The organism is Mesobacillus sp. S13 (assembly GCF_020422885.1).
Taxonomy (GTDB): domain Bacteria; phylum Bacillota; class Bacilli; order Bacillales; family Cytobacillaceae; genus Mesobacillus; species Mesobacillus selenatarsenatis_A.
This window is the reverse complement of record NZ_CP084622.1, coordinates 3,380,312-3,841,684: the sequence shown is the minus strand read 5'-3', so window position 1 is coordinate 3,841,684 and position 461,373 is coordinate 3,380,312. Positions and strand designations below refer to the sequence as shown.

Genomic DNA, 461,373 nt, shown 5'->3' with positions numbered 1-461,373 from the left:
TTCACCTGCTCGCTCTATTACATTGTTGTTTCTCACTCCTTAAGCATGACGGTTTTTTAAAAGAAATGCAAACTTATTATAAATTTCATATTTTTTTCAAGAAATTCAGTGGTTTATGACCTATTCGATAAAGAAAAATCAACAGAAAACAAATCAATCTACCTATAAAACGGCGAATGGAGTGTGCTGAATTATCCATGAAAAAACCTTTTTTAATAGTAGTAAATCATTCGTGAATATTGTTAATTATCTGAATAGGGATTTAAGCACTACCTATCGGAAAAATAGTTTGATTTTCCTGAGTCGAAAGATGTGTTGGAATTTTTAGAAAAATCAGGTATTTTGGTGGATTTTGTTGAAGAGTGATTATAATTATGATGTGGGTAAGAGATCAGTCGGATATACACTGGTTCTCGATAAAGGCAAACCTGGTGAAAACCAGCGACGCAAAGCTATAGGGGCTACGGCAATTTATTGCTAAGCCAGCCAGCTACCGAAAGATCAGGGTGAATTACATGGAGTATGTATTCAGAAACCCCCCTTTCGGTAAAGGCGGGGTTTATTTCTGTACAGTCGGAGGTGAAAAGCAAAGTGAGGCTTGTGAACGAATCGAACGGCAGAGTTTTGGCAGCGAATGTAAAAATAGCAGATACCTTTTTCAGCAGATTCAAAGGGCTGATGCTGACAGACAGCTTGCCAGACGGTCACGGTCTCTACATACAACCCTGCCGGTCCATCCATACCTTTTTTATGAACTATTCCATCGATGTTCTTTACATCAACGAGAACTTTGAAATTGTAGGCGCGGAAGAACAACTAGAGCCTGCGAAAATGGGAAAGCGCTGCAAAGGTGCGTATTCCGTCTTCGAGCTTCCAGAAGGTACGATCCGGAATACCGGAACGAAAGTCGGTCACTCTATCAAACTAATTAAATGAAAAGGGGTTATAAAACATGAAAGCAAAAATGAAAGCACTATTCACAGAAGAGCAAGGACAAGGTATGACTGAGTACGGTTTGGTACTTGGAGTTATTGCGGTAGCGGTTGTTGGAGCACTTGTAACGCTTCGCGGAGAGATTGTTGAAATGTTCCAAAATGTCGTTACTGCAGTAACTGGCGCAGAAACAGGGAACAATACTCCATAATTACTAGAGTACAATGCTGGATTAACAATAACCTTAAATGGCCTTTATTTTATAATCTACTATACGATTGGTACTTGTTAATTCAGTATTTTTATAATCAGAGGTACAGGCATAAACAGCCTCGCGTTGAAAAACGTGAGGCTTTTTTAAAACTCCTCACTGAAATGAGGTAAATCGATGTTTGTTGATTTTTTATTAATAGCCTTAATAGTCATTTGTGTCATAACTGATTTGAGAGAACGGAAGATTTATAACAAGGTTTTATTTCCCTTTTTACTGGTGGGACTGGTTTTACATTCGGTCTTTGATGGAATCCAGGGCATTGGCTTTTCTCTTGCAGGCACAGCAGTTGGCTTCTCGATTTTGCTGATTCCTTATTTGCTTGGGGGAATGGGAGCTGGGGATGTAAAACTGCTTGCGGTGGTCGGCGGCTTAAAGGGAGTTGTATTTGTATTGACGGCGGCTGTTTATATGGCGTTTGCTGGAGGGATTATGGCGCTGATCATTCTGTTTTTTAGAAAGGGTGTCCTAAACAGGCTAAGACAAATTGGCATGTTTCTGGGCGGGCTGCGCAGTGGTATGAAGGTTCCTCTTGGACTTGATAAGGAAGCCTTGAACACGACCTATCCATATGGGGTGGCCATAGCGATTGGAACTCTGGCCGCCATTGTGTTCCCATCTGGAGGAGGCTTGCTATGAGACGTGATGAGAGAGGGCAATCACTCGTTGAGACGGCTCTTGTTTTGCCCGTTCTTTTATTGCTGTTAGTCGGCATATTGGATTTCGGGAGGATTATGTATTCTTATGCCCATCTTCATATGGCAGCACAGGAAACTGTCAGGATGGGAGGTCTCGGTAAAAGTGATTCCGAAATCACTGCGTTTGCCAGGGATTATGTTCAGCTGAAAGAGATTGATGATCTCGACATTTCTATATCTCCCGGGGAAGCGGGACGGGCTTCTGGTGACTATATTACTGTGAAGTTGGAATATCCTTATCAATTTTTCACTCCGTTTGTATCCAGCCTGTTTTCTTCATCCTTGACAATCATGGCTGAGTCAACAATCAGAGTGGAGTAGGAGGAAGAAATGGCACGTAAATGGTTTGCTGAAGAGTCAGGAAATACCATTTTATTGGCAGCCCTATCAATGTTTGTCATCCTTAGCATTGCCGGCCTTGCCATCGACGGCGGGATGGTTTATATGACAAAGGCTGAGCTGCAGAAAACAGCTAATGCTGCTGTCCTTTCTGGCGCTCAAGAGCTGACAAACAACGAAGTGAAGGTTGAAGAGGTAGTACGAAAGGTGGTTGCAGCCCATAAGGATGGCGCACTTGTCGATAATCTATCGATAGAGATAGAAAAGAAAGTCACTATTGATCTGTCCAAAAAGGTAAACCTGGCATTCTCAAAATTACTAGGATTTGAAGCTGTAGATGTCAAAGCCCATTCTGCTGCTGAATTAAGGACGATGGGACGGGCGGCAGGAGCAGCACCACTTGGCATTGACGACAGCATCCCGCTTGAGTTCAACAAGGAATACCAGCTGAAAGTGGATACTGGCGGAGTAGAATATGGAAACTTTGGGGTCTTGGCCCTTGGCGATACAGGAGCACGTCCATATGAAGAAAACCTCCGCAATGGATATCAAAACGAGCTTTCGGTGGGGGATGTAGTCATTACTCAAACAGGGAATATTGCTGGTAAAACAAGAAATGTAGTCCAAGAAAAGGTGAATTCTTGCCCGGAATTCCCAAGAGATATTCATTCCAGAGATTGTTCGAGGATTCTTCTCGTCCCAGTTTATCAGCCGTATAGCCACGACGTAAACCAGGTTAAAGAAGTGAAAATCACTGGATTTGCCTATTTTTACATAACGGATCCTATGGACAGCCATGACACTTCGATCAAGGGAATGTTCATTAAACGGGCAGGAACAGGTTATGAAGGTGAAGCAGCTGCCTTTAATGGCGCATACAGCATTCGAATAACGGAGTAGGTGATCAAAAAATGCGGTCAAAGCTTGTCTTGGTCCTGGCATTAGTAATGGGTATAGTAACGACATTTTTATTCTTTCAATATATGAATCAGGTGAACGCGGAAAAAACAATGAACAGCAATTTGGTTGGGGTTGTTGTTGCCAAAGAGAAAATCTTGAAAAATGAACTAATCAATGCACAGAAGCTTGAGATGGTCATGGTTCCAGAGAAGGCACTTCATGCCAATACGATAAAAAATCAGGCTGATGCAGTTGGCAAGCTCGCAAACGCAGATATCGAGCAGGGGGAGGCAGTTCTGTCCCACCGCCTTGGCACAGAAATTAGTGAAGAGATCTATGTATCTAGGAAAGTGCGAGAAGGATATAGAGCCGTTTCGGTTGGAGCGAATTTCAATCAGTCGGTATCCAATTTAATTGAACCGGAAGATGAAGTTGATGTTGTTTTTTCGTTAAAGAAAACGGAAGGAAACGAAACGAAGGTTCAATCCACGATTATTTTGGAAAAGGCGAGAGTGTTGGCAGTAGGAAGGAAAATTGTCCTTCCTGAGGATACGCAGGAGCCCTATGCCGAATACAGCTCTGTTACGGTAGAACTTAAGCCAGCGGATGCTTTAAAGCTTGTCAATTCAGCTGAACAAGGCAGTATCCATTTCATGCTGCATAAGCGGCCAGTCATAACGGAAAAGAAATCAGTGGGCGACAGCGACCAAGATTGAAGAAGATGGAGGGTGACCAATCATGGAAAATACGGATGAACTGCAAATACATGAAAAGAAGCCGGCTAAGATGAAACGCGGCGAGCTTATTGCCGTTTGCAGTGCAAAAGGCGGGATTGGTCGCACGGTCCTGACGGTCAATCTGGCTGGAGCTTTAGTGAAGAAAAATATATCTGTAGCGATATTGGATGGGGATTTTCAATTTGGGGATATCGGTCTGGCCATGGATTTGAAGTCTGCTTTTACCATCCAAGAAGTGATTGAGGGGATGAGCACTCTCGATGAATACTCTATAGAAGGATATATGTCGAAGCATGAAAGCGGCGTGAAGGTCATGGCAGCTCCGGATCGGCCTGAGTTTGCAGATCTTGTCACGAAAGAAGCGGTGGATAGGATTCTTGATCTGATGCTGTTGAACTATGATTATGTGATCGTCGATACCTCTGTAGGCCTAAATGATCATACAGTCCATATCGCTGAGAAAGCGGATCAAATCATGGTCATGGCCAATTTGGAGATGACAGCTTTGAAGAATACGAAGCTGATGCTTGAGACCTTCGATATTCTTGAATTAAAAAATAAAGTCACACTCGTAATCAATCGCGCGAACATGGAGAGTGTGATCCAGGCAGCAGATGCAGCAAGGATTCTTGGATACGAGGATCCTGTCTATATACCCAATGATTTTCAAACATGCTCGCAATCACTTAATATCGGGATTCCTTTTGTCATTAACCAGGGCAAGACTGATGTCGCCAAAGCCATTTTCAAAATGGCTGAACGAATTTCCACAAGGCGTGAAATCACTCTATTCAAGGAGTCGAAATCACCTTCTTTCTTATCAAAATTAATTGGCAGAAAACGCATGAAGGGAGGAACAGCACAATGAGCCTTCTGAATCGCATCCAGGAAAGGACCCAGCAAGTTGAAGGGATGGGGAGTCAGCACGACGAATTTTTTGCCCAGGCTGACTCGCAACCAAAAGTAGACATCCGGTCTGTGTTCAGGGAACCACATAAAAAAGAGGCTGTCAGTCCGGAAATCAAAAGGAAGCAGGATAAGCATCAGGAGCTTAAAAACCTCATTCATAAAAAGATTCTTCAGGAATTCAAAGATGCACCTGTAGAGGAGATCATTCCTCAGCTAGATACGATGGCAATTGAAATCATGAAAGAGGATGAACAATTCAGGGGCAGCATTGACCGGAAGAAGGTCGTCGATGAACTCAGGAATGATCTAACCGGGTTTGGGCCGATCAATCCATTGCTGATTGACGAAGATGTCAGTGAGGTAATGGTAAATGGGCCTGCACAAGTGTACTGTGAACGGAAAGGGAAGATTGAGCTGACTTCAATCATGTTCAGGGACGAAGAGCATGTCATGAGCATCATCGAAAAAATCGTTGCACCCCTTGGCAGAAGGATTGATGAAAGCTCGCCGATGGTCGATGCGAGGCTTCCGGATGGGTCACGTGTCAACGCAATTATTCCGCCTCTTGCATTGAATGGGCCAACAGTCACAATCAGGAAATTCTCAAAGGATCCCTTTCAAATTGAGGATTTAGTTAATTTTGGAACACTAAGCAACGAAATGGCGATTTTTTTAGAGGCTTGTGTTAAAGCAAGGCTGAATATATTTGTCTCAGGCGGGACGGGCTCCGGAAAAACGACGACCCTCAATGTTCTGTCAAACTTCATCCCGCATGATGAAAGGATTATCACGATTGAGGATGCAGCCGAGCTTCAGCTCGGACAGGACCATGTCGTATCACTGGAATCAAGACCGCCCAATATCGAGGGCAAGGGTTCGATCACGATAAGGGATCTTGTAAGGAACTCGCTGCGGATGAGGCCTGACCGGGTCGTGATCGGTGAAGTCCGCGGTGCTGAAGCCTTGGATATGCTTCAAGCTATGAATACGGGACATGATGGTTCTCTGGCAACCGGCCACTCAAATAGCGCAAGGGATATGATTGCCCGTCTCGAAACGATGGTGCTGCTTGCAGGTGTTGAGCTTCCAGTAAAAGCAATCCGCGAACAAATCGCTGGTGCTCTTGACGTCATAATTCAGCAATCTCGCTTGAAGGATGGATCGAGAAAAATCACCAGTATTACCGAGGTGCAGGGGATGGAAGGCGATGTCATCGTGCTCCAGGATATTTTTACATATAAGCAACATGGAGTGAATGAGGATGGTAAAATCATCGGACATCTCGTCCCCACTGGTGTCCGCCCCAAGTTCTATGAGCGCCTTGAAGCATCAGGCATCTACATTCCAGCAAATGTCTTTATCGAAGGCGAGGAGTGGGGAGCATGATCTATATCCTTACCGCCTTGTTCATGATGACAGTATTTTTATTTTTTTACTCGATTTTTCACCGGATCTTTCTTTCGGACAAGCGTCTGGAGAAGCGAATTGAAAAATACTTGGCTAGTTCAGGGACGAAGCTTGACAGGAAGCAATATGATTTGATGGTTTACTACCAAATGACAAAGCAAAAGGTCAGGAAGAACATGCTGACCAAGGAGAAGAATTCAAAACTCGAGACCATGCTTAGGAGGTCAGGTCTTCCGCTTAAGCCGGAGGAATATATCCTTTTTAAATGGCTGGCAGCAGGAGCCACAGGTTTTTTTATGCTCCTTGTTTCAGGGAACATACTCCTGATGGTTATCGGCTTTTTCATCGGATTCCTGTTACCCGGCTGGTATGTAAAAAAGAAAATTAAGGAACGCATCGTGAAATTCAATGATGGGCTTCCAGATATGATTTCTACGATTGTCGGGTCTTTAAGGGCTGGGTTCAGTTTTCAGCAGGCTTTGAAAACGGTGATAGAGGAAGCGGGTTCACCGATAAAGGAAGAAATGGACAGTGTCATCAAGGAGATGCAATATGGAGCTAGTCTGGAGGACTCCTTAAATGACCTTAAAGAAAGAATGCCTAGCGAGGATCTGGATTTAATGATCCAGGCCATATTGATTCAGCGTCAGGTAGGAGGGAATCTAGCGACAGTGCTTGATAAAATAGTCCAGACAATAAGGGAGCGGACAAAAATTCACAGGCAGATATCTTCACTGACTGCTCAGGGGAGACTATCGGGAATTGTAATTGGCTTGCTACCGATCATCTTGGCTTTCGTCCTTTATTTAATCGAGCCTGAATATATCGGAACGCTTTTCCGTCACCCAATAGGAATTGCATTGACGATCGCCGGCATATTCGCCGGCATCATTGGATTTGTTCTCATCCGCAAAATTACGGCAGTTGAGGTGTAGGGATGCTCTATTTTACATTTTTCTTAACGATTGCGTTTGCCATCTATGGACTGTACTTAATGCGGGCAGAAAAGGCCAGCCACTTAAAAAAGCGTATGTCTACCTTTGTCAGCGGCGTGAAGGAAGAGATTCCAGATGTCACTGAAAAGGTCAGTAACGCTTCCTTATTTGAGCGAATCGGAAAGCCGTTGATCAATGAATTTAAAAGAAGCTTTAAACGGAGGATGCCAGGCGAAAAGGAAGCGAAAATCGAGACGAAGCTTCAGCTAGCCGGGAGCCCTTTTGGCATGTCACCTGTTGATTTCAGGCTGCTGCAAATCTCCCTTGTGCTGCTGTTCCCGCTTTTGGCAGGCGGATATGGAGCCTTACTCCAGGCAGGCTATGCAGGGATATTCCTGTTCCTGATAATAGGGCTTGCAGCAGGCATTTTCCTGCCACACTATTATTTAAGCATCAAGAAAAAGACAAGGAATAAAAGCGCTCTAAAAGAGCTTCCTGATATTCTCGATCTCTTGACCGTCAGCCTGGAAGCGGGACTTGGATTTGATTCGGCAGTAAGTAAGGTCGTATCGAAAAAGAATGGCGTCTTGTCTGCCGAGTTCCATCGCAGCCTTGAAGAGCTGAGGCTTGGCCGAACAAGGAGAGAAGCACTTACCGGAATCAAAAATAGGATCGAAGTCGAGGAAGTACGAGCTTTCATTAGCAGCATCCTGCAGGCTGAAAAGCTGGGAATTGGTATGGTACAGGTTCTCCGTGTCCAGTCGAATGAGGTTCGGGAACGACGCAGACAGCGCGCAGAGGAAGAAGCTATGAAGGCTCCGGTAAAAATGCTGTTTCCTCTTGTCCTGTTTATTTTTCCTAGCTTGTTCATCGTTTTGCTTGGCCCAGCGCTAATCCAATTTCTTCAAACTTTTTCAAAATAGCCCTGTAATCTTCGGTGATGATTTTCATGTAGCTAAGAGGATTCATAAACGGAGAAATTCCGGCTATTTTCTGGCAAGGACACTTATGAAACGGATATAAGCGAATGATTTCCGATTAACTGCTAAAAAAAAGATGAAATTCAACGATTTGGATTAAATAACCGGAAATTCGCCCCTTATTTTTAAAGAGTTAAGGGGCGTTTCAAATATAAAGGGAATTTTTACGTTTATTTTTCTACCATCAACTTCAGTAATAATAAAAAAAGACTGGCTTACTTGTTGCCAGTCCTTATTACTTTTTAGTGATTTTCGAAGGGTTATTGATTTTGTAAGCAACTGAGACATCAAGAAGCAAAGTTTCATCTTCGACGTCCTTGCCTTTTGGAAGGTTCTTTTTGACGATTTTGCCGTCGAATTCAAGCTGCTGTCCAGGCTCGAGTTCATGCTTTTTCAGCGTTTTGCTGTGTGAGCCCCATGCCAAACCAACCTCGATAGGTTCTTCCTGCTCGATCCTGACATTCTCGAAAACGACTACTTCGTCATTATCCTCATTGAAATGGTTCCAGCTAAGCGCAAACTGCTTCACCGTCGCTGTAAAATGGACCTTTTCCTCTGGCAGCACTAATTTTGGAGTCTTTTCCTTTTTTCCTTTTTCCTTTTTTGCAGGAGTTTTAGCTTTAGCTTCCGTTGCCGCAGGAGCTGTTGCTTTAGGCTTCTCTTTCTTTACCTCTACAACTGCACTTTCATCCCCGGAAGCTTGAGCAATGATTTCCTTACCGAAGCTGGAAGATTGCATCTCCTTGAGATACGCCGGGTGGATACAAGTTAAATTGCCATCCGGAAATTCAATCACAAGAGTATTGAATTCAGCACTTTCACCGAAGATTTCATACCCTTTTATCGTAACCAGACAATGCTGGTATCTGTCTTTATACCAAAACTCTTTCTTCGTGCTCAAACCCCATTCTTTGACCTTCTCGAGATAATGAACTTCGTCCTCAAATTCTTCGTATATACCTTTTGGCGGAATATATTGAGTTAAATGTGACTGGCTAGTGCCTGCAACCGAGTTTGCCATCTGACCACTTCCTTTCAAGTCTATTTTACCTTTACAGGACAAAGAAAAAAAGCGCCAGCCATTTTGTTGATTGGAAGACAGTGAACCAGAGTGAACTGTCTATACCCATCACTATGGGCATGACGGACAGAAAAGAAAGAAGCACAGCAGTTTTTGTCCATCATCCGGTTCATGACGGACAGAAAAGAAAGAAGCACAGCAATTTTTGTCCATCATCCGGTTCATGACGGACAAAAAGGAAGGAAACGCAGCAGTTTTTGTCCATCATTCGGTTCATTACGGACAGAAAGGAAGGGAACGCAGTAGTCTTTGTCCATCATCCGGTTCATGACGGACAGAAAAGAAAGAAGCATACCAATTTTTGTCCATCGTAGAATTCACGAAGCAAAACCCAGCTCCGCAACCGTCTCTACTTACACACACATTTTGCTTTTACAAGATTCATGAAAGGTTTACAGGCCTATTCATGAATAGACAGTAACTATTTACTTCGCATTTTAATGTCTTTTTTCAAAATAGTGGGCCTTTAACGTGCCGGGTGCTTGGCCTTTTGAATATACAAGACTATGGAATTCAAAAGGGAGGCAGCATATGAAAATCCGCAAAGCTATTATCCCGGCAGCAGGGCTGGGGACACGATTTTTACCGGCAACAAAAGCGCAGCCTAAGGAAATGCTGCCGATCGTTGATAAGCCGACAATCCAATATATCGTAGAGGAAGCAGTCGCCTCTGGGATCGAGGAAATTATTATCATCATCGGCAGGGGAAAAAGATCGATAGAGGATCATTTTGATAAATCCTATGAACTGGAAGATGCTTTATTAAAAAAGAATAAGCTTGATATTTTAGAAGAGGTCCAAAATATATCCAGCCTGGCAAAGATTTATTACGTTCGGCAAAAAGAAGCGCAAGGCCTTGGGCACGCCATTCTCTGCGCAAAAAGTTTTATCGGCAATGAGCCTTTTGCTGTTTTGCTTGGCGATGACATTGTAAAGTCAGAAATTCCTTGCTTAAAGCAAATTATCAATGTATTTGAATACTGCAATAGCTCTGTCATTGCTGTACAGAGCGTAGGGGATAGCGATGTCAGCAAGTATGGAATCGTAAAGCCAAAGGGAGCGAACCTGGAGCCGAACCTATTCTACATCGATTCATTGATAGAAAAGCCAAAAAAGGAGGAGGCTCCTTCCAATTACGCGATTATGGGACGCTATGTCTTGAGGCCTGAAATTTTTGACGTCTTGGCACAGCTTCCCTCCGGCCACGGCGGAGAAATTCAGCTGACGGATGCGCTTAATGAGCTTAATAGACGGCAGGCTGTATTGGCATACAACTTCGAGGGAAAGCGATATGATATCGGGGATAAAATCGGTTTCATCAAGGCAACAATTGATTTCGCACTGCAAAGGGAAGATACCCGGGACGATGTCATCGAGTATTTGAGAGATGTTCTGGGGATGACGGACCTGAAGAGCGAGTGTGACTGATAATGAACGTCGCTGTACTTGGAACTGGATATGTAGGATTATCCACTGGAGTTTGCCTCGCCGAAATTGGGCATGACGTAGTTTGCATAGATGTGGATGAAAGGAAAATCGATGTCCTCAAGCAAGGCAGGTCCCCGATTTATGAACCAGGGCTTGATGAACTTCTCATGAGAAATATCTCTGAAGGAAGACTTACTTTCACTTCTAATCATCCGCAGGGATTAAGGAAAGCTGACATCATCATCATTGCTGTCGGGACACCTCAGAGCGACGATGGGCAGGCGGACTTGAGCTATCTTGAGCATGCAGCAAAGGATCTTGCTGAACATATTGTCCGGGATTGTGTAGTCGTCGTTAAAAGTACTGTGCCAGTTGGTACGAATGAATATGTGAAACATCTGTTATTGGGGCAGCTAAAAAATAATGTTGAGATCAAGATGGTCTCTAACCCCGAATTCCTCCGGCAGGGAACAGCCATTGAGGATACCTTGAAAGCAGACAGGATTATCATTGGCTCGGAAGATGCTGATGCCTCTGAAAAAATCCAGGAGATGTATCGGCCGCTTAATGTTCCGTTTTTGTTGACGGATGTCAGAAGCGCAGAAATGATTAAATACGCCTCCAATGCATTTTTGGCGACAAAAATCAGCTTTATTAATGCAATCGCTAATCTTTGCGAAGCCGCTGGAGCTGACGTCGAGGCTGTAGCTAAGGGAATGGGCTTTGACAAGCGAATTGGATCAGCCTTTTTAAACGCCGGAATAGGATATGGCGGGTCCTGTTTTCCTAAAGATGTTAAAGCACTCCTGCATACATCCAAGGAGCTAGGAGTTCCTTTTTCATTATTAGAAGAGACAATCGCCATCAATGACCATCAGCAAAAGTTGCTTGTTGATAAGGCTTTGAAACGATTCAGTACATTAAAAGGAAAGAAAATCGCCATGCTCGGCCTCTCCTTCAAACCGAATACGGATGATATGAGGGAAGCGCCGTCGATCAGGATCGCCCGCGCCATCACTGCTGCTGGTGGAAAAGTTACAGCATATGATCCGGTTGCCACAGGCAATGCAAGGAAGGTCATCGGTGACATCATCACTTACGTTGACTCTGCAGTTGAAGCTGCGACAGGTGCTGATGCTTTGTTTATAGTGACAGAATGGGATGAGTTCAAACAGCTTGATGTTGCTGTCCTATTGGATGTCATGAAGCAGCGAATCATCTTTGACGGCAGGAACTGTTTGGAGCAAGTCGTCCTTAAGGTAGGGTGTCCAATTGAATATTATCCTGTCGGCAGGCCGGAGGTTATTATAAAAGATAAGAAAATATGACTTTATATCGAGAGTTGTCCAGCTCCAGCGCTTGTCGAGGCTGACTAAGATGCTCGCACTTTTCTTGAGAGGGAATGATTGAATTCATTCCTTCTTTTTTGCTTTATGAATGTTACTAACTTGCTAATAAGGTAATCTTGAAAGTGTTTTTTAAAATGGAAGAACAGGGAATAGTAAGGGTGATTTGAAACGTAAGCGGAGGGGAAATTTATGAGGCTTAATCTGCTCTTGATCGCCTTTTTTGGTTCATTATTATGTTTTATTTTGATGTCTTATCTTGTACAGGCTGATCATTTGGTTATTTTCGACAAGACTGTCATTGATATGGTGCAGGGATTTGAAGCAGGGCTGCTGACTGCAGCGATGAAGTTCTTTACCTATATAGGTTCGACAAGATTGATCATCATCCTGACCATTCCGATTTTCTTATTCCTTTTTTTTGTGTTAAGACTCAGGGGCGAAATCCTCATATTCCTGGCTGTTGTGTATATAACACCGATTCTGAACAGATTGCTGAAATTGTATTTTCTGCGTGCCAGACCAGATTTTCACCGGCTGATTGAAATAGGCGGATACAGTTTTCCGAGCGGCCATGCAATGAATGCTTTTTCTTTTTACAGTATCCTTGCTTTCCTGCTCTGGCGCCATGTACCCACTCGACCTGGGAGAATTGTCGTCATCCTTTTCAGCAGTTTGATGATTTTTGCGATTGGAATAAGCAGGATTTATTTAGGTGTACATTACCCTAGTGATATCATCGGCGGCTATCTTGCCAGCGGTCTGTGGGTCGCAGCAGTGATCTGGTTTTTCCAAAGATACATAGAAAGGCTGGAGATACCGAAAAGGGGGTACTGACAATATACTGTTTTACCGTTTTAACAGGCCCGATAATGGGAATGGAATGAAAGACACCTAATTGGAATACATATCATATTTCTCTCACATTTTTACTGTATAAAAGATTAAGGCAGAGGCTTACGAAGCAATGTGATTTAGTGAACAAACTTTTTCGAGGTGACTTTATGTATAAAAAACAAGAAAAAATGCTTATGTGGCTTGCTTTTATAGTGGCTGCCATAATGGGTCTGTCTTTTATCGGAAGAATTTTTGCTGGATAGAAAAGGGGTATTAAAAAAATGGGGAATGAAGAATCAGTTTTTTTCAGCCGTGTCTTGACGGAGCTTACATTATCCTTCCATATTATTTATGCCACTATAGGAGTAGGAATACCGCTCATGATCATGATCGCTCAGTGGCTCGGAATCAAGAAACAGGATGAACATTATATCCTGCTTGCTAGAAGGTGGACGCGCGGTTTTGTCATCACTGTAGCGGTCGGAGTTGTGACAGGAACGGCAATTGGCTTGCAGCTGTCATTGTTGTGGCCTAATTTTATGGAATTGGCAGGCAATGTCATTGCTCTTCCACTGTTCATGGAAACCTTCGCATTTTTCTTTGAAGCAATTTTCCTCGGCATTTATCTCTATACTTGGGACCGGTTTGAAAATCAGAAGAAACACTTGCTGCTATTGATCCCTGTTGCGGTCGGGGCCTCATTTTCAGCGGTATTCATCACAATAGTGAATGCATTCATGAATGCACCGCAAGGCTTTGACCTGGTCAATGGACAGCTGGTCAATATCAATCCGGTTCTGGCGATGTTCAATCCGGCGATGCCGACAAAGGTTGCCCATGTGCTGGCGACTGCTTATATGACTTCGGCTTTTGTACTCGCTTCGATTGGCGCATTCAGGCTTTTAAAAGGATCCAATCATATCTACCATAAAAAAGCGTTATTCCTAACAATGAAAATCGGCCTGATCTTTTCGATTGCTGCTGCGATCATTGGGGATTTCTCAGGTAAATACCTCGCAGAATACCAGCCGGAAAAGCTGGCAGCAGCGGAGTGGCACTTCGAGACTCATGAAGGAGCGCCGTTGATGCTATATGGTGTTCTTGATGACGGCGAAGTAAAATATGCGCTTAAAATTCCTTATGCGCTAAGTATTTTGGCACACAGCAATCCAAATGCTGAGGTCATTGGCCTTAGTGAATTCCCTGAAGATGAAATCCCTCCACTTTATATCCACTATTTATTTGATGGAATGGTGACGATCGGGATGTGGATGATGGCCCTGTCGCTTGCTTATGTCGTGGGTGTGTGGATGAAATGGAGTTTTATCCGGACCAGATGGTATCGCTGGCTGATCGTCTTTGGCGGACCGTTGTCGATAATTGCGATTGAGCTTGGCTGGTGGTTTGCTGAAGTCGGAAGGCAGCCCTGGATCCTTCGCGGAATCATGAAGGTAGAGGATGCGGCCACGACTAGCGGACAGGTCGATTTGATGCTGCTGCTGTTTGCCGGCTTATACTTGATCCTTGCCATCGGCAGCACAGTTGTATTAACAAGGATGTTCCGGAAAAACACAGTTGAACAGGAACTGGCAGACAGGGAACTGGAGAAGGAAGGTGAGTTTCGATGACACTTGAAATAATCGGCATATCGGTTCTTTGGATCTTTCTTTTTGGATATGTCATCGTCGCTTCCATCGATTTCGGGGCAGGTTTTTTCAATGCATATAGCTTGTTCAGAGGAAAGCAGCATATCCTGACAGGGATCATTCAGCGATATTTATCTCCAGTTTGGGAAGTCACGAATGTATTCCTGGTATTTTTCTTCGTGGGAATTGTCGGCTTCTTTCCTAAAACGGCTTATTACTATGGAACCATCCTTCTTGTTCCGGCCAGCATTGGCGTTGTTTTGCTGGCGATCCGCGGAGCTTATTATGCGTTCACCACTTACGGTGGATTGAAGAACAAGAGGTACACGTACTTATATGGACTTACTGGCTTGTTCATCCCTGCCTCACTATCGATCGTGCTGACGATTTCGGAGGGAGGCTTTGTAAAGGAGACTGCATCGGGAATAGAATTGGACTACTGGGCACTTTTCACCAGTCCTTTGACTTGGAGCATCGTTGTCTTGAGCCTGGCCGCCGTTCTATATATATCCGCCGTTTTTTTGACCTGGTATGCGAACAAGGCAAAGGACGAACCGGCAACAGAACTGCTGAGGAAATATGCCTTGATATGGTCAGTGCCGGCAATCGTGACGGCAACTGGCATCATTGTGGAATTAAGGAGCCACAACCCTGAGCATTACAGCAGACTGGTTGATTTTTGGTGGCTGTTTGCCATCTCCTTCATCCTTTTTGTGGGGACCGTGTACTTGATTGGAAAACGCAAGGCATATGGCGTGGCATTCGGACTATTGACCGGCCAATTCTTTATTGCCTTTTTTGCCTATGGTATTTCGCATTATCCGTATCTGCTCTATCCGTTTCTTAGCATATACGACAGCTTTACCAATGAAGCGATGGCCATTGCGCTCATCATTGCATTCATTGCAGGGCTAGGGCTGCTGCTTCCATCGCTGTACCTGCTGTTGAGGTTGTTTTTATTCAATAAAGATTATGTCCAGGGGAAAAGGAATGACCATGCATAGGAGGTTGGAAAATGGCTGAATTCACAATGTTTTACGCACCTTTCATTGTCATTATCGCATCGATTGCTGCGTCATTCTGGCTGGCAGGGAAGGACGAAAAAGTGGAATAAATTCAAAAGAGCTGTCATCTCACGGATGACAGCTCTTTTTGTATGATTTAAGACAGCTTGCGCCACAAAGATGAACTTGAGATTACTGAGTCATTTTCAATGATTGCATAGGCGGCATTCGTGATGGCCTCAGGCAAATTTTCCCCAGTCCCTTTGAATTGGTTAAAAGCAGCCTCGGAAACACCATTGGATGAAAAGCTATAGCCCAGTTTCTCCAATCGCTCGACAATCAGCATCGCGTGAACCAGGTTTTGTTCCGGCTGGAATTCAGAGTCATTAATGAAAACACCTTTTTCATAATCGAACCAGCGGTCCCATCTGTTCAGCTTCCACCCTAAAATCCTCCGTGCAATCGCATCCGTTTTCGTCATTGCTTTCTCCCTCTCCTTTATAAAAGTTTGTTATATAACAGTTTATCTAAAATTATTATATTGTATAACAGCAGTAAGGCGCAATGAAAATAAATTTTTATCTGAAATTTGAGCATCTTAAAACTGGGGGTGACAAACATGAATGAAAAAGAAATCAGCCAGCCAAATGTAAGGCTCGGCGGAAAGATCGCAAAAGAAAAAGGCCGGACAAACGGTGAGTTAGGAAATGACCAGGACATCAATTCTGGAAAGAGCCGAAAAAAATAGGAAAGAGGGATCGCCATGACAAATCGCAATGACAACCGCGAACGGAAAAACAAATACCCTAACAATAAAGAGCATAACATCTCCAAAGATGTGAATATTCGAAGCGGAATGACTAAAAAAGATTTAAAGGAATAATGGAAAGGGGGCTCTTCCCCCTTTCAGAAAGTCAATTAAAGCAGAGAGTCAGCCAACAAAGCATAGGTATTCACCTTTTCCTCAAAGCTATACAGATTATTGATTATCATGAATTCATCAGTTCTGTACACCTCACCAAGCCTCAAAAGTTCGTCCTTCACTTTTGTTGGAGTGCCAATGATCATCCGCTTTCGATTTTCCAGGATCTTGGATCGGTCGCTAGAAGTAAGCGGAGCATTTTTTGCCTCTTCCAGCGAGGGAATTCTGGTGTCCATTCCTTTTTCAACCCGCAAAAGCCATAAATCCTGGCTCAAGGCCAATTCTTCAGCCTTTTCCTCTGTTTCTGCGCAAACGACGAAAACACAGACATTTGCTTTAGGCTTATGAAGTAATGCCGAAGGCTGAAACTCCCGATAATATTGTTCCAGGGACCTTTTGCCATTAACAGGCGTAATGAAATGACCGTATGTAAAAGCTGTTCCTAGTTCCGCAGCAAGTCTTGCACCTCTGTGCGTTATTCCTAATAACCATAATTCAGTAGAACAAGGTCCCTCAGGATAGGCTTTGACCTGATGATATGGATGGTCGCTGGATAGTTCATTTCTTAAAAATCCCTGAAGATCTTTAACTTGTCTCGGAAATTCGTTTAAGCTCTTCCTCATCCCATCAGTCAAGGCAAGCCTTGTTGTCGCTGACCCGCCAGGAGACCGTCCGAGTCCAGCGTCAATCCGATTTGGGAACAAGGTTTCCAGCATCTTGAAATTTTCCGCGACCTTATATGGACTGTATTGCGGGAGAAGCACACCTCCGGATCCTACCCGGATTTTTTTCGTCATGGACGCTATATGGGAAATCAGTACTTCCGGTGAAGAACCAGCGATGCCATTGGTATTATGATGTTCAGCCACCCAGAACCTGGTATATCCAAGGTCTTCCGTGATTTGTGCCAGCTTAACCGTATTCCTTAATGCCTGGCCAGCAGTATCCCCCTTGCTGATAACAGATTGGTCAAGTACACTCAATTTCATTTTAACACCCCGCTATATGGTTGCTTTCTCCACAATGAAAACAAATTGTGAAAAGAGTGGATACTAATGGCCACTATCTATAAAAGAGCGCTTGAGCCCTTCTAATGGACAAAAATTGTGAAAACTCCGATGGAATTGTCCGATAGAGCCCTTCTAATGGACAAAAATTGTGAAAAGGCCGATGGAATTGTCCGATAGAGCCCTTTTAATGGACAAAAATTACGGAAACGCCGATGGAATTGTCCGATAGAGCTATTCTAATGGACAAAAATTACGGAAAGGCCGATGGAATTGTCCAATAGAGCTCTTCTAACGGACAAAAATTGTGAAAAGGCCGATGGAATTGTTCGATAGAGCCCTTCTAAAAGCTAAATGGTCAATCGAGGTTTTCCAATGGAGCCCTTTAACAGTATTCCCCGGTCATGTACATACAAACAAACGACAGCAGGATAACCACTTGGGATATCGACACTTTTAACAGCATTAATTCATAACCATCATCAATGTAAAAAAGTCATGGTCTGCAAACTTGATTGATTAGGGTGACAAGAATAGCAAAAATTATTAGAATATTAATAGATTTATAATAAATTCCATCGGGGGAGTCATGAAAAAGAAAAAGCATCAAATGTCCCTGCAAACAAAAATCATCGGCTCTAACATTATTAATACAGTGTTTATCATCTTCATTTTCCTGGCAATATCACTGGTGATTGAATACAAGCAGGTTGAAAAGCAAAGGGGAAACCAGGCTCTTCAATTAGCAAGAACGGTATCATCAATGCCTACTGTAATTAGAGCTTTTGAGGAGGAGGATCCCTCGAAGACTCTTCAGCCACTCATGAATCAAATTAGACGGGAAACTGGGGCCCAATTCATCGTTATCGGGAATAAAGATGGACTGAGATATGCTCATCCAGATGAGAAGAAACTTGGATTGACAATGATAGGAGGAGACAACAGTCCGGCATTAAAAGGTGAATTTTATATCTCTAAGGCGAAAGGTTCACTAGGACAGTCAATCAGGGGAAAAGGCCCGATCCGGAATCAGCAAGGTGAGATTGTCGGCATCGTATCAGTCGGCTATATGATTGCTGACTTAAGGGAGGATGCTTTTCAGAGAGGAAAAGAAATAGGTTTCATTTCCCTGATCGTCGTCATGATCGGTATTATTGCAAGCTATCTATTGGCTAAGAATATTCGGAGGACAACCCTAGGCCTGGAGCCGCATGAGATGACGTCCCTGTATCTTGAGCGAAATGCCATACTTTATTCCATAAAAGAAGGCATTATCTCGGTTGATAAAAATGGATACATAACAATGATTAATCAGTCTGCTAAAGAACTATTGGATATACAAGAAGACAGCGTGAATCAAAAGATTGAGAGTATCATCCCCAATACCGGTGTGTATAGTGTACTGGAATCGGGAAAGCCGGACCGTGATCATGAAATCACCTTAAGGAATAGAGATATGATCATCAATCGGACACCAATTATTGAAAATGGTGAAGTAATCGGTGTGGTATCTACATTCCGAGATAAAACAGAGATCAATAAAATGCTCGAAACTCTGAGTGAAGTGCAGAGGTATTCCGAGGATTTACGGGCACAAACACATGAATTTTCCAACAAGCTTTATGTGCTGTCAGGTCTGCTTCAATTGGGTAAGCATGATGAGGCTATAGAAATGATTCAGGCAGAATCAGAAGTTCATGAAAGTCAAAATAAAATCATTTTTGACCAAATCTTCGATACGAAAATACAGGCACTTTTATTAGGCAAACTGGGGAAAGCTTCAGAGAAAAAAATTCATTTTGTCATAGATGAGAATAGCAGTATGGGTCCGCTGCCCGCACATATTCCCTACACTGATGTTATATCGATCATCGGAAATCTCATTGACAATGCCTTTGATGCTGTGGAAGGAAGCAAAGATGGGGAAGTGACATTTTTTGCGATTGACCTAGGTGAGGATTTGATCATTGAAGTATACGACAATGGATCAGGTATCTCACTCCATGAGACAGATAAGATATTTGAGACGGGCTTTTCCACAAAGGGCGAGGAAAACCGTGGATATGGTCTGGCAATCGTAAAACAGGCAATCGATAAACTGGATGGAAACGTTGAGGTAGAATCCAAGCCTGGCACAGGATCGGTATTGACCGTTTACCTGCCGAAAAAGAGATTCAGTACTGCAAATTAGACTTATCGAAGATTGGACATCTAACAGGGAAAAGGGGTGGTGGAATGATCAAGGCAGCTATTGCAGAAGATGATTTCAGGGTTGCGTCAATCCATGAACAGTTTTTAGAAAAAATCGAGGGAGTCACGGTCGCAGGTAAAGCATTGAATGCCAGGGAAGCGATTGACCTGCTGGAAACTAAGGAAGTAGATGTGTTGCTGCTGGATAATTATCTTCCCGACAAAAACGGTGTATCCATACTGCCAGCCTTAAGAAAACGATTCGAGAATTTGGATATTATCCTGATTACTGCTTCTACAGAACGGAAAGTGGTGGAGCCATCAATACGCAATGGAGTAGTAGATTATATCGTTAAGCCAGCCACTTTCGAACGATTCAGGGAAGCTATCGAAAAGGTGGTCAGGCGCAGGCGACTGATGGAATCCAATGAGGAATTCAATCAGGCAATCATCGACAAGGTGATCACTGGCGTGCAAGCTGAACCGGTATCCGACCTTCTGCCAAAAGGAATCGACCCGTTAACTCTTGGAAAAGTTGAAGAAACCTTGAGCATGCTTTCAAGCGGCATAAATGCTGAGCTTTTAGGTGAGCAGTTAGGCGCTTCAAGAACGACAGCCAGAAGGTATTTGGAATATTTAATTTCCATAGGGAAAGCTAGAGCTGAATTAGAATACGGAATCGTTGGAAGACCAGAGCGAAAATACTATATGGTTTAAGACATCTCCTTTTACGGGAGATGTTTTTTTATGTAATCGATACCGCTTCCGTGAACAAAATGAACAAAACATCCACAAAGTTTTTTATGGAAGTAAAATTGTAAACGGTTACATTTTAATTATTCTGAATTAATATAGCGGTTAAGGATGGAAGAAGATTTATAAGGGGGAAACAAAATGAAAAAGTTTTTAGCGACGGCTGCAGCGTTCACAATGCTGCTGGCAGCAGGATGTTCGAACCAGTCATCTGGCGAGGGCGGTGCTACAGGGGAAAATGGGGAATGGAAACCGACTAAGCCGATAGAAATTACGGCACCAGCTGGACCTGGCGGCGGTTGGGATACAACTGCACGTATGGCTTCACAAGTTTTCGAACAGGAGAAAATCATTGATCAGCGCCTGCCGGTAGTGAACAAAGCAGGTGGAGGCGGAGCGATTGGCTGGGCTTATATCGCTGGTAAGAAAGATAGCGAGCATAATATGTTCGTAGCTTCTCCACCATTAATTTTAGTTCCTTTAAACGGGCAGTCGGAGTACGGGTATGAAGACTTCACTCCGCTAGCGAACGTAATCGCAGACTATGGTGCTTTCGTTGTTAAAGCGGATGCAAAATGGAATAACCTGAACGATCTTTTTGAAGACATGAAGAAGGATCCGGCAAGCGTCAGCGTTATTGGAACGTCGTCACCAGGCAGTATGGACCATATGCAGTTCGTGAAAATTGCTAAGGCTGCGGGCGTTGATGTAAAAAAAATCAAGTATATCTCTGACCCTGATGCAGGCGGTTTAACAGCTGTATTAAATGGAAGTGTGGATGTTTATACAACTGGCGTTGCTGAAACAATTGAACAAGTAAGAGCAGGTAAAATCAAGGTTCTTGGTATCACTTCTGAAGAAAGATTGGAAGGAGAAGTTCTATCTGACTTCCAAACAGCAAAGGAACAGGGAATTGATGAAACGTTTGTAAACTGGAGAGGCTTCTTTGGACCACCAGGAATGGATCCTGCTGCAGTTAAGTATTATGAAGAAAAATTCAAGGAATTAAGCGACTCTCCAGCATGGGATGAAATCCGCAAGAAATATGGATGGGGCGAACTTTACATGGATAGCGAAGAATACAGCGAGTTCTTGAAAAAAGAAGCAGAAGACATGCAAAAGCTTCTTGAAGAGTTAGGGTTGGCTCGCTAACTCTCGGCAAGGAACTTAATTCAGGGCTCTTTTTGACTTCTGACTGAAGTGCGAAAGAGCCAATTCGAAAGATAGAGCAGTCATGCCTGTTCTATCTTTCATTCTATTAAAAGAGGTGACCACCATTGCTAAGCAGGATCAATCAAAAAATTGCCGTAATCCTGGCAATACTAGCAGGTTTCTATTTGGTATTAAGCTATAATCTGCCGAAATACCCCAACGCCATCATTGATGCGGATGTCGTGCCTAAGGGTTTAGGATTGCTATTGCTGTTTTTCGCAGTTCTTTTATATTTTGATAAAAAAGAAGAGACTGAAGCGGAAAAGCTTAAGCGAACCATTACCAAAGAGAATGTTTTATTATTATTGTCCGTTCTTGTTTTTATCTTAATTTATATTTTTCTATTAGAAATCGTCGGGTTTTTACTCATGACTGCCTTATTTATTTTTGGATGTTCAATATTCCTCGGATATAAGAAGCATGTAGCCAATGCAATTGTTTCGATTGCATTTTCTCTAGTTATATATGGACTATTCAACTATCTTTTGAAAATTAATTTGCCAGCAGGAATTATCCCGTTGTAAAAGGAGGGTAGATCATGGATGCATTTCAAGGTTTAATGTCAGGATTTCAGGTGGCTTTTAGCTTAGAGGGAATCCTGTTCGTATTTATCGGTGTTTTTGTAGGTACATTCATCGGAATGATGCCAGGATTGGGTCCAATCAGTGCGATCGCGATCATGATCCCGATCACTTACACGATGGATCCGACGGTAGCATTGGTCATGATGGCCGGGGTTTATTATGGTGCCATCTTTGGAGGTTCAAGTTCCTCGATTCTTCTAAACGCTCCGGGTGTTGCCGGGACAGTCGCGACAGCGTTTGATGGATACCCGATGGCCCAGCAGGGAAAAGCAGGAAAGGCGCTTGCCATTGCGGCAATTGCCTCTTTTACAGGGGGGACAGTCAGTGTCATTCTGCTCATGTTATTCACGCCAATTTTATCAGCTGTTGCAGTATCGTTCGGTCCAGCAGAATACTTTGCCCTCATGTTCCTGGGCCTGACTGCCATTTCAAGTTTATCTGATGGGTCAACCATCAAGGCATTCATCTCAGCGACGCTTGGTTTCATGGTCGTTACAATCGGGATCGACAGCCAGACAGGGACAAGCAGGTTCACTTTCGGGAACCCGAATCTCCTTGAGGGGATTGACTTCCTGGTCATCGCGCTTGGGTTATTTGCTCTTGCAGAAGTCAGTACACTCGTCTTAAATCGAAAAGACAGTTCAATGAGTGACAATAAAGAGATTGGCAGCCTTCGTTTGTCGAAGGAAGATGTAAAGGAAATGAGCGGGCCGATGGCAAGGCAGTCTTTTCTGGGATTCCTTATCGGTGTCTTGCCAGGGGCTGGAGCAACAATCGCTTCGTTCATTGCTTATATCACCGAAAAGAAGCTGTCCAAAAAACCAGAAGAATTTGGGAAAGGCTCTATAAAAGGCTTGGCAGCTCCTGAAACAGCGAATAATGCTGCTACAGGAGGAGCATTTGTTCCGCTCCTCAGCCTGGGCATCCCAGGTTCGGGAACAACAGCTGTTCTGCTGGGAGCATTTTTAGTACTCGGTGTACAGCCAGGTCCATTGTTGATTCAAGACCGTCCAGAAGTATTTTGGGGGATCATTGCTAGTATGTATGTCGGGAACATTTTCCTATTGATCCTTAACCTTCCGTTGATTCCTTACATCGCGAGGGTACTCAGGATTCCACGGCCGCTATTGATTTCACTTGTGATCATCTTCAGCTTGATTGGAGTATATGCCATCAGCTTCAATACCTTTGACCTGTATATGCTAGTCGCATTTGGAATCATTGGATTCCTGATGAGGATGTTCTCGTTTCCGGCGGCACCATTTATTCTTGCCTTTATCCTTGGTGGAATGATGGAACAAGCCTTCAGGCAAACGCTGACAATATCAAACGGAAGCCTAGGCATCTTTATGGATAAGCCAATCGCACTGACGCTGATCATTGTGAGCTTGCTGACTATTTTAGTTCCACTGGTAACAGGGCGAAAAAAGGTTAATGCAAATAGTGATGCAGGAAAACCTTTATAAACATGAAAAGCTGCAAGCCACCTGGTTTGCAGCTTTTTATTGCAGGGCCTCAGTCTTCTGTATTCTCGTAGAAATGTTTATCTGCACTCATATGGGCTATAAGTAAGGTATTACAAGAATAGGAAGGAGTGCCGACATGAAGACAAAAAACTTACTGCTTTCAGTCACGTTTGGGACTGGCCTATTGCTTGCCGGCTGCGGAGCACAAGAAGAGCCGCCGCCTGAAGAGGATCCGGTGATGGAACAGGATGAACAAGCTCCTCCGGCTCCAGATGGAACCCAAGAATTCCCTGGTGAACCTGAAGAGGGAACAACTGAGAATGATGAAGAATTAACTGAAGATGAACAGGAAACAATCGAAGAATCGGTTGAAGAATAATGCAAGATGGAAGGCCTTAGAACCGTCTCGGTTCTAAGGTTTTTTTATTAAAACTTCACTTTGAAAAGGAGAGAAAAAGGTTGAGAAAAGCAATTTTACCATTAGTCATCATGCTCGCTGGCTGTACGGGTGCAGATAGTCCTCCTCCAGACAAGGACCCTGCCTCTGATGGGAATCAACAAACGGAGATGAAGAATTCCAATGAAAAAAATACAAAGCAAGACAGTGAGTCAAAAGTGACACTTGACGCTCCACATATATCCCAATTGCCCGAGTTAGAGCGAGGCTGCGAGGTCACATCACTTGCTATGCTTTTACAGCATGCGGGCAAGGATGTTGGCAAGATGGAGCTATCGAAGGAAATTGACCGTGTTCCATTTGAAAAAGACGGACAGAAGGGGCATCCGAGTGAGGGGTTTGTAGGTAATATGAAGACAATGGACGAGCCAGGGCTAGGAGTCTATCATGGTCCCGTTGCAGAATTGGGTGAGAAATACCTTCCGGGAAAAATATTGGACCTGACGGGAAAAGGATTTAAAGAAGTAGAGAAGCATATTCAAGATGGCCGTCCAGTATGGGTACTGGTACCAAGTACATTTGCCGTCGTGCCAGAAAAGCACTGGGAAACTTGGAACACCAAAAAAGGCAAAGAAAGGATCACATACAAATGGCATTCGGTATTGGTCACTGGATTTGATGAGGATCATGTGTATGTTAATGATCCGCTGGAAGGTAAAAACGAGAAGCTCTCAAAAAAAGACTTCGTAGCTGGATGGGAGCAGTTCGGAAGGCAGGCAATTACTTACAAAGAGTAGTAAAAGAAAATGCTGTTCCTTCGGATTTGAAGGAACAGCATTTTTTCGTGTATATAGGGGTTACTCCCCATCACTGTCAGATTTATCATCATCCAGTTTGAAATCCTCATCTTCCACATCATTTTCAGTATCCTCAACCGGTGGTTCATTTTCCTGATCCGTCTCCGCAGAACACCCGCTAAAAAAAATGGCAAGCGCCAGTGGAATTCCATAAAAAAGCTTCTTTTTCACAACAAGTCTCCTTTCTTCCAAGCATCTCTGGCTTGGATAGAATGATTATTCTAGAAGTTACCCCATCATTGCCAGGGTAAACGTCTTAACTTTGGAACTAAAGAGAGCAAAATTCAAATAGCATCCATATCATTACTTGTATCTGGTTTCTCTCCATCTGATTGGATCAAATAGATCACACTGATCTCTGTTAATGAAGGAATGCTATTTTACATACTGGAGAAAGTAACTAATAAGGACTGGATGTTTTTCTTGAGGGAATACGAGATAAACTTTTTGACTGTCCAGAGAAAATGAATTATGATGATTAAATCTTATTAAACCAACTAGAATAGGAGGAATTAAAATGAAAAGACTTTCCTTTTTATTTGTTCTAATCCTTTCCGCAGTTCTATTACTATCTGGATGCGGTGGACAGGAGCAAGATGATGAAGTGCTGCAAGGAAACGATGCAACTGAGGAAGAAAACTCAGTTCTTGCTAAGGTAGAAAAAGAAGGGAAACTTCTAGTGGGGACAGAAGGTACCTATCCTCCATTTACTTTTCATGACAAGGACGGGAATCTAACAGGCTTTGATGTTGAAATCGCAAAAGAAGTTGCTAAGAGACTAGGGGTTCAAGCGGAGTTCAAAGAAACTCAATGGGATGCCATGTTTGCTGGTCTTGATGCAAAGCGTTTCGATATGGTTGCAAACCAGGTGGGAATTAAGCCGGAAAGGGAGGAGAAGTATTTATTCTCCAAACCGTATATCACCTCGACTGCAGTATTGATTGCTCATGAAGACAATACTGAATTAAAAGGTTTTGAAGATTTGAAAGGGAAAAAGGCTGCCCAGTCCATGACTAGCAACTATGCTGACATTGCAAGGGAGAACGGAGCAGAAATTGTTGGTGTTGATGGCTTTAATCAGTCCATTGAACTCATTTTATCGAAACGAGTTGATGCAACAATCAATGAAAGTCTTTCCTTCCTTGATTTTAAAAAGGCTAAGCCAGAAGCAAAAGTAAGAATAGTTGCAGAGAGCGAAGATGCTTCAAAAAGCGGATTGATGTTCAGACAAGGCAGTGACACTCTTGTCGAAGCAGTGAATGGTGCACTTGCGGATATGGTAGCAGATGGTACCTATGACAAAATCTCCTCGAAATGGTTTGGTGAAAATGTACTTGAATAATATACTGGCTGACCCTGAAAGGTTGGCAAGACTGATGGAAATAGCCCAAAATTCAGTTGTCCCCCTATTACAGGGGGCTATTTTTTATACAATCCCTTTAACTCTGATTTCCTTTATTTGTGGATTAGGACTAGCCGTCTTAACGGCACTAGCCAGGATTTCGGATGTAAAACTTCTGCAGATGATTGCCAGGATTTATGTATCCGCAATCAGAGGGACACCTTTATTGGTTCAGTTATTCATCTTGTTCTATGGTTTGCCTACCATTGGAATTACACTGGATCCATGGCCGTCTGCAATCATCGGATTCAGCCTGAATGTTGGTGCCTATGCGTCTGAAATCATAAGGGCAGCCATTCTTTCAATACCTAAGGGGCAATGGGAGGCGGGATATTCCATCGGAATGAGCAACAGGCAGGTATTGAGGAGAATCATTATCCCTCAGGCTGCAAGGGTATCCATTCCACCCCTGTCCAATACTTTTATTAGTTTAGTTAAAGATACCTCACTTGCATCCATGATTCTGTTAACCGAAATGTTTCGGCGAGCACAGGAAATCGCGACCACAAACTATGAATTTCTTCTTCTCTATACGGAAGCAGCGCTTATTTACTGGGTCATCTGCTTTATCCTTTCAATTGTTCAGGGAAGAATTGAAAATCGACTTGACCGATATGTTTCTCGCTAAAGTGAGTGTGTAAGGAGGATATGTATGATCTCTATTAAAGGTTTAAAAAAATCTTTTGACCAGCTGAAAGTGTTAAAAGGTCTTGATCTTGAAATTGAAAAAGGGAAAGTTGTGGTCATTATCGGTCCATCAGGATCCGGCAAAACTACCTTTCTTCGCTGCCTGAATGTCCTTGAAACACCAACAGAAGGAAGGATTTCTATTGGCGGGCAGAGGATTGACTTTTCTACAAAGGTTTCACCAAAATCTATTTCTTCGTTCCGCCGTCTTACCGGTATGGTCTTCCAAGGATATAATCTATTCCCACATATGACGGCTCTGGAGAATGTTATGGAAGGACCTTTGACCGTAAAAAAAGAAACGAAGGATAAGGCTCGCCAGAAAGCAGCATTCTTTCTCGAAAAGGTAGGACTTTCTGACAAAATGGATTATTATCCTTTTCAACTGTCAGGCGGCCAGCAGCAGCGTGTGGGAATTGCCAGGGCACTGGCGATGGAGCCGGAAGTCATGCTGTTTGACGAGCCGACATCTGCCCTGGACCCTGAGCTTGTTGGCGAAGTGTTAAAAGTAATGAAGGATCTGGCAAATGAAGGCATGACAATGGTCGTGGTCACTCATGAAATGCGGTTTGCCCAAGAAGCGGCAGATGAAGTGATCTTTATGGACGGCGGTGTAATCGTTGAACGGGGGGCACCTGACAGCATTTTCACCAATCCAACAGCTGACCGCACAAAACAATTTCTGCGGATGATTCAGTAAAACAGCAGTTTAAAAACCTATGGTTGAACTGATAAGGAATTTTTCGAATCTGGATTTTCGAACAGGGAGATACCTATGAAATCAAAAATCATCTTTTTTATGCTCTTGTCGGTCTTGGTCCTGGCAGGATGCGGACAAACAAAATTAGAAGAAAACATGACATTGTTGAATCAGGACAAGAACGAAATCACTTTTCCACAGGAAAAACCAACACTATTTTTTTTCATTACCACCTACACCTGAACACTATGTCAACAGCAGCTGGTTCAGTTGCATGAAAATCTTGATCAACTAAAAGATCTAGATGTAAATATGTATATTATCAGTAAAGATACGCCTGAACAACAACGTGAGTTATACGAAGCTTTGGACGAGAAATACGGGAAGAGTCTACCTTTCATTTCTGATCCTGATCTGGAAATGATCGATCACTTTGATATGAAAAATGGAGATGCATCATACAGGGGATATGGACTGCTGGATGAAAAAGGAACTGTCATTTTCCAAACAGTCAATGATCATTGGGGCGAACAATTCGATCAAACAGTGAAAGAAATAAAGGATGAATATAATAGCCATTCAAAGTGATTTTTGCTGAATTCTATAAAAAATGCTGCCGGTTCCATGGATCGGCAGCATTTTTATTGGCTGATAGGAAGGATTTACGATAAAACAGTTAATTAATTGAGTACTTGGTTACCAAGAACTAAAAGCATAGCCCCGGAAAAGAAACACAAACTAAAAATGTGGATGTCAAAAGGGGTATGTCCATACAAGCTTTTTAACCAGAGTTGATAAAGGTGGTGAAGCAAATGGCTAAGAAAAAACCTAAGCATGATAAAGCTCTTCCAAAAGCGGATATTGAATTTGCAGAGGAAAGAGGAAATGGGTTTGAAAAGGTAGCATTAAAAGCTCAAAGAAAACAAAATAAATGATTCGCCTTTAAAGAGTGGGACATCCATTGAATATTTTTAAGGAGACAATTCCCTAGAAAACAAAAAGAACTGCAGAGAAATTGATGTGACCCCAAAAAGTTAGAGCTTAATATTACGCAGCGAATTGGCTGGTGTGAATCCGGTATTGAACGGGGCTCATGCCAGCCAATTTTTGCTTAATACGCTTGTTATTATAATAATGGATATATTCTTCAATCCTCTTCTTTAAATCTTCAAACGAGCATCTTTCTTGGCCATGATACATCTCCTGCTTCAATAGACCAAAGAAGTTCTCTATAGGTGAATTATCAATACAGTTTCCTTTTCTTGACATACTTTGAAACACTTTGTTTTTCTTTAATGTGTTCACCCATTTTCTATGTTGATAATGCCATCCTTGATCACTATGTACAGTTGTTCTGTACTTTGAATTCTTTGTGATTTCAAGGGCCTCATTGAGGGGTTTAATTGCGAGCTCCAAGGTTGGGCGCATACTTATCCCATAAGAAAGAATTTCACCGTTATACATGTCCATTATTGGATTTAGATACAGTTTTACACCATCTAAACACTTGAATTCTGTAATATCTGTTGTTAATTTTTGGTGGCATACCGTAGTATGAAAACGACGATTGATTTGGTACTTGGAAATTGTACCTACTTTCCCTTTGTAAGAACTGTACTTGCGAGTTTTTCGTATGAATTTGTCTCCTTTGAGTCCGAGTTTCTTCATGATACGTTGAACCTTCTTATGATTCACATTATATTCTCGGTTTCTCAATTCCAATTGAATACGACGATAGCCATAGTTGCCGTTATTTTCATCAAAAATTGATTGAATAGTTTCTTCAAGCTCCAGGTCAGGATTCTCCTTTTTCATTCTTTTAATATGATAATGATAGGAGGACTCTGGAATATTGACGATTGTTAAAACATCTTTTAATCTGTACGTTTCTTTGAGTTCGAATGATAACGCTGCTTGTGCTTTTCGAGATAGCCGTCCGGATCCATCTGAAAAGCTCGCAACTTTTTTAGATATTCTACCTCAAGACGAAGAAGTTCATTTTCTCTTTCTAACTTTTGTTCCTTTGTCTCTTCTTTTTCGTCTGTTTGTTTATTTTTTCTTTTCTTAGCTTTATCAGACATAGGTGGTCGTCCTTTCGGGTTTTCTAAGGCTTCAGCACCACCTTCATTAAAAGCTTTTTTCCATGAAGCTATGATTGGAGGGTTAGTTAAACCAAAATGAAGGGCTGTTTCCGTTTCTGAAAAACCTGTTCTTGTCATAAAGCTTAATACATCCAACTTAAATTGAACAGGATAAACCTTCTTTTGAAGTTTCCTCATTAGACCTTCCATTCCGAACTTTTCATAGATCTTCACCCATCTCTTAATTGGTGAACTGCTTGACATGCCATACTTACTTGCCAGTGTGTCATAACCATAAGTACCTCCCTGATATTCCTTCACTAGCATCAACTTAAATCGCTCACTATATTTAGCCATAAATAAACACCCCAAAAGTTAAATTTCACTCTAACTTTTGGGGTGCAGTACAAATCTACAGTTCTTTTTGATATTTTTTCATCGGTAATGGAGCTTTAGGCAAAATATAACCCACAGCAGCACCGAGGAATGCGGGAATGATCCATCCAAGACCAATTCCGTACAATGGAAGAAGGTCTGTATATAGTGACGTTACAGAGTTAAATAATGAAATATTTATATTTGGCAGATTAGACACTAATGCGTTATAACCATCAAAAAAACTCACAAAGAATGTCATCGTAATTGAAGCAGCATATACGCTTTGCTTATTCCCGAAAAGCGGGGATATCAGAGTTAATAAGATAAGGATGATTGCTAATGGATAAAGGAACATCAAAACAGGTACAGCAAATTGGATGATATTGTTCAAACCAAAGTTCGCAATAGTGAAAGAAACGATGCAAAGAAGCAGTACAAATCTTTGATAAGAAACCTTTGGCAATAGCTCATGAAAAAACTCGCTGCATGCCGTGATTAACCCAATGCTTGTTTTTAAACATGCCAGTACAATGATGATCGCAAGCAGGATGGTCCCGAATGGCCCAAAATAGTGTTGGGCAACTGCTGTGAAAATTTGTCCGCCATTTTCGAATGTTCCAATAGCCAATACGCTCGAGGCGCCCATATATGTTATGAGTCCATATAGCAGCATCATCAATGCCATTGCGAAGATACCGGATTTCCATGTTGCTTTGGCAATATCCTTCGTGGAGGTAATTCCTTGCCCTTTAATGGCATTGATGACAACAATCCCGAATGCAAGGGATGCAAGGGCATCCATTGTATTATAGCCCTCTTTGAAGCCTGTAATAAAAGCCAAATTGGTATAGGCACCGTTCGGTTCCCCAAAGCTACCCATTGGCTTGATGACGGAAATGCCAATTAATATAAATAAAAATACGAGAAAAGCAGGTGTCAGATATTTTCCGATATAATCCATGACCTTCGCAGGATGCAATGAGAAAAAGTAAACGATGGCGAAGAAAACAAAACTGAAAATCCCCAGCCATAAACCGGTTTGTCCTTGGGCAATGTAGGGTTCAAAACCAACAACGAACGGAACAGTGGCTGTTCTTGGAATCGCGAAAAAGGGTCCAATTGTCAAGTAAAGAACCGTGGCAAAGCCGATGCCGAAAAGAGGGTGCACCCTGCTGGCTAAATCACGCAGCCCAGTACTTCCCGAAAGGCCTATAGCCAGTATGCCTAGAAATGGGAGGCCGATGGCTGTTACCAGGAAGCCGATCAGTGCAGGCCAGAAATTCGTGCCTGCCAGCTGTCCTAGTTGAATTGGAAAAATCAGATTCCCCGCTCCGAAGTACATTCCAAATAGCATGGTCCCAATCAGAGCATAGGTTGAAAACGATATTTTTTGCTGCATATACACTTGTCTCCTTTTCTTGATGTTGTGATTTCTGATTCAAGCATTTTTTTAGTTGGATCAGGAGATATTTCTATAAATTATTAAACTCATGGGAAGACAGTTAAGACTTGTTCAATCCATCACAAAATCATCCAGTCTTTCTTTTCATGCAACCCAAAAGAAGAATAATACACACTACTATATATACTATCTATCCACAAGTCAATTAAATTTTTAGTATTTTTTGAATATAGGAAAGGCACTCGGTGTTTGAGTCAATCGAACAGGTATTTGTTGTAAGTGTCTATTAAAAACCCCTATTCTCATCCGATAGTATAGGGGGTTGAATTTTAGTTCAGGAGATAATCAATCTAATGACCATTGAACAAGCGGAAGCCATTTTGAAGAATCCAGAGATTGGACAGTATCTGACCAGAGAAGAAATGGAAGCAATCGACTTCTTAATCAGTGTGGTAAGATCAGAAGAACAGAAGTAGGCTTGCTTCTGTTCTTTTATTTAGGCTGTTTTCATATTGATTGTTGCTATTCGTACATATTTTAATAAAAGTTTACAGAATCATTTTAAGATCAATACCGAATACAGCAACAAAGGATATCATTACATTAAAGGGGATAATGTGCGGATAAAACCGGATTGCTTTTTAAACCAGATGCCGGTTTTTACTTTTGATTGAGAAAGCAACAAAGTTTTCGAAAAGAGCCTCTATTTAAGTTGGATATATTAAGATGGCCATCCGGCTCTCGACTAGGATAGCTGAACTCAATCATTAAAAAGAACCCTTGCTATTTGCAAGGGGCTCATTTGAAGTCAATGAATATTACTTATTTTCCGCAGCTTTTCTTAGCTCAAACTCAGCCTTGATATCTGTCAGTAATTCACGGTCTGTGATCAATTGCAAAGCTGTCAAAGCAAGTGCTTTTGCTCCTTTAAGCAAGGCCTCATCTCCCTGTTGAGAAGCGGCTGCTTCCCGGAATGGAACAGTATGGGCAACGAGATTATCCGGTCCAATTTTGATATAAGGGTGAATGGTTGGCACCACCTGGCTAATATTGCCGGCATCAGTTGAGCCAATTCCGCCCCTTTCATCGGTTGCAACTGTTTCTCCCAGTTCTTCGATTACAGTTTTAAATACTTCATTATATCGATCATTCAATAGAAGATTATCAACTTCATTTTGGAAGGCAATAACATTCAGCTTTGCACCTGTAGCCAGGGCTGCACCCTCTGCGACTGCTTTGACACGGCGGGTCACTTCATTTAATCCGCTCCGTGTTGCAGCCCGGATGAAGAACCTTGCTTTTGCGTATTCAGGAATGATGTTCGGTGCATCACCACCATGGGTAATGATTCCATGAATTCTCACATCATCGGTTAGCTGCTGTCTTAGTGAATTAATTCCATTGAAAAGCTGAATCACCGCATCCAATGCATTAATACCTTCATGAGGCGATGCGGCTGCATGAGCTGGCTTGCCAATAAATTCAAAGTCGAGTGGATCAACAGCAAGGGAAGACGTTGTCAATCTTGTTTGTCCAGAAGGGTGCAGCATTAAGGCTGCATCGATTCCTTCAACAAGGCCATGCTTTACAAAGCTTCCTTTAGCGCTTCCGTTTGGGCCGCCCTCCTCGGCAGGCGTTCCAAAAACGACAGCTTCACCGCCTGTTTCCTCAAGCACCTTGCTTAGTGCAATAGCAGAGGCAACACTTGTCGTGCCGATGATGTTATGGCCGCAAGCATGGCCTAACCCTGGAAGGGCATCATATTCTGCCAGAAAGGCGATCGATGGTCCAGCTTTTTCAGACTTTTTACGTGCAACAAAGGATGTTTCATGTCCCGCTACCGCTCTTTCAACTTCAAAACCTTCATCCTCTAAAACCTTGATGAGCCGCGCAGATGCGAAATATTCTTCATTGCCGATTTCCGGTCTTTCATGGATCTCATGGCTGGCTGATAAGTAAAGTTCTTTATTAAGCTCGACGCTTTGTGTAATAATATCCTTTAATTCCTGAAGTGCTTTAACTGGTGTGGTCATCCTGCATCCTCCTTGAGTTCTATTTAAATGGATGTTTCTGATCTAACTTATGCAACCTCTTAAGGACTGCAAGGGTCACATAGTTATCGTAAATCGATCGATGTTGAGAGTATTCGGTCGCAAAACAATTGGAAATGTGACCGTAAAGGGAATTTTCCGAATTATGGTCATAGAATTGGGCAGATGTCTTATTACCAGCCAATTTCACTAAGCGGCACAAAAGTAGGAAGCGTATTACCTTTATATTCCTTCTCGATGAACTCCTTTGTGTCATCCTGCTGGTAAAGTTCAGCTAATCTTTTCAAAGTTTTATTCTCTTTATCTTCTTCGCGGACAGCGATGATGTTGATGTATGGAGTTGCAGTTGCACTCTCAAGGAAGATCGCATCCTTCTTCGGTGTAAGTCCTGCATCAACTGCGATTCCATTATTGATGATGGATGCTGCTACATCTGGCAGTACCCTCGGAGTCTGTCCGGCAACAAGCGTCACAAATTCAAGGTTCTTCGGATTTTCAACGATTTTATCGAGGGAGCCAATACCATCGAAGCCGTCTTCAAGCTTGATCAAACCAGCTTCCTGGAGTAAAAGAAGTCCTCTTCCCATATTGGTAGCTTCATTTGCAAGAGCAATCTTTCCGCCCTCAGGGATGTCTTTCACGTCTTTGTATTTATCTGAATAGAGACCCATTGGTGCAATAAGTGTGGTAGCGATTGGTACAAGGTCTAGATTATGTTCCTTGATAAAAGCGTCAAAATAGGAAACCGTCTGGAATGAGTTTGCATCCAGTTCACCCTCTGCAAGTGCCAGGTTCGGCTGAACATAATCAGAAAAAGTGACGATTTCGACTTCAATTCCTTCTTTTTCTGCTTTTTTGGCAACGAAATCCCAGACTCGGTGATCGGTTCCGCTGACGCCAAGTTTCACTTTGACGGTTTCGCCGCTTTTAGCTGATGATGAAGAGCTTGAGCATGCGGTGCTAATTAATGCGAGACTAAGTACAATCAATAGTAATAGTAGTTTTTTCATTTTGTTTTCCTCCTGGTTATCTTCTTCTGATTTTTTTAGCTGATATATTTCCAAGGGATTGAAGTCCCTGAACCATTACAATCAAGATGCCAACTGTGATGAACATTGTCTGGGTATCAAAGCGCTGATAACCATATGTAATTGCCAGGTCGCCCAGGCCGCCGCCGCCGATTGCTCCGGCCATTGCTGATGCACCGATCAATCCAACCGTCGCAATCGTAAAAGCAAGGATCAGCGAGCTCATCGCTTCGGGAAGAATAAATTTGAAAACAATCTGCCATGGTGTGGCACCCATTGATTCAGCTGCCTCAATCACTCCGGGATCCACTTCCAGCAGGGAGTTCTCTACCAATCTAGCAATATACGGACCGGCATAGAAGACTAGTGGAACTACAGCCGCTGCTGTACCAATTGACGTACCAACAATCAGCCGGGTCAGCGGGATGATTGCGACCAGCAGGATAATGAATGGCACTGATCGAAAGACGTTGATGAGACTGTTTAGTACATTGAAGACAGGGGCGTTTTCAAGTAAATGGCCTTTCCTGGTGACCACAAGCGCGATTCCCAGCGGCACTCCGAGGACTGCCGAAAACAGGAGGGAGAACGCAACCATTTGCAGTGTTTCGATTAAGGCCTGAATAATTTGCTCTGAATTAACTAGCATGTGCTGTCACTTCCTTTATGCTTACTTTTTGCTGATCGATAAAATTAAGGGCTCTCAGAATTTCTTTATCACTGCCCTGAAACTCGACAATCAGGTTTCCGAATGGGATTCCTTGAAGCTCTGTGATATTGCCGAAAAGAACATTGACGTTGATATCGAATTTCTTTGAAAGCTGGGACAGAAGCGGCTGACCGGCTGACTGACCGACAAAGTTGATGCGGAATACCTTATGCAGTCCTGAATTTTCTTCAATAATCCTGTACACGGAATCAGGAATGCTGTCATTCATGATGGTGCTGACGAAATTTCTTGCCGTTTCTGTTTTAGGCGCTGAAAAAACACTGAAGACAGTATCTTCCTCGATGATTCTTCCATCCTCGATGACAGCAACTCTGTCACAAATTTCCCTGATGACGGACATTTCATGGGTAATGATTAAAATCGTTATGTTGTACTCCTTATTGATTTTTTTCAAAAGCTGCAGGATCGAGCTGGTTGTCTGCGGATCCAGGGCAGATGTCGCTTCATCGCAAAGCAGGATTTTCGGCTGGGTTGCCAGAGCCCGGGCAATTCCGATTCGCTGCTTCTGGCCGCCCGAGAGCTGGTCTGGATAATTGTCTGCTTTATCAGCCAGTCCGACAAAGTCGAGCAACTGATAAACCCGCTCTTTGATTTTCACCTTCGGAAGCTTACTGAGAATGAGGGGCATCGCAACATTTTCAAATACTGTCTTGGAGTTTAAAAGATTGAAATGCTGGAATACCATCCCAATATTCTTTTTAACCTCTCTCACTTCTTTTACAGACAGGGAAGTCATATCGCAGCCATCCACAATCACCCTTCCAGATGTCGGCCGTTCCAACAAATTCACACAGCGGATCAGCGAGCTTTTTCCCGCACCGCTAAAACCAATGACTCCAAATATCTCTCCTTCTTTAACTTCCAGATCGATTCCATTAAGTGCCGCTACCTTATTCCCGCGGCTTTCATAAACTTTCTCCACTTGTTCAAACGTAATCAACTGTCTTCCTCCTTTGTAGATGAATAAAAAAACCTCTTCCCGGAAACAGGAAGAGGGCATGCCGCAATGAATGCAGGACAATTACTCTTCTTATCTCCCAAGCTATTGCTTGCTGGATTTGGCACAGTCCTCATTTGAGTCCGCTGCCGAGGCTTCATAGGGCCAGTCCCTCCGCCTCTCTTGATAAGAAAGTATCGATATTAAATTAAAAGTGGGGATATTTTGAAAAGCAAAAAGTCCCCTTCAGAAAGAAGAGGACATCAAAATTAAAAGTCGGCCTCTTCTTATCTGTCAAGCTCCCGCTTGCTGGATTTGGCACAGTCCTCCAAAGGAGTCCGCTGCCGAGGTGTCATAGGGCCAGTCCCTCAACCTCTCTTGATAAGAAGTAACGAATATTGAGTTATGAATCTTGTTTATTACTTTACTGTGTCAAAGAAAAAGTGTCAATCATTTTTGTTGTATTTTTTTTAGTAATACGAAAAATAGGAATATAGTATTAAATAAAAGGAATTGGCCAAAAAAATAGAACCCCTGCAGCAGCAAGGGGTTCCATCGGGAAAAGAGCTCTATCGGGTAATCACAATCGGCCCATTTTTCGAAAGGATGATCGTATGCTCGCATTGAGCGACAAAGCTGTTTTCTGTTACATAGGTCCATTCGTCGTTTTCATTTTGGAAGACTTCTTCTTCGCGTGTTGAGATGAATGGTTCGAATGCGATGACCATTCCTTCTTTTAACAGTTCGTCATCCCATGGCTCATGATAGTTGTATATGTGATCGGGGGCTTCATGGATAGTACGCCCAATTCCGTGGCCAGTAAGGTTTTTGATCACTGTCAGTCCGTTCTTTCGCGCGGTCGCTATAACTGCTTTGCCAAGTCCGCTTTTCTTCGAGCCTGGTTTCGCTTTTTTCAAGCCTGCTTCAAAAGCCTCTACAGCCGTTTCACAAATCTTGGTTAAAATCGGATCACCTTCGCCAACGACGAACGAGATGCCAGTATCAGCGAAATATCCATTTTTTGAGCCGGAAACATCGATATTCACGATATCGCCCTCTTTGATCACACGGCTGCCCGGAATCCCGTGGGCGACTTCTTCATTCACACTGATGCATGTATATCCTGGGAAATTGTATTCCCCCTTTGGAGCGGAAATAGCTCCATGCTCATCAAACAACCTGCCTGCCATTTCATCGAGCTCTTTGGTGGTAATTCCAGGTGCAGTCTTCCCAACTAATTCTTCGCGAATCAAGCCGACAATCCTGCCGATTTCTTTTAATCCGTTAAAATCTTCTTCTGTTTTCGCAATCATAATTTATTCCTTTCCAATAGCATCGATTTAAAAAACTCTACGATTAGATTATCCTTTTTAAGCTTGAAAATCCATTCTTTAGGTTTGTGGTCAGTCTGGATTGAATCCGGATACTGCTTACAGCAACAATCTTCCTGTCTTCCGTGAAAACGATACCAATATGATGGTATCAATATTTTGCTCTATCACCCAAAAACTAAAAAATTGGTACCATAAGCAAAATTCGATGGCTTATAAATGTAAGCCCTTTTTTCTATGATAAAGGTACAAGAAAGACAACAGCAACTAAGGTGGTGAAGAAATGGAAGTCAAGATCCAACAGCCGGTCGAACAACAAGTCAGCGACACCATATTGGCAGAGCCTACAAAAAAAGAAAAAATTAAAAAAATCAAAAAGACAATCATTTCTCAAAAGTATTTGCAAACGATGGCTCTTCTCGGGGTAGTTTGGATGTTCATCTTTAACTATATCCCAATGTATGGGTTAATCATCGCATTTAAGGAATACAGCATCATAAAGACAATCTCAGAAGCACCATGGGTTGGCTTGATGCAGTTCAAGGAATTCATTCAGGATGAAAACTTTTGGATCGTCCTGAAAAACACACTTGGTATCAGCTTGATAAAATTACTCATTGGTTTCCCGCTTCCAATCATTTTTGCACTTTTACTTAATGAGCTAACTTCCATGAAGCTTAAGAAAGCGGTTCAGACCATTTCTTACCTGCCGCACTTTATCTCTTGGGTAGTGCTTGGCGGAATTTTGACTACCTGGCTGGCAGATATCGGAGTCATTAACGATATTTTGCTAGGTTTAGGATTAATCAGCGAGCGTACAAACTTCCTTGCTGAACCTGATAACTTCTGGGCAATCGTCATTCTTTCAGATATTTGGAAAGAGCTTGGATGGTCAGCCATCATTTATCTAGCAGCAATCGCTGGTGTATCACCTGAATTATACGAGTCATCAACGATTGATGGAGCTAATCGCTTCCAAAAGATGTGGCATGTTACATTGCCGTCGATTCGTCCAACGATCACAATCCTGTTCATTCTTGCTGTAAGCGGTGTCTTGAATTCAAACTTCGATCAAATATTGATCCTGCGTAACTCTTTGAATGAAAGCGCTAGTAATGTAATTGATATTTATGTCTATCAAATGGGACTCCAGAACGCCCGTTACTCTTACGCAACAGCAGTTGGGTTATTAAAAGCAATCATTGCCTTTATCCTTCTCTTGTCTGCTAACAAGATTACGAAGAAACTGAATGGAACATCTTTATTCTAAGGGGGTGGGGTTGTGTTTAAGCTTTTTAAACGGAACCGGCGAACAACAAGCGAATATATCTTTGACAACGTTAACATTCTCATCATGCTCTTTATCTGCGCGATTACGGTCTACCCGATCTGGTATGTTCTCGTCAACTCATTGAATGATGGCGTTGATGCCATGCGAGGCGGAATTTACTGGTGGCCGCGAGAGTTCACTTTAGAAAACTACAAGGCAGTTTTTGAAACGCCAGGCATTGTTACATCGTTTGGGGTGACAATTGCTAAAACAGTAATCGGAACAATCACCCATGTATTTTTCACCGCAATGGTTGCCTATGCCATTTCAAGACGTGACCTTTACGGCAGGAATTTCTACATGCTGGTCGGTGTCATCACAATGTTCTTCAGCGGTGGATTGATTCCTTACTTCCTATTGATTAGGGACCTAGGGTTGTTTGATAACTTCCTGGTCTATATTATCCCGACAATGTTCAACTTCTTTCATCTGATCATCTTTGTATCGTTCTTCAGGGAATTGCCAACTTCTCTTGAGGAAGCCGCAAAAATAGATGGAGCAAATGATTTTGAGATTTTTATAAAAGTAATCATCCCGCTTTCTATGCCGGTTATCGCAACAATCGCATTGTTCCAGGGAGTATATCAATGGAATGACTATTTTGCCGGAGTTATTTTCGTGAATAATCCTGACCTGCAGCCAATTCAGACCTATCTATACAAGGTTGTTGCTGAGTCCAGCTCTAACCAGATGATGACGAATGCAGCAGGATCGATTGCCACTAAGACGGTAACATCCCAGTCTATCAAACTGGCAACGATGGTTGTTACAACACTTCCAATCATGTTAGTCTATCCATTCCTGCAAAAATACTTTGTAAAAGGAATGCTGATTGGTTCAGTAAAAGGTTGATCTGTTAACTTCGATTTAAATTTTTCTTCAATGAAGAAATTTAAATATCTGGCTTCATTATCGATTGTCCTGCTTTATGTGTGAAGGATACCCCCTTCTGATCTTGGGAAAGGCTGGTAGTTAGGAAAAAAGCCTTTCCTGCCCTTTTAAAGCAGTGTACATTTAATAATGTGGCCCCAAAAAAACAAACAAGAGAGAGGGTCAAAAAATGAGGAGAAAATTCTTTTCCAAAGGCTTTTCATTATTGCTTGTTCTATCATTGGTTTTAGCACTATTTTCAGGCTGTTCCAGCAAGACAAATGAAAACGCTTCCGATGAAAAGGACGCAGACAAACCAAAAGCGACAGCTGATGCTCCTGGCTGGCAATCCAATAAGGATCCAATTACGTTTGATTGGTATGTGAACTTTTCATGGTTCGCGCATAAATGGGGTGACGATGCTGTTTCCAAGTATGTAACGGATAAGACAGGTGTTTCAGTCAACTTTATCTCACCTGCTGGAAACGAAGCAGAGAAAATGAACACTATGATCGCATCTGGAAAGCTACCTGATTTCATCACAATCGGCTGGTGGGAAGATGCTGTCAAGAAAATGATCGAAGGTGAACTTGTCCTTCCATTAAATGAACTTGCAGACCAATATGATCCATATTTTTATAAAGTAGCAGATGGAGCAAAAGTAGAATGGTATAAGCAAGAAGATGGCAACACGTATGGCTACCCGAATGCTTCTTCTTCACCAAAGGATTTTGACAAGTATAAAGACCTTAAGCCGTCCAACCAGACATTCCTTGTAAGAAAGGATATGTATGAAGCGATTGGCAGCCCTGATATGAGCACTCCAGAAGGATTCTTGAAGGCTCTTGAAGCTGCTAAGAAGGAATTCCCTGAAGTGAATGGTGCGCCATTGATTCCATTTGGGTTGAATGAGTTTACTGATGTAGGTAATACTTCTCTTGAAGGCTATCTGCAGAACTTCCTGAATATCCCTATGGAAAAAGACGGTAAGGTTTATGACCGCAGCCAGGATCCTGAGTATCTTGCTTGGTTAAAGACTTTCAGAGAAGCAAATGACAAAGGACTTCTTGCGAAGGATATCTTCATTGACAAGCGTCCACAGATGGAAGAAAAGATTTCACAAGGCAGATACTTCGCAATGCTTTACCAGCGCAGTGACCTTGCAGCGCAACAACACGCATTGTATGCAAAAGATCCTAATTCAGTGTATATCGCAGTTGACGGCCCAGCGAACTCTAATGGAGACGGCCCTGCATTAGCAGGTGACAGCATCTCAGGCTGGACAGTGACTTTGATTTCTAAAGATGTAAAAGACAAAGAAAGAGCAATTCAATTCTTGACTTACATGATCAGTGAAGAAGGACAAATGGACCTTTACATGGGCAAAGAAGGCGAAACGTATGACATGGTTAACGGCAAGCCTGAATTCAAGCCAGAGGTTCTAGAGCTATTGAACAAAGACCGCGCTGCATTTGACCAGCAGTATGGTGCTTCATTCAAATACTGGATGCTAATGGATACAAACATGAGCCTTGCCTGGGCACCGCCAGCTTCTGAACCATTCAAGCAAATGGAAGACTGGACGAAAGGAAAGACAGTCAGCTATGCTGAATTTGACGGCATCAGCCCGACTGGAACTTCCGCTGAAGGTGTAGCAGCAAGCAAAATCGCTCAGGAATGGGGCAAAACTCTTCCTAAGCTTCTGTTAGCTAAATCTGATAAAGAATTCGATAAGATCTTCAACGACTTCCTGAAGAAACGTGATTCATTCGGCTATGAAAAAGTTGAAAAGTATCAGCAAGAAATCTACGAAAAGAACAAAGAGAAACTTGATGCAGCAAGTTAAATAAAGACTTTAGGAAAGACTGTTCCTTCTTGAATTAATTTTCTTGAAGGGGCAGTCTGTTCCTGCTTATTTGGTAAAGTCATGTACAAAAGAAATCTTGTATGAAAAATATTCATTGAATTGAAACAGATTAATACGTTTTGTACCTTATATAAGATTTATAATTTTTATGTGGATAAAAGATGGATGTGAGACAGATGAACTTTCCAAAAAAACTCAATAAGGCAGCAAAAAGCATTGACAGGCTTTCGCTGCAGCAAAAACTGATTGCCTTATATATTCTCATTATCATTATTCCTATTATCATTTTTATCTCGATCTTTTCCAGCAATGTGTATGACAGGGCAATCAATGAAATAAGGATTAAAAGTGAAAATGCTCTTGAAATCGAGAAAATCCATATAAAGAACAATATTGAATCAATGAGGCGAACGGCCCAAATGGTCGTTTCGGACATAGAATTCATTGACTTTGTCAAAAGCAGGAACGAAGCCAATATCAATCAGTTAATTGATTTCAGAATGAATGAGCTATCGAATGTCACAAGGCTGCAGGCTAATAACCCAGCGATTGAAAATATCCGTCTGTACACCACCAATCCGTATATAACCGAAATGTGGCCGATTCTATTTAAAGAAGAACGAATCATGGAAAAGCCATGGAGGGAAGAGGTTATCAACAGGAATGGAATGGAGGTATGGTGGTTTGATCAACAGACAGAGGATGTTCTGGAAAGGCTGCCATCACAAAACACAGCGAAAATCTCATTGTTACGCGAGCTCGATTATCCAAAGGATGAACATTTGGGCATAATTGAAATAAATATGTTCCTAAAAAACTTTTTCCCTAAGATGTTCAGTACGGTACAGGACCCTGACTCAGTCTATGTGGTCATCGATAAGGATAACAATATGATCAGGAACTTTCACCACACCTTTTTTGAAGATGAGGGGATTGACACTGAAGAACTAAAACGTAAGTTCAACCAATCAAAGCACGAAGGAACCGGAAGTTTTGAATTCAAGAACAATGAAACTCCTTTCCTTGTCATTACTGCTTATATTGATGATTTGGATGCGTATCTGCTGAATGTTATTTCTCTAGAAGGTCTTTATGCAGAAACGGCTAAAACGAGGAACATCATCTTTAGCGGGATTATATTCCTTGTCATTGTTCTTTCATTTGTCACGTATGTGTTGATCTTATTGCTCCTGAAAAAAATGTACAAGCTGAAGGACTCGATGAAGCGGGTAGAACAAGGGGATTTTTCGGTCGATGTCGAGATTGACGGACAGGATGAGATTTCGGAACTGGCATTTCATTTTAAAAGCCTTCTTGGTAAAATGAATGGATTGATTGCCGACGCTGTCAACAAACAGGCAACGGCAAAAGAAACAGAATTGAAGGCTTTGAAAACCCAAATTGATTCGCATTTTCTTTACAACACCCTGGAGAACATCAAGATGATGGCTGAAATTGAAGGGCAATACGCTATTTCAGACTCAGTTACGTCACTGGGAGAAATGATGCGTTACAACCTCAAATGGAAAAATGACTTTGTTGTTCTTGATGAAGAATTGAATTATATAAAAAACTATGTCGATATTATGAATCTCCGTTTAGATGGATTGCTCACCCTGGATATTGATGTCCCGGATGAACTGCGTGATCAGGAAGTTTTGAAAATGTCACTGCAGCCGATCATTGAGAATGCGATCAAGCATGGAATCATTCCTAACCATGAGAAAACAGAGGGAATCTTGCAGGTAAGTGCCAGATGTTCTGATGATTATGTCATCATTGAGTTAAAGGATAATGGCATCGGGATGACAGTTAAGGAGTGTGAAGCTCTCAATGAATCAATCCGTACAGGGGTGGCAAATAAGGTTCCTGTCTCAAAAGGCGGGAATGGAATTGGAATCCATAATGTGAATGAGAGAATCCAACTCTACTATGGCAAAGAATACGGAGTGTTTGTTACAAGCGTCAAAGGCGAATTCACGATGGTGACGGTAAAAATGCCTTGTAAAATAATGAAAGGGGGCAGCCAAAGTGTATAAAGTCCTTATAGCTGATGATGAGAAAAATATTAGATTAGGCATACAGGCTATGATCAAGCGGGAATTTCCAGATTTAGAAACATTCATTGCTTCAGATGGCCAGGAAGCCCTTGAACTTATACAGGAAAAAGAACCGCATATCGTCATTACGGATATTAAAATGCCGAGGATGGATGGAATTCAGTTAATCAAGGAGCTCCAACAAAAAGAAATTCAACCGTCACTGTTGATCCTCAGTGGATATGATGATTTTACGTATGCCAAGGAAGCGATCAAGCATAAGGTAAAGGATTACCTGCTTAAGCCGGTCAACAGGACAGAGCTATTCAAATCATTGAATCTGATCATGGAAGAACTGGAACAAAGCCAAAAAATGACCTACCAGCACATGGATGAATACCGTGCAAGCCAACTGAATTACATTTTGCTCAACCCTAATATTCAAGAAGGAGTAGTAGAAGATCTTTACAAGAAAATGAAGATTGAATCCTTTCCTGAAGGGTATTATGTAGGGATCATTGAAGCGGATGGAGATGTCGGAGGAGAAGATTTTCTCAGTAAAATTAATCAGCTGCTCCTTTCCAGTAGCGACACGATTCCATTTCTGGATAAAGACGGCCGGGTAACGATCATTTCAGCGGATATTGAATTATTTACCTTATTGAAGGAACAGCTTGGAAGAGACAGGCATTTGGTTTTTACGATCGGAATAAGTGAAAGAGAGTCGGACTTACGAGACTTGAGAAAAACCTATGGTCAGGCAGTCACTGCCCTGAAGTACCATTTCCTTTATCCGCGACGACAGATCATTTTATATGAGAATATCAAGGAGAAACCAGAGGTAGAATCTCTTCCGGCAGATTTAATCAATAAAATATCCAATATGCTGGGGACTGAACGTGAGAAGGAAATTAAAGAAAACCTAAGGCAGGTTATGGATTTTGATCTGATTGCCCACAGCAGCATTGATTATCTTGAAAATCTCAACAAGGAAATCAACGAAACGATTTTTAAAGGCTTTTTCAAGCGGCTGGGAGAAGAATCTCTTGTTACGTTCGAGCTTTTGAATAAAATCGACAATATCTATAACTTCGATAACTTCCATGAATACTTCCATGCACTTGAAGATTTGCTGATGAGAATCCATGAGTACCATAAACAAATGAAGTCCGTATATTCAGAGCAAAAGTATATGGACCGTGCCATTGCGTATATCAGGGAGAATTATCATAAGGACTTGAATTTAGCAGTCGTCGCCAATTACATTTCCTTGAATTATTCCTATTTCAGTCATATGTTCAAGGAATATATCGGCCAAAACTTCGTTGATTACTTAAAAATGGTCAGAGTGGAAAGCGCAAAAAAACTGCTGGAAGAGACAGATTTTAAAATACTCGAAATCAGTGAAATGGTAGGGTATAAAAATCCCAAGCAATTTGCACGGGTATTCCGGGATGTTGAGGGAATATCACCAAAAGAATATCGCGAAAAGAACGGATGAAGAGAGCTGAATAGGCTCTCTTTTTCTATTTAGGGATTGTCCGAAGTGCCCCCGAGTTCGGACAAAAACTCGCTGATGCGTCTTCATTTTGTCTGAAGTAGCTCCGGGTTCGGACAAAAAACCGTTGATGCGTCTTCATTTTGTCTGAAGTGGCCCCGGGTACGGACAAAAAACCGTTGATGCGTCTTCATTTTGTCTGAAGTGCCCTCGAGTTCGGACAAAAAACCGTTGATGCGTCTTCATTTTGTCTGAAGTAGCCCCAGGTTCGGACAAAAACTCGCTGATGCGTCTTCATTTTGTCTGAAGTAAACCCAGGTTCAGACAAAAAACCGTTGATGCGTCTTCATTTTGTCTGAAGTGCCCCCGAGTTCGGACAAAAAACCGTTGATGCGTCTTCATTTTGTCTCAAGTAGCCCCAGGTTCGGACAAAGTACCGCCTGTGCGACCTTATTTTGTCCGAAGTAGCTCCGGGTTCGGACAAAATATTGTCTGTGCATCTTCATTTTGTCCGAAGTGCCCCCGAGTTCGGACAAAAAACCGTTGATGCGTCTTCATTTTGTCTGAAGTAGCCCCAGGTTCGGACAAAGTACCGCCTGTGCGACCTTATTTTGTCCGAAGTAGCTCCGGGTTCGGACAAAATATTGTCTGTGCGTCTTCATTTTGTCCGAAGTGCCCCCGAGTTCTGACAAAAACTCGCTGATGCGTCTTCATTTTGTCTGAAGTGGCCCCGGGTTCGGCCAAAAACTCGTAGGTGCTACTTCATTTTGTCTGAAGTAGCTCCGAGTTCGGCCAAAAACTCGTTGATGCGTCTTCATTTTGTCCGAAGTGGCCCCGGGTTCGGCCAAAAACTCGTTGATGCGTCTTCATTTTGTCTGAAGTAGCTCCGAGTTCGGCCAAAAACTCGTAGGTGCGACTTCATTTTGTCTGAAGTAGCCCTAGGTTCGGACAAAACAGCGATGGTGCTACATCATTTTGTCCGAAGCAGCACTAAGCTCAGCAAACTCTATGAAAATCCTCCATTTTGGCCGTTAACACAGAATTTTTAGGAGTTTTTGGAAGTGTTTTCACCCGGAATTCCGTTCTTCTAAAATATTGACACCCTAAACAAAATTCTCTATCTCAAGATGCTTTGCTGGCAAAGGTAGAATAGGAATTGAGATATATTTTGTTCGAAACAATCAGTTTCTGAAAGGGGAAGTTTAGGTGGAGCAAAAAAATCAGGGGAAATTAAATAAAGAAATGATGACGCTTTCAAAAACTGAAGCAGAGTGGAGCTTGGTGTGGGAAGAGAACTTTGACCTACCTGATATAGATGAAAGTAAGTGGAATTTCGTTGAAGCGGGAACAGGGTTTGGCAATGAAGAATCCCAGTTCTATACAAGACGGAAAGAAAATGCGCGGATTGAAAATGGCATGCTGGTGCTAGAGGCAAGGAATGAGGAGTATAACGGGATGGATTATACCTCCGCTAAATTAACGACGAGAGGCAAGGCTGCCTGGACTTACGGACGATTTTCAATTCGAGCGAAGTTGCCTGAAGGCCAGGGGATCTGGCCGGCAATCTGGATGATGCCAGAAGATATGGAACTGTACACAGGATGGCCAGCCTGCGGAGAAATCGACATCATGGAGCTGATCGGACATGAGCCTGGTACGGTTTATGGAACGCTGCACTATGGCATGCCCCATACCTATACAGGAGAAAATTACACACTGCCTGAAAACAAGAAGTTCTCTGAGAATTTCCATGTCTTTACCCTTGATTGGGAACCAGGAGAGTTCAGATGGTACGTGGACGATGTCCTGTATGCAAGGCAGACTGAATGGTTCAGTAAAGCTCCGGATTCAGAGGAGCAGCAAGCAGGGTTTGCGCCGTTTGACCGCGAGTTCTACATGCAGCTGAATCTAGCTGTTGGCGGAAAGTGGCCGGGATATCCTGATGAAACAACCCAGTTTCCTCAACGGATGACAGTTGATTACATTAAAGTTTACAAAAGAGAAAAACAAATACAGCAGAGGTGAACAGAAGATGAACAAGTTTTCTAAGGATTTTATTTTTGGTACAGCAACATCATCCTATCAAATTGAAGGGGCCTACCAGGAAGATGGCAGAACCCTTTCAATATGGGATACGTTTTCCCGGACTCCCGGAAAGGTCTTCAATATGGATAACGGGGATATCGCCTGTGACCATTACCACTTATATGAAAAGGATATTGAAATTTTAAAAACGCTTGGTGTGGATTCTTATCGCTTCTCGATTGCCTGGCCAAGGATTTTCCCGGAGCAAGGCAAGTATAACGAAGCTGGAATGGACTTTTATAAAAAGCTAATAACACTTTTGAATGAAAATGGCATCAAGCCAGCTGTTACTCTTTACCACTGGGATTTGCCAATGTGGGCACATGAAAAAGGCGGCTGGACAAACAGAGAATCCGTCAATTGGTTCATGGAGTATGCCGACAAATGCTTTGAGGAACTTGATGAGCATGTGGAAATGTGGATTACCCATAATGAACCGTGGTGCGCAGGTTTCCTCGGCTATCATCAGGGTGTTCATGCTCCTGGACATACCAATATGGATGAGGCGGTGAAGGCTGTCCACCATATGCTTCTATCCCATGGGGAAGCAGTTTCCCTGCTGAAAGGAAAATTTGCTTCGTCAACTCCGATCGGCATTACGCTTAATCTGTCACCAATTTACCCGGCAAGCAATTCTGCCAATGATCAGTTGGCTGCCAATAATGCGGATGGCTACACTAACAGATGGTTCCTGGATCCTGTGCTAAAAGGATCTTACCCAGCGGATATGATGAATTTGTTTTCCAAATATGTCCATTCCTTCGACTTCATCCAGGAAGGAGACTTGGAGAAGATTTCGGTCGAGTGTGATTTCTTTGGCATCAACTATTATAATCGCAGCCTTGTTGAATTCAATGCAGCATCGGATTTCCTGTTCAGGAGTGCCTATTCAGATTATCCTAAGACCGGAATGGGATGGGATATATCGCCGGCTGAATTTAAGGAACTGATTCACCGCTTGCGCAAAGAGTATACGAATCTCCCTATCTATATAACTGAAAATGGCTCGGCATTCGATGATCATGTTTCGGATGACCACCGAGTCCATGATTCCGGCAGGCAGGACTATGTTGAAAAACATATCCGTGCGGTTGCGGAACTTAATGAAGAGGGCATGAACATCGCCGGATATTATCTATGGTCGTTGCTCGACAATTTTGAATGGGCATTTGGCTACGACAAACGTTTTGGGATCACATATGTTGATTTTGAAACTCAGGAAAGAATCCTTAAGGATAGCGGCTACCGTTATGCAGAAATAATCAGGAACCGTTCAATCTAAATCCAATGACTTCGGAGTGATCAATAATGGAAAGATACCGCTTTGATGATAATCAATATCTTGTAATCGAGGAATTTGACCAGGCCAAAACATTCTCAAGCTTCCTTCCTGGTCTGGCAGGTTTATACGGAATACCAATCTGGGCGTTCTACGTCAACAGAGGGCAGGGAATCGTCAGTTTCGGTGTGCAGGATAAAAATCATGCTATAACTGAATTTTTCCCTGCAAACCAGGCATATCAGCGAGTAGGAACCAATGGTTTCCGCACTTTTATCAAGCTGAATGGAAGCACCGTTTTCGAGCCATTCTCTTCATACGGCAGTAAAAAAGACCGAAAGAGAACGATGTCTATAAAAGAAAATGAAATGAAGCTGGAAGAAATCAACCATCAATATGGCGTGAAAACGGTAATAACGTATTTCACACTTCCGAATGAGAACTTTGGCGCTCTCGTTAGAAAGGTAGAAGTCGAGAATCTTTCTGATGGTCCGCTTGAACTTGAGGTCATTGATGGACTTCCTGCAATCATCCCCTTCGGAATTGATGATGCGGCCTATAAAGCAGTTGGAAATACGCTGAAAAGCTGGATGGATGTATTCAATCTGGAAAATGGCATTCCATATTACCGAGTCCGGTCATCAACGAATGATTCGGCGGAAGTTGAAGAAGTATCAAAGGGACATTTTTATTTAAGCTTTGATGATGAAGGGCAACTGATCAAACCAATCGTGGACGCGGATTTGGTTTTTGGTTCAAACAGTTCGCTGTCATATCCTGACGAGTTTGACAGAGTATCCATCAAAGAGGCATTAGCTGCTGAGCCGGTAACCTCCAATAAGGTTCCTTGCGGTTTCTCCGGTTTGGAGAGAGTGCTTGAGCAAGGTAGGAAGCTGAGCTTCCATACACTAGTCGGCCATGTGAAGGACATTGAAATTATCAATGAAAAAGCAGCTGACATTAGAGCTGCTGGATATATGGAAAGAAAATACGAAGAAGCGCAAAGTCTTGTTACGGAGATTACGAGGGATGTTGAAACAAAGACAGCGTCACCGTTATTTGATGCCTATGTAAACCAAAGCTACCTTGACAATGTACTGCGCGGCGGTTTTCCTATTGCATTGGAGACGGATGATTCTGCGTTTACTTATTATGTTTTTTCCCGCAAGCACGGAGATTTGGAGAGGGATTATAACTTTTTCTCGCTTGCACCTGAATACTTCTCGCAGGGAAACGGAAATTTCCGTGATGTGAACCAGAACCGCAGGAATGATGTGTTTTTCCATCCTGAGACGGGAGACTACAATATCAAGCTGTTCATGAGCCTGATCCAGGCGGATGGCTATAACCCGCTCGTTGTAAAAGGAGCAAGCTTTGAACTAAGAAATCAGTCTGATTGGGGATGGCTGGATGAACTGGTTCCTCAGCAGAAGGACGCTGAATTCATTAAGAAGAAGCTGAGCGGAACCTATACACCAGGCGATTTACTACAAACGATTTCGGACAGCGATATTCAGCTTACATCCTCACTTCCGGATTTCCTGAAAAAGGTTCTTTCAAGGAGTTACCAGAACATTGAAGCGGAGTTTGGAGAAGGCTACTGGATGGACCACTGGACGTACAATCTTGATCTGGTTGAAAATTATTTGAAGGTTTATCCGGAAAATAAAGCGCAGCTATTGTTCGATGATTATGGCTACAAATACTTCCACAGCCCTGTATTTGTGAATCCGCGTTCTGAAAAATATGTCCTGGCTAATGGCAAGGTCCGTCAATACGATGCCATCACTGAATTTGGTCACCAGAAAGAGTCAAATTGGGTGAGGAAGCCTGACGGTGAATTCTTTACATCCAATCTTTACAGCAAACTGTTGTCACTGGCATTGCTGAAATTTTCTACATTGGATCCATATGGTATGGGTATGGAAATGGAAGCGAATAAGCCAGGCTGGAATGATTCCATGAATGGCCTGCCAGGGATCTTCGGTTCAGCAATGAGTGAGACATTAGAGCTGAAACGCCTCCTGGAATTCGTCATTTCTTCTGGAGAAGTTGGTGAGCTGGAGGTTACACTTCCTACAGAAGTGGTCGATCTGGCTGAAACAGTTGTGGTACTTCTGAAACAATTTGAAAATGGCGAGCTGGACGATTACAGCTACTGGGATCAAACAGCGGCTGCCCGTGAAAAATATCGCGAGTTAGTGAAAAACGGCTTTGAAGGTACGGAAAAGACCATCGAGTTACAAAAGCTTACTGCTTATGCACAGCAAATGCTTCTTAAGACTAAAGCAGGAATTGACAAGGCGACGGAGCTTGGCAATGGGCTGATTCCTACGTATTTCTCTTTCGAAGCTGCTGACTGGGAGAAAATCGTCGATGACAACGGAAATGAAATCCTGAATAAAAAGGGCTTGCCGTTAGTCAAGGTCAAAACCTTCGAAGTATCTGCTTTACCGCATTTCCTGGAAGGGCCTGCAAGGGCGCTGAAAACTGCCGATCAGCAAACAGCAAAATCGACATATCAGCATGTAAGGAACTCGGAAATTTACGATGCGAAGCTGAAAATGTATAAAACTTCTGGATCTCTCGAAGACCAAACCTTTGATATCGGTCGTGCGAGGGCTTTCACTCCTGGTTGGCTTGAGCGTGAGTCCATCTTCATGCATATGGAATTCAAGTATCTCCTCAGTGTCCTGAAGTCCGGATTATATGATGAGTTCTATGAAGATATCAACTATGCAATGCCACCATTCATGGATGCGGAAGTGTATGGAAGAAGCGTCCTGGAAAACTCATCCTTTATCGCGAGCAGCGTGAACCCTGATGCGAGTCTTCATGGACAAGGTTTTGTCGCGAGGCTGAGTGGGACAACAGCTGAATTCTTAAGCATCTGGCAATTGATGATGATGGGGAAAAAGCTTTTTAGCGTAAATGAAGAAGGATTGACACTGAAGCTTGAGCCGATTCTTCCTTCATGGCTTTTCGATTCAGAGGGCAAGGTTCAATTTACAATGCTTGGCAAGATTCTAGTAACCTATCACAATCCATCAAGGAAAGATACTTTCGGTGACGATGGAGCTAAGACAGTCAAATATGGACTCCATATGAATGGTGAAGTGGTTGAGGTGCATGGCGAACAGCTGCAAGAATCCTATGCACAAGCTGTTAGGGAAGGAAAAGTTTCAAAGATAGATGTTTACCTAGATTAATTGATGAGGTGCTGACACATGGAATTAAAAATGATTCAGACAGCTAAGAATACCGGAGAACGTTTTGCTGACAAGGGAAATATTTCTTTTACAGATGAGCCTGGCCAAGATCTCGCGATGAAGCTTGATTCAGAAAAGAAATATCAAACCTTCATGGGATTTGGCGGAGCTTTTACAGAGGCAGCTGCTTACACACTGGCGCAAATTCCCGGTGAAGAACGCGCAAAAATAATCGACAGCTATTTTAACCAGAAGACAGGTCTTGGTTACAGCCTGGGCAGGACCCATATCCATAGCTGTGATTTTGCTTTAGAGAATTACACTTATGTTGAAGAGAATGATACGGAACTTAAAACCTTTTCAATAGAGCGTGAAAACAAATATGTACTTCCGCTCATAAAGGATGCTGTAAAGGCCAGGGGAGAAGAATTGACGATCCTTTCTTCTCCCTGGAGCCCTCCAGCCTGGATGAAGACGAATAATGAAATGAACAATGGCGGGAAGCTGAAGCCTGAATTTTATGGAACATGGGCTTTGTATTACACAAAATATATCAAGGCAATGGAAGCAGAAGGAATCCCGATCTGGGGAATCACCGTTCAAAATGAACCGGAGGCCACTCAAGTGTGGGATTCCTGCAGATATAGTGCCGAAGAAGAACGCGACTTCGTTAAAAATCATTTAGGACCTGTAATGGAACAGGAAGGCCTTGGCGACAAGGAAATCATCATCTGGGACCACAACCGGGATATCGCCTTTGAGCGGGCAAAGACGATTTTATCAGATTCAGAGGCTGCAAAATATATTTGGGGAACAGGCCTCCACTGGTATGTATCAGAAGAATTCGAGAATTTGAGCAAGATTCATGAAGCCTTCCCTGAGAAGCACCTGATTTTCACAGAAGGCTGCATTGAAGGCGGAGTACAGTTGGGCGCATGGCATACTGGCGAACGTTACGCAAGGAACATCATGGGTGATATCAACAACTGGCTTGAAGGCTGGATTGACTGGAATATCGTCCTGAACGAACAGGGCGGGCCAAACCATGTAGGCAATTATTGCGATGCACCGGTGATTGTCGATACCAAGACGGGTGAGGTTCACTATAACAGCTCCTTTTATTATATTGGACACTTCAGCAAATACATTAAGCCGAACGCAGTTAGAATTGGACATGAACTAACTGCCGATTCTTTAAAAGCAGTATCCTTCCAAAATGAAGATGGATCCATTGTTGCCGTGGTCATGAATGATGCAGACAGCACACAGTCATTCTCATTATCAATCGAAGGCAAGACTGCCACAGCCGAGATGCCGGGTCATTCGATTACAACATTCATTCTAGAAAATTAAGCTTTGCCACCTCCTTGTCATGACAAAATATGCTTTACGCTTTGTGATTAACATGAAAAGGAGGTGGATTTATTTTAGAAGTCTTTTAACGCTTGTAAAATAATGAAGGAGGAATTGGTATGAAGAAGACCTTGGCTCTTTTGCTGAGTGCCATGATGATTTTACCTGCAGCCAGTATCGCAGCTCCTAAAGATAAACCAGGAAATGGTGAACTGAAAAACAAACAGAACAAATCAGAGTGGTCGCTTGTCTGGTCAGATGAGTTCAGCGGCCCGGAAATCGACCGCAGCAAATGGACCTATGATATTGGGAACTGGATCGTTGATGAGGATGGGAATGGAATCACCAATGGCTGGGGGAACAATGAAAAAGAGTATTATACAGATTCTAGTGAGAACGCCTTCATTGAAGATGGAAAGCTGGTTATAAAAGCGAAAAAAGAACAGGTTACGGATCAATTCGGCACATATGATTATACTTCTGCCAAGTTGAAGACAAAGGGTCTGTTCAGCAAAAAATACGGCCGATACGAAATCAAGGCAAAACTGCCAACAGGTAAAGGACTTTGGCCTGCGCTCTGGATGCTTCCAGAGGACGATAAATATGGTGCCTGGGCAGCCTCAGGTGAGATCGATATTATGGAGGCATGGGGAAGCAGACCAAATACAGTGTCAGGAACAATTCATTATGGCGAAGGCTGGCCAAATAACAAGTATACCGGCAAGGAATTCGAGCTTCCCAAAAACAGAGGCATCGACAAATGGCATACATATGCCCTCGAATGGGAACCTGGAGAGCTGCGATGGTATGTGGATGGCGAACTCTATCAAACTCAGAACAAATGGTATTCAAAAGGAACGGATAACGCCGCAAACTTTGCTTACCCAGCACCGTTTGATCAGGAATTCTATTTAGTTATGAACCTCGCAGTTGGCGGCTGGTTTGACGGGGAAGTGGACGAGACGACGATTTTCCCAAGCCAGATGGAAGTCGACTATGTCAGAGTATACGATTTAAAAAAACGCGATTATCGCGAGCCGGTTGAACCAGTGGCAGGGCCTGTTGTGCTTCCTGCAGATGCGAAGCAGCCATTGGAGGATGGGAATTTAGTTTATGATCAGAATTATGAAGAACCGATTACAATTGTAGATCAGTCTGGTGAAGCACTAGATACTATGCATTGGAACTTTGTGAAGTTACCAGATTTCGGAGGAGCCGGCAGATTAGAACTGGAGGAAATCGAAGGCAAGAATTTTGCAAAAACAATTATCGAAAATCCAGGTTCACAGCTTTATTCCCTACAAATGATTCAGAACATCTCTCTTGGCAACGGCGGGAAGTACAAAGTCAGCTTTGATGCAAAGTCGGACGCTGCCAGAAGCATGATGGTCAAAGTCGGTGCTGGCGCTGAACGAGGCTGGGTGAAATATTCAAATGAGGAGTCATTCAACCTTACAAGCGACCTGCAAACCTACGAATTTACTTTCGATATGCTGAATGACACGGATATCGCAGCACGACTTGAATTCAATCTTGGCGGGAACGGAACAAACCCGGTTTGGATTGGCAATGTGAGAGTCGAGGATATTACAGGGGAACCTGTTGACGAAGAGGGACCAAAACAGCCGCTGCCAGATGGAAATCATGTTTATAACGGAACATTTGATCAGGGCGGCATGGATCGGATGATATTCTGGAATTTCTCAGTTGAAGATGCAGCTGCAACGGCATCTGTATCTGAAGAGACAAGAGAACTGCATGTAGCAATCGAAGATGGTGGCAGCCATCCTGAAGCCATCCAACTCGACCAACAAGGGATGAACCTGGTTGCCGGAAATGATTATAAGCTTAGCTTTAAAGCAAGAGCAGACGAAACAAGAACGATTCAAGCTGCCCTGTTGAATAAATCAGGCACAACTGATTACTCTGGTATTAACATAATTGAGCTCACTTCCAATATGGAAGAGCACACAGTTGAATTTACTATGCCAGAAGATGTATCTGATTCAGAAGCACTACTTGTCTTTAGTTTTGGAAACGGAGTTGGTGATGTCTTTTTAGATGATGTAGTCTTGCTGAAGACTTCAAATATTCCTGATTATGGAGATATCGATTTATATCCTTTGAAGAATGGTGATTTTGCTAGCGGCCTTGATGCGTGGACTAATTATATCCACTATGATGCAACAGCTGGTATCTCTGTGGATAATGGAGAGGCAAAAGTGGCTATCAGCAATGAAGGCCAAGAAACTTGGAGTGTACAATTGATACAGGGAGGATTAAGCCTAGCTAAGGATGTAGTCTATGAGCTTAGCTTCGAGGCACGTTCTACCGTGGAAAGAAATATTGAGGCCACAGTTGAAAATTCTCAATATATAAGGCGGTTGAGTGAAAAACCTCAACTTAATAGCCAAATGCAGCTATTCACATATGAGTTCACTATGCCTGCCGATGAAATCGTATCCTTCAAGGTGCTGCTCGGCAAAGATGCTTTGTCACCAATCGGCTCACATGATGTATTTATCGATAACGTGGTGTTAAAGGTTAAAGACGCTCCGTCCGAGCAAGAGCCTGTTACCACACCTGGAATTGACAATGGAACATTTTCAGATGGAACAACTGGCTGGACTGCATGGTGGGGCGACCAGTGGAGCGGTTACGCGGGTGGAGAGATGACTAGTGTAAACGAGGAACTGAAGGTTGCGATTTCACAAGTTGGCGGTGCGTCGTATTCCCCTCAGGTCTTTCAGAAGGACCTGCTATTTGAAAATGGCAGCAGCTATTCCGTCGAGTTTGATGCAAGGGCGGACGTTCATAGGAAAATGAATGTCAACATAGGGAAAGAGCTGTCATTCGATCCATGGTTCATTGGCTATTTGCCAACGCAAACTTTCGATTTAACAAATGAAATGAAACAATATCGTTTTACATTTATGATGGATAAAGAAACCTATGACGATGGCAAAATCGTCTTTGAACTTGGCAATATTTTAGACGGCAATGCAGCAACAAATGTTTATCTAGACAATGTAAGGATCATAAAAAACTAAGTTCTCAAGGGGCAGAACAGCAATTACATTCTGCCTCTTTCCCTTCTATTTCAGTAAATTAGTTTTGATCATGACTAGGCCAGCGTAATACTGACCATCATAGTGAATTTTAAAAGGTGGAAATGCAAGATGACTATACAAAAAAACAACAGTCTGCCTAAACAGATTGGATTATTAGCACTTACCTGGCCGATTTTTATAGAGTTGTTTTTGCATATGTTAATGGGCAGCACGGATACGTTCATGCTGTCGCATATTTCGGATGAGGCCGTTGCGGCTGTTGGTGTAGCCAACCAGCTGATATTTTTCATGATTCTCGTCTTTGGCTTCGTTGCCACAGGGACGGCCGTGTTAGTTTCACAAAACCTTGGGGCGGGACTTCAAGTGGATGCAAGGAAGATATCGGGTCTCTCGCTATCTCTTAATCTAGTATTCGGAGTATTGGTCAGTGTCATTGTTGTCGGCTTCAATGATTTATTTTTACAAATGTTCAATCTCACTCCGGAAATACACCGACTGGCCCAACAGTATTTGACGATTGTTGGTGGAACACTTTTTACACAGGCGCTGCTTGTCACTGCCTCAGCCATACTGAGGGCAAATGGACTAACAAAAGAGGCGATGGTGATTTCGGTTGTCATGAATATCATCCATCTCGCCGGGAACTCCTTATTCATTTACGGGCTATTCGGCGTGCCGGAAATGGGTGTTCAGGGTGTAGCGATTTCGACAGCCATATCCCGGGCCATTGCCGTCATTCTCATTTTCCGCTTGCTATACCGCAGGCTCCCGATGAAAATTGCTGTAGAAGATTATTTGAACTTCAATAAATCTTTTATTAAAAAAATCCTGAAAATAGGTGTTCCTTCCGCAGGTGAAAATGTTGTCTATAACACTAGCCAGATGGCCATAACCGTCATTATTGGTTTGCTGGGGGCTATGGCACTGACAACAAGGGTATACACATTTAACATCATGTCCTTCATGATGCTTTTCGGGATCGCGATTGGGCAGGGCACACAAATTCTGATCGGATATAAGGTCGGCGCAAGAGAATTTGATAAAGCCTATCATCAACTCTTAAAAAGCTTAAAACTGAGTATCATCATCACAATGGCGATTACCGTCATAATCGTTTCAATAAGAGAACCTATTCTTGGAGTCTTTACCACTAATAAAGAAATCATCAGGGAAGGAAGCAAGGTCCTCTTACTTTGCTTGATCCTAGAACCAGGACGAACCTTCAACATTGTTGTCATCAGTTCACTCCGGGCAGCCGGAGATGCAGTATTCCCGGTGAAAATGGCCTTTGTATCTATGTGGGGAATCAGTGTCCCGCTTGCTTATATCCTTGGAATTAAAATGGGCTTTGGACTGTCAGGTGTCTGGATCGCCTTTATCATTGATGAATGGTTTAGGGGAATCATCATGTATATAAGATGGAAAAGCAGGGCGTGGGAAAAGAAGGTCCTTGTCGAGGAAAGGGTACAGACTGCATAATTCTGTAGTTTTAAAAGGAGGCGTAACATGAAATTCAGGCAGCTTGGAAATACAGGGATTAAGGTTTCAGAAGTTGGGTTTGGTGCCTGGCAGCTTGGAAATGCTAGGGACTGGGAAGCCATGGAGGACATTCAGGCAATTAGGCTGGTACATGCTGCAATTGACCAGGGCTGCAATTTCTTTGATACTGCTCCAAACTATGGCGGGGGTAAAAGTGAATCATTGCTCGGGGATGCTCTTTCGGGAAGAAGGAGTGAGGTAGCGATTAACAGCAAGTTCGGCCATCATCCAGATAACAACCTGGACTTTGATTCGAGGAAAATTCGCAGTTCAGTTGAAGGAAGTTTGCGCCGTCTGAAGACGGACTATCTTGATTCCGTTTTGCTGCATAACCCACCGTTTGAAATCCTGACCGGGGTTACAGATCATTTTGATGTATTGGAATCCCTCAAGAAGGAGGGCAAAATCAGGGCTTATGGAGCATCAGTGGACTCTGCGAGAGAAATGGTTGAGCTGATTCGGAACACCAAAAGCCAGGTAATAGAAGTAATGTTCAATATTTTTCATCAGGAGCCAAGAACCGCGTTCACCATGGCTGCAGAAAAAAATGTAGGACTGATTGTTAAAGTTCCGCTTGATTCTGGCTGGCTATCCGGCAAGTATGATGAAAATAGCGTGTTTACAGACATACGGAGCCGTTGGGACCAGGATCAGCTCAGGAAAAGAGCAGAGCACCTGCCTGTTCTCAAGGAAATGGTCGAACCAGGAGAATCCCTTGTCCAGCTGGCTTTAAGGTATATTCTTTATTATCAGGAGGTCTCTACCGTCATTCCTGGAAACAAGAATCTCAAGCAGCTGATTGGGAATCTATCAGCGTCAGATAAAAGAATCTCAGTGGAAAAAGCAGAAAAGTTAGAAGGAATTTGGGAAGAAAAACTTCAAGCCAATCCTTTGGGATGGTAAAAAACAATACGGAGGTTTTAAACAATGGCATATCAACCAGACAGCAATCGCTATGAAACGATGACTTATAACAGATGCGGCAAATCAGGACTTAAATTGCCAGCCATTTCGCTCGGACTATGGCATAATTTCGGGGGCCAGGATCCTTTTGAAAATGGCCGTTCGTTAATCAGACGTGCTTTTGATCTTGGTATCACCCACTTTGATCTTGCGAATAACTATGGTCCACCGCCAGGCTCAGCAGAAGAAAACTTCGGCAGCATCCTGCGCATGGATTTTGCAGGCTACCGTGATGAGATGGTCATTTCAACTAAAGCCGGCTATGGCATGTGGCAGGGACCATATGGTGACTGGGGTTCAAGAAAATACCTCGTGTCCAGTCTTGATCAAAGCCTGAAAAGGATGGGGCTTGATTATGTCGATATCTTTTACCATCATAGACCAGATCCTGAAACGCCTTTAGAGGAAACGATGATGGCGCTTGATCATGTAGTCAGACAAGGAAAAGCGCTTTATGTTGGCCTGTCCAATTATGGTGTAGAGGAAACGAAACAGGCCATCATGATTTTAAAAGAACTAGGAACACCTTTGCTGATACACCAGCCTGCTTATTCAATGTTTAACCGCTGGGTAGAAGACGGACTGACTGATTTGCTTCAAGAAGAAGGTGTCGGATCAATCGCATTTGTTCCTTTGGCTCAAGGGTTGTTGACCAATAGATACTTAAATGGAATTCCGGAAGATTCAAGAGCGTTAAAGCCGAACAGCTTCCTTGATGAGAATGATGTTTCTGAAAAAGTTCTTACTAAGGTAAGGCAATTAAACGAAATAGCTCAAGAACGAGGCCAGTCACTTGCCCAGATGGCATTAGCCTGGGTGCTCAGGGAACAGAAAATCACCTCAGCGCTTATCGGTGCAAGTAAGGTCAGCCAGATTGAAGAAAACGTGGCTGCACTGAACCGTCTTGATTTTAGTGAAACAGAATTGAACATGATCGAGGACATCTTAAAATAAGAACTTCAAACAAAGCTGTAAAGCCAAATGGTTTTACAGCTTTGTTTTATATTGGAATGATTTTCTTGTCATTTGGGTAAAGGGAACTTGGGCTTATAAGAGTTAGCTTTTTACCATTATAGTCTGCTTTGGTAGTATGTAAATGAGGCACTGCCCGTAACTGAAATATAAGAAATCCTCAAAGTGCTAACAATATTAATAAGAAAATATGAGATTTAGGGGTGAAAAAGTGATCAGCTTTGAAAATGTATCGAAAAAATATGACGATGGAACTTATGCGGTCAATAATTTTAACTTACATATTAAAGAAGGGGAATTGCTTGTCCTGATCGGTCCAAGCGGCTCTGGCAAAACAACAACATTAAAAATGATCAATCGATTGATTCCTCTTACGGAAGGCTACATTAAAATCAAGGATAAAATGATCAGTGACTATGATATTCACGAGCTGCGCTGGGATATTGGATATGTCCTTCAGCAAATTGCCTTGTTTCCGCATATGACGATCGAAGAAAACATTGCGGTTGTTCCGGAAATGAAGAAATGGGAGCAAAAAGAAATCGATCAACGCATTGATGAATTGCTGCATATGGTCGGACTTGAACCAAAAACGTACCGCAAAAGACTGCCTAGTGAGCTATCCGGTGGCCAGCAGCAAAGAATTGGCGTGGCCCGTGCGCTTGCTGCCAACCCGCCGATCATTTTAATGGACGAGCCATTCAGTGCCTTGGATCCCCTTAGCAGGGAAAAGCTCCAGGATGATCTCATCGAACTGCAAAAAAACATAAGAAAAACCATCGTTTTTGTCACTCATGATATGAGCGAAGCATTGAAGCTTGGAGACAGGATCTGCCTGATGAGAAATGGGAGAATCGTCCAGACAGGAACTCCTGAAGAGCTGCTCCAGCAGCCTGTGAATGACTTTGTCCGTGAATTCGTTGGCGTAGACCACGCCGAGGAAAGGATGGTCGATGTCAGGGGATTAGTCAAGTCAGCAAATCCTGAAGAAATGGACAATCTCCCTATCGTTCCTTCACGTGTGCCTTTAAATGAAATTTTGTCGTTGCTTGGTGAGCATGAGCAGCTGGCGGTGCAAGATATGGATGAAATAGTCGGTACCATAGACAGACAGGGAATCATCCGCACTTTATCCAGGCAGATGGAGGGGATGAAATGAACAGTTGGACTTCCACTTTTATAGATAGAAAAGATGCGCTTTTAAGTGCCTTGCTCGAACATATTCAGATTTCCTTCATTGCGCTATTCTTCGCAGTGTTAATCGCCATTCCGCTTGGCATTTTCCTGACAAGAAGGAAAACGATATCAGAAGGGATTATTGGGATTACAGCTGTTCTTCAAACAATTCCTTCACTTGCATTGCTCGGCCTGTTGATTCCACTATTCGGAATTGGCAAAGTCCCAGCAATCATTGCCTTAGTAGCATATGCACTCCTGCCGATCTTAAGGAATACATATACAGGAATCAATGAGGTGGATCCATCGTTAATTGAAGCTGCCCGTGCCATGGGAATGAACAGCAAGCGCCGTTTGATGAAGGTTGAACTCCCTCTGGCGATGCCGGTCATCATGGCTGGAATCCGGACGGCGATGGTCTTGATCGTCGGAACAGCGACAATTGCCGCACTGATTGGAGCAGGAGGGCTAGGTGACCTGATCCTTCTAGGCATCGACAGAAATAATACAGCATTAATTGTTCTTGGGGCGATTCCAGCGGCCTTGCTTGCGATTTTGTTCGACTTTGTGCTTAGAAGGTTCGAAACGGTTTCTTTTAAAAAATCGCTCATTACAATCGGGGCTATTTCTTTGGCTGTCCTAGTAATGATGGCCATTCCTTTCCTTGGCGGGAAAAATGACGACGAGATTGTCATTGCCGGGAAGCTGGGATCGGAGCCAGAAATCTTGATCAATATGTACAAGCTACTGATTGAAGAGGAAACTGATCATTCCATCCAGCTAAGACCTGGATTGGGGAAAACTTCATTTGTTTTTACAGCATTGGAAAACGGAGATATTGACATTTATCCTGAATTCACCGGAACGGCCATTTCGGAATTTTTAAAAGAAACAGCCGAGAGTACGAGCCGCGAAGAAGTATACCAGCAGGCAAAAGAAGGAATGAAGAAAGAGTTCGACATGAACATGCTTCAGCCAATGGACTATAACAATACCTATGCCTTGGCTGTTCCTAAAAAGTTCGCTGAAGATAATGATCTAAAAACCATCTCGGACCTGAAATCAATAGAGTCCTCGTTAAAAGCAGGTTTCACTCTTGAGTTCTCAGACCGAGAAGATGGCTACAAAGGCATCAAAAAGCTTTATGGATTAAAGCTGCCAAGCTTGATCACGATGGAGCCAAAACTCAGGTATCAAGCAATCAAAAACAAAGAAATTAACCTTGTCGATGCCTATTCAACCGACAGTGAGCTCCAGAGATATAAACTCGTCGTGCTTGAAGATGATAAAAACTTATTCCCTCCATATCAGGGAGCGCCACTTATGAGAGCTGAGACAGCAGAGGAATACCCTGAAATCGTTGACGCTCTCAACAAGTTAGCCGGTAAAATCAGCGACGACGAAATGCGGAAAATGAATTACCAGGTGAATGTCGAAGGGAAATCCGCTGAAGAGACCGCACGGGAGTATCTGAAGGAAGCAGGATTAATTGATTAATACTAATTATGTGCAATAGTACTGAAAAGGATGAAAACCCTCGCCGCTAACGGCGAGGGTTTTTGTTTGCCTAAGTTTTTAAACCACTACAAAAAAAGTTGAATTTCTAGTACTCCCAGGGGTTTTCTATGTGATTTGACTCACTACATTGATAATCATTCGCAACTAAGATGAAAGTAAGAAATCAAAGGAGGGGATTTGGTTGAAAGCAACAGACACAAAAGCGCAGGCAGAAGTTCAGAGTGAAATCGTGGAGATTACCAACAAAAAAAAGGTAGGTACCTGGATATCGGTTGGAGTAGTGGGAGCAGTGATTCTTGCGACGTACTTTATTCTATTTGGACTTTATATGGCAAGAGTTTAGAAGGGAGAGAGAAGAAATGCATTTAGATGAAAAAATCTGGCTGTTTTTAAGTTTTGGAATGATCATGGGTTTCATGATTTTTACTGGGTACCAGGCAGTGGCATTGGGAATGGGGCCCCCAAGCCATAAAGAAACGATTGATCCGCAAAAGGTCGATGAAACAGCTCCATTTGATGAGCCGGGAATCAAACAAATTGGTGAAAATGAGTATGAAGTCGTCATGACGCTTCAGGTATTTAGTTTTACACCGATGGAAATTGAAGTTCCTGCTGGATCAACTGTCCACTTCACTTTAACGTCGAAGGACGTTGTCCATGGTTTCCAGGTGGCAAACACGAATTTGAACGCAATGGTTATGCCGGGGCATATCCAAAAAATATCACAGAAGTTTGATGAACCAGGGGAATATTTGGTGTTATGCAATGAATATTGCGGTGCCGGGCACCAGGCCATGAGCACAAAAATCATCGTAAAATAAAAGGGGGGAAAGAATGTGGAGTCTGCATTAAAATCAACTTCATTTAAAGAAAAAACCAATCAAATATTAGGCATCAGCCAGGAGGATGCAAGAATCTCGAAATCATACTTATCTATCGCATTTATCGCATTGCTGCTTGGCGGTTTCCTGGGCTTGCTGCAAGGCTTAAATCGAGCCGGTGTGCTGCAATTGCCGCCATGGCTGAACTATTACCAGGTACTGACAGCCCATGGAATTCTGTTAGTCGTTGTATTATCCGCATTTTTCACGATTGGATATTTTTATGCCGGACTATCTCACACTCTGGGGGGATTGCTTCCTAAGGTCAGGAAAATGGCATGGATTGGTTTTTGGATGAAGATTTTCGGATTTGTTTTGGTCGTCATACCTGTTTTAAAGAATGAAGCTTCCGTCATGTATACCTTCTATCCGCCAATGGCTGCTTCACCAATGTTTTACTTTGGTTTGGTATTCATTGTATTGGGTATCTGGATGCTTTCATTGGGAGCGTTTACTCAAGTTGCAAACTGGAGAAGAAATCACAAGGGACAACACCTCCCGATCCTCGCTTTCTTTGCAACTGGTGTCTTCGTCCTGTTAGTCGGCGCAACAGCTTTTGTAGCAGTAGAAGTTCTTTTCATGATCATTCCATGGACACTAGGTTGGACCGACGGCATCAACGTCTTGCTGGCGCGTACACTTTTCTGGGCATTTGGCCATACGGCCGTCAATATTTGGTACCTGACAGCAGTTTCAGCATGGTATGTAATCGTACCAAAAATAATCGGTGGAAATCGTTGGAATGACCTTTTAACACGTATGGTTGTCATCCCCCTAGTAATCATGAACATTACCGGTGGATTCCACCATCAGATCATTGACCCGGGTATTTCTGAATCCATCAAATATATGCACGTATTCATGAGCCTTGCAATCGGTTTTCCTTCTTTAATGACTGCATACGCGATGTTCAGGGTATTTGAACGTACAGCAAGAGCGAAAGGCGGAAAAGGTTTAGTTGGCTGGTATAAAAAGATGCCTTGGGGAGATGTCCGATTCCTTTCTCCATTTATCGCCATGGTAGCATTCATTCCGGCTGGAGCTGGCGGAATTGCGCAAAGCACGAACCAATTGGACCAGGTTGTACACAATACGATGTGGGTGGTGGGCCACTTCCACTTAACGCTTGGTATGTCTGTCATCATGACTTTCTTCGGCATCAGTTACTGGCTCGTTCCATATCTATCAAAACGGGTGTTGACTCCTGCCATGAATAGATTGGGAGTGGTTCAAACCGTCATATGGACCATAGGTATGGTGATCATGTCGATATCCATGCATGCTGCAGGTCTCTTTGGTTCCCCAAGAAGAACTTCATTTACAACTTACGGGGATTTTGCAGAAACGCTAGGATGGAATCCGTACATGGCAGCTGTAGGCATTGGAGCAAGCTTATTGCTGATTGGCGTCATCCTTCAAGTTTATGCGGTGTTCAACCTCATGTTCTTCGCACCAAAGGGAGTAACAGAATTCCCAATTGCCGAAGAGGAAGCAGGAGCGGCGAAAACTCCATACTGGACAGAGCGCTGGGGAATCTGGGTTGTACTCATGCTGTTGGTTGTTTCAATGGCTTACGTCTTGCCAATCGCAGACATGATCATGAATGCCCCTCCGGGATCTCCTCCTTTTAAAACTTGGTGATAAAGTAAACGAAGAGATAGCTCCTGAATCCAGGGCTATCTCTTTCAAATCAGCACGCTATGGGAAATCAGGACCTATAGAAGAATCACTACTGAAAAAATGGGATGTGATCAACTTGATCAAAAATCGGCATACGACGGTTTCTTGTATAGTTGTATTGGTGTTTGGACTGCTTTTATTTTATACAGGAACAGATGGATTCACAGCTTATACGGCAGAAACAGCGAGAGTGACAAAGCTGGTTGAGGAAAAGCCCCGGTTTCCTGAAGTAACTTTTGAGGATAGTGAAGGCCGGACCTATTCAATATCTGAATTTGAAGGTAAGTATGTATTTATCACTTTTATTTATACAGGCTGCACTACGATATGCATTAAGTTAGAAGAAAATATGTCGCAGGTGTACAATCAGCTTCCCAGTGAATATATTGGTAAGGACATTGTCTTTTTAAGCATAAGCTTTGACCCGGGCAAAGATGATCCTGCTACTTTGAACAAGTATAAGAATTTATTCGGAAGCGATGGGGAGACATGGAGAATGGCCAGGATACCTGACCAGCATCAGTTGGATACCTTGCTGAAAAAGTTTGGCGTCATTGTGATTCCAGATGGAAATGGGAATTTCGCTCATAATTCAGCATTTTATTTAGTAAACAGGCAAGGCGATCTAGAGGATGTAATGGATTTCACAAGGGTTGATAAGGCGACAGATAAGTTGAAAGAGACTTTAGAAGCAGAAAGTGGGAACTAACGATGAATCAATTTCTGTTTGGGCTTGTCCTTTTAATCGGTTTAATGCTTCCTCCTGTTGCAGACTTAATGGAATCCATCATGATCATTCACATGCATATGCAGATGCCGATGCTGGTGATCTCCGGCTTTTTCATGGGACAGTTTTTCCAGCAGCGCTTTCCTCATTTCTTTTCAAAATATAATCAAGAGGGCATCCCGGGGATTCTGCTTTTTATCATCATAATGGGTTACTGGATGCTTCCGCGCACAATGGATGAAGCACTGACTGTAAATAGTGTAGAATTATTCAAGTTTATCAGTTTGCCATTCCTCGCAGGAGTACCTCTAAGAGACTCCTGGAAGAAACTCAGCAAGAATCGGAGAAATTATACCATTGCATTTTTTACAGTGGCGTTTCTGGGGATGGGCTGGCTATATCTTCAAGCAAACGATCAGCTATGTAATAATTACTTAGTAGTTGACCAGATGATCCTCGGTTGGGGATTCATCACAATGGCCATCTGTATGGTGATTTACTTAGCGTATACGGCGTTAGTGGATCCTTCATTATATGAATAGAAATTAAGCCATTGTGTCCGTGTTGCCATTATGTCACAGTAAGGTGCGTGATCAGGTATAATAAGTTGAAGGGATTTTTTTAGTGAACCGGGGTATAGGAGGAACAAAATGAAAATAGCAATCTCATTCAGTGGCGGTAAGGACTCTACGCTAGCATTGTACAAAATACAAAACAACCCTGACTTCGAGGTTGATTCGTTGCTCGTGACACTGACAGAAGGATTCGATCGCGTATCGATTCATGGTGTACGCTATGAGCTGTTGAAACTCCAATCTGAGTCATTGGGAGTCCCGTTAAGAGAGGTCTGGCTTCCTCAGGACTGTCACAATGATAAGTATCAAGAAGTAATGGGAAAAGCTATTGCTGGAATGACAGAAGACGGAGTAACCCATATCGCTTTTGGCGATATACACCTTCAGGATGTCCGGGAGTATCGGGAGAAATTGTTTTCAGAAGCTGGATTAATTCCTGTATTTCCACTGTGGGGTATCCCAGTAGAGGACATAAGCCGGGAGTTTGTCGATCTAGGATTCAAAACGGTCCTTACATGTGTTGATCTAGAGGCGCTGGCCCCATCCTATGCAGGCAAAGTATATGACAAGAAGTTTGTCAGGGAATATCCGAAAGACCATGATATTTGCGGAGAAAATGGAGAATTCCATTCATTTGTGTTCGGTGGTCCTAATTTTTCATTCCCCATCAACTATAGTTTAGGGGAGGAAAAAGTGACAAAGGATTATTTCACTCAGAAGGACCGGTTTTTATATATAGATTTAATCCCGGATTAAAGTTTATAAACTTTGATGTTCAAATATATGGTCAATAAACTGCCAACTAGAAAAATAATGACTCCAGAAATAGAGTTTGGAGAAAGATAATGAAAAAAATCCATAATAAGCACCCCTTTTTTAGATAAAAATATCGTATTACGATATTTTGTATTTTAATTATATCGTGTTAAGATATAATTATCAATAAGAAAGTAAGGTGGAATTTTTGCTTAGTAAAGATGTATATGAGTATCTTGCTGAGTTTCGATACCAATTGAGGAAGTTTCAGAAGTTCAGTGAAACAGCAGCAGAAAATATGGGCATCACCGCCCAGCAGCACCAATTGATGCTAGCCATAAAAGGTTTCCCAGAAAGGGATTATGCTACACCTAGCGAGCTGGCAGAACGAATGCAAATCACCCATCATTCATGCGTCGGCCTGATTGACCGCTGCGAAAAGTCAGGATTGGTCTCGCGCAGGAAAAACCCTGAAGATGGGCGAAGCGTGTTTGTAGATGTAACTGAAAGAGGAATGGAAATCCTCGAGGGCTTGTCTGAAATTCATCTAGAAGAAATAAAGCGGATTGGGTTGTTTAAGGAGAAGCTATGAATAAAGCAGGGGAATACTCAACTGAAGAAAATTAGTTTATTAAGAGGTAACTTATGAAAAAAAGAATCATCTATTTTGGAACTTTAACTATAGTAATAATCCTTCTTTTGCTAGGGACATATAAATTAATGAATTCCCGGACTTTTCAATTGTTCGGCGGACTGACATCAAAAGTTGATACCGATGAAAAAGTAGTAGCTATCACCTTTGATGATGGCCCCACACAAAATGTTGAGAGAATTTTACCGATTTTAGAAAAGTACAACGCCAAAGCAACGTTTTTCCTGATTGGAAACGAGATTAAAAAGAATCCCGAGCAAGCCCGAAAAATCGCTGACGCTGGCCATCAGATCGGGAATCATACCTATTCTCATCAGCGTATGGTGCTTAAGTCTCCTTCTTTCATTGAAAAAGAAATTGATCGAACGAATGAATTGATAAAGCAAACAGGATTTGAAGGTGAAATTGATTTTCGCCCTCCTAATGGAAAAAAATTATTCGGACTGCCTTATTACCTAAATCAGCAAAATATCGACACAGTCACCTGGAATTTGGAACCCGATTCCTTCTATAATTCATCTGCTGAGAAAATAAAATACGTAAAAGATCATGTAAAACCCGGTTCGATTGTTTTACTGCACCCAATGTATGATAAAACTGGAGAAGAGCTTAAGACGATAGAAGGAGTTTTGAAAATCCTGTCCCAGGAAGGATATAAATTTCTCACCGTAAATGAGCTGCAGGAAATGTAAGTTCATTTAAGCTGATCGGTGCAGGTCATCGCCCGGACTGAGCTGCTCGACTTGCTGAACAACAACGCGGGCATGATGCATGAAGCCAGTATTGAGGAAACGAGCCTTGAGGATTGGCAACGCAACCTCAATTTAAACCTAATTGCCCCATTCCTGCTGGTCCGAGAGGCACTCCCTTAACTCCGCAAGACGCGAGGTAGTATCGCCAATACCGATTTGGTTGAGGGAGTGGCTGCCAACCCTGGGTATGCGGCCTACTGTTCATCAAAGGCAGGGCTTCATGGGCTGACAACGAGAGAATGATGACAGGTAGCTATAGATTATGGTTTATAAATTGAAAAATTAACTGGTTAAGTTCTTTTGCAGCCTTAGTCGGGATACGATGGTCAACATTCTCGATGAAATGCAGTTCGTTTTGGGGCAATTTTTCATGCAATTGCCTTGCATAGGAGTGAAAGGGCTTATCCTTCTTGCCATAAACCAGCAAGATGGGCAGATTAATCTCTTGTAGCTGATCGACACAATTGTATTTTAGACTATAGCGGTAATATTGCTCAATGTTGCGATAATCCCCTTTTTTGGCTTCTGAAAACATAGTTGTAAACAACCTTATATTATTTGAATTACTCCAGGAGATGGACCAGGCTAATAAGTTTATAGCCCCCTTGCTTGAGAGCTTGATTCCTAAAGAAATCTTCTTTCTCAGGTAATCGTCATGTACATCTGCCATCGCCCCTATCGGAATTCCCCCCAAAGCTCTTTCAGGAAACCTCAGCATGAATTCCAAAACAATAGAACCGCCTGTCGAATACCCACCTATAAACGCTTTGTCTATATTAAGGTGGTCCAATAGTGAAATGATATCCTTGATAATCAGTGGGTAGGTTATAGGTTCTGGGGAGTATAGACTTTTCCCGTGTCCTCTAATGTCAAAGGTAATTATCCGAAATTTTTTTGAGAGTTCTTCTAATTGATACTGGAAGTTCACTGAAGTCAATACAGGAGGATGGATAAAAACGATCGGAGTCCCGCTTCCTTTTACTGTATAATACTGTCTGGAATCTTTCATATTTAAAAATGGCATGTACTTGTCACCTCAATTCCTTATTACTATTAACTTTGTTATCTGGTAAGGTAGGGTTGAGACGGTATAAAAAGACTGAAGGACTCAATGAATATTTTTCCTTACTTATTAAGAAAAATGCATATTGCCTGGGTAAGTGAAACGGAAAAAAGGAATTATTAAGAGGTTGACTGAGGAAGTTAAGGGGCTTTTGAAGCGTTAGTTATTATCAAAGTGACATTTAATAAAGAAAAAAGCTGCAAAACCAATTGGTTTTGCAGCTTTTTGTTAGTGGAGAATAGGGGGCTCGAACCCCTGACCTCAACGCTGCCAGCGTTGCGCTCTCCCAGCTGAGCTAATCCCCCATATCTAATAGATAAGGTACAAGAAAGATTATATAACCATCTCGCCGGACATGCAAGATAAAATTTTACGGTTAAACAAAAAAGCCGCATCCAGCGGCTTTTCCTACAAACCTTCGATTTCAACCCGGTTGATTCCTTCGATTTCTGACACCGTTTCATAAACATCTGTCGTCTTTCTGCGGAAGTCCACGGTTACAATCAATTGAACTAGCTGATTTCCTTCTGCCAAATCCTTGATGCGGACATTTTTCAAGGAGATTTTCTCTTCCTTGATCCTGGTTATGATATCAGCAATGCTTTCCCGGCTATTGACATTGAACTGCAGACGGATCTCTTTTTCCCTTAATTGTCTTGGACCTATGAAAGTCATCAGGAACGGAATGAATTCCACACTCACAATGAGGAGGGCAACACCCGCAATGGCTTCCCAGTAAAATCCGGCGCCAACTGTGATCCCAATTCCTGCGGCTCCCCAGATCATCGCAGCGGTCGTCAGTCCCGAAATCGTATCATTCCCTCTTCGTAAAATAACCCCGGCACCAAGGAACCCGATACCTGAGACAATCTGGGCTGCTAAACGGAGAGGATCCATCGTGATATTCACGTCTTCATCCCCTGGGAACATATACGCTGATTCACTTGAGACGATCGTCAAAAGACAGCTGACAATCGATATAACCAAGCTGGTTTTAAGACCAACCGGTTTTCTTTTAATTTCCCTTTCAAGCCCAATGATCAGGCCCAAGAAAGCGGATATCCCTAATTTGAGTAAAATTTCCATATCAATTGAATAGAACATGTCGTTTCTCCTGCCCCTGATAAGATGTATTTACTTTCCCTAAAAAAGATGGACTAAACTTCTCGTGGAAAAAATAAATTTTATTCAAGATAAAATTTCGGTTTCATTGTAAAATACATATAATTCACATTGTGTCACTTAAAGGAGAATGGAAATGGATGCACCTAAAGTAAACCCTTATATGGCGGTGGCGATTGGAGTTGTGGCAGTCTCAACCTCTGCGATCCTGGTAAAAGTCTCATCCGCGCCGTCGGGAGTCATTGCATTTTACCGGTTATTCTTTTCAGTACTGCTCATGCTGCCGGTGTTTCTTATAAAGTATGTTTCAGAACTGCGTCTTATTACGAAACGTGATTGGGTATTCACAGGAATCGCAGGGATATTTCTGGCTTTTCATTTTATCCTCTGGTTCGAATCCCTAAACTATACCTCAGTAGCAAGCTCTACTGTGCTGGTCACCCTTCAGCCGCTCTTTGCATTTGTAGGGGCTTACCTGTTTTTTAAAGAACGAGTCTCAGCTAAAGCAATTATAAGCGGAGTAATTGCGATTGGCGGCAGCGTCATCATCAGTTGGGGGGACTTCAAAATCAGCGGAAGTGCGTTGTTTGGAGACTTTCTGGCGATTGTAGCCTGTGCATTGGTCACTGTATACCTTTTATTTGGCCAAACAGTCAGGAAGAGAATGTCTTTGATAACCTATACTTTCATTGTTTATAGCATCAGTTCGATTACTTTATTCTTCTATGTACTAGCTGTAGGTGATTCATTCTATCCATATCCTGCAAGCGATTGGGTTTATTTTGTACTCCTTGCGCTGATACCGACTCTGCTAGGTCATACACTATTCAACTGGTCGATAAAATGGATCAGCGCATCTGTCATTTCTATGGCGATACTATTTGAACCTGTGGGCGCAACCGTCCTGGCTTTCTATCTCCTCGGTGAAAAAGTGATTTGGACACAGATTATTGGAGGATTAGTTGTTATGGCTGGGATAACATTGTTTTTAGTGGATGAACGAAAGATGAAGCTTAAAAATCAAGCCGAGATCAATTCAATATCGGGGTAGGTGAGGAATATGGAGATCAGAAAGGCTACAAAGGATGATGCGAGAGGAATTGCCAAGGTTCACGTCAAAAGCTGGCAAGAAACTTACCAAGGAATTGTTAGCCAGGATTATTTGGACTCATTGAAGATGGAAGATCGTGTACCCTTATGGGAAAAAAGCTTGTCAGAAAGTGCGGATTCATCTCCTGTATTTGTCGCTGTTAATCTGGAGGAAGAAATAGTAGGGTTTGCATCCTTTGGAAAAGAGAGGACAGAAAAATTTGAAGCCGATGGCGAACTGTACGCAATCTACATTCTTAAGCAGTATCAAAGAGGGAAGCTTGGCTTGAGGCTGCTCCAAGAGGGTTTGGATAAGATGCATTTTAAATCTATGCTCGTTTGGGTGTTAGCAGATAATGAAAGTCGTAAATTTTATGAGAGCCTTCAACCGGAACAAGCTGCGGAGGAAGTTGTGAAAATTGCAGGCAGAGAGTATCTCGAATTGGCTTATTTTTGGAAGGGAATTAATATCTTAAAAAAGAATGTCAATGAAAAATTGAGGGGGTAGTTGAAGGAAGCTTTGGTTGACGCAGCACATGCAGCTATTCTTAAAGAAGATAAAAGGTAATGGCTTCCATACTTATTATAAAAAGATGCCAAAAGGTAATGCTTTGTAGTATATGAAGGTAATGGATAAAGAGACCAAATTGCAATGCCGGCAATTTGGTCCTTATTTGTTCATTGAAGCAGTTTCACTAAAAGGGATTTACATTTCTTTTGTTGTTTTTTAAGTGAGAGCGGTTAAACTTTAAATATTTTTTAATAGAGTTTGCCTCTATGAATAAGACAATGATTAAACGGAGGTCTTAAAATGAACATTCAGGAGATCATGGATAAGCTTGCTGAGCTGAGTTCAGAGCAAACGAAGAAAACTTTTATGAATCATGGAGCAAGTGGAAACCTATATGGAGTAAAGATTGGAGATTTGAAAAAGCTTGTTAAGCATGTGAAAAAAGACCATGAGTTGGCTCTAGCTTTATATGATACAGGGAATTTTGATGCTATGTATTTGGCAGGGCTGTCTATTGATCCAAAATTGTTGACAAAGGAAACCCTCCAAAAATGGGTAGGAAACGCAGACTGGTACATGCTTGCAGAATATACTGTTGCGGGAGTAGCGGCTGAAAGTCAGTATGCTTTAGAACTTGCGCGTGAATGGATGGAGTCAGAAGAAGAAATGACCGCAGTTGCCGGCTGGAGCACATATGCGAACTATTTATCCATAACCCCTGATGAAAAACTGGATTTAGAAGAAATCCGAGCCCTCCTGTAAAGAGCAAAAACAACGATTCATCAAGAAAAAAACAGAGTTCGGTATTGTATCAACGGATTTGTGATTAGTGTAGGAGCTTATGTAATGGATTTACATGATGAAGCAATGAAAGTGGCTGAAACAATTGGGAAGGTTCAGGTCAATATGGGGAACACTGCATGCAAAGTTCCTCTTGCTGTTCCTTACATTGAAAAGATTGCAAGTCGTAATAAAATTGGAGTTAAGCGGAAGACTTGCATTTGTTAAGTTCGAAATTAAGGTCTTTGATGACCCTTGTTCCGATTCACCTAAAGTCTTTAGCTAAATGACATACGTAAAATCGCTTAACAATTACGTTAAGCGATTTTTTGGGTTTCTCAGATATTATATTTGCAATACCAATTTGAATTTACAACTGATAAATTATAGTGAATTAAATAAATAGATAGGTGAACCTGGAAAACAGTAATGCGCAAACAGATGATAAAATTAAAGTTCCCCCGTGAACCCTTCCTTCAGCATTGGCGATTTTAATGGCTTCAATGTAGGCAACGCTAAATAAAAGGATTGCCATGATTAATGATAGGTAAAGTGCAAGTGATTGCAGCAAATAGGATCACCTCTGTAAATTAGTTTGTCCAAAAGATTATATGAGACCAAATGAGATATTATTAATAAAAGGATATTATTATGAAGATACTTGGATATAGCTAGTGAATTAAAACTTTGTGAAAAAAACTTTTAAAATTATATTGCAAACATTTTTTATCCATGATATATTTAATCTCGCTTCAGAAAAACAACGCTGAGTTGATAAAAACAACATCGTTTCAAGTGAAAAACAAAAACGAAAAATGATGTTGACAATAACGAAACAGCATGTTATATTAATAAAGTCGCTTCTGGGCGACAAGCTGAACAACTTGCTCTTTGAAAACTAAACAAACAAGCGTCAACAAACAATAAATTATCATGGCTTCTATTATAGAAGAACATGAGCCAACGTTTTAACTTTATGAGCTAACTCATAACTCTTTCTTGGAGAGTTTGATCCTGGCTCAGGACGAACGCTGGCGGCGTGCCTAATACATGCAAGTCGAGCGGATCTTCATTAGCTTGCTTTTGAAGATCAGCGGCGGACGGGTGAGTAACACGTGGGCAACCTGCCTGTAAGACTGGGATAACTTCGGGAAACCGGAGCTAATACCGGATAATCCTTTCCCTCACATGAGGGAAAGCTGAAAGACGGTTTCGGCTGTCACTTACAGATGGGCCCGCGGCGCATTAGCTAGTTGGTGAGGTAACGGCTCACCAAGGCAACGATGCGTAGCCGACCTGAGAGGGTGATCGGCCACACTGGGACTGAGACACGGCCCAGACTCCTACGGGAGGCAGCAGTAGGGAATCTTCCGCAATGGACGAAAGTCTGACGGAGCAACGCCGCGTGAGCGATGAAGGCCTTCGGGTCGTAAAGCTCTGTTGTCAGGGAAGAACAAGTACCGGAGTAACTGCCGGTACCTTGACGGTACCTGACCAGAAAGCCACGGCTAACTACGTGCCAGCAGCCGCGGTAATACGTAGGTGGCAAGCGTTGTCCGGAATTATTGGGCGTAAAGCGCGCGCAGGCGGTTCCTTAAGTCTGATGTGAAAGCCCCCGGCTCAACCGGGGAGGGTCATTGGAAACTGGGGAACTTGAGTGCAGAAGAGGAGAGCGGAATTCCACGTGTAGCGGTGAAATGCGTAGAGATGTGGAGGAACACCAGTGGCGAAGGCGGCTCTCTGGTCTGTAACTGACGCTGAGGCGCGAAAGCGTGGGGAGCGAACAGGATTAGATACCCTGGTAGTCCACGCCGTAAACGATGAGTGCTAAGTGTTAGAGGGTTTCCGCCCTTTAGTGCTGCAGCAAACGCATTAAGCACTCCGCCTGGGGAGTACGGCCGCAAGGCTGAAACTCAAAGGAATTGACGGGGGCCCGCACAAGCGGTGGAGCATGTGGTTTAATTCGAAGCAACGCGAAGAACCTTACCAGGTCTTGACATCCTCTGACAACCCTAGAGATAGGGCGTTCCCCTTCGGGGGACAGAGTGACAGGTGGTGCATGGTTGTCGTCAGCTCGTGTCGTGAGATGTTGGGTTAAGTCCCGCAACGAGCGCAACCCTTGATCTTAGTTGCCAGCATTCAGTTGGGCACTCTAAGGTGACTGCCGGTGACAAACCGGAGGAAGGTGGGGATGACGTCAAATCATCATGCCCCTTATGACCTGGGCTACACACGTGCTACAATGGATGGAACAAAGGGCTGCAAAACCGCGAGGTCGAGCCAATCCCATAAATCCATTCTCAGTTCGGATTGCAGGCTGCAACTCGCCTGCATGAAGCCGGAATCGCTAGTAATCGCGGATCAGCATGCCGCGGTGAATACGTTCCCGGGCCTTGTACACACCGCCCGTCACACCACGAGAGTTTGTAACACCCGAAGTCGGTGGGGTAACCTTTTGGAGCCAGCCGCCTAAGGTGGGACAGATGATTGGGGTGAAGTCGTAACAAGGTAGCCGTATCGGAAGGTGCGGCTGGATCACCTCCTTTCTAAGGATATTGCCGTAATGGCAATCGGAATGCGAACCTTCTGGTTCGTACTGTTGACTGCTTGTTTGTTTAGTTTTGAGGGAGCAATTCTCTCAAAGCTTTTTTGTTCCTTGAAAACTAGATAATCGTAAGTAAGAAGAACCAAGAAAAACCGAGTGATCGCCATTTTAGTTTTCTCTCTATTCAATTAGAGAAATGACCTTTTAGGTTAAGTTAGAAAGGGCGCACGGTGGATGCCTTGGCACTAGGAGCCGATGAAGGACGGGACTAACACCGATATGCTTCGGGGAGCTGTAAGTAAGCTTTGATCCGGAGATTTCCGAATGGGGAAACCCACTGTTCGTAATGGAACAGTATCTTTACCTGAATACATAGGGTATTGAAGGCAGACCCGGGGAACTGAAACATCTAAGTACCCGGAGGAAGAGAAAGCAAACGCGATTCCCTGAGTAGCGGCGAGCGAAACGGGACATAGCCCAAACCAAGAGGCTTGCCTCTTGGGGTTGTAGGACACTCTACATGGAGTTACAAAGGAACGGGGTAGATGAAGTGGTCTGGAAAGGCCCGTCAGAGAAGGTAAAAACCCTGTAGTTGAAACTTCGTTCCCTCCTGAGTGGATCCTGAGTACGGCGGGACACGAGAAATCCCGTCGGAAGCTGGGAGGACCATCTCCCAAGGCTAAATACTCCCTAGTGACCGATAGTGAACCAGTACCGTGAGGGAAAGGTGAAAAGCACCCCGGAAGGGGAGTGAAAGAGATCCTGAAACCGTGTGCCTACAAGTAGTCAGAGCCCGTTCATGGGTGATGGCGTGCCTTTTGTAGAATGAACCGGCGAGTTACGATTACATGCAAGGTTAAGTTGAGAAGACGGAGCCGCAGCGAAAGCGAGTCTGAATAGGGCGAATGAGTATGTGGTCGTAGACCCGAAACCAGGTGATCTACCCATGTCCAGGGTGAAGGTTGGGTAACACCAACTGGAGGCCCGAACCCACGCACGTTGAAAAGTGCGGGGATGAGGTGTGGGTAGCGGAGAAATTCCAATCGAACTTGGAGATAGCTGGTTCTCTCCGAAATAGCTTTAGGGCTAGCCTCACGTTGTAAGAGTCTTGGAGGTAGAGCACTGTTTGGACTAGGGGCCCTCATCGGGTTACCGAATTCAGACAAACTCCGAATGCCAAAGACTTATCCGTGGGAGTCAGACTGCGAGTGATAAGATCCGTAGTCAAAAGGGAAACAGCCCAGACCACCAGCTAAGGTCCCAAAGTATACGTTAAGTGGAAAAGGATGTGGAGTTGCTTAGACAACCAGGATGTTGGCTTAGAAGCAGCCACCATTTAAAGAGTGCGTAATAGCTCACTGGTCGAGTGACTCTGCGCCGAAAATGTACCGGGGCTAAACGTATCACCGAAGCTGTGGATTGACATCTTAGATGTCAGTGGTAGGAGAGCGTTCTAAGGGCGTTGAAGTCAGACCGTAAGGACTGGTGGAGCGCTTAGAAGTGAGAATGCCGGTATGAGTAGCGAAAGATGGGTGAGAATCCCATCCACCGAATGCCTAAGGTTTCCTGAGGAAGGCTCGTCCTCTCAGGGTTAGTCGGGACCTAAGCCGAGGCCGAAAGGCGTAGGCGATGGACAACAGGTTGATATTCCTGTACCACCTCTTTATCGTTTGAGCGACGGGGGGACGCAGGAGGATAGGGTAAGCGCGCTGTTGGATATGCGCGTCTAAGCAGTTAGGCTGCAAGTGAGGCAAATCCCGCTTGCGTGAAGGCTGAGCTGTGACAGCGAGGGAAATATAGTACCGAAGTTCCTGATTCCACACTGCCAAGAAAAGCCTCTAGCGAGATAAAAGGTGCCCGTACCGCAAACCGACACAGGTAGGCGAGGAGAGAATCCTAAGGTGAGCGAGAGAACTCTCGTTAAGGAACTCGGCAAAATGACCCCGTAACTTCGGGAGAAGGGGTGCTCATTTGGGTGAATAGCCCGGATGAGCCGCAGTGAATAGGCCCAGGCGACTGTTTAGCAAAAACACAGGTCTCTGCGAAGCCGCAAGGCGAAGTATAGGGGCTGACGCCTGCCCGGTGCTGGAAGGTTAAGAGGAGGGGTTAGCTCACGCGAAGCTCTGAATCGAAGCCCCAGTAAACGGCGGCCGTAACTATAACGGTCCTAAGGTAGCGAAATTCCTTGTCGGGTAAGTTCCGACCCGCACGAAAGGCGTAACGATCTGGGCACTGTCTCAACGAGAGACTCGGTGAAATTATAGTACCTGTGAAGATGCAGGTTACCCGCGACAGGACGGAAAGACCCCGTGGAGCTTTACTGTAGCCTGATATTGAATTTTGGTACAGCTTGTACAGGATAGGTAGGAGCCTGAGAAACCGGAGCGCCAGCTTCGGTGGAGGCGTCGGTGGGATACTACCCTGGCTGTATTGAAATTCTAACCCACGCCCCTGATCGGGGCGGGAGACAGTGTCAGGTGGGCAGTTTGACTGGGGCGGTCGCCTCCTAAAGAGTAACGGAGGCGCCCAAAGGTTCCCTCAGAATGGTTGGAAATCATTCGCAGAGTGTAAAGGCACAAGGGAGCTTGACTGCGAGACCTACAAGTCGAGCAGGGACGAAAGTCGGGCTTAGTGATCCGGTGGTTCCGCATGGAAGGGCCATCGCTCAACGGATAAAAGCTACCCCGGGGATAACAGGCTTATCTCCCCCAAGAGTCCACATCGACGGGGAGGTTTGGCACCTCGATGTCGGCTCATCGCATCCTGGGGCTGTAGTCGGTCCCAAGGGTTGGGCTGTTCGCCCATTAAAGCGGTACGCGAGCTGGGTTCAGAACGTCGTGAGACAGTTCGGTCCCTATCCGTCGTGGGCGCAGGAAATTTGAGAGGAGCTGTCCTTAGTACGAGAGGACCGGGATGGACGCACCGCTGGTGTACCAGTTGTCTTGCCAAAGGCATCGCTGGGTAGCTATGTGCGGACGGGATAAGTGCTGAAAGCATCTAAGCATGAAGCCCCCCTCAAGATGAGATTTCCCATAGCGCAAGCTAGTAAGAACCCTGAAAGATGATCAGGTTGATAGGTCAGAGGTGGAAGCGCGGTGACGTGTGGAGCTGACTGATACTAATCGTTCGAGGACTTAACCAAATTGATCATTCGTTCTTCTTGAAATTCTTCTTACACATTATCTAGTTTTGAGGGAATAAAAGCTTTTCATTAAGTGAAAAACTTTTTAAAATTTCTCTTGCAAAATGTATAAAAGACAGTATAATAGATATTGTCTTCAAAAAAATGTCTGGTGACGATAGCGAGAAGGTCACACCCGTTCCCATACCGAACACGGAAGTTAAGCTTCTCAGCGCCGATGGTAGTTGGGGGTTTCCCCCTGTGAGAGTAGGACGTCGCCGGGCAGTTTCAAAATGGAGGATTAGCTCAGCTGGGAGAGCATCTGCCTTACAAGCAGAGGGTCGGCGGTTCGATCCCGTCATCCTCCACCATTATTTACTCACCATGCCGGTGTAGCTCAATTGGTAGAGCAACTGACTTGTAATCAGTAGGTTGGGGGTTCAAGTCCTCTTGCCGGCACCTTTTGTACGAGCCATTAGCTCAGTCGGTAGAGCATCTGACTTTTAATCAGAGGGTCGAAGGTTCGAGTCCTTCATGGCTCACCATTTTTCTTGAAATAGTATGCGGGTGTGGCGGAATTGGCAGACGCACCAGACTTAGGATCTGGCGCCGCAAGGCGTGGGGGTTCGACTCCCTTCACCCGCACCATTTCTTTTTTTAAAAAAATAATGCGGAAGTAGTTCAGTGGTAGAATACAACCTTGCCAAGGTTGGGGTCGCGGGTTCGAATCCCGTCTTCCGCTCCATAGTTCCTTAGCCGGGGTGGCGGAACTGGCAGACGCACAGGACTTAAAATCCTGCGGTAGGTGACTACCGTACCGGTTCGATTCCGGTCCTCGGCACCACCAAGTTAGCTAATGTACTAAATATGCGCCCGTAGCTCAATTGGATAGAGCGTCTGACTACGGATCAGAAGGTTATGGGTTCGACTCCTTTCGGGCGCGCCATTATATTTTCTCTTTATCGGGGAGTAGCTCAGCTTGGTAGAGCACTTGGTTTGGGACCAAGGGGTCGCAGGTTCGAATCCTGTCTTCCCGACCATGCTACTTATATTATATGGGGCCTTAGCTCAGCTGGGAGAGCGCCTGCCTTGCACGCAGGAGGTCAGCGGTTCGATCCCGCTAGGCTCCACCATATAACTTACAATAATAATTTGGCGGTGTAGCTCAGCTGGCTAGAGCGTACGGTTCATACCCGTAAGGTCGGGGGTTCGATCCCCTCCGCCGCTACCAATTTTAATCTGGTTGAACCTATTCAATCTAGGATATCCTGGACCTTTAGCTCAGCTGGTTAGAGCAGACGGCTCATAACCGTCCGGTCGTAGGTTCGAGTCCTACAAGGTCCACCATTTTACTTGATTTTCATACGGAGGTATACCCAAGTCTGGCTGAAGGGATCGGTCTTGAAAACCGACAGGCGGGTAACACCGCGCGGGGGTTCGAATCCCTCTACCTCCTCCATAATTTAATTAATATCGTCGCGGGGTGGAGCAGTCCGGTAGCTCGTCGGGCTCATAACCCGAAGGTCGCAGGTTCAAATCCTGCCCCCGCAATCTGGTCCCGTGGTGTAGCGGTTAACATGCCTGCCTGTCACGCAGGAGATCGCCGGTTCGATCCCGGTCGGGACCGCCATTTTTATTTTTTTTGCTTAGTAGTTCAGTCGGTAGAGCAGATTGCTCACTTCCTGAATAAGCTTCTGCGGCAATCTGCGAGAAAGACCGAATGTCATTCGAGCAAAGGCCCTAAATAAGTAAAAGTTTGAGATGCAATATTATAGTGGCTCAGTAGCTCAGTCGGTAGAGCAAAGGACTGAAAATCCTTGTGTCGGCGGTTCGATTCCGTCCTGAGCCACCTTATTTAATTTAAAATGGATATACAATTATAGATATGGCGATTGTGGCGAAGTGGTTAACGCATCGGATTGTGGTTCCGACATTCGTGGGTTCGATTCCCATCAGTCGCCCCTTTTTTATATGCGGGTGTAGTTTAGTGGTAAAACCTCAGCCTTCCAAGCTGATGATGAGAGTTCGATTCTCTTCACCCGCTCCATAAGGGCCTATAGCTCAGCTGGTTAGAGCGCACGCCTGATAAGCGTGAGGTCGGTGGTTCGAGTCCACTTAGGCCCATTTTTTATATTATTCCGCAGTAGCTCAGTGGTAGAGCACTCGGCTGTTAACCGAGCGGTCGTAGGTTCGAATCCTACCTGCGGAGCCATTTTTATGGGGAAGTACTCAAGAGGCTGAAGAGGCGCCCCTGCTAAGGGTGTAGGTCGGGTAACCGGCGCGAGGGTTCAAATCCCTCCTTCTCCGCCATAAGGCCCCTTGGTCAAGCGGTTAAGACACCGCCCTTTCACGGCGGTAACACGGGTTCGAATCCCGTAGGGGTCATAAGGAAAGCTGTTAGCAAATTTGCTAACAGCTTTTTTTTATGTCCATATAATCTAGGAAGCCAGGTAATTGATTCAAAGGTACTTTTAAATGGCTATTTGATCAATACATCAAGCAGCCTAGACTAAAAAGAAGGTAAAATATTCAAGAAGGAACTAGTATATCATTGCCCGTTCAGAGGTATAAGCAAAAATTAGTAACAAACAGAAGAGATATGTGCCTGGTGATGAGGTCCACGGTCAAAACCGGTAACATAAAGAAGAGATATGTGCCCGGTTATAAGGTCCACGGTCAAAACCGGTAACATAAAGAAGAGATATGTGCCCGGTTATAAGGTCCACGGCCAAAACCGGTAACATAAAGAAGAGATATGTGCCCGGTTAGGAGGTCCATGGTCAAAACCGGTAACATAAAGAAGAGATATGTGCCCGGTTAGGAGGTCCATGGTCAAAACCGGTAACATAAAGAAGAGATATGTGCCCGGTTATAAGGTCCAGGGTCAAGACCGGTAACATAAAGAGTAGATATATGCCCGGTTAGGAGGTCCATGGTCAAAACCGGTAACATAAAGAGATAAGTGCCCGGTCCAGGATAGAAAGGGAAGAACTCGTAACATATATAAAGCATTGAAAGTGATTTGTCTAATGGCTGAAGAAGCGAGAATCAAGCCATACAATAAGCATATCTTAACATCCAATCAAATGATCCACCTAGCTATCCATGCCCCAATCTGTACTGCTAGATCCATATTAGTTACAACCTCAAACAACTCAAACAACTCAAACAACTCAAACAACTCAAACAACTCAAACAACTATAGTCACTTCCTCAATAATATGAAAACGTTATCAATCAATAACATTTTTTCTCCTGTTCCCTCTATCAAACCTAATAAATTCAACAAATCTTTCTAATGAATCATTATTCATTTTTAACTTTCGTTCTCCAAAATTCGCGTAATTGGAAGATTTAGTACATTGAAGCGCTGTCATTTATGTGTGTTTGTCGAATGGAGCGTATTCTTGAGTGTTATTGTCGAAATATTAAAAAAATGTTTACAAGGAATTCCTTCTGGTAACTAGAATACTACTGAAATAGGCAGTTTTTTAGTTTTTACAAAGGCAGGTGGACGGCAATGGTGATCAATCCTACAGAGTTTGAATTGCATCTGTTTCATGAAGGGAATCTGTTCCAGAGTCACAATTTATTTGGAGCACATGTCATGAAAACGGAAACTGGAACATATACTCGATTTTGTGTGTGGGCTCCGAAGGCGATGCACGTGAGGCTTGCGGGCGATTTTAATCATTGGGTTGCAGACGGATATGAGTTTCATAAAGTCAATCAGGAGGGGGTCTGGCAGCTCTCTCTCGAAGGAGATCTGACTGGTGCCATTTATAAATATGAGATTGTGACTGCGTCGGGTGAGCGGTTGCTCAAATCTGACCCTTATGCATTTTTTTCGGAAGTAAGGCCGAATACAGCATCTATTGTCTACTCATTGGATGGCTACAAATGGAATGATCAGAAATGGCTGCAAAAACGTGAAAAGAGGAGCACACTCGGTGAGCCGATGTTCATCTATGAACTGCATGTGGGTTCTTGGAAGAAGCATGAGGATGGAAAGTTCCTTACATATCGTGAGCTTGTTGATGAGTTGATTCCATATATTCTTTCTCACGGATACACACATATAGAATTATTGCCTCTAACTGAGCATCCGCTCGACATCTCCTGGGGCTATCAATCTACTGGTTATTTTTCGGTTACGAGCCGATATGGAGCACCTCATGATTTCATGTACTTCGTTGATAAGTGCCACCAAAACGGCATTGGGGTCATCCTGGATTGGATTCCGGGTCATTTTTGCAAGGATGCTCACGGGCTGTATCAATTTGATGGCAGCTATGTGTATGAATATCAGCGAGAGAATGATCGGGAGAACCATGTTTGGGGAACCGCTAATTTCGACCTAGGTAAAAATGAGGTCCAGAGTTTCCTGATTTCTAGTGCACTTTTCTGGCTAGAAAAATATCATATTGATGGCTTTAGGGTGGATGCGGTGGCCAATATCATTTATTGGCCTAACTCAATCCAGGCAGCGAACCAGTTTGGAGTAGATTTTTTAAAAAAGCTCAACAAAGCAGTCAAGGAGTATGAACCAGGAGCAATGATGATTGCGGAAGATTCGACTGACTGGCCTCAGGTGACAGGGCCTGTCGAGTATGGCGGTCTTGGATTTACATACAAGTGGAATATGGGCTGGATGAATGACACTTTGAAGTATATGGAGGAAGAATCCCATAACAGGAAGCATATACATGAGAAGGTTACCTTCTCGCTGCTTTATGCTTTCTCAGAGAACTTTGTCCTGCCGTTTTCACATGATGAGGTTGTTCACGGGAAGAAATCGCTTCTTGACAAGATGCCGGGAGATTACTGGCAAAAGTTTGCTCAGCTCAGGCTTTTACTTGGCTTCATGGTTGCGCATCCCGGCAAGAAGCTGACATTCATGGGGACCGAATTTGGACAGTTTTCGGAATGGAAAGACAAGGAACAGCTTGACTGGAATCTCCTCGATTATGAAATGCATGAAAAGATGGACCTTTACAATAAGGAACTAATCAAATTGTATAAAAGGTCAAAGCCTCTGTATGAGGTCGACCAGAGCTATGAAGGATTCGATTGGATCGATGCGGATAACAGGGATCAGTCAATTTTTTCATTTATCCGGAAAGGAAGGAATCCTGAAGAACTTCTGGTCATTGTTTGCAATTTTACTGAAAAAACATATAGCGACTATCGAATTGGTGTCCCAAAGAATGGTGAGTATCGGGAAATTCTGAACAGTGATGCTACAGACTTTGGCGGTTCAGGCGTTATAAATAAAAAAGTTTTAAAAGCGGAAGAAATAGCCTTTCATGGAAGGCCATATTCTATAGAGATGAGTATTTCTCCATTCGGAATCTCAGTTTTACGTCCTGTTATCAAAAGAAAGGGGAGAAACAATCATGCAAAAGAAGAAATGCGTGGCAATGCTGTTGGCAGGAGGAAAAGGAAGCCGTCTGCACTCACTGACAAAGAATCTCGCTAAACCTGCTGTCCCTTTTGGCGGCAAATACCGGATCATCGATTTTCCATTAAGCAATTGCACAAACTCTGGAATCCATACAGTGGGTGTATTGACGCAGTACCAGCCGCTCCTGCTCAATTCTTATATTGGCATTGGAAGCGCATGGGATCTCGACAGGAAGGATGGCGGTGTGACTGTGCTGCCGCCTTATGCTGAAAGTTCCGAAGTGAAATGGTATTCTGGCACGGCAAGCGCGATTTTCCAGAACCTGAATTATCTTGATCAGTATGATCCGGAATATGTTTTGATTCTCTCTGGTGACCATATTTATAAAATGAATTATGAATTGATGCTGGAACATCATATTGAAAAAGGTGCCGATGTGACGATTTCGGTCATTGAAGTACCATGGGAAGAGACGAACCGATTTGGCATCATGAATACAGATTCTGACCTTAGAATCACCGAATTTGAAGAAAAACCGGATGCAGCGAAAAATAATCTCGCTTCGATGGGGATTTATATTTTTAAATGGAGCGTATTAAGGGAATATCTGATAAGGGATGACCAAAACCCCGAATCAAGCCATGATTTTGGCAAAGATATCATTCCGCTGCTGATTGAAGAAAATAGGAAGTTATTTGCCTATCCTTTTAAAGGCTACTGGAAGGATGTAGGAACTATACAAAGTCTTTGGGAAGCCAATATGGACTTACTGGATAAAGATTGCGAACTGAACCTGTTTGATCATTCTTGGCGGATTTATTCTGTCAACCCAAACCAGCCGCCTCAATATATTTGCCCAGCAGGAGAAGTATCTGAATCCCTGGTCAATGAAGGCTGCAAGATTGAAGGGGAGGTTTCCAGAACCGTCGTGTTCCAAGGGGTTACCGTGAAAAAGGGAGCGGTAGTGAAGGAAACGGTGATTATGCCGGATGCGGTTATTGGACACAACTGTGTGATTGAAAAGGCGATTGTCTCTCCTGGAGTCTACGTCCCGGATGGAACAATCATCAAGCCAGACGAGAACGATAAAGACGAAATTACATTAGTATCAGAAGAAACAATCGGAGCATTGCAATCCAATTGAACCGATTTGGGAGGAAAAACAAATGAACAAACAATTATTAGGAGTAATAGATGCGACAACTGTTCACGATGATCTGCATGAACTGTCCATTCATCGATCTGTAGCAGCAATCCCTTTCGGCGGGCGATATCGGCTGATTGACTTTATCCTTTCCAATATGGTCAACTCCGGTATCCAGAGTGTAGCTATCTTTCCTAAATTCCAATACAGGTCGCTAATGGACCATTTGGGGTCAGGGAGGAACTGGGATCTTAATCGAAAAAGGGATGGACTATTTTTCTTCCCTGCACCTAATCTGGATAAACATTATACAGGAATCGGCACGCTGGACCACTTTGCTGATAACATTGACTTTTTTGAACGGAGTACCCAGGAGTATGCACTGATTGCCAATTCATATACGGTATTCAATATGGATTTCCAGCCGCTCCTTGACTGGCATATCAAATCTGGATGCGATATCACCGAGGTACAGAAGGCAGGAAAATCCATGGGCATATACCTCGTAAAAAAGACCTTGTTGATGGATTTAATTGCGACGAGGAATGAAACGGGTTACTCGAATATGAAAGATGTCGTGACCGATCACGATAGCCAGTTCCATCTCTGCTATTACAATTTTGAAGGCTATGCTTCCATGGTTGATACGATTGAACAGTATTTTAACACGAGCATGGATTTGTTGAAACCTGAAGTATGGAAAGAGTTATTCCTTAAGGAAAGGCCGATCCTGACAAAGGTGAAGGATGAACCTCCTACCCGTTATGATATTGACGCGTCAGTAAGAAACTCAATGGTAGCAAACGGGGGAATGATTGAAGGCACGGTGGAAAACAGCATCATTGCCCGCGGGGTGAAAATCGGCAAGGGTACTGTCATCCGTAATTGCATCATCATGCAAAAGACACAAATCAAGGAGAATTGCATATTGGATTCAGTGATTGTTGATAAGGATGCGAGAATCGAAGAAGGAACAGTGATCACAGCGCCAGCAGACTCACCGGCTGTTATCCGCAAAGGATCGGTCCAGGGAGTAGGGAGCAGGCCGTGAAGGTTTTATTTGCTGTCTCGGAATGCGTCCCGTTCATCAAGTCAGGAGGCCTGGCTGATGTAGCGGGTTCACTTCCGAAGGAACTCAAAAAGCTGGGAGCGGATGTCCGGGTGATTTTACCGAAATACGGTTTGATACCTGAGAAATTCCGTTCTGAAATGAAGAAAGTAAAAGAGTATCATGTGCAGCTAGGCTGGCGCTCACAATATTGCGGCATTGAGACTCTTGAGTATGACGGTGTTACATTCTATTTTGTAGATAATGAGTATTATTTCAAGCGAGACAGCCTTTACGGGCATTACGATGATGGAGAACGGTTCGCGTTTTTTAACAGGGCCGTCCTTGAGTTTATCGCAGAAATCGAATTTTACCCTGATGTGATTCACTGCCATGACTGGCATACAGGGATGATTCCATTTTTACTCAGGACAGAGTACTATAAGCGTCCTGGTTACGGATTGATCAGATCTGTGTTCACCATCCATAATCTGCAGTTCCAGGGGATTTTCCCTCCGGAAGTATTGGGGGATCTTCTGCAGATTGACAGCCAATATTTTAATGAAGAGCAGTTGGAGTTCTTCGGGAACACCAATTTCATGAAAGGTGCTTTGATTGCTGCTGACCATATCACTACTGTCAGTCCGACGTACAAGGAGGAAATACAGACAGAGTTTTATGGTGAAAAGCTGGATGGCATTCTGCGTAAAAGAAGCGAGGATCTTTCAGGAATCCTTAATGGAATAGATCATGACTTATATAATCCTAAAAAATACCCAGGATTGGCTGCCAAGTTCGAGGGAAGCTCACTAGAAAGAAGAGTCGAAAACAAGCTTCAAGTGCAACTTAATTTCGGTTTGCCGGAAAACGAGGAAACCCCTGTAGTGGCAATGATTACGAGGCTGACGAAGCAGAAGGGGCTCGATTTGGTCAGGGGAGTCTTCCATGAAATCATGGCGACCGGATTACAGCTTGTCGTCCTGGGAACTGGCGACCCTGAATTTGAACAATTTTTCAGGGACATGTCTGTGCAATATCCTGAGCAATGTGGTGTCTACATTGGCTTTGATGAAAATCTTGCCCACCAAGTTTACGCAGGCTCGGATTTATTCCTGATGCCTTCCAAGTTCGAACCATGTGGTCTGAGCCAGATGATCGCGATGCGTTATGGATCCATTCCTGTTGTGAGAGAGACAGGCGGCCTTAACGATACCGTACAGCCTTATAATGAATTTAATGGTGAGGGCAATGGTTTTTCCTTTGCCAACTTCAATGCCCATGACATGCTCTTTACAATCCAGCGGGCGTTGTCTTTTTACCAAAAGCGCGAAAAATGGCTGATGCTGGCGAAAAACGCTATGGAGACAGACTATAGTTGGGCACAATCTGCCAAACAATACAATGAGTTGTATACCGATCTCATCTCAAGGAGTGAATCGCATGTTTTCTAGTGTTCCCAAGTTCAAAAATGCTTTCTTGAAAAAACTCGAGATGATGTTTGGAACCAGCTTTGAAGAAAGCACGAGCCGGGAGCAATTCCAGACTCTCGGGCATATGATCAGGGAGCATGTGAGTTCTGATTGGATTAAAACAAATGAATTATATCGTGCCGGAGCGAAAAAACAGGTCTATTACTTGTCGATTGAGTTCCTGCTGGGCAGGCTGCTGAGGCATAACCTCATTAATTTAGGGGTGGAAAAAGTAGTCTGTGAAGGGCTTAGGGAACTGGGGATCGAGCTTGATCAGCTGGAGGAAATCGAGGCGGATGCAGGGCTGGGCAACGGTGGTCTAGGCCGCCTTGCTGCCTGTTTCTTAGATTCCCTCGCGTCTCTTGACCTGCCGGGACATGGCTGCGGAATTCGCTATAAACACGGTCTGTTTGAGCAGAAAATAGTCGATGGCTATCAAGTCGAGCTTCCTGAACAATGGCTTAGGCATGGTCATGTTTGGGAAGTTCGCAAGACGGATGATGCGGTCGAGGTCCCGTTTTGGGGTGAAATCGAAAGCAGGATTGAAAATGGCCGGCTTGTCTTCAGGCATCTGAATGCCGAGACGATCATGGCTGTACCGTATGACTTGCCTGTCATCGGTTATGAGACCCAGACGGTCAACACGTTAAGGCTGTGGAATGCCGAGCCATCAAGGTTCCCGGCAAACGCGGATATTTTTAAATACAAGAAGGATACCGAATCGGTTTCCGAATTTTTATATCCTGATGACACGCATGATGAAGGAAAGATCCTTCGGCTGAAGCAGCAATATTTCCTTGTATCATCAAGTCTGAAGGCGATTGTGAACTCTTTTAAAAAGAAGAATAAGAGCTTGCTAGAGTTCCATGACTATGTGAGCATCCATATCAATGACACGCATCCTGCGATTGCCGTTCCTGAGTTGATGAGGATCCTGATGGATGAGGAAGGCCTGGGCTGGGAAGATGCCTGGAATATCACTGTCCAGACACTTTCCTATACGAACCATACGACCCTGGCTGAGGCGCTTGAGAGATGGCCAATCCGAATTTTCAAGCCGCTGCTGCCGCGCATTTTCATGATCGTTGAAGAAATCAATGAACGCTTCTGCAAGCAGGTATGGGATCAGTATCCTGGTGATTGGGGCAGGGTTGAAAGCATGGCGATCATCGCCCATGACGAGGTGCGGATGGCTCCGCTTGCCATTGTCGGCAGCCACAGTGTCAATGGAGTAGCACAGCTGCATACTGAGATCTTGAAAAATCGGGAAATGAACCTGTTTTATCAATTTTATCCTGAGCGTTTTAACAATAAGACGAATGGGATTACCCACCGCCGCTGGCTGCTGAAAGCAAACCCTGGTTTGTCCGGATTGATTACGGATGCTATTGGTACTGAGTGGGTTTCGTCTCCACAGCAATTGGAGAATTTGATGCGGTTTAAGGATGACTCCGCTTTCCTTGAAAAATTGCATGGAATCAAGCAGGCTAACAAGGAGCGGCTGGCAAACCGGATACTGGATAAAACCGGGATTCAGGTGGATACAGAATCAATTTTTGATGTCCAGGTAAAAAGGCTGCATGCTTATAAGCGGCAGCTGCTGAATGTCCTGCACATCATGCATCTATATAATGCTTTGAAAAAGGATCCTGAAGCCTTGCTATACCCGCGTACTTTTATCTTCGGGGCAAAGGCTTCACCTGGTTATTATTTTGCCAAGAAGGTCATCAAGCTGATTAACTGCGTCGCAGACAAGGTGAACAATGACCCTGCGATCAATGGGAAGCTGAAGGTTGTTTTCCTTGAAAACTACCGTGTATCGCTTGCTGAAGAGATTTTTCCGGCTGCGGATATCAGCGAACAGATCTCAACTGCCAGCAAAGAGGCCTCCGGCACTGGGAATATGAAATTCATGATGAACGGGGCTTTGACACTCGGCACGCTGGACGGGGCCAATGTCGAAATCACCGATTTGGTCGGCAGGGAAAATATCTTCCTGTTCGGGTTGACCGCAGAAGAAGTGCTAGATTACCAGAATAATGGCGGCTACCATTCGCTCGAATATTATCACCATGATGAACGGATCCGGGAAGTGGTCGACCAGCTGGTCAATGGATTCTTCCCTGATACAGAAAACCATTTTAATGAAGTGTTTGACACACTGCTTGGCCATAATGATCAGTATTTTGTTTTGCGGGACTTTGCTTCCTATGCAGAGGCCCATCAGGAGATTAGCCGAAGTTATTTAGACCGGAACGCATGGCTGCAAAAGAGCCTGATAAATATCGCCAAGTCAGGATATTTCTCCAGTGACAGAACCATCATGGAATATGCAGACCAAATCTGGAAAGTACAATCTGCTTTGAAAGTTTAAGATGCTTTATGCCAAATCGGGGACGATTTGGCCTTTTTGTAATTTTTTATTGAATTAAAACGGGAATTCTATAAGTCTGAATGAAGTCGTTGGAGCGTCAAAGGGGCTTTTAGAAAAATTCTATAGGTCCAAGTGAGATTGTTGAGCACCAAAAGGTCCATATAACAATTCTATCAGCTCGAAAGAGGTCGTGGGAACGCAAAAGGTCCCATAGAAAAACTCTATGAGCACTAATGAGGTCATCGATGCAAAAAGGGAGCATCCATGGATTTACAGCCCTCTATAATATCAGTAACCCAGTCCCAATCGTAATCAGTACGGCACCTGCGACGGTTGATTTGGTTGGTTTTTCTTTTAAAATGATGAAGCTTAGGACCATCGTCAAGACGACGCTGAATTTATCAATTGGGTTGACGATGCTCACCTTGCCGATTGCTAGGGCTGCAAAATAACATAACCATGAGAAACCAGTTGCGGCGCCGGATAGTATCAAGAAGATGTAGGACTTCCTTGATATTTTCGTTAGTTCCTTTACAGTTCCCTGAAAAAACACAATTCCCCAGGCAAAAATAATGATCACGACTGTTCGGATGAAGGTAGCCACATTTGAGTCGACATCCTCAATACCGATTTTCGCCAGGATATTGGTCAGGGCAGCGAAGACAGCGGACATGATGGCGAGAAAAATATAAGATTTCGTGTTGAACACCTTTTTCTTCTGCTTTTTCTTATTTTTGTCTTTTCCAATCAGCACAAAAGTCCCAATGGATATGATGACACCACCCGCCACAACAGGCATTGTTGCAGGCTCCCTAAGCACCAAGAATGATAACAGTATCGTCAACACGACACTGGCTTTATCAATCGGGACTACTTTGGAAACATCCCCAATCTGGATCGCTTTAAAAAAGGCTAGCCAGGAAAGACCGGTCGTCAAACCAGAGAGTACGAGAAAGATGAATGATTTTGTTGATACATCCATTATGTTTTCCGTCTGGCCGGTAATCATGACCATTATGTAGGCCATGATGACGACCACTATTGTCCTGACGGCCGTTGCAAGATTTGAATCGACATCCTCGATTCCGATTTTAGCAAGAATGGCAGTAAAGGAGGCGAATAGCGCAGCCAGTAAAGCTAAAATGATACTCATCGTTTATCTCCATTTCTAATATGATACTCTTAGTTTGGGAATCTCCAGCAGGAATATTCTTGTCCATTTATCAAACAATGTACGTCTTAGAGATGCTAGGCATAGGATAGGTTGATAAAACCTGTGAAGGGAATGAGAAATTTGTATAACGTTCCATCCTATTCCTATCCATATGACAACTCAAGAACATATAGCCCAAACTTTATGGCAAGGTCCAGTCAGAATAGCCATCAGCAAGTACTTGAAGCACTGCTTGCTGGTATAAAAGGAGAAGCTTCCGCAGTTGATTTTTACAATCGCCTGGCACAATCTGCACCAAATCAAAGACATAAGAAAGCGATCCAGCAGGCTTTGGAGGATAAGCAAGTCCACTTAAAACAATTTACCGACCTGTTCATTACACTTACTGGTCAATCGCCGCAGTACCAAATCGAACAAGTGGAATTCGATTCTTATCAGGAAGGCCTGAAAAAGGCATATGAAACAGAAGTGGAAGATTATCATGAATTTCGCAACAGTTATTTGCTGACTCAGTATCTTCCGGTAGGGAATGTCTTCTTTAGGGCTTTTGCAGATGAAATCGAGCATGCGACAAGATTTGGCTGTTTAAGGCAAGAAGGTCCCGTTCGATTAAAGGATTATGGAAAGCAGCCATTTACGATTGATATTGAAGAAGCGTCCTTGCAAAATGAAACATTCCGTACAGCCATCTGGACAGGGAACAAACTTCAGGTGACAGTGATGAGCATCGATGTTGGTGATGACATCGGTCTTGAGATCCATGAAACCGGGGATCAGTTCATTCGTGTGGAAGAAGGAGAAGCACTTGTACAAATGGGCGACAGCAAAGATAACCTCGATTTTGAGTCCAGAGTATCAGATGACTTTGCCATTATGATTCCGGAGGGGAAATGGCATAATATCACGAATATCGGTGATACAAAGCTAAAAGTATATGTTATTTATGCTCCACCTGAGCATCCATTCGGAACTGTCCACCAAACAAAGGCGGATGCGATGGAAGCGGAGTAAAGGGTGATCACGTGATTGGAGAGTCAATCTCCAATCTTTTTTTTGTTTGTATTGCTAAAATCACCTCAAAACAAAGCCTCAGTCCAACACTGAACTGAGGCTGTTGTTTATTCTTCTTTATCTTTCGTTTTAGCATCTTCTATATAACTATCTCCCTCTTTATAAGGGATATCTCCAAGTTCGGATTCGGTGCCGGCTTCGTCTAGTTTTTCTTCGTATTCCTCTTCGGCATCACTCTGGAACACTTGGCGATCATCGCCATCAATATCAGTTGCACTAAAGGACTCATAGTCTTCCGTGAAGCCTCTTTCTTTTTCATTATCAATATAGAGCTTATTATAATCTTCATGATCACCGGTAAGGTCAGATGGAGTTTCCGATGTACCGAATTCGGCAACGTCATCAAAGCTGTTCCTATTGTCAGCCATTTCCTCGTTTTGGCGGCGGTCAAAGTTGGTGTCATGAGTATATTCAAGCACATCCTCTTCCGCCGGTCGATCATTTGATAGGTTTTGTTCTTGTGAGTGCTCGACACAATACAAAGTATATGGAACAATTTCAAGTCGCTCAAAAGGGATCTCTTTGCCGCATTCTGCACATTTACCATACGTCCCATCTTCAATAGCCTTCAGGGCTTGATCGACTTTTTCAATCTGGTCATCATGATGCTCGTCCAATGCAAGATTTTTGCTGCGCTCAAATAGTTCTGTGCCGCTGTCGGCCGGATGATTATCGTATGAAGAAAGTTCCCCGGTCGCTTCCCTTTGGCTGCCCTCCAGGTAACCTTCCTCTTCATTGTTTTCTATTTGCGAATTTAGCATTTCTTTTTCATCTATAAGCGTTTGCTTCAATTGGGTAAGCTGGTCATTTGTCAGCATCATTACACATCCTTAGTTTTGATTCGTGTCATACGTACTAAATACCCGCTCGTGATGGGAAGAAACATAGAAAAAGCTTCCGCCATAGGCAGAAGCTTCTCGTGTGTGACTATATCAAACTGATGAAAATGCCTACTGATAAAAGTAAGCCGAAAATGGTGTTAGTCTTTGCTGTGTTAGCCATAGCCGGCATCATTTGCAGTGGATTGGATTTTCCAATGAAGCCCTTCGTTGCTTTTACAGCTTTAGGAATGCTGAGGGCGACAATTGCCAGCCAAGGTGAAACGACACCTGTAATGATTAGCCCGATTACCCAGGCGTAAGATACAATGAACATTCCTGCAAGCAGCCTGATGGCGCCTTTTCGTCCGAGCAGGATTGCGAGTGTCTTCCGGCCGAATTCCTTGTCACCATCCAGATCGCGAATATTATTCGCAAGCAGGATCGCTCCGACTAGCAGAAAGCTAGGAAATGAAACGAGTACACTTGTTGAAGTGACAGTGCCAGTCTGGATGTAGAACGAAATAAGGATGATCAGTACACCCATGAAAAATCCTGCGACAAGCTCGCCAAAAGGTGTGTAAGCAATCGGCAATGGACCGCCTGTATAAAGATATCCGGCTGCGAGGGAAACGACGCCGACAGCAGCGACCCACCAGCTGGTGCTCATGCAAATATATACGCCGAGCAGGACTGAAATTCCATATAAACCAAAGGCAAGATTCAAAACCGTTTTAGGCTTTATGCCATGACGGACAATTGCCCCGCCAATCCCAACAGAATTTTCATTATCAAGGCCGCGTTTGAAATCATAATACTCATTGAACATATTCGTTGCTGCCTGTATCAACAGACTGGCTATTAACATCGCGAGGAACATTCCCCAATGGATTCCGCCGCTGAACTCTATCGCTAAAGCAGTCCCAAGAAGGACAGGAGCAAATGCTGCGGTCAAAGTGTGGGGCCGTGTAAGCTGCCACCAGACTCTCCAGTTTGCGCCATTGACTGCTGGTGAAGAACTAGGCTGTAGCTGTGGTTGCATAACTAATTCTCTCCCTTTTATATCAATCTATCAAACCTTAATATTTTATCTAAAAGAACCAAAATTGTCAAAAAGACCTTTCATATATAGGCTAAATTACCTTACAATTATAAGTGTAGATATTCACATATGTACTGTCAATTAGTATTTTCACGTATAATGAGGATGGATTTTCCAGATTGCCTCAACTGTTTGAGTGTAATATATAATAAGGATGATAAAAGGTTAGGAAAGCCCGCCATCGTTGACATCGTGGTGTATGAGGTGTATCTTAAAATAAGCTTTAAAACGTGTAATAACAGATGAGAGGCTGTTATTGGGGGGATAATTTTGGTTGCCATTCAGGAAACGGAACTTAGACAGGGAATTCTTGATGCGATTGAGCGGGCCAAAGGACAATCTCAGTCGATTTTGGTCAGCGAGGTCCATAAAATAGAACGAATAGATCCTTTTTATTTTTTTGCTTCAAATAGGGAAAAGTTTTTTGGAGAACGCTTTTTCTGGAAGGATCCTGAAGGAGAACATTTCCTATCTGGATTGGGTATATGCGGACAAATACAGTCGGATCAGGGAGCTGACCGCTTTTTTCATGTTGAAAAAGAGTGGAAGCGCTTCATGGATACTGCTCTGGTTTTTAATAAATATAAGGAGAATGGAACCGGGCCAACCATGCTTGGAGGCTTTACTTTCGATCCGCTGAAGAAGAAGACCGGATTATGGTCAAAATTTTCGGAAGCTCTTTTCCACATTCCAAAATATATGCTGACGATTGTCAAGGGAGAGGCATACTTTACTACCAATGTAGTCTGCACCCAGCATGATGATATGTCATTATTTGATAAAGTCACAAGCGAGAGGGAAGAAGTGCTTTCAAAGGCACTGCTAAAACCAGTGCTTGCCAGTCTGGATCTAAAGGAAATTATCGAAATTGATCCTGAGGCATGGAAGCAGACAGTGACGGATGCGGTGAACGGTTTTGAAAACAGTGAATTGAAAAAAGTTGTGCTTGCAAGGGAGCTTCGGCTTCATTTTAAAGATGTGGTTCGCGCTGAAAGTGTCCTCGCAAACCTTCTTGAGAATCAGCAGGAAAGTTTTACATTTGCTTTCGAATCAAATGGTGATTGTTTTATCGGGGCTTCTCCTGAAAGGCTGGTCAAGAAAGATGGGGCAAGCCTGTTTTCAGCCTGCTTAGCAGGATCGATCGCCAGAGGCAGCACACCTGAAGAAGATGAAAAGCTCGGCAAGGAACTTTTAACAGACCAGAAAAACCTGATTGAACATCAATATGTCGTGGATATGATCAGGGGAGCAATGGAAGAAACCTGTGATCAGGTGCTTCTTCCTGAACAGCCTGTTTTGATGAAAATGAAGTACATTCAACATTTGTATACCCCTGTAATCGGTAAAAATCGGGAAGGAACCTCGCTTCTTCATTTAGTGGAAAAACTTCACCCGACGCCTGCATTGGGCGGGCTTCCAAAGCAGGCGGCAATCGAAAAAATCAGGGAAATTGAACAGCTGGACAGAGGCCTTTATGCGGCACCTGTCGGCTGGATGGATTATCAGGGGAATGGTGAGTTTGCCGTAGCGATCCGCTCAGGATTGATTCAGGGAAATGAGGTATCACTATTTGCTGGATGCGGCATCGTGGCAGATTCGAATGCCGAAAGCGAATATAAAGAGACTAGCATCAAGTTCAGGCCGATGCTTACAGCACTTGGAGGAAAGAATAAATGAGCCACCAGGAAGGTTTAACAGCGTATATCGCAGCATTCGTTGCGGAATTATCGAAAACAGGTGTAAAGGATGTAGTCATTAGTCCTGGTTCTAGATCGACGCCAATGGCACTGGTTATGGCTGAACACCCGAACTTGCGCATTCATATCCAGGTTGATGAGCGATCTGCATCATTTTTCGCGCTTGGTATTGCGAAGGCCACTCAAAAGCCTGTTGCTTTGTTATGTACATCAGGTACTGCTGCGGCGAACTATTATCCAGCGGTGATTGAAGCTAGTATTTCAAGGATTCCGCTCATTGTCCTGACAGCTGACCGTCCGCATGAATTGCGTGATGTCGGCGCACCTCAGGCGATTGACCAGATTCATCTGTATGGGAAAAATGTAAAATGGTTTGTCGAAATGGCACCACCGGAAAAAACGGAGGATATGATCCGCTACGCCCGGACAGTTTGCGGAAGGGCAGCGGCAACGGCGGCAAGCTATCCTCAGGGGCCAGTCCATTTGAATTTCCCATTCAGGGAACCGTTGATTCCGAAAATGGATGAAAACCTGTTTGAGCTGCCTGAACGCGTTGGCGGTTATGTTGAAATCGAGACAGGCCATCTGAGTTTGTCTGATCAAACATTTGCTGCGATCAGTGAAGATATCGCTTCCTATAAGAATGGGATCATTGTCTGCGGCCAGCTGGACAACAGCGAATTCACAGATGAAGTCATTGCCCTTGCTGACAGATTACAATTTCCGATCATCGCTGATCCTCTGTCACAATTACGAAGTGGTGAGCATGATGGAAAACACATCATTGATGCCTATGATGCATTCTTAAGGAATGAAGAAGCGAAGAAAGCATTGAAGCCTGATGTGATCATCCGTTTCGGAGCGATGCCAATCTCTAAAGCCCTGACTATTTTTATAAAAGAAAACCGGAATGCCCGCCAATTTGTGGTCGATAGCGGGGCGGGCTGGCGTGAGCCTACGATGTCCGCTTCTCATATGTTCTATTGCGACGAGGCTTTGTTTTGTAAAAAAATCGGTGAGACTGCTGTAACAGCAGGCAACTCAGGCTATATGAATAAGTGGCTTACTGTAAATCACCTAGCCAAAGAACGATTGTCGGCTATTTCCCAGGTTGAGGAGCTAAGCGAAGGAAAACTATTCCAGCAGCTCACTGAAATGCTTCCAGAATGCTCAACATTATTTGTTGGCAACAGCATGCCAATCAGGGACCTTGATTCATTCTTCCTATTGAATAAAAAGAATATCAAAGTGATGGCAAACAGAGGAGCGAATGGGATAGACGGGATTGTCTCTACGGCACTTGGGGTAGCCAGTGTATCGCAGCCATGCTACCTTGTATTGGGAGATTTGACATTCTACCATGATCTGAACGGTTTATTAGCTTCGAAATTATATAATATCGATATCAATATCTTGCTGATCAACAATAATGGCGGGGGAATCTTTTCATTCCTGCCTCAGGCAAAGGAACCGAAGCATTTTGAAAAGCTTTTCGGTACACCATTGGACCTGGATTTCAGCCATGTTGTCGAAATGTACAACGGAAAATATGATTTAATCCAAGATTGGGAGCATTTTTCAGATGCTTTTGCTAAAAACCAAGAGATTGGCGGCTTAAAAGTGATGGAAATCAGGACAACAAGGGATTCCAACCTAAAGGAACATCGAGATTTGTGGAATTCTGTTTCCCGGGAAATAACTGTAATGCTAAAAGGTGACACAAAATGAAGACCATGATCAATGGCGTACGATATAATGTCGAGCAGTGCGGAGATGGTTTTCCTCTTGTATTGCTTCATGGTTTTACAGGGGCGGCTTCTACTTGGAAGCCGTTTTGTCCTATATGGGGACAACATTCAACTCTGCTGATGGTCGACCTCATTGGACATGGGGAGACCGAATCGCCAGGCGATATGACGCGATATGACATCGAGAAGGCCGCTATGGATTTGAAGGAGCTGTGTGACCAGCTGGGTATTGAAAAAGCTGACTTCCTAGGATACTCAATGGGCGGCAGGACGGCGATCACCTTTGCGAGTCTGTTTCCTGAGAGAGTAAGGAAGCTGGTGCTTGAAAGCACGACTCCAGGTATGGTCAATTATGAGGATCGTGAAGCAAGAATTCAACAGGACCACAAGCTGGCAGATAGAATCGAGAATGAAGGTCTTGAGAGATTCATTGATTTTTGGGAATCGATCCCGCTATTTAAGTCACAATTGAATCTTCCGGCAGAAGTAAGGGAACAAATAAGAAGTCAAAGGCTGAGGAATGTCCCCGCCGGATTGGCCAACAGCCTGAGGGGAATGGGAACAGGTGCCCAGCCGTCCTGGTGGGACAAGCTGGAGGTATTTGGTTTTGAGACACTTCTTATTACTGGAGAGCTTGATGAAAAATTCTGTAGAATAGCCACAGACATGGCTTCCAGACTCCCTAATCCGACACATTTGACGATAAATGGCTGTGGCCATGCAATTCATGTGGAAGAACGTGAAAAATTTGGTACAATAGTAAGTGAGTTTTTGTCGAATACATAATAGGAGGTTGTCTAAATGACAGTTGAATGGGTTTCAGAACGCAAGTATGAAGATATTCTGTATGAAACATATAATGGCATTGCCAGAATCACCATTAACCGCCCGGAAGTGCGCAACGCTTTCCGTCCTAAAACGGTTATGGAAATGATCGATGCATTTGCTTATGCTCGAGATGATTCAAGTGTTGGCGTAATCGTCCTCACTGGTGCTGGAGACGATGCATTCTGCTCCGGAGGAGACCAGAAAGTCCGCGGACATGGCGGTTACGTTGGGGAAGATGAAATCCCTCGTTTGAATGTCCTTGACCTTCAGCGTTTAATTCGTGTGATTCCTAAACCAGTTATCGCTCAGGTAAAAGGTTACGCAATCGGCGGCGGCCATGTGCTCCATGTCGTATGTGACCTTACAATTGCAGCTGATAATGCGATTTTCGGCCAGACAGGCCCTAAAGTAGGAAGCTTCGATGCTGGTTACGGTTCAGGCTACCTTGCAAGAATAGTTGGCCACAAAAAGGCTCGTGAAATTTGGTTCTTGTGCCGTCAGTACAATGCCCAGGAAGCTTTGGACATGGGTCTTGTCAACACAGTTGTGCCTCTTGACCAGGTTGAAGAGGAAACACTCAAGTGGTGTGAAGAAATTCTTGAGAAGAGCCCAACCGCGCTTCGTTTCTTGAAAGCTGCGATGAACGCTGATACTGACGGACTTGCTGGACTTCAGCAAATGGCAGGGGATGCAACATTGCTTTACTACACAACAGAAGAAGCTAAAGAAGGCCGCGACGCATTCAAGGAAAAGCGCAAGCCTGACTTCGGCCAGTTCCCACGTTTCCCTTGATTTTATAGTTTCCAAACAGCTTGATGGACTTCCATCAAGCTGTTTTACTATGTTGAGAAGAGGTGACACCCATGACTGAAACGATGCCTAACTGGCTGAAAAAGCGAGCAGAATTGACTCCCCATCGTGAAGCACTGATCTTTGAGGAGCGAACTTACACGTTTTCGGACGTTTTTGAAGAAGCAAAAGCTTACACTGGCAAGCTTGGAACACTTGGTTTACATAGTGGGTCAACCGCAGCGCTCCTGTTTTCTAATCAAGCGGAATCTGTGTTTATTTTATGCGCTTTGCAGATGGCCGGAATCAAGGCTGTGATTTTGAATAATCGACTGACAGCGGAGGAGCTTTCATGGCAGTTAGCTGATTGTGAGGCTGAATTGCTTGTATATGAAGACGGCTTTGATGAAAAAGTAACTGCGATCACTTCAGAAATTAAATTCTTGAGTACTGCTAAACTCAAACAATTAGAGGACAACGAAGCCTTAATCCTTGAAGAATACGATATGAACAGTGTCACGACGATCATGTATACATCAGGCACGACCGGTAATCCGAAGGGAGTTATGCAAACCTATGGCAACCATTGGTGGAGCGCGAATGCATCTGCACTCAATCTCGGTCTTCATGAACAGGATAAATGGCTTTGCACAGTGCCGATCTTCCATATCAGCGGCTACTCGATTTTAATGAGAAGCCAGATATACGGAATGCCAATTGTTTTACATACTTCCTTTAACGAAAAAAAGGTTATCGAGGATATCCAGCGATACAATATTACCATCATGTCGGTTGTCAGCACGATGCTGAGAAGAATCCTTGATGATCTGGGAGAAGAAAGATTGCCGGGTGCCTTCCGCTGTATGTTGTTAGGAGGCGGCCCTGCGCCATTACCGCTGCTGGAGTCTTGTCTTGAAAAAGAGATCCCTGTATTCCAGACATATGGTATGACCGAAACTTCATCACAGTTTGCGACATTATCTCCTGAATACAGCATTGAACGACTTGGTTCTGCTGGTAAAGCGCTGTTCCCTAATCAGATTCGGATTGTCGATGGTGATGGTCAGGATGTACCTTCAGGAGCTGAGGGAGAGATTATGGTCAAAGGGCCGAACGTGACGATCGGGTACTTGAATCGCCCGGATGAAACTGCTGATAAGATCCGTGAAAGATGGCTTCATACCGGTGATATCGGCTATATTGACGACGATGGTTTTCTTTATGTTCTTGACCGCCGTTCAGATTTAATCATTTCAGGCGGGGAAAATATCTATCCCGCTGAAATCGAAGGCATCCTGCTTTCCCATCCCGGTGTTGCTGATGCCGGTGTGATCGGGGCACAAGATGAGCAATGGGGACAGGTGCCAGTAGCTTTTATTGTAAAAAGTGAACCAGAAGTCTCTGAAAAAGACTTGCTGGACCTTTGTGAACGGAAACTCGCAAAATACAAGCTTCCAAAACAAATCCACTTTGTAGAGAGCCTGCCAAGAAATGCCGCGAAGAAATTATTAAGGCGAAAGCTGCGCGAGTGGCTGGAAACGAAGGGTGATGGCATTGGACATTAAAGCTGTTACTTTATCAATTATTAAAATGCCATTGAAGCAGCCTTTCACCACCCATTTGGGTTCAGTTAAGGAGAGAGAAGCTGTTATCGTTGAGGTTGAAGACCGTAATGGTTTTATCGGTTATGGGGAAGGTGTGGCTTTTTCATCTCCATGGTATACAGAGGAAACCGTCCAAACTTCTTATCATATGATTAGAGACTTTCTCATTCCCCTTTTAAAAGAGAAGGGAATCAACCACCCTGACCAAGCTTTCGACCTGTTCAGTTCCGTGCGTCGAAACCTTATGGCGAAGGCAGGGCTGGAAACAGCACTTTGGGATTTACAGGCGAAGAAAGAGGGCATCCCGTTATCCAAGCTAATTGGCGGAACGATGGAAGCCATCCCAGCCGGAGTCGTTGTAGGTAATCCGAATTTGCCTGAGGCGTTGGAACAAATCGAAGGCTATCTTGAGCAGGGTTTCAAGCGTGTTAAGGTAAAAATCAGTCCGGAAGATGATCATCACTATATATCAGGAATTCGTAAACAATTTCCTGATCTACCGTTGATGGCGGATGCCAACTCGGCCTATTCCTTGGAAGATGTTGACCGCTTAAAGGCACTGGATGAGTTTGGTTTGCTGATGATCGAGCAGCCGCTTGGTTTTGATGACATTGTTGACCATGCTACGCTTCAGGGCAGGATCGAGACACCAATTTGCCTGGATGAAAGCATCGTTACTTTTGATGACGCAAGGAAAGCAGTCGAGTTAGGCAGCTGTGGGGTCATCAATATTAAAATTGGCCGTGTCGGCGGACTTGGAGAAGCAAAACGGATCCATGACTATTGTGTTTCGAAAGGGATTCCAGTCTGGGCAGGCGGGATGATTGAGTTTGGCATCTCCAGAGCGCACAATATCGCTCTCGCATCGCTTCCGGGATTCACAATTCCAGGCGATATATCCGGCTCAGACCGCTATTGGGAGCAAGACATCATCGAGCCTGAAATCAAAGTCGAAAACGGAATGATCAAATTGCCAGAGAAACCAGGTATCGGCTTTGAACTGAACAGGAAGCGGTTGAAGGAAGTTACTATTTTTGAAGAACGTTTTGAATTTTAGGTGGAGAAGCACTGCTTAGGCAGTGCTTTTATTTTTTTTAAAAACTGGTAAAAATCAGCGGTAATTTCCAATTCGCTATATAAATGAAAAAGTCGCTATATAAATCAAATTCTCGCTATAAAAGTGAAAAAGCCGCTATATAAATCAGATTCTCGCTATAAAAATAAAAAAGTCGCTATAAAAATTTAAGATTTCCCTATAGAAATGAAAATCTCGATAGAAAACTTGAATTTCTGCTATAAAGTTAAAAATTCTCTCTATAAAAAGTGTTCTTCGACCTCCTTTTGAAAAGTTATTGTCGGACTAAACAGTCATACCTCTTAATTTGGTTCATTTCAATCATGAAATCCGCTTGTATGATGCAAATTCCAATGCAAAATCCGAGTCAAAAGAACTATTTTACGATAGTGTGATTTGAATCACTTAGTCTGCTAAGGTAATTTATTATAATCACTATGGGAATGAGGTAAACAAACCTTAACGAAAAGACATAGGGGAGTGTATATTATGCTAGATCAAAAAACGATTGAAATCATTAAATCCACAGTGCCGGTTCTTGAAGTTCACGGAGAACAAATCACGACAGTATTCTATAAAACAATGTTTGAAAATCATCCAGAGCTGTTGAATATTTTTAACCATGCGAACCAAAAGCAGGGCCGACAACAAAGAGCGCTAGCTGGAACTGTCTATGCAGCTGCTAAATATATCGATAATCTGGAAGCAATCCTTCCGGTTGTAAACCAAATCGCTCATAAGCACCGCAGCCTCGGCATCCTTCCTGAGCACTACCCAATCGTTGGAAAGCACCTGCTGATTGCGATCAAAGAAGTTCTTGGTGATGCGGCAACAGATGAGATCATCAATGCTTGGGCAGAGGCATATGGAGTGATTGCCGACGCGTTCATTTCTGTAGAAGCCGAAATGTATGAGGCAGCTGCTAACCAAAGCGGCGGCTGGGATGGATTCCGTCCATTTATTTTGGAGAAAAAGGTGGAGGAAAGTGAAGTCATCACTTCTTTTTACCTGAAGCCTGTGGATAGAAAGGCAATTGCTTCATTCAAGCCAGGTCAGTATATCAGCATCAAGCTTGAAATCGAAGGGGAAAAATTCACGCATATCCGCCAGTACAGCCTGTCAGATGCTCCTGGAAAAGATTATTACCGTATCAGTGTTAAAAAGGAAGCTGGCATGGAAACTCCGGATGGAAAGGTATCCAATTACCTTCACAATACTGTGGAGGAAGGTGAAGTTCTCCAAATCAGTGCACCTGCAGGTGATTTCTTCCTTGATACAGAAAAAGATACTCCGGTTGTCCTGCTTAGCGGCGGAGTTGGCCTGACTCCAATGGTCAGCATGCTGAACACAGTAGCGGAACTGCAGCCGGAAAAAGAAGTTACCTTCATCCATGCAGCGCAGAACGGCAAAGTCCATGCACTTAAAGAGGAAGTCGCATCAGCTGCTGCAAAAGCAAAGGTAAACTCAGTTGTATTCTACGATCAGCCAACTGAAGAAGACAGAGATAACAACAGCTTTGACGTTGAGGGCTATGTAACAAAAGAATGGCTAAAAGATAACGTGGATCTTGAACAAGCAGACTTCTACTTCTGCGGACCAGTTTCCTTCATGAAAGCAATCAACACGGCCTTAAAAGACCTGGGCGTCACAGAAGATAGAATTCACTTCGAATTCTTTGGGCCAATGGCAAGTCTTGAGGCGTAATTAGACGGGCACTCTTCATCATTGAAGGGTGCTTTTTTTTCATCCATTTACCACTCAGCACATTCAAAAGCATTATCAATTGACAAATGTTATTCAAACTTTGTATAAGTATCTTGGAAAACGTGTCTTTTTCGATCTGGAGGATGTAGCTCTTGATGATGAAGTGATTTTATCAGACAGCCATCCAGCAGTAAGAAGATAGCTGGTCTTTTGTTTTAAACCATTCCGTCATAAGGTGCATACAGCAAAAAAGGAAACTGCAAATGGCGTGGAAATTCCCACTCCATTTTTCCTATTGTGCCAGCTTTAAAAACTATTACACTACAAAGTGACAACTAAATTTTGATACTATATTTCAATGACAACGTTTGTTGTCGACTGCCTTTTAAATGGTCAATATTGCCCCTCTCGGAAGTTAATTTGAGCATTCTTCAGATATATTAGCTCTAAAAATTAACGTTAAGATAGTTTTTTTATTGTTGTTCTTCAACTAGCGGGGCAGTTATATTGAATAAGATTTGAATCTCTAATTTAGTTATTAGAGGAAAATCTTCACTTAAATAGAATTTCTTTAGAAACAAATTACTATGAATTAGGTGATTTTTTGAAAAAGGAAACACCAAAAAAGATACATATTATAGGCTCTGTTGGTAGTGGTAAAACAACTTTGGCAAAAGAATTATCTTCAAAGTTAGATATGCCTTATTACGAATTAGATAATGTAGTTTGGATAAGGAATAAATCTGGAGATATAAGAAGAACCGAACAAGAAAGAAAAGAATATCTAAATAGTATAATGCAATCTGAAAGTTGGATAATTGAAGGCGTACATAATGAGGATTGGGTAAGTAATTGTTTTCGCAGTGCAGACTTAATTATTTTTTTAGATACCAAATATTCAATAAGAACATACCGAATAATAAAGAGGTTTCTGAAACAAAAACTTCGATTAGAAAAATCAAACTATAAACCAACATTTGAAATGTTTTTAAAAATGTTTAAATGGAACCGATACTTTGAAAATGTAGGTAAAGTGAATTTCTTTAATAAGTATGCTATACATAAAGGTAAGATAGAGATTATAACTAACACAAATCAAATTAAAAAATTTTTGAACTAAAGGGTACATTTTCATTATATATATACCGTATGCAAGGACGGTTTACTCTGGTTCCAGAGGGAGTTTTTTACTTTATTGTCAAAAGATCATTGACTTCTTGGAACAATCTGAATAAAATCGGATTAATATCTTTTTAAAAGCAATGAAGAGAAAAAGTAGAGTGCCCCTGTTTTTTACAGAGAGCTTCGGAAGCTGAAAAGAAGCAAAGACAGTCACTTGAAAAATGGTCTCTGAGCTCCGTCCTGAACATGCTTTTTGGCATAAGTAGGTTGCGGCGAGATTTGGCACTCGTTATCAATGTCACAGTATAAGAGCAGGCATGATATGCTCCGTACTTGCTGAGGCAAGTGGTGTGAACCATTTGCGAAATAAGGTGGTAACACGTGGATTCCAAACCTCGTCCTTAACTATTGCAGTTAAGGGCGGGGTTTTTTGTTTTCTTAAAACAATTTCAAAGGAGGTCAATCAAATGAGCATTTTTATTGGAGGGGCATGGGCGTATGCAAATGGTTCTCTGCATCTGGGACATATTTCGAGCCTGCTGCCGGGGGATATTTTAGCAAGGTATTACCGTTTAAAAGGAGAACAGGTTTTATATGTATCAGGCAGTGATTGCAATGGAACTCCTATCAGCTTAAGAGCAAAACAGGAGGGCGTGCCGCCGAAAGAAATTGCAAACAGATACCACCAAGAGTTCACGGATAGTTTTACAAAACTGGGTTTCTCGTATGACAAGTACACAAGGACGGATTCAGCGCACCACCATAAAGTTGTACAGGAAATCTTTCTGAAACTGCTTGAAAATGGGTTGATCTACAAAAAAGAAATGGAGCAAACGTATTGTGAACAGGATCAGCAGTTTTTGCCAGACCGATATGTTGAGGGAATTTGTCCGAACTGCGGGGCGAACGCTCGTGGCGATCAATGTGATCATTGCTCAAGCGTGCTGGAGCCTCTTGATTTACTGGAAAGGAGGTGCAAAATATGTGGCAATCGACCAACGACGAGAAAAACGGAACATTTTTATTTTGCATTAAACTCACTTCAAAGCGAATTGGAGAGGTATACCGAGGCTGCTGAACAGAATGGATTATGGAGAGAGAATGCTATTTCATTGACTAAGAGGTACTTGCATGAAGGCCTTCAGGATCGGGCAGCTTCCAGGGATTTGCCCAATGGGGTAAGTGTGCCGGTAAAAGGCTATGAAGAGAAGAAAATCTATGTTTGGATTGAGGCTGTTTCAGGCTATTACACAGCAAGCAAGCTTTGGGCTGAAGAAACGGGACAGGATGACACAGCATTTTGGAATTCCGGCACTAGTTCTTATTATGTTCATGGTAAAGATAATATCCCGTTCCATTCCATCATTTGGCCAGGGATTCTTAAAGGACTTGGTATCGATGCATTGCCTACCCACATCGTTTCTAATGAATATCTCACTTTGGAAAAGAAAAAATTGTCCACAAGCAGAAATTGGGCAGTTTGGGTACCGGATATCATAGAAAAATATGATCCGGATTCAATCCGCTATTTTCTGACCATTAATGCACCGGAAAGCCGTGATGCGGATTTTTCATGGAAGGAGTTCATTTATAGTCACAATAGTGAACTGTTGGGCGCTTATGGAAACCTTGTGAATCGGACCTTAAAATTCATTCAAAAGTCATTTGGTGGCCTTCTTCCTGAAAAAGAGATTAACAAAGAAATAGTAGACAGAGTGGATCTGCTTTACGCAGAAACGGGAAGGAATATTGAAAACGCCAGCTTTAAAAAAGCACTGGAAAAGGTGTTTGAATTAGTGAGATATGCAAACAGATACTTCGATGGACAACAACCATGGAAACAGGTGCACAAAAACTCTGAAGCTTGCAAGCAAACGCTGGCGGATTGCGTATATATCATTGCGAACCTTGCCAATATCCTGACGCCATTCCTTCCTTTTTCAAGCGAAAAGGTTAAAGGTATGCTGCAAGTAACGTCCCAAAGCTGGGAGCCGTTATTAGTAAAACCTCATATATTAACTCATGTGGAGCCATTATTCGAACGTATTGACCCAGATAGGATAGACAAAGAGTTAGAAGATTTGAAGAAGCAGGGGAAGATTTAAATTCCACATTGAAGATAAAATCCTTTTTGCCTGACTGTGATTCGGGTATAGGCAGTAAAGGGGTGAAACTATTATGCCATATGCCAAAATCGATGACTCTCTCTCACTTTATTATCAAATAAAAGGTGATGGGCTGCCTGTTGTATTCATTCATCCTTTTGTGATGGGGCACAATGTTTTTAAGTATCAGGAGGCACTGTCACATCGTTATAAGACCATCTTCTTCGACCTGGCTGGGCATGGGCGAAGTTCGAAGGGAAGTAAATCTGCAAGCATTTCGGGTTTTGCAAGTGACCTAAAGAAATTGCTTGACGAGGTAGGTGTCGAGAAAGCAGTGCTCTGCGGCTATTCTCATGGCGGATTGGTTGCCCAGGAATTTGCACTGAGATATCCTGAACGCTCAGCAGCGTTAATCTTGTCTGGCGGGTTTTCAAAGATTGATACCCTTATCCCAACGCTTGTAATTAAGTTAGTGCAGCTGATGGTTAAATTCGGCCAAGTGTCTCTTGCTGCAAAATGGCAGGCAAAGTTTCATAAATGGGAATCTGAGGATGAAAAAGAAATCTTTGAGTTAGCCAGGCGATCAGATGCTCAGCGTTCGTATGAGTACATCAAATCTGGGCTTCGTTATGATTCCACCAGCCAGCTTCATAAGCTGTATTTGCCGATCCTTCTGATATACGGTTCACTGGAAAAGCCGATGCACCGCTACCGCATTCCTTTTCAAAAAAAAGCTCCGCAAACACAAGTGGTGTATATAAAGAGTGGCACCCATCAGCTGCCACCCAGGTCACATCTGGAATTCAATGCGATTGTCGACGATTTTTTAAAGCCTCTTAATGATAACAAAGAGAATCAAGCTGGACTGGGGTAGGTGGATATGAAGAGACTTTTACTTTTGCTTGGGCCTGCGTTCATGATTTTCATTGGGCTGCAAGTGCTGGAGAGTGTAATTATTGCGTTTTTGCTTTTCTATAGCTGGCTTTTAGCAGTGCCTTTGCTTGCTGGAGGAGTTCCCTGGAAAAGATTCAAAATAACAAGCAGGGCTGGTTTGTTGGGTTTCGGGAGCGGGCTGCTGTTTTTCCTGTTCATATATGGAGGGTTGCACTGGCTGCATATCTATTTTATCGATATCGATCAGCTGCGGAATTTGTTATGGGAGTGGGGATTTTCTGGTCAAGGTGAGATCTGGCTTGTCCTGATTTTACTGATGGTTAATCCAATTTTGGAAGAAGTGTACTGGAGAGGGTTTATCTATGAAAACCTGAGAAAGGAAGGTACAGCTAAGTTTGCCATTTTGATGACTTCTGCTTTTTATACACTCTACCATTTGCTCTCCGTGATTCCTATTTTTAATGGCCTATACGGTTTGGTTGCAGTTATACCAGTCTTCATTGCAGGTTTAATATGGGGGTATATGAGAGAGAGAACGGGTTCCATCACAGCCGCAATAATCGGGCATGTATTGGGTGATATGGGCATCATCTTTGTGTATTGGTTTATTATCAGGTGATGATCAATCATAAATAAGACCGGGACTGGCCCCGGTCTTTACAAATTAACTTAACGCTTCAAATGTCTTACAGTCTGTTTCCTTTTGGCTGTCAGCGGTTTCGCCTGAATGACTTACTACATAGATTTTATCAGCAGTGCACATGTTGCCTTGCTTCCAATAATGACAGTTGTTCACTTCGCACAATACATCTTTTGCCAAAATGTATCACTCCTTTTTTTGATTGATACATCATTAGCTTGCTGCGGAAAGGAGTTGTCCATTCCAGCTAAAATCAGGAAACAGAATTAAGTTTGTTCCTTAGTTTTTTTCTGCCGTAAGTATCTTTTATCCTGCATGAACAAGCTCCAAAAATAGATGAATCCAGGAAAAAGGATCAGGAATCCCACTATATAAGTAGTAAAGACGGCCCGGAATGAATTCGGATCTGTGAAAGCGGACTGGATTGTCACTTCTGGATATACGATATAAGGCAAATGTGCATTTCCATAAACATAACTGGCTGCCAGGTATTGCAGCGTAATCATGATTACTGCGAGCCGCGGAATCCCTCTGAGCGATTTATTGCCAATGGACGGAAGGACGAGCGCGAGGCCGCCAATCAGGAATAAAATAACTGATATGATCAGGATATAGAGTTGATCCATCATGTTATTGTAAATCCAGGCTGCCTCATCTCGCAAGGTCAGCATGACAGCAAAAGCCATGACAAGCGAGATAGGCCCCATAATTAAGGCATCACGTCTATATACATTGTAAGCCCTAAGTTCATCGGAAGCTTTTGAATAATCGGCAAGCAGCAGTGAAGATAAGAAAAGTGTACTGCTTACTGCAAAACCAATAAAGGCATATTCATTTGGACTTGTGAATAATTTGCCAAGGTTCAAGTTCTGTGAGCCATCAGAAAACTCGACAAATCCGCCATGGGTGATTGGAAGTACGCTTATCAGTAATCCCGGTATCAGAATTCCGCTAATCCCCGAAATATAAGTGAGTACCTTTCGATAATCCTCCGCAATATTCGAAAAAACAAGGAATGCACTGCGTAAAGATAATAACAGCAAAATCATACTGCCAGGAATCAGCAAGACGGTCCCTAACGTGTATGCTGCTTTCGGGAACATGCTATAAACCGCGACGACTAGCGCCACGATGAATGTATTCGTGACTTCCCATGTCGGAGACAGATAGCGGTTGGCAATATTCGTTGCCTTTGTTTTTGTTTTATTGATATAAACCATCGACCAGAACCCTGCACCGAAGTCCATTGTTGCCATAACAGCATAGATAAAGACGAAGCCCCAGAGTACAGTGATGGCGGTTAGCGCGTCAGTCAAAATGGATCATCCTTTCATGAGTTGGAACCATACAAAGGGATTTCTTTTTGCTGTGCCCTGTTTAAATCATCTAAAACTGTATTTTTCCGGAAGAAGTAACGAAGCACTATGATTTCCATCACTCCCAGTAAAACGTAAACCCCGGCAAATAGGATAAATAAAATACCCAAGTTCGAGGCGGTTGTTGCAGCATCCTCCGTTGATAGTACATGATAAATCACCCAAGGCTGCCTGCCTGTACAGGCAAACACCCAGCCAAATTCAATACCCAGCATGGCAAGCGGGCCTGTAGCTACAAACAACCACATGAGGAATTTGGGGAACCGATCTTTCTTTAAAATTTTATTCCAGACGAAGGCAATCATAGAGAGGGTGATCAACAGCATGCCAACACCGACCATCGCATTAAATAATGTATGGATAAACAGTGGAGGCCAATGTTCCTCTGGAAAGTCATTCAGTCCTTTTACTTCGGTATCAAATGAATTGCCTGCAAGAAAACTTAATGCCCATGGAATCTCAATTCCCCATTTAACCGATTCCGTTTCCCTGTCTGTAAAACCTCCAATTGCCAGAGGCGCATATTTCTGTGTTTCAAAAAGGCCTTCTGCACCTGCCAGTTTTTCAGGCTGGTATTCGTGAAGGTATTGGGCGGCAGAATGGCCATTCACTGCCGTCAAGATGGAGAATATACCCCCAATAATTAAACTGGCCATTAATGCTTTCTGATGGAACTTATAAACCCTTGAGCCAAAGTCACTTCTCAGCATCTTATAGGCGGCAACCGTGGCAATAATAAAAGCGCCAGTCATATAGGCCGTGACGACAACATGTCCTCCTGTTACGACAAAGCTTGGATTCCAAAAGGCAGCCCAGGGGTTAATGTCCACCAATTCACCGTTTTCCACACGAAACCCTCTTGGTGTACCCTGGAAAGCGTGAACGTTCGTAATCAGCACAGCTGAAGCAAGTGCGCCGAGAGCCACTAAGGTTAGGCTGGCGATTCTCATCCACGGAGAAATTCTGTCAGCAGCGTAAACATAGATGGACATGAATAACGCCTCGATAAAAAACGCATAAATCTCAATTTGGAATGGAAGCGCCATTACTCTGCCGACGACCTCCATGAACCCGGGCCATAAAAGGGAGAGCTGGACTCCTGCAATCGTTCCTGTAGGGATGCCGACGCCTAGTGTCACCGCAAACGCTTTTGTCCATCGTTTCGCCATAACGGCATAATCACTATCATTGGTTTTCTGGTAGAGAAGTTCTGCTGCCAGAATCATCAATGGCAGTCCAACCCCGATGGTGGCATTGATAATATGGAAACCCATTGTTGTGCCAAATAGAGAGCGGGCAATCAAAATATCATCCATAATTTAACTTCCTTTCCGTAATATAACTTCCAATATTGTTATCATTTTTATGGATAATATGTGCTCTATTTTTCAAGGCCAATAAAAAAATGCCTCCCATAACAGGGAGGCAGCCAATTATTCATTCAATGCTTTTCCGAGGGTAGCGATATTCTTCTCCATCAACGTGAAATAGGTTTCATTATTTTTAATATCTTCGTCTGTCAATACAGAAAGATTGTGGAGTGTCAGTGTTTTTGCCCCGATTTCTTCCTGAACCATTTTTGCCAGCTTGGAATCAAAGTTTTGTTCGTTTAAAACATACTTAATCTTTTCTTCTTTAGCATGTGAAATCAATTCTTGAAGTTCTCTTTGCGATGGCTCATTCGTAGTGGATTGGCCAGAAATACTGATTTGCTGGATTCCATAGCGTTCCTCCCAATAACTGAAAGCGGAGTGCGATACAATGATTTCTTTTCGCTTAGATGTGCCAATGACTGTAGCAAATTCCTTATCAAGGTCCTTCAATTGAGCAGACAGCTCGGTATAATTTTGTTCAAAAGTGTCTTTATGCTCCGGCATCTGAGCTGCTAATTGTTCTTTGATTGCCACAGCTAGATCGTTTGCGTAAATTGGGTCAAGCCATACATGCGGGTCGAAATCCCCGTGGGCATGGCCATCCTCATCTGCGTGCTCTTCATCAGCATTGTCATTTTCATCGGCATGCTCATCATCGTCATGACCTTGCTCGTCATGACCTTCTTCTGCAGTGCCATCCTCGTTGTGCGCTTCATCTTGATGTTCGCCTGCCTCATCCAGATGCAAGGATTCTCCAACCGGCACCATTTTCACATCTTCGTTTTTCAATGTTTTGTTGGCTTTATCAACAAATCCTTCAAGGCCCAGACCAACATAGAAAAATAAGTCTGAGTCTGCCAGTGCCATCATATCTTTTTGGGAAGGCTCGAATGTATGCTCATCCGCTCCTGGTGGATATATGGTTTCAACGTTCACATATTCACCGCCAATTTGCTGCGCGAAAAACTGGAGGGGATAAACCGTGGTATAAACTTGCAGCAAATCCTCGTTCTTCTCTTGATCAGCTCGTTGCTGTGCACAGCCGCTTAGAAACGCGGCGATGATCATAAATATACATAAAGTAAAAGCAGTTTTTTTCATATATGCCTCCTGTTAGTCAAAACGGACTCATTACGATTTAGATATAGGAGTTTATTTGTTATTATTTTTCTAATCATAGGGAAAAATATTAATTCGTAATGGTTACGATTTACCTTCTGTATCATACAAAAGGATGAGAACAAAATCAAGTAAAACATTTTGGTTCCGAATCAGTTTAAGGTATTCTATTAGAAAGAAACATTTTTAAGAGGAGAGATAATAGATGAGAATGCTTGATGAAATTCTTGATTTCAATGAAAAGTTCGTATCAGAAAAGAAATATGAAGAATTCACCACTACTAAATTTCCGAATAAAAAAATGGTTATTTTGACTTGTATGGATACAAGGCTTGTTGAACTTTTACCGAGGGCTTTGAATATTCGCAATGGAGATGTGAAAGTTGTCAAGAATGCAGGTGCCCTGATCATGCACCCGTTCGGGAGTATCATGAGAAGTTTGCTTGTTGCAGTTTATCAGCTGCAAGCAGAAGAAGTGGCAATCATTGGCCATTATGATTGTGGCATGAGCGGGATGAAGCCCGATATCGTGATAGAAGGAATGAAAAAGCGCGGGGTTACCGATGACATGCTGAATACATTGAATTACTCCGGAATAGACGTAAAGGAATGGCTTCATGGTTTTGATAACGTCAAGGACAGCGTTGCCCACAGTGTCGAAATCGTTAAAAACCATCCCTTGATGCCTAAGGATGTTCCGGTTCATGGATTGGTGATCGATCCTTCAACGGGAAGGCTTGACCAAGTGATCGATGGCTATGAAAAATAACATCAATGGTTATGAGCTTTAATCTTTTTCTTTGATGGCCACTCTTCAGGTACCGGGTCCATGCCGCCTGGATGGAAGGGCTGGCATTTAAGGATTCGTACAATCGTCAGCCATCCGCCTTTGATAGGTCCAAACCTTGTAATTGCTTCAAGTCCGTAATGGGAGCATGTCGGATAAAATCGGCACGTAGGCGGCTTCAATGGCGATATGACAACTTGATAAAAACGTATGATGCCGATGAATGCTTTTTTTAGCATGGTTGGTTTTCATCCCTTCTATAAATCATAGGCATGGTTATAGCCAATGTTGGTTTTAAAGCCCTGTTGATTGTAGTGAAGGCGCGAAGACTCCTCAGAAAATGCTAACGCATTTCCATCGTGCGTGGGCATGTTCGAGGAAGCTCAATCAATGTCCTGCGGGATGAGCAAGTCATGGGGAGACCCCCCAGGCGCATAAAGCGCCGAGGAGGCTCCCCTACTGCAAGGAAGAATTGGTTTATGAAAAAGCCGGCTTTCGGGATTTTTCATTATTCTTCCCCGCGGAAAGCGAAGCGCCTGGAACGAAAATCAACAGCCTAGTTTAACAGAGCAAATCTTAAAAAGGAGCTGATTGCAGCTCCTTTTTATTTGTTTTCATCATGAGCTTTTGCTTCAGCAGCAGCTTCATGGCTGTCGTTGTTGTCAATCGGGTCGACCGTATGCTTAAACTGATATGCCTTAGAAGTAGTGACTACGCTTAATATTAAAACAATGATAACGATAATGACTGAGATAATCAAAACGGTATACATAAAAAGGCCTCCTTTGCTCAAAATTATTGTAGCATTTTCTTTTCAGTGGTAGGAAAAAAGTTGCTGCCAGTATGTTTTTTATGAAGCTGGAAGGGGAATATAATCTATGACTAAAAGGGAGGATGAAATAAAAATGGCACAAACAGATTTAATCCAAGCAGTGAACAAGCAGGTTGCGAACTGGACGGTACTTTACACGAAGCTTCATAACTATCACTGGTATGTGAAAGGCCGTCATTTCTTCACGCTCCATACGAAATTTGAAGAGCTTTATAACGAAGCGGCGACAATTATCGATGAATTCGCTGAAAGAATTCTCGCATTGGAAGGAAAACCAGTTGCCACTCTTAAGGAATATCTTGAACTGTCTTCAGTGAAAGAAGCAACAGGGTCTGAAAATGAAGAAGAAATGGTCCAGCAATTGCACGATGACTTTGCTACCATTGTGGACGAGCTCCATAGCGCAATTGAACTTGCAGAAAAAGCAGAAGATACAGCTACAGCCGATATGATGACAGAGGTAAAAATGAGTCTGCGCAAACATATGTGGATGTTCAAGGCTTATCTTGGATAAGGATATAGGGAAAGCTGGCCTGCGTGGCCAGTTTTTTTCATGGTTGGAAAGATTGTCTGTGTGGAGGCGAATGATGGGCAAAAAGAAAAACCGGCCTCAGCCGGTTATATATGTATGGTTATTGTAAGGATTAGTGCACATTCCTGGAAGGATATGAATTAACAGAGCGAGCGCCGAAATCGTCCTGGGCAAACTTTCCTTTCAAGCTCTCGATCAAATAAAGCCCCATCAAATCATAAAGCTCCTGCTTATCAAGGTCCTGGATGATCTTCAACAAGTCTTCTCGGCTCATTTCTTCAAGGAAGGCAAAAGCGAGCATATCGATATCCTCTTCATCACCGGTCAATTTATTGCGGTATAGTTCGTATAGCTCATCAATCAGTTTCATGAATTTCACCTCTCCTTCTTGATCGTCCATAATTCCTTATACTTATTTAATACCCTCCAATGGAAAAATTATGCCTTGAAATTGAAGTATTTCCCTATTGGGTGCGCTGTATGCTTATATCTATATTTGGTCTAATTTTAACATACAGACAACTCTAAGAGTAATTTGGAGGGCAGAAAAAATTATTTATTTTATAGATATTCAGTATAAACGAATATAGACGCAGGGAACGATATCCTTGAGGTGAGGCATATGCCAGAAGGCAAAAAAACATATTACATCAACATCAGTGAAGGCCATATTTCACGCGAATCAACTGCATCTCCATGGAATTTTAAAATTGAGGCAAATGACGAGGAAATCACCGCATTGAGAGAAATATTTGACCAGAGCCACTCCACAGGCTGGCAAAATTTCATGAGAGCGCATGTTCCGTATGTCCAGTATCACTATGACCGTGAAAATGACGCCCTCGACAGACAGCTGATCCAAACATATGAAATGATTCATAAACTTGGTGACGAAGAAGCCAGGAACCACATTGAAAGCATGGGAATCCTTCCTGAAAAATAGAGCAGCCGCAGACAATCGTCTGCGGTTTATTCATTTTCTGATTTTCTATATAATTAGGACATGAATTAAAGGCGGGGAGAGTTTTCATGGAGAAGTTTAAAGATAGGAACGGCGGAGATGTAATTTTATGCTTTCAGGAAAACGCCTTTGAAAAAAGTGCGCGCCATGTGCTGGTCATTTGTAAATATCAGGGGAAATGGCTTTTGACCAATCATAGTGTCAGAGGTCTTGAGTTTCCAGGCGGCAAAATGGAAACAGGCGAAACTCTGGAGGACGCAGCCCGACGTGAGGTTATGGAGGAGACGGGCGCAATCCTAAGCAGGCTTGTCAGTATTGGTGAGTATCAGGTGAGTGATGAAGAAGGTTCGTTTGTTAAAAGAATCTTTTATGGAGAAGCAGAAAAGATTGTGCAGCAGGAAGACTACATGGAAACCGGCGGCCCAGTACTGGTGGGTGGAGATATGCTGTTGGAAAGAATGAAAGACGAGTACAGTTTTATCATGAAAGACGATGTAATGAAGCATAGCCTTGAATTTTTAAGGTGAAAATCAATGAAAAGAGTAGGCCACTCTTGGAATATCGCCGCTATTTAGTTGTTATTGTTAAAATAAATCCAGTAACTGTGCGCGCCAACATCAGTTTAATGGCGGATCCTATTAGCGAAGTACACTTTATTGACGAAAACCTGATTTTATTGGCGAAGTTCACAACTTTATTGGCGAAAATCTGATTTTATTGGCGAAGTTCACAACTTTATTGGCGATAATTTAAATTTATTGGCGCTGTCACGACTAATTCTAAATAAGCACCCATTTTAAAACTAAAAAAGAAGCCGGACCTCCCGGCTTCTTTACTGGTCGCTTTTGATCAGTTTCTTTTCGAGCAGTTCGACCAACTGATACATCACCGTGGCAAACAATGCGATGACAAGAAGCGATAAATAGACGAGCGTGAAATTGAAAACCTGGAAACCGTAGATGATCATATATCCAAGGCCTCGGGCGGAAACGAGGAATTCTCCGACAATGACTCCAACCCAGGACAACCCGACATTCACTTTCAAGGTCGAAATGATGGTCGGGAAGGAAGCTGGCAAGATTGCCTCCCTGAAGCATTGCGTCCTTGTAGCTCCAAATGTCTGAAGCACCTTCAGATAGTTTGGGTCAACCTCTTTAAAAGCGGTATAAACAACAATTGTCGTGATGATCACGGAGATGATCGCTCCCATCGCTATGATGGAGGTCATGTTGGTTCCGAGCGCAACAATCAAAATTGGGCCAAGAGCAACCTTTGGCATTGAATTCAAAATTACGAGATATGGATCCAAAATCTTGGAAAGCAACGGGGACCACCACAATATTGCTGCGAGTATCGTACCTGCGAGTGTACCGAGAATAAACCCAAGTACGGTTTCAGCCAATGTGACTCCAAGGTTAACTGCCAGTGACCCATCCATTGTCTTCTCAATTAACATATTCCATATTTTTGACGGCGAACTGAATAGGAGAGGGTCGATCCATTTCTGCTGGCTTGAGATTTCCCACAGAGCAAAAAAGGCAATGAAAATCAGCAATTGATAGATACGGACCGTTTTTCGCTCTCTGCTTAATTTTTTAAGATACTCTTGATGGAGGAGTTCAGTTTGCTTCTGGTTCAATCGATTCCAACTCCTTCCATATTGTTTGGAACAGTTCATTATACAATGGGTGGTTCCTAGCCTCAAAAGGTCTCAAGTTTCTTAGCTCTTCTGGAATATCAAAAGTTCTATGCAAGCGTCCTGGCCTTGGTGAGAACAGGAAGATCCTATCGCTCATTGCAATCGCTTCTCCGATATCGTGTGTAACGAGAATCGCTGTTTTCCCGAATGTCTTGAATGTGGTTGAAACCAGGTCCTCAAGCTTTAATTTCGTTTGGTAATCCAGTGCGGAAAAAGGTTCGTCGAGCATAAGCAGTTTAGGCTCTGTTGCCAGTGTACGAACAAGTGCCACACGCTGGCGCATCCCGCCTGACAGCTGTTTTGGATACAGTTTTTCTACGTTTTCCAAACCCATTTGCCTTAGCAGCGATATAACCTCTTCTTTTTTTGAATCCTCCAAAGTCCCGCTAATCTTCAAGCCAAGAAAGATATTTTCCTCAATCGTTTTCCAAGGAAACAAATAATCCTGCTGCAGCATATATCCTGTTTGATTCGCAGCATCCTTGACAGTTTTACCTTCCAGTTTTACCTGTCCATCCGAGGGTTCAATCAACCCTGCGATAATTGAAAGCAGTGTTGTTTTGCCGCAGCCGCTCGGACCCAGGAAGGATACGAACTCTCCTTCCTGGACATCGAGTGAAATATCATTCAGTGCAGTGACAGCAGATGTTTTTGTAAAATAAGTGTGATGAATCCCTCTTAATGTCAAAAAGTCCATTTGGCTGCAACCTCCTGTTATTTCATGACTTCTTTGGCGACCTCAGTATTGACTAATGTGCCATGGCTGACTTCCTTAGGAAGTTCCCCTGCTTCATCCATGATATCCTGCAGGTTCTTCCATTCACTCTCATCCAAAATCGGGTCTGTCGCATAGGAACCTTGGCTCTTATAGCGGTCAACTACTGTCTCGATAAGCGTTAAATCTGTATCTTTAAAATACTCCTGGATTACTTCCGCGGTTTCTTTTGAACTGTGGGACTCTACCCATTGCTGCGCCTTATAGATAGCACGAGTGAACTTTTCAATTGTTTCTGGATTTTTTTTCATATAGCTTTGTTTCGACATAAATGTGGTATATGGTACATGACCAGACTCGGTTCCGAACGAAGCGACAATATGGCCTTTACCTTCTTTTTCGAATAAGCTAGCTTGCGGTTCGAATAGCTGGACAAAGTCTCCTGTACCGGAAGCAAAGGCATTTGGAATGTTCGCGTAATCAATATTTTGGATCATTTCTAAGTCTGCCTTTGGATCGATACCGTGTTTCTTTAGCACGAATTCACCGACCATTTGCGGCATTCCGCCTGTACGCTGACCGAGATAGGTGGACCCTTTTAACTGGTCCCAAGAGAAATCATCTATTTTTTCCCTGGAAACAAGGAATGTGCCATCGGTTTGCGTGAGCTGGGCAAAGTTAATGACAGGATCGTTTGAACCCTGAGCATACACATAGATGGAAGTTTCCGAACCAACGAGCGCAACATCCGCTGCATTCGACAGCACGGCGGTCATCGTCTTGTCACCGCCCCAAGTAGTTGTCAGCTCAATTTCTAAACCTTCATCTTCAAAAAATCCCTTTTCAAGGGCAACATATTGTGGAGCATAGAAGATTGAACGTGTCACCTCAGCAACTTTGACAGTCTGTACCTTGTCTTGACCGCAGGCTGCAAGAGGTATAATAAGTACAGCAATCAAAAATAAAGCAAAACCAGCTTTGAACCATTTTTTCATCATGATGCCTCCTAAAAATCTGTCTTATAATGGGCTTACAGTATCGTATGGAATCATCTAAAAATGTGTGAATGCCCAGGAACCAAATTTGGAAAAATTCATATATGAGGAGTGTTAACGTTGAAAAATGACGGGCAAATAATCTCAGCTTATAAATTTCCTTCCCCCAATCCGGCTGTCGAGCTGGAGTTGGTCACCTATTATGCAAGCGGCCTGAGGGTCAAGGGTCTTCTGGCTAAACCTGTTGATGGTAGTGGGACAGAAGGATTTTTGTATCTGCGCGGTGGTATTAAAAATGTAGGAAAGGTACGACCTGCCCGGATTGCACAATTTGCGTCAGAAGGCTTCACGGTTTTTGCACCTTTTTATCGGGGGAACCAGGGAGGAGAAGGGGATGAGGACTTTGGCGGCGACGACCGAGTCGATGCCTTTGCCGGATTCGAACTGCTTCAATCCTTGCCATGGGTTACTAGGATTCATGTTTTCGGGTTTTCACGCGGCGGTTTGATGGCATTGCTGACCGCCATTAAATTTCCAGAAACAGCGTCTGTTGTTACCTGGGGAGGGGTAACGGATATGTTTTTAACGTATGTAGAGAGAAAGGACCTGCGCAGGATGATGAAAAGAGTGATAGGCGGGTCGCCGAAAAAGGTACCAGGCAGGTATAAATTCAGGACTCCTTTGTATGATATGGAAAACTTGAAGGCACCGGTGCTGCTAATCCACGGCAGGAATGATCACAATGTGTCGGTTGAACACTCTTACAGGATTGAAAAGAGGCTTAAGGAGTTGGGCACACCTGTTGAAAGCTGGTATTTTGATGACTACACACACTACTTTCCGCCAGTAATGAACCGGAAAATTGTCGACGATTTAACGAATTGGATGAAATCACGCCAACAACAATGATAAAATAAAGTGAAGTTTATGATGAACAATAGAGGAGCGATTATAATGGGGATGCCATTAGAGTTAAATACAATGATTGTCACAAAGGGCCGGGAAAAGCGTCTCGAAGACAATTACTTCTCTTTGACCAAGGAAGGATACAGGCTCTATCCTGTTGATATTCCACTAGAAGTCAAAAAAACAATCGAAGGTGACCTAACAGGAACAGGTGTCATCACGAAAGTAGAGTGGACAGAAAAAACAACAACGCTTACGTATCAATTAGTTTCATTAAATTCAACCAATTAAACAGGGCGTTTTGTGCCCTGTTTTTTCTTTGAAACAGGAAGACAATAGTCATTCCTAAGTTCCGTTTTTGATAACTCCTTGGCAAAAGTAAATGGAGTAGCTCAAGCGAATATAAACTCTTCTTTAGCGCAAAAATAAGGAAAAAAGAAGGAGTTATGAATAGAATGGAACATAACCCTCAATTGACTTCATCAGAGGTTGCTGCCATGTGGGGAGCGTATATGCAAAATTCAATGGCTCACTGCATCGTACAGCATTTTGCAAAGGTAAATGAAGATACCACAATGACGGAAATCATAAATGATGCGTTATCAAATTGTAAATTCGTAGTGGATCAAGTCAAAACCCTTTTTGAAAAAGATAAACATGCACTGCCAATTGGTTTTACCCAGGAGGATGTGAATTTAAAGGCAGGCCGAGTGTATTCTGACCTTTTTGCATTAAGGTATATTAAATACATGGCTTCGGCAGGAACGGTGGCATCAGCAGCATTTCTCGAAGTTTTGGCAAGGAACGATGTAAGAGAGTTATTTTCGAAGACATCAGAGAAATTTATGAAACTGTATAATGATTCTTGTGACTTGCTTTTAAAAAAAGGCACATTCGTGCGCTCGCCAACAATTCCTCCAATGGAGAAAGCAGAATATCTTCAGGATGAATCCTTTTTATCCAGTTTAATCGGTAGACATCGGCCACTAACTGCTGTAGAACTGGCTCATATTTCTAAAAATACAGAGACGAATTCCATTGGCAGAACCTTTTTGGCTGGTTTTTCTCAAACAGCCCAATCACCAGAGGTAAGAAAATATATGGAAAGAGGTTCAGAAATAGCCGCTAAGCATGAAACTGTTTTTAGAGAAATATTAATAAAGGATGGAGTCCCGCTTCCAAGTACCTGGGATTCTGCGATATCTCAATCCATTGATCCGCCTTTTTCAGATAAGTTGATGATGTTTCAAACAAACAGTCTGGATGCGATCAGCGTTGGTGGCTACGGAACAGCAATTGGAGCAAGCTTAAGAAAGGATTTAGGCGGGCATTACACAAGACTTGTTACTGAAATCCTTCAGTATGCAAATGACGGGATTAAAATAATGATTAATAACAGATGGATGGAACAGCCTCCACAAAATGTTGACAGGGAAGCATTAAGAAACAGAAGTGATTAGTTTAGATTGTCATCAGAAAACCAATAGCTAATAGTTGTAGAAAAAGAAAAGGGCCATTTCCGATTGTACTGCACCCCAAAAGTTAGAGTGAAATTTAACTTTTGGGGTGTTTATTTATGGCTAAATATAGTGAGCGATTTAAGTTGATGCTAGTGAAGGAATATCAGGGAGGTACTTATGGTTATGACACACTGGCAAGTAAGTATGGCATGTCAAGCAGTTCACCAATTAAGAGATGGGTGAAGATCTATGAAAAGTTCGGAATGGAAGGTCTAATGAGGAAACTTCAAAAGAAGGTTTATCCTGTTCAATTTAAGTTGGATGTATTAAGCTTTATGACAAGAACAGGTTTTTCAGAAACGGAAACAGCCCTTCATTTTGGTTTAACTAACCCTCCAATCATAGCTTCATGGAAAAAAGCTTTTAATGAAGGTGGTGCTGAAGCCTTAGAAAACCCGAAAGGACGACCACCTATGTCTGATAAAGCTAAGAAAAGAAAAAATAAACAAACAGACGAAAAAGAAGAGACAAAGGAACAAAAGTTAGAAAGAGAAAATGAACTTCTTCGTCTTGAGGTAGAATATCTAAAAAAGTTGCGAGCTTTTCAGATGGATCCGGACGGCTATCTCGAAAAGCACAAGCAGCGTTATCATTCGAACTCAAAGAAACGTACAGATTAAAAGATGTTTTAACAATCGTCAATATTCCAGAGTCCTCCTATCATTATCATATTAAAAGAATGAAAAAGGAGAATCCTGACCTGGAGCTTGAAGAAACTATTCAATCAATTTTTGATGAAAATAACGGCAACTATGGCTATCGTCGTATTCAATTGGAATTGAGAAACCGAGAATATAATGTGAATCATAAGAAGGTTCAACGTATCATGAAGAAACTCGGACTCAAAGGAGACAAATTCATACGAAAAACTCGCAAGTACAGTTCTTACAAAGGGAAAGTAGGTACAATTTCCAAGTACCAAATCAATCGTCGTTTTCATACTACGGTATGCCACCAAAAATTAACAACAGATATTACAGAATTCAAGTGTTTAGATGGTGTAAAACTGTATCTAAATCCAATAATGGACATGTATAACGGTGAAATTCTTTCTTATGGGATAAGTATGCGCCCAACCTTGGAGCTCGCAATTAAACCCCTCAATGAGGCCCTTGAAATCACAAAGAATTCAAAGTACAGAACAACTGTACATAGTGATCAAGGATGGCATTATCAACATAGAAAATGGGTGAACACATTAAAGAAAAACAAAGTGTTTCAAAGTATGTCAAGAAAAGGAAACTGTATTGATAATTCACCTATAGAGAACTTCTTTGGTCTATTGAAGCAGGAGATGTATCATGGCCAAGAAAGATGCTCGTTTGAAGATTTAAAGAAGAGGATTGAAGAATATATCCATTATTATAATAACAAGCGTATTAAGCAAAAATTGGCTGGCATGAGCCCCGTTCAATACCGGATTCACACCAGCCAATTCGCTGCGTAATATTAAGCTCTACCTTTTTGGGGTCACATCAGATTGGAAATGGCCTTTATGATTATTTCGCTGTTGGTCCGCCTTTTTCTTCGATCACAGATGGTACGTTTGTGAACTTTTTGAAGTTTTCGCGGAATTTGCCTGCGAGTTCGTTAGCTTTTGCGTAATATGCTTCTTTGTCGCTCCATGTCTTGACTGGCTGAAGGACATCGTCTGGTACTCCTGGTACATGTGCCGGGATATCCAGGCCGAAGATTTCGTCTTTGACGGTTTCGACATTGTTCAGTTCGCCTTCAAGTGCTGCCTGGACCATTGCACGAGTGTAGGCCAGCTTCATGCGGCTTCCTGTGCCGTATTCTCCGCCTGTCCATCCTGTGTTCACGAGGAATACCTTCGCATTGTGCTCATCGATCTTTTCACCGAGCATTTCCGCATATCTTGTTGCTGCAAGCGGAAGGAAAGGTGATCCGAAGCAAGTTGAGAACGTTGCCTGCGGAGAAGTGATGCCGCGCTCGGTTCCAGCAAGCTTAGATGTATATCCGCTCAAGAAGTGGTACATTGCCTGTTCTTTCGTTAGCTTGGCGATTGGAGGCAATACTCCGAATGCATCAGCAGTCAGGAAGACGATCGCGTTTGGATGTCCGGCAATGCTTGGGTCCACGATGTTTTCGATCGCCTGAATCGGATAGGCTGCACGAGTATTTTCAGTCAGGCTGCCATCATCATAATCTGCCACACGTGTTTCTTCATCGACGACGACATTTTCAAGCACTGAACCAAAACGAATCGCGTCATAAATCTGCGGTTCTTTTTCCTTCGATAAGTTGATACACTTTGCGTAGCAGCCGCCTTCGATGTTGAACACACCGTTAGCTGACCAGCCATGCTCATCATCACCAATCAAACGACGATTGTTATCAGCTGAAAGAGTCGTTTTTCCTGTTCCGGACAGACCGAAGAACAAGGCTACATCGCCTTCGCGTCCCACGTTTGCAGAGCAGTGCATGGAAAGAATGCCGCTTTCAGGCAGAAGGTAGTTCATCACAGAGAAAATGGACTTCTTCATTTCGCCCGCATATTCCGTTCCGCCGATCAACACGACGCGCTGTTCGAAGGAGACGATGATGAATGTTTCGGAATTTGTTCCATCAACTTTTGGATCCGCTTTGAATGTTGGGGCAGAGATCACCGTGAATTCAGACTCATGGTCCACAAGCTCTTCCTCTGTTGGGCGGATGAACAATTGATGGGCGAAAAGGTTATGCCAGGCGTATTCATTGATGACCTGGATCGGAAGGCGGTGTTTTGTGTCAGCACCTGCAAATCCTTTGAATACAAATACTTCTTCTTTTTCTGTAAGGAAATTCAATACCTTATTATATAGTTTTGTGAAAGATTCCTCTGAAATCGGCTGGTTAACAGAGCCCCAGTCAATTTTGTCCTTTACGGACTCTTCTTCAACAATGAATTTATCTTTAGGTGAACGGCCAGTATACTTACCAGTTGTCGCTCGTACAGCGCCAGTTGAAGTCAGGAGCCCTTCATTTCGGTTCAGGACTTTTTCAACAAGCTGGGGAACGGATAACTGGATTTGCACATTGCTGCCACTTAATAATGCTGAAAGTTCATTTGATATTCCTACAACATTCATCGGAGAATACCTTCCTTTTTTAAAAGATTAATAATTTTGTAAGTGTTTACATCTCGATATTAGTATAACACATTTGTTCGATTAATCTATACTAATCGCTCGAAAAATTACCATGTACCTATCTTGCGTTATATAATTCTTTCTTTATATAGTCAAGCGAAAAGGATGCTTTTCAAGACCATTTTAGTTTACAGAAAAACTTTCAACAACAATCGACAATTTTACCGAGAAAACCATTGACATGCCATTATAGTTTCGTTATGATTTGGACTTGAACGGATACTCTCTTATCCCGAGCTGGTGGAGGGACAGGCCCAATGAAACCCAGCAACCTGCAGACGTGAAAAAACAGCTTTTTGGAATGCTGGCCTTTTTCCGGGCAAAGGTGCTAACCTGACGCAAGGGAACTGCCCTTGAACGATAAGAGCGAAAGGCGCGGATTTAAGCTAAAACCTTTCCTCGTAAATGGAGAGGTTTTTTATATTGCTTTTTTCTGTCCAATGCATTGATTTGCAGCTGGAATGCCTTCTTAGGTGTCATTGCTCCCGTGGGTGAGATTAGGAAAAAAAGATATTCACCATGAATCCTAAACAAATTTTTCTAATAAAAACTCAGCGTTTATTTCATACTACATAGGGAATGAGTACCGTATCAACCCGAGGTCTGTATTGGGACAGCCTCGATCAATTTTTATACATGAGGGAGGAACTCAGATGTCAAACAAACGCCGTTTGTTCACTTCTGAATCAGTAACAGAAGGCCATCCGGATAAAATTTGCGACCAGATTTCTGACGCGATTTTGGATGCGATCCTTGCAAAAGATGCTAATGCACGTGTTGCTGCTGAAACATCAGTTACGACAGGCCTTGTACTAGTTGCAGGCGAAATCACTACATCTACATACGTAGATATTCCGAAAATTGTTCGTGAAACCGTCAAGGAAATTGGCTATACTCGCGCTAAGTATGGTTTCGACTCTGAAACTTGCGCAGTTTTGACTTCCATTGACGAGCAGTCTGCTGACATCGCTATGGGTGTTGACCAGGCTCTTGAAGCACGTGAAGGACAAATGTCAGATGCAGAAATCGAAGCAATCGGCGCTGGGGACCAGGGCTTGATGTTCGGTTTTGCATGTAATGAAACGAAAGAGCTTATGCCTCTTCCGATTTCATTGGCTCACAAGCTTTCACGCCGCCTGACTGAGGTGCGCAAGGAAGAGATCCTTCCATACCTCCGTCCAGACGGTAAAACTCAAGTAACGGTTGAATACGATGAAAACGACAAGCCAGTCCGCATCGATACGATCGTTATCTCAACTCAGCACCATCCTGAAGTTTCGCTTGAGCAAATCCAGCGCAATCTTAAGGAACACGTGATCAACCCTGTCGTACCAGCAGAATTGATCGACGAGAACACAAAATACTTCATCAACCCAACTGGCCGTTTCGTAATCGGTGGTCCACAGGGTGATGCTGGTCTTACTGGCCGTAAAATCATTGTTGATACTTATGGCGGATACGCTCGCCACGGCGGAGGCGCATTCTCCGGTAAGGATCCTACAAAAGTTGACCGTTCAGCGGCATACGCTGCACGTTACGTTGCGAAAAACATCGTAGCTGCCGGCCTTGCTGAAAAAGTTGAAGTTCAGCTTGCATACGCAATCGGTGTTGCCCGTCCGGTATCCATTTCAATCGATACTTTTGGAACAGGCAAAGTAAGCGAGGATGTACTAATCGATGTTGTTGAAAGCAACTTCGACCTTCGCCCTGCTGGAATCATCAACATGCTTGACCTGCGCAAGCCAATCTACAAGCAGACAGCTGCTTACGGTCACTTTGGCCGTTCTGACGTTGACCTTCCATGGGAGCGTACAGACAAGGCTGAGACGCTTCGCACTCAGGCACAAGGAAAATAAAAAATACAAGGGGAGTTGCATAGAAATATGTAACTCCCCTTATTATTTGCCGTCTAATCAAGGAACACCAAAAAGTGTCACCAGGTTTGTGTATGGTCCAAAAGGTGTAAAATAAAGTATTACCTTAAATTTCCCTTAGATTTTACTGCAAAAATTTTACGTTTAATGATAGTATTAGATGGTATGTTTTTAGCTAGTAAATCACTGGGAAATAACAATAAATTTTTTTGAAATGGAGAAGGTGAAGTACATAATGTGTGGCTTTATCGGTTGTGTACATGAGAATGCACAAAAGTTCAGCGGCGATGATAAGCAGCTGTTTAAAAATATGAATGACATCATTACCCATCGCGGTCCTGATGATGATGGTTATTTCTATGATGAGCATATCCAATTTGGCTTCCGCCGCCTGAGTATCATTGATCTTGAGGCTGGCCATCAGCCATTGACCTATGAAAATGAGCGCTACTGGATCATTTTCAACGGGGAAATCTACAATTATCTTGAGCTTCGCGAAGAGTTGATTGAAGAAGGACTAAGCTTCGAAACTCATTCGGATACGGAAGTCATCATTGCTCTTTATAGCCATCTAAAAGAGCAGGCTGTCGACAAGCTGCGCGGCATGTTCGCATTTGTCATCTGGGATAAAGAGGAGCAGGTTCTTTACGGTGCTCGTGACCATTTCGGCATTAAGCCTTTCTTCTATTTTGAAGATGGCGACCGCACGTTCTTTGGTTCGGAGAAAAAGAGCATCCTGCTTGCGCTCGAAAACGACGTCCTTGATTACAAGGCATTGCAGCACTATTTGACTTATCAATTCGTTCCAGAACCAAACACAATGTCAGAAGGCATCTACAAGCTTGAGCCGGGGCATTATTTTACAAAGAAAATCGGTTCACCGATGGAAATCAAGCGTTATTGGAAAGCGAGCTTCTCGCCGATCCACAAAACCGAGGATGAATTCACGAAGGAAATCAGGGACGTCCTGTTCGATTCCGTGAAGATCCACATGCGCAGTGATGTGCCGGTTGGTTCTTTCCTTTCTGGCGGAATTGATTCCTCGATCATCGCGTCAATTGCAAAGCAATACCATCCGGGAATCAAGACATTCTCTGTTGGTTTTGAGCAGAACGGATTCAGTGAAATTGATGTCGCGAAAGAAACGGCTGAACGACTTGGCGTAGAGAACATCAGCTATGTGATCAGCCCGCAGGAATATATGGATGAACTTCCTAAAATCATGTGGCATATGGATGACCCGCTTGCAGATCCTGCAGCTATCCCTTTGTATTTCGTTGCTCGTGAAGCAAGAAAGCATGTAACGGTTGTCTTATCAGGTGAAGGTGCGGATGAATTGTTCGGCGGATATAATATCTATCGTGAACCGCAGGATCTTGAAATGTTCAACAAAATCCCTCAGGCAGGGAAGGTCATGCTGAAAGGTATCGCGAAAATGATGCCAGAGGGAATGAAGGGGAAGAGTTTCATTGAACGCGGCGTGACGCCAATGGAAGAGCGTTATATAGGCAATGCGAAGATGTTCACTGAAAAAGAGAAGAGCGAATTGCTGCACGTATATAACGGCCAGTACGATTACAGGGATATCACTAAGCCTCTTTACAGAGAGAGCAGAGGATATGACCCGGTTGATACGATGCAATATATCGATATCCATACATGGATGCGCGGCGACATTTTATTGAAGGCTGATAAAATGACAATGGCTCATTCTTTGGAGCTTCGTGTTCCATTCCTGGATAAGATGGTGTTCGAAACAGCTTCGAAGATTCCGACAAGCATGAAGACGGCTAACAATACTACGAAGTATATTTTACGTAAAGCAGCTGAAGGTGTGGTTCCTGAGCACGTTTTAACCCGTAAGAAGCTAGGCTTCCCGGTACCGATCCGCCACTGGCTGAAGAACGAAATGAACGAATGGGCAAAGAATATCATCAAGGAAAGCAACACAGAACATCTCATCAATAAGTCATACCTAATGAAACTATTGGATGACCATTGCCAGAACAAGGCGGATAACAGCCGCAAAATCTGGACTGTCCTGATGTTCATGATGTGGCATGATGTTTATGTCGAAAAAAAATACTCCTTCCAGAAGGAGTATGAGGCTCAGAAAGTATTGCAGTCTTAATAATCAGGGAAGGTAGGTAATGGCCTGCCTTCCCATCTGCACCCAGGCTTCCACGAAGTCTTTCGTGGGTGCTTTTTTATTTTTTTCGCCTGTCAACGGGTCATTGAAGTAAACGAAATTTTCATCATAGCCAGTAATCAGGACAGAGTGTTCCTTCATTGTTACTTTTACGGGGCCTTCAGGCGTGTACCATGTCTGGAAAAAGCTATCGTCCAGCTTTTCATATTCAGTATTCGTGATGATCCAAACCGGCCTGTCATCAGACAGATGGATTTTCAGCTCCTGAAATTCTGCATTCGTCAAATCCTTTATTTTGCCTGGGAGATACTGTTCTGCCAGTTCAGCAATCGGCTTATGGTAGACTCCAAGCCCTGGTTCTGTGTAGGTGTACATATTGCCGACAAAACCCTCATTCGGATCACCAAAATAAATTTTGCCATCATTGAGACGATATTGAGCAGGGTTTTTCTTCACTTCTTTCGCAAGTGACAGCTTGTCCGCCTGAAGCCCTCCATGCTGAAGGAGCATAGCCAGGCTCGTGACCTCGCATCCTCTCGGCAGCTCTGGCATTTGCCAGATGGCTGGCGCATCGAGGAGTACCTGTTTCTTTATAGGAATAATCGCTGGTTCATAATTTTCTATGATCACAGGTGCCTTTTCTGCAGCAGATTCAGGCTCGTCAAGCCAGCTTTTCACCGACTGAACAGCCTTGGCAACATGGGAAGCCTGAAGATTTTCCATCAAGAAAGCCCCGAGGATCGATGTAAAAACAAACAGGAACATCAAAATAGATTTCATCATGCTATTTTGTGTTCGGATCAACAGATAAAACAAGATGATCAGCGGTATGATTGCCGCAAGCGGTAAATATAGTTTTTCCACATCCATCACCACGTCCGCATATTTAAAAAATGAAAGGGTATATTATATTATTTAGTATCGGACTGGTGAGGGAGTTTTTTAGTGAATCATTTATCTTTGTTCTGCAAACTTTTATAGTATTGTCCTTTTTCAGCGTATTCTCTGGATATGCGTTCCATATCACGGATGTCTTCTTCATTCAATTCACGGATGACCTTTGCCGGACGTCCAAAAGCAAGTGAGTTTGGCGGAATTTTCTTTCCCTGGGGAACGAGGCTGCCGGCACCGATAAAAGCACCTTCACCGATTTCAGCTTGGTCAAGGATAATCGCCCCCATGCCAATCAACGCTTTTTTCCTGATAATGCAGCTATGTAGGATGACCTGATGTCCGACCGTCACTTCGTCTTCAAGGATCAAGGGATTGTTTGGGCTCTGGTGCAGGACTGAGTTATCCTGGATATTCACTTTATTGCCAATTAAGGTCGGAGCGACATCGCCGCGGATTGAGCTATTGAACCAGACACTCGATTCCTCACCAATTTCGACATCTCCGGTAATTGTTACATAGTCCGCGATGAAAGCGGAATCTGCTATTTTAGGTGTTTTGCCTTTGTAAGGATAAATCATTGCACACACTCCTGTAATTTATTGATGCTTACCTTTTTATTTTTCGTTAATTATATATTATAGTTCTTTTAAAGAAAGAAAAAGTATTTGAGTGGGGGAATGGTCATGTGGAAATGGGAAGCTGATGGGGACGCTAAGGCTGTAATCGTGATGATTCATGGTGCACTGGAACATCATCACCGGTATGGCTGGCTGATTGAAGCCTGGCGCTCATCTGGATTTCATGTCATTATGGGTGATTTGCCTGGGCAGGGCATGACGACTAGAGCAAACCGTGGCCATATTGATTCCTTTGACGAATATATTTTGGAAGTGAAAGAGTGGGTCGAAGCGGCATATGACTTTGATCTTCCGGTATTTTTGCTTGGCCACAGCATGGGCGGTCTCGTTGCCATCCGCATGCTGCAGGAGGCACGGGTCGAAATTGCCGGCCTGATTTTGTCTTCGCCATGTCTTGGATTGGTTCATTATCCTTCAAAAATGCTGGATATGCTGTCGCACGGCTTGAATGTTATTGTGCCGAATTTGAGGATTTCTCCTGGCCTGTCAGTCGAGATGGCCACAAGGAATGAGGATGTCAGGGCAGTCGATGCGAATGACTCGCTTTACATCACAAAGGTATCGGTACGCTGGTACCGTGAGCTGGTCGCGGCAATGGAGCAGGCGTTTGAAAATATGGATAAAGTACAGGACGTCCCTACACTGCTTTTGCAGGGGGGCGATGATCGGATTGTCGATAAACGCTCAGTTAAGGAATGGTTCAATAATGCCCCGCTTTCGGAAAAACGTTATAAAGAGTGGCCAAAATGCTATCATGAAGTTTTCAATGAACCTGAACGCGAAGAGGTCTTTGACTATGCACATGATTTTGTCATCAGTCAGCTGAAGGCGATTGGATATGTTTATTAGAGATGGAAAGGGTGAAGATGCAGCATGATGATTCCATCAATGCCCATCAGTTTGATGTACCGTGTATACCGACAAGTCCTGCCTCAGGTCCATCGGGAGCTGGCATATTGGAAGAGCAGGGCTGAGGAAATCCCGAATCCTGAATTAAGAAGGCAGGCACTGGCCAGCATTGAGCATAAGACTTTCCATTGTGAAGGTGGGGCAATTTTAAGCCTGACCGCGAAAAAACAATATAAGCAGGCAATCCGGTTCATTGTCGCATACCAGACAATCAGCGATTATCTTGATAATCTCTGTGACCGCAGCACGTCACTGGACCCTGCGGATTTCTCGGCACTTCATGAGTCGATGGCAGATGCTCTCACCCTGGACAGCCAGCTGAAAAATTACTACCGTGAGCGGGAAGACCAGAATGATGGCGGCTACTTGATTGAGCTTGTGACCGTTTGCCGTGAAGTATTGGGTGAGCTTGAACATTATCATGAGATCCAGCAGCATTTGCAGGAGCTGTGTGATTATTACTGTGATCTGCAGATCCACAAGCATGTTGAGGTAAAAGAACGAGTTCCTCGCCTGCAATCATGGTTCGACGGACATCGTGAAGGGGTACCGGAGATGGAATGGTATGAGTTCTCCGCTTGCACCGGTTCAACGCTCGGCATCTTTTGCCTCGTCTCCTACGCGCTTCGCGATGATTTCAAACCGGAATACGCCGATAGCATCCGCAATGGTTATTTTCCATACATACAAGGGCTGCACATTTTGCTCGATTATTTCATCGATCAGGAGGAGGACCGTGAAGGCGGCGATTTGAACTTCTGTTTCTATTATGAAAATGAAGAAGCCTTATTCGAGCGGCTCCGGCATTTCGTGGAAAACGCCGACAATCACACAGCCCGATTGCCTCATCGGAAGTTCCACAAACTGATCAACCGCGGATTGCTAGGTGTTTATCTGTCCGATGAAAAAGTAAGACGCCAGGAGCGGATCAGGAAACTGGCCAGGGAAATGATCAAAACCGCCGGCCCCGTCAGCTACTTCTTTTATATCAATGGACGAGCCTATCGGTCATTGCAGAGATGGGTACCTTCGGGAGTTGTGAAGGCGTTTATAAAGTAGGGTGGTAGCCAGGGGATTTCCCCTGGCTTTTTAAGTATTCGTTTATGTGAAACTAGAGCAATTAATTTATGGTGTATGTGGGCTATCGGACACAAAATGAGTAAAGAGCTAACGATTTGTCCGATAGGGCTCTTCTAACGGACACAAAGTGAGAAAAGAGCCAACGATTTGTCCGATAGAGCCCTTCTAATGGACACAAAGTGAGAAAAGAGCTGTCGATTTGTCCGATAGAGCCCTTCTAACGGACACAAAGTGAGAAAAGAACCGTCGATTTGTCCGATAGAGTCCTTCTAATGGACACAAAGTGAGAAAAGAGCCGTCGATTTGTCCGATAGAGCCCTTCTAACGGACACAAAATGAGTAAAGAGCCAACGATTTGTCCGATAGAGCCCTTCTAATGGACACAAAGTGAGAAAAGAGCTGTCGATTTGTCCGATAGAGCCCTTCTAATGGACACAAAGTGAGAAAAGAGCCGTCGATTTGTCCGATAGAGCCCTTCTAATGGACACAAAGTGAGAAAAGAGCCGTCGATTTGTCCGATAGAGCCCTTCTAACGGACACAAAGTGAGAAAAGAGCCAACGATTTGTCCGATAGAGCCCTTCTAACGGACACAAAGTGAGAAAAGAGCCGTCGAATTGTCCGATAGAACTCTTCTAACGGAAACAAAATAAGAAAGAGGCCTCCGATATGTCCGATAGAGCAATCTGATACCCAAGTTTGAAGAAATGATGTTGTTCATTCAGCGTTTTTGAGTAGATTAAAAAGGATCCTTCAGAAAGAAGGACCCTATCTCTTCTCAATAGCAATAATAAATGGCGGATTGTTCTTTTGGTTCAGGAATTTATACTCTAATACGTGTGCGATATTCTGATCAAGTGATTTAACATACCTCAATAAGTAGTCTCTTTCCACTTTGCCTTCTGGGTGGCCATGGTAAATCACGATCACGATGATGCCTTCTGGGGCCATGATTCCCAACAGTTGGTCGATGGCCTGTATGGTTGTCTCAGGGACAGTGACGATGTCTTTATTGCCGCCGGGCAGGTAGCCGAGGTTGAAAACCGCGCCCGTTATTTTTCCAAAATGGAGCGGCGGAATGCATTCTGTGATGTCTTCATGTCCGGTATGGAAAAGTGTTACCTGATCCTGCAATCCATGGTCCCGAAGCTTTGTTTTACATGACATGAGTGCTTCATCTTGGATATCGAATCCATAAATCCTGCCGGAAGGGCCGACGAGGTTGGCTAAAAATAATGTGTCATGTCCGTTCCCTACTGTCGCATCGACCGCAATGTCGCCGGGCTTCACAGCCAGTTCAAGAAGGTTCCTGGCGAAAGGAAGAATTCGTTCAAGCTTCATTTTCAATCACCACTTTGTTTCCAGTATAAAATTTCCCCTGCCAGCTGTCGCGGCGCTTCAGTTCTTTATCAATACCATTCAGTACTTCCCATTTATTGACGCTCCACATCGGTCCGACCATCAGCTCAATCGGCCCATCTCCGGTAATTCGGTGAATGATCATTTCTGGAGGGAGGATTTCAAGCTGGTCACAAACCAATTTTACATAGTCCTCAAAATTAAGGAATTCGAGCAATCCTTTTTCATATTGCTTGACCATTGGAGTTCCTTTGAGCAGGTGGAGAAGGTGAATTTTGATTCCCTGCACGTCGAGTTTCGCTACTTCTTGTGCAGTCTCCATCATCATTTCAGGTGTTTCCTGAGGCAGTCCGTTGATGATATGCGAACACACTCTGATGCCATGCTTCCGGAGCTTGTCCACACCTTCTTTATACGTTTCATAATCATGAGCACGATTGATTAGGTTGGCTGTTTTTTCATGGACTGTCTGAAGGCCAAGCTCTACCCATAAATACGTTCGCTCATTAAGTTCAGCCAAGTATTCCACGACATCATCAGGCAGGCAATCCGGTCTGGTTGCAATGGATAGACCAACAACACCTTCTTCGTTCAATACTGTTTCGTATTTCTGACGAAGGACCTCAACCGGGGCGTGAGTATTAGTGAAAGCCTGGAAATAGGCCATGTACTTGCCATCTTTCCATTTCGTGTGCATTTTTTCTTTGATCTTTTTAAACTGTGTGCCGAGATCTTCTACTCTGTCACCTGCAAAATCACCTGAACCAGCGGCACTGCAAAAAGTGCAGCCGCCATGGGCTACCGTACCGTCACGGTTCGGACAATCAAATCCGCCATCAAGCGCCACTTTAAAAACCTTGTGGCCGAAATGGTTACGTAAATGGTAATTCCATGTATGGTATCGTTTATCATCTGTTGCGAAGTGAAAAGAGTTGGTCTGAATCATGCCAGAAACCTCCTAATAGCCTGTCTGTCAAAAAAACGAATAATAAAAATTGTACCATTTAGAGAACATGAATCCAATTGCAAAAAGATTACAAAAAGCTTTTGCCATCATTAAACATTCACAAAATCGTGATAGGAAAATGTATTGTGAACAAAATAAAGAAGAAGCAGACTTTGCTTCAGCACCAAGTAAAGGAGGGGCTGCAAATGGCAACACGTCAATCGGTTGACCAGTTACTTCAGCAATGTGAGGATGCAATCAACATGGCACAGGAACAATACAAGCAGGCCGCGACTCAGGAGCATTATACGAATGGCGATTTTACCAATGCACTGCAGGCACTTGAGGATGCATACAATGATCTGGCCAAGCTCGCTTTCAGCGCAAATGCACAACAGCGAGACCAGCTGCACCGGATGAGAATCCAGCTTCAGAATGTCCAGAACAATATGATTTTGCTTGATCACTAAAACAGGAGGGAAACATCTTGAAAAAGCGCTCAAAGCAGAACAATCCTGAACAAAAAACAAGGAATGGCGTCAATAACCAAGATCTCGAGCTTGGAATGGATCATGATCCGGTTAAAGAAGCGAAGAAAAAATATGAAAATAGCGGCGGCCAGCCAGTAAAATCAAAATTCCATCCTGAACCAGAGCAATCTTCATAAATTTGTAACACCCTCACTTCCAAAAGGGAAGTGAGGTTTTTTATTTTCTCTCAAGAACTGTCCAGCTCCAGCTCCTAGCCAGTTTTCATCCCTGAGAAAGCTTCCTCGAGTATCTTGCGAGAAGCGTCAGCTCTGAGCAGCTCGAGACGTTTTGACACTGCCAATGAAGTGAAAAAACGACTTCACTGGTCGGCCCTCCAGCGCTTGTCGGGGCTGATCAAGGCGCTTCCGCTTTTCTAATTAATCCCCCCGTTCACAAATCGGATAAAACTGACGAAAATTCCGTGATTTAAATCACAGATTGAGGGCTTTTAGAAATGGTTTAAATAAGGTGTACCAAAAAGGTTCAATGAAATGGATAAAATATAAAGTCCTTTTAGAAATTATTGTTTTTTTTAAGCAGAGTTATCTTGTGAAAACATTCACGAATTTGTCACATATAGAAAGGAGCTAAACAAATGAAAATTATGAAGCTTATGCTTGCCCTCATTTTAATACTGATATTCCAGCTTCCAGATAAGGGGAGTGCAGAGACAAAGACCGATGTCCTGAATATGGAGGAGCTCACGATCCAAGTGATGCCGGAGTACTCGTATCATCCAAAAGATAAAAAGAACAATCCGCCGCTTTTGGTTGGTTACCATGGGGCACTGAAGAACAATGCACAGGAAGCACAAAAAGGCCAGGTCGTCATTCCGCTGCCAATGGATGAGAAGAATTTCAGGATTGGGTTTGTAGCTGATTATTCTCGTGACCTGACTGAAATGAATGAAATTGAATACGAATTGGATAAGGAAAGTGGAACGATTTCCTGGGAAACAAGCGAAGAAATTCAGCCTCAGGAGATATATAAATTTGTGATTGAATACTATACCGACAGCATCAAAGAAAAAGAAGACGCTAAGACGCTGGCTTATGATTTTAAAAACTTCACTGATATTGGCTTGTTTAACCTGATTTTCGTCGAGCCGCTAAACACGGAAAGCTTCAAGCTGGAGCCTGCTTCTGAACAGCACCAGAAAAACTCTTACAACATGAACATGTTCCTGTATCAAATCCAGGGAATGAAGCCGGGTGAAGAAAAGAAGATCACGGTTGAATACAAACGTGCAGACGATAGGACTACAGCGGAAATCATGGAAGATATGGCCGGTGATGCGAAGAAGGCGGGCACGGTCAAACAGAATGAAGAGGAAATGCCTTTATGGCTTGTCATAACCGTCATAGGCAGTGTGACCGCAGCTGCTGCCGTCCTATTGATTTTCATCATGAGGAAAAAGAAAACTCAGCCGGTAAAAAGCGGTGTGTCAAATGATTTAGAAGCCAAAAAGGCAAAGCTTCGCGGAATGCTCGTCGAAGGAAGTATATCGGAAGCAGAGTATAACGAATTGATCAAAAAGCTGGGAGGCAGAAAATGATGTCCAAAAATAAGAAAATCGTTATGGGTTTGGGTCTTGCGGCAGTCGCGTTCGTGATCATGATGTTTTCGACAATGCCAAGTGCAGGTAGCAAGGAAATCACAATTGCCGACCTCAGTGAAAATGGTTCGAAATATGAAGGCGATTATATTATGACTCAAGGCCTGCTCAATAAAGAGTCAGTACAATGGGATGCTGACAAGCTGGAGCTCCGATTTGAACTTTACGAAGAAGGCCAGGGAACACTGCAAGTATTCCATAAAGGCATCAAGCCGGATAATTTCTCAGAGGATGTCATCGTCCTTGTGGAAGGTTTTATCCAAAAGGACGGAGTATTCGAAGCAGAAAAAGTCCAGACGAAATGCCCGACAAAATATGAAGGCGAAGACATGGAGAACTATGATACCGAAATGCATAAGGAAATGTACAAAAATGACAAGTCGGAATAAAACAGATTGGTGGTTATCTGTATGTATCTAATTGGGAACATCTCAATCTACCTTGGAATCGTGATTTCACTATACGGAATCATCGCCAATATCGTCGGGATTAAGAAGAAAAGCAGCAAGTGGCTCGAAAGTGCAAGAGGTGCGGTACTATCACTTGCTTTTGTGGCAAGCGTCGCATCCTTCCTGCTGCTCTACTTGCTCGGAACAAGCCAATTCCAATATAAATATGTGGCTTCCTATACGAATGAAAGCCTTTCGATGGCTTATAAGCTGACAGCCTTCTGGGCTGGCAATGCCGGATCCCTTCTGCTATGGGCGTTCCTTTTATCGCTGTACGCTGCAATGGTCGTTTTTTCAAAAGAAAAGAAGAACCCGATGATGCCTTATGTTTCCAGCATCCTGATGGTCAACATCCTGTTCTTTTTCACAGTAATGGCGCTGAATGTAAACCCGTTTGAAATGACCGATAAAATTCCGGCTGACGGAAAAGGTCTAAACCCTATGCTGCAAAATCCAGGCATGATCCTGCATCCTGTCACACTCTATATGGGTTATGTCGGGCTGGCTGTACCATTCGCGTTCGGAATTGCGGCTCTGATCCTGAAGCGAATGGATTCAGAGTGGATCAAGCTGACGAGAAGATGGACCTTGCTGGCATGGCTGTTTTTGACTCTCGGAAATGTGATTGGCGGCTGGTGGGCTTACCTTGAGCTTGGTTGGGGCGGCTACTGGGCATGGGACCCAGTTGAAAATGCTTCATTCCTGCCATGGCTGACCGTATCGGCATTCCTGCACTCTGTGATGATACAGGAACGGAAAAATATGTTGAAGACCTGGAACGTAAGCTTGATCATTCTTTCTTACATCCTGACACTGTTTGGAACCTTCTTGGTCAGGAGCGGAATCCTGACAAGTGTCCATGCGTTTGGCGACAGTAATCTGGGTACTTACTTCCTTGTTTTCATGGCTTTCATGATGCTGTTTTCTCTATATATCGTCATGACAAGGTACGGACTGATCAAGAAAGATAGCAGTCCAATAGAGGCTTATTTTTCAAAGGAAAGCAGCTTCCTGCTGAACAACCTGATTCTAGTTGCTGCCGCTTTCGCCGTTTTCTGGGGAACAATGTATCCGCTCATTTCGGAAACCTTTACAGGAACAAAAGTCAATGTTGGCGCACCATATTTCAATAAAGTAATGGCTCCGATCTTGCTGGTGCTGATCGTATTGATGGGAATCTGCCCGCTGATTGCCTGGCAGAAAGCGGTGTTTGAAAAGTTCATGAAAAGCATGCTTTGGCCGATGGCAATGGGTGTTGCCACTGCCATCATTCTGTTCGCATTTGGCGTCAAGGGAATTTACGCGGTTATCGGACTATCGGCAACAAGCTTCATGTTTGGAACACATTTACAGGAGTTCGTCAGAGGCATCAGTGCCCGTCGGAAAGCAACGAAGGAAAACATTTTGAAGGCAGCGTTCAAGCTGACGGTGAAAAATCAGCGCCGCTATGGAGGTTATATCGTCCATATCGGGATTGCCATCATCGCGGTAGGTGTCATTTCGTCGCACACTTACTCGACAGAAATCCTGAAAACGGTGGATGCCGGCAACAGCATCAAGACCGGGGATTACATTCTTACATTCAATGAACTGACCGAGCATACGAAAAACGGCAATGGCATTGTGGTGGCCGATATTGATGTGACGTATAAGGGCAAGGATATCGGCAAAATCAAACCGGAAAAAATCTTTTACGAAACATGGCCCGAACCATCAACAGAGGTAGCGATCAAGACAAACTGGAGCCAGGATTTATACGTGGTATTAAGCTCATGGGAGAACAAAGACAAAGTGACGTTCATGGTTAAAGTGAATCCGTTTGTAAGCTGGATCTGGATGGGCGGAATCATCATGGTGATTGGCACGGCATTCGCCCTCATAGGCGGCAGGCCGACAACCTTCCGCTACCAAATCAATAAAGGCATTTCGAGAGTGGGAGGGTGGAAAAAGTGAACAGGAAAGTTCTTATAACGACAATCCTTTTTCTCATCATCATTCCGGGCATGACAACAGCCTTCACCTATAACTCAAAGGAATTCAAGCACATCATCGGCCAGCTTGATATGCAGGGCCATGCAGATCATGAATTGTCCACCTGTTCGGTAAAAAAGATTTACTACGATGAAGTGGTCGAGATGCTGAACGGCGGTAAAACAGAACCGGAAATCATCCAATCCTATGTTGATGAATATGGGCAGGCAGCTTTGAGAACTCCGGGTGGCGGCACAAGCGGCTGGATTGCCTGGGGAATGCCTGCGGCAGGAGTGGGAATCGGCAGTGTGATTGTCGGTGTCTGGCTCAGGAAATTGACGGTTAGGAAGTCTGAATCAAAGCTTGAGAGAAAGGCAGCATGGAACTCGGAAGTAGAAAAGGAAATTGCTGCAAAAACATTTGACGAAGAGCGCCGGAAGCTTTTCTAGGAGCTGATCAAAATGGATTATGTATTTTTAATAATAGGCTCACTCGTGATCATTACTTGCTTTTACTTCATCATTTCTCCTTTTTTCACAGCAGGGGAGATCTCGGCTGCTGGACCGGAGACAGAGGGTGAAAAGCTGACGATTGAGCAGGTATACAGTGCTGTGAATGAGTTGGAGATGGACTTTTTAATGAAAAAAATTACTCGTGAGGATTTTGAAAAGTTGAAAGAGAATTACCAGCTGCTTGCCGCTGAAATGGTAAAGGAAGAAACCCAAGGACGAAAGATGGAACATCTCCCAGAGAACAAAAAGAAAATAAAGGATGCAGAAGCAGAAGCGGAAATTCTTAGAGAGCTGAAGATGCTTCGCCAGCAGAAAGGGTGATCACTATGACACCAGCCTATCACCCTGAATGGCTTGTGAAATTCTGGCTGACGACTCCAGGGTTTAATATGGTGAATCCACATTACTTGCTGATTGTTATTGCTGCTGTCATTGGTGTTGTCTGGTTTGTACAAAAGCGGAAGGCTCCTTCCGAGAAAATTATCAGTGAGGAAGACCAGTTATTCATACACCATCTTCATAGGAAAAAAGTGATTGAAAGGGAACTGGCCGTACTTGAAGCGAGGCTGGCAGAAGCGGAAATCACCGAGGAGAATTTTAACAAGATGAAAAATGAATACCAGAGCCATCTCGCTCAGGTAAACAAAGAACTGAAACAATACACTTAACGAAAGAGTTGGGGAACATGCTGGAACTAAAGAAAATGACCAAAATGCTGGGAGATAAGCTCGTATTAAGAAACATCACCCTTTCTTTAGGTAAAGGGGAGATCCTGGCAGTGATTGGACCGAATGGAGCAGGGAAGAGCACCTTCTTTAAATGCACAGTCGGACTCCTGCAGCCGACGAGCGGGGAAATTTTCCTTGATGGTGAGCTTATCAAGAAGAATTCACCACAGGTAAAACAGCGGATTGGCTTCCTGGGTCATGAATCTTTTCTTTATAACAACTTGTCCCCGCTTGAAAACCTTAAATTCTACGGCAAGCTATACAAAGTAAAAAATCTTGAAAGCAAATCCAATGCACTCTTAAAGGAAGTGGGTCTCTATCTATTCCGCGATATGCCCATTCGCTCTTTTTCAAGAGGGATGATGCAAAGGCTGGCGATCGCAAGGGTGCTGCTGCCCGAGCCGGATATCCTGATGCTCGATGAGCCGCATACCGGCCTAGACCAGGAGGCTGTCGCGCTGCTTAATAGCATCATTAAAAGCAAACGGGATAGCGGGACGTCGGTGCTGATTATCTCGCATGATTTTGAGCAGGTTCATGCACTTGCTGACAGGGCCGCTCTGCTGAAGAAAGGAAAGATTGTCTCAACCAAGCTTCTTGGGGAGGAAATCAGTCTGGACGAGATGAAAAGCTGGTACGAAGCTGAGGTGAAGAAAACATGATTTCAATCATTAAGGATGCATGGACGATTGCCAGCAAAGACCTGAGCAATGAGATCAAAACAAAGCAGACGATTGGTATGATGGTCATCTTCTCCAGTCTAGTGGTACTGATCTTCAGCTTTGCGTTCGATCCGACAAATAATATGGTAAAAGCGGTCATACCTGGGCTTGTCTGGCTGATCACCGTGTTCTCGGGAATTCTTGGATTGAATCGTTCCTTCCTTTCAGAACACGAAAACGATGCGCTGACAGGGCTGCGTTCTGCGCCAATCGATCCTTCAAGCATCTATCTGGGCAAGGTTTTAGCGAACTTTATCCTCGTTACAGCAGTACAGCTTGTCAGCATTCCAGTTCTGTTTCTGCTCTTCGACTACAGGTTTTTTGGAAAGGTAAGCTGGTTCATCCTGGTTGTCATCATCGGCACGCTCGGCTTCATCATCGTTGGGACTTTCCTGGCCGCACTTTCGGCGAACGCCAAGAACAGCGAGATGCTTTTGCCGGTACTGCTGCTGCCGCTCTTAAGCCCGCTGTTGATTGCCGGAGTCCAGGCGACGAGGATCATCCTGGAAAATGAAGTGATTGCGGATGCATCGTCCTGGATCAGATTGATGGCTGCTTACGATTTATTGTTCCTGGCCGCGTGCTTTTTCTTATTCGAATTTATTATGGAGGGGTCTTGATGAAAAAGAATACTGGCATTATCGACCGGCTGCTGCTGTTCACTTTAATTCCGTCATTTTTCATTGCACTATATCTAATTTTTATTTGGTCGCCTGTTGAAAAGGTAATGGGCGAGACACAAAAGATATTCTACTTTCATGTTGGCAGTGCCTGGGTCGCTTTCCTCGCATTCGGTGTCGTGGGTTACTACAGTGTGAGGGTTTTAATCAAACCGAGACTCCAGCATCATATCAATGCGGGAATCTCAGCTGAAATTGGTGTGCTTTTCACAACAATCACACTGATCACCGGGATGATTTGGGGAAAATCCAGCTGGAATACATGGTGGACATGGGAGCCGCGTCTTGCGACAACCCTGATTCTTTGGTTCATCTATGTTGCGTATCTGTTCGTCCGCAAAATGGATGGTTCAATGGAGAAAATCGCCAGGTTGTCAGCCGTTTTTGGCATCATTGGCGTCATCAATGTCCCGATTGTCTTCATGGCAATCCGCTGGTGGAACACAAAGCTGCATCCGGTCGTGTTCGGTGAAGGCAAAAACCAGTCAGGGGGCGGAATCGAGCCAGATATGCTTGTCGCCCTGCTGTTCTCGATTTTCACGATCACTTTGCTGTACGGTTTCCTGATGCGAAAAGGAATAGAAATTGAAAAAATGAGGCATATCGTCAAAAAGGCAAAGTCAAAAGCAATTGAAAAACTAGCAGGCTAACCATTAAGGAGGAATTGAAATGACTTACTTATTCATGGGATACTCAGTTATTTGGACGTTGATCGCAGGGTACGTAATCGTGCTTGGACGCCGCCAGAAGCAATTGAAGAAAGAGCTGGAACTTCTGGAAGAATGGAACTCAGATTTTTAATGAGGTGGTGATTAGAAATGGGCAAAAAGATTGGGCCAATCATCGTCATCGCTGCCGTCATTGGGATTCTCGGCTTTTTGGTCAGCGGACTCGGAGGGAAAGCTTCCGCCCAGCCAGGTGATCAGTCCATCGACTTCGAGCTGCAGGATATTGACGGCAATACCTATAAACTTTCCGATTTCAAAGGCCAGACGGTCGTCCTGAATTTTTTCGCGACATGGTGTGCACCTTGCATCGATGAAGCACCTGAACTCGAAGCATTCGGCAAAGAGTACAAGGAAGCAAAGTTATTGATCCTTGCTAAAGGCGAATCGAAGAAACGGATGGAAAAATACATTTCCGAAAGCGGTTCAAAGCTTACGTATCTATTAGATACGAAGGAAGATATTTCTAAGGATTACAATGTCATCGGCCAGCCTGAGACAATCATCATCGACAGGAACGGTGTCATTGTCGAACGTTTCTCGGGCCCAACAACGAAGGATGATTTGATCCGATTGATTAAGGAAAAAGTTTCACCTTAACCTTGGTTAAAGCACATCCGTGTTTTAATATGGCTGCATTGTCAGTAGAATTCTCCTAGCAGTGCAGCCTTTAGTAGATTGAATGATCAGCTATAAGGGAGGTGAAAGAAATGCTGAAAAAGCTACTGGGAATAGACAAAAAGATGCTGTTATTCATTGGCGTATTTGCTGGAATCATTGTTTCTGTCGTCACTGTCAAAACGCTTGCGTATACAGATTCACCTGAATTCTGCTCAAGCTGTCATATCATGACAGAGGTCCACAACTCATTCTCTGATTCCAATCACGCCGGTCTGGCCTGCGGGGATTGCCATTTGCCTCATGAGAATATGGTTGAGAAATATACCTATAAGGCGAAAGCAGGGATGACCCATGTGTACTTCAACACACTTGGGGAAGCAAAGATTCCGAAGGTGCTCCACGCAACGGAAAGTTCGGATGAAGTCATAAATGGAAACTGCATCAGCTGTCATGAAAACACACTAGAAAACGTATCACATGATGCAAAGGACAGCTGTTCAAGCTGCCACCAGGCCGTACCGCACGGCAAAGGCTTCAAAACAGAGGATTATTTTAAACCGCCGAAACCGGGCGAGCTTTTAGAAAACAAAGGAGGTACGATGAACAATGGCTAGAAATTTCCGCTGGGCACTCTTGCTCCTTGCGGCTGTCATGCTCATCATAACAGGATGCTCCTCGGAAGAAGAAGCAACTTCCGCGAGCGAGCTGAAAACGGGGCTGAGCAAAGATGAAATCAGCAATGAGGCCTTCAAGGACCTTTTCCCGCTTCAATATGACAGCTACAAGAAAAATGAAAAAATGGAGGATACGAAGTACAGCGGTTCCGTCAAGCGAAGCAAGTTCGACCATGATAAGGAACCGTATCTGCCTGTCCTTTTTAACGGATATGGCTTTGCGACCGAGTACAATGAGGACCGCGGCCATATTTACGCGAATGAGGATGTCCGGGCAATTGCGCGTATCACGGATAAATCAATTGGTTCATGCTTAACTTGTAAGTCGACTGCAGTTCCACACATGATCGAGGAAATGGGTGATGATTACTGGGGCGGCAATTTTAACCAGGATATATGGCCAAAGGCAGAAGCGATGGGCCATTCACCGATCGGCTGCTCTGACTGCCATGACCCGCAGACAATGGATTTGCGCGTCACAAGACCGAGCTTCATCAAAGCAATGGAATCACAAGGAATCGACATGTCCAACCCAACGAAGAATGATATGAGGAACTATGTTTGCGGACAGTGCCACGTAGAGTACTATTTTGCTGCAGATAACGGAGAAGTAACTTATCCGTGGGCAAACGGCTTCGAGCCTGAAGACATGTACGAATACTACGAAACTACTGCTAAAGAACAAGGTTTTGAGAAGGATTGGATCCACAATGTTTCAGGAACACCTATGCTAAAAGCACAGCACCCTGACTTTGAGACTCATATTGAAGGCCCGCACGGTGAAGCAGGAGTTACATGTTCAGACTGTCACATGCCATATGACAGGGTGGACGGCAAAAAGAAAATCAGTTCACACTGGTGGACGTCTCCGCTCAAGACAATGGATCAGTCTTGCGCAACCTGCCATACCAACAGGGATATGGAGGAACTGAAGGAACGAGTGATCGGTATCCAGGATAAACATATGGAAGCCCTTCATAAGGCCGAGGATATTTCGATTACCTCACATTACTATGTGAATAAGATGATTACTTCAGGGGTAAGCGAAGAGAAGGTCAAGCAGGCTCAAGAGCATATCAGAAAAGGACAATGGTTCTGGGATATCGTGGCGGCTGAAAGTGCGGCAGGATTCCATAATCCACAGGGTGCCATGGATTCCTTGAGGGTATCAATTGAAGAGTCGAATGAGGCCATCAATCTTGCTATTGAGGAATTGACCAAGAAAGGCGTAAATCTGGAAGAAGTTAAAACAGAGATTGAAAAAGTGAAGCAGGCTGTGTACGACGAAAAAGATAACTTCAAGAAGAAAGAGAAAGCAGTGAACAGTTACTTCCCGGCGCAACAGCCAGCCCCTAAAAAATAGTGAATAGTAAATTTAGAGAAAAGATAAATACGAAAACACTGTGCAAATGGTAGTTTGTACGGTGTTTTCTTTAGTTTTACAGAAAATGGGCGGAGTGTCAATATTCCCGGATTCAATTTTAAAAAATCCTGCAAATCCATGCAGGTTGGGAGTGCATCATCTAACGAAAAATCCATAATTCCCCGATCTGAATACCCCACTGATTTTTTAATATTCAACTTCAAAATAATAGAAAATTTGAACTTCGAATATCTGCATAAATTCCTATTGCATCTAATTGTGAAAAGCTCTAGAATTACTTTGGTATTCGAAATTTATCAGTGAAAGAAGGCGTGAATAATGCCTAGAGCCTTGTGGCTATTAGTTATCGGGATGGCAGTAAATGTTACTGGTTCCTCTTTTTTATGGCCTTTAAACACAATCTATATCAATGATCACCTTGGCAAATCGCTGTCTGTTGCCGGGATCGTATTAATGCTTAATTCTGCAGCCAGCGTTATTGGCAACCTATTTGGCGGCAGTCTTTTTGATAAAATTGGCGGTTACAAGTCTATTATTCTTGGAATCAGCATTACCATCGTGGCACTGCTTGGCTTGACCTTTTGGCCTGGCTGGCCGCAGTATATTTTCTTTTTGACATTGGTCGGTTTTGGCTCTGGAATTGTCTTTCCGGCGATGTATGCAATGGCAGGTTCAGTGTGGAAGGAAGGCGGACGTAAAGCGTTCAACGCTATTTACGTGGCGCAGAACCTAGGCGTAGCTATTGGAGCTGCACTTGGCGGACTTGTCGCCTCCTACTCATTCCAGCTGATCTTCATGGCGAACGCAGCCATGTACTTGATCTTCATGATGATCGCGATTATTGGCTATCGCCGCATCGACACCAGGGCAGCGAAGCAGACGAATGTACTTCAGGAAAATGGCACAGTCAAAAGCCATACAAAGCTGTATGCTCTTTTGATCCTTGCGATTGGCTATCTGCTTTGCTGGGTTGGGTATGTACAATGGCAAACAACGATCGCCGCTTACACTCAGGAATTGAACATTTCCCTGAACCAATACAGCATTCTTTGGACAATTAACGGCGCTCTGATTGTACTTGGCCAGCCGGTTGTCAACAGGCTGATCAAGCCGTTCCAGAATAAACTGAAGCTGCAAATCATCATCGGCATGGTCATCTTCATGGTTTCCTATGCAGTTGCCGCAGGCGCTCAAGCATTCTCTGGCTTTGTTGCAGGCATGGTGATCCTGACGATTGGGGAAATGCTGATCTGGCCGGCGGTTCCGACTATCGCAAATGATTTGGCGCCAAAAGGACGGGAAGGCTTTTACCAGGGAATCGTCAACAGCACCGCAACTGGCGGAAGGATGATCGGCCCGCTTATGGGAGGAATCCTTGTCGACCTATACGGGATGCCAATGCTGTTTGCGATTTTGATTGCGGTGATGTTTATCGGGATTTTTACTACTGTTATCTATGATCGAAAAATTAGGGAAACTGGAAAGATTGCTGCACAAGCATAAAGGTATACTATGGAGCTGGGCAAAGGAAGCCTGGCTCCCTTTTTAAATTAGAGGGGTCAATTTAGCAAACTCCGGCTTGCTATGCCGCTGATCTAATCGGTCACAATTTATGCATTTTTTCTCGATAAAAAATGCATATTTTCCAACTAATATAGGACTGTGAGATTATGATATAATCATCTTTGAGAGACAAGGGGGTGAATGGGTTGAAATATAAAATCCTCGGAATTGCGTTTTTGGCTGCGGGTTTATTAACTGCCTGTAATGGCGGGGAAGAATCTGCTGAACCTGAAAAACAACAACAAAACATCAAGGAATTGGTGAGTGATTACAGCGCGGGCAAAAACAAAGACCACAAGGCTTCCATCACCTCACAAGAGCTGACAGTTGCTGACAGTGAAGGGGACAAGCAAGTCTATGATATTTCGGAGGAAGACTTCTTCGTCTCAATCGCGCCTTACGAAAATCAAACCCATCCTTGAACGAATCATAGCTTGACAGGTTGTCAAGGTGAACTGGTTGAAAAAGAGTTTGATGTATATATTGAGGATGAAGATGGAAACGTGATTGTTGATGAGAAAATGAAATCCCATCAGAATGGTTTCATTGATTTGTGGCTTCCACGTGATAAAAAGTTCAAAACAAAGATTGGATATAATGGGAAAAGTGTTGAATCCGAACTATCTACTTTTGAGAATGACGCCACTTGCATTACAACAATGCAGCTTATGTAGACGAAAGCACCTTATTTCAGGTGCTTTTTTTTGTGTTTATTATTGTATTCAGAAAAGTATGATAAAATCAAAAGAAAAACCAGGTGGCGGATTATGAATACGAAGCTTTTCCATATACCGGCAGATATTATTGAAACCATTGTTGAGAATGCGTTTGAATGGCTTGTTGTTGTAGACCGAGAAGGAAGGATCATCTATATCAATCATAACTACTGTGAATTCCTTGAAGTCAATCGGGAAGAAACGATTGGCAAGCATGTGACTCAAGTGATCGAGAATACCAGGATGCATATTGTCGCACAGACCGGAAAAGAGGAACTGGCTGACTTGCAATTTATAAAAGGCAATTACATGATTGCAAACAGGGTACCGATCATTAAAAATGGTGAAGTGATCGCCGCATTTGGGACGGTGTTTTTCAGGGATACTCAAGAATGGATGAAAATGGACAGCCATGTAAAAAGCCTGCTGACCAGGATGCAGCCGTATATCCAGAAGATTGATTCTGGAGTGAAATATACGCTGGATGACATACTTGGGGAATCTCAGCAGATTATCAGTTTAAAAGAAAAGGTGAAAATGGTAGCCAATAGTGATATATCCATTTTAATCAGGGGGGAGAGCGGTACAGGGAAAGAGTTGTTTGCTCACAGCATCCATCAGCTAAGCAGCAGGAACCAGAAGCCATTTATCAAAGTGAACTGCGGTGCAATCCCTGAAAACCTGCTAGAGTCAGAGTTGTTCGGCTATGAAGAAGGAGCTTTTACTGGCGCGAAAAAAGGGGGCAAGAAGGGGAAGTTCCAACTGGCCAATGGCGGCACCCTCTTCCTGGATGAAATCGGGGACATGCCGCTGAGCATGCAGGTTAAACTTTTGCGTGCCCTGCAGGATGGGGAGATAGAACCGATTGGTTCGACAAAATCGATATCTGTTGATGTCAGGATTATCGCGGCCACCAACAGGCCGCTCGAGAACATGATTGAAGAGAAACGGTTCAGGGAGGATTTATTTTATCGGATCAATGTCGTTCCATTCAGTGTTCCTTCATTAAGGGAACGTGCAGAAGACTTGACGGTGCTGATCGCTTATTTTATTGAAAAAGTCACGAATCGGTTAGGCAAGCGGATTTCAGGAATCGAAAGCCATGTAATGGAAATCCTGAAGTCATACAGCTGGCCGGGGAATATCCGTGAACTGCAAAATGTTATCGAAGCAGCAGTCCATTTAACAAAAGGAGAACAAATCACCCTGGATTCCTTGCCGGATTACCTGCAAACACAGACCGCCATTGTCTTCAATAACAAAAGTCTTAAGGATATCGTTGAAGAAACAGAAAAATGGGTTCTGAAGCAAAGCCTTGATCGACATAATGACGACAAGGCACTTGTAGGCATGGAACTTGGAATAAGCAGGTCCACGCTTTATGAGAAGTTAAATAAATATGGCCTCTTATAGTCCGGGAATTCGGAATGGTGTCCGATTTTCCGGACTTTCCTGTTTTCTAGCATTATTTAATTGAGTTTTCACTGTTTGGATAGTGATTAACAAACAGGAACAGGACAACTTAGATAATCATGAACTCTATTAATATAGCGAACAGGAAGAATGCTATAATCCGGAAATTCGGAATTAAATAACTGAAAATTAAGACTACGTACTGAATCTTATGGTGCAAAAAGTTGGCACGATAGTTGCAATAAGATAATACAGCAATTTTAATCAATATTTTGTAAGCGTTACCATCCACTGGGGTGAGGAGGGCAGTTTTTGTTTTTATTCATTTAAATTTCAAGGGGGAAAAAGAATGCTGAGTATGATTGGATTGATTGGCGGACTGGCTTTATTGATTTATCTGACAATGAGGGGCATGAACCTGCTGATTGTCGGTCCGATTTCTGCGTTGTTTGTTGCCGTGTTAAGTGGAATGCCGCTATTCCCGCAGCTGGTGGAAGAAGGAGCTGCCAACTTTGTAGGGAACTATATGTCTGGCTTTTCTGGGTTCGTTACTGCATGGTACATGATGTTCCTGCTTGGGGCCATCTTTGGAAAAGTAATGGAGGATAGCGGCGCGGCTGACAGTGTGTCTGAGTTCATCGTTGAGAAGCTGGGCATGAAGTATGCTGTGCTGGCTATTGTCGCTGCCTGTGCCGTATTGACATATGGCGGTGTCAGCTTGTTTGTCGTAGCATTTTCAGTTTACCCAATGGCATTAAGCTTGTTCAGGCAGGCAAATCTGCCAAGGCGCTTCATTCCAGCTGCATTGGCCTTCGGGTCAGTTACATTTACGATGACGTCTGCTGGTTCTCCGGAAATCCAGAACTGGATTCCTATCCAATTTCTTAATACATCACCAGTTGCCGGCTGGGAGGTCAGTGCCATCGTTGCCATCTTCATGATGATTTTTGGTTACTGGTGGTTAAAACGAATGATTACAAAAGCCGTCGCAAAGGGCGAGAAATTTGAGGCTAGGAAGACCGATCCTATGCTGGAAAAAAGGGAACTGCCTCATCCTCTAATGGGCCTTATTCCATTAGTAGTGGTATTGGTGATCTCATTCGTTTTCCATGATTCATTGAAACAATCAGCATTGATCATTGCACTTTTAGGGGGAGTTGTATCCGCCTACTTATTGAACCGCAAATACTTCAAAAATTTCTGGGAAGCCCTTTCAGAAGGAACGATGGGTGCCTTGATTGCGATTGGGAATACAGCTGCTGTCGTGGGATTTGGCGGTGTGGCAAAAGCGGTGCCTGCCTTCCAGACGGCCGTTGATGCGATGACAAATATACCTGGAAGCCCTTTGATTGGGGCGGCAATCTCTGTCAGCGTCATTGCCGGGATGACTGGTTCAGCATCCGGGGGCCAGGCCATTGCGCTTCCATTGCTTGCACCTCACTACATGGATATGGGCGTCAATCCAGAAGCATTGCACAGGGTAGCCGCCATTTCCTCAGGAGCGCTTGATTCCCTGCCGCATAACGGTTACGTGGTCACGACGGTCAGGGCAATCTGTGGCGAGTCCCATCAGGATGCGTACAATCCAGTCGCCGCTGTGACTGTCATTGTGCCATTGATTGGTGTGGCGATCGCGATTGTTCTATTCTCTCTAGGATTAGGTATTTAAGAAAGGAGTTTCGGAATGGTAAAAGATAAAGCTGTCCTGATTACCGGTGCCGCCCAGGGAATCGGGTATGAGATCGCCAAGAGTTTTGCTGAGCAGGGCGCGAAAGTATTTTTAACAGATTTACAGGAAGAAGCCGTGGCAAAAGCGGCTGCCAATCTGCAGGAATCAGGATATGAAGCGGCTGGTTTAAAATGTGATGTGACCAACGAAAAAGACATTGAGCATGCCGTTGCAAAATGCGTCGAGCATTTTGGCCGTGTAGATGTTCTGATTAACAATGCAGGCCTGCAATATGTCTCCATGATCGAAGACTTCCCGACGGAAAAGTTTGAACTGTTGATAAAGGTGATGCTGACGGCTCCGTTTGTAGCCTTGAAACATGTGCTTCCAGTCATGAAAAAGCAGGGTTTTGGCCGGGTGATCAATATGGCTTCAATCAATGGGCTAGTTGGGTTTGCTGGTAAGGCAGCCTATAACAGTGCCAAACATGGAGTCATTGGACTGACCAAAGTTGCTGCCCTTGAAAGTGCTGAGCATGGGATAACCGTCAACGCCGTCTGTCCCGGCTATGTTGATACGCCTCTCGTCCGCAATCAGCTATCAAGCCTTGCAGAAACAAGGAATGTCCCGCTTGAAAAAGTGCTAGAAGAAGTCATATTTCCGCTCGTGCCGCAAAAGCGGCTGCTGGCTGTCGAAGAAATCGCCAGCTATGTGAAGTTCCTCGCTAGTGATGCTGCGAAAGGGATCACCGGCCAGGCTGCGGTCATTGATGGAGGCTATACGATTCAATAATCCACAAAAGCTGGTTTCCTTTTTCACCGGAAACCAGCTTTTTGTTTGATATGATTTGAACTCTAATTTTTAGACTGGTTCATATATTTATGGAGAATAATTTCGACGTTCTCGATATGGCTTAGCATCACGCGTCTCGCTTCTTCTGCATTCTGTTCTTTTATCGCTTTGAAAATAGCATAGTGTTCCTCATAGAGGCGATCTGTTGTAGTTTGTTTGGAATAGAGCCAAAGCCGGCGGGTTTCCTTCATTGTTTCTCCCATCAGGCCGGAAACATGGTTCATCAAGCTGATCAATAGTGGATTATGCGAGCTTTCAGCAATGGCCATATGAAATTGGAGATCCGCTTTTTCACCAAGCTCCTCATCTCCGCTCGCACGTTTCATTTCTTCGAGCGCTTCTTTCATCGTCTGCAGCTGTATGTCAGTCCGTTTCTTTGCAGCAGAAAAGACAGTTCCAGTCTCAAGAATCTTCCGCACTTCCAACAGGTGAGCTGTATCCTGTGCATTCATCAAGATGGCTGTCGATAAAGGAAAACTGATTTGCTCAGACTCGAACTGCTTCACATACGTTCCTTCTCCCTGCCTGATTTCAATGAGCCCCATTGCTCTCAAAGCAGTCAATGCTTCCCTTATGGCAGATCGCCCTACCTGGAAGTTTTCCGCCAGCTGCTGGACAGAATCCAATTTATCCCCTGGCTGCAATTGACCTGAACTGATCATAGTATGGATGGCTTCCGCAACTTCTTCATATATCTTTTTAGGTTTTATTTTATTGTATTGCAAGGTAGATCCTCCAAAGTTCGTTCTTTTGACTTCCATTATACAGTTTTATCCTAGTTCGATCATATTCTTTACCATTTTAAAAGCTTCAATAGACAATCCAAGACCTTAACAATATTTTACTAAATGTAAATAAATATTGAAATTGTCCTTATCCACATCCTATAATTTAAGGTATGGTCATCTGATGACCATACCACATTTTTGTAAGCGATTCCTATCAGCTTTTTTGGGGGATTTGTTTTTATCTAAAAATGTTTATCCTGCAAAATGGCTATTGTTCAAGAATGATTCCACAAGGCCGATTTTGCATTGTTTAACTAACGGAGGGGGAACACTCATGTTTTCAAACACGGTCAAAGAAAAAATCATTTCAATCGTCAGTCCTGCTAATTTTGATGATTCCAAAGCTGGACGGCTAGTCTATTCATATGATGCAACACCTAACTTTCAGTCAATGCCGGATGGTGTTGTAAGTCCGCGAAATAAAGAAGAAATCTCACAAATTGTGAAAATATGCAATGAGAATCAAATTCCGATTGTCCCTCGTGGATCTGGTACGAACCTATGTGCAGGCACTTGTCCAACAGAAGGCGGTATCGTACTTCTTTTTAAACACATGAACAAAATCCTTGAGGTGGATGAAGAGAATCTTACCGCTACTGTTCAGCCTGGGGTAGTGACCCTTGATTTGATCAATGCAGTCGAGCCAAAAGGCTTGTTTTATCCACCTGATCCAAGTTCTATGAAAATATCCACTATCGGCGGCAATATAAATGAAAATTCTGGCGGTCTCCGCGGGTTGAAATATGGAGTCACAAGGGACTACGTGATTGGGCTTGAGGCAGTACTGCCAAACGGGGATATCATCACCACAGGTGGGAAATTGGCGAAAGATGTTGCCGGATATGATTTTACCAGGCTGTTGGTTGGCTCGGAGGGGACATTGGCTGTCATCACTGAAGCAACTCTTAAGCTAATTCCGATGCCAGAAACAAAACAAACCATGCTTGCTTTATATCAAGATCTAGAAGCAGCTGCTAAATCAGTATCCAAGATTATCGCCAGCAAAATCATTCCGGCTACCCTTGAATTCCTGGACCAGCCGACATTGAAGGTAGTAGAGGACTTTGCGAAAATCGGGCTGCCAACAGATGTCAAAGCCGTGCTATTGATTGAGCAGGATGGCCCCCTCGAAGTGGTCGAACGTGACATGGCCAGGATTGCCGAAGTTTGTAAACAGGAAAACGCTGTATCTGTGCAACTGGCGCAAACGGAAGCAGAGGCTGAAGCACTGAGGACTGCACGCAGAAGTGCATTGTCCGCACTCGCGAGATTAGCGCCTACGACAATATTGGAGGACGCGACTGTACCAAGGTCTGAGATTGCGAGAATGGTCAATGCCATCAACGATATTGCGAATAAGTATAGTTTGAATATCTGTACCTTTGGCCATGCAGGAGACGGAAACCTTCACCCTACATGTGCGACAGATTCACGTAACCATGATGAAATGGAAAGAGTCGAAAAGGCATTTGCTGAAATTTTTGAAAAGGCCATTGAATTCGGCGGGACGATTACTGGTGAGCACGGCGTCGGCGTCATGAAAGCACCGTACCTCGAGTTGAAATTAGGCGAAGCAGGAATTGCGGCTATGAAGGCAGTGAAAATGGCCCTGGATCCCAACAATATCATGAATCCTGGTAAGGTTTTTGCGAAGGACAGCAGGAAACGGGTGGTGGTTTGAGAATGACAACGATTCAAGAACAGCAGAGAATCCAAGCAGAATTCCAGGAAAAGATGAACCAGGACGAACTGTTGAACTGCATGCGCTGCGGTTTCTGCCTCCCTACCTGTCCGACCTATATCGAATCGGGCTATCAGGAATCACATTCACCACGCGGGCGGATCGCTTTGATGAAGGCGGTTGTCGATGGGATTATCGAACCGGATGAGGATTTTGAACGATCACTTGACCTTTGCCTTGGCTGCCGTGCATGTGAACCGGTCTGTCCATCAGGAGTGAACTATGGACATCTTCTCGAAGATGCCCGTGATCTTGTCAATCAAAACAAGAAGTTTTCAATGCCCGTAAAAGTGGTCAGAAATGCAGTCTTCAAAGGGCTTTTCCCGCACCAGGAGCGCATGAGGGGGCTGACCGGACTCATTGGATTCTATCAACGTTCTGGCCTCCAAAAATTGGCGCGCGGAACAGGTGTGATGAAGCTGTTTCCAGAGTCTCTCGCCACGATGGAAAAGGTCCTTCCCCAGGTACCCACAATGAAGGAAATGAAAAATCGTCCTGAGCACCTCGAAGCAATCGGGACAAAGACGCATAAGGTCGCATTCTTTAGCGGCTGCCTGATGGATACCATGTTCCTGGAAACAAACAATGCAACGATGAAGCTTTTGCAGCTTGCAGGCTGTGAAATTGTCATTCCGAAGGACCAGGCTTGCTGTGGAGCGCTTCACGGGCATAGTGGTGAAAAGGAAGATGCGAAAGCACTTGCTCGCCGGAATGTTAAAGCCTTTGAGGATTCCGGGGTCGATTTCATCATCACCAATGCAGGGGGCTGTGGGGCGTTTTTAATCGACTATGATCATTTGCTTAAGGATGATCCGGAATGGAAGGAACGGGCCCTGAAATTTGCCGATAAAATCATGGATATCTCGCAAATATTGGTCGAAGTCGGTTTTCATGAAAAAGTGAACCTCGAACTGCCGCATCAAATCATTACGTATCAGGATTCATGCCATCTTCGCAATGTCATGAAAACAGCTTCAGCACCAAGAACATTGCTGCAGTCCATCAAGGGAATACAATACCAAGAGATGGAGAATGCCGACCGTTGCTGTGGCTCAGCAGGAATCTACAATATCGTCGAGAGTGAAATGTCGATGCAGCTCCTTGACTCCAAAATGGTTCAGGCAAAGGCTACCCATGCAGCGACGATTGTTACCGCTAATCCAGGCTGTCTTCTTCAAATGAAGCTCGGGATTGAGCGTGAAGGACTTTCTGGAAAAATGAGAGGCGTGCATATTGTTGATATGCTTTTGGAGGCAGCACAAACAAAGTAATCGATAAGGCCCTTCTGAAATTTTACAGATGGACCACTTTCCAGAATGATGGTTTCTGGCTGCTGGCATAGGAAAAAGCCTGCACCAGCAGCAGAAACCATCATATAATACTTTCTATCATCATTTATTTCATCCCCGCTTGCATATGCGAGGGAATTTTATTACAATATCTCTATATTCATAACGAAAGACTTCGACAAGGAGTAGTAGTGGTGTAAAACCTGTGCAAGAGAGCTGGCGGTCGGTGCAAGCCAGACGGGAACATCATGAACTCGCCTTTGAGTCGCAAGCGCGAACTCTTCAGTAGTGCTTGCCGTTTTCCGCGTTAAGGATGAATGAAGCGAGTGTTGCACACTAATTTGGGTGGTACCGCGGGAGATCATACATAGCCTCTCGTCCCTTTTACAGGGACGGGAGTTTTTTATTTTCTAAAAGAAACACCATCCGCTAAAAATAAATCGAAACCAAACAGGAGGACATTGACGATGAGTTTTAACCATCAGGAAATCGAGAAAAAATGGCAAACGCATTGGGAAGAAAACAAAACGTTCAAAACAACTGAAGATAAAGGTAAAGAGAAATTCTACGCGCTGGATATGTTCCCGTATCCATCTGGTGCCGGTCTTCACGTTGGCCACCCGGAAGGATACACGGCGACTGACATCCTATCCCGCATGAAAAGAATGCAGGGATTCAATGTCCTTCATCCAATGGGCTGGGATGCGTTCGGGCTTCCTGCAGAGCAGTACGCTCTTGATACAGGGAATGATCCGGCAGAATTCACAGAGCAGAACATCAACACGTTCCGCCGCCAGATCAAGGCACTAGGTTTTTCATACGACTGGGATCGCGAAGTCAACACGACAGATCCGGAATACTATAAGTGGACGCAATGGATTTTCTTGAAGCTTTATGAAAAAGGCTTGGCGTACATTGATGAAGTAGCGGTTAACTGGTGTCCGGCACTTGGAACTGTTTTAGCGAATGAAGAAGTAATCGACGGAAAAAGTGAGCGCGGTGGCCACCCGGTCGAGCGCCGTCCGATGAGACAGTGGATGCTTAAAATCACTGCTTATGCAGATCGCCTGCTTGAGGATTTGGATTTGCTTGATTGGCCAGAAAGCTTGAAAGATATGCAGCGAAACTGGATCGGCCGCTCTGAAGGTGCTGAAATCACGTTCAACATCGAGGGTCATGAAGGAACATTCACGGTTTTCACAACGCGTCCTGATACACTTTTCGGTGCAACTTATGCGGTGCTTGCACCAGAACACCAGCTTGTTGATTCAATCACGACAGCTGAACAGAAGGCTGCAGTCGAAAAATATATCGATGAAATCAAGAGCAAGAGCGACCTAGAGCGTACGGACCTTGCGAAGGATAAAACAGGCGTCTTCACTGGTGCTTACGCAATCAACCCGGCGAACGGCGAAAAAATGCCAATCTGGATTGCTGACTATGTTCTAGCTTCATATGGAACAGGAGCAATCATGGCGGTACCTGGCCATGACGAAAGAGACTACGAATTTGCGAAAAAGTTCGATTTGGAGATCAAGGAAGTCGTTGCCGGAGGAGACATTCAAAAAGAAGCTTACACTGGCGACGGGGAACATGTTAATTCTGAATTCCTAAATGGCATGAACAAAGAAGAAGGCATCAGCAAGATGATATCCTGGCTTGAGGAAAAAGGCATCGGAACGAAGAAGGTCACTTACCGCCTTCGCGACTGGCTGTTCAGCCGCCAGCGTTACTGGGGCGAACCGATCCCAATCATTCACTGGGAAGATGGCACAATGTCAGCAGTTCCAGAAGACCAGTTGCCTTTAGTTCTTCCTAAAACGAAGGATATCAAACCATCTGGTACAGGCGAGTCTCCACTTGCCAATATCGATGACTGGGTGAATGTCGTTGACCCTGAAACAGGCAAAAAAGGCCGCAGGGAAACGAATACGATGCCGCAATGGGGTGGCAGCTGCTGGTACTACCTTCGCTATATCGATCCAAAAAACGACAAGGCACTTGCTGATAAGGAGAAATTAAAGCAATGGCTTCCGGTTGATATTTATATCGGTGGAGCGGAACACGCGGTATTGCACTTGCTATACGCTCGTTTCTGGCACAAGGTCCTTTACGATGTAGGAGTTGTCCACACGAAGGAGCCTTTCCAAAAGCTTTTTAACCAGGGGATGATCCTTGGTGAAAATAATGAAAAGATGAGCAAATCAAAAGGCAATGTCGTCAATCCGGATGAGATCGTTGAAAGCCATGGGGCAGATACGCTTCGTCTTTATGAAATGTTCATGGGGCCGCTAGAAGCATCCATCGCATGGTCAACCAACGGACTTGACGGATCTCGTCGCTTCCTTGACCGCATCTGGCGCTTGTTCGTCAACGAAAACGGCAGCCTAAGCGAGAAAGTCAAGGATACTGATAGTGTAAACCTTGAGAAGGTATACCATCAGACGGTCAAAAAGGTGACTGAGGATTACGAAGGACTTCGCTTCAACACAGCGATTTCACAAATGATGGTCTTCATAAATGAAGCATACAAAGCGGAAGAGTTTCCGAAAGCATACGTGGAAGGCTTTGTGAAAATGCTGGCGCCAATCACGCCGCATATTGCTGAAGAACTCTGGGCAAAGCTAGGACACAGTGAATCCATCACTTATGCAGCATGGCCTGCTTATGATGAAGCCAAGCTTGTTGATGACGAAGTTGAAATCGTTGTCCAGGTGAATGGAAAAATCAAGGCGAAGATGATGGTACCGGTAGATGCAAATAGAGAAACATTAGAGCAGATCGCAATGGGCGATGATGCCGTTAAGGAACAAATCGACGGTAAAACAATCCGTAAAGTGATTGCGGTACCTGGAAAGCTCGTTAATATTGTTGCTAATTAATCTATTGACGCAAAGGATCGCTTTGGCGATCCTTTGTTTCAATGGTGCAAATACCCCGTAAGGTTTTTTCTTTGTATTATAAAAAGAGTTTTTATATAATAAATAGGGGAAAATACATTATGGTATTATGAATCCTTTTTAAGAAGATTAAATCCAAGTAAATGGAGGAAATACACAATGAATAAAATTGAAACAATCACAACAGAAGAACTTCAAAAGAAGCTGGAAGCAGGCGAAAAGCCAGAAATGGTTGATGTACGTGAACATGATGAAGTGGAATCCGGCATGATTCCTGGAGCTAAGCACGTACCAATGGGCGAAATCCCTGAAAGACTGAACGAATTCGACAAAGATAAGGAATACATCTTCATCTGCCGTTCAAGCGCACGAAGCGGCAACGTCTGCCACTACATGAATGAGCAGGGCTACAAAACACGCAACATGGTTGGCGGCATGATGAGCTGGGGCGGAGAAACAAAACGTCCATAATTATAAAATTCTGAAAATATGGCCAGAATGGATGCTAAAAAGGAAGGACGACTTACCTTGATCCAGGTCAGAGTATTTGATCACGAACATGAAAAAGATTTAGAACAGGATATGAACCGCTTTCTGGAAAAGCTCGATGAAAAAAAGCTTTTAGACATTAAATACAATGTCGCGGTCCTGCCTGAAGAAGAAGACGAAGAACAAATCTACTGTTTTTCAGCCATGGTTGTGTACAGAGCCTGAGTGTTATCACTCAGGCTCTGTTTTAGTTTGTGATCGGGATGGGTAAAAACAACTGGAACGCGAGCAAAAGTGTCCGGTGTGGAGGCTATGATGGACAAAAATAGATGGATGACAAACAAAAGTGTCCGTCATGGACGCTATGATGGACAAAAATAGGAGGAATATGAGCAAAAGTGTCCGTCATCAGGGCGATGACGGACAAAAATAGGAGGATATCAAGCAAAAGTGTCCGTCATCAGGGCGATGACGGACAAAAACAGGTGGAACGCCAGCAAAAAATGTCCGTCATCGAGGGTATGACGAACAAAAACAGATGGAACGAGAGCAAAAATGTCCGTCATCAAAATTTATGACGGACACTTAGTCATTTACTCTATTTTTGCAGCGCGAATTCTGCGGCATTGGTTCCGGCGAGACGTCCGGTGACAAGGGCGGAGGTGATATTATAGCCTCCAGTATAGCCGTGGATGTCGAGGATTTCTCCGCAGAAATATAGGCCATCAGCTTTTTTTGAAGCCATTGTTTGCGGCTCGACTTCTTTGACGGATACGCCCCCTCCGGTAACGAAGGCTTTATCAAGCGGGAGGGTGCCGTTGACTTTGAATTCGAATTGCTTGGCTGACTTGGCGAAGCTTCTGATTTTTTCATGGCCGAGCTGTCCTCCCTGCATAGCGGGATCGATCTCATTGCGCTCTAGCAGGAACATCAAGTAACGTTCAGGCAGCAGCCCTTTAAGCAAATTCTTCACAGCTTTTTTTGGCTCGGCTTTGATCAGTTTATTGATCTCCTGGAACAATTCTTCCTCTTTCATGTCAGGAAGGGCATCCAGGGACATGACAACCTCTTTCAGGTTCCATTTCTGCATTGCTTTTACGACGAACTGGCTGCAGCGAAGAACCGCAGGTCCGCTGACACCAATGTGTGTAAATATCATATCCATTTTATGCGTAATCAGCGCTTTCCCTTTTGGATTCAGGACGCTAAGCGCCACTCCTCTCAGCGATAGGCCCTGCAAAACCTTTTCTTTTATAAATGGTTCAGAAGAGGTCAATGGAACTTCAGTTGGGAACAATGCAGTGATTGTATGGCCCGCTTTTTCCGCCCAGGCATACCCATCACCAGTTGAACCAGTATGGGGCACAGATTTTCCGCCGACAGCGATAATGACGCTTTCAGCATAGAATCTTTCACCATTTTTCAGTTCAACCGACTCAGCTTTGCCATCCTTGTAATGTACATGAGCAACTGGAGTGTTCGTCTTGATTTCTACCTTTAATTCTTTCAGCTTTGATAAAAGGGCGTCCACAACAGATTGTGCTTTGTCACTGACTGGGAACATCCGGCCGTGATCCTCTTCTTTTAGCTGGATGCCGAGCCTTTCAAAAAATGAAATAATATCTTCATTGCTGAAAATCGAAAGGGCGCTGTATAAGAACCGTCCATTTCCGGGTATATGTTTAATGATTTCATCTACAGGCAGCCGGTTGGTCACATTACAGCGCCCGCCGCCGGAGATCGCCAGTTTTCGACCAAGCTTGTCTCCTTTGTCAATCAGCAGCACCTTCGCTCCCTGTTCACCAGCAGCAATTGCTGCCATCAAGCCAGACGGACCGCCGCCAAGGACGATTACATCGTATTTCATTGCTTCACCAACTTTTCGTATTACTTTTTAAAATCATTTGAGCACTTTTATTATTATAATGTATCTCTTCATTAAAAACATTGCCATGAATGAGATCCTTCAAACGAAATCCAGCCGGAAAACTGGCAGTCAGCACCCAGAAGGAGTAAACTAGGGAATGCAGGAAAACTCTGCAGCATGGATACAGGCAAATTCTGCATCCATTGATAAATATCACTGTATGTGAATGTGTTTATGGTAAAATACAAGTTTGTAATCTGTTTTTATTATATAGATTGAAAAGTAGGGATCTTATGTCATCAAAGCTTTTAAGAGGGACGTTCATACTGACGCTTGGCACGATACTATCAAAAGTGCTGGGGCTGTTTTATGTTATTCCTTTTTACGCGATTATCGATAAATATGGGACAGTGCTTTATTCATACTCCTACATCCCTTACACGATTTTCATTAGCGTCGCAACAGCAGGAGTACCACTGGCTGTTTCTAAATTTATCGCCAAGTATAACGCTCTCGGTGAATATGCGGTCGGAAGGAAGTTATTCAAGTCAGGTATAGCTGTCATGTTGGGAACGGGAATATTGTCGTTCCTGGTGATGTATTTGACAGCACCACTCTTAGCGGATATTACCATCAGTTCAAGTGACAGCAATGTTAAAATCAGGCCAGAGGATGTCACTACTGTAATCAGGGCTGTTAGCTTTGCGTTAATAATTGTGCCATTCATGAGTTTGATCAGAGGCTATTTTCAAGGACATCAATCAATGGGGCCATCTGCTGTTTCACAGGTTGTTGAACAAGTTGTCAGGATTGTCTTTTTGCTGGCAGGGGCTTATATTGTTTTAGCCATCATGAAAGGAAGTATGGTTACGGCTGTCAGTGTCGCAACTTTTGCTGCGTTCATTGGGGCAATTGGCAGTCTTGGTGTTCTTGGATGGTACTGGTTTAAACGTAAGCCGCATCTCGATGAATTGTTAAAAGAAGACAAGGGCACAATGGATATCTCCTTAAAAGAAATTTATAAGGAAATATTGATTTACGCTGCTCCTTTTGTCTTTGTCGGCATTGCTAATCCATTGTTCCAGTTCATTGATATGATCACTTTTGAAAAGGCGATGGTATCTACAGGGCTGGACCCGAATGATGCTCAGGCAGCCTTTGGTGTATTGAATTTCCAAACACATAAACTCGTCATTATTCCAGTATCGCTGGCTACCGCATTTTCTTTGACTTTGGTTCCTAGCATTACGAAGGCATTTACGGATAATGACCGCATAGGAATGCGACGTCAGCTGGACCAAACCTTCCAGGTACTCATGTATCTGACTGTCCCTGCAGCTATTGGTTTGTCCTTACTTGCACAGCCTATGTTCACAGTTTTCTATGAAAATGATCCTTTAGGAACTGAAATTCTGAGAACCTATGCGCCAGTAGCCATCTTATTTGCACTTTATTCCGTTACAGCGGCCATCCTGCAAGGAATAAATGAACAGCGTTTTACAATCTTGAGTTTGCTGACAGGACTATTGGTGAAGCTTACTCTCAATATTCCAATGATCAAGATGTTCGAAACGCAAGGTGCTGTTTTTTCAACTGCGTTGGGTTATGTGGCAGCGATTCTCATCAATATGTATGTAATCAAAAAGTTCGCAAGGTATCCAATGGGCTTTGTGACCAGAAGGGTTATTCTGATACTTGTATTTTCAGGTTTGATGGCAGGTGTAACATTGGCATTCTATGAAGTGCTCGTCCAATTCCTGTCACCGGCTGCGAAGTTCCAGTCGATTGTACTTATTGGAATCTCTGCAATGGTAGGAGCTGCGGTATACTTTTATCTTGGATTCCGGACCAAACTGGTGGACAGGCTCTTCGGGGACCGTGTCACCAAAATCAAGCGCAAAATAAGGCTGCCGGTATAATAGGAAAATGGCCTTCGGTTATGAAGGCCATTTTTAATGCAACCTAATAAAAAAACTGTTGGTCATCGCGGATATTCAAGCGGCGCTCAATTCTGTCGACCCTGCGGTCCAAGCGGTCGATTTGATTGTTCAGCCTCTGGATTTGTCGTTCCAGGCGGTCGAGTCTTTGGTCAAATTGGCCGCCTCCGCCAGGGTAACCGCCTCCAGGGTATCCACCACCCGGGTAACCTCCGCCTGGCAGGCCGGGAAGCGGAATGTACAAGCCTTGTCCTTGCTGTCGATGGTTCATTCAGGTCATCTCCTCATATCTGTAGTAAAGTATGATATTAGTCTATGTATGGAAACTAGAAATGGAATGGGCACCTGCCCATATGAATATAGGAGGTACAGAAATGCGAATCGATAAAGTGCTTTCAAACTTAGGATACGGAAGCAGGAAAGACGTGAAGAAACTTTTAAAAGACGGTGCTGTAAAAGTAAATCATGCTATTGTCAAGGATGCAAAGCACCATGTGAATCCTGAAAATGATTCGATCACATTAAACGGGGAAGAGATCCATTATAGAGAATTTATTTATTTAATGATGAACAAGCCTCCTGGCGTCATCTCAGCAACGGAGGACAACCGTGATGAGACGGTGATTGATTTGCTGGAAATCGAAGACCAGGTATTCGAGCCCTTCCCGGTAGGGAGGCTTGATAAGGATACCGAGGGCCTGCTGTTGATCACGAATGATGGACAGCTATCTCACAGGCTTTTATCACCAAAAAAACATGTTCCTAAAACCTATTTTGCGGTAATAGAGGGAGAAGTGACGGAAGAGGATATAGAGGCATTCAAGAAAGGTGTCACTCTCGATGATGGTTATGAAACAAAACCGGGTGATCTTGTTATTTTAAAATCCGGCTTAACTTCTGATATCGAGCTGACGATTATCGAAGGCAAATTCCATCAGGTGAAGCGGATGTTCGAAGCAGTCGGAAAAAGAGTCATTTACCTGAAGAGATTGTCGATGGGGCCGCTTAAGCTCGATGACACGCTGGAGCTCGGGGAATACAGGGAGCTGACAGACGAAGAAGTGGAAATGTTGCAAACTTATGAAGTATAAAAAAGAAATCGCCGAGACCAGCTCAGGCGATTTCTTTTTATTAGTAAGCATACATTTACTTCGAGTGTTGTCCAGCTCCAGCGCCTAGACCCTCTAGACGCTTCGGTCCTGCCAATGAAGTCAAAGAACGACTTCACTGTCAGGACCTCCAGCGCTTGTCGGGTCTGATCAAGGCACTTCCGCTTTTCGTATTATGAAGACATCTTTACCTTTTTCTGGGTCGTTGTCCATTTACCTCGGCTCGGACTTTTCACTAAGTCGTTATAAGCCAGGACATTCAAATCCCTCTGGATGGTTCGAGGAGTAATTCCGAATTCCTCTACAAGATCTTGAGTTGTGACAGTACCATTCTGACATATATACATGTAGATGGATTTGATGCGGTTTATCATCCGGTTAGTCGAAGGTTTCAAACAACCACTCCCTATCCTTTTTTAAACCCCTTTGTCATTTTCCTGCAACCGACTATAGATTGAAGACGAATCCTCAAGTATGTAGTTTTCTTCTTTCCAGACAGCTCCTTTTGCGTCCATTTTTAAAAGGCAATCATAAGATGTCTTACCTTTTGGACTATTTTACACTTTAATAAGATAAAATTCCAGATTATTAACTGTTTTTTATGAAAAATTAATAATTTATTAGATAACTGCCTCCTTTGTAATCGTTTATATACTTAACAATATGGTTTTAAACAGGTTAAATATGACAGTTGTTAGAAAATTAAGAAAAAAATATCTAAAGTGACTTTGTTTACGGAATGTGTTAAACAGGAGTAAAATATAAAACAAGTTTTCAACTGGCTATTTAAGGTACAATAATGATATTGCAGAGCTTAAATGTACTTCTTAAGGGAAATACATATAGAACAAGATATGGAGGTTTGGATGAATGACTTCAATCAATTGGATGAAGGAAGTAGAAAAAAGAGAATCGGACTTAATTAAGGATGCTCAGGACCTGCTGAAAATCAAGAGTGTTTTGGATGAGGAAAACTCTACAGATGAGGCACCGCTTGGTGAGGGTGTAAGAGAAGCATTGGATTACATGCTGCAACTTGGTGAAAAGGATGGTTTTACGGCTAAGAATGTCGGTAATCTGGCCGGTCACCTTGAATTCGGGCAAGGAGACGAAATCGTCGGTGTCCTCTGCCATGTCGATGTCGTGCCAGAAGGGGATGGCTGGACAAGTGACCCTTATGGGGCAGAAATTCGCGACGGGAAAATTTTCGCTCGAGGAGCCATCGACGATAAAGGGCCAACCATGGCGGCATATTATGCGATGAAAATCGTTAAAGAATTAGGTTTGCCACTTAATAAGCGAGTCCGAATGATCATTGGTACTGATGAGGAAAGCGACTGGCGCTGTGTAGACCATTATTTTGAACATGAGGAAATGCCAACAATGGGCTTTGCTCCGGACGCTGACTTCCCGATCATTTACGCTGAAAAAGGAATTGCGGACTATGACTTAGTTTCAAAAGCAGCCGGTAATGAAAAAGAAGATTACGATGCGGAGGTAACCAATTTTTCTTCCGGGCGCCGCTATAATATGGTACCTGATTTTGCTAAGGTAGAACTGGTTGTTCAGCAAGGACAAACGGATATTGTCCAGCGCTTTGAGGAATTCAAAAGGAACAACGAATTAGATGGCAGAGCTGTAGTTGAAAGCGGCAAGCTGATCCTTGAGCTTGAAGGTGTATCAGCGCACGGCATGGAGCCTGACAATGGCAAAAATGCAGGCCTTTATATGGCAAGCTTCCTCTCCGAGTTGAACCTGGATGGAAGCAGTGAAAAGTTCTTTCAATTTGTCTCCAAGTTCCTGGGCAAGGATTCACGCGGCAGGGCGCTCGGAGTTGCATATACTGATGATATCACCGGAGATTTGACAATCAATGTCGGGAAACTTTCCTACTCCAAGGAAAAAGGCGGCCGCGCGGGCTTGAACATGCGCTATCCGGTAACGACTGATCTTGAGAAGACAAAAGGAATCTTAAATCAGGTTTTAGAGGCTGAAGAGTTAACCATTGAGAACTTCTCGAACTCCAACCCACATCATGTGGATGAAAATGACTTCCTCATCCAGACTTTGAAGAAAGTGTATGAAGAACAGGTTGGTGAAAAGGCGGAACTTATTTCAATCGGCGGAGGTACATATGCAAGGTCCCTGAAATCAGGTGTGGCATTTGGCCCGCTTTTCCCTGGAAGACCTGACATCGCTCATCAGAAGGATGAATATATGATTATTGAAGACCTTCTCAGGGCAACTGCGATTTATGCACAAGCAATTTATGAACTGGCTAAATAAAAGTGGATTGACCGATAAACAAGGAGGGGAAAAGGATTGGAATATGTAATTGTAGATGGAGAGATTCTTGACAGGACGGTCGCCAAGGTCGACATCGAGGATAGAGGCTATCAGTTTGGCGATGGTGTTTATGAAGTGATACGGGTTTATAACGGTAAGATGTTCACTGGAAAAGAGCATTTGAAGAGGCTTGTGGAAAGCGCCGGAAAAATCAGAATGGAGCTTCCATATAGCCCTGAAGAGCTTGAGTCCAAAATGGCAGAGCTGATTTCGAAAAACGAACTGGACACGGGTATCGTTTATATGCAGTTCACAAGAGGAACTTCACCACGTAATCATGTTTTTCCCGGCGGGGATGTCACACCTACCTTTGTAGCTTATACGCGAAAGGTTCCACGCCCTATTGATCCGATGGAAAAAGGTGTTCGTACCATCCTGGATGAAGATATCCGATGGCTTCGCTGTGACATTAAAAGCTTGAATCTGCTAGGGAATTTGCTTTCGAAACAAAAGGCAGCAGAGGCCGGCTGCTTCGAGGCAATCCTTCACCGCGGAGAAACCGTCACAGAGGGAAGCCACTCTAACATTTCAATTGTTAAAGACGGCGTGATCATCACCCATCAGGCAAACAATTTAATCCTTAATGGAATCACAAGACAAAAGGTGCTCGAGATTTGCAGCAACGAAAACATTGCATTTGAGGAGCGAGCCTATACCCTTGATGAATTGTCATCTGCTGATGAAGTCTTTTCCTCTGGCACGACTGTCGAAGTCATGCCAATCGTAGAAGTTGATGGAAAACCTGTTGGAACAGGGACTCCTGGACCCGTCACAAGGAACCTGCAAAACCTTTTTAAAGCAGAAATTGAACGCCATTGCGGCAAACTATAAGTATAATCCTGAACCTGCAGCTGTATGCTGCAGGTTTTTTGCTTTTTGAACATGATCTTGAGGGAGGAACCTTTCTTTGTTTTTTCTCAGTAGGAAATGGGTATCATAAAAATATTTAAATCATCCGGAAACCTGCTTTTTGTTCAAAGGACAACACAATACAGCAGTAAACCGAACAGGGGGAACAGTAATGAACTTCACTTCTGAACAGCATATAGAATTGCACGGATTCAATAATTTGACGAAATCATTAAGTTTTAATATGTATGACATCTGTTATACGAAAACAAAAGAAGAGCGTGAAGCTTATATTGAATATATTGATGAACAGTATAGTGCCGATCGCCTGACGAAAATACTTACGAATGTATCTGATATCATTGGCGCCCATGTGCTGAATGTGGCAAAGCAGGACTATGTGCCTCAGGGAGCGAGTGTGACAATCTTAGTTTCCGAAGGACCGGTTGTCGAGGTTCCTGATGAAGCGTATGATGAGTCGCCTGGACCTCTGCCTGATAATGTTGTGTTACAACTGGATAAAAGTCATATCACCGTCCATACGTATCCTGAGTTCCATCCGGATGAAGGAATCAGTACATTCCGGGCGGATATCGATGTCTCCACTTGCGGCGAGATCACGCCGCTGAAAGCCTTGAATTACCTGATTCACTCATTCGAAACAGATGTCATGACAATTGATTATAGGGTGAGAGGCTTCACGAGGGACAAAGATGGCAACAAGCTATTCATCGATCACGACATAAGTTCCATTCAAAACTACATCCCGGAAAATGTAAAAGACCAATTCGATATGGTCGATATCAATGTTTATCAGGAAAATATCTTTCATACGAAATGCAAGCTAAGAGAATTCGATTTAGATAATTATCTATTCGGGTATACGAAGGATTCGCTTTCACCAGAAGAACGAGAGGAAATCACCGAGAGAATCCAGGCTGAAATGGAAGAAATCGTTTCCGGAGTAACGCTCCACTCAGGAACCATTTTTGAAGATGAAGACGAAGGTGAAGGCGAAGGATAACATAAAGCATGAGATTGAACTGCAGACGAACCACGGAATGTTGAGTTTGTCTGCAGTTTTTTATATTCATTCAGAAAAGATACCTTATAGAAGCTGAACCCAGTACATAAGGGTACTAAACAGTTCGAACGGTACCCTTATGGGGGAGAAACCTGTGGCATAAGGGTACGAAACCGCCCGAACGGTACCCTTATGGAAGGGAAACTAGTTTCATAAGGATACGAAACGGCCCGAACGGTACCCTTATCAGGGAGAAACCCGCTGCATAAGGATACGATACCGTCCGAACGGTACCCTTATGGGAGGGAAACTAGCTGCATAAGGATACGAAACGGCCCGAACGGTACCCTTATGGAAGGAAAACTAGTTGCATAAGGATACGAAACGGCCCGAACGGTGCCCTTATGAAGGAGAAACCTGTGGCATAAGGGTACGAAACTACATGGGAGACTCCTTGCAAAAGGGGTCTTCTCTTAAACAAAAAAAAACTCGCTATCCCATGGATGGCGAGTCTTTTAAAGTTTACTCTTCAAATTTGAACAAATCACTGGATAGATATCTTTCGCCTGTATCGCAGGCAATGCAGATGACAACTTCATCCGGCTTGAGGTTCTTGGCGACATTGATGGCGGCGAAGCATGCGGCTCCTGATGAGGGTCCTACAAGGATGCCTTCTTCTTTGGCGAGTCTTCGAGCTGTTTCATAGGCGTCCTCATCCTCAATTTTATGGATCTTTTCATAGACATCCTGATTGAGGATTTTCGGGATGAAGCCAGGACTTGTACCGACCAGTTTGTGTTTCCCAGGCTTGCCGCCGGAAAGTACAGGCGACCCGGCAGGTTCGACGACGTGTACTGCCAATTCAGGGAACGCTTCTTTTAGCGCTTCGCCTGTTCCTGTAATTGTTCCGCCGGTTCCAGCTGTGGCTACGAAAGCGCTAAGTGGCTTTTTCAGTTCTTCCATTGCCTCGATGATTTCTTTTGCTGTTGTTTGCCTGTGAGCGTCTGGATTCGCTCCATTTTCAAATTGCATTGGCATGAAGCTGTCCGGGATTTCTTTTACTAGCTCTTCTGCTTTCTTGATTGCACCAGGCATTTTCTCATCGCCAGGTGTCAGCACGACTTCTGCTCCATATGCTTTTAACAAATTGATTCGCTCTTCTGTCATGGTGTCCGGCATGACGAGGATGGCTTTATAGCCTCTTGCCGCAGCGTTCATTGCAAGGCCGATGCCAGTGTTGCCGCTTGTAGGCTCAATGATTGTTGAACCAGGTTTCAGCTTTCCTTCATTTTCTGCAGAAATAATCATGTTGAATGCAGCCCTGTCTTTTACGCTTTTGCTAGGATTGAAGTATTCAAGCTTGAGGTAGACCGATGCCCCTCCCTCAGGTGCCAGTACGTTCAATTTAACAAGAGGTGTCTCCCCGATTAATGCTGCGATATTATTAACGACTCTCATGTGATAGCCTCCTTGATCGTTGTTGCCCTGCTTTAGTATTCCAATTAAGTGAATAATTGATGATAAGCAACTGAAAAATAACTTTAGCTTCTTATTATCATATAAAAAAAGACTATTCCTATCAACTTGAATGGATTATAAACGTTTATAAGGAATTTCTGCCAATATGACAAACCATTTGCTACAATAAATTCAAGTGGACACGAAAGGGTGTATTTCTTTGAATACGCATTATTTCTATGCTCTTGAACTTCCCGGTGATATAAAAGAAATACTGAAGGACACAATTCACGTTTTAAAAGGCGAAATGCCCTTTAAAACATGGGTACATCCACAGGATTTACATATTACACTTGCATTCCTCGGAAATGCACCTGACGTGAAAATAAAGGCTGCCAATGAATTGATTGGGGCAGCACTTAATAATACAACAACATTTAAACTGGAGATCAACCATTTGGGCATATTCGGCCGAAAGGATTCTCCAAGAATTTTTTGGGCAGGATTGGAAAAATCCAGCGAATTGAACGAAGTAAGAGAAGCGGTGTTTTCTTCTTGTACGACCGCTGGTTTTTCCCTGGAAACAAGGCCATTCAGCCCGCATATCACCATCGCCAGAAAGTGGCTTGGGGAGGAAGCATTTGAGGCTGGCCAGCTGGAGGCCGTCACCCCTTTTAAAAAAGAACTGACTTTTCATGCTGAAAGGGTCGTTTTGTACAAGACTCATTTGGGGAAAAGTCCAAAATATGAACCCATCACACTATTTCCGCTTGCTAAGCAGGAATAAAAGGCAGGTACAACAATGGCACAATTAATCAAACTCCAAGACTATGTATCCCGCTATGCCCAGGACATTTACCTTTATCCCTCCAGATACGTCCGCCTGAAGAAAAAGCAATGGGAGGGGATTAAGGCGAAATGGGAGAATGGTCCTGAAGAACCCATTGGGAATCTAAGTGATTCACAACAGAAGGAGCAGTCAAATACGAATATCCTTCATAAACTCAAAAGCATGGTCCGCCAGCAAGAGCCTGTCAGGGAGGATGCACCACAAGAGCTGGAAGATCAGGACGATATGATGGACGACGGTAGTTTGGATTCCATCAGCAACTTAAAATCCATTGAGGAATTAAAGCAGCATTTCCTTGACGGATTGCTGCCATTCCAGTTGAAATGGGCTAGCTCGACATTGATGGAAAGGTCATTCATTGCTAAAGAATTCGTCAACGATCCTACACTGAAATTCCTGCTGCAGCGCTTTCCCGACACCTTCCTTATTTTATATAAACCTATATTTTTACTAAAAAAAGCGCCTGTCGAGGCGGAGTTAATCATCATCACTCCAGCGGCAGCGATGTGCATTTCATTCATTGAAGCTGAAGAGGATGCTGCTTTTGTCGGCTCAAAGGATCGATTTTGGATCAAGAAAACGAGAAATAAGGAAAAGAAAATCCTCAATCCGCTGATCGCGCTCAATCGGACGGAAAAAATCGTCAAGACCCTTTTTGACATGTACGGAGTGGATCTTCCAGTCCAAAAACTATTGATCAGCAGGAATGGATTCATTGACTATCCCCTTCCGCCATATGGTGTACAATTCATTGAAAAACGAACTTTTGAGGAATGGTTCATGACCCTGAGAGGCATGAAATCTCCATTGAAGCATATGCAATTAAAAGCAGCGCAGGTTCTCCTGCAGTACGGCCAGACAACATCTGTCAGAAGGCTTGAGTGGGGAAACAATCCGAAGGGCCAAGAATAAAGAACCTATTAAATAGATAAAGGTTGATCACATGGAGACGATCTATTTTATCGTCAATCCCAATGCGAAAAATGGGAGTTGCCGGGAGATTTGGAGAAACATAGAGATAGAGCTGGAAAACCTGGACATTGCGTATCTTGCTTTTTTTACTGAATACCCAGGACATGCCCAAGAGCTGGCAGAGTCACTGGCCCGGAAGGCTGCAGGTAACCCGGCAGTCATTGCGGCAGTCGGAGGGGACGGCACGCTGCATGAAGTGGTGAATGGCACAGCGTCCTATCCAAACATTACGATTAGCTTCATTCCAGGCGGTTCAGGAAACGATTTTTCAAGAGGCTTCTTCATTCCTAAAAAGTCAGCTGATGCATTACGTTTGATCATTGATAAACGGAATGGCATTCCGGAAGAAATCGATATTGGAAAAATTCTTCACGACGAATTACAGGAAACCTATTTTATGAATAATATGGGAGTAGGCTTTGATGCTGCGGTCGCAAAGGATTCTAATGAGTCCCGGATGAAAGCGCTTCTGAACCGTGTCTCGCTGGGAAGGCTGGTCTATGTTTATATTCTCGTCAAAAAACTGCTCACATTCAGGACATTTCCAATCGAAGTGACGGTTGATGGCAAAATGTATAAATATAGCAAGGCCTGGTTTGTCACTGTTTCGAACCAGCCATACTACGGAGGGGGCATGAAGATTGCTCCCGCTGCTCTCCCGGATGACGGTATTCTCGACATTACGGTCGTGCACCGGATTTCCAGACTGAAACTGCTTTTGGTTTTCATCAGTGTGTTCTGGGGAAAACATACAAAGTTTCAGGAGGTAGAGCAGTTTACCGCAAAATCAATCACGATTGAATCCACTTCAAAGGTTTTAGCGCACGCAGACGGTGAAGCAATCGGGCATACACCGCTGAAAGTCCAGGCATGTCCAAAAGCCTTGAACATTATTTCTGGAAAAAGCAATCCAGGACATACCGAGGAGTTGAAAATGAATGATTGCCATCGAAAGGGAATTTAGCGCCTATCTTGATCAAATGGATGTTATTACCGTTCTGCTTCCTTATTCTTATTTTGAAGGGAATTCCAGTGAATTTCGTCTTAAAGGAGAAGGCGTTGATTTGTCATTGGCGATCCAGGAGAAGGTATTGCTGGAGGATGCAGTAAAATACATTTGCTTATGTAGTTTCAAGCCTGATTTAGGCAAAATATATACAATTTTAGATGAACGCGGCGGTCAAACGGACCTCCAAATCGGAGCAATCATCCGAACGGAAGAATTTGATTCTTTATTTTTTTACGGTGGGAATGACCTCGGTGTCAGTTACACCCCTGAAAATACAAATTTCAAGTTATGGGCTCCGACCGCTACAAAAGTAAAACTGAGATTGTTTAAAGAAGATGCCCAAAGCCCCGAGATATTCGAGATGGACCGGGGAGATAAAGGCGTCTGGAGTATCAAGGTAGACCGGAACCTGGAGCTTTATATGTATTCGTTCCTCGTTTGCATCAACCTTGAATGGAGAGAAGCAGTCGATCCATATGCAACGGCATTATCGGTCAATGGCGAATATGGTGTCGTCATCGATCCAATCAAAGGGAAAGTAAACGATCATGTTGGTCCAAAATTAAGGCACCCGGTTGACGCCATCATCTATGAAGCTCATATAAGAGATCTTACGATACACCCGGGGAGCGGGGCTGTCAGGAAAGGAACTTATCTGGGTGCCGCAGAAACGGGAACACAAAGTCCAGCCGGGGTTGAAACGGGCCTTTCCTATATTAAAAATCTTGGTGTCACACATATAGAACTTCTTCCAGTCCACGATTTTGAGGGAGTAGACGAATTGGATAGGGAGCGGGACTATAATTGGGGATATAACCCTGTTCATTACAATGTCCCGGATGGAAGCTATGCGTCTGATCCCAGGGCACCTTATAACCGGATCATCGAGCTGAAGCAGCTGATTTCTGCGATACACTCCCTCGGTATGGGCGTTATTATGGACGTGGTCTATAATCATGTATACATCCGTGAGGAATCTCCTTTTGAAAAAATCGTACCAGGCTACTTTTTTCGCCATGATACATATGGCCTTCCTTCCAATGGAACTGGTGTTGGAAACGATATTGCCTCTGAAAGGCTGATGGCGAGAAAATACATTGTTGACTCTGTCATGTACTGGCTGAATGAATATCAAGTCGATGGCTTCCGCTTTGATTTGATGGGCATTTTGGATATCGATACAATGACGGCAGTCCGGAATGCAGTGAATAGCGTGAGGTCCGATGTGTTGATCATAGGGGAAGGGTGGGACCTGAATACTCCTCTCCCGCCTGATTGGAAGGCCAATATCTCAAATCAGGCAAAACTCACTGGAATCGGCCAGTTCAATGATTGGTTCCGCGATTGTATCAAGGGCAGTACCTTTAATATCTACGATAAAGGCTTTGCTTTAGGCAATGAGCGCTATCTGGAGGCGGCGAAACAAGTAATGGCGGGCAGCATCGGAATAGGCAAAAGGAAGAATGGATTATTCTTGCAGCCGGGACAATCCGTCAATTACATTGAATCGCATGATAACCATACATTGTGGGATAAGCTGAAAATCATCGAACCAGACAAGGATGAAGCCTTTTTAAAAAAGCAGCACAGACTGGCGACCTCAATGGTCATCCTGGCCCAGGGGATTCCCTTCCTGCACAGTGGCCAGGAATTTTATAGGTCGAAAAAAGGAGTTGGCAACAGCTATCGGTCACCTGATGATATAAACTGGCTGGATTGGGATCTGCGTGATGCCAATTTAGATAATGTACAATACATCAAGGGACTCATCGATATTCGCAAATCGAATGAGGCATTTCGTCTACAGGATAACGAACAGATCCGCAGGCATATGGAATTCTTGCCAGTGCCAGCTCCGCTAGTGTGCTATTCGCTGAAGGAAATAAATCCAAAAGGGGATTGGGAAAAAATATTGGTGTTTTTTAACCCATCGCCGGATCAACAGCTTGTTCAACTGATCGAAGAGGGGAGATGGAATGTCCTGGCTGACCATGAAAAAGCTTCAGCCCAGCCATTTCGCCATATAGAGGGAGATAAGCTTTTGCTTGAACCATGCTCTTTGTTTGTGCTGGCAAAATAGGAAGTGAACTGTGCCGGGAACCTTGGTTGTTCAATCGATGACACTGAACGGTTGTAAGATTATTTCTGGAGAACTTTTTCGCAATATTAATTTAGACATGATGGGGTTGACGTAGGAAGCATCTAGGAGATAAAATTTATAAGATAGCTATTGTGTTTTTTTTACTATCAATAGCTGTCTTTTTATTTCCGATAATAAAGACAACAGTGATTATAAAATCCATTTCCGGTTTTTAGCATAAGGGAAATAGTGATAAATGAAGGTGACTAACTTTGGAACATTTATTTGGACAGGATTGGGAGATCGTTCCTGCAGGCGGTGCAACCGGTGCCGCATATTTTGCACAGCATGAAGAACAAAGGCTGTTTCTAAAACGTAATTCATCCCCTTTTCTTGCTGTTCTCTCCGCAGAAGGAATTGTACCCAAGCTTGTTTGGACGAAAAGGTTAGAAAACGGAGATGTCATTACGGCGCAGCAATGGATGAACGGACGAGAGCTGAAGCCCGGGGATATGAACGAAGACCGTGTGGCCAAGCTATTGAAAAAAATCCATGCGTCGGAACCACTTCTTGGGATGCTTACCAGACTGGGGAAAAGCCCGCTGAAACCTGAGATGTTCCTCCATGCCCTTAACGAGGAATTGGATGAGGAGCTTCGTACAAAGCAGGCTGTCATAGATTCAATGGAGTTTTTAAATGCAAACGTTGGCGATATTGATGTTGACGAAAAAGTTGTCTGCCATTGTGATGTGAATCATAACAACTGGCTGCTTACTGAAGACAACCAGTTGTATTTAATCGACTGGGATGGCGCGATGATCGCCGACCCTGCCATTGACCTTGGACTTCTCTTGTATTCCTATATACCTGTAGAAGAATGGGAGGACTGGCTGGAGAAATACGGCATCATCCTGACCGAAAATCTCAAGCTGCGTATGAAATGGTATGCACTTGCACAGTCACTTTCAGCGATTCAATGGCATAAAAACCAGAATCGCATTCCAGAGATGGAAAAATGGATTGATTTTCTAAAAGCACTTATTTAATTATTATCATGAAAACTGACCGATATCATCGACCCATTGGGTTAACTGACCCCGGTTTGTCTGGATGTGCTGTTCCAGGTCAGAGGCATTTACGCCGTTCTGGCTATACTGGTAAACATCCTGCAGAATCGATTTGATGTTGCCGTCGACATTCGTGTTGACCATCAACGACTTAATGAGACGCTCCAATTGCTGATACTCCGCAACCGAACCGCAGCAGTCAGTCTGCTGGTTGCTTAATATATCCTTTAATAAATTTACCTGGTCATGGTGGCTTAAAGGCACAATGATCACCCTTTCTTTTAAAAGGAATTCACCTATAGATTGTGGATTCCTTTTTGTGTTTATGCAGCACCGATAAATTTCACCTTGAAAACATATGGGTTGCATGATATTGTTTGAAACGAATGAAAATAGTACAGAGGTGTCAGTATGAGACTAAGAAACAAGCCTTGGGCTAAAGATAAATTACTTCAGTATTCGAATTTTGTGATCCATGAACCTGAACAGCACCGTGGGAATTGGGGAAAAGTGTTTGAAAAAGATGAGCCCCTCCACATTGAGATTGGTACGGGAAAAGGGCAATTCATCACGGGAATGGCCAAAGCCAATCCGGACATTAACTATATTGGCATCGAACTGCAGGAAAGTGTCATCGTCAGTGCACTGGACAGGCTGATCGAAGAAGATTTGCCAAACTGCAAGCTGATGAATGTGAACGGAGCGGAACTTGCCAAGTATTTTGAAAGCGGGGATGTCGACCGGGTTTATTTGAATTTCTCTGACCCATGGCCAAAAACACGCCATGAAAAGAGAAGGTTGACTTTCAAATCATTCCTTGAAGTATATGAATCCATACTTGTGAAAAATGGAGAAATCCACTTCAAGACAGATAACCAGGGGTTATTCGAGTACTCCCTAGTCAGCTTCTCACATTACGGCATGAAGCTGAACTATGTCAGCCTCGACCTTCACAACAGTGATTATGAAGGCAATATCATGACCGAATACGAAGAGAAATTCTCCTCACGCGGCAGCCGCATTTACCGCTGTGAAGTCCAATTCCTTTCTGAATAAAGAAGATGAACAAACCGGCCGATTTTTTGCATCGACCGGTTTTTTAATTGGAAAAAAAGAGCGAGAATTTCCAGTTCGCCAATAAACAGGTGGAAATCGCCAATAAAAAGATATTTTCGCCAATAAAATCTTATAATCGCCAATAAAAATAAAATTTCGCCAATAAAATTGTGAACTTTGCCAATAAAATAGAATTCAATTGAATGATGACGGCCATATTCTCTGGTCACCGATCAATTAGAAGCAGAATTATTTAAAAATTTCAAACACGAGTGGTACAATCAAGTAAAAAAGGGGGCTGAAAGATGGAAAAGCTTGAACTTCGGAATGTAAAACTGCAGTGGCTGAATGGCGGGGTCACTCATCTTGATGGCGGCGCGATGTTCGGGGTGGTCCCGAAACCGTTATGGTCGCGAAAATATGCTGTGAATGACAACAACCAGATTGAGCTTCGTACAGATCCAATCTTGATCCAGGCTGAGGGAAAGAATTTCCTCGTTGAAAGCGGAATGGGAAATGGCAAACTGAATGAGAAGCAAAAGCGCAATTTTGGCGTCCTCGAGGAATCAAGCTTGCTACCTGAGCTGGAAAAGCTGGACTTAAAGCCAGAAGATATCGATTTCATATTGATGACTCATATGCATTTTGACCATGCCTGCGGGTTAACGAAGGATTCTAAAGGAGAATTTGTCTCCGTTTTTCCGAATGCGAAGATCATTACTTCCCAGGTCGAGTGGGATGAGATGCGCAAACCGAATATCCGATCGAAGAGTACATACTGGAAAGAAAATTGGCAAGGAATTGAACAACAGGTTGAAACTTTTGAGAAGGAATGGTCTTTTGGTCCAATCAGAATGATCCATACTGGTGGCCATAGTGATGGTCATTCCATCCTGGTCATTGAAGACGAAGACATAACAATTGTCCATATGGCTGATATCATGCCTACTCATGCTCACCAAAATCCTCTTTGGGTGATGGCGTATGACGATTACCCAATGACTTCGATTTTTGCAAAAGAGAAATGGCTTGAGTTTGGAATCAGCAAGGATGCATGGTTCACTTTTTACCATGATGCAGTTTATCGTGCAGTAAAGTTTGATGAAGGTGGAAAAATAACACAGACAATTGAGCGGAAAAAATAGACCTGCTTTAAGCAGGTCTGAATTCCAACTGATGTTAATTTAGCGGATAGGCATCGAGAATGGCTCCTGTGGCTGCATCCGCGATAAATTCATATTGCTCCACCTTGCCGTCGACATTGCGGGAAATCCCACCTTTATATACCTGGTAATCAACCGGTGGTTTTGAATAAGGTTCAGCAGTCATATTAATCCATGAGCCACTGATTGGCCCTGATTTTTTAAACGCTGCCTTCGCATGATTCAGTACTTTATCGGCTGAAACGGTTTCTTTTTGTGACGCAAGTTCCTTTACAGCATACGCACCAGCCAGTCCGGCGCCAACGCCAATGAAAAAGGCTTTCCAGTTCATAGTCAAGGACCTCCAAGATTATATATGGAATTTCATGTTAACTTCATCATAACAAATCACACAGGTAGAGCAAAGGAATAATGCCCGCAAAAAATGCGTATGACAGGATTAAGACTGGCAAGCATAATGAATGTTCTGTAAAATGGAATGTATAAATACATAATCTTTAGTAAAACTAAATTTTTCACAAGAAGGAGAAGTTAAATGAACGAGCAAACATTGAGTCTGTTTAAAACACTGACAGAATTACCTGGAGCTCCAGGCAACGAGCATGCAGTCCGCAAATTCATGCGCGAGCAATTGGAACAGTATTCTGACGAGCTGATCCAGGATAAACTGGGCAGTGTGTTCGGCGTTAAAAAAGGGGATCCAAACGGTCCGAAAATCATGGTTGCCGGCCATATGGATGAAGTTGGCTTCATGGTCACATCCATTACGAAAAACGGGATGATCAGATTCCAGACTCTTGGCGGCTGGTGGAGCCAAGTCTTGCTGGCACAGCGCGTGCAAATCATGACAAACAATGGACCGGTAACAGGTGTAATCGGCTCGATTCCGCCTCATCTGCTGGATGAGTCAAAGCGCAATAAGCCGATGGAAATCAAGAACATGCTGATTGATATCGGTGCAGATGATAAGGAAGATGCCATCAAGATCGGCATCAAACCAGGCCAGCAAATCGTGCCAATCTGTCCGTTCACTCCAATGGCAAATGAAAAGAAAATCCTTGCTAAAGCATGGGATAACCGATATGGCTGCGGACTGGCAATCGAGCTGTTGAAAGAAACGAAGGATATTCAGCTGCCAAACATGCTGTACTCAGGCGCTACAGTCCAGGAAGAGGTCGGCTTAAGAGGAGCACAGACAGCGGCTAACATGATCGACCCAGACATCTTCTTCGCAATGGATGCAAGCCCGGCTAATGATATGTCAGGTGATAAGAACGAGTTCGGCCAGCTAGGGAAGGGAACTCTGTTAAGGATTCTTGACCGTTCAATGGTCACGCACAGGGGCATGAGAGAGTTCATCCTCGATATGGCGGAAACTCATGATATTCCATACCAGTACTTCGTTTCCCAGGGCGGAACGGATGCAGGAAGAGTTCATACATCCAATCAGGGCGTTCCGAGTGCCGTTATCGGCATCTGCTCACGATACATCCATACAGCAGCTTCCATGATTCACGTCGATGACTATGCGGCTGCCAAGGAACTTCTTGTCAAGCTTGTAAAAGCAGCAGATAAGACAACTGTGGAAACAATCAAGCAAAATAGCTAATCAAGATAGAATTGAGGGGCAGGTGTAAACTGCTCCTTTTTCATGGAATGAAAGGTGGCAAAAATTATGAGAATAGCGGTAGGTTCAAAGAATCCGGCTAAAATCAATGCAGTGAAGGCTGCGTTCCTTGGCGATCCATACGAAATTGTTCCTGTTGATGCTGAATCAGGTGTCAGTGACCAGCCGATGTCTGATGAGGAAACCATCAAAGGGGCAGTCAACAGGGCCATACAGGCTGCAGAACTCGGGAAAGCAGACATTGGTATTGGACTCGAGGGAGGCGTCCAGCAGACACCATATGGACTGATGCTATGCAATTGGGGAGCTCTGGCTGTCAAAGGGATGGAGCCGATCATTGCCGGCGGCGCAAGGATTCCACTCCCAGACGAGATCGCCAGACAGCTATTGACGGGAGCCGAGTTGGGACCGGTGATGGACGACTATGCAAAAAAACAAAATGTCCGCAAAAACGAAGGTGCAGTCGGTATTTTCACGAATGGACAAATCAACAGAAGTGAAATGTTCACACATGTAATGAAACTGCTGGCCGGACAATATGAGTATCAAATAGGACAAGGGAAAAAGACAGTCTAATCGGCTGTCTTTTTGCTTTTTGCATTCAGACTCTCAGAAAAAGACCTAAATGCGTATTTGCGCCCTGAAACTCCGGATAATGGGAAAACAGGTTACGAATGAGGGGTATTGGCGCCCTGAAACTCCGGATAATGGGAAAACAGGTTACGAATGAGGGGTATTGGCGCCCTGAAAATCCGGATAATGGAAAAAAAGGTCACCAATGAGGGGTATTGGTGCCTTAAAAATCCATATAATGGAAAAGCAGGTCACCAATAAGGGGTATTGGCGTCCTTAAAATCCAGATAATGGAAAAACACGTCACCAATGAGGGGTATTGGTGCCCTTGAACTCCAGATAATGGAAAAAACGTTCACCAATAAAGGGTATTGGTGCCCAGAAACTCCACATAATGGAAAAACAGGTCACCAATAAGGGATATTGGTGACTTAAAAATCCATATAATGGAAAAAAATCACCAATGAAAACAATATTGGAAAATAAACCTTTGACAAATTTTACAAAATTATCCTAAAAACAAAATTTCTCGACAAATTTCTGAAAAATGTCTTAATTTCCAACAAAAAATGCTTGCGAAGCCTTGTCACCCATTAAATAAGAAAGGTATGATAGAAAGGGAGTGGTTAAGTCCTTAGCAAGGGGGAAAAAAGTATGATAAAGTTCAGAAGGGCATTTGGGCTTGTTATAGCAGGAGTATTCCTGCTGAGCGCTTGTTCTGCCTCATTTTCCGAACAGAAGGCTGAAATAAAAGAGGAAGTAAGCACTAACTTTGAAAGCCAACCAGAAAAAACAAACACTAGTTCAAAAGATATAGATTATTACTTGCCATCGGGTGTCGATGTAGAAAAAGAAACGCCAAATAATGTACTGCTCAAAAATGAATCAAAAACATATATTCTTTTTTATAATCAGCATGAAAGTGAAGACAGTAAAGTCGTTTATGAGTCTACTGTGAAGCAGCAGAAGGAATGGGATGCTAACGAGACTTTCAGTAAAGATGGTAAATTCGGCTATATGCTAGTTAAGCAGCTGAAAGAAGACCAATATCAACTGATCGTCGGAATTGGCGGAGTCAAGTTGACTACCGAAACGGAGAACGTTAAGGAAGACGCAGAAGCAATGATGGAAATCGCCAACTCTGTTAAAATTAAGTGACGCCATCCAATATGATGGCGTTTTTTTATACCAGTTTAAGATGTTTCCCCTGATCTTGTTTCTAGTCCGGCAATTAGCTAAAGCTGTTTTAGCATTGATTGTTGCTTTTTGTACACTAATTGAATTATAAAAGTTGTCGGGGTTCTTTTCGAGGAGACTTCAGAATACAGGTTGCTCTCATACTCGACGGTTTTTACTCTTATTTAAGAAAGCATGAAAGAGCCATCAAATCAGATTAGTTTCTTTTTTAACAGCGCATGGGTAAAATAAGTGTAGTAAAATGAGATTTTCCCAGGAGGATTACTGATGAAAAACTTAGAATCAATGGAACAGTTTGAGGCGTTGAAAAACGATGGTAAACATATATTCTTATTTACGGCTGGCTGGTGCCCGGATTGCCGTGTGATCGAACCGGTGCTGCCGGAAATCGAAAGCAAATACAGTGATTACGGATTTGTATCCGTTGACCGTGATGATTTTATCGATCTTTGCATCCAGCTTGATGTTTACGGTATCCCTAGCTTTGTCGCTTTTGAAAATGGCGAAGAGCTTGGGCGTTTTGTCAGCAAGAACAGAAAGACACAGACTGAAATCGAAAACTTCATTGAAGGTCTTGCTTAATTCTTTCCCTCCATCTTTTGAGGTGGAGGGAAATTTCATGTAAAATGAGTGGCAGAAACTCCTGAAGAAATGGAGGGGAGCAGTATGGATAGCAGAAAAATGCGAAAAGAACTGGAGAATCGCCTTCAACATCCCGACCGTACTTTTTCCTACGACCGGGAAAAGGACCAGCTGAGAATTGAAAATAAAAATACTGGCCGCGGCATCACCATCGCCTTGCCTGGTATTGTTGCCAAATGGCAGGATCAAAAGGAAAAAGCGATTGATGAGGTAGTCTATTATGTGTCAGAGGGCCTGAATGCAATGGATAGCCAGCTCGAGTTGTCAGGAAAGGAAAAAAATATCTTTCCTGTCATCCGTGCGACGTCATTTCCATCAGAAGCTGAGGAAGGGGTCCCTTTCCTTTACGATGATCATACCGCGGAAACAAGGATCTACTATGCTTTGGATTTAGGCACAACATACAGGCTGATTGATTCAAAGCTATTGAAAAAAGAAGGATGGTCAGCTGACCAGGTTCGCGAGACAGCTTTGTTCAATGTCCGTTCACTCTCCGTCAAGCTGAAAGAGGACCGTGTGGCCGAGAACACCTTTTATTTCCTCAATTCCAATGACGGTTACGATGCGAGCAGGATTTTAAATACGAGCTTCTTGAATGAAATGAAGAAAAGGATGAAGGGAACCATGGCTGTGGCCGTACCGCATCAAGATGTCTTGATCATTGCCGATGTGGAAAATAACACAGGCTATGATATTTTGGCACAGATGACGATGAGCTTTTTTGCGAGTGGAAGAGTGCCAATCACGGCCCTGAGCTTCCTATATGAAGATGGAGAACTGGAACCAGTCTTTATTTTAGGAAAAACAAAAAAGGAATAGCAAGTAATGAAGCGAAAGCCCGGAATTATCGGGCTTTTTCCTTTTTGTCCATCTGATGCCATGTTTTGTAAAAAGCTGAGCCTAAAGTTGATTGTTCCAATAAAATTCTTCTCGTAAAATATGCTCATTCTTTCAATTTATCTCGAAAAATATGGATTTACTGTTAAAATAATAATGAAATGCGAAAGAAAGAGTGATTTAAATTGAGTTGGATTAAAAGAATTTTTACTATGTTCCAAAACGATGATGATGATGAAATTACTGATATCGACCGTGAGCAGCCTGATTCAAAGCCCATAATTAGAGAGCAGAATGAAAAAAGGGATGTAGAAGCAAAAGTTTTATACCAATATCCAAAAGGGCAGTTTCGTTTTCCACTAATGCCGGATGAGAAAAACGCTCCTGAAAAAACAAAGCCGAAAAAAGGGCGACAGGAAAAAGCAAGCCAAGTTGATGAAATCAAACCTTTCATTAAAGAGCAAGGTTCGTTAAGAATGACGAAATTTGAAAATGATCTATTTCAAGATCCACACCAGAATTCTGTTGTGGATGCTAGAACCACATTCAAACGTGAACCTGACAGGAAGACTAATGAAGTATCCAGGACCCAAAAGGCCAAGGAACCTTCACCGAAATTCCATTATGAATCAAGGAAGGACAACGGACCTAAATTCAGGCAGCCCTTCAAGCCAACAGAAATCCCGTCACCGATTTATGCATTTAACAGGCCTCCTAGAAAAAGCCAGACCCAAACGAATCTGGAGGATGTTGAATATGAACTGACTGGTTTCGAAAGAAGTCAGGCCAGTATGGTGGAACAATCGATTCAAACCAATAGAGCTACTGCTGTAGAGGAACAGCCTGGATCAACTCAAGTGCATAATGAGGAACTGATGCAAGAATTATACATAGAAGATGATCTTGCTGAAACACTAGATCCAGAATCCAGTGACATGGAGGCGCAGCTAGAACAGGCGGAATTGGAAACTGAGGCCCTTGAAATGATCCTCAATGAACGTTCTGAGCTACTTAGTGATGAGTCTCAAATGGAAACACAGACTGATGCCAAACATCGTCTCGAAGTATCAGAAGAGAACGACTTCGAACAAACCGAAGTACATGGAACAATAGACTTCCAAACCGAGGGAAAGTCTGAAACAAATGAATCAGTAGTAAGTGATTTCCTACAAACCGAAGAAGTGCATGAACCAGCAGACTTCTCACAAACCGAAGAAAGTTCAGGAACATCAGCACATCTAGAAAAAGCAAGAGAGCTAAATGCCCTGTCTCCAAATGTGGATTCTCAAGAAAATCAGGAAATAGAAGTTTCATATGAGGAGCCACAAACTGAACAAAGTCTTGAAGCTGAACCAATAGAGGCTAAACCTGCAGAACCAAAAAGGCAGCTTCCTTTTAATGTTCTCATGCTTAAGCAGGACAAGAGGAAGTGGGAAGCGCGCAATATGTCTAAGTATCCCTCTTTTATGACGGAGGAAAGAAAGACAGGTGCTTCTGAACAGTCAGAAAGGGATCAGCAATCTGATGTTGAAGAGGTTTCAGTTATTGATCAGATTCATTCATCTGCAGACGACAATTCATCTGATGCTCAGCCTATTCAGCAGGAAGAGCCGTCAACGGCTTATTCATCTGCTGCACCAGCGCCAGTGAAATCTCAAATCGAACCGGAAGAAAACACTTCACATACCCAAGATGAGCCGTTGCAGACAGTAGTTCATCCAGCTGCAGTATACGATTTCCCGCCGCTGGAATTGTTGAGCCCTCCTGTATTCAAAGCACCGGATCCTGAATGGCTTTCAGAGCAGGAACAGATGCTGAATGATACGCTAAGGAATTTCAACGTAGGCGCAAGGGTGGTCAATGTGACACAGGGGCCGTCCGTTACCCGCTTCGAGGTGCAGCCGGAGCCTGGAGTGAAAGTAAATAAAATTACTAATCTATCAGATGATATTAAACTAAGCCTGGCGGCGAAGGATATCCGGATCGAGGCACCAATTCCCGGAAAGCATACCATAGGGATTGAAGTGCCGAACCATTCGAGCAGGCCGGTATTATTAAGTGAAATTTTACAATCGGCAGATTTCATGGATCTTGAATCTCCATTATCGGTGGCTCTGGGACTTGATATCGCCGGAAATCCAATTGTGACTGATCTGAAAAAGATGCCACATGGATTGATTGCCGGTGCCACTGGCTCGGGAAAAAGTGTCTGCATCAATACGATGCTTGTCAGCTTGCTTTATAAAGCACACCCAGATGAGGTGAAGCTGTTGCTAATCGACCCGAAAATGGTTGAATTGGCACCATATAACCGCATTCCGCACCTTGTCAGCCCAGTCATCACAGATGTAAAAGCAGCGACAGCCTCGCTGAAGTGGGCAGTTGAGGAAATGGAAAGACGTTATGAATTGTTCGCTCATACAGGTGTTCGTGATATTGGCAGGTTCAATGAACTTGCTGAGAAGCACCGCAGATTTTCTGAAAAGCTTCCATACATCGTCATTGTGATTGACGAACTTGCGGATCTGATGATGATGGCACCAGGTGATGTAGAGGAGGCTATTTGCCGGATCGCTCAAAAAGCACGTGCATGTGGCATCCACTTGATCATTGCAACACAGCGTCCATCCGTTGATGTTATAACTGGTCTGATCAAAGCGAATGTTCCTACAAGAATTGCGTTCTCTGTTTCCTCACAGGTGGATTCCAGGACGATCATTGATATCAGCGGGGCAGAAAAGCTTCTTGGCCGTGGGGATATGCTGTTCCTGGAAAATGGGTCATCAAAGCCATTCCGTCTGCAGGGAACCTTCGTGACGGACAATGAGATCGATGACATTGTTGCCTTTGTAAGGGAGCAGCGAGCTCCGCAATACTTGTTTGAACAGGATGAACTGCTGAAGAAAGCTCAGGTGACGGAAGACGAAGATGAACTTTTCTATGAAGCCTGTGAATTTGTCATTGATCAGGGTGGCGCTTCCACTTCAAGCGTCCAGCGCCGTTTTAAAATCGGCTATAACCGCGCGGCGAGACTGATTGAAATGATGGAGCAGCAAGGGTTCATTTCTGAAGGAAAGGGAAGCAAGCCAAGGGATGTCCTTATCACTGCTGCTGACCTTGAGGCCTTCCAGGAAACTAGTGCATTCAATTAATAAGTGGTATTCTTTATTTGCATGTACTTATAATAAGGGAAAATGACTATAGATGTTGGGTTGTTATTGAAGGAGCTTTTTGGATGAAAGAAATAGAATTGAAAATGCAGGGGAAAATCAGCCGCCTGACCAATCATACATTTAAATTTGATGAAAGGATCCGGGATGGCTGGTTTTCAGCCGTGTATTTTCTTAAGACGCGGGAGCTTGTGAAAAAATACCATGAAGACAATGTCATCACCATGCAGTTTTTCCAGAAGGACGAAGCTGTTTTGTGCGGCACAGATGAAGTGATCGCCCTGGTAAAAACATTTGCGGATCGCCCCGAGGAACTAGAGATCCATTCACTTAAGGATGGAGATAAAATTTCTCCATTTGAAACGGTCTTGACCATTACTGGCCCTTACCAAAGTTTTGGCTATCTTGAGGGAATTATCGATGGCATTCTGGCAAGAAGGACTTCTGTCTCGACGAATGTTTATAATGTCGTCAAAGCAGCCAGTTTTTCAGGTCAGCAAAAGCCGGTCATCTTCATGGGAGACCGTGACGATCATTATACTACACAGGCTGGTGATGGCTATGCTGCCTATATTGGCGGCGCTACTGCCCAAGCCACACATGCGATGAATGAATGGTGGGGCAAGCATGGTATGGGGACGATGCCGCACGCCTTGATCCAAATGTTCAATGGTGATATCGTCGCAGCAACCCGGGCTTACCACGAAACCTTTCCAAATGATGATTTGATCGCTCTTGTTGATTATAATAATGATGCCGTTACTGACTCCTTGAAGGTGGCAAGAGAATTTGGCGCAAAGTTGAAGGGTGTAAGGGTAGACACATCCCGTACACTGATCGACCAGTATTTCCTGCGCAACCAGCACTTACTCGGAACATTCGATCCTCGCGGTGTGAATGCAGAATTAATTTTCGCGCTAAGAAAAGCACTGGATGACGAAGGTTATGACCACGTTAAAATTGTTGTCAGCGGCGGCTTCAGTGAAAAAAGGATTCTCGAGTTCGAAAAGCAAAATGTGCCAGTCGACATGTATGGGGTAGGCGGCAGTCTGTTAAAATTACAGATAGGCTTTACTGGTGATAATGTCATGTTGAACGGAAAACACCAGGCAAAGTCTGGCAGAAAGTTCAGGCCGAATCCACGACTTGAAAGAGTTGAGATTTAACAAGTTTGAAAGTAACTGACTAAGGGAATAAGTAATTTTATTCATGATTGCGGTTTTAAGGAAGAGCATGACCATATTTGGATCTGATTCTGCGGAAAAAAGCTGAACCTTTTGGAAGCAGCATCGATGAAACTGTGTTATTTACCGTAATGATGTTATAATGATTCAATACATGAAAGACAGATACAAATTTTTATCGAATTTGCTCTGTTTGATACAGTGATTAGGCGAAATGAGCAAATCAGGATATCTGTCATATACTGTGTTACATACAGACGTTGTTGGAGGTTCTTTATATGACTATTTACCATTTTGTAGGTATAAAGGGGTCTGGAATGAGTGCGTTAGCTCAAGTTCTCCATGATATGGATTATCAGGTACAGGGCTCCGATTATGATAAGCACTTTTTTACCCAGGTAGCCCTTGAGAAATCTGGAATAAAGATCCTTCCGTTTAACAAGGAAAATATACAGCCTGGAATGACGATCATTGCAGGCAATGCCTATCCGGATACTCATGAGGAGATCCAGGAGGCAATGAAGCATGGCCTTCCGATCATCAGGTATCACCGATTCCTGGGAGATTTCATGCAAAACTTTACGAGTGTTGCGATTACAGGGGCTCATGGAAAAACTTCGACTACGGGATTGCTAGCGCATGTGATGAGGGGCGCTAAGCCTACATCCTTCCTGATTGGCGATGGAACTGGAAAAGGTGACAAAGATGCTCAATACTTTGTGTTTGAAGCTTGTGAGTATCGCCGTCATTTCCTTTCTTACTTCCCGGACTACGCCATCATGACGAATATCGATTTTGACCACCCGGATTACTTTGCCAATATTGAGGATGTTTTCTCTGCATTCCAGGAGATGTCATGGCAAGTCAAAAAGGGGATTTTCGCATGCGGTGACGATGAGCAGCTGCAAAAAATCCAGGCCAAGGTACCGGTTGTATTTTATGGCTTTGGCGAAGAAAATGATTTCCAAGCTCGCAATATCGTCAAGTCAACTGAGGGCACTACGTTCGACGTTTTTGTGCGGAATACATTCTATGATACATTCTCGATTCCGGCTTATGGGGACCATAATGTCCTGAATTCACTTGCTGTTATCGCTTTATGCCATTATGAAAACATCGAATCAAAAGTGATCCAGGCCCAGCTTGAAACATTCGAAGGCGTGAAAAGGAGATTTTCTGAAAAGAAAATTGCCGACCAGGTCATCATTGATGATTACGCGCATCATCCTACAGAAATCAAAGTAACAATTGAAGCGGCAAAGCAGAAGTATCCTGATCGAGAAATCGTCGCGGTCTTCCAGCCGCACACATTCACCAGGACTCAGGCTTTCCTGAATGAATTTGCGGAAAGCTTGAATAAGGCCGATAAGGTGTATTTGTGCGAAATCTTCGGTTCAGCCCGTGAAATTCATGGGAAACTATCGATTACCGATTTAAAAGAAAAGATCGACGATGCTGAAATCATCGCTGAGGAAGATACATCACGTCTGAAAGAGCATGACAATGGCGTCATCCTGTTCATGGGCGCTGGTGATATCCAGAAGTTCCAGGAAGCATATGAAAAGCAATTGCAAGCTTAAAACAAAGAAGGATGCGGCCAAATGGTCCGCATCCTTTTGTATGTCTTCAAGCTCTTTCTTATTTAAGATTCTCTGGGTTCAATCCTTCAAGTTCAGCAATGACAAAACGTCCATCTTTACGAATCAGTACATCATCGAAATAGATCTCTCCTCCGCCGTATTCAGGGCGCTGGATGTTGACCATATCCCAGTGGATATTTGAATGGTTGCCATTGAAAGCATCGTCATAGCACTGACCAGGTGTGAAATGGAAGCTTCCATCGATTTTCTCATCGAACAGGATGTCCTGCATTGGATGGAGGATATAAGGATTCACACCAATCGCAAATTCTCCGACAAAACGAGCTCCTTCATCTGTATCGAAAATCTTGTTGATGCGCTCTGAATCATTTGCAGAAGCTTCAACGATTTGTCCATCCTTGAAGGTCAGCTTCACATTTTCAAAAGTGAATCCCTGATATGGAGACGGCGTATTGTAGGTAATGACGCCATTGACTGAATCACGGACAGGGGCAGTATAAACTTCGCCATCAGGGATATTCAGCTCACCTGCACATTTTACAGCCGGGATATCTTTGATTGAGAAGGTCAAGTCAGTTCCAGGTCCGGTGATTCGTACCTTATCTGTACGGTTCATCAAGTCTGCCAGGCTGTCCATAGCCTTGTCCATTTTTCCGTAATCAAGGTTGCAGACGTCGAAGTAGAAATCTTCGAAGGCTTCTGTACTCATTTTCGCAAGCTGTGCCATTGCTGAGTTCGGGTAACGTAGGACAACCCATTTTGTTTTTGGAACACGGATGTCTCTATGTACCTTCTTGCCGATCGTATTGCCGTGTATCTTCATTTTATCCGCCGGAACATCCGCATGTTCATTGATGTTATCTCCAGATCGAAGGCCTATGTATGCATCCATTTTGCTCATCACATTTGCTTCGAACTCAGCAATCATCTCGAACTGCTCCTCCTGGGCACCCATGAGCAATGAACGATCCACCTGGTGATCCTTCAAGGACACAAATGGATAGCCGCCAGCTTCGTATGCTTCTTTCACTAGAGCCGTAACAAGCTCACGCTGAAGGCCAAAGTTCTCAATCAGGACTTTTTCGCCTTTTTGAAGCTTGACCGAGTAATTGATCAGATTCTTTGCCAATTTTTGAATACGAGGGTCTTTCATCAAAATCACTCCTATGTATAAAAATAAAACACATAACCATATTGTAACCGAAACGGTAATGTTTGTACCCATTTCCTTTCAGTAGATTGAGGATAATCAATTTGGTTTAGCTGTTAAAAGATTTGATCGATTGCCGGTTGACGCCCAGGAATAGAAGTGAAAAATATATAGGTCATGAATGGAGCCTTTTAAGGGTACCGCAAATAGAAAGATATCCTTATGAGGTCAATTCCGCTTCTATAAGGATACCGTTCAAGCCGAAAGAGACCCTTATGTGGTCATATCCTCCTCTATAAGGGTACCGTTCAAGCCGAAAGAGACCCTTATGTGGTCAAATCCTCCTCTATAAGGGTACCGTTCAAGCCGAAAGAGCCCCTTATGTAAGCAAATCCCCCTTTATAAGGATACCGTTCAAGCCGCAAGAGCCCCTTATGTGGTCAAATCCTCCTCTTTAAGTATACCGTTCAAGTCGAAAGATACTCCTATGCGGTCAAATGCGCGTCTACCAATGGAGTTGATTTGTGGCAGAATTACAATTAAAATTACCAATGCTCAAAGGTATGAGAGGAGACTTAGTTTGCATTGGTTGTGCCAAGAAACTGCATACTGCCGATCTTCTCATCAGATGTACCAAACAACCTCCTGTAAAATCTATGATTGCTGGATTCTTAATTTGTAGAAAGATATTCTTATTCAGGAAGGAAAAGGGTATGCTTATATTGAAATACATATTAGACAAGGTGGTTTATGTCGCTTACTGCGGGGTAAAATGTACATATGCTAACGGAGGTGTTCAACAGTGGAAATTATTTTGTATTTAAGTGTTGCTGTTATAGCAATCGCATTTTTAGTTTTGGTAGTGTCGTTGTCCAAAACTCTTAAATCCTTACAAACAACTTTAGACAGTGTATCAGGCACACTTGATGGCCTTGAGAAGCAGTTGGATGGAGTGACTCGTGAAACGACGGAGCTTCTGCACAAAACAAACAATTTGGCAGACGATATTTCCAGAAAATCTGAGAGCTTGAACGGTGTGGTTAATGCTGTGAGGGATGTAGGGAATTCTGTTCAGAGATTCAATCAATCTATTCATAATGTCCAAACAATGGTGGATCTTCAGATTGACAAGAATAAGGACAAGATTTCACAGGTTGTTCAGTGGAGCAACGTATTCCTAGAGTTGAAGGATAAGTGGCAATCAAAAAAAACAGCCAAGATTGACCATCAGCTAGAGGGCGAAGAGATGGTTACCAGGCAGCGTGAACGTGTTCGGTATTAATGAAAGGTGGAGATAAAATGAACAGAGAACAAAGCCAGTATGATGTTAATGGGTCAATGAGGGAGACAAACAGCAATTCCAAGGACTTTGTAGCTGGAGCCATTGTTGGCGGACTTGCAGGGGCATTAGCGGCACTATTGCTTGCTCCTAAATCAGGAAAAGAGTTAAGAGGCTCTCTTAATGAGCAAACCTCTACACTCAAGAACAAGAGTGTGGATCTTGCTTCTGTAGCCAAGGAGAAAGCAAGCGACTTAAAAGACACTGTATCCCAACAGTCTTCTACCATTGTCAACAAAGTGAAGGATATGAAGAACAAGAGCGAAAATACTTCACAGAATTCAAATGGCGAGGAAGTTCTTGAAGAAGTACCTACTTCAATGGCAGAGACAAGCTCTATGGAAAACACGCATACTGCCACTGGGGAAGAAATTCAAAAGAAGCTTGAAGAAACACAAAAAGCTTTCGATGATACTGAAAGCAAGCTGAATCAGTAAAATTGTCAATGAAACGGTGAAGTGGTAAGATAACTTCACCGTTTATTTTTTTAGGAGATTGTTCCAGAAAGAGTAAAACAATATATTTAAGGAGGAAGTTGGATGAAAAAGATAGATTCAATTGAACAATTTGACCAGCTTGTCGATTCTGCTGAAACGTTTTTTATGCTGAAGCATAGTACGACTTGCCCAATCAGTGCCGCAGGATATGATGAATTTGCGAAGTTTGAAAACAATGGAAACGATCATTTATATTATCTAACGGTCCAGGATTCACGTGACCTATCCAATCATATTGCTGAGAAATTCCATGTTAAGCATGAGTCTCCGCAGGCTATTCTATTTGTGAATTCCGATGTTGCCTGGCATGCTTCCCATTTTAAAATCACCGCAAAATCATTGGCGGCAGCTAAAGAAGAAAATGTAAAATAAAAAAACATCCATGTGGATGTTTTTTTACTTTAGGCCTATAGGGCTTTCAAAGGTTATATTCAACTCATCTCCCGGTGCCAGACGGTCGTCAAACGCCGCTTTTTCCCCATTTATTAATAAGGAGAATCCTCGGCTGTCCTTTGGGATGTCAAACTGAACAAAGTTGAATACATCCTGGAAGATGAAGTGCTGAGTATCCTTCTGTTTAGTGTTCAGCTCATCCCCGCTATGGATGCGGTCGTCCATTCCTAGTTTAATTCCTTCTCGGGTGAATTGGATTAGTTCCTGCTGCAGATGGATCTGCTGGCCGTTGAAAAAAATCGGCATCGATTCAGAGGCAGGTACCCCTAGTATTTTTACTAGACTTCTAAGTGAAGGCTCCATTCCTTTTTCAATACGGATATCGTCGAGATGGTCTATTCTAGTTTGTAGATTGGCTGCCAGCCCGTTTATATACATTTTGCCCATGAAATCTGTGACCTTATGTTCTGTTCCATCAATCTTGATGAAAAAGGGGCGCGCGTCGCTTAACATTTCTGCGAGATTCAGTTCCTTCAGAACGCTTTCGGTTGTATCCGGCATTTCAAAAATGATCTCATCCCTATCCTCAACTGGCTTAGACAAAGAAGTAGGAAGGCTATTGCAGGTTATCCTCGCGCTGACTTCATACCTTTGGCCATTGATGATCACCGTTTTGGTTGGAAGTTCGCCGATTAACTCGCCAAGAGTCAATTCTGGTCTGACTCCATCCTCTCCCTTTTGGACAGTGAGTTGATCTCCTCCATCCACATGTTCATCAAATGAGCAGGCAATCCCATTTTTCAACAGCACAGGCTGCTGTCCATGCTTGCCTGGTATCGTCACATTTTTGCCATTAAGGCTCACAATCATCGCGAGTCCCGGCCTGCCGTAAAGCTTGTTCATTTTTATCCCCGCAGCCAGTAGACAGTCTCCCACAGTCAATTTGTTCACTTCGAAAAGCCTTACCGGCTGGCCATTCACATAAACAGTATGATATTGGACAGGGGATTGCTTGGCGGCGATGGCAATTCCGATTGGTGTAACAAGTTCAGGCCCTTTCGTCATATGTTCTGCAAATGAAACCGAGTTAATGGCATCAAGCCCACGGATGGCGACCCTGTTTTCCGGGAGGTTCAATATAGCGGAAAGCCTCCTGGGTAAATCAGGCGTCTGGCTTCCACCGCCAACAAGCATGACTGCTTTAGGCGGCTTATTGCCATTCAACTTCAGTATTTCCTCTCCAATTGTTCCTGCCAAACGATCAATCGCAGGTGCAATTCTTTCAACGGCTTCATTTTTGCTGACCATTGTTTCAAATCCTAATATGTCTGTGATCGTGATTGATTGGTTTTCTAGCAGATCCCGCTTTGCTTTTTCAGCAAGAGGGAAGTCAAGCAGGAACTCATCACTGACAGCTTCAGTGATTTCATCTCCTGCCACTGGGACCATTCCATATGCAACGACTGTTCCAGAGTCGGTAATCGCGATATCGGAAGTCCCCGCACCTATATCAACAAGAGCGACATTCAATCTCCTCATCGAGGCAGGAATCAGAACATTGATTGCAGCAATCGGCTCCAGAGTAAGGGCGTCCATTTCAAGTCCGGCTCTGTCCAGAGCAGCCAGCAATGATTCAACGACTACTTTAGGCAGGAAGGTCGCAATGATTTCCACAGAAGCTTCATTTCCTCGCTGATCAATCAGGCTTCCGATCACTTCTCCATCAAGCTGGTAATAAAGAACCGAGTATCCGACACAATAATAGTGATGCTCATTGTTTTTTTCACCAGCAACAGCAGCCTGCGCCTTTTGGACAGCACTTAATTCTAGGTGGAGGATATCTTGCTTGGAGAACATCGGCTTGCCGGAAATATCGATGACCGCTTTTGTCTGTTCTGTTTTCAGGGCGCGGCCAGCAGCAGCGACACAGACCTTATTCAAGGGACCATGTGTCACTTCCAGCGCCTCTTTAATTTCAGTGATGATTTCGGATACTGACAAAACATCATGGATCTGGCCATCCAGCATCGATCTTTCCTTATGTTCCCGGACCACGATGTCGACTGCTTGATAGCGATCATCAGATTCTTCCAGGATGATCCCTACAACAGACCTGGTTCCTATATCTAACGCAAACAATTTATTATTCACATGCACTTCATGCACCCTCTAACTTAATTTCTCATACGATGCTTTATCACTTAAAAGCGTTTAATTATTAAAGAATTTTACGTGACAATCCAAATTATTTCAGATATAATTACCCTTATCATATTATACAGCTTGATTTATCGCACTGTAACTGCATTTCATCTTGGGCATCCATTCTTACTATCGGCTTTGGTATGACATTGCTTTAGGCTGGAGCCAAAGAAAGCTTATTTTAAAATTCGTGATGGAAAAAATTAGCTTACACACAATACTGCATGCCGTTACAGTCTTTTGCTTCGCACCTCTTTATTTGAAAAGTCTTAGTGTCAGGGCTAAAATGAATTCCGAAAGGACGGGACAGAAAATGAGTAAAAATCTTGACCAGCTTAGAAATCGTGTGGATGAATTGAATTTAGAGCTTTTATCATTAATTAATGAAAGAGCCCTGCTCGTCCAGGAAATTGGCCGTGCAAAAGAAACTCAGGGTGTGTATCGTTATGACCCTGTGCGTGAGAGGGAAATGCTCGATTTGATCAAGGAGAAGAATAACGGTCCTTTTGAGAATTCGACAATCGAACATATTTTCAAAGAAGTTTTCAAGGCAGGACTGGAGCTTCAATCTGATGATCACCGTAAAGCACTTCTTGTTTCCAGAAAGAAAAAGCCTGATGATACAATCATTGATATTAAGGGCCTTAAAATCGGCGATGGTACGCCTGACTTTGTCTTCGGTCCTTGTTCAGTTGAATCATATGAACAAGTGGCAACTGTTGCTGAAGCAGTTAAGGCGAAGGGCTTTAAATTGCTGCGTGGCGGCGCCTTCAAGCCTCGTACTTCACCATATGACTTCCAGGGACTAGGTGTGGAGGGACTTAAAATTTTGAAGAGAGTTGCGGATGAGTATGATCTTGCAGTCATCAGTGAGATTGTCACTCCAGCTGATATTGAAATCGCTGTCGACTACCTTGATGTTATCCAAATCGGTGCCCGCAATATGCAGAACTTCGAGCTGTTGAAAGCTGCAGGAGCCGTGAATAAACCGATTTTACTAAAACGTGGACTTGCCGCTACGATTGAAGAATTTATCAATGCGGCTGAATATATCATGGCACAGGGCAATGGACAGATCATCCTGTGTGAACGCGGAATCCGGACTTACGAAAGGGCTACACGGAACACACTTGATATTTCTGCAGTACCAATTTTGAAAAAGGAAACGCATCTGCCAGTCATGGTTGACGTTACCCACTCAACTGGCAGAAGAGACCTGCTCCTGCCGGCTGCCAAAGCTGCACTTGCCATCGGAGCAGATGGAGTCATGGCTGAAGTTCATCCAGATCCTGCAGTTGCATTATCCGATAATGCGCAGCAGATGGATCTTAAGCAGTTCGATGAATTTTTAGAAGGATTAAAATCCACTCCATTTGTAAGAGTATAGAGTTCTGAAACCTTCCTTTTGTAAGGAAGGTTTTTTTATGGACGATTTCAGGGTAACTTAATAGAAGAGAACAAAACTGCAGGGAGAGAAGTAATTTAAACAGGCTTTTGTGATAAAAATGTATGAATTTAAGCTGTTCAGATTGCGGGATTGATAAGGATGTCGTATGATTAATAACATAATTATGCTTGTACATATAATCACAAACTTAAAATATGATTATTGTGGCAATTTTTGCTGTAAACTAACTGAAAAGCGCCGTTTATTACCTGAAGGAGTGAAATAGATGAATATTACAATATATGATGTAGCACGGGAAGCGAATGTTTCAATGGCAACGGTTTCACGTGTTGTCAACGGAAACCCGAATGTGAAGCCAGCTACAAGGAAGAAAGTCATGGAGGTCATTGACCGTCTTGGGTACCGCCCGAATGCAGTAGCGAGAGGACTTGCCAGCAAAAAGACAACGACTGTCGGCGTCATCATCCCTGATATTGCGAGCCCATTTTTTGCTGAGCTGGCAAGGGGAATTGAAGATATCGCGACAATGTACAAATACAATATTATCTTGAGCAACTCTGACCAAAATATCGAAAAAGAACTGCATTTGCTGAACACCATGCTTGGCAAACAAGTTGACGGAATTGTTTTCATGGGCGGTAATATCAAGGCCGAGCATGTGGAACAATTCAAGAAATCCCCTGTACCGATCGTTCTGGCTGGATCAATCGAGGAAACAGGTGAAATCCCATCCGTCAATATTGATTATGAACAGGCAACTTTTGATGCTGTATCTACTTTTATCGAAAAAGGCCATAAAGATATTGCCTTCGTTATTGGACCTCAGCTCGAGCCAATCAATAAGGATAAAAAGCTCGAAGGCTATAAGCGCGCATTAAAAGATGCGGAAATCCAGTACAACGAAGATCTTGTTGTCGAAGGAGATTACACGTATGACTCAGGTCTCGAGGCTATTGAAAGAATCCTTGAGCTTGATTCGAAGCCAACAGCCATACTTGTCGGCTCGGATGAAATGGCACTTGGTGTCATCCATGGAGCATTTGACCGCGGCTATAGCGTTCCTGAAGATTTCGAGGTGATCGCTTCGGACAACACAAGACTCACTCTAATGGTACGTCCGCAGCTTACAACCATTGTTCAGCCGTTATATGACATCGGGGCGGTTGCCATGCGTTTATTGACGAAGTATATGAACAAAGAAAACGTAGATGAGAATATCGTTGTCTTGCCGCACCGAATCGAAAATAGAGATTCAACTAAATAACAGAGGAGCCCCTTGCAGAAGATGCAAGGGGCTTTTTGCGAGGGAGCAGCGATCATAATCAGGGAAAACTGGAGAACCTGATGCCACCTTAGATAAAAACAAAAGGTGCAGGCGTAACTATGTCTGAACCTGGTGTCACTTCGGACAAAATCAAGAGGGAAAAGGCGTAACTTTGTCTGAACCCGGTGTCACTTCAGACAAAATCAAGAGGAGAAGCCGTGATTTTGTCTGAACCCGGTGTCACTTCGGACAAAATCAAGAGGAGAAGCCGTGATTTTGTCTGAACCCGGTGTCACTTCAGACAAAATTAAGAGGGAAAGGCGTAACTTTGTCTGAACCAGGTGTTATTTCAGACAAATTCAAGAGGAGAAGCCGTGATTTTGTCCGAACCTGGTGTAACTTCAGACAAAATCAGAAGGGAAACTCGTAATTATGTCCGAACCAGGTGTCACTTCAGACAAAATTAAGAGGGAAAGGCGTAACTTTGTCTGAACCAGGTGTTATTTCAGACAAAATCAGAAGGGAAACTCGTGATTTTGTCTGAACCAGGTGTCACTTCGGACAAAATCAAGAGAAGAAGCCGTGATTATGTCTGAACCAGCTGTCACTTCGGACAAAATCAAGAGGAGAAGCCGTGATTTTGTCCGAACCTGGTGTCACTTCGGACAAAATCAAGAGAAGAAGCCGTGATTATGTCTGAACCAGCTGTCACTTCGGACAAAATCAAGAGGAGAAGCCGTGATTTTGTCCGAACCTGGTGTGACTTCAGACAAAATCAGAAGGGAAACTCGTAACTATGTCCGAACCAGGTGTCGCTTCAGACAAAATCAAGAGGAGAAGCCACAATATTGTCCGAACTCGAGGTCACTTCAGACAAAATCACAAGGAAAAGCCGTAACTTTGTCTGACCCCCGTACAACTGTACAGACCTTCTTAAAAACAAACACAAAAAAACCGGGCCATTGTGAATCTCCCGGTTTCTAACTTACACAGTTTCAGATTTTTTATTTGATCTAATTGGATACAAGGCTTTCTCCACTGTATGGGCATTTTTTTCCGTGATTTCCGGTTTGCGCGGAATTGGCGGATATAAATCTTCAGGATCGTCCCACTGCAGTGGCAATTCCACAGGTGCCTGTTCCTTCCATTCGTCTAACCATTCTTGCGGCAAGCTGCCATAACAGTTTGAGTTTTCAATCATTTCAAGCCAGATCAGTGACCAGGCTCTTGGTACAACACGCCAAATATCGTAGCCCCCTCCGCCTACGGCTATCCATTTGCCACCGCAATATTTATGGGCAACTTCATGGGCAAGCTTGGGGATTTCCCGGTAGATTTTCATCGTACTTGATAAATGCGTCAATGGATCGAGATAATGCGCATCTGCGCCATTCTGAGTCAGAATCACGTCAGGTTTGAAAAACTCAGCCACTTCCATCAGTGCATGCCTATAGGCATCGAGCCATGACTCATCCTCTGTGAAGGCATCGACAGGGATATTAAATGAATATCCATAGCCTTTGCCCTGGCCGCGCTCGTTCACATTGCCAGTCCCCGGGAAAAGGTAGCGTCCCGTTTCATGAATCGATAGAGTGCAGACATTCGGATCATCGTAAAATGACCATTGTACACCATCGCCGTGATGGGCATCTGTGTCGACATATAATACGCGGGCATTGTATTTTTCCTGCAGGTATTTTATGGCGACAGAACTGTCATTATAAATACAAAAGCCCGATGCTTTTCCGCGGAAGCCATGATGGAGGCCGCCGCCGAGATGAAGAGCGTGATTTGCTTTACCAGTCATGACATAGTCCACTGCTGTCAGGGTGCCCCCGACAAGCAGAGCGCTCGCTTCATGCATATTAGCGAAAATAGGTGTGTCTTCCGTTCCCAATCCATAGCCTTCCGCTGATTCACCCTTAAGCTTTCCCTGGCCAGCAAGCTTAACAGCGTTTACAAAATTGGGATCATGAACGAGGTGCAGTTCCTCATCCGTTGCCAACCGAGGCGCAACAATCTGTTGATCTTCAATTGCACCAATCTTGCGCAGCAAATCCAGCGTAAGCTTCAACCGCATCTGGTTGAAGGGATGGTGGCTGCTGAAGCGATAGTTCAGCAGCTCTTCTGAAAAGACGAATACAGAGCGATCGCTCATGATGAGACACCCGGCAGGTTTGGCCAGAGTACATGATGACCGGCTTTCTTCAAGTCCTCGATCACCGCGATTGGATTCATCGTCTGGATCCTTACAACGAGGATTTTGTAACGCTCATCCTTTTGGTCAGGGTATACAAGCACGCTTTGGATATTGGCTTTCCTCATGCTGATGACAGAAGCGATTTCACAAAGCATGCCCGCTTTATTTGGCACCTTAACTTCTATTTGAGATCCCGGCTGATGGGCACCAGTAAGCTCAACAAGAGTATGGAGCAGGTCTGTTTCAGTAACGATGCCTACCAGCTTCTTATCCTTGATGATTGGCAGGCAGCTGATATTATGTTCATAAAAGATTGCCGAGATTTCCTCGACAAAATCGAGAGGATGCCCAGTGATCACATTAGTCGTCATAATGGACTTGACTGGATTTTCAAGTTCACCCTTATGTTCATCCCAATGAAAAACCGACGGAGCGGCATCCTTGATATCCCGGTCAGACACCAGGCCGATGACACCCTGGTCCTTATCGACAATCGGGATATGGCGGATCTTTTTATCTGACATTAGCTTGATTGCATCCGCGATTGTATTTTCAGGGAAAAGTGTCGTGACATCCCTTTTCATAATTTCCTCGACGATCATGATTCCTTCCTCCTTGCATGATGAGGCTTCTTATTAATCATCAATACATAAAACGGTTCATGAACCGCAGCTGATCGAATTTCTGAACGGATTCAGGCGGAATTCTTTTTCCAATTCGTGCCATCAGACAGTTTGCTGGATGGGAGCTGATTTCTGGATCATCTGTCGCGTACCAGGTAAGGCCGCCGGCATTCATCATTTTTTCCATTACCTTGCGATATTCCCAAACATTCAAGCCGGTTCCTTTCAGGTCCCAATGCCAATAATATTCAGTTGTGATAATGATATAATCTTCCATTGCGTCATCCATCATGGAAACGATCAGCAGGTTTTTGCCGACTGAGCTCCCCCGGAATTCAGGAATGACTTCGATAGCTCCGAGTTCGATTAAATCTTCCATTTTTCCTTCAGACCATCTTTCAAGCGGGTCTGGGTACAGATAAGTAACATAGCCGACAATCATATGGCCTGAACGCGCTACAATGATCCTGCCCTCCGGCAGACCGGCAATCTCTACCAGTGCCTTGTGCTGTTGGGCAGGAGGCCGGAAAGCCACTAGATCTTTATGGAATTCATAGCTTGCGAGTTTTTCAGGAGAAATCGGGCCTTCAATGATCAAACGGCCATGGGGAGTTTTTAATTCTTTTGCGTTATAAGTCTTTTTATGTTCCATTCAGTCACCACCCGTCAACATTTCAAACGATAACTCTATTATACATAAAATCTAACAAATAAAAGCGCTTTCACAAAATTTTCTGTATTTAGTTTATGACTTTTCAGTGTGGAATAGCAAACCAAAAGTAGTCTTTTATCTACTATAAATATTTTAAAAATTGAGAAAATCTAATTTTTATACTATAATATATTTTAAATATAAAGCCAAGGGGGATGGATATATGAAAGTGGAAGCGCTACCAGTTACACAAGGGGATCATAATTTAAAGAATTATCAAGAGCTTCATGGCCAATTTGATTGGAGTGAAGCAGAGAAAGAGTTTTCCTGGGCTGAGACAGGCAGGGTCAATATGGCTTATGAAGCGATCGACCGACATGCTGAAGGATTCAGGAAAAATAAAGTTGCGCTTTATTATCAGGATGGGGTACGCAAAGAAAAATATACTTTTAAAGAAATGAAGGAGCTTTCCAATAAAGCGGGAAATGTCTTCAAAACTTATGGTGATGTAGAAAAAGGAGACCGCGTGTTTATCTTCATGCCTCGTTCTCCAGAACTGTATTTTGCAGTTCTCGGGGCAGTCAAGCTAGGCGCGATTGTTGGCCCTCTTTTCGAAGCATTCATGGAAGGTGCTGTCCGTGACAGATTGCAGGACAGCGGGGCAAAGGTACTAGTAACGACACCTGAGCTTCTTGAGCGTGTTCCTGTGGATGAGCTTCCTGACTTGAAGCATATTCTTCTTGTTGGTGACAGTATTGAAGAAAACGATAAGTATGTTGATTTTAAGCAAAAGCTAGCTGAAGCCAGCAAAAAGCTTGATATCGAGTGGGTTGACCGTACAGACGGTCTGATCTTACATTATACTTCCGGCTCCACTGGAAAACCTAAGGGCGTACTTCATGTACATAATGCGATGATCCAGCATTATCAAACGGCCAAATGGGTACTTGACCTTAAAGAAGATGATGTTTATTGGTGCACCGCGGATCCTGGCTGGGTAACAGGAACATCATATGGAATTTTTGGTCCATGGCTTGCGGGAACATCCAATGTCATCATTGGTGGACGTTTCAATCCAGAGACATGGTATAAGATGATCGAAGAGTACGGAGTGACGGTTTGGTACAGTGCTCCAACAGCATTCAGAATGCTGATGGGTGCAGGGGACGAGATAGTGAAGAAGTTCGACCTTAGCTGTCTTCGCCATATCCTGAGTGTAGGTGAACCATTGAACCCAGAGGTTGTTAGATGGGGAATGAAGGTGTTCAACCTGCGTATCCATGATACTTGGTGGATGACAGAGACTGGAGCACAATTAATCTGTAACTATCCAAGCATGGAAATCAAGCCTGGATCAATGGGTAAACCGATTCCGGGCGTAAAAGCTGCAATTGTCGATGATCAGGGCAATGAATTGCCGCCATACAGAATGGGCAATTTGGCGATCAAAAAGGGCTGGCCATCGATGATGCATACAATCTGGAACAACCCGCAGAAGTATCAGTCTTACTTCATGCCTGGTGACTGGTACGTTTCCGGTGACTCAGCGTATATGGATGAAGATGGCTACTTCTGGTTCCAGGGGCGAATTGATGATGTCATCATGACTTCTGGTGAGCGTGTCGGACCATTTGAAGTTGAAAGCAAGCTTGTTGAACACCCTGCAGTAGCTGAAGCTGGTGTCATTGGCAAGCCGGATCCGGTCCGTGGGGAAATTATCAAGGCGTTCATCGCATTGCGTGATGGTTATGAGCAGTCGGACGAATTAATCGAAGAGATTCGCCAATTCGTTAAAAAAGGCCTTGCTGCACATGCTGCTCCTCGCGAAATCGAATTCCGCGATAAACTGCCTAAGACACGAAGCGGTAAGATCATGCGCCGTGTATTGAAGGCATGGGAATTGGATCTCCCTACTGGCGACCTTTCTACAATGGAAGACTAATAAAAGGTGGGAAAGAGCGTGAAACCGAGTTTCACGCTCTTTTTACGCCTAAAAAAGAAGAACACCGCTCCAATTTGGATGCGGTGTTTCTTTACTTATATGCTAATTTCCATCGCCAGTCCCATCTCCGTCTCCTTCACCATCTCCGTTCCCATCTCCATCTCCATCTCCAGGAGGTGGCGGCGGTGGCTTAGGAGGGTCCTTTGGTTTAGGGTCAGTTGGCGGCGGGTCTTTCGGTTTAGGATCGGCCGGAGGATCCTTAGGCTCTGGCTTCTGCCCGATTTCAATGATATTGGATGGTGCGGATTCTTTTCCGGCAATATCGACTGCCGTAACATAGAATGATCCGTCACCTGCATTGAAGCTTAGGGCTTCTCCTGCCTTGATGCTGCCGACTTTTTTCTTGTTGTTATAGATTCTGTATCCGACAATATCATTTTCTGGGTGCTTGCCCCATGTAATGGTCTTGCCGGAAAGCGTGATTCCCAATGCTCCAGGAGTCTTGCCATTCTCACTCAGCTTATCGTCCGCAACAAGAATCTTGTTCCACGCATCCTTTTTAGGAATGAGCTGCTGTGGATCTCTTATTTTATGGCCAATGATGCTTTCCATATACTCTGGATTCAGTATTACCCCAGTGTCCGTGAATTCAGCCGGAGTGGAATCAAGTGCTATATAGCGCTTATCGCCGACAGTGACAAATTTGTTTTCAACGAGACTGTCGTCCACTTTAGTTGGTGCATATTTCGCAATGAAGTAATCCGATTCAACAAGACCTGCTTTAGAGCAAGCACTTGAAGGGAGCAATCCGGATACTGCACAATAAGATCTCTTGACGATTCCACCAGGCATCTTGAATCGTTCTTCAGGATCGACTAGCTGTGGAGCAACATCGTAAGCGTCGTTCATCAGGTCTGCCCAGATGTATTGAGTACGGACTCCATAACTCAGCCCTTTGTACCTTCTTTCAAGTGCTTTTGGCGTATCGTATCCAAGCCAAACACCGAAAGACACATTCGGGTTGGTTGCCACAAACCACGAATCAATATATTCATGACCTGTTCCTGTTTTACCAGCCCAGTCAGAACCGAACTTCAGCCTGCCTTTTACCGCAGTCGCAGTACCTCGGTTAATAACATCACGCATCATATCAATCGTTAAGTAAGAAGTCTGTGGACTGAACACATCTACTGGTTCAGATTTATGCTGGAATACGATCTCACCATTTTTATCGACGATCTTCTCGATCATGTAAGCATCGATGAATTTCCCGCCATTAGCGAATGTACCAAATGCGTTGGTGTTTTCTTCGACTGTAACACCGCCGCGCAATGAACCGATAGCGGTAGCTTTGTTGGTATAATCATCAGGTTGCAAATTCGAAAATCCCATTTTATCAAGGAAGGTAGCCGGACGTTGGTTCAATATATTTTTATACGCAAGAACTGCTGGTACGTTATAGGATTTTGTCAGCGCATGTCTTGCTGTTGTCAAACCGCTGTATCTCATATCATAGTTATTAGGCCATGCCTTGTTAGGGCCATTTAAAAATACCTGTACGTCTGGAAGAATTGAACCAGGATGCAAGGTCCCTAGCTCCATCGCTGGTGCATACACAAGAAGCGGCTTCATCGTTGAGCCATTCTGTCTAGGAGCCCTTGTGGCATGGTTCGTCTGTTCACGCTTAAAGTTGCGGCCACCGACAAAGCTGATGATTTTACCAGATTTATTTTCAATCAAAGTGGCACCGATTTCAACTGGCTCCTGGATGACAATTGTTTTGTTCGGATCATCCGGATCAGGAACTTCCTGAGGTTTTTCACTTCCATAGTAAGGATAATTCTTTGCAGTTTCCTGCATCTTTTCATAAATCTCTTTATTGATGGTCGTATAAATCTTATAACCATTCTGGCGAATGTCTCGGTCTGCAAGTGCATGATATTCTGCCAGTAATTTCTCATCTTTTTTCAAATCTTCGAGTTCATATCCATCTCTTTCTGCAAGAATATTAGCCAGAATTTCAACGGAACGTGCCTCGATTTCAAACGTCAAAAAGGGATATTGCTCAACCGTGTTATCGCTTGGAACCTCTTTTACAAAGTCCTTTGTGATATCATAGTCGATTGCTTCCTTGAACTCATCATCCGTAATGAAGCCTGCTCCGTGCATTCTTGAAATGACCGTTTTGTATCTTGATAGGCCAGGCTCAAGTCCTGCAGGATCCTTCAACTTGCCGTGGTCGCTGCTGAAGGGTGTATAGCCGAATGGACTCTGCGGAAGTCCGGCAATGAAAGCTGCCTGAGGCAGTGACAGGTCCTTCGCATCTTTTCCGAAAATTCCCTTTGCTGCGGCCTGGACACCGGCGATGTTACTGCCATTTGCGTTTCGACCGAATGTAGCGACATTCAGATAGGCTTCAAGGATTTCCTTTTTATCGAAAAATTTCTCGAGACGAAGTGCGAGCAGGATTTCTTTCGCTTTTCGCTCGAAGGAAACTTCATTCGTCAGGATTTGGTTCTTGATGAGCTGCTGTGTCAGTGTACTTCCCCCGGAGGATGTTGCTGAGTTTGTGACCTCCTGGAAAAGGGCACGCATGATTGCTTTTGGTACAACACCATCATGCTCGTAAAAATACTCATCTTCAGTTGCGACTACAGCATTTACTAAATGCTTCGACATATCATCAAGCTTGACTTCCTCACGATAGAGGTCCGTTCGGAGCTTGCCAAGATAAACATCATTATCAAAATATAAATCCGAGGTTTCTTCATAGTTGTATATATCTTTCCTCATGTTTTCATAAGGTCGGATTTGTTCATCTTTGACAAGGGATGCGAAGTAGCCTGCACCTGCACCTGCGGCGAAACCACCGCCGAGAACCAATACAATGATCAATAACAACAGCATGTTCCAGACAACCGAATAAGTAATCCTGGCTCCTTTTACGGTCTTTTTATTCGTAAAAAAAGCACCAAAGGATTTAAGCTTCTCTTTCCAAGCCTGTTTTCCTTCATGCATTCATATCATTCCCCCTAAAATCACATACATTATAGCATAAACAGGCTGTCGAATAGATGTTAATGTGAATTTTTCTGAAAATTTATGTCGAATTTGACAATTTATATCGCTTTATGGTAAAAATGCTTTATTAACTTTATAGCAAAAAGCTGTGAAGGGAATCAGTAGTGCTTCTGTCAATGTTTCAGAAAGCCGGCGGGTGCTGTGAGCCGGTACAAACAGAAGGATGAATTACCTCCCCGAGCGCCGCTGTGAATTGAGTATATAGTAGCCGCGGCCGGTTTAACCGTTATTTTATTTGAGTGGAAGACATTTTTTTATTTTGTTTTCAAGCCGGGTGGTACCGCGCATACAGCGCCCCTGCATTTATTGCAGGGGCGTTTTTTATTTATCGCAAAAATCCGGTTACGAAATATATTTTTTGAATGGAGGAAGAAGAAATGGAATTACTTAAGGATCTCGAATGGCGCGGGATTATTTACCAGCAAACAGATGAAGAGGGAATGAAGGACCTGCTTTCGAAGGAGAAAATTTCACTATACTGTGGTGTCGATCCTACAGCGGATAGCATGCATATTGGTCATCTTCTTCCGTTTTTGACATTGCGACGCTTCCAGAATGCAGGTCATCGTCCGATCGTTCTAGTCGGAGGCGCGACTGGACTGATTGGTGACCCAAGCGGAAAGAGTGAGGAACGCAAGCTTCAAACTCTCGAACAGGTACAGCTGAATGTTGACGGAATCAGAAAGCAGTTGGAGCAAATTTTCAGCGTGGAAGGTGAAAACGGTGCGCTGATGGTCAACAACTACGACTGGGCCGGTTCCATGGATGTCGTTACATTCCTTCGTGACTTCGGTAAGCATGTGGGTGTGAATTACATGCTTGCCAAGGATACAATCGCTTCAAGGCTTGACACAGGTATTTCGTTCACAGAATTCACATACACAATCCTGCAAGCAATGGATTTCTTCCATTTATATGAGAAGCATGATTGCAAGCTCCAGATTGGCGGAAGTGACCAGTGGGGCAATATTACAACAGGTCTCGAATTAATCCGTAAAATGTCTGCGGAAGGTTCCAAGGCTTTTGGCATGACAATCCCGCTTGTCACGAAGGCGGACGGAACGAAATTCGGGAAGTCAGAAAGCGGCGCTGTATGGCTCGACCCGGAAAAGACGTCTCCATACGAGTTCTACCAGTTCTGGATCAACACAGCTGATGCAGATGTTGTGAAATACTTGAAGTTCTTCACTTTCTTAGAAAAAGAAGAAATCGAAGCGCTTGAAAAAGCGGTTGAGGAAGAACCACATCTGCGCAAGGCTCAAAAAGCCCTTGCTGAAGAAATGACACGCATGATCCATGGTGAAGAATCCCTTCAGCAGGCAATCAGAATCTCAGCAGCACTTTTCAGCGGTGACATAAAAAACCTGAGCGCTGATGAAATCAAACAAGGCTTCAAGGACGTTCCTTCTTTTACAGTAGAAGGGGAAGAGGAACAAGGGTTAGTCGACTTGCTCGTTGCAGCAAAAATCTCACCATCCAAGCGCCAGGCACGTGAAGATGTATCAAACGGCGCTGTCTCCCTGAACGGAGAGCGTGTAACCGATACTGCATATGTTCTTAGTGATGCAGACAAGATCGAGGGACAGTTCACCATCGTCCGCCGCGGCAAGAAGAAGTACTTTATGATTAAGTACTAGAGATTGATGTGGGAAACAGCTTATATAGATGAAGAAACAGCCATCCTGGAACCCAGGTGGCTGTTTCTTTTATCAATTTGACACCTGATTTTAGCTTTATCGACAACATTTTCGAATATATCAGCGGATTTTTCAATATATCGACCATATTTTCGAATATATCAGCGGATTTTCAAATATATCGACCACATTTTCGATTATATCGACCAACTTGAAAAACAGAGGTCAATTGCAGGAAGCCCAGGTAATAAGAAAGAGAACAAACCAAAACCCCAGCCAAATCGGCTGGGGTCCTTTAAGCACTCTATTAACGAGAGTAGAATTCAACGATAAGAGCTTCGTTGATTTCAGCTGGAAGTTCTGAACGCTCAGGCATGCGAGTGAAAGTTCCTTCTAGCTTGTCTGCATCGAAAGTCAAGAAGTCAGGTACGAAGTTGTTTACTTCGATTGCTTCTTTAACTACGTCAAGGTTACGAGACTTTTCACGAAGTGTGATTGTCTGGCCAGGAGCTACGCGGTAAGATGGGATATCTACGCGTGCGCCATCAACCATGATGTGGCCGTGGTTTACTAACTGGCGAGCTGCACGACGAGTGCGAGCAAGACCAAGACGGTAAACAACGTTGTCAAGGCGTGCTTCAAGAAGAATCATGAAGTTTTCGCCGTGCTTACCAGGCATTTTGCCTGCTTTGTCGAACAAGTTACGGAACTGGCGCTCAGTAACTCCGTACATGTGACGAAGCTTTTGCTTCTCTTGAAGTTGTAATCCGTATTCGGATAGCTTTTTACGCTGGTTAGGACCATGAGGACCTGGTGCGTAAGGGCGTTTTTCTAATTCTTTACCTGTACCGCTTAGTGAAATTCCAAGACGGCGGGATAGTTTCCAGCTTGGGCCGGTATAACGAGCCATGAATGACTCCTCCTTAGTTTTTATTTTGTAAAATAAAAACAGATTGTGATTGAACATTTATGGGTATTTTGTTTTCATGTACCTTCGCCCTAGCAGCAGCGGGTTACGAGATACACCATCAAACACGGTTTGAGGAACAAAATACATACATAATGTAGACCACATAGGCTGCGATATTTTACACAAAGAGTATTATATAATTTTTGTTCGGGAAAAGTCAAGGGTATATAAAAAATTCAATTCTATACTATCTAGCTTTCTTTGCAAAAAAGTTTGTCTTTTATATCATACGAATTTACTAGGTCTATGGTATAATGAATAGTAATTGTTTTATTTTTCAAATATTTGGATATTACCTTGCCACGTGATAAATCATGTTCGTTTTATTCAGGCTGCTGCCTGTCAAAACAGCTACTTACAAATCGCTTTTAAGTGATTTTAAAACAGGTGATATATATGGAAGAATTATTAGAACGGGAAATTATATTGGAACTGAAAAGCAAATTTTTCGATTTGATCAGCACTGGCAGCTTCTCTTTTTCTTCCTCCGAGGTTCTCTCGAAAATGATGGCTATTTTAAAAGAACTTCTGAAAGCACATGAGGTCGACTTTTACAGCTGCCAGGAATGGAATCAAGGAATGTTCTTGGAGGCTACAAGCCGTCTATCGACTGATGACGGGGTTTTGGAAAATTTTCCTCACTGCCTTGTGAATGAATTTGCAGCTAAACCGTATACCTTCATTAAATATCCGGAATCCATGCCCCAGCATGAATTGCTGCTCGTTTTGAAGGATAATGAAAAACCAAAGGGCTTGTTTGGCTTCCAAATGAACAGTGATATCCTAAACCGATTGTCAGACCGCTTCCTCAATAAGCTATCATTTGAATGCAATGTGTTCATTCAGAAAGTGCGTAGCCTGGCGGAAACATTAGAGGAAGAAAAACGGTATAAGCAATTATTCAGGGTAACGAAGAAATTCCATTCAACCATGGATATGGATGCCGTGCTGGGTGAAATCATTTCAACCCTTAGGGACGTATATCCATCCTTTACTTATTACCTGCTGTTGTCCCATGACCATAAGGGGTACGATGGATTACCGGTCAGAGACCTTGAATACGACAGCGATAACCTGACTGCTATGCAATCCTATGTAAGCGGACAGATTCAGTTCGAGGATTCTGTCATCGAAAAAAATTCTATCATGTACGCACCTTTAAAAGGAAAACAGGGTGTTTATGGTGTTTTGCAAGTCATTGCTCCTAACTCACAGGTTTTCCCGCAAAACGAAGTAGAGTTTATCAAGCTGCTCGCCAATACTGCAGGGAGTGCGCTTGAAAATGCCAAGCTTTATGAGCAATCCAGGAAATTGATTGCCGATTTGCAGCTGATCAATGAAACTTCCCATCAGTTGAATACAAGTTTGCGGTTGACAGATACGATGAAATTTATCTGCGGACAAATCATTAAGTCCTTTAATGCCCAGGAAGTCGGATTCATTATGCTTGACGAAGAGCATGATGACTACTCGGTCCTCCAAGGAAGCACCAGCTTTTTCTTTTCGAAGGATGCGTCCAACTATATTTTAAGGGTCGCCAAACGGGTCAGGCAGGATATGGAGCCGCTGTTCCTCGGAGATATCTCAGCTGATCGCGAAGACTCTCCCCTGCACTTCCACTCGATCATGGGTGTGCCGATGATCCAAAGCGGAGAATTAAAAGGATTTGCGCTTGTCATGCATGAAGAGCCTTATCACTTTGCGTTTGATACATTCAAGCTGCTTCAGTCTCTTATCCATCATTCCACTCTGGCTTTCACAAATTCAATGCTTCGGGAAGAGCTGGAGAAAATGGTCGTGACCGATCATTTGACGAAGCTATATTCTCGTGGATATTTGGATGAAAAGATGAATCTTTCCATGCTGGAAGACCAGCAGGGAACCTTTATATTAATTGATATTGATAATTTTAAAAGTGTCAATGATCAGTATGGCCATCAGATTGGAGACGAAGTACTCATTCAGCTGGCTCGACAGATTGTCAATAATATCCGCGGAACAGACATTGGTGCGAGATGGGGAGGAGAGGAGCTGGCGATTTACTTGCCAGGAGCCCCGCTTGAGACCGGTGTGAGGATTGCGAATAGGCTGGTTGATAAAGTTGAGAAGAATACAAATCCGAATGTCACGGTTTCATGCGGTGTATCCACATGGATCAGGGGACAGGAGGACACAACCAAGACTGTGTTCAAAAGGGCAGACCAGGCTTTATACGTTGCAAAAGGATCAGGTAAAAATAAAGTAGTCGTCCAGAATGAAGACAATTTAGACTTTAGTGGCACTCAGGAATGAGTGCTTTTTTCTTTTAGCAGACCACAGGACTTTTTGTCAAGGTGTGAGAGAAATTACTTTCAATAAAGGGGTAAATGTCATATCCTGATTATGGGGGTATTTTGTAAGCGTTTACAGAACTTATAGGAGGAATCATAATGGGAGAGAAGAGATTCGAAACAGAAGTAATCCATTCCGGATATAAATCGGACGAATTCAGGGGTAGTCTTGCGCCTCCATTATTTCAAACTAGTACGTTCACTTTCGAAACTGCTGAACAGGGTGAAAGGCGCTTTGCAGGAGAAGAGGAAGGATTCATCTATTCACGTCTGGGCAATCCTACAGTGGCGATGCTTGAAGAAAGAATGGCTACGATTGAAAAAGGGGAAAAAGCCCTTGCGTTCGCATCAGGGATGGCTGCTGTCTCTGCGATACTAGTAGCACTCACACGGACGGGCGACCATATTCTTTGTTCGCAGGGAGTGTATGGTTGTACGTTCGGACTTCTGCAGCTCATGAAAGAAAAATATGAGATCAACCACGATTTCTCGATGATGTCGACGAGAGAAGAAGTATTGGCTGCCATTACCCCAGAGACAAGAGTCATCTATATCGAGACACCGATTAACCCAACAATGAGACTTGTAGACTTGGAAATGGTAGCGGATGTAGCGAGGGAAAAAGGGATTCCGGTAGTTGTTGATAACACATTCAGCTCGCCTTATCTGCAGAATCCTCTTGAGCTTGGATGTGATTTTGTCATTCACAGCGCAACGAAGTATATTTGCGGACATGGTGATGTCATAGCAGGTTTAGCTGTCGGACCAAAGGAAATCATGCAAAAAATCGCTATGACGACCCAAAAGGACATTGGCGGCGTCATCTCTCCTTTTGATGCATGGTTATTGCTTCGCGGCCTGAAAACATTGCCAGTAAGGATGGACCGTCATTGTGACAATGCTGAAAAGTTGGCAGAATATCTTTCTGGCCATCCAGCGGTTGAAGAAGTCATTTTCCCTGGCGATCCCAAGCATCCTGATTATGCCATCGCCAAAAAGCAAATGCGCAAGCCGGGAGGCCTTATTTCCTTCAATATCAAGGGAGGCCAAAAGGAAGCACAGGCCTTCATCAACAAGCTGAAACTGATTAAAATTGCGGTTAGCCTTGGGGATGCAGAAACATTGATCCAGCACCCAGCGACCATGACTCATGCGGTAGTGCCGCAAGAAGCAAGAGAAAAAATGGGGATCAAAGACAATATGCTCAGGCTTTCAGTCGGATTGGAAGCATGGCAGGATATCAGAGATGATCTGGAGGCAGCATTCGAGGCTGTCAGGAAAGAAAGTACCATGGAATCAGGATCAATTTAATTTCTTAACAAAACCCTCCCGGAAGACGGGAGGGTTTCTCTATGATCTATGCAAAAAACTAGTTTATATATTGTAAGAGAACTTTAACGTATTCCTCGAGTTTTTGCTGATCCAGCTCATCAAAGCGGTTTTTTTCCGGTGAATCAATATCAAGGACGCCGATGACTTGTCCGTCTTTAATCATTGGAACGACGATTTCTGATTGTGAAGCGGCATCACATGCGATGTGCCCAGGGAAGGCATGGACATCTTCAACTCTCAATGTTTCCTGTTTCGAAGCAGCTGTTCCGCAAACTCCTCTGCCGAGCGGGATTCTTACGCAGGCTGGAAGGCCCTGGAATGGTCCTAGGACAAGCTCTCCATCCTCCATCAGATAAAAGCCGACCCAGTTGACGCGATCGAGAAATTGGTTCAATAAAGCCGAAGCGTTGCTGAAATTCGCAATCGCATTTTTTTCATCCTCTAGCAGAGCTTTAAGCTGCTTGATCAATAAATCGTAATTTTTTTCACGGCTGTCGCTGTATGTTTCGACTTTAAACACAGTTTTTCCCCCTCATTCATGAAGTTTTAATCTACATTGTATCAAAAATCGGCGAAACAATGGAGACTTTGTCGAGCTTTTTATAAAGGAAATTTAAATCATTTCCAGAAAGGTAAACAGTAAGGTTAATTGCGGAAAGTGAGGGGCGGAGAAATGAGAAAAAATTCAAAAGCTGCGATTATTGATGCGGCCATCTACTTATTCAATACGAAGGGGTTCAATGGGACATCAGTAAGGGATATTGCAGCAAAGGCAGACGTGAATGCAGCGAATATCTCATATTACTTCCGGAATAAGAATGGACTCCTCGAAAAATGTTTCACCGTTTTTTTCGAAAGCTATCTTGAAGAATTGGAAAAAGGGTTTTCACTGCTGGAATGCGGTGCGGAGTTTTCCCTGAATGCAATGGCAGACAATGTTTTGAGATACCAATGCCAGAACACCCAATTGACAAGATTCATTTTAAGGGAGATGACGATTGATTCCCAGATTGTCAGGGAAATTATGTCCACCTACCACGTTAAAGAACGCTATATGTTTAAAAAAGTGCTTGAAACAGGGATGGAGAACGGAGAATTCAAGAAGCATTCCATCCAGTTCAGCATTTTACAGTTAAAAGGGCTGTTGTCGATGCCGTTCTTGAACACCCATTATGTGACAGAGGTTCTGCACGTGCAGCCACATGAAAAATACTTTGCTGATAAGTATAGCCATGAGGTCTCCCAATGGATCAAGGGAACCCTTTGTACAGGGCATCAAGTTCAGGGGAAAATGCTGATCAACATATAGGAAACCGGTATTACGCCGGCTTCCTTATTTTTTTGTCTCCATCCTATCAAGTCCCTGTCCCAATTCCTTCGCCTGGTGCGCATCCGATCCGTACACAAGCCTGATCCCTAGCTTTTTAGCCTCTCTGATTACCCAATCTGGCGGATATGGCTCACGGCATAACGGTTTTGCCGTACCCGCTCCGTTATAATCCAGCTCATAGCCATGCTTCGCAACGGTTTCCAGGATTTCAATAATTTCATCAGTACATTCCTGTGCGACTGGATATTTTAAGCGAAATTTATTCGCGAGGGTTAAATGTCCGATACGTTTTGGTTTATATGGACCCAAATCAGTACGAATGGATTTCAATACGGTTTGATAGTAGTGTTGATGGATATTTTCTGCAGATCCGTATTCTTTCACCATTTCCCCAAATTTGTCCGGACTGTAATCAAGGCAATCGTATTTTCCAGCAGGATTTTTCAAAAAATGGACCGATAAAACGGCATCATCTAGCCTTGGTCCGAATTCGTTGAGGAAATTGGCCGTTTGAATCTCGTATCCTTCGATAAAATCAATCTCAAAACCAGTATTGATTTTTATTTTCCCGCTGTATCTTCCCTTTGCTTTTTCGATACTTTGAAAGTATGATTCCAAATCCTCATACCGCATTGCGCTGTCCTTCATCGGTGTAGGGTCTATGAATCCTTCTGGCAAAGGGGCATGCTCGGCGAAGGTAATTTCCGTGTAGCCAAGCTGCAATGCTCTCTGTATATAGTCATCTAATGAATCTTTTGTGCCATGAGGGCAAAAAGACGTGTGGACGTGGCCATCTTTCATGACTCCAGGCCTCCTATCGTGAGATATTAAGCAAGATTTCAAGTTAAATCGGCTTAATTCGGATAATTTCAACAAAAAATATGAATTTAATAGTCAAAAATTGTCGTTTACATGGTAATATAAATACATTATACACGCATTTATCCATTCATTTTATATAGAAGGATTCAGAACTTGGAATTTGTGAGGCCAGGGGGATAACAATGGAGTACATAATTGGCGGAATTATTTTATTACTAATACTTTTTTTAATCGGATACTTTATGAAACGAAAGTATTACAGTGAGGTCGACCGGTACGAATCCTGGAAAATCGATATCATGAACCGGCCGGTACTGGATGAGATGTCAAAGGTAAAACAGCTGAACATGACGGGCCAGACAGAGGAGCTTTTCGAACGCTGGCGCCAGGAGTGGGATGAACTTGTGACATCCAAGCTGCCGGGCATCGAGGATTATCTGTTCGACGCGGAAGAATATATCGATAAATACAGGTTCAAAAAGGCGAAGGAATCTCTGGCAGTCATTGACCGCAAGCTGACGGAAACGGAAGATAAGATCAAAAAGATCCTCGGTGAACTGAATGAGCTTGTCGGAAGTGAAGAAAAGAACCGCGAAGAAATCGATGGCCTGAAGGAACAATACAGAGAAAACAAGAAAAATCTTCTTTCACATCGCCACAGCTTCGGAAGCGCAGAGGCGAGTCTAGAAGAGATGCTGGAAAACATCCAGGCTAAATTCCTTGATTTTGATGAGAAAACGGAAAACGGCAACTACCTTGAAGCAAGGGAAACGGTGCTATCCATCCAGGCAATGCTTGAAGAAGTATCCAGGAAAATGGAGTACATTCCAGCGCTGTTGCATGATTGCCAATCGGCCATCCCAACCCAGGTCAGCGAGCTAAAAGATGGAGTCAGAGAAATGACTGCGCAAGGCTATGTTCTTGACCATCTGAACGCTACTCAAGAAGTTGAGGCAATCAATAAAGAATTGACGGATTGTATGGCCTCTCTGGAAAAAGGCGATGTCGAAATTGCTGAACAGGGTATTCAGGGGTTAAAGGAACGTGTTGAGAAGCTATTCGACCTCCTTGAAGAGGAAGTAATGGCTAAGCAATATATTACGCAGACTGAGCATGAGGCGAAGGAAATCCTGGTAAAAGCGATAACAGAAAGCAAGACGCTCAAAGAAGAGACAAAGCATATCCAGGAGAGCTATCACCTTAATGATAAAGAACTCTCGGCACAGACAAACGTCGAGCAGCAGCTCAAAGGCCTTCTAAAGCGGTTTGAGCTGATCGACCACAGAATCACTGAAAATGATACAGCGCAAAGCTTGATCAAACAGGAGCTTGAAGAAGCGAAAGAGCAGCTTGATCAACTAGTCGAAGAGCAAAAAGTATTGATGGAAAAGTTGAGTGCCCTCAGGAAGGATGAAATACTGGCCAGGGAAAAGGTAAGGGATCTGTCGAAAAAGATTTCAGAACTGATCCGCACCGTTTCCAAAAGCAATATGCCTGGTTTGTCTCAGGACTACAAATACCTTCTTGAAGATGCCAATGAAAGCATTAAACAAGTCAATGAAAAGCTTGAGGAAAAACCGCTTGATATTCCTGTTCTCCAGCAGTACCTTGAAATTTCTGTGCTGACAGTTGATAAGCTGGAAGCGGCGACTGAAGAAATCGTCGAGACCGTTATGCTGGCCGAGCGGGTCATCCAATATGGAAACAGGTATCGAAGCCGCTATCCTTCGGTTGACCGCGGGCTACGAGAAGCAGAAGAGCATTTCCGCAATTACGATTATCGTGATGCACTTGAACAGGCGGCCACTGCGATTGAGGAAGTGGATCCTGGTGCTCTGAAAAGAATTGAGCAAATGTTATCTGAAAAAGAGTAATGTAAAACATGGGTCTCCGAAATGGAGACCTGTTTTTTTGGCAGATAGGTGACTCAGGGCATACTACAAAATATCATTAATGATTTTTCATTGATTATTTCTTATGATAAGATTTTTAGTTAGCATGAACGACAGGGGGATATGATGATTTATTTAGACAACAGTGCCACAACCAAACCCTATAAAGAAGTATTGGATTCATTTTTAAAGGTATCAGAGGAATTTTTCGGCAATCCTTCCTCTCTTCATAAAATCGGCGGCCAGGCAGAAAAGCTGCTTCAACAAGCACGTTCCCAGGTGGCAAAGCTCCTGAATGTAAAAGAAACGGAAATCCTGTTCACATCTGGAGGAACAGAAAGCAATAATCTTGCCATAAAAGGGATCGCTTTGGCTCACAGGGAAAGAGGCAGGCATATCATTACGAGCGGGATTGAGCATGCTTCAATCCACAATGCCATGGTGCAGCTTGAATCGCTAGGCTATGAAATAACCTATGTAAAACCGGATGCTAATGGCTTCATCAGCACGGATATGATAGAGAAAGAAATGCGTGATGATACCATCCTGGTGTCCGTGATCCATGTTAATAATGAAGTCGGCACGATTCAGCCAGTAAAGGAAATTGGAAAACTTCTTAAAAATTATCCTAAAGCGTTTTTCCATGTTGACTATGTTCAGGGAGTAGGGAAGGTGCCGTTAAACTTTTATGAAGCCGGGATCCACATGGCTACCATTTCGGGCCATAAATTCCACGGACTTAAAGGGACTGGTGCATTGTTCATCAAAGAAGGTGTTACTTTGTCTCCATTATTCTCCGGCGGGAATCAGGAATGGAAGCAGCGCAGCGGAACAGAAAATGTAGCAGGAATGGTTGCGATGGCTAAGGCACTGAGGATGACGCTTGAACAGAGAAAAGAAAAGCTGAATCAAATGGCAGCAGCTATGGAAAGATTAAGAAATGGCATCAGCCAAATAAAGGAATTAACCATTCACACTCCAAAAGAAAATCAAGCACCCCATATCCTGAATTTTTCAATTAAAGGATTGAAGGCGGAAACTTTCGTGCATGCGCTGGAAGGAAAAAATATATATGTATCGACCACCAGTGCTTGCTCATCCAAAAAGAAGGCTGCGAGCAAAACATTGCTGGCAATGGGAGTTCCTCAGGACGAAGCGGAAAGCGCGATCAGGGTCAGCCTGACATTCAGCAATACAGTAGAAGAAGCAGAAATAGCCGCAAAGGCAATTGCAGATACAGTAAAACATTTAAGCGAGGTAGTAAAGAAATGATGTATGACCGCATTTTGGTTCGGTATGGAGAAATATCGACTAAGGGAAGAAACAGGAATAAATTCATCGACCGTCTAAGAAAAAATATCAAAAGGGCATTAAGCGACTATCCGGATGCTACCATCAAGGCAGAGCGTGATCGCATGTTCATCCTTCTGAATGGTGAAGATAGCGATGGGGTTGGAGAGAAGCTGAAAGGAATCTTCGGAATCCAATCCTTCAGCCCGGCAATGAAAGTCGAGAAAGATCTCGAAAAAATGAAAGATGCAGCGCTAGAGCTTTTCAGGAAAATCCATGAGCCTGGCCAGACCTTTAAAATAACCGCTAAACGTTCCGACAAGACCTTTGAGTTGGATACGAATGGAATCAATTCAGAATTTGGCGGCCATATTTTAAGAAAGGTGGAAGGTCTGAAAGTAGATGTACGGAAGCCTGATATAAATCTCCAGATAGAGATCAGGAAAGAAGCTGCCTATATTTCTGCCGAAACGATCAAGGGTGCCGGGGGGCTTCCTGCTGCATCGGGTGGAAAAGGAATGCTAATGCTATCAGGCGGGATTGACAGCCCTGTTGCTGGCTATCTGACGATGAAAAGAGGACTCGAAGTGGAAGGTGTCCATTTTTTCAGTCCGCCTTTTACAAGCGAACGCGCCAAGCAGAAGGTAATCGACCTCTCTGAAAAGCTTGCCGAGGTTAATGGCCATTTTGCGCTTCATATTGTGCCATTCACAGAAATCCAGCAGGCCATCCATAAGCAAATTCCGGAAAACTATACGATGACAACGACAAGAAGGCTGATGCTGCGCATAACAGATGCCATCAGGGAGAAGCAGGGCGGCCTTGCGATTATCACCGGTGAAAGCCTGGGGCAGGTGGCCAGCCAGACGCTAGAAAGCATGTATGCCATCAATGAAGTAACAACAACGCCAGTCATTCGCCCATTGATAACAATGGACAAGCTGGAGATCATGGACATTGCCCATGAAATCGATACCCATGATATTTCCATCCGTCCATATGAGGATTGCTGTACCGTTTTTGTTCCTTCATCTCCCAAAACAAAGCCGAAACTGGATAAGGTCCAAAACTATGAGAGCTTTTTCGACTTTGAGGAAATGATCCAGAAGGCGGTCGAAGGAACAGAAAGGATCATTCTCAAACCGGCTTCCGAGCGTGAAGATGATTCCATGGATGATCTATTTTAAAAATGAAAAATTTGTGAACAATTACCAATTAAAGTTTTGAATTAAGCCATGTGTTTCTACACATTCTATACTCACAAGGAGGTGAAACACATGGCAAACAACAACAGCTCAAATCAACTTCTAGTACCTGGAGTATCACAAGCTCTTGATCAAATGAAGTACGAAATCGCTTCTGAATTTGGTGTACAGCTAGGCGGAGAAACTACTTCTCGCGCTAACGGTTCTGTAGGAGGAGAGATCACTAAGCGTTTGGTTCAAATGGCTGAACAACAACTTGGTGGCGGATTCTCTCGCTAATTAACAAATGAATAATATGGCTACAAGGAGCGGGGCAGATGCCCTGCTCTTTTTTTATGCAGCAGAAAAATATTATATTAAAAAAGTGTTATCATATAATTTTAAATTTTTAAATAATTTTGTATAATAGGAAGTGGGGATAGACAGGCTTAGCAGCCTAAAAAATTTATGAGGGGGAAGAGTATGAATAGAGAACAATTGATTGCGCCGCAACAGTATAATCTTGTGTCTGAAATGGAGCGTTACGCTCAGGATCCGGAAAGAAAAGCGATCATCTGGGAAAATGAGGCGGGCAGTACAAAAGAGATTACATACCAGGAACTTCTAAATAATGCGAATAAGATTGGAAACGTTTTCTTGAAGCATGGCTTGCAGCAGGGAGATGTCGTACTCATCGTTGTGCCAAGATTGATTGAGGCCTACCAGGTGTACATTGCATCGTTGAAAATGGGGTTGGTCGTCATTCCTAGTTCGGAAATGTTAAGAACGAAGGATTTCCAATATCGAATTAACCATGGTGATGTAAAAGCGATTGTCAGCTATGCTCCTTTTACAAAAGAATTCGCTGGAATCGAAGAAGCTGATAATCTGCCGAAGTTCGTGATTGGAGACGAAAAAGAAGGTTGGATCCATCTTGATGAAGAAATGAAATCGGCATCAGAGGAGCTTCAGCTCGCAGATACACAGCGTGATGATATGGCCTTCCTCAGCTATACTTCCGGCACGACTGGCAATCCAAAAGGAGTCGTCCATACGCACGGATGGGCATATGCGCATCTTCGCACAGCGGCGACAAACTGGCTTGGAATCGAAGATGGGGACACTGTCTGGGCCACTGCAGGTCCTGGCTGGCAAAAATGGATCTGGAGCCCATTTTTATCCGTTATGGGTACAGGGGCTACCGGCCTGGTTTACCAGGGAAAATTCGAGCCGCAAAAATACTTGTCACTTTTACAAAAATATAATGTGAATGTCCTTTGTTGTACACCGACGGAATACCGTCTGATGGCGAAGGTGGAAAACTTAAGTGATTATAATCTCCCAGGCCTGCACAGTGCTGTTTCTGCGGGAGAACCGTTAAATCGTGAAGTAATCGATACATTTAAAAAGCATTTCAATGTTGAGGTGCGCGATGGATATGGACAGACGGAAAACACTCTGCTTGTCGGTGTAACAAAAGGAATGGAATTAAGGCCGGGATCCATGGGCAAGCCGACACCAGGGAACACTGTCGAGATAATCAATGAAAATGGAGAGCCTTGTGCTCCTGGCGAAGTAGGAGATATCGCTGTCCATGTTGATACGCCGGCATTGTTCAAGAACTATTACAAAGATCCAGAGCGGACAGCCATGCAGTTCCGTGGGGATTATTACGTAACGGGAGACAAAGCCAGCAAAGATGAAGAAGGCTACTTCTGGTTTGAGGGACGCGGCGATGACATCATCATCAGCTCTGGTTATACGATCGGGCCTTTCGAAGTCGAGGATGCACTTGTCAAACATCCTTATGTAAAAGAATGTGCTGTCGTCGCATCACCGGACGAAATCCGCGGACATATCGTCAAGGCCTTTGTTGTCCTGCGTGACGGCGTCAGTCCTGATCAGGAGAATCTAGTGGCTGAACTGCAGCAGCATGTGAAGGATTTGACAGCACCATATAAGTACCCAAGGAAGATCGAGTTCCTGGAAGAACTCCCTAAAACCACTTCCGGTAAAATTCGCCGCATCGAATTACGCAAGAAGGAATTGGAAGGCGCAAAATAAATAGTAAAAACAAAAGGCAGGCCATTGTGTCTGCCTTTTGTTTTTAATTATGCGAAAATCAAAGAATGCGTTGAAGAAGAAAACTTGGGTATATTTTAAAATAGAAAGGGTGATCATCTATGGAAATCGAAATAAGGGACGCTGCATTGGAAGAGCTAAGTAAGGTTCAATTCGGCGAAAGTGAAGGAATCAGAATTCTGGCAGAATTTGTTGGGACATGTTCGATCGCAACAGACATCCAGCTGCAAGTAGAAGAGAAGCAGCCTGAAGATGAAGTCATCACAGAAAGCGGCATTCACTTCTTCGTGCCGAAAAAATCTCTGGAATCACTGCCTAATAAAATATACCTGGATTACAAACCAGGATTCGGCTATAAAATTTCCTCTGCTGAAGAGACATTTGGTTATAACTTCAAACTTAAACCACGACAAGAGAAATAACCCTGGGTGGGTTATTTTTTTTGCACCATTACATATTCAAAAAAAGTGACAACCATCGCCTAAAGGGAGGCGTAAAAAGACGCAGCGTCGAAAGAAAGCGAAATCCATAGTGCTTATGGAGACACCAAAAAGCGTAGATCAGAAAAAAACGCCACCCATAGCGCTTATGGAGACGCGAAGAGACGGAGGGCCCGAAAAAAGCGTCATCCATCCACCTTATGGAGACACCAAAAGGCGCTGAATCAAAAAGATGCGTCATCCATTGGGATTATGGGGACACCAAAAGGCGCCGGACGAGAAGAAAGCGCCATCCAGCGCGCTTATGGAGACACAAAAAGACGCAGGACCGAAAAAAAGCGCTACCCAATCGTCGCAACAGAGGACGAGTAAAAGCCAGATCTGCATAATTTGTCTGTTATTGGTCGTAAAAAAAGATTGTCAGTCTGTAACTTCCACCTTTATAATGGATATTATTTCGAGTCTAGAAAGATTAGGAGGCTGTCCCGATGGATAAAAGGACTGAACAACAAGCTGGAGTACTGTACGCAGCTTTTTCGTATATATTATGGGGTATCCTTCCTGTTTATTGGAAGCTATTGCATCATGTAAATGCCGATGAAATTTTAGCAAACCGTGTATTTTGGTCTTTTTTCTTCATCGCTGGCATTTTAGTCATTAACAAGAAATGGGGACTTTTCACAGGGACATTGCGCGGACTGGCCCAGAACAAAAAGCAATTAGCTGCCCTTTCTGTGGCATCCATGCTAATCAGCATTAACTGGTTCATGTATATCTGGGCTGTCAATACAGATCAGATGATTCAAGCAAGCCTAGGTTATTATATCAATCCGCTGGTAAGCGTACTGCTGGGAATAATTTTCTTGAAGGAACGTCTTTCCTTACTTCAATATCTATCATTTGCGCTGGCGGCTATCGGTGTGTTGGTGATGACGGTTTCTTATGGCCAATTCCCGTGGATTGCACTATCACTCGCCATTTCATTTGGCCTTTATGGATTGGCAAAGAAATTGATCAAGGTAGATTCTGCTGTCGGCCTCGCGCTCGAAACACTGGTCGTCATGCCGCTTGCAGCGATCTACATTGGCTACCTTATGATTAAGGGGACGAACTCACTGTTTGCTGGTTCATTATCGACTACCTTGCTGCTGGCTGGTGCAGGAGCGGCAACGGCGGTTCCTTTGCTGTTTTTCGCAAAAGGTGCTCAAAGGATCCCATTGGCAACACTAGGAATACTGCAATATATCGCACCAACTTTGACACTCATCCTAGGTGTATTCGTCTATCACGAAACATTCTCGGCAGTCCATCTGCTGGCCTTTACCTTTATCTGGTCTGCTTTGATCCTCTATTCCTTATCAAGGACAAAGATGGCCGCAGCACTGTCAGTCAAGTGGAAAAAAGAAAAAGGTTTGCCTATGTAAAAGAAGAGAGCTGCGGGATTTCCGTGGCTCTTCCTTTTTGAACAAATAGGAAAAATGTGTAAAAACAAGTTAGGTTCTATAAAACAGATTTGTTAGCTGAAAGGGAGTGGTGAAATGAAGGAAAATATAAGGTTTGCTTGGATTGCAACTTGGTTTGCACTTGTTGGACAGCTTGTATTTTTCCTTGGGTCTCCATATTCACAGGTGAATGGAGATATGTAATATAGAGCTTTATGGTGAGTTTATTAGCAGGAATTCCTAGCTTGGTCAATACCTGGCAGGCGCAGAAAAGAATCAATCTTAGTAAACTTGATCAATAGTATTGTTGATAGTTAACCAGTCCCATATCAAAAAGCCCAGAGATCACTCTGAGCTTTTTTTTGCCTTAAAAACCTTCGTTTTAAAGGAATGTCCTCTTCACTTTTTCCCAGAAGGAGTTGTCCTTAAGTTTGACTGTCTTGATTATTTTATTGCTCAGCTTGACGTCGAATTTCTCGACATGCTGGATGCTTAGTGCTTCATTATCCATTCCCATGATTGGATAATCATTGCCGTCCTGGGCAACCTTGAAGGTAAGCTTCCGGTCACCGCTAAGGATGAATGAAGAGCCAAGCGTACGGAAGTCATTATTGTTCACTGAAGCAAGCTCGCTCACCTGCATGCAAGGAAGCAGCGGGTCGACCACTGCGCCGTTGACCGATTTATTGTAAGCTGTGCTTCCTGTAGGGGTTGCTACGATCATGCCGTCACCACGGAAGGTTTCAAAATGCTTGTCATCAATATAGACATCCATTACAAAAGCCTTGATGATCGCTGAACGGACGCTGAACTCATTCAGGCAGCCAAATGTTGTATCTCCATCGATTGTGACCTCGATTGTCGGGTAGCGCCTGACCTCGATTTGTGAATTTGTGATAGCTTCGATCATTTTATCTGTATCTTCTAGATGGAAATCGCAGTACATATTCAAGGAACCGGTGACCGAAATGCCGGCATACAGGCAATCATCGCGGAAGCCTGTTTTTCTGACAGCCTGCAGGAATGTACCGTCATCCCCAACGCTGACGATGATATTAGCGTTACGGTGATCATTTATGATATTGAAATTATACTGTTGTGCCAGTTTATAGAGGGGTTCAACTTTTTCCAGCATGCTTGTGTCTGGCGTATGGTGAAAATAAATATTGCGGCGATCTGGCATTATCAATTCCTCCAAACATTACTTTTTTCTTCCATATTTTTACCCACTTTTAAAAACTTTTGCTAAAATAAATGTTATTGACATCAGTTTATCATTTTTTCATAAGGTTTTGAAAGTAAAGAGAAATTCATAAGGGGGCTTCAAGATGAATGGTAAAAGGTGGGCGGCTTTAGGAATAGCCGTCGGATTATTCATTGCATCAACAGTTATTAATTTTCTGTCGACATTCGCTTTCAGTGACGCAGAAAATGCATTTACAGATATGTTTGCAGTATCGGAAGAGATGTTTGCGGAAGAAATTATCGAAGAAGGTGACATGCTGAGCAAAATAGCCGTATTGTCTATCAATGGAGTGATCCAGGATACAGGAGATGCTGAATCATTTTTCGAAAGTCCGCTCTATAACCATCAAGCATTCATGGAGCAACTTGATTATGTAAAAGAAAGTGACGATGTTAAGGCGATTATCCTTCAAGTGAACTCGCCAGGTGGCGGCGTCGTGGAAAGTGCGCAAATCCATGACAAGATCAAGGAAATCCAAAAGGAAACGAAAAAACCGGTTTATGTGTCAATGGGGTCTATGGCCGCGTCTGGTGGTTATTATGTGTCTGCCCCTGCGGATAAAATCTTTGCAAGCCCTGAGACGCTTACCGGGTCGCTGGGTGTCATCATGCAGGGAGTGAACTATGCTGGCCTTGCGGAAAAGTATGGAGTTGAATTCACGACAATCAAAAGCGGGCCATACAAGGATATCATGAGCCCATCAAGACCGATGACTGATGATGAACGACAAATCCTCCAATCAATGATTGACAACTCTTATGAGGGCTTTGTTAAAGTCATTTCGGAAGGGCGCGGTTTGTCTGTTGAACGTGTCAAGGAAATTGCGGATGGCCGAATTTATGATGGACGTCAGGCAAAGCAGCTGAAACTGATTGATGGATTTGGTTACCTTGAGGATGTCATCGACAGTGTCAGGAAGGATCAAAAACTTGGGGACGCTACTGTCGTCAAATACACAGAAAGCATGGGCTTTGGTTCGTTTTTCAGCATGAGCGCACAAAAAATCATGGGGAAAGACGCAGAAATGGCAGGATTAATGAAGATATTGTCCCAGCCTAATTCACCACGCCTCATGTACTTATATGCGGAATAAGGAGGGGAAGAAATGAATTCGGATGATTTTAAAGATCGGGAAAATGAATCCTCTCAAGCAAAAAATGGAATCGAAAGCATGGATAGTTCCCCAACCTCTGATAACAGATCGGATCTTCAAATGGGAACCGACACACCATTAGAACAGTCTGAAACTAGCAAGTTACAAGATCGGGGCGAGCTCGACCCTGACGCTTATGTACGAGCGAAAGGTCAGGACAATCCAGAAGCTGATGTTTATGGAACTGGAAAGAGTGAACCCTTGAACCATTTATATTCCGGTCTCTATGCCGGGTTTTGGACGCGTTTTTGGGCCTATCTGCTTGACTTGGTGGTAATCGGAAGCATCAACCGGATGATCATCAATCCGGTGTTCCGGGCGCTGGATGTATCGTTGATCGAAGACAGTGTTTTTTCACCCGTGGCCATTGCCACTGCAGTCGTCTTCTATTTGTATTTTGTGTTAATGACAAAGTTCCTCGGTCAGACGCTCGGAAAAATGGTCTTTGGCTTGAAAGTAGTCGAGCTGGATGGCAAAGGGCTATCTTGGGGAACTGTTATTTTCCGTGAATGGATTGGCCGTTTCATTTCAGCGACCATCATGGTTTTGTATGTGGTCGTTGCTTTTACAAAAAAGAAACAGGGACTGCATGACCTGTTCGCCGATACAACCGTCATATATGAACCACGTTAAAATGGACCTGCTGCGGCAGGTTTATTTTTTTGCCTTTTTGTTGATAATAATAAGCTGAAAGGTTGTGGAGATGATGAAATGGGTGCTGCTTTCCATACTGCTTCTCACGGTGCTTGTACTTATAATTCTTTTTACTAAAGTTAAGATTTTTTTAGATTATTTCCATGGCAATGATAATGATCATTTTAAACTGACAATTAAAGCTTGGGGCGGATTGATCAAGTTCAAGATCGAAGTACCGGTCATAAAAATCGATGATGATTCTCCTACAATCGTGGCCGAGCAAAAAATTAAATCGGGGCCCGATGAAAATATGAAACAACAAAAAACCACTCAGGTTGATAAAAATGATTTACTCAGCAGCCTTCATGATTTCAAGCAGCTGATCACCCATATTGCCGGATTCCATAAAATCATCCGGAATTTTTTAAAAAAGGTGACGATCAGGGATATAGAATGGCATACGATGGTGGGTGTATCGGATGCAGCGGCTACAGCCGTTTTAACGGGTGCCTTTTGGGCAGTCAAAGGCGGACTGATAGGGGTATTAAGCAACTATATGAAAATGAAAAATATGCCAGTGATGAAGATTACACCAAGCTTCCAGCAAACCGTCTCAATTACTAGCTTTAAATGTATGATACAAGTCAGAGTCGGGCATGCTATTTTAGCAGGAATAAAGCTGGTTAAATATTGGAAAGGCGGCTGGCCCGAATTTAAATCAAAGCCATTATCCGCTCTTTCCGGTGAAAATACTAATTCTGTCTAAAATAAGGAGGAAACAGGAATGTCCGACCATCCAATTCAAGGATTAATGACAACTGCCATGGAAAGCTTGAAAGAAATGATTGATGTCAACACAATCATTGGGGACCCTGTAGAAACACCGGATGGAAGTGTAATCCTGACAGTTTCTAAGGTGGGTTTCGGTTTCGCAGCTGGTGGAAGTGAGTTCGTGTTGGAAAGCTCGAAGGGAGGTTCCGGAGGTTCAGGTGGCTCAGGTGGGTCTGGTGGACAATCCGGAGGAGCGCAGCACCCATTCGGAGGAGGTAGCGGGGGCGGCGTGTCAATCACCCCAATTGCTTTCTTGATTGTCAACTCCAAGGGTGTAAAAATGCTTCATCTTGATGAAAATACACATTTGTATGAGAAGATTCTAGACCTTGCCCCTCAGGCAGTGGAAAAAATCCAGCAAATGTTGTCTAAGAAGGATCAGAACAGCCAGGATAGCAGCCAGAACAAGGATCAAAAGCAAAATGACTATAATGGACCGAAGACGGATCTTGATATTTAGGACGATGCTGCCTTTTCACCTTGAAGAGGCAGTTTGCTTGTGTCAGAGACTGGCAGGGTCGATGCAATTATGGACTTTGTTTTAAAATAATTGCAAAAAAATTCTTTAAAAGATATATTAACACTGTACATATAATGGACAAGGAGGATGAGCAGGTATGGCATCTGTTACATTTAAGGGGAACCCAGTTACATTGCTAGGAAATGAAGTAAAGGTAGGAGACCAGGCACCAGATTTCAAAGTGCTTGCAAACGATCTTTCTGAAGTAACTCTTCAAGATTCAAAAGGACAAGTACGTTTAATCAGCGTTGTTCCTTCACTAGACACAGGAGTTTGTGATGCACAGACTCGCCGTTTCAATGAAGAAACTGCCAACCTTGGCAACGTGAAAATCCTGACAGTCAGCGTGGACCTTCCTTTCGCGCAAAAGCGCTGGTGTGGAGCTGCTGGAATCGATAAAGTCCAAACACTATCAGACCACCGCGAGCTTTCTTTCGGAGAAGCTTACGGAGTAGCAATCAAAGAACTTCGCCTGCTAGCTCGCGCAGTATTTGTTGTTGACTCAAACGACAAAGTCACATACGTTGAGTATGTAAGCGAAGCAACAGACCACCCTAACTACGAAGCAGCAATCGAAGCTGCAAAGCAAGCGAACTAAACACAACTTAGAGAACAAGCCGCAGAAAATACTGCGGCTTGTTTTACTTTGAGGATCATTCCTATCGGACAAAGAGAGTGCGAAGAACAATGAAAGTGTCCGATAGGAAGGCTCTATCGGACAAACAGAGTGCGGATAACAGTAAAAGTGTCCGATAGCAAGGTTCTATCGGACAAACAGAGTGCGGATAACAGTGAAAGTGTCCGATAGCAAGGTTCTATCGGACAAACAGAGTGCGAAGAACAATGAAAGTGTCCGATAGCAAGGCTCTATGGGACAAACAGAGTGCGGAGAACAGTGAAAGTGTCCGATAGCAAGGCTCTATCGGACAAACAGAGTGCGAAGAACAGTGAAAGTGTCCGATAGCAGGGCTCTATCGGACAAACAGAGTGCGAAGAACAATGAAAGTGTCCGATAGAATCCCAGCAATAGTTTAGGTACCTGTATCCAGTGCAGATCCTTTCCAGCCATATGCCTTGTACACAAAGCAAAACAGGGCTAAAATATATAAATATCCATTGAAATCAGGAGGAAGAAAAGTGAGTGTAACTCCGGTCGAACAATTATTTACTGCGTTCAATACGAGTGCGGATATTTTAAAAGAAGAGTTGTCATGTACATATTTGGAGGCGCTGGCCGAAAGCGGCGAGAACATGTTCCAGGGTACAGTGCTCCAGGATGAATTGAATGAAGTGGCCAAAAAGCGCCTTGAAAAAGTATACAAAGAAATCAACCTTGATTCCTTTAGCAAAGAAGAAATCAGGAAGGGCTTCCAGCTTGCAATCTTGAAGGGCATGAAGGAGCATGTGCAGCCGAATCATCAGATGACACCTGATTCTGTCGGCATGTTCATCGGCTACCTGGTCAATAAGTTTGTCGACAAGAAGTCATTCAGGCTGCTTGATCCTGCAGTCGGAACCGGTAACCTGCTGGCTACGGTTTTGAACCAGCAGACAGACAAAGAAATTGACTCAATCGGTGTCGAGATTGATGACCTGCTGATCCGGCTGGCCTTCGTCAATGCCAATTTACAAAAGCATCCGGTAGAATTTTTCAATCAGGACAGTCTTGAACCACTATTTGTCGATCCAGCAGATGCCGTCATTTGCGATCTTCCAGTCGGTTACTACCCTAATGATCTTCGCGCGGAGCAATATGAGGTAAAAGCAAAAGAAGGCCATACGTATTCTCATCATATGTTCATCGAGCAAAGTACGAATCATGTAAAAGAAGGCGGCTACTTGTTTTTCATGATTCCAAACGGTCTTTTTGAGAGCGAACAAGCCCCAATGCTTCATGAATTCATTAAAAACCATCTGATTGTCCAGGGAGTATTGCAGCTTCCAGCGTCTTTGTTTAAAAATAAGCAGGCATCTAAAAGCATTCTTATTCTTCAAAAGAATGGTGAAGAAGTGAAGCCGCCAAAACAGGCACTCCTTGCCGAACTTCCAAAGCTTTCGGACGGAGCAGCCGTTAACAGGATGCTGAATAAAATCGACCAATGGTTTACCGACAATAAGTCTAGCCATAACTAGGACCGGATCTTTTCCGGTTCTTTTCATTTTTTCGGGTATATAAACCATGTCAATATTTTTTTCTAATCCTTAGAAGTATCTGAATAAAAACTCATTTTCCTTTTGGAAAAGCTTTGCTTGAAATGTGAAAAAGACAGTGTTTAAATGGGAAAATGAGAGATATAATTGCGGCCAGTGGCACACAATAAATGTGTACTATTTTACTGTAATTTTAATCAGGTTGTTATATAAAAGGAGCGGTACAGAATGTCTAAAATCATTGCAATCAATGCCGGGAGTTCGTCACTTAAGTTCCAATTGTTCGAAATGCCTAGCGAAGAAGTCATCACCAAAGGGATCGTTGAAAGGATCGGTCTGAAGGATTCCATTTTCACCATCTCTGTTAATGGCGAAAAGAACAAGGAAGTTAATGATATCCCGAATCATGATGTTGCGGTAAAAATCCTTCTTGATAAATTAACGTCTTTGGGAATTATTCAGTCTCTTGATGAAATCGAAGGAATCGGCCACCGTGTTGTTCACGGGGGTGAGGAGTTCAGTGATTCTGTATTGATCACAGAAGAGGTTCTACAAAAGATTGAAGAGCTATCAGAGCTTGCGCCACTGCACAACCCAGCTAACTTGACTGGTATCCGTGCATTCCAGCAAGTACTTCCGAATGTCCCTGCGGTTGCTGTGTTCGATACAGCTTTCCATCAGACAATGCCTGAGAATTCTTTCTTGTACAGCCTTCCATACAATTATTATAAAGAGTATGGAATCCGTAAGTACGGCTTCCATGGTACTTCACACAAATATGTTTCCCAGCGTGCAGCGGAAATGTTAGGCCGTCCGGTTGAGCACCTTCGCTTGATTTCCTGCCACCTTGGAAACGGTGCAAGTATCGCAGCAATCGAAGGCGGTAAGTCAATCGATACATCAATGGGCTTCACCCCGCTTGCAGGCGTGACGATGGGGACTCGTTCAGGTAACATCGACCCAGCTTTGATTCCATATATCATGGAAAAAACAGATAAATCTGCGGATGAAGTATTGGATGTCCTTAATAAAGAAAGCGGTATGCTTGGCGTATCCGGTTTTTCAAGTGACCTACGTGATATCGAAGACGAAGCAGAAAAAGGAAATGAACGTGCTGAGCTTGCATTGAAAGTTTTCGCAGACAGAATCCATAAATACATCGGTTCTTATGCAGCACGCATGTGCGGTGTTGACGCAATCATCTTTACGGCAGGTATTGGTGAAAATAGTTCCGCAATCCGTGCCCGTGTCCTTCAGGGCCTTGAGTTCATGGGAATCTACTGGGATCCAGCATTGAACAAAGTGCGCGGTGAAGAAGCTTTCATCAGCTACCCACACTCTCCAGTAAAAGTAATGGTCATCCCGACAGATGAGGAAGTCATGATCGCACGTGACGTCGTTCGTTTGTCAAAATAAATCATGATTCCAGGCAGAAGCGAATAGGCTTCTGCCTTTTTTATGATTGGTCGGTAGTTTTGGTTTGTTATTACTGAACTTGCTGCTCTGGGCTGACCGAGGCGCTTCCGCTTTTCTTGTGCTATACTGGAAGAAAATTCAGATATGCTGGAGGTTTTTCGATGCCTTTGACTCAACGGGAACAAAAGGTGCTGGATGAATTAAGTGCTTGGGAAAACAATCTCTATGACTATGAACCGAATGACTTTGAATTGGCGTATGACCGATACCTTGAACGATCTTTTTCGCTATTGCCAGAAGAGGTGCAGGACCGCTTTTTCACTTTGTTCGACAGCTGGCTTTTCCATCTACACTCCTTAATTCAGGGATCACAGCTGCAGATGGATGCCAAAGAACGCATTTTATCTGCTGGGCGTGTTTTTCAGCCGAACCTCGAAACGATTGAGGATTTAAGGGAGCTGCCTATTGAACAGCTTGAGTTCATTGCCAGGCAGCAAATCGCCAGACACAGGCTCTATTCCTTTGTCCAGGGCGGCATGTCGGGAAGCGGTGGAAATCTTGTGCTTGGGGCAGATATGCCGGCGATGGCCGTGATAAATCTGAGGATTGTCCAGCTGGTTGCCATGACATATGGATTCGAAGTGAATACACCATTCGAAATGATGGTCGCTTTGAAGGTTTTCCATACGGCAACAATGCCTTCCAGGATGCAGAGTGCGGGCTGGGAAGAACTGAAGAATGACATCGTACAGGCAGAAGACTTTTATTTCTACGAAGGCAATGATGACCTGACAGACGTGACTTGGCTTGAACAGCCAATCAAACAGATTTTCAAAGGAATGGCGATTCTGATGTTCCGCAAAAAGCATGTCCAGGGCATGCCTTTGATCAGCATGGGGATCGGCGCGGGAGCGAATTATCAATTGACGAGAAGAGTTACGGATTTCGCCCATAAATTTTATCAGATGAGATATTTTAAAGAAAAAGGAGCTCTATAGGCTTATGAGTACACAGGAACACAAGAAGGCTGCACCGAGCCAGGTGCGCTGTAAAGTCATAACCGTAAGCGACACAAGAACACCCGAAACAGATAAAAGCGGCAAGTTAATGATGGAAATGCTTGAGGCTGCAGGTCATAAGATCGTCGATTACGTCATTGTCAAAGACGAGGCAGAACCGATTAAATCCGAAGTCTTGAAAGGCTGCAGCAATCCTGAAGTGGATGTAGTCTTGACAAATGGCGGAACGGGGATTGCCAAACGAGACGTAACGATCGAAACAGTCCAGGGCATCTTCGAAAAAGAAATACCAGGATTCGGTGAGATTTTCCGCATGCTCAGCTACACTGAAGATATAGGGTCGGCTGCTCTGCTATCGCGTGCCGCAGCCGGAGTCGTGAATGACCGGGCCGTCTTCTCAACACCAGGTTCAACAGGTGCCGTTCGCCTGGCAATGGAAAAGTTGATTATACCCGAAATCGGACATGTGGTGAGAGAACTGACGAAGGATTTATAGATGAAATACGCGGATGGAATCTTTTACAGATTCCATCTTTTTTTGTTTTTTAAAAGGAATTGGGGTTGATTGCTTGAATAACTATAGGGAGTTTCCAGAGAAAAGGAAGCTGCTCTTTTAATAGCAGCTTCAGGTTCTGACAGGTTTAAGGGAGAATCAAGAAAAGCTGTCAAAAGAAGAGCCAACTTAAGACAGGTTAGAGAGAAAAACGAGAAAAGCTGTCAAAAGAAGAGCCAACTTAAGACAGGTTTGAGAGGAAAAGGGGAAAAGCTGTCAAAAGAAGAGGCAACTTATGACAGGTTTAAGAGAAAAACGAGAAAAGCTGTCAAAAGAAGAGCCAACTTAAGACAGGTTTAAGGAAGAAACAAGAAAAGCTGTCAAAAAGCAAGGGGGAAGCCTAAAAAATGTTCGAGTATAGAGAAATTAATAGAGAAGAAGAGGTATTGAACCAAGTAGCGGACTTATACCAGCAAGTATGGGAGCAAGAAGATAGTTCCATTAGAGGTCGAGTGATGAGGCATGCAGGATATGATGGTTATAAAGGTTTTGTGGCTATTTCTGAGCAAGGGGAAGTGGCCGGTTACGCTTATGGTTACTTCTCTCAACCGGGTCAGTATTACCACGGATTAATGGAGAAGGCGTTCACTCCTGAAGAGTATCAAAATTGGTTAACGGATTGCTTTGAATTCGTTGAATTAGGAGTGCATCCAACATTTAGGAATCAAGGGCTGGCAAAACAATTGGTAACTGTGCTGGTAGATGGTGCAGAACATCAGACAGCAGTTTTAACCACTCAACGCAATAATGCTTCTGCCCGCAGTCTATATGAAAATCTGGGGTGGTCTGTTTTAAATGATGCCTTTTATCCAAATGGTGACCAAGAATCTTATGTCATTATGGGTAAAAAACTTCAAAAGGAGTATACATGAGGTTATTAATCACGATTTTTTTAATATTTATTGGAAGTGTTATGGTTGCCTTAACCATTGATCAACTCAGTCCATTCGGGAACGGTTTCCTGAGATTATCAGGGGCTGCTTTGATAATAGGCTCCGTATTTTCTTTTAATAAGAGGAAAAACAAAAAATAGCCTGGAGCAGCTCCGGGCTATTTTTTATGCAAATGAAAGTATTATCGATGCATTTTCTCGGAGGAAATGTCCTGCTGGGTGCGATACCAGAGCCAGAGGTCATTGATAATGGACGCGAGCTCGGCGATTTCACTGTTCAGTTGGCAGGAACGGATGAAGTCGCTTTCATCGGAAAGCTGCGCTTGCTTCAGGTTGATTGTTTTTTCAAGCTCTGCGATCCGGTCGGGAATGCTGCCGCGAATTTTTTCCCAGTGGAGGAGAATGCTGTGTCTTGTATCCAGGTCATACTCTTCCCAGTTTGCTTTTAGGTCTGGCAGGGGAATGCCCAGTCGGCTGTTAAAAAGAAAGAATCGTTCCATTTCTGATGGTGCCCCCATTCCGGTAATCTTGCTTACATTCTACTATACTTTTAAGCCTTCTTCCATCCTAGTCTGGATTAATGCAAAATCAGCGTATTATTAAAAAATCATATTTTATCTTGAAATGTGCCTAAAAACCTGTTAACTTTATACACATGAATAAAAATTAACTAATATGAATAAATATTCGAACGCGAAGGAGTATGAAAAAATGGCTGAAAATAAAGTGGTGCTTGCCTATTCCGGCGGGCTTGATACATCTGTTGCAATTAAATGGCTTAAGGACCAGGGATACGCGGTAATAGCGTGCTGCCTTGATGTTGGTGAAGGAAAGGATCTTGAGTTCATAAAACAAAAAGCTTTGAAGGTCGGTGCGATTCAATCATACGTTTTGGATGTCAAAGAAGAATTCGCCAATGATTATGCACTTTATGCCCTTCAGGCACATGCACTTTACGAAGGCAAATATCCTCTGGTATCAGCGCTGTCACGTCCATTGATTTCTAAGAAACTAGTAGAAATAGCAGAAATGGAGGGGGCAACAGCTGTTGCGCATGGCTGCACAGGAAAAGGAAATGACCAGGTACGATTTGAGGTTTCCATCAAAGCATTGAATCCGGATCTTAAGGTCATTGCTCCTGTCCGTGAGTGGAAATGGTCACGTGAAGAAGAAATCGCTTATGCAGCCAACAATGGTATTCCGATTCCAATCAATCTCGACAGCCCGTTCTCCATCGACCAGAATCTTTGGGGAAGAAGCAATGAATGCGGAATCTTAGAGGATCCATGGCAGGCGCCTCCAGTTGAGGCCTATGAACTGACATCCGAGCTTGAAGATACGCCGGATACACCTGATCTCATTGAAATAGAATTTGTTGAAGGTGTTCCGACAGCGATTGATGGAAAAGCTTATCCTCTGTCAGAATTGATCCTTGAACTTAACAGTATCGCAGGCAAGCATGGTGTGGGAAGGATTGACCATGTGGAAAACCGTCTTGTCGGAATCAAGTCTCGTGAAGTATATGAAGCTCCTGCCGCGATGACATTGATCAAGGCTCACAAGGAACTGGAGGATATCACTCTCGTAAAAGAGGTAGCCCACTTCAAGCCGGTAATTGAGAAGAAGATGACCGAACTGATTTACGAAGGGCTATGGTTCTCTCCGCTAAAAGATGCTCTGGCAGCGTTCCTGAAATCAACACAGAAGCATGTAACAGGAACAGTTCGAGTCAAGCTTTTCAAAGGGCATGCGATCATTGAAGGCAGAAAATCTCCGTATTCCCTATACAATGAAAAACTGGCTACTTACACTGCTGACGATGAGTTCGACCATAATGCTGCCGTTGGATTCATCAATCTGTGGGGACTGCCAACAGTTGTCCACAGCATGGTCCAGGGCAAGAAGGTGACAGTGTGAAGAAATTATGGGGAGGCAGATTCACCGGATCCGCAGAGGATTGGGTCGATGAATTCGGTGCATCAATAGGCTTTGACCAGGAACTGGCAGAGCAGGATATTGAGGGCAGTATCGCCCACGCAACAATGCTTGCAAAGTGCGGAGTCATATCAGAAGCTGATGCAGAAAACATCATTGAAGGGTTACAGAAACTGAAGCAGCAAGCAGCAAATGGCGAACTGGAATACTCAGCCAAACTTGAGGATATCCATTTGAATATCGAACATTACCTAACTGAGTTGATCGGTCCTACGGGCGGCAAACTCCATACGGCAAGAAGCAGGAATGACCAGGTGGCGACTGATATGCATTTGTACTTGAAGGAGCAGGTGTCGGAAATCATCGAGTTGATCTCTGAGTTCCAAAGAACCTTGGTAGATCAGGCGGGACAAAACATTGAGACACTGATGCCGGGATATACTCATTTGCAAAGGGCGCAGCCAATCTCTTTTGCCCATCATCTCATGGCGTACTTCTGGATGCTTGACAGGGATAAACAGCGTTTTAAGGACAGTATGAAAAGAATCAATTTGTCACCGCTGGGTGCTGGGGCGCTTGCGGGAACTACTTTTCCGATTGACCGACATATGACAGCAGAAATTCTCGGGTTTGAGGGAATCTATGAAAACAGCCTTGATGCTGTGAGCGATCGTGATTTCATCCTTGAGTTCCTTTCAGACAGCTCGATTTTAATGATGCATCTTTCACGATTATGCGAGGAACTTATCCTTTGGTCGAGCCAGGAGTTTCAGTTCATCGAACTATCGGATGCTTTCACAACAGGAAGCAGCATCATGCCTCAGAAGAAGAATCCGGATATGGCCGAATTGATCCGCGGAAAAACTGGCCGTGTCTATGGAAGCCTGATGGGACTTTTGACTGTATTGAAAGGATTGCCTTTAGCGTATAACAAGGATATGCAGGAAGATAAAGAAGGCATGTTTGATACTGTCAAAACAGTGAAGGGCTCATTGAAGATTTTCGCTGGCATGGTCAGTGAGATGAAGGTGAAATCGGAGGAAATGGCTCAATCAGTGAAAAAGGATTTTTCTAATGCAACAGAGCTGGCTGATTATCTGGCAGCGAAAGGGGTACCTTTCCGTGAAGCGCATGAAATCGTCGGCAAGCTTGTCCTGGAGTGTATCCAAAAAGGCTGTTATCTCGCAGACCTGCCATTGGAAGCTTACAAATCAACAAACCCATTGTTTGAAGAAGATATTTTCGAGGCATTGAATCCTTATAATGCCGTTAAAAGACGAAACAGCGCTGGAGGCACCGGTTTTTCACAAGTAGAACTTCAGATCGAAAGAGGAAAAGCATCATTATAAATGAAAAAAGCACGAAGTATCAATAGGAAGATACTTCGTGCTTTTTGTATGTTCAGTAAGGTTAACTTTCTTGGTCTGTCCGGACAACCAGGACATCACAGGATGCATAGCGGGTAATATGCTCGGAGACACTTCCGATGAAGAAGCGTTCCACTGCGTTCATTCCTGTTGCTCCGCAAATAATCAGGTCGGCGTTGTATTTCTTTGCAACATCTTTCGCAATCTTGACCTTTGGTGAACCATAATCGATGTCATACTCTACGTCTTTGATACCGGCTTCAATTGCCTGCTGCTTGTAGTTTTCCATCAATTCTGTAGCAAACTGTGTCGCACGCTCTGAAATCGTGCGGTCATATGCCTCAACAGTAGCAAAGGTGCGTAAATCGATTATGTGGGTCATGACCAGACTCGCATCGTTTCTCTTTGCGATCTCAATGGCTTTTTTAAAAGCCCATGCTGCTTGTTTAGAACCATCCACGGCAACTAAAATGTTCTTATAGTAAAGTGCCATAGTTCTCGCCTCCTTTACCTATATTATACAACAGTTTCCTGGGTATAGCTGTGACAATCCAACGAAAACTATAGATGCAAGCATCATATTGAAGGAGGGTTTTCCATGGATAAAAAGGAACAGCGCGGCCAGTCATTTTATGATTACGACGATCAAGGTGTCATGCAGGTAAACCAGCAAATCATGGATTCATACAACAGTGGTGTAGTCCCGCAGGAACAGATGAAATCAGCAGCAGAAAACAACGAGGATTATAAGTAGAAGCTGTTTTTGAATAGTATTTGGCTGCCAATTCGCCTGCTACTTTCTCTATTGAAAATGAAGAATTGTCTGGTTGAATGGATAAAGAGGCTTGCTGGAATCAATGTCAGCAAGCCTTTTTATCTTCTATTATTACTTCCTTAAAAATTAAAAATATACAGAATAGTATATTTTAGGGAAATTTGTACGAATTGTTTTGCCAAAAGCATTTTTTTCTACTAAAATGAAAGTGTTTTCATCTTGCCTTCAGTATTTTTTTACTCACTGGAAAAATGATATAGTGGTGGCATGGCTGAAATGGTAGTGCAATTATAATTATAGGAGGTATGCAATAATGCGTATCGGTGTACCTAAAGAGATAAAAAATAATGAAAATCGTGTGGCTATGACGCCTGCAGGTGTAGTTAACCTTGTTAATTTCGGACACGAAGTTTTCATTGAGACTGGAGCAGGAATCGGCTCAAGTTTTACAGATGAGGACTACAAAGCTGCCGGTGCTCTGATCGTTGGAAGTGCAGAAGAAGCATGGGCACAGGATATGGTCATGAAGGTTAAAGAACCTCTTGCAGAAGAATACGGATATTTCCGCGAAGGTTTAATTTTATTTACATATTTACACCTTGCTCCAGAACCAGAGCTGACCAAGGCTTTGATCGAGAACAAGGTTGTCGGTATTGCATATGAAACAGTGCAGCTGGCTAATGGTTCACTTCCTTTGCTTACACCTATGAGTGAGGTCGCTGGCCGTATGTCCACACAAATCGGTGCGCAGTTCCTAGAGAAAGTTCACGGTGGAAAAGGAATCCTGCTTGGCGGCGTTCCAGGTGTACAAAGAGGGAAAGTTACAATCATCGGTGGCGGAGTAGCTGGCACAAACGCAGCGAAAATGGCTGTAGGCCTTGGTGCTCAGGTCACAATGATCGACTTGAACCCAGACCGACTACGTCAGCTTGATGACATCTTTGGTTCTGACATTACAACGCTAATGTCCAATCCTTTGAACATTGCTGAAGCGGTCAAAGCATCTGACCTCGTAATCGGTGCTGTATTGATTCCGGGTGCGAAGGCTCCTAAGCTTGTGACAGAAGAAATGATTCAGTCGATGAACCCAGGTTCAGTTGTTGTCGATATCGCTATCGACCAGGGTGGAATCTTCGAAACAACAGACAGAATCACGACACATGACAATCCTACTTATGAAAAGCATGGCGTCGTTCACTATGCAGTTGCCAATATGCCTGGTGCTGTTCCTAGAACAAGCACAATTGCATTAACAAATGTAACAGTGCCTTACGCTGTTCAAATTGCGAACAAAGGCTACAAGCAGGCTTGCCTGGACAACGAAGCTTTGTTGAAAGGAATCAACACGCTTAATGGCTATGTGACTTACCAGGCAGTAGCAGAAGCGCATAACCTTGTATACTCTGAAACAAAAACATTGTTAGAGCAAATTTAATTTTTCGGGATCCGGATGAAATATTCCGGATCTTTTATTATTGAGCTGGATAAAGCAACTCTATTTATCACAAAGCTGTTTAAAATCTTTCAATTTTAGCGTATATTATTTATGGGATATACGGGTTCTAGTTGCTAGAATGTCCGTGTTAATTTGTTATTGAGGAGTGTCATGATGGAAAAAGTACTTGTTTTTGGACATAAAAATCCTGATACGGATACAATTTGCTCTGCCATTGCCTATGCTAACTTGAAGCAAAAGCTTGGTGTCGATGCCGAAGCTGTGCGTTTGGGCCATGTTAATGGAGAAACTCAGTATGCTCTTGATTACTTCAAAGCTGAAGCACCACGCCTTGCGGGTAGAGTTTCAGAAGAAGTGGATCAGGTCATCCTGGTTGACCACAATGAACGCCAGCAGAGCGCTGATGATATTACGGATGTTCAAATCCTCGAGGTTATCGACCACCACCGTGTGGCAAATTTTGAGACGAGCGATCCGCTTTATTTCCGTGTTGAGCCAGTAGGCTGCACGGCGACAATCCTAAATAAAATGTACAAGGAAAACAATGTAGAAATCGACAAGAAAATCGCAGGACTAATGCTGTCGGCGATCATTTCTGATTCATTATTATTCAAGTCCCCGACTTGCACAGACCAGGACGTTGCAGCAGCACGTGAATTGGCTGAAATCGCAGGTGTGGATGCTGAGGAATATGGTCTTGAAATGCTGAAAGCTGGCGCGGACCTCAGCAGCAAAACAATCGAAGAGCTTATTTCACTTGACGCCAAGGAATTCCAAATGGGAGAATCCAAGGTTGAAATTGCACAGGTAAACACAGTTGATGTCAATGACGTTCTTTTACGCAGAGTGGAGCTTGAAGAAGCATTGATCAATAAAGTGACCGAAAAGAATCTTGGTCTTTTCTTGCTGGTCATCACAGATATTTTGACGAATGATTCTGCAGCGCTTGCGATTGGTGAAAAGGCAGCCGCTGTTGAAGAAGCATTCAATGTAACTCTTGAAAATAACACAGCGACTCTTAAAGGTGTCGTCTCCCGCAAGAAACAGGTCGTTCCAGTATTGACAAACGTACTTGCGAAGTAACACTTAACAAAAACCGTCCTACCTAATTTGGCAGGACGGTTTTTTAGGTTTTACGCAAGCTTCTCGGTTCTGGCAGAAGCTTTCTTCAACTTTAATGTTATATAAGCAAAATAGAGGAAAGCGGCAATTGAGAAGTAAATCCACGCATTGGCAACCTGATCTGTCTTCCATAATCCTGTCATGGCCAGCAGTGCCGGGAAGGTCAATGTCAGCCATGACTGGACCATCGCAACCTTTCCGATATAAACGTCAATCTTCTTGCCCATTCCCATTGATAAAAAGAACAGGAACCATAGATAGGCCCACATCAGCCATGTAAGAGCGCTGACTATGTCTTCGAAATGAATGAAGGCAACTGCCGCATAAATGACGGCGAGGACTGCAACCCAGAGGGAGTACCATCCAAGCCCGGTGCCATCAAGTTCTTTCCATAATGTCAATCCGACATATAAATAGGTGAAACCAAATAGAAAGATGCTTGCAAGGCTGTAGATCGTCCAGTTGTTCTGGTCTGATACAGCAATCAAGTAAAAGGGCACAATGACTTGCAATGCCCCGATGAATAAATTGAATACTGCCACGCTTTTCGCGTTAGCCTTCCCTAAAAGCATCAAGCTGTTCAGGAAAAGTGCTGCGCCTGATAATAATAAGCCTGCGTCTCCCATGATGTATGCCGACCAAGTTGATCAGCTCGTTCCTCCTTTACTTGCAAAAAATAGGGTGAATAAGAAAGAGCAACCCCATTATCCATTCAGGATAACGAAATTGCCCCCTTGTTAATTTTCAAATAATCAATTAAACCATTTTCTTGGACATATCTACCTTATCCATATCCTTGGATGTAAAATAACCTGGAAGAATTTCATCGATTGTCGTTTCTTTAACATCCCCGTTAAGGTTGGCAAGGTAAATTTTTGTATCGTCAGTTGCGAACTCAGCAATTACCTGGCGGCAGGCGCCGCAAGGAGAAACAGGACCTTCAGTATCAGCGACTACTGCAATCGCCTTGATTTCGGTGTCCCCTTCAGAAACGGCCTTGAAAATAGCTGTTCTTTCGGCACAGTTCGTCAGGCCAAACGAGGCATTTTCTATATTGCAGCCAAGATAGACATGATCATTACTTGTGATAATTGCAGCGCCAACCTGAAACTTAGAATATGGAACGTATGCTTTGCTTCTTGCATCAATAGCTTTTTCAACAAGCGTTTTTTTATCCATCGTCCATTCCCCATTCCCGTTTGATATTTTTATGCTTAATATGAAGACTCAGATGTCAAGCCGTTAACGATTGCTACACCAGAGCTTGCGCCAATTCTTGTTGCGCCAGCTTCGATCATGTTCTGTGCATCCTCAAGGCTTCTGACTCCGCCTGATGCTTTAACGCCAAGATCAGGGCCAACTGTTTTTCTCATAAGGGCGATATCTTCAACAGTCGCTCCGCCAGTTGAGAACCCAGTTGAGGTCTTCACGAAATCTGCTCCTGCATTGACAGAAAGCTTGCATGCCATTTCTTTTTCCTCATCAGTAAGAAGGCAAGTTTCAATGATGACCTTAGTCAATGCTTTGCCTTTTGCAGCGTCAACTACTGCTTTGATATCTTTTTCAACCAAGTCATATTGCTTGTCTTTCAATGCGCCGATATTGATGACCATATCAACTTCAGTTGCGCCATTTTCGATTGCATTCTTCGTTTCGAATGCTTTTACTTCAGAAGTTGTAGCTCCAAGAGGGAAGCCAATTACTGTACATACTTCAACACCCTCAACATCCTTAAGGATTTCAGATGCCTTCTTTACCCAAGTAGGGTTAACGCAAACAGAAGCAAATTTATATTCTTTTGCTTCCTCAGCCAGCTTTACAATCTCCGCTTCGGTTGCATTTGCTTTAAGTAATGTGTGGTCGATCATTCTTGCTAAATCGTTCGTCATTAAGTTCAAACCCTTTCTGTATAAAAATTAGTTGAAACGCTTTCATCCAAAAATAAAAATATATAACCCAAACATATTATGTGTCACTTACATGAATAATATATCAGGTAGGTGAACATATGTAAATAACCATATGAACATATGTAAAAATAAAAAATGGAAATACATGAATTTGTCATAATTCCTCTCAAAATTTTCTTTTGACTTTAATAGGGGATTTCATTATAGTTGCTATATAAAATTCAATAAAATCATCCTGCATTCGCGGGAGAGGTTCATAGCGGACACCCTCTATAAAAAACTATGGCTTTGAAAAATTTCAACCATATCCCAGAGGATATGGTTTTTTATTTGATAAGCAAAGTTTCTGGGCCTCGAAAGCGTTGCAGATCAAATAGGAGGCTTTTAACATGGCTGGAAGAAAAGATGAGGAAATGAAAGATTTGACATTGCTAGGCAATCAGGGAACAAAATATTTATTTGAGTACACTCCAGAAATCCTTGAAACGTTTGAAAATAAACACCCGTACCGTGATTACTTTGTAAAATTCAACACACCGGAATTCACAAGTCTTTGCCCGATCACAGGACAGCCTGACTTTGCATCGATATATATCAGCTACATTCCCGACAAATTGATGGTTGAAAGCAAAGCGCTGAAACTATATCTATTCAGCTTCAGAAACCACGGTGATTTTCATGAAGACTGCATGAACATCATCATGAATGACCTGATCAAGCTGATGGATCCAAGGTATATTGAGGTGTGGGGCAAATTCACGCCAAGAGGCGGCATCTCAATCGATCCGTATACCAATTATGGCAAGCCAGGAACGAAGTATGAAGAAATGGCAAACTACCGAATGATGAACCACGATATGTATCCGGAAAAAGTGGATAATCGCTAACTCTGAAAGAGCAGCTGCACATGCTGCTCTTTTTAATTGGAAAAAAACACGGATATTTTCCAATTCGCTATAAAAAGTTGAAACTCGCTATAAAAGATAAAAAGTCGCTATATAAAAATGAAAATCGCTATATAAAGTAAAAACTCGCTATATAAAAATAAAAGTCGCTATATAAAATCTAAATCGATATTTGAGCTATGGAAATTCGCCTTTTCAACCAATAAAAAACTGCCTGGTTCACTTGAACCAGACAGTTTTGCGTATATTTTACGATACATATACCAATTCTTTAGGGAATTTCGTTAAGATTTCGATTCCATCCTCGGTAATGACGACATCATCTTCAATTCTTACGCCCGCAACGCCTGGTACATAAATTCCTGGTTCGGCGGTGAATACCATTCCTTTTTCCATTACTAAAGGATTTGTGCTGGTCAAAGATGGATACTCGTGGACGCTGACTCCGAGTCCGTGCCCAAGGCGGTGAGGGAAGTAGTCACCATATCCGGCTTCCTCAATCACACGTCGTGCTGCAATGTCGACCTCTGAACAGGCAACACCAGCTCGTGCAGTATCCAAGGCTTTCAACTGTGCTTTCAATACGGTGTTATAAATTTCTTCCTGCTTGTTGTTAATCTCACCGTAAGCAACGGTCCTTGTGATATCCGAGCAGTAGCCATCCATCACAACACCTAGGTCAAATAAGACTAGGTCACCTTTCTTGATTTTTGTCAGGCCAGGTGTCCCGTGCGGAGCTGCTGCATTTGCACCCGTAAGGACCATGGTTGAAAACGACATCTGCGTTACGCCTTTTTTCTTCAATTCGTATTCGATCGCTGCAAGGACATCCAGTTCGGTTTTGCCTTCCTGGATTTCATTAACCCCTGTCTGGATGGCAAAGTCGGCTAGCTCACACGCTACTCGCAATTTCTGCAATTCTTCTTCACTTTTGATCATCCGCATCAGGCGAAGTTTTTCTTCTGCCGAAACAAATTCGGAGCCACCAAACAGGGCAGACATCTTTTCATAGCGTTCTACATTCAATTGTTCCTTCTCAATCGCTGTTTTCTTAATGGAAGGAACGCGCTTCTTAATCGCGTTGTAAGCAAGTTCCATGGAATCATCGGTATCGCTGTAGCCGATAATTTCAAGCTCCCATCCTGCATTTTTCGCATTTTCCTTATCCATTGCCGGACAAATCATGAAAGGCTCCGCATCCTGGAATACCGCTACAGCCAGCAGTCTTTCGTGGGGATCGCTTAAAAATCCGCTAAGGTAAAATACATTGTCAGGAGATGTAACAAAAGTGACGTCGACACCATTGTCCTTCATCCATCCTGATAACGCAGTCAATCTCTCAGTCATATAAATTCCTCCTCTGATATGTACATCACACTATGAGAGTAGCAATTCGCTGGTGAAAAGTAAAACTTTTAACGAAAGAGGTTGTTGGGTATAAAGAAAATGGAAGAAGGAGATAGACAAAGGGTGTTGAAATAATTTAGTAAGATGGCTTTTTTCGCTAAAGCTGCTTGAGAAGTCTTTAGCCAGAAAAGTCTTGAATGAAAGGAGAGAGAATATGAAAGTATCTTATCACGGCCATTCTGTTGTTAAAATCGAAACAAATGGGAAGACGATTCTGATTGATCCATTCATTACAGGCAATGATCTGACTGATCTGAAAGTGGAGGATGTGAAGCCGGATGTCATCATCCTCACACATGCCCATGGGGACCATTTGGGGGACACGGTTGAGCTGGCAAAAAAGCATGACTCACTCGTCATCGCCAACTTCGAAGTGGCTACATACTTAAGCTGGAAAGGCTTGAACACGCACGGCATGTCGATTGGCGGAGCTTATGAATTCGATTTTGGCAAGGTCAAAATGACGCCTGCCTTCCATGGAACAGGCATGGTCACTGAAAACAATGAAATCATTTATGGCGGCATGCCTGCTGGGATTCTGTTCATGGCAGAAGGGAAGACGGTGTTCCATGCAGGTGACACGGGGCTGTTTTCGGACATGAAGCTGATTGGGGAGAGACATCCAATTGACCTGGCATTCCTGCCGATCGGCGACAATTTTACAATGGGTCCGGAAGATGCGGCATTGGCGGCGGAATTCCTGGATGCAAAGCAAGTGGTGCCGATCCATTTCAATACATTCCCGCCAATCAAACAGGATCCGCATGCTTTTGTAAACATGCTTAAGAAAAATAAAGGCACCGTTCTCGAAGCAGGAGAGGCAATTGAATTATAAGGAAGTGACAAGGCTGCACATAAAGTTGTGCAGCTTTTTCTATTTAACATGCTAATTTTATCAAAGAAAGCATAGATATTAACTAAGACAACCTGTAGGAGGGAAATAATGAAGAAAAACCGTTACTTGCTATACCTGCTGTTATGCGGCATGATGCTTTACATAGGTATGCCGGAGCTCAACTTCCAGATGGGAGGAAAAGAAGCATTGTTTGCCGGTTCATGGCTCTTCCTGGCGCTTCTCGTCTTCGCAGGGAACCTGGCAGCCTTTCTTTACACGCCAAAGAAACGTTCAAGGGTGGCTAACAGGAAAATGGAGAACAGTTTGAAAAGAAAATCAAGAGTTTACACTGGCTGAGAGAATCAGCCAGTTTTTCTTTTATATAGGCTCTGTTAAAGCCCAATGTTGATTTTTAACATCTTGTTGATTGTAGTGGAAGGCGCGAAGACTCCTGCGGGGTGAGCAAGTCATGGGGAGACCCCGCAGGCGCGTGAAGCGCCGAGGAGGCTCCCCGACTGCCCGCGGAAAGCGAAGCGCGTGGAACGAAAATCAACAGTCAAAATTAACAGAGCCTTTATATAAAGGACTTACTTCCTAATTAAATTGAATCCAACCCTTATAAACCTTATAATAATAATGGATAGAACTACTTTGAACGGAAAATTATTAAAAAGGGTGAAAGTCTTGGCAACTAAGCATGAACAAATACTTCAATATATAGATGAATTGCCAATAGGAGAAAAAATATCGGTACGCCAAATCGCCAAGGCGCTGAACGTAAGCGAAGGAACTGCATATAGAGCCATTAAGGATGCTGAAAATAAAGGGTATGTCAGCACGATTGAGCGTGTCGGCACCATCCGGATTGAACGGAAAAAGAAAGAGAACATAGAGAAGCTTACCTTTGCGGAGGTTGTCAATATCGTTGATGGCCAGGTCCTCGGCGGACGTGCCGGGCTTCATAAAACATTGAACAAATTCGTCATCGGGGCGATGAAGCTTGAAGCCATGATGCGTTACACAGGTGCTGGGAACTTGCTCATCGTCGGCAACCGCGACAAAGCGCATGAGCAGGCGCTCAGGGCTGGGGCTGCTGTGTTAGTGACTGGGGGCTTCGATACCGAGGACCATGTAAAAAAGCTGGCAGACGAGCTACAGCTGCCGATCATCTCAAGCAGCTACGATACTTTTACAGTCGCGACAATGATCAACCGTGCGATTTATGATCAGTTGATCAAAAAGGAAATTATCCTTGTGGAGGACATCCTGACACCTGTTACTGAGACGATTTTCCTCAAGGCCAATGAGCGTGTATCTGATTGGTACCGGCATAAGGATGAAACCCTGCACAGCCGCTTCCCGGTAGTGGACCAGAATATGAAAGTCATCGGCATGATCACATCGAAGGATGTTATGGGGCATGAACAGGACACCTTGATTGAAAAAATCATGACGAAGAACCCGATGACCGTTAGCGGGTCTACGAGTGTCGCTTCATCCGCCCACATGATGGTGTGGGAAGGGATTGAAGTACTTCCCGTTGTGGATGATGCTAACAGGCTCCAAGGCATAGTCAGCAGGCAGGATGTGCTGAAGGCCCTTCAAATGATTCAGCGCCAGCCGCAGGTGGGGGAGACCCTGGATGACACCGTTACAAACCAGCTCGTCCTGGCAAAGGGAAAAACAAAGGATGAAGACATTTTCCGCTGTCAGGTGACACCGCAGATGACGAATCATCTTGGAACGATTTCATATGGCGTGTTTACAACGATTGTTACAGAAGCCGCGAACCGCGTGCTGCGGGGCTATAAAAAAGGTGACCTGGTTGTCGAGAATATGACAATCTATTTTATTAAGCCAGTCCAGATTGACAGTGTGATCGAGATTTACCCGAAGGTGCTTGAAGTAGGACGGAAGTTCGGAAAAGTCGACATCGAAGCCTTCAATGACGGAATTCTTGTAGGCAAAGCGATGATGATGTGCCAGCTGATTGACAGGCATTAATAAACGTGAAAACAAGTCGATAGTCAATAAAAGATGAAAAAAAGCCGATCCCTAACCGGATCGGCTTTTTTGTGTCCTAGTTTTCCTGTGCTTCCTTCGCAGCGTGCGGGAGATAGAACTTATATGCTTTGATACCCGCCCATACACTCATCGAACCCATAATAATGAATATGGCACTTACGATGTAGGTAACAGTCGTCTGGAAAAGAAAGAGCTGGTTGATTCCAAAAAGTCCGACGAACAATCCAAGAGCGATGCTTGATTTGGCCGAAAGCCAACTGCGCTCTGCAGGTCTTTTACTGCGGACATATTTAATCTTGTAAAAGATATAGAAGACAAATGAAAGAACGATCAAAAATACGAGAATAGGCATTGCAATTCCTCCAAATTCATAATCCACTCTATTTTACAGCTTATCAAGGGGGATTGCCAGGCAAACATTGGAGAATGGGATGCAGAAATTTTGCCAGATGATGTTCTGCTTTTCTTTTCCAAAAAATATGTTCATAATTAAGATATGAAAAAGATGGAGGAGCATTTTGATGAAAGAGCAAATACTTGAGGCTATTGAAAATTATGAAACAATCATTATCCATCGTCATGTGAGACCAGACCCTGATGCATACGGTTCACAGGGAGGGCTGGCTGAAATTCTGAAGGCTTCGTACCCTGAAAAGACAATCTACACTGTTGGGGCTGAGGAGCCATCGCTTCATTATTTAAGAAGGCTTGATTCAATTTCAGACGATACCTTTAGAGGGGCGCTAGTCATTGTCTGTGATACAGCGAATGCTGAGCGGATTTGCGATGAGCGCTACCGTTTAGGTGAGCAGCTTGTGAAGATCGACCATCACCCGAATGAAGATCCATACGGTGATCTTCAATGGGTGGATACTTCGGCAAGCTCTACGAGTGAAATGATTTATGAGTTTTACCTCACTTTCAAGGATAAGGGACTGAAGATGTCAGACGCGGCAGCCAGATTGCTGTATGCGGGAATTGTTGGCGACACTGGCCGATTCCTGTATCCGAGTACGACTAACAAAACTTTTGCCTACGCAGGAGAATTGATTCACTATAACTTCTCACGTACAGAGCTTTATGACAGAATGTATGAGCTGGCTCCAAATGTGGTGAAGTTGAACGGATACATCCTCCAGAACTTCGAGCTGCTGGAAAATGGTGCGGCCAAGGTAGTGATGAAACGTGAGCTGCTTGATCAGTACTCTGTTAAGCCATCTGAAGCTTCATTGCTTGTGAGTGAACTGGGAAATGTCAGGGGAATCAAGGCTTGGGTATTCTTCATTGAGGAAGAAGATCAAATCAGGGTCCGACTTCGTTCCAAAGGGCCTGTCATCAATACGATTGCCAGGAACTATAATGGTGGTGGCCATCCTTTGGCTGCAGGAGCGTCCATTTACTCATGGGACGATGTAGACAAGGTTCTTGACGACCTAATTAATGCATGCAAAGAATAACAATATAAAGGTGCGCTTCATCATGGAAGCGCACCTTTTCAATTTAAATTATCTATTATTAAAATACACCTGTAAGGCACTTGAGATTTCCGCATTCGAACCATCAGATTTGATATTATAGTGGTCACCATCAAGGGAAGCGGTAAAATCGGTGATTCCTTGCTGTTTTAAGAAGTCATCGATGTCAGAAAGATTTTCACCCTGGTTTTTGAGGCTTTTTTGACCGACAAAATGATCATTCACATAAATATCGTACTGGTCCTCATTCAATTTCACCTGATTATCACGGTCATTGTTGTTCATGGCGTAAGCCGGGAATAAACCACCTCCGACACCACTGCCGCTATTTCCTGCTCCATTGTTAAAGCTCATCTGAATTCCTCCTGTATTCACCTTTTCATATACTTTATAATTCCCGTATCTTAAAGGAGTCACACAAACAGATAATAACTGGGGGGAATTACCTATGTTCAGATTCAGACAGCTTTCGTGAGGAAGGCATCAAAGCTGTCAAGAAAACGCGGTTATTGTGACAGGTTCAGGTGTTCAGAGGCCAAAGCTGTCAAGAAAACGCGGTTATAGTGACAGGTTTTGTGGTTCAGAGGCCAAAGCTGTCAAGAAAACGCGGTTATTGCGACAGGTTCAGGTGTTCAGAGGCCAAAGCTGTCAAGAAAACGCGGTTATTGCGACAGGTTCAGGTGTTCAGAGCCCAAAGCTGTCAAAAAAAAGCCGGGACATGACAGCTTTCAAGCAGAAAGCTCCTATACTGTCAGAAAGAAGCTGTACTCGAGCAAGAGTTCCGGTGCTCTCTCCCAAACAGCCAAGATAACCGGCTCACCAATCAATCCAAGCTAATCTCGACCTGGATGCTTACCGAAGTATAGATGACCATCGATTTGATTTTTAGTTTATAGCGTTTGTCGTTCACTTTGATGGATTTGTTTTCAATGACTTTGGTGATCAAGTCCCGGCTTTTGAAAACGGAATCTAAATCCTTGGCTAGGAGCATGTTCAATTGCCCCTTGGTTTCCTCCTCGATTTCATAGATGCTGAGTGTATCAAGATATTTTTTATATTTTTGGTCGTTAACAATCTTTACTTTAATCTCCTGGACGGTCAGTTTTTCCTGATTTTTTTTATTTAATTCCGCGTAATCATCCATCCAGATTTGAATATCACTTTTTAGTTCAGCAATTTCATCTTTTTGTTCGTGGATGGTCTTTGCATTTTTTTCCAGGGATACTCCATTGATATATAGGAACACGCACCAGCTCAAGACAGCGCCTATGGCCATGCCAGAAAAGAATCTTTGCCATTCAGGTTTGCGGTAATAAGGAGGGATCCTCATTTTAGACATGCTCCTGGGTCAGCCAGTTGATAATCAGTGCTCCTGTCTGTGCACCGCCCATGGCTGTGAGGATCAAAAGGAATTGCTTGAAAATATCTTTTGTTTCACCATTTAAAAGCCCTCGTTCAAAGCTGTATACGGTATCAAAGGTACCGCCGATGGCAGCGATGATGGCCCAAATCCTGATGGAGCTCGAGAAGCGGGCAATTTCCGTCATTAAGGGCTGTCCTGTCAAAAAAGCGGCCAAGCCGCCAATAAGCGAGCCGCCAAGCAAAACACCGAGCGCGATAAAATAGGCTTCGAATAGATGGGAAGCAAATGGCTGATTCACATAAAACACCCTCAGTAAATGATAGATTTTTTCCTCGTAATTCATCATATGGACAATCTACATGCAATATGTTTAAACTTCCATGAACAAATGAGAACATATTTTCTTTTTTTGCCTAAAAAGCCTATAATGAAAGAAGATGAACCTAACCTTTAAGGGTGTGAGAGAAATGCCATTTATTCACCTTCATGTCTATAGTGCATACAGTCTGCTTACGAGTACGGCGACAGTAGAGCAGCTAGTCCGCGATGCCAGGGCAAAAGGATTTTCCGCACTCGCACTGACGGATCGCAATGTAATGTACGGAACAGTCGCATTTTACAAGGAATGCCTGAGGAACTCGCTCAAACCTTTGATGGGCCTGACGGTTGACGTGGTCAGCCCGACTTTGGAACACGAGTCCTTTCCGCTTGTGCTGCTCGCGAAAAACAACGAGGGATTCCAGAACCTGATCAAGATTTCAAGTGCTGTACAGACAAAATCACCTGAGGGAATACCGGTGAAATGGCTGAAGCATTATGCTGCTGGACTATTTGCCCTTACTCCCGGGACTCAGGGAGAAATAGAGTATTATTTAACGAACGGTGAAAAAGAGAAAGCGCTAGAAACGCTGGATTTATATAAGCAGATATTCGGCAAGGATCATTTTTACCTAGCCATTCAGGATCAGGGCCTTCCAGGACAAAGGGAGCTGGTTGAACAGCTGGCAAAAATGGGGACGGAAACCGACACTCCACTGGCTGCTTCCAACCAGGTGCATTATTTGGAAAAAGAAGATGCATTTGCACAGGAATGCCTGCTGGCGATCAGAAATGGGGAGAAACTCCAAGATGATGCGCGCGAAAGGCTGGGCAGCAGCGAGTTTTACCTAAAGCCGGCAAAAGAAATGGGTGAGCTGTTCTCAGATTATCCTGAAGCATTGGAGAATACCCTGAAAATAGCGGAGAACTGCAATGTCATGCTTGACTTTGAAACTAGGCATCTTCCTAAGTACCCAGTAGAACCGGGGAAAAATGCAGACGGAATGCTCGAGGAACTATGTTTTCAAGGACTAAAAGAACGGTACGGAAATCCGTCCCAAAAGCATATAGACCGACTGAAATATGAGTTATCAATCATTAAGAAAATGAATTTCAGCGATTACTTCCTGATCGTCTGGGATTTCATAAAATACTCGCGTGAAAGAGGAATCCTTATCGGTCCGGGCCGTGGGTCAGCGGCTGGCTCGATTGTTTCGTATGTATTGTATATAACCGATGCCGACCCGATAGAACATAATCTTCTTTTCGAAAGGTTCCTGAATCCTGAACGAATATCGATGCCAGATATCGATATCGACTTCCCTGATAACCGCAGGGACGAAGTGATTGAATATGTTGCATCAAAATACGGAGAGCTTCATGTAGCACAGATTGCTACTTTCGGAACACTTGCTGCGAAGGCAGCGGTAAGGGATGTAGGCCGCGTATTCGGCTTAAACGCGAAGGAGCTCGATCGACTGTCAAGACTTGTACCATCAAGGCTTGGTATTACTCTCCAAGACGCAATCAAGGAATCGGCCGGATTAAGGAGTTTTATCGAAGAATCGACTAAGAATAAGAGAATCCTTGAAACGGCCATCAAACTCGAAGGCTTGCCTCGTCATACTTCCACACATGCTGCGGGGGTCGTAATCAGTGAACAGCCGCTTACCAGTGTCGTGCCGATCCAGTCTGGCCAGTCGAAAGTGTTCCTTACCCAGTATTCCATGGACCACCTTGAAGAATTAGGATTGTTGAAGATGGACTTCCTCGGCTTAAGGAATTTGACTTTAATCGATTCGATCCTTCAGTCCATCAAGCAAAAAACAAGGCGAGAGCTGGATATTCACGATATTCCGGCTGAAGATAAAGAAACATTCGAGATGCTTGGCAGAGGAGAGACGACAGGTATTTTCCAGCTTGAATCCGATGGGATGAGAAAGGTACTGACAAGGCTGGAACCAACGAGATTTGAGGATATTGTCGCGGTCAACGCGCTTTATCGTCCCGGCCCGATGGAGAATATCCCATTGTTCATTGACCGCAAGCACGGAAGGCAGCAGATCGACTATTATCATAAGGACCTCGAATACATTCTCCGTGATACATATGGAGTCATTGTTTACCAGGAGCAAATCATGCAAATCGCTTCTCAGATGGCCGGGTTTTCACTCGGCGAAGCGGATTTGCTGAGGAGAGCCGTTTCAAAGAAGAAGAAGGAAGTCCTTGCCCAGGAACGTGAACATTTTGTGAATGGCGCTTTAAGGAAGGGATATGGCGAGCAAACAGCGAATCTTGTCTATGATTTGATTGTCCGATTCGCCAACTACGGCTTTAACCGCAGCCACGCTGTCGCATACAGCATGATTGCCTATCAGCTCTCTTATCTCAAAGCGCATTATCCGCTCTATTTTATGGCGGCGCTGCTTACGTCGGCAATCGGTAATGATGTGAAAATCGCACAGTATGCAAGAGAGCTGCAGCAAATGGGGATCAAACTTCTTCCTCCTTCAATCAATAAAAGTGCATTCAGCTTCCAGCCAGAAGGGGATGGTGTCCGGTATAGTCTTGCTGGCATTAAAGGAGCCGGAATTGCCTCCCTGAAGGAGATATTCCAGGCGAGAAGAAACCAGCCATTTAAGGATATATTTGATTTTTGTATCCGGGTTCCTCAGAAGGCTGCCTCAAGAAAAGTGCTTGAAGCATTGATTTATTCAGGCGCTTTTGATGAATTCGGCCAGGACCGCGCCGTCCTTTTAGCCACGATTGATGTAGCGATTGAACATGCACAGCTTGTGGCTCCAGATGACTCCGGCCAGATAGATATGTTCACGGAAGCAGAGTTTTCCTTGAAGCCGAAATATACCCAGGTCGACCCGATGCGGATTGAAGATAAGCTCAGCCTGGAAAAGGACGTACTTGGAGTCTATTTGTCAAAGCACCCTGCTTCCATTTACGAAAAGGAATTCAAGGCAGCTGGTGTTGAAAATATCAGCTCGAAATCTCCGGGAAGCAAAGTGAGGCTTGGAGTCTATATCACGGATGAAAAGAAAATCCGGACGAAAAAAGGCGAAGCAATGGCCTTCCTTACCATTAGCGATGCAAGCGGGGAAACAGATGCAGTTGTCTTCCCATCTGCATATAAGCAGTATGGAAATGTGCTGAACCAGGGGCAAATGGCACTGTTGGAAGGCAAGTTCGATGAACGCGAAGGAAAGAGCCAATTTATCGTGAACAAAGTACTCGAACTTGAAAAAGAAGCAAAAAAAGAACCTGTTTTATATTTGCGGATCGCGAAAGGAACGGACAGCGCCAGAAAGATGAACGAACTTAAAGCTTTATTGAAAAAACATCATGGAGAAGTACCAGTAATCGTGTATAACGAAGAGACCGAAAAATCGCTGCTGCTGCCGGACGACTTTAGCGTGAACACAGAACGAGGAAGTATGGAAGATTTGAAGAAGGTATTGGGTGACAGTCATGTCGTCCTGAAAAATTAGTTCTTTACAAGTATAATAGATGTGTTATATTGGAAAAGGATATGTGTGGTCAGACCACTGAATGTTTTTCTATACCAGGACTTTTTATTATTCTCATGTTTGGCGGAAATGCTGCCTTCTCCGGTTCATAGCTGGATTAAAAGTAGTGGATTCCCCATAATTTGACGATGAAAGCCTATTACTAAGGAGTGGACCTGAGTTGACTTTACGTGAAGAAGCTTTGCACATGCACCGTGTAAACAAAGGAAAATTAGAGTCAAAATCAAAAGTGCCTGTAAGGAATGCCAGAGATTTAAGCCTTGCTTATTCTCCAGGAGTGGCAGAGCCTTGCAAGGAAATATATGATAAGCCGGAAACTGTTTTTGATTATACAATGAAAGGCAATATGGTTGCGGTTGTTTCTGATGGCACAGCGGTATTGGGTCTCGGTAATATCGGTCCTGAAGCGGCACTTCCAGTAATGGAAGGAAAAGCAGTTCTTTTCAAGAGCTTTGCAGGTGTCGATGCCTTTCCAATCTGTTTGAGTACAACGGATGTGGATAAGATTGTCGAGACGGTGAAGCTGCTTGAACCAACATTCGGCGGAGTCAATCTCGAGGATATCGCAGCGCCAAACTGCTTCGCGATCGAAGAACGCTTGAAAAAAGAAACGAATATTCCAGTATTCCACGATGACCAGCATGGAACTGCAATTGTCACTGTGGCGGGTCTCGTGAATGCCTTGAAAATTGTTGGCAAAAAGATGAATGAAATAAAAGTCGTCGCGAACGGAGCAGGAGCTGCGGGAATTGCGATCATTAAGCTTCTTTATTCTTACGGAGTCCGGGACATCATCATGTGCGATACAAAGGGGGCGATCTATGAAGGCCGCCCTAACGGAATGAATGCCATCAAGGACGAAGTGGCTAAATTTACGAACCGCGACAATGTGGAAGGGTCCCTTGCTGACGCCATCAAAGGAGCAGATGTATTCATCGGAGTATCTGTCGCAGGAGCGCTGACTTCTGAAATGGTACAGACAATGAATAATGATCCAATCATTTTTGCGATGGCAAATCCTGTGCCGGAAATCATGCCTGATGAAGCGAAGGCAGCAGGAGCGGCGGTTATTGGTACTGGCCGATCCGATTTCCCAAATCAGGTAAATAATGTTCTCGCATTCCCGGGAATCTTCCGCGGTGCATTGGATGCCAGGGCTACTCATATCAATGAAAAAATGAAAGTAGCTGCTGTTAACGCAATCGCTAGCCTGATTGAGGAATCAGAGCTTTCAAGTGATTACGTCATTCCAGGACCGTTTGATCCACGTGTGGCACCTGCTGTTGCAGCGGCTGTTGCGAACGCAGCGATGGAAACCGGCGTCGCACGTATTAAAGTGGATCCGGAAGAAGTCAAAGAGCGGACCGAGCGTCTTGCATTGATTGGAAAAGGTGAGTGATCACTTAGTGGGACAGCCTGAAAAAAACACAAAAGTCTATGTGGAAATCGTCAGGCAGCTAAGGGAAATGATTAATAAAGACGGCTTAAAGCCAGGAGATAAAATCCCATCCGAACGTGAACTTTCAGAGCGCCTGAATGCCGGGCGCTCCTCCGTTCGGGAGGCCTTGCGTGCTCTTGAGCTTCTCGGCTTGATCGAGACGAGAAGAGGAGAAGGAACGTTTATCAGGGACTTCCGCGGCAACCAGCTTGTCCAATTATTAAGCACCTTTATCCTGCAGGATGAAAAAGCCAAAGACGATGTAGTCGAAACGAAAAATATGATTGAGGTGGATTGTCTATACCTGGCTGCTGAAAAGTTACAGGAAGGCGAAATCCGAAGACTAAAGGCCTGGATTGATGACCATAATTTTGAGGACGAGGAATTTTTCAAGAAAATTGCCGAACTTGCCGACAATCATCTATTTTATCGAATTTGGTATATATTGAATGATTATTATGATGCCCTTCAGTTGAAGGTATCACCAGCTGAAAAAGCAGATTATCACACACTGGTAGACTCACTTGAAACAAAAAGAGGAGATTTGATCCTGGAAAGGTATCGCATGCTGCGGAAAATGTCGACAGACTGACGACAGGAAGTAACATCTTTTGATGAAAGGATGTTATATACTTGTGGACATGCCTAAGATGCCTGGAGGGCCGCTCTCTTTCTTTTTTGGAATAGTGGTCTGGCCACTTAGTGCTTTATTCCTAAATTTAGGATATTACAAAACAACCAGTATTATTCGGAGGGGGTTTTAACTTGCTTAAGGAACTTTTTACTAAAACGAAAAAGAAAAAGTACGCGACAATTCCTTCTGAAGCAGCGAAGCAGGATGTTCCTGAAGGAATCATGACCAAATGCCCGAACTGCAAGAAAATCATGTATACAAAAGAACTGAATAAAAATTGCAAGGTATGTTTGCAATGCGGATATCATCATCAGATGAATTCTGCGGAGAGGATCAATAGTTTTCTTGATACGGGAAGTTTCCATGAACTGGATCGCGAAATGATTTCAGGAAATCCATTGGGCTTTCCAGAATATGTGGAAAAGCTCGACAAGGACAGGCAAAAGACAGGATTAAATGAAGCCGTGGTAACGGGATTAGGCAGTGTGAACGGCTATGATGTCGCCATTGCCATAATGGATGCAACATTCAGAATGGGAAGCATGGGATCCGTTGTAGGAGAAAAGATCACAAGGGCGATTGAAAAAGCCGATGAACTCTCGATCCCATTCATCATTTTCACTGCATCAGGCGGAGCCAGAATGCAAGAAGGTGTCCTAAGTTTGATGCAAATGGCCAAAACTAGCGTCGCTTTGAAAAGATTCAGTGATAATGGCGGGTTGATCATCTCAATCATGACTCATCCGACAACAGGAGGAGTTTCTGCGAGCTTTGCCTCCCTTGGAGATTACAACCTAGCTGAACCGGGAGCTTTGATTGGCTTTGCGGGGAGAAGAATCATTGAGCAAACCATTCGTGAAGAGCTGCCGGAAGACTTTCAGACATCTGAATTTTTACTAAAGCATGGCCAGCTTGACGCCGTAATCTCAAGAACGGAACTAAAGGAAAAAATCGCGGGAATACTTGAAATCCATCAGCCAGGAGGGACATTCGAATGGCAGGAGAACTAGAGTTTGAGAAACCGATATTAGAATTAAGAAAAAAAATTAGCGAGCTAAAGGAATTTACCAAGACGGCGGATGTGGATCTTACGTCTGAAATAGATAAACTCGAAGCAAGGCTCCAGAAGCTTGAATCAGAAATATATGAGAACATGAAGCCGTGGGATAGAGTGCAGATTGCCCGTCATCCAGACCGTCCGACAACGCTTGAATATATCTCTTTGCTGTTCACAGACTTTTTTGAATGTCATGGTGACAGGACATTTGGCGATGATGAAGCTATTGTTGGCGGTATTGCGAAGTTCCATGGCTATCCTGTGACCGTCATCGGCCATCAGCGCGGAAAGGATACTAAGGAAAATATCCGCAGAAACTTTGGTATGCCACATCCTGAAGGGTACAGGAAAGCTTTGCGTTTGATGAAGCAAGCTGAAAAATTCAAGCGTCCGATCATTTGCTTCATAGATACGAAGGGAGCTTATCCAGGAAAAGCCGCAGAAGAGCGTGGACAGAGTGAAGCGATTGCCCGGAATCTATTCGAGATGGCTGGACTTACAGTTCCGGTAATCTGTGTGGTTATAGGAGAAGGCGGAAGCGGCGGTGCGCTGGCTCTTGGAGTTGGCAACTACATTCACATGCTGGAAAACTCCACCTACTCCGTTATTTCACCTGAAGGCGCAGCTGCGATTCTCTGGAAAGATTCTTCTTTGGCGAAAAAAGCAGCTGAAACGATGAAGATTACAGCTCCAGACCTTAAAGAGCTTGGAATCATCGATCAAATTATCCCGGAAGTAAAGGGCGGGGCTCATAAAGATCTAAAGCAACAGGCGAAGTATATGGATAAAATTCTAAAAGATTCAATGTCCGAACTGCTTGTGCTCGATGAAGAATCACTGCTGAGCCAACGCTATGATAAATACAAACGAATTGGAGAGTTTTCGTTTCCAACTGAGTTTATAGGGGTAAAATAAAACGTGCCAATCAGCACGTTTTATTTTTTATTTTATAAAAAAATGCTTGACAACTCGGACATGTGCCTAAAAACAGTCTTCAATGCGAAAGCAGATGTACTAAAATCCCTATTGAAGCGCTTGCAATTACGTGATAATTCCGTCTTATTGTCAATATTGAGGATTCAGTTGAGATACGGTATTCTACGTGGTATTTTAGAAATATTCCCGGGTATTCTGTTCATAATAAGATAAGCTAATAACAGGATACTACAGTGATTAGTTTTTGGTACAGTACATACTGAATGAGGTGAAATGATGAAAAGAATTGGTGTTTTGACGAGCGGCGGAGATTCGCCCGGCATGAATGCGGCCGTACGTGCGGTTGTCAGGAAAGCAATTTACCATGATGTAGAGGTTTATGGTGTATTTGGCGGTTACGCTGGCTTGATGAGCGGAAATATTAAAAAGCTGGAACTTGGATCGGTCGGAGATATCATCCATCGTGGAGGCACATTCCTTTATTCTGCGAGAAGCGAAGAATTCAAGACAAAGGAAGGCCAGCAAAAAGGAATTGAGCAATTGAATAAACTCGGCATTGACGGACTTGTCGTCATTGGCGGAGACGGTTCTTACAGGGGAGCTAAAGCGTTGACAGAGCAGGGTTACCCATGTGTTGGTGTTCCTGGAACAATCGACAATGATATCCCAGGTACTGAATTCACAATCGGATTTGATACAGCGCTTAACACTGTTATTGATGCTATCGATAAAATCCGTGATACTGCTTCTTCACATGAAAGAACGTTTGTAGTCGAAGTAATGGGACGCAACGCTGGTGATTTGGCATTGTGGGCTGGACTGGCAGGTGGTGCGGAAACAATCCTGATTCCTGAAGATCCGCACGATATGAAGGATATAGCACACCGCTTGAAAAAAGGACATGAACGTGGTAAAAAGCACAGTATCATTGTGGTAGCCGAAGGTGTCATGAACGGTTATGACTTCGCAAAGCAACTGCAGGAAGAGACTGACTTTGATACACGTGTAACGGTTCTTGGACATGTTCAGCGCGGCGGAACGCCTACAGCATTCGACCGTGTACTAGCAAGCAGACTGGGAGCACGGGCAGTAGAGCTTCTCTTGGAAGGAAAAGGCGGACGTGCAGTAGGAATGGAAAACAATCAACTAGTTGATTACGATATCATTGAAGCTTTGGCAAAAGAACACACTGTTGACTTGAACTTATATAAATTATCGAAAGAGCTTTCTATTTAATCTCTTTACAGTAAACCAGGAGGTTTCAAGCTATGCGCAAAACGAAAATTGTTTGTACAATTGGTCCCGCTAGTGAAAGTGTTGACAAATTGGTTCAATTGATTGAAGCAGGCATGAATGTTTCACGCCTTAATTTTTCTCACGGAAATCACGAGGAACACGCAGCACGTATCAAGAATATTAGAGAAGCTGCATCTAAAACAGGGAAGAATGTTGGTATTCTTCTTGATACAAAAGGCCCTGAAATCCGTACGAATGATATGGAAAACGGAGCAATCGAGCTGACAACTGGCCAGGAGTGCATCGTTTCGATGACAGAGGTCTTAGGTACTCCAGAAAAGTTTTCTGTTACGTATGACCAGCTGATTGATGATGTCCATCCAGGAGCAAAAATTCTCCTTGATGACGGTTTGATTGGGCTCGAAGTTATCAGCGTCGACAAGTCCAGCAATGAAATCAAAACTAAAGTCCTAAACAGCGGAACGCTTAAGAATAAAAAAGGCGTGAACGTTCCTGGTGTTTCTGTTAACCTGCCAGGAATCACTGAAAAAGACGCAAAAGACATCCTCTTTGGTGTTGAGCAAGGCGTTGATTTCATCGCAGCATCTTTTGTACGCCGTGCGTCAGACGTATTGGAGATCCGCCAGCTTCTTGAGGAAAACAACGGGTCTAGCATCGGAATCATCCCTAAGATTGAAAACCAGGAAGGCGTCGACAACATCAACGAAATACTTGAAGTTTCTGATGGCCTGATGGTTGCCCGCGGAGACCTTGGTGTTGAAATCCCGGCTGAAGAAGTACCACTTGTGCAAAAAGATCTGATCAAAAAGTGCAACACACTTGGCAAGCCTGTTATCACGGCAACACAAATGCTTGATTCCATGCAGCGCAACCCTCGTCCTACACGTGCGGAAGCAAGTGATGTAGCGAATGCGATTTTTGACGGTACAGATGCAATCATGCTTTCTGGTGAGACAGCTGCTGGACAATATCCAGTTGAAGCAGTCCAGACTATGCATAATATCGCATCACGTGCAGAACAAGCGCTTGATCATAAAGAGCTTTTATCAGCTCGCAGCAAAGATACAGAGCACAATATTACCGATGCTATCGGGCAATCGGTTGCACATACAGCATTGAACCTTGAAGTGAATGCAATCATCACACCGACGGAAAGCGGCCATACAGCACGTATGATCTCAAAATACCGCCCTAAGGCGCCGATCATTGCAGCAACTTCGAATGACCATGTTCTGCGTCGCCTGGCACTTGTATGGGGAGTATATCCACAGCTCGGCCAGAAAGCAGAGACAACAGACGAAATGCTTGCAGTCGCAGTAGAAGAAAGTGTCAACAGCGGCCTTGTTTCCCATGGCGACCTTGTAGTCATCACTGCTGGTGTACCAGTTGGAGAAGCTGGCACTACCAACCTGATGAAGATTCATGTAGTAGGTGATATCCTTGCAAAAGCTCAAGGCATCGGACGTAAGTCTGCATATGGAAGAGTCGTCGTCGCAAAGGATGCTCAAGAAGCGATCAGCAAAGTAAAACAAGGCAGCATCCTCGTCACAATCGGCTCAGACCGCGAAATGGTTCCGGCTCTTGAGAAGTGCAGTGCCTTGATCACGCAAGAGGGCGGTTTGACAAGCCATGCAGCAGTAGTCGGACTAAACCTGGGAATCCCAGTCATCGTCGGCGTAGAAAATGCAATGCAGCTATTTGAAGATGGCCAGGAGATTACGGTTGACTCAGCAAGAGGCGTCATCTACAAAGGACATGCTAGCGTTTTATAATATAAGATCAGTCACAAATTCAGCGTGAAATCAAATTTGATTTCACGCTTTTATTTTTGTTTATGGAGTTACCCGGGTTCAGACAGTATTATGGTAAATGAGGAAAAGCGGTCAGAAGTTGATATAGAGTAAAACAATTTTCGAATAAGGATGGGATTCTAAAGAAGTCCCCAATAATCAATATTATTGTATTCTCTTCAACTGGGCACGTATAATAGGAGGACAGGTTATTTCAAAACATTGAGGTGGAGAATGAGATACATTTTTTTGTTTTTAGTTATTGTTCCGGCTGCTGAGATTGGCGTCCTGCTTCTCTCAGGTCAAACAATCGGCATTTGGCCGACCATCCTGATCATCATCCTAACGGGGTTCCTAGGAGCTTTTTTGGCGAAACAGCAGGGGTTGGAAACGATAAGAAGAACTCAGGACCAATTAAGAAGAGGCATGATGCCTGGGGATGTCATCCTTGATGGAGTAAGCATTCTCGTTGGCGGTACCCTTCTGCTCACACCTGGTTTCATTACGGACGCTCTTGGATTTTTACTACTGGCACCACCGACCAGGAAGTTTTTCAAAGCACTAATGATGAAATTATTCCGTAACTGGATTGATAAAGGTACGATCAAAGTCATTCGTTAGCATAGCGACTACATCGTATGGGGTTTAGTTCGAGCATGAAAAAATAACATCTTAAGAAGCAGTCCAACTAGTAACTTAAATTGGACTGCTTCTTTTTGTTGATATAGATATGTTCATGGTTAACTTTCATCTAAATTCCACCCCTTTTCTATAAAGAGGATGACAGAGCTTTAGTGAGCTAATTGGTATACAGATAGCGAAGCAAGTTAGTTATTTAAATTAAAATGATGTATTAATTAAAGGACCTAGTAGAGGATGGGAAATGCCAGGGGGAATAGTTGAAGAAGGCGAGTCTTTGAAAGATGCAGCAGTAAGAGAACCTAAAGAGGAATCTGGTATTGATATTGAAGTTTTAAAATTCTGTGGAAAATTCCAGAATGTGAACAAATCAATATGTAATACCTTGTTTTTAGCTAAGCCAATCGGAGGAGAATTAACAACTTCATCAGAGAGTTTATAAGTAGGGTTCTATCCAATTGAGAAAGCATTAGAAATAGTAACCGAGGGAAACTTTAAGCAAAGAATTGAATACTGTCTTGATAATAGCCAACAACCATTTTATATAGAATTTTAGGTAAAAGGAAGAGAAATAACAGTATTGCTTATTAAACTAAAGAAGCAGGTTAGTGTAATAAACATTTAGACTAAAAGGGGTTTTCATTTGAACATTGAAAAGCGAATTAAGCAATAGATCAACAAGTGAATGCTTAATTTTTGCCCCGTTTTTTATTGACATGATGATGAAAGCTATGTAATAACTGAAAAATGTTCAATTTGAATCAGATGGAAAGGTGTGAAAAGATGGATAAAAAAATAGACCATATAGGAATAGCTGTACGTAATTTGAACGCCAGCATTAATCTTTATATAAATGTGTTAGGAGGGAAATTGCTAGAACGTTATAAAAGCGAGGATAAAGGTGTTGAAAGTGAAATCGCTGTTATAGAAATCAATGAAGATAGAATTGAATTATTGTCTCCAACAAATAATGTCACATCACCTATTGCACGGTTCCTTAAACAAAAGGGTAAAGGTGTGCATCATATTGCTTATCGGGTTGACAATCTTGAGATTGCCTTAGAAGAACTTAACAAACAAGGTATTCGTACATTAGAAGGTACATTAAGAATAAACAAACACGGGAGAAGGTTAATTTATCTAAACCCAGCTGATACAGAAGGAACAATTATTGAGTATTGTGATTATCCTAACCAAAGTTGATTTCTTAATGAGCGAATAAAACTCTGAAAATGAATAAGGGGGAGTTGTATCAACAGCTCCTTTTCTTTTGTGCTAAAGAGGCAGTAATGTTGAAGAAGGAAATTTCTTCTATGACAGAAGCATATTATAAAAAAATGAATAAGGGGGATGAGAATGACGTTTTATAGAATATTAACTGAGGTTACATCAGGTATCGAGATTGGCATTATACTTTTGTTAATTTTTATACTCATTTTGGTTGGTTCAGCATTCTATTTAGTGAAGATATATAAGGGAGTAGCATCACCAATGAAGTTATCTATTGGCATTGCTATATATTTAGTTATTTCGACTGCACTATCTGATGTTTTCTTGAATTCTTTATTATTTTCTCAAGGAGAATACATTAATTATGGTCTTGGGGAAGCTCTATTCAGGCTACTGGCTAGTATTTTAGTCGGGCTACTGATTGGTTTTTTAATAACAAAATTAGTTTATTTTAAGGTAGTAAGTAAATCTTTATTAAGCTAACGGGTGCTAATGTTAAAGATAAAATGCTAGGAGCAGTTCAGTGGTGAACTGCTCCTAGCATTTTTTACGCTAACTTAATGCTGTATGTATTCATTTGGTATCATAACTTTGCATACAGCCCTGCGATAATCTTACTTAATGATGAATTCGTCTTTTCCTTTTATGAATGACCAAATGTCCTGGAATACATTTGCGCGCTGCAGGGTATTGAAAATCACCAGGATGACTGGACCTACTATCAGTCCAAGGAAGCCGATGGTCTTGAAGCCGACGAACAGGGCGATCAGGGTCGCTAGTGGATCAAGTCCTATGCTTGAGGATAGGATCTTCGGCTCCATAATCTGTCTTTGGACCAATACAACGACATACAGGATGCCTAAACCGATTGCCGTACTCATATCGCCGGCAATTGCTTCATAAATGATCCACGGGACGAAAACAGCACCCGTACCGAGATAGGGGATGATGTCCACTATACCGGTAACCAGGGCAATCGTAATCGCATAATCGATGCGAAGGATCAACAAACCAATCAGGATGATGACGGTAGTGATTGAAACCAATGTTGCCTGCGCCCTGACAAATCCGAATAAGGCCTTTTTTAAATCATCAAAAACGGTTTTGCTGCTTGTCCTTGCCCGATTAGGCAAAAACTTAGTCCCCATTGCCGATAATCGATACCAGTCTTTACTGATAAAGAAAGTACCAAGCAATGAGAAAATGAGGACAGTTGCTGCGTTAGGGAACCAGGACAGTATGTTGGGAATCTTTTCGAAAAAATTCTTAATGAAATTTCCTACTGTTGTCCCGATGGTTGCGCCTACATTCTGGATGTTATCCATAATCGTATCCTGCTGACCTGACTCAAGGCTTTGGAACATACCGGTAAGCTGGTTGTAAATGGGAATGAGCTGTGCTGCAAATAAATGTTCAATATAATCGATCAAGGTAATTAGATGTTCAGGGACTACCTTAGCAAGATATTCAGCGCCTGAAGCGATTTCGACCACAAGCAGTGTGATCAATCCCGCGAACACCAGCATGATCAGCAAAAGGGAAATCAATACTGCCAGGGATCTGGGAATTTTTGCGCGCTCCTGGAAAAAGTTGACGAGCGGATTCATCATGAAAGCAATAAGAAAGCCGATGATGAATGGATAAGTTACCTTAGATACGAAAAAAAGTGCAAACGCTCCGGCCACAACTAGGCCGATTACAAATATGAGACGCAAAGTTCTATATAGGTATACGGGATTCAAGCGGGTTCCTCCTTTTGGGATGCGGCAGCCAAAACTATTGGTACATCACAACATTGAAGCCTGTTTTGAGAGTCTCTTAAAATATACGGCGAATCTTTTTAAAAGATTCGATTTAATTTTCGAAAATCCTTTAAAGCGGCCAAATACTTGTTGCAGTCTCCTCTGGAGTCGGAAAGACCCCTCTCTTCTATTGAATGGAAATACTATATAATGAATTTTACGGAAACCGTATTTTATATAAGAACATTGGAATTAATACAAACATGTGATGCGTATAATCAGCAGGAGCAGTAATCTAAATCCTACTTACTTGGTGTAATATTTTAAATTATGTTACAATAGTTTTAACCGTGGAAGGATGTCAAATTTATGCTAGAGCCTATGCTTTTTTTACTAACTTTATTGGCAATTGCCTTTCTGGCGAAAAACCAATCATTGATCATTGCGGTACTAGTCTTGCTTGTAATGAAGATTGCTGGATTTGAAGCCAAGACATTTTCGCTGCTGCAGGGAAAGGGGATCAATTGGGGTGTAACCATTATTACCATTGCCGTCCTTGCACCAATCGCCAGCGGTGATATTGGTTTTAAAGATTTAGGTGGTGCTTTCAAGTCGGTCTATGCATGGATTGCCCTGATCTCCGGAATGGCGGTTGCTCTGCTGGCAAAAGGTGGAGTTACCTTGCTGGCTGAAGACCCCCATATTACAACGGCTCTCGTTCTGGGAACAATTTTGGCCGTATCATTATTCAAAGGCGTAGCAGTAGGCCCTTTGATTGGTGCCGGTATTGCATTTGCAGCTATGAAAATCTTAGAATTATTTAAATAGCCTTTTTGTAAAATAATATTTTATATTGATTTAAGTTGTTTTCATTCACAAATGTCAGATAATTGTTTATAATAGGACTTGTAACTGCTTCCATCCCTTTACATAGGCCTGGGGTGGAGTGAGTATCCACGGTTTTTTAATATTATAAAATGTAAGCATTTTCTTTTTGCCGGCTGCCTGAGCAAGCGCTCGATACCCATAGAAACATCAAAAGGGCATTTCGGCTGGAATCGGTCTGTCGTCGGCGAATGGTCCGGCTTTTCGTATAAAGTATCAGAAATTTCTATTTTCTGATAACGCTGTTTTCAACAGCAATCCAACATACAGACAAAATGGGATATGGGGAAATTAACTACAAAGGAGAGATTGAGTATGACAGTAACACGTGGTCTTGAAGGGGTAGTAGCAACAACATCTTCTATCAGCTCTATTATCGATGACACGCTGACTTATGTTGGCTATGACATCGACGATCTAGCTGAAAATGCTAGTTTCGAAGAAGTGATTTACTTATTATGGCATCGCAAGCTTCCGACAGCAGCAGAATTGGACGAATTGAAGAAGCAGCTTGCAGAGAATGCGGCTTTGCCAAAAGAAGTATTGGAACATTTCAAAATGTACCCGATTGATAAAGTCCATCCGATGGCTGCGGTTCGCTCAGCTGTATCTCTTTTAGGTTTATATGATGATGAAGCGGATGTAATGGAAAAAGAATCGAATTACCGTAAAGCGATCCGCCTGCAGGCTAAGATGCCGGCTATCGTTACGGCCTTTGCTAGAGTAAGAAAGGGTCTTGAGCCTATCGCGCCTAGAGAAGACCTCAATTTCGCGGCTAACTTCCTGTACATGCTGACTGGCGACGAGCCTGAAGAAGTTGCAGTAGAAGCAATGAATAAAGCATTGGTCCTTCATGCTGATCATGAGCTTAATGCTTCAACATTCACTGCCCGTGTCTGTGTTGCCACACTTTCTGATGTGTATTCAGGTGTCACAGCTGCGATCGGTGCTTTAAAAGGACCTCTTCACGGAGGAGCAAATGAAGCAGTTATGAAAATGCTCACAGAAATCGGCACTCTTGAAAATGTAGAGCCGGCAATCCGCGGAAAGCTTGCGAACAAGGAAAAGATCATGGGCTTTGGACACCGGGTATACCGTCAGGGAGATCCTCGTGCGAAGCATTTGAGAGAAATGTCCAAGAGGCTCACTGAACTGACAGGCGAACCTCACTGGTATGAAATGTCAACAAAGATCGAGGAAATCGTGACAGGCGAGAAGAACCTTCCGCCGAATGTTGACTTCTACTCGGCATCTGTATATCACAGCCTTGGAATCGACCATGATTTGTTCACGCCGATTTTTGCTGTAAGCCGCGTATCTGGATGGCTTGCACATATCCTTGAACAGTATGACAACAATCGTCTGATTCGCCCTCGTGCTGATTATACGGGTCCTGGCAAACAAGAATATGTTGCCATTGAAATGAGATAATTTTAAGAGATAGAGGAGCAATATTTTACTTTTTAGTGAAAAATTGCTGTAATAGGAGAGTAAGGAAGTTAAGCACCCTTTTCAGCACCTTTATAGGTGAAAGGGTGCCTGGCTTCCGAGTGCAAGGTTAGTGGCAACCAGGCCTGCTGACCTTTGATTAAATGTCTGGCTCACATGATTTTGGAGGGAGAGAATAATATGCAAGGTGAAAAAATCACAGTAAAAGACGGAGTTCTAAACGTACCAAACAATCCAATCGTTCCTTTTATCGAAGGTGACGGTACAGGTCCTGACATTTGGGCAGCTTCTGTCCGCGTTCTTGATGCAGCAGTTGAAAAAGCATACAAGGGTGAGAAAAAGATTGTCTGGAAAGAAGTATTAGCTGGAGAAAAGGCGTTCAACCAGACTGGTGAATGGCTGCCAAGCGAAACTTTAGAGTTGATCAACGAGTACTTAATCGCGATCAAAGGTCCTTTAACAACACCGATCGGTGGCGGAATCCGTTCTCTTAACGTTGCATTGCGCCAGGAATTGGATCTATTCGTGTGCCTGCGTCCTGTTCGCTGGTTCGAAGGTGTTCCTTCACCTGTAAAACGTCCACAGGACACTGACATGGTTATTTTCCGTGAAAACACTGAAGATATCTATGCTGGTATCGAGTATGCAAGCGGATCTGACGAAGTCAAGAAGCTTCTTGCATTCCTGCAAAACGAAATGGGCGTAAATAAAATCCGTTTCCCTGAAACTTCAGGTCTCGGAATCAAGCCTGTTTCCAAAGAAGGAACAGAGCGCCTTGTACGTTCAGCGATCAATTACGCCATCACTGAAGGCCGTAAGTCAGTAACGCTTGTACATAAAGGCAATATCATGAAGTTCACAGAAGGCGCATTCAAAAACTGGGGCTATGAACTTGCTGAGAAGGAATTCGGCGACAAGGTCTTCACTTGGGCTCAATATGACAAGATCAAGGATGAACAAGGAACTGATGCAGCGAACAAAGCTCAGTCTGACGCTGAGGCTGCTGGCAAAATCATCGTTAAAGATGCGATTGCGGATATCTTCCTACAGCAAATCCTTACACGTCCGAAAGAGTTTGACGTTGTTGCAACAATGAACCTTAACGGTGACTACATTTCTGATGCACTTGCAGCACAGGTTGGCGGTATTGGTATCGCTCCTGGAGCAAACATCAACTATGAAACTGGCCATGCTATTTTCGAAGCTACTCACGGAACTGCTCCGAAATATGCTGGATTGGATAAGGTTAACCCTTCATCTGTCATCCTTTCAGGCGTCCTGATGCTTGAACACCTTGGCTGGACTGAAGCTGCGAACCTGATCGTTAAATCAATGGAAAAATCAATCGCTTCAAAGGTTGTAACATATGACTTTGCTCGTTTGATGGATGGCGCTACAGAAGTGAAGACTTCTGAGTTCGGCGATGTACTGATCAAGAACATGGGCTAAAAGTGTGCTGAAGGCTATCCTTTTTAAGGATAGCCTTTACATAAATAGCATATATTTTTAAAAAATATATTCGTTCTGAGGAGGAAGCCTTATGTCATTAAAACGCAAAAAGATTTCCGTCATTGGTGGAGGATTCACAGGAGCAACAACAGCATTCTTGCTAGCACAGAAGGAACTTGGGGATGTAGTGTTAGTCGATATCCCGCAAATGGAAAACCCTACAAAGGGGAAGGCGCTTGATATGCTTGAGGCAAGCCCGGTCCAGGGGTTTGACGCAAACATTACCGGTACTTCCAGCTATGAAGATACGAAAGACTCAGATATCGTTGTAGTAACAGCTGGTATTGCGCGCAAACCTGGCATGAGCCGTGATGACCTTGTTCAGACGAACCAAAAAATCATGAAAAGTGTAGCCCAGGAAATCGCCAAGCACTCTCCAGATAGTTTTATCGTTGTATTGACAAATCCGGTTGATGCAATGACTTATACTATTTTCAAAGAGTCCGGCTTTCCTAAAAATCGCGTAATCGGCCAATCGGGCGTATTGGATACGGCTCGTTTCCGAACCTTCGTAGCTCAGGAATTAAACCTGTCTGTTAAAGATGTTACAGGTTTCGTTCTTGGAGGACACGGCGATGACATGGTTCCACTTGTGCGTTATTCATATGCAGGAGGCATTCCTCTTGAAACTCTTATTCCGAAAGATCGCCTTGATGCCATTGTAGAGCGGACGCGCAAAGGCGGAGGCGAAATCGTCAACCTACTTGGGAATGGCAGCGCTTACTATGCGCCGGCAGCTTCCCTTGTTGAAATGTGTGAAGCGATTCTCAAAGATCAACGGCGCGTATTGCCTTCTATTGCATATCTAGAAGGAGAGTATGGTTACGAAGGAATTTACCTGGGAGTTCCAACCATCCTCGGCGCCGGCGGTATCGAGAAAGTAATTGAGCTTGAGTTGACTACAGAAGAAAAAGCAGCACTTGATAAGTCTGCAGAAGCTGTCCGCAACGTTATGGCAGTTCTTGCTTAATCATTAACAGATTACTAGTAAAAATAAAAAATCGGGGATATTCCCCGATTTTTTTACACAAGTTATTAAGTAGACGAATATGGGACAAGAAATGGGAATAACCTTCCTGAACTTCTATTGCAAAGGGGTAAATGCTATGCTGCTTGGAAGAAAACGTAAGCTTGGCAGGAAAATAGAAGAAATCACTGTCGGAGAAAAATTGACACTAACAGAAAAAATAGAAGATAAGGATCTCCTATTGTATTTGGGATTGACGAATGATGCCAATCCTTTATATATCCAGCATGATTATGCGTCGCAGACACCTTATGAAAAACCGATTGTTCCGGCAATCATGCTGAATGGAATCATCACTTCTGCTGTTTCCAAATACCTTCCGGGACCTGGAAGTCATATTCTAAGACAGGATATTGAGTATGTGAAGCCTGTTTACCATTACGGAACAGTCCAATTCTTTTTTGAAGTAACCGAAGTGATGAAAAGCAAGCATAACATTGAAATCACGGTTATAGGAAAGAATGAAGAAGAAGAGACAGTTGTAAAGGGGCAGCTGCTCGTTTGTCCTCCATACCCAGTTCAGCGTATGGACGGTAAAGCATTAGAAAACTTTTAAACTAAAAGGGATGTACAATAATTGTGCATCCCTTTTAGTTTTATATTTGATTTTACAGGTTGGGTTGATATTATAATGTAAATAGAGCTATTGGATGAAGGTTGTCTTCGTAAGACGGATGTTAAAATCCTAAAGCCGATTTTAACGTGATGAAAAGCCAATTTGTAGGTCGGTATTAAGTTTGAGAGCTCCTTTCTCATAATAAGCTTTAATTTTGTTGAGAAACATTGGATACTTAATCCAATTTTGTACTCAATAGCAGCAAAGGTTGAGAAAAGAGCCTGGATGAACAGGGGTAATAACTTTTTTTTGGAGGCTCATATGGACAAGAAGGTTTTGGTTGTGGATGATGAACAATCAATTGTGACACTGCTGAAGTACAATCTCGAACAGGCTGGTTATTCTGTGGTAACTGGAATGGACGGTGAGGAAGGCATTCGTCTTGCTGGAGTGGAAAAGCCGGACTTGATGGTTCTGGACTTGATGCTTCCGAAGCTGGATGGAATGGAAGTTTGTAAGCAGCTAAGGCAGCAGAAAATCAATGTGCCGATTCTGATGCTTACCGCAAAGGATGATGAGTTTGACAAAGTGCTAGGCCTAGAGCTTGGCGCGGATGATTATATGACGAAGCCGTTCAGTCCGCGTGAGGTTGTAGCAAGAGTAAAGGCTATCCTCAGAAGAACACAGACACAGCAAGAAGCAGTCGTGGAAAAGCCGGAGGATGAGGGCCAAATAAAAATTGGTGATGTGAGAATCATCCCTGATTTCTATGAGGCTTACTTTATGGAAGACTTGCTTGAATTGACTCCGAAGGAATTCGAATTGCTCCTGTACCTGGCAAAGAATAAGGGCAGGGTACTCACTCGTGACCAGTTGCTCAGCGCTGTTTGGAATTATGACTTTGCCGGGGATACAAGAATCGTAGACGTACATATAAGCCACTTGCGGGAAAAAATCGAACAGAATACGAAAAAACCATCCTATATCAAAACAATAAGAGGCCTTGGATATAAGCTGGAGGAACCAAAGGGAGAATGACAAAGTACCGGACACGTCTCTTGTTTGCCCTCATTACCCTGATCATTATCGTATTGTTGGGCCTTGGCCTGCTTTTAGGGCAGTTATTCAAGAACTACTATATCAACTCTTTCAATGAACGGCTGAAGATTGAAATGAATCTTTTAACCTCCAATATTGAACAAAATGGAGGGCTCGCATCCCTCAACACTGAAGAAATCTTAAAGATGAGCAGAGTGCTAAACGCGAGAATCACCCTTGTTGATATTGAGGGTGATATCCGGTATGACACGGGTGAACTATCAAGCACGAAAATCAGCAGGCACGGAGAAATCATTGGCGATATTATCGAAGATCCTCCTGAAGAGGAGAGCGACCTGGAAGTTGGCGGAGGTTTCGATCTGCATTATTATTGGAATCCACTGATACAAGATGGTGAAAAAGAAGGCTATGTTTTCTTAACTACAAAGATCAATGAACTGCAGAAAGCTTATCGGCAAATCTGGTGGATTCTGACCGTTAGCCTTGGAATGGCATTGATCGTCATCATCCTGCTTGGAACAAGAATCACTAACCGCTATACGAAACCGATTGAATCGGCGACAAACGTCGCAATCGAGCTGGCTAAAGGGAATTACCGGGCCAGGACTTACGAAGATCATATTGATGAAACAGGAATGCTTAGTTCGTCGATCAACATCCTTGCCAGAAACCTTCAGGAACTGATGAAGCTGAAAGAGTCCCAGCAAGACAGATTGAGCACCCTGATTGAAAATATGGGCAGCGGCCTGATTTTGATTGACAGCAGGGGTTTTATTAACTTGATTAATAAGCCATACAAAGAAATTTTCAATGTTGAGGTTTCCGAATACTTATACAAACTTTATTATGAAGTAATCGACCATGAAGAAATTATCCAGATGGTAGAAGAAATCTTCATGACCGAGCAAAAAGTCCGGAAACAGGTTGTTTTGCCAGTGGAAATTGAAAGACGCCATTTCGAAGTATATGGGGTACCGATCATTGGTACAAACAATGTCTGGAAGGGTATACTGCTCGTCTTCCATGACATCACCGAGCTGAAGAAGCTGGAACAGATGAGGAAGGACTTTGTGGCAAATGTCTCGCATGAGCTCAAGACACCGATAACTTCGATTAAGGGATTTTCGGAAACACTGCTGGATGGTGCCATGCATGACAAGGCTACACTTGAAGCGTTCCTCGAAATCATCTTAAAGGAAAGCGACCGTCTCCAGGTACTGATCCAGGAGCTGCTCGACCTTTCAAAGATTGAGCAGCACGGCTTCCGGCTGACGAGGGGAAGCGTGGATCTTGTAAAAGAGGCAAGTGAAGTCATTGAGATTTTACAACGAAGAGCTGAACAAAAGGATATCCTTCTGACTCTGAAACAGTCCACAAGTGAGGATGCCGTTATTGAGGGCGATTCAGACAGGCTCAAGCAAGTGCTGATCAATCTTGTGAGCAACGCCATCACTTATACACCGAATGGCGGCAGGGTGGATATTTTGTTATCTGTCCAGGAAGATTCCGTTATGGTTGTGGTGAGGGATTCTGGCATTGGCATTGAGAAGAGTGAAATACCGAGGATATTCGAGCGATTTTACCGGGTCGATAAGGCAAGGAGCCGAAACTCAGGGGGAACAGGACTGGGCCTTGCCATCGTCAAACACATAATTGAAGCGCATAAAGGACATATCGAAGTCGACAGCCAGATCGGGAAAGGGACAACCTTCACGATCAAGCTATTTAAAAAGCTGCCTCAGTAGAGATAAAAGGTAAAATACAATTTGCAAGCCACTGAGCCCAATTCGAAACTGAATTGGGCTTTTTTACTTTTTTAATAAGGAATTTACATTCACTTAACAACAGGTTTATTTTTCCTTAACACTTCCTTGTTACAATCTTTATGAAAACCCCTTCATCCAAGGAGTGAGAAAGAAGCACAAGCTGACCCCGCTTGTGCTTCTTTCATTTGCCTTGACCCCGGTTTTAGACCCTTTATCGAAGCCAAAAAACACCATTGTTTCAAAACTGTTACTCAGTTATCATTCTTTTGAAACTTTTACGGTTTTTAAACGTAAAAACAAACATAGATAGAAATATAGGAAGAGGGGAATGAGATGGTGAGCTTAAAGCAAATTTACGTAACGAGCGGGATTGTCGTCCTGGCCATTATTTTAGGTGTTTCGGCGTTCACGACATGGTATACGGTCGATGAATCTGAGCAGGCTGTCATTTTGACGTTTGGAAAAGTGGAAGAAGGAATCAGCGAACCTGGCTTGCATTTTAAACTTCCTTGGCCAATCCAGAGTGTCGAGAAGTTATCAAAAGAAACGTTTAGCCTCCAGTTTGGTTATGAGGAAAAGGACGGAGAAATCAAAGAATTTCCTGATGAAACCAAAATGATTACGGGTGATGAGAACATTGTCCTTGCTGACCTGGTTGTTCAATGGAAAATAACCGATCCTGAAAAATATTTATTTAATGCTGATAATCCGAGGGAAATCTTGTATGATGCGACTTCAGCATCTGTAAGAAGCATTATCGGAAGTTCCGAAATTGATGAGGCCCTGACATCAGGGAAAGCAGAAATTGAAGCAGAAGTCCGGGACTTATTGTCATCTCTGATTGGTAAATACGATATGGGTATTTCTGTTCTTGGTGTCAAGCTGCAGGATGTTGAATTGCCTAATGCAGAGGTACGCAAGGCTTTTACCGATGTAACGGATGCGCGTGAAACAATGAACACGAAAATAAATGAAGCCAAGAAATACCGTAACCAAAAACTGAACGAAGCGCAAGGTGAAAAGGATGCGCTAATCTCTAGAGCAGAAGGGGAAAAAGCCGCGAGGATCGAACGTGCCAGAGGTGACGTAGCGGTATTCAACAAGCTGTATGTTGAGTATAAATCCAATCCTGATATTACTAGACAGCGTTTGATTTTGGAAACGCTTGAGCAAGTTTTGCCAGGTTCTGAGATATACATCATGAACGATGAAGGCAATACCATGAAGTATTTCCCGATTCGCCCGCTTGAAGCAGATAAACCGAAGACAGAGAAGGAAGGCAGTGATAAGAATAATGGCTGATCAAAACGTGATTGATATAAATGAACGCGGTGGTGGAGGATCCTGGCGTAAATATACTAAAATAGGAATCTTCCTGGTCATTCTTATTGCTTTGCTTGTCTTTATTTTTACAAATGTTTTCATCGTGAAGCAAGGGGAGTATAAAGTAGTCAGGCAGTTTGGAGAGGTTGTAAAAATCATCGAAGAGCCGGGCTTGAATTACAAAGTTCCGTTTATCCAGAGTGTCACGACGCTGCCTAAATACCAGCTGACCTATGATGTTTCCCAGGCGGAAATTAACACAAAGGATAAAAAGAGAATGTTAATTGACAATTATGCGATCTGGCGGATTGAAAACCCTAAGAAAATGATTTCCAATGCCAGGACGCTTGAGGGTGCCGAATCTAGAATGGAGGAATTCATTTATTCGGTTGTCCGTTCTGAGCTTGGTAAGCTGGACTATGATGAAATCATCAATGATGAAAAATCATCCCGTGGATCCTTGAATGACAGGGTGACAGAAAAAGTCAATGAGCTGCTTGGTGATGGTAACTATGGTGTCGTAGTGACAGATGTCCGCATGAAGAGGACTGATCTCCCAGCAGAAAACGAAATGTCCGTTTTTACGAGAATGATTTCCGAGCGTGAATCAAAGGCTCAGGAATATCTTTCAATGGGGGATGCTGAGAAGAACAGGATCATCGCCCAGACAGACAGAGAAGTGAAGGAACTGCTTGCAAAAGCATCTGCAGACGCTGAGACGATTCGAGGCGAAGGAGAAGGGGAAGCAGCAAAAGTATACAACCAGACCTTCTCTAAGGATCCCGAATTTTATACGATGTTCCGTACGCTGGAATCTTATAAAAAGACCATCAATGGCGAAACCGTCATTGTCCTCCCATCTGATTCCCCATACGCAAGAATGCTGATGGGTTACACAAATTAAGAACAAAAAGCGCAAGCGCCTTGTTCAGCCCCGACAAGCGCTGGAGAGCCTGCCAGTGAAGTCGTTTTTTGACTTCATTGGCAGGATCGAAGCGACTCGAGGGGCTAGGCGCTGGAGCTAGATTGAAAATACCAATTTATCTACAACTAATCATCTTATCATTTCGAATACAATAACAAAAAAGCAGCCTAAGGCCGTTATTTTTCTTTCTATCATCTCTCATGATAAAATAGAAAGGAATCTAACGGTTTTTTTCTATAAAAATCATGCAATGGAAATGTGTATGGAACTGGATATTCTTTTAGGCTCTGTTAAAGCCAATGATGTTTTTACTCCTGTTGATTGTAGTGGAAGGCGCGAAGACTCCTGCGGGATCAGCAAGTCATGGGAAGACCCCGCAGGCGCTTAAAGCGCCGAGGAGGCTTCCCGACTGCCCGCGGAAAGCGAAGCGCCTGGAACGAAAATCAACATCCTTGATAAACAGAGCCTTTTTTAAAATAGAGGAGGAATGACATGTCTAAAAAGCTTGTGTTGATAGATGGCAACAGTATTGCCTACCGAGCGTTTTTCGCTTTGCCGTTGTTGAATAATGAAAAAGGGATACATACCAATGCAGTTTATGGTTTTACGATGATGCTGATGAAAATTCTCGAGGATGAAAAGCCTTCGCATATTCTTGTTGCGTTCGATGCCGGGAAAACGACCTTCAGGCATAAAACCTTCAGTGAATACAAGGGTGGAAGGCAGAAAACTCCGCCTGAGCTTTCGGAACAGTTTCCGTTTATCCGTGAATTGCTGACGGCCTATGGCATTTCGCAGTATGAGCTTGAGAACTATGAAGCGGATGATATTATCGGTACATTGAGTTTGCATGCTGAAAAAGAAGGTTTCGAAACCAAGGTAATATCCGGTGATAAGGACCTAACGCAGCTAAGTTCTGACAAAACGACGGTCAGTATCACTAGAAAAGGGATTACTGATATTGAGGAATATACACCTGAGCATATCAAGGAGAAATATGGCCTGACTGCTGAGCAGATAATTGATATGAAAGGTCTCATGGGTGATGCATCCGATAATATTCCGGGTGTTCCTGGTGTAGGCGAAAAGACGGCAATCAAGCTGTTGAAGGAATATGGCACACTTGAGCATCTATTGAATTCGATTGATCAAGTCAGCGGGAAAAAGCTCAAGGAGAAGCTGGAGGAATTCAAGGATCAGGCAGTCATGAGCAAAGAACTCGCGACCATCACTCGTGAAGCCCCTGTAGGACTAGAGCTGAGCGAGCTTGAGTATGAAGGTGCGGAAAATGAGAAGCTTGTGAAAATGTTCAAGGAGCTCGGGTTCAATTCCTTGCTGGACAAGCTGGGAGCAGTTGCGGAAACAGACGAGGCCGATCTTGAAGACATCGAGTTCAAGCAGCTGGATAAAATTAATGCAGATACTTTTGCAAAAGAAAACGGGTTCTATGTTGAGGTACTCGAAGATAACTATCATTATGCCGATATCATCGGTTTTGGGGTTGTAAATGAAAATGGCAGTTTCTACCTGCCTGTAAAATTAGCCCTTGAATCTGAAGAATTCAAGAAATGGGCTGAGGATGAGTCTAGTAAAAAAACAGTCTATGATGCGAAACGATCTGAGGTGTCACTGCGCCATCATGGCATCCACTTGAAGGGTGCTGATTTCGATGTGTCACTGGCATCCTATATCATCAATCCTTCACAGTCCCCAGATGACCTGGCAGCCATCGCAAAACAGCATGGATTCACGAGTGTGCAGGCAGACGAAACAGTCTACGGAAAAGGTGCTAAAAGAAAAATTCCGGAAGAAAGCATCCTTGGAGAGCATCTGGTGCGCAAAGCAGATGTTCTTGTGTCGTTAAAAGAGAAGCTGGAGCAGGAGCTTTGGGACAACGATCAGCATGATTTGTTCAGTAGCCTGGAAATGCCATTATCACTGGTACTTGCCGATATGGAATACCAGGGAGTTAAATTGGATATGCATCGCCTGGATCATATGGGTGAAGAGATCAAAGGCCGGCTTGCTGAAATCGAAACAAAGATTTTCGAAATGGCAGGAGAACAATTCAATATCAATTCTCCTAAACAATTAGGTGTCATTCTTTTTGAAAAACTGGGACTGCCTGCAGCGAAAAAGACGAAGACAGGTTATTCTACCTCAGCCGACGTCCTTGAAAAATTGGCATCTAAACATAAAATCATTGAAGAAATCCTGAACTATCGCCAGCTAGGAAAACTGCAGTCGACCTATATTGAAGGACTGCAAAAAGTCGTCAATAAAGAGACTGAAAAGGTCCATACAAGGTTCAATCAGGCTTTAACAGCAACTGGAAGATTAAGTTCAACAGATCCTAACCTGCAGAACATCCCGATCCGGCTTGAAGAAGGCCGGAAAATCCGGCAGGCTTTTGTTCCTTCAGAAAAAGGCTGGGTCATCTTTGCTGCCGACTATTCGCAAATCGAGCTGAGAGTCCTCGCTCATATTGCGGGAGATGAGAAACTGATCGATGCCTTCCAGAATGATATGGACATCCATACAAAGACTGCGATGGAAGTGTTCAATGTAGGGAAAGATGAAGTCACCTCCAATATGCGCCGGCATGCAAAGGCGGTCAACTTTGGGATTGTATACGGAATCAGCGATTATGGGCTGTCCCAGAGTCTTAACATTACAAGAAAAGAAGCTGGCGAATTCATTGAGCGCTACCTCGAAAGCTATCCAGGAGTAAAGGAATACATGGATGAAATCGTCAAGGATGCAAAGGAAAAGGGGTATGTCCAAACATTATTGCACCGCCGCCGATATATCCCGGAAATCACGGCCCGCAACTTTAACCTGAGAAGCTTTGCAGAACGTACAGCAATGAATACGCCGATCCAGGGAAGTGCTGCTGATATCATCAAGAAGGCAATGATTGATATGGCAGAGAGACTTCGTGAAGAGGGCGTTAAGACAAGACTGCTGCTTCAAGTACACGATGAATTGATTTTTGAAGCACCTGAGGATGAAATTGAGCTATTGAAGAAAATAGTACCAGAGGTCATGGAAAATGCCATTGAATTGAAGGTGCCGTTAAAGGTGGACTTCTCATATGGCCCAACCTGGTATGACGCAAAATAGTGTCACAACAGGATTTTTACAGAGAAAGGCGGGATTAAATGCCTGAACTACCAGAGGTCGAAACTGTCAGGCGAACATTAGAGGCTCTGACAATTGGAAAAGAAATGAAAGAAGTATCTGTTTCCTGGCCAAAGATGATCAAAGCTCCGAGTGAAGTAGAGCAGTTCAATGATGCGCTGAAAGGCCAGACGATTAAAGAAATTGGCAGGAGAGGCAAATTCCTGATTCTTTACACGGACGTTTATGCACTTGTTTCCCACTTAAGGATGGAGGGGAAATACGGTTTATTCAGCTCTGAGGATCCTGTGGATAAGCACACGCATGTCATTTTCCATTTTACCGATGGAACGGAACTGCGTTACAAGGATGTCAGGAAATTCGGCACGATGCACCTCTATGAAAAAGGGAAAGAGTTTGAAACTCAGCCACTCGCCGATTTAGGGCCTGAACCCTTTTCGGAAGATTTCACTGTGGAGTGGCTGTCGGGGAAACTTAAGAAAACGAATCGAAAAATAAAGCCGGCGCTGCTGGACCAAAAAGTGCTGGTTGGCCTTGGGAATATCTATGTAGATGAAGCACTTTTCCGTGCGAAGATCCATCCTGAAAGGATTGCCAACTCCTTAACTCCAGAAGAGGAGGCTGTGCTTCACAGGGAAATCGTCAGCACTCTGTCCGAAGCTGTTGAAAAAGGCGGAAGCACCATCCGTTCTTACGTGAATTCACAGGGACAGATTGGCATGTTCCAGCTTCAGCTGTTTGTGTATGGCCGTAAAAACGAACCATGCAAGGTATGCGGAACACCATTGGAAAAAACCGTCGTTGGCGGACGGGGAACCCATTACTGCCCGTCATGCCAGAAGCTTAAATAATATGAGAATTTATATCATTTCAACTTCGAGAATTGTCCAGCTCCAGCGCCTAGCCCCTCGAGTCGCTTCGGTCCGCCCAATGAAGTCAAAGAACGACTTCACTGGTCGGCCCTCCAGCGCTTGTCGGGGCTGACCAAGGCGCTTGCGCTTTTCTTGTATATTGGCTTGTTGATTTTCTCACCATATTTGGGCTCCTTCCATATACTAACGTAGCGATTGACAGGAAGGAGCTCAGTTTATGGCACAAACAATTTCCCTGCTTTTACTTGCATTCGCTGTCAGCCTTGACAGTTTCAGTGTAGGGTTAACGTATGGATTACGGAAAATGAAAATACCGATTAAATCGATAACTGTAATAGCGATATGTTCGGCTGTCGTCCTGATGGCTGCCATGATGATCGGGCATTTTCTCGAGAGCTTTTTATCACCAGGAATGGCAGAGACACTGGGTGGCACTGTCTTGATCGTTTTAGGCGGATGGGTCTTGTTCCAATTTTTCCGTGAAGACAAAACAGATCTGCTCTGTCACGAAAAAATCATCCTGAATCTTGAAATCAAATCACTTGGGATTGTTATCAACATTTTGAAAAAGCCAATGACAGCTGATTTTGACAGATCGGGTACCATCAATGGAATTGAAGCTGTCATGCTAGGTCTTGCTCTGTCGCTAGATGCATTCGGTGCAGGGGTAGGGGCAGCATTTCTAGGCTTCTCCCCGGGTTATCTGGCATTGACGGTTGCCTGCATGAGTTCATTATTTGTGTATGCAGGAATGAGAATGGGCAGTTATTTTTCGGAGAGTGGATGGATGCAAAGGTTTTCTTTTGTACCAGGTATCTTATTGATCATAATCGGGCTTATGAAGCTATAATGGCCCTTGAAAGGATAAAGTGAGAATGTCATTAGTTATCGGATTGACAGGAGGTATAGCAAGCGGGAAAAGTACAATATCCGCTATGTTCACTGAAATGGGCATCACGGTGATCGACGCAGATATCGAAGCCAGGCTTGCTGTTGAACCAGGAGAAAAAGCTTACAATGATATTGTCAGCCATTTTGGCGATGAAATTTTAGAAGAAGATCGTACGATAAACCGAACTAAGTTGGGTGAAATCATTTTTAACAATGAAGAGAAGCGGATGCTGCTTAATTCAATTGTCCATCCCGCCGTAAGGGAGCGGATGGCACAGAAAAGAGAAAAAGCTGAGGCGGCCGATGAAAAAGCAGTTGTTCTGGACATCCCGCTTTTGTTTGAAAGCAAGCTGACACGTCTCGTCGAAAAAATCATCGTCGTATTCGTTGATGAGCAAACACAGCTGGAACGGTTGATGAAGCGGAACGGGTTCTCGGAAGAGGAAGCTTATTCGAGGATCAACTCACAAATGCCGTTGAAGGACAAAATTGATTTGGCGGACGCAGTGGTCGATAACAGCGGCAGCATCGAAGAATCGAAGCAGCAGCTGATGAAAATTTTAAGTGAATGGAAAGTTTTAAGAGCCGAGTAGGCTCTTTTTTTTTATAAGTGTCTTTGTCTTAGAAAATGCTGATATTAAACTCCTGTTGATTGGAGTGGAAGGCACGAAGACTCCTGCGGGCTTAGCTGGACAGGTGAGACCCCGCAGACGCCAGCGGCGAGGAGGCTCAGCGCCAGCCCCGCGGAAAGCGAAGTGCCTGGAACGGAAATCAACAGTCTAATTTAAGAGCCCGATTATGATTCTTGTTTGAACTAATTAATCCGGGTAAGGCTAAAATGTCTGCATCTCGAAAATGAATGTTATTATCAGAATTATTTTATATTTTAAATGTGTGCATTTATTTATCACAAATAATTTTTAATATGTTATACTAATACCATACAAAGGGTTATTGAGTATAACACTAATTCGGAAGGGGCCGTACAATGAAGGCGAAAATTGCGATTAACGGTTTTGGGAGAATTGGAAGAATGGTATTCAGAAGAGCCATTCTTGAAGAAAATCTTGAAGTAGTTGCTATAAATGCTAGCTATCCAGCTGAAACTCTGGCGCATTTAATAAAATATGATTCTACTCACGGACAATTTGCTGGAGAAGTGATTCCGGCTGACGATCACCTGATTGTGAACGGAAAGACTGTTAAGCTATTAAGCAATCGAAATCCTGCTGAGCTTCCATGGAAGGAAATGAAGATTGATATCGTCATAGAAGCTACAGGGAAATTCAACTCACGTGACAAGGCTGCTCTACACCTTGACGCTGGCGCAAAGAAGGTCATTTTGACAGCACCTGGTACAAATGAGGACATCACGATCGTTATGGGTGTAAATGAAAGCGCATTAAATATTGAAGAACACGATATCATTTCGAATGCCTCGTGCACGACAAACTGTCTGGCACCGGTTGCGAAAGTTCTTGATGATACTTTCGGAATCGAAAACGGTTTGATGACGACTGTGCATGCGTATACGAATGACCAGAATAATATCGATAACCCGCACAAGGACCTGCGCAGGGCTCGTTCTTGCGGTCAATCCATCATCCCAACTTCAACTGGAGCAGCGAAGGCACTTTCACTTGTGCTTCCACAGCTTAAAGGAAAGCTGCATGGCATGGCGCTGAGAGTACCTACTCCGAATGTTTCGCTCGTTGACCTGGTTGTCGACCTGAAGCGTGAGGTAACAGTGGACGAAATCAATGACGCATTCTACTCAGCGTCAAAAGGAAAGCTCAAAGGCGTTCTTGATATCACGACAGATCCGCTTGTTTCAATCGACTTTAACACGAATGAACATTCTGCGATCATTGATGGCCTGTCTACAATGGTCATTGGAGCCAACAAGGTAAAGGTTCTTGCCTGGTATGACAATGAATGGGGCTATTCCAGCAGGGTTGTCGACCTGACTAAGCATGTAGCACATGAAATGTCTAATTCTGCAACTGTAAAAGTAGGATAACTTCAAAACCGTAAAAAGCTTGCTCATTGGCAGGCTTTTTATTTTTGTTCTGGTCTTTATTTTCATATAATGTTCAATCTGTTTTTGCTATCGGCAAACGAAGATCACGGTGTGAAATGCAAAGGTTTTTCTTAGTGTCAGACCCTCGAAAAAGCTATGGGATAGCTATCTAAGAAACTATAAGAATATAAGCTTAAAAATCACGAAAAAAATTTGTTTTCATGTGTTGCAAAAAAAATATAAACAAAGTATACTAGTCATCGTGAACTTCTTAATAACGGTACCAATTGGCTACTTAAAGGGTTAGGACCTCTCTGGACTAACTTTCCCCCGTGGTAGTTAAGATACCATTGAAGCTAAGGATTTCATTCTAATATTGTTAGAGGGGGAAATTTAATATGGAAACAATGGGACGTCATGTAATTTCTGAACTTTGGGGTTGCGATTTTGAAAAATTGAATGATATGGATTTTATTGAACAAACTTTTGTTGGAGCAGCATTGAAATCGGGTGCTGAAATCCGCGAGGTGGCTTTCCACAAATTTGCGCCACAAGGTGTAAGCGGAGTTGTCATTATTTCTGAATCTCACTTAACTATTCATAGCTTCCCAGAACACGGATACGCTAGCATCGATGTATACACTTGCGGCGATCTTGATCCTAACATTGCAGCTGACTATATTGCAGAAGCTCTTGGCGCTCAAACTCGTGAGAATATCGAAATTCCACGCGGCATGGGTCCTGTGCATGTGAAGCAAGCACAAGCAAAAGCTCTATAATTGAAAATATGAAAAATTCACAAGAGGTGTAGCGATACACCTCTTTTTAATTTACCTGTAAATAAGGTAAACTGTTAATAGAAATAACTTGCAGGAGGATTTTTTGATGTCTTTATTAAAATCCATATCAGGACGGTACGAGAAGTTCAGCGGGACAAGTGAAAACAACAGGGATGATCAGCTTAAAACGCATTATTATAAAACGAACTTCAACCAGATGTTCCCAACAGTTGAAGACTTGCTGAAGGCGGACTCTTCATACAAGATTACGAGTGTTTCAAAGGAACATGGAGAAATATCAGCCGAGTTAACAGGGAAGCTTACTGCTTTTTTAACTGCCACGGTGATCACGACAAAACCGTTCGAGACAGCGGTCGACTTACATATCTCCACGGAGAAATTTTCTCTGGGAGGCATCAACCCTGCTTTGAAGCAGGAACTGGTGAAGATTTATGAAAAACTGGACTCCACACATACATTCATTGGTTCAGGCAAATACGGGAATCGATAGTTCCTCTTGTCCCGTTCCAATCTTTTTAATAAGATAATATTAGGATAATGCTTAGGGACGTATTGATGGAAAAAGTGAATGGACCTTCGCTATTTCCATATTTCAAAATATTCGGAGCTGATCGAGATGAAATGTCCAACTTGCCAAAATAACTCTACCCGGGTTCTTGATTCAAGACCGGTTGATGATAGCCGATCAATTCGACGCAGGCGCGAATGCGAAGCTTGCGGATTTCGCTTTACCACATTTGAGAAGGTTGAAGAAATTCCGTTGATTGTCGTGAAAAAAGAAGGTACTCGTGAAGAGTTCAATCGGGAAAAACTCCTTCGCGGTTTGATCAAAGCCTGTGAAAAGCGGCCAGTTGCTTTGAAGGAGCTTGAAGATTTGGTTTCTGAAGTAGAAAAAGAACTTCGCAGCCACGGAGTTTCAGAAGTTAAGAGCGAAGCCGTTGGAGAGATGGTGATGGACAGGCTGGCTAAAATTGATGAAGTCGCCTATGTCCGATTCGCATCTGTATACCGCCAATTCAAGGATATCAATGTCTTTATTGATGAATTGAAGGAGTTATTGAAGAAAGAACAATCATAAAAGCTGGAGTTCTGCGGTCTCCATTACAATCCTGAAGGAGCTGAAGGGAACTTCAGCTCTTTTTAAGGCTGTTTATTAAAACGATTTAGGAACAACGTTATTTTTTACAATTTAGAATGGAGGGAATAGGATGGCTCAGCATTGGCAGGAGACTTTGCCTGTGGACCAATATATTGTTTCGTCCGGCGGCTTATTGCATGATTACGATCGCAAGGTGCTCACTTTCTTATACCAGCCTTTGATTGGGCCAGCTTGTTTAAGCCTTTATATGACCTTATGGGCGGAATTGGAAGAAAACCGGCTTTGGTCCCAGCCTGTCACACACCATAACTTGATGACAATCATGGATATGAACCTGAAGGATATTTACCATGCCCGACAGAAGCTTGAAGGCATGGGATTGCTGAAGACCTATGTCAGAAATGAAGAGGAAGGGCGTTCATTCATTTATGAACTGCAGCCGCCCCTGACTCCTGAACAATTCTTCCTGGATGGCATGCTGAATGTCTATTTATATCGCAAGGTTGGCAAAAATCAGTTCTTGAGGCTCAAGCGATTTTTCAGCGATAAAAGGGCTGACTCAGAGCCTGGATATGAGGAAATTACGAAAGCGTTCCAGGACGTGTTCCTGTCTGTACCTCCTCAGGCACTCATCCATAATGAAGATTCAGCTGCCGACATGGAAGCGGAGGAAGGCAATGTTTTTATTGGCAGGGAGGAAGCTGCTAAAATACAGATCGATCCTGCTGAGTTCAACTTTGACTTGCTTTTGGGAGGACTTCAAGAATCTCTCATACCCAAAAAGGCTTTTACCTCGAAGGTTAAAGAAGCAATCAGCAACCTAGCCTTTCTTTATGGAATTGATGCCCTTAAGATGAAGAACATCGTCCTGGGTGCTGTAAACGCTGAAAATGACATCGATATTGAGGAACTGCGAAAGGCAGCCCGTGACTGGTATCAATTTGAGCACCAGGACCAGCTTCCTTCACTTCTGGACAGGACACAGCCATTCCAGCATAAAGCCGGGATCGAGAAACCCAGAACGCAAGAAGAGGAATTGGTCGTTTATCTTGAAAAAACCTCCCCTCGCCAGCTGCTGATCGATCTTACTGGTGGTGCTGAGCCATCAAAAGGGGATCTGCAGATTATCGAAGAGGTTATGTTCAAGCAAAAGCTCCTGCCGGGAGTCGTGAATGTTTTAGTTCAATATGTTATGCTCAAGACGGATATGAAGCTGACAAAAGGGTATATCGAAAAGATTGCCAGCCATTGGTCGCGGAAAAAAATCTCGACGGTCAGGGATGCGATGCAGCTGGCGAAAAGCGAACACAAGCAGTATCTGGAATGGGCAGAAGGCAAGAAAACACCTTCGTCATCCGGAAAAAGAAAGCCTGTCCGCAAGGAAGTATTGCCGGATTGGTTTGGGAAAAAGAACGAGGATGAACCTCAAGATCAAACTGGCTCAAATGCAAATCCTGATTTTGAAATAGAAAAGAAAAAGCTTGAAGAAGAACTGAAGAAATTCAAATCTGGGAGGTGATCCTTTTGCAAAACATTAATGAAACGTTGAAGAAACTGGCGAATAACCAGAATTTCCAGGAGCGCTATGAAGCGATTAAGAGGCAGGTCATGCAGGATAAGCATATCAAGGCATTCCTGGATGAGAATGCGGATTATATCACCCGGGAAATGCTTGACGGCAGTATGTCAAAGCTATATGAGTTTTCCAACCAGAGTAAAGGCTGTGAAGATTGCGAGAGCCTCGCGAGCTGCAAGAACATGATCAAGGGATACGAACCGGAGCTTTTCATAAAAGGAAACTTCATTGACATAAAATATGATCGCTGCAAGAAGAAGGTCATGCATGATGAGCAGCAAAAGAATGCACGCCTGATCAATAGCATTTTTGTGCCTAAGGAAATCTTGAAGGCATCGTTCGGGGATATCGAGCTGGATGACGCTGGACGGTTTAAGGCAATCAAGATGGCCAAAGACTTTGTTGAGAATTATGAGGCTGGCCAAAAGCAAAAGGGATTGTTCCTTCATGGCCCGTTCGGTACTGGGAAGTCCTACTTGCTTGGTGCCATCGCCAATGAACTTGCACAAAAACAAATCAGTTCCTTGATTGTGTATGTGCCGGAATTTTTCAGGGAAATGAAGAATGCAATTGGCGACCATACTGTCAATGACAAGCTGGAAGCAATCAAGAAAGCAAATGTGCTCATGCTCGATGATATAGGAGCAGAAACGATGAGCAGCTGGGCAAGGGATGAAATCCTCGGGACCATCCTGCAGTTCCGGATGCTTGAGAACCTTCCTACTTTCTTTACTTCTAACTTCGACCTTAAAGGACTGGAGCATCATTTAACACACAGCCAGCGGGGAGAAGAAGAACAATTGAAGGCGGCAAGGATCATGGAACGGATTAGATATCTTGCTGAGCCGGTAAAAGTTGAAGGCAAAAATCGCAGAATATAAAAATGTGCCGCCGCTAATCAAGCTGCGGCGCATTTTTTTTGCACCTAAAACCATTTATACATCATATGGATACTTCTAAATTGTCCAAGTCCCCCATATATATAATCAGGGATTATTTAAGAGGGGGGATATGGTTGATTGAAATCATCTTCCAAAAAAAGCAGGATGCCTGGAATTTGTATCAGCATTTAGTTACCAGGCTTGCTTCGTGGCAGGAAACGAATTCAATTCTTCTTAATGAAGATCGAAATAGAGTGCTTATTCCAGAAGAGTTTTATAAAAAGGAAAAATTGCCGTTTCTCAAAAAGAGTGTTTATGAATTTATTTTAAAGGTGAAACGTGATGACTGGCTTAGGGGAATCCTGGCAGAATCCTATTGTTATAGTGATAGTGAAGAGCAGGATCATATCCTGGATATCATTTATTCCGTCATCGAAGGCAACCGTAAAGAACTAGTTCCTTTCATGGAAGGTGTCGAGGAACAAGGGGTCATCCAGAGCTGTATCAATGAAATTTTCAATGAAAAAGTTTCATTCTCTTTTGATTCCTTTGTGATGTTCAGGCTGAGAGGCTATACTGAGCAGCTTTCCAAATGGGTAGAAATTGCGATTGATGAATATAAGATGGAACAGGAGTACCAGGTTTTCCTGCATACATTGAGGGGGTTCCTTGAGGATCGAAAACCGCAGATGTCCCACTTATATTTGGTGATTGAGGAGAATATGGTCTTTTACAATCAACAATTTACAGAAATGAAGCGCAGTGAGTTGTTCAGGAGTATTGACCGCAAGCTGCTTGTCAATCACCCTGTCTATGTGGATTCCGGGACGATTGCTCCATTGCTGTCGATTGCACCTGAGACGATCTATTTATATACTGATGATCCTCACCAGCCGTTGGTGCGGACAATCATCAATCTTTTTGAAGAACGAGTCAAAGTCAGCTCAGTTACTGCTTTTCATGATCAAAGATCAAATTTTTTTAAAGAGAATCGTGAAAATATACAATAGCCCACTTGATTTTCAAAACATTACAAACTATAATTACGTACATACTAAATCAATAGTAAATGTAATGATGAGGACATGGGCATTCTTGAAAGGTTTGCAGAGAGGGAAGGCTAGGCTGAAAACTTCCTAACACTAAAGAAACGCTTACCACCTCTGAACTCCAGCTGTGAACGCCTATTCGGCAAGTATTGGCTGGCGGCAGAAGCCGTTACCGCAACCAGAGCCATTTCTGCGTGATTTTGCGCATGAATGGGAATTGGGTGGAACCACGTGTGATCAAACTCGTCCCTGTTTCAGGGACGGGTTTTTTTATTTTTGCGCCAAAAAAACGCGCCACATTTTAAAAGGAGGAAAAGCCAATGGCAGACATGTTAAAAATATCGTTTCCAGATGGAGCAGTGAAGGAGTTTCCGGCAGGCACAACAACTGAAGATATTGCCAGCTCAATCAGCCCGGGCCTGAAGAAGAAAGCCATTGCCGGTATGGTCAATGGTCAGCCATATGATCTCAAAAGACCAATCGAAGAGGATGCAGCGATTGAAATTGTCACTCCGGACCATCCAGAGGCACTGGAAATCCTGCGCCACAGTTCTGCGCACTTGATGGCACAGGCAATCAAGCGCCTTTATAAAGATGTTAATCTTGGAGTAGGGCCAGTAATCGAGGGTGGCTTCTACTATGATATCGATATGGAACATTCCTTGTCACCGGAAGATTTACCGGAAATCGAAAAGGAAATGAAGAAAATCATCAATGAGAACATCGAAATTGTCCGCAAAGAAGTAAGCCGAGAAGAGGCAGTGAAGTTTTTCAAAGACCTTGGCGATCCGTATAAGCTTGAGTTGATTGAAGCAATCCCGGCTGATGAAAAAGTGACTCTTTATGAGCAAGGAGATTTCGTTGACCTTTGCCGCGGCGTCCATGTTCCATCAACTGGAAAGCTGAAGGAATTCAAATTGCTGAGCATTGCCGGAGCATACTGGCGAGGCGACAGTGATAACAAGATGCTGCAGCGTATCTACGGTACTGCTTTCTTCAAGAAAGAAGACTTGAAAGAGCACTTAAGGCTGCTGGAAGAAGCGAAGGAACGCGACCACCGCAAGCTTGGAAAAGAACTTAACTTATTCACTAACTCTCAAAAAGTCGGTCAGGGTCTTCCGCTTTGGCTTCCAAAAGGTGCGACAATCCGCCGCATCATCGAACGATATATCGTCGATAAAGAAGTAAGTCTAGGTTATGATCATGTTTACACTCCGGTAATGGGAAGTGTCGAGCTTTATAAAACTTCCGGCCACTGGGATCACTATCAGGAAAACATGTTCCCGGTCATGGAAATGGAAAATGAACAGCTGGTTCTAAGACCTATGAACTGTCCGCACCATATGATGGTGTACAAAAACAGCATTCACAGCTATAGGGAGCTTCCGATCAGGATTGCCGAGCTGGGAACAATGCACCGCTATGAAATGTCCGGCGCACTGGCTGGATTGCAGCGTGTACGTGGCATGACTCTGAACGATGCTCACCTCTTTGTCCGCCCTGACCAGATCAAGGAAGAGTTCAAACGCGTTGTCGAGCTTGTACTTGAAGTCTACAAGGATTTTGACATGAATGATTATTCGTTCCGTCTGTCTTATCGTGATCCTGAAGACAAAGAGAAATACTTCGATGATGACCAGATGTGGGAAAAGGCTCAAGCCATGCTGAAGGAAGCGATGGATGAAATGGGGCTTGATTACTTTGAAGCTGAAGGCGAAGCGGCATTCTACGGACCGAAGCTTGATGTCCAGGTCAAGACTGCACTTGGCAAAGAGGAGACTCTGTCAACTGTCCAGCTGGACTTCTTGCTTCCTGAACGCTTTGACCTGACTTATATCGGTGAAGATGGCAAGCACCATCGTCCTGTCGTCATCCACCGTGGTGTTGTTTCGACAATGGAACGTTTTGTAGCCTTCCTGATCGAAGAATACAAAGGGGCGTTCCCGACTTGGCTGGCTCCTGTTCAGGCACAAATCATCCCGGTTTCACCTGCAGTCCACTATGACTATGCAAAAGAAATCAAAGAGAAGCTTAAAGCAGAAGGCTTCCGCGTTGAAATCGATGGCCGTGACGAAAAAATCGGCTATAAGATCCGCGAAGCACAAATGCAGAAAGTCCCTTACATGCTCGTTGTCGGCGACAATGAAGTTGCTGACAAAGCAGTCAACGTCCGTAAATACGGCGAACAGAAATCCGAAACAATCGCCTTTGATGAATTCCTGGAGTCATTCAGGAAGGAAGCGAAGAAATAGGAAAAGCGGAAGCGATTCGAGAGTTGGGCGCTTAAGCCGGATATAAAATAAGAGTGGCCAGATGGCTCCTCTTATTTTTATGGAATTATTCAATAGGTTTGGAACAGGTTGGACATAAATTTTTTGTATAGCTGCGCTGGATCCTTTCACCGCAATTCCGGCAGGATTTTATGTTAACGGGCGTATTGTCAATATCATTGGAAAAACCATAGCCAGTCCTAAAAAATTTCAATGCAGTACCTGCGAGCAGTCCAGTGACCACACCAGTGATGATAATCGCGATCAACATTTGAACACCAGCTTTCTTGTCTATTTCTACCAATAATTATAGCAAGAAACAAGCCATTAGGCAGTGACAAACAATCAAATAGTATGATTCCGCGACATACTTTTTACGGATAAATTTAATTATGCCTGAAAAAAAGTATTGCAGCATGTATTTCTATCTGATAAAATACTTTTTGTTGCAGTTAACGAAAGTGATTCGTTTGACACATCAATTTCTTTATGCTATATTAGCAAGAGTGAACTGAATACAAGTTTTAGGAAAGAAGAAGCACCCGCTTCTCACCTGGCTGACGCCTTTAAGCTGTTGGCAGGTAATACGTAAACGTCTAATTATTTTGTTTCCGTAAGTGTGGGTGTCGTCGCCTGCACTTTTTTTATTGCAAAATAAAAATTGGACTATATCGTATGTCATTGTGTGAGCAAGGCAAGGCTTTGTCCTTGCAATGTACTTCTTCTCCTTGACAATGTATTCGATAAAACCCTGGAGGTGGCTAATTATTAGCAAAGATGCGATGTTACTAAACGAGGGAATTCGTGCTCGCGAAATTCGTCTGATCGATCAAAACGGCGAGCAATTAGGAATCAAATCCAAAGCTGAGGCTCTTGAGATCGCAGCGCGCGTCAATCTTGATCTTGTGCTTGTTGCTCCGAACGCGAAGCCTCCTGTAGGCCGAATCATGGACTACGGAAAATTCAAGTTCGAACAGCAAAAGAAAGAAAAAGAAGCACGTAAGAACCAAAAAATCATCACAACCAAAGAAGTACGTCTTAGCCCGACAATTGATGAGCATGACTTCAACACGAAGTTGCGCAATGCTATCAAGTTCCTGGAAAAAGGCGATAAAGTTAAAGCATCAATCCGTTTTAAAGGCCGTGCTATCACTCACAAGGAAATCGGTCAGCGTGTTCTTGATCGCTTCTCTGAAGCTTGCAAAGAGGTAGCGACAATCGAATCACATCCAAAGATGGATGGCCGAAGCATGTTCTTGGTACTAGCACCTAAAACTGAAAAGTAACGAGGAGGAAGTCCCTATGCCAAAAATGAAAACACACCGCGGCACTGCCAAGCGTTTCAAGAAAACTGGAACTGGCAAGCTTAAGCGTTCACACGCTTACACTAGCCACTTATTCGCTAACAAGTCTACAAAAGCTAAGCGTAAGCTTCGCAAATCTGCAATCGTTTCAAAAGGCGATTTCAAACGTATTCGTCACATGCTTGACAACATTAAGTAAACTCGAGGAATCTCGATTTATATAGGAGGGAAATTACATGCCACGTGTAAAAGGCGGTACAGTTACGCGCAAGCGTCGTAAAAAAGTCATCAAATTAGCAAAAGGTTATTTCGGTTCAAAACATACATTATACAAAGTTGCTAACCAGCAGGTTATGAAGTCCCTAATGTATGCATTCCGCGACCGTCGCCAGAAGAAGCGCGACTTCCGCAAACTTTGGATTGCTCGTATCAACGCAGCAGCTCGCATGAACGGTCTTTCTTACAGCCGTATGATGCACGGCCTTAAGCTTGCAGGTATCGAAGTAAACCGCAAGATGCTTGCTGAACTAGCAGTAAGCGATGCAGCAGCATTCGCTCAATTGGCTGAAACAGCAAAGCAACAATTCAACAAGTAATCAAGCAAACCACTCTCTAGCTGAGAGTGGTTTTTTATTTTTGTGTAGCCTTTGAACGAAAGGGTATTTGAAATTTAAGGAACATCATCGTCATGCTTCCAGAGCAGAAGTAATTGTTTGAATACAAAAGCCAGAGCCAGAACAGCCTTTTTTTAGATATAATGGGTTCATAGGAACTTGAAGGGGACGTGGAGAAGTGGAATTGTCAATTTTAGCAGTTTTGATCATCATCATGAATCTTGCGGGCTTTTTCATCATGGGAATGGATAAAAAGCGTGCAAGGAACAATCATTATCGAATAAGCGAGAAAACATTATGGAATATTGCTTTTCTTGGAGGGGCAATCGGTGCAGCGGCAGGGATGAAGCATTACAGGCATAAGACGAAGCATGCTCAGTTCAAATATGGACTGCCGATTCTGGCTATTATTGAGATTGGTCTATTTACATATATATTTAAGCTTTTGGCATAACAGCTTGGTTGATTTTATATGCTAGTAGCATCAGAGACTCGCGGGCAGGTGATAAGAATGGATGATGCGTGGTCGATGCTTCTGGTCGTGATCGAAGCTGGTGGCTGGTATGCGCCGGTTATATTCATCTTGTTTCATGTTTTCCGCCAATTTGTGTTCGTGCCGCCTGCAGTCGTCTGTATTGCGGGAGGATTGATATTTGGAGTGGTGCCCGGTATCGTTTATTCACTGCTTGGCTTGTCGGGAGCAAGTATATTGTTTTACCTTTTAGTGAGACAGATTCCTGAGATGATGAATAAGCTGGGCAGGCTGAAGAAAAGGCTGGTAGGCCGCTTCAGGGATTTAACCGTTGCTCAGGTTGCACTTTTGAGGCTCGTGCCGGTGATTCACTATCAGTTGCTAAGCTTCTGCCTTTATGAGCGAAAAAGTAGTTTCAAAGACTTTATGTTTGCTTCCTTCCTTGCGAATATTCCGTTCGTTATTTTTTATACAATATTCGGGGAATATATCGGAGAATTCGACACAATAACAGGTCTCATTTTGATGAGTGTCTTTATGCTGTTAGCGTATTTGTTGCGAGAGAAAATAACATTCATTAAGTGGCGTGAGTTTTTTGAAAGTAGACCATAGAATTATATGAGTTTGAAGACATAAGAAAAAGCGTCCGGTATCGATCGGACGCTTTTATTCTATAATTCCTGATCCTCGTCATGATTTGCCATGAACTCCTTGATCGGGCTTTTCCAGTCGATTTTGGCGACCGGGTAGCTCTCACGGATTTTCCGTTCAATGAATTGAAAATCTTCGAGGACAAGCCCCTTCAAAGCAGACGTCTTTTTAGGCCAAATGAAAATCGAAACAACCTCAAAAGCAGACGGAGTTGTGCCTAAGTACTTTTCGCCTTCAAATAAAACACCCTTATATGTTAATAAGAAATTCTTCCGGACATTGTCTGGATCATCCAATAAGAAATAGCGCTTCTGCTCATGAGCAAGCTCCAACTTTCTTTTCGGATGGAATAAATATTTCACGGCGCTGTATATGAGAAAAATAAATAAAAGCAAGATAATAATACGTAAAAGCAGGATCATGACTGCCCCTCCAATGCGAACTTTCCTTATTTACGGATGAGATTGCAAATAGTTTCAACAATTTTATAATTGTTTTATACTTTTTTTATGCGGAGGATGATTGCGGGTAGAGGTTAGATCCATTTTAAAGGGGAAACAATGAGAAGCTGTCGTAAGTAAGCTCGAGCTCGAACAGGTATAGGTGGAAACAAGGAAAAGCTGTCAAGAAAACCTCGTAATCTTGACAGGTTTGAAGAGAAACAAGGCAAAGCTGTCAAGAAAACCTCGTAATCGTGACAGCTTTGGAAAGAAACAAGGAAAAGCTGTCAAGAAACCCGCGGAATTGTGACAGGTTTGAAGGGAAACCAGTCAAAGTTGTCAAGAAAACCTCGTAATCGTGACAGGTTTGAAGGGAAACAAGGAAAAGCTGTCAAGAAACCCGCGGAATTGTGACAGGTTTGAAGGGAAACCAGGCAAAGTTGTCAAGAAAACCTCGTAATCGTGACAGGTTTGAAGGGAAACAAGGAAAAGCTGTCAAGAAAACCTCGTAATCGTGACAGGTTTGAAGGGAAACAAGGAAAAGCTGTCAAGAAAACCTCGTAATCATGACAGGTGTGGAAAGAAACATGCTATACCTGTCTTAATCCAGAGGCAGAACTCTTTTAAATGCTAAAATGACTAAATGGAGCTGAACAATGAATACACAAACACTTTTTGAAATGCAAAAAGCGCTGGATGGCCATATTGAATCCCAGCATAATTTAGAGCAGGAAGATCTTTTTGACAGAAAGGTCCTCGCGCTGCTTGTTGAAATTGGCGAACTTGCGAACGAGACGAGATGTTTCAAGTTTTGGAGTGTGAAGCCTGCCTCCGAAAAGAACATCATCCTTGAGGAATTTGTGGATGGAGTGCATTTTATATTATCCTTGGGGATTGAGTGTGGTTTTGAGGAAATGGAGACAATCCCGCAAATCCAATTGGATGAGCAGGACACTACCAAGCAGTTCCTTGCTATTTACGAGTACGTACAGAAATTCAGGGGCAGCCGCAGCAAACAAGATTACGTCCATTTATTCCAAAGTTATCTGAAGCTTGCCCAGCTGCTTGGTTTGAACGAGGATCAAATTGAGCAGGCATATATTAAGAAAAATGAAGTAAATTATGAGAGGCAGCGAAAAGGCTATTAGGCAGAATTTTTTGTACAATAGCCCGTATGTCTAGTATAATAGGTTACGAAACTACATATTAAGGGAGTCGAAATAATGGCGAAATTAGACGAAACATTAACAATGCTAAAAGATTTAACCGATGCCAAAGGCATTCCCGGCAATGAGCGTGAGCCAAGAGAAGTAATGAAGAAATACATAACTCCATTCGCTGATGAAGTAACGACTGACGGACTGGGCAGCCTTGTTGCTAAGAAAGTCGGAAATGAAAATGGCCCGAAAATCATGGTTGCCGGCCACCTGGATGAAGTGGGCTTCATGGTGACAAGCATCGATGACAAAGGGTTCATCCGCTTCCAGACAGTTGGCGGCTGGTGGAGCCAGGTCATGCTTGCACAACGCGTGACAATTGTTACCCGCAAAGGAGAAATCACTGGGGTCATCGGTTCTAAACCGCCTCACATCCTTCCTGCAGAAGCACGTAAAAAGCCTGTCGATATCAAGGATATGTTCATCGATATCGGTGCTTCAAGCCGTGACGAAGCAAAAGAATGGGGAGTCACTCCTGGCGACATGGTCGTGCCTTACTTCGAATTCACTGTCATGAACAATGAAAAAATGCTTCTTGCGAAAGCGTGGGATAACCGAATCGGCTGTGCAATCGCAATCGATGTCCTGAAGGGACTTAAAGATGCAGAACATCCAAACGTGGTATATGGCGTTGGAACAGTACAGGAAGAAGTCGGCCTTCGCGGCGCGAAAACTTCTGCGCAAATGATTCAGCCTGACATCGCTTTCGGTGTTGATGTGGGAATTGCCGGCGATACTCCTGGCGTTACGGAAAAAGAAGCACTCAGCAAAATGGGTGACGGTCCGCAAATCATCATTTATGATGCATCAATGGTATCTCACAAAGGTCTTCGTGACTTTGTCACAGACCTGGCTGATGAAATGAACATTCCATATCAGTTCGATGCAGTAGCTGGCGGTGGAACGGATTCTGGTGCGATCCACCTGACACATCGCGGTGTACCAGCGCTGTCCATCACGATTGCAACACGTTATATTCACTCACACGCAGCAATGCTTCACCGCGATGACTACGAGAACGCTGTAAAGCTGATCGTAGAAGTCATCAAACGTCTTGATAAAGAAACAGTTGAAAAAATCACTTTTGAATAAGCAATAAAAGAGGGAGCCGACGGCTTCCTCTTTTTTATCCACTAATTGAGCTAATAAGGCTTTCGAAGGATCAAGGATAAAAAAGCATGAATTTAAAAAAAGAGCTAAAAAAAGAACTCCTCAAAAGGAGTCCTTCCTTATTTATTGCTTACCTTTCAAACCATCTTCCAGTGCATTCAGCATTTCCTGCTTTTCATCCTCAGAGGCGTTCTGCCAGATTACTTCGAACAAAACTCCAAGTCCCGGAAGCATTTTTTCCTCACCGTTCTGGATTGCATCTACAATTGTATCTTTCAGTTCATCCTGTGAATTTCCTGCTACGTTTGAAATGACAGCATTTCTTAGGTTAAGGTTCATCCTTGCTCAAACTCCTTTCAAATTTCCATTACTGGTTATAGGTTTTGCAATTTTGGTTTTATTATGTATCTATTTTGAGCTATAATAGTAAAATTGAACAAGCCATATTAAAGGAGAGCCAGTGTTGAAGTATATTCAATCTGATAAGAATCCACAAGTAAAACAATGGAAGAAATTGCTGACGCGGAAGGAACGTGACAAGTCTGGTCTGTTTCTTGTCGAGGGCTTCCATTTAGTTGAAGAAGCACTTACGAAAAATGAGGATGTTGAAGAAATCATTTTAAGCGAAAAAACGGAGTTGCCGCCAGGTCTTGATTACGGTTCCATCCCAGTAACGGTTGTAACGGATGAAATCAGCAGGCAGCTTGCTGATACGGAGACAACACAGGGAATATTTGCTGTATGCAGGCAGTCCAAACAGACGTTAAACAAAGGAAAAAGCTATTTACTGATCGATTCTGTCCAGGATCCGGGCAACCTTGGCACGATGATCAGGACAGCCGATGCAGCCGGGATTGAAACAGTCGTTGTCGGGAAGGGTAGTGTCGATATCTATAATCCAAAGGTTCTGCGATCAGCCCAGGGAAGCCACTTCCATTTGCCGGTTGTAAGCGGGGATCTATCCGAATGGATCACTGAGCTGAAAGATAAAAACATTCCGGTTTATGGAACCGCCCTAGAAAACGGAGTTGTTTTTACAGAGGCAACCGTAAACGAAGCGTTTGCCCTGCTCGTTGGGAATGAAGGAAGCGGTGTTAACAAAGAGCTTTTGGCGCAAACAACACAGAACCTCTATATCCCGATTTACGGACAAAGCGAGTCCCTGAATGTAGCAGTTGCCGCAGGTATCTTGCTATATTATTTGAAAACAGCAAATTAGGCTCGTTTTTTCTTAAAACCATTTGATACTGCGCCAAGATTATAATATAATAAACAGCAAAATTAATATTTCAAAAACGATGACGGAGAAGAGTAGCTTGAAGCTGGCCATCAAGGGAGAAAATGCCGATGACTGGAAGCATTTTTATGGAGCAGGCAGGCGAAGTTCACCTCCAGAGTTGGCATCGGGACCGCTTTTTCACAAAGCGTAAAGATGTATCGGCACAAAGCCGTTATCTCAATGAAGCGAACACGTAATACATAACTGTATTGCCTGTTAAAAAGGGTGGTACCGCGAAACCTCAGACCTCGTCCCTTTATCAGGGATGGGGTCTTTTTGTGTTCAAAAAAAGAAATTGAAGGAGGATTTAATATGCAGGATCGTTTAAAAGAACTGCAGGCTGAGGCTCTTGAAAAAGTGTCCGCAGCAGCTGACCTTAAAGAATTGAATGATATTCGCGTTTCCTATTTAGGGAAAAAGGGTCCAATCACAGAAGTGCTAAAAGGAATGGGCAAATTATCGGCGGAAGAAAGACCGAAAATGGGTGCTCTGGCTAACGAAGTCCGCGATGCGATTTCCGGCCAAATTGAAGTGAAACAACAGGAACTTGAAGAAGCAGCTGTCCAAAAACAATTAGCAGCTGAAGAAATTGATGTTACCCTCCCTGGCAGACCTGTTAAGACTGGCAGCCATCATCCGCTTACAAGCATCATCGAAGAAATCGAGGATCTTTTCATCGGCATGGGTTACACAGTGGAAGAAGGCCCGGAAGTTGAAAAAGACTACTATAACTTTGAAGCATTGAACCTTCCGAAGGGGCATCCAGCGCGTGATATGCAGGATTCCTTCTATATCACAGAAGAAACATTAATGCGTACACATACATCTCCTGTTCAGGCAAGGACGATGGAAAAGCATCAGGGCAAGGGTCCTGTAAAAATCATTTGTCCGGGCAAGGTATATCGCCGTGATAACGATGATGCAACACACTCCCACCAGTTCATGCAGATTGAGGGACTTGTCGTTGATGAGAACGTGAGAATGAGCGACCTAAAAGGCACGCTAGAAGTTTTTGCAAAGAAAATGTTTGGCGAAGACCGCGAAATCCGTCTGCGTCCTAGCTTCTTCCCTTTCACAGAGCCATCTGTCGAAATGGATATTTCCTGTAAGATATGTGGCGGATCAGGCTGCAGCGTATGTAAGGGAACTGGCTGGATTGAGATTCTCGGAGCTGGGATGGTCCATCCGAACGTGCTGGAAATGGCTGGATATGATTCGAAGAAATACACTGGCTTTGCATTTGGAATGGGACCTGAGCGAATCGCTATGCTCAAGTATGGAGTCGATGACATCCGTCATTTCTATACAAACGATGTCCGTTTCTTGAAGCAATTTTCAGTTGAAGAATAAGTATTAGGAGGGCAAAACCATGTTGGTATCATATAAATGGCTGCAGGAATATATCGATTTGGAAAGCGTATCTGCTGAAGAGCTCGCTGAAAAAATCACGAAAAGCGGCATCGAGGTAGAAGGCGTTGAAAAACTAAATGAAGGTTTGAAGGGCGTAGTTGTCGGCCGTGTCCTTGAATGCGAGAAGCACCCAAATGCAGAAAAATTGAACAAAACACTCGTTGACCTTGGAAACGGTGAACAGGTTCAAATTATTTGCGGTGCGCCTAATGTCGGCAAAGGACAGAAGGTTGCCGTTGCGACAGTAGGTGCTGTTTTACCAGGCAATTTCAAAATTAAAAAAGCAAAGCTTCGCGGTGAAGAATCCCATGGGATGATTTGCTCGCTACAGGAGCTTGGTATCGAAGGCAAATTGGCACCGAAGGAGTATGCTGAGGGTATTTACAATTTCACTCCTGACACAGAAATCGGGCAGGACGCGCTGGAAGTCCTAAACAGGGATGACGAAATCCTTGAGCTTGGCTTGACGCCAAACCGTGCTGATGCGATGAGCATGCTTGGTGTTGCGTATGAGGTTGGAGCGATTCTTGGCAAGGAAATCAAGTTGCCCAACCCGCAGCCTGAAACATCTTCAGAGCTGGCTAGTGACTATATCAGCGTAAGTGTCGAAGCAAAAGAAGATAACCCTCTCTATGTTGCAAAAGTGATCAAGAATGTAAAAGTGGGTCCATCACCGGTGTGGCTGCAAACAAGATTGATGGCTGCTGGCATCCGCCCTCACAATAACGTTGTTGATATCACGAACTTCATTTTATTGGAGTACGGACAGCCGCTTCACGCATTCGATTACGATAAGCTCGGTTCAAAAGAAATTCTTGTCCGCCGCGCGAAGGACGGAGAGGTAATTGAAACGCTTGATGATGTGAAACGCACGTTGACTCCAGAACACCTGGTCATCACGAACGGTACAGAGCCAGTGGCACTTGCAGGTGTTATGGGCGGAGCAAATTCCGAAGTAAGCAGTGACACTACGACTGTTATGTTGGAATCTGCTTATTTCACAGGAGGAGCAATCCGAAAGGCTTCAAAGGACCATGGTTTGCGAAGCGAAGCAAGCTCACGCTATGAAAAAGGCGTTGATCCTGAAAGAGTACGTCCGGCTGCAGAACGCGCAGCGGAATTGATGATTGAGCTGTGCGGCGGGGAAGTGCTTGGCGGCAAAGTGGAAGCAGAATCACTTAATGTGAAGCCAGCAGTTGTTTCAATCTCTCTTGGAAAAATCAATAAAGTATTGGGTACCGATCTAGAAATGAAGCAGGTTGAGGATATTTTTGCCCGCCTGAAATTCGAAACTTCTGTCGACAATGACACAATTACAGTAACGGTACCTACGCGCCGTGGGGACATCACGATTGAAGAGGATCTAGTAGAAGAAGTCGGCCGTCTATATGGCTATGACAATCTGCCGACAACCCTTCCTGAAGGTCAGTCAACACCTGGTCATCTTTCTGAATACCAGAAAAAGCGCCGCGTTGTCCGCCGCTACATGGAAGGCGCAGGTCTTTACCAGGCGGTGACATATTCTCTTACAAGCGCGGAAAAAGCAACACAATACGCATTGGATAAACGCGAGCCTGTTGAGCTGGCAATGCCGATGAGTGAAGACCGCAGCCTGTTGCGCTTAAGCATCGTGCCACAGCTGCTCGAAGTATTAAAATACAATAATGCCCGCCAGATGGAAAGTATCGCTGTTTATGAAACAGGCGCAGTCTTCCTGAAAACCAGTAATGAAGAGCTTCCGGAAGAACGCGAACATCTTGCTGCAGCCATTACTGGCCTGTGGGAAAGTCATCCATGGCAGGGAGAGAAGAAGCCTGTTGATTTCTTTGTCCTAAAAGGAATCGTGGAAGGTTTATTCTCAAAGCTTGGCCTAGATCGTCAGTTAGGTTTCGTGAAGGCTGAGCTTGATGGATTGCACCCGGGCCGTACGGCTGACATCTTGCTGAATGGCAAGACTATCGGCTTCATTGGTCAGGTTCATCCAACTATGCAAAAATCACTCGATCTGAAAGAGACTTATGTATTCGAACTTTCTCTTAAAGCTCTACTGGAAGCAGAAACAGCACCGTTACAGTACACAGCAATCCCACGTTTCCCATCAGTCTCAAGGGATATTGCCCTTGTTGTTGATAAAGGAACTGCTGCGGGCGACCTGGAGAAGGTCATCACTGAAGCTGGTGGATCTTTATTAAAAGAAGTAATTGTTTTCGACCTATACGAAGGTGAAAAAATGGATGAAGGCAAGAAATCACTGGCATTCTCCCTGAAATACTTCGATCCGGAAAAAACACTGACAGATGAAGACATTGCAAAAGCTCATAATAAAGTCCTTGCAGCTCTTGAAGAAAAAGCTGGAGCAGTATTAAGAGGATAAATTTAAAAGGCAGCCCGAGGGCTGCCTTTTTCATATGGCTCAATTCTTTATATTCTCGCGATCTTCTTCGCTTTTTCCGTATTGGCGAAGTGAAGCTTAACGAATTCTGGCAGTACATCTATTCCTTTGTCGAGGATGAGCCTTGCAGCAGCTTTATCGACAGCTGCGCCTGCACCTTTTGGAATCGTGAATCCTGCGCGTTTGCTAAGGTTTTCGAAATGGCGGACAAAGGCGTAGCGGGCAATCATCGATGCTGCAGCGACTCCTAGATGGATTCCTTCGGCTTTTGTGCTGAAAAGGACATTTTCCCTGATAATCTTCCTTTGACCTTTCAAGTGGGCGTAATAGATTTGCTCTTTCGCAAATTCATCGATCAAAATCGCTTCAGGCTTTTCAGGGGCGATTTTTTCAAGCACATGGTTGATCGCCTGGTTATGCAGCAAAGCTTTCATTTTCCCCTGAGACATGCCCTTCATCTGCATCTGGTTGTACTTTTCATTATGCAGAGTCAGCAGGCTATGGGGCAAAAAGGTGACAAGCTGCCTGGCAATCTCAATGATCTTGTCATCTTTAAGATTCTTTGAATCCTGAACACCGAGTTCCTTTAATACAGGGATGTCCTGACGCCTGACGTAGGCCGCAACAACCGTGATCGGGCCGAAAAAGTCGCCAGTGCCAACCTCGTCTGAACCAATGATGGACATTTCGCTGATATTTTTGGGTAAATGGGAACCTGGCACTGCTGCCGTCGTTTTTTTAACAGAAGGCGCAAGAGCCGTTCCCCATCTTGCTGCCTCGGTCTCTCCGTCTTTACCCTGGAATAATACTTTTCCTGATTTATAGGCAGTGATGGCACAGGAAGGTGTTTTTGCGGCAAAGACGCTGCCAGGCGGAAGTTTATCAATTAGATACTTACTATAATATTCTTTCATCTTTTTGACTTCTTCCGGACTTTTCTGAAGGACACTATTTCCCATTGCTCTACACTCCCTGTTTTCTATTTTCAAAGTTAGACATTTTCTTCCAAAAATCATACTGATCTGACAGGCAAGTACTTCCCAGCCTTTTACGTTCATGTTATAGTATAAAATAGGATTCTTATGAATGGGGGCATAAATGTTGTCAGACACAAAAAAAAATAAGTCGACTGTCGATATATACGGACAGCAATATACGATCGTCGGCACAGAAAGCACCAGCCATATCCGGCTCATTGCCTCGATGGTAGATGATAAAATGCGTGAGATCGGCTCAGCGAATCCTTCACTTGATACTAGTAAATTAGCCGTATTAACTGCTGTGAATGCCGTTAATGATTACATAAAAATGAAAGATCGTGTTGAATCGCTCGAAGCGGAAATTAAAAGGTTAAAGGACTGAAAAATGCATGCTTGATCTTGCTGTATTAGCTATTTTGCTTATTGGCTTCATTGTAGGATTGAAAAGGGGGTTCATCCTGCAAACCATCCATTTGGCTGGATTCATCGCGGCCTTCATCGTTGCGTACATATATTATGACCAGTTGGCGCCAAAGCTGACTTTGTGGATTCCATATCCAAACCTTGGCAGCAATTCGACTTTGAATCTGTTATTTGAGAATGCCAATTTAGAAGATGCATATTATCGGGCAATTGCTTTTGCCGCGATCTTCTTCGCTGTGAAAATCCTGCTGCAGATCATCGGTTCAATGCTGGATTTTGTCGCGCACCTTCCAGTACTTAAGCAATTGAACGTCTGGGCAGGCGGTCTCCTTGGTTTTGTTGAAGTATACCTGCTCTTGTTCATCGTCTTGTATATCGCTGCCTTACTGCCAATCCAGGCAATACAGGGACCGCTAAACGATTCAATTTTAGCCGAAAATATCATAAAAAATACCCCAGTATTTTCCCAGCAAATTAAACAACTATGGATTGAATACGTGGCTGCATAACTTCTCTGTTGCGGAGAAGTTTTTTCTTTTACATGGGGATATCCAAAAGCCTGGCCATTGCGCTTATGAAAGAATCATGCCGAAAACCGCTTAATAACACGATGTTATAAAATCTTCACCCTGAAATTTTTCATTTGATTTCACAGCAGGGCTTGTTTTCTATAAAATAGAAGACAATGACTGCGTCCGGCATATTCCGGTCGAGAAAATTTAAAAGGCAGGTGTACATCATGTCTGTTAATAAAAAAGATATCGTACAATTACTTGAAACGATTGCTATATATATGGAACTGAAAGGTGAAAATCCATTCAAAGTCTCGGCTTTCCGTAAGGCCGCAGCAGCTCTTGAGGGCGATGAGCGAAGCATGTCCGAAATGGGCGAGCTCACTGAGCTAAAAGGGATTGGAAAGGGGACAGCTGGTGTCATTCAGGAATTCATGGAAACAGGGGAATCAACAGAACTCAAGGAATTACAGGGAGAAGTACCGAGCGGGCTAATCCCGCTTCTTCAACTGCCGGGAATGGGCGGCAAAAAGATTGCCAAGCTGTATAAAGAATTGGGTGTAGAGAATATCCATGATCTTGAGGAGGCAGCGAAGGCAGGTAAGATTCGTGATCTTGCAGGCTTTGGCAAAAAATCGGAAGAAAAAATACTTGCTGCAATCGAAAACTTCGGCACAAGGCCAGATCGATTGCCGCTTGCCTATATGCTTCCTGTTTCGGAATTAATCGAATCATATCTTCAAAAGATAGAGGATATCGAACGATTTTCAAAAGCTGGCAGCCTGCGCAGGATGAGAGAGACGATCAAGGATCTGGACTTTATCATTGCGTCGAAAAAACCACTGGCTGTGAAGGATGAACTGGTCAAGCTGCCGAATATCAAAGAGATTATCGCGGCTGGGGACACGAAGGTTTCGGTCACTCTTGGGCTTGATTATGATGTGAACGTCGATTTTCGCCTTGTGGATCCAGAAGAATTCGCAACTGCCCTTCATCATTTCACTGGCTCAAAGGACCACAATGTGAGAATGAGGCAGCTTGCGAAGGAAAAAGGAGAGAAGATCAGCGAATATGGCGTGGAGAATGTAGAATCAGGTGAAATCACCACATTCAAATCCGAAGAGAACTTTTACCAGTATTTCGGGCTTCCTTTCATCCCGCCAGAGTTAAGGGAAGATGGTTCAGAAGTCGAATTATATAAAGAAGATTTGAAACTCGTAACCCTTGATGCTATAAAAGGCGATCTCCATATGCATTCCACATGGAGCGATGGCGGCCATTCAATTGAGGAAATGGCCAGAGATTGTATCGCAAGAGGCTATAAATACATGGCGATCACTGATCATTCTCAGTATTTGAAGGTAGCAAACGGTCTGACGCCGGAACGCCTTAGGAAGCAAATTGAAGAAGTGAAGGAACTGAACAAGAAGTTCGATGATTTCACAATTTTGACAGGGATTGAAATGGATATCCTGCCGGATGGTACATTGGATTTTGAAGATGATTTGCTTGCTGACCTTGATTTGGTCATTGCATCGATCCACTCTTCCTTTTCCCAGCCAACCGATAAAATCATGAACCGTTTGAAGACGGCGCTTGTCAATGCTCATGTTGATATCATTGCTCACCCGACCGGAAGGCTGATCGGAAGGCGTGAGGGATATTCAGTTGATATCGACATGCTGATTCAGCTGGCGAAAGAAACGAATACAGCTCTCGAACTGAACGCTAATCCGAACAGACTTGACCTTGCATCTGAATATTTAAGGAAAGCTCAGGATGAAGGAGTCAAGCTTGTCATCAATACGGATGCACATAAAGTGGACACGTTAGAGCATATGAAAATAGGCGTAACAGCCGCAAGAAAAGGCTGGGTTAAGGAATCATCCGTTCTGAATGCATTGGACCTGAACGGATTGCTAGATTTCCTGCACGGCCGGAATAAATAAAGGGACTTTTAAACAAGATGATTTAAATGCTCTTGGAGTAATGTCTAGCTCCAGCGCCTAGCCCTTCGAGACGCTTGTCTAGCTGCGGCTCCTAACTCCTCGAGACGTTTCGGTCCTGCCAATGAAGTCAAAGAGCGACTTCACTGTCAGGCCCTCCAACGCTTGTCGGAGTTGGGCAGTCGCCTCCGCTTTTCGAATTGTCTAGTGTCGCCTTCTAGAAACTCCGAAACTTCAACTCCGCCGCCAGAAGCAAAAAGCGCTTCTTTGTCGGAATCTCCAGTTTCTGTGTTTCTGGACAGTCGGCTATACTTTTCGATTTCGGTCCTGCCAATGAAGTCAAAGAGCGACTTCACTGTCAGGCCCTCCAGCGCTTGTCAGGGCTGACCAAGGCGCTTACGCTTTTCTAATAACCTTCGATTGAGAAGAAGGAGGAAATTTTTGTGCAGCAGCGAGTTTTAAAAACACTTGAATTTGATAAAATCAGGAACCAGCTGATTGAACATGTATCATCTTCATTAGGACGGGAAAAGGCCGTCGCTTTGATGCCTTCGGTCGATTACGGAGAAGTATCCCGTTTGCAGGAAGAGACAGATGAAGCAGCTAAGGTTCTAAGATTGAAAGGGAATGTTCCGTTAGGCGGCATTCATGATATAAGGCCACATGTGAAAAGAGCCCAGATTGGCGGGATGCTAAGTCCTCTGGAATTGGTGCAGGTGGCAAGCACTGTGCACGCAAGCAGGCAGATGAAACGATTTGTCGACGATTTGCAGGAAGTGACCGAAGTCCCTATTTTATTGAACTATACAGATGGAATCATCGTGCTCGCTCATTTGGAAGAATCCATCCGGAATGCCATCGATGAGGGCGGCGAAGTTCTGGACGGTGCGAGTGAAGCACTAAGGTCGCTCCGCCAGCAGATGCGTACGCGAGAAGCAAGGGTTCGTGAAAAATTAGAAAGCATGATTCGTTCATCCAACGCATCCAAAATGCTCTCGGATGCCATCATCACCATCAGGAACGACCGATTCGTCATTCCTGTTAAACAGGAATATCGCGGACATTATGGCGGGATCATCCATGACCAAAGCTCATCAGGACAGACGTTGTTCATTGAGCCCCAATCTGTTGTCCAGCTGAATAACGAACTTCAAAGCATCCGTGTGAAAGAACAGCAGGAAATCGAAAGAATCCTCGCAGAGCTATCAGCAGTTACTGCTGAACACCATGATGAGCTTCTTGAAATTGTCAGCATCATGGGTGAGCTTGATTTTATGTTTGCGAAGGCTCGATACGGAAGCAAGATTAAAGGTTCCAAACCAAATGTCAATGATGAGGGGCGCATCAACCTTTTTCAGGCAAGGCATCCATTGATTTCGATGGACGAAGTAGTCCCTAATAGCGTCACTTTAGGCAGTGATTATACGACGATTGTCATCACCGGTCCGAATACTGGGGGTAAGACCGTTACTTTAAAAACAGTCGGACTTTGTACGCTTATGGCACAGGCAGGCTTGCAGATTCCCGCACTTGATGGATCTGAAGTGGCTGTTTTTGGCTCGGTTTATGCAGATATCGGCGACGAACAGTCGATTGAGCAAAGTCTGAGTACCTTCTCATCTCATATGGTCAATATCGTTGAAATCCTGGAAAAAGTTGATCACAATAGCCTGGTACTATTTGATGAACTGGGTGCCGGAACGGATCCTCAGGAAGGAGCTGCCCTTGCAATCTCGATACTGGACGAGGTGTATCATCGCGGAGCTAGAGTGATTGCGACAACTCACTATCCAGAGTTAAAGGCTTATGGCTACAACCGGGAAGGCGTCATCAATGCCAGTGTTGAATTTGATGTCGAGACACTGAGCCCGACCTATAAATTATTGATTGGAGTCCCAGGCCGAAGCAATGCCTTCGAAATTTCAAAAAGGCTTGGCTTGAGAGAATCTGTCATCAATACAGCAAGGTCCTATATCAGCGCTGACAGCAATGAAGTCGAAAATATGATTGCTTCCCTTGAATCCAGCAGGAAGCAGGCGGAACGAGAACGTGATGAGGCACACCAGTTGCTGAAGGATGCAGAAAAGCTGCATAAGGATCTGCAAAAACAGATGGCAGAGTATTATGAGAAGAAAGATCAGTTAGCAGAAAAGGCAAAAGGAAAAGCAGCATCGATTGTCGAAAAAGCAAAGGAAGAAGCGGAAGAAATCATCCGCGACCTTCGCAAGCTGCGGCTTGAAAAAGGAGCCGAAATCAAAGAACATGAATTGATCGACGCCAAAAGGCGACTTAGCGAGGCGACTCCTGAGCTCAGCCAGGGAAAAAAAGGCGGCGGCAAAGCGAAACCTGCAAAACACGAGTTCAAGCAAGGGGATGAAGTCAAGGTTCTGACATTTGACCAAAAAGGCCATCTTGTCGAGCGTGTTAATGCGAAAGAATGGCAAGTCCAGATTGGCATTCTCAAGATGAAAGTGAAAGAATCTGATATGGAATATATCAATACTCCGAAGCCGGTTGAAACAAAGCCAATCGCAATCGTTAAGGGCAAGGACTTCCACGTTGGCCTTGAACTAGACCTCCGGGGGGAGAGATATGAAGATGCTCTGATGAGAGTGGAGAAATACATCGATGATGCCTTGCTGGCCGGCTATCCGCGAGTCAATATCATCCACGGAAAAGGAACTGGAGCTTTAAGACAGGGAGTCCAGGAATACCTTCGCAACCATCGCTCTGTCAAGAAAATAAGGTTTGGAGATGCAGGAGAAGGCGGAACAGGTGTGACGGTAGTAGAATTTAAGTAGATTGCGCTCTGTTAATTAAGGTTCCGAAAAAATCTTAAATAAATGTAAATTCCTGTCTGAAGACTATATAATAGGCGTTGGGGTAAATTATTATCAGGGAGAATGGATATGAACCGTTTTTGGGAAAATGAATTTATAGTGACAGCTGGTTACTACAGTGTATCGATTCTCTGCATCGTGGTATTCCTTGCTGTTTTTGAACTAGTGACCAAATATCGCAATTGGGAAGAAATCAAAAAAGGCAATATTTCCGTCGCGATGGCCACAGGCGGAAAAATCTTTGGTGTAGCTAATATATTCCGCCATTCCATCAATCAGCATGATTCACTGCTCACGATGATCAGTTGGGGAGTTTTCGGCTTTGTCCTGCTTTTGATCGGGTACTTTATTTTTGAATTCCTGACACCAAAGTTCAACATCGATAAAGAAATAGAAAGCGACAACCGAGCAGTCGGCCTGATCTCCATGGTCATTTCAATCGGCCTTTCATATATCATCGGCGCAGGAATTTAACAGGGGGATCTAAAAGAGTGGAAAAACTGGCTAAAATATTGCTGATTCTATGTGGAGTATTCCTCTTAGTTGGCATTGTTTATATGATTTTTTTTGTATAGGAATTTGTTATGACTGATAGTTGATTTCATAGTATTTGAAATTAAACGGAAAAATTCCATTAGAATTGGAAGATCCCCTTATTTCCTTAAAAATAAGGGGATTTTTTCCGTTTATTTACTCTAGATCGTTTGATTTTACCCTTTTTATAGCACTTAACCGGAACATCTCCGCTTATTTCTGCTTCTTAAGCGCTATTTTGTAAAATAGCAGGAAATTCTCCGCTTATGAATTCATACCTCCACGAAAATCGATAACAAGATAGTTTTGGTTTAATAACTATAAAAGTCGCCTTGTTATCGATTTGTTTTTTCCTAAAAAGAAGAAAGATAAGACCGGACTCAGGCAAGGCATATGGTAGTTTGTCCCTATAATCCTCCAAAAAACTATTCTAATTGTCATAAAAAGACCATTATATTATAATGGGAGATAGAATTTTCAAAAAATTTTAAATAAGGAGGCAACAAGATGGAAGTTGAAAAGCCATGGCTGTCGCAATATCCTCCAGAAATCCCAGCTCATTTGGATCTTAAGGAAGCAACGGTCCAGGACTATTTGAAGCATACTGCTGAAAAATACCCTGAGAAGATCGCAATCCACTTCATGGGCAAAGAACTGACATATAAGCAAGTCTACAACTATGCAAAAAAGCTGGCTGCTTATTTGCAGGACCTGGGAATCGAAAAAGGGGACAGGGTAGCGATCATGCTCCCGAATACTCCTCAGTCTATCATCAGTTACTATGCAATCCTGATGGCCGGCGGAATTGTCGTCCAAACAAACCCTCTGTATATGGAGCGGGAGCTTGAATACCAGATGAAGGACTCTGGGGCTAAAGCCATCATCACGCTCGACATTTTATTCCCTAGGGTGTCAAAGGTCATCGCAAACACGGATTTAGAGAATGTAATTGTAACCGCTATCAAGGACTATCTTCCTTTCCCTAAAAATCTTGTCTATCCATTCATCCAGAAAAAACAATATGGCATCATTGTAAACGTGAAGCATGAAGGCCAGAATCATCTTTTTACCGAGATCATGAAAAATCCGGCTGGAAATATCAAAGAATATGAGATGGATTTCGAAGAAGACCTGGCATTATTGCAATATACCGGTGGAACAACTGGGTTTCCAAAAGGGGTCATGCTGACTCATAAAAACCTGATTGCGAATGCGGCAATGAGCAATGCCTGGCTGTACAAATGCAAAGAAGGTGAAGAGACCGTCCTGGGAATCCTGCCTTTCTTCCATGTCTATGGAATGACCGCTGTCCTGATTCTATCGGTAATGCAGGGATCTAAAATGGTCCTATTGCCGAAGTTCGATCCTGAAACTACATTAAAGACAATCCAGAAGCAGAAGCCTACATTGTTTCCGGGAGCACCAACCATTTATATCGGTCTGCTGAATCATCCGGACTTGAAAAAATACGATTTATCGTCAATTGATTCCTGTATTAGCGGTTCTGCTCCACTGCCGGTCGAGGTACAGGAGAAATTCGAACAGATCACCGGTGGGAAGCTTGTTGAAGGGTATGGCCTAACGGAATCATCCCCTGTCACACATGCGAATTTCCTTTGGGATAAAAAACGGGTGAAAGGGAGCATTGGTGTACCTTGGCCAGATACTGATTCTGTTGTTCTATCAATGGAAACAGGTGAACCGCTGCCTCCTGGGGAAGTTGGAGAGATTGCCGTTAAAGGTCCGCAGGTAATGAAGGGTTACTGGAACAGGCCGGAAGAAACAGAGCAAGTGCTCAAGGATGGCTGGCTGCTGACTGGAGACCTTGGCTATATGGACGAGGAAGGATATTTCTACATTGTTGACAGGAAGAAGGATATGATCATTGCCGGAGGATTTAACATTTACCCGCGTGAGATCGAAGAAGTACTTTATGAGCATCCAGCTGTTCAGGAAGTAGTTGCAGCAGGCATACCGGATCCTTATCGAGGTGAAACGGTAAAAGTATATATCGTTCTTAAGGATGGTGCCCAAGCGGCGGAGGAAGAACTGAATGAATATTGCAGAAAGCATCTTGCTGCATACAAGGTGCCAAGATTATATGAATTCAGGGCAGAACTCCCAAAGACCGCGGTAGGTAAAATTCTCAGAAGAGCATTGGTAGATGAAGAGAAAGCAAAGAATCAGGAAGACCAGCAGAAGCGAGCTTAATTTTAAAAGCCGGCTCCCAATATCGGCTCTTTCTTTTTGAAAAAGAAGGCTTGTCCAAATGAAACACATTTCCTTGACAGAAGTGTGAGTGAAATACTATTATAAAAATATGAATGACGATTCATTCAGTAAATAGTATTGCAGACAAAAAATCGTAAACGGGAGTGTGCCGCTGTAGCATTTAATGCTTGTGCTTTTCCTGGAGCGGGAGTGAAAGAAATGAAGAAGAACAAGCCGAAATATATGCAAATAATTGACGCAGCAGTGGTCATTATCGCAGAAAACGGCTACCACCAGGCGCAGGTGTCTAAAATAGCAAAGCAGGCTGGAGTGGCTGATGGGACCATTTATTTGTATTTCAAAAATAAAGAAGACATACTGATTTCTCTGTTCCAGGAGAAAATGGGTTACTTCGTGGGAAGTATTGAAGAAAAAATTGCAGGAAAACAAACAGCAACAGAGAAATTATATATGTTGGTCGAAACACATTTCAAGATTCTATCAGATGACCGGCATCTTGCAATTGTAACCCAGCTGGAGCTAAGGCAGTCAAATAAGGACCTCAGACATAAAATCAACGAGGTGCTTAAGGGCTACTTAATGCTGATCGACAAAATCATTTTGGAAGGCATAGAGAATGGTGAGTTTTCAAGCTCCCTTGATTTGCGTCTTGCAAGGCAGATGATTTTTGGTACAGTGGATGAAACTGCGACTTCATGGGTAATGAATGAACAGAAATACAATCTTACTGACCTGGCTAAAGCGGTACACCAGCTGTTGATAAACGGCTGCGGTTACCAGGACACCAAACCGGTCCTTTAATCACGTCTTTCCTGACTTTCCGGCACTTCGAATGCCTGAGGCAGAAAAGGCAGGGTAAATAGGCATGTTTCGCAGAAAGGAGATATCCATGATGCGAAACCTGCCTTCATGTAAAAGGAGGGGAAAATGTGGAATATCTTAAATGGTCTTCGGAGGACAGGATCGCAACGATTACGATTGACCGTCCGCCGGCGAATGCCCTTGCATCCGGGCTGCTGAAAGAACTTTCAGGAGTATTGGATGAGATCGAGGGGAATGAAGAAATCAGGGTAGTTTTAATCCACGGTGAAGGAAGGTTCTTCTCTGCAGGTGCAGATATCAAAGAATTCACCACCATTAAAACCGGTGAAGATTTTGCCAAACTCGCTGAGTATGGCCAGGACCTTTTCGAGCGCATGGAGCATTTTCCAAAGCCTATTATCGCTGCCATTCACGGCGCAGCATTGGGCGGCGGACTGGAGCTTGCAATGGCATGCCATTTCCGCCTGGTAGCAGAGAATGCGAAATTGGGATTACCAGAGCTGCAGCTTGGATTGATTCCCGGGTTTGCAGGCAGCCAGCGACTGCCGAGATATGTAGGTGTTGCAAGAGCCGCCGAAATGCTGTTTACGAGCGACCCGATCACAGGTGTGGAAGCTGTCCAGTATGGATTGGCCAACCATGCTTACCCAGAAGAACAGTTGCTTGAAAACGCATACAAGCTTGCTGGGAAAATTGCGAAAAAGAGTCCAGTTTCCCTTGGGGCAGCTATTAAACTATTGAATTATTCCAAGCATGAGTCCTTTTACAAAGGAGTTAAGGAAGAAGCCAAGTACTTTGGCGATGTCTTCTTGTCTGAGGACGGCCAAGAGGGAATCCAGGCATTCTTGGAAAAAAGGTCGCCTGATTTTAAAGGCAGATAAGCAAACCTTTTAGCAATAAAATTTTTTTGAAATAAATTTTTCTAATCTTTAGAACAGCTAAAATGTTTGAATACTTAGGAGGGGAACAAATGAATATCTACGTTCTAATGAAAAGGACATTCGATACAGAAGAAAAAATCACAATCGCAAACGGCAAGATCAATGAAGATGGCGCTGAGTTCATCATCAATCCTTATGATGAGTATGCGATTGAGGAAGCGATCCAAGTAAGGGATGCTCACGGCGGCGAAGTTACTGTCGTTTCTGTAGGCAATGAAGAAACAGAGAAGCAACTGCGCACAGCGTTAGCTATGGGAGCGGACAAAGCAGTATTGATCAATATCGAGGATGACGTTGAAGACGGTGACCAGTTCACAACTGCAAAAATCCTTGCTGAATACCTAAAGGATAAAGAAGTTGACTTGATCCTTGGCGGAAATGTCGCAATCGATGGCGGTTCTGGCCAGGTAGGACCTCGTGTTGCTGAACAGCTGGGAATGCCTTATGTAACAACGATCACGAAACTAGAAATCAACGGAACTACTGCTACGATTACTAGAGACGTAGAAGGGGATTCAGAAGTCATTGAGACAAGCCTTCCTGTTCTTGTAACTGCACAACAGGGTCTGAATGAGCCTCGCTATCCATCTCTTCCAGGAATCATGAAAGCAAAGAAAAAGCCGCTTGATGAGCTTGAGCTTGATGATCTTGATTTGGATGAGGACGATGTAGAAGCTAAGACAAAGACTATCGAAATTTATCTTCCTCCGCAAAAAGAGGCAGGAAAAGTCCTACAAGGCGAACTTGCTGACCAGGTTAAGGAACTTGTCAACCTGCTTCACACAGAAGCGAAAGTCGTTTAACACATAAAGGAAGAATAAATACGCAGGAGGTAAATCAAATGGCGAGAAAAGTATTAGTATTGGGTGAAGCACGTGACGGACAACTTAGAAACGTTTCCTTCGAAGCGATCGCAGCTGCAAAAACAGTTGCTGAGGGCGGAGAAGTAGTTGGAGTTTTAATCGGAGAGTCTGTAAGTTCTTTAGGAAACGACCTATACCAGTATGGTGCTGACAAAGTTGTGGCAGTAGAAGATGCCAAGCTTGCACAATATACACCAGATGGTTTTTCACAAGCATTGATGGCTGTGATAGAACAGGAAAGCCCTGAAGGTATCATTTTTGGCCATACATCACTTGGAAAAGACCTTGCACCTAAAATCGCAAGCAAATTGGGTTCCGGCCTGATTTCGGACTCGGTAGCGGTTGAAGAAGCAGGCGGCAACCTTGTTTTCACTCGTCCAATCTATTCTGGTAAAGCCTTCGAAAAGAAGATTGTTACTGATGGACTAGTGTTTGCGACAATCCGTCCAAACAACATCGCTCCATTGGAAAAAGATGCAGGTAAATCCGGAGAGGTTTCAACAGTCTCTGCAGAAATCAAAGACTTGAGAACGATCATTAAAGATGTTGTCCGTAAAGCTACTGAAGGTGTAGACCTTTCTGAAGCAAAAGTTGTCGTAGCAGGCGGACGCGGTGTGAAGAGCGAAGAAGGCTTCGAGCCGTTGAAGGAACTTGCTGACGTTCTTGGCGGAGCTGTAGGAGCCTCACGTGGTGCATGTGATGCCGACTACTGTGATTATTCACTGCAAATCGGCCAGACGGGTAAAGTTGTAACTCCAGACTTATATATCGCTGCCGGTATCTCAGGAGCAATCCAGCACCTTGCCGGAATGTCCAACTCCAAGGTCATTGTCGCAATCAACAAAGACCCTGAAGCAAATATTTTCAAAGTTGCAGACTACGGTATCGTAGGCGATTTATTCGAAGTCATTCCAATGCTTACTGAAGAGTTCAAAAAACTTAAAGTAAATGCTTAAAATAACACATGAAAACGGACGTCAACAACGTCCGTTTTTCAATTTTTACAGGAATATTCATATGTGAAAAGGGTAAATTACAACAAGAGCAGATAAATAGCATCAATTGGTAAACGATGATATACTGACGTTAGTATTCAGATTATTTAGGAGGCATTCAAATGGCTATTACACATGCTACTGACGCAACTTTTGCTAACGAAACAGGATCAGGCCTAGTGCTTGTTGACTTTTGGGCACCTTGGTGCGGCCCATGTAAAATGATCGCTCCTGTACTTGAAGAATTAGATTCAGAAATGGGCGATAAAGTAAAAATCGTAAAGCTTGATGTTGATGACAATCAGCAAACAGCAGCTCAATACGGCATCATGAGTATCCCAACATTGCTTGTCCTTAAAGATGGCCAACCGGTTGATAAAGTAGTCGGTTTCCAGCCTAAAGAAGCACTTGCAGGCCGTCTGGAACAGCATATCTAATCTTAGAGAAAAAAACCCGCCATTCCTTTGAATGGTGGGTTTTTTTATTTTACATTCAAGAGATCACTCATTTTGGACATAATAAATGCGAATGTTCAATACTTTGTCAAAGTTTTCTCATAAACTTCGTTGACAGTGATAATCATTCTCGACTATAATAGCAATTGTCAATGAAAATCATTATCATTTATAAAGATGAATCACATTACATAGGGGGATTTCAAACATGAACAAGAAAAAGCACCTGAAAGCAATCTTCGCAAGTTTCTTAATGGCAAGCACAGTATTGGCCGCTTGCGGAGGAGACGAGACAGCTGAAAAGCCAGAGGAAAACAAGCAAGCAGAAACTGATAAAGAAACAGAAGATAAGAACACAGAAGAAACAAAAGAAGTGAAAATAGAGGATACGGATGCTGCAAAGCAGGCTGCAGCATATGCTGACATGATGGCAGAGCTTGTTAAAGCGAAGGAAGACAAGGAAGTCAACTGGGATACCGTACAACAACAATATGAGGCAGGTCTTCAAAAGGATGTAGCAGAACTTAATCCTGAATTTGACCAGGCAATCCAAGCTGCACTTACTGCTGGAAAAAGCGGAGAAATGGAACCAATTATCGCTGTCCAATTGACTGATAAAACGATTCAATCTTATTTCTACCAGAACCAAAAGGCACTTCAAAAAGAAGCTGTAGCTGCACTGACTGAGGATCAGAAGGAAGACGCAAATCTTGCATTCGCACAAATTAAGCATCTGGCTGAAAAAGTATTCATTCCAACAGCTGAAAAACGTGATAAGTATTACGAGCTTAGCGGAGATGCAAGCCTAGTCGAGAACATTAACTCAGGATTATCCGCTCAGGAAGAAGCGCTTAATGCTGGTAATTCTGAAGATTTCCAGGTATATCTACAAGTAACTGATAAGTCCATTTACAGAAGCTACTACCTTGCAGCAAAATCTTATGCTGAGAAAATTGAAGCAGGAGCTAAAGAAGGAAAAGATAAGCAGGAACTTTCCATCATGCAGGCTGAGGCATGGGGCTTTTATCAAGCAATCAAAGGTTCACTTGGCGGTGGAGACGAAGCTGCAGCGGCTCAGTTAGACAAACTCTTCACACTTAATACTACTGATCCTGCTTCGATTAAAGCAGAAGAAACAAATGCTTTGTTCGCCAAAGCAGTAGCTGGTAAAATCAAAGGCTACTATGAAAAAGCTCCGAACCTGTTAACAGAGAACAATCAGGTAGAAGCTAAAGTAAGCGCAATGGAAGGCAACATGTTCCTGAAGATGCTTCAAGGCCAGATGAATGAAAAATTAGGTGAAGAAAAAGCTCAGGCAGTTTTTGCGGATGCTGAAGCATGGTACAACGCGATCGCGGAAAATAAGCCGGAAGATGCTAAAGCTAAGGGCGACGCAGTAATTTCAGCAGTAGATGGTTTGCTTTAAAAAATGGGAGCCGCAGCAATGCGGCTCTATTTTTTCTTTCTTCATGAAATACTATGATAAAATGGCTTGAGGAAGAAAGAGGTGTCATCTTGAAGATATTAATTACTGGAGGAGCAGGGTTCATCGGAAGCCATTTTGCTGTTAAAATGCTCAGGGAGCAGCATGAGGTCGCCATCATCGATAACTTGCATCCCTACTATTCTGTTGATAGAAAAAAGCAGCATCTAGAGATCATTAAAAAAGCTGGCGAATTTCAGTTTTATCAATGTGATCTTCTTGATCGAGATGAAATGATCAACATCATCAAAAAATTTTCCCCAGAAGCGATTGTGCATTTGGCGGCACTGCCGGGAGTCGCCTATTCAATTCTTCGTCCACTGGAATACATAGATTATGATGTGAAAGCTACAGTTAACGTACTTGAAGGTGCCGGAATGGCAGGAGTGAAGCAGGTCATTTTTGCTTCTTCCTCATCTGTATATGGAATGATGAAGAATGTACCGTTTAAGGAAGAGATGGCCGTTGGCAAACCGATCTCACCTTACGCAGCTTCTAAATACGCCGCTGAATCCTTTTGTCATGTGTACGGCCATCTATATGGGATGGATGTTAAAATCCTTAGGTTTTTTACCGTATACGGTCCATGGGGAAGGCCAGATATGGCAATCGCCAATTTTATTAAGAAATTGAAAAGCAGCGAAGAGATCACGATTTTTGGCCAGGGTGGTTCCCGCGATTATACATATGTAGGTGACATTGCGAAAGGCATGGGCCTTGCTCTGAAAAATTTAGAGCAAAGCGCCATCATCAATATCGGGTCAGGCAGGCCAATTTCAATGGACCAGCTATTGGACGAGCTCCGGATCTACTATCCTGATATGAAGATCCGTCGTGAAAAAAATCGCGCCGGAGATGTAGATAGGACCTGGGCTGATATTTCCCTGGCGCGTGAATTGCTTGGGTATGAACCAGAGGTGGACTTAAGCCAAGGAATTGCAGAAACTGTGGCATGGGCAGAGCAGTATGAAGACTTCCTTTAAGAAATGGATCTCCATCCTGCTGATCATCGCATTTCTAATAATGACGTTTTACCTTCTTGATGTGGGCATGATCATGGGAGAAATAAAAGCCATCATAACCAATCCTGGGATCCTGTTATTCATTTTCACCAGTTATTCCTTCGCTTTTTTGGCAAGAGGAGTGGCATGGAAGCTTTATTTGAATAGTAGAGTAAGGCTTTCAACCTGTATGTACGGATTGTTTTACAGCTTACTGCTGAATCACCTCCTCCCTGTCAAAGCGGGAGATTTTGCGCGGATCGGTGTCATGAAAGCAAGGGAGCCTGACATTACTGGACAAGCAGCTTTAAATTCTGTGATTGTTCTGCGAGTTATGGATACGGTCATTTTATTCGGGATGGCTTCAGCGGGTTTGGCTTTTCTTAAGCTGCCTGTGAATGCAAAGCTGTTGGTATGGACCGGAGCAATTGGAGTTGTTGTCACAGCACTTCTTTACTATAAATTCCAAGCTTTCTTTAAGAGTCAATTAAGCATCATGAAAAATGCCTTCACAGGCTGGCGTGGAATCTGGATCATTGGATTGACGCTAATAAGCTGGGTCCTGGAAGCTGCAGTGATTTATGGTGTCGTACTGAATGGGGGCAGCATCATCAGCTTTGTACAGGCAATTTGGGTTAACAGCATCACCGTTGCCGGGCAGATTTTCCAAATCACCCCCGGAGGAATCGCCAGCTATGAGGCCATTATGGTTTTTGCCTTAGGAGCAAATGGAATTGCTGCAGAGAATGCCTACTCAGCAGCGGTCATCACGCATGGGTTGAAATATTTATTTTCTTTCATTGTCGGAGGGATTGCATTGGCAGCTTATCCTGTACCGGCGCATTTATTGAAAAAATGGACTAGAGAAAGGGGCAACGAATCATGAAAAGTGCTTCAAAGTTTGAAAAATTCGCGGCCCGAAGCTGGAATTTGCTTAATGAGGGGAAGCCTTTTACGCCAATTTTCACAGTTGGCACAATGGTATTATTTCATCTTGGGGAGTTTGGGAGTCCGGACAGTTTGGTGGAGTTTTTACTAGCCTTCCTTACTGTACTTCCATTGTTCATTATCTATTTTATTTATGATTTTCCACTTTTTTTGAGAAACTATTTGTGGATACCATTCATCGTTTTTGTGGTTGTCTGGCCTGAACTCAATATTAATTTGCTGTTATTTGCAGCTGGACTTTACTTTTTCTTCACTGTATTTTTCTGGGGAACGCTTTACTATCACTTAAGGATCGGTACGTCCTGGCTTAACTTCACGAGATTTTGGAAGCTAGTTTTGAAGAATAGTGACTCAACCAGCGGGAATGCCCAGGAACAGCTCCCGAAAGTATTCCTGCTGCTCTCTCTTTGGGAACTGTCGTTCAGAACCCTTACCGCCGGTGCAAATTTACCGTTCTTTGATATCGCCATATTTTACGGCTTTGTTCTTCTTTTTGCCTTTATCCTGCACCGATATTTATTCGACTGGAAGCCAAAGGCTTATGAGGGCTATACGAAGGACGCTGGACCTGAAGTACCGGAGAATGGCCTGTCCGATAAGGTTATCGTCATCGTGATTGATGGGATGCGCAAGGAACGCTTTTATGAAGCAAATACACCGTTTCTCGATCAGTTAAAAGAAAATGGCACTGAGTATTTGAATATGGAAACAGTCTATCCTGCAAGGACTGTTGTTTGCTTTAGTTCGATGTTCACTGGAACCTATCCGTTTGAACATGGCATTAAATCGAATATGGTCTACAAACTGGGAGTTAATACAGAAACAATATTTGACTCGCTTCGCAAGGTGGGCAAAAGAGGGAGGCTCCTTGGCATTGCTCACCTCGTTGATGCGATGGGCAGTGATGTCGAGACAGTGACCGCTGTCATGCATAAGGATAAAGCAGACACAAACATGCTTGCCAGGGCAAGAAAGATCATGGATGAACAGGACCCGGACTTATTTATCGTCCAAATGATTGGAACGGACCAGGTTGGCCACAGCCGCGGCGTTCTTTATGATGATTATATTGAAAAAATCGAGGAAGCAGATGCGCTGGTCCAAGAGTTCGTTCAATGGCTGGAAAGCGAAGGGAAGATGGAGAACACGACACTTGTAGTCTGTGCGGACCACGGACAGGCTGATGGCATCGGTGGTCATGGACACCTCGATGAAGGTGAAAGGTTCGTTCCATTTTTCATGCATGGTCCCCATATTGCCAAAGGAAATAAGGTGCAGGAAAAACACAGCCTCGTTTCACTGGCACCAACGATTTCGTACTTGATGGGTGCGCCATATCCGGCCAACAGCAGAGGGAAAGTTTTAATGGATGCAATAAAAGCAGAGAAGGATGAGAAGTAATTGAGTAAAGTTATCGTATTTTTGCCGGCTTTCAACGAAGAAGAATCCATTGGGGAAGTGATTGAAAACATCCCGCGCCGTTTCGAAGGTGCAGACAAAGTGGAGGTTTTGGTCATTGATGATGGTTCGACGGACAGTACTGTTGCTGAAGCGAAAAAAGCAGGAGCCGACCATATAATAAGCTTTGAAAAAAACCGCGGCCTTGGTGCCGCGGTCCGAAAAGGAATAGAAGAATGCTTCCTAATGGGTGCTGACGTCGGGGTGATGATCGATGCGGATGGAGAGTACCCAGCATGGCAGATTACTGACATAGTCAAACCCATTATTAATGGGGAAGCAGATTATACGATGGGGTCCCGGTTTATGGGAACGATAAAAGGGATGAAATTTCATCGCAGGATGGGGAACTATTTTTTCACCTTCCTGCAAACATTATTGTTGAGGAAGTGGCTGTATGATGGCCAATCCGGGATGAGGGCTTTTTCTCGAAAAGTCCTTGAACATGCTGAAATCATCCATGATTACAATTATGCTCAAGTGTTGACGCTGAACCTTGTCAGAAAAGGATTCAGGGTTCTGGAAGTACCGATACAATACCGAGTAAGGACAACTGGGACATCGTTTATCTCATTCAAAAAATATATGACGAATGTCGTGCCCGCTGTGTATCGGGAAATGACCAGGCCGGTTTCGAAGGTTGCTGGAGAAAAAAAATCACCACTTAGAAGCAGTGAAAATAGTGACAATAAAGTGACGATTATCAAATATGATTGACATTAGAAATGATAATCATTATCATTATCATTGTAGGAGGGAAACAGTAAATGAAAAAAGGTATATTTTTTTGTTTTTCATTGATATTAATTCTCATTAACGGCATTCCTCAGACTGCCAGCGCTTATTCATATGGTGATCCCAATGAAGAGAAAGTCGCGGAGGTCTATAAGGAAATGCAGTTGAAGCTGGATGAAAACCCTCCAAACTTCTCTGCGGCTAAATCCCTGTTTGAAACGGTGAAAGAAGAAATCGATATGCACATGGGAACCGAGCCGGGTGAAGTGATCATGGAAAGTTTAAATGAAGAAGATAAAGAAGCAACGATTGAGAATATGGAAAAACTCCTTGTATTAAATGTTGCGAGAAGACTTGAAAGCATTGAAAAGAGCTTTGAAGAGTATGACACTTCTAAGAAGCTTCTGGCAAAGGGATATGCTACATATCAAGCACTATCGCCAAAGGTTGAGGCGAACAATCCTGAAGTTGACAAAACAATAAAAGCCGACTTTGATGCTGCATTAGAAGCACTAGGAAATCCAGGACTCTTTGGGGTTGGGAAGAAACCTTCTGATATAGAAGTTTTTAAAGAGAAGAAAGAGGAAATCCTGAATACATTGCAAGATGAATTCGATCTTCCCAGCTTGGAAGTAGGCCATTTTACAGATACAGAAGAACAAGAGGGCACTGGGAAAAAGGACTGGACAGATCGATCGAATATCCGTAACTGGATTCCATTGATCCTGATTGTTGCAGTCATTGGTGCGATTGTCGTTATTGGCATAAAGAGAAGAAGACATTAAATCTAGAGGACACCTTGGAGAGGGGAGAATCAGCGATGGAAGTTCAAGCTTTACTGATTACATTTCGTGAAGTATTGGAAGCGCTATTAATTATTGGAATCATCACAACATATTTAAAGAGGACAGGTAATCCAAAGTATACGAAGTATGTCTGGCTAGGAGCAGCACTTGCAATCCTGGCAAGCATCGGGGTAGCGATCCTGTTCCAGGTAGTATTCACTGGATTCGCGGCAATGGGCAGTGAGATTTACCTGAAAATAGGAATCATGATTGTGTCGACCGTCCTCTTGACCCAGATGGTATTCTGGATGGCAAGCCACAGTAAAGATCTTAAAGGCAATATGGAAGGCAAAATGAACAAGTTCATTTCGACTGGAAATATTGTCGGCATGGTCATCCATTCATTCCTTGTCGTCTTGCGTGAAGGGATCGAGACTGTATTCTTCTTTGCGGCAATCACTGGAGGTAACATCGGTGCTGCCATGCAGGGATGGGGAGCAATCACGGGTACACTGATTGCGATCGCAGTTTCATACATGTTCTTCAAAGGAACGATGAAGGTTAAGCTTAAGACTTTCTTCCAGATCACGGGCGCATTCATCATCCTGATTTCTGCTGGATTGCTTGTTCAAGCGATTTCAATGATGCAGGATGTCAACATGATTGGCAGCGTTATGTACCATGTTTACGATATTACATGGTTAATGCCTGAACATCCAATCGACTATGCGCATTACCTGCGTGACACTGGTGTCGCACCGCTTATCTCAGGCGATGTGGGCATCTTCCTGAAGGCTTTGTTTGGATACTCATCAATGCCTTCGATTGAAGAAGTCATTGCATATATCGGATATTTTGCTGCGATTTTCCTGCTGACTTCATCACGAAGCCCTAGGAAAGAAAAGGCTGCTGAAAAGAAGTCTGCTGAGAATAAGCAAGTAGTATTGAATCCACAAGTTAAATAAACTATTATTCGAGGTTTTACAATCCTCTCTCCAAAAAAGTACAGGGAATATCCTTGTACTTTTTTCATACGTAAAAAAGGCGGAAGTTAGTTGGTGTAAAATGATGAATTTTGAAAAAATGAAAAAAGTGATCATTCTTGGACTGAGTTCATTGGCGGTCGTTTACATTTTCATACTCCAGTTGAATTCACTTAATCCATTCGTCGCATCGTGGGATCAAGTTGACTTCACTCTGGCCTTGGAAAGGTTTGACCTTCGCGCAATGCAGCCGCATTTCCCGGGATATCCTTACTTTATATTGGGCGGTATGCTCCTTAAGTATTTCGTGAACGAGCCAAATCAGGCTCTGGTTCTTTTCAATGTATTAGTGTATACAAGCTCCATTCTGCCTGTTTATTTCATCGGGACAAGAAGCTTAAGCAGGACGAATGCCATCCTTCTTGCAGCTGTCATTTATACTGCCAGTTATCCGCTGATCATCGTGAACCAGCCAATGTCGGAGGGAGCTGCACTTGCTGCATTTTGGTGGTACTTCTGGAGTGTCACAGTCGCTGTAGCCAGACCGGCAGGGAAATGGATGCTGCTTCCCCTGATTTTGTTCAGTGTCCTATTGGGTATCAGGCTGAGCTATATTCCAATGGGAATCGGCATCCTTTATTTATTGTATGAAAAATATGCAAAACGTGAGATTGCCTTTGGCAGGGTGATTAAATATGTAATCATCGCTGGATTGTTCCAGTTGATCTGGGTTGGCGGTCTGGTTATTTCTGAAGGAGGACTAACCAGCTTTCTCGAGCTTGCTTTTGGATTTACCGGCGGGCATTTCCAGGAATGGGGCGGTACATCGGCAACGAATGAACTCTCTTTCCTGGCAAGGCTGAACGCTTTCCTGTTTACCAACATTTTGTGGTGGGGAATGTTTTTACGAACAACTGTTTTGATGGTATTATATATAGTTATCGGCATAGTTCTATTATTGCCAGAAGCTAATAGAAAAGATTATAAGAAAATCAGCGACCAAAAAGAAGATACTGTTAAGAAGGAAGCTACTTTTCAGAAGGAAAACGCCTTTAACAAGACGAATACCTTTCAGAAGAAACACCTCGTTGAGGAGAAAAACACTCTTCGGCTCGGGAAATTACTGCTTCTCGCTTACAGTGTTTGGGCTCTTTTTGCCCAGAATATCGATAAGCCAAGGCATATACTGCCGCTGGTTCTATTGCTGGTGTTTCTTGGCCTTATTGTCTTTTTTAAAAAAAGGACAGGGACGTTCGCAAGGCTTCTTATAGTATTGGTCATCATTGCCCAGGCAATTATTTCTTCGAGTTTTATACAAAAACAGGCCAAAAACGAGCCCGCAGTCTATCAGCTTGCTCATTATATGGAGGAGCAACCGGAGGATTTCATCCTGTATACATGGGAAGAAACAAGAATCCTTCAATATTTGGGAATGTCTTACCCACATAAAAGAATTTTTACCTACAGGAATTTCCTTCATGACCAAGGGTTATATAAAGGTAAGACAGTTTATCTTACTAACAGTGTAATCGATGGTTTCTCTTCCCAGGGTTATGACCTTGGCGGAAATCTCGAGAAGGTAGAGACCTTTACATCAGATGAAATTTTCGACCCAATCTATCATGAGATTATTTTATATAAATGGACACCGTAACAGGAGGTGAACGGCATGAATGACCAAATTAGGAATAAGCTTGCGCTTCTCCCTGCTCAGCCAGGTTGTTATTTGATGAAGGACAGGCAGGGGACCATCATTTACGTGGGGAAAGCCAAAGTATTGAAGAACAGGGTGCGCTCTTATTTTACAGGATCGCATGACGGTAAAACACTTCGACTTGTCAATGAAATCGAGGATTTTGAATATATCGTCACGTCTTCCGATATGGAAGCTTTGCTGCTGGAGATCAATCTAATCAAAAAGCATGACCCGAAATACAATATCATGCTTAAAGATGATAAATCATATCCGTTCATCAAGCTGACTGCTGAAAGGCATCCGAAGCTGATCATTACCAGGAAAGTCAAGAAGGATAGCGGCAAATATTTTGGGCCATATCCGAATGTCCAGGCGGCAAATGAGACGAAAAAGCTGCTGGATAGGATTTATCCGCTCCGGAAATGCTCGACGCTGCCCGACCGAGTCTGCCTCTATTATCATATGGGGCAATGTCTTGCGCCTTGCGTCAAGGACGTCAGCAAGGATGAGTATAAGCAGATCACGGATGAAATCACGAAGTTCCTGAATGGCGGCTACAAGGATATCAAGGAAGATTTGAGTGCTAAAATGGCTGCCGCCGCTGAAGAGTTGGATTTTGAACGAGCGAAGGAATTTCGCGATAAAATCGCCCATATCGAGGCAACGATGGAAAAGCAAAAGATGACAACGACTGATTTTACGGATCGCGATGTGTTTGGCTATGCTGTTGATAAAGGTTGGATGTGTGTACAGGTCTTCTTCATCCGTCAGGGGAAATTGATTGAGCGAGAAGTTTCCATGTTCCCAATTCACAATGAACCCGAAGAGGATATCCTCACATACCTGGGACAATTTTATTCGAAAAACGAGCATTTCAAACCGAAGGAAGTTTTGGTCCCGGAGGGCGTGGATCTTGAACTGGCAGAAGGGCTGCTTGAAGTAAAGGTCCTGAAACCACAGCGCGGAAAGAAGAAGGAGCTTGTCCACCTGGCATCCAAGAATGCAGGGATTGCCCTGAAAGAAAAGTTCTCGTTAATCGAGCGCGATGAGGAGCGTACCATCAAGGCTGTTGAAAATCTTGGCCAACAAATGGGCATTTACACTCCTCACCGAATCGAGTCTTTTGATAACTCCAATATCCAGGGAACCGATCCGGTATCAGCGATGATTGTTTTTATCGACGGCAAGCCGGAAAAAAGGGAGTACCGCAAATACAAGATTAAATCGGTCAAGGGCCCGGATGACTATGAATCAATGAGAGAAGTCGTAAGGCGCCGGTATACCCGTGTCTTGAGAGAGGGGTTGCCCCTCCCGGATTTGATTATCATCGATGGCGGTAAAGGACATATCGAGTCCGCACGGGATGTACTAGAAAATGAGCTGGGACTTGATATTCCAATCGCTGGGCTGGCCAAGGATGATAAGCACAGGACCTCCCAGCTGCTCTATGGAAATCCGCTGCAGGTGATCGAACTGCCCCGTAACAGCCAGGAATTTTACCTGCTGCAGAGAATCCAGGATGAGGTCCACCGGTTCGCGATTACCTTCCACCGCCAGCTAAGAGGCAAAAGTGCTTTTCAGTCCTTGCTCGATGATATTCCAGGCATAGGCGAAAAGCGCAAAAAAGCCCTGTTGAAGCATTTCGGTTCGGTGAAAAAAATGAGGGAAGCCTCTGTGGAAGAATTGAACGCTGCCGGTCTGCCGGCAAATGTTGCAGAGGAACTCTTTCAGAAATTGCAGGATTAATGTAGCATTCTATTTTTAGGTGTGCTATAATGATAAAAATTTCATATAGCTATCACTTTAGAGCATTAAAGTGAAGATAGAGGTGCGAGCTTCAAGAGTAAAAGTCTGGAGAATTTTAGGATTCAGAGATGGGCTTTGAAAGGGGATGTTCGCCGAAGTGAGAAAATGCCTATCCATTTTCACGCTGGTCCTTCGTTGAACAAACGCTGGATTGTCAAGATTGCCATCTTGGAGTGCTATCTCATGTTGCAGCGTATATACACGTTTATCAAGCAATGGGAGCCACTTCCATTGCTTTTTCTGTTTTTAAGGGCTAATTTTTGACAGAATTACATATGCGGCGGAGTCATGGAAACTCTATTAAAGGCAAAATACAGAATGAAGAGGCAGGGGAAACCTATGGGATTGATTGTACAGAAATTCGGTGGAACATCGGTCGGCAATGTAGAAAGAATCAGGAATGCGGCAAGCAGGACAGCAGAAGAATTGCAGAATGGCAATAATGTGGTTGTAGTCGTATCAGCAATGGGCAAGACGACAGACCATCTTGTCGATATGGCAAATGATATTTCAAGCGCGCCATCGAAAAGAGAGATGGACATGCTGCTGACAACAGGCGAGCAAATTACGATCGCGCTATTTTCAATGGCACTGTCGCAAAATGGCATTGATGCCGTTTCCTATACAGGCTGGCAGGCTGGAATCAAAACAGAAGCTGTCCACGGCAACGCCCGGATTGTCGATATTGATACAGACAGGATTGCCAGGGACTTAGAGACTGGCAAGGTGGTCATTGTCGCCGGATTCCAGGGTGTTACGGATGATGGGCAAATCACGACACTTGGCCGCGGAGGCTCAGATACAACTGCAGTTGCCTTAGCAGCGGCACTGAAAGCTGATAAATGCGATATCTACACAGATGTGACCGGCGTGTTCACGACCGATCCAAGGTATGTGAAAAGTGCGAGGAAGCTGCTGAGCGTTTCCTATGATGAAATGCTAGAGTTGGCCAATCTAGGGGCAGGCGTGCTCCATCCGCGCGCGGTGGAATTCGCGAAAAACTATGGATTGCCACTTGAAGTAAGATCCAGCATGGAAAAAGAAAGAGGCACGATCATCGAGGAGGAGAATGAAATGGAACAGAATCTAATCGTACGTGGAGTAGCGTTTGAAGACCAAATCACGAGAGTATCAGTCCTTGGAGTCAGCACTTCATTAAAAGGACTTTCAACCATATTCACAACACTTGCCCAGAACCACATCAATGTCGACATCATCGTCCAGAGCCGAACAGAAGCAGGATTAGCCAATATCTCGTTCTCCATCAAGAGCAACGACCTTCCAGAAGCACTGGATGTATTGGAACGTAATAAAGAAACATTGAACTACCAGGCCGTTGAATCTGAAACAGGCCTCGCAAAAGTGTCCATCGTCGGTTCAGGCATGGTTTCCAATCCTGGCGTGGCCGCAAAAATGTTTGAAGTCCTCGAAGGAAACGGCATACAGGTGAAAATGGTAAGCACATCCGAAATCAAGGTTTCAACCGTCGTTGATGAAAAACAAATGGTAAACGCAGTTGAATCACTGCACGAAGCATTTGAACTATACTCAGAAGCGGTTAAGACGAATTAAGAGAGTTGCTATAAGAAGCTTTCCTGGTGTTTGAATCGGGAAAGCTTTTTGTACAAGTGCTGGCAGGTAAGTGTCAGCTGGATTAGGAGCCTGGTGATCAGGGAGAACAGGAGGGTTTCACCGATATTTACCAGTGAAAAGGAAAAACGGGAGTTCTTGGTCACAAAAGAATGAATCTTGTGCCCGTGAAAAGAAAAAACGGGTGCTCACGGAAACATAAAAGAGAAATGCGTGCCCGGTTTAAGGTGGATATAGATTAACCGGGCACATGCAAAGGCAACTTCCCTAGTTTCCGGCAAATTCAAAGGGCTAGGAGTCTGAAAAATCAGAGTCGCTCAATTCCCAGTCATAATAAAAGGGTTACTGCGCCTAGATCAACCAAATTCGGGCGCAGTAACCCTTGCTATCATATCATTTTAGGAGACGATGCCGATTCCCTACATCATTCGCCAATCAAATCACCCTTATCCCATTTGATCGTGAACAAGATTTTCGCTGATTTTTTATTGGGGTGTTCGAAGGCTTCGGTTGTAACATTTTTCTGCTGTTCCATTTGCTGGGCAATGAAACCTGCTTCTAGCTGGAATGTAGCGTTAGGATTGTTTTTCAGTCTGGAGGAAATGAGCTCGCTGCTAAGTTCAAGCACCATTTCTCTTCGGGATTCTTCTTTGATGGTCAGTGTGCCCCAGCCGGCATCCTGGAAAAAGCGGATGGTTTCGTCAAGGGTTGATAATGAATATTTTCGGGCGAGGCGTTTTCCGGCCCAATACAGGATTTCAGCTGTGTCTTTGCCAAGCAGTTCCGGCAGTAGGACTTCCTTGATCAATTCATATCCAAACGCAGGGACAGCCAGTGGATCGCTATCGTTTTTTTGCTCAGAAGTAGTTATTTCACTCATGTTCTCCCCTCTTTCTATCACTCTATTATAAACAATTTGCCGCGAAAACATTAAATTAAAAAGTTGTTAAATTTTGCATGGTCTATGAAATTCGATAAACTTTTTCCATATTTATACCATACCCGAAACTGGGATAGTCAAAATTATTGTATCGAGAATTTTTTAATCAGTCGGTTCCTATAGGCAATAGTATTATTTTAATATACTCTTTCATACGTTTAAATAATTAGAAAGAGGGATTTTTACAATATCAATATATTTTAAAAATTTTATTTATATAAGCATTTTTATGTATCCGTTTTCTTGACGCTCTATTATGATGGGAGTAAAATGAACATGTCACATAATTGTAAGAAATGCTTATTTTACGGTGTTGGGTTGAATCAGTCTATTAGGTTAATAGAGATGGGGAGAGAAGCCCGAACATCACGGCCAAATTTCAGGGGGGTATACTTATGGCAGGTAGACAAGAGTTTTATTGGCGGAGGCTGCATTCTTTGCTGGGTGTCATTCCAGTGGGTCTTTTCCTTATGCAGCACCTTGTAGTCAACCATTTCGCTACAGGGGGAGAAGAATCATTCAATAGCGCAGCACATTTTATGGAGCAGTTGCCTTTCAGGTACTTTTTAGAAATTTTCATTATCTTCTTACCATTATTATTCCATGCGATTTATGGTCTTTATATTGCTTTTACAGCGAAAAACAATATAGGCCAATATAGCTATTTCAGGAACTGGATGTTCATGCTACAGCGTGTTTCTGGTGTGATTACATTGATTTTCGTAGCTTGGCATGTATGGGAAACTCGTATCGCGGCAGCATTTGGTGCAGAAGTTAACTTCCAGATGATGGAGACGATCCTATCTTCTCCATTCATGCTATGGTTCTATTTGATTGGTGTCATCTCTACAACTTTCCACTTTGCGAACGGATTATGGTCATTCTTCGTGAGTTGGGGAATTACTGTAACACCGCGTTCACAAGTGATTTCCACTTACGTAACGATCGGAGTTTTCATTGCGCTTTCCATCGTAGGTGTCCGCGCAATCCTGGCATTTGTATAAGCTGTTTCCACGGGCTGCAATCCGAAGCCTATGCTGGAAAAAGAATTACTATTGAACGGATATTAAAGACAGACATGGATTTAAGGGAGTGAGTCACGATGAGTAAAGGTAAGGTGATCGTAGTCGGCGGCGGCTTGGCTGGCTTAATGGCTACAATTAAAGTTGCAGAAACAGGAACTCCTGTTGAACTGTTTTCTCTAGTGCCGGTAAAACGTTCCCACTCTGTATGTGCACAGGGCGGAATCAACGGTGCAGTAAATACAAAAGGTGAAGGTGACTCTCCTTGGGAGCACTTTGACGATACAGTATACGGCGGGGACTTCCTTGCGAACCAGCCGCCAGTTAAGGCAATGGCTGAAGCAGCGCCTGGAATCATCCACCTTCTTGACCGTATGGGTGTCATGTTCAACCGTACGCCAGAAGGTTTGCTTGATTTCCGCCGCTTTGGAGGAACTCAGCATCACCGTACAGCATTTGCTGGTGCTACAACTGGACAACAGCTTCTATACGCTTTGGATGAGCAGGTTCGCCGTCATGAAGTGGCTGGTTTGGTCACAAAGTACGAAGGCTGGGAATTCCTTGGAATAGTTAAGGATGAGGAAGGTGTGTGCCGCGGAGTCGTAGCACAAAACCTGACTTCAATGGAAATCAAATCATTTGCTGCTGATGCTGTCATCATGGCAACTGGAGGCCCTGGCATCATTTTCGGTAAAACAACGAACTCTGTTATCAATACGGGATCAGCTGCTGCGATCGTTTACCAGCAGGGCGGTTATTACGCTAATGGTGAATTCATCCAGATTCACCCTACAGCAATCCCTGGGGATGACAAACTCCGCCTGATGAGTGAATCTGCCCGTGGTGAAGGTGGACGAGTATGGACGTACAAAGATGGTAAGCCGTGGTACTTCCTTGAAGAGAAGTATCCAGCTTATGGAAACCTTGTACCGCGTGATATTGCAACACGTGAAATCTTTGATGTGTGCGTAAGCCAGAAGCTTGGCATCAACGGTGAGAACATGGTTTACCTTGACCTTTCACATAAGGATCCTAAAGAGCTTGATATCAAGCTTGGCGGTATCATTGAAATCTATGAGAAATTCATGGGCGATGACCCAAGAAAAGTTCCTATGAAAATTTTCCCTGCTGTTCACTATTCTATGGGCGGACTATGGGTTGACTATGATCAAATGACCAATATTCCTGGCTTGTTTGCTGCAGGTGAGGTTGATTATTCACAGCACGGTGCGAACCGTCTTGGAGCCAACTCATTATTGTCAGCAATCTATGGCGGAATGGTAGCAGGTCCAAATGCGATCCGTTACATCAATGGACTTGAGAAGAGCTCTGACGCTATTTCTTCTGCCCTATTCGATGATGCTGTCAAGATGGAAGAAGAGAAATGGAACAACGTCATGTCACTTGATGGCACTGAGAATGCATATGTCCTTCACAAAGAGCTTGGCGAGTGGATGACGGACAATGTAACGGTTGTTCGCTACAACGACAGACTTCTGAAAACAGACGAGAAAATCGTCGAGTTGATGGAGCGCTATAAGAATATCAATATTAACGATACTGCAAAGTGGAGCAACCAGGGTGCTGTATTCACACGTCAGCTTCAAAACATGCTTCAGCTTGCACGTGTTATCACAATCGGTGCTTATAACCGTAACGAAAGCCGTGGGGCTCACTATAAACCGGAATTCCCTGATCGTAATGATGAGGACTTCTTGAAAACTACTATGGCGAAGTTTGTTGATGCAAACTCTGCTCCAGCATTCCATTATGAAGAAGTAGATACTTCATTAATCCAACCGCGTAAGCGCGATTACTCTAAGAAGAAGGGGGAGTAATAAGGCATGTCAGAGAATAAAACTGTTACTTTTGTAATCAGCCGTCAGGATACTCCTGATTCAGCCCCTTATGATGAAACGTTTGTATTAGATTATCGTCCAAATATGAACGTCATTTCGGCACTGATGGAAATCCGACGTAACCCAGTGAACTCAAAAGGTGAAGCAACGACACCTATTGCCTGGGATATGAACTGTCTTGAAGAAGTTTGTGGTGCGTGTTCTATGGTCATCAATGGCCGCCCGCGCCAGTCTTGCTCAGCGCTGGTTGACCAGCTTGAGCAGCCGATCAGGCTTGAGCCAATGAGAACATTCCCGGTTGTCCGTGACCTTCAGGTTGACCGCAGCCGTATGTTCGACTCATTGAAGCGCGTTAAAGCTTGGGTTCCAATCGATGGCACTTACGATCTTGGACCTGGACCTCGTATGCCAGAGAAAAAGCGCCAGTGGGCTTATGAACTTTCAAAATGTATGACTTGCGGTGTCTGCCTTGAGGCTTGTCCTAACGTAAACGACAAGTCCGATTTCATTGGGCCGCAGCCGTTATCACAGGTTCGTCTATTCAATGCCCATCCAACAGGTGCTTTGAACAAAGGCGAGCGACTTGAAACAATCATGGGAGACGGCGGACTTGCGAACTGTGGTAACTCACAGAACTGCGTCCAGTCTTGCCCTAAAGGCATTCCATTGACTACATCGATCGCAGCCTTGAACCGTGATACTACATTCCAGTCATTCAAGAACTTCTTCGGAAGCGATCAAGTTTAAAGAAAAGCGCAAGCGCCTTGTTCAGACCCGACAAGCGCTGGAGGGCCGACCAGTGAAGTCGTTCTTTGACTTCATTGGGCGGACTGAAATCGAAATGTATAGCCGACTGTCCAGAAACGCAGAAACTGGAGACTCCGACAAAGAAGCGCTTTTTGCTTCTGGCGGCGGAGTTGAAGTTTCGGAGTTTCTAGGAGGCGACATTAGACAAGCGACTCGAGGGTCTAGGCGCTGGAGCTAGACACTAATCCAGGTGTGAAAAATTTTATACTTTGTATAAGAACGAACCTCCTTTCCCTGGAAAGGAGGTTTTTCTTTTAGCTAAAATAGTGCTTTTTCCAGTCTGGTTCTCTTGATATACTTTTCTTAAAAGCCATAATTAGGAGCGGTATATGAAATTTACAAAAATATTGGCAATCCTGATTGTCATTAGTGGAGTGATTGTCCTAGGGATAGGATTATTTCAGCTGTGGGACATAAAACAGCAGGAGAAGATTTCCCTGGCAACGGCGAAAGAATTGGTTAAGGAAGATAAGCCAAAGGCTACAAAAGAAGAATTCATGCCTGAAACCGGAGAGGCTTCCGGATTGCTGGTTATACCGAAGATAGAAGCGGAATTGGCTATAGTGGAGGGAACGGATGCCGACGACCTCGAGAAGGGTGTTGGCCATTATAAAGGCTCCTTCTACCCTGAGGAAAATGGACAAATCGTTCTCTCCGGCCACCGTGATACAGTTTTCCGAAAAGCAGGGGACCTTGAATTGGGTGATCAACTGACGATGAAAATGCCTTATGGTGATTATACGTATGAGATAACGAGCACAAAAATCGTCAGCGCAGATGATACCAGTATCATTACCCTCCAAAATACCGAAGAAGAGCTCATTTTAACAACCTGCTACCCGTTCAGTTATGTTGGCGATGCACCCGACAGATATATCATCTATGCAAAAAGAATATTGGATGAAAACTAGATAAACCAGCCTGGAACTTTCCTGTGCTGGTGTTTGTTTTTCCTTTTTTATTCCCAAAACAACGAAATAAATTTATAATAAAGAAAAGAATGAATGTTCATTCATTTTACGGGAGGTTTCAGCATGAAAAAGATGGAGTACATTAATGAGATTGTAAGCTGGGAAGAGGAATTTGATTTTTTTTATCCGGTGAAGGTTCGGTTTTCGGAAACCGATATGTTCGGGCACTTAAATAACACTGTTCCGTTTACATATTTTGAACAGGCGAGGATTGAATACTTCAAGAGCCAGGGATTCATGCAGGATTGGGTGAAACCAGAGAATGAGACGATTCCGGTCGTTGCCGATCTGCAATGTGATTATGTTAGCCAGATTTTCTTTGATGAAGACCTTAGAATATTTGTGAAAGCCAACTATATTGGAAATTCCTCAGTGGACCTTCACTATATGGTCAAAAAAACCGATGGCTCGATTTGTCTGACTGGCAGGGGAACAATTGTACAAATTTCCAAGAGGACGGGAAAGGGAGTATCCTGGACAGAGGAAATGAGGCAATTATTCTTGGAAAGCAAAAAATCAGTTCTTAAATAAGATTTACGTCTGAAAAAAATTGGCATGAAGTCCCTTAAATGTTGTCACTACACCTCTTTCCTTCACATATGATATTTTGACTAAATTTATACCCACCCCGCAGTTCACAGCTGGCGAAGGCAAGGAGGGTTACAATACTTGAAGGAAAATGAATATACTCACAAGCCATTACTCACTAAACGCGAAAGAGAAGTTTTCGAACTGTTAGTACAAGACAAAACAACAAAAGAGATCGCTAGTGAATTATTTATCAGCGAAAAAACGGTTCGGAACCATATTTCAAACGCCATGCAAAAGCTTGGTGTAAAGGGGCGTTCCCAAGCTGTTGTAGAGCTCCTGCGTATGGGAGAGCTAGAACTTTAATCATGACCGGCCGACCTGGATAAGGGGGGCCGGTTAAGATGTTTAAAGGGGTAAAAACAGAAGGGAAACTTAATTCTGTCTTGAAATTTGCTCGAAAAAAGTAGAAAATAAGGGCAATAGATAAAATCTTCTCAGCTTGGAAACAAGTTTATGATAAAGGAAAAAGAATTCTTAGGAGTTGTTACGGATGAAACTTGAAGGGGTAGAAAAGAATAAGGGGCTGGAGACAGTAGCTGATATCGAAAAGGATTTACGGTACATATCAGGCATCATTAAGCAGAAGGGACGCGAACTTCTTAGCAATTACACGATCACCCCTCCCCAGTTCATTGCCCTGCAATGGCTATTTGAGGACGGGGATATGACGATCGGGGAACTGTCGAATAAAATGTTCCTTGCCTGCAGTACAACCACAGATCTGGTGGACAGGATGGAGAAGAATGAACTTGTTGTCAGGGTGAAGGATCCCAATGATAGACGTGTAGTCCGCATCCATCTTTTGGACGAAGGTGAAAGGATCATCGATGAAGTGATCAAGAAACGACAGTTATACCTTCAAGAAGTTTTGAAGGACTTTTCAGGTGATGAAATATTATCCCTTAAAGAGGGCTTAGCGAAATTACATCAAGAAATGCGAGAAGAATGAGGCGAGTTTTTTGAATCGACCAATCGGAATCATTGACTCAGGAGTAGGTGGGTTAACGGTTGCCAAGGAAGTGATGAGGCAGCTCCCGTATGAACAGATTATCTATGTCGGTGATACGGCTCGCTGTCCGTACGGACCAAGGCCAGTTGAGGAAGTAAAGAGATTCACCTGGCAAATGACCCGATTCCTGCTTGAAAAGAATATTAAAATGCTTGTCATCGCATGCAATACAGCGACTGCCGTGGTACTTGACGAAATAAGGAATGAACTCTCGATTCCAGTGTTAGGTGTCATTCAGCCAGGTGCGAGGACAGCGATCAAGGTAACGGACAATTATAAAATAGGCATCATTGGAACTGAAGGTACGGTAAAAAGCCGTGCGTATGAACATGCTTTGAAATCAATCAATCGCAGGACGGCTATTGAAGCACTTGCTTGCCCAAAATTCGTGCCGCTTGTAGAAAGTGGAGAATACGATGGACGGGTTGCAAAGAAAGTCGTAACTGAAACGCTTCAGCCATTGCGGGGACAGGGGCTGGATACATTGATCCTGGGCTGTACCCACTATCCTTTGCTTGAGCCGCTCATTAAAGAAGTGATGGGGCCAGATGTCAAGGTGATCAGCTCAGGCGAGGAAACTGCGCGTGAGGTGAGCACCATCCTCGGACATAACGATATGTTTGCCGACAGGGAGGAACTTCCGGAGCATTATTATTACATGACAGGCTCAAGGACGATTTTCTCATCCATAGCATCACAGTGGCTTGAGAGGCCGATTGAACATGTTGAAAAAATTAGATTAGGTTAACAAGGCTTCCGGTGACGGAGGTCTTTTTTTTGTATAGGCAATAATAAAAATTATTTTTGTGTGGATAACTCTATATGGGTATCTTAATCCAGCTCCAGCGCTTAGCCCTTCGAGACGCTTCGGTCCTGCCAATGAAGTCAAAGAACGACTTCAGTGTCAGACCCTCCAGCGCTTGTCAGGGCTGATCGAGGCGCTTGAGCTTTTTGTTCTTTTCTTGGCTCGCTCTCATTCATAGTTGATTTTAGTGTAAGTATGAGAACTCATAAGCGGAGAATTTCCTGCTATTGTGTATAGCGGACGCTTTTTCTGCAGAAATAAGCGGAGAATTTCTGGTTAACTGCACTAACTAAGACAATATTCAGGTTTTGGATTAAATAAACGGAAAACCTCCCCTTATATTTATGGAATTAAGGGTATTTCACAATTTAAGCGGAATTTTTCCGTTTACTTTTTGAAACATGGTAGGATCAACAATCGGTTATAACCGAGCGTTTTCTTTATCATCAATTAATTACTAAAATCTTCTCAAAGGCGGTCTAAAATATCCAGAGGCTCGTATACATATTAGTACAAACTGTCTTTGGAGGGATTTATATGTCAAAAAATAAAAAGGCTGTGGTCGTTACAGCTGCTACACTGGCAACTACGGTATTCCTATCTGGCTGCGGGCTGTTCGGGGGCGAGGAAAAGAAGAAGATTGATCCTCCTCAGGATGTCACGCTCATGGAAGATGGAGAGGCGCTTGATGAAAATGTTACTACAGAAACAGCTGAAGATGGAAAAGAAGCAGTTGAAACATCCATTCAGACAGAATTGTATTTGATTGATAAAAATGGTTATGTCGTCTCGCAGACGATGGGACTTCCGAAAAAAGAGGGAGTCGCCCAGCAGGCTTTGGAATACCTTGTGGCAAATGGGCCTGTCGAACAAATGCTTCCAAATGGCTTCAGGGCCGTCCTTCCAGCTGACACACAAATGACAGTGAACATCAAGGACGGAACAGCAACCGTTGATTTTTCAAAGGAATTTGCATCCTATAAAAAAGAGGATGAAAAGAAGATTCTTCAGGCTGTAACATGGACTCTCACCCAATTTGATACTGTCGATGAAGTGAAGCTTCAGATGAATGGAACTCCTCTTGAAGTAATGCCTGTAGGCGGCACTCCGATTGGAGGAGAGCTGAGCCGTGCGGATGGCATCAATGTGGACAATTCCGATGTTGTTGATATCACAAACACGAAAGCAGTCACGGTTTATTATATTGGCGGTGAAGAAGGCGCGTATTATTATGTACCAGTAACGAAGCGTGTCAGCAATGCTGTTAAGGATAATATCACCGCGATCGTCAACGAGCTTGTTGAAGGGCCGGCGTATGCATCCAATCTTCTCTCCGACTTCCAGTCAGGCGTGAAGCTGCTTGACGCACCTAAGGTTGAGGATGGCAAGGTGACATTGAACTTCAATGAATCCATTTACGGCAGCTTTGAAGAAAAAATGGTCTCTGAACACTTGCTGAATTCGCTTGTGCTTTCACTTACTGAACAGACGGGTTTAGAAAGTGTGGCACTTACGGTGAACGGAAAGGCTGAGGTTCTTACAGAATCGGGAGAAAAACTGGCAGAGCCAGTTACAAGGCCTGAAAAAGTAAACACAGGTAGTTTTTAATAGCCAGATTTTGATATACTAATTAAAGACATCCAAAGAGGCAGGCGTTTTTCCTGCCTCTTATTTATATTGTGGTTTAAAGGCAGGCTGCCTGTCTTTTATCATGTTGAGGAGGATACTTATAATGCGATTTGATGGGCGTGAACCATTGCAATTAAGACCAATACATATTGAAACGGATTACTTGAAACATCCAGAAGGTTCGGTACTGATTTCTGTTGGAGATACGAAAGTGATCTGCACAGCCAGCATTGAGGACCGCGTTCCCCCATTTATGAGGGGCCAGGGCAAAGGCTGGATCACGGCAGAATACTCGATGCTCCCGCGTGCTACCGAACAAAGGAACATACGTGAGGCGGCAAAAGGTAAGATTTCCGGAAGAACGATGGAAATCCAGCGTTTGATTGGCAGGGCATTGCGCGCTGTCGTCAATCTCGAGGCTATAGGAGAGCGGACAGTTTGGGTCGATTGTGATGTCATCCAGGCAGATGGCGGAACGCGTACCGCTTCGATCACAGGTGCTTTTGTTGCGATGGCTATGGCTCTTGAGAAGCTGAGCAAGCAAAAGAAGCTGTCTGCTTTTCCAGTGACAGACTTCCTTGCTGCAACGAGTGTAGGCGTTTTAGAGAAAGGTGAGGTTGTGGTAGATTTGAATTATGTCGAGGATTCTGCTGCCCATGTCGATATGAATGTTGTCATGACTGGAAATGGGGAATTTGTTGAGCTGCAGGGCACTGGGGAAGAAGCGACTTTTTCATACAGCCAGCTGCAGGATCTTTTAAAGGCTGCACAAGATGGAATTTCAGAGCTTTTCGAGAAACAAAAGGAAGCACTCGGAGAAGAATTGACTGCCAAAATTGAGGGCGGAAAACGGAGATAGGAGAGATCTCAAAATGGACTCAGTCATTATCGCGACAAAAAATAGCGGAAAAGCAAAGGAGTTTGAGAACCTTTTTTTACCAAAAGGGTTGGCGGTGAAAACTCTACTCGATTATCCAGAGCTAGAAGATGTGGAAGAAACAGGTTCAACTTTTGAGGAAAACGCCATACTAAAAGCTGAAACGATTGCTAAAAGCCTTGGTGTGAGAGTGATTGCGGATGACTCCGGGCTTGAAATTGATGCATTGGAAGGCAGGCCGGGTGTCTATTCGGCACGATACGCAGGTCTTGAAAAAAATGATGAAAACAACATCGACAAAGTTCTCAATGAACTTCAGGGTGTCCCGGAAAGCGAGCGTACTGCAAGATTCTGCTGTGCACTTGCGATGGCAGAGCCTGGCAAGGAGACATTGACTGTATTCGGGACGTGTGAAGGAAGAATCCTTGAGGAGAGGCGCGGTTCCAATGGTTTTGGCTACGATCCGATTTTCTTCGTAGAAACAAAGGGGAAATCGATGGCTGAATTGGCATCAGACGAAAAAAACAAGATCAGCCATAGGGCAAATGCGATCAGGAAGCTGGATCAGCTCCTTAAAGAGCATGAGGAACGCCATGAGTAGGGTGCTGATTGTCAGTGATAGCCACGGGTCTACTGAGGTGCTTGAGGGAATTGAGAATTTGCATGGAAATGATGTGGACTTGATGATTCACTGCGGAGACTCAGAGCTTTCTGAAAGTGATGCTGCGATTGTGAATTTCAGTTCGGTGAAGGGAAATTGCGATTTTTATGGCAATTTCCCTGATGAGGAGATTCATGCGATCAATGGCGTTAGAATTTTCGTGACACATGGGCATCTATACTCAGTGAAATCCACACTGGTAAACTTGTACTATAAGGCAAAAGAACTGCAGGCTGATATCGTCTGCTTTGGGCATTCTCATTTGCTGGGAGCAGAAATGGTGGATGATGTACTGTTCATCAACCCTGGAAGCATCAGGCTTCCACGCGGCAGAACTGAAAAGAGTTATGCCATACTCGAGCTGGAAAGCGGAAAAGCCATATTGCGGATCTATGACTTTGGAATTGGTGAGATTTCTGAACTGAAGCAAGAGTTTTCACTTCACAAAACAAATTAAAACTACTATAATGATTTTTTGAGGGGAGCCAACAGGTTTCCCTCAGAAAAAAGTTTTTGATTTTTTATTGACATTTAGTTATTTGGCTAATATAATAAATCTTGTCTTTAAAAAACAACCACGTCCCAGTAGCTCAGCCGGATAGAGCATACGCCTTCTAAGCGTACGGTCGGGAGTTCGAATCTCTCCTGGGACGCCATTTAAACTACATACCTTAACTCACCTTTTGGGTGAGTTTTTTTTATGCCTTGAAGTTTTGATCCACCCTCAGGAACTGAGGTCAAAACACATCCTGAATAAAAAAATTATTTTTTTGCAAATGTGAATATATCAACAATGTAAGCGGATACAAATTAACTAACTAATCTAAATTATCAAATAATTTAGAAAAATGGTGTTGACGAGGGGTTGAATTGGGCGTAAGATAATCCTCAAATAAAAAAACAAGTTAAATGCTTCGAAAGTGAGTCATAGTTTTCTATTCAATTTTTGGATAATGTAAAACTGTATTTTTTTAACCTGTGAATTTAATAATTTAAAGCGTCTATTTGTTAAAGGAGTGTTTATTGTGCCCGATCAATGGATCTACTTAAACGGGGAATTCGTCACCAAGGAAAATGCTAAAGTTTCAGTATATGATCATGGATTTTTATACGGAGACGGTATTTTTGAAGGGATACGGGTATACAGCGGCAATATTTTCAGGATGGAAGAACATATGGACCGACTTTACCGATCAGCCAAGTCCATCATGCTGAACATGCCACACTCCAAGGATGAGTTCACCGGCCTGGTTGTTGAAACGGTGCAACGGAATCAACTGAGAGATGCTTATATCCGAATTGTTGTCTCCAGGGGTGTCGGGGACTTAGGACTTGATCCTTTTAAGTGTCCGAACGCGAACGTGGTCATCATCGTTGAGCCACTGGCTATTTTCCCGAAAGAGTTGTATGACCGAGGTTTGGAGATCGTGACAGTCGCGACAAGAAGAAATCGTCCAGACGTATTGAGCCCGAAAGTGAAATCGCTGAACTATTTAAATAATGTTCTTGTGAAAATCGAAGCTCATCTGGCAAATGTAAGTGAAGCTCTAATGCTGAACGATCAGGGATATGTTGCAGAAGGTTCTGCGGATAATATTTTTATCGTGAGAGGCAATACGTTCCTCACACCGCCAGGTTATGTAGGAGCTTTAGAAGGAATCACCAGGAATGCGGTTATAGATATTGCTAAAGATCTTGGGTACGAGGTGAAGGAGGAACCATTTACCCGCCATGATGTATACACAGCCGACGAAGTTTTCCTTACAGGAACGGCAGCAGAAGTGATCGCGGTCGTCAAAGTGGATGGAAGAGTCATCGGCGATGGAGAACCTGGAGCACATACAAAGAATATCCTGCGTGAGTTCAGGGCGAAAGTAGTGGCAGACGGAATTCAGGTTTATTCGGAAAAAGCACATCAGGTTAGTTAATAATCCAAAAGCCAAAAGCAATAATTGAATAAGGATAAAGCGAGGACAGGGACAAGTAATTTATTGCGATCAGCATGCACAGAGAGCCGGGGTTGCTGGAAGCCGGTGATGCCGCAATAAGTGAACTCACCCTGGAGCGCCAGTTTGAAAGGAATCCTAGTAAAACTGGTCGAGTGCTTGGCACTTGTTATCAAAACCGGCAGCTGAGGCTGTCACGAGCGCACGCTTAAAGCGTGAATAAGGGTGGTACCGTGGAACAAGGAGATAAAGCCTATTCCATCCCTTTGCCTAGGGCAACCTTAGGCATATGGAGATGGATGGGCTTTTTTATTTTGTAAAAATCAAGTGAGTTAAAAGTAGGAGGTTCGATAAATGGAAGCAGCCTTGCAGGAAACAAAGGCGAAAACAAAAGAGGTAAGCGGTGCAGATTTACTGATTAAGGCCCTGGAAAAGGAAAATGTCGAAGTCATCTTCGGCTACCCAGGAGGAGCTGTTCTTCCGATTTACGACAAACTCTATGATTCTAAAATTCTTCATGTGCTGCCAAGGCATGAACAGGGAGGGATCCATGCAGCGGAAGGATATGCGCGGGTGAGCGGGAAACCGGGCGTGGTGATCGCTACTTCTGGACCGGGAGCGACCAATATCATCACCGGCATTGCCGATGCGATGATGGACTCCTTGCCGCTGGTCGTCTTCACTGGCCAGGTTGCGACAGGGGTGATTGGTACAGACGCCTTCCAGGAAGCAGACATCCTTGGGATCACCACACCAATAACAAAGTACAACTATCAAGTACGGGATATAAAAGATATTCCGAGGATTATCAAGGAAGCATTTTATATCGCGACAAGCGGAAGACCTGGCCCTGTGGTGATCGATTTTCCGAAAGACCTTGCAGCGGGAGTAGCGGCAGTGCCAGCTGAGGAGGAAATCCACCTTCCTGGTTACCAGCCGACAACGGAGCCTAATTACCTTCAGGTAAGAAAACTATCGGAAGCAGTAAGCAGGGCAAAACGGCCGGTCATTCTCGCCGGTGCAGGTGTTCTCCATGCAAAGGCTTCAAATCTACTAAAAGAATATGCAGAGCAGCAGAACCTTCATGTTGTCCACACATTACTGGGGTTGGGAGGCTTCCCGGCTAATCATGAACGGTTCCTTGGGATGGCGGGCATGCATGGCTGCTATACAGCCAATATGGCGCTTTATCATTGTGACCTGCTGATCAATATCGGAGCAAGATTCGATGATCGTCTGACTGGAAATCTAAAGCATTTCGCTCCAAAAGCTGCTGTTGCCCATATTGATATCGACCCGGCTGAAATCGGTAAAAATGTGGCAACGCAAATTCCGGTCGTCGGTGATGCCGGAGAGGCGTTAAGACAGTTGCTCGGTCTTGAAGGCAGTCCGCCTCAACAGGAAGATTGGGCAGAATCGCTATCAGCCTGGAAGAAGGATTTCCCATATCATTACGAAAACAGCGAAGTACTTAAACCGCAAAAGGTGATGGAACTCCTCTACGAAAAAACGGATGGCGAAGCGATTGTAGTGACCGATGTCGGCCAGCATCAGATGTGGGCGGCCCAATATTATCAACTTCAGCATTCAGATCGATGGGTGACATCAGGAGGGCTGGGGACAATGGGATTCGGCCTCCCTGCCAGCATCGGAGCACAGTTTGCAGACCCGGAAGCCTGTGTTGTAGCCGTTCTCGGAGATGGCGGCTTCCAGATGTCAACACAGGAACTCGCGGTCATTGCTGAATTTCAGCTTCCTATCAAAATAGCGATATTCAATAACAAGGCCCTTGGGATGGTTAGGCAGTGGCAGGAAATTTTTTATAAAGAAAGATATTCACACAGTAAAAATCCAGTGCAGCCGTCTTTTGTAAAACTGGCCGAGGCCTATGGAATCAAAGGGTTTGAAATCCACTCCGAAGCAGAAGCGCACTCGATCCTGGATAAGGTGATGCACGACAAAGAGCCTGTGCTGCTCGATTTCAGGGTCGATGGAGCTGAGAATGTCTACCCGATGATTGCACCTGGGAAAGGAATCCACGAAATGGTGGGAGTGAAGAAATGAAAAGAATCATAACAATGACGGTTTTGAACCGGCCAGGAGTACTTAATAGGATTACGAATTTATTTTCTAAGAGGAACTACAATATCGAGAGCATTTCGGTTGGCCTTACCGAACAAGAGGGAGTCTCGCGCATTACCTGTGTTGTCCATGTGGAGAATGATGGAATGGTCGAACAGATCACCAAACAGCTCAATAAGCAGATTGATGTCCTGAAGGTTGCGGACATCAGCGACCAGGCGATTGTCGCCCGGGAACTCGTCCTCTTGAAGGTGCCCGTCCTGCCTCACAATCGAGCAGAGATCTATTCGATCATTGAACCATTTCGGGCCTCGGTGATTGATGTCAGCAAAGATAGCATCATCATCCAATTGACAGGCGAAACGGAAAAAATCGAGGCATTTATTGATTTGATTAAACCATATGGAATCAGAGAGCTGGCCCGTACCGGAACGACAGCATTCCCAAGAGGGAACCAGCGGACCGGCCAGCAAAAATCGTTTTCTTTTGTTTGATGATATTCATTAGCTTTTCACAAACAACTACGATGATGCTAATTCGAAAGAAATCAGCATTATATAAGTGTAATAACCTATGTAGAAATCAGCAATCAATCAGAGACTAAATTTTTTTTCGGAAAGGGAGAGGTAAAATGGCGAAAATGTACTATAACGGTGATGCAAATGAGGCTTATTTTAACGGAAAAACAGTGGCAGTAGTTGGTTATGGATCACAGGGTCATGCACATGCTCAGAATCTTCGCGACAGCGGGGTTGAAGTTGTCATCGGATTGAGACAAGGGAAGTCATGGGAGAAAGCGGAACAGGATGGCTTCGATGTTAAAACAGTTGCCGAAGCTGTGGCAGCAGCTGATGTAGTCATGATACTGCTGCCGGATGAGAGGCAGACTGCTGTGTATAAAAATGAAATCGAGCCTCAGCTGTCAGGCCAGGCACTAATGTTCGCCCATGGCTTTAACGTTCATTTTAACCAGATTGTCCCTCCTGAAAGCTGTGATGTCCTGCTTGTCGCACCAAAAGGACCAGGGCATTTGGTCAGGAGGACGTATCAAGAAGGAGCCGGCGTGCCGGCATTGTTCGCCATCCATCAGGATGTGTCAGGCAGTGCAAGGGAACTTGCACTTGCTTATGCGAAAGCGATCGGTTCGCTTAGGGCAGGCGCACTTGAAACAACCTTCAAGGAAGAAACCGAAACAGATCTATTCGGTGAGCAGGCTGTATTATGCGGCGGTTTGACATCTCTCGTGAAAGCAGGCTTCGAAACACTTGTCGAGGCTGGCTACCAGCCGGAACTGGCCTATTTTGAAACAATGCATGAATTGAAGCTGATCGTCGACTTGATGTATGAAGGCGGGCTCGAAGGAATGAGATATTCGATTTCTGACACTGCTCAATGGGGAGACTTTGTCAGCGGCCCGAGAGTGGTAAATGACCAGGTGAAAGAGGAAATGAAAAGAGTTTTGACTGATATCCAGGAAGGGAAGTTCGCCAAGGGCTGGATTGAGGAAAATGAAAACAACAGACCGGTCTTCAATAGCATCAATGAAAAAGAAAATCGCCATCAGATTGAAGAGGTAGGAAGAGAATTGAGAAAGATGATGCCGTTTGTCAACAAACAAAAGCAGAGAGAAGTGGCTGCCAGTGCGAAGAATTAAAATATTTGATACGACATTGAGGGACGGTGAGCAGTCAGCCGGAGTCAATCTGAATTTTTCCGAAAAGCTTGAGATTGCCAGGCAACTTGAGAGGTTGAATGTGGATATTATTGAAGCTGGTTTTCCGGCTGCATCCAAAGGGGACTTTGCTTCCGTAGCAGAAATCTCCCGGCAGATCAAATGCTGTTCGGTTACAGGGCTGGCAAGGTCGGTTACAACAGATATCGACGCTGCTTGGGAGGCATTGAAGCATGGTGCAGAGCCAAGGCTTCATCTATTCATCGCTACTTCACCCATACACAGGGTACACAAGCTAAAGCAGACAAAAGCTGAGGTGGTAGAAACAGCGGTAAGAACCGTGAAATATGCGGCAGCCAAGTTTCCGGTCATTCAATGGTCTGCTGAGGATGCCTGCCGCACAGAGCTTGATTTCCTCGCTGAAATCGTGGAAGAGGTCATCAAAGCCGGGGCAAAGGTCATCAATATTCCTGACACTGTCGGTTATATATCTCCGCAGGAATATGGCCAGATATTCACTTACTTGCGAGAGAATGTTCCTTCTATTAGTAAGGTTGAACTTTCAGCGCACTGTCACGATGATTTAGGCATGTCGATTGCCAACTCGCTCGCAGCAGTTTCAGCAGGGGCTTCGCAGGTTGAAGGAACGATCAACGGAATCGGTGAGAGGGCAGGAAACGCGGCACTGGAGGAATTTGCTGTTGCGCTCCATATCCGCAAAGACTTTTACCAGGCGAAAACGGGATTGAACCTTAAGGAAATCAGCAGAACAAGCAGCCTTGTCAGCAAGTTGACGGGTATGACGGTACCAGCCAATAAAGCCGTGGTTGGCAGAAACGCCTTTGCCCATGAGTCGGGAATCCACCAGGATGGGGTTCTAAAGGAGAAAACAACCTATGAAATCATCTCACCGGAACTTGTTGGCTTGCAAAATAACTCGATGGTCCTCGGGAAGCATTCTGGACGCCACGCTTTTCGGAACAGGCTGAACGAAATAGGACTGTCAGTTCCAGATGAAGATATCAATCAATTATTCTCCGTATTCAAGGAACTTGCAGACAGGAAAAAAGAAATGACGGATGACGACCTTGTGGCCATCATCCTCGAAGAGAAATTGTCAAAAGAACAGCAATATTATCGTCTTGATTCCATCCAGGTCCAGTATGGAACGAACCAGGTACCCACGGCGACCGTTACATTGTTTGGCTGCCAAAATGAAAAAATACAGGAAGCGTCCACAGGTTCTGGCAGTATTGAAGCTTTATACAATACGCTTGAAAATTGCATGAACGAAAAAGCAAGATTGCTTGATTACCGGATTCAGTCTGTTGGAGCCGGCAGGGATGCCCTCGCCCAGGTGTATGTAAAGCTGGATTTCGGCGGTATCGAGACAAGTGGCAGAGGCCTTGCACAGGATGTACTCGAAGCTTCAGCAAAAGCTTACTTAAATGCAGTCAATAGAGTTCTATATATGGAAGAAACAAAGAAAGTCGCAGTCAACGGTTAAAAAAATACACTTAAGAATTCGGAGGCGAATGTAATGGAAAAAAGGATCGCAATCCTGCCAGGAGATGGCGTGGGCAAGGAAGTAAGCAGGGGGGCGGTTACCATCCTCCAGGCAGTTGCTGAGCTTTTCAATCATAAGTTCCATTTTACTTATGGAGAAATCGGCGGAGCGGCAATCGATGAATTTGGAACCCCGCTCCCGGAGCATACCCTTGATCTCTGCAAGGGAAGTGACGCCGTCCTGTTAGGCGCTGTCGGCGGCCCTAAGTGGGACCGTATGCCTGGTCATATTCGCCCTGAAAAAGGACTGTTGAAAATCCGGAAAGAGCTCGGGCTTTATGCGAATGTCCGCCCGGTTCAATACTACTCTAGCATTTCCGAAATCTCGCCGCTGCGCAAGGAAGTCGTTGAAGGAGCTGACATGGTAGTGGTCAGGGAATTGACCGGAGGACTCTATTTTGGGAAACCGAGTGAAAGATCCATCCAGAAAGGCGAGGCTTCTGTGGTAGATACATTGTATTACCAGAAAAACGAGATGGAGAGAGTCATCCGCTATGCATTTGAGCTAGCTGCCATGAGAAAAAGAAAGGTCACTTCTGTAGATAAGGCGAATGTTTTGGAATCGAGCCGAATGTGGCGCGAGACAGCAGAAGAGGTGGCTAAGGATTTTCCAGATGTCCAGCTTGAGCATATGCTGGTCGATAATGCTGCGATGCAGCTCATTAAGAATCCGCGCCAGTTCGATGTGCTGGTCACAGAGAATATGTTCGGTGATATTTTAAGCGATGAAGCATCCGTGCTGACCGGCTCCCTAGGCATGCTCCCATCTGCCAGTGTTTCAGTTGCAGGCCCTTATCTGTATGAGCCAATCCATGGTTCTGCACCGGATATCGCCGGTATGAACGCCGCTAATCCAATCGCGATGATCCTGTCAACCGCGATGATGCTGCGCCTTTCCTTCGGGCTTGAAGAAGAAGCCGAAGCAATTGAAAATGCCGTACAGCAGGTGCTGGACGCTGGCAGCAGAACCCGCGACATTGCCGTATTTGGCACACCATTTTTAACAACTGAAGGAATGGTCGAAGAAATCAAAGCCGCACTGCTGGACAATGAAGCGATCCTGAATATCATGAGTGCTTACGCATGATGAAAGAGGCCAACTCGAAAATTTAAACTTGTCAATTTTGCGATTTTACAGCAATGGCTATTCGTACAAATACAAATGCATCTAAAAAGGGGAGGGTATTATTGGGGAAAACAATCATCGAAAAAATTTGGGAGAAGCATGTAGTGCGCCGGGAAGAAGGTAAACCGGACCTGATGTATATCGACCTGCATCTTGTTCATGAGGTAACCTCCCCGCAGGCTTTTTCGGGACTGAGGCTGAAAAATAGGTCTGTTAGGCGGCCGGATTTGACGTTTGCGACCATGGACCACAACGTACCGACTGTCAACCGGCTTGAAATCAATGACCCTGTTGCCAAAACCCAGATGGATACGTTAAGGAATAATTGTCTTGAATTCGGCATTACCCTGGCCGACCTTGACAGTCCTGAACAGGGCATCGTCCATGTCATTGGGCCAGAACTGGGACTGACACAGCCTGGAAAGACGATTGTATGCGGGGACAGCCACACTTCGACGCATGGAGCGTTCGGAGCACTGGCATTCGGAATTGGTACGAGTGAGGTTGAGCATGTGCTGGCCACTCAAACGCTCTGGCAGACGAAGCCGAAGACGCTTAAGGTTGAGGTGACAGGATCGCTTGCACCGGGAGTGAGCGCAAAGGATCTCATCCTATTCATTATCAGTAAGTATGGAGTTAATTTCGGTACTGGTTATGTCATCGAATTTTGCGGCGAGACTATCAGGAAGATGTCGATGGAGGAAAGGATGACCATCTGCAATATGTCGATTGAAGGAGGGGCCAAGGCTTCTCTCGTCGCCCCTGATGACAAAACCTTCGCTTATTTAAATGGAAGGAAATATGTTGAGCAAGGAGATGCCTTTCTCGATCAAATTCTTGAATGGCAGCAGCTCAGCTCTGATGTTGACGCTGAGTATGATCATACCATCACGGTAGATGGCGATTCCATTGCGCCGATGGTCAGCTGGGGTACCAACCCAGCAATGACTGCGCCGGTTACAGACAGAGTGCCTTATCTGGCTGAATGCGGTAGTGAGGCAGAAAGAAAGTCCGTTCAAAGAGCGTTCGAATATATGGGGCTGACGGAGGGGCAGTTGATTACAGATATTAATGTAACGAAAGTTTTTATCGGTTCCTGTACCAATTCAAGAATAGAGGATCTCAGGGCAGCCGCCGAGGTGGTTAAAGGGAAAAAAGTTGCCTCTGTAGTCAATGCGATTGTCGTACCTGGTTCCCAGCAAGTAAAGAAGGCAGCAGAAGCAGAAGGAATTGCCCAGGTTTTTATTGAAGCAGGATTTGAATGGCGCGAATCAGGCTGCAGTATGTGCCTGAGCATGAACGCAGACACTGTGCCAGCTGGCGAGCATTGTGCTTCCACTTCTAACCGCAATTTCGAAGGCAGGCAGGGTGCAGGCGCACGTACCCATTTAGTCAGCCCGCCAATGGCAGCGGCTGCCGCACTTCATGGACATTTTGTCGATGTCAGGTCAATGGCCGGCATGACGGTTTAGAGTTTTTTCAAAATAAAGGTTGATAGTGCAATTAATGAGATGAATGGTGCAATTAATAGAGTAATTCGTTCAATTAATAGCCTTGAGCGTGCAATTAACGGATTTATTCGTGCAATTACCGTGATTGAGTAAGAAAATAATTTTTCCAGCAAGGAATTCACCTGTAAAAAATGACCCGAAACGGTAAATTTCGGGTCATTTTAGTACTAATTTGCTGAATGTAGTTCTACAAAATATATTTTGCCATGAAAGGAGCCTGCAATGTCCGGATTTACAGAACTAAAAGGAAAAGTCGCTGCAATGGACAGGACTAATGTGGACACGGATCAGATCATTCCAAAGCAATTCCTGAAGAAAGTCGAAAAAACGGGTTTTGGCCAGTACCTGTTTTATGACTGGCGCTATCATACAAATGGAGAGCTAAATGAACAATTCGAACTCAATCATCCAGATAACGAAGGAGCATCCATTTTAGCAGCGAATGAGAATTTTGGATGCGGCTCTTCCAGGGAGCACGCGCCATGGGCTTTGCTGAATTACGGTTTCAAGGTATTGATCGCCCCGTCATTTGCTGATATTTTCAAACAAAATTGCCTGAAAAACGGAATCCTTCCAATTGAGCTTCCAATAGAAGACGTTTCCTATTTGCTGGAGAAAGCAAGCGGTCACGAGTATGAAATGACTGTATCGCTTGAACAAAAGCGAGTTTATGACGATCAGGGATTTGAGGCGAATTTTGCGATCAGTTCATACTGGTATAATATGCTGCTGAATGGTTGGGATGAGATTGAACTCACTCTCCAGCTTGAAGACAGTATCAGAGAATATGAGCAGAAGTATATAGAAAAAGTAATCTAATATGATGGATTCACAGGCGATGCTTGTGAATCTTTTTGTTTTTTCAGGGATTCGTGCTAAACTTTCTAAAAAAGCGGAACTCATGAAGAAAAACATTATGATAACAATAGAATGAACTTTAATAAAAGTAAGGCGGTATGTGTATGGAAAAACAGGAATCAAACAAGGATAATGTGATCCTGTTTCCTGGTCTGGAAAAGCGTCTGTTGGAAAAAGGCCTGGATTATTTGAAACAGCAAAAGTACAGGGATGCGATTCAGTATCTTGAACAAGCTTTGGAGCATGATCCTGAGAATAGTGACGTATTCGTTGGCCTTGCTCTTGCAAATTACGAAGCAGGCAATGCCCAACAGGCGAAGGAGATCGTTGCGAAGATGCTCCGGGGAGGAATGGGTGAGTACATACAAGTGATTGACATGTATCTCATGATCCTGGTCCAGTTGAATGAGTACAACGAAATTGTTACGACAATAGAAGCTCTTCTGGAAGAACGAGAGATCCCGGCTGAAAAGCATGAACATTTCATCACTATGCTTGAATTTGCCAAACGGATGCAGAATGGCGAAACAGAAATGGAGTCCTTTGATTGTTTTGAAGAGGAGGCTGAAGAGGAAGAACTTAATCTGTTTGATTACAAGAATCCGAACGATCAGGTAATGGCGGCTGCGGGTCTCGCAAAAGTGAATATCCGTCCCTACATTAAAAAGGTAAGGGAGTATATCGCATCCGAGGAAGGCCATCCCTTCTTGAAAACCATGCTGCTTAATATATTGAAAGAACAAGAGTATGCTGAAGAAATTCCGGTCCATAAATTCAGTTGGACAGCATCCTTCAGACCAGATCAATTACCTGAACTAAAGGAGTATATCGAGACCAGTGGAGTCATCCAGCTATTAAGCGATGAAATCGAAAGTGATGATCCTGTTTTATTTGAAAATGTACAAAGATTGATCGAGCGTTATTTCTTTTTGGTTTATCCTTTTGAACTGCCGCTCGGCAAGGCTGCGTCATGGGCCGCTACCTGCCATTTCATCGCCAATGAGTATTACGGGTTTGAAGATCCGCTTGAGTCATTTGCTGAAATATACGAAAGCGAAGTTGAGGAGACTGAACAGGTTCTGGACTTTATCAGGAAGCTAGAAGAAATTTCTTACCCGATAATATAGTCCAAGCTGTTGAAACGAAATAATCCTGTGTTATAATGTAGTGGTTGTATTATGTAAAAATCATTCTATTTTACATTTAATCTGGAATATTGCTTGGTAAACAAGAGTATTCATCGTCGAATTAAAATGACAATAGATTATTGTTGGAGGGAACTATATGTCTGCAAAGGTAGAAAAAAGAGAAGGGAACCAAACGGTTCTAACAATTGAAGTAGATGCAGAAAAGGTCAATAAAGGTCTTGACGCTGCATTCCAGAAAGTCGTTAAGCAAATTAACGTACCAGGATTCCGTAAAGGGAAAATGCCTCGCCAAATGTTCGAAAAGCGTTTCGGCGTAGAGTCTTTATATCAAGATGCAATTGATATCCTTCTTCCAGAAGCATATGCAAATGCAATCGACGAAACTGGAATTGAGCCAGTTGACCGCCCTGAAATCGATGTAGAACAAATCGAAAAGGGCAAGAGCTTGATCATCAAGGCAACTGTTACAGTTAAGCCTGAAGTGAAGCTTGGCGAGTACAAAGGACTTGAAGTAGAAGCATTCGACACAAACGTAACAGATGAAGAAGTAGAGAACGAATTGAAAGCAATGCAAGAAAAGCAAGCTGAGCTTGTTGTTAAAGAAGAAGGCACAGCTGAAAATGGCGACAGTGTTGTCATCGATTTCGAAGGATTCGTTGATGGCGAAGCTTTCGAAGGCGGGAAAGCTGAAAACTATGCACTTGAACTTGGTTCAGGTTCATTCATCCCTGGCTTCGAAGAACAGCTAGTTGGAACAGCTACTGGCGAAGAAAAAGATGTAGAGGTTACTTTCCCAGAAGAGTACCATGCAGCTGAACTTGCTGGTAAGCCTGCAACTTTCAAAGTGAAAATTCACGAAATCAAAGGAAAAGAACTTCCAGCACTAGATGACGAGTTCGCTAAAGATGCTGACGAAGAAGTTGAAACTTTAGATGAGCTTAAGACGAAGATCAAAGATCGTCTTGCACACGATAAAGCACACCAAAAAGAACACTTCGAACGTGACACTGTTGTAGAAAAAGCAGCAGCTAACGCTGAAATCGAAGTTCCTGAATCAATGATCAACACTGAAATCGACCGGATGGTTAACGAATTCGAACAGCGCCTTCAAATGCAAGGCATGAACCTTGACCTTTACTACCAGTTCTCTGGTCAAGATGAAGCTGCTCTTCGCGAACAAATGAAAGAAGAAGCTGCTACACGCGTTCGTGTAAACCTGACTCTTGAAGCAATCGCAAAAGCTGAAAACATCGAAGTTACAGATGAAGAAGTAAGTGCAGAGCTTCAAAAAATGTCTGAAATGTACAATATGACTGCTGATCAAATCCAAGCAGCACTAGGCGGAAGCCTGGATGGAATCAAAGGCGACCTTCAATTGAAAAAAGCAGTTGATTTCCTTGTAGAAAACAGTAAGACTGTTGCATAATAAGAGAAAAGCGGAGGCGACTGCTTAACTCCGACAAGCGCTGGAGGGCCTGACAGTGAAGTCGTTCTTTGACTTCATTGGCAGGACCGAAGCGTCTCGAGGAGTTAGGAGCCGCAGCTAGACATTTCTCGAAGTGAATTTTATACTTAGTTTATAAGATAGAAACAAGGCGCGAGTAAATCGTGCCTTGTTTTCTACAATTAACACCGATATACATACATAATTTTTTAGCAATTTGCTCTAAGTCGATTTAACGGCTCGATTTATGGATAAGATGAGTTAGTACATATTTTTTTCGATTCATAAGCGCGAAACAAAAACGGCCGAGGGTTATTATTTCCTGTACTATGGCAAAATGTGATACAATGCAATACATACCTGCTCGATAGCAGCAGAAAAACTGTTACTTAACTGATCGTTTGCTTATGAATCGCAGCTTTATATATGTTTAGAAGTACTCAAGGGGTGAAGGCATTGTTCAAATTTAATGATGAAAAAGGGCAGCTCAAATGTTCTTTCTGCGGCAAGACGCAGGATCAAGTCCGCAAATTGGTGGCAGGGCCAGGCGTCTATATCTGTGACGAGTGTATTGAATTATGCACAGAAATCGTTGAAGAAGAACTTGGCACCGAAGAAGAAGTGGAGTTTAAGGATGTTCCGAAGCCACAGGAAATCCGAGATATTCTTAATGAGTATGTAATTGGCCAGGATCAGGCAAAGAAAAATTTATCTGTAGCCGTTTACAATCACTATAAGCGTATCAACTCGAACAGCAAAATCGATGATGTGGAACTGTCAAAGAGTAATATTGCGATGATTGGGCCGACAGGAAGCGGTAAAACTTTACTTGCCCAAACATTGGCACGTATTCTTAATGTTCCGTTCGCAATTGCGGATGCAACATCATTGACGGAAGCGGGTTATGTTGGAGAAGACGTTGAAAACATTCTTCTGAAGCTGATTCAATCTGCTGATTACGATGTAGAGAAAGCCGAAAAAGGAATCATTTACATCGATGAAATCGATAAGATTGCCAGAAAATCCGAAAACCCTTCTATTACTAGAGATGTTTCCGGTGAAGGCGTACAGCAGGCACTATTGAAAATTCTTGAAGGAACAGTTGCGAGCGTACCGCCACAAGGTGGACGAAAGCATCCTCATCAAGAATTCATCCAAATCGATACGACGAATATCCTGTTCATTTGCGGCGGAGCATTCGACGGAATCGAGCAGATCATCAAGCGCCGCCTTGGCCAGAAAGTAATTGGCTTTGGTTCAGAAAAGAAAGAAGAAGATTTGGATAAAAAGGAATTGCTGTCAAAAGTGCTTCCTGAAGACTTACTGAAATTTGGGTTAATCCCTGAATTTATCGGTCGTCTTCCGGTAATTGCCAGCTTGACTCCACTTGATGAAGAAGCGCTAGTCGAGATCCTGACAAAACCGAAGAACGCTCTTGTAAAGCAGTATCAAAAAATGCTTGAGCTAGATGATGTCAAGCTTGAATTCGAAGACGATGCACTGATTGAAATTGCCAAGAAAGCAATTGAACGCAAAACAGGTGCGCGTGGACTTCGTTCAATCATCGAAGGCATCATGCTGGACGTCATGTTCGACCTTCCTTCACGTGATGACATTGTTAAATGTATCATCACAAAAGAAACAATCGAAAACAGCATGCCGCCAAAACTAGTGCTAGAAGACGGAACAGTACTTAAAGACGAAAGAAATTCAGCATAATAGGCTTAAATCCCGGTGAATTCTCACCGGGATTTTTTACTTTAGAGAACCCCGCATTGAAATCCGGACAGGTTCAGCGAAGAAAGAAGAAAAGCTGTCAAAAGTAAGGTAAACTTAAGACAGGTTTGGTGTTAAAGGAAGAAAAACTGTCAAAAGAAAGGGCAACTTAAGACAGGTTTGGGGTGAAAAGAGGAAAAGCTGTCAGAAGTACAGCAACTTAAGACAGGTTTTTAGCGGTGTGAGTTGAAAATCTGTCCGAATCATCTCCAAATCTTCCGGAAAATCGGAGAAAACCTATTCATTTCCCTTCCATACCAGGGTCTATCCAAATGGGAAAATTCACTTGAAAATATTGTTTATTCCAACACTCTCAGGGAGATACTAGGTTAAAGCCAATAGTATCAACTTACGGGAGGGAATATAATTGAGTTGGACCGGAATCGCCTTGTTCATACAGCTGTTTTTTGGAATCATCATCGGGCTGTATTTCTGGAATTTACTTAAGAATCAGCGGACTCAAAAAGTATCAATTGATCGGGAATCCCGAAAGGAAATGGAACAGTTAAGGAAGATGAGATCGGTTTCTTTGAGTGAACCACTAGCTGAAAAAGTCAGACCATCAAGCTTCAGGGATATTGTTGGACAGGAAGATGGAATTAAGGCACTAAAAGCTGCCTTATGTGGACCGAATCCTCAGCATGTCATCATTTATGGACCGCCTGGAGTAGGGAAAACAGCTGCGGCCAGACTGGTATTAGAAGAAGCTAAGCAAAACGAAAAATCCCCCTTCAAAAAATCTTCAGTATTTGTTGAGTTGGATGCCACGACGGCGAGGTTTGATGAAAGAGGAATCGCCGACCCATTAATCGGATCTGTTCATGATCCGATTTATCAAGGAGCCGGTGCGATGGGCCAGGCGGGTATTCCACAGCCGAAACAAGGTGCTGTTACCAATGCGCATGGCGGAGTATTATTCATTGATGAAATTGGGGAACTGCATCCTATCCAAATGAACAAGCTTTTAAAAGTATTGGAAGACAGGAAAGTGTTCTTGGAGAGTGCGTATTATAATGAAGAAAACACGCAAATACCAAGCCATATCCATGATATCTTCAAAAATGGGCTCCCAGCAGACTTCCGTCTTGTCGGAGCAACGACGAGAACTCCAAGTGAAATACCTCCAGCAATCAGGTCGAGATGCATGGAAGTATTTTTCCGTGAGCTAACCCAGGAGGAAATTTCTGAAGTAGCAAGGAATGCTGCAGAAAAAGTACAGCTGACTATGAGTGGAAAAGCGATTGAGATTTTATCGAATTATGCCCGTAATGGACGTGAAGCCGTTAATATGGTGCAGATTGCCGCTGGATTGGCAATAACAGATGAACGGACCTATATTAAAGAAGAGGAAATTGAATGGGTGGTCCATTCAAGCCAGCTGACACCAAGGATGGAAAGACGGATTAATGAAAAATCAGCAGTCGGCCTAGTTAATGGCTTGGCTGTGTATGGTCCCAACACAGGCGCACTTCTCGAAATCGAAGTGACGGTCATCAAAGCAAAGGAAAAAGGGTCCATCAATATAACTGGTATCGTCGATGAAGAGAGTATCGGCGGACAGGGAAAATCAATACGCCGTAAGAGTATGGCGCGAGGTTCGATTGAAAATGTCATCACTGTCCTTAGGTCGATGGGCGTTCCAGCCGATGAATTCGACATCCATGTAAATTTCCCAGGCGGCACTCCAATCGATGGCCCTTCTGCCGGAATCGCAATGGCGACAGGGATTTATTCAGCCATCTATAAAATCCCGATGGACAATACGGTCGCGATGACAGGTGAAATCAGCATTCACGGCAATGTGAAGCCAATTGGCGGTGTCTTTCCTAAAGTGAAGGCAGCAAAAAAAGCAGGTGCCAAAAAGGTGATCATTCCAAAAGAAAATGTCCAGACGATTCTTAATGAAATCACCGATATAGAGATCATTCCTGTCACCCACCTGAATGAAGTATTTGAAATTGCTCTTGTAAAAGATCATCCAAGAGAGCAAATCATTAAAGCAGCCGATGAATTGACTCAAAAAGAGACGAGCTAATATCGTAAAAAAGAACGCTTGCCGGCGTTCTTTTTTTAGGCTTTTTTCCTAATGAACGTGTACCACGGGTAGAGGCTAATCGGTGAGGGAACAAATACTCAAGTCCCTTAAATATTTAGCACAGCAACAAAGTGGGTTTATTTTTCCCTGAGAAAAGGAAAGAGGGTATGGGACGGTATATCAGATCCTTCCCAAAAATATTCTTGTATGCTTTCGAAAGTAACTTCAGATGTGGACATATTTTCACATGAATATCAGGATACTAATCAATGAGGCTTATCGGTGCTGATATTAGACACTAGAAAATAAATACGATAGAATTGAACAACAAAGTATTATTATACTTATGGTTTGATACAATGCATGTTGGAGGTGCAATGTCATGGCGAATAAAAATGAACACACTGTCCCTCTCCTGCCGCTGCGCGGTTTACTTGTATATCCGACGATGGTCCTGCATTTGGATGTGGGGCGTGAAAAATCGGTACAGGCACTGGAGAAGGCAATGGTGGATGACCATTTAATCTATCTTACAACCCAAAAGGATATATCCATAGATGAACCAGGCGAAGAGGATTTGTATCAGATGGGTACACTGACTCGCGTCAAGCAAATGCTGAAGCTCCCGAACGGAACGATCCGTGTATTGGTTGAAGGATTGTCGAGAGCTGAAATCATTGAAATTTCTGATGAAAATGACCATTTCTCCTGTAAGGTAAGGACGTTCGAAGACGATGAATCCAAGGATGTCGAAGATGAAGCATTGATGAGAACGATGCTTGAGTATTTCGAACAATACATAAAAATGTCCAAGAAGATTTCTGCGGAAACGTATGCATCTGTTTCAGACATTGAGGAGCCAGGCAGGATGGCGGATATCATCGCCTCCCATTTGCCTCTTAAGCTAAAAGAGAAACAGGAAATTCTTGAAACGATTGAGATCAAGGAACGGATGAATCGTGTCATCGAAATCATCCATAATGAAAAAGAAGTTCTGGGCCTTGAGAAGAAGATTGGCCAGCGGGTTAAGCGTTCGATGGAACGGACCCAAAAGGAATATTATCTGCGTGAACAGATGAAGGCGATTCAAAAAGAGCTTGGTGAAAAGGAAGGGAAGACAGGAGAAATTGCTGAGCTGACCGAAAAAATCGAGCTTGCTGGCATGCCTGAAAATGTGAAGGAAACAGCTTTGAAGGAACTTGACCGTTATGAAAAGGTTCCGACGACATCAGCAGAAAGTGCCGTTATCCGGAACTATATCGAATGGCTTGTTGCTTTGCCGTGGTCAAAATCGACAGAGGATGACCTTGATATCAGCAAGGCAGAAAAAATTCTTGATAAGGACCATTATGGACTTGAAAAGGTAAAGGAAAGGGTTCTTGAATATCTGGCAGTCCAGAAGCTGACAAACTCCTTGAAGGGACCAATTCTTTGTCTGGCTGGACCTCCAGGAGTCGGTAAAACGAGTCTTGCAAGGTCGATTGCGAAATCCCTGAACCGTAATTTTGTAAGGGTTTCTTTAGGTGGAGTCCGTGATGAGTCAGAAATCCGCGGGCACAGAAGGACATATGTCGGCGCTATGCCAGGACGGGTCATCCAGGGAATGAAAAAGGCAGGTACGATTAATCCTGTGTTCCTTCTTGATGAAATCGATAAAATGTCCAATGATTTCCGCGGTGATCCTTCTTCTGCGATGCTAGAGGTGCTCGATCCCGAACAAAACCATAATTTCAGCGATCATTACATTGAAGAGGCATATGACCTTTCAAAAGTAATGTTCATCGCTACTGCCAATAATCTTTCAACTGTACCAGGTCCATTGCTAGACAGGATGGAAATCATCAATATTGCTGGCTATACAGAGCAGGAAAAGCTGCATATTGCCAAGGACCATTTGCTTCCACGCCAAATCAAGGATCATGGTCTGTCCAAATCACAGTTACAGATGAAGGATGAAGCCATCACAAAGGTAATCCGTTATTATACTAGGGAATCAGGTGTGCGTTCTCTTGAGAGACAGCTTGCATCCATCTGCCGGAAAACGGCGAAAATCGTTGTTTCCGGAGAGAAGAAGCGTGTAATAGTCAGTGAAAAGAATGTTGAGGAATTCCTTGGCAAGACTAAATTCAGGTATGGGCAGGCTGAGCTGGAAGACCAGGTGGGCGTTGCCACTGGACTAGCTTATACAACAGTCGGCGGTGACACACTCCAGATTGAAGTCTCCTTGTCGCCAGGAAAAGGCAAGCTGGTCCTCACGGGTAAGCTGGGGGATGTCATGAAGGAATCCGCGCAGGCTGCTTTCAGCTATGTGCGTTCCAAAGCGAAGGACCTGGACATTGATCCTGATTTCCATGAAAAGAATGATATTCACATCCACGTTCCAGAAGGTGCTGTACCGAAAGATGGACCTTCAGCGGGGATTACGATTGCTACTGCTCTCGTTTCTGCGTTATCAGGAAAGCCGATCCGCAGGGAAGTAGGAATGACAGGAGAAATAACGCTCAGAGGGCGTGTACTGCCAATTGGCGGGCTTAAGGAAAAATCATTGAGTGCCCACAGAGCTGGCCTTACTAAGGTTATTTGTCCAAAAGATAATGAAAAAGATATTGATGATATTCCTGAAAGTGTACGTAAGGAGCTTGAATTCGTGTTAGTATCCCATGTAGATGAAGTATTGAAGCACGCTCTTGCTAGCGGTGATTCTCAATGAAAGTAAATAGTGCAGAAATCGTGATTAGTGCTGTAAGGCCGAATCAATATCCGGAAGGAAATCTTCCGGAATTCGCCCTTGCAGGCCGGTCGAATGTTGGTAAATCCTCTTTTATCAATAAAATGCTTAACAGGAAAGCCCTTGCAAGGACTTCTTCCAAGCCGGGCAAGACTCAGACCCTCAATTTTTACTTGATCAATGAAATGATTCATTTTGTTGATGTTCCAGGATACGGGTATGCGAAGGTTTCCAAGTCGGAACGTGAAGCCTGGGGCAAGATGATCGAAACTTATATCACCTCACGCGAACAGTTGAGAGCGATGCTGCTGATCGTTGATCTAAGGCACCCGCCTTCAAAGGATGATGTGATGATGTATGATTTCCTCAAGCATTACGACATCCCAGTCATTATCATTGCGACCAAAGCGGATAAAATTCCGAAATCAAAGTGGCAAAAACACTTAAAAATTACCAAAGAAACTCTTGATCTCGATCCTGATGATACCATCATTCTTTTTTCATCAGAAACTGGCGAAGGAAAAGACAAAGCCTGGTCAGTATTAGGAAGTTTCATGAGATAATATATTTCAATATAAAAGAAACCCGCACCGTGATTCGAACACAGTGCGGGTCTTCTTATTTCTTTTTAATAAATAACAGGTAGACACCAATCAGGATCAATGCTGCAGGCCAAAATCTCCATGCGGTCGAAACTCCATTTTCCAATAAACCAAGCCATCCGCTGATTCTGTCATAAAACAGCAGCAATGCTGCTAAAATGAGAAAGAGGACACCGTAGAACAAGCCGTTGCCTGTTTTCTGGTATCGCAGCAAAAAGCCAAGGGCAATGATTAATATGAAGGCTCCAAGATGATCAGGCCAGAGTGAGAATTTATTGACCACATGAAAGTGGACACCGAATCCAACGAGTATCACGCCCGGAAAGATAGCTTCATAATCTTTGCCCCAATAGCCTTGAACTAAAAAGGCAGCTCCTACGATGATCAGAAGTGTCGGCCACGTATAAAATTCATTGAACAACGAAACATTTTCCTGTTGAAGATAAAAATAGATTCCAAATCCAATCAATATCATTCCGGGTATAATTCTTTGATTTTTCATTCTTTCACCACTTCCAGAAAGGCTCACTTGAATTAAAGGACAAACTTTGATAAGGTACATTAGGGAGTATGTTTATTTGCTTTTGATATAGTATAAAAGTATAACAAATAAACAGAAGAGATAGTTCAATTTAATCAATGCATTTATATATATATTTTTTTCGAAAGTTGTTCACATTTACAACGTAAGAAGGAAAAAAACGTCATGTATAATTGCCTTAGCCAATTATGCAATTTCTATGTGGGGGTGTCAATTCATAATGCATATTATCGTTGTCGGTCTAAACTATAAAACTGCCCCTGTCGAAATCCGCGAAAGATTGACATTCAACGAGGCGAACCTTGGTGAAGCCATGAGTGCCCTTCAGGAAAAGAAGAGCATCCTCGAGAATGTCATCGTATCAACTTGCAACCGTACAGAAATATATGCCGTGGTGGACCAGCTTCATACAGGCAGATATTATATCAAAGAGTTTCTATCTGAATGGTTCGGGATCCCTCAGGCAGAATTTACTCCGTTCCTGTTCATTTATGAGCAAGACGGTGCAATTGAACATTTATTCAAGGTTTCTTGTGGGTTAAATTCCATGGTGCTTGGTGAAACCCAGATCCTTGGGCAGGTGCGCTCAAGCTTCATGCTTGGCCTTGAAAAGAATACGACTGGAACAGTCTTCAACCAGCTGTTCAAGCAGGCAGTCACGATTGCCAAGCGCGGCCATTCCGAAACCGATATCGGTGCGAATGCTGTTTCTGTAAGTTATGCGGCTGTTGAGCTTGCCAAGAAGATTTTCGGGACACTGGACCAGAAGCATGTCCTGATTCTTGGTGCCGGGAAAATGGGTGAGCTTGCGATCCAAAACCTTCACGCCAATGGTGCGAAGAAGGTGACGGTCATCAACCGTACTTACCAGAAAGCTGAGGATTTGGCGAATCGTTTCTCTGGCATGGCAAAAACTCTGGATGAACTCCAAACTGCGCTCGTGGATGCGGATATCCTGATCAGTTCGACAGGTGCGAAGAACTTTGTTGTCACAAAGGATATGATGGCAAAGGTCGAGCAAAAGCGAAAAGGAAAACCATTATTCATGGTTGATATCGCTGTACCGCGTGATCTTGATCCTGAAATCGCTACACTTGAAAATGTATTCCTTTATGATATCGATGATCTGGAGGGCATTGTTGAAGCGAATCTACAGGAACGCCAGAAGGCTGCGGAGAAAATCCTGATCATGATTGAAAGCGAGATCGTCCAATTCAAACAGTGGCTGAATACATTAGGTGTCGTTCCGGTTATCTCTGCATTGAGGGTCAAAGCCCTTTCAATCCAGCAAGAGACGATGAACAGCATCGAGCGCAAATTGCCACATCTATCTGATCGTGATATTAAAGTCCTTAACAAACATACAAAGAGCATCATCAACCAGCTCCTCAAGGATCCAATCCTTCAGGCAAAAGAGCTTGCAGCTGGACCGGATGCTGATGAAGCACTGAATTTATTCGTGAAGATTTTCAATATTGAACAGCTCGTCGCTGAACAAGAAGGAATGAAAACAGCTGAAACCAAGCAGGTAAAAGTTCCTTCGCCTCAGGCTTCTTTTCAGCCGTAAGAGAGGTAATGCCCATGGGTGATCTTTATATTACACGTCTCCATGAAATAACCATTGTGATTTACGCGGCTAGCGTGCTCTTATACTTTATCGATTTTCTTAACAGTAACCGGAGGGCGAACAAAATTGCCTTCTGGTTACTTGCATTTGTATGGGGATTCCAGACGATTTTTCTGCTATTTTACATGTTTGATCAAGGCCGGTTCCCAGTGTTGACCCTGTTTGAAGGGCTTTACTTTTATGCATGGGTGCTGGTAACGCTCTCGCTGGCAATCAATAAACTCTTAAAAGTAGATTTCATTGTCTTTTTTACAAATATTCTTGGATTCATCATCATGGCGATCCATACCTTCGCGCCCGTACAATATGATTCCAATGTGATGTCAGAACAGCTTGTATCGGAACTGCTGCTAATCCATATCACCATGGCGATCCTGTCATATGGGGCATTTTCGATTTCGGTGGTCTTTTCACTGCTTTATCTCATTCAATATGACCTTTTAAAGAGGAAAAAGTGGGGTAAGCTGTTATGGAGGATCACGGATTTGACAAAACTGGATTATTGGTCATACATATTGAATGTCATTGGAGTACCAATGCTGATTCTGAGCTTGATACTGGGGCTTCAGTGGGCGTGGATCAAAGTACCTGACCTTGCCTGGTATGATGCCAAGCTGATAGGATCATTCATCGTTCTCGCTGTTTATAGCATCTACCTGTATTTAAGGGTTGGCAAAGAGATGTATGGGAAATCACTTGCCCTTTGGAATGTAGCATCATTCCTGATTGTATTAATCAACTTTTTCCTTTTTGGAAAATTATCATCTTTCCATTTTTGGTACCAATAATAGGAGGCTATCATGAGAAAAATTATCGTTGGCTCAAGGCGAAGTAAGTTAGCATTGACACAAACAAACTGGGTAATAGATCAGCTGAAAAAACTAGGTGCTCCTTTTGAGTTTGAAGTGAAAGAAATCGTTACAAAAGGAGACAAAATTCTAGATGTCACTTTATCGAAGGTTGGCGGGAAAGGCCTCTTCGTAAAAGAAATCGAACAGGCAATGCTGGACAAAGAAATCGATATGGCTGTCCACAGCATGAAAGACATGCCTGCAGTTCTGCCGGAAGGACTAGTCATCGGTGCAATCCCAGAGAGGGAAGATCATCGTGATGTCCTGATCTCCAACGATCATGTTGCTTTTAAAGATTTGAAACCAGGTTCAGTCATCGGAACAAGCAGTCTGCGCAGAAGTGCCCAGCTGCTGGCACAGCGCCCTGATCTTGAAATGAAGTGGATCCGCGGAAATATTGATACAAGAATCGGAAAGCTCGAAACAGAAGACTATGACGGTATTATTCTTGCTGCTGCCGGCTTGAAGCGCATGGGATGGGCCAGTGATATAGTAACTGAGTTCATTGATGAAGATGTTTGTGTGCCGGCTGTCGGCCAGGGTGCTCTATCAATCGAGTGCCGCGGTGACGACGAGGAGCTGCTTCAGCTTCTTGAAAAATTCACATCAGCGGAAACAAGCGCGACAGTTAGGGCAGAAAGAGCGTTCCTTCATAAGATGGAGGGCGGCTGCCAGGTGCCAATTGCCGGATATGCCTATCTTAACGAGAACGAAGAAATCGTCCTGACAGCACTAGTCGGTTCTCCGGATGGAAAGACCATCTTCAAGGAGCAGGTAACAGGAAGAAATCCAGAAGAGCTTGGTGAGCTTGCAGCTGACAAACTCATCAGCCAGGGAGCGAAGGACCTGATCGACAAGGTCAAACAGGAGCTTGATAGTGAATGATTTCAGCGAATTCGCTGCAAAATAAAACGGTCATGATTCCAAGGGGAAAGGCTCACGCGAAGTCTTTCTCCGAATTGGTTGCAAAAAATGGAGGGGTTCCGGTGGAAATCCCTCTTATTGCCTTTCAGCCGGTCAAAACTTCTGAAAAACTACTTAAAACACTTACTGATATACATACGTACGATTGGATTATTTTCACGAGTAATGTGACGGTGGAAACCTTTTATTCTTTTTTTAAAAAGGGAGAGGTTCTTCTGCCCAAAATTGCCGTGATTGGCGAAAAAACAAAAGAAATCCTCGTGGACAAGGGTGCTAAGGTAGACTTTGTACCAGGAGAATATGTTGCCGAAGGTTTTATTGAAGAGTTTTTACCACATGTCCATCATGGCGAGAAGGTCTTGATCCCAAAAGGAAACTTGGCGAGGGATTATATCTCTTCCGCTTTGAAGGAAAAAGGCGCAATCGTCGATGAAATCATTATCTATGAAACTTTCCTGCCTGAAGAAAGCAGAGGCAAGCTCGTTAAGATGCTAACGGAAGAAACTCTTGATATACTTACATTTACAAGCCCTTCCACGATCGATCATTTTATGAAAATCGTAGAGGAACATAATTTAGGGAGCAAGCTGGAGCACTGCATCGTTGCCTGCATCGGTCCTGTATCAAAAAGGAAGGCAGAGCAGCGGGGATTGAAGGTCCATGCCATGCCAGAAAAATACACCGTTGAAGAGATGCTGAAAAGTGTTGCTAATTTTTTGAATATTGGAGGGTAATCCATGAAACACCTTGAATTTAGCCGTCACCGCCGTCTACGCCAAACAGCGAATATGCGCGCGCTTGTACGTGAAAACTATCTTCGCACTGAAGACTTGATCTACCCGCTTTTTGTCGTTGAAGGAGAAAATGTGAAAAAAGAAGTTTCTTCAATGCCGGGAGTCTATCAATTATCCCTTGATAACTTAAAAGAAGAAATGACAGAAGTGGATTCATTAGGCATTAAATCTGTGCTGCTTTTCGGTGTACCTGACGAAAAAGATGAAGTAGGCTGCCAGGCTTACCATGACCACGGAGTCTTGCAGGAAGCAATCCGAGTCATCAAAAAGGATTTTCCTGATATGGTCGTCATCGCTGACACATGCCTGTGTGAGTACACAAGCCATGGTCACTGCGGTGTCATCGAGGATGGCAAAGTTCTGAACGATCCATCCCTTGAGCTTCTTGGAAAGACGGCTGTCAGCCAGGCAAAAGCCGGAGCAGATATCATCGCCCCGTCCAATATGATGGACGGTTTTGTTACTGCGATTCGTTTTGCTTTAGATGAAGCAGGATTCCATGATGTTCCGATCATGTCTTACGCTGTAAAATATTCTTCTGCCTTTTATGGTCCTTTCCGTGAAGCGGCTGAGAGCACACCGCAGTTCGGTGACCGTAAATCCTACCAGATGGATCCGGCAAACCGTACCGAAGCGATGCGGGAAGCTGAATCAGATGTCATGGAAGGTGCAGACTTCCTGATTGTCAAGCCGGGCATGCCATACCTGGATATCGTCCGTGATGTGAAAAATAACTTTAACCTGCCAGTTGTCATTTATAATGTCAGCGGCGAGTATTCAATGGTCAAAGCAGCAGCACAAAACGGCTGGGTCGATGAAAAAAGCATCGTCATGGAAATGCTGACAGGCATGAAGCGTGCCGGATCAGACTTGATCATCACTTATCATGCAAAAGATGCAGCTCGCTGGCTTAAGGAGCAATAATATTAAAGCTGTCTTTATAACGACCGGAACCGAAACGCCAGAGTCTATTAAATGGAAATGAGGGATAGTATGCGCTCATATGAAAAATCGATTCAAGCTTTTAAGGAAGCGACAGAACTTTTGCCGGGAGGAGTTAACAGTCCGGTTCGCGCATTCAAGTCTGTTGATATGGATCCTATCTTCATGGAAAAAGGAAAAGGTTCAAAAATCTATGACATCGATGGCAATGAGTATATTGACTATGTACTGTCTTGGGGACCGCTGATCCTTGGACACACGAACGAAAAGGTTGTTGAGGGAATCAAGAAAGTGGCAGAGCTTGGGACAAGCTTCGGAGCACCGACACTTGTCGAGAATGAGCTTGCGCAACTAGTCATTGATCGCGTGCCGTCAATCGAAATGGTGAGGATGGTATCTTCGGGCACTGAGGCAACAATGAGTGCATTGCGACTGGCACGCGGATATACAGGTCGCAATAAAATCTTGAAATTTGAAGGCTGTTACCATGGTCATGGAGACTCATTGCTGATTAAAGCAGGCTCAGGTGTCGCTACACTAGGCTTGCCAGACAGCCCGGGTGTTCCAGAGGGAGTTGCCCAAAACACGATTACAGTACCTTACAATGATCTTGAAAGCGTCCGTTACGCATTCGAACAGTTTGGTGATGATATCGCTGGTGTGATCGTTGAACCAGTAGCTGGGAATATGGGAGTCGTTCCTCCTGTTGAAGGCTTCCTCGAAGGCTTGCGTGAAATCACCGCTCAGAATGGCACAGTACTTATTTTTGATGAGGTTATGACAGGCTTCCGCGTAGGATATAACTGCGCACAAGGCTATTATAATGTAACACCTGACCTCACTTGCCTTGGAAAAGTAATCGGCGGCGGGCTTCCGGTTGGCGCATACGGCGGCAAGAGAGAAATCATGGAGCAAATCGCTCCAAGCGGTCCGATTTACCAGGCTGGCACACTATCAGGCAACCCGCTGGCGATGACAGCTGGACTCGAGACATTGAAGCAGCTGACTCCAGAGTCATACAAAGAGTTTGAGCGCAAAGCTGACATTCTTGAAAATGGCCTGAAGGCTGCAGCTGAGAAATACGGGATTCCGCACACAATCAACCGCGCTGGATCCATGATTGGCATCTTCTTCACAAATGAAAATGTCATCAACTATGACGTGGCCAGACAATCAAACCTGGAGTTCTTTGCAGCCTACTACCGTGAAATGGCAAACGAAGGAGTATTCCTTCCGCCATCACAGTTCGAAGGATTATTCCTGTCTACAGCGCACACAGACGAAGACCTGGAAAAAACCATACAAGCAGCCGAAAAAGCATTCGCTAAGCTGCAGAATAAATAATCAATTTGACACTCTCCGTTTTGGAGAGTGTTTTTTTGCGTGGGCTGCATAGGGTTCGGACAAAACGAGGTCGTAGTCTCTTAACTTTGTCCGAAGTAGCTCCAGGTTTGGACAAAACTCAGCTGTATTCTCTTAACTTTGTCCGAAGTAGGCCTAGGTTCAGACAAAACACGGCCATATTCTCTTAACTTTGTCCGAAGTAGCTCCAGGTTCGGACAGAACGCGGCCGTTCTCTCTTAAATTTGTCCGAAGTAGCTCCAGGTTTGGACAAAACGCGGCCATTCTCTCTTAACTTTGTCTGAAGTAGATCCAGGTTCGGACAAAACGCGTCCGGTGTCTCATAATTTTGTCCGAAGCAGCTCCAGGTTCGGACAAAACGCGTCCGGTGTCTCTTAGTTTTGTATCAAGTAGCTCCAGGTTCGGACAAAACGTGGTCGTCTTCTCATAATTTTGTCTGAAGTAGCTCCAGGTTCGGACAAAACGCGGCCGTTCTCTCTTAACTTTGTCCGAAGTAGCTCCAGGTTCGGACAAAACGCGTTCGGTGTCTCTTAACTTTGTCCGAAGTAGCTCCAGGTTCGGACAAAACGCGGCCGTTCTCTCTTAACTTTGTCCGAAGTAGCTCCAGGTTCGGACAAAACGCGTTCGGTGTCTCTTAACTTTGTCCGAAGTAGCTCCAGGTTCGGACAAAACGCGGCCGTTCTCTCTTAACGTTGTCCGAAGTAGCTCCAGGTTCGGACAAAACGCGTTCAGTGTCTCTTAACTTTGTCCGAAGCAGCTCCAGGTTCGGACAAAACGCGGCGGTTCTCTCTTAACTTTGTCTGAAGTAGCTCCAGGTTCGGACAAAACGCGGCCGTTCTCTCTTAACTTTGTCTGAAGTAGCTCCAGGTTCGGACAAAACACAGCCGTTTTCTCTTAACTTTGTCCGAAGTAGCTCCAGGTTCGGACAAAACGCGGCCGTTCTCTTTTAACTTTGTCTGAAGCAGCTCCAGGTTCGGACAAAACACGGTCGTATTCTCTTAACTTTGTCTGAAGCAGCTCCAGGTTCGGACAAAACGAGGTCGTATTCTTTCAACTTTGTCCGAAGTAGCTCTGGGTTCGGACAAGATACCGTCCTTTCCGCATGGATATCTCCCTGGTCTTGATTTTCTTCAATCATGCTTCACTACGAACCATCCCTTAACAACTCCTTTTTATGTTCTAAATTATCATAAAAGTAAATACAGACTCATAAAGTGTTAATGACATAGTGATTTTACGTTTAAGGAATGAAAGGAGGAGTCGCTTTGTCTCAGGGGAATCAATCGTGCCTGCGATTTTCATTAGAAGAGTCTGTGTGGTTTCAAAGAGGACAGGAAGTCGCGGAGCTTGTCTCGATTTCACTCGATCCGAATATAACCATCCAGGAAAATGAACAATACGTATCCATTCGCGGATCGCTGGAGTTGACTGGGGAATATACATGCCGTGAACAGCAGCAAGAGGTTGATGATCAGATCGCAGCTCTTAAGTATGTGCATTCTGTGATGGAGAGGGAAGAAGGTGTCTATGAGTTCCTTCATCGTTTCCCGGTGGATATCACAATTCCTAAAAACCGGATCGAGAGCATTTATGACATTGATATTCAAGTAGAAGGATTTGATTATGAGTTCCCAGAATCAGACCGCCTGAAGCTGAATGCAGACCTAGCCATCACGGGCCTGTACGGCGAACAGCAGCATGAAGCCGAAGAGGATGCAGATAGTGAAGAGGCACAAGAACTGGAAGTCAGCTACAGGGAGGCTACTGCAGAAGTTGATGTTGAAGTTGAAACAGAAGCAGGTGCAGCAAATGATAGCCAGGAAGAAAGAGAGGAAGCACACTTCCCCGAAGCTCCAGCCTATTCGTTTGTCCAGCAAAATGAGACTTTGAATCAACAAGAAGAAGATACCTATGAAGAAGAACTTTATGCCCCTTTCAGGGCTGAAGCGAAGAAAACTGCTGCCGTAGAGGACGCCTCGGAGTCTGAACAACAGGCTCAACGAGAACCAGAGCTGGAATATGCTCTAAGTGATTTCAGAGGTGAGCAAGAGCCCGTTATGGAGGTTGAGGAAGAGGAAGTGGAGGTAGAGATGGAGGCACCAGAAGAGCCAGTCTCAGAAAGTATGCCTGCCGAAGTGGAAGAGTCTCCTGAAAGCTCATCTTCCCCAGTATTGAAAAAGAAGAAGCCGAATATGAAACAAGGCATTTCCATTGCTGAATTTTTAGCGCGTAAGGAAGAAGAAACAGAGGTTGCTAAAATAAGAGTTTGCATTGTTCAGCAAGGCGACTCGCTTCAATCGATTTCCGAACGCTATGATGTGCCAGTCCAGCAGCTTCTCCGGGTCAATCATCTGAGCATCGACCATGAAGTTCATGAAGGCCAGGTACTATATGTTCCTGGAGTAGCGGTTCATAATAATTAATATTTTATAAGTAGCAACGCCTTGTCCAAAAGGAGGCTGGTTGTCAGGGCTGGCTTGGCTGCTGGCTGGGATTGCTATAGCTTTTAGCATGGGCAGGTGTCTGACACCTGCCCAGCTGTATTTATTCGAGAATAAAAAGGTATAATCGTTAATTCGAGAATTGTCCAGCTACAGCGCCTAGCCCCTCGAGTCACTTCGGTCCGCCCAATGAAGTCAAAGAAAGACTTCACCGGTCGGCCCTCCAGCGCTTGTCGGGGCTGACCAAGGCGCTTACGCTTTCTAAATATGAAATCCAGAAAGTAGGCGAGATCCGATGGATGATCGCAATTTTTTAAAAGAAGAATCGGCAGTGTTAAAACAATACCCTATTAATCCGTATTTTGCAGAGGATTTTGGCAAAGTGAAAAAGGTCTATACGAATTCAGGCACTTACGCTTTGAAGAAAATCCACCCGCATGAATCAACAGATTTTATCAAACATATCCAGCACCTTTACCAAAAAGGCTATAACAGGATTGTTCCAGTCTACCCGGCAAATGACGGACGTTATGCGGTTTTGCATAATAAATCACTGTACTATCTAATGCCGTGGATACCGAATGAGACGAGGGAGGACCAGTCACAAAGACACCAGCAGCTGTTCAGGGAATTGGCGAGGATGCATACTTTATCAGTCAAGGAACTGGAAATCAGTGAAGAAGTGAAGCAGGAGCATTATGAAAAGACGTTAAAAGAATGGGAAAAGGAAGAAGAATTCATCAACGGATTCCTTGAAAGCTGTGAGGATAGAGTATATATGTCACCGTTTGAACTGACATTCTGCCTGTATTATATACAGATCCGGCAGGCTATGCAGTTCGCCAAGCAAAAACTGGAGTCATGGAATGAAAAGACGAAGGAGCAAAAGAAAACGAGGACGGTAACGCTTCATGGTAAGGTATCTCCTGAACATTTCCTGTTCGATGAAAGGGGCTACGGATATTTCATCAATTTTGAGAAGGCCAGGCAAGGTTCGCCAATCCAGGATTTGCTTCCTTTCCTGGCAAGGTCGCTGAAAACCCAGCCAAAGTATGGAGATGAAATCATAGACTGGATTTATGTCTATTTTAAATACTTTCCATTCCGAGAGGATGAAATGCAGCTGTTCATGAGTTATCTAGCTTTTCCATCAGGCATTATCCGTGTTGCGGAAATGTACCATCAGCGAAAAGTGGAAGTGGATGAAAGGAAGTTTGTCCAAAAACTGCAGCGGCAGTATTGGCTTTTGAGCAATACAGGCTACGTTGTAACCAAGATTGACGAAATGGAGAAACAAAAAGAGCAGGCAAAACAAGAAGGAGCCCAGAGCTAAAAGATGCTCCAGGGCTCCTTAAATCATTTCGAATTTGATTGCCAGTGCAATCAGGATGAAAATCGATAGCAAGAATACATCAAAAGTCGACGGAAAAAACAGGGTGCGTATTCCCTGGAAAACACAAAAAGGAATAATGAGCTGAGCGCATACTGCCCGTGCTGTCCTCGCCCACTTCGGGAGTGTATAAGGATTATACCTTCGTCTCTTCATCGTCATCCCTCCAAACAATCAGGTATCCCTTTTTCCATTCTATGAGTGACTTGCCCAAAATGTGCTTATTGCTCACACATTAAGGTTCAAAAAGTATAAAATAATAAAAAATAGGAAATGATGATTGACGTCAATCCACTTTTTTGGGTAGTATATCTAGTATACAAAACACATAATAAAGCAAAGCTTTGACAGGGAAGAGTACATGAGCAGCCAGCTTCAAGAGAGGGAGTCCATTAGCTGGGAGGACTTCTAAGCCGGAACCATGGAAGGTCGCCCTTGAGCATCGCCTGGGAACGGATTTCTCTCAGTAACAGGCGACGGTGAAGAACCGTTATCCGTATTTGAGCCAGCAGCAGAACTCAGTTTTTACCGTTGCTGGGAAAAAAGGTGGTACCGCGAACAAACTCCATTCGTCCTTTTATGGCGAATGGAGTTTTTTATTTTGGCTGGATGTATCGCCATTCTTTTTAATCTCTGTTGATTGTAGTGGAAGCCGCGTAGACTCCTGCGGGATTAGCTGGACAGGTGAGACCCCGCAGGAGCTTGCGACGAGGAGGCTCAGCTCCAGCCCGCGGAAAGCGAAGCGGCTGGAACGGAAATCAACAGTCTTTATTAAGCAGTCATATTTTTCAAGAAAATGCATTTGAATGGAGGAAAAATGATGGAAGAGTATTTGTCTATGCCGACTAAATACGATCCGTCTTCAATTGAGCAAGGACGTTATGAATGGTGGATCAAAGGTAAGTTTTTCGAAGCGAAGGACGATGAAACGAAAAAGCCTTATACAATCGTCATCCCGCCGCCAAACGTAACTGGAAAGCTGCATCTTGGCCATGCGTGGGATACAGCGCTTCAGGATATCCTGACACGAATGAAACGCATGCAGGGATATGACGTATTATGGCTCCCAGGAATGGACCATGCGGGCATCGCGACACAGGCAAAGGTTGATGAAAAACTGCGCAGCCAAGGCATCAATCGCTACGAACTGGGCCGTGAAAAATTCCTTGAGGAAGCTTGGAAGTGGAAAGAGGAATACGCACAACATATCCGCACACAATGGTCAAAGCTTGGATTAGGGCTTGATTACAGCCGCGAGCGCTTCACATTGGATGAGGGATTATCAAAGGCTGTAAAAGAAGTTTTCGTTTCTTTATACCGCAAAGGCCTGATCTACCGCGGCGAATACATCATCAACTGGGATCCGGCAGCGAAAACAGCTTTATCTGATATCGAGGTTATCCATAAAGATGTCCAGGGTGCTTTTTACCATATGAGATATCCTCTGGCAGATGGCAGCGGCCATATCGAAATCGCAACGACAAGACCGGAAACGATGCTTGGCGATACAGCGGTTGCTGTCCATCCAGAAGATGACCGCTACAAGCATTTGATCGGCAAGACTGTCACCCTGCCAATCGTTGGCCGTGAGATCCCGATTGTAGGCGATGATTATGTCGATAGGGAATTTGGATCAGGCGCCGTTAAAATCACTCCTGCACATGACCCTAATGACTTTGAAATCGGCAACCGCCATAACCTAGAAAGAGTTCTTGTCATGAACGAAGATGGCTCAATGAATGCTAAAGCCGGCAAGTATCAGGGAATGGACCGGTTCGAGTGCCGCAAGCAAATCGTCAAGGACCTTCAGGAAGCTGGCGTATTGTTCAAGATTGAAGAGCATATGCACTCTGTAGGTCACTCTGAGCGCAGCGGTGCTGTAGTCGAGCCTTATCTATCCACTCAATGGTTCGTAAAAATGCAGCCGCTTGCTGATGAAGCAGTCGCTCTTCAGAGTAAAGAAGAGAAGGTCAACTTTGTCCCTGAGCGTTTTGAAAACACCTATATGCGCTGGATGGAAAATATCCGCGACTGGTGTATCTCCCGTCAGCTATGGTGGGGCCACCGCATCCCTGCCTGGTACCATAAAGAAACAGGTGAGGTATACGTTGATCATGAACCGCCGGCAGACCCTGAGAACTGGGAACAGGATAATGACGTTCTTGATACATGGTTCAGCTCAGCGCTATGGCCGTTCTCGACAATGGGCTGGCCGAATGAAGAAGCAGCTGATTACAAGCGCTATTACCCGACAGCTGCCCTAGTAACAGGCTATGATATTATCTTCTTCTGGGTTTCAAGGATGATTTTCCAGGGACTAGAATTCACAGAACAGAGGCCATTCAAGGATGTATTGATCCACGGACTCGTTCGTGCAGAAGATGGCCGTAAGATGAGTAAGTCACTAGGAAACGGTGTTGATCCGATGGATGTCATCGACCAGTACGGCGCCGACTCACTCCGCTACTTCCTGACAACAGGAAGCTCACCGGGGCAGGATCTCCGCTACAGCACCGAAAAGGTTGAAGCAACTTGGAACTTCGCGAATAAAATTTGGAACGCATCCCGTTTTGCGTTGATGAATATGAATGGCCTTAAATATGAAGAAATCGATTTGAGCGGCGAGAAATCAGTTGCTGACAAGTGGATTTTGACAAGATTGAATGAAACAATCGAGACTGTGACAAGACTTTCAGACCGTTATGAGTTTGGTGAGGTTGGCCGAGCGCTTTACAACTTCATCTGGGATGACTTCTGTGACTGGTATATCGAGATGGCAAAGCTTCCGCTCTACGGCGAAGACGAAGCTGCCAAGAAGACGACAAGGTCCATCCTTGCATACGTTCTAGACAACACGATGCGCCTGTTGCATCCCTTCATGCCATTCATTACCGAAGAAATCTGGCAGAACCTTCCTCATGAAGGGGAGTCCATCACGGTTGCAAGCTGGCCGCAGGTTGACCCTGCTTTAACTGATAAAGAAGCAGCAGATGATATGAAGCTACTAGTTGAAGTCATCCGTGCGGTAAGGAATATTCGCTCTGAGGTGAACACACCTCTGAGCAAGAAGGTAGATATGTTCCTGAAGGCAAAGGATGAAAAGACATTAAGCATGCTTGAAAGTAACCGTGGCTATATCGTTCGTTTCTGTAATCCAGAGAACCTGGAAATCGGACTTGAAGTCAACGCTCCTGAAAAAGCGATGACAGCAGTTGCTACAGGACTTGAAATCATCATGCCACTTGAAGGCTTGATCAATATTGATGAAGAAATCGCCCGCCTTCAAAAAGAAAAAGAGAAGCTGGATAAAGAAGTAGAACGTGTCCAGAAGAAGCTGGCTAATGAAGGCTTCGTCAAGAAAGCTCCTGAAAAAGTCATCGATGAAGAACGCGCGAAGGAAAAAGACTATCTGGAAAAACGTGCAGCAGTCGAAGCGCGCATCAATGAATTAAGAAACTAAAAATAGTAACTCTGAAGACGAACCGTTTTGGTTCGTCTTCATCTTGAATTGAGGTGTTTATATATGTTTGAAACATATGAGCAAGCAATTGAATGGATCCATGCAAGGCTGCGTCTGGGAATGAAGCCAGGCCTTTCCAGAATGGAATGGATGCTTGAAAGGCTGGAGCATCCTGAAAGAAGGATCAAGACCATCCATGTTGGCGGCACGAACGGAAAAGGCTCGACAGTCACCTTCCTGCGCTCGATCCTTCAGACAGCAGGATTCAGGGTCGGCACGTTTACTTCGCCATATTTTGAACAATTCAATGAGCGGATCAGTATTAACGGCCACCCAATCAGTGACGAGGAATTGGTTGAGCTGACAAATGTGATCAAGCCGCTTGCAGATGAGCTGGATCATACGGAATTAGGCGGACCGACTGAATTTGAAGTGATCACCGCAATGTCGATCTATTATTTTGCCAAGATGTCTCCTGTTGATGTCGTCATTTATGAAGTGGGACTCGGCGGGCGTTTTGATTCGACCAATGTCATTCACCCGCTGCTATCAATCATCACCAGCATCGGCCTCGATCACACGGCGATTCTCGGAGATACATATGAACAAATAGCGTTTGAAAAAGCAGGAATCATAAAGAACGGTGTAAGCGTCATAACAGGAGTGAAACAGCCAGAAGCATTGGATGTTATCAAACGTAAAGCTATGGAAGGCAAGTCACCTATCTACCATCTGGGTAATGAATTCACCGCAGATTCAAGAGAATCTTTGGAGCGTGGAGAAAAATTCACTTTTTCAAGCATGTTCGGCCAAATTCAGGACCTGAAAACCACCATGATCGGTTCCTATCAGGTGGACAATGCTGCCTGTGCAGTAATGGCCAGCCAGGTTCTTGCAAGCTACTATTCGTTTATGATTGAAGAAGAGCATATCAGGGATGGGCTGATTCAAGCCTACTGGCCTGGACGTCTTGAGGTTTTAAGTGAGGATCCTTTAGTCCTGATCGATGGGGCTCATAATGAAGAAGGAATCAATGCGCTCGCAAGTGAAATTAAATCTCGATTTGCCGATAAAAAGATTAGTATCCTATTTGCAGCCCTGAAAGATAAAAAGTTGGACAAGATGATTGCAAGTCTAGAAGAGGCTGCTGACCAACTTACTTTTACAACCTTCGACTTTCCTCGTGCAGCTTCTGCGGAAGATTTAATGGAAGTTGGACGGAACGATGGAAATAAACGAATCGCAAATGATTACCAAGACTTTCTCTCTATGAAAATAAATGATTTGACCAAAGATGAAATCCTGATTGTCACAGGCTCTCTTTACTTTTTATCAGAGGCAAAGCCTTATATAATGAACGTGTTGAAAAATAAATAAGAAAATTATGACATTGAACAAAAAGTTTGCTAAACTATTTAAAAAGTGCGACTTTTTACCCAGGAAGGAGGTGGATAGATAAAGATGACTCCCATAATCAAAAAATCAATATGGTTCAGCTGGCTGCTGATCGTGCCGGTTGGGCTCTGGGTGACTTATCAAGTCTATCCGCCTCCAAGTGATCTGCCTGTATGGGAAGTTTTTGCCTTCCTTTTATTGATGGCCGTTGTGGCTGCCATGCCAATGGTCGTCAACAATACGCCAATCTTCCTCATCCAATGGGTGTCGCTAGCAGTATTCCTGACATACGGCATCTTTGTGGAAATGGTTTTGATGCAAATTTCTGTGCTCATTTTGTTAATGAGGCTACGTGTCCAAAAGTCTGATACTTATAGGTTCCCACTGAATTCGTTAATGTTCTTTACCGTATCATTAGGGAGTGGATTGATCTTTTACGCCCTTGGAGGGACACATGGAGCCCATTTGACTGATGATCCATATACTTACATTTTGGGAACGGTATACGGCATTAGCAATTATGGAGTGAATACTTTATTCCTGATTTTGCTGCAAGCAGTCGTACTAAAAATTAAGGGACCTTACTTCGGAAAAGATTTCATCTGGGAAACCGTTACGACTCTGATCACATTCCCTGTAGGCTTCATTCTTTATGAACTATATCAAAGTGAAATGGGGCTCTATTCCTTATTGTTTGTCGGTATTCCTTTCGCCAGTTTGTCTATCATTCTCAGTCTCTATTATTCGAGCGGAAAGGTGAACCATTTTTTACAGAGTGCCGCTGAGATTGGCCACCAGCTGGCTGAGAGGCTGAAGTCGGATGATGTTCTTGACCTCTTTGTTCAAAAAGTGATCGAGATGCTTCCAGTTGACTATGCCTACATTTTGGATGTAGTGGATGAAAAAGAGCTAAAGCTGATTCATAAGGTAGAGTTCGGCGAAGTGATGGAGCCAGTTGCCGATCCTCTTGGAAAAGGCATGGGAATAAGCGGGCTTGTCTGGGCTGAGAAACAGCCTGTACTCTTCCATTCAAAAAAACAATGGAAGCATATTAATTCAGGCTATATCCCAGCGGGTGCTGAAAGCATTCTCGGTGTGCCAATCGTCAGGAACAACCAGGTGATCGGTGTCCTCGTCCTTGCCGCAAACAAGAAAAGGGCATTCGAAAAATCGCAGCTGATGATCATCGACATACTATGCTCCCACTTTGCGATTGCCGTGGAAAACGCCAGGCACCATGAAAAAACAAAGGAATACAGTGAGCGCTGCGCGTTGACTGGACTGTATAATTACCGCTATTTTGAAAACATGCTGACTGCCGAATTCGAAAAATTACAATTTGGCCACAGGGACCTTTTATCACTCATCCTGCTCGACATCGACCACTTCAAATCCGTCAACGATACATACGGACACCAAAGTGGAAATGAGATTTTAATAGAGTTAGGAGAACGACTGAGGAAAAAAATCGGCGGCATTGGAACCGTTGCCCGCTACGGAGGAGAAGAATTCGTCATCCTCCTGCCTGACATGATGAAAGGCGACGCCCTTAAACTCGCAGAACAAATCAGGCTGATGATTGCCAACGAGCCATTTACACTGCTGCAGTCGATGGATGAAGAAGGAAAGCAACTATTAGTTAACATTACTGCCTCAATTGGAGTGGCAACCGCCCCGCAAGATGCGGACGATTCTTTGGCATTGATCAGGCATGCAGATAGGGCATTATATGTCGGTGCGAAGCGATCGGGTAGGAATAGGGTTGCGGAATATGTTAAGTGAAAAGGCTGATCCCTGAGGGTCAGCCTTTTAATATTGTACTTCTACACCTTCATCTGGGTTGATGTACCATTCATCGTCCTGAGGGCGAGGACATGATTTGTTTTTACCAGAAGGGAAAGGATTGTATTCAACTAGCTTATTATTATTATCAATATAATAAGTGTTTCCATATACACATAATGCTGAATTACCGTTTACATAAGGATTATCAATCTTTGTAAAGAAGATTGCATCTCCATGAATTAATATAGTATCAGTACCTCGGAGTTCTACTTTATCTTTAAAATAGGCATTTCCTTTTACAGTCAAATGGTTTTTTCCTCTCAAATCGAGATCTCTTTCGAAATAAGTAGAGCCTGGATATATTTTTGTGCTCTTATGCCCAATTAATTCAATTCTATTATTTTCCTTAATATCAAAAGTGCTTTTTTCAGGAGCAGTTTCTCCGGCTTTGGAGATTCCATTCTTTCCAATAGTAATTGTACTTCTTAATACTTTTGTTTCTTTGCCTGTATTTCCTTCACTTTTAAAATTCACAAGAATCGTTTTGTCAGGCTTGATTGCCGATAATGACACGAGGGTTACCTTATATTCATTAAGTCCTTCCACATTTTTTGATACGTTAGTATAAACAGTCTGGCTTAATGCTGTTTGCAAGCTTGTGTAGAAATAGGAATCATACTCTGGTGCATTTCGGTTCTTTTTCCCATTCCCGTTCCCATTCCCGTTCCCATTCCCGTTTCCGGTAACTTCTATCGCTGCATCGGCTGCAGCATTAGAATCAAGAACAATTCCAGCCAAAAGCGTCTCGTAATGTGCCACCCCCATCTCTGCAAGATCGGTTGCTTTGTTAATTTCGTCTGTCTTATTGAATTGCTTTCGAGCAGACATGGCCATTCCAGTCATTGAAAGGGCAAGGGTGAAGGTGATTGTTATAATCACTAAGACAAGTACTAATGCATAACCTTTTTCATTTCGTACTTCCAAATTTAATCATCCTCCTTAATATCTTTTTACAGTCGTTTCAATTTCGTATGTCTGCCCTTTTTGGTCTGTTAATAATAATTGAATTGTTAAAGGTTGTTTAGCATCAATCTTTGTATTACTTATTGTTATTGGTGTTGGGTATCCAACCTTCAAATCCATTGAATAATCAGTATCTCCCACCAGATTATCTGCCGTAGTTACCCCTATATATGACTTCTTTGAAGAAGCATCATATTTGATCCAGTACGATTCATTTTTTTGGTGGTATTGCTTAATGGTTGTCAGTATGAGATTCGCTGCCTGGTCCATACTGTTTTTATGCGAAATACGATCGTAGTTATTATTGAATGTAAAAAACACTCCATAGATAATTCCTGAAACTATGAATAGTATAGCAATAGCTGCAAGAAGCTCTACCAATGACAATCCTTTTTCGTTATTCATATGGTCACCTTCTTATATATGTAAATGTTTCTGAAGAGCTGTCAGGATCATCATTGTCAATAATTGCTACTTTTACATTGACTAAATCTTCTACACTTGGTGTAAAATCAACCGATATTTTATATGAACTATTTATGGCTTGACCTAAAAAGGATTCCAAGGCATTCTTCTCAAAGTTACATTGGAAATCAGCGCATTCAGGGTTTGCTAATAGCATATTTTTTGTGACATTAACTTCAACCAAATTCACAACCTGCTGAGCAGTCTGTGATGTAGAAAGCTTTTCTTCATTTTTTTTGACGAATAATGCTGACTGGCTGAAAAAACCGGCAAATGAAGTAAGTACAATGGTCAGTATGACAATTGATAATAAAACTTCAAGCAATGTCAAACCATCTTGGTTATCCAACTTTTTTCCCAATACTTTCTTCCCCTATCTTCTAAATCTATTACTTTTATTATACAATATAAAAAAGTGAAAATTGTCATATTTTGAGATTTTCAGTTGTAAATATAAAATAATTGTATAATTTTTAGGTTTTTTTAGAAAAAAAGGGGTGGAATAATGGCTAATCTGGTATTTTTATTAATATCAATAGTTTTAACAGGTATCTTGATTTATGCAGTTTCTATGGGGCTGACAAGGAAAGAGAAGAATATAGCAATAGTAGGTTCAGTGCTTATTGGTTCTTTTGGACTAGTTTCTGTTAACTTTTTTGGTTTATGGCAAGTCTTGTTGGTGATCGTATTGCTTGGAATGAGTGCGGGTTATATAATAGTAAGCCGGTTATCTGTTACTAAAGTACCTGTAAAGTTAAACGAGCGATTACATAGTAATGTTGACAATGAATCATTAGACCTTTACGGCAAGGTGAGTAACTTTGTTGGTGAAAAAGACCTTTCTGCGATTGAGGTTCTTACAGCCAAGAATAAAAATCATGAGACTTTAAACGAGTTACAACCTTCTTTTGACGAAGATACTTCTTTCTTGGATGAAAGAAATGGCGTGCATATACCTCAAGTGGAATGGGTCCATCCAGCTCCAAATATGGAATTGGAAGACTGGATGGTTGAGACTGAAAAAGAAAAGGCGTATGCCAGCATCCACTCATAGAAACTACTAAACTTAACTGCCGGGAGGACATGTTCATGAAAAAGCAGCATATTATTAAGTTTTCGCTGATCCTTTCTGTTTTTTCTATTTTTATTTTCAGTTTTACATATTTTGGAGCATCTGCTTTTGGCTCCCGTGCATCCAGCAATCAGATTTTTTCAGAGAAAACATCTATAGGAAACGTGGACGTATCAAATAAAACACCTGAAGAAGCAAAGGCTCTGATCGAAGCCAAAGTAAATGAGTGGGCTCAAGCAGCACAAATCAAATTACTATATAAAGGTGAGACCTATGCAATCGATCCATTGCATTTTGTCTTCCTGTTGGATGAATCGGTTGCCGCTGCTCAAAACGGTGTGCAAAATGACCTTTTAGTAGAATTGAAGGGTGGGGCTTTAAGTTCATTGGAATTACCGGAGACAGTGAGAAGCCAACTGGATGATGAAAGACTGGTTAATGATTTAAGTAATGCAGGAAAAGGTCTGATTCTTGTCTCAGATTTCAGTCTGGAAAATTACCTTCCGGAAGAGAAGCCAGTTACGATTACAAGATCATCTCTAAAACTACCTGAAAAAAACAGTGAGATTAAAGAGCTGGCAGAAGCGATTCAAAAGATGGAAATTGCTCCTGAGTCTCATTTTTCATTAGCAAACTATGCCAGGGAAAATAACCTGAGCGAGACGTCTTCCTACGCGTATAGTCAAATAGCATCCGCTTTATATAAAGCGTTACTATCAACGAATTTTACAATCGGAGAAAGACATATTAGCTCAGAATTAGCAGTTAATATCGAGCTTGGCTTCGAATCAAAGGTTGATCTCTCCAAGAATCTTGACCTTAAATTCTATAATCCTAACAAAACATCCTACACCCTTGAACTTAGTATAGACAACGAGGAATTACTGGTAACAATAACTGGGGCACCGCTGTTATATGAATATACTGTTAAGACATCGAATAAACAGGAGTTCAAACCAAGAACTATAAAGCAATACTCCCCATTGCTCAAGACTGGCCAAAAATCAGTTGAGAGTGAAGGAAAGCCAGGTTTTCTCATTACAGTTTCCCGTGAAATTCATGGGCGAAAAGGGGAACTGTTAGAAACTGAATTCATTTCTGAAGATTTTTATACACCAGTACACAGGGTTGAAATTTATCCAATCGCGCCGGCCGTTCAGCAAACTCCACCTGCTACTGGTACTAATGATGGAACTGTGACTGAACCGAATGCAGTTCAAACTTTACCGCCTTCAGTTCCGGTTGAACAGACTGGGAATAACAATAATTCTACCGAAAATAGCAGTGATGGAACATCAGGTCAGGATGGAATCGCCAATGAGAATGATGATGATGGCAGCCTCTGGGGAAAGCCGGACGAACAGCCTAAGTAATCTTTTAACCGGGAGCGATGATAGATGAGACAAACAAGAAAGCGGCTTGGTGATCTATTGGTTGAAACGGAGATCATCACAGAAGAGCAGCTGCAAAGTGCCCTTGCCGAAAAATCAGAAGGGCAAAAGCTTGGAGATGTGCTCCTCCAGAGAGGGTTTATTACCGAACAGCAACTGATAGAGGTTCTTGAGTTCCAGCTCGGCATCCCGCACATCAGTCTATTTCGGTATCCATTCGATACAAAGCTCTTCACTCTAATACCGAAAGAAATTGCTAAAAGGCGCCTGGTCATTCCGCTGAAAAAGGAAGGGGACAAGCTATTCGTTGCAATGGCGGATCCGATGGACTTTTTCACGGTAGATGACCTTCGGCTGTCAACAGGCTTTCATATTGAAACAGCCATCGCCACCAAAGATGATATTCTGAGGGCGATCAATAAGTATTATGATAGCAACGAAGGCTTTGAAGAACTTTTAAGTGCGAATAATTTGACTAAAGAAGCTGTAAAAGAAGAAAAAGTGAATGAGGTAGATTCACCAATCATCAGGCTGGTCAACCAGCTTCTCTCAAATGCGACAACGAGCAAGGCCAGCGATATTCATATTGACCCTCAAGAGACAAAGGTTGTCATTCGATACCGGATAGATGGCATTCTTAGGACTGAGAGAGTACTGCCTAAGCATATGCAAAATGTCCTGATTGCTCGGGTCAAAATCATGGCTAATCTTGATATCACAGAGAATAGAATTCCACAAGATGGCAGGATCAAGGTGAATATAGACTTCCATCCAGTCGATCTCCGTGTATCAACACTCCCAACTGTTTATGGAGAAAAGGTGGTAATGCGTATTCTCGATATGGGCAGTACGCTGAATGATATTGAGAAGCTTGGATTCAATAAGCACAATCTTTCAAGGTTCATGGATATGATTTCCAAGCCTAATGGAATTGTACTGATAACAGGCCCGACAGGATCAGGGAAATCGTCTACCCTTTATGCGGCGCTTAACAAGCTGAATAGTGAGGAAGTAAATGTAATCACTATCGAGGATCCGGTTGAGTACCAGCTTGAAGGTATCAACCAGATTCAGGTAAACCAGAATGTCGGAATGACATTCGCTGCAGGGCTTCGCTCCATTCTTCGTCAGGATCCCGATATCATCATGGTCGGGGAAATTCGTGACAAGGAGACGGTGGAGGTTTCAGTCAGGGCATCCTTGACAGGGCATCTGGTTTTAAGCACGATTCACACAAATGATGCGCTAAGCTCGGTTACGAGGATGATTGATATGGGGGTTGAACCGTTTCTTGTTGCTTCATCATTGAGCGGTGTCGTTGCCCAGCGACTTGTAAGAAAGGTGTGCCGTGACTGTGCAGAAGCCCAAACGCCAACCAAACGGGAAATTGATATTTTTTCAAAAAGAGGGATCCAGATTGAAACAGTCTGGACAGGCAAAGGCTGTTCTTCATGCAATATGACAGGATATCGAGGCAGGATCGCTATTCATGAAGTGCTGACAATCGATGAAGATCTTCGGAAAGCGATCATGAACGAAGAACCAGTGTCTGTTTTAAAGGATATAGCGATAAAAAATAAAACAATCTTCCTGATCGATGATGGCTTGTTGAAGGTAAAACAGGGCTTGACATCGACTGAGGAAGTATTGAGGGTAGCTATTACAGAGTAAGCGGGGAAATGGGATGAGAGAAAAAATAGAACATTTGCTTAGTTCCGGTTTCGAACTTAAGGCTTCCGACATTCATATCACTGTCGGTGTGCCACCGATTTTAAGAGTCCATGGGGAACTGAAAAGATATGGCACAGAGGTCATATTACCTGAAGATACAGAGGGCATGGCCAGGGCGATTATTCCTGAAAAACTTTGGGATCAATTTAAGTCAAAGGGTGAACTGGATTTCTCTTATGGAATACCAGGAATCTCCAGATTCAGGGTAAATGCCTATCACCAGAGGGGATGCGTCTCGCTAGCAGCACGTGTAGTCCCAACAACCATTCCTACTCTTGAGGAACTTGAACTGCCTTCGGTTCTTAAGCGTATTGCCGAAAAACCGCAGGGACTCGTGCTTGTTACCGGGCCTACAGGAAGTGGAAAATCAACAACACTTGCCGCTTTGATCCAGTATATGAATAAGAATATGCGCAAGCACATCGTCACCCTTGAGGATCCGATTGAATATCTGCACAAGCATGGAAACAGTATCATCGACCAGCGTGAAGTAGGATTTGATACAAATAACTTTGCAAACGGACTACGAGCGGCACTCAGACAGGACCCTGATGTGATCCTTGTTGGGGAATTGAGGGATCTAGATACGATTCAGACAGCGATTACCGCTGCTGAAACAGGACACCTTGTGCTCGGAACCTTGCATACATCAAGTGCGCCTGCGACCATCAATCGTATCATTGATGTCTTTCCTGCAGGCCAGCAAGCGCAAATTCGCATCCAGTTGGCTTCAGTACTGGTGGCTGTTATTTCCCAGCGCCTGTTTCCGACTGTTGACAAGAAAAGCCGCCGAGGAGCAACTGAAATTCTTATTAATAACGCGGCTGTTGCCAATCTGATCCGCAATGAAAAAATCCACCAAATCATGAGCATTATGCAAACTTCAAAGGCTTTTGGCATGCATACACTTGAGATGAGTATTAAAGAGCTGGTTCAGCAAGGTATTATCTCGAGAGAATCTGCTGAACCATATTTACTAGAGAAGTTGGTGTAACATGGCAAGATTCAAATATTCCGGCCGTGACCGGACAAAAAAACGTTCAGGCACAATTACAGCAGGCTCTAAACGTGAAGCACTTGAAAGGCTGCGAGAAGAGGGAATCAGGACGACTGAAATTGTTGAGGTTCCTGAAACACTGTTGACAAAGGATATTTCGATTGGCAATCCCGTCAAGCTTCAGCATTTGGTGATATATCTCAGGCAGTTTGCGACCCTTTTAAAAGCAGGTGTGTCAGTTGTTGAATCGACGAAAATACTGGCGAACCAGACCGACAGTAAAGCACTGAGAAAAACATTGCTGGATATAGAAGCGGAGCTCCGGGAAGGGAACCAGTTATCCCAGGCTTCTGCCAAGCACGGGAAGATCTTCTCAGCAATGTATATCAACATGATCAAGGCTGGAGAAGCGGGCGGTAATATGGACGAAGCACTGGAACGCCTTGCAGATCATTATGAAAAACAGCATAATACCCGGCAGAAAGTAGTGGCCGCTTTAACATATCCAGCTGTAATTGCATTCATCGCAATTGGTGTCGTCATTTTCTTATTGGTTTCTGTTGTACCGACCTTTGTGGATATGTTCTCTGACTTTGGCGGGGAATTGCCTGCCATCACAAGATTCGTACTCGGTGCAAGTGAATTCATGCAGGAATTCTGGTGGCTGATCATCCTTTTCGCATTAAGTATTGTGGTTCTCATCATTGCAATGAACAAAAACAAGAAGACCAAGTATTATCTCGATTATGCAATGCTAAGAATGCCGCTATTCGGAAAGATGATGCAGAAGGCTGTACTGGCGAGGATGACGAGAACACTGAGTTCTCTTTTCACGAGCTCGGTACCGATACTTCAAGCTTTATCTATTGTTGAAAATGTTGTTGAAAATGAAGTGATTTCGCGTGTGGTACGCGAATCAAGAGATGCGCTGGAAGTAGGGCAATCGATGACAGGACCGATGAAACAGCACTGGGCCTTTCCGCCGCTCGTCACACAGATGATTTCCATCGGGGAAGAAACAGGTTCCCTTGACGGTATGCTTGGGAAAGTTGCTGAATTCTATGAAAAAGAAGTGGAAACTAGCACCGATCAGCTAAAATCATTGATTGAACCAATTATGATCGTCGTACTCGCAGGCCTTGTTGGAACTATCGTCACGTCTATCATGGTGCCAATGTTCGACATATTCAACCATGTAAATTAAAACTTGCGAAAAATAGACAAATTCTACTAAAAAATTATATGAAATTACCAATCTATCCATTATAATATTGATAGTTACATATTTCTTTAGTCGTAGGTAAAATTAACTAAAAGGAGAGGTAAATATGTTTAAAGCATTAAAGAAAAAAATGAAAGATCAAAGAGGTTTGACACTGATTGAACTATTGGCTGTAATTGTAATTTTGGGGATTATTGCGGCGATTGCGATTCCGAGTATTGGGAATATTATTAGTAGCACTGATAAAAAAGCTACTGTTAGTGAAGGTTTACAGATAATTAGTGCGGCTAAACTTTATGTTGCTGAAAAAGCACCTGCTACTTCTGTTGATGTAGATGAAACTGCACTAGCTCCATATGTTGATAATGTTGAGGGAGATTTTACAGTTAAAATCACAAGAGATTCTAATGGTAAATATAGTTATGCACTAACTGAACATGCTTCTGTAGCATTAGTTGATAAAGATACATCAGGAGCAGGGAAAGATGTTGCAAGTGAAAGCGAGCTACTAGCTTATAAGTGATGAACATTTTTATTATAATTTTTTTTATATTTGGCCTCATCCTAGGTTCCTTCTACAACGTAGTAGGCCTCAGAGTGCCGGAAGGAAAATCAATCGTAGCACCTCGGTCATCCTGTCCGAACTGTGGGCATCAGTTGACTGCTCTTGAATTGATTCCAGTATTGTCATATATGTTTCAAAGGGGGAAATGCCGCCGGTGCAAGGTCGGCATTTCTCTTGTTTATCCGCTGTTTGAGTTATTGACTGGTGTTCTTTTTGCCGGCGCTGCCTGGATGATTGGCTGGAACGGCGAGCTAATCATTGCTTTAACTTTAATCTCTTTATTCATCATTATCACTGTTTCCGATTTGGAGTACATGATCATCCCGGATAAGGTGCTTCTTGTGTTCTCAGGGATTTTCATTATTGAACGCATTATTATTCCTCTTGCTCCCTGGTGGGATTCCTTTGCCGGTGCAGGAGCGGGATTCTCTCTCCTCTTAATGATTGCCTTTGCAAGCAGAGGTGGTATGGGCGGCGGTGACATTAAGCTTTTTGCCTTGATTGGTTTTGTCGTCGGTTTAAAGACGATGTTGCTATCCTTCTTTTTCGCCACTTTTTTTGGCGCATTTTTTGGCATCATTGCTATGCTTCTTGGTTTTGTCAAAAAAAAGCAGCCTATCCCATTTGGCCCGTTTATCGCGCTTGGTACATTGACTGCCTATTTTTTTGGAGCGCAGATTATCCAGTGGTATCTTAATCTATTAAACTTTGGTTTTTAAACAAAGGAGTTTCAGACCATGGCATTATCTCTTTTTTCTGGTAGAAGCAAGGTTGTTAATATCGTGGTCAATGACCATTCTATCCGTTATGTTGAATTGAAACAAAGAAATCCGGCTACTCCGCTTCATTATGGACAGCGATATTTGCCGCCTGGAATTATACTGGATGGTAAAATTCAGGATTTTGATACATTAGAAAACATCCTTGATGAATGTCTTGATGACTGGAAGATTTCCAGAAGGGAAATCCGTTTTACGGTCCCAGATTCACTCGTCATCATTAGGAAGGTTTCCATTCCAGTTGATGTTAAAGAAGACGAAATCCATGGCTATCTATATTTGGAATTAGGTACTTCCATCCACCTTCCATTCGAGGATCCAGTTTTCGATATCATCCCTCTTGGAATAGAGGATCAGAAGCAGCAGATTCTTGTTTTTGCTGCACCAGAGCAATATGTAACAGAGTATGCTGATCTGTTCAAAGCTATTAAACTTAAACCTATTGCCGCAGATATCTCACCACTGGCGATTTACAGGCTCTACTATCAGCAGGCATTGAAGAGTGAAAATGAAATCCTGCTGACAGTCCAGTTTGACCTTGATGTTGTCAGCATGTGTGTATTTGAAGAGCATATCCCAGTTTTCATGCGTCATATTCCAGGTGATTTGAAAGAGAATTGGAAGGTGAAGAGCGGCAGGGGACGCTTCTCAGACCAGGAATTGGTATATGAAGGTGAAGTTACCGAGCTCACTTTTCAACTTGAAGATATCTACCGCGATATTGCCAAGCTAATGGATTTCTATCATTATTCATTGACTCAAGGAAAAAGCGAAGTCACAAGAATATTGCTGAATGGAGACCATCCTATGCTTGACCGTATTCTCAACGATATGAAAGAACGATTCGGTATCCAGGTAGATACACTGAGAGTTCCCCTTATAGGAGAATCAACAGAAGAATTGCCGAAAGCTTTTCATCTTGCATTGGGACTTGGATTGAAAGAGGTGTAAATGATGCTTGTAGAGATTAACCTTTTACCTAAAAAAGAACATAAGAAATCCTCGTCGCTCATGACCGCCCTTTTGATTCTTGCTCTATTATCTGTGAGTGCTACAGTCGCCTTCATTCAGGGAAATAGCTATGATAATAAAATGGCATCAATCGATAATCAAATTGAGACTGTCCAAAAGCTCAACGAGGCACAGCAGGCGAAAATTGCCGAAGGAGACACTGGCAACTCTTCATTGAAACTACAGGAAGCAGTAAAGTGGGCAGAGCAAGCCCCGATGGAAACAGTACCTCTGCTCCGGAACGTCATTTCCCAGTTGCCTGAACGTGGATTTATCAAGAATTTTGAATACAGCAACTCTAACTCTGTCCTGATCACCATCCAGTTTGATGCTTCAAGAGATGCTGCGTATTATTTAAGCACATTAAAGAGTTCTGATTGGGTTGAGAAGGTCTCACTCTTAAATGTTGTTGCAGTTCAGGATGCAGAAAGCAGTGAAAGCAGTACGAATGCCACTGATCCTGAAAAGGATGAAGAAAAGACTTTGCCTCGCTACACAGCAGAATACGAACTGATTTTTAAAGAGGATGTTTTCTTGAAAAATGGCAGTGTCGCTTCAAAGGGAGGGGATGAGACATGAACCTCCGTTTTGAAAAGAAAAATATCATGATCCTGGCGATTGCTGTATCACTGTCAGTCTTGATTTACATAGGTGCATATTTCGTTTTTATAAATCCATTAAAGGATAGTCTTGCTTTAAAAGAGAATCAATTGAAATCTGAGCAACAGCTCAGTGAAAGCTTTGAAACACGCCTTGCAGCTTCAAAGGACGACTATCAAAGCACAATTGAGCTACAAAAGAAGCTCCCGGTTGACCCAATGGTTGAACAACTTGTCCTGGATTTTGAAAAAGCAGAAGTTGTTTCAAATAGCTACATAACATCAATGGAATTCAATCAGGAATCAAGTGAAGCTCCAACGGCTCAAGCGGGTGAAACTCAGGGGACTGAAACAGTCACAGGAGAAGCAGTGGAACCTTTGAAGATGCCTGAAGGGATTGAGAAGACAGCTGTCACGATCACAGTTGAAGCAGATGGCTATTTTGAATTGGAGAAATTTATAGAAACACTCGAAAAACTGAAGCGCCTGGTTATGGTTGATTCTATTTCTTTTAGCGGTCCAGAGGAAATTAATTCCCTTTCGGATGAAAAAAGCCCGATCGTCATGACTCTTACAATCAATTCTTATTACCTATCAGGACTGGATGATCTAAAGGAACACAATCCAAAAATCGAAACCCCAGCCCCAGCTAACAAACGAAACCCTTTCCCGACTTTCGGCGATTACTCAGAGGAAAATCTAGAAGAACTAGAGCAATCCGAAGCAGATGATACCGAGGGTACGGACGAAAACTAAATCTAGTAAAAAAATTGACGAAAGCATTCTATAACAAGACGACAAAAGTCTTGTTATTTTTTTTTGCCATTATGATAGGATGGACAAAACACGAACGGGCAGGGGGAGGTACAAGCATTGGACAAGCAAGGTAAGACCATCACTATCAAGATTAATGGCAAAGACCGTCCGATTCAGGCTGATAAAAAAGTACAGGCTGATAAAAACAGTAAGAAATATAGTCAAAAAGGCGCTAATGAGAATCGTCAAGTTGATCAACCAAAGAGCAATAACTATCAAATCAATAATGTTCGCGAAGACCGAAGTAAGGTTTATCCTCTTGAAAATGAGGCAGCACTGAATGAAAGTGCAGCTGCACAGGAACAAAACGAGGATAGTTTTGATTGGATTTTGCCTGATCCCGTCGAAGAGGAAATCGTTAAAGAATATAAGATTGCCCCGACACAGGAGAAAAAGCAGAAAAAGAAAAGCATTGGCATTTCGGTATGGAATCCTAAAATGAATCGTAATAACCGCCTTTATACGACAATCATCATGAATGTCCTTTTTGCTGTTTTGATTGGAACAGCGTTTGGAGTGACATTCCTGAAGTTCCTGCCGTCTGAGCCAGATACGGCAGCACCAGCAGTGACCCAGCCAAAAGCTGGGCAAGCAGAAGAAAAGCCGGCAGGGGGGAAGGAGTCGCTAGAGTTAAAACCGATTCCAACCTTTATCGTCCAGAATGGCATTTTCACCACAGAAGCCGGAGCGAAGGAAAGGGTGGACCTCCTTTCCGGGCAAGGAGTCACAGCTGAATTATTTCCTGTAAATGGACAGTTCGCCGTCTATTTAGGGACTGCAGGAAGCATTGAAGCTGCCAAACAACAAGCAGAGGCACTGAAGGCTAAAGGAGTAGAAGTTTTCGCAAAGCCTTTCGAAATAGCAGGGGGAACGGCAGCCGGGTTAACAGCAGATGAAGCGGAATTTCTTAAACAGGCACCGGAAATCTATACGATCCTGTTGAACGGTTCCGCAGCTGAAGCGGAAGAGGTAAAAAAAGTTGAAGATTACCAGGTAAAGCTATCCAAAATGGAAGACAAGAGTATAGCAGATAAGGCTGTCCTAAAAGCAAAAGCGAGCATGGAGAAAGCAAGTGGAGCTTTTACAAGTTACCAAAAAACAAAGGATGCGAACCAGCTGGTGGAAATGGAAAAAAGCCTTCTGGCATTCCTTTCCGCATATCAGATGATAGGAAAGTAATATACCAGAATATTTTCCGGGAAATTGTACAAATTAACAGAGCCTTCGGCAAATTGTGCCAGGCTCTGATTTTTTTTGGCAAACTGATGACTAAAGATTGTTACAATTGGTGAACTTTGTTAGTATTAGCTTGTATCTCCCTTTGATGCAAAAAGTAAAGAAAGGTGATTTTATGCAACGCCTCATTTTAGCCTCTTCTTCTCCACGGCGAAAAGAACTTCTTGAAAACCTCCGCTTGAATTTCGAAATCTCGAGCAGTGATGCAGACGAAAGTTTCAGTGAGAATTTAAGCCCAGCCGACGCGGTAATGGAGCTTGCTTCCAGAAAGTCGGGAACGGTGGCGCCGAATTTTCCTGATTGTTTCGTGATCGGATCAGATACTGTCGTTGTCCATGACGGCATGATTCTTGGGAAGCCTGAAAGCGGACAAGAAGCCTTACAGATGCTCAAAAAGCTGTCTGGGAACACTCATTCAGTCTACACAGGAGTATCAATCATCTCCCCTGAGAAGGAAACGCGTTTCTATGAAAAAACAGATGTGACGTTCTGGGAATTGTCAGATGAAGAAATCGACATCTATATAAAGAGCGGTGAACCATTCGATAAGGCGGGCGGCTATGGAATCCAGGGATTCGGCAGCATGCTTGTCAAAGAAATCAGTGGGGATTATTACACAGTTGTTGGTCTTCCTGTATCAAGATTGATCAGGGAGTTAAGAAAAATCGGATACAACCTTCCTTATTAAAAGAAAACCACAGAAACTTCTTCTACACTTCCCTCGTCATTATCCATGACTGGGAGGAAAATGTATTGACTACACATTCATTAATGATTAGAGATTATCCGCAAAATGAGCGGCCGCGGGAACGATTTGTCCAAAATGGTCCCCAGAGCCTCTCCAATCATGAATTGCTTGCCCTCCTGTTAGGAACAGGATCACGGGAGGAGTCAGTTCTCCAGCTTGCAAACCGAATGCTTTCCCAGTTTGAGGGCCTCCGGCTCCTTAAAGATGCAACCTTGGAAGAGTTGACACAAATCAAAGGGATCGGAAAAGCAAAAGCGATCCATGTCCTCGCGGCTGTTGAAATCGGCAGGCGCATCGCCAACCATACCCTAGATGAACGCTATGTGATTCGCTCACCGGAAGACGGAGCGAAATATTTAATGAATGATATGCGCTTCCTGACACAGGAGCATTTTGTCTGCCTGTACTTGAATACGAAAAATCAGGTGATTCACAGGCAGACGATTTTCATTGGCAGCCTTAACGCTTCGATCGTCCATCCACGAGAGGTGTTCAAGGAAGCTGTCCGGAGATCGGCAGCATCAGTCATTTGCGTCCACAATCATCCGTCCGGTGATCCGACTCCGAGCAGGGAAGATATTGAAGTCACCAAGCGGCTTGCCGAGTCCGGGAAGATAGTCGGAATTGAATTGCTAGATCATTTGATCATTGGGGAAAATAAATATGTTAGTTTGAAGGAAAAAGGGTATGTATGATACTAGGATTTTGATTGACGTTACGATATAATATAATTTATGATTTTTGCGGACAAGTTAAAATTTTGTCAGAAAATCTGCCTATGAACATTCAACTAATTTTGTTATAGATTGCCTGTTCTTTTATTGCATTTTTTGTTAAGAAAGGGAGATACACTATGTTTGGGATTGGTACAAGAGACCTTGGAATCGACCTTGGTACTGCTAATACACTTGTTTATGTTAAAGGAAAAGGAATCGTTTTAAGAGAGCCTTCGGTTGTGGCCCTTCAAACGGATACAAAAAATATCGTTGCAGTCGGTAATGACGCAAAGAACATGATCGGACGTACACCTGGGAATGTCGTAGCATTACGACCAATGAAGGATGGCGTCATCGCTGATTACGAGACAACAGCGACAATGATGAAATACTACATCAAACAGGCTACGAAGAATAAGGGCTGGTTTGCTGGCAAGCCGTATGTCATGGTATGTGTTCCATCCGGAATCACTGCGGTTGAAGAGCGTGCGGTTATCGATGCGACTCGCCAGGCAGGCGCTAGGGATGCCTTTACGATTGAGGAGCCATTTGCTGCGGCAATCGGAGCAAACCTTCCTGTATGGGAACCAACTGGTAGCATGGTTGTCGACATTGGTGGCGGAACGACAGAAGTCGCGATCATTTCACTTGGGGGAATTGTAACATCTCAATCTGTTCGCATCGCTGGTGATGAAATGGATGACGCAATCATCAATTATATTCGTAAAACGTACAATCTGATGATTGGTGAGAGAACGGCTGAAGCGATTAAAATGGAAGTCGGTTCTGCAGGAGACTCTGAAGGCATTGAAAATATGGAAATCCGTGGCCGTGACTTGCTGACAGGACTGCCAAAGACAATTGAAATCACCGCTGAAGAAATTGCTAAAGCATTGCGTGACACAGTATACGCCATTGTCGATGCAGTCAAGCTCACACTGGAAAAAACACCACCGGAACTTGCTTCTGATATCATGGACCGTGGTATTGTCCTTACTGGCGGAGGCGCTTTGCTGCGTAATTTGGACAAGGTCATCAGTGAAGAAACAAAAATGCCCGTCTTGATTGCCGAAGATCCGCTGGACTGTGTTGCAATTGGAACAGGAAAGGCATTGGATCATATCGATTTATTCAAAACAAAAGCAAAAGAATCAAGGTAATAAGGAAGGGAAGCGGGATCATCCACTTCCCTCCTCTTCTGTAAACTATTTTTTTAGATTAGAGGTGTACATCCATGCCACAGTTCTTTTTTAATAAACGCCTGATAATGCTGCTTGTGAGCATTATTGTCCTCGTGGCATTGATTGGATTTTCTTTAAGGGAAAGAGAAGAATTGACATGGCCCGAGCAGTTTATCAAAGACTCGACAAGCTGGGTACAGTCCGTTGTTTCAAGACCTACGAATTATATCGCTGGTTTGATCGAAAACCTTCAAGACTTGCAAAATACATATCAGGAAAACAAAGAGTTGAAGAAACGCGTTGATGATATGGCCCGCCTTGAAGCGAAAGTATACTCCCTTGAAAAAGAAAACGAGGAGCTTCAGGAAATTTTAGATAAGCAAGAATCACTAGCAGACTATGAGCCAATCCAGGCTGTCAGGATTGCCAGAAGTCCCGAGCGCTGGAATGAGCTGATTATCATCAATAGAGGTGCTTCTAACGGTATTGAAAAAAATATGGCGGTCATCACTTCAAAAGGATTGATTGGCAAAATCAAAAGTACGACACCATTTTCAGCAACTGTGCAGCTCATCAGCTCGATTGACCCGACCAACAGGATTTCTGCCATCCTGCAGGCTGAAAAGCCGCTTTATGGAACGATTGAAGGATATGACAAGAAAAATGAGCTTCTTTTATTAAAAGGCTTGCCATTTGATGCGAAAATTGAAAAAGGACAGAACGTAGTCACCACTGGTATGGGTGGCATTTTCCCTAAAGATCTTCCAATCGGAAAAGTTGTCAAGGTTGTCCCGGATCAATTTGGTTTGAATCAGACCGCATACATTAAGCCTGAAGCAAATCTCTATGATTTGGAACATGTCATGGTAGTGAAAAAATCGATGATATCAGTTGATATAGAGGAAAGCTTGGAAGATAGCGAAGGCGAGGAGGAAGGCAATTGATCCGATTCTTGCTCCCTGCTCTTTTCGCTTTTTTATTCATTTTGGAAAGTTTGTTCGTAGAACTGCTGCCTGCCGAGTTATTCAACAGTGACCGGATTCTTGTACCGCATTTTCTCATGGCCGGGATTTTGTTTTTGACGGCCTACTTGAGTCCAAAGCATGGAATCCTTTACGGAATCATTTTTGGGCTTCTTTTTGATATTGTCTACACCGAAATCATCGGAATCTATTTATTCATGTTTCCGTTCATTGCTTACTTGATCGCGAATATGATGAGAATCCTGCAGACCAATATTTTGATCGTATCAATTCTATCCCTTCTTGGCATCACGCTTCTTGAGGTAGGGGTTTACGAGTTGATGCTTTTGATAAAAATTACTGACCTGGACTTTTCTACCTATGTTAAAATAAGACTAGTCCCAACATTGATTCTAAACCTTGCATTTATCATATTGGCTGCCTATCCATTTAAAAAGCAGTTCGAGAATGCTGCAGACCGGCTAAGAATCGATTGAATTCGCTGCCAAACTTTTATCGGAGCTATAAAAAAACCGTACATGTATCCCGATTAAAGGAATTTGGCGGATGGATGTCGAATTTCTTTCAGGTAAATAATTTTATTACAATACAGCAGATAAATGTCCAGCTCCGGTGCCCAGCCCCTCGGACATATAGGGGCTGATCAAGGCGCTTGCGCTTTTCGTATGAGGTGAACATCTAGTATGAAGAAATCACAAAATGTGACGATAAAAGGAACAAAAGATGGACTTACGCTCCATCTGGATGATAATTGCTCCTATGATGAACTGAAGAAGGAGCTTGACAGGAAGCTATCCAACTCATCACGTGTCCAGGAAGAGCAACAGCTGCTTTCGGTAAAGGTGAAAGTAGGCAATAGGTATCTTACAAAAGCTCAGGAAGAAGAGCTGAAAGACCTGATCCGGCAAAAGAGGAATTTGATCGTCGAGGAACTGGTGACAAATGTGATCACCAGGGAGGAGGCTGACAAGCTTCGCCAGGAAACGGAAATCGTGCCTGTTGCCAAAGTGATCCGTTCAGGACAGGTTCTTGAAATAACTGGGGACTTGCTGCTCATCGGAGATGTCAATCCCGGAGGAACGGTCAAGGCGACAGGGAATATTTTTATCATGGGTGCTTTAAAAGGGGTCGCACATGCAGGTTCGGAAGGCAATGATGAAGCAGTTATTGCGGCATCAGTCATGAAGCCGTCACAGCTACGCATCAGTGATTGCATCAACCGGTCTCCAGACCATGTACCAGATGAAGAAAACCGTGTGATGGAATGTGCATACATATCAGACAGTCAACAGATTGTTGTTGATAGATTACAAGTTTTAATGAAGAAAAGACCTAATTTAACTAGATTCGAAGGAGGCCTCTAAATGGGAGAAGCGATAGTAGTTACATCCGGAAAAGGCGGAGTTGGCAAAACGACAACTTCTGCTAATATTGGTACAGCTTTGGCCCTTCAAGGCAAAAGAGTCTGCCTTGTCGATACAGATATCGGCTTGCGTAACCTGGACGTTGTCATGGGGCTTGAAAATCGCATTATCTATGATCTCGTCGATGTAATTGAAGGAAGATGCAAGATTCATCAGGCACTTGTAAAAGATAAGCGCTTCGATGACCACCTATATTTGCTTCCTGCTGCCCAGACAAGTGATAAAACAGCGGTCCAGCCGGAACAAATGAGAAAATTGGTGAATGAACTGAAGCAGGATTATGATTATATCATCATCGATTGCCCGGCAGGAATCGAGCAGGGCTATAAAAACGCTGTTGCCGGTGCTGACAAGGCGATTGTCGTCACAACACCAGAGGTTTCCGCAGTCAGGGATGCTGACAGGATCATCGGACTGCTTGAAAAAGAAGAAAATGTTGAATCACCAAAACTAGTCATCAACAGGATCCGAAGCCATATGATGAAAAATGGCGATATGCTTGATGTGGATGAAATCACGACACACCTATCCATCGATTTAATCGGGATTGTGGCCGATGATGATGAAGTCATCAAAGCTTCGAATCACGGCGAGCCAATCGCACTGAATCCAAATAGCAAAGCATCCATTGCCTACAGGAATATCGCTAGGAGAATTCTTGGTGAGTCTGTTCCATTGCAGCAATTGGATAATGATAATAAAGGCGTATTTTCGAAGATCAAAAAGTTCTTCGGCGTCCGCTGATCAAAGGCATCTGCTCTCGCTTGTCCGAGGGCAGGTGTTTTTTTGATTAAGAAGGCTCTGCTAACAAGGCTGTTGATTTTCGTTCCAGGCGCTTCGCTTTCCGCGGGCAGTCGGGGAGCCTCCTCAGCGCTTTAAGCGCTTGCGGGGTCTCCCCATGACTTGCTGATCCCGCAGGAGTCTACGCGCCTTCCACTGCAATCAACAGGAGTAAAAAACAATGTTGGACTTTAGCAGAGCCATTAAGAAAGAATGTTCTCGCTCCTTGCTCAAGTAATCGTCCTGTGCCATCGTAGTTGATTTTTAGTTTTGAGCAGAAGTCACATCTTCCATTCATCTAATTTGTCATACTCTCGTTGGACAGGTCATAGACTTGTACTAACTTAGAGTACAAGGGGAATGGTGGGATTGTATGAACTCGAGAGCTGATGATATACGCAGAAGGATGATGAAGAGGAAAAGAGAGCGGGAAAGAATGGAGAAAATGAACCATAATCGCTTTTTTTCGACGGAGGAAGAGCGGCATGGTTTTGACCGGATTCCATCTTATGACATGGGTCCGGGGGAAGGTGGACATCCTCTATTCAAAAAGGAAGTTTTTTTATTCAAGGTGCTTGCTTCGGCGTGCCTGGTTTTGATCATTGCGATCATTTACCGCAGTCCATCTGAAAAAGCAGAAACAATCCAGCAATACGTGAAGCATACGATGGAACAGGAATTCCAGTTTGCTGCCGTTTCGAACTGGTATGAAGATCAGTTTGGAAAGCCTCTGGCTCTGCTTCCAGCCAAAGAATCTGGCGAGGAAGAAAATAAACAGGATTTGGCTCCCGACAACCAGTATGCACTCCCTGCTTCCGGTAAAATCCTTGAAGATTTTGGCGACAATGGCCAGAGAATCATGATTGAAACCGGCAAAGGTGCCGGTGTAGAAGCCATGGATGAAGGTCTTGTCCACTTTGTCGGCATGAAGGAAGGATTCGGCAAAACGGTCATTGTGCAGCATGCAGACAAGAGTGAAACATGGTACGGAAACCTCGACAAAATCGACGTAAGCCTTTATGAATATATTTCCAAGGGCACAAAGGTAGGAAGTGCGATGGACAGTACGGATGGAATCAAAGGTTCGTTTTACTTCGCTATTAAAAAAGGGGATGACTTCGTTGATCCTGTCCAGGTGATCAAGTTTGAATAAAGCCATTGAATTATTGCGAAAAATACACATCCATCCTTTGTTGTGGGTGATCATCGCCCTTGCTGTTGCGACCGCGCATTTTATAGAGCTGATGATGGTGCTGCTGATTATTTTTGTTCATGAAATGGGACATGGTGCTGCAGCTTCTTTTTTTTCGTGGAGAATCAAGAAAATCGCCTTGCTGCCATTCGGCGGTGTAGCGGAAATGGATGAGCATGGAAACAGACCGTTAAAAGAGGAACTGATTGTCGTCCTTGCAGGCCCCCTGCAGCATATCTGGATGATGGCGCTCTCCTCTTTGCTGTTTGCCGCAGGGCTTGTTCCGGAAAAATGGCATATGTTGTTCATCGAATATAATATGATGGTCCTTTTGTTCAATCTGATTCCAATCTGGCCATTGGATGGAGGCAAGCTGTTGTTCATCCTGCTATCGTTGTCCACTTCCTTTCAAGAAGCCCATGTGCGGACGCTGTATGTCTCAGCAGGAATACTGGCACTTTTTTCGGCTTTCCTTATCGTCATGGCCCCAATGACATTGAATGTCTGGGTCATCATCGGTTTCCTGGCTTTCTCCCTGTACTTTGAATGGAAGCAGCGACGGTTCACATTCATGCGCTTTTTGATGGAAAGGCACTATGGAAAGCAGGTGGATTTAAGAGAGCTGAAGCCGATCAACGCCACCGAGAATGAAATGGTCGGGCAGGTCCTGAGTAAATTTCAGCGCGGCTGCAAGCATCCCATCATCGTCAAGCAGAAGGACGGCAAAGAAATGGTCATGGATGAGAATGAATTGCTCCATGCTTTTTTCAGTGAGAAGCTGTTATCAGCGAAAATTGGAGATTTGCTTTACACCTTTTAAAATAGGATAATGAATGCAGCGCAGACACCTTTTGCGCTGCATTTTTTTGTGGGTAAGGAGAAACAATGTACAAGTTAATCATTAATACAAATTCAAGAGAAAAACGCTTCGCTTTGGTCAAGGATGGCGAAGTTGAAAAAATATATATTGAACAGCCTGGCCAACAATCGCTGGTCGGGAATATTTATCTGGGCATCGTCGAAAAAGTCATCCCGGGGATGAGCGCTGCCTTTGTCAATTTTGGCGAAGAAATGAGCGGCTTCCTTCAAAAAGAAAAGCTCCCTTCCTATGTACTTTCAGACGACGAGAAGAAAAACAACCGCTCGATTTCTTCCTATGTCCATCAAGGTGAAAAGCTGCTGGTCCAGGTTGAAAAGGATGCAGCCGGCACAAAAGGGGCAAGACTGACGGCAGTGGTTGAATTACAAGGTGAGAACCTTGTCTATATGCCTCAAGGAAAATACATAGCCGTATCTAAAAAGGCAGAATCACCCGAAACGAGGGATAAATGGAGAGATTTTGCCAGCCAGGTTAAAACACCCGGAGAAGGCCTCATTTTCAGGACGGAAAGCCTGAGTCAGACAGAAGAAGTCATCATGCGTGAGCTGGAACAGCAGCGGACTCAATACGCTCTAATGGTAAAGACTATGTCAGCTATGAAGAAGCCGGGAATCGTTCACAGTCGTGACTACTTTTTTGAGCAAGCAATGGCAGCCCTTCTATCTGTTCAAAATGTTGACGTGATCACAGATTGCCTCGATATGAAAAAAAGAATTCAGCGGCATGATCCAGAAAGTATAGAGCCAGAATTTTATACTGGCAAAGAAAATATCTTTTCCTTTTATAAAATCGAGCAAGAAATCGAGCGTTTGCTTAAAAGGATGGTCTGGCTCGATAAAGGGGCGTATATGGTCATTGACCAGGGTGAAGCACTGACGATGATCGATGTGAACACAGGGAAGTTTTCCGGCAAGAGTGATTTGCGTGACACGGTCATGAAAACGAATATGAATGCTGCAGTCGAAGCGGCAAGGCAAATCAGACTTAGGGATCTTGCGGGCATCATTCTGATCGATTTTATCGATATGAAGAGTCAGAGTGAGCGGGACAAGGTGCTGAAGGCCATTCAAAAAGAACTGCTTCAGGACGGGCGCCGGACACGGATCATCGGTTTTACAGAGCTGGGTATCCTCCAGCTGACAAGAAAGAAAACGAAGCAGTCGATGGCCGAGACTCTGACCGAGAAATGCTGGACTTGCGGAGGCACGGGACAGGTACTCAGTTCAGAGACCGTCGCGTACCGGCTTGAGCGCGCGCTATGGGAATACAAAAACTCGGATTACGATGAAGTTCTTGTTGCGGCAACCGATGAAGTCATCAAGCAATTTTCCGGTGAGACTGATATCCATAAATTGAGGCTTGAAAAGACATTAGGCTTTAAGATAAAATTCTCATTGTCAGACGCGGCGAAACCTTTTTACGAAATCATTAAGGTTGGTGCTTCGACAGAATCAGGTTGAGCCAAGCTGGCCATTAAAAGAACATATATTAATATGTTGACACTTTTGCTCGGCATATGATAGTATTTTAATGTTATTGTTTGTAGCACCCGTGCTACAACCGCACACTTCAGGTATCTAAGCTTTGCAAATTCGCAAACGCCTGCGGTTGGCGAGTCTGAGTCTAATGAGGAGGTGCACTGGAATGTACGCAATTATCGAAACTGGCGGCAAGCAAGTAAAGGTAGAAGAAGGACAAGCAATCTACATTGAAAAGCTAAACGCTGCTGAAGGCGAAACTGTAACTTTTGACAAGGTTCTTTTTGTAGGTGGCGATAACGTTAAAGTTGGTAGCCCAGTAGTTGAAGGCGCAACTGTAACTGCTAAAGTTGAAAAGAACGGCCGTCAAAAGAAAATCATCGTTTTCAAGTACAAAGCGAAAAAGAACAATCGTAAGAAGCAAGGTCATCGTCAGCCTTACACTAAAGTTGTTATCGAAAAGATCAACGCTTAATTAAGGCGGATTACCATGATTCGTGCAACGATTAATCGTACAAAATCCGGAAGCATCCAATCGTTTACGATTAGCGGCCATGCTGGATTCGCTGCCCATGGCAGTGACATTGTCTGTGCAGGTGTTTCAACCATCTCGATCGGAACTGTCAATTCCATCATTGGTTTGACAGGAGTCACCCCGGACATTGAACAAGGCGCCGATGGTTTTCTCCGCTGTGAAATCCCTGACAATTTGCCGGAGGATACACAGGGGAAAATTCAATTGCTCCTCGAAAGTATGGTCATTACATTGCAATCGATGGAAAAAGAGTACGGAAAGCACATAAAATTAACCTTCAAACAGTAGGAGGTGGAACAAAATGTTAAGATTAGATCTTCAATTCTTCGCTTCTAAGAAGGGTGTAGGTTCTACTAAGAACGGACGTGACTCAATCTCTAAGCGTCTTGGCGCTAAGCGTGCAGACGGTCAATTCGTAACTGGTGGTTCTATCCTTTATCGTCAGCGCGGAACTAAAATCTACCCAGGTGTAAACGTGGGTAAAGGTGGAGATGACACTCTATTCGCTAAGGTTGACGGCGTCGTTAAATTCGAACGTCTTGGCCGTGACCGCAAGCAAGTAAGTGTTTATCCAGCAGCTCAAGAAGCGTAAGCTAAAGAGAAGCCCTAACCACTGCGGTTAGGGTTTTCTTGTATTTTACGGCTTGTTGCTTCTGGATATGAATGAGAACATGAAAAGAAATCCAACTAACTTAAATACATAATTAGCTTACGCAGAATGGCTTTTTTGTTATACTTACACCAAGCAGTCTTATGAGTAGGAGTATGTGTATGAAAAAAGAGTGGGATACAATCGAGGTTTTGCGCCATGCACGCCATGATTGGATGAATCAGCTTCAATTAATTAAAGGGAATTTATCGCTGAATAAAGTGGACCGGGCTAAAGAGATCATTGAAGAAATTATCATGGAAGCCAGGCAGGATGCAAAGCTATCTAATTTACATCTTCCTCAGTTTGCCTCTACCTTGTTAACCTGCAATTGGGAGAATCATCATTTCCAATTGGAATATGAAGTAATGGACTCCCAGAACTTCCACAGATTAGATGACCAGCTGTTGACTGGCTGGACAGAGCAGCTTTTTGATACATTGAATTCTTCGATTGAACCATATCAGGAAAATCATCTCTCCGTCACAATTGAACCGCAGGAGAAAGGAATCGGGTTCTTTTTTGATTTTAGCGGAATAATAAAGGATAAAAATCGCTTAGAAAGCTTCCTCGACCAGCAGAACGGTGAAAAAATGAAAGTGATATCGGATGGCGTTGTCGATGGCGAATTGACAATAGAAGTTTTTATAGAATCACTCTAGGGAAACATATTAAGCGATAACAAATTTCAGACAGGTGGTAATGACATAATGTTTGTCGATCAGGTTAAAATTTATGTAAAAGGCGGGGACGGCGGCGATGGAATGGTCGCGTTCCGACGTGAAAAATACGTACCGAAGGGCGGCCCTGCTGGCGGCGACGGCGGTAACGGTGCAAATGTGGTCTTCCAGGTGGAAGAGGGACTGCGTACGCTGATGGATTTCAGGTATCAGCGCCATTTCAAGGCACCTCGCGGAGAGCACGGAATGTCTAAAAACCAGCATGGTAAAAATTCCAAGGATATGATCGTAAAAGTTCCACCAGGGACAATCGTATCCGACGCTGAGACTGGCGCGATCATTGCTGACCTGGTAGAGCATGGCCAGAAGGCAGTTATCGCCAGGGGTGGCCGAGGCGGCCGTGGTAACTCACGCTTTGCTACACCAGCCAACCCGGCACCAGAGCTCTCAGAAAAAGGGGAGCCCGGACAGGAAAGAGAAATTGTCATGGAATTGAAGCTCCTTGCGGATGTTGGACTGGTAGGCTTCCCAAGCGTAGGGAAATCGACGTTATTGTCTGTTGTTTCAGCAGCTAGACCGAAGATTGCAGAATACCACTTCACGACGATTGCCCCGAACCTGGGAATGGTCGAAACAGAAGACGGCCGAAGCTTTGTTCTTGCGGACTTGCCTGGACTTATTGAAGGTGCACATTCAGGAGTGGGCCTTGGGCATCAATTCCTGCGCCATATCGAACGTACACGTGTCATCATCCATGTTATTGACATGGCGGCAACGGAAGGCCGTGATCCGTACGAGGATTATCTGACAATCAATAATGAATTGAAGGAATACAATTTGAGGCTGACGGAAAGACCTCAAGTCATTGTCGCCAATAAAATGGACATGCCAGATGCGGAAGAAAACCTGAAAGTGTTCAAGGAAAAAGTCGGGGATGAACATCCTGTATTCCCAATTTCGGCTGTTACAAGAGAAGGTCTGCGTGAATTATTATTCGCGGTAGCTGACTTGATTGAAAAAACACCGGAGTTCCCTCTCATTGATGAAGAGGTATTGGAAAAAGATGAAAACCGCGTGATGTACAAGCACGAGAAAGCTGAACAGGAATTCCAGATCACCCGTGAGTCGGATGGAGCATTCGTCATTTCGGGTGACAGTATTGAAAGGCTGTTCAAGATGACTGATTTCTCAAGGGATGAATCTGTCCAAAGGTTCGCCCGCCAGATGCGCGGCATGGGCATTGACGATGCACTTCGTGAAAGAGGCGCGAAAGACGGAGATACAGTCAAGCTGCTTGAATATGAATTTGAATTCGTGGAATAGCCTTAAAGGATTTGAAAGGTCGATTAGCCAGGAACAGGTTAATCGGCTTTCCTTTATAAAAAATGGCTTTTTTAATTAAAGATTCGGCAGAAAAAATAAAGAAGCTTTCAATCTAATGGGGTGTTGGAGATGAAGCAAAATCAAGATAGGAAGTTTTACCTTGTTCGTGAAGATGTCCTGCCTGAAGCAATGAAGAAGACACTTGAGGCGAAGGAAATGATCGAGCGCGGTAAGGCAGAGTCAGTCTGGGATGCAGTTCAACGCGTCGATTTGAGCCGGAGTGCCTTTTACAAATACCGAGATACCGTGTTTCCGTTCCATACGGTTGTGAAGGAACGAATCATTACGCTGTTTTTTCAGCTTGAAGATCGTTCTGGTACACTTTCTGAACTGCTGAGCACCGTCGCTGCAGCAGGCTGCAATGTTTTGACCATCCATCAGACCATTCCTCTGCAAAGCAGGGCGAATGTAACGCTGAGCCTGAATGTCACCGAAATGAGTGTCGAAATGGACGAATTGCTCGCGAGACTGAAAAGACTGGAGTTTGTAGAAAAAGTAGAAGTGCTCGGATCAGGTGCTTAACGTCAAGCTTTGTAGGAGGGGGGATTGGCTTGAATATTGGATATCTTGGGCCGGACGCGACATTTACAGATTATGCTGCCCGGCAATTGTTTAAAGAGGCTAAGAGAATTCCGTTTGTGAGTATACCAGAATGCATGGATGCCGCTTCAACAGGAGAAATTGACGCAGCGATTGTTCCGCTGGAAAACTCAATCGAGGGTTCCGTCAATCTTACCATCGATTATTTAGTCCATGAAACAGATCTACAGATTGTTGCTGAAGCGGTGGTGCCAATCAGGCAGCATTTGCTGATTCACCCAGACAATATGGAAAAATGGAGGGAAGCTGAACAGATATTCAGCCATCCACACGCGCTTGCGCAATGCCATAAATTTTTACATAAAGAATTCAAAGGAATTCCTCTCGAAAATATGTCCTCTACAGCCGCAGCGGCAAAATATATACAAAACCATCCAGAAAGAAACATCGCTGCCATCGCCAATAGCCTTGCTGCAGAGGAGTACGGATTAGTGCCGGTTACGCAAAATATCCATGATTACAGCTATAATCATACTGTCTTCGCTGTGCTGGCAAAGGAAGGCCATGATATAAACATGGCATCAACTGAAGAGTACAAGACAAGTCTGGTGATAACCTTGCCATCAGATCGGGCTGGTGCGCTGCATCAAGTGTTATCTGCTTTCTCATGGCGCAAGCTCAATCTGTCAAAGATTGAATCACGCCCGATGAAAACAGGCTTGGGCAAATACTTTTTCATTATTGATATTAATTTAAAATTGGATGATGTTTTGATTCCGGGAGCGATTGCAGAACTGGAAGCATTAGGCTGCACAGTAAAGTTGCTCGGAAGCTATTCAAGCTATAAGGTATAAAAAAGATCCATCGCTTATGTGATGGATCTTTTTGCATTCTATTCCAGGTCGATTAATAATTTTTCTTTTCTAAGCGTTTCTTCTGCTTCATCTAGCGCTTTTTCCGTCGGAGCGGAGATCGTGTGCAGATGGATTCCGCCTGTTAACTCTGATAAGTAAGCGGCATTAGTTGCTCTGATTTTTTCCATGAACTGTTTTACTTCGTTCCGGTTTGAGACCATGATGGATGCAGTCAAATCCCCATACACGGGATGCTCGATTTTTACGTCCTTAACTGTGACACCTTGATCAACAAGAAGCAGGAGTTCTTCTTCTGTCCTTTCCGGGCCGTGGGAAACGGCAATGGTCCTTTCCGCTGCAGTAGGACGGGAGGCATGCATATAGAGATATCCCTGACTGGTCGCAATGATAGGCTCGTTTTTAGCTTTAAGCAAGGTGATATCGCCAACAATGACCTGTCTGCTTACATTCGTGATGGTCGCAAGGTCACCTCCAGTAATAGGTTCACTGCTTTCCTGCAGGCGCTTTAGGATATAGGCCCGGCGTTCATCTCCGAGAATTTTCGTAGGTTCCTTCATACCGATCTCTCCTTCGACTTCTTCATTCGAGAATTTTACCATAAAAACAGCTTGAAGTTAAACGGCCGGGACCTGTTTCGTGATAGCAGCAAGAATTTTCGCAAGTTCGACTGCATCCTCCTGACTAGTTCCCCTCCCGAATGAAATCCTGAAAAATTCCTTTGCCTCTTTTCCGATGATTCCCATCGCAGACATCGTCTTCGCAGGCGACAGCATCCCCGTATGACAAGCACTTCCCGTTGAAATTGCATGCCCTCTGGAGTTGCATTCTAGCAGAACCAATTGCCCCTCGATGCCTTTAATCCCCATTCCGAGGATTCCTGGGAGTTGTTCCTTTCCTTCAGAGCCGAAAATCTCGAATGAGTCTTTGGCATCTTTAAAGGTTTCAATGAAAGCCGACCTGAGCTTACTTATTCTTTCTGACTCAGCTGCCATGAGGGATTGCGCTTTTTGCGCTGCAGCTGTCATGGCAGCGATTCCTGGTACATTCACCGTGCCAGGCCTGAAGCCCTTTTCGTGCACAGTTCCTTCAATGTATGGCCTTAGGGCAAGCTTCGGATTGACATAAGCCACTCCGGTTCCTTTTGGTCCGTAAAATTTATGGCCGGAAATGGACAGGGCATCTACTGTGTGTGCCAGCGCCGCTGTTGGGATTTTTCCGAAGGTTTGCACGCAATCAGTATGAATCAGGATATCTTTAGAGGAGCAGTATTCTGCGATGATTTTTACCGGCTGGAGAGTCCCGATTTCCGGGTTACCATGCTGGATTGAAACAAGCACAGTATCCGGCCTGACAGCTTCTGTAAAACTGGCAAACTCTATTTTGCCGTTGTTGTTCAATGGCAGGTAGGTGATATCCCATCCCTCTTTTTCAAGCTTTTTCATCAGATTATAGACAGAAGAATGTTCAGCGGCCCCGGTAATAATATGATTTCCTTGTTTCTTTTTAGCAGAGAGGAGGGCCATGATGCCAAGATAATTCGCTTCAGAACCTCCGCTTGTAAAATAAATCCCCGCTTCTTCGACACCCAGCAGGCGCGAAAATTCCTGCCTGCAGCTCTCGAGGAGATTGGCAGCTGCACTGCCGGCTTCATGAATACTCTGGCTATTTCCAAAGTACTTTGTAGACGCTTCAATGAAAATATTGGCCGCGTCCCGGTCAAGCGGGCAAGTTGCCGCGTAGTCGAAATATTTCATAGGTTCGCTCCTAGTTTGAATTTTGGTACTATACACTTCAATATGTTTCCCATTCTCTTTTCAAGAAGAGAATCAGGGTCATAAAATGTTCCCGGTTTCTGTCCGTGGGATATGTTCCCGGTTTCTAGCAGTGAGAGAAAAACCGGTCACATAAAACCTAGATATGTTCCCGGTTTCTAGCAGTGAGAGAAAAACCGGTCACATAAAACCTAGATATGTTCCCGGTTTCTAGCAGTGAGAGAAAAACCGGTCACATAAAACCTGGATATGTTCCCGGTTTCTAGCAGTGAGAGAAAACCGGCCACATAAAACCTGGATATGTTCTCTGTTTCTGGCAGTGAGAGAAAAACCGGTCACATAAAGCCTGAATAAATACCCGGTCTTAGTCTATGAGAAGAAAACCGGTAACATAACATTCGAAAATGGATTCAAAAACCAGGCTGTCAATTGAACCACTGTCAAAGCAAATCCAATACAAACACTGGATAAAAATCGCACAATAACTATAAAAAATAAAAGTTCTTGTCAACAGTGTAAAACTGTGTAAATATATATGTCAAGACACCTGTTAATCCAGGAGGCTATCAAAATATGAATCAATCAGATGTCATCATTGTTGGCAGCGGCATTGCCGCATTGCAATTGGCCAATAAATTATCAAAGGAATTAAATGTGATAATTCTCACAAAGGATGAAATGACAGCGGGCAATTCTTATCTCGCACAGGGAGGAGTTGCGGCGGCGGTTTCTCCGAGTGATGACCCGTACTTCCATTATCTCGACACATTAGAGGCCGGAGCTCACCATAATAACGCAGCAGCTGTATTTGAAATGACCAAAAAAGCGCCGGAATTGATAAAAGGCTTATGGCTATCAGGCTGTCGCTTTGATGAGGATGGAAATGGGAAATTGCTTCTGGGAATGGAAGGCGCACATAGTGAAAAGAGGATTGTCCACAGCGGCGGGGATGCGACTGGTAAGCATATGGTCGACTTTTTGAGGTCAGATTTGGATGCCAGTGTTTCAATAGAACAATCCACATTTGTTTATGAACTGATTTTAAACAGTGAGGAAACGCGATGTATCGGAGTGAAGGCGAAGCTGGCGGATGGTAGGAATGCAGAATATTTGGCGCACCATATTGTCCTTGCTACAGGGGGGTGCGGTCAGATTTTCAGCCTCACTTCGAATGCCGAGACGGCAACCGGGGATGGAATGGCGCTGGCCTATAGAGCAGGTGCAGAGCTGGCCGATATGGAGTTCATCCAATTTCACCCTACGCTTCTTTATGTAGATGGAAAGACGAAAGGGCTTATTTCAGAAGCCGTACGAGGCGAAGGAGCCGTGCTTGTGACTGCAGAGGGAAAGCGGATCATGGATGGAGTACATCCGCTGAAGGACCTGGCACCACGGCATATTGTATCCCAGACAATTTATGATTATTTGCGAAGAGGAATTCAAATCTTTTTAGATATTACCAACCTCCGGGATTTCGGCATCAGGTTTCCGACGATCAGCAGCCTGTGTGCAGAGCATGGGATTGATATTGAAAAAGGACTGATACCCGTCGTCCCTGGGAGCCATTTTATCATGGGCGGAATCAAGACGGACTTGCAGGGCAGGACCAGTATACCAGGATTGTATGCAATTGGAGAAGCGGCATGTACAGGTATTCACGGTGCAAATAGACTGGCGAGCAATTCCTTATTAGAAGGTATGTTTGTTGGCGGAAACCTTGCGGAGTGGATCAACAGCCATCCTGCAGCAAAAGAGCAAGAATGGAAGGTCTATAACCATTCCGGTAAAAGTTTTACAGATAAGCGTAATCACCGATTATCCTGCGGTGAACTTCCTGACATCGCCATGCTGAAACAAACAATGATGGACAGAGCAGGTATTGTAAGATCAAAAGAATGGCTGATGAAACAGGGTGAGTGGCTTGCCCAGTTCAACATGGAAGAATGGCTAGAGGCTGGGTTGGACCACATGCAGCCATCAGAATTAAACAGGCTGTTCATGTACATCACCGCTACTTTGATCACAAAGTCGGCTTTGGAAAGGACAGAAAGCAGAGGCGGGCACTACCGAGAAGATTTCCCGCTTGAGGATAACGCCAATTGGATGAAAAAACAAATCATCCATCAACGAAAAAAAGTAAAGGATGGTAAGCATGAATACAATCAAACTGCGCTTGCTACTTGAACAATTTTTTATTGAAGATATAGGTGAACGCGATGTCACCAGTGAACTGATTTTCGGAAAAGAAAACAAAGGAAGCATGGTGTTGATCGCTAAGGATGACGGTATTTTCTGCGGGGAACAAATCATCCAAACAGGATTCAAGCTGCTGGATGAAAACAGTCAAATCATCCTGAATGTAAAAGATGGCGAGAAAGTCTCCAAGGGCCAGGAACTAGCCTTAATCACCGGCAGGGTTTCAGACCTGCTTAAAGCGGAGAGGGTCGTCTTAAATCTTGTACAGCGGATGAGCGGGATCGCGACGAAAACCAATGAAGCTGTCTCCGTGCTGAACAGCACGAAAACAAGAATCTGTGACACACGTAAAACGACTCCGGGCCTCAGGATGCTTGAAAAGTATGCAGTACGCTGCGGAGGCGGCTTCAATCATCGATATGGGTTGTATGATGCCGTGATGATCAAGGATAATCACATCTCTTTTGCAGGCTCGATCAGCCATGCAGTAAATGCCGTGAGATCGAACCTTGGGCATATGGTGAAGGTAGAGGTCGAGATTGAAACGAAGGACCAGCTTCTTGAAGCGATTGAAGCAAATGTTGACTGCATCATGTTCGATAATAGACACCCTGACCAGATCAAGGATTGGATCCATAATGTGCCAGCAGGAATTTTGACAGAGGCATCTGGGGGCATCACCCTCGATAACCTCCAAAGCTACAGTGATTGCGGTGTGGACTATATTTCGCTTGGGTTCCTTACCCATTCCGTAAAATCTTTGGATATTAGCGCAAAAGTGATGGCAGATACGAAAGGAGATGTAGAGTATGAATATATTGGAGACGCTCGAAGCTAAATCGAAGATGCTTCCAGAGAAATACAGGAATATGTCCAACAATGAGCTCGAGAGCATGATCAGGGACATCAAGGCAAAAATGGGTAAGAAACTGTTCATACCCGGTCATCATTATCAAAAAGATGAAGTCATCCAATTTGCCGATGCGACAGGTGATTCTTTGAAGCTTGCCCAGCTTTCTGCGGATAACAGGGAAGCCGAGCATATTGTTTTCTGCGGAGTCCACTTCATGGCGGAGACCGCAGATATTCTAACAACTGAAAAACAGAAGGTCTATCTGCCAGATATGAGAGCTGGCTGTTCGATGGCGGATATGGCAGATATATATCAAACCGAAAGGGCATGGGAGTACCTTCAGGTCTTGTTCGGCGACACCATTTTGCCGTTGACATACGTGAACTCGACAGCAGCCATTAAATCCTTTGTCGGAGAAAATGGCGGTGCGACCGTAACGTCCTCCAACGCAGAAAAAATGGTACGCTGGGCTTTTTCAAAAAAAGAACGTCTGCTCTTCCTTCCAGACCAGCATTTAGGAAGGAATACAGCTTTTAACATTGGAATCGGCCTGGACGAAATGGCCGTTTATAATCCGATTGACAACATTCTTGAGTATGATGGCCCGCTTGAAAATGTGAAGGTAATCCTTTGGAAAGGACATTGCTCCGTTCACGAGAATTTCACAGTGGAAAATATCGCCCAAGTCCGCATCACCTACCCGGACATGAAAATCATTGTCCATCCTGAATGCACGCGTGAGGTTGTTGGTCTTTCTGATATGGCTGGTTCTACAAATTATATTATTGAAAACATCGAAGCTTCTCCTGCCGGTTCATCCTGGGCGGTAGGGACAGAAATGAATTTGGTAAACCGCCTGATTTCACAGCATCCTGATAAGAAGATCATTTCGTTGAACCCTCATATGTGCCCATGCCTGACAATGAACAGGATTGACCTGCAGCATCTTGCCTGGAGTCTGGATAGTGTTTACCAGGGGCAGGAAATCAATCTGATAAAAGTGGATGAAGATACTTCCTATAACGCAAAGCTTGCGCTGAACCGTATGCTTGAACAATCATAATCATAAATCCTTCCCAGGTTTGGGGAGGATTTTTTTTATGGGAAAAGCTTAATCTCCCCCTGAAAAACATAATTATTTACATAGAAGCATAAGTTTTTTTGAAGATTGTTAGCAATTTGCCCACACCAACATAGAATATATGGACTTATGCCATAGGAGGGAATCAGAGTGAAAATCCATATCGTACAGAAAGGGGATACTCTTTGGAAGATCGCCAAGAAGTACGGCGTGAACTTTGAAGAGCTGAAAAAGATGAATGCGCAGCTCAGCAACCCTGATATGATTATGCCCGGTATGAAAATAAAAGTTCCAACTGCTGGAGGAACAGTAAAAAAAGAAGCTCCAATCGCAGGTGGAACGCCTCAAGCAAAAATCAATATGGGTGGCAAAAAGGAAATGCCGATTGCCAAAGAGAAACCAATGCCAATGCCAGAAGTGAAGAAAGAAGCTCCAATTAAGGAACAGCCGAAAAAGGAAATGCCTAAACCTGTTCCAAAGGAAGAGCCAGTTAAACCATATAAACCGAAGATGCCAGTACAGATTAAACCTGAGATTGACATCAACAATTACTATATGATGAATATGGCTAATATGCAGATGCCGCCGCAGCCAAAACCCCAGCCAAAAGCGCAACCAAAAGCACAACCCAAGCTGCCGCCTAAACCAGATAATATTTTCCCTGAAGTCAAACCAGAGGTAAAGCCAGAAGTCAAAGCTCCTGTAAAGCAGCAGGTAAAGCCAGAAATGAAACCAGAGGTAAAACCGCAGCTGCCGAAAACTGAGATGAAACCAAATGTGAAACATGAAATTAAACCAGAAATTAAAATTGAAAAGAATGATTTTATGGATGAATCACCATCCATGATGCCATTCATTCAAGGAGGTTACCAGCAGCCAATGATCCCTTACCCTTATAACAGTTATCCAGGGGCGCCTTCCATGTCAGGCCCAGCATATGGCTATCCAGGAGCCCAGCAAATGCCTTATCCACAGGTACAGGGAGCTTCACAATATCCAGGGATGATGCCGAACATGGCTTTGCCTGCAGAAGATATCGAATCATCATCCTTTGCGAACATGCAAATGCCGTTGAGCCCGGCTATGGAAAATATGCCTCATCAAGTTTCTCCACAAATGACAGGTCCTGTCTTCCATGGTATGCCAATTTCGCCGGTAATGCCTGGACCAGGCTACTGCCCGCCGTATGAGCAGGGATATCCGCAACAGATGCCATACATGCCTCAGGTAGCAGGTGCGATGGAGGATCAGATGCCAATGCAACCACAAGTTGGCGGAATGATGGATAATCAAATGCCACAGGTGGGAGGTATGATGGATAATCAGCAAATGCCACAGGTGGGAGGTATGATGGATGACGAATCTTCGGAAATGCCAATGCCTCAGATGCCGCAGGTAGGCGGAATAATGGATAACCAGATGCCAATGATGCCACAAGTAGGCGGAATGATGGAAAATCAGATGCCGTATCAAATGCCACAGGTGGGAGGAATGATGCAGGGGCAGATGCCAATGATGCCACAAGTAGGCGGAATGATGGAGAATCAGATGCCGCATCAAATGCCACAGGTGGGAGGAATGATGCAAGGTCAGATGCCAATGATGCCGCAAGTAGGCGGAATGATGGGAAATCAGATGCCGCATCAAATGCCACAGGTGGGCGGAATGATGCAAGGACAAATGCCGATGATGCCGCAAGTCGGAGGCATGATGGAAAACCAGATGCCGCAAGTCGGAGGTATGATGGATAATCAATACCCGCAGGTAGGGGGTATGATGGATAATCAATACCCGCAGGTAGGAGGCATGATGGATAACAAAATGCCACAAGTCGGTGGTATGATGCAGCCTCCAATGATGCCTAAGCAGGCAGTCCAGGGCGCAGGAACAGATTGTGGCTGCGGAGGCGGTGCTCCTTACGGTATGATGGGAGCAGGAATGCACCACCCTCACCACATGATGCATCAAGGCTATCCGGGAGCTCCAGGCATGCAGCTGCATCCGCACCAGGGGTATCAGATGGGCATGGGTCCGCAAGGGTTCATGAATCCTTACGGAGCAGGTCCAATGGGCGGAGGTTATGGTATGCCGATGCCTCGGTTCGAAGATGAAGAGAGCAATGAATATTAACATCAACCGAGGGGGAGACGATTACTTTTTCAATCGTCTCTTCTCTTATTTAACCAGGAAAATTGAAGATGAAATCAAAGAAATGACCCAATTGCGCGGGAATGTTTATCTCGTTGAAACAAGTAAGCAGCGGTTTATTTTAAAAGGGTATAAAGACATTCGAAAATTAAAGATTCAAGAAGCATTCGCTTCATCTTTAAGAAAATCTGGTTTTGATCAATCTTACCGGTTTTATAATCAAGATAAAGATCCTCTTCATTTTGAAGGATCATTCTATGGATGTATAGAATTTATTGAGCATCATGAGAAGCCTTTCAATTATGGAATGCCATCAGACAGGGCTGAAGGAGTTGAATTGCTGAATAGATTCCATGACTATACCACGGTTCTCCACCCCTCTTATGCAGGAATGCTTCCGAAAACGGATTTAGCGAGAAAGTGGTTGCATCGAAAGACTGAATTCACGAAAAACCTTCCAATCGTTAGTGGCTATATAAATAAGGGCATTACCGAAAAACTGCTGGAATGGGCGGATTTATCCCTGAGGAATTTTGCGGACTTGAAAAAAGAGCTTGAGACAGAGTCTCCTGCCATCCTCCACGGGGATGTGGCCCATCACAATTTTTTGCGCTCAAAGGCAGGAAAGCTGATGATCATTGATTTTGATTTAATCAGCTCTGGGTCAAGAGCATATGATATGCTGCAGTATGCCAATCGGATTCTGCCTTTTTTGGATTGGCAGTTTGAATCACTGGTAAAAATAAAACATTTGAACAAATGGCTGGATTCTGAGGCTTTCCTCTTCGGGCTTCTGTACCCTGCTGATATTTTAAGGGAGTGGAACCGCTTAGTGAGAGATCGAAATCATTTAAATCCGTATAGCCTGGCACCAATCGTGGAAATGACTGTCAGCCAGTTTCAGCAAAGGACACAATTCCAGGAGGATGTGAAAGCAAGACTTGGTTTTTAGGTTAGATTTTGGACGTATCTGTCAGAATGAAAATCTGTCCCCATCCGCACTCTAATAATGAGCATGTAAAGTGCTCATTATAGCTAGGATGGGGGTTTTTTGATTGAACAGGATGTTGTTCTTACCTATAGCTTCCCTTCTTACGATCGGGCTGGCGGCTTGTAATGAAAATAATGATGCCGCTATCCAGGACAGGAATGCCGACCGTGGGCAGCCACTTGGCTATTACTCGAATGAAAAAGGAAATGAAATAGACGTGATGGATGACCGGGAAGGTGGAATCACGGAAATTTTTGACCACAATTTTGGTAAGGAGGGTCTAGCCGGAGAGAATCGGAAACGGGCGATGCTGCAGTCCAGAGATGAAAACGGCAACCCTCCAAATCCAACTATCCCGCGTTCAGATCATGACCATAACTTTTTTCAGAGGGATAATAAATACAGCCGCGGCGATTTGAATTACCATGGACATTTGAGCGAGCATAGAGGCAGCGGCAAGGCAAGGATCTATTCGAACAACGAACAAGATAACGAAATGGCCCGGAAAGTCGGGATTGCAGCTGAATCGGTCGAGAATGTCGACAAGGTAAGATCTGTTTTATTCGGCAGGGAAGTAGAAATAACAGTCAGCTATAAGGACAAGTCACAGAAAAAACAGACAGACAAGAAAATCAAAAAGGCTGTCCTTCCATATACGGAAGGCAGGGTGCTCCGTGTCATTGAGGATGAAGGTACCTTCAGCAGATCAAGGAATATAGACTATGACCGGCGAAATGGAAATCCAAGGGAAAGCATCAACTTCAATCCTTAATCAAAATAGAAGGCAGAGTAACCTCTTGCCTTCTATTTTCATGTATTTATTTAAAGGATAAATAAGTTTATTTTGGCTACACTATTAGTGAAAAAGAACAAATTTTAGCAAATAAGAGAGGTGGACAGCAATGGCTTCAATCAAATTATTAAAAGTATTAAGCTCAGCTGTTATTCTCCTAATCAGTCTATCGGGATACAGTTTAGTACTTCAGACAGAGCCGGTTTTTGCTGAGAAGCCTGAAGAATCAGTCGAGGAAAGCGAACCTCTAAAAGTCACCATCATTTTGCAAAGAGTCTATCTGGATGGTGAAATGAGTGAGGAACGGATTGTGGAAACCATTTGGTCCATGGAGGACTTCTGGGCCAAATATGACGAATGGCAGCTAGTCGACATGGAAGCCAATAAGGCGGTGTTCAGGCAGGAATATGATGATATTTCGCCGCTATTGAAGGCAAATGGTTATTTCGGTTTATCGGATGAAGGGGTCCTTACAATCTTTAATGGGAGACCTGAAGGTTCGAATATTATTCAATCTTTCTTTCAGATTGACCTTGGCAGACTTGAAAGTATAAAACGAGATCAATTGAAAAAGGGTATACCAATCCGCAATAAGCAGTGTTATGAAGAGGTATTGGAGACTTTTAAACCCTATACAGTGATTGAAAACAGTGAAGAGCCGGGCTGACTGGCTCTTATTTGTGTTTCTAGAGGTTTTCAGAAAGGTCAGCTTTCTAAAAAAAATGTACATACGTTCGCCTTTTCGCATATTTTTATTCATACCTATAAAAGGAGTATGTTAAAATGAGTTACAGCAAAGCAGAGGGGCGAGAGTATTGTATGAATTCATAAAAGGTACCGTCGATTTCGTCGGTCCTGAATATATAGTGATTGAAAACAGCGGGATTGGATACCAGATTATGACACCAAACCCATTTGTCTTTACAAAAGAAGCAGGGAAAGAGATTTGTATTTATACATATCATTATGTCCGTGAAGATCTCATCGCTCTTTATGGATTTAAGAATCGAGAAGAAAAGGCACTTTTCACAAGGCTGCTGAATGTTTCGGGAATCGGTCCGAAAGGGGCCTTGGCCATCCTGGCGTCAGGAGAACCCGGTCAAGTGGTTCAGGCAATCGAAAATGAAGACGAAACGTTCCTGGTCAAATTCCCTGGTGTAGGCAAGAAGACTGCCAGGCAAATGATCCTTGATTTGAAGGGAAAACTGCATGACCTTGTTCCAGACTATTTCCCTAATCTGTTCAATGCGGACGAGGTAGCAGCAACCATAAGCCAGTCTACCGAATTTGATGAGGCGGTGTTGGCACTCAAGGCACTTGGTTACTCTGAAAAGGAAATACGCAAAATCACTCCTGAGTTAAAGAAGGAAACATTGACGACGGATCAATATATCAAGAAAGCATTACAGAAGCTATTACGATAATGCTGAGTTAAAATAGACTGATACGATTAAGTCGGTCAATCAGCTTATTAGAAGGGTGAGAAACTGATGGAAGAACGAATCATCTCCAGTGAAGCGGGCGACCAGGATGTTTCATTTGAGCAGAGCCTGCGTCCGCAGACACTCAGGCAATATATTGGCCAGGATAAAGTGAAAGCAAATCTTGAGGTATTCATTGAAGCCGCCAAAATGAGGCGGGAAACGTTGGATCATGTGTTGCTCTACGGACCTCCTGGTCTGGGCAAGACGACACTGGCAGCCATCATCGCCAATGAAATGGGCGTCAACCTTAGGACGACTTCAGGACCGGCCATAGAGAGGCCTGGTGACCTGGCAGCCATCTTAACGGCATTGGAACCGGGCGATGTCCTGTTCATAGATGAAATTCATAGGCTCCCAAGAACGATCGAGGAAGTACTCTATCCTGCTATGGAAGACTTCTGCCTTGATATTGTCATCGGTAAAGGGCCAAGTGCCCGGTCAGTCCGGCTTGACCTTCCGCCGTTCACGCTTGTTGGTGCAACTACTCGTGCTGGTTCGCTGTCAGCTCCATTAAGAGACAGGTTTGGAGTTCTGAGTCGTTTGGAATACTATAATGAGAAACAGCTAACTGATATTGTCGTCAGAACGGCTGAGCTTTTGGAAACCGACATTGACTGGCCTGCCGCTCAGGAGCTGGCGAGAAGGTCCCGAGGCACACCGAGGATTGCAAACCGCCTCTTGAAGAGAGTGCGCGACTTTGCTCAGGTGCGCGGAAATGGTGCTGTAGAGGAAACTCTTGCCCAGGAAGCTTTGGAACTGATGCAGGTTGACACCCTGGGTCTTGACCATATAGACCATAAATTGCTGAAGGGCATCATTGAAAAATACCGTGGAGGCCCTGTCGGTTTAGAGACGATCTCCGCAACCATCGGAGAGGAATCCCAGACAATTGAAGATGTATACGAACCATATCTATTGCAGATCGGGTTTTTGCAAAGGACTCCTAGGGGAAGAATTGTAACGGAGGCCGTATACCGACATTTCAAAATGGAGGTGCCTGAACGATGACGGGTGCAGCCAAGTTTGTGATGATCGCCGGTGCAGTGATTTTTGTCATTGGGTTCATCATGCAGTTTGTCAATTTGGGAAGACTGCCAGGAGACATCGTCATTAAAAAAGGCAATACAACCTTTTACTTCCCCATTGTAACGTCAATTCTGGCTAGCATCATCCTATCGGCAATCTTTTACTTTATGGGCCGATTCAGATGATTGGTTCATGTACAAAATAAATAGAAACTTAGTAAGGGTGACAACATGAAAGTAGATTTGTTTGATTTCCATTTACCAGAGGAACTGATTGCCCAGACTCCGCTTGAACAAAGAGCGGAAAGCAGGCTGATGGTATTAAATAAAGAATCAGGCCATTTAGAACATGATATTTTCAAGAATATCAAAAGCTATCTTAAACCAGGTGATTGCCTCGTCCTGAATGACACGAAAGTTCTTCCGGCAAGGCTTTTTGGCATGAAAGAGGACACGGGTGCTAAAATTGAAGTTCTTCTTCTGAAGCAGCTTGAGGGAGATGAGTGGGAAACACTTGTGAAACCAGCAAAGAGAGTGAAGGAAGGCACGAAAATTATTTTTGGTGACGGCCTATTAACTGCAGAATGCACCGGAGAAGCAGAACACGGTGGCAGGAATCTTAAGTTTTCATATAGCGGCATCTTTTATGAAGTGCTTGAACAGCTGGGAGAAATGCCTCTGCCTCCTTATATTAAGGAGCAGCTGGAGGATAAGGACAGATACCAGACTGTGTTCGCAAGGGAAAGAGGTTCGGCGGCAGCTCCGACCGCAGGCTTGCATTTTACCGAGGAATTGCTGGAAGAACTAAAGGAGATGGGCGTCCATATCGCCTTCATTACCCTTCATGTCGGGCTGGGAACCTTCAGGCCTGTCAGTGTGGATTCCATTGAGGAACACGATATGCACTCTGAATTTTACCAGGTGACTGAAGGAACGGCATTGCTGTTAAATACAGTCCGCGAGCAAGGTGGCCGCATCATCACGGTTGGGACCACTTCGACAAGGACCCTGGAGACGATTGCAACTGCCAATGATGGTAAATTTGTCTCTGAAAATGGCTGGACGAATATCTTCATTTATCCTGGATATGAATTTAAGGCAATTGACGGGATGATTACGAATTTCCACTTGCCAAAGTCGACATTGATCATGCTTGTAAGTGCTCTGGCTGGACGGGAAAATGTCCTGAATGCCTATAATAAAGCGGTAGAAGAACGGTATCGTTTTTTCAGCTTCGGCGATGCGATGCTGATTTTATAGTTCTGTCATTGTAAAATAAACACATAATTGAAGTTGGACTTCTGGAAGGAGCTTAAACATTGTCAGCAATCCGTTATGAATTAATTAAAACCTGTAAGCAGACAGGAGCAAGGCTTGGACGTGTCCATACACCACACGGTTCTTTTGAAACTCCTGTCTTCATGCCCGTTGGTACACTGGCAACCGTCAAAACAATGTCACCCGAGGAACTGGTGCAGATGGGTGCGGGAATCATCCTGAGCAATACCTATCATCTGTGGCTTAGGCCGGGACACGAAATCGTCAAGGAAGCAGGCGGCCTGCATAAATTCATGAACTGGGACCGTGCCATCCTTACTGATTCAGGTGGTTTCCAGGTATTTTCCTTGAGCGAGTTCAGAAAGATCGAAGAAGAAGGCGTCCATTTCCGCAACCATTTAAATGGGGACAAGTTATTCCTGTCACCGGAAAAGGCAATGGAAATCCAGAACGCTCTAGGTTCAGATATCATGATGGCGTTCGATGAATGTCCTCCATACCCTGCTGAATATGATTACATGAAAAAATCAGTAGAGCGTACCTCTCGTTGGGCAGAGCGTTGCCTTACAGCTCATCAGCGTCCACAGGACCAGGGATTGTTCGGGATCGTCCAGGGCGGGGAATATGAAGAATTAAGAAAGCAGAGCGCAAAGGATCTTGTTTCTATGGACTTCCCAGGTTACGCAGTTGGCGGACTTTCAGTCGGCGAACCGAAGGATGTCATGGACAGAGTGCTGGAATTCACTACACCATGGCTGCCAACGGACAAGCCACGCTATCTAATGGGAGTAGGTTCACCAGATTCATTGATTGATGGTGCCATCCGTGGAATCGATATGTTCGATTGTGTACTTCCAACTCGTATTGCCAGGAATGGCACATTGATGACGAGTGAGGGAAGATTGGTCGTCAAGAACGCAAAATTTGCGCGTGACTTTGGACCACTGGATCCGAACTGCGATTGCTATACATGCAAAAATTACAGCAGGGCGTATATCCGACACTTAATTAAAACGGATGAATCGTTTGGAATTCGACTTACTTCTTACCATAATCTCTATTTTCTGCTAAAATTAATGGAGCAGGTCAGACAGGCAATCCGTGAAGACCGTCTGGGGGACTTTAGAGAAGAGTTCTTTGAGCAATATGGCTACAATAAGCCGAATGCCAAAAACTTCTAAATAAACTGCTTTTTAATAAGGCTGTTCTCGCAGAGCGTCAACAGCTTATGACATGAAAGGAGGGGAAATGAATGGAAGGATTAGTAGGTACAGTATTCCCGCTATTGCTGATGTTTGTACTATTCTATTTCTTGTTGATCCGCCCTCAGCAAAAGAGGCAGAAAGCGGTTCAGCAAATGCAGAGTGATCTTGCAAAAGGTGATAAGGTAGTAACGATTGGCGGTTTGCATGGAATCGTCGACGCACTTGATGAAGGCACTGTTGTCATCAAATGTGGAGACGGAAGCCGTCTTACATATGACCGCGCGGCAATCCGCGACGTCAGAGAATCAGCAGCAGGAGTATAAACGAAAAGCGGAAGCGCCTTGGTCAGCCCTGACAAGCGTTGGAGGGCCGACCGGTGAAATCGTTCTTTGACTTCATTGGGCGGACCGAAACGACTCGAGAGGCTAGGCACTGGAGCTGGACAATTATCGAAGTATAAATTTTTACAAACGAAAAAAGAAGCGAACTCGGTTCGCTTCTTTTTTTATGCCTTCGATGGCCCGCCGACGATGTTTACACCGAGGATGCCGCCCATCATTGCTGTGAGAATATAGCAGATATGATAGATGATTTGTTCAACTGAAAACAGGCTGTCATAACCCAAGTATTGGAACAGGAAAATAATTAAAGAATATACCAGGCCTGTAGCTCCTCCAATCATCCAGCCTTTTTCTTTTCCGTTCCCGCCAGTGATAAAGCCGCCAATGAAAATGGATAAAAAAGAAATGGATGTCATGACGTACTGAAGTGAAGATTCCTGGACGGAAGTGAACTTTAAAAGAAGAGAAAATATCAAACTGCTTACGATTGCCAGAAGAAATATGGCGATCACCCCGTACAGGACGGCCCTTCCTAAACTTTTGGACTCCATTAACCCCTCTCCTCTCTGATCTAATCCCTCTAAACGAGAATTGCCTAGTACAAGCATATTCACGGAATTGGACAATTAGAATCAGTTTTTATTCAGGAATCTCGTTAAAAAATACCGAAAGGATAAGTATTTTTTAAGTTGTAAGTTAAAGACTAAAGAGGAATGCTGTGTGAAGGGCGGGGGGAAAAGTGGAACAATATTTCATCATCCTTTTTAGGACAGTTTTCTTATATTTATTAATCCTGTTGATTTTTCGGATAATGGGTAAAAGAGAAATCGGTGAATTAAGCATACTAGACTTGGTTGTCTATATCATGATTGCTGAAATGTCATCGTTGGCAATTGAAAATACGAAAGATCCATTGATCAACACCCTTCTCCCAATCGGTATATTTGTCATCATTCAAATAGCATTGGCGATGCTGTCTCTTAAAAGCAAAAAGTTCAGGGATATAGTCGATGGGAAGCCAACAATCATTATCAATGATGGAAAAATCGATGAGAAAGCAATGCGTTCGCAAAGATATAATTTTGACGATTTGCTTCTTCAATTGCGAGAAAAGGATGTAGGCGATATTGCCGATGTAGAGTATGCCATTTTGGAGCCATCAGGGACCTTATCCATTTTTCAAAAGAAACAGGGAGAACAGGAAGGGCAGCAGGACAGCAGCAGCCTCGCACTTCCGTTAATCATCGATGGCGAGGTCCAGGAAGACAATTTGGGAATGATTGACAAATCGAGTTCCTGGCTTCTGGAACAGCTAAGAAAACAGGGGTATGAAGATCCAGGTGAAATATCTTTTTGCAGCTACCAAAATGGAAAATTCTATATTGATTTAAAGGACAAATAAAAACGTGGAGGAAATGTCCACGTTTTTTACTTATCTCTTTAAAAATGATGTTACTACAGATTTCAGTCTTGAAAGCTCATTCCTCCTGATCAAGCCAAGTGCTACCGAAAGCGAAACGTACAGGATGCTTACAGTCCCAGCATTTATAAGAATCCGTAGTGCCAATGAAAGATTCTCATCAAGCCAATCCCAGAGCATGAAGCCTAATGATCCCGAAAGAATGATGACTGCCAATACCTTTAGATAATCTTTTACATAAAAGGTGAAAGAAACGGCCTTCAGCATTGTTGCGAAATGGAGGAGGGTGATGAGGACGATTCCCATAACCATTCCGAGTGCCACGCCATTTATCCCAAAAGCAGGCTGACTCGCCAGCAGGAAGATGACAGCCGTCTTGGCGAGATTTCCGATCAAGCTGTTGATCATCGCTGCTCTCGCCAAGTCAAGTGCCTGCAATGCTGCCTGAAGCGGCCCCTGGAAATAGTAGAACAAGAAGAATGGCGCCATCAGCTTGATGAATTGCGAACCATTTGAGGTGCCGTACATCAATGTCATTAACGGTTCGGCCAGTACATACAAAACGACAATCGCCAGGCCGCCTGTTAAAAGAGAAAACCGCAAAGATTGCTGCAAAAGATGTTCAATCACCCTCATTTTCTTTTGGGAGTTTGCTTCACTAATGGCAGGAACCAGTGAGGTGGACAACGAATACGTGATGAAGGATGGCAATAACAGCAATGGCATCGCGAAGCCGGTCAATGCGCCATATTGTTTGGTGGCAGCCACGGCAGCCACACCTGCAATCGCCAGGCTGTGCGCCACCACGATTGGTTCAAAGAACCAGGAAACAGAGCCAATCAGTCTTGATCCAGTAGTAGGCAACGCAATTTTCATGAGGTCATTAAAAGTCGATTTGCCGGAATTGACAAATTGAAAGAAATTTTTCCGAAGGCGAAAACTTTTCCTAAGCTTAAAGGTTGTCATTAAATAGATTAATGAAATTAGTTCTCCTATTACAGATGCAATCATGGCGCCAGCGGCAGCATATTCAATACCATATGGCATAAAGGTTTTTGTCAGTACAGCAATCAAGGTAATCCTGACAAGCTGCTCGATCACTTGGGATATCGCAGAAGGACGCATATTCTGCCTTCCCTGGAAGTAGCCGCGCAGAACCGACGATACTGCTACGATCGGAACAATTGGAGCGATGGCAAGCAACGGCCATTGCGTCCTTGGGTCCGTGAACAATGTCTCTGATAAGTACGGAGCAAGGAGAATCAGTGCCGGTGTAAAGATAATCGATAAAGAAATAGTGGTAGCAAGGGAAACGACAAGGATTTTCTTGATTTTCCGGAAATCGCCTCGTGCTTCAGCTTCAGCCACATTCTTTGAAATGGCAACCGGCAGACCCAGCTGAGTAATCGTCACGACAAGCACCATGGTAGGGAAGGCCATCATGTAGAGACCAACACCTTCCTCTCCGATGAAGCGAGCGATGACAATCCGATTTATGAAACCAAGCACCCTCGTGACAAGCCCGGCTATAAGTAAAATAAATGTTCCTTTTAAAAACTTCGACATTCCACTCCCTGCCTTCTCAAAAATGCTTATTTCATATACAATTAACTATATGCAAGAAAGTGGACAAAGCATGACAAGGTTAAAACATTAAAAGACTAGAAAATTGGACGAGGAGGCTAGGGGATGAATCCAAGCCATCATTACGGGCGGTTTTATAAGCAGATAAAACCAGCTCTGGAAAGCAAAATTGAAGAATTCAAAATATTCGGTTATGAACAAGTTGGTGAAAAAGAATTATGGGATTACCTCACGAAGAAAAAGTGGAAAAAACCGAAGGATGAAATACAGATGTACGAATTAGTAGCTGACATCTTATCAGCCAAAATTGGCGATATCATGAATTTCACAACAGTCGAAGCATTTAAATTAGGAGATTTTACAATGGATGACGAACAAGAACGAAAAGAGCTGCTTAAATGATGGGACTTTTGTTCATGAGGTCATGCTAATATTCTTTCTAGGAACCGAAATGCTTAATTGACAGTTTTTTTAAACTGTTACATAATTAGAATGCTATAAATTGGCTATCGTCTTTTTTTAAGTCTTATTGTTTAATTTGTCTGGCAGCATGTTTGTGCGAAGAATAAGGAGGATTTATACATAATGGTAAAACGCAGCCGCATCGTGGCCTTCTTTTTGCTGGTTATATTAATCGGAAGCGCCATGGGTGCAACAACCCAGAATATATTGAAAGATATCAAGCTCGGCCTTGATCTGCAGGGTGGTTTTGAGGTCCTTTATGAAGTGACGCCTTTAAACGGTAAAGAGGGCGAAAAAGTGGACCGGGAAACCTTGAAGAGTACAGCACAAGCGCTTGAACGAAGGGTGAATGTGCTTGGTGTCAGCGAACCGAACATCCAAATTGAGGGTGATGATAGAATCCGTGTTCAGCTTGCTGGTGTAAAAGACCAGAATAAAGCTCGTGAAATTCTATCCACCGAAGCGCACCTGACATTCCGTGACGTGAACGACCGGGTGATGATGGATGGAAGTGACCTGGCAGAAAACGGTGCAAAGCAAAGCTTTGACCAGCAGAACAAGCCAAGTATCTCGATTACGTTAAAAGATGGAGACCAATTTGGAGAAATCACGAAGGAAATCCGTGACATGTACCCTGAAAATCAGCTGATCATCTGGCTTGATTTCGAAGAAGGGGTAGATTCCTATAAGGAAGAAAGGATGAAGCCAGAGCCTAAATTCCTTTCCAACCCAAATGTTGATAAGATCCTGAATCAAAAGAATGTTGAAATCACTGGTAATTTTACCATTGAAGAAGCACAACAGCTTGCTTCACTTCTTAACGCCGGATCACTGCCGGTTAATCTAGAAGAAACATACTCTACATCTGTAGGAGCGAAGTTCGGGGAACAGGCCCTAAATGAGACGGTTTACGCTGGGATCATCGGTATCCTTGCCGTTTTCGTCTTCATGCTGGCTTTATACCGTATCCCTGGAATTGTCGCAGTTGTTACATTATCTATTTATGTCTACCTCATCCTCCTAGTATTCGATTGGATGAACGGGGTGCTCACACTGCCAGGTATTGCAGCCTTGATCCTCGGGGTCGGTATGGCAGTTGATGCAAACATCATCACATATGAGCGAATCAAAGAGGAATTAAAAGTTGGCCGGAATATCAAAGCTGCATTCGACGCAGGGAGCAAAGGCTCACTGTCTACGATTTTTGATGCCAACATTACGACATTGCTTGCAGCGATTGTACTATTCGCATATGGTACAAGCTCTGTAAAAGGCTTTGCAACCATGCTGATCATCAGTATCCTGGCAAGCTTCATCACTGCAGTTTTCGGGGCTCGATTGTTCCTAGGATTACTTGTGAACAGCGGTCTGTTCAAAAACAAGCCGGGCTTGTTCGGGGTGAAGCAAACTGAAGTCCATGATATTTCAGAAGGTTTGGATACTCTTGACTTAAAAACCAGGTTCGATCGATTTGATTTCATTAAGAGCCGTAACAAGTTCTTTACGGCATCCGCTGTATTGATTGGCCTTGGCTTAATTGCACTCCTCGTGTTCCGCCTGAACCTTGGAATCGATTTCGCGGCAGGGACAAGGGTAGAAGTCATGTCTGACAGCAAGCTTACAGCTGAGCAGGTGAAAGAAGAACTGAAGCAAGTTGACTTGGAAACAAGCGATATTGTCATCTCAGGTGATAATAGCGAAATTGGCGTCGCTAGATTTAAGACGGTTTTATCCAAAGATAAAATCTCTGAGCTTAAATCACACTTCAAGGAAGAATTCGGGGCTGAGCCGAATGTTGGTACAGTTTCACCAACAATCGGTAAAGAATTGGCTAAAAATGCAATGATCGCTGTTGCGATTGCTTCGGTCGGTATCATTATTTATGTAACGATCCGATTCGAAATCTATATGGCCCTGGCTGCCATCATCGCCCTTCTGCATGATGCATTCTTTATCATTGTCCTATTCAGCCTAACAAGGCTTGAAGTGGATATTACCTTTATCGCTGCCGTTCTGACGATTGTAGGTTACTCGATCAATGATACGATTGTTACCTTCGACAGGATGCGCGAAAACATGGTGAAGAAGAGACGCTTGAAGACACCAGAAGACATTGCTGAGGTCGTGAATACATCCCTTCGCCAAACACTTGGCCGCTCGGTCAACACCATTCTGACTGTGGTCATAACAGTCGTGGCTCTGTTGATCTTTGGCAGTGCATCAATCTGGAATTTCTCTTTCGCTCTGCTTATTGGCCTGATTGCAGGTACGTATTCCTCCATTTTCATCGCTGCACAGCTTTGGTATGTATGGAAAAATAAAGAGCTTAAGAAGAAGGGCTCAATCAAGACTTATAAGGAAAAGAAAGTCTACTCAGATGAGCCGCAAGTTTAAAATAGGCACGTTCCAAATACCACGGAATTTTCCGTGGTATTTTTTATTCTTGGTTAGAACACCCATTTTTCAGGATAAAATAAAAGGAATGCCGCCAGACTAACTATGTTGAGAATAGCATGGGATTATCATACAACCTTTACAAAGGGAGGGATTTTGCTATTGGAAAAAGATGTTCGTTTCAAGAAAGCCGAATTTGCCGCAATGGTTGGCGTAGTCGGAAATATTGTACTGGCAGGGTTGAAGTGGGGTATCGGGATATACGCGAACAGTAAAGCACTTGTAGCGGATGCTGTTCATTCTGCTTCGGATGTTGCTGGTTCATTAGCTGTATACATAGGTCTCAAGGCTGCGAAAGCACCACCAGATGAAGACCATCCTTATGGCCATGGAAAGGCTGAATCCATTGCTGCTATCATTGTGGCCGTGTTATTGATGCTTGTAGGTGTCGAGATTGGCCGATCTTCGATAGAGGCATTCTTCCATCCTATTGAAGCACCGAAATCTATCGCAATTGTAGCTGTTGTCGTTTCAATTATCGTAAAAGAGGGAATGTTCAGATACAAGTTCAAATTGGGAAAACAACTGAAGAGTGATGCCCTGATTGTCAATGCCTATGAGCACCGTTCGGATGTATACTCTTCCATAGCAGCACTCATAGGGATCAGTGCCGCTGTCCTGGGCGGGATATTTGGGATAGGCTGGCTTGAATACGCCGACCCGGTTACCGGTCTGCTTGTCGCCTTGCTGGTCATCAGGATGGCATGGAAACTGGGCAAGGAGTCGATTCACAACACGCTTGACCATGTCCTGCACGATGAAGATACGGAAGAATTCAGAACGGTTGTACAGTCCATACCAGAAGTGAAAAAATTGGATGAATTACATGCCAGGGAACACGGCCACTATGTTATCATTGATTTGAAAATATCTGTTGATCCACATATTACCGTGGAACAGGGCCACAGGATTGGAAAAAGTGTGAAGAAGAAACTGATGGAAAATAAAAATGTCCAAAATGTTCTGGTCCATATAAATCCGTACAGTGAGAATGGAACTTCCGAAGATGGCGTAGATATTCAATAGTTCTCGAGGGGAGGAGATTGTATGAAGTTTCAATGGACATTGTTGCTGGGACTTGCTTTTGCATTGATCGTCGCTGTCTTTGCTGTCATCAATGTCGACTCAGTAACAGTAAACTATTTATTCGGGGAATCTGAATGGCCGTTAATATTGGTTATCTTGGGTTCTGTATTGATGGGCGGGATCATTGTTGGCTCTGTCGGCCTGTTCAGGATGTTTGTTCTTCAACGTGAAGTTAAATCATTGAGGAAGAAAAACGAAACCTTAGAAGAGCAGCTGGCGCAAAAGGAAACAGCCCAGGAAGACTCAGCACAGCATCAAATAGAAGATATCCATTAATCAAAGAAAGAGGCCGACTCAAAGAGTGAAAAATTCACCTGAGAGTCGCCTCTTTTATAATACTGTTTTTAGTTAGGCTTCTAAAAAAGTCCATTGATTTCAAAAGTACATGAATGTTCCATAATAAATCAACAGAGAAGCTTTGTTTGAAAAGATTGTTTTGGCATCAATACCATCAATCAGACGAACTGGAATTATACCTTTCGAGACTCTGCTCTGCAAAACTTTTTCCATCCTCTCATATACTACACGAAACTATTGCCCCTTATTAGCATTCATTGTCATTGAAACACTCTCGCTGCTTTTGTATAATGAAAAAGCTGAGAGGTGAACGTATGTTAAAGCCAAAATCAAGGTGGATTGTAAAAAAATCCGACCAGACAATAATAGATTCACTCGCTAAGGACTTGAACATAACTCATCTGACTGCTTCTCTGCTAGTCAATCGCGGACTGGATACCGTGGAAGATGCCCGGTATTTTTTATTTGGAGAAAAAAGCGAATTTCATGACCCCTTTTTGTTAAAGGACATGGACAAGGCAGTTGAGCGGATCAATGAGGCTATCGAAACGCAGGAGCCCATATTAGTATTTGGTGATTATGATGCAGATGGTGTGAGCAGTACGACGGTCATGATGAAAGCCCTGGATGAGCTGGGGGCAAACGCCGACTATTACATACCGAACCGTTTTACAGAAGGATACGGCCCTAATGAAAAAGCATTCCGAAGTGCTGCAGACAGCGGAGTTGGCTTGATCATAACTGTCGATACGGGCATTTCAGCTCTTCATGAAGCAACTGTTGCCAAAGAGTTAGGCATCGACTTGATTATAACGGATCACCATGAACCTGGACCGGTCTTGCCAGATGCATTTGCGATCATCCATCCAAAGCTGGAAGACAGTGTATACCCTTTCAAGGACTTGGCTGGTGTCGGAGTCGCTTTTAAGGTTGCCCATGCGCTGCTAGGAAGGATCCCTGAGCATTTGCTTGAGTTTGCGGCAATCGGGACAATTGCAGACCTTGTACCTCTCATGGGAGAGAATAGGCTGATTGCCTTGAGGGGAATAGAGAAATTGAAGTCGAGCCAGACGCATGGTTTGAATGCGCTGCTTAAACTCGCTAAGACTGATAGATCTTCCATAGATGAAGAAACGATCGGGTTCATGATAGGACCGAGGGTTAACGCCGCCGGGAGACTTGGCAGCGCGGATCCTGCCGTGCAATTGATGATGACACAAGATCCTGAAGAAGCGATGATGCTTGCGGAAGAAATTGATTCAATCAATAAAGAGCGTCAAAATATAGTCTCACAAATTGCTGAAGAAGCAGTTGCTGAAGTGGAAATGAATTACCCAATACAAGACAACTCGGTGCTTGTCGTCGGCAAAGAAGGCTGGAATGCAGGAGTCATTGGCATCGTAGCTTCCAAGCTCGTTGAAAAATACTACCGGCCAACCATTGTTCTTAGTTTTGACAAAGAGAAGGGGCTTGCCAAGGGTTCAGCACGCAGTATTGCCGGTTTCGACCTTTTTAAAAATCTATCAACCTGCATAGACATCCTGCCGCATTTTGGGGGACATCCAATGGCTGCGGGCATGACATTGAATTTAAGCGATGTGGATGAATTAAGGGCAAGATTGAATACACTCGCAAAAGAGCAGCTTAAAGAGGAAGATTTAGTTCCTGTATCTCATATCGATGCCAGTATAGAAGTTAAAGAGATTACGATTGAAACCATAAATGAACTTGGAAAGCTTTCGCCATATGGTGTGAGCAATCCTAAGCCAAAGGTCATGATTAATGAAGCTAATATTTCAACCCTGAGAAAGATAGGAGCAGATCAGTCACATCTTAAGCTTGCGTTGGAAGAGGAAGGTACTGTGATTGATGGGATCGGATTCGGATTCGGCCATCTTCATGATCATATTTCACCAAGCTCCAAGCTATCGGTCATTGGCGAACTGTCCATCAATGAATGGAACAATATCAAGAAGCCGCAGATTTTTCTCAGGGATGTAGCGGTCAAATCCTGGCAGCTATTCGATTTCCGCGGACTTAAAAGACTGGAAAAACTTCCTGACATGATTCCAGGGGATCATATCAAATGGATTCTCTTTAATCCAGATTTGAAAAATAAGTTTTCACCTATTATCGGAGACTCGTTGGAAGTCGTTACTGCCGATGACCAGGCCCAACAAATCGAACTTGATCAATCATATGTTGTTCTTTTGGATCTGCCTCCTTCCAAAGAGATACTGGAGAATTTATTTTCCGGGAAAAATCCGGGAAGGGTATATGTCCACTTTTATAAAGAAAGCAGTGATTTCTTCACAACAATGCCAACCCGTGAACACTTCAAATGGTTCTACGCATTCCTTGCCAAAAAAGGTCCATTTGATCTAAAACGGTATGGCGACGACCTGGCCAAGCATAGAGGGTGGACAAAAGAAACAGTAGATTTCATGTCGCAGGTGTTTTTTGAACTAGATTTTGTTAAAATAAACAATGGGTTTATTTCACTAGAAGAAAATGTCCCCAAAAGGGATCTGACTGAATCCAAAACATATCAGCACAAGGTGCAAGCATTCACTCTTGAAAATGAGTTGCTCTACTCTTCGTATGAGCAATTGAAGAATTGGTTTGACCAGTTCATTCAAGAGTCGGTGAAAAATGAGGAGGCAATTATTCAATGGATTTGAAACAATTTGTAACAATCGTTCCCGATTGGCCAAAGCCCGGCATTAAATTTAAGGACATCACAACCTTAATGGACAATGGCGATGCCTATAGATATGCAACAGACCAAATCGTGGCCTATGCCCGTGAAAAGCAAATTGATCTTGTAGTCGGACCTGAAGCACGCGGCTTTATTATTGGCTGCCCGGTTGCCTATGCACATGGAGTAGGTTTCGCTCCTGTCAGAAAAGAAGGAAAGCTTCCGCGCGAGACAATCAAGGTCAACTACGGTCTTGAATACGGCAGTGACGTCTTGACGATCCATAAAGACGCGATCAAGCCAGGACAAAGAGTCCTGATTACCGATGACCTGCTGGCAACTGGCGGAACGATTGAAGCAACGATCAAGCTAGTTGAAGAACTAGGTGGAGTTGTGGCAGGAATCGCCTTCTTGATTGAACTTACTTACCTCGATGGCCGTAATAAGCTGGATGGGTATGATATTTTAACCTTGATGCAATATTAATCTGACAGGGTGCTTCATTGTGAAGTGCCCTTTTTTTATAGAAAACAGATCATGTACGAAAAATAATAACCAATGAGAGAACGGCCTATTATTAATCGAAATAAAATATCTTTCGACAATTTTTTTAATTTCTGCTGTAAAATCTCTTCCTTTCTCTTTACATCTTCGATTTTTTCTTTGATAATAGTAACAATCCTTTATAAGAATAATTATTGTATATAGAGGATCTTCACTTTTTTGTCCTTGGTTCCCGCTGGAGAGAAAATGCGGGTTAATATAAAGAAATTTAAATAAGGTGATCCTATGGCGAATGACCAGGTAATGACCGCAGAACAAGTCATTGACTGTACAAAATCATATTTGAATGATGAAAATGTTGAATTGGTAAAGAAGGCATATGAGTTCGCCAGACAGGCTCATCATGATCAATTCAGAAAGTCGGGTGAACCGTACATCATCCACCCAATTCAGGTGGCAGGCATCCTGGCCGACCTGGAGATGGACCCGGCGACGGTTGCTGCTGGTTTTCTTCACGATGTCGTCGAAGATACGGATGTAACTCTTGATGATATTAGAGTGGCCTTCAATGACGAAGTGGCTATGCTAGTTGATGGCGTTACGAAGCTTGGTAAAATAAAGTACAAGTCGCATGAAGAGCAGCAGGCGGAAAATCACCGCAAGATGTTTGTTGCAATGGCTCAGGATATACGTGTCATCTTGATTAAGCTTGCTGACCGTCTTCATAACATGAGGACATTGAAGCATTTGCCGAGTGAAAAACAGCGCAGGATCTCCAATGAAACACTGGAAATTTTCGCGCCTTTGGCTCACAGACTTGGTATATCAAAAATCAAATGGGAACTTGAAGATACAGCTCTTCGTTATCTGAATCCCCAGCAATATTACCGCATCGTCAACCTGATGAAAAAGAAAAGGGCGGAGCGCGAGCAATATCTTGATGAAGTCATTGACGAAGTAAAGGAAAGGCTGAATGAAGTTTCAATCAAGGCTGAAATTTCAGGAAGGCCGAAGCATATATACAGCATCTACCGTAAAATGGTATTGCAGAACAAGCAGTTCAATGAAATCTATGATCTGTTGGCTGTCAGGATTGTCGTCAACAGCATAAAAGACTGCTATGCCATCCTGGGAATCATCCATACTTGCTGGAAACCGATGCCTGGTCGTTTCAAAGACTATATTGCGATGCCAAAGCCGAATATGTACCAATCACTGCACACTACGGTAATCGGCCCGAAAGGTGATCCGCTTGAAGTCCAGATCAGGACAGATGAAATGCACAGGATTGCTGAATTCGGGGTTGCCGCCCACTGGGCATATAAAGAGGGCAAACCAACGGATGCTTCCAACTTTGAAACGAAGCTATCATGGTTCCGGGAAATCCTTGAATTCCAGAATGACACTGCGAATGCGGAAGAATTCATGGAATCTCTGAAAATCGACCTTTTTTCGGATATGGTATTTATTTTCACTCCTAAAGGCGACGTGATCGAATTGCCTTCAGGATCCGTACCAATCGATTTTGCCTATCGGATTCACTCTGAAATCGGCAATAAAACGATTGGCGCCAAAGTGAATGGTAAGATGGTCACACTCGATTACCAGCTGAAGACGGGGGATATTATTGAAATCCTCACGTCGAAGCATTCCTATGGACCGAGCAAGGATTGGTTGAAGCTTGCTCAGACGTCCCAGGCCAAAAACAAGATTCGCCAATTCTTCAAGAAGCAGCAGAAGGACGAAAATGTTGAAAAAGGCCGTGAGCTATTAGAAAAAGAAATTCGCAATATGGATTTTGACGTGAAAGAAATTTTGACATCTGAGAACCTGAAAAAGGTTTCGGAGAAATACAATTTCACTAATGAAGAAGATCTGTTTGCTTCCATTGGATACAACGGAATAACAGCCCTCCAGGTTGCGAACAGGCTGACAGAAAAGCTCCGCAAGCAGCGTGACCTGGAACAGGAAAAGGATATTTCAAACGCTGTCTCCGAGCTTAAATCATTTACACCTGCTAAAAAGCGGGAGTCTGGAGTCCGGGTGTCGGGCATTGATAATTTGCTGATCAGGCTATCCCGCTGCTGCAACCCTGTACCTGGGGATGATATTGTAGGTTTTATCACAAAAGGCAGGGGTGTATCTGTTCACCGTTCCGATTGCACCAACATCCACACGGAGGATGCGCAGGCCAGATTGATTCCGGTTGAATGGGAGACCGCCTTAAATGACCGCAAGGAGTATAATGTTGATATTGAAATCAGCGGCTATGACCGCAGGGGCTTGCTGAACGAAGTCCTGCAGGCGGTCAATGAGACAAAAACAAATATCACCGCCGTTTCCGGGAAATCTGACAAAAATAAAATGGCAACTATCAATATGTCCATCGCCATCCATAATGTCAGCCACCTGCAAAGAGTCGTCGACCGGATCAAGCAAATTCCGGACATCTATGCTGTCAGAAGGGTAATGAGTTAACCCGATTTATTCGAAAAGTGTAAGGAGATTACTGATGCGTTTAGTGATACAGAGAAGCAGAGAAGCAAAAGTGACAGTTGATGGGGAAGTAAAAGGCTCCATAGACAAAGGATTTGTCATCCTTGTGGGTGTTACCCATGATGATACCGAAAAAGATGCAGCATTTCTTGCCGAGAAGGCTGCCAATCTCAGGGTGTTTGAAGATAAAGCAGGGAAGATGAACTTGTCCCTCCTTGATGTAGGAGGAGAGATTCTTTCCGTTTCCCAGTTTACCCTGTATGGTGACTGCCGCAAGGGGCGCCGCCCTAACTTCATGGATGCTGCTAAGCCAGACCATGCAGAAACTGTATATGAAGCATTCAACACCTTCCTTGCCGAAAAAGGAATCAAAGTCGAAACCGGTGTATTCGGCGCCATGATGGACGTCCAATTGACAAATGACGGTCCTGTTACATTGATTATCGACAGTAAATAGATAATAAGAGAAGGAATCCCAAGAGCGGGATTCCTTCTTTTATTGGACATTTTGCCTATAGATGCACTTTTGTGGAGGGATTCAAGGATATAAGGTACCTATCAGTTCGAAAGACACCCTTATGCATCAGTTTCCGAAGCCATAAGGGTACCTATCACGCGGAAAGACACCCTTATGAGGTAGTGATGGAAGCCATAAGGGTCTCTATCGAGTGGAACGCCACCCTTATGAGGTAGTGATGGAAGCCATAAGGGTCTCTATCGAGTGGAACGCCACCCTTATGAGGTAGTGATGGAAGCCATAAGGGTCTCTATCGAGTGGAACGCCACCCTTATGAGGTAGTGATGGAAGTCATAAGGGTCTCTATCGAGGGGAACGGCACCCTTATGAGGTAGTGATGGAAGCTCATAAGGGTCTTTAACGAGCAGAACGACACCCTATGAGTCAGTGATGGAAGCCATAAGGGTACCTTCCTCAAAACTGATCAGTTCGTTCCCTCCAATCATAAAGGTACAGAAAGTTATTCCCTTATCTTCACACAGAAAAAAGACTGAAGACAGTTAGGTGTCTTCAGTCCGGGAACCGTGCTTAATTATTTTTAAAATAGCGGGCAAGTCCTTCAAATATCCCGTTAGCTACTGCTTCCTGATATTGAGGTGTGTTGACAAGCACCTCTTCAGTAGGATTGCTTAAATAACCTAATTCCACGAGGACGGCCGTCTGCTTGTTTTCCCTAATGACGTGATAGTCGCCAAATCGGGTGCCGCGATCCTTCAACATTGTTTTGCTGACTACAGCTGAGTGAATTTGTTCACCCAGCGGTTTTTGTTTTGAATTGTAGTAGTATGTCGTCATGCCCCTGACGGACCGGTCGTTGATGCTATCGTAATGGATGCTGATAAATGCGTCGGCGTTATGGTAATGGGAGCTGCTGACTCTTGACGCAAGTGAAATATAATGATCATTGTTCCTCGTTAAGATCACGTTTGTGCCGGCAGCTCTTAGTTTGTCGTATAGAAGCTGGGCTGTTTTCAAGGTGAGCGTCTTTTCCAAAGTACCTCTTACACCAGTTGTCCCATTATCCCGCCCGCCGTGCCCCGGGTCTATGACAATTGTTTTATTTTTTGTGTGCTTTTCTGCTCCGGGCCTCTCTATCTGCGGTGCAGTTCCTTGTACAGAAACGATCCAGCCTGCTACAAACCCTCTAGAGCCATTTGGCAGTGCTATTTTGTACCAATCTTTTTCGACACTTAGGATTTCAAAGCTGTCTCCCTGATTCGCCCGGAAAATGACGGCTGTGCCTGTGCTAGGGCCCTTGCGTATGTTTGTCCCATTATGAAGCATAGACACGCTGCTGTTTTGAACGGACTGAGTAGGTGACGCTGCTGATCCGTTTTTCTTTTTTTCGAAAAACCAGCCAGCTGCCCAGCCTGTTTTGCCTGGTTGGTACTCAATCTTGACCCAATTGTTTTGTTCATCGATAATTTTGAAGCTTTGCCCCTTCGATACTGAACCAACCACGCTTCCATTCAGCGAGTTTTTATCACGGACGTTCAGCTGTGAAGCCGTTACCGTCCCTGTGAACTGGTCAACAGGGGTTGGCGGCTTTCCGTTGTCTGGAGTTGATTTTCCGCCAATTTTCAAATACTGAGCGCTTACCCAGGCATTTTTTCCTGAGTAGGTAATTTCGGCCCATCCATTGGACTGGGAATGGACTGTAACTGCAGCGCCATAATTTAATTGTCCTACTTTTGCAGCGTTCAATGAAGGTTTTTCCCTTACATTCAAGGAGGTAGCAGTGACCGTCCCGCTTGTTTTACTACTGACTGCCGGCGCTTCAGTTGCTTTACTCTCTTTTACAGATATGTATTCCTTCGAAACCCAACCCTGTATGCTATTCGTGCGCACTTCTGCCCAATTCCCGTTGAAGCCAAGGATTTCGACAGCTTGTCCAATGTTAAACGAGCCTACTACCTGGTGATTGGTGCCCGGGCCTTTTCTAACTCGCAAACCATTGACGGTGACGCTTCCTGAACCGTTGGAATTTGATGAAACAGCTGGTGAAGCCGCTGTCGTGGGCGCTTCCTTAGCAGTGAACCACTCTGCAACCCATCCCTTCTTGCTGCCGTTAAGGCTGATCTGGATCCAATCGCCTTCTTCCTTGACGATTGAATACTTTTCACCTTTATTCACTGACCCTGATATCGGGTAACTTAGTCCAGGTCCCGACCTTACATTCAAGCTTGTTGCTGTAATCGAGACGCTCCCGTTATCTGCTTGAGCAGAATCAAAAGCTGGAAGGCTCCCAAAAATGAGCATCAAGCAAAGGATGATAGGAACCATTTTAATTCTGGACAATGATCTCCCTCCCTCTCATTCTCTATAAAAAATATATTACCTGATTTTTCCGTCAAAATCACGAGGACTTTTCTCTTATATCGGTATTGAACGAAAAAATTTCAAGTGAAAAAGAATATCGCAAAAAGATGAAAACTTTTCACAGTCGCTGGGAAGAATAGTAAGCAATAAACATTGGAAGGTGATACCATGCGGTTCAGTGAAAAAGGAAATTCTGCATCATTTGGGGAGAATCAATTGTTCGGAGTCGATTTCCACGATTTTATCCAGAAAGAACAGAGCGCCAACACAGTAGAATTAGCTTCGGAATTCGGGCTTTCTCTCCGTGATGTTAGAAAACTTAAAAAACAGATTGAACGTTCTTGAATTGTGCTTGACAAGGCCATTTGGACTCCGTATTATAATATAAATAAAATGTTATATAGAAAACATACCGTTGATGGAGCATAGTAGCCGTGAAACACGTGAAAAGAGAGGGAATGCCCTGGCTGAAAGCATTTCTGCATGATGACTTGGTGAATGAACACTCCGTAGGATTTTCTTTGAACATGGGCAATCCCATCATTAGAAGAAGACGTAATCAGGCGTTAACTGTTAAAGAGGAAGTGCATTCATGCGCTTCAATTAGGGTGGCACCACGGGAATACAAAGCTCTCGTCCCTTGTTATTATGGCAAGGGATTGGGGGCTTTTTTGTATTCTTTTTTTTACATAAGGCTGGTTTTGCATAGTGTGTTGCTTTTTGAAAAGGGCTTTATGCGTTAAGCCCCGCTCAGGATTAAAGTAACGAGAACAGTAAAAATGCCTATAAAAATGATTTGAAATGAATGGAGGAGGATGCACTGTGTCTAATCAAATCAATATTCCACGCGGAACACAGGACATTTTGCCAGGCCAGACAGAGAAATGGCAGCTCATTGAAGCGAAGGCGAGAGAACTTTGTGAAAGATATCAATATCGGGAATTAAGGACACCGATTTTCGAGCATACAGATTTATTCAAACGAAGCGTTGGAGATACAACGGATATCGTCCAGAAAGAAATGTATACATTCACTGACAGGGGTGACCGCAGCCTGACGCTTCGTCCTGAAGGCACGGCAGCGGCTGTACGCTCTTTTGTCGAAAATAAAATGTTTGGAAGTCCTAATCAGCCAGTGAAACTCTATTACATGGGACCAATGTTCCGCTACGAACGCCCGCAGGCTGGACGTTTCCGCCAGTTTGTCCAGTTTGGTGTCGAGGCAATGGGAAGCGCGGATCCAGCAATCGATGCTGAGGTGATTTCCCTTGCCATGTCTCTGTATAAGGAACTTGGCTTGAAAAAGCTTAAGCTGGTTGTAAACAGTCTGGGTGATAAGGAAAGCAGAAAAGCTCACAGGGATGCTTTGGTCAGCCATTTCGAGCCTCGGATCGGGGAATTTTGCAGTGACTGCCAGAACCGCTTAGAAAAAAATCCTATGCGTATCCTGGATTGCAAGGCAGACCGTGACCACGAATTAATGAAATCAGCTCCTTCCATCATCGATTATCTGACAGATGACTCTGCTCAATATTTTAATAAAGTCACAAAGTACCTGACTGATCTAGGGATTGAATTCGAGGTCGATGCGAATCTAGTGCGTGGGTTGGATTATTATAACCACACAGCCTTTGAAATAATGAGCGATGCTGAAGGCTTTGGCGCAATCACGACTCTTTGCGGCGGCGGCAGATACAATGGCCTTGTAGAAGAAATCGGCGGACCGGAAACACCTGGGATTGGATTTGCGTTGAGTATTGAAAGATTGCTTGCAGCATTGGATGCTGAGGGTGTTGAGCTTCCTGTTAATGAAGGAATCGATTGCTACCTCGTTGCATTGGGAGATGAAGCCAAGGATTATACTGTTGGTTTGCTCCACAATTTGAGAATGGCAGGATTCTCTGCAGAAAGAGACTATCAGGATCGTAAAATCAAAGCTCAATTCAAGGCTGCTGACAGAATGAATGCAAGATATGTGGCAGTGCTTGGTGAGGACGAATTAAAAGAGAAGAAAATTAACCTGAAATCAATGGCGGATGGGGAACAAATTCAACTGCCGCTTGAGAGTTTCATTGAAAAATTCAAGGATATCTGTAAGTAGAGGGGGAGTTTCGATGTTTGGGAGATCATATTTTTGCGGTGAAGTAACGGAAGAGGCTATCGGTGAAAAGGTAACGTTGAAAGGCTGGGTGCAGAAACGCCGGGATCTTGGCGGTCTGATTTTCATCGACTTGCGTGACAGGACAGGACTTGTCCAGATTGTCTTCAATCCTGATGTGTCACCAGAGGCGCTGTCGCTCGCTGAGAAGGTGCGTACAGAATACGTTCTTGATGTGAAAGGAACGGTCATTGCCCGCAGCGAAGGAAGCGTCAATGAAAATCTAAAGACTGGAAGGATCGAAGTCCAGGCTGAAGAGCTTACAATCATCAACGAAGCGAAAACGACTCCTTTCGTGATTGCTGATAAAACAGATGTATCAGAAGATGTCCGTCTGAAATATCGTTATCTTGACCTCCGTCGCCCGGTCATGTTCGAAACATTCAAGATGAGGCATCAGGTAACTAAGGCAATCCGTGACTTCCTGGACGGAGAAGGCTTCCTTGATGTAGAAACACCAATTTTGACTAAAAGTACACCGGAAGGAGCTCGTGACTATCTGGTACCAAGCCGGGTACACCCGGGTGAATTCTACGCTCTTCCACAATCACCGCAGATTTTTAAGCAGTTGATGATGGTTGGCGGCTTTGAGCGTTATTACCAGATTGCCCGCTGCTTCCGCGATGAAGACTTGCGAGCTGACCGCCAGCCGGAATTCACACAAATCGATATTGAAACAAGCTTCATGAGCCAGGAAGAAATCATGGGCCTTACTGAAAAAATGATGCAAAAGGTCATGAAGGGTGTAAAAGGCCTGGATGTGACAGAGCCATTCCCTCGCATGAGCTATGAAGAGGCAATGAGCCGCTTCGGTTCTGATAAGCCTGATACTCGTTTTGGCATGGAACTGGTTGACCTTTCAGAAACGGTGAAGGAATCAGGGTTCAAAGTCTTCGCTTCAGCAGTCGCAAATGGCGGTCAGGTAAAGGCAATCAATGTTAAAGGTGCGGCAGCGAACTACTCCCGAAAAGATATCGACGCTTTGACAGAGTTTGTATCTGTATACGGCGCTAAAGGCCTTGCATGGTTGAAAGCCGAAGAAGATGGACTTAAAGGGCCTATCTCCAAATTTTTCGGGGAAGAAGAGCAAACGACGCTCAAGACAAAGCTTGAAGTCGAAGCTGGAGACCTCCTTCTTTTCGTTGCAGATAAAATGTCCGTGGTGGCAGATGCACTTGGAGCATTGCGCTTAAAGCTTGGTAAAGAGCTTGGCCTCATTGACCAGAGCAAATTCAACTTCCTTTGGATTACAGATTGGCCGCTACTGGAGTTCGACGAGGAAGCAGATCGTTATTTCGCTGCTCACCATCCATTCACGATGCCAGCGCGAGAAGACTTGCCTTTACTGGAAAGTGATCCGGCAAGTGTCAAGGCACAGGCATATGACCTTGTACTGAACGGCTATGAACTAGGCGGCGGCTCTCTAAGGATTTTTGAAAGAGATGTCCAAGAAAAAATGTTCTCTGTCCTTGGCTTCACAAAGGAACAGGCAGTCGAACAGTTTGGATTCCTGCTAGAAGCATTCGAATATGGAACGCCTCCACATGGCGGGATCGCTCTCGGCCTGGACAGGATGGTCATGCTTCTTGCTGGCCGTTCAAACCTGCGCGATACCATTGCATTCCCGAAGACAGCAAGCGCAAGCGATCTGTTGACAGACGCTCCTGGTGAGGTAAGCGGAGCACAGCTTGATGAATTGCATTTGTCACTAAATGTTAAAAAAGACCAGTAATATCCAGTGGCCATATTCTTGAAGTTCATTCGAGGCTGTGGTACTATAATAACAACAAACGAAGAGTCCTGATGTGTTCGTTGTTTAACCTGAAGTTTTGACCTAACATCTATCCTTCGGGAGTTCGCGTTTTCGGGCCGCGTAAATGCCTCTGGCTAGAGGACTTACAGAAATCCGGAACAGGGCACCCACCTGCTGAGAGCGGGTTCAAGACGAAGGCAACCAACACGACGGCACGATTGGGACTCTTCCTACATACGCAATTAAAACCATGCAGAAATGCATGGTTTTTTTGATGTCTCAAGCTTGTTAAGGACAAAATTGGTATATGTATCTGGAAGGAAATCTACATAAAGGCCAGTTTTTAAAATTTCAGGCTTGAGTTTGTCCGATAGAGCTCCTTTAATGGACAAATTTATGGAAATCAGGCTTGAGTTTGTCCGATAGAGCTCCTCTAATGGACAAATTTAGGGGAAACAGGCTTTAATTGGTCCGATAGAGCCATTCTAATGGACAAATTTCAGGGAAACAGACTTCGATTTGTCCGATAGCAAGTCAAGTCCTGGTTATTGTGTAAAATTAACGGCAAGTAATCTCAACCAAACCCTTTCATTTTTTTGCGAAACTTCCATGGTTTCTTTTCTTCATCTTCGGGAAGGGATGTCAAATGGTTTTCAATTTGATATCCCTTCCCGGAGATGTAATCATCCATGATGGAAGTGGAGCTGAAAATGCGGCTAATATACCCGACCCTTTAAAGATTTCCTCTTTGAGTAGTCTGACACATGGTAATGCATCAGAACAGCGCCAACCAAACGATACGCAGATTGGGAATTAGGGAAAATACGAATCACTCTTTCTCTTCTACGAACCTCCTGGTTCAGCCGTTCCAATGAGTTGGTGCTTCGGATATGGATCCTGATAGCTTCTGGGAAATTCATATATTGTATGGTATCTTCGAAACCTTCATCTAATATAGCAAGCGCTTTTCCAAACCTTGACTCATTACTAAAACGGTTCATCAATTCATCCTTGAACCGGCGTACATCTTCAATCGTAACTGCTTCAAATACTCGCTTAATCATCATGCGGATTTCGGCTGAATCCTTTTTAGGCAATTTATCAATAATATTCCGTTTGAAATGGACATTGCATCTTTGCCAAGCAGTGCCAATAAATTCACGTTGGATGGCTTTCTGTAGTCCTTGGTGGGCATCTGAAATTATAAGTTTTGGTGATTGGAGTCCGCGTGATTTAAGCTGTTGAAAAAAACGGCTCCAGCTTTCAAAACTTTCCGTATGGTCAACACTAAGGCCAAGGATTTCACGTGTATGATTCTCTGTAATGGCTGTTGCAATATAAACAGCCTTAGATACGACACGATGGTGCTCTCGCACCTTTATATACATGGCATCTGCAAAAACGTAAGGGTAGTAGGTAGTATTCAAAGGTCGCCCAGCCCATTCATTTACAATGGGATCAAGCTTCTGTGTAAGGGATGAAACAAAGGACTTGGAAACATTCTTTCCACAAAGCTGTTCCACGATGTTGGTCACTTTCCGGGTCGAAACACCATTGACAACCATCTCCAACATGGAGAGGACCATAGCTTGATCACACCGGGCATACTTTTCGAAAACGGTGGTTGAAAATTCTCCATTACGCGTCCGTGGAACCTTTAGGGCTATATTTCCAATACTCATCAACAGCTCACGTTCATAGTAACCGTTCCGGTAGTCACGACGTTCGACAGCACGTTCATAAGGTGCAGCCTTTAAATAGTCGTCTCTTTCCTTTTCCATAAACTCATTTAATACCAACACAACGGCAGATTTAATCACCATATCAAGATTGGAATTTACAATAGCTTCTTTTAAAACATCAACATTCAGGTTAAACTGTACTTGAGTCATTTATATTCCTCTTTTCACTTGTTTATCGTGGTTGAAAACAGTGTTGCCAAGAGTGAATAAAATGACTCTTTATTTTTACACAATTATACGGACTTAATCCGATAGCACCCCTCTAATGGACAAATTTATGGAAATCGGGCTTGGGTTTGTCCGATAGAGTTCCTCTAATGGACAAATTTAGGGGAAACAGGCTTTAATTGGTCCGATAGAGCTCCTCTAATGGACAAATAATAGGAAATCATGTTTCGATTTGTCCGATAGCAACCCTCTAATGGACAAATTTAGGGGAAACAGACTTTAATTTGTCCGATAGAGCCATTCTAATGGACAAATTTATGGAAATTAGGCTTGGTTTGTCCGATAGAATTCATCTAATAGACATTTCTTAGAAAGTCAGCCTTCTTTCAATGAGTTGCTCTACCAAGACTTACATACACATCAATTCCTATAAAAATACTTGAAATTAATGAAGGGTATGTTATATTCAAAAGCGGGTATAGATAGTAACATTAATCTTAAATTTGGAGTGAGTATGGATGCTTCATCAATTTTCTCGTAATGAATTGGCCATTGGCAAAGAAGGCCTGGATATAATGAAGAATAGCACCGTCGCGGTTTTAGGAATAGGCGGGGTAGGTTCGTTTGCGGCAGAGGCTCTGGCAAGGTCTGGAGTTGGCAAGCTGATTTTGATTGATAAGGATGATGTTGACATCACGAATGTCAACAGACAGCTGATAGCGCTTCTTTCAACTGTTGGCAAGCAGAAAGTGGAAGTGATGCGCGACAGGATCATGGATATTAATCCTGAATGCGAAGTCATTGCGTTGAAAATGTTTTATACAGAGGAAACATATGAAGAGATCTTTGGCTATGACTTGGACTTTATCGTTGATGCATCGGATACGATTTCTTATAAAATCCATTTAATCAAGGAAGCGATCAAGCGCGACATCCCGATGATTTCTAGTATGGGAGCAGCAAATAAAATGGATCCGACCCGCTTCCAGATTGCTGATATTTTCAAGACGCACACAGACCCACTTGCTAAAGTGATACGTACTCGTCTGCGTAAAGAGGGTATCAAGAAGGGGATTCCCGTCGTATTTTCCGATGAAAGTCCAATCGTGATCCGCGAAGATGTCCGAAAAGAGGTCGGCAATGATAATGCGGAAATCCGGAAAGCGAAAATGCCGCCATCTTCCAATGCTTTTGTACCGTCAGTAGCAGGTCTGATCATGGCAAGCCATGTTGTCCGAGAGCTATTGAAAGATATTGAGATTGAGCGTGTGAATAGCTAAAAATAAGCGGAAGAGCCGTAGAGGGCCCTTCCGCTTATTTTTTTTGCCCGGTAATTCTTTCATAAATAGCCGCAATGGCCTGTTCGAATTTACCGGTTTTCTTTGGCTTGTAATAGACCTTGTTCTTGATTCTGTCCGGGAGATACTGCTGTTTGACCCACCCGCCTTCATAATCATGGGGATATAAATAATCAACGCCTCTTCCCAGGTCTTTTGCGCCTTTGTAATGGGCATCCTTTAGATGGTCAGGAACTTCCCCGCTGATTCCGGAACGGATGTCAGCCAGTGCCAAATCAAGAGCAACATAAGCAGAATTGGACTTTGGTGACAGACATAGTTCGATCACCGCATTTGCCAATGGGATCCTGGCTTCTGGAAAACCAACCCTTTCCGCTGCTTCGATGGCCGCCAGCGTCCTTTGTCCTGCCTGCGGGTTTGCCAGTCCAATATCTTCGTAGGCAATCACAAGCAGCCTTCTGTTAATGCTGACAAGGTCGCCTGCTTCGATCAATCTGCCAAGATAGTGGAGGGCGGCATTCACATCGCTTCCTCTGATAGATTTCTGGAAGCCTGACAGCACATCATAATGAGCATCACCGTCTTTATCGTGTGAAAGGCTTTTTTTCTGCATGCATTCTTCTGCAGCGGCTTCATCTATATGAATGACCCCGTCTTCATCTGGCTCGGTGGAAAGCACTGCGAGTTCAAGAGCATTCAGTGAGCTTCTCACATCTCCTCCTGAGGCTGTGGCAAAATGGGTGAGCGCCGACTCGGTAATCTTAATCTTCAAGTCCCCCAGGCCCCTCTCATCATCGGTAATGGCCCTGCGCAATGCTTTCTTGATATCCTCTGGTTCCAGCGGTTTCAGCTCGAAAATCTGGCATCTTGACCGGATTGCTGGATTGATTGCGTGATAAGGATTGCTTGTTGTAGCTCCAATCAAGACAATCATCCCGTTTTCGAGGTAAGGAAGAAGGAAGTCCTGCTTCGCCTTGTCAAGGCGGTGAACCTCATCGAGAAGCAGGATCACCTTCCCGGACATTTTTGCCTCAGCAGCAACAACTTCCATATCTTTTTTATTATTGGTAACAGCATTCAGTGTCCTGAATGCGAAATTCGTGCTTCCCGCAATGGCGCTGGCAATCGAGGTTTTTCCGATGCCAGGCGGACCGTAAAGGATCATCGACGATAATTGCCGAGCCTTGACCATCCGATTTATGATTTTTCCTTCAGCTACAAGATGGGACTGGCCAATCACTTCCTCAATGGTCCTCGGCCTCATCCTGAAAGCAAGAGGTTTAAGATTCATGCTCATCGCTCCAATAACGCATATTTCGTATATATACAATAACACGAACGAGGGACTTGCGCATGGTACACGCAATTTGTGCTATAATTGCAAAAGCCTACCTATTGACTAAGGATTTTGATACTATTTATAGTGAGAGAATGCCATATGGGGCATTTAAATATATCTGATTATTACCACCACTTTTAAAAAATGGAATAGAGGTGCAATATGAAAATATCGACGAAAGGACGCTACGGATTGACGATCATGATCGAGCTTGCCAAAAAATATGGAGAAGGCCCGATCTCACTGAAGTCCATTGCGCAAACAAATGATTTATCAGAGCATTACCTGGAGCAATTGGTTGCACCGCTCAGGAATGCCGGCCTAGTGAAAAGCATTAGAGGAGCATATGGAGGCTATATACTAAGCTCAGAACCCTCTGCCATCTCAGCTGGGGACATCATCCGTGTCCTTGAGGGGCCAATCAGCATTGTCGAAGGGATAGAGGACGAGGAACCAGCCAAACGCGAACTCTGGACTAGAATCAGGGATGCAGTCAAGGACGTGCTCGATAATACCACAATCGAAGACCTCGCCAACCACTCCGACAACTTTGGGGAGTCGGACGCTTATATGTTTTATATATAAAGCCTGACGTATAGAATTCGCTTGTCTTTTTCATAATTTTTCCAGATGAATAGGCAGCATAGTTTATAAAAGTTAGTGGTTTTGTGTTATAGGCCATCGAGGTTTTATATAACCTGTTGATTGGAGTGGAAGGCGCGTAGCCTCCTGCGGGATGAGAAAGTCATGGGGAGACCCCGCAGGCGCATAAAGCGCTGAGGAGGCTCCCCGACTTCCCGCGGAAAGCGAAGCGCCTGGAACGGAAATCAACAGCCAAATTTAACAGAGCCAATTCAAAAAATCTTCTGAAGAGAGGGTAAGACTTTGGAAAGAATCTATTTGGACCATGCAGCAACAACACCAATGCACCCAGACGTCCTGGCTGAAATGGTCAAGGTAATGGAAGCGGAATTCGGCAACCCTTCAAGCATCCATCATTTCGGTCGTGAGGCAAGAAAAATCCTTGATGATACCCGTGATGAACTGGCAAACAGCATCGGAACGAAGGGTAACAATATTATTTTTACCAGCGGGGGAACGGAAGCAGATAACCTGGCTATCATCGGTTATGCAGAAAGCAATCGCTCCAAAGGTCAGCATATTATCACGACCCAGATTGAACATCATGCTGTCCTGCACAGCTGTGAGGAATTGGAGAAGCGTGGTTTTGAGGTCACGTATTTGCCAGTAGATGAAAATGGACTGGTTTCTCTTGGGAAAATAGAAGAAGCATTACGGGACGATACGATTCTTGTGACAATTATGTACGGGAATAATGAAGTTGGCTCAATCCAGCCTATCAAAGAGATTGGTGGTATGCTAGCTGATCATCAAGCTGTTTTCCATACAGACGCAGTCCAGGCGTATGGCATTGAAAGTTTGGATGTAGAGGAACTGAAGGTTGACCTTCTGTCAGTTTCAGCCCATAAAATCAATGGTCCCAAAGGGATTGGCTTTCTTTATATCCGGGAAGGAATCAAGCTGTCCAGGCAGCTTTTCGGTGGTGAACAAGAAAGGAAACGCCGTGCCGGTACTGAAAATGTCGCGGCAATTGCCGGATTCCGCAAAGCGGTTGAGCTGTCTCAAAAGGAACTTGAAACAAAGCGCAGTTTCTATAATGATTTAAGGAATAGGTTCATCAATCAACTCGAAATGAGAGGAATCTCTTTCCAACTGAACGGATTGCTTGATAAATCACTTCCTCATATTTTAAACTTAAGCTTTCCGGGCACGAATGTCGAAGCGATGCTTGTCAACCTTGACCTATCTGGCATTGCTGCTTCAAGCGGCTCGGCCTGCACTGCCGGGTCAATTGATCCTTCCCATGTGCTGGTCGCGATGTTCGGAAAAGAAGCTGATAAACTGACAAATTCCATCCGCTTTAGCTTCGGGCTGCACAATACAAGGGAACAGATTGAAAAAGCAGCTGAGGATACAGCGAAAATTGTCCGCAGGCTTGCGAAAATTAACCAGGCTTGAGGGAAGAATAAGTTTTTAAAGGAAGAGAAAAGAGGTGAAGCATAATGGAAAAATCACCTAAGGATACAAGAGTGGTGGTAGGAATGTCCGGAGGTGTTGATTCATCAGTTGCTGCGCTCATTTTGAAGGAGAAGGGCTATGATGTGATCGGCATCTTCATGAAGAACTGGGATGACACCGACGAAAACGGTGTTTGCACGGCTACCGAGGATTACGAGGATGTGATTCGCGTCTGCAACCAGATCGGCATTCCGTATTATGCGGTTAATTTTGAAAAACAATATTGGGATAAAGTTTTCACTTATTTCCTAGATGAATATAAAGCAGGCAGGACGCCGAATCCAGATGTCATGTGCAACAAGGAAATTAAATTCAAAGCATTCCTTGAACACGCAATGAACCTTGGAGCGGATTATTTGGCGACAGGCCATTACGCACGAGTAGAAGATCGTGACGGGGAACGCAAGATGCTCCGCGGTCTTGATGAAAATAAGGATCAGACTTATTTTTTGAACCAGTTAAGTCAGAGCCAGATTGAAAAAGTATTGTTCCCGATCGGCAATCTGGAAAAATCCCGAGTCAGGGAGCTAGCCAAAGAAGCAAATCTTGCCACGGCAACTAAAAAAGACAGTACAGGTATCTGCTTCATAGGTGAACGGAATTTCAAGGAGTTCCTCGGAAATTATCTCCCGGCACAGCCAGGCAATATGGAAACGATGGATGGCCAGGTAAAAGGGAAGCATGACGGTCTAATGTATTATACAATCGGCCAGCGCCAGGGTCTTGGCATCGGCGGCTCGGGCGAACCGTGGTTTGTTGTCGGCAAAGACCTTGAACGCAATGTTTTGCTTGTTGAACAAGGTTTCCACAATGAACTGCTGTATTCAGACAGCATCACTGCGGTTAATGTCGGCTTTGTATCTGACATGGAGAAGCCAAGGGTTTTTGAATGTACAGCCAAATTCCGTTACCGCCAGCCTGATAATGCTGTAACGGTCGAGCTTCAGGATGACGGAACTGCGAAAGTCCTGTTCAAAGAACCTATTCGCGCCGTGACACCAGGACAAGCCGTCGTTTTCTATGATGGTGATGAGTGTCTAGGCGGCGGTACGATTGACGAGATTTTCAAGAACGGAAATAAACTGACATATGTCGGCTAATCCTGATCAAATCCCCGGCGGGACAGCTTCGCCGGGGATTATTTTTTGACGGGGAACTAGTGGGGATATTTCTGGATTTTTGAAGGCACCCACTAAGAGTCTAACCCCCCCCTTAATATGGTATAATTTCATGGAGAATGGAGTGTTAAAAATGGATAAAAATCAAACAGGTATTCAGTTTATGCAAGAAGGAAACTGGGAAGAGGCGGCCAAGACATTTGCCGAAGCGATTGAAGATCATCCAGAGGACCCAGTTGCATACATAAATTTCGGGAACGTTCTTACGGCAGTAGGTGACACCGAAAGAGCCATGAATTTTTTCGATAAAGCAATCAGCCTTGATGAAAATGCTACAGCAGCATACTACAGCAAGGGCAGCGTCTATTACGAGAACCAAAGCTTCGATGAAGCCAGAAAGATGTTTGAACTGGCCATGAAAAAAGGGCTGGATAATGGAGACAACTTTTTTATGCTGGGGATGAGCCTCGCGCAGTTAGGCAGCAGTAAATTGGCTCTGCCATATTTACAGCGGAGCACCGAGCTTCTCGAAAATGATGCGGAAGCTCATTTCCAATATGGACTATGTTTAGCAAGGGAAGGATTTATCGATGAAGCGATTAAAGCGCTTGAACAGGCAATCTCGCTAGACCCGGAGCATGCAGACGCTCTCTATAATCTTGGAGTAGCTTATGGTTACAAAGAAAATGGGGATAAGGCACTTGAAATGTTCAATCGGGCATTGGAAATCCAGCCAGACCATTTGCTGGCAGGACACGGAAAGAAATTGATTGAAGGTCAGGACCTTCATTAATTAAAAGCCATTGGAAGGAAGGGGGAAGTACTTTGGATAAACAGGACTCGCTCGATTTGTTTTCAGAACAGGGTAAGTTCATGAAAGGAAAGCATCTTGTTACCATTTTTCATAATGAACAAAATCTTTATACAGTCCTGAGAATCAGGGTTGAGGAAACAAATGAGCAGTACGAGGATAAAGAAGCAGTCATAACAGGGTATTTCCCCCGGATTCATGAACAAGAGTCTTACGTTTTCTTCGGTGAGATAAAAGAGCATCCTAAGTTCGGTGCACAATTCCATGCGACTCATTTCCGCAAGGACCTGCCACAGTCAAAGCAGGGGATCATCAGCTACTTGTCAAGTGATCTATTCAAAGGCATCGGAAAAAAAACGGCTGAGAAAATTGTCGATACGCTCGGAGAAAAGGCGATAACGAGGATAATTGAGAACCCGTCAGTGCTTGAACAGATTCCGAAGCTGGCATCTGAAAAAGCAAAGGAGCTTTATGACACATTGATGGAGCATCAGGGCCTTGAACAAGTGATGGTGGCATTGAACGAATATGGTTTTGGTCCTCAGCTGTCGATGAAAATTTATCAGGTTTATAAAGAAAAGGCGATTGAAGTAATTCAGAACAACCCTTATAAGCTTGTGGAGGATATCGAAGGCATCGGGTTCGGCAGGGCGGACGAGCTGGGATGTCAGCTCGGCCTTACGGGCAACCATCCGGATCGGATCAAGGCGGCCTGTCTATATACTCTCGAGAGTTCTAGCATCCAGGGCGGGCATGTCTTCATGGAAGCAGAAGAGCTGCTCGTTGATGTGAAAAAACTACTTGAGGACAATCAGAATATAGAAATACAATTCACTGATATCTCGAACGAAATCATTAAGCTTGGTGAAGAAGGTAAGCTGGTTGCTGAAGAGCAGAGAATCTATTTGCCGTCCCTTTATTATTCGGAAAAAGGACTGGTTGTGAATATCAAAAGGATTCTTGAGCAAACAGAATATGAAAATCAATTTCCTGAATCGGAGTTTCTTCTTGCGCTTGGAGAGCTTGAGGAGCGTTTGGGTGTCCAGTACGGACCAAGCCAGAAAGAAGCAATCCAGACTGCGCTGATGTCACCGATGATGATTCTGACAGGAGGTCCTGGCACGGGGAAAACGACGGTCATCAAGGGAATTGTTGAGCTATATGCTGAGCTTCACGGATGTTCGCTGGACCCGAAAGACTATAAAAAAGAAGAGCCATATCCGTTCTTGCTGGCAGCTCCGACCGGCCGGGCGGCTAAGAGGATGACTGAGTCAACCGGATTGCCTGCCGTGACTATACATAGGCTGCTGCGCTGGAATGGTGCAGAAGGATTTGACCATGATGAAGACCAGCCGCTTGATGGGAAAATTCTGATTATCGATGAAACATCTATGGTTGATATATGGCTGGCTCATCAATTGTTCAAATCGCTGCCTGATAATATTCAGGTCATCGTGGTCGGAGATGAAGACCAGCTCCCATCTGTAGGTCCAGGCCAGGTCTTAAAGGATCTATTGGATTCAGAAAGGGTCCCGACGGTCAGGCTGACGGATATTTACAGACAGGCTGAAGGCTCATCGATCATCGAACTCGCCCACCAAATCAAGAAGGGATCCATGCCAGAGGATATTTCCGCACAACAGCCAGACCGTTCGTTTATTAAATGTACAACCAGCCAGATTCCTCAGGTAGTTGAAAAGGTTGTCGCAAATGCCAAAAAGAAAGGGTATTCCCCAAGGAACATCCAGGTGCTGGCTCCAATGTACCGGGGCCCAGCAGGCATTGACCGTTTGAATGAACTACTGCAGGAACTGTTCAATCCGAATGATGATGGTACCAGGAAAGAGCTTGCATTTGGCGATGTGAAATACCGCATCGGTGATAAGGTCCTCCAGTTGGTCAATCAGCCTGAAGCAAATGTTTTCAATGGCGATATGGGTGAAGTTGTCGCGATATTTTATGCTAAGGAAAACACAGAAAAACAAGATCAGCTGATCGTTTCTTTCGATGGAATTGAAGTCACCTATAACAGACCAGACCTATCGCAAATCACCCATGCATATTGCTGTTCGGTGCATAAATCCCAGGGAAGTGAATTTCCAATCGTCGTCCTTCCAGTGGTCAAAAGCTACTACAGAATGTTGCGCAGGAATCTGATATATACCGCGATTACCAGGAGTAAGCAATTCCTCATACTAGTCGGAGAAGAGGATGCACTGAAAATGGGGATTGAACGCGGTGAAGATACAGCAAGGAATACAACGCTCGTCGAGAAGCTTGTACAATTGCTTCCTGAATTAAATGGTGAAGAGGGAACAGGGGGACAAGGCAAGCTGCAGTCGAAACAAAAGCTTCAAACTGAAGAACACATCGATCAAGACGAAGAAGTCGATTTTATCGACATCATCAAAAAAGCAGATCCGATGATCGGGATGGGAAACCTGACTCCTTATGATTTCATGGAGGAAGGGAGCTAATCACAAAGGGAGAACCCGCGTAACGTAACGCGGGTTCTTCCTTTGTCCTTCTCTTGATCATCTCATGGTTGCAGAAATTTCCTGCATTTTGCGAATAATCATAGGATAAAAGTGATTTTTAGCGTCAGCGGTGGAATTGCCGCCGAAAAAGTCTGTTCCTGGGCAAGTTTTTACCGCATGGCCTTGCCCTTCATCCAAGACTCTTTCTCCTGAGTTGATATCCCACCAATGATGGTACGTAATTGTATCAATCGAAGGACTGAGTCCGAATCGCATCATCAGCAGTGCAGTGACGGTAAGGATCGTTTCCCTTTGCTCTGCAGTCATTTGGTTATTACCGGCATCAAAATTCCCTACATTTTCGATTGCCAAGGCATCTGCTTCAATCTCTCGCATGACGGATTCATTCAACAATCCAAATGACCCTTCTGGAGGTGTGTTAAATGATCTGCCAACTGCCACCTTACCATCAGGGAATGTCGTCAGCTGCTGGCTGATGGTGCTCCACTTCATTGAATTCACATGATATTCTTCCATACCCTTTAATAAAGAGAAGTGGTTGGTGCCATTAAATTGCTGATAGGATGGCTGATACGTATGATGCTGCTGAATTTTTCCGATTTTTCGTGTGAAAAGATGGTTGAAAACCCAATCCCTGAATTCATCCCTGGTCATCAGGACATACTGTCCTTGCATGTTCAATCTTTTAGGCGGGATCCTTAATTTCTGTCCTACATAAATCATATTCGTATTTAAACCATTGGCAGTTTTGATGGAATGGACAGTAGAATTAAATGAAACCGAAAGTTTCCATAACGTGTCTCCGGGAATGACCTCATACTCGATGGGAACTCTTAATTTTTGGCCAACCAGGATCAAATCTGATTGCAATCCATTGATTAGTTTGAGGTCTGCGACTGAGGTTTTATAGGTTGACGCTATCTTCCATAAATAATCTCCTGGTTTTACTTCATAGGTATTTCTTGGATTATTGACTGCCAGCGCAGGAGATAGGTTTATCAGAAGGAAGATTAAAGTGATGGAAAGTATTGTAAAATATTTTCTCATGATCGTATTTCCTTTCGTAATGATATATTTCTTTGGTTAGGATTCAAGATGACAACTGATTATTCTTAATTAGTTTGTTGATCTGCATAAGATTTACTCTGACTTTTATTTTTAATTTCAATCCTGAGAATGGAAATCCTTACACCACATGAATTTAGTATTGCGGCGGAAACTAAGAGTGTTCGGAAAGGCGGGACACACTTTTGCGGACATTTTCACTTTTAAAAGGACTGCCTGTATATGAATTGGCGAGTGGTCAAAAACTGGGCGAAGTTTGTGATGTGAGCATTTCTGGCAATGGAAGCGTTGTAGGCTTACTTGTAAAAAAGGGTGCGTTCATCAAGAAAACGTTTCAGGTTAAAGTGGATCAGGTTTCATCCTTCGGGGAAGATGGAATTATGGTGGAAGACAAGTCAGCCCTTGAGCGATTGGAGACAGAGCCTGAGTATACATTCGAGCATAATGAGAGCCTTGCTGGGAAGAAGCTTCTTACGAAAGATGGGGAGCAGCTGGGCTTATTGGAAGATGTATATTTTATGGAAGAATTGGGCACGATTGTAGGGTACGAATTAACGGATGGCTTTTTTTCGGATATCGCTTATGGGAAGCGTGTCATTAAGACCACTGGTCCGCCTGCAATCGGAAAGGATGCCATCGTCGTCACTGTCAAATCGAGATGAGGTGTCCCTTATGTTAAGTTGTCCCAATTGCAGGAGCAAGGATATCGGTAAAATTGGCATCAACCAATATTACTGCTGGAATTGCTTCATCGAACTGTCTCTGAATAAAGGCTTGATCCATACCCATCAAGTCGAAGAAGATGGAACATTGAGCTCACTTGATGATTTATTTGAAGAAGATCAACGTCAATACGGCATATAAAATAAATCGAAGAGGTGAAGCACATTGAATAAAATGTTAACCTCCGTAATTGCTTTTGGTGCTGGCATGGCAGCGTACAACTATACGTCTAACAATAATATGATGTCTGGCAGGAAGATGAAAAAGCTAGGCAAGAAGATGACCAAAGCTTTATTTTAAGATGTAGCGACAGTCTTAACTTTAAACCCCTGTGATTTTTACAGGGGTTTTTTACTACTTTGAATGCAGTGTGAACGTTCTAATAAGCATTAAAATACCTACAGACAGACTAAAATGCATAATCCACCGCCTTTCTTTCAAGAATAAACAGGAAGGAGGGTGAAGATGATGAATATCCAGATGAAATGGTATTACCGGCTTGGATTCCTTCTCCTTTTATTCATTGTGCTTTTTGTTTTCATCAAATTGCAGGCCATATGGGTTCCGTTTTTGGAAATTTTGATTTCGCTGCTTGTGCCTTTTTCTGTGGCTGCCTTCATTACATATCTCCTCCACCCTATTGTGGAAGCCCTTCACCAAAGAGGGCTTCATCGCGGAGTTTCGATCTTGGTCATCTATATTTTATTTTTTGGCGGAGCTGGTTTTGCTTTTTACAAAGGGATACCAGCAATGATCCGTCAGCTGGGCGATTTAGCGGAGAATGCGCCGTATTTTGCCGAGCAATATAGGCAAATGGTCAATAACATTGTTGATCAGACCTCCACTTGGCCGGCAGGGATACATGAGAGGATCGAGGATGGAATTACCCGGATGGAACAATGGCTTGATGGAGTGCTCGCTGGTACGATGACATTCCTGATGGATATCATTAATTCAATTTTGACGATTGCAGTGATCCCATTTATCGCTTTTTACATGCTGAAGGATTTCGATGTCATGAAAAAAGCGGCCTGGTATCTGACGCCCCGGCAGTGGAGGCAGCCAGGCACAAAGTTCCTGCATGAGGTCGATAAGTCTCTCGGAAGCTATATCCGTGGGCAGCTGCTCATTTGCCTAATCATTGGTGTCCTTTCCTCCTTGTTTTTTTGGATGGCAGGCATCAAGTATTCGCTGCTATTAGGAGCGATAGTCGGGATCACGAATGTGATTCCATATTTCGGGCCCATCATTGGAGCGATTCCGGCTGTGATCATCGCAGCAACAATGTCTGTGAAAATGGTGCTTCTTTCACTCGTAATTGTCTTTTCACTGCAGTTTCTCGAGGGAAATATCTTGTCCCCGCTCATTGTCGGTAAAAGCCTGCATATGCATCCGCTGATGATCATGTTTGCGCTGCTGGCGGGAGAAGAGATAGGCGGCATCCTTGGCCTTATTCTTGCCGTTCCTGTCCTGGTGGTCCTAAGAGCGGCACTCATTCATGCAAAAGACCATATCATACTTGAGAGAAAGAAAGAGCGTCCCTCGTAATTTTTGCCAAGTCGTTTGACAAAGTGCAACAGGCTATATATAATTCGGCTATAGATTAATAATTCGAAAAATGTAGAAGGAACGAGTATGTTATAGACCATCGTCCAGAGAGGGATTCCCAGGCTGAGAGAATTCCCGGTGAAGGATAACAGAAGGCTATTCCGGAGTGCAGGCAAAACCTGCCGTAGCAGCTGCGTTAAAGCGTTTTTGAGAGATGGGCGCACGACTTTGCGTCCATAATCAGGGTGGTACCGCGAGCAAGCTCTCGTCCCTGTCCAGGGATGAGGGCTTTTTTTGTTGCCTAAAATCCCTGAAAGCTTAAATTTCATTTGGGTTTAGGAGGTTAGTTTTATGAAAAAACTGACAGGTGCTGAAATCAGGAAAATGTATCTGGATTTCTTTAAGGAAAAGGGCCACGCAATTGAGCCGAGTGCATCGCTTGTCCCTCATGATGATCCTTCCCTTCTTTGGATCAACAGTGGTGTAGCGACATTGAAAAAGTATTTTGATGGCCGTGTGATTCCGGCAAACCCGCGTATCACTAATGCGCAAAAATCGATTCGTACAAACGATATCGAAAATGTCGGAAAGACAGCGCGCCACCACACATTCTTTGAGATGCTTGGAAACTTCTCGATCGGTGACTATTTCAAGGTAGAAGCAATTGAATTTGCATGGGAATTCCTTACGGATGAAAAATGGATTGGTTTTGATCCTGAAAAGCTTTCCGTGACCATTCATCCGGAGGACGACGAAGCATTCAATATCTGGAGAGAGAAAATCGGTGTTCCTGAAGAACGCATCATCCGCCTTGAGGGGAACTTCTGGGATATCGGTGAAGGTCCAAGTGGTCCGAACACAGAAATCTTCTATGACAGAGGGCCTGAGTATGGCAATGACCCTGAAGATCCAGAACTATATCCTGGAGGGGAAAATGATCGTTATTTAGAGGTTTGGAATCTTGTGTTCTCTGAATTCAACCATAATCCTGACGGAACATACACTCCGCTGCCGAAGAAAAATATTGATACAGGCATGGGGCTTGAGCGTATGGCTTCTGTCGTACAGGACGTTCCGACAAACTTTGAAACAGATTTGTTCATGCCAATCATCAATGCGACTGAAGAAATCTCCGGTGAAAAATACGGACAGTCCAAAGAGAAGGATGAAGCATTTAAAGTAATTGCCGATCACATCCGTACGGTAGCCTTTGCTGTCGGTGACGGTGCACTTCCTTCGAATGAAGGCCGAGGCTATGTACTTCGCCGTTTATTGCGCCGCGCTGTACGTTATGCGAAAAAGCTGGACATCAACCGTCCATTCATGTACGAGCTTGTGCCTGTTGTTGGCGAAATCATGCATGACTTCTATCCTGAAGTAAAAGAAAAGACAGAGTTCATCCAGAAGGTCATCAAGAATGAAGAAGACCGTTTCCATGAAACGCTCAACGAAGGCCTTGCGATTCTTTCCGAGCTGATCAAGAAGGAGAAAGAAAAAGGCAGTGGCATGGTTCAGGGTGCGGATGTCTTCCGTCTATATGACACATATGGATTCCCTGTTGAATTAACAGAAGAATATGCTGAAGAAGAAGGCTTGAAGGTCGACCATGAAGGCTTTGAAAAAGAAATGGAGCTTCAGCGTGAGAGAGCACGTGCTGCACGTCAGGATGTCGGTTCCATGCAAGTGCAGGGTGGCATTCTCGGGGACATTAAGGAAAGCAGCGAATTCGTCGGATATGATAATTTTGAAACAACCAGCAAAATCGTTGCTTTGGTCAAGGAAGGCGAGCTTGTTGAGGAAGCGAGCGCGGGCGACGAGATTCATTTCATCCTTGATTTTACGCCATTCTACGCAGAAAGCGGCGGCCAGATTGCCGATAAAGGAACCCTTGTAGCAAATGGCATCAAGGTATCTGTAAAGGATGTAAAGAAAGCTCCGAACGGACAAAACCTTCACCATGCAGTTGTGGAAGAAGGCAAGGTAACGAAAGGCATTGAAGTCACAGCTCAAGTGGATCAGGAAAATCGTGCGCGAATCATCAAGAACCACACAGCAACACACTTGCTCCACCAGGCATTGAAGGATGTGCTTGGAGGTCATGTAAACCAGGCTGGTTCTCTTGTTGAACCTGACAGACTACGTTTCGACTTCTCTCATTTCGGCCAGGTGACTGCTGAAGAACTAGAGCAAGTAGAGGCAATCGTCAATGAAAAAATCTGGAGAAGCATCCAGGTCGAAACGAGCTTCAAGCCGATTGCTGAAGCTAAAGCAATGGGCGCGATGGCATTATTCGGTGAAAAATACGGCGACATTGTCCGCATTGTAAAAGTTGGCGACTACAGCCTTGAGCTTTGCGGCGGGTGCCATGTTCCAAACACATCAGTCATCGGCCTGTTCAAGATTGTATCCGAAGGCGGAATCGGTGCAGGAACAAGAAGGATTGAAGCCGTAACAGGAGAAGCAGCATATAAAGTGCTGAATGATCAGATTACTATTCTGAAGGATGCAGCATCTAAATTAAAGACATCTCCAAAAGAAGTTGCAAACAGAATTGACTCAATGCTTGCAGAAATGAAACAGCTTCAGCGCGAAAATGAATCTCTTTCAGCTAAGTTGGGTAATATTGAAGCTGGAAGCCTAACTTCGAAGGTCAAAGAAGTGAATGGAGTTCAATTGCTGGCAACCCGTGTTGAAGCGGCTGATATGAACAGCCTGCGGAATATGGCTGATGACTTGAAGCAGAAGCTTGGATCAGCAGTCATCCTCCTTGGCATGACTGACGGCAATAAAGTGAACCTGATTGCCGCTGTGACAGATGACCTGATCAAGAAAGGCTATCAAGCTGGAAAATTGATCAAGGAAGCAGCAGCAATTTGCGGCGGAGGCGGTGGAGGCCGTCCAGATATGGCCCAGGCTGGCGGAAAAGACCCTTCAAAACTCGAAAATGCGCTTCAATTTGCCGAAGAATGGGTAAAATCAATTTGATATAAAAGTAAAGTAGTGTAGAATGAAGGTATCTTGAAGAAAATTTTACCGGCCATTTTTTAAAAGTGAGGTGCATTCGATGAGCTCGTTTGACAAGACGATGAGATTTAATTTTCCCGAAGAGCCTTTTGAGCATGATGCAAATGAAGTCCTGCTTCAGGTGTACGAAGCATTGCAGGAAAAAGGTTATAACCCAATCAACCAGATTGTCGGTTATTTGCTCTCTGGCGACCCGGCCTATATTCCCCGCCATCGGGATGCCCGCAACATCATCCGCAAGTTGGAGCGGGATGAAATTATCGAGGAACTGGTTAAATCCTATCTAAGGAACCAGCGAGAGGGGAAATAAATTGCGGATCATGGGACTCGATGTTGGCTCGAAAACAGTCGGCATTGCCCTGAGTGATGAACTAGGATGGACGGCTCAGGGTCTTGAAACATTGAAAATCAACGAAGAAGAAAATGTGTTTGGTTTTGATGAAATTGGTAAAATAATAAAAGAGTACGAAGTCGGCAAAGTTGTCGTCGGGCTGCCTAAAAACATGAATGGCACTATTGGCCCGCGCGGAGAGGCTAGCCAATTCTATGCACGTGAATTGGAGGAAAGGTTCGGAGTCCCTGCCATTCTTTGGGACGAGCGCCTGACGACAGTGGCTGCCGAGCGAGTTTTGCTAGAGGCGGACATGAGCCGCAAAAAAAGAAAAAAGGTCATTGATAAAATGGCTGCAGTAATGATTTTACAAGGCTTTTTAAATAGCCAAAATTAAATTGAGGTGACTACAATGGATCACGGCGAAAACAACATTACAGTAGTAGACGAAAACGGCAACGAACAATTATGCGAAGTACTTTTCACATTTGATTCTGAAGAATTCGGTAAATCATATGTGCTTTATTATCCAGTAGGTGCAGAGGATAACGATGACGAAGAAATCGAAATCCATGCATCTGCATTCACACCTTCTGAAGACAACGAAGATGGCGAACTAATGCCAATCGAAACTGACGCAGAATGGGACATGATCGAGGAAATGCTGGAAACATTCCTTGCTGAGCAGGACGAAGAATAAAATAGTAGAACAGGGACCAGGCGGATGATGCCTGGTCTTTTTTTTTGTGGATAGGACAATGTGATAAACAGGAAGAAGAATCACTAGAAAGAGACCGTAGCAAGACTCTATTGGACAAATAGAGTGAAGAAAACAATGTAAATGTCCGATAGGAAGGGTCTATCGGACAAATTGAGAGAAGAAACCAGAGAAAGTGTCCGATAGAGTGGCTCTATCGGACAAACAGAGGGAAGAAATCAGTTAAAATGTCCGATAGAAGGGGTCTATCGGACAAACGGAGAGAAGAAACCAGAGAAAGTGACCGATAAAAGGGCCCTATCGGACAAACAGAAGGGAGTACCACTGGAAATTGTCCAATAGACCATTTTTTACGCACAGTATTGGCCTCCACCTACAAACAACCACTCGATAGTATTATGTGTTCCTCCTGGTTTGCCTGTCGAATCCTCGGTTTATTTGTCGTCATGAGTATTTTTTCGTAATTATTTGCAAATAAAAATAGAAAATATAGTATAATGATTCGAGATGTGTTAATAGGGAGTATCCAGGAAGTTCGTATTGTTAACTGGAGGGGGAACTTATGTCTGACGAAAAAAATATAAAAACAGATAAAAAGAAGCTGATTACTGAGAAGTTAGTAGAGCAGCAAAAGGAAGCGAGAATTGTGAGGAAGATTGTTTTCATCACTTCCATCATGGCTATTCTGCTCATTGGGGCAATTGGCGGGGGTGGCTATTACTATATTAAAGAAGCCTTGAAGCCGGTGGATGCAAACAGCAAGAAAACAGTCGATGTCAATATTCCGATCGGTTCATCAACAACGGGTATCGGACAGATTCTTGAGGATAAGGGAATCATCAGAGATGCTCGAGTCTTTAAATATTATGTGAAGTTCAAAAACGAAGCTGGCTTTATGGCGGGCGACTATAAAATGAAACCTTCCATGACGCTTCCTGAAATCGTCACAAGCTTGAAAACTGGGAAGGTCATGCAAGAAGTTGTCATGAAAATCACGATTCCTGAGGGTAAGCAATTAAAGCAGATTGCGGGTATTATTGCCGAAAAGACACAGCAGGATGAGGAAGAGATTTTCAAACAGCTGAACGATAAGGAATTCATCAATAAATTGATGGGCAAATACCCTGATGTTCTCACAGAAGATATCCTGAAAGAAAATGTGAAGTATCCACTTGAAGGCTATCTGTTCCCTGCAACTTATCCTTTTTATTCTGAAAAGCCGACTGTCGAGGAAATTGTTACGGTCATGCTGACAAAGACAAAAGAAGTGCTTGGTGATTTCAGAGGCCAGATGGAAGAAAAGGAAATGACGACACATGAATTGATGACGATGGCATCACTGATTGAAGAGGAAGCAACAGAGAAAGTGGATCGCGATAAAATTGCAAGCGTCTTCTACAATCGCCTGGAAGAGGGGATGATGCTGCAAACAGATCCGACTGTCCTGTACGCACACGGCGAACATAAAGAACGGGTATTCTTCAAGGATCTGGAAATTGATGATCCTTATAATACCTATAAAATTCAGGGTCTGCCACCTGGTCCAATCGCTAATCCTGGGGTAATATCAATTGAAGCTGCCCTTGCACCGGCTGATACGGATGATATGTATTTCCTGGCAACCTCTACCGGAGATGTGCTGTTCTCCAAGACATTGGCAGAGCATAATCGCAAAGTGGATGAACATATCACGAATAAAAAATAACAGTAAATTAAAGGGAAATGCAGAAAGGTTAGCATTTCCCTTCTTATTGTGATAAAATAATACAAGTGTTTTTTTCTAGGTTCAATAGTATGTCACTGTCTAGCAAAGGCTCTAAATGTGAGCTTAGATTTATTGATAGCGTGTATTGCAGAAGTAGGAGTTGTAGCTTTTAGCTGATGATCCCGTAAGGCAACATTGCCTTTAGGTGTACCCTCTTAAACTGTGAACGCTATTTTTTTCATGCTCGGACAGTCATTTTAATATATCTACTCTGGCTGAGTTTAAGCCATTGAATAGAGGTGAAGCAGCTTGCTAAATCAAGAGCTGCAAAATTATATAGATTCTTTAATACAGCCGAGGAATGCCCTCCTTACAGAGATGGAGGAATATGCAGATAAAAATGGTGTCCCAATCATGGAGCCTGCGGGTATTGAAACCATGCTCCAGCTGTTGAGAATCCAGCAGCCACAAGCGATCCTGGAGGTAGGGACAGCAATTGGCTATTCCGCGCTAAGAATGGCATACTCCCTCCCGCAAACAAAAGTAGTCACTCTAGAGCGTGATGATGAAAGGTTCGAGCTTGCTGTTGAGTATATTAAGCGGGCAGGACTGCAGGAGCGGATTATCCAAATTCAAGGAGATGCCCTTGAATTGGAAGACGAAGTCGCCGGCCATGGTCCATTTGATGCCATTTTTATTGATGCAGCCAAAGGACAATATAAGCGATTTTTTGAAATGTACTCCAGGTATTTAAAACCGGGAGGAATGATCATTACGGATAATGTCCTATTTAAAGGGCTTGTATATAATCAGGAAGCAGAAAGCAGAAGATTACGCAGCCTGGTAAAAAAAATAGATGAATTCAACCGCTGGCTTGCAGCCAATCAGGAGTATGATACTGTCATCCTGCCGATAGGCGATGGTATAGCGGTTAGTAAGAAGAGGTGAACGGAATGAATAAACCTGAATTATTGGTAACTCCAAAGAGCGTTGAGGAAATTATTCCACTGGCAGAGGCAGGAGCAGATGCTTTCTTGATCGGTGAACAGAAATTCGGTCTGCGTCTTGCTGGCGAGTTTAGCCGTGAAGACGTAAAGCAGGCTATCGAACTGGCACACTCAAAGGGCAAGAAAGTTTTTGTCGCGATGAATGCTTTGTTCCACAATGAAAAAATTGATTTGCTTGGTGAGTATCTTACATTCCTTAAGGATGCCAATGTGGACGGAGTCACATTTGGCGACCCGGCAGTACTGATGGCTGCAAAGGAATATACTCCTGACCTGAAGCTTCATTGGAGCACGGAAACAACAGGAACTAACTGGTATACTTGCAACTATTGGGGCAGAAAAGGTGCAAAACGCGCTGTTCTTGCAAGGGAAATCAATATGGATGCTATTGTTGAAATCAAGGAAAATGCCGAGGTTGAAATTGAGGTGCAGGTTCACGGAATGATGAACATGTTCCAGTCTAAACGACCATTGCTTGGACATTACTTTGAATATCAAGGCAAAGCGCTTGAAGTGGAGAACCGTAAACAAGAACGCAATATGTTCCTGCACGATAAAGAGCGTGAAAATAAATATCCTATTTTCGAGGATGAAAATGGCACTCATATCATGAGTCCTAACGATATTTGCATTATTGATGAACTAACGGAGCTTGTGGAAGCTGGAGTCGATTCTTTTAAAATTGACGGCATCCTGAAGAGCCCAGAATATATTCTTGAAGTCACGAAGCTTTACCGCAAAGCCATTGACCTGGCTGTTGAGGATCCAGAGCAGTACGACGAAGAAAAAGATGGCTTGCTGGAAGCAGCGGAAGAACTGCAGCCGCCAAACCGCCCGCTGGATACAGGATTCTTTTTCAAAGAGACGGTTTATTAACAGTAAGAACTATGAGGAGGTTGCGTAATGACAGCAGTAGCAGATAAAATCTCGCAGATTGTTGACGGTAAACGTGTTATCGTGAAAAAACCAGAACTGCTCGCGCCAGCCGGAAATCTTGAGAAATTGAAGATTGCCGTCCACTATGGTGCAGATGCCGTTTTTATTGGCGGTCAGGAGTATGGCCTGCGCTCGAACGCAGATAATTTCACGTTTGAGGAAATGAAGGAAGGCGTTGAATTCGCCAAGAAATACGGTGCAAGAATCTATGTTACAACAAACATTTTTGCCCACAATGAAAATATCGATGGTCTTGAAGATTATCTATTAGGCTTGAAGGGAGCAGGTGTGCACGGCATCATCGTCGCTGATCCTCTGATCATCGAAACATGCCGAAAGGTCGCTCCGGAAATTGAAGTCCACTTGAGCACACAGCAATCTCTTTCAAACTGGAAGGCTGTCCAGTTCTGGAAGGAAGAAGGACTTGAGCGTGTCGTTCTTGCTCGTGAAACAAGTGCAGAAGAAATCAAGGAAATGAAGGAAAAAGTAGACATCGAGATCGAAACCTTCATCCATGGCGCAATGTGTATTGCTTACTCAGGCCGCTGTACATTGAGCAATCATATGACTGCGCGTGATTCTAACCGTGGCGGCTGCTGCCAGTCTTGCCGCTGGGATTATGATTTGTACACACTTGAAGGAAATGAAGAGAACGCATTGTTTGCAGAAGGCGACTCGCCTTTTGCAATGAGCCCTAAAGACCTTAAGCTGATCGAGTCCATCCCTCGCATGATCGAGCTTGGAATAGACAGCTTGAAAATTGAAGGCCGCATGAAGTCAATCCACTATATTGCTACGGTAGTAAGTGTATACCGCAAAGTGATTGATGCTTATTGCGCGGATCCTGAAAACTTCATCATCAAGCAGGAATGGCTTGAAGAATTGGACAAATGTGCGAACCGTGAAACAGCAACAGCCTTCTTTGAGGGAGTTCCTGGGTATAAAGAGCAAATGTTTGGAAACCATAGCAAAAAGACAACTTTCGATTTTGCTGGTCTCGTGCTTGATTACAATGCTGAAACACAAATGGTGACACTTCAGCAAAGGAACTACTTCAAGCCTGGCGACGAGGTTGAATTCTTTGGACCTGAAATCGAAAACTTCACGCATGTGATTGATAAGATCTGGGATGAAGATGGCAATGAATTGGATGTTGCCCGCCACCCGCTGCAAATCGTGAAGTTCAAGATGGACAAGCCTGTCTACACAAATAACATGATGCGGAAGGAGAAGTAAATACATGGACCGCAAACCTGTTGTAATTGGTGTAGCCGGCGGCTCCGGCTCAGGAAAGACTTCTGTAACAAAAGCGATTTATGATAGCTTTAAGAGCCAATCAATTCTGATGATTGAGCAAGACTACTATTACAAGGACCAAAGCCATCTGCCAATGGAAGAGCGTTTGAAGACGAATTATGACCATCCGCTGGCATTTGACAACGATCTGTTGATACAGCATATCGAAAAGCTGCTACGCCACGAGGCGATTGAGAAGCCAGTTTATGATTATGCCATCCATACTCGCTCAAGTGAAGTTGTCGATGTAGAGCCGAAGGATGTCATCATCCTTGAGGGGATCCTGATTCTTGAGGATGAAAGATTGCGGAACTTGATGGATATCAAGCTCTATGTTGATACAGATGCTGATTTGCGCATCATCCGCAGACTCCTTCGTGACATCAAGGAACGCGGACGTTCAATGGACTCGGTCATTGAACAGTATGTGAATGTTGTCAGGCCAATGCATAACCAGTTCATCGAACCGACCAAGCGTTACGCTGATGTCATCATCCCTGAGGGCGGCCACAACCATGTGGCGATTGACTTGATGGTAACAAAAATTCAAACAATTCTTGAACAAAAATCATTTTTGTGACACAATAGCATAGATAATGTGGACATGGAAGTACTTGAATAAAGTGCTTCCTTTTGTCCAAGGAAAAGGAAATGGCCCATAACGGCCCTATTTAACATGCGCGCCCTTGTAAGGTCGCGCTCCTGTATATTTTTCAGGATACATAATATAATAGTACACAATCAATTTTTTGGGGAATTGTGAAGACTAGAAGGAGTGAAGTATTTTGGCTACAGAAAAAGTTTTTCCTATGACACAGGCAGGAAAAGAAAAGCTGGAACAAGAATTAGAGCAATTGAAAACGGTAAAACGCAAAGAAGTGGTTGAAAGAATCAAGATCGCGCGCAGCTTTGGCGACCTTTCAGAGAACTCTGAATATGATTCAGCAAAAGAAGAGCAAGCCTTTGTTGAAGGCCGTATCACCACTCTTGAAAATATGATCCGCAACGCAAAAATCATCCAGGAAGACGAAGTGAGCACAGATGCAGTCAGCCTTGGCCGCACAGTGACATTCGTCGAGCTTCCTGATGGCGATGAAGAATCCTATACAATCGTCGGTAGCGCAGAAGCTGACCCATTTGAAGGCAAAATCTCAAACGACTCTCCGATTGCGAAAAGTCTTATGGGCAAAAAAGTAGGAGACGAAGTGACTGTCCAGACTCCTGGCGGTGAAATGAACGTCCGCATTACAACAATTAAGTAATACCATATGTTTGAAACATGAGCACCTCGTCAACACTTTTGACGAGGTGTTTTTTATGCGTAAAAAAAGAATGGTGGCCTGGATTTCGATTTGTATAGCTGTCTTTGGTCTGCTGATGTTACGGCTGGCGCAGCTGCAATTATTTGATACAGAGTCCTTTTCCAAGCATGAAATAAATTTAATTGAAGCGAGTGTCAAGCAAAGGTCTCAGGAAATGGTTGTAGACAACGGCCGTGGGAATTTCCTAGACAGGACAGGAGACCCATTATCCTTTGAAACTTCATCCGTACTCGTCTTGTTCCCATTTTTGAAAAAGATCGACTGGGAAGCAGACAAGGTGGCAAGGACATTAGGTGTATCTGCTTACTCTTTGAAAAATGCAGTGGAAGATTCCAAGGAACCATTTGCTTTTGGCGATCCGGATCCGGTGATTTTGACTAGGAGTCAAATGGAAACCATTAATGAAATGGAAATTCCGGGAGTATTTGCTGTGGAGCGGAAGTACCCTATGGAGAAAGTACCGGCTGCCCAACTTTTAGGAATCATTGGGGAGAATGAGACTCTTCTGAAGTCAAGATATGGAGAGAAAGATTTGCTGCCAAGGACCTTGATTGGTCTCTCTGGACTGGAAAAAAGTTTTGACGAGTTCCTCGTTGCTGAAGGAAAATCAAAGCTGGTTTATCATGTCGATGGA

426 protein-coding genes, 23 tRNA genes, 3 rRNA genes, 1 other RNA gene, 3 pseudogenes, 5 riboswitches and 9 other annotated features (1 of these 470 running past the window's edge) are annotated in these 461,373 nt (G+C 43.7%); of the genes and pseudogenes, 377 read left to right on the top strand and 79 right to left on the bottom strand.

Features of this window, described 5'->3' with window-relative positions; all coding sequences use genetic code 11:
* Nucleotides 1-411: 411 nt before the first annotated feature.
* A riboswitch (cyclic di-GMP riboswitch) is annotated at nucleotides 412-498 on the top strand.
* Nucleotides 499-591: 93 nt separating this feature from the next.
* The 10 genes from LGO15_RS19620 (at nucleotide 592) to LGO15_RS19575 (ending at nucleotide 8,052) form a co-directional block, all read left to right on the top strand.
* Nucleotides 592-936, top strand: a complete 345-nt coding sequence (locus tag LGO15_RS19620; RefSeq protein ID WP_167834415.1) for a DUF192 domain-containing protein — start codon at nucleotides 592-594, stop codon at nucleotides 934-936.
* A 16-nt stretch (nucleotides 937-952) separates the two neighbouring features.
* Nucleotides 953-1,144 (top strand): Flp family type IVb pilin, encoded by a 192-nt coding sequence (locus tag LGO15_RS19615; RefSeq protein WP_167834414.1) that lies wholly within the window; start codon nucleotides 953-955, stop codon nucleotides 1,142-1,144.
* Nucleotides 1,145-1,321: 177 nt separating this feature from the next.
* The gene (locus LGO15_RS19610) at nucleotides 1,322-1,843 is read left to right on the top strand and encodes an A24 family peptidase (protein WP_167834413.1); all 522 of its coding nucleotides are present in this window, start codon (nucleotides 1,322-1,324) and stop codon (nucleotides 1,841-1,843) included.
* Nucleotides 1,840-2,223, top strand: a complete 384-nt coding sequence (locus LGO15_RS19605) for a TadE/TadG family type IV pilus assembly protein (RefSeq protein WP_167834412.1) — start codon at nucleotides 1,840-1,842, stop codon at nucleotides 2,221-2,223. Before LGO15_RS19610 ends, LGO15_RS19605 begins: the two co-directional genes overlap by 4 nt.
* 9 nt (nucleotides 2,224-2,232) lie before the next feature.
* Nucleotides 2,233-3,141 (top strand): pilus assembly protein TadG-related protein, encoded by a 909-nt coding sequence (locus LGO15_RS19600; RefSeq protein WP_226085616.1) that lies wholly within the window; start codon nucleotides 2,233-2,235, stop codon nucleotides 3,139-3,141.
* An 11-nt stretch (nucleotides 3,142-3,152) separates the two neighbouring features.
* Nucleotides 3,153-3,857, top strand: a complete 705-nt coding sequence (gene cpaB, locus LGO15_RS19595; protein WP_167834410.1) for a Flp pilus assembly protein CpaB — start codon at nucleotides 3,153-3,155, stop codon at nucleotides 3,855-3,857.
* Between the two features lie 22 nt (nucleotides 3,858-3,879).
* Nucleotides 3,880-4,746 (top strand): CpaE/TadZ family protein, encoded by an 867-nt coding sequence (locus LGO15_RS19590; protein WP_209438087.1) that lies wholly within the window; start codon nucleotides 3,880-3,882, stop codon nucleotides 4,744-4,746.
* Nucleotides 4,743-6,173, top strand: a complete 1,431-nt coding sequence (locus LGO15_RS19585; protein WP_226085615.1) for a TadA family conjugal transfer-associated ATPase — start codon at nucleotides 4,743-4,745, stop codon at nucleotides 6,171-6,173. Before LGO15_RS19590 ends, LGO15_RS19585 begins: the two co-directional genes overlap by 4 nt.
* Nucleotides 6,170-7,129: a type II secretion system F family protein gene (locus LGO15_RS19580; RefSeq protein ID WP_167834408.1), complete on the top strand. Its 960-nt coding sequence runs from the start codon at nucleotides 6,170-6,172 to the stop codon at nucleotides 7,127-7,129. The genes LGO15_RS19585 and LGO15_RS19580 overlap by 4 nt, the downstream gene beginning before the upstream one ends.
* Nucleotides 7,130-7,131: 2 nt before the next feature.
* Nucleotides 7,132-8,052, top strand: a complete 921-nt coding sequence (locus tag LGO15_RS19575; protein WP_226085614.1) for a type II secretion system F family protein — start codon at nucleotides 7,132-7,134, stop codon at nucleotides 8,050-8,052.
* A gap of 292 nt (nucleotides 8,053-8,344) precedes the next feature.
* On the opposite strand, the gene LGO15_RS19570 is transcribed toward LGO15_RS19575, so the two are convergent.
* Nucleotides 8,345-9,130, bottom strand: a complete 786-nt coding sequence (locus LGO15_RS19570; RefSeq protein ID WP_226085613.1) for a hypothetical protein — start codon at nucleotides 9,128-9,130, stop codon at nucleotides 8,345-8,347.
* A gap of 591 nt (nucleotides 9,131-9,721) precedes the next feature.
* On the opposite strand from LGO15_RS19570, the gene galU reads away from it, so the two are divergent.
* From galU to cydS, 6 genes are all read left to right on the top strand, one after another.
* Nucleotides 9,722-10,618 (top strand): UTP--glucose-1-phosphate uridylyltransferase GalU, encoded by an 897-nt coding sequence (galU, locus tag LGO15_RS19565; protein ID WP_167834406.1) that lies wholly within the window; start codon nucleotides 9,722-9,724, stop codon nucleotides 10,616-10,618.
* Between the two features lie 2 nt (nucleotides 10,619-10,620).
* Nucleotides 10,621-11,946 carry a UDP-glucose dehydrogenase family protein gene (locus LGO15_RS19560; protein ID WP_226085612.1) on the top strand — a complete coding sequence of 442 codons (1,326 nt, stop codon included), beginning with the start codon at nucleotides 10,621-10,623 and terminating at the stop codon, nucleotides 11,944-11,946.
* Between the two features lie 210 nt (nucleotides 11,947-12,156).
* A complete protein-coding gene (locus LGO15_RS19555) occupies nucleotides 12,157-12,801 on the top strand; it encodes a phosphatase PAP2 family protein (protein WP_226085611.1) in 645 nt (214 codons plus the stop codon).
* A 281-nt stretch (nucleotides 12,802-13,082) separates the two neighbouring features.
* Nucleotides 13,083-14,429 carry a cytochrome ubiquinol oxidase subunit I gene (locus LGO15_RS19550; RefSeq protein WP_226085610.1) on the top strand — a complete coding sequence of 449 codons (1,347 nt, stop codon included), beginning with the start codon at nucleotides 13,083-13,085 and terminating at the stop codon, nucleotides 14,427-14,429.
* A complete protein-coding gene (locus LGO15_RS19545) occupies nucleotides 14,426-15,451 on the top strand; it encodes a cytochrome d ubiquinol oxidase subunit II (protein WP_226085609.1) in 1,026 nt (341 codons plus the stop codon). The genes LGO15_RS19550 and LGO15_RS19545 overlap by 4 nt, the downstream gene beginning before the upstream one ends.
* Nucleotides 15,452-15,462: 11 nt before the next feature.
* Nucleotides 15,463-15,561: a cytochrome bd oxidase small subunit CydS family protein gene (gene cydS / locus LGO15_RS24380; protein WP_396654820.1), complete on the top strand. Its 99-nt coding sequence runs from the start codon at nucleotides 15,463-15,465 to the stop codon at nucleotides 15,559-15,561.
* 47 nt (nucleotides 15,562-15,608) lie between these two features.
* Here the strand turns inward: cydS and LGO15_RS19540 are convergent, their stop codons facing one another.
* Complete coding sequence (locus LGO15_RS19540) at nucleotides 15,609-15,932, bottom strand: BC1872 family protein (RefSeq protein WP_167834401.1); 324 nt, start codon at nucleotides 15,930-15,932, stop codon at nucleotides 15,609-15,611.
* Nucleotides 15,933-16,070: 138 nt separating this feature from the next.
* Here LGO15_RS19540 and LGO15_RS24240 point away from each other — a divergent pair, with 138 nt between their 5' ends.
* Entirely contained in the window at nucleotides 16,071-16,199 is a 129-nt protein-coding gene (locus LGO15_RS24240) for a hypothetical protein (protein ID WP_264163776.1), read from the top strand.
* 170 nt (nucleotides 16,200-16,369) lie between these two features.
* Here the strand turns inward: LGO15_RS24240 and LGO15_RS19535 are convergent, their stop codons facing one another.
* Nucleotides 16,370-17,362, bottom strand: coding sequence for an LLM class flavin-dependent oxidoreductase (locus tag LGO15_RS19535; RefSeq protein ID WP_226085608.1), 993 nt, complete (start codon nucleotides 17,360-17,362; stop codon nucleotides 16,370-16,372).
* A 607-nt stretch (nucleotides 17,363-17,969) separates the two neighbouring features.
* Between LGO15_RS19535 and LGO15_RS19530 the strand changes: the two genes are divergently transcribed.
* The 7 genes from LGO15_RS19530 to LGO15_RS19500 all read left to right on the top strand — a co-directional run bounded on the left by LGO15_RS19530 (nucleotide 17,970) and on the right by LGO15_RS19500 (nucleotide 24,779).
* Nucleotides 17,970-19,571 carry an ATP-binding protein gene (locus LGO15_RS19530; RefSeq protein ID WP_226085607.1) on the top strand — a complete coding sequence of 534 codons (1,602 nt, stop codon included), beginning with the start codon at nucleotides 17,970-17,972 and terminating at the stop codon, nucleotides 19,569-19,571.
* Between the two features lie 44 nt (nucleotides 19,572-19,615).
* Nucleotides 19,616-20,287 (top strand): response regulator, encoded by a 672-nt coding sequence (locus tag LGO15_RS19525; RefSeq protein WP_167834399.1) that lies wholly within the window; start codon nucleotides 19,616-19,618, stop codon nucleotides 20,285-20,287.
* Between the two features lie 177 nt (nucleotides 20,288-20,464).
* Nucleotides 20,465-21,475, top strand: a complete 1,011-nt coding sequence (locus LGO15_RS19520; protein WP_167834398.1) for a tripartite tricarboxylate transporter substrate binding protein — start codon at nucleotides 20,465-20,467, stop codon at nucleotides 21,473-21,475.
* 125 nt (nucleotides 21,476-21,600) lie between these two features.
* Nucleotides 21,601-22,059, top strand: coding sequence for a tripartite tricarboxylate transporter TctB family protein (locus LGO15_RS19515; RefSeq protein ID WP_167834397.1), 459 nt, complete (start codon nucleotides 21,601-21,603; stop codon nucleotides 22,057-22,059).
* A 14-nt stretch (nucleotides 22,060-22,073) separates the two neighbouring features.
* A complete protein-coding gene (locus LGO15_RS19510) occupies nucleotides 22,074-23,585 on the top strand; it encodes a tripartite tricarboxylate transporter permease (protein ID WP_167834396.1) in 1,512 nt (503 codons plus the stop codon).
* 136 nt (nucleotides 23,586-23,721) lie between these two features.
* Entirely contained in the window at nucleotides 23,722-23,964 is a 243-nt protein-coding gene (locus LGO15_RS19505; protein ID WP_167834395.1) for a hypothetical protein, read from the top strand.
* A gap of 80 nt (nucleotides 23,965-24,044) precedes the next feature.
* Entirely contained in the window at nucleotides 24,045-24,779 is a 735-nt protein-coding gene (locus LGO15_RS19500; protein ID WP_226085606.1) for a C39 family peptidase, read from the top strand.
* A 60-nt stretch (nucleotides 24,780-24,839) separates the two neighbouring features.
* Here the strand turns inward: LGO15_RS19500 and LGO15_RS19495 are convergent, their stop codons facing one another.
* Nucleotides 24,840-25,010 (bottom strand): hypothetical protein, encoded by a 171-nt coding sequence (locus tag LGO15_RS19495; RefSeq protein ID WP_167834393.1) that lies wholly within the window; start codon nucleotides 25,008-25,010, stop codon nucleotides 24,840-24,842.
* A gap of 346 nt (nucleotides 25,011-25,356) precedes the next feature.
* Here LGO15_RS19495 and LGO15_RS19490 point away from each other — a divergent pair, with 346 nt between their 5' ends.
* The 6 genes and pseudogenes from LGO15_RS19490 to LGO15_RS24235 all read left to right on the top strand — a co-directional run bounded on the left by LGO15_RS19490 (nucleotide 25,357) and on the right by LGO15_RS24235 (nucleotide 28,563).
* Nucleotides 25,357-26,181 (top strand): amino acid ABC transporter substrate-binding protein, encoded by an 825-nt coding sequence (locus tag LGO15_RS19490; protein ID WP_167834392.1) that lies wholly within the window; start codon nucleotides 25,357-25,359, stop codon nucleotides 26,179-26,181.
* Nucleotides 26,168-26,869, top strand: coding sequence for an amino acid ABC transporter permease (locus LGO15_RS19485; RefSeq protein ID WP_167834391.1), 702 nt, complete (start codon nucleotides 26,168-26,170; stop codon nucleotides 26,867-26,869). Before LGO15_RS19490 ends, LGO15_RS19485 begins: the two co-directional genes overlap by 14 nt.
* 24 nt (nucleotides 26,870-26,893) lie before the next feature.
* Complete coding sequence (locus LGO15_RS19480; protein ID WP_226085605.1) at nucleotides 26,894-27,628, top strand: amino acid ABC transporter ATP-binding protein; 735 nt, start codon at nucleotides 26,894-26,896, stop codon at nucleotides 27,626-27,628.
* A gap of 75 nt (nucleotides 27,629-27,703) precedes the next feature.
* Entirely contained in the window at nucleotides 27,704-27,871 is a 168-nt protein-coding gene (locus LGO15_RS19475) for a YajG family lipoprotein (RefSeq protein ID WP_167834389.1), read from the top strand.
* A 15-nt stretch (nucleotides 27,872-27,886) separates the two neighbouring features.
* Nucleotides 27,887-28,216: pseudogene (locus LGO15_RS19470) on the top strand (redoxin domain-containing protein); the annotation flags it as partial.
* Between the two features lie 224 nt (nucleotides 28,217-28,440).
* The gene (locus tag LGO15_RS24235) at nucleotides 28,441-28,563 is read left to right on the top strand and encodes a hypothetical protein (RefSeq protein ID WP_264163773.1); all 123 of its coding nucleotides are present in this window, start codon (nucleotides 28,441-28,443) and stop codon (nucleotides 28,561-28,563) included.
* A gap of 112 nt (nucleotides 28,564-28,675) precedes the next feature.
* Here the strand turns inward: LGO15_RS24235 and LGO15_RS19465 are convergent, their stop codons facing one another.
* Genes LGO15_RS19465 through brnQ form a run of 3 tightly spaced genes read right to left on the bottom strand, consistent with a single transcriptional unit; the run spans nucleotide 28,676 to nucleotide 31,486 of the window.
* Nucleotides 28,676-29,602 (bottom strand): IS3 family transposase, encoded by a 927-nt coding sequence (locus tag LGO15_RS19465; protein ID WP_226087933.1) that lies wholly within the window; start codon nucleotides 29,600-29,602, stop codon nucleotides 28,676-28,678.
* Complete coding sequence (locus tag LGO15_RS19460) at nucleotides 29,503-30,066, bottom strand: helix-turn-helix domain-containing protein (RefSeq protein ID WP_226085552.1); 564 nt, start codon at nucleotides 30,064-30,066, stop codon at nucleotides 29,503-29,505. Before LGO15_RS19460 ends, LGO15_RS19465 begins: the two co-directional genes overlap by 100 nt.
* Nucleotides 30,067-30,121: 55 nt before the next feature.
* Nucleotides 30,122-31,486 carry a branched-chain amino acid transport system II carrier protein gene (brnQ, locus tag LGO15_RS19455; protein WP_226085604.1) on the bottom strand — a complete coding sequence of 455 codons (1,365 nt, stop codon included), beginning with the start codon at nucleotides 31,484-31,486 and terminating at the stop codon, nucleotides 30,122-30,124.
* A 356-nt stretch (nucleotides 31,487-31,842) separates the two neighbouring features.
* Between brnQ and LGO15_RS24230 the strand changes: the two genes are divergently transcribed.
* Complete coding sequence (locus LGO15_RS24230) at nucleotides 31,843-31,965, top strand: hypothetical protein (RefSeq protein ID WP_264163772.1); 123 nt, start codon at nucleotides 31,843-31,845, stop codon at nucleotides 31,963-31,965.
* A 342-nt stretch (nucleotides 31,966-32,307) separates the two neighbouring features.
* On the opposite strand, the gene LGO15_RS19450 is transcribed toward LGO15_RS24230, so the two are convergent.
* The 5 genes from LGO15_RS19450 to map all read right to left on the bottom strand — a co-directional run bounded on the left by LGO15_RS19450 (nucleotide 32,308) and on the right by map (nucleotide 37,548).
* Nucleotides 32,308-33,522: a M20 family metallopeptidase gene (locus LGO15_RS19450; protein WP_226085603.1), complete on the bottom strand. Its 1,215-nt coding sequence runs from the start codon at nucleotides 33,520-33,522 to the stop codon at nucleotides 32,308-32,310.
* A 191-nt stretch (nucleotides 33,523-33,713) separates the two neighbouring features.
* Nucleotides 33,714-34,550, bottom strand: a complete 837-nt coding sequence (locus tag LGO15_RS19445; protein WP_226085602.1) for a MetQ/NlpA family ABC transporter substrate-binding protein — start codon at nucleotides 34,548-34,550, stop codon at nucleotides 33,714-33,716.
* A 16-nt stretch (nucleotides 34,551-34,566) separates the two neighbouring features.
* Nucleotides 34,567-35,217 (bottom strand): methionine ABC transporter permease, encoded by a 651-nt coding sequence (locus tag LGO15_RS19440; RefSeq protein ID WP_167834385.1) that lies wholly within the window; start codon nucleotides 35,215-35,217, stop codon nucleotides 34,567-34,569.
* Complete coding sequence (locus tag LGO15_RS19435; RefSeq protein WP_167834384.1) at nucleotides 35,207-36,238, bottom strand: methionine ABC transporter ATP-binding protein; 1,032 nt, start codon at nucleotides 36,236-36,238, stop codon at nucleotides 35,207-35,209. Before LGO15_RS19435 ends, LGO15_RS19440 begins: the two co-directional genes overlap by 11 nt.
* A gap of 87 nt (nucleotides 36,239-36,325) precedes the next feature.
* Nucleotides 36,326-36,428: riboswitch (SAM riboswitch) on the bottom strand.
* 91 nt (nucleotides 36,429-36,519) lie between these two features.
* Nucleotides 36,520-36,623, bottom strand: a riboswitch (SAM riboswitch).
* Between the two features lie 181 nt (nucleotides 36,624-36,804).
* Nucleotides 36,805-37,548 (bottom strand): type I methionyl aminopeptidase, encoded by a 744-nt coding sequence (gene map / locus LGO15_RS19430; protein WP_226085601.1) that lies wholly within the window; start codon nucleotides 37,546-37,548, stop codon nucleotides 36,805-36,807.
* Nucleotides 37,549-37,849: 301 nt separating this feature from the next.
* On the opposite strand from map, the gene LGO15_RS19425 reads away from it, so the two are divergent.
* From LGO15_RS19425 to LGO15_RS24375, 24 genes are all read left to right on the top strand, one after another.
* On the top strand, nucleotides 37,850-38,836 hold the full coding sequence (locus LGO15_RS19425) for an ABC transporter permease (RefSeq protein ID WP_167834382.1): 987 nt from the start codon (nucleotides 37,850-37,852) through the stop codon (nucleotides 38,834-38,836).
* Between the two features lie 84 nt (nucleotides 38,837-38,920).
* Entirely contained in the window at nucleotides 38,921-39,748 is an 828-nt protein-coding gene (locus LGO15_RS19420) for a carbohydrate ABC transporter permease (RefSeq protein WP_167834419.1), read from the top strand.
* 208 nt (nucleotides 39,749-39,956) lie between these two features.
* Nucleotides 39,957-41,612 (top strand): type 2 periplasmic-binding domain-containing protein, encoded by a 1,656-nt coding sequence (locus LGO15_RS19415; protein WP_226085599.1) that lies wholly within the window; start codon nucleotides 39,957-39,959, stop codon nucleotides 41,610-41,612.
* Nucleotides 41,613-41,809: 197 nt separating this feature from the next.
* Nucleotides 41,810-43,672: a sensor histidine kinase gene (locus LGO15_RS19410; RefSeq protein ID WP_226085598.1), complete on the top strand. Its 1,863-nt coding sequence runs from the start codon at nucleotides 41,810-41,812 to the stop codon at nucleotides 43,670-43,672.
* On the top strand, nucleotides 43,665-45,173 hold the full coding sequence (locus LGO15_RS19405; protein ID WP_167834379.1) for a response regulator: 1,509 nt from the start codon (nucleotides 43,665-43,667) through the stop codon (nucleotides 45,171-45,173). Before LGO15_RS19410 ends, LGO15_RS19405 begins: the two co-directional genes overlap by 8 nt.
* 1,203 nt (nucleotides 45,174-46,376) lie before the next feature.
* Nucleotides 46,377-47,195, top strand: a complete 819-nt coding sequence (locus LGO15_RS19400) for a glycoside hydrolase family 16 protein (RefSeq protein WP_226085597.1) — start codon at nucleotides 46,377-46,379, stop codon at nucleotides 47,193-47,195.
* 7 nt (nucleotides 47,196-47,202) lie between these two features.
* Nucleotides 47,203-48,537 carry a GH1 family beta-glucosidase gene (locus LGO15_RS19395; RefSeq protein ID WP_226085596.1) on the top strand — a complete coding sequence of 445 codons (1,335 nt, stop codon included), beginning with the start codon at nucleotides 47,203-47,205 and terminating at the stop codon, nucleotides 48,535-48,537.
* Between the two features lie 26 nt (nucleotides 48,538-48,563).
* Nucleotides 48,564-51,743 carry a cellobiose phosphorylase gene (locus LGO15_RS19390; protein ID WP_226085595.1) on the top strand — a complete coding sequence of 1,060 codons (3,180 nt, stop codon included), beginning with the start codon at nucleotides 48,564-48,566 and terminating at the stop codon, nucleotides 51,741-51,743.
* Between the two features lie 18 nt (nucleotides 51,744-51,761).
* Complete coding sequence (locus tag LGO15_RS19385; RefSeq protein WP_226085594.1) at nucleotides 51,762-53,096, top strand: glycoside hydrolase family 30 protein; 1,335 nt, start codon at nucleotides 51,762-51,764, stop codon at nucleotides 53,094-53,096.
* Nucleotides 53,097-53,215: 119 nt separating this feature from the next.
* Nucleotides 53,216-56,146: a carbohydrate binding domain-containing protein gene (locus LGO15_RS19380; RefSeq protein ID WP_226085593.1), complete on the top strand. Its 2,931-nt coding sequence runs from the start codon at nucleotides 53,216-53,218 to the stop codon at nucleotides 56,144-56,146.
* Between the two features lie 129 nt (nucleotides 56,147-56,275).
* Nucleotides 56,276-57,646 (top strand): MATE family efflux transporter, encoded by a 1,371-nt coding sequence (locus LGO15_RS19375; protein ID WP_226085592.1) that lies wholly within the window; start codon nucleotides 56,276-56,278, stop codon nucleotides 57,644-57,646.
* A 27-nt stretch (nucleotides 57,647-57,673) separates the two neighbouring features.
* Nucleotides 57,674-58,609: an aldo/keto reductase gene (locus tag LGO15_RS19370; protein WP_226085591.1), complete on the top strand. Its 936-nt coding sequence runs from the start codon at nucleotides 57,674-57,676 to the stop codon at nucleotides 58,607-58,609.
* A 24-nt stretch (nucleotides 58,610-58,633) separates the two neighbouring features.
* The gene (mgrA, locus tag LGO15_RS19365) at nucleotides 58,634-59,623 is read left to right on the top strand and encodes an L-glyceraldehyde 3-phosphate reductase (RefSeq protein ID WP_226085590.1); all 990 of its coding nucleotides are present in this window, start codon (nucleotides 58,634-58,636) and stop codon (nucleotides 59,621-59,623) included.
* 229 nt (nucleotides 59,624-59,852) lie between these two features.
* Nucleotides 59,853-60,800, top strand: a complete 948-nt coding sequence (locus LGO15_RS19360) for an ABC transporter ATP-binding protein (RefSeq protein ID WP_226085589.1) — start codon at nucleotides 59,853-59,855, stop codon at nucleotides 60,798-60,800.
* Nucleotides 60,797-62,314, top strand: coding sequence for an osmoprotectant update ABC transporter permease/substrate-binding subunit OpuFB (gene opuFB / locus LGO15_RS19355; protein ID WP_226085588.1), 1,518 nt, complete (start codon nucleotides 60,797-60,799; stop codon nucleotides 62,312-62,314). The genes LGO15_RS19360 and opuFB overlap by 4 nt, the downstream gene beginning before the upstream one ends.
* Before the next feature lie 202 nt (nucleotides 62,315-62,516).
* A complete protein-coding gene (locus LGO15_RS19350; protein ID WP_226085587.1) occupies nucleotides 62,517-62,678 on the top strand; it encodes a hypothetical protein in 162 nt (53 codons plus the stop codon).
* A 16-nt stretch (nucleotides 62,679-62,694) separates the two neighbouring features.
* Complete coding sequence (locus LGO15_RS19345; protein ID WP_023626815.1) at nucleotides 62,695-63,156, top strand: cytochrome c oxidase subunit II; 462 nt, start codon at nucleotides 62,695-62,697, stop codon at nucleotides 63,154-63,156.
* Nucleotides 63,157-63,171: 15 nt separating this feature from the next.
* Nucleotides 63,172-64,857 carry a cbb3-type cytochrome c oxidase subunit I gene (locus tag LGO15_RS19340; RefSeq protein ID WP_226085586.1) on the top strand — a complete coding sequence of 562 codons (1,686 nt, stop codon included), beginning with the start codon at nucleotides 63,172-63,174 and terminating at the stop codon, nucleotides 64,855-64,857.
* Between the two features lie 115 nt (nucleotides 64,858-64,972).
* Nucleotides 64,973-65,605 carry an SCO family protein gene (locus LGO15_RS19335; protein ID WP_226085585.1) on the top strand — a complete coding sequence of 211 codons (633 nt, stop codon included), beginning with the start codon at nucleotides 64,973-64,975 and terminating at the stop codon, nucleotides 65,603-65,605.
* A 2-nt stretch (nucleotides 65,606-65,607) separates the two neighbouring features.
* On the top strand, nucleotides 65,608-66,165 hold the full coding sequence (locus tag LGO15_RS19330) for a hypothetical protein (protein WP_226085584.1): 558 nt from the start codon (nucleotides 65,608-65,610) through the stop codon (nucleotides 66,163-66,165).
* Between the two features lie 108 nt (nucleotides 66,166-66,273).
* Nucleotides 66,274-66,954 (top strand): Dph6-related ATP pyrophosphatase, encoded by a 681-nt coding sequence (locus tag LGO15_RS19325; protein WP_226085583.1) that lies wholly within the window; start codon nucleotides 66,274-66,276, stop codon nucleotides 66,952-66,954.
* A 199-nt stretch (nucleotides 66,955-67,153) separates the two neighbouring features.
* Nucleotides 67,154-67,546, top strand: a complete 393-nt coding sequence (locus LGO15_RS19320; RefSeq protein WP_226085582.1) for a MarR family winged helix-turn-helix transcriptional regulator — start codon at nucleotides 67,154-67,156, stop codon at nucleotides 67,544-67,546.
* A gap of 53 nt (nucleotides 67,547-67,599) precedes the next feature.
* Complete coding sequence (locus LGO15_RS19315) at nucleotides 67,600-68,298, top strand: polysaccharide deacetylase family protein (RefSeq protein WP_226085581.1); 699 nt, start codon at nucleotides 67,600-67,602, stop codon at nucleotides 68,296-68,298.
* An 18-nt stretch (nucleotides 68,299-68,316) separates the two neighbouring features.
* Nucleotides 68,317-68,478: an SDR family NAD(P)-dependent oxidoreductase gene (locus LGO15_RS24375; RefSeq protein WP_226085580.1), complete on the top strand. Its 162-nt coding sequence runs from the start codon at nucleotides 68,317-68,319 to the stop codon at nucleotides 68,476-68,478.
* 133 nt (nucleotides 68,479-68,611) lie between these two features.
* Here LGO15_RS24375 and LGO15_RS19305 read toward each other — a convergent pair whose 3' ends face one another.
* The 3 genes from LGO15_RS19305 to LGO15_RS19295 all read right to left on the bottom strand — a co-directional run bounded on the left by LGO15_RS19305 (nucleotide 68,612) and on the right by LGO15_RS19295 (nucleotide 70,525).
* Nucleotides 68,612-69,382, bottom strand: coding sequence for an alpha/beta fold hydrolase (locus tag LGO15_RS19305; RefSeq protein WP_226085579.1), 771 nt, complete (start codon nucleotides 69,380-69,382; stop codon nucleotides 68,612-68,614).
* A 271-nt stretch (nucleotides 69,383-69,653) separates the two neighbouring features.
* A tRNA-Ala gene (locus tag LGO15_RS19300) sits at nucleotides 69,654-69,726 on the bottom strand.
* A 103-nt stretch (nucleotides 69,727-69,829) separates the two neighbouring features.
* A complete protein-coding gene (locus tag LGO15_RS19295) occupies nucleotides 69,830-70,525 on the bottom strand; it encodes an MgtC/SapB family protein (RefSeq protein ID WP_167834610.1) in 696 nt (231 codons plus the stop codon).
* A gap of 154 nt (nucleotides 70,526-70,679) precedes the next feature.
* Between LGO15_RS19295 and LGO15_RS19290 the strand changes: the two genes are divergently transcribed.
* The 32 genes and pseudogenes from LGO15_RS19290 (at nucleotide 70,680) to LGO15_RS19135 (ending at nucleotide 90,028) form a co-directional block, all read left to right on the top strand.
* Nucleotides 70,680-71,594 carry a DMT family transporter gene (locus LGO15_RS19290; protein WP_167834611.1) on the top strand — a complete coding sequence of 305 codons (915 nt, stop codon included), beginning with the start codon at nucleotides 70,680-70,682 and terminating at the stop codon, nucleotides 71,592-71,594.
* 9 nt (nucleotides 71,595-71,603) lie between these two features.
* The gene (locus tag LGO15_RS19285; RefSeq protein ID WP_226085578.1) at nucleotides 71,604-72,140 is read left to right on the top strand and encodes a GNAT family N-acetyltransferase; all 537 of its coding nucleotides are present in this window, start codon (nucleotides 71,604-71,606) and stop codon (nucleotides 72,138-72,140) included.
* A 303-nt stretch (nucleotides 72,141-72,443) separates the two neighbouring features.
* Nucleotides 72,444-73,151 (top strand): annotated as a pseudogene (locus LGO15_RS19280) (DNA alkylation repair protein).
* Between the two features lie 768 nt (nucleotides 73,152-73,919).
* A 16S ribosomal RNA gene (locus tag LGO15_RS19275) occupies nucleotides 73,920-75,469 on the top strand.
* Between the two features lie 206 nt (nucleotides 75,470-75,675).
* Nucleotides 75,676-78,610 (top strand): 23S ribosomal RNA (locus tag LGO15_RS19270).
* Between the two features lie 147 nt (nucleotides 78,611-78,757).
* Nucleotides 78,758-78,873 (top strand): 5S ribosomal RNA (gene rrf / locus LGO15_RS19265).
* The 16S, 23S and 5S rRNA genes sit together here with 21 tRNA genes alongside, the layout of an rRNA operon.
* Before the next feature lie 11 nt (nucleotides 78,874-78,884).
* Nucleotides 78,885-78,960, top strand: a tRNA-Val gene (locus LGO15_RS19260).
* A gap of 15 nt (nucleotides 78,961-78,975) precedes the next feature.
* Nucleotides 78,976-79,048 (top strand) — tRNA-Thr (locus LGO15_RS19255).
* Between the two features lie 10 nt (nucleotides 79,049-79,058).
* Nucleotides 79,059-79,134 (top strand) — tRNA-Lys (locus LGO15_RS19250).
* Between the two features lie 18 nt (nucleotides 79,135-79,152).
* Nucleotides 79,153-79,237, top strand: a tRNA-Leu gene (locus LGO15_RS19245).
* 22 nt (nucleotides 79,238-79,259) lie between these two features.
* Nucleotides 79,260-79,334 (top strand) — tRNA-Gly (locus LGO15_RS19240).
* A 10-nt stretch (nucleotides 79,335-79,344) separates the two neighbouring features.
* A tRNA-Leu gene (locus LGO15_RS19235) sits at nucleotides 79,345-79,433 on the top strand.
* A gap of 25 nt (nucleotides 79,434-79,458) precedes the next feature.
* Nucleotides 79,459-79,535, top strand: a tRNA-Arg gene (locus LGO15_RS19230).
* Between the two features lie 17 nt (nucleotides 79,536-79,552).
* A tRNA-Pro gene (locus LGO15_RS19225) sits at nucleotides 79,553-79,629 on the top strand.
* A 17-nt stretch (nucleotides 79,630-79,646) separates the two neighbouring features.
* Nucleotides 79,647-79,722: transfer RNA gene (locus LGO15_RS19220), tRNA-Ala, on the top strand.
* A 21-nt stretch (nucleotides 79,723-79,743) separates the two neighbouring features.
* Nucleotides 79,744-79,820 (top strand) — tRNA-Met (locus LGO15_RS19215).
* 39 nt (nucleotides 79,821-79,859) lie between these two features.
* Nucleotides 79,860-79,936 (top strand) — tRNA-Ile (locus LGO15_RS19210).
* Between the two features lie 19 nt (nucleotides 79,937-79,955).
* Nucleotides 79,956-80,048: transfer RNA gene (locus LGO15_RS19205), tRNA-Ser, on the top strand.
* Nucleotides 80,049-80,066: 18 nt separating this feature from the next.
* Nucleotides 80,067-80,140: transfer RNA gene (locus LGO15_RS19200), tRNA-Met, on the top strand.
* Nucleotides 80,141-80,143: 3 nt separating this feature from the next.
* Nucleotides 80,144-80,219 (top strand) — tRNA-Asp (locus tag LGO15_RS19195).
* A 146-nt stretch (nucleotides 80,220-80,365) separates the two neighbouring features.
* A tRNA-Phe gene (locus tag LGO15_RS19190) sits at nucleotides 80,366-80,438 on the top strand.
* A gap of 39 nt (nucleotides 80,439-80,477) precedes the next feature.
* A tRNA-His gene (locus LGO15_RS19185) sits at nucleotides 80,478-80,550 on the top strand.
* 12 nt (nucleotides 80,551-80,562) lie between these two features.
* A tRNA-Gly gene (locus tag LGO15_RS19180) sits at nucleotides 80,563-80,636 on the top strand.
* A gap of 3 nt (nucleotides 80,637-80,639) precedes the next feature.
* A tRNA-Ile gene (locus LGO15_RS19175) sits at nucleotides 80,640-80,713 on the top strand.
* Between the two features lie 13 nt (nucleotides 80,714-80,726).
* Nucleotides 80,727-80,801 (top strand) — tRNA-Asn (locus tag LGO15_RS19170).
* Nucleotides 80,802-80,808: 7 nt separating this feature from the next.
* Nucleotides 80,809-80,899: transfer RNA gene (locus LGO15_RS19165), tRNA-Ser, on the top strand.
* Between the two features lie 3 nt (nucleotides 80,900-80,902).
* A tRNA-Glu gene (locus tag LGO15_RS19160) sits at nucleotides 80,903-80,974 on the top strand.
* A 1,135-nt stretch (nucleotides 80,975-82,109) separates the two neighbouring features.
* A complete protein-coding gene (gene glgB / locus LGO15_RS19155; protein ID WP_226085577.1) occupies nucleotides 82,110-84,068 on the top strand; it encodes a 1,4-alpha-glucan branching protein GlgB in 1,959 nt (652 codons plus the stop codon).
* On the top strand, nucleotides 83,986-85,137 hold the full coding sequence (locus tag LGO15_RS19150; protein ID WP_318999797.1) for a glucose-1-phosphate adenylyltransferase: 1,152 nt from the start codon (nucleotides 83,986-83,988) through the stop codon (nucleotides 85,135-85,137). Before glgB ends, LGO15_RS19150 begins: the two co-directional genes overlap by 83 nt.
* 22 nt (nucleotides 85,138-85,159) lie before the next feature.
* A complete protein-coding gene (locus tag LGO15_RS19145; RefSeq protein ID WP_226085576.1) occupies nucleotides 85,160-86,188 on the top strand; it encodes a GlgC family sugar phosphate nucleotidyltransferase in 1,029 nt (342 codons plus the stop codon).
* A complete protein-coding gene (gene glgA, locus LGO15_RS19140) occupies nucleotides 86,185-87,636 on the top strand; it encodes a glycogen synthase GlgA (RefSeq protein ID WP_226085575.1) in 1,452 nt (483 codons plus the stop codon). Before LGO15_RS19145 ends, glgA begins: the two co-directional genes overlap by 4 nt.
* Nucleotides 87,626-90,028, top strand: a complete 2,403-nt coding sequence (locus tag LGO15_RS19135) for a glycogen/starch/alpha-glucan phosphorylase (RefSeq protein ID WP_226085574.1) — start codon at nucleotides 87,626-87,628, stop codon at nucleotides 90,026-90,028. The genes glgA and LGO15_RS19135 overlap by 11 nt, the downstream gene beginning before the upstream one ends.
* Before the next feature lie 280 nt (nucleotides 90,029-90,308).
* On the opposite strand, the gene LGO15_RS19130 is transcribed toward LGO15_RS19135, so the two are convergent.
* Nucleotides 90,309-91,181: an EamA family transporter gene (locus LGO15_RS19130; protein WP_226085573.1), complete on the bottom strand. Its 873-nt coding sequence runs from the start codon at nucleotides 91,179-91,181 to the stop codon at nucleotides 90,309-90,311.
* 132 nt (nucleotides 91,182-91,313) lie between these two features.
* On the opposite strand from LGO15_RS19130, the gene LGO15_RS19125 reads away from it, so the two are divergent.
* The gene (locus LGO15_RS19125) at nucleotides 91,314-92,213 is read left to right on the top strand and encodes a cupin domain-containing protein (protein WP_226087936.1); all 900 of its coding nucleotides are present in this window, start codon (nucleotides 91,314-91,316) and stop codon (nucleotides 92,211-92,213) included.
* Nucleotides 92,214-92,320: 107 nt separating this feature from the next.
* On the opposite strand, the gene LGO15_RS19120 is transcribed toward LGO15_RS19125, so the two are convergent.
* Both LGO15_RS19120 and LGO15_RS19115 read right to left on the bottom strand, forming a co-directional pair.
* Complete coding sequence (locus tag LGO15_RS19120; RefSeq protein WP_226085572.1) at nucleotides 92,321-93,094, bottom strand: TraR/DksA C4-type zinc finger protein; 774 nt, start codon at nucleotides 93,092-93,094, stop codon at nucleotides 92,321-92,323.
* Between the two features lie 106 nt (nucleotides 93,095-93,200).
* A complete protein-coding gene (locus LGO15_RS19115; RefSeq protein ID WP_226085571.1) occupies nucleotides 93,201-94,133 on the bottom strand; it encodes a 1,4-dihydroxy-2-naphthoate polyprenyltransferase in 933 nt (310 codons plus the stop codon).
* Nucleotides 94,134-94,463: 330 nt separating this feature from the next.
* Between LGO15_RS19115 and LGO15_RS19110 the strand changes: the two genes are divergently transcribed.
* From LGO15_RS19110 to LGO15_RS19060, 12 genes are all read left to right on the top strand, one after another.
* The gene (locus LGO15_RS19110) at nucleotides 94,464-95,870 is read left to right on the top strand and encodes an isochorismate synthase (RefSeq protein WP_226085570.1); all 1,407 of its coding nucleotides are present in this window, start codon (nucleotides 94,464-94,466) and stop codon (nucleotides 95,868-95,870) included.
* The gene (menD, locus tag LGO15_RS19105) at nucleotides 95,867-97,618 is read left to right on the top strand and encodes a 2-succinyl-5-enolpyruvyl-6-hydroxy-3-cyclohexene-1-carboxylic-acid synthase (RefSeq protein ID WP_226085569.1); all 1,752 of its coding nucleotides are present in this window, start codon (nucleotides 95,867-95,869) and stop codon (nucleotides 97,616-97,618) included. Before LGO15_RS19110 ends, menD begins: the two co-directional genes overlap by 4 nt.
* The gene (gene menH, locus LGO15_RS19100) at nucleotides 97,615-98,424 is read left to right on the top strand and encodes a 2-succinyl-6-hydroxy-2,4-cyclohexadiene-1-carboxylate synthase (protein WP_226085568.1); all 810 of its coding nucleotides are present in this window, start codon (nucleotides 97,615-97,617) and stop codon (nucleotides 98,422-98,424) included. The genes menD and menH overlap by 4 nt, the downstream gene beginning before the upstream one ends.
* Before the next feature lie 15 nt (nucleotides 98,425-98,439).
* Nucleotides 98,440-99,258, top strand: a complete 819-nt coding sequence (menB, locus tag LGO15_RS19095) for a 1,4-dihydroxy-2-naphthoyl-CoA synthase (protein WP_192473565.1) — start codon at nucleotides 98,440-98,442, stop codon at nucleotides 99,256-99,258.
* A gap of 71 nt (nucleotides 99,259-99,329) precedes the next feature.
* Nucleotides 99,330-100,820 carry an o-succinylbenzoate--CoA ligase gene (locus LGO15_RS19090; RefSeq protein WP_226085567.1) on the top strand — a complete coding sequence of 497 codons (1,491 nt, stop codon included), beginning with the start codon at nucleotides 99,330-99,332 and terminating at the stop codon, nucleotides 100,818-100,820.
* Entirely contained in the window at nucleotides 100,810-101,916 is a 1,107-nt protein-coding gene (gene menC / locus LGO15_RS19085; protein WP_226085566.1) for an o-succinylbenzoate synthase, read from the top strand. Before LGO15_RS19090 ends, menC begins: the two co-directional genes overlap by 11 nt.
* Nucleotides 101,917-102,423: 507 nt before the next feature.
* Nucleotides 102,424-103,638, top strand: coding sequence for an NO-inducible flavohemoprotein (gene hmpA / locus LGO15_RS19080; RefSeq protein WP_226085565.1), 1,215 nt, complete (start codon nucleotides 102,424-102,426; stop codon nucleotides 103,636-103,638).
* Between the two features lie 79 nt (nucleotides 103,639-103,717).
* The gene (locus tag LGO15_RS24225; RefSeq protein WP_264163770.1) at nucleotides 103,718-103,840 is read left to right on the top strand and encodes a hypothetical protein; all 123 of its coding nucleotides are present in this window, start codon (nucleotides 103,718-103,720) and stop codon (nucleotides 103,838-103,840) included.
* Nucleotides 103,841-104,242: 402 nt separating this feature from the next.
* Nucleotides 104,243-104,758: an AAA family ATPase gene (locus tag LGO15_RS19075; RefSeq protein ID WP_226085564.1), complete on the top strand. Its 516-nt coding sequence runs from the start codon at nucleotides 104,243-104,245 to the stop codon at nucleotides 104,756-104,758.
* 133 nt (nucleotides 104,759-104,891) lie between these two features.
* Nucleotides 104,892-105,166: a binding site (T-box leader), on the top strand.
* 40 nt (nucleotides 105,167-105,206) lie between these two features.
* A complete protein-coding gene (gene metG / locus LGO15_RS19070) occupies nucleotides 105,207-106,865 on the top strand; it encodes a methionine--tRNA ligase (protein ID WP_264163969.1) in 1,659 nt (552 codons plus the stop codon).
* A 73-nt stretch (nucleotides 106,866-106,938) separates the two neighbouring features.
* Nucleotides 106,939-107,739, top strand: a complete 801-nt coding sequence (locus LGO15_RS19065) for an alpha/beta fold hydrolase (protein ID WP_226085563.1) — start codon at nucleotides 106,939-106,941, stop codon at nucleotides 107,737-107,739.
* Nucleotides 107,740-107,745: 6 nt separating this feature from the next.
* Complete coding sequence (locus LGO15_RS19060; RefSeq protein WP_226085562.1) at nucleotides 107,746-108,378, top strand: CPBP family intramembrane glutamic endopeptidase; 633 nt, start codon at nucleotides 107,746-107,748, stop codon at nucleotides 108,376-108,378.
* A 45-nt stretch (nucleotides 108,379-108,423) separates the two neighbouring features.
* Here LGO15_RS19060 and LGO15_RS19055 read toward each other — a convergent pair whose 3' ends face one another.
* From LGO15_RS19055 to LGO15_RS19040, 4 genes are all read right to left on the bottom strand, one after another.
* Nucleotides 108,424-108,579 (bottom strand): DUF1540 domain-containing protein, encoded by a 156-nt coding sequence (locus LGO15_RS19055; protein WP_167834354.1) that lies wholly within the window; start codon nucleotides 108,577-108,579, stop codon nucleotides 108,424-108,426.
* Between the two features lie 86 nt (nucleotides 108,580-108,665).
* Complete coding sequence (locus LGO15_RS19050; protein WP_226085561.1) at nucleotides 108,666-109,715, bottom strand: cytochrome d ubiquinol oxidase subunit II; 1,050 nt, start codon at nucleotides 109,713-109,715, stop codon at nucleotides 108,666-108,668.
* A gap of 14 nt (nucleotides 109,716-109,729) precedes the next feature.
* The gene (locus LGO15_RS19045; protein ID WP_167834352.1) at nucleotides 109,730-111,091 is read right to left on the bottom strand and encodes a cytochrome ubiquinol oxidase subunit I; all 1,362 of its coding nucleotides are present in this window, start codon (nucleotides 111,089-111,091) and stop codon (nucleotides 109,730-109,732) included.
* 117 nt (nucleotides 111,092-111,208) lie between these two features.
* On the bottom strand, nucleotides 111,209-112,249 hold the full coding sequence (locus tag LGO15_RS19040) for a metal ABC transporter solute-binding protein, Zn/Mn family (protein ID WP_226085560.1): 1,041 nt from the start codon (nucleotides 112,247-112,249) through the stop codon (nucleotides 111,209-111,211).
* 223 nt (nucleotides 112,250-112,472) lie between these two features.
* Here LGO15_RS19040 and LGO15_RS19035 point away from each other — a divergent pair, with 223 nt between their 5' ends.
* Nucleotides 112,473-113,036: a beta-class carbonic anhydrase gene (locus LGO15_RS19035; protein WP_167834350.1), complete on the top strand. Its 564-nt coding sequence runs from the start codon at nucleotides 112,473-112,475 to the stop codon at nucleotides 113,034-113,036.
* A 2-nt stretch (nucleotides 113,037-113,038) separates the two neighbouring features.
* Here LGO15_RS19035 and yidD read toward each other — a convergent pair whose 3' ends face one another.
* Complete coding sequence (yidD, locus tag LGO15_RS19030; protein WP_167834349.1) at nucleotides 113,039-113,293, bottom strand: membrane protein insertion efficiency factor YidD; 255 nt, start codon at nucleotides 113,291-113,293, stop codon at nucleotides 113,039-113,041.
* 365 nt (nucleotides 113,294-113,658) lie between these two features.
* Complete coding sequence (gene ytzI / locus LGO15_RS19025; RefSeq protein ID WP_167834348.1) at nucleotides 113,659-113,826, bottom strand: YtzI protein; 168 nt, start codon at nucleotides 113,824-113,826, stop codon at nucleotides 113,659-113,661.
* Between the two features lie 106 nt (nucleotides 113,827-113,932).
* On the opposite strand from ytzI, the gene LGO15_RS19020 reads away from it, so the two are divergent.
* On the top strand, nucleotides 113,933-114,400 hold the full coding sequence (locus LGO15_RS19020) for a Dps family protein (RefSeq protein ID WP_226085559.1): 468 nt from the start codon (nucleotides 113,933-113,935) through the stop codon (nucleotides 114,398-114,400).
* A gap of 130 nt (nucleotides 114,401-114,530) precedes the next feature.
* Here the strand turns inward: LGO15_RS19020 and LGO15_RS19015 are convergent, their stop codons facing one another.
* Nucleotides 114,531-114,788, bottom strand: coding sequence for a DUF6154 family protein (locus LGO15_RS19015; RefSeq protein WP_023626881.1), 258 nt, complete (start codon nucleotides 114,786-114,788; stop codon nucleotides 114,531-114,533).
* Nucleotides 114,789-115,040: 252 nt separating this feature from the next.
* Here LGO15_RS19015 and LGO15_RS19010 point away from each other — a divergent pair, with 252 nt between their 5' ends.
* From LGO15_RS19010 to LGO15_RS19000, 3 genes are all read left to right on the top strand, one after another.
* A complete protein-coding gene (locus tag LGO15_RS19010; RefSeq protein ID WP_167834347.1) occupies nucleotides 115,041-115,361 on the top strand; it encodes a hydrolase in 321 nt (106 codons plus the stop codon).
* A gap of 86 nt (nucleotides 115,362-115,447) precedes the next feature.
* A complete protein-coding gene (gene ytkD, locus LGO15_RS19005) occupies nucleotides 115,448-115,906 on the top strand; it encodes an RNA deprotection pyrophosphohydrolase (RefSeq protein ID WP_226085558.1) in 459 nt (152 codons plus the stop codon).
* A 26-nt stretch (nucleotides 115,907-115,932) separates the two neighbouring features.
* Nucleotides 115,933-116,091 (top strand): hypothetical protein, encoded by a 159-nt coding sequence (locus LGO15_RS19000; protein WP_226085557.1) that lies wholly within the window; start codon nucleotides 115,933-115,935, stop codon nucleotides 116,089-116,091.
* A 120-nt stretch (nucleotides 116,092-116,211) separates the two neighbouring features.
* On the opposite strand, the gene LGO15_RS18995 is transcribed toward LGO15_RS19000, so the two are convergent.
* The 3 genes from LGO15_RS18995 to LGO15_RS18985 are packed head-to-tail and all read right to left on the bottom strand — an operon-like array spanning nucleotide 116,212 to nucleotide 118,788.
* Nucleotides 116,212-117,057, bottom strand: a complete 846-nt coding sequence (locus LGO15_RS18995) for an ABC transporter permease (protein WP_413231355.1) — start codon at nucleotides 117,055-117,057, stop codon at nucleotides 116,212-116,214.
* A complete protein-coding gene (locus LGO15_RS18990; RefSeq protein ID WP_226085555.1) occupies nucleotides 116,999-117,775 on the bottom strand; it encodes an ABC transporter ATP-binding protein in 777 nt (258 codons plus the stop codon). Before LGO15_RS18990 ends, LGO15_RS18995 begins: the two co-directional genes overlap by 59 nt.
* A 17-nt stretch (nucleotides 117,776-117,792) precedes the next feature.
* Nucleotides 117,793-118,788, bottom strand: coding sequence for an ABC transporter substrate-binding protein (locus tag LGO15_RS18985; protein ID WP_226087934.1), 996 nt, complete (start codon nucleotides 118,786-118,788; stop codon nucleotides 117,793-117,795).
* A 120-nt stretch (nucleotides 118,789-118,908) separates the two neighbouring features.
* Between LGO15_RS18985 and LGO15_RS18980 the strand changes: the two genes are divergently transcribed.
* The 5 genes from LGO15_RS18980 to LGO15_RS18960 all read left to right on the top strand — a co-directional run bounded on the left by LGO15_RS18980 (nucleotide 118,909) and on the right by LGO15_RS18960 (nucleotide 122,661).
* Nucleotides 118,909-119,697, top strand: a complete 789-nt coding sequence (locus LGO15_RS18980) for an alpha/beta hydrolase family protein (protein ID WP_318999796.1) — start codon at nucleotides 118,909-118,911, stop codon at nucleotides 119,695-119,697.
* 45 nt (nucleotides 119,698-119,742) lie between these two features.
* On the top strand, nucleotides 119,743-119,985 hold the full coding sequence (locus LGO15_RS18975) for a DUF2584 domain-containing protein (protein WP_167834342.1): 243 nt from the start codon (nucleotides 119,743-119,745) through the stop codon (nucleotides 119,983-119,985).
* A 155-nt stretch (nucleotides 119,986-120,140) separates the two neighbouring features.
* The gene (locus LGO15_RS18970) at nucleotides 120,141-121,154 is read left to right on the top strand and encodes a DUF3231 family protein (protein ID WP_226085553.1); all 1,014 of its coding nucleotides are present in this window, start codon (nucleotides 120,141-120,143) and stop codon (nucleotides 121,152-121,154) included.
* A 116-nt stretch (nucleotides 121,155-121,270) separates the two neighbouring features.
* The gene (locus LGO15_RS18965) at nucleotides 121,271-121,834 is read left to right on the top strand and encodes a helix-turn-helix domain-containing protein (protein ID WP_226085552.1); all 564 of its coding nucleotides are present in this window, start codon (nucleotides 121,271-121,273) and stop codon (nucleotides 121,832-121,834) included.
* Complete coding sequence (locus LGO15_RS18960; protein ID WP_226087933.1) at nucleotides 121,735-122,661, top strand: IS3 family transposase; 927 nt, start codon at nucleotides 121,735-121,737, stop codon at nucleotides 122,659-122,661. Before LGO15_RS18965 ends, LGO15_RS18960 begins: the two co-directional genes overlap by 100 nt.
* Before the next feature lie 52 nt (nucleotides 122,662-122,713).
* Here the strand turns inward: LGO15_RS18960 and pckA are convergent, their stop codons facing one another.
* Nucleotides 122,714-124,303, bottom strand: coding sequence for a phosphoenolpyruvate carboxykinase (ATP) (gene pckA, locus LGO15_RS18955; protein WP_226085551.1), 1,590 nt, complete (start codon nucleotides 124,301-124,303; stop codon nucleotides 122,714-122,716).
* 284 nt (nucleotides 124,304-124,587) lie between these two features.
* Nucleotides 124,588-124,730, top strand: a riboswitch (SAM riboswitch).
* A 286-nt stretch (nucleotides 124,731-125,016) separates the two neighbouring features.
* Here pckA and metK point away from each other — a divergent pair.
* Entirely contained in the window at nucleotides 125,017-126,219 is a 1,203-nt protein-coding gene (metK, locus tag LGO15_RS18950) for a methionine adenosyltransferase (protein ID WP_167834340.1), read from the top strand.
* Between the two features lie 253 nt (nucleotides 126,220-126,472).
* Nucleotides 126,473-128,368: an asparagine synthase (glutamine-hydrolyzing) gene (gene asnB / locus LGO15_RS18945; RefSeq protein ID WP_226085550.1), complete on the top strand. Its 1,896-nt coding sequence runs from the start codon at nucleotides 126,473-126,475 to the stop codon at nucleotides 128,366-128,368.
* Between the two features lie 3 nt (nucleotides 128,369-128,371).
* Here the strand turns inward: asnB and LGO15_RS18940 are convergent, their stop codons facing one another.
* Together LGO15_RS18940 and LGO15_RS18935 are read right to left on the bottom strand one after the other, a co-directional pair.
* Nucleotides 128,372-129,256: a C39 family peptidase gene (locus LGO15_RS18940; protein ID WP_226085549.1), complete on the bottom strand. Its 885-nt coding sequence runs from the start codon at nucleotides 129,254-129,256 to the stop codon at nucleotides 128,372-128,374.
* Between the two features lie 80 nt (nucleotides 129,257-129,336).
* Nucleotides 129,337-129,858, bottom strand: coding sequence for a gamma carbonic anhydrase (locus LGO15_RS18935; protein WP_226085548.1), 522 nt, complete (start codon nucleotides 129,856-129,858; stop codon nucleotides 129,337-129,339).
* Nucleotides 129,859-129,963: 105 nt separating this feature from the next.
* Between LGO15_RS18935 and LGO15_RS18930 the strand changes: the two genes are divergently transcribed.
* Complete coding sequence (locus LGO15_RS18930) at nucleotides 129,964-130,767, top strand: alpha/beta hydrolase (protein ID WP_226085547.1); 804 nt, start codon at nucleotides 129,964-129,966, stop codon at nucleotides 130,765-130,767.
* Between the two features lie 24 nt (nucleotides 130,768-130,791).
* The gene (locus LGO15_RS18925) at nucleotides 130,792-131,886 is read left to right on the top strand and encodes a tetraprenyl-beta-curcumene synthase family protein (protein WP_226085546.1); all 1,095 of its coding nucleotides are present in this window, start codon (nucleotides 130,792-130,794) and stop codon (nucleotides 131,884-131,886) included.
* 787 nt (nucleotides 131,887-132,673) lie between these two features.
* On the opposite strand, the gene LGO15_RS18920 is transcribed toward LGO15_RS18925, so the two are convergent.
* Both LGO15_RS18920 and LGO15_RS18915 read right to left on the bottom strand, forming a co-directional pair.
* Entirely contained in the window at nucleotides 132,674-133,246 is a 573-nt protein-coding gene (locus tag LGO15_RS18920; protein ID WP_167834489.1) for a tRNA 5-(aminomethyl)-2-thiouridylate-methyltransferase MnmM, read from the bottom strand.
* Entirely contained in the window at nucleotides 133,236-134,210 is a 975-nt protein-coding gene (locus LGO15_RS18915; RefSeq protein WP_167834490.1) for a tRNA modification radical SAM protein MnmL/YtqA, read from the bottom strand. Before LGO15_RS18915 ends, LGO15_RS18920 begins: the two co-directional genes overlap by 11 nt.
* Before the next feature lie 67 nt (nucleotides 134,211-134,277).
* Here LGO15_RS18915 and LGO15_RS18910 point away from each other — a divergent pair, with 67 nt between their 5' ends.
* The 21 genes from LGO15_RS18910 (at nucleotide 134,278) to LGO15_RS18810 (ending at nucleotide 150,974) form a co-directional block, all read left to right on the top strand.
* On the top strand, nucleotides 134,278-134,439 hold the full coding sequence (locus tag LGO15_RS18910) for a hypothetical protein (protein ID WP_226085545.1): 162 nt from the start codon (nucleotides 134,278-134,280) through the stop codon (nucleotides 134,437-134,439).
* Nucleotides 134,417-134,680, top strand: a complete 264-nt coding sequence (locus tag LGO15_RS18905) for a YtzC family protein (RefSeq protein WP_167834491.1) — start codon at nucleotides 134,417-134,419, stop codon at nucleotides 134,678-134,680. Before LGO15_RS18910 ends, LGO15_RS18905 begins: the two co-directional genes overlap by 23 nt.
* A gap of 17 nt (nucleotides 134,681-134,697) precedes the next feature.
* Nucleotides 134,698-134,877, top strand: a complete 180-nt coding sequence (locus LGO15_RS18900; RefSeq protein WP_167834492.1) for a glycogen biosynthesis protein GlgD — start codon at nucleotides 134,698-134,700, stop codon at nucleotides 134,875-134,877.
* Between the two features lie 458 nt (nucleotides 134,878-135,335).
* Nucleotides 135,336-136,295, top strand: a complete 960-nt coding sequence (locus LGO15_RS18895; protein WP_226085544.1) for a hypothetical protein — start codon at nucleotides 135,336-135,338, stop codon at nucleotides 136,293-136,295.
* Nucleotides 136,292-136,744 carry a cytochrome c maturation protein CcmE gene (locus LGO15_RS18890; protein ID WP_226085543.1) on the top strand — a complete coding sequence of 151 codons (453 nt, stop codon included), beginning with the start codon at nucleotides 136,292-136,294 and terminating at the stop codon, nucleotides 136,742-136,744. The genes LGO15_RS18895 and LGO15_RS18890 overlap by 4 nt, the downstream gene beginning before the upstream one ends.
* A gap of 21 nt (nucleotides 136,745-136,765) precedes the next feature.
* Nucleotides 136,766-138,757, top strand: coding sequence for a heme lyase CcmF/NrfE family subunit (locus LGO15_RS18885; protein ID WP_226085542.1), 1,992 nt, complete (start codon nucleotides 136,766-136,768; stop codon nucleotides 138,755-138,757).
* Nucleotides 138,754-139,224 carry a cytochrome c-type biogenesis protein CcmH gene (locus tag LGO15_RS18880; RefSeq protein WP_226085541.1) on the top strand — a complete coding sequence of 157 codons (471 nt, stop codon included), beginning with the start codon at nucleotides 138,754-138,756 and terminating at the stop codon, nucleotides 139,222-139,224. Before LGO15_RS18885 ends, LGO15_RS18880 begins: the two co-directional genes overlap by 4 nt.
* 12 nt (nucleotides 139,225-139,236) lie before the next feature.
* The gene (locus tag LGO15_RS18875) at nucleotides 139,237-139,608 is read left to right on the top strand and encodes a hypothetical protein (protein WP_226085540.1); all 372 of its coding nucleotides are present in this window, start codon (nucleotides 139,237-139,239) and stop codon (nucleotides 139,606-139,608) included.
* 5 nt (nucleotides 139,609-139,613) lie between these two features.
* The gene (locus tag LGO15_RS18870) at nucleotides 139,614-139,955 is read left to right on the top strand and encodes a gas vesicle protein GvpG (RefSeq protein ID WP_226085539.1); all 342 of its coding nucleotides are present in this window, start codon (nucleotides 139,614-139,616) and stop codon (nucleotides 139,953-139,955) included.
* A gap of 17 nt (nucleotides 139,956-139,972) precedes the next feature.
* Nucleotides 139,973-140,677 carry a heme ABC exporter ATP-binding protein CcmA gene (ccmA, locus tag LGO15_RS18865; protein ID WP_226085538.1) on the top strand — a complete coding sequence of 235 codons (705 nt, stop codon included), beginning with the start codon at nucleotides 139,973-139,975 and terminating at the stop codon, nucleotides 140,675-140,677.
* Entirely contained in the window at nucleotides 140,674-141,357 is a 684-nt protein-coding gene (locus LGO15_RS18860; RefSeq protein ID WP_226085537.1) for a heme exporter protein CcmB, read from the top strand. The genes ccmA and LGO15_RS18860 overlap by 4 nt, the downstream gene beginning before the upstream one ends.
* Nucleotides 141,357-142,067: a cytochrome c biogenesis protein gene (locus tag LGO15_RS18855; RefSeq protein ID WP_167834501.1), complete on the top strand. Its 711-nt coding sequence runs from the start codon at nucleotides 141,357-141,359 to the stop codon at nucleotides 142,065-142,067. The genes LGO15_RS18860 and LGO15_RS18855 overlap by 1 nt, the downstream gene beginning before the upstream one ends.
* Before the next feature lie 19 nt (nucleotides 142,068-142,086).
* Nucleotides 142,087-142,218, top strand: coding sequence for a CcmD family protein (locus tag LGO15_RS18850; protein WP_167834502.1), 132 nt, complete (start codon nucleotides 142,087-142,089; stop codon nucleotides 142,216-142,218).
* A gap of 17 nt (nucleotides 142,219-142,235) precedes the next feature.
* Nucleotides 142,236-142,742, top strand: coding sequence for a TlpA family protein disulfide reductase (locus LGO15_RS18845; protein ID WP_226085535.1), 507 nt, complete (start codon nucleotides 142,236-142,238; stop codon nucleotides 142,740-142,742).
* 110 nt (nucleotides 142,743-142,852) lie between these two features.
* Nucleotides 142,853-143,377, top strand: coding sequence for a cytochrome c3 family protein (locus LGO15_RS18840; RefSeq protein ID WP_226085534.1), 525 nt, complete (start codon nucleotides 142,853-142,855; stop codon nucleotides 143,375-143,377).
* Nucleotides 143,370-144,800, top strand: coding sequence for an ammonia-forming cytochrome c nitrite reductase subunit c552 (locus tag LGO15_RS18835; RefSeq protein ID WP_167834505.1), 1,431 nt, complete (start codon nucleotides 143,370-143,372; stop codon nucleotides 144,798-144,800). Before LGO15_RS18840 ends, LGO15_RS18835 begins: the two co-directional genes overlap by 8 nt.
* A gap of 339 nt (nucleotides 144,801-145,139) precedes the next feature.
* A complete protein-coding gene (locus LGO15_RS18830; protein ID WP_226085533.1) occupies nucleotides 145,140-146,324 on the top strand; it encodes an MDR family MFS transporter in 1,185 nt (394 codons plus the stop codon).
* 206 nt (nucleotides 146,325-146,530) lie between these two features.
* Nucleotides 146,531-147,058 carry a CueP family metal-binding protein gene (locus tag LGO15_RS18825; RefSeq protein ID WP_264163769.1) on the top strand — a complete coding sequence of 176 codons (528 nt, stop codon included), beginning with the start codon at nucleotides 146,531-146,533 and terminating at the stop codon, nucleotides 147,056-147,058.
* Nucleotides 147,059-147,151: 93 nt separating this feature from the next.
* The gene (locus LGO15_RS18820; RefSeq protein WP_226085532.1) at nucleotides 147,152-148,513 is read left to right on the top strand and encodes a sigma-54 interaction domain-containing protein; all 1,362 of its coding nucleotides are present in this window, start codon (nucleotides 147,152-147,154) and stop codon (nucleotides 148,511-148,513) included.
* A 349-nt stretch (nucleotides 148,514-148,862) separates the two neighbouring features.
* Complete coding sequence (locus LGO15_RS18815; protein ID WP_226085531.1) at nucleotides 148,863-150,182, top strand: GntP family permease; 1,320 nt, start codon at nucleotides 148,863-148,865, stop codon at nucleotides 150,180-150,182.
* Between the two features lie 15 nt (nucleotides 150,183-150,197).
* Nucleotides 150,198-150,974 carry a 3-hydroxybutyrate dehydrogenase gene (locus LGO15_RS18810; RefSeq protein WP_226085530.1) on the top strand — a complete coding sequence of 259 codons (777 nt, stop codon included), beginning with the start codon at nucleotides 150,198-150,200 and terminating at the stop codon, nucleotides 150,972-150,974.
* 62 nt (nucleotides 150,975-151,036) lie between these two features.
* On the opposite strand, the gene LGO15_RS18805 is transcribed toward LGO15_RS18810, so the two are convergent.
* Complete coding sequence (locus LGO15_RS18805; protein WP_226085529.1) at nucleotides 151,037-151,759, bottom strand: FadR/GntR family transcriptional regulator; 723 nt, start codon at nucleotides 151,757-151,759, stop codon at nucleotides 151,037-151,039.
* Nucleotides 151,760-152,096: 337 nt separating this feature from the next.
* Between LGO15_RS18805 and glcD the strand changes: the two genes are divergently transcribed.
* The 6 genes from glcD to LGO15_RS18775 all read left to right on the top strand — a co-directional run bounded on the left by glcD (nucleotide 152,097) and on the right by LGO15_RS18775 (nucleotide 158,819).
* Nucleotides 152,097-153,503 carry a glycolate oxidase subunit GlcD gene (gene glcD / locus LGO15_RS18800; RefSeq protein WP_226085528.1) on the top strand — a complete coding sequence of 469 codons (1,407 nt, stop codon included), beginning with the start codon at nucleotides 152,097-152,099 and terminating at the stop codon, nucleotides 153,501-153,503.
* A 2-nt stretch (nucleotides 153,504-153,505) separates the two neighbouring features.
* Entirely contained in the window at nucleotides 153,506-154,834 is a 1,329-nt protein-coding gene (locus tag LGO15_RS18795) for a (Fe-S)-binding protein (protein WP_226085527.1), read from the top strand.
* A 184-nt stretch (nucleotides 154,835-155,018) separates the two neighbouring features.
* Nucleotides 155,019-155,238, top strand: a binding site (T-box leader).
* 81 nt (nucleotides 155,239-155,319) lie between these two features.
* Nucleotides 155,320-157,734 carry a leucine--tRNA ligase gene (gene leuS / locus LGO15_RS18790; protein ID WP_226085526.1) on the top strand — a complete coding sequence of 805 codons (2,415 nt, stop codon included), beginning with the start codon at nucleotides 155,320-155,322 and terminating at the stop codon, nucleotides 157,732-157,734.
* A gap of 177 nt (nucleotides 157,735-157,911) precedes the next feature.
* Complete coding sequence (locus tag LGO15_RS18785) at nucleotides 157,912-158,223, top strand: rhodanese-like domain-containing protein (protein WP_167834516.1); 312 nt, start codon at nucleotides 157,912-157,914, stop codon at nucleotides 158,221-158,223.
* Nucleotides 158,224-158,280: 57 nt separating this feature from the next.
* Nucleotides 158,281-158,466, top strand: coding sequence for a sporulation protein Cse60 (locus LGO15_RS18780; RefSeq protein ID WP_167834517.1), 186 nt, complete (start codon nucleotides 158,281-158,283; stop codon nucleotides 158,464-158,466).
* 173 nt (nucleotides 158,467-158,639) lie between these two features.
* On the top strand, nucleotides 158,640-158,819 hold the full coding sequence (locus LGO15_RS18775; RefSeq protein WP_226085525.1) for a hypothetical protein: 180 nt from the start codon (nucleotides 158,640-158,642) through the stop codon (nucleotides 158,817-158,819).
* A gap of 20 nt (nucleotides 158,820-158,839) precedes the next feature.
* Here the strand turns inward: LGO15_RS18775 and LGO15_RS18770 are convergent, their stop codons facing one another.
* Nucleotides 158,840-160,108, bottom strand: coding sequence for a BaiN/RdsA family NAD(P)/FAD-dependent oxidoreductase (locus LGO15_RS18770; RefSeq protein WP_226085524.1), 1,269 nt, complete (start codon nucleotides 160,106-160,108; stop codon nucleotides 158,840-158,842).
* Between the two features lie 293 nt (nucleotides 160,109-160,401).
* Here LGO15_RS18770 and LGO15_RS18765 point away from each other — a divergent pair, with 293 nt between their 5' ends.
* A complete protein-coding gene (locus tag LGO15_RS18765) occupies nucleotides 160,402-162,027 on the top strand; it encodes a putative polysaccharide biosynthesis protein (RefSeq protein WP_226085523.1) in 1,626 nt (541 codons plus the stop codon).
* A gap of 43 nt (nucleotides 162,028-162,070) precedes the next feature.
* Here LGO15_RS18765 and LGO15_RS18760 read toward each other — a convergent pair whose 3' ends face one another.
* Entirely contained in the window at nucleotides 162,071-162,316 is a 246-nt protein-coding gene (locus tag LGO15_RS18760; protein ID WP_167834521.1) for a hypothetical protein, read from the bottom strand.
* Between the two features lie 103 nt (nucleotides 162,317-162,419).
* On the opposite strand from LGO15_RS18760, the gene LGO15_RS18755 reads away from it, so the two are divergent.
* Entirely contained in the window at nucleotides 162,420-163,136 is a 717-nt protein-coding gene (locus tag LGO15_RS18755; RefSeq protein WP_226085522.1) for a pseudouridine synthase, read from the top strand.
* Between the two features lie 191 nt (nucleotides 163,137-163,327).
* Here LGO15_RS18755 and LGO15_RS18750 read toward each other — a convergent pair whose 3' ends face one another.
* On the bottom strand, nucleotides 163,328-163,549 hold the full coding sequence (locus tag LGO15_RS18750; protein ID WP_023626930.1) for a DeoR family transcriptional regulator: 222 nt from the start codon (nucleotides 163,547-163,549) through the stop codon (nucleotides 163,328-163,330).
* Between the two features lie 475 nt (nucleotides 163,550-164,024).
* Between LGO15_RS18750 and pepV the strand changes: the two genes are divergently transcribed.
* From pepV to speD (LGO15_RS18735), 3 genes are all read left to right on the top strand, one after another.
* The gene (pepV, locus tag LGO15_RS18745; RefSeq protein WP_226085521.1) at nucleotides 164,025-165,440 is read left to right on the top strand and encodes a dipeptidase PepV; all 1,416 of its coding nucleotides are present in this window, start codon (nucleotides 164,025-164,027) and stop codon (nucleotides 165,438-165,440) included.
* A gap of 36 nt (nucleotides 165,441-165,476) precedes the next feature.
* Nucleotides 165,477-166,331, top strand: a complete 855-nt coding sequence (gene dat / locus LGO15_RS18740; RefSeq protein WP_167834524.1) for a D-amino-acid transaminase — start codon at nucleotides 165,477-165,479, stop codon at nucleotides 166,329-166,331.
* A gap of 190 nt (nucleotides 166,332-166,521) precedes the next feature.
* Complete coding sequence (speD, locus tag LGO15_RS18735; RefSeq protein ID WP_167834525.1) at nucleotides 166,522-167,373, top strand: adenosylmethionine decarboxylase; 852 nt, start codon at nucleotides 166,522-166,524, stop codon at nucleotides 167,371-167,373.
* Nucleotides 167,374-167,895: 522 nt separating this feature from the next.
* Here speD (LGO15_RS18735) and cysK read toward each other — a convergent pair.
* Nucleotides 167,896-168,831, bottom strand: a complete 936-nt coding sequence (cysK, locus tag LGO15_RS18730; RefSeq protein ID WP_226085520.1) for a cysteine synthase A — start codon at nucleotides 168,829-168,831, stop codon at nucleotides 167,896-167,898.
* Between the two features lie 220 nt (nucleotides 168,832-169,051).
* On the opposite strand from cysK, the gene thpR reads away from it, so the two are divergent.
* The 5 genes from thpR to LGO15_RS18705 all read left to right on the top strand — a co-directional run bounded on the left by thpR (nucleotide 169,052) and on the right by LGO15_RS18705 (nucleotide 174,788).
* Nucleotides 169,052-169,618 carry an RNA 2',3'-cyclic phosphodiesterase gene (gene thpR, locus LGO15_RS18725; protein ID WP_226085519.1) on the top strand — a complete coding sequence of 189 codons (567 nt, stop codon included), beginning with the start codon at nucleotides 169,052-169,054 and terminating at the stop codon, nucleotides 169,616-169,618.
* 15 nt (nucleotides 169,619-169,633) lie between these two features.
* Entirely contained in the window at nucleotides 169,634-170,593 is a 960-nt protein-coding gene (locus tag LGO15_RS18720; RefSeq protein ID WP_226085518.1) for an NERD domain-containing protein, read from the top strand.
* 31 nt (nucleotides 170,594-170,624) lie between these two features.
* Complete coding sequence (locus LGO15_RS18715; protein ID WP_226085517.1) at nucleotides 170,625-171,617, top strand: diacylglycerol/lipid kinase family protein; 993 nt, start codon at nucleotides 170,625-170,627, stop codon at nucleotides 171,615-171,617.
* Nucleotides 171,592-173,742, top strand: coding sequence for a type I pullulanase (gene pulA, locus LGO15_RS18710; RefSeq protein WP_226085516.1), 2,151 nt, complete (start codon nucleotides 171,592-171,594; stop codon nucleotides 173,740-173,742). Before LGO15_RS18715 ends, pulA begins: the two co-directional genes overlap by 26 nt.
* Before the next feature lie 272 nt (nucleotides 173,743-174,014).
* Nucleotides 174,015-174,788, top strand: coding sequence for a phosphotransferase family protein (locus LGO15_RS18705; protein WP_167834575.1), 774 nt, complete (start codon nucleotides 174,015-174,017; stop codon nucleotides 174,786-174,788).
* 6 nt (nucleotides 174,789-174,794) lie between these two features.
* Here LGO15_RS18705 and LGO15_RS18700 read toward each other — a convergent pair whose 3' ends face one another.
* Nucleotides 174,795-175,073: a YtzH-like family protein gene (locus LGO15_RS18700; protein ID WP_192472506.1), complete on the bottom strand. Its 279-nt coding sequence runs from the start codon at nucleotides 175,071-175,073 to the stop codon at nucleotides 174,795-174,797.
* Between the two features lie 147 nt (nucleotides 175,074-175,220).
* Between LGO15_RS18700 and trmB the strand changes: the two genes are divergently transcribed.
* Nucleotides 175,221-175,865, top strand: a complete 645-nt coding sequence (trmB, locus tag LGO15_RS18695; RefSeq protein ID WP_226085515.1) for a tRNA (guanosine(46)-N7)-methyltransferase TrmB — start codon at nucleotides 175,221-175,223, stop codon at nucleotides 175,863-175,865.
* A 305-nt stretch (nucleotides 175,866-176,170) separates the two neighbouring features.
* A complete protein-coding gene (locus LGO15_RS18690; protein ID WP_226085514.1) occupies nucleotides 176,171-177,010 on the top strand; it encodes a YtnP family quorum-quenching lactonase in 840 nt (279 codons plus the stop codon).
* Nucleotides 177,011-177,044: 34 nt separating this feature from the next.
* On the opposite strand, the gene LGO15_RS18685 is transcribed toward LGO15_RS18690, so the two are convergent.
* A complete protein-coding gene (locus LGO15_RS18685; RefSeq protein ID WP_226085513.1) occupies nucleotides 177,045-177,359 on the bottom strand; it encodes a PepSY domain-containing protein in 315 nt (104 codons plus the stop codon).
* Nucleotides 177,360-177,563: 204 nt separating this feature from the next.
* Between LGO15_RS18685 and LGO15_RS18680 the strand changes: the two genes are divergently transcribed.
* The 8 genes from LGO15_RS18680 (at nucleotide 177,564) to murC (ending at nucleotide 187,838) form a co-directional block, all read left to right on the top strand.
* Nucleotides 177,564-178,637, top strand: coding sequence for a M42 family metallopeptidase (locus tag LGO15_RS18680; RefSeq protein WP_226085512.1), 1,074 nt, complete (start codon nucleotides 177,564-177,566; stop codon nucleotides 178,635-178,637).
* A 66-nt stretch (nucleotides 178,638-178,703) separates the two neighbouring features.
* Complete coding sequence (locus LGO15_RS18675; RefSeq protein ID WP_226085511.1) at nucleotides 178,704-179,231, top strand: DUF84 family protein; 528 nt, start codon at nucleotides 178,704-178,706, stop codon at nucleotides 179,229-179,231.
* A 651-nt stretch (nucleotides 179,232-179,882) separates the two neighbouring features.
* A complete protein-coding gene (locus LGO15_RS18670) occupies nucleotides 179,883-180,386 on the top strand; it encodes a hypothetical protein (RefSeq protein ID WP_226085510.1) in 504 nt (167 codons plus the stop codon).
* A 306-nt stretch (nucleotides 180,387-180,692) separates the two neighbouring features.
* Nucleotides 180,693-181,007 carry a thioredoxin family protein gene (locus LGO15_RS18665; RefSeq protein WP_226085509.1) on the top strand — a complete coding sequence of 105 codons (315 nt, stop codon included), beginning with the start codon at nucleotides 180,693-180,695 and terminating at the stop codon, nucleotides 181,005-181,007.
* A gap of 84 nt (nucleotides 181,008-181,091) precedes the next feature.
* On the top strand, nucleotides 181,092-181,886 hold the full coding sequence (locus LGO15_RS18660; protein WP_226085508.1) for a DUF1444 domain-containing protein: 795 nt from the start codon (nucleotides 181,092-181,094) through the stop codon (nucleotides 181,884-181,886).
* Nucleotides 181,887-182,089: 203 nt separating this feature from the next.
* Nucleotides 182,090-185,056, top strand: a complete 2,967-nt coding sequence (locus LGO15_RS18655) for a DNA translocase FtsK (RefSeq protein ID WP_226085507.1) — start codon at nucleotides 182,090-182,092, stop codon at nucleotides 185,054-185,056.
* A gap of 83 nt (nucleotides 185,057-185,139) precedes the next feature.
* A complete protein-coding gene (locus LGO15_RS18650) occupies nucleotides 185,140-186,240 on the top strand; it encodes a nicotinate phosphoribosyltransferase (protein ID WP_226085506.1) in 1,101 nt (366 codons plus the stop codon).
* 296 nt (nucleotides 186,241-186,536) lie between these two features.
* Entirely contained in the window at nucleotides 186,537-187,838 is a 1,302-nt protein-coding gene (murC, locus tag LGO15_RS18645; RefSeq protein WP_226085505.1) for a UDP-N-acetylmuramate--L-alanine ligase, read from the top strand.
* A gap of 58 nt (nucleotides 187,839-187,896) precedes the next feature.
* Here murC and LGO15_RS18640 read toward each other — a convergent pair whose 3' ends face one another.
* A complete protein-coding gene (locus LGO15_RS18640) occupies nucleotides 187,897-189,012 on the bottom strand; it encodes an aminopeptidase (RefSeq protein ID WP_226085504.1) in 1,116 nt (371 codons plus the stop codon).
* 521 nt (nucleotides 189,013-189,533) lie between these two features.
* Here LGO15_RS18640 and LGO15_RS18635 point away from each other — a divergent pair.
* The 4 genes from LGO15_RS18635 (at nucleotide 189,534) to ytxJ (ending at nucleotide 191,217) form a co-directional block, all read left to right on the top strand.
* The gene (locus tag LGO15_RS18635) at nucleotides 189,534-189,833 is read left to right on the top strand and encodes a hypothetical protein (RefSeq protein ID WP_167834587.1); all 300 of its coding nucleotides are present in this window, start codon (nucleotides 189,534-189,536) and stop codon (nucleotides 189,831-189,833) included.
* The gene (locus tag LGO15_RS18630) at nucleotides 189,812-190,291 is read left to right on the top strand and encodes a DUF948 domain-containing protein (RefSeq protein ID WP_167834588.1); all 480 of its coding nucleotides are present in this window, start codon (nucleotides 189,812-189,814) and stop codon (nucleotides 190,289-190,291) included. The genes LGO15_RS18635 and LGO15_RS18630 overlap by 22 nt, the downstream gene beginning before the upstream one ends.
* A 17-nt stretch (nucleotides 190,292-190,308) precedes the next feature.
* Nucleotides 190,309-190,785: a YtxH domain-containing protein gene (locus tag LGO15_RS18625; RefSeq protein WP_167834589.1), complete on the top strand. Its 477-nt coding sequence runs from the start codon at nucleotides 190,309-190,311 to the stop codon at nucleotides 190,783-190,785.
* 102 nt (nucleotides 190,786-190,887) lie between these two features.
* Nucleotides 190,888-191,217 (top strand): bacillithiol system redox-active protein YtxJ, encoded by a 330-nt coding sequence (gene ytxJ / locus LGO15_RS18620; RefSeq protein WP_167834590.1) that lies wholly within the window; start codon nucleotides 190,888-190,890, stop codon nucleotides 191,215-191,217.
* A gap of 24 nt (nucleotides 191,218-191,241) precedes the next feature.
* On the opposite strand, the gene LGO15_RS18615 is transcribed toward ytxJ, so the two are convergent.
* Nucleotides 191,242-193,395: a cell division FtsA domain-containing protein gene (locus LGO15_RS18615; protein WP_413231354.1), complete on the bottom strand. Its 2,154-nt coding sequence runs from the start codon at nucleotides 193,393-193,395 to the stop codon at nucleotides 191,242-191,244.
* A gap of 358 nt (nucleotides 193,396-193,753) precedes the next feature.
* On the opposite strand from LGO15_RS18615, the gene LGO15_RS18610 reads away from it, so the two are divergent.
* Nucleotides 193,754-194,827 carry a bifunctional 3-deoxy-7-phosphoheptulonate synthase/chorismate mutase gene (locus LGO15_RS18610; protein ID WP_167834591.1) on the top strand — a complete coding sequence of 358 codons (1,074 nt, stop codon included), beginning with the start codon at nucleotides 193,754-193,756 and terminating at the stop codon, nucleotides 194,825-194,827.
* 286 nt (nucleotides 194,828-195,113) lie between these two features.
* Nucleotides 195,114-196,112 carry a catabolite control protein A gene (ccpA, locus tag LGO15_RS18605; protein ID WP_167834592.1) on the top strand — a complete coding sequence of 333 codons (999 nt, stop codon included), beginning with the start codon at nucleotides 195,114-195,116 and terminating at the stop codon, nucleotides 196,110-196,112.
* A 985-nt stretch (nucleotides 196,113-197,097) separates the two neighbouring features.
* Here ccpA and LGO15_RS18600 read toward each other — a convergent pair.
* Genes LGO15_RS18600 through LGO15_RS18590 form a run of 3 tightly spaced genes read right to left on the bottom strand, consistent with a single transcriptional unit; the run spans nucleotide 197,098 to nucleotide 199,587 of the window.
* The gene (locus LGO15_RS18600) at nucleotides 197,098-198,270 is read right to left on the bottom strand and encodes an acetoin utilization protein AcuC (protein WP_226085503.1); all 1,173 of its coding nucleotides are present in this window, start codon (nucleotides 198,268-198,270) and stop codon (nucleotides 197,098-197,100) included.
* Entirely contained in the window at nucleotides 198,267-198,914 is a 648-nt protein-coding gene (locus LGO15_RS18595; RefSeq protein WP_167834615.1) for an acetoin utilization AcuB family protein, read from the bottom strand. Before LGO15_RS18595 ends, LGO15_RS18600 begins: the two co-directional genes overlap by 4 nt.
* Before the next feature lie 40 nt (nucleotides 198,915-198,954).
* The gene (locus LGO15_RS18590) at nucleotides 198,955-199,587 is read right to left on the bottom strand and encodes a GNAT family N-acetyltransferase (RefSeq protein ID WP_167834616.1); all 633 of its coding nucleotides are present in this window, start codon (nucleotides 199,585-199,587) and stop codon (nucleotides 198,955-198,957) included.
* A gap of 223 nt (nucleotides 199,588-199,810) precedes the next feature.
* Here LGO15_RS18590 and acsA point away from each other — a divergent pair, with 223 nt between their 5' ends.
* Complete coding sequence (gene acsA, locus LGO15_RS18585) at nucleotides 199,811-201,529, top strand: acetate--CoA ligase (protein WP_226085502.1); 1,719 nt, start codon at nucleotides 199,811-199,813, stop codon at nucleotides 201,527-201,529.
* Nucleotides 201,530-201,631: 102 nt separating this feature from the next.
* On the opposite strand, the gene LGO15_RS18580 is transcribed toward acsA, so the two are convergent.
* Nucleotides 201,632-204,547 carry a transglycosylase domain-containing protein gene (locus tag LGO15_RS18580; RefSeq protein WP_226085501.1) on the bottom strand — a complete coding sequence of 972 codons (2,916 nt, stop codon included), beginning with the start codon at nucleotides 204,545-204,547 and terminating at the stop codon, nucleotides 201,632-201,634.
* A gap of 142 nt (nucleotides 204,548-204,689) precedes the next feature.
* Nucleotides 204,690-204,912, top strand: a binding site (T-box leader).
* Between the two features lie 75 nt (nucleotides 204,913-204,987).
* Here LGO15_RS18580 and tyrS point away from each other — a divergent pair.
* Nucleotides 204,988-206,247 (top strand): tyrosine--tRNA ligase, encoded by a 1,260-nt coding sequence (gene tyrS, locus LGO15_RS18575; RefSeq protein ID WP_167834619.1) that lies wholly within the window; start codon nucleotides 204,988-204,990, stop codon nucleotides 206,245-206,247.
* A 307-nt stretch (nucleotides 206,248-206,554) separates the two neighbouring features.
* Here the strand turns inward: tyrS and rpsD are convergent, their stop codons facing one another.
* Complete coding sequence (gene rpsD, locus LGO15_RS18570; protein ID WP_079510073.1) at nucleotides 206,555-207,157, bottom strand: 30S ribosomal protein S4; 603 nt, start codon at nucleotides 207,155-207,157, stop codon at nucleotides 206,555-206,557.
* A 456-nt stretch (nucleotides 207,158-207,613) separates the two neighbouring features.
* On the opposite strand from rpsD, the gene LGO15_RS18565 reads away from it, so the two are divergent.
* Nucleotides 207,614-209,509: a sensor domain-containing diguanylate cyclase gene (locus LGO15_RS18565; RefSeq protein WP_226085500.1), complete on the top strand. Its 1,896-nt coding sequence runs from the start codon at nucleotides 207,614-207,616 to the stop codon at nucleotides 209,507-209,509.
* A 137-nt stretch (nucleotides 209,510-209,646) separates the two neighbouring features.
* Nucleotides 209,647-210,858: a methionine gamma-lyase gene (gene megL / locus LGO15_RS18560; protein ID WP_226085499.1), complete on the top strand. Its 1,212-nt coding sequence runs from the start codon at nucleotides 209,647-209,649 to the stop codon at nucleotides 210,856-210,858.
* A gap of 58 nt (nucleotides 210,859-210,916) precedes the next feature.
* On the opposite strand, the gene LGO15_RS18555 is transcribed toward megL, so the two are convergent.
* Complete coding sequence (locus tag LGO15_RS18555; protein WP_226085498.1) at nucleotides 210,917-211,399, bottom strand: GAF domain-containing protein; 483 nt, start codon at nucleotides 211,397-211,399, stop codon at nucleotides 210,917-210,919.
* A gap of 153 nt (nucleotides 211,400-211,552) precedes the next feature.
* On the opposite strand from LGO15_RS18555, the gene refZ reads away from it, so the two are divergent.
* Nucleotides 211,553-212,188, top strand: a complete 636-nt coding sequence (gene refZ / locus LGO15_RS18550; protein WP_167834623.1) for a forespore capture DNA-binding protein RefZ — start codon at nucleotides 211,553-211,555, stop codon at nucleotides 212,186-212,188.
* Between the two features lie 24 nt (nucleotides 212,189-212,212).
* On the opposite strand, the gene hisJ is transcribed toward refZ, so the two are convergent.
* Complete coding sequence (hisJ, locus tag LGO15_RS18545) at nucleotides 212,213-213,010, bottom strand: histidinol-phosphatase HisJ (protein ID WP_226085497.1); 798 nt, start codon at nucleotides 213,008-213,010, stop codon at nucleotides 212,213-212,215.
* Between the two features lie 203 nt (nucleotides 213,011-213,213).
* On the opposite strand from hisJ, the gene ezrA reads away from it, so the two are divergent.
* The 7 genes from ezrA to rarD all read left to right on the top strand — a co-directional run bounded on the left by ezrA (nucleotide 213,214) and on the right by rarD (nucleotide 221,343).
* The gene (gene ezrA / locus LGO15_RS18540) at nucleotides 213,214-214,905 is read left to right on the top strand and encodes a septation ring formation regulator EzrA (RefSeq protein ID WP_167834625.1); all 1,692 of its coding nucleotides are present in this window, start codon (nucleotides 213,214-213,216) and stop codon (nucleotides 214,903-214,905) included.
* Nucleotides 214,906-215,049: 144 nt separating this feature from the next.
* Nucleotides 215,050-216,195: a cysteine desulfurase family protein gene (locus LGO15_RS18535; protein ID WP_226087930.1), complete on the top strand. Its 1,146-nt coding sequence runs from the start codon at nucleotides 215,050-215,052 to the stop codon at nucleotides 216,193-216,195.
* Entirely contained in the window at nucleotides 216,192-217,400 is a 1,209-nt protein-coding gene (gene thiI / locus LGO15_RS18530; RefSeq protein ID WP_226085496.1) for a tRNA uracil 4-sulfurtransferase ThiI, read from the top strand. The genes LGO15_RS18535 and thiI overlap by 4 nt, the downstream gene beginning before the upstream one ends.
* 90 nt (nucleotides 217,401-217,490) lie before the next feature.
* Entirely contained in the window at nucleotides 217,491-217,697 is a 207-nt protein-coding gene (locus tag LGO15_RS18525) for an alpha/beta-type small acid-soluble spore protein (protein ID WP_023626976.1), read from the top strand.
* 183 nt (nucleotides 217,698-217,880) lie between these two features.
* Entirely contained in the window at nucleotides 217,881-219,461 is a 1,581-nt protein-coding gene (gene mbcS, locus LGO15_RS18520; protein ID WP_226085495.1) for an acyl-CoA synthetase MbcS, read from the top strand.
* A 119-nt stretch (nucleotides 219,462-219,580) separates the two neighbouring features.
* The gene (locus LGO15_RS18515; protein WP_167834628.1) at nucleotides 219,581-219,901 is read left to right on the top strand and encodes an iron-sulfur cluster biosynthesis family protein; all 321 of its coding nucleotides are present in this window, start codon (nucleotides 219,581-219,583) and stop codon (nucleotides 219,899-219,901) included.
* 506 nt (nucleotides 219,902-220,407) lie between these two features.
* Nucleotides 220,408-221,343: an EamA family transporter RarD gene (gene rarD, locus LGO15_RS18510; protein WP_226085494.1), complete on the top strand. Its 936-nt coding sequence runs from the start codon at nucleotides 220,408-220,410 to the stop codon at nucleotides 221,341-221,343.
* A gap of 400 nt (nucleotides 221,344-221,743) precedes the next feature.
* Here the strand turns inward: rarD and LGO15_RS18505 are convergent, their stop codons facing one another.
* Entirely contained in the window at nucleotides 221,744-222,544 is an 801-nt protein-coding gene (locus LGO15_RS18505; protein WP_167832678.1) for an NAD kinase, read from the bottom strand.
* 145 nt (nucleotides 222,545-222,689) lie between these two features.
* On the opposite strand from LGO15_RS18505, the gene sppA reads away from it, so the two are divergent.
* The 10 genes from sppA (at nucleotide 222,690) to LGO15_RS18455 (ending at nucleotide 231,758) form a co-directional block, all read left to right on the top strand.
* Nucleotides 222,690-223,700, top strand: a complete 1,011-nt coding sequence (sppA, locus tag LGO15_RS18500; protein WP_167832679.1) for a signal peptide peptidase SppA — start codon at nucleotides 222,690-222,692, stop codon at nucleotides 223,698-223,700.
* A 120-nt stretch (nucleotides 223,701-223,820) separates the two neighbouring features.
* A complete protein-coding gene (locus LGO15_RS18495) occupies nucleotides 223,821-224,393 on the top strand; it encodes an RDD family protein (RefSeq protein ID WP_413231411.1) in 573 nt (190 codons plus the stop codon).
* A gap of 70 nt (nucleotides 224,394-224,463) precedes the next feature.
* Nucleotides 224,464-225,162: a DUF2953 domain-containing protein gene (locus LGO15_RS18490; protein ID WP_318999795.1), complete on the top strand. Its 699-nt coding sequence runs from the start codon at nucleotides 224,464-224,466 to the stop codon at nucleotides 225,160-225,162.
* Nucleotides 225,163-225,180: 18 nt separating this feature from the next.
* Nucleotides 225,181-225,687 (top strand): GerW family sporulation protein, encoded by a 507-nt coding sequence (gene ytfJ, locus LGO15_RS18485; RefSeq protein WP_167832680.1) that lies wholly within the window; start codon nucleotides 225,181-225,183, stop codon nucleotides 225,685-225,687.
* A 157-nt stretch (nucleotides 225,688-225,844) separates the two neighbouring features.
* The gene (gene tpx, locus LGO15_RS18480; protein ID WP_167832681.1) at nucleotides 225,845-226,345 is read left to right on the top strand and encodes a thiol peroxidase; all 501 of its coding nucleotides are present in this window, start codon (nucleotides 225,845-225,847) and stop codon (nucleotides 226,343-226,345) included.
* A gap of 539 nt (nucleotides 226,346-226,884) precedes the next feature.
* Entirely contained in the window at nucleotides 226,885-227,880 is a 996-nt protein-coding gene (locus LGO15_RS18475) for a class I SAM-dependent methyltransferase (protein WP_226085493.1), read from the top strand.
* Between the two features lie 246 nt (nucleotides 227,881-228,126).
* Nucleotides 228,127-229,314, top strand: coding sequence for an acetate kinase (locus LGO15_RS18470; RefSeq protein WP_167832683.1), 1,188 nt, complete (start codon nucleotides 228,127-228,129; stop codon nucleotides 229,312-229,314).
* A 161-nt stretch (nucleotides 229,315-229,475) separates the two neighbouring features.
* The gene (locus tag LGO15_RS18465; RefSeq protein WP_226085492.1) at nucleotides 229,476-230,312 is read left to right on the top strand and encodes an EcsC family protein; all 837 of its coding nucleotides are present in this window, start codon (nucleotides 229,476-229,478) and stop codon (nucleotides 230,310-230,312) included.
* A 4-nt stretch (nucleotides 230,313-230,316) separates the two neighbouring features.
* Nucleotides 230,317-230,829 (top strand): MogA/MoaB family molybdenum cofactor biosynthesis protein, encoded by a 513-nt coding sequence (locus LGO15_RS18460; RefSeq protein ID WP_226085491.1) that lies wholly within the window; start codon nucleotides 230,317-230,319, stop codon nucleotides 230,827-230,829.
* 404 nt (nucleotides 230,830-231,233) lie between these two features.
* Nucleotides 231,234-231,758 (top strand): GNAT family N-acetyltransferase, encoded by a 525-nt coding sequence (locus LGO15_RS18455; RefSeq protein ID WP_226085490.1) that lies wholly within the window; start codon nucleotides 231,234-231,236, stop codon nucleotides 231,756-231,758.
* A gap of 202 nt (nucleotides 231,759-231,960) precedes the next feature.
* Here the strand turns inward: LGO15_RS18455 and LGO15_RS18450 are convergent, their stop codons facing one another.
* Nucleotides 231,961-232,278: a hypothetical protein gene (locus tag LGO15_RS18450; RefSeq protein WP_167832687.1), complete on the bottom strand. Its 318-nt coding sequence runs from the start codon at nucleotides 232,276-232,278 to the stop codon at nucleotides 231,961-231,963.
* Nucleotides 232,279-232,489: 211 nt separating this feature from the next.
* Here LGO15_RS18450 and LGO15_RS18445 point away from each other — a divergent pair, with 211 nt between their 5' ends.
* Both LGO15_RS18445 and argH read left to right on the top strand, forming a co-directional pair.
* Nucleotides 232,490-233,695 carry an argininosuccinate synthase gene (locus LGO15_RS18445; protein ID WP_226085489.1) on the top strand — a complete coding sequence of 402 codons (1,206 nt, stop codon included), beginning with the start codon at nucleotides 232,490-232,492 and terminating at the stop codon, nucleotides 233,693-233,695.
* The gene (gene argH, locus LGO15_RS18440; RefSeq protein WP_167832689.1) at nucleotides 233,692-235,062 is read left to right on the top strand and encodes an argininosuccinate lyase; all 1,371 of its coding nucleotides are present in this window, start codon (nucleotides 233,692-233,694) and stop codon (nucleotides 235,060-235,062) included. Before LGO15_RS18445 ends, argH begins: the two co-directional genes overlap by 4 nt.
* A 61-nt stretch (nucleotides 235,063-235,123) precedes the next feature.
* Here the strand turns inward: argH and LGO15_RS18435 are convergent, their stop codons facing one another.
* Nucleotides 235,124-235,573: a universal stress protein gene (locus tag LGO15_RS18435; protein ID WP_167832690.1), complete on the bottom strand. Its 450-nt coding sequence runs from the start codon at nucleotides 235,571-235,573 to the stop codon at nucleotides 235,124-235,126.
* Nucleotides 235,574-235,678: 105 nt separating this feature from the next.
* On the opposite strand from LGO15_RS18435, the gene LGO15_RS18430 reads away from it, so the two are divergent.
* From LGO15_RS18430 to LGO15_RS18420, 3 genes are all read left to right on the top strand, one after another.
* Nucleotides 235,679-235,834, top strand: coding sequence for a hypothetical protein (locus LGO15_RS18430; RefSeq protein ID WP_226085488.1), 156 nt, complete (start codon nucleotides 235,679-235,681; stop codon nucleotides 235,832-235,834).
* A gap of 334 nt (nucleotides 235,835-236,168) precedes the next feature.
* The gene (gene ald / locus LGO15_RS18425; RefSeq protein WP_167832692.1) at nucleotides 236,169-237,290 is read left to right on the top strand and encodes an alanine dehydrogenase; all 1,122 of its coding nucleotides are present in this window, start codon (nucleotides 236,169-236,171) and stop codon (nucleotides 237,288-237,290) included.
* Nucleotides 237,291-237,464: 174 nt separating this feature from the next.
* The gene (locus LGO15_RS18420) at nucleotides 237,465-238,394 is read left to right on the top strand and encodes a manganese-dependent inorganic pyrophosphatase (RefSeq protein WP_167832851.1); all 930 of its coding nucleotides are present in this window, start codon (nucleotides 237,465-237,467) and stop codon (nucleotides 238,392-238,394) included.
* Nucleotides 238,395-238,444: 50 nt separating this feature from the next.
* On the opposite strand, the gene LGO15_RS18415 is transcribed toward LGO15_RS18420, so the two are convergent.
* The 3 genes from LGO15_RS18415 to deoC form a co-directional block, all read right to left on the bottom strand.
* Nucleotides 238,445-239,059 carry an AmiS/UreI family transporter gene (locus LGO15_RS18415; RefSeq protein WP_226085487.1) on the bottom strand — a complete coding sequence of 205 codons (615 nt, stop codon included), beginning with the start codon at nucleotides 239,057-239,059 and terminating at the stop codon, nucleotides 238,445-238,447.
* Between the two features lie 130 nt (nucleotides 239,060-239,189).
* On the bottom strand, nucleotides 239,190-239,612 hold the full coding sequence (locus LGO15_RS18410; RefSeq protein WP_226085486.1) for a cytidine deaminase: 423 nt from the start codon (nucleotides 239,610-239,612) through the stop codon (nucleotides 239,190-239,192).
* Nucleotides 239,613-239,647: 35 nt separating this feature from the next.
* Nucleotides 239,648-240,322, bottom strand: coding sequence for a deoxyribose-phosphate aldolase (deoC, locus tag LGO15_RS18405; RefSeq protein WP_226085485.1), 675 nt, complete (start codon nucleotides 240,320-240,322; stop codon nucleotides 239,648-239,650).
* Nucleotides 240,323-240,732: 410 nt separating this feature from the next.
* On the opposite strand from deoC, the gene queF reads away from it, so the two are divergent.
* A complete protein-coding gene (queF, locus tag LGO15_RS18400; protein WP_226085484.1) occupies nucleotides 240,733-241,230 on the top strand; it encodes a preQ(1) synthase in 498 nt (165 codons plus the stop codon).
* 267 nt (nucleotides 241,231-241,497) lie between these two features.
* Here the strand turns inward: queF and LGO15_RS18395 are convergent, their stop codons facing one another.
* Nucleotides 241,498-242,595: a M24 family metallopeptidase gene (locus LGO15_RS18395; protein WP_226085483.1), complete on the bottom strand. Its 1,098-nt coding sequence runs from the start codon at nucleotides 242,593-242,595 to the stop codon at nucleotides 241,498-241,500.
* Between the two features lie 214 nt (nucleotides 242,596-242,809).
* Between LGO15_RS18395 and LGO15_RS18390 the strand changes: the two genes are divergently transcribed.
* The 3 genes from LGO15_RS18390 to LGO15_RS18380 all read left to right on the top strand — a co-directional run bounded on the left by LGO15_RS18390 (nucleotide 242,810) and on the right by LGO15_RS18380 (nucleotide 245,494).
* Nucleotides 242,810-243,490 (top strand): metal-dependent hydrolase, encoded by a 681-nt coding sequence (locus tag LGO15_RS18390; RefSeq protein ID WP_167832696.1) that lies wholly within the window; start codon nucleotides 242,810-242,812, stop codon nucleotides 243,488-243,490.
* A gap of 108 nt (nucleotides 243,491-243,598) precedes the next feature.
* A complete protein-coding gene (locus LGO15_RS18385; protein WP_209437968.1) occupies nucleotides 243,599-243,847 on the top strand; it encodes a hypothetical protein in 249 nt (82 codons plus the stop codon).
* A gap of 327 nt (nucleotides 243,848-244,174) precedes the next feature.
* Nucleotides 244,175-245,494: a CBS domain-containing protein gene (locus LGO15_RS18380; protein ID WP_226085482.1), complete on the top strand. Its 1,320-nt coding sequence runs from the start codon at nucleotides 244,175-244,177 to the stop codon at nucleotides 245,492-245,494.
* Between the two features lie 76 nt (nucleotides 245,495-245,570).
* On the opposite strand, the gene LGO15_RS18375 is transcribed toward LGO15_RS18380, so the two are convergent.
* Nucleotides 245,571-245,867 carry a YtpI family protein gene (locus LGO15_RS18375; RefSeq protein ID WP_167832698.1) on the bottom strand — a complete coding sequence of 99 codons (297 nt, stop codon included), beginning with the start codon at nucleotides 245,865-245,867 and terminating at the stop codon, nucleotides 245,571-245,573.
* Between the two features lie 169 nt (nucleotides 245,868-246,036).
* Here LGO15_RS18375 and LGO15_RS18370 point away from each other — a divergent pair, with 169 nt between their 5' ends.
* Nucleotides 246,037-246,972: a DHH family phosphoesterase gene (locus tag LGO15_RS18370; protein ID WP_226085481.1), complete on the top strand. Its 936-nt coding sequence runs from the start codon at nucleotides 246,037-246,039 to the stop codon at nucleotides 246,970-246,972.
* Between the two features lie 48 nt (nucleotides 246,973-247,020).
* Here LGO15_RS18370 and LGO15_RS18365 read toward each other — a convergent pair whose 3' ends face one another.
* From LGO15_RS18365 to LGO15_RS18355, 3 genes are all read right to left on the bottom strand, one after another.
* Entirely contained in the window at nucleotides 247,021-247,344 is a 324-nt protein-coding gene (locus tag LGO15_RS18365) for a hypothetical protein (RefSeq protein ID WP_167832700.1), read from the bottom strand.
* Between the two features lie 469 nt (nucleotides 247,345-247,813).
* Nucleotides 247,814-248,320, bottom strand: a complete 507-nt coding sequence (gene ytrI / locus LGO15_RS18360) for a sporulation membrane protein YtrI (protein WP_167832701.1) — start codon at nucleotides 248,318-248,320, stop codon at nucleotides 247,814-247,816.
* Between the two features lies 1 nt (nucleotide 248,321).
* The gene (locus tag LGO15_RS18355) at nucleotides 248,322-248,696 is read right to left on the bottom strand and encodes a sporulation membrane protein YtrH (protein ID WP_413231410.1); all 375 of its coding nucleotides are present in this window, start codon (nucleotides 248,694-248,696) and stop codon (nucleotides 248,322-248,324) included.
* A gap of 124 nt (nucleotides 248,697-248,820) precedes the next feature.
* Between LGO15_RS18355 and dnaE the strand changes: the two genes are divergently transcribed.
* From dnaE to LGO15_RS18300, 11 genes and pseudogenes are all read left to right on the top strand, one after another.
* Complete coding sequence (gene dnaE / locus LGO15_RS18350; protein ID WP_226085480.1) at nucleotides 248,821-252,171, top strand: DNA polymerase III subunit alpha; 3,351 nt, start codon at nucleotides 248,821-248,823, stop codon at nucleotides 252,169-252,171.
* 199 nt (nucleotides 252,172-252,370) lie between these two features.
* Nucleotides 252,371-253,609 (top strand): NADP-dependent malic enzyme, encoded by a 1,239-nt coding sequence (locus LGO15_RS18345; protein ID WP_167832703.1) that lies wholly within the window; start codon nucleotides 252,371-252,373, stop codon nucleotides 253,607-253,609.
* A gap of 67 nt (nucleotides 253,610-253,676) precedes the next feature.
* Entirely contained in the window at nucleotides 253,677-254,240 is a 564-nt protein-coding gene (locus LGO15_RS18340) for a FadR/GntR family transcriptional regulator (protein WP_209437974.1), read from the top strand.
* Nucleotides 254,241-254,413: 173 nt separating this feature from the next.
* Nucleotides 254,414-255,292 (top strand): acetyl-CoA carboxylase, carboxyltransferase subunit beta, encoded by an 879-nt coding sequence (gene accD / locus LGO15_RS18335; RefSeq protein ID WP_226085479.1) that lies wholly within the window; start codon nucleotides 254,414-254,416, stop codon nucleotides 255,290-255,292.
* Nucleotides 255,277-256,254: an acetyl-CoA carboxylase carboxyl transferase subunit alpha gene (accA, locus tag LGO15_RS18330; protein WP_167832706.1), complete on the top strand. Its 978-nt coding sequence runs from the start codon at nucleotides 255,277-255,279 to the stop codon at nucleotides 256,252-256,254. Before accD ends, accA begins: the two co-directional genes overlap by 16 nt.
* Before the next feature lie 297 nt (nucleotides 256,255-256,551).
* A complete protein-coding gene (gene pfkA, locus LGO15_RS18325) occupies nucleotides 256,552-257,511 on the top strand; it encodes a 6-phosphofructokinase (RefSeq protein WP_167832852.1) in 960 nt (319 codons plus the stop codon).
* Nucleotides 257,512-257,543: 32 nt separating this feature from the next.
* Nucleotides 257,544-259,304 (top strand): pyruvate kinase, encoded by a 1,761-nt coding sequence (pyk, locus tag LGO15_RS18320; protein WP_167832707.1) that lies wholly within the window; start codon nucleotides 257,544-257,546, stop codon nucleotides 259,302-259,304.
* Nucleotides 259,305-259,556: 252 nt separating this feature from the next.
* The gene (locus tag LGO15_RS18315) at nucleotides 259,557-259,943 is read left to right on the top strand and encodes an FxsA family protein (RefSeq protein ID WP_167832708.1); all 387 of its coding nucleotides are present in this window, start codon (nucleotides 259,557-259,559) and stop codon (nucleotides 259,941-259,943) included.
* 229 nt (nucleotides 259,944-260,172) lie between these two features.
* Nucleotides 260,173-260,517, top strand: a pseudogene (locus tag LGO15_RS18310) (NUDIX hydrolase); the annotation flags it as partial.
* Between the two features lie 227 nt (nucleotides 260,518-260,744).
* A complete protein-coding gene (locus LGO15_RS18305) occupies nucleotides 260,745-261,164 on the top strand; it encodes a VOC family protein (protein WP_226085478.1) in 420 nt (139 codons plus the stop codon).
* 153 nt (nucleotides 261,165-261,317) lie between these two features.
* Nucleotides 261,318-261,674, top strand: coding sequence for a hypothetical protein (locus LGO15_RS18300; protein WP_226085477.1), 357 nt, complete (start codon nucleotides 261,318-261,320; stop codon nucleotides 261,672-261,674).
* A gap of 131 nt (nucleotides 261,675-261,805) precedes the next feature.
* On the opposite strand, the gene ytvI is transcribed toward LGO15_RS18300, so the two are convergent.
* Nucleotides 261,806-262,933, bottom strand: a complete 1,128-nt coding sequence (gene ytvI / locus LGO15_RS18295) for a sporulation integral membrane protein YtvI (RefSeq protein WP_226085476.1) — start codon at nucleotides 262,931-262,933, stop codon at nucleotides 261,806-261,808.
* Between the two features lie 369 nt (nucleotides 262,934-263,302).
* Here ytvI and LGO15_RS18290 point away from each other — a divergent pair, with 369 nt between their 5' ends.
* From LGO15_RS18290 to LGO15_RS18165, 26 genes are all read left to right on the top strand, one after another.
* On the top strand, nucleotides 263,303-263,761 hold the full coding sequence (locus tag LGO15_RS18290) for a DUF441 domain-containing protein (protein ID WP_226085475.1): 459 nt from the start codon (nucleotides 263,303-263,305) through the stop codon (nucleotides 263,759-263,761).
* A 372-nt stretch (nucleotides 263,762-264,133) separates the two neighbouring features.
* On the top strand, nucleotides 264,134-265,249 hold the full coding sequence (gene citZ, locus LGO15_RS18285; protein WP_167832717.1) for a citrate synthase: 1,116 nt from the start codon (nucleotides 264,134-264,136) through the stop codon (nucleotides 265,247-265,249).
* Between the two features lie 198 nt (nucleotides 265,250-265,447).
* Entirely contained in the window at nucleotides 265,448-266,716 is a 1,269-nt protein-coding gene (gene icd, locus LGO15_RS18280) for an NADP-dependent isocitrate dehydrogenase (protein ID WP_167832718.1), read from the top strand.
* A 91-nt stretch (nucleotides 266,717-266,807) separates the two neighbouring features.
* Entirely contained in the window at nucleotides 266,808-267,746 is a 939-nt protein-coding gene (mdh, locus tag LGO15_RS18275; RefSeq protein WP_226085474.1) for a malate dehydrogenase, read from the top strand.
* A 136-nt stretch (nucleotides 267,747-267,882) separates the two neighbouring features.
* Nucleotides 267,883-268,359 (top strand): MaoC/PaaZ C-terminal domain-containing protein, encoded by a 477-nt coding sequence (locus LGO15_RS18270; protein WP_226085473.1) that lies wholly within the window; start codon nucleotides 267,883-267,885, stop codon nucleotides 268,357-268,359.
* 321 nt (nucleotides 268,360-268,680) lie between these two features.
* Complete coding sequence (locus LGO15_RS18265) at nucleotides 268,681-269,397, top strand: response regulator transcription factor (protein WP_167832721.1); 717 nt, start codon at nucleotides 268,681-268,683, stop codon at nucleotides 269,395-269,397.
* Nucleotides 269,394-271,163, top strand: a complete 1,770-nt coding sequence (gene pnpS / locus LGO15_RS18260; RefSeq protein WP_226085472.1) for a two-component system histidine kinase PnpS — start codon at nucleotides 269,394-269,396, stop codon at nucleotides 271,161-271,163. Before LGO15_RS18265 ends, pnpS begins: the two co-directional genes overlap by 4 nt.
* Before the next feature lie 354 nt (nucleotides 271,164-271,517).
* Entirely contained in the window at nucleotides 271,518-272,486 is a 969-nt protein-coding gene (gene hflK, locus LGO15_RS18255; RefSeq protein ID WP_167832723.1) for an FtsH protease activity modulator HflK, read from the top strand.
* Nucleotides 272,479-273,411, top strand: a complete 933-nt coding sequence (hflC, locus tag LGO15_RS18250) for a protease modulator HflC (protein ID WP_167832853.1) — start codon at nucleotides 272,479-272,481, stop codon at nucleotides 273,409-273,411. The genes hflK and hflC overlap by 8 nt, the downstream gene beginning before the upstream one ends.
* Nucleotides 273,412-273,924: 513 nt before the next feature.
* Nucleotides 273,925-276,555 (top strand): DNA polymerase I, encoded by a 2,631-nt coding sequence (gene polA, locus LGO15_RS18245; protein ID WP_226085471.1) that lies wholly within the window; start codon nucleotides 273,925-273,927, stop codon nucleotides 276,553-276,555.
* 38 nt (nucleotides 276,556-276,593) lie between these two features.
* Nucleotides 276,594-277,424, top strand: coding sequence for a DNA-formamidopyrimidine glycosylase (mutM, locus tag LGO15_RS18240; protein ID WP_226085470.1), 831 nt, complete (start codon nucleotides 276,594-276,596; stop codon nucleotides 277,422-277,424).
* A 238-nt stretch (nucleotides 277,425-277,662) separates the two neighbouring features.
* Nucleotides 277,663-278,295, top strand: a complete 633-nt coding sequence (ytaF, locus tag LGO15_RS18235) for a sporulation membrane protein YtaF (protein ID WP_226085469.1) — start codon at nucleotides 277,663-277,665, stop codon at nucleotides 278,293-278,295.
* 25 nt (nucleotides 278,296-278,320) lie between these two features.
* The gene (gene coaE, locus LGO15_RS18230; RefSeq protein ID WP_226085468.1) at nucleotides 278,321-278,929 is read left to right on the top strand and encodes a dephospho-CoA kinase; all 609 of its coding nucleotides are present in this window, start codon (nucleotides 278,321-278,323) and stop codon (nucleotides 278,927-278,929) included.
* Between the two features lie 395 nt (nucleotides 278,930-279,324).
* Nucleotides 279,325-280,356 carry a glyceraldehyde-3-phosphate dehydrogenase gene (locus LGO15_RS18225; protein ID WP_226085467.1) on the top strand — a complete coding sequence of 344 codons (1,032 nt, stop codon included), beginning with the start codon at nucleotides 279,325-279,327 and terminating at the stop codon, nucleotides 280,354-280,356.
* Nucleotides 280,357-280,754: 398 nt separating this feature from the next.
* Nucleotides 280,755-281,135 (top strand): adenosylmethionine decarboxylase, encoded by a 381-nt coding sequence (gene speD / locus LGO15_RS18220; protein ID WP_041967626.1) that lies wholly within the window; start codon nucleotides 280,755-280,757, stop codon nucleotides 281,133-281,135.
* Nucleotides 281,136-281,241: 106 nt separating this feature from the next.
* Nucleotides 281,242-281,646 (top strand): hypothetical protein, encoded by a 405-nt coding sequence (locus LGO15_RS18215; protein WP_226085466.1) that lies wholly within the window; start codon nucleotides 281,242-281,244, stop codon nucleotides 281,644-281,646.
* A 126-nt stretch (nucleotides 281,647-281,772) separates the two neighbouring features.
* Nucleotides 281,773-282,234 (top strand): transcriptional regulator NrdR, encoded by a 462-nt coding sequence (gene nrdR, locus LGO15_RS18210; RefSeq protein ID WP_102265147.1) that lies wholly within the window; start codon nucleotides 281,773-281,775, stop codon nucleotides 282,232-282,234.
* Between the two features lie 130 nt (nucleotides 282,235-282,364).
* Nucleotides 282,365-283,774, top strand: coding sequence for a replication initiation and membrane attachment family protein (locus LGO15_RS18205; RefSeq protein ID WP_226085465.1), 1,410 nt, complete (start codon nucleotides 282,365-282,367; stop codon nucleotides 283,772-283,774).
* A 5-nt stretch (nucleotides 283,775-283,779) separates the two neighbouring features.
* Complete coding sequence (gene dnaI, locus LGO15_RS18200) at nucleotides 283,780-284,712, top strand: primosomal protein DnaI (RefSeq protein ID WP_167832730.1); 933 nt, start codon at nucleotides 283,780-283,782, stop codon at nucleotides 284,710-284,712.
* 134 nt (nucleotides 284,713-284,846) lie between these two features.
* Nucleotides 284,847-285,722, top strand: a complete 876-nt coding sequence (gene ytxC, locus LGO15_RS18195; RefSeq protein ID WP_226085464.1) for a sporulation protein YtxC — start codon at nucleotides 284,847-284,849, stop codon at nucleotides 285,720-285,722.
* Between the two features lie 359 nt (nucleotides 285,723-286,081).
* A complete protein-coding gene (gene thrS, locus LGO15_RS18190) occupies nucleotides 286,082-288,013 on the top strand; it encodes a threonine--tRNA ligase (protein ID WP_167832732.1) in 1,932 nt (643 codons plus the stop codon).
* Nucleotides 288,014-288,555: 542 nt separating this feature from the next.
* Nucleotides 288,556-288,682: a sequence feature (ribosomal protein L20 leader region), on the top strand.
* A 131-nt stretch (nucleotides 288,683-288,813) separates the two neighbouring features.
* Nucleotides 288,814-289,317 (top strand): translation initiation factor IF-3, encoded by a 504-nt coding sequence (gene infC, locus LGO15_RS18185; RefSeq protein ID WP_214704778.1) that lies wholly within the window; start codon nucleotides 288,814-288,816, stop codon nucleotides 289,315-289,317.
* A gap of 16 nt (nucleotides 289,318-289,333) precedes the next feature.
* Nucleotides 289,334-289,534 carry a 50S ribosomal protein L35 gene (gene rpmI / locus LGO15_RS18180; protein WP_023627047.1) on the top strand — a complete coding sequence of 67 codons (201 nt, stop codon included), beginning with the start codon at nucleotides 289,334-289,336 and terminating at the stop codon, nucleotides 289,532-289,534.
* A 37-nt stretch (nucleotides 289,535-289,571) separates the two neighbouring features.
* Nucleotides 289,572-289,931 carry a 50S ribosomal protein L20 gene (gene rplT, locus LGO15_RS18175; RefSeq protein ID WP_102263819.1) on the top strand — a complete coding sequence of 120 codons (360 nt, stop codon included), beginning with the start codon at nucleotides 289,572-289,574 and terminating at the stop codon, nucleotides 289,929-289,931.
* A gap of 196 nt (nucleotides 289,932-290,127) precedes the next feature.
* Nucleotides 290,128-290,403, top strand: a complete 276-nt coding sequence (locus tag LGO15_RS18170) for a DUF1294 domain-containing protein (protein WP_318999794.1) — start codon at nucleotides 290,128-290,130, stop codon at nucleotides 290,401-290,403.
* A 57-nt stretch (nucleotides 290,404-290,460) separates the two neighbouring features.
* On the top strand, nucleotides 290,461-291,033 hold the full coding sequence (locus LGO15_RS18165; protein ID WP_226085463.1) for a TVP38/TMEM64 family protein: 573 nt from the start codon (nucleotides 290,461-290,463) through the stop codon (nucleotides 291,031-291,033).
* Nucleotides 291,034-291,092: 59 nt separating this feature from the next.
* Here the strand turns inward: LGO15_RS18165 and LGO15_RS18160 are convergent, their stop codons facing one another.
* Nucleotides 291,093-291,494 carry a sigma-w pathway protein ysdB gene (locus tag LGO15_RS18160; protein WP_167832734.1) on the bottom strand — a complete coding sequence of 134 codons (402 nt, stop codon included), beginning with the start codon at nucleotides 291,492-291,494 and terminating at the stop codon, nucleotides 291,093-291,095.
* A gap of 674 nt (nucleotides 291,495-292,168) precedes the next feature.
* On the opposite strand from LGO15_RS18160, the gene LGO15_RS18155 reads away from it, so the two are divergent.
* Both LGO15_RS18155 and LGO15_RS18150 read left to right on the top strand, forming a co-directional pair.
* Entirely contained in the window at nucleotides 292,169-292,660 is a 492-nt protein-coding gene (locus LGO15_RS18155) for a dUTP diphosphatase (protein ID WP_226085462.1), read from the top strand.
* A gap of 75 nt (nucleotides 292,661-292,735) precedes the next feature.
* The gene (locus LGO15_RS18150; protein ID WP_167832736.1) at nucleotides 292,736-293,821 is read left to right on the top strand and encodes a M42 family metallopeptidase; all 1,086 of its coding nucleotides are present in this window, start codon (nucleotides 292,736-292,738) and stop codon (nucleotides 293,819-293,821) included.
* A gap of 141 nt (nucleotides 293,822-293,962) precedes the next feature.
* On the opposite strand, the gene sspI is transcribed toward LGO15_RS18150, so the two are convergent.
* A complete protein-coding gene (sspI, locus tag LGO15_RS18145) occupies nucleotides 293,963-294,178 on the bottom strand; it encodes a small acid-soluble spore protein SspI (protein ID WP_167832737.1) in 216 nt (71 codons plus the stop codon).
* A gap of 124 nt (nucleotides 294,179-294,302) precedes the next feature.
* On the opposite strand from sspI, the gene LGO15_RS18140 reads away from it, so the two are divergent.
* From LGO15_RS18140 to pheT, 4 genes are all read left to right on the top strand, one after another.
* The gene (locus tag LGO15_RS18140) at nucleotides 294,303-295,058 is read left to right on the top strand and encodes a TrmH family RNA methyltransferase (RefSeq protein WP_226085461.1); all 756 of its coding nucleotides are present in this window, start codon (nucleotides 294,303-294,305) and stop codon (nucleotides 295,056-295,058) included.
* A 128-nt stretch (nucleotides 295,059-295,186) separates the two neighbouring features.
* The gene (locus tag LGO15_RS24220) at nucleotides 295,187-295,315 is read left to right on the top strand and encodes a hypothetical protein (RefSeq protein ID WP_264163766.1); all 129 of its coding nucleotides are present in this window, start codon (nucleotides 295,187-295,189) and stop codon (nucleotides 295,313-295,315) included.
* Between the two features lie 115 nt (nucleotides 295,316-295,430).
* Nucleotides 295,431-296,468: a phenylalanine--tRNA ligase subunit alpha gene (pheS, locus tag LGO15_RS18135; protein ID WP_167832739.1), complete on the top strand. Its 1,038-nt coding sequence runs from the start codon at nucleotides 295,431-295,433 to the stop codon at nucleotides 296,466-296,468.
* Nucleotides 296,469-296,487: 19 nt separating this feature from the next.
* On the top strand, nucleotides 296,488-298,902 hold the full coding sequence (gene pheT / locus LGO15_RS18130; RefSeq protein WP_226085460.1) for a phenylalanine--tRNA ligase subunit beta: 2,415 nt from the start codon (nucleotides 296,488-296,490) through the stop codon (nucleotides 298,900-298,902).
* A gap of 47 nt (nucleotides 298,903-298,949) precedes the next feature.
* Here the strand turns inward: pheT and rnhC are convergent, their stop codons facing one another.
* Nucleotides 298,950-299,879, bottom strand: a complete 930-nt coding sequence (gene rnhC / locus LGO15_RS18125; protein WP_226085459.1) for a ribonuclease HIII — start codon at nucleotides 299,877-299,879, stop codon at nucleotides 298,950-298,952.
* Nucleotides 299,880-300,018: 139 nt separating this feature from the next.
* On the opposite strand from rnhC, the gene zapA reads away from it, so the two are divergent.
* From zapA to polX, 3 genes are all read left to right on the top strand, one after another.
* Nucleotides 300,019-300,282, top strand: a complete 264-nt coding sequence (gene zapA, locus LGO15_RS18120; RefSeq protein ID WP_371931994.1) for a cell division protein ZapA — start codon at nucleotides 300,019-300,021, stop codon at nucleotides 300,280-300,282.
* 7 nt (nucleotides 300,283-300,289) lie between these two features.
* On the top strand, nucleotides 300,290-300,832 hold the full coding sequence (locus LGO15_RS18115; protein WP_167832742.1) for a CvpA family protein: 543 nt from the start codon (nucleotides 300,290-300,292) through the stop codon (nucleotides 300,830-300,832).
* A 230-nt stretch (nucleotides 300,833-301,062) separates the two neighbouring features.
* The gene (gene polX, locus LGO15_RS18110; protein ID WP_226085458.1) at nucleotides 301,063-302,784 is read left to right on the top strand and encodes a DNA polymerase/3'-5' exonuclease PolX; all 1,722 of its coding nucleotides are present in this window, start codon (nucleotides 301,063-301,065) and stop codon (nucleotides 302,782-302,784) included.
* Between the two features lie 146 nt (nucleotides 302,785-302,930).
* Here the strand turns inward: polX and LGO15_RS18105 are convergent, their stop codons facing one another.
* Nucleotides 302,931-303,137, bottom strand: coding sequence for a hypothetical protein (locus LGO15_RS18105; RefSeq protein ID WP_226085457.1), 207 nt, complete (start codon nucleotides 303,135-303,137; stop codon nucleotides 302,931-302,933).
* Between the two features lie 87 nt (nucleotides 303,138-303,224).
* Here LGO15_RS18105 and LGO15_RS18100 point away from each other — a divergent pair, with 87 nt between their 5' ends.
* The 18 genes from LGO15_RS18100 (at nucleotide 303,225) to LGO15_RS18015 (ending at nucleotide 324,930) form a co-directional block, all read left to right on the top strand.
* A complete protein-coding gene (locus LGO15_RS18100) occupies nucleotides 303,225-305,582 on the top strand; it encodes an endonuclease MutS2 (RefSeq protein WP_226085456.1) in 2,358 nt (785 codons plus the stop codon).
* Between the two features lie 108 nt (nucleotides 305,583-305,690).
* A complete protein-coding gene (locus LGO15_RS18095; protein WP_167832745.1) occupies nucleotides 305,691-306,095 on the top strand; it encodes a DUF350 domain-containing protein in 405 nt (134 codons plus the stop codon).
* Between the two features lie 567 nt (nucleotides 306,096-306,662).
* Complete coding sequence (locus tag LGO15_RS18090; protein WP_226085455.1) at nucleotides 306,663-308,366, top strand: long-chain-fatty-acid--CoA ligase; 1,704 nt, start codon at nucleotides 306,663-306,665, stop codon at nucleotides 308,364-308,366.
* 219 nt (nucleotides 308,367-308,585) lie between these two features.
* Nucleotides 308,586-309,188 (top strand): fatty acid metabolism transcriptional regulator FadR, encoded by a 603-nt coding sequence (locus tag LGO15_RS18085; RefSeq protein ID WP_226085454.1) that lies wholly within the window; start codon nucleotides 308,586-308,588, stop codon nucleotides 309,186-309,188.
* Between the two features lie 128 nt (nucleotides 309,189-309,316).
* Nucleotides 309,317-310,090 carry an enoyl-CoA hydratase gene (locus tag LGO15_RS18080; RefSeq protein ID WP_226085453.1) on the top strand — a complete coding sequence of 258 codons (774 nt, stop codon included), beginning with the start codon at nucleotides 309,317-309,319 and terminating at the stop codon, nucleotides 310,088-310,090.
* An 89-nt stretch (nucleotides 310,091-310,179) separates the two neighbouring features.
* Nucleotides 310,180-310,953 carry an electron transfer flavoprotein subunit beta/FixA family protein gene (locus LGO15_RS18075; protein ID WP_167832749.1) on the top strand — a complete coding sequence of 258 codons (774 nt, stop codon included), beginning with the start codon at nucleotides 310,180-310,182 and terminating at the stop codon, nucleotides 310,951-310,953.
* A 38-nt stretch (nucleotides 310,954-310,991) separates the two neighbouring features.
* The gene (locus LGO15_RS18070) at nucleotides 310,992-311,969 is read left to right on the top strand and encodes an electron transfer flavoprotein subunit alpha/FixB family protein (RefSeq protein WP_167832750.1); all 978 of its coding nucleotides are present in this window, start codon (nucleotides 310,992-310,994) and stop codon (nucleotides 311,967-311,969) included.
* A 161-nt stretch (nucleotides 311,970-312,130) separates the two neighbouring features.
* Entirely contained in the window at nucleotides 312,131-312,445 is a 315-nt protein-coding gene (gene trxA / locus LGO15_RS18065) for a thioredoxin (RefSeq protein ID WP_041967575.1), read from the top strand.
* 226 nt (nucleotides 312,446-312,671) lie between these two features.
* Nucleotides 312,672-313,889 carry a hypothetical protein gene (locus LGO15_RS18060; RefSeq protein ID WP_167832751.1) on the top strand — a complete coding sequence of 406 codons (1,218 nt, stop codon included), beginning with the start codon at nucleotides 312,672-312,674 and terminating at the stop codon, nucleotides 313,887-313,889.
* Between the two features lie 89 nt (nucleotides 313,890-313,978).
* The gene (locus LGO15_RS18055; RefSeq protein ID WP_167832752.1) at nucleotides 313,979-314,929 is read left to right on the top strand and encodes an NAD-dependent epimerase/dehydratase family protein; all 951 of its coding nucleotides are present in this window, start codon (nucleotides 313,979-313,981) and stop codon (nucleotides 314,927-314,929) included.
* Nucleotides 314,913-315,833 carry a lysylphosphatidylglycerol synthase transmembrane domain-containing protein gene (locus LGO15_RS18050; protein ID WP_167832753.1) on the top strand — a complete coding sequence of 307 codons (921 nt, stop codon included), beginning with the start codon at nucleotides 314,913-314,915 and terminating at the stop codon, nucleotides 315,831-315,833. The genes LGO15_RS18055 and LGO15_RS18050 overlap by 17 nt, the downstream gene beginning before the upstream one ends.
* Complete coding sequence (locus LGO15_RS18045) at nucleotides 315,830-317,296, top strand: alkaline phosphatase family protein (RefSeq protein WP_167832754.1); 1,467 nt, start codon at nucleotides 315,830-315,832, stop codon at nucleotides 317,294-317,296. Before LGO15_RS18050 ends, LGO15_RS18045 begins: the two co-directional genes overlap by 4 nt.
* Complete coding sequence (locus tag LGO15_RS18040; RefSeq protein WP_226085452.1) at nucleotides 317,297-318,070, top strand: glycosyltransferase family 2 protein; 774 nt, start codon at nucleotides 317,297-317,299, stop codon at nucleotides 318,068-318,070.
* Nucleotides 318,071-318,120: 50 nt separating this feature from the next.
* A complete protein-coding gene (locus LGO15_RS18035) occupies nucleotides 318,121-318,873 on the top strand; it encodes a hypothetical protein (protein WP_167832756.1) in 753 nt (250 codons plus the stop codon).
* A 35-nt stretch (nucleotides 318,874-318,908) separates the two neighbouring features.
* Nucleotides 318,909-319,838: an FTR1 family iron permease gene (locus LGO15_RS18030; RefSeq protein ID WP_167832757.1), complete on the top strand. Its 930-nt coding sequence runs from the start codon at nucleotides 318,909-318,911 to the stop codon at nucleotides 319,836-319,838.
* Between the two features lie 100 nt (nucleotides 319,839-319,938).
* Entirely contained in the window at nucleotides 319,939-321,510 is a 1,572-nt protein-coding gene (locus tag LGO15_RS18025; RefSeq protein ID WP_226085451.1) for a glycosyltransferase family 39 protein, read from the top strand.
* 15 nt (nucleotides 321,511-321,525) lie between these two features.
* Nucleotides 321,526-323,298 (top strand): excinuclease ABC subunit UvrC, encoded by a 1,773-nt coding sequence (uvrC, locus tag LGO15_RS18020; protein ID WP_226085450.1) that lies wholly within the window; start codon nucleotides 321,526-321,528, stop codon nucleotides 323,296-323,298.
* 69 nt (nucleotides 323,299-323,367) lie between these two features.
* Nucleotides 323,368-323,545: riboswitch (Lysine riboswitch) on the top strand.
* 152 nt (nucleotides 323,546-323,697) lie between these two features.
* Nucleotides 323,698-324,930: an aspartate kinase gene (locus LGO15_RS18015; RefSeq protein ID WP_167832760.1), complete on the top strand. Its 1,233-nt coding sequence runs from the start codon at nucleotides 323,698-323,700 to the stop codon at nucleotides 324,928-324,930.
* Nucleotides 324,931-325,372: 442 nt separating this feature from the next.
* Here the strand turns inward: LGO15_RS18015 and LGO15_RS18010 are convergent, their stop codons facing one another.
* A complete protein-coding gene (locus LGO15_RS18010) occupies nucleotides 325,373-325,828 on the bottom strand; it encodes a YslB family protein (RefSeq protein ID WP_226085449.1) in 456 nt (151 codons plus the stop codon).
* Nucleotides 325,829-326,283: 455 nt separating this feature from the next.
* Here LGO15_RS18010 and LGO15_RS18005 point away from each other — a divergent pair, with 455 nt between their 5' ends.
* The 28 genes from LGO15_RS18005 to yihA all read left to right on the top strand — a co-directional run bounded on the left by LGO15_RS18005 (nucleotide 326,284) and on the right by yihA (nucleotide 356,574).
* Nucleotides 326,284-326,892, top strand: a complete 609-nt coding sequence (locus tag LGO15_RS18005; protein ID WP_226085448.1) for a succinate dehydrogenase cytochrome b558 subunit — start codon at nucleotides 326,284-326,286, stop codon at nucleotides 326,890-326,892.
* A 98-nt stretch (nucleotides 326,893-326,990) separates the two neighbouring features.
* A complete protein-coding gene (gene sdhA / locus LGO15_RS18000; RefSeq protein ID WP_167832763.1) occupies nucleotides 326,991-328,748 on the top strand; it encodes a succinate dehydrogenase flavoprotein subunit in 1,758 nt (585 codons plus the stop codon).
* 6 nt (nucleotides 328,749-328,754) lie between these two features.
* Complete coding sequence (sdhB, locus tag LGO15_RS17995; protein WP_226085447.1) at nucleotides 328,755-329,516, top strand: succinate dehydrogenase iron-sulfur subunit; 762 nt, start codon at nucleotides 328,755-328,757, stop codon at nucleotides 329,514-329,516.
* 52 nt (nucleotides 329,517-329,568) lie between these two features.
* Nucleotides 329,569-329,754 (top strand): hypothetical protein, encoded by a 186-nt coding sequence (locus LGO15_RS17990; RefSeq protein ID WP_167832765.1) that lies wholly within the window; start codon nucleotides 329,569-329,571, stop codon nucleotides 329,752-329,754.
* 151 nt (nucleotides 329,755-329,905) lie between these two features.
* Entirely contained in the window at nucleotides 329,906-330,487 is a 582-nt protein-coding gene (locus LGO15_RS17985; protein WP_167832766.1) for a class D sortase, read from the top strand.
* Between the two features lie 123 nt (nucleotides 330,488-330,610).
* Nucleotides 330,611-331,078: an acyl-CoA thioesterase gene (locus LGO15_RS17980; protein ID WP_167832767.1), complete on the top strand. Its 468-nt coding sequence runs from the start codon at nucleotides 330,611-330,613 to the stop codon at nucleotides 331,076-331,078.
* 138 nt (nucleotides 331,079-331,216) lie between these two features.
* Nucleotides 331,217-331,441: a spore germination transcription factor GerE gene (gerE, locus tag LGO15_RS17975; RefSeq protein ID WP_019154738.1), complete on the top strand. Its 225-nt coding sequence runs from the start codon at nucleotides 331,217-331,219 to the stop codon at nucleotides 331,439-331,441.
* Nucleotides 331,442-331,628: 187 nt separating this feature from the next.
* Nucleotides 331,629-332,087, top strand: a complete 459-nt coding sequence (locus tag LGO15_RS17970) for a MarR family winged helix-turn-helix transcriptional regulator (protein WP_167832768.1) — start codon at nucleotides 331,629-331,631, stop codon at nucleotides 332,085-332,087.
* 10 nt (nucleotides 332,088-332,097) lie between these two features.
* On the top strand, nucleotides 332,098-332,895 hold the full coding sequence (racE, locus tag LGO15_RS17965) for a glutamate racemase (RefSeq protein WP_167832769.1): 798 nt from the start codon (nucleotides 332,098-332,100) through the stop codon (nucleotides 332,893-332,895).
* A gap of 594 nt (nucleotides 332,896-333,489) precedes the next feature.
* Entirely contained in the window at nucleotides 333,490-334,560 is a 1,071-nt protein-coding gene (locus LGO15_RS17960; RefSeq protein WP_167832770.1) for a GerMN domain-containing protein, read from the top strand.
* Nucleotides 334,561-334,684: 124 nt separating this feature from the next.
* Nucleotides 334,685-335,440, top strand: coding sequence for a ribonuclease PH (rph, locus tag LGO15_RS17955; protein WP_167832771.1), 756 nt, complete (start codon nucleotides 334,685-334,687; stop codon nucleotides 335,438-335,440).
* A gap of 13 nt (nucleotides 335,441-335,453) precedes the next feature.
* Nucleotides 335,454-336,059: an XTP/dITP diphosphatase gene (locus tag LGO15_RS17950; RefSeq protein ID WP_226085446.1), complete on the top strand. Its 606-nt coding sequence runs from the start codon at nucleotides 335,454-335,456 to the stop codon at nucleotides 336,057-336,059.
* The gene (locus LGO15_RS17945; RefSeq protein WP_167832773.1) at nucleotides 336,052-336,576 is read left to right on the top strand and encodes a metallophosphoesterase; all 525 of its coding nucleotides are present in this window, start codon (nucleotides 336,052-336,054) and stop codon (nucleotides 336,574-336,576) included. Before LGO15_RS17950 ends, LGO15_RS17945 begins: the two co-directional genes overlap by 8 nt.
* Before the next feature lie 122 nt (nucleotides 336,577-336,698).
* Nucleotides 336,699-336,775: transfer RNA gene (locus LGO15_RS17940), tRNA-Arg, on the top strand.
* Between the two features lie 369 nt (nucleotides 336,776-337,144).
* Nucleotides 337,145-338,047 (top strand): branched-chain-amino-acid transaminase, encoded by a 903-nt coding sequence (ilvE, locus tag LGO15_RS17935; RefSeq protein ID WP_167832774.1) that lies wholly within the window; start codon nucleotides 337,145-337,147, stop codon nucleotides 338,045-338,047.
* Nucleotides 338,048-338,080: 33 nt separating this feature from the next.
* Nucleotides 338,081-338,334, top strand: a binding site (T-box leader).
* 85 nt (nucleotides 338,335-338,419) lie between these two features.
* On the top strand, nucleotides 338,420-340,129 hold the full coding sequence (ilvB, locus tag LGO15_RS17930; RefSeq protein ID WP_167832775.1) for an acetolactate synthase large subunit: 1,710 nt from the start codon (nucleotides 338,420-338,422) through the stop codon (nucleotides 340,127-340,129).
* Nucleotides 340,126-340,641, top strand: a complete 516-nt coding sequence (gene ilvN / locus LGO15_RS17925; RefSeq protein WP_167832776.1) for an acetolactate synthase small subunit — start codon at nucleotides 340,126-340,128, stop codon at nucleotides 340,639-340,641. Before ilvB ends, ilvN begins: the two co-directional genes overlap by 4 nt.
* Before the next feature lie 137 nt (nucleotides 340,642-340,778).
* Nucleotides 340,779-341,801, top strand: a complete 1,023-nt coding sequence (gene ilvC / locus LGO15_RS17920; protein WP_167832777.1) for a ketol-acid reductoisomerase — start codon at nucleotides 340,779-340,781, stop codon at nucleotides 341,799-341,801.
* Nucleotides 341,788-343,326 (top strand): 2-isopropylmalate synthase, encoded by a 1,539-nt coding sequence (locus LGO15_RS17915; protein ID WP_167832778.1) that lies wholly within the window; start codon nucleotides 341,788-341,790, stop codon nucleotides 343,324-343,326. Before ilvC ends, LGO15_RS17915 begins: the two co-directional genes overlap by 14 nt.
* 33 nt (nucleotides 343,327-343,359) lie before the next feature.
* Complete coding sequence (gene leuB, locus LGO15_RS17910; RefSeq protein WP_167832779.1) at nucleotides 343,360-344,472, top strand: 3-isopropylmalate dehydrogenase; 1,113 nt, start codon at nucleotides 343,360-343,362, stop codon at nucleotides 344,470-344,472.
* 101 nt (nucleotides 344,473-344,573) lie between these two features.
* Nucleotides 344,574-345,983, top strand: a complete 1,410-nt coding sequence (gene leuC, locus LGO15_RS17905) for a 3-isopropylmalate dehydratase large subunit (RefSeq protein WP_167832780.1) — start codon at nucleotides 344,574-344,576, stop codon at nucleotides 345,981-345,983.
* Nucleotides 345,984-346,244: 261 nt separating this feature from the next.
* Nucleotides 346,245-346,841 (top strand): 3-isopropylmalate dehydratase small subunit, encoded by a 597-nt coding sequence (gene leuD / locus LGO15_RS17900; RefSeq protein WP_167832781.1) that lies wholly within the window; start codon nucleotides 346,245-346,247, stop codon nucleotides 346,839-346,841.
* A gap of 143 nt (nucleotides 346,842-346,984) precedes the next feature.
* On the top strand, nucleotides 346,985-348,007 hold the full coding sequence (locus LGO15_RS17895; protein ID WP_226085445.1) for a tetratricopeptide repeat protein: 1,023 nt from the start codon (nucleotides 346,985-346,987) through the stop codon (nucleotides 348,005-348,007).
* Between the two features lie 157 nt (nucleotides 348,008-348,164).
* Nucleotides 348,165-349,454 (top strand): trigger factor, encoded by a 1,290-nt coding sequence (gene tig / locus LGO15_RS17890; protein ID WP_167832783.1) that lies wholly within the window; start codon nucleotides 348,165-348,167, stop codon nucleotides 349,452-349,454.
* 474 nt (nucleotides 349,455-349,928) lie between these two features.
* A complete protein-coding gene (gene clpX / locus LGO15_RS17885; RefSeq protein ID WP_167832784.1) occupies nucleotides 349,929-351,191 on the top strand; it encodes an ATP-dependent protease ATP-binding subunit ClpX in 1,263 nt (420 codons plus the stop codon).
* A 424-nt stretch (nucleotides 351,192-351,615) separates the two neighbouring features.
* Entirely contained in the window at nucleotides 351,616-353,283 is a 1,668-nt protein-coding gene (lonB, locus tag LGO15_RS17880; RefSeq protein WP_226085444.1) for an ATP-dependent protease LonB, read from the top strand.
* A 382-nt stretch (nucleotides 353,284-353,665) separates the two neighbouring features.
* Entirely contained in the window at nucleotides 353,666-355,993 is a 2,328-nt protein-coding gene (gene lon, locus LGO15_RS17875) for an endopeptidase La (protein ID WP_226085443.1), read from the top strand.
* A complete protein-coding gene (gene yihA / locus LGO15_RS17870) occupies nucleotides 355,990-356,574 on the top strand; it encodes a ribosome biogenesis GTP-binding protein YihA/YsxC (protein ID WP_167832786.1) in 585 nt (194 codons plus the stop codon). Before lon ends, yihA begins: the two co-directional genes overlap by 4 nt.
* A 55-nt stretch (nucleotides 356,575-356,629) precedes the next feature.
* On the opposite strand, the gene LGO15_RS17865 is transcribed toward yihA, so the two are convergent.
* Nucleotides 356,630-357,115, bottom strand: a complete 486-nt coding sequence (locus LGO15_RS17865; protein WP_226085442.1) for a LiaI-LiaF-like domain-containing protein — start codon at nucleotides 357,113-357,115, stop codon at nucleotides 356,630-356,632.
* A 259-nt stretch (nucleotides 357,116-357,374) separates the two neighbouring features.
* On the opposite strand from LGO15_RS17865, the gene hemA reads away from it, so the two are divergent.
* The 8 genes from hemA (at nucleotide 357,375) to ysxE (ending at nucleotide 367,428) form a co-directional block, all read left to right on the top strand.
* Nucleotides 357,375-358,721, top strand: coding sequence for a glutamyl-tRNA reductase (hemA, locus tag LGO15_RS17860; protein ID WP_167832788.1), 1,347 nt, complete (start codon nucleotides 357,375-357,377; stop codon nucleotides 358,719-358,721).
* Nucleotides 358,722-358,735: 14 nt separating this feature from the next.
* Nucleotides 358,736-359,569 carry a cytochrome C assembly family protein gene (locus tag LGO15_RS17855; protein ID WP_167832789.1) on the top strand — a complete coding sequence of 278 codons (834 nt, stop codon included), beginning with the start codon at nucleotides 358,736-358,738 and terminating at the stop codon, nucleotides 359,567-359,569.
* Nucleotides 359,570-359,581: 12 nt separating this feature from the next.
* Complete coding sequence (gene hemC, locus LGO15_RS17850; protein ID WP_167832790.1) at nucleotides 359,582-360,517, top strand: hydroxymethylbilane synthase; 936 nt, start codon at nucleotides 359,582-359,584, stop codon at nucleotides 360,515-360,517.
* The gene (locus tag LGO15_RS17845) at nucleotides 360,514-361,290 is read left to right on the top strand and encodes a uroporphyrinogen-III synthase (RefSeq protein WP_167832791.1); all 777 of its coding nucleotides are present in this window, start codon (nucleotides 360,514-360,516) and stop codon (nucleotides 361,288-361,290) included. Before hemC ends, LGO15_RS17845 begins: the two co-directional genes overlap by 4 nt.
* A gap of 3 nt (nucleotides 361,291-361,293) precedes the next feature.
* Complete coding sequence (hemB, locus tag LGO15_RS17840; RefSeq protein WP_167832792.1) at nucleotides 361,294-362,274, top strand: porphobilinogen synthase; 981 nt, start codon at nucleotides 361,294-361,296, stop codon at nucleotides 362,272-362,274.
* Nucleotides 362,275-362,343: 69 nt separating this feature from the next.
* A complete protein-coding gene (gene hemL, locus LGO15_RS17835; RefSeq protein ID WP_167832793.1) occupies nucleotides 362,344-363,636 on the top strand; it encodes a glutamate-1-semialdehyde 2,1-aminomutase in 1,293 nt (430 codons plus the stop codon).
* Nucleotides 363,637-364,919: 1,283 nt separating this feature from the next.
* Entirely contained in the window at nucleotides 364,920-366,077 is a 1,158-nt protein-coding gene (gene spoVID / locus LGO15_RS17830) for a stage VI sporulation protein D (RefSeq protein ID WP_167832794.1), read from the top strand.
* A gap of 313 nt (nucleotides 366,078-366,390) precedes the next feature.
* Entirely contained in the window at nucleotides 366,391-367,428 is a 1,038-nt protein-coding gene (gene ysxE / locus LGO15_RS17825) for a spore coat protein YsxE (protein WP_167832795.1), read from the top strand.
* Between the two features lie 18 nt (nucleotides 367,429-367,446).
* Here the strand turns inward: ysxE and LGO15_RS17820 are convergent, their stop codons facing one another.
* A complete protein-coding gene (locus tag LGO15_RS17820; protein ID WP_167832796.1) occupies nucleotides 367,447-367,641 on the bottom strand; it encodes a hypothetical protein in 195 nt (64 codons plus the stop codon).
* 179 nt (nucleotides 367,642-367,820) lie between these two features.
* Nucleotides 367,821-368,065, top strand: a binding site (T-box leader).
* Between the two features lie 237 nt (nucleotides 368,066-368,302).
* Between LGO15_RS17820 and LGO15_RS17815 the strand changes: the two genes are divergently transcribed.
* From LGO15_RS17815 to LGO15_RS17805, 3 genes are all read left to right on the top strand, one after another.
* On the top strand, nucleotides 368,303-370,945 hold the full coding sequence (locus LGO15_RS17815; RefSeq protein ID WP_226085441.1) for a valine--tRNA ligase: 2,643 nt from the start codon (nucleotides 368,303-368,305) through the stop codon (nucleotides 370,943-370,945).
* Nucleotides 370,946-371,008: 63 nt separating this feature from the next.
* The gene (locus LGO15_RS17810; RefSeq protein WP_167832797.1) at nucleotides 371,009-372,322 is read left to right on the top strand and encodes a bifunctional folylpolyglutamate synthase/dihydrofolate synthase; all 1,314 of its coding nucleotides are present in this window, start codon (nucleotides 371,009-371,011) and stop codon (nucleotides 372,320-372,322) included.
* Nucleotides 372,323-372,406: 84 nt separating this feature from the next.
* Nucleotides 372,407-374,122, top strand: a complete 1,716-nt coding sequence (locus tag LGO15_RS17805; RefSeq protein WP_167832798.1) for a sensor domain-containing diguanylate cyclase — start codon at nucleotides 372,407-372,409, stop codon at nucleotides 374,120-374,122.
* A 27-nt stretch (nucleotides 374,123-374,149) separates the two neighbouring features.
* Here the strand turns inward: LGO15_RS17805 and LGO15_RS17800 are convergent, their stop codons facing one another.
* The 3 genes from LGO15_RS17800 to LGO15_RS17790 are packed head-to-tail and all read right to left on the bottom strand — an operon-like array spanning nucleotide 374,150 to nucleotide 375,974.
* Nucleotides 374,150-375,109 carry a hypothetical protein gene (locus LGO15_RS17800; RefSeq protein ID WP_167832799.1) on the bottom strand — a complete coding sequence of 320 codons (960 nt, stop codon included), beginning with the start codon at nucleotides 375,107-375,109 and terminating at the stop codon, nucleotides 374,150-374,152.
* A 15-nt stretch (nucleotides 375,110-375,124) separates the two neighbouring features.
* Complete coding sequence (locus LGO15_RS17795) at nucleotides 375,125-375,553, bottom strand: PilW family protein (RefSeq protein ID WP_167832800.1); 429 nt, start codon at nucleotides 375,551-375,553, stop codon at nucleotides 375,125-375,127.
* Between the two features lie 4 nt (nucleotides 375,554-375,557).
* The gene (locus tag LGO15_RS17790; protein WP_167832801.1) at nucleotides 375,558-375,974 is read right to left on the bottom strand and encodes a type IV pilus modification PilV family protein; all 417 of its coding nucleotides are present in this window, start codon (nucleotides 375,972-375,974) and stop codon (nucleotides 375,558-375,560) included.
* Nucleotides 375,975-376,118: 144 nt separating this feature from the next.
* On the opposite strand from LGO15_RS17790, the gene LGO15_RS17785 reads away from it, so the two are divergent.
* From LGO15_RS17785 to pheA, 28 genes are all read left to right on the top strand, one after another.
* A complete protein-coding gene (locus tag LGO15_RS17785) occupies nucleotides 376,119-376,667 on the top strand; it encodes a hypothetical protein (RefSeq protein WP_167832802.1) in 549 nt (182 codons plus the stop codon).
* 35 nt (nucleotides 376,668-376,702) lie between these two features.
* Complete coding sequence (locus tag LGO15_RS17780; protein ID WP_167832803.1) at nucleotides 376,703-378,058, top strand: VanW family protein; 1,356 nt, start codon at nucleotides 376,703-376,705, stop codon at nucleotides 378,056-378,058.
* Between the two features lie 24 nt (nucleotides 378,059-378,082).
* Nucleotides 378,083-379,747, top strand: coding sequence for a GspE/PulE family protein (locus tag LGO15_RS17775; RefSeq protein WP_167832804.1), 1,665 nt, complete (start codon nucleotides 378,083-378,085; stop codon nucleotides 379,745-379,747).
* 13 nt (nucleotides 379,748-379,760) lie between these two features.
* The gene (locus LGO15_RS17770) at nucleotides 379,761-380,801 is read left to right on the top strand and encodes a type IV pilus twitching motility protein PilT (protein WP_167832805.1); all 1,041 of its coding nucleotides are present in this window, start codon (nucleotides 379,761-379,763) and stop codon (nucleotides 380,799-380,801) included.
* Nucleotide 380,802: 1 nt separating this feature from the next.
* Nucleotides 380,803-382,008 (top strand): type II secretion system F family protein, encoded by a 1,206-nt coding sequence (locus LGO15_RS17765; protein ID WP_167832806.1) that lies wholly within the window; start codon nucleotides 380,803-380,805, stop codon nucleotides 382,006-382,008.
* Nucleotides 382,009-382,132: 124 nt separating this feature from the next.
* Complete coding sequence (locus LGO15_RS17760; RefSeq protein ID WP_226085440.1) at nucleotides 382,133-382,549, top strand: prepilin-type N-terminal cleavage/methylation domain-containing protein; 417 nt, start codon at nucleotides 382,133-382,135, stop codon at nucleotides 382,547-382,549.
* Nucleotides 382,549-383,310, top strand: coding sequence for a prepilin peptidase (locus LGO15_RS17755; RefSeq protein ID WP_226085439.1), 762 nt, complete (start codon nucleotides 382,549-382,551; stop codon nucleotides 383,308-383,310). The genes LGO15_RS17760 and LGO15_RS17755 overlap by 1 nt, the downstream gene beginning before the upstream one ends.
* Before the next feature lie 18 nt (nucleotides 383,311-383,328).
* Nucleotides 383,329-384,321 carry a type IV pilus biogenesis protein PilM gene (gene pilM, locus LGO15_RS17750; RefSeq protein ID WP_226085438.1) on the top strand — a complete coding sequence of 331 codons (993 nt, stop codon included), beginning with the start codon at nucleotides 383,329-383,331 and terminating at the stop codon, nucleotides 384,319-384,321.
* Nucleotides 384,322-384,960 (top strand): PilN domain-containing protein, encoded by a 639-nt coding sequence (locus LGO15_RS17745; protein WP_226085437.1) that lies wholly within the window; start codon nucleotides 384,322-384,324, stop codon nucleotides 384,958-384,960. It abuts the gene before it with no gap.
* Nucleotides 384,957-385,736 carry a pilus assembly protein PilO gene (locus LGO15_RS17740; RefSeq protein WP_226085436.1) on the top strand — a complete coding sequence of 260 codons (780 nt, stop codon included), beginning with the start codon at nucleotides 384,957-384,959 and terminating at the stop codon, nucleotides 385,734-385,736. Before LGO15_RS17745 ends, LGO15_RS17740 begins: the two co-directional genes overlap by 4 nt.
* Before the next feature lie 117 nt (nucleotides 385,737-385,853).
* Nucleotides 385,854-386,975, top strand: a complete 1,122-nt coding sequence (locus tag LGO15_RS17735; RefSeq protein WP_226085435.1) for an SPOR domain-containing protein — start codon at nucleotides 385,854-385,856, stop codon at nucleotides 386,973-386,975.
* A 172-nt stretch (nucleotides 386,976-387,147) separates the two neighbouring features.
* A complete protein-coding gene (locus LGO15_RS17730; RefSeq protein ID WP_226085434.1) occupies nucleotides 387,148-387,720 on the top strand; it encodes a Maf family protein in 573 nt (190 codons plus the stop codon).
* An 83-nt stretch (nucleotides 387,721-387,803) separates the two neighbouring features.
* Entirely contained in the window at nucleotides 387,804-388,475 is a 672-nt protein-coding gene (gene radC, locus LGO15_RS17725; RefSeq protein ID WP_226087927.1) for a RadC family protein, read from the top strand.
* Between the two features lie 158 nt (nucleotides 388,476-388,633).
* Nucleotides 388,634-389,656, top strand: coding sequence for a rod shape-determining protein (locus LGO15_RS17720; RefSeq protein ID WP_226085433.1), 1,023 nt, complete (start codon nucleotides 388,634-388,636; stop codon nucleotides 389,654-389,656).
* 74 nt (nucleotides 389,657-389,730) lie between these two features.
* The gene (gene mreC / locus LGO15_RS17715; RefSeq protein WP_226085432.1) at nucleotides 389,731-390,621 is read left to right on the top strand and encodes a rod shape-determining protein MreC; all 891 of its coding nucleotides are present in this window, start codon (nucleotides 389,731-389,733) and stop codon (nucleotides 390,619-390,621) included.
* Complete coding sequence (mreD, locus tag LGO15_RS17710; protein ID WP_226085431.1) at nucleotides 390,618-391,136, top strand: rod shape-determining protein MreD; 519 nt, start codon at nucleotides 390,618-390,620, stop codon at nucleotides 391,134-391,136. The genes mreC and mreD overlap by 4 nt, the downstream gene beginning before the upstream one ends.
* A 207-nt stretch (nucleotides 391,137-391,343) precedes the next feature.
* A complete protein-coding gene (gene minC / locus LGO15_RS17705; protein ID WP_226085430.1) occupies nucleotides 391,344-392,024 on the top strand; it encodes a septum site-determining protein MinC in 681 nt (226 codons plus the stop codon).
* Nucleotides 392,025-392,828 (top strand): septum site-determining protein MinD, encoded by an 804-nt coding sequence (gene minD / locus LGO15_RS17700; RefSeq protein ID WP_167832817.1) that lies wholly within the window; start codon nucleotides 392,025-392,027, stop codon nucleotides 392,826-392,828.
* 409 nt (nucleotides 392,829-393,237) lie between these two features.
* A complete protein-coding gene (locus tag LGO15_RS17695) occupies nucleotides 393,238-394,017 on the top strand; it encodes a M23 family metallopeptidase (protein WP_226085429.1) in 780 nt (259 codons plus the stop codon).
* On the top strand, nucleotides 394,010-394,876 hold the full coding sequence (locus tag LGO15_RS17690; protein WP_226085428.1) for a M50 family metallopeptidase: 867 nt from the start codon (nucleotides 394,010-394,012) through the stop codon (nucleotides 394,874-394,876). Before LGO15_RS17695 ends, LGO15_RS17690 begins: the two co-directional genes overlap by 8 nt.
* A 65-nt stretch (nucleotides 394,877-394,941) precedes the next feature.
* The gene (locus LGO15_RS17685; protein ID WP_226085427.1) at nucleotides 394,942-396,396 is read left to right on the top strand and encodes an Rne/Rng family ribonuclease; all 1,455 of its coding nucleotides are present in this window, start codon (nucleotides 394,942-394,944) and stop codon (nucleotides 396,394-396,396) included.
* Between the two features lie 88 nt (nucleotides 396,397-396,484).
* Nucleotides 396,485-396,565: a sequence feature (ribosomal protein L21 leader region), on the top strand.
* 15 nt (nucleotides 396,566-396,580) lie between these two features.
* Nucleotides 396,581-396,889, top strand: a complete 309-nt coding sequence (rplU, locus tag LGO15_RS17680) for a 50S ribosomal protein L21 (RefSeq protein WP_023627147.1) — start codon at nucleotides 396,581-396,583, stop codon at nucleotides 396,887-396,889.
* Between the two features lie 15 nt (nucleotides 396,890-396,904).
* The gene (locus LGO15_RS17675; protein WP_167832821.1) at nucleotides 396,905-397,237 is read left to right on the top strand and encodes a ribosomal-processing cysteine protease Prp; all 333 of its coding nucleotides are present in this window, start codon (nucleotides 396,905-396,907) and stop codon (nucleotides 397,235-397,237) included.
* Nucleotides 397,238-397,250: 13 nt separating this feature from the next.
* Nucleotides 397,251-397,541 (top strand): 50S ribosomal protein L27, encoded by a 291-nt coding sequence (gene rpmA / locus LGO15_RS17670; protein WP_023627149.1) that lies wholly within the window; start codon nucleotides 397,251-397,253, stop codon nucleotides 397,539-397,541.
* Nucleotides 397,542-397,720: 179 nt separating this feature from the next.
* Entirely contained in the window at nucleotides 397,721-398,260 is a 540-nt protein-coding gene (locus LGO15_RS17665; RefSeq protein ID WP_167832822.1) for a Spo0B C-terminal domain-containing protein, read from the top strand.
* Between the two features lie 48 nt (nucleotides 398,261-398,308).
* Nucleotides 398,309-399,601, top strand: a complete 1,293-nt coding sequence (gene obgE / locus LGO15_RS17660) for a GTPase ObgE (protein ID WP_167832823.1) — start codon at nucleotides 398,309-398,311, stop codon at nucleotides 399,599-399,601.
* Between the two features lie 129 nt (nucleotides 399,602-399,730).
* Nucleotides 399,731-400,183 (top strand): ACT domain-containing protein, encoded by a 453-nt coding sequence (locus LGO15_RS17655; protein ID WP_167832824.1) that lies wholly within the window; start codon nucleotides 399,731-399,733, stop codon nucleotides 400,181-400,183.
* A gap of 29 nt (nucleotides 400,184-400,212) precedes the next feature.
* On the top strand, nucleotides 400,213-401,055 hold the full coding sequence (gene pheA / locus LGO15_RS17650) for a prephenate dehydratase (RefSeq protein ID WP_226085426.1): 843 nt from the start codon (nucleotides 400,213-400,215) through the stop codon (nucleotides 401,053-401,055).
* A 38-nt stretch (nucleotides 401,056-401,093) separates the two neighbouring features.
* Here pheA and LGO15_RS17645 read toward each other — a convergent pair whose 3' ends face one another.
* Together LGO15_RS17645 and LGO15_RS17640 are read right to left on the bottom strand one after the other, a co-directional pair.
* Nucleotides 401,094-401,633, bottom strand: coding sequence for a transcription repressor NadR (locus LGO15_RS17645; protein WP_167832826.1), 540 nt, complete (start codon nucleotides 401,631-401,633; stop codon nucleotides 401,094-401,096).
* A gap of 57 nt (nucleotides 401,634-401,690) precedes the next feature.
* Complete coding sequence (locus LGO15_RS17640; protein WP_167832827.1) at nucleotides 401,691-402,830, bottom strand: IscS subfamily cysteine desulfurase; 1,140 nt, start codon at nucleotides 402,828-402,830, stop codon at nucleotides 401,691-401,693.
* 591 nt (nucleotides 402,831-403,421) lie between these two features.
* Between LGO15_RS17640 and nadB the strand changes: the two genes are divergently transcribed.
* The 13 genes from nadB (at nucleotide 403,422) to yajC (ending at nucleotide 416,225) form a co-directional block, all read left to right on the top strand.
* Nucleotides 403,422-405,032, top strand: a complete 1,611-nt coding sequence (nadB, locus tag LGO15_RS17635; protein ID WP_226085425.1) for an L-aspartate oxidase — start codon at nucleotides 403,422-403,424, stop codon at nucleotides 405,030-405,032.
* Entirely contained in the window at nucleotides 405,001-405,882 is an 882-nt protein-coding gene (gene nadC / locus LGO15_RS17630; protein WP_226085424.1) for a carboxylating nicotinate-nucleotide diphosphorylase, read from the top strand. The genes nadB and nadC overlap by 32 nt, the downstream gene beginning before the upstream one ends.
* Nucleotides 405,854-406,960 (top strand): quinolinate synthase NadA, encoded by a 1,107-nt coding sequence (gene nadA, locus LGO15_RS17625; protein ID WP_226085423.1) that lies wholly within the window; start codon nucleotides 405,854-405,856, stop codon nucleotides 406,958-406,960. Before nadC ends, nadA begins: the two co-directional genes overlap by 29 nt.
* 168 nt (nucleotides 406,961-407,128) lie before the next feature.
* Nucleotides 407,129-409,108, top strand: a complete 1,980-nt coding sequence (gene safA, locus LGO15_RS17620) for a SafA/ExsA family spore coat assembly protein (RefSeq protein ID WP_226085422.1) — start codon at nucleotides 407,129-407,131, stop codon at nucleotides 409,106-409,108.
* Nucleotides 409,098-410,078 (top strand): aminoglycoside phosphotransferase family protein, encoded by a 981-nt coding sequence (locus LGO15_RS17615; protein WP_226085421.1) that lies wholly within the window; start codon nucleotides 409,098-409,100, stop codon nucleotides 410,076-410,078. The genes safA and LGO15_RS17615 overlap by 11 nt, the downstream gene beginning before the upstream one ends.
* A gap of 112 nt (nucleotides 410,079-410,190) precedes the next feature.
* Nucleotides 410,191-410,889 carry a YhcN/YlaJ family sporulation lipoprotein gene (locus LGO15_RS17610; protein ID WP_226087926.1) on the top strand — a complete coding sequence of 233 codons (699 nt, stop codon included), beginning with the start codon at nucleotides 410,191-410,193 and terminating at the stop codon, nucleotides 410,887-410,889.
* 130 nt (nucleotides 410,890-411,019) lie between these two features.
* Nucleotides 411,020-411,577: an intercompartmental signaling factor BofC gene (locus LGO15_RS17605; RefSeq protein WP_226085420.1), complete on the top strand. Its 558-nt coding sequence runs from the start codon at nucleotides 411,020-411,022 to the stop codon at nucleotides 411,575-411,577.
* A gap of 148 nt (nucleotides 411,578-411,725) precedes the next feature.
* Nucleotides 411,726-412,334 (top strand): Holliday junction branch migration protein RuvA, encoded by a 609-nt coding sequence (ruvA, locus tag LGO15_RS17600; RefSeq protein ID WP_226085419.1) that lies wholly within the window; start codon nucleotides 411,726-411,728, stop codon nucleotides 412,332-412,334.
* A 66-nt stretch (nucleotides 412,335-412,400) separates the two neighbouring features.
* Nucleotides 412,401-413,402 carry a Holliday junction branch migration DNA helicase RuvB gene (gene ruvB, locus LGO15_RS17595; RefSeq protein WP_167832835.1) on the top strand — a complete coding sequence of 334 codons (1,002 nt, stop codon included), beginning with the start codon at nucleotides 412,401-412,403 and terminating at the stop codon, nucleotides 413,400-413,402.
* The gene (locus tag LGO15_RS17590; RefSeq protein WP_167832836.1) at nucleotides 413,399-413,605 is read left to right on the top strand and encodes a DUF2905 domain-containing protein; all 207 of its coding nucleotides are present in this window, start codon (nucleotides 413,399-413,401) and stop codon (nucleotides 413,603-413,605) included. The genes ruvB and LGO15_RS17590 overlap by 4 nt, the downstream gene beginning before the upstream one ends.
* Nucleotides 413,606-413,650: 45 nt before the next feature.
* A complete protein-coding gene (gene queA / locus LGO15_RS17585; RefSeq protein ID WP_226085418.1) occupies nucleotides 413,651-414,679 on the top strand; it encodes a tRNA preQ1(34) S-adenosylmethionine ribosyltransferase-isomerase QueA in 1,029 nt (342 codons plus the stop codon).
* Between the two features lie 59 nt (nucleotides 414,680-414,738).
* A complete protein-coding gene (gene tgt, locus LGO15_RS17580; protein ID WP_023627168.1) occupies nucleotides 414,739-415,878 on the top strand; it encodes a tRNA guanosine(34) transglycosylase Tgt in 1,140 nt (379 codons plus the stop codon).
* A gap of 71 nt (nucleotides 415,879-415,949) precedes the next feature.
* Nucleotides 415,950-416,225 carry a preprotein translocase subunit YajC gene (yajC, locus tag LGO15_RS17575; RefSeq protein ID WP_167832838.1) on the top strand — a complete coding sequence of 92 codons (276 nt, stop codon included), beginning with the start codon at nucleotides 415,950-415,952 and terminating at the stop codon, nucleotides 416,223-416,225.
* Nucleotides 416,226-416,407: 182 nt separating this feature from the next.
* Here yajC and LGO15_RS17570 read toward each other — a convergent pair whose 3' ends face one another.
* A complete protein-coding gene (locus tag LGO15_RS17570) occupies nucleotides 416,408-416,794 on the bottom strand; it encodes a TIGR04086 family membrane protein (protein ID WP_167832839.1) in 387 nt (128 codons plus the stop codon).
* Between the two features lie 188 nt (nucleotides 416,795-416,982).
* On the opposite strand from LGO15_RS17570, the gene LGO15_RS17565 reads away from it, so the two are divergent.
* Nucleotides 416,983-417,645 (top strand): DUF421 domain-containing protein, encoded by a 663-nt coding sequence (locus tag LGO15_RS17565; protein ID WP_226085417.1) that lies wholly within the window; start codon nucleotides 416,983-416,985, stop codon nucleotides 417,643-417,645.
* 30 nt (nucleotides 417,646-417,675) lie between these two features.
* Here LGO15_RS17565 and spoVB read toward each other — a convergent pair whose 3' ends face one another.
* A complete protein-coding gene (spoVB, locus tag LGO15_RS17560; protein ID WP_226085416.1) occupies nucleotides 417,676-419,229 on the bottom strand; it encodes a stage V sporulation protein B in 1,554 nt (517 codons plus the stop codon).
* Between the two features lie 123 nt (nucleotides 419,230-419,352).
* Here spoVB and LGO15_RS17555 point away from each other — a divergent pair, with 123 nt between their 5' ends.
* The 8 genes from LGO15_RS17555 to dtd all read left to right on the top strand — a co-directional run bounded on the left by LGO15_RS17555 (nucleotide 419,353) and on the right by dtd (nucleotide 429,701).
* Nucleotides 419,353-419,649: a post-transcriptional regulator gene (locus LGO15_RS17555; RefSeq protein WP_226085415.1), complete on the top strand. Its 297-nt coding sequence runs from the start codon at nucleotides 419,353-419,355 to the stop codon at nucleotides 419,647-419,649.
* 183 nt (nucleotides 419,650-419,832) lie between these two features.
* Entirely contained in the window at nucleotides 419,833-422,103 is a 2,271-nt protein-coding gene (gene secDF / locus LGO15_RS17550) for a protein translocase subunit SecDF (protein ID WP_226085414.1), read from the top strand.
* Nucleotides 422,104-422,307: 204 nt separating this feature from the next.
* Nucleotides 422,308-423,189, top strand: coding sequence for a cation diffusion facilitator family transporter (locus LGO15_RS17545; protein ID WP_413231408.1), 882 nt, complete (start codon nucleotides 422,308-422,310; stop codon nucleotides 423,187-423,189).
* A 21-nt stretch (nucleotides 423,190-423,210) separates the two neighbouring features.
* Entirely contained in the window at nucleotides 423,211-423,525 is a 315-nt protein-coding gene (locus LGO15_RS17540; protein WP_226085412.1) for a LapA family protein, read from the top strand.
* A gap of 335 nt (nucleotides 423,526-423,860) precedes the next feature.
* The gene (gene recJ, locus LGO15_RS17535) at nucleotides 423,861-426,227 is read left to right on the top strand and encodes a single-stranded-DNA-specific exonuclease RecJ (RefSeq protein WP_226085411.1); all 2,367 of its coding nucleotides are present in this window, start codon (nucleotides 423,861-423,863) and stop codon (nucleotides 426,225-426,227) included.
* Nucleotides 426,218-426,730, top strand: coding sequence for an adenine phosphoribosyltransferase (locus LGO15_RS17530; protein WP_167832846.1), 513 nt, complete (start codon nucleotides 426,218-426,220; stop codon nucleotides 426,728-426,730). The genes recJ and LGO15_RS17530 overlap by 10 nt, the downstream gene beginning before the upstream one ends.
* 303 nt (nucleotides 426,731-427,033) lie before the next feature.
* A complete protein-coding gene (locus LGO15_RS17525; RefSeq protein WP_167832847.1) occupies nucleotides 427,034-429,226 on the top strand; it encodes a RelA/SpoT family protein in 2,193 nt (730 codons plus the stop codon).
* A gap of 34 nt (nucleotides 429,227-429,260) precedes the next feature.
* On the top strand, nucleotides 429,261-429,701 hold the full coding sequence (dtd, locus tag LGO15_RS17520; RefSeq protein WP_226085410.1) for a D-aminoacyl-tRNA deacylase: 441 nt from the start codon (nucleotides 429,261-429,263) through the stop codon (nucleotides 429,699-429,701).
* A gap of 588 nt (nucleotides 429,702-430,289) precedes the next feature.
* Here the strand turns inward: dtd and LGO15_RS17515 are convergent.
* A complete protein-coding gene (locus LGO15_RS17515; protein WP_226085409.1) occupies nucleotides 430,290-432,059 on the bottom strand; it encodes an N-acetylmuramoyl-L-alanine amidase family protein in 1,770 nt (589 codons plus the stop codon).
* 189 nt (nucleotides 432,060-432,248) lie between these two features.
* Here LGO15_RS17515 and LGO15_RS17510 point away from each other — a divergent pair, with 189 nt between their 5' ends.
* The 4 genes from LGO15_RS17510 (at nucleotide 432,249) to ssrS (ending at nucleotide 436,219) form a co-directional block, all read left to right on the top strand.
* Nucleotides 432,249-432,425, top strand: a complete 177-nt coding sequence (locus LGO15_RS17510) for a hypothetical protein (RefSeq protein ID WP_167831665.1) — start codon at nucleotides 432,249-432,251, stop codon at nucleotides 432,423-432,425.
* A gap of 61 nt (nucleotides 432,426-432,486) precedes the next feature.
* Nucleotides 432,487-432,724 (top strand) — a binding site (T-box leader).
* Nucleotides 432,725-432,902: 178 nt separating this feature from the next.
* Entirely contained in the window at nucleotides 432,903-434,180 is a 1,278-nt protein-coding gene (gene hisS, locus LGO15_RS17505) for a histidine--tRNA ligase (protein WP_226085408.1), read from the top strand.
* A gap of 13 nt (nucleotides 434,181-434,193) precedes the next feature.
* Entirely contained in the window at nucleotides 434,194-435,969 is a 1,776-nt protein-coding gene (aspS, locus tag LGO15_RS17500) for an aspartate--tRNA ligase (RefSeq protein WP_226085407.1), read from the top strand.
* Between the two features lie 62 nt (nucleotides 435,970-436,031).
* Nucleotides 436,032-436,219: non-coding RNA, 6S RNA (ssrS, locus tag LGO15_RS17495), on the top strand.
* A gap of 487 nt (nucleotides 436,220-436,706) precedes the next feature.
* Here ssrS and LGO15_RS17490 read toward each other — a convergent pair.
* Nucleotides 436,707-437,882: an IS256 family transposase gene (locus LGO15_RS17490; RefSeq protein WP_226085015.1), complete on the bottom strand. Its 1,176-nt coding sequence runs from the start codon at nucleotides 437,880-437,882 to the stop codon at nucleotides 436,707-436,709.
* Nucleotides 437,883-438,418: 536 nt separating this feature from the next.
* Here LGO15_RS17490 and LGO15_RS17485 point away from each other — a divergent pair.
* Nucleotides 438,419-439,180: a tRNA threonylcarbamoyladenosine dehydratase gene (locus tag LGO15_RS17485; protein ID WP_167831662.1), complete on the top strand. Its 762-nt coding sequence runs from the start codon at nucleotides 438,419-438,421 to the stop codon at nucleotides 439,178-439,180.
* Between the two features lie 34 nt (nucleotides 439,181-439,214).
* On the opposite strand, the gene LGO15_RS17480 is transcribed toward LGO15_RS17485, so the two are convergent.
* Nucleotides 439,215-440,489, bottom strand: a complete 1,275-nt coding sequence (locus LGO15_RS17480) for a replication-associated recombination protein A (RefSeq protein WP_226085406.1) — start codon at nucleotides 440,487-440,489, stop codon at nucleotides 439,215-439,217.
* Nucleotides 440,490-440,699: 210 nt separating this feature from the next.
* Between LGO15_RS17480 and cymR the strand changes: the two genes are divergently transcribed.
* The 5 genes from cymR to LGO15_RS17455 all read left to right on the top strand — a co-directional run bounded on the left by cymR (nucleotide 440,700) and on the right by LGO15_RS17455 (nucleotide 447,043).
* The gene (gene cymR / locus LGO15_RS17475) at nucleotides 440,700-441,122 is read left to right on the top strand and encodes a cysteine metabolism transcriptional regulator CymR (protein ID WP_167831660.1); all 423 of its coding nucleotides are present in this window, start codon (nucleotides 440,700-440,702) and stop codon (nucleotides 441,120-441,122) included.
* Nucleotides 441,123-441,422: 300 nt separating this feature from the next.
* Complete coding sequence (locus tag LGO15_RS17470; RefSeq protein ID WP_226085405.1) at nucleotides 441,423-442,577, top strand: cysteine desulfurase family protein; 1,155 nt, start codon at nucleotides 441,423-441,425, stop codon at nucleotides 442,575-442,577.
* 44 nt (nucleotides 442,578-442,621) lie between these two features.
* Nucleotides 442,622-443,737: a tRNA 2-thiouridine(34) synthase MnmA gene (gene mnmA / locus LGO15_RS17465; RefSeq protein WP_226085404.1), complete on the top strand. Its 1,116-nt coding sequence runs from the start codon at nucleotides 442,622-442,624 to the stop codon at nucleotides 443,735-443,737.
* A 151-nt stretch (nucleotides 443,738-443,888) separates the two neighbouring features.
* Entirely contained in the window at nucleotides 443,889-444,548 is a 660-nt protein-coding gene (locus tag LGO15_RS17460) for a tetratricopeptide repeat protein (protein ID WP_226085403.1), read from the top strand.
* A gap of 32 nt (nucleotides 444,549-444,580) precedes the next feature.
* The gene (locus LGO15_RS17455) at nucleotides 444,581-447,043 is read left to right on the top strand and encodes an SF1B family DNA helicase RecD2 (protein WP_226085402.1); all 2,463 of its coding nucleotides are present in this window, start codon (nucleotides 444,581-444,583) and stop codon (nucleotides 447,041-447,043) included.
* 57 nt (nucleotides 447,044-447,100) lie between these two features.
* Here LGO15_RS17455 and LGO15_RS17450 read toward each other — a convergent pair whose 3' ends face one another.
* Nucleotides 447,101-448,111, bottom strand: a complete 1,011-nt coding sequence (locus LGO15_RS17450; RefSeq protein ID WP_226085401.1) for a peptidoglycan recognition protein family protein — start codon at nucleotides 448,109-448,111, stop codon at nucleotides 447,101-447,103.
* A gap of 203 nt (nucleotides 448,112-448,314) precedes the next feature.
* On the opposite strand from LGO15_RS17450, the gene LGO15_RS17445 reads away from it, so the two are divergent.
* From LGO15_RS17445 to LGO15_RS17375, 15 genes are all read left to right on the top strand, one after another.
* Complete coding sequence (locus LGO15_RS17445) at nucleotides 448,315-448,791, top strand: PRC-barrel domain-containing protein (RefSeq protein WP_226085400.1); 477 nt, start codon at nucleotides 448,315-448,317, stop codon at nucleotides 448,789-448,791.
* Between the two features lie 10 nt (nucleotides 448,792-448,801).
* Nucleotides 448,802-448,993 carry a hypothetical protein gene (locus tag LGO15_RS17440; protein WP_023627194.1) on the top strand — a complete coding sequence of 64 codons (192 nt, stop codon included), beginning with the start codon at nucleotides 448,802-448,804 and terminating at the stop codon, nucleotides 448,991-448,993.
* 33 nt (nucleotides 448,994-449,026) lie between these two features.
* Entirely contained in the window at nucleotides 449,027-449,152 is a 126-nt protein-coding gene (locus LGO15_RS17435; protein WP_225649961.1) for a YrzQ family protein, read from the top strand.
* Nucleotides 449,153-449,320: 168 nt separating this feature from the next.
* A complete protein-coding gene (locus tag LGO15_RS17430) occupies nucleotides 449,321-450,400 on the top strand; it encodes an AI-2E family transporter (RefSeq protein WP_226087925.1) in 1,080 nt (359 codons plus the stop codon).
* A gap of 64 nt (nucleotides 450,401-450,464) precedes the next feature.
* Nucleotides 450,465-450,676, top strand: a binding site (T-box leader).
* A gap of 75 nt (nucleotides 450,677-450,751) precedes the next feature.
* A complete protein-coding gene (alaS, locus tag LGO15_RS17425; protein ID WP_226085399.1) occupies nucleotides 450,752-453,385 on the top strand; it encodes an alanine--tRNA ligase in 2,634 nt (877 codons plus the stop codon).
* A gap of 79 nt (nucleotides 453,386-453,464) precedes the next feature.
* Entirely contained in the window at nucleotides 453,465-453,734 is a 270-nt protein-coding gene (locus tag LGO15_RS17420) for an IreB family regulatory phosphoprotein (protein ID WP_125481775.1), read from the top strand.
* A gap of 1 nt (nucleotide 453,735) precedes the next feature.
* Nucleotides 453,736-454,152 (top strand): Holliday junction resolvase RuvX, encoded by a 417-nt coding sequence (ruvX, locus tag LGO15_RS17415; RefSeq protein WP_226085398.1) that lies wholly within the window; start codon nucleotides 453,736-453,738, stop codon nucleotides 454,150-454,152.
* Nucleotides 454,153-454,167: 15 nt separating this feature from the next.
* Complete coding sequence (locus LGO15_RS17410) at nucleotides 454,168-454,455, top strand: DUF1292 domain-containing protein (RefSeq protein ID WP_167831652.1); 288 nt, start codon at nucleotides 454,168-454,170, stop codon at nucleotides 454,453-454,455.
* A gap of 580 nt (nucleotides 454,456-455,035) precedes the next feature.
* Nucleotides 455,036-456,178 (top strand): endolytic transglycosylase MltG, encoded by a 1,143-nt coding sequence (gene mltG, locus LGO15_RS17405; RefSeq protein WP_226085397.1) that lies wholly within the window; start codon nucleotides 455,036-455,038, stop codon nucleotides 456,176-456,178.
* A gap of 309 nt (nucleotides 456,179-456,487) precedes the next feature.
* Nucleotides 456,488-457,126: an O-methyltransferase gene (locus LGO15_RS17400; protein WP_226085396.1), complete on the top strand. Its 639-nt coding sequence runs from the start codon at nucleotides 456,488-456,490 to the stop codon at nucleotides 457,124-457,126.
* Nucleotides 457,127-457,131: 5 nt separating this feature from the next.
* Nucleotides 457,132-458,061 carry a peptidase U32 family protein gene (locus tag LGO15_RS17395; RefSeq protein WP_226085395.1) on the top strand — a complete coding sequence of 310 codons (930 nt, stop codon included), beginning with the start codon at nucleotides 457,132-457,134 and terminating at the stop codon, nucleotides 458,059-458,061.
* A gap of 27 nt (nucleotides 458,062-458,088) precedes the next feature.
* Nucleotides 458,089-459,357 (top strand): peptidase U32 family protein, encoded by a 1,269-nt coding sequence (locus LGO15_RS17390; protein WP_167831648.1) that lies wholly within the window; start codon nucleotides 458,089-458,091, stop codon nucleotides 459,355-459,357.
* A 4-nt stretch (nucleotides 459,358-459,361) separates the two neighbouring features.
* Nucleotides 459,362-459,997, top strand: a complete 636-nt coding sequence (gene udk, locus LGO15_RS17385; protein ID WP_167831647.1) for a uridine kinase — start codon at nucleotides 459,362-459,364, stop codon at nucleotides 459,995-459,997.
* A gap of 205 nt (nucleotides 459,998-460,202) precedes the next feature.
* Nucleotides 460,203-460,679, top strand: a complete 477-nt coding sequence (gene greA, locus LGO15_RS17380) for a transcription elongation factor GreA (protein ID WP_041967730.1) — start codon at nucleotides 460,203-460,205, stop codon at nucleotides 460,677-460,679.
* A gap of 55 nt (nucleotides 460,680-460,734) precedes the next feature.
* Nucleotides 460,735-461,373, top strand: partial view of a peptidoglycan D,D-transpeptidase FtsI family protein gene (locus LGO15_RS17375; RefSeq protein ID WP_226085394.1) — the start only. It continues 1,146 nt past the right edge of the window; only the first 639 of its 1,785 coding nucleotides appear in the window; the start codon lies at nucleotides 460,735-460,737; its stop codon lies off the right edge, out of view.

Coding starts and splice junctions, on each gene's coding strand:
- LGO15_RS18515 (WP_167834628.1), top strand. CDS start 219,581: ATGGAAATCGAAATAAGGGACGCTGCATTGGAAGAGCTAAGTAAGGTT.
- spoVB (WP_226085416.1), bottom strand. CDS start 419,229: ATGTCGAAGTTTTTAAAAGGAACATTTATTTTACTTATAGCCGGGCTT.
- LGO15_RS18830 (WP_226085533.1), top strand. CDS start 145,140: ATGCCTAGAGCCTTGTGGCTATTAGTTATCGGGATGGCAGTAAATGTT.
- LGO15_RS18860 (WP_226085537.1), top strand. CDS start 140,674: ATGATTTCAATCATTAAGGATGCATGGACGATTGCCAGCAAAGACCTG.
- LGO15_RS18430 (WP_226085488.1), top strand. CDS start 235,679: ATGGATAAAAAGGAACAGCGCGGCCAGTCATTTTATGATTACGACGAT.
- infC (WP_214704778.1), top strand. CDS start 288,814: ATGTTACTAAACGAGGGAATTCGTGCTCGCGAAATTCGTCTGATCGAT.
- LGO15_RS18625 (WP_167834589.1), top strand. CDS start 190,309: ATGAACAGAGAACAAAGCCAGTATGATGTTAATGGGTCAATGAGGGAG.
- LGO15_RS18505 (WP_167832678.1), bottom strand. CDS start 222,544: ATGCCAGATCGCCGCAATATTTATTTTCACCATACGCCAGACACAAGC.
- uvrC (WP_226085450.1), top strand. CDS start 321,526: ATGAATGACCAAATTAGGAATAAGCTTGCGCTTCTCCCTGCTCAGCCA.
- LGO15_RS19315 (WP_226085581.1), top strand. CDS start 67,600: ATGAAAAAAAGAATCATCTATTTTGGAACTTTAACTATAGTAATAATC.
- cymR (WP_167831660.1), top strand. CDS start 440,700: ATGAAAATATCGACGAAAGGACGCTACGGATTGACGATCATGATCGAG.
- LGO15_RS19010 (WP_167834347.1), top strand. CDS start 115,041: ATGCCAGAAGGCAAAAAAACATATTACATCAACATCAGTGAAGGCCAT.
- LGO15_RS18455 (WP_226085490.1), top strand. CDS start 231,234: ATGTTCGAGTATAGAGAAATTAATAGAGAAGAAGAGGTATTGAACCAA.
- LGO15_RS17755 (WP_226085439.1), top strand. CDS start 382,549: ATGAACATTTTTATTATAATTTTTTTTATATTTGGCCTCATCCTAGGT.
- LGO15_RS17970 (WP_167832768.1), top strand. CDS start 331,629: ATGAAACTTGAAGGGGTAGAAAAGAATAAGGGGCTGGAGACAGTAGCT.
- LGO15_RS17865 (WP_226085442.1), bottom strand. CDS start 357,115: ATGAAAAATCAAAGAATTATACCCGGAATGATATTGATTGGATTTGGA.
- LGO15_RS17460 (WP_226085403.1), top strand. CDS start 443,889: ATGGATAAAAATCAAACAGGTATTCAGTTTATGCAAGAAGGAAACTGG.
- pheT (WP_226085460.1), top strand. CDS start 296,488: ATGTTGGTATCATATAAATGGCTGCAGGAATATATCGATTTGGAAAGC.
- LGO15_RS19390 (WP_226085595.1), top strand. CDS start 48,564: ATGGAAAGATACCGCTTTGATGATAATCAATATCTTGTAATCGAGGAA.
- LGO15_RS17440 (WP_023627194.1), top strand. CDS start 448,802: ATGTTAAGTTGTCCCAATTGCAGGAGCAAGGATATCGGTAAAATTGGC.
- LGO15_RS17480 (WP_226085406.1), bottom strand. CDS start 440,489: ATGAATCTTAAACCTCTTGCTTTCAGGATGAGGCCGAGGACCATTGAG.
- leuB (WP_167832779.1), top strand. CDS start 343,360: ATGGAAAAAAGGATCGCAATCCTGCCAGGAGATGGCGTGGGCAAGGAA.
- menB (WP_192473565.1), top strand. CDS start 98,440: ATGACAGTTGAATGGGTTTCAGAACGCAAGTATGAAGATATTCTGTAT.
- LGO15_RS18370 (WP_226085481.1), top strand. CDS start 246,037: ATGAAAGAGCAAATACTTGAGGCTATTGAAAATTATGAAACAATCATT.
- LGO15_RS17665 (WP_167832822.1), top strand. CDS start 397,721: ATGAAAAAAGAGTGGGATACAATCGAGGTTTTGCGCCATGCACGCCAT.
- LGO15_RS18925 (WP_226085546.1), top strand. CDS start 130,792: ATGATGATTCCATCAATGCCCATCAGTTTGATGTACCGTGTATACCGA.
- LGO15_RS17410 (WP_167831652.1), top strand. CDS start 454,168: ATGGATCACGGCGAAAACAACATTACAGTAGTAGACGAAAACGGCAAC.
- LGO15_RS18005 (WP_226085448.1), top strand. CDS start 326,284: ATGGCAGGTAGACAAGAGTTTTATTGGCGGAGGCTGCATTCTTTGCTG.
- LGO15_RS19015 (WP_023626881.1), bottom strand. CDS start 114,788: ATGAAACTGATTGATGAGCTATACGAACTATACCGCAATAAATTGACC.
- LGO15_RS17815 (WP_226085441.1), top strand. CDS start 368,303: ATGATGGAAGAGTATTTGTCTATGCCGACTAAATACGATCCGTCTTCA.
- LGO15_RS19135 (WP_226085574.1), top strand. CDS start 87,626: ATGTTTTCTAGTGTTCCCAAGTTCAAAAATGCTTTCTTGAAAAAACTC.
- LGO15_RS18820 (WP_226085532.1), top strand. CDS start 147,152: ATGAATACGAAGCTTTTCCATATACCGGCAGATATTATTGAAACCATT.
- rpsD (WP_079510073.1), bottom strand. CDS start 207,157: ATGGCTCGTTATACCGGCCCAAGCTGGAAACTATCCCGCCGTCTTGGA.
- leuS (WP_226085526.1), top strand. CDS start 155,320: ATGAGTTTTAACCATCAGGAAATCGAGAAAAAATGGCAAACGCATTGG.
- LGO15_RS18850 (WP_167834502.1), top strand. CDS start 142,087: ATGACTTACTTATTCATGGGATACTCAGTTATTTGGACGTTGATCGCA.
- LGO15_RS18855 (WP_167834501.1), top strand. CDS start 141,357: ATGAAAAAGAATACTGGCATTATCGACCGGCTGCTGCTGTTCACTTTA.
- zapA (WP_371931994.1), top strand. CDS start 300,019: ATGTTGTCAGACACAAAAAAAAATAAGTCGACTGTCGATATATACGGA.
- dtd (WP_226085410.1), top strand. CDS start 429,261: ATGCGTTTAGTGATACAGAGAAGCAGAGAAGCAAAAGTGACAGTTGAT.
- ilvN (WP_167832776.1), top strand. CDS start 340,126: ATGAAAAGAATCATAACAATGACGGTTTTGAACCGGCCAGGAGTACTT.
- LGO15_RS17775 (WP_167832804.1), top strand. CDS start 378,083: ATGAGACAAACAAGAAAGCGGCTTGGTGATCTATTGGTTGAAACGGAG.
- LGO15_RS18995 (WP_413231355.1), bottom strand. CDS start 117,057: ATGAACTGTTCCAAACAATATGGAAGGAGTTGGAATCGATTGAACCAG.
- LGO15_RS18970 (WP_226085553.1), top strand. CDS start 120,141: ATGAATAGAATGGAACATAACCCTCAATTGACTTCATCAGAGGTTGCT.
- LGO15_RS19330 (WP_226085584.1), top strand. CDS start 65,608: ATGAATCAATTTCTGTTTGGGCTTGTCCTTTTAATCGGTTTAATGCTT.
- LGO15_RS17785 (WP_167832802.1), top strand. CDS start 376,119: ATGGCTAATCTGGTATTTTTATTAATATCAATAGTTTTAACAGGTATC.
- LGO15_RS19485 (WP_167834391.1), top strand. CDS start 26,168: ATGTACTTGAATAATATACTGGCTGACCCTGAAAGGTTGGCAAGACTG.
- LGO15_RS18985 (WP_226087934.1), bottom strand. CDS start 118,788: ATGAAAAAATGGTTCAAAGCTGGTTTTGCTTTATTTTTGATTGCTGTA.
- LGO15_RS17765 (WP_167832806.1), top strand. CDS start 380,803: ATGGCAAGATTCAAATATTCCGGCCGTGACCGGACAAAAAAACGTTCA.
- LGO15_RS17770 (WP_167832805.1), top strand. CDS start 379,761: ATGAGAGAAAAAATAGAACATTTGCTTAGTTCCGGTTTCGAACTTAAG.
- LGO15_RS19575 (WP_226085614.1), top strand. CDS start 7,132: ATGCTCTATTTTACATTTTTCTTAACGATTGCGTTTGCCATCTATGGA.
- polX (WP_226085458.1), top strand. CDS start 301,063: ATGTCTGTTAATAAAAAAGATATCGTACAATTACTTGAAACGATTGCT.
- rplT (WP_102263819.1), top strand. CDS start 289,572: ATGCCACGTGTAAAAGGCGGTACAGTTACGCGCAAGCGTCGTAAAAAA.
- rph (WP_167832771.1), top strand. CDS start 334,685: ATGCGATTTGATGGGCGTGAACCATTGCAATTAAGACCAATACATATT.
- LGO15_RS18465 (WP_226085492.1), top strand. CDS start 229,476: ATGCCTTTGACTCAACGGGAACAAAAGGTGCTGGATGAATTAAGTGCT.
- LGO15_RS18975 (WP_167834342.1), top strand. CDS start 119,743: ATGGGGATGCCATTAGAGTTAAATACAATGATTGTCACAAAGGGCCGG.
- LGO15_RS17675 (WP_167832821.1), top strand. CDS start 396,905: ATGATTCGTGCAACGATTAATCGTACAAAATCCGGAAGCATCCAATCG.
- LGO15_RS17530 (WP_167832846.1), top strand. CDS start 426,218: ATGGATTTGAAACAATTTGTAACAATCGTTCCCGATTGGCCAAAGCCC.
- refZ (WP_167834623.1), top strand. CDS start 211,553: ATGAGAAAAAATTCAAAAGCTGCGATTATTGATGCGGCCATCTACTTA.
- LGO15_RS17590 (WP_167832836.1), top strand. CDS start 413,399: ATGACGGGTGCAGCCAAGTTTGTGATGATCGCCGGTGCAGTGATTTTT.
- yihA (WP_167832786.1), top strand. CDS start 355,990: ATGAAAGTAAATAGTGCAGAAATCGTGATTAGTGCTGTAAGGCCGAAT.
- LGO15_RS18090 (WP_226085455.1), top strand. CDS start 306,663: ATGGAAGTTGAAAAGCCATGGCTGTCGCAATATCCTCCAGAAATCCCA.
- LGO15_RS19020 (WP_226085559.1), top strand. CDS start 113,933: ATGACTAAAAGGGAGGATGAAATAAAAATGGCACAAACAGATTTAATC.
- LGO15_RS18290 (WP_226085475.1), top strand. CDS start 263,303: ATGCTAGAGCCTATGCTTTTTTTACTAACTTTATTGGCAATTGCCTTT.
- ccmA (WP_226085538.1), top strand. CDS start 139,973: ATGCTGGAACTAAAGAAAATGACCAAAATGCTGGGAGATAAGCTCGTA.
- LGO15_RS17645 (WP_167832826.1), bottom strand. CDS start 401,633: ATGAAGGAACCTACGAAAATTCTCGGAGATGAACGCCGGGCCTATATC.
- ruvB (WP_167832835.1), top strand. CDS start 412,401: ATGGAAGAACGAATCATCTCCAGTGAAGCGGGCGACCAGGATGTTTCA.
- nrdR (WP_102265147.1), top strand. CDS start 281,773: ATGAAATGTCCAACTTGCCAAAATAACTCTACCCGGGTTCTTGATTCA.
- LGO15_RS19505 (WP_167834395.1), top strand. CDS start 23,722: ATGAAGACAAAAAACTTACTGCTTTCAGTCACGTTTGGGACTGGCCTA.
- LGO15_RS18915 (WP_167834490.1), bottom strand. CDS start 134,210: ATGATTCAGACCAACTCTTTTCACTTCGCAACAGATGATAAACGATAC.
- ytzI (WP_167834348.1), bottom strand. CDS start 113,826: ATGTATACCGTTTTGATTATCTCAGTCATTATCGTTATCATTGTTTTA.
- LGO15_RS18535 (WP_226087930.1), top strand. CDS start 215,050: ATGATTTATTTAGACAACAGTGCCACAACCAAACCCTATAAAGAAGTA.
- LGO15_RS17685 (WP_226085427.1), top strand. CDS start 394,942: ATGTACAAGTTAATCATTAATACAAATTCAAGAGAAAAACGCTTCGCT.
- mdh (WP_226085474.1), top strand. CDS start 266,808: ATGTCATTAAAACGCAAAAAGATTTCCGTCATTGGTGGAGGATTCACA.
- LGO15_RS18690 (WP_226085514.1), top strand. CDS start 176,171: ATGGAAAAGCTTGAACTTCGGAATGTAAAACTGCAGTGGCTGAATGGC.
- LGO15_RS18205 (WP_226085465.1), top strand. CDS start 282,365: ATGGCTCAGCATTGGCAGGAGACTTTGCCTGTGGACCAATATATTGTT.
- udk (WP_167831647.1), top strand. CDS start 459,362: ATGGACCGCAAACCTGTTGTAATTGGTGTAGCCGGCGGCTCCGGCTCA.
- LGO15_RS18150 (WP_167832736.1), top strand. CDS start 292,736: ATGGCGAAATTAGACGAAACATTAACAATGCTAAAAGATTTAACCGAT.
- LGO15_RS18650 (WP_226085506.1), top strand. CDS start 185,140: ATGAAAGAAATAGAATTGAAAATGCAGGGGAAAATCAGCCGCCTGACC.
- LGO15_RS19530 (WP_226085607.1), top strand. CDS start 17,970: ATGAAAAAGAAAAAGCATCAAATGTCCCTGCAAACAAAAATCATCGGC.
- recJ (WP_226085411.1), top strand. CDS start 423,861: ATGTTAAAGCCAAAATCAAGGTGGATTGTAAAAAAATCCGACCAGACA.
- LGO15_RS19580 (WP_167834408.1), top strand. CDS start 6,170: ATGATCTATATCCTTACCGCCTTGTTCATGATGACAGTATTTTTATTT.
- LGO15_RS24240 (WP_264163776.1), top strand. CDS start 16,071: ATGAATGAAAAAGAAATCAGCCAGCCAAATGTAAGGCTCGGCGGAAAG.
- LGO15_RS19445 (WP_226085602.1), bottom strand. CDS start 34,550: ATGAAAAAACTACTATTACTATTGATTGTACTTAGTCTCGCATTAATT.
- LGO15_RS19120 (WP_226085572.1), bottom strand. CDS start 93,094: ATGATGCTGACAAATGACCAGCTTACCCAATTGAAGCAAACGCTTATA.
- LGO15_RS18835 (WP_167834505.1), top strand. CDS start 143,370: ATGGCTAGAAATTTCCGCTGGGCACTCTTGCTCCTTGCGGCTGTCATG.
- LGO15_RS19440 (WP_167834385.1), bottom strand. CDS start 35,217: ATGCTAGTTAATTCAGAGCAAATTATTCAGGCCTTAATCGAAACACTG.
- ytaF (WP_226085469.1), top strand. CDS start 277,663: ATGGCACAAACAATTTCCCTGCTTTTACTTGCATTCGCTGTCAGCCTT.
- ytxJ (WP_167834590.1), top strand. CDS start 190,888: ATGAAAAAGATAGATTCAATTGAACAATTTGACCAGCTTGTCGATTCT.
- LGO15_RS18965 (WP_226085552.1), top strand. CDS start 121,271: ATGGCTAAATATAGTGAGCGATTTAAGTTGATGCTAGTGAAGGAATAT.
- LGO15_RS17610 (WP_226087926.1), top strand. CDS start 410,191: ATGTTGTTCTTACCTATAGCTTCCCTTCTTACGATCGGGCTGGCGGCT.
- LGO15_RS19285 (WP_226085578.1), top strand. CDS start 71,604: ATGGAGATCAGAAAGGCTACAAAGGATGATGCGAGAGGAATTGCCAAG.
- hemC (WP_167832790.1), top strand. CDS start 359,582: ATGAGAAAAATTATCGTTGGCTCAAGGCGAAGTAAGTTAGCATTGACA.
- LGO15_RS17605 (WP_226085420.1), top strand. CDS start 411,020: ATGGCTTCAATCAAATTATTAAAAGTATTAAGCTCAGCTGTTATTCTC.
- LGO15_RS19065 (WP_226085563.1), top strand. CDS start 106,939: ATGCCATATGCCAAAATCGATGACTCTCTCTCACTTTATTATCAAATA.
- LGO15_RS17435 (WP_225649961.1), top strand. CDS start 449,027: ATGTTAACCTCCGTAATTGCTTTTGGTGCTGGCATGGCAGCGTACAAC.
- secDF (WP_226085414.1), top strand. CDS start 419,833: ATGGTAAAACGCAGCCGCATCGTGGCCTTCTTTTTGCTGGTTATATTA.
- lon (WP_226085443.1), top strand. CDS start 353,666: ATGGCGAATAAAAATGAACACACTGTCCCTCTCCTGCCGCTGCGCGGT.
- LGO15_RS18590 (WP_167834616.1), bottom strand. CDS start 199,587: ATGGAACATAAAAAGACTTATAACGCAAAAGAATTAAAAACTCCCCAT.
- LGO15_RS18435 (WP_167832690.1), bottom strand. CDS start 235,573: ATGGCACTTTACTATAAGAACATTTTAGTTGCCGTGGATGGTTCTAAA.
- LGO15_RS17730 (WP_226085434.1), top strand. CDS start 387,148: ATGCAACGCCTCATTTTAGCCTCTTCTTCTCCACGGCGAAAAGAACTT.
- LGO15_RS18715 (WP_226085517.1), top strand. CDS start 170,625: ATGGAGACGATCTATTTTATCGTCAATCCCAATGCGAAAAATGGGAGT.
- LGO15_RS18315 (WP_167832708.1), top strand. CDS start 259,557: ATGAGATACATTTTTTTGTTTTTAGTTATTGTTCCGGCTGCTGAGATT.
- LGO15_RS18665 (WP_226085509.1), top strand. CDS start 180,693: ATGAAAAACTTAGAATCAATGGAACAGTTTGAGGCGTTGAAAAACGAT.
- pckA (WP_226085551.1), bottom strand. CDS start 124,303: ATGAATGTTGTAGGAATATCAAATGAACTTTCAGCATTATTAAGTGGC.
- LGO15_RS19395 (WP_226085596.1), top strand. CDS start 47,203: ATGAACAAGTTTTCTAAGGATTTTATTTTTGGTACAGCAACATCATCC.
- LGO15_RS17395 (WP_226085395.1), top strand. CDS start 457,132: ATGAATAAACCTGAATTATTGGTAACTCCAAAGAGCGTTGAGGAAATT.
- LGO15_RS17895 (WP_226085445.1), top strand. CDS start 346,985: ATGGAAAAACAGGAATCAAACAAGGATAATGTGATCCTGTTTCCTGGT.
- metK (WP_167834340.1), top strand. CDS start 125,017: ATGTCAAACAAACGCCGTTTGTTCACTTCTGAATCAGTAACAGAAGGC.
- ytfJ (WP_167832680.1), top strand. CDS start 225,181: ATGTCCGACCATCCAATTCAAGGATTAATGACAACTGCCATGGAAAGC.
- mnmA (WP_226085404.1), top strand. CDS start 442,622: ATGGAAAAATCACCTAAGGATACAAGAGTGGTGGTAGGAATGTCCGGA.
- LGO15_RS19295 (WP_167834610.1), bottom strand. CDS start 70,525: ATGTTCTATTCAATTGATATGGAAATTTTACTCAAATTAGGGATATCC.
- brnQ (WP_226085604.1), bottom strand. CDS start 31,486: ATGCAGCAAAAAATATCGTTTTCAACCTATGCTCTGATTGGGACCATG.
- LGO15_RS17805 (WP_167832798.1), top strand. CDS start 372,407: ATGACTCCCATAATCAAAAAATCAATATGGTTCAGCTGGCTGCTGATC.
- tpx (WP_167832681.1), top strand. CDS start 225,845: ATGGCATCTGTTACATTTAAGGGGAACCCAGTTACATTGCTAGGAAAT.
- LGO15_RS18815 (WP_226085531.1), top strand. CDS start 148,863: ATGCTGAGTATGATTGGATTGATTGGCGGACTGGCTTTATTGATTTAT.
- LGO15_RS17695 (WP_226085429.1), top strand. CDS start 393,238: ATGAACTCGAGAGCTGATGATATACGCAGAAGGATGATGAAGAGGAAA.
- LGO15_RS18795 (WP_226085527.1), top strand. CDS start 153,506: ATGACAACGATTCAAGAACAGCAGAGAATCCAAGCAGAATTCCAGGAA.
- LGO15_RS18085 (WP_226085454.1), top strand. CDS start 308,586: ATGAAGAAGAACAAGCCGAAATATATGCAAATAATTGACGCAGCAGTG.
- LGO15_RS18885 (WP_226085542.1), top strand. CDS start 136,766: ATGTATCTAATTGGGAACATCTCAATCTACCTTGGAATCGTGATTTCA.
- LGO15_RS17545 (WP_413231408.1), top strand. CDS start 422,308: ATGGTTGGCGTAGTCGGAAATATTGTACTGGCAGGGTTGAAGTGGGGT.
- ezrA (WP_167834625.1), top strand. CDS start 213,214: ATGGAGTACATAATTGGCGGAATTATTTTATTACTAATACTTTTTTTA.
- mgrA (WP_226085590.1), top strand. CDS start 58,634: ATGGCATATCAACCAGACAGCAATCGCTATGAAACGATGACTTATAAC.
- mutM (WP_226085470.1), top strand. CDS start 276,594: ATGCCTGAACTACCAGAGGTCGAAACTGTCAGGCGAACATTAGAGGCT.
- nadC (WP_226085424.1), top strand. CDS start 405,001: ATGAATACAATCAAACTGCGCTTGCTACTTGAACAATTTTTTATTGAA.
- LGO15_RS17745 (WP_226085437.1), top strand. CDS start 384,322: ATGATGCTTGTAGAGATTAACCTTTTACCTAAAAAAGAACATAAGAAA.
- thiI (WP_226085496.1), top strand. CDS start 216,192: ATGATGTATGACCGCATTTTGGTTCGGTATGGAGAAATATCGACTAAG.
- LGO15_RS18595 (WP_167834615.1), bottom strand. CDS start 198,914: ATGATCGTCGAGGAAATTATGAAAAGGGATGTCACGACACTTTTCCCT.
- pfkA (WP_167832852.1), top strand. CDS start 256,552: ATGAAAAGAATTGGTGTTTTGACGAGCGGCGGAGATTCGCCCGGCATG.
- dnaE (WP_226085480.1), top strand. CDS start 248,821: ATGCCATTTATTCACCTTCATGTCTATAGTGCATACAGTCTGCTTACG.
- LGO15_RS18385 (WP_209437968.1), top strand. CDS start 243,599: ATGAAGAAAAACCGTTACTTGCTATACCTGCTGTTATGCGGCATGATG.
- radC (WP_226087927.1), top strand. CDS start 387,804: ATGATTAGAGATTATCCGCAAAATGAGCGGCCGCGGGAACGATTTGTC.
- LGO15_RS18770 (WP_226085524.1), bottom strand. CDS start 160,108: ATGAAATACGATGTAATCGTCCTTGGCGGCGGTCCGTCTGGCTTGATG.
- ysxE (WP_167832795.1), top strand. CDS start 366,391: ATGGATGATCGCAATTTTTTAAAAGAAGAATCGGCAGTGTTAAAACAA.
- minC (WP_226085430.1), top strand. CDS start 391,344: ATGAAGAAATCACAAAATGTGACGATAAAAGGAACAAAAGATGGACTT.
- LGO15_RS19045 (WP_167834352.1), bottom strand. CDS start 111,091: ATGGATGATATTTTGATTGCCCGCTCTCTATTTGGCACAACAATGGGT.
- LGO15_RS17420 (WP_125481775.1), top strand. CDS start 453,465: ATGAGCTCGTTTGACAAGACGATGAGATTTAATTTTCCCGAAGAGCCT.
- LGO15_RS19370 (WP_226085591.1), top strand. CDS start 57,674: ATGAAATTCAGGCAGCTTGGAAATACAGGGATTAAGGTTTCAGAAGTT.
- LGO15_RS18075 (WP_167832749.1), top strand. CDS start 310,180: ATGAATATCTACGTTCTAATGAAAAGGACATTCGATACAGAAGAAAAA.
- LGO15_RS19605 (WP_167834412.1), top strand. CDS start 1,840: ATGAGACGTGATGAGAGAGGGCAATCACTCGTTGAGACGGCTCTTGTT.
- menH (WP_226085568.1), top strand. CDS start 97,615: ATGAAGACCATGATCAATGGCGTACGATATAATGTCGAGCAGTGCGGA.
- leuD (WP_167832781.1), top strand. CDS start 346,245: ATGTCCGGATTTACAGAACTAAAAGGAAAAGTCGCTGCAATGGACAGG.
- obgE (WP_167832823.1), top strand. CDS start 398,309: ATGTTTGTCGATCAGGTTAAAATTTATGTAAAAGGCGGGGACGGCGGC.
- hemA (WP_167832788.1), top strand. CDS start 357,375: ATGCATATTATCGTTGTCGGTCTAAACTATAAAACTGCCCCTGTCGAA.
- LGO15_RS17945 (WP_167832773.1), top strand. CDS start 336,052: ATGAGTAGGGTGCTGATTGTCAGTGATAGCCACGGGTCTACTGAGGTG.
- LGO15_RS24220 (WP_264163766.1), top strand. CDS start 295,187: ATGACTGGAAGCATTTTTATGGAGCAGGCAGGCGAAGTTCACCTCCAG.
- LGO15_RS18365 (WP_167832700.1), bottom strand. CDS start 247,344: ATGAGCTTTAACAATGGAGCAGGAAATAGCGGCAGTGGTGTCGGAGGT.
- LGO15_RS18265 (WP_167832721.1), top strand. CDS start 268,681: ATGGACAAGAAGGTTTTGGTTGTGGATGATGAACAATCAATTGTGACA.
- LGO15_RS18940 (WP_226085549.1), bottom strand. CDS start 129,256: ATGGATGTGGAAAAACTATATTTACCGCTTGCGGCAATCATACCGCTG.
- alaS (WP_226085399.1), top strand. CDS start 450,752: ATGAAAAAACTGACAGGTGCTGAAATCAGGAAAATGTATCTGGATTTC.
- LGO15_RS19510 (WP_167834396.1), top strand. CDS start 22,074: ATGGATGCATTTCAAGGTTTAATGTCAGGATTTCAGGTGGCTTTTAGC.
- LGO15_RS18215 (WP_226085466.1), top strand. CDS start 281,242: ATGTCTTTATTAAAATCCATATCAGGACGGTACGAGAAGTTCAGCGGG.
- LGO15_RS17780 (WP_167832803.1), top strand. CDS start 376,703: ATGAAAAAGCAGCATATTATTAAGTTTTCGCTGATCCTTTCTGTTTTT.
- LGO15_RS18160 (WP_167832734.1), bottom strand. CDS start 291,494: ATGATCCTGCTTTTACGTATTATTATCTTGCTTTTATTTATTTTTCTC.
- LGO15_RS18910 (WP_226085545.1), top strand. CDS start 134,278: ATGAATCCAATTGCAAAAAGATTACAAAAAGCTTTTGCCATCATTAAA.
- queF (WP_226085484.1), top strand. CDS start 240,733: ATGGCTGGAAGAAAAGATGAGGAAATGAAAGATTTGACATTGCTAGGC.
- LGO15_RS18685 (WP_226085513.1), bottom strand. CDS start 177,359: ATGAACTGGAAAGCCTTTTTCATTGGCGTTGGCGCCGGACTGGCTGGT.
- LGO15_RS18225 (WP_226085467.1), top strand. CDS start 279,325: ATGAAGGCGAAAATTGCGATTAACGGTTTTGGGAGAATTGGAAGAATG.
- LGO15_RS19545 (WP_226085609.1), top strand. CDS start 14,426: ATGACACTTGAAATAATCGGCATATCGGTTCTTTGGATCTTTCTTTTT.
- LGO15_RS18115 (WP_167832742.1), top strand. CDS start 300,290: ATGCTTGATCTTGCTGTATTAGCTATTTTGCTTATTGGCTTCATTGTA.
- LGO15_RS17655 (WP_167832824.1), top strand. CDS start 399,731: ATGAAGCAAAATCAAGATAGGAAGTTTTACCTTGTTCGTGAAGATGTC.
- LGO15_RS18495 (WP_413231411.1), top strand. CDS start 223,821: ATGGGAACCGACACACCATTAGAACAGTCTGAAACTAGCAAGTTACAA.
- LGO15_RS18990 (WP_226085555.1), bottom strand. CDS start 117,775: ATGGACTTTTTGACATTAAGAGGGATTCATCACACTTATTTTACAAAA.
- LGO15_RS18390 (WP_167832696.1), top strand. CDS start 242,810: ATGAAAGTATCTTATCACGGCCATTCTGTTGTTAAAATCGAAACAAAT.
- LGO15_RS17980 (WP_167832767.1), top strand. CDS start 330,611: ATGAAAAAGATGGAGTACATTAATGAGATTGTAAGCTGGGAAGAGGAA.
- aspS (WP_226085407.1), top strand. CDS start 434,194: ATGTTTGGGAGATCATATTTTTGCGGTGAAGTAACGGAAGAGGCTATC.
- pnpS (WP_226085472.1), top strand. CDS start 269,394: ATGACAAAGTACCGGACACGTCTCTTGTTTGCCCTCATTACCCTGATC.
- LGO15_RS17490 (WP_226085015.1), bottom strand. CDS start 437,882: ATGACTCAAGTACAGTTTAACCTGAATGTTGATGTTTTAAAAGAAGCT.
- LGO15_RS19600 (WP_226085616.1), top strand. CDS start 2,233: ATGGCACGTAAATGGTTTGCTGAAGAGTCAGGAAATACCATTTTATTG.
- LGO15_RS24230 (WP_264163772.1), top strand. CDS start 31,843: ATGACCATTGAACAAGCGGAAGCCATTTTGAAGAATCCAGAGATTGGA.
- LGO15_RS18840 (WP_226085534.1), top strand. CDS start 142,853: ATGCTGAAAAAGCTACTGGGAATAGACAAAAAGATGCTGTTATTCATT.
- menD (WP_226085569.1), top strand. CDS start 95,867: ATGAGCCACCAGGAAGGTTTAACAGCGTATATCGCAGCATTCGTTGCG.
- LGO15_RS19290 (WP_167834611.1), top strand. CDS start 70,680: ATGGATGCACCTAAAGTAAACCCTTATATGGCGGTGGCGATTGGAGTT.
- LGO15_RS18580 (WP_226085501.1), bottom strand. CDS start 204,547: ATGCATGAAGGAAAACAGGCTTGGAAAGAGAAGCTTAAATCCTTTGGT.
- LGO15_RS18600 (WP_226085503.1), bottom strand. CDS start 198,270: ATGAGCGATCGCTCTGTATTCGTCTTTTCAGAAGAGCTGCTGAACTAT.
- LGO15_RS18015 (WP_167832760.1), top strand. CDS start 323,698: ATGGGATTGATTGTACAGAAATTCGGTGGAACATCGGTCGGCAATGTA.
- LGO15_RS18720 (WP_226085518.1), top strand. CDS start 169,634: ATGGCACAATTAATCAAACTCCAAGACTATGTATCCCGCTATGCCCAG.
- LGO15_RS18670 (WP_226085510.1), top strand. CDS start 179,883: ATGATAAAGTTCAGAAGGGCATTTGGGCTTGTTATAGCAGGAGTATTC.
- LGO15_RS18890 (WP_226085543.1), top strand. CDS start 136,292: ATGATGTCCAAAAATAAGAAAATCGTTATGGGTTTGGGTCTTGCGGCA.
- ccpA (WP_167834592.1), top strand. CDS start 195,114: ATGAATATTACAATATATGATGTAGCACGGGAAGCGAATGTTTCAATG.
- LGO15_RS18930 (WP_226085547.1), top strand. CDS start 129,964: ATGTGGAAATGGGAAGCTGATGGGGACGCTAAGGCTGTAATCGTGATG.
- LGO15_RS19535 (WP_226085608.1), bottom strand. CDS start 17,362: ATGAAATTGAGTGTACTTGACCAATCTGTTATCAGCAAGGGGGATACT.
- acsA (WP_226085502.1), top strand. CDS start 199,811: ATGAAAGTGGAAGCGCTACCAGTTACACAAGGGGATCATAATTTAAAG.
- hemB (WP_167832792.1), top strand. CDS start 361,294: ATGAAACACCTTGAATTTAGCCGTCACCGCCGTCTACGCCAAACAGCG.
- LGO15_RS18765 (WP_226085523.1), top strand. CDS start 160,402: ATGTCATCAAAGCTTTTAAGAGGGACGTTCATACTGACGCTTGGCACG.
- LGO15_RS17810 (WP_167832797.1), top strand. CDS start 371,009: ATGTTTGAAACATATGAGCAAGCAATTGAATGGATCCATGCAAGGCTG.
- LGO15_RS18060 (WP_167832751.1), top strand. CDS start 312,672: ATGAACAAGAAAAAGCACCTGAAAGCAATCTTCGCAAGTTTCTTAATG.
- hflC (WP_167832853.1), top strand. CDS start 272,479: ATGGCTGATCAAAACGTGATTGATATAAATGAACGCGGTGGTGGAGGA.
- LGO15_RS19145 (WP_226085576.1), top strand. CDS start 85,160: ATGAACAAACAATTATTAGGAGTAATAGATGCGACAACTGTTCACGAT.
- LGO15_RS18920 (WP_167834489.1), bottom strand. CDS start 133,246: ATGAAGCTTGAACGAATTCTTCCTTTCGCCAGGAACCTTCTTGAACTG.
- LGO15_RS19125 (WP_226087936.1), top strand. CDS start 91,314: ATGAGAAATTTGTATAACGTTCCATCCTATTCCTATCCATATGACAAC.
- LGO15_RS18305 (WP_226085478.1), top strand. CDS start 260,745: ATGGATAAAAAAATAGACCATATAGGAATAGCTGTACGTAATTTGAAC.
- mbcS (WP_226085495.1), top strand. CDS start 217,881: ATGAATAGAGAACAATTGATTGCGCCGCAACAGTATAATCTTGTGTCT.
- LGO15_RS19475 (WP_167834389.1), top strand. CDS start 27,704: ATGAAATCAAAAATCATCTTTTTTATGCTCTTGTCGGTCTTGGTCCTG.
- rpmA (WP_023627149.1), top strand. CDS start 397,251: ATGTTAAGATTAGATCTTCAATTCTTCGCTTCTAAGAAGGGTGTAGGT.
- LGO15_RS18420 (WP_167832851.1), top strand. CDS start 237,465: ATGGAAAAAGTACTTGTTTTTGGACATAAAAATCCTGATACGGATACA.
- ytrI (WP_167832701.1), bottom strand. CDS start 248,320: ATGAGGATCCCTCCTTATTACCGCAAACCTGAATGGCAAAGATTCTTT.
- LGO15_RS19450 (WP_226085603.1), bottom strand. CDS start 33,522: ATGACCACACCAGTTAAAGCACTTCAGGAATTAAAGGATATTATTACA.
- map (WP_226085601.1), bottom strand. CDS start 37,548: ATGATTGCGAAAACAGAAGAAGATTTTAACGGATTAAAAGAAATCGGC.
- hflK (WP_167832723.1), top strand. CDS start 271,518: ATGGTGAGCTTAAAGCAAATTTACGTAACGAGCGGGATTGTCGTCCTG.
- LGO15_RS17540 (WP_226085412.1), top strand. CDS start 423,211: ATGAAGTTTCAATGGACATTGTTGCTGGGACTTGCTTTTGCATTGATC.
- ilvB (WP_167832775.1), top strand. CDS start 338,420: ATGGAAGCAGCCTTGCAGGAAACAAAGGCGAAAACAAAAGAGGTAAGC.
- LGO15_RS18785 (WP_167834516.1), top strand. CDS start 157,912: ATGAATAAAATTGAAACAATCACAACAGAAGAACTTCAAAAGAAGCTG.
- pepV (WP_226085521.1), top strand. CDS start 164,025: ATGACTTCAATCAATTGGATGAAGGAAGTAGAAAAAAGAGAATCGGAC.
- LGO15_RS19480 (WP_226085605.1), top strand. CDS start 26,894: ATGATCTCTATTAAAGGTTTAAAAAAATCTTTTGACCAGCTGAAAGTG.
- LGO15_RS17720 (WP_226085433.1), top strand. CDS start 388,634: ATGTTTGGGATTGGTACAAGAGACCTTGGAATCGACCTTGGTACTGCT.
- yajC (WP_167832838.1), top strand. CDS start 415,950: ATGGAAGGATTAGTAGGTACAGTATTCCCGCTATTGCTGATGTTTGTA.
- cpaB (WP_167834410.1), top strand. CDS start 3,153: ATGCGGTCAAAGCTTGTCTTGGTCCTGGCATTAGTAATGGGTATAGTA.
- rplU (WP_023627147.1), top strand. CDS start 396,581: ATGTACGCAATTATCGAAACTGGCGGCAAGCAAGTAAAGGTAGAAGAA.
- murC (WP_226085505.1), top strand. CDS start 186,537: ATGACTATTTACCATTTTGTAGGTATAAAGGGGTCTGGAATGAGTGCG.
- hemL (WP_167832793.1), top strand. CDS start 362,344: ATGCGCTCATATGAAAAATCGATTCAAGCTTTTAAGGAAGCGACAGAA.
- LGO15_RS19590 (WP_209438087.1), top strand. CDS start 3,880: ATGGAAAATACGGATGAACTGCAAATACATGAAAAGAAGCCGGCTAAG.
- LGO15_RS18070 (WP_167832750.1), top strand. CDS start 310,992: ATGGCGAGAAAAGTATTAGTATTGGGTGAAGCACGTGACGGACAACTT.
- sppA (WP_167832679.1), top strand. CDS start 222,690: ATGAATGGTAAAAGGTGGGCGGCTTTAGGAATAGCCGTCGGATTATTC.
- hisJ (WP_226085497.1), bottom strand. CDS start 213,010: ATGAAAGATGGCCACGTCCACACGTCTTTTTGCCCTCATGGCACAAAA.
- mltG (WP_226085397.1), top strand. CDS start 455,036: ATGTCTGACGAAAAAAATATAAAAACAGATAAAAAGAAGCTGATTACT.
- pheS (WP_167832739.1), top strand. CDS start 295,431: ATGCAGGATCGTTTAAAAGAACTGCAGGCTGAGGCTCTTGAAAAAGTG.
- LGO15_RS18470 (WP_167832683.1), top strand. CDS start 228,127: ATGTCTAAAATCATTGCAATCAATGCCGGGAGTTCGTCACTTAAGTTC.
- LGO15_RS19380 (WP_226085593.1), top strand. CDS start 53,216: ATGAAGAAGACCTTGGCTCTTTTGCTGAGTGCCATGATGATTTTACCT.
- LGO15_RS19385 (WP_226085594.1), top strand. CDS start 51,762: ATGGAATTAAAAATGATTCAGACAGCTAAGAATACCGGAGAACGTTTT.
- LGO15_RS17795 (WP_167832800.1), bottom strand. CDS start 375,553: ATGAATAACGAAAAAGGATTGTCATTGGTAGAGCTTCTTGCAGCTATT.
- LGO15_RS17615 (WP_226085421.1), top strand. CDS start 409,098: ATGAATATTAACATCAACCGAGGGGGAGACGATTACTTTTTCAATCGT.
- LGO15_RS19615 (WP_167834414.1), top strand. CDS start 953: ATGAAAGCAAAAATGAAAGCACTATTCACAGAAGAGCAAGGACAAGGT.
- galU (WP_167834406.1), top strand. CDS start 9,722: ATGAAAATCCGCAAAGCTATTATCCCGGCAGCAGGGCTGGGGACACGA.
- asnB (WP_226085550.1), top strand. CDS start 126,473: ATGTGTGGCTTTATCGGTTGTGTACATGAGAATGCACAAAAGTTCAGC.
- LGO15_RS19560 (WP_226085612.1), top strand. CDS start 10,621: ATGAACGTCGCTGTACTTGGAACTGGATATGTAGGATTATCCACTGGA.
- accA (WP_167832706.1), top strand. CDS start 255,277: ATGGCAGGAGAACTAGAGTTTGAGAAACCGATATTAGAATTAAGAAAA.
- LGO15_RS17450 (WP_226085401.1), bottom strand. CDS start 448,111: ATGAGAAAATATTTTACAATACTTTCCATCACTTTAATCTTCCTTCTG.
- minD (WP_167832817.1), top strand. CDS start 392,025: ATGGGAGAAGCGATAGTAGTTACATCCGGAAAAGGCGGAGTTGGCAAA.
- LGO15_RS18565 (WP_226085500.1), top strand. CDS start 207,614: ATGGAAGAATTATTAGAACGGGAAATTATATTGGAACTGAAAAGCAAA.
- LGO15_RS19090 (WP_226085567.1), top strand. CDS start 99,330: ATGACTGAAACGATGCCTAACTGGCTGAAAAAGCGAGCAGAATTGACT.
- deoC (WP_226085485.1), bottom strand. CDS start 240,322: ATGACGAACGATTTAGCAAGAATGATCGACCACACATTACTTAAAGCA.
- tig (WP_167832783.1), top strand. CDS start 348,165: ATGTCTGCAAAGGTAGAAAAAAGAGAAGGGAACCAAACGGTTCTAACA.
- LGO15_RS17740 (WP_226085436.1), top strand. CDS start 384,957: ATGAACCTCCGTTTTGAAAAGAAAAATATCATGATCCTGGCGATTGCT.
- LGO15_RS18395 (WP_226085483.1), bottom strand. CDS start 242,595: ATGACTGAGAGATTGACTGCGTTATCAGGATGGATGAAGGACAATGGT.
- LGO15_RS17960 (WP_167832770.1), top strand. CDS start 333,490: ATGTCAAAAAATAAAAAGGCTGTGGTCGTTACAGCTGCTACACTGGCA.
- LGO15_RS18755 (WP_226085522.1), top strand. CDS start 162,420: ATGCGAATCGATAAAGTGCTTTCAAACTTAGGATACGGAAGCAGGAAA.
- rnhC (WP_226085459.1), bottom strand. CDS start 299,879: ATGGGAAATAGTGTCCTTCAGAAAAGTCCGGAAGAAGTCAAAAAGATG.
- LGO15_RS18155 (WP_226085462.1), top strand. CDS start 292,169: ATGAATACACAAACACTTTTTGAAATGCAAAAAGCGCTGGATGGCCAT.
- queA (WP_226085418.1), top strand. CDS start 413,651: ATGAAAGTAGATTTGTTTGATTTCCATTTACCAGAGGAACTGATTGCC.
- LGO15_RS17555 (WP_226085415.1), top strand. CDS start 419,353: ATGAATCCAAGCCATCATTACGGGCGGTTTTATAAGCAGATAAAACCA.
- glgB (WP_226085577.1), top strand. CDS start 82,110: ATGGTGATCAATCCTACAGAGTTTGAATTGCATCTGTTTCATGAAGGG.
- LGO15_RS18165 (WP_226085463.1), top strand. CDS start 290,461: ATGGATGATGCGTGGTCGATGCTTCTGGTCGTGATCGAAGCTGGTGGC.
- LGO15_RS19520 (WP_167834398.1), top strand. CDS start 20,465: ATGAAAAAGTTTTTAGCGACGGCTGCAGCGTTCACAATGCTGCTGGCA.
- polA (WP_226085471.1), top strand. CDS start 273,925: ATGTCTAAAAAGCTTGTGTTGATAGATGGCAACAGTATTGCCTACCGA.
- hmpA (WP_226085565.1), top strand. CDS start 102,424: ATGCTAGATCAAAAAACGATTGAAATCATTAAATCCACAGTGCCGGTT.
- LGO15_RS18490 (WP_318999795.1), top strand. CDS start 224,464: ATGATGAAATGGGTGCTGCTTTCCATACTGCTTCTCACGGTGCTTGTA.
- LGO15_RS19410 (WP_226085598.1), top strand. CDS start 41,810: ATGAACTTTCCAAAAAAACTCAATAAGGCAGCAAAAAGCATTGACAGG.
- LGO15_RS19325 (WP_226085583.1), top strand. CDS start 66,274: ATGAAAATAGCAATCTCATTCAGTGGCGGTAAGGACTCTACGCTAGCA.
- LGO15_RS18030 (WP_167832757.1), top strand. CDS start 318,909: ATGGAAGTTCAAGCTTTACTGATTACATTTCGTGAAGTATTGGAAGCG.
- LGO15_RS17820 (WP_167832796.1), bottom strand. CDS start 367,641: ATGAAGAGACGAAGGTATAATCCTTATACACTCCCGAAGTGGGCGAGG.
- LGO15_RS18045 (WP_167832754.1), top strand. CDS start 315,830: ATGAAAAGTGCTTCAAAGTTTGAAAAATTCGCGGCCCGAAGCTGGAAT.
- LGO15_RS19345 (WP_023626815.1), top strand. CDS start 62,695: ATGCATTTAGATGAAAAAATCTGGCTGTTTTTAAGTTTTGGAATGATC.
- LGO15_RS18640 (WP_226085504.1), bottom strand. CDS start 189,012: ATGAAAGACCCTCGTATTCAAAAATTGGCAAAGAATCTGATCAATTAC.
- LGO15_RS18905 (WP_167834491.1), top strand. CDS start 134,417: ATGGCAACACGTCAATCGGTTGACCAGTTACTTCAGCAATGTGAGGAT.
- ald (WP_167832692.1), top strand. CDS start 236,169: ATGCGTATCGGTGTACCTAAAGAGATAAAAAATAATGAAAATCGTGTG.
- LGO15_RS17390 (WP_167831648.1), top strand. CDS start 458,089: ATGACAGCAGTAGCAGATAAAATCTCGCAGATTGTTGACGGTAAACGT.
- nadA (WP_226085423.1), top strand. CDS start 405,854: ATGAATATATTGGAGACGCTCGAAGCTAAATCGAAGATGCTTCCAGAG.
- LGO15_RS19540 (WP_167834401.1), bottom strand. CDS start 15,932: ATGACGAAAACGGATGCGATTGCACGGAGGATTTTAGGGTGGAAGCTG.
- LGO15_RS18525 (WP_023626976.1), top strand. CDS start 217,491: ATGGCAAACAACAACAGCTCAAATCAACTTCTAGTACCTGGAGTATCA.
- pulA (WP_226085516.1), top strand. CDS start 171,592: ATGATTGCCATCGAAAGGGAATTTAGCGCCTATCTTGATCAAATGGAT.
- trmB (WP_226085515.1), top strand. CDS start 175,221: ATGAGACTAAGAAACAAGCCTTGGGCTAAAGATAAATTACTTCAGTAT.
- LGO15_RS19115 (WP_226085571.1), bottom strand. CDS start 94,133: ATGCAACCACAGCTACAGCCTAGTTCTTCACCAGCAGTCAATGGCGCA.
- sdhB (WP_226085447.1), top strand. CDS start 328,755: ATGTCAGAGAATAAAACTGTTACTTTTGTAATCAGCCGTCAGGATACT.
- LGO15_RS18415 (WP_226085487.1), bottom strand. CDS start 239,059: ATGGGAGACGCAGGCTTATTATTATCAGGCGCAGCACTTTTCCTGAAC.
- LGO15_RS18680 (WP_226085512.1), top strand. CDS start 177,564: ATGAACGAGCAAACATTGAGTCTGTTTAAAACACTGACAGAATTACCT.
- LGO15_RS17430 (WP_226087925.1), top strand. CDS start 449,321: ATGAATATCCAGATGAAATGGTATTACCGGCTTGGATTCCTTCTCCTT.
- LGO15_RS19040 (WP_226085560.1), bottom strand. CDS start 112,249: ATGAAAAAAACTGCTTTTACTTTATGTATATTTATGATCATCGCCGCG.
- LGO15_RS18845 (WP_226085535.1), top strand. CDS start 142,236: ATGGGCAAAAAGATTGGGCCAATCATCGTCATCGCTGCCGTCATTGGG.
- LGO15_RS19490 (WP_167834392.1), top strand. CDS start 25,357: ATGAAAAGACTTTCCTTTTTATTTGTTCTAATCCTTTCCGCAGTTCTA.
- LGO15_RS19570 (WP_226085613.1), bottom strand. CDS start 9,130: ATGGCAAACTCGGTTGCAGGCACTAGCCAGTCACATTTAACTCAATAT.
- LGO15_RS18675 (WP_226085511.1), top strand. CDS start 178,704: ATGAGAATAGCGGTAGGTTCAAAGAATCCGGCTAAAATCAATGCAGTG.
- LGO15_RS18410 (WP_226085486.1), bottom strand. CDS start 239,612: ATGGATAAAAAAACGCTTGTTGAAAAAGCTATTGATGCAAGAAGCAAA.
- LGO15_RS19420 (WP_167834419.1), top strand. CDS start 38,921: ATGCTCTTTATCTGCGCGATTACGGTCTACCCGATCTGGTATGTTCTC.
- speD (WP_041967626.1), top strand. CDS start 280,755: ATGGAAACAATGGGACGTCATGTAATTTCTGAACTTTGGGGTTGCGAT.
- LGO15_RS18460 (WP_226085491.1), top strand. CDS start 230,317: ATGAGTACACAGGAACACAAGAAGGCTGCACCGAGCCAGGTGCGCTGT.
- rarD (WP_226085494.1), top strand. CDS start 220,408: ATGGATAAAAGGACTGAACAACAAGCTGGAGTACTGTACGCAGCTTTT.
- LGO15_RS18450 (WP_167832687.1), bottom strand. CDS start 232,278: ATGGAACGATTCTTTCTTTTTAACAGCCGACTGGGCATTCCCCTGCCA.
- LGO15_RS18025 (WP_226085451.1), top strand. CDS start 319,939: ATGATGAATTTTGAAAAAATGAAAAAAGTGATCATTCTTGGACTGAGT.
- LGO15_RS17570 (WP_167832839.1), bottom strand. CDS start 416,794: ATGGAGTCCAAAAGTTTAGGAAGGGCCGTCCTGTACGGGGTGATCGCC.
- cysK (WP_226085520.1), bottom strand. CDS start 168,831: ATGAGAGTCGTTAATAATATCGCAGCATTAATCGGGGAGACACCTCTT.
- icd (WP_167832718.1), top strand. CDS start 265,448: ATGCAAGGTGAAAAAATCACAGTAAAAGACGGAGTTCTAAACGTACCA.
- LGO15_RS17985 (WP_167832766.1), top strand. CDS start 329,906: ATGAAATTTACAAAAATATTGGCAATCCTGATTGTCATTAGTGGAGTG.
- LGO15_RS18935 (WP_226085548.1), bottom strand. CDS start 129,858: ATGATTTATCCTTACAAAGGCAAAACACCTAAAATAGCAGATTCCGCT.
- LGO15_RS18375 (WP_167832698.1), bottom strand. CDS start 245,867: ATGCCTATTCTCGTATTTTTGATCGTTCTTTCATTTGTCTTCTATATC.
- coaE (WP_226085468.1), top strand. CDS start 278,321: ATGTCATTAGTTATCGGATTGACAGGAGGTATAGCAAGCGGGAAAAGT.
- LGO15_RS19150 (WP_318999797.1), top strand. CDS start 83,986: ATGCAAAAGAAGAAATGCGTGGCAATGCTGTTGGCAGGAGGAAAAGGA.
- LGO15_RS18760 (WP_167834521.1), bottom strand. CDS start 162,316: ATGAACCATCGACAGCAAGGACAAGGCTTGTACATTCCGCTTCCCGGC.
- ytkD (WP_226085558.1), top strand. CDS start 115,448: ATGGAGAAGTTTAAAGATAGGAACGGCGGAGATGTAATTTTATGCTTT.
- LGO15_RS18035 (WP_167832756.1), top strand. CDS start 318,121: ATGAAAAAAGGTATATTTTTTTGTTTTTCATTGATATTAATTCTCATT.
- mreC (WP_226085432.1), top strand. CDS start 389,731: ATGCCACAGTTCTTTTTTAATAAACGCCTGATAATGCTGCTTGTGAGC.
- LGO15_RS17640 (WP_167832827.1), bottom strand. CDS start 402,830: ATGAAATATTTCGACTACGCGGCAACTTGCCCGCTTGACCGGGACGCG.
- LGO15_RS18445 (WP_226085489.1), top strand. CDS start 232,490: ATGGCTGAAAATAAAGTGGTGCTTGCCTATTCCGGCGGGCTTGATACA.
- LGO15_RS19425 (WP_167834382.1), top strand. CDS start 37,850: ATGGAAGTCAAGATCCAACAGCCGGTCGAACAACAAGTCAGCGACACC.
- LGO15_RS18870 (WP_226085539.1), top strand. CDS start 139,614: ATGACACCAGCCTATCACCCTGAATGGCTTGTGAAATTCTGGCTGACG.
- LGO15_RS18875 (WP_226085540.1), top strand. CDS start 139,237: ATGGATTATGTATTTTTAATAATAGGCTCACTCGTGATCATTACTTGC.
- LGO15_RS19130 (WP_226085573.1), bottom strand. CDS start 91,181: ATGAGTATCATTTTAGCTTTACTGGCTGCGCTATTCGCCTCCTTTACT.
- LGO15_RS24235 (WP_264163773.1), top strand. CDS start 28,441: ATGGCTAAGAAAAAACCTAAGCATGATAAAGCTCTTCCAAAAGCGGAT.
- LGO15_RS19525 (WP_167834399.1), top strand. CDS start 19,616: ATGATCAAGGCAGCTATTGCAGAAGATGATTTCAGGGTTGCGTCAATC.
- LGO15_RS18610 (WP_167834591.1), top strand. CDS start 193,754: ATGAGTAAAAATCTTGACCAGCTTAGAAATCGTGTGGATGAATTGAAT.
- LGO15_RS19415 (WP_226085599.1), top strand. CDS start 39,957: ATGAGGAGAAAATTCTTTTCCAAAGGCTTTTCATTATTGCTTGTTCTA.
- LGO15_RS17525 (WP_167832847.1), top strand. CDS start 427,034: ATGGCGAATGACCAGGTAATGACCGCAGAACAAGTCATTGACTGTACA.
- LGO15_RS19555 (WP_226085611.1), top strand. CDS start 12,157: ATGAGGCTTAATCTGCTCTTGATCGCCTTTTTTGGTTCATTATTATGT.
- LGO15_RS18660 (WP_226085508.1), top strand. CDS start 181,092: ATGGATAGCAGAAAAATGCGAAAAGAACTGGAGAATCGCCTTCAACAT.
- opuFB (WP_226085588.1), top strand. CDS start 60,797: ATGAACAGTTGGACTTCCACTTTTATAGATAGAAAAGATGCGCTTTTA.
- LGO15_RS17950 (WP_226085446.1), top strand. CDS start 335,454: ATGGACTCAGTCATTATCGCGACAAAAAATAGCGGAAAAGCAAAGGAG.
- sdhA (WP_167832763.1), top strand. CDS start 326,991: ATGAGTAAAGGTAAGGTGATCGTAGTCGGCGGCGGCTTGGCTGGCTTA.
- LGO15_RS19060 (WP_226085562.1), top strand. CDS start 107,746: ATGAAGAGACTTTTACTTTTGCTTGGGCCTGCGTTCATGATTTTCATT.
- LGO15_RS19035 (WP_167834350.1), top strand. CDS start 112,473: ATGAGAATGCTTGATGAAATTCTTGATTTCAATGAAAAGTTCGTATCA.
- LGO15_RS17510 (WP_167831665.1), top strand. CDS start 432,249: ATGCGGTTCAGTGAAAAAGGAAATTCTGCATCATTTGGGGAGAATCAA.
- rpmI (WP_023627047.1), top strand. CDS start 289,334: ATGCCAAAAATGAAAACACACCGCGGCACTGCCAAGCGTTTCAAGAAA.
- thrS (WP_167832732.1), top strand. CDS start 286,082: ATGGCAGACATGTTAAAAATATCGTTTCCAGATGGAGCAGTGAAGGAG.
- LGO15_RS19460 (WP_226085552.1), bottom strand. CDS start 30,066: ATGGCTAAATATAGTGAGCGATTTAAGTTGATGCTAGTGAAGGAATAT.
- megL (WP_226085499.1), top strand. CDS start 209,647: ATGGGAGAGAAGAGATTCGAAACAGAAGTAATCCATTCCGGATATAAA.
- LGO15_RS19610 (WP_167834413.1), top strand. CDS start 1,322: ATGTTTGTTGATTTTTTATTAATAGCCTTAATAGTCATTTGTGTCATA.
- LGO15_RS17855 (WP_167832789.1), top strand. CDS start 358,736: ATGGGTGATCTTTATATTACACGTCTCCATGAAATAACCATTGTGATT.
- LGO15_RS18010 (WP_226085449.1), bottom strand. CDS start 325,828: ATGAGTGAAATAACTACTTCTGAGCAAAAAAACGATAGCGATCCACTG.
- cydS (WP_396654820.1), top strand. CDS start 15,463: ATGGCTGAATTCACAATGTTTTACGCACCTTTCATTGTCATTATCGCA.
- speD (WP_167834525.1), top strand. CDS start 166,522: ATGAACTTCACTTCTGAACAGCATATAGAATTGCACGGATTCAATAAT.
- LGO15_RS17485 (WP_167831662.1), top strand. CDS start 438,419: ATGCTTCATCAATTTTCTCGTAATGAATTGGCCATTGGCAAAGAAGGC.
- ilvC (WP_167832777.1), top strand. CDS start 340,779: ATGGCGAAAATGTACTATAACGGTGATGCAAATGAGGCTTATTTTAAC.
- pilM (WP_226085438.1), top strand. CDS start 383,329: ATGGCATTATCTCTTTTTTCTGGTAGAAGCAAGGTTGTTAATATCGTG.
- LGO15_RS18355 (WP_413231410.1), bottom strand. CDS start 248,696: ATGAATTACGAGGAAAAAATCTATCATTTACTGAGGGTGTTTTATGTG.
- LGO15_RS19550 (WP_226085610.1), top strand. CDS start 13,083: ATGGGGAATGAAGAATCAGTTTTTTTCAGCCGTGTCTTGACGGAGCTT.
- LGO15_RS19585 (WP_226085615.1), top strand. CDS start 4,743: ATGAGCCTTCTGAATCGCATCCAGGAAAGGACCCAGCAAGTTGAAGGG.
- glcD (WP_226085528.1), top strand. CDS start 152,097: ATGTTTTCAAACACGGTCAAAGAAAAAATCATTTCAATCGTCAGTCCT.
- LGO15_RS19305 (WP_226085579.1), bottom strand. CDS start 69,382: ATGCCATTTTTAAATATGAAAGATTCCAGACAGTATTATACAGTAAAA.
- citZ (WP_167832717.1), top strand. CDS start 264,134: ATGACAGTAACACGTGGTCTTGAAGGGGTAGTAGCAACAACATCTTCT.
- LGO15_RS18095 (WP_167832745.1), top strand. CDS start 305,691: ATGAACCGTTTTTGGGAAAATGAATTTATAGTGACAGCTGGTTACTAC.
- pyk (WP_167832707.1), top strand. CDS start 257,544: ATGCGCAAAACGAAAATTGTTTGTACAATTGGTCCCGCTAGTGAAAGT.
- LGO15_RS17760 (WP_226085440.1), top strand. CDS start 382,133: ATGTTTAAAGCATTAAAGAAAAAAATGAAAGATCAAAGAGGTTTGACA.
- tyrS (WP_167834619.1), top strand. CDS start 204,988: ATGGAATTACTTAAGGATCTCGAATGGCGCGGGATTATTTACCAGCAA.
- LGO15_RS18340 (WP_209437974.1), top strand. CDS start 253,677: ATGATTAATAAAGACGGCTTAAAGCCAGGAGATAAAATCCCATCCGAA.
- sspI (WP_167832737.1), bottom strand. CDS start 294,178: ATGAACCTTAACCTAAGAAATGCTGTCATTTCAAACGTAGCAGGAAAT.
- LGO15_RS18270 (WP_226085473.1), top strand. CDS start 267,883: ATGCTGCTTGGAAGAAAACGTAAGCTTGGCAGGAAAATAGAAGAAATC.
- LGO15_RS18050 (WP_167832753.1), top strand. CDS start 314,913: ATGAAGACTTCCTTTAAGAAATGGATCTCCATCCTGCTGATCATCGCA.
- yidD (WP_167834349.1), bottom strand. CDS start 113,293: ATGCTAAAAAAAGCATTCATCGGCATCATACGTTTTTATCAAGTTGTC.
- nadB (WP_226085425.1), top strand. CDS start 403,422: ATGAATCAATCAGATGTCATCATTGTTGGCAGCGGCATTGCCGCATTG.
- trxA (WP_041967575.1), top strand. CDS start 312,131: ATGGCTATTACACATGCTACTGACGCAACTTTTGCTAACGAAACAGGA.
- LGO15_RS19375 (WP_226085592.1), top strand. CDS start 56,276: ATGACTATACAAAAAAACAACAGTCTGCCTAAACAGATTGGATTATTA.
- LGO15_RS18810 (WP_226085530.1), top strand. CDS start 150,198: ATGGTAAAAGATAAAGCTGTCCTGATTACCGGTGCCGCCCAGGGAATC.
- LGO15_RS17845 (WP_167832791.1), top strand. CDS start 360,514: ATGATTTCAGCGAATTCGCTGCAAAATAAAACGGTCATGATTCCAAGG.
- LGO15_RS18300 (WP_226085477.1), top strand. CDS start 261,318: ATGACGTTTTATAGAATATTAACTGAGGTTACATCAGGTATCGAGATT.
- LGO15_RS18895 (WP_226085544.1), top strand. CDS start 135,336: ATGAAAATTATGAAGCTTATGCTTGCCCTCATTTTAATACTGATATTC.